The sequence below is a fragment of the Nocardioides oleivorans genome, from assembly GCF_004137255.1.
GTDB classification, from domain to species: domain Bacteria; phylum Actinomycetota; class Actinomycetes; order Propionibacteriales; family Nocardioidaceae; genus Nocardioides; species Nocardioides oleivorans.
This window is the reverse complement of sequence record NZ_SDWT01000001.1, coordinates 2,588,346-3,037,159: the sequence shown is the minus strand read 5'-3', so window position 1 is coordinate 3,037,159 and position 448,814 is coordinate 2,588,346. Positions and strand designations below refer to the sequence as shown.

The 448,814-nt window shown below is 72.0% G+C and carries 433 protein-coding genes, 8 tRNA genes, 1 other RNA gene, 1 pseudogene and 1 riboswitch (2 of these 444 cut by a window edge); of the genes and pseudogenes, 136 read left to right on the top strand and 307 right to left on the bottom strand.

The window, feature by feature from the left end:
• Nucleotides 1–775, top strand: partial view of a PTS fructose transporter subunit IIABC gene (locus EUA93_RS14545; RefSeq protein ID WP_129400786.1) — the 3' portion only. The gene continues 1,322 nt to the left of window position 1, outside the view; only the last 775 of its 2,097 coding nucleotides appear in the window; the start codon falls outside the window, past its left edge; it ends in the stop codon at nt 773–775.
• A gap of 42 nt (nt 776–817) precedes the next feature.
• Nucleotides 818–1,060 (top strand): HPr family phosphocarrier protein, encoded by a 243-nt coding sequence (locus EUA93_RS14540; protein ID WP_090971926.1) that lies wholly within the window; start codon nt 818–820, stop codon nt 1,058–1,060.
• Nucleotides 1,061–1,255: 195 nt separating this feature from the next.
• Here EUA93_RS14540 and EUA93_RS14535 read toward each other — a convergent pair whose 3' ends face one another.
• The 6 genes from EUA93_RS14535 to EUA93_RS14510 all read right to left on the bottom strand — a co-directional run bounded on the left by EUA93_RS14535 (nt 1,256) and on the right by EUA93_RS14510 (nt 7,893).
• Nucleotides 1,256–2,179: a hypothetical protein gene (locus EUA93_RS14535; protein ID WP_129400785.1), complete on the bottom strand. Its 924-nt coding sequence runs from the start codon at nt 2,177–2,179 to the stop codon at nt 1,256–1,258.
• Nucleotides 2,176–3,111 carry a bifunctional riboflavin kinase/FAD synthetase gene (locus EUA93_RS14530; RefSeq protein ID WP_129400784.1) on the bottom strand — a complete coding sequence of 312 codons (936 nt, stop codon included), beginning with the start codon at nt 3,109–3,111 and terminating at the stop codon, nt 2,176–2,178. The genes EUA93_RS14535 and EUA93_RS14530 overlap by 4 nt, the downstream gene beginning before the upstream one ends.
• A gap of 63 nt (nt 3,112–3,174) precedes the next feature.
• Nucleotides 3,175–4,032: a tRNA pseudouridine(55) synthase TruB gene (truB, locus tag EUA93_RS14525; RefSeq protein WP_129400783.1), complete on the bottom strand. Its 858-nt coding sequence runs from the start codon at nt 4,030–4,032 to the stop codon at nt 3,175–3,177.
• Entirely contained in the window at nt 4,032–4,487 is a 456-nt protein-coding gene (gene rbfA, locus EUA93_RS14520) for a 30S ribosome-binding factor RbfA (RefSeq protein ID WP_129400782.1), read from the bottom strand. The genes truB and rbfA overlap by 1 nt, the downstream gene beginning before the upstream one ends.
• A gap of 149 nt (nt 4,488–4,636) precedes the next feature.
• Nucleotides 4,637–7,432 carry a translation initiation factor IF-2 gene (infB, locus tag EUA93_RS14515; protein ID WP_129400781.1) on the bottom strand — a complete coding sequence of 932 codons (2,796 nt, stop codon included), beginning with the start codon at nt 7,430–7,432 and terminating at the stop codon, nt 4,637–4,639.
• Nucleotides 7,433–7,530: 98 nt separating this feature from the next.
• Nucleotides 7,531–7,893, bottom strand: a complete 363-nt coding sequence (locus EUA93_RS14510; protein WP_129400780.1) for a YlxR family protein — start codon at nt 7,891–7,893, stop codon at nt 7,531–7,533.
• Between the two features lie 67 nt (nt 7,894–7,960).
• Between EUA93_RS14510 and EUA93_RS14505 the strand changes: the two genes are divergently transcribed.
• Nucleotides 7,961–8,692, top strand: coding sequence for an alpha/beta hydrolase (locus EUA93_RS14505; protein ID WP_129400779.1), 732 nt, complete (start codon nt 7,961–7,963; stop codon nt 8,690–8,692).
• Here the strand turns inward: EUA93_RS14505 and nusA are convergent, their stop codons facing one another.
• Nucleotides 8,693–9,676: a transcription termination factor NusA gene (nusA, locus tag EUA93_RS14500; protein ID WP_129400778.1), complete on the bottom strand. Its 984-nt coding sequence runs from the start codon at nt 9,674–9,676 to the stop codon at nt 8,693–8,695.
• Entirely contained in the window at nt 9,676–10,161 is a 486-nt protein-coding gene (gene rimP / locus EUA93_RS14495; protein ID WP_129400777.1) for a ribosome maturation factor RimP, read from the bottom strand. The genes nusA and rimP overlap by 1 nt, the downstream gene beginning before the upstream one ends.
• A 115-nt stretch (nt 10,162–10,276) precedes the next feature.
• On the opposite strand from rimP, the gene EUA93_RS14490 reads away from it, so the two are divergent.
• Nucleotides 10,277–10,792: a hypothetical protein gene (locus tag EUA93_RS14490; RefSeq protein WP_129400776.1), complete on the top strand. Its 516-nt coding sequence runs from the start codon at nt 10,277–10,279 to the stop codon at nt 10,790–10,792.
• Nucleotides 10,789–11,217 carry a ferritin-like domain-containing protein gene (locus tag EUA93_RS14485; protein WP_129400775.1) on the top strand — a complete coding sequence of 143 codons (429 nt, stop codon included), beginning with the start codon at nt 10,789–10,791 and terminating at the stop codon, nt 11,215–11,217. The genes EUA93_RS14490 and EUA93_RS14485 overlap by 4 nt, the downstream gene beginning before the upstream one ends.
• A 383-nt stretch (nt 11,218–11,600) precedes the next feature.
• Here EUA93_RS14485 and EUA93_RS14480 read toward each other — a convergent pair whose 3' ends face one another.
• Nucleotides 11,601–13,391, bottom strand: a complete 1,791-nt coding sequence (locus tag EUA93_RS14480) for a proline--tRNA ligase (protein WP_242497383.1) — start codon at nt 13,389–13,391, stop codon at nt 11,601–11,603.
• Nucleotides 13,392–13,438: 47 nt separating this feature from the next.
• A complete protein-coding gene (locus EUA93_RS14475) occupies nt 13,439–16,024 on the bottom strand; it encodes a CHAT domain-containing protein (RefSeq protein ID WP_129400774.1) in 2,586 nt (861 codons plus the stop codon).
• Nucleotides 16,025–16,102: 78 nt separating this feature from the next.
• Here EUA93_RS14475 and EUA93_RS14470 point away from each other — a divergent pair, with 78 nt between their 5' ends.
• Nucleotides 16,103–17,380 (top strand): S8 family peptidase, encoded by a 1,278-nt coding sequence (locus EUA93_RS14470; RefSeq protein WP_129400773.1) that lies wholly within the window; start codon nt 16,103–16,105, stop codon nt 17,378–17,380.
• Between the two features lie 4 nt (nt 17,381–17,384).
• On the opposite strand, the gene EUA93_RS14465 is transcribed toward EUA93_RS14470, so the two are convergent.
• Nucleotides 17,385–17,858 carry a hypothetical protein gene (locus tag EUA93_RS14465; protein ID WP_129400772.1) on the bottom strand — a complete coding sequence of 158 codons (474 nt, stop codon included), beginning with the start codon at nt 17,856–17,858 and terminating at the stop codon, nt 17,385–17,387.
• Nucleotides 17,855–18,448, bottom strand: coding sequence for an RNA polymerase sigma factor (locus tag EUA93_RS14460; RefSeq protein WP_207208689.1), 594 nt, complete (start codon nt 18,446–18,448; stop codon nt 17,855–17,857). The genes EUA93_RS14465 and EUA93_RS14460 overlap by 4 nt, the downstream gene beginning before the upstream one ends.
• Before the next feature lie 142 nt (nt 18,449–18,590).
• Between EUA93_RS14460 and EUA93_RS14455 the strand changes: the two genes are divergently transcribed.
• Entirely contained in the window at nt 18,591–19,574 is a 984-nt protein-coding gene (locus EUA93_RS14455) for a hypothetical protein (RefSeq protein ID WP_129400770.1), read from the top strand.
• Here EUA93_RS14455 and EUA93_RS14450 read toward each other — a convergent pair.
• Nucleotides 19,571–20,422, bottom strand: a complete 852-nt coding sequence (locus tag EUA93_RS14450; protein WP_129400769.1) for a GNAT family N-acetyltransferase — start codon at nt 20,420–20,422, stop codon at nt 19,571–19,573. The two genes, EUA93_RS14455 and EUA93_RS14450, sit on opposite strands and share 4 nt — an antisense overlap.
• A gap of 79 nt (nt 20,423–20,501) precedes the next feature.
• On the opposite strand from EUA93_RS14450, the gene EUA93_RS14445 reads away from it, so the two are divergent.
• The 3 genes from EUA93_RS14445 to EUA93_RS14435 are packed head-to-tail and all read left to right on the top strand — an operon-like array spanning nt 20,502 to nt 27,241.
• Nucleotides 20,502–23,765 carry a transglutaminase family protein gene (locus EUA93_RS14445; RefSeq protein WP_129400768.1) on the top strand — a complete coding sequence of 1,088 codons (3,264 nt, stop codon included), beginning with the start codon at nt 20,502–20,504 and terminating at the stop codon, nt 23,763–23,765.
• A 9-nt stretch (nt 23,766–23,774) separates the two neighbouring features.
• Entirely contained in the window at nt 23,775–26,330 is a 2,556-nt protein-coding gene (locus EUA93_RS14440; RefSeq protein ID WP_129400767.1) for a circularly permuted type 2 ATP-grasp protein, read from the top strand.
• On the top strand, nt 26,327–27,241 hold the full coding sequence (locus EUA93_RS14435; RefSeq protein ID WP_129400766.1) for a transglutaminase family protein: 915 nt from the start codon (nt 26,327–26,329) through the stop codon (nt 27,239–27,241). Before EUA93_RS14440 ends, EUA93_RS14435 begins: the two co-directional genes overlap by 4 nt.
• A 13-nt stretch (nt 27,242–27,254) precedes the next feature.
• On the opposite strand, the gene EUA93_RS14430 is transcribed toward EUA93_RS14435, so the two are convergent.
• Genes EUA93_RS14430 through EUA93_RS14405 form a run of 6 tightly spaced genes read right to left on the bottom strand, consistent with a single transcriptional unit; the run spans nt 27,255 to nt 33,836 of the window.
• Nucleotides 27,255–28,070, bottom strand: coding sequence for a transglutaminase-like domain-containing protein (locus tag EUA93_RS14430; RefSeq protein ID WP_129400765.1), 816 nt, complete (start codon nt 28,068–28,070; stop codon nt 27,255–27,257).
• Nucleotides 28,070–29,221, bottom strand: coding sequence for a flavodoxin-dependent (E)-4-hydroxy-3-methylbut-2-enyl-diphosphate synthase (gene ispG, locus EUA93_RS14425; protein ID WP_129400764.1), 1,152 nt, complete (start codon nt 29,219–29,221; stop codon nt 28,070–28,072). The genes EUA93_RS14430 and ispG overlap by 1 nt, the downstream gene beginning before the upstream one ends.
• A gap of 58 nt (nt 29,222–29,279) precedes the next feature.
• Complete coding sequence (locus EUA93_RS14420; protein WP_129400763.1) at nt 29,280–30,626, bottom strand: M50 family metallopeptidase; 1,347 nt, start codon at nt 30,624–30,626, stop codon at nt 29,280–29,282.
• A 45-nt stretch (nt 30,627–30,671) separates the two neighbouring features.
• Entirely contained in the window at nt 30,672–31,766 is a 1,095-nt protein-coding gene (locus EUA93_RS14415; RefSeq protein WP_129400762.1) for a 1-deoxy-D-xylulose-5-phosphate reductoisomerase, read from the bottom strand.
• A gap of 31 nt (nt 31,767–31,797) precedes the next feature.
• Nucleotides 31,798–32,388, bottom strand: coding sequence for an AMP-binding protein (locus EUA93_RS14410; RefSeq protein WP_129400761.1), 591 nt, complete (start codon nt 32,386–32,388; stop codon nt 31,798–31,800).
• An 8-nt stretch (nt 32,389–32,396) separates the two neighbouring features.
• Nucleotides 32,397–33,836, bottom strand: a complete 1,440-nt coding sequence (locus tag EUA93_RS14405) for a M1 family metallopeptidase (protein WP_129400760.1) — start codon at nt 33,834–33,836, stop codon at nt 32,397–32,399.
• Nucleotides 33,837–34,005: 169 nt separating this feature from the next.
• Here EUA93_RS14405 and EUA93_RS14400 point away from each other — a divergent pair, with 169 nt between their 5' ends.
• Nucleotides 34,006–34,899, top strand: a complete 894-nt coding sequence (locus EUA93_RS14400; RefSeq protein WP_242497382.1) for a serine protein kinase RIO — start codon at nt 34,006–34,008, stop codon at nt 34,897–34,899.
• Nucleotides 34,900–34,947: 48 nt separating this feature from the next.
• On the opposite strand, the gene EUA93_RS14395 is transcribed toward EUA93_RS14400, so the two are convergent.
• Entirely contained in the window at nt 34,948–35,613 is a 666-nt protein-coding gene (locus EUA93_RS14395; protein ID WP_129400758.1) for a maleylpyruvate isomerase family mycothiol-dependent enzyme, read from the bottom strand.
• Nucleotides 35,614–35,645: 32 nt separating this feature from the next.
• Here EUA93_RS14395 and EUA93_RS14390 point away from each other — a divergent pair, with 32 nt between their 5' ends.
• On the top strand, nt 35,646–36,737 hold the full coding sequence (locus EUA93_RS14390; protein ID WP_129400757.1) for an LOG family protein: 1,092 nt from the start codon (nt 35,646–35,648) through the stop codon (nt 36,735–36,737).
• On the opposite strand, the gene EUA93_RS14385 is transcribed toward EUA93_RS14390, so the two are convergent.
• From EUA93_RS14385 to rpsB, 9 genes are all read right to left on the bottom strand, one after another.
• The gene (locus EUA93_RS14385; RefSeq protein ID WP_129400756.1) at nt 36,715–37,929 is read right to left on the bottom strand and encodes a glycosyltransferase family 4 protein; all 1,215 of its coding nucleotides are present in this window, start codon (nt 37,927–37,929) and stop codon (nt 36,715–36,717) included. The two genes, EUA93_RS14390 and EUA93_RS14385, sit on opposite strands and share 23 nt — an antisense overlap.
• Nucleotides 37,930–38,003: 74 nt before the next feature.
• The gene (locus EUA93_RS14380) at nt 38,004–38,498 is read right to left on the bottom strand and encodes a mycothiol transferase (protein ID WP_129400755.1); all 495 of its coding nucleotides are present in this window, start codon (nt 38,496–38,498) and stop codon (nt 38,004–38,006) included.
• 4 nt (nt 38,499–38,502) lie between these two features.
• Nucleotides 38,503–39,636 carry a dual-specificity RNA methyltransferase RlmN gene (gene rlmN / locus EUA93_RS14375; protein WP_129400754.1) on the bottom strand — a complete coding sequence of 378 codons (1,134 nt, stop codon included), beginning with the start codon at nt 39,634–39,636 and terminating at the stop codon, nt 38,503–38,505.
• 72 nt (nt 39,637–39,708) lie between these two features.
• The gene (locus tag EUA93_RS14370) at nt 39,709–40,056 is read right to left on the bottom strand and encodes a hypothetical protein (protein ID WP_242497381.1); all 348 of its coding nucleotides are present in this window, start codon (nt 40,054–40,056) and stop codon (nt 39,709–39,711) included.
• Nucleotides 40,057–40,177: 121 nt separating this feature from the next.
• The gene (locus EUA93_RS14365; RefSeq protein WP_129400753.1) at nt 40,178–41,071 is read right to left on the bottom strand and encodes a phosphatidate cytidylyltransferase; all 894 of its coding nucleotides are present in this window, start codon (nt 41,069–41,071) and stop codon (nt 40,178–40,180) included.
• A gap of 9 nt (nt 41,072–41,080) precedes the next feature.
• Nucleotides 41,081–41,635, bottom strand: coding sequence for a ribosome recycling factor (gene frr, locus EUA93_RS14360; protein WP_207208786.1), 555 nt, complete (start codon nt 41,633–41,635; stop codon nt 41,081–41,083).
• Between the two features lie 57 nt (nt 41,636–41,692).
• Nucleotides 41,693–42,409, bottom strand: coding sequence for a UMP kinase (pyrH, locus tag EUA93_RS14355; RefSeq protein ID WP_129400751.1), 717 nt, complete (start codon nt 42,407–42,409; stop codon nt 41,693–41,695).
• Nucleotides 42,410–42,571: 162 nt separating this feature from the next.
• The gene (tsf, locus tag EUA93_RS14350) at nt 42,572–43,384 is read right to left on the bottom strand and encodes a translation elongation factor Ts (RefSeq protein WP_129400750.1); all 813 of its coding nucleotides are present in this window, start codon (nt 43,382–43,384) and stop codon (nt 42,572–42,574) included.
• Between the two features lie 122 nt (nt 43,385–43,506).
• Nucleotides 43,507–44,658 (bottom strand): 30S ribosomal protein S2, sunset domain variant, encoded by a 1,152-nt coding sequence (rpsB, locus tag EUA93_RS14345; RefSeq protein WP_242497380.1) that lies wholly within the window; start codon nt 44,656–44,658, stop codon nt 43,507–43,509.
• A 457-nt stretch (nt 44,659–45,115) separates the two neighbouring features.
• On the opposite strand from rpsB, the gene EUA93_RS14340 reads away from it, so the two are divergent.
• Nucleotides 45,116–45,730: a M23 family metallopeptidase gene (locus EUA93_RS14340; RefSeq protein ID WP_242497379.1), complete on the top strand. Its 615-nt coding sequence runs from the start codon at nt 45,116–45,118 to the stop codon at nt 45,728–45,730.
• A gap of 38 nt (nt 45,731–45,768) precedes the next feature.
• On the opposite strand, the gene EUA93_RS14335 is transcribed toward EUA93_RS14340, so the two are convergent.
• The 14 genes and pseudogenes from EUA93_RS14335 to EUA93_RS14275 form a co-directional block, all read right to left on the bottom strand.
• Nucleotides 45,769–46,668 carry a tyrosine recombinase XerC gene (locus EUA93_RS14335; protein WP_129401259.1) on the bottom strand — a complete coding sequence of 300 codons (900 nt, stop codon included), beginning with the start codon at nt 46,666–46,668 and terminating at the stop codon, nt 45,769–45,771.
• A gap of 143 nt (nt 46,669–46,811) precedes the next feature.
• Nucleotides 46,812–47,984, bottom strand: coding sequence for a DNA-processing protein DprA (gene dprA, locus EUA93_RS14330; protein ID WP_129400748.1), 1,173 nt, complete (start codon nt 47,982–47,984; stop codon nt 46,812–46,814).
• The gene (locus EUA93_RS14325) at nt 47,981–49,579 is read right to left on the bottom strand and encodes a YifB family Mg chelatase-like AAA ATPase (protein WP_129400747.1); all 1,599 of its coding nucleotides are present in this window, start codon (nt 49,577–49,579) and stop codon (nt 47,981–47,983) included. Before EUA93_RS14325 ends, dprA begins: the two co-directional genes overlap by 4 nt.
• Complete coding sequence (locus tag EUA93_RS14320; RefSeq protein WP_129400746.1) at nt 49,579–49,977, bottom strand: YraN family protein; 399 nt, start codon at nt 49,975–49,977, stop codon at nt 49,579–49,581. The genes EUA93_RS14325 and EUA93_RS14320 overlap by 1 nt, the downstream gene beginning before the upstream one ends.
• A gap of 143 nt (nt 49,978–50,120) precedes the next feature.
• A complete protein-coding gene (locus EUA93_RS14315) occupies nt 50,121–50,429 on the bottom strand; it encodes a DUF2469 domain-containing protein (RefSeq protein WP_090972010.1) in 309 nt (102 codons plus the stop codon).
• Nucleotides 50,426–51,142 carry a ribonuclease HII gene (locus EUA93_RS14310; protein ID WP_207208784.1) on the bottom strand — a complete coding sequence of 239 codons (717 nt, stop codon included), beginning with the start codon at nt 51,140–51,142 and terminating at the stop codon, nt 50,426–50,428. The genes EUA93_RS14315 and EUA93_RS14310 overlap by 4 nt, the downstream gene beginning before the upstream one ends.
• 29 nt (nt 51,143–51,171) lie before the next feature.
• On the bottom strand, nt 51,172–51,990 hold the full coding sequence (gene lepB, locus EUA93_RS14305; protein ID WP_129400744.1) for a signal peptidase I: 819 nt from the start codon (nt 51,988–51,990) through the stop codon (nt 51,172–51,174).
• 48 nt (nt 51,991–52,038) lie between these two features.
• Entirely contained in the window at nt 52,039–52,389 is a 351-nt protein-coding gene (rplS, locus tag EUA93_RS14300; protein ID WP_129400743.1) for a 50S ribosomal protein L19, read from the bottom strand.
• Between the two features lie 197 nt (nt 52,390–52,586).
• Entirely contained in the window at nt 52,587–52,892 is a 306-nt protein-coding gene (locus EUA93_RS22060) for a GNAT family N-acetyltransferase (protein ID WP_338036352.1), read from the bottom strand.
• Between the two features lie 195 nt (nt 52,893–53,087).
• A pseudogene (gene trmD / locus EUA93_RS22055) lies at nt 53,088–53,756 on the bottom strand (tRNA (guanosine(37)-N1)-methyltransferase TrmD); the annotation flags it as partial.
• Complete coding sequence (gene rimM / locus EUA93_RS14290; protein ID WP_242497378.1) at nt 53,753–54,319, bottom strand: ribosome maturation factor RimM; 567 nt, start codon at nt 54,317–54,319, stop codon at nt 53,753–53,755. The pseudogene trmD and the gene rimM, both read right to left, overlap by 4 nt.
• 83 nt (nt 54,320–54,402) lie before the next feature.
• Nucleotides 54,403–54,645, bottom strand: a complete 243-nt coding sequence (locus EUA93_RS14285; RefSeq protein WP_129401257.1) for an RNA-binding protein — start codon at nt 54,643–54,645, stop codon at nt 54,403–54,405.
• Between the two features lie 5 nt (nt 54,646–54,650).
• Nucleotides 54,651–55,169: a 30S ribosomal protein S16 gene (gene rpsP / locus EUA93_RS14280; RefSeq protein WP_129400741.1), complete on the bottom strand. Its 519-nt coding sequence runs from the start codon at nt 55,167–55,169 to the stop codon at nt 54,651–54,653.
• Nucleotides 55,170–55,337: 168 nt separating this feature from the next.
• On the bottom strand, nt 55,338–56,054 hold the full coding sequence (locus EUA93_RS14275; protein ID WP_129400740.1) for a GNAT family N-acetyltransferase: 717 nt from the start codon (nt 56,052–56,054) through the stop codon (nt 55,338–55,340).
• Nucleotides 56,055–56,135: 81 nt separating this feature from the next.
• Here EUA93_RS14275 and EUA93_RS14270 point away from each other — a divergent pair, with 81 nt between their 5' ends.
• On the top strand, nt 56,136–57,017 hold the full coding sequence (locus tag EUA93_RS14270) for a VanW family protein (RefSeq protein ID WP_129400739.1): 882 nt from the start codon (nt 56,136–56,138) through the stop codon (nt 57,015–57,017).
• On the opposite strand, the gene EUA93_RS14265 is transcribed toward EUA93_RS14270, so the two are convergent.
• Nucleotides 57,001–58,080 (bottom strand): amidohydrolase family protein, encoded by a 1,080-nt coding sequence (locus EUA93_RS14265; protein ID WP_129400738.1) that lies wholly within the window; start codon nt 58,078–58,080, stop codon nt 57,001–57,003. The genes EUA93_RS14270 and EUA93_RS14265 overlap by 17 nt on opposite strands.
• Before the next feature lie 34 nt (nt 58,081–58,114).
• Nucleotides 58,115–60,154, bottom strand: a complete 2,040-nt coding sequence (locus EUA93_RS14260) for a glycoside hydrolase family 3 protein (protein ID WP_129400737.1) — start codon at nt 60,152–60,154, stop codon at nt 58,115–58,117.
• Between the two features lie 142 nt (nt 60,155–60,296).
• Between EUA93_RS14260 and EUA93_RS14255 the strand changes: the two genes are divergently transcribed.
• A complete protein-coding gene (locus EUA93_RS14255) occupies nt 60,297–61,484 on the top strand; it encodes an ROK family transcriptional regulator (RefSeq protein ID WP_129400736.1) in 1,188 nt (395 codons plus the stop codon).
• A gap of 28 nt (nt 61,485–61,512) precedes the next feature.
• On the opposite strand, the gene EUA93_RS14250 is transcribed toward EUA93_RS14255, so the two are convergent.
• The 6 genes from EUA93_RS14250 to EUA93_RS14225 form a co-directional block, all read right to left on the bottom strand.
• Nucleotides 61,513–61,872, bottom strand: coding sequence for a hypothetical protein (locus tag EUA93_RS14250; RefSeq protein ID WP_242497377.1), 360 nt, complete (start codon nt 61,870–61,872; stop codon nt 61,513–61,515).
• Nucleotides 61,872–63,101, bottom strand: a complete 1,230-nt coding sequence (locus EUA93_RS14245) for an aminopeptidase (RefSeq protein ID WP_129400735.1) — start codon at nt 63,099–63,101, stop codon at nt 61,872–61,874. The genes EUA93_RS14250 and EUA93_RS14245 overlap by 1 nt, the downstream gene beginning before the upstream one ends.
• A gap of 18 nt (nt 63,102–63,119) precedes the next feature.
• A complete protein-coding gene (gene ffh, locus EUA93_RS14240) occupies nt 63,120–64,697 on the bottom strand; it encodes a signal recognition particle protein (protein WP_129400734.1) in 1,578 nt (525 codons plus the stop codon).
• Between the two features lie 134 nt (nt 64,698–64,831).
• Nucleotides 64,832–67,057, bottom strand: a complete 2,226-nt coding sequence (locus EUA93_RS14235; protein WP_165355166.1) for a [protein-PII] uridylyltransferase — start codon at nt 67,055–67,057, stop codon at nt 64,832–64,834.
• A gap of 46 nt (nt 67,058–67,103) precedes the next feature.
• Nucleotides 67,104–67,442 carry a P-II family nitrogen regulator gene (locus EUA93_RS14230; RefSeq protein ID WP_090972037.1) on the bottom strand — a complete coding sequence of 113 codons (339 nt, stop codon included), beginning with the start codon at nt 67,440–67,442 and terminating at the stop codon, nt 67,104–67,106.
• On the bottom strand, nt 67,439–68,770 hold the full coding sequence (locus EUA93_RS14225) for an ammonium transporter (RefSeq protein WP_242497376.1): 1,332 nt from the start codon (nt 68,768–68,770) through the stop codon (nt 67,439–67,441). The genes EUA93_RS14230 and EUA93_RS14225 overlap by 4 nt, the downstream gene beginning before the upstream one ends.
• Before the next feature lie 201 nt (nt 68,771–68,971).
• Between EUA93_RS14225 and EUA93_RS14220 the strand changes: the two genes are divergently transcribed.
• Nucleotides 68,972–69,916, top strand: a complete 945-nt coding sequence (locus EUA93_RS14220; protein ID WP_129400731.1) for a rhamnan synthesis F family protein — start codon at nt 68,972–68,974, stop codon at nt 69,914–69,916.
• Nucleotides 69,906–72,884 (top strand): glycosyltransferase family protein, encoded by a 2,979-nt coding sequence (locus tag EUA93_RS14215; RefSeq protein WP_129400730.1) that lies wholly within the window; start codon nt 69,906–69,908, stop codon nt 72,882–72,884. The genes EUA93_RS14220 and EUA93_RS14215 overlap by 11 nt, the downstream gene beginning before the upstream one ends.
• A 9-nt stretch (nt 72,885–72,893) precedes the next feature.
• Here the strand turns inward: EUA93_RS14215 and ftsY are convergent, their stop codons facing one another.
• From ftsY to EUA93_RS14130, 18 genes are all read right to left on the bottom strand, one after another.
• On the bottom strand, nt 72,894–74,048 hold the full coding sequence (gene ftsY / locus EUA93_RS14210) for a signal recognition particle-docking protein FtsY (RefSeq protein ID WP_129400729.1): 1,155 nt from the start codon (nt 74,046–74,048) through the stop codon (nt 72,894–72,896).
• 45 nt (nt 74,049–74,093) lie between these two features.
• Nucleotides 74,094–74,270, bottom strand: a complete 177-nt coding sequence (locus EUA93_RS21630; protein ID WP_165355165.1) for a hypothetical protein — start codon at nt 74,268–74,270, stop codon at nt 74,094–74,096.
• Between the two features lie 93 nt (nt 74,271–74,363).
• Nucleotides 74,364–74,819, bottom strand: coding sequence for an acyl-CoA thioesterase (locus EUA93_RS14205; RefSeq protein ID WP_129400728.1), 456 nt, complete (start codon nt 74,817–74,819; stop codon nt 74,364–74,366).
• Nucleotides 74,816–75,832, bottom strand: a complete 1,017-nt coding sequence (locus EUA93_RS14200; RefSeq protein WP_129400727.1) for a hypothetical protein — start codon at nt 75,830–75,832, stop codon at nt 74,816–74,818. Before EUA93_RS14200 ends, EUA93_RS14205 begins: the two co-directional genes overlap by 4 nt.
• 52 nt (nt 75,833–75,884) lie before the next feature.
• A complete protein-coding gene (gene smc / locus EUA93_RS14195) occupies nt 75,885–79,439 on the bottom strand; it encodes a chromosome segregation protein SMC (protein WP_129400726.1) in 3,555 nt (1,184 codons plus the stop codon).
• 117 nt (nt 79,440–79,556) lie between these two features.
• Nucleotides 79,557–80,036, bottom strand: a complete 480-nt coding sequence (locus tag EUA93_RS14190; RefSeq protein ID WP_129400725.1) for a GNAT family N-acetyltransferase — start codon at nt 80,034–80,036, stop codon at nt 79,557–79,559.
• Nucleotides 80,029–81,132 (bottom strand): pyridoxal-phosphate-dependent aminotransferase family protein, encoded by a 1,104-nt coding sequence (locus EUA93_RS14185; protein WP_129400724.1) that lies wholly within the window; start codon nt 81,130–81,132, stop codon nt 80,029–80,031. Before EUA93_RS14185 ends, EUA93_RS14190 begins: the two co-directional genes overlap by 8 nt.
• A gap of 37 nt (nt 81,133–81,169) precedes the next feature.
• On the bottom strand, nt 81,170–82,531 hold the full coding sequence (locus tag EUA93_RS14180) for an FAD-binding oxidoreductase (protein WP_129400723.1): 1,362 nt from the start codon (nt 82,529–82,531) through the stop codon (nt 81,170–81,172).
• Nucleotides 82,532–82,551: 20 nt separating this feature from the next.
• Complete coding sequence (locus tag EUA93_RS14175; RefSeq protein ID WP_129400722.1) at nt 82,552–83,796, bottom strand: MFS transporter; 1,245 nt, start codon at nt 83,794–83,796, stop codon at nt 82,552–82,554.
• 75 nt (nt 83,797–83,871) lie between these two features.
• Entirely contained in the window at nt 83,872–84,078 is a 207-nt protein-coding gene (locus EUA93_RS14170) for a hypothetical protein (protein WP_129400721.1), read from the bottom strand.
• A gap of 101 nt (nt 84,079–84,179) precedes the next feature.
• Nucleotides 84,180–85,046 (bottom strand): bifunctional DNA-formamidopyrimidine glycosylase/DNA-(apurinic or apyrimidinic site) lyase, encoded by an 867-nt coding sequence (gene mutM / locus EUA93_RS14165; protein ID WP_129400720.1) that lies wholly within the window; start codon nt 85,044–85,046, stop codon nt 84,180–84,182.
• A 13-nt stretch (nt 85,047–85,059) separates the two neighbouring features.
• Nucleotides 85,060–85,812, bottom strand: coding sequence for a ribonuclease III (gene rnc / locus EUA93_RS14160; RefSeq protein ID WP_129400719.1), 753 nt, complete (start codon nt 85,810–85,812; stop codon nt 85,060–85,062).
• Nucleotides 85,767–85,952 carry a 50S ribosomal protein L32 gene (gene rpmF, locus EUA93_RS14155; protein ID WP_090972061.1) on the bottom strand — a complete coding sequence of 62 codons (186 nt, stop codon included), beginning with the start codon at nt 85,950–85,952 and terminating at the stop codon, nt 85,767–85,769. Before rpmF ends, rnc begins: the two co-directional genes overlap by 46 nt.
• 49 nt (nt 85,953–86,001) lie before the next feature.
• Nucleotides 86,002–86,565 carry a YceD family protein gene (locus tag EUA93_RS14150; RefSeq protein WP_129400718.1) on the bottom strand — a complete coding sequence of 188 codons (564 nt, stop codon included), beginning with the start codon at nt 86,563–86,565 and terminating at the stop codon, nt 86,002–86,004.
• An 88-nt stretch (nt 86,566–86,653) separates the two neighbouring features.
• The gene (coaD, locus tag EUA93_RS14145; protein WP_129400717.1) at nt 86,654–87,139 is read right to left on the bottom strand and encodes a pantetheine-phosphate adenylyltransferase; all 486 of its coding nucleotides are present in this window, start codon (nt 87,137–87,139) and stop codon (nt 86,654–86,656) included.
• A gap of 41 nt (nt 87,140–87,180) precedes the next feature.
• Nucleotides 87,181–87,750 (bottom strand): 16S rRNA (guanine(966)-N(2))-methyltransferase RsmD, encoded by a 570-nt coding sequence (gene rsmD, locus EUA93_RS14140; protein WP_129400716.1) that lies wholly within the window; start codon nt 87,748–87,750, stop codon nt 87,181–87,183.
• 10 nt (nt 87,751–87,760) lie between these two features.
• The gene (locus EUA93_RS14135; protein ID WP_129400715.1) at nt 87,761–89,968 is read right to left on the bottom strand and encodes an ATP-dependent DNA helicase RecG; all 2,208 of its coding nucleotides are present in this window, start codon (nt 89,966–89,968) and stop codon (nt 87,761–87,763) included.
• 16 nt (nt 89,969–89,984) lie between these two features.
• Entirely contained in the window at nt 89,985–91,673 is a 1,689-nt protein-coding gene (locus EUA93_RS14130; RefSeq protein ID WP_129400714.1) for a DAK2 domain-containing protein, read from the bottom strand.
• A gap of 186 nt (nt 91,674–91,859) precedes the next feature.
• Between EUA93_RS14130 and rpmB the strand changes: the two genes are divergently transcribed.
• Nucleotides 91,860–92,045: a 50S ribosomal protein L28 gene (gene rpmB, locus EUA93_RS14125; protein ID WP_056602600.1), complete on the top strand. Its 186-nt coding sequence runs from the start codon at nt 91,860–91,862 to the stop codon at nt 92,043–92,045.
• Between the two features lie 70 nt (nt 92,046–92,115).
• Here rpmB and EUA93_RS14120 read toward each other — a convergent pair whose 3' ends face one another.
• On the bottom strand, nt 92,116–93,078 hold the full coding sequence (locus EUA93_RS14120) for a thiamine-phosphate kinase (protein ID WP_129400713.1): 963 nt from the start codon (nt 93,076–93,078) through the stop codon (nt 92,116–92,118).
• Between the two features lie 117 nt (nt 93,079–93,195).
• Between EUA93_RS14120 and EUA93_RS14115 the strand changes: the two genes are divergently transcribed.
• Nucleotides 93,196–93,432, top strand: a complete 237-nt coding sequence (locus EUA93_RS14115) for an Lrp/AsnC family transcriptional regulator (RefSeq protein WP_090972075.1) — start codon at nt 93,196–93,198, stop codon at nt 93,430–93,432.
• A 5-nt stretch (nt 93,433–93,437) separates the two neighbouring features.
• Nucleotides 93,438–93,968 carry a DUF3515 domain-containing protein gene (locus EUA93_RS14110; protein WP_207208688.1) on the top strand — a complete coding sequence of 177 codons (531 nt, stop codon included), beginning with the start codon at nt 93,438–93,440 and terminating at the stop codon, nt 93,966–93,968.
• Between the two features lie 63 nt (nt 93,969–94,031).
• On the opposite strand, the gene EUA93_RS14105 is transcribed toward EUA93_RS14110, so the two are convergent.
• Nucleotides 94,032–95,177, bottom strand: coding sequence for a D-alanine--D-alanine ligase family protein (locus EUA93_RS14105; RefSeq protein WP_129400711.1), 1,146 nt, complete (start codon nt 95,175–95,177; stop codon nt 94,032–94,034).
• Between the two features lie 32 nt (nt 95,178–95,209).
• Between EUA93_RS14105 and EUA93_RS14100 the strand changes: the two genes are divergently transcribed.
• Complete coding sequence (locus EUA93_RS14100) at nt 95,210–96,298, top strand: trans-sulfuration enzyme family protein (protein WP_129400710.1); 1,089 nt, start codon at nt 95,210–95,212, stop codon at nt 96,296–96,298.
• A 39-nt stretch (nt 96,299–96,337) separates the two neighbouring features.
• On the opposite strand, the gene EUA93_RS14095 is transcribed toward EUA93_RS14100, so the two are convergent.
• Both EUA93_RS14095 and EUA93_RS14090 read right to left on the bottom strand, forming a co-directional pair.
• A complete protein-coding gene (locus tag EUA93_RS14095; protein WP_129400709.1) occupies nt 96,338–97,339 on the bottom strand; it encodes an NAD(P)H-dependent glycerol-3-phosphate dehydrogenase in 1,002 nt (333 codons plus the stop codon).
• Nucleotides 97,336–98,109 carry a lysophospholipid acyltransferase family protein gene (locus tag EUA93_RS14090; protein ID WP_129400708.1) on the bottom strand — a complete coding sequence of 258 codons (774 nt, stop codon included), beginning with the start codon at nt 98,107–98,109 and terminating at the stop codon, nt 97,336–97,338. The genes EUA93_RS14095 and EUA93_RS14090 overlap by 4 nt, the downstream gene beginning before the upstream one ends.
• 119 nt (nt 98,110–98,228) lie before the next feature.
• On the opposite strand from EUA93_RS14090, the gene cofC reads away from it, so the two are divergent.
• Entirely contained in the window at nt 98,229–98,894 is a 666-nt protein-coding gene (gene cofC, locus EUA93_RS14085) for a 2-phospho-L-lactate guanylyltransferase (RefSeq protein WP_129400707.1), read from the top strand.
• 60 nt (nt 98,895–98,954) lie between these two features.
• Here the strand turns inward: cofC and EUA93_RS14080 are convergent, their stop codons facing one another.
• The 3 genes from EUA93_RS14080 to leuC all read right to left on the bottom strand — a co-directional run bounded on the left by EUA93_RS14080 (nt 98,955) and on the right by leuC (nt 101,773).
• Nucleotides 98,955–99,629 (bottom strand): HU family DNA-binding protein, encoded by a 675-nt coding sequence (locus EUA93_RS14080; RefSeq protein WP_129400706.1) that lies wholly within the window; start codon nt 99,627–99,629, stop codon nt 98,955–98,957.
• A gap of 116 nt (nt 99,630–99,745) precedes the next feature.
• Nucleotides 99,746–100,345, bottom strand: coding sequence for a 3-isopropylmalate dehydratase small subunit (gene leuD, locus EUA93_RS14075; protein ID WP_129400705.1), 600 nt, complete (start codon nt 100,343–100,345; stop codon nt 99,746–99,748).
• A 3-nt stretch (nt 100,346–100,348) separates the two neighbouring features.
• Complete coding sequence (gene leuC, locus EUA93_RS14070; RefSeq protein WP_129400704.1) at nt 100,349–101,773, bottom strand: 3-isopropylmalate dehydratase large subunit; 1,425 nt, start codon at nt 101,771–101,773, stop codon at nt 100,349–100,351.
• Nucleotides 101,774–101,857: 84 nt separating this feature from the next.
• On the opposite strand from leuC, the gene EUA93_RS14065 reads away from it, so the two are divergent.
• A complete protein-coding gene (locus EUA93_RS14065) occupies nt 101,858–102,580 on the top strand; it encodes an IclR family transcriptional regulator (RefSeq protein ID WP_090972091.1) in 723 nt (240 codons plus the stop codon).
• Nucleotides 102,581–102,586: 6 nt separating this feature from the next.
• Here EUA93_RS14065 and EUA93_RS14060 read toward each other — a convergent pair whose 3' ends face one another.
• Nucleotides 102,587–102,985, bottom strand: coding sequence for a hypothetical protein (locus EUA93_RS14060; protein ID WP_129400703.1), 399 nt, complete (start codon nt 102,983–102,985; stop codon nt 102,587–102,589).
• A gap of 76 nt (nt 102,986–103,061) precedes the next feature.
• Between EUA93_RS14060 and EUA93_RS14055 the strand changes: the two genes are divergently transcribed.
• Genes EUA93_RS14055 through EUA93_RS14045 form a run of 3 tightly spaced genes read left to right on the top strand, consistent with a single transcriptional unit; the run spans nt 103,062 to nt 104,705 of the window.
• Entirely contained in the window at nt 103,062–103,676 is a 615-nt protein-coding gene (locus tag EUA93_RS14055; protein ID WP_165355164.1) for a MerR family transcriptional regulator, read from the top strand.
• Between the two features lie 40 nt (nt 103,677–103,716).
• Nucleotides 103,717–104,307 (top strand): TIGR03086 family metal-binding protein, encoded by a 591-nt coding sequence (locus EUA93_RS14050; protein WP_129400701.1) that lies wholly within the window; start codon nt 103,717–103,719, stop codon nt 104,305–104,307.
• On the top strand, nt 104,304–104,705 hold the full coding sequence (locus EUA93_RS14045; protein WP_129400700.1) for a hypothetical protein: 402 nt from the start codon (nt 104,304–104,306) through the stop codon (nt 104,703–104,705). Before EUA93_RS14050 ends, EUA93_RS14045 begins: the two co-directional genes overlap by 4 nt.
• A 9-nt stretch (nt 104,706–104,714) precedes the next feature.
• On the opposite strand, the gene EUA93_RS14040 is transcribed toward EUA93_RS14045, so the two are convergent.
• Nucleotides 104,715–105,560, bottom strand: a complete 846-nt coding sequence (locus EUA93_RS14040) for an SDR family NAD(P)-dependent oxidoreductase (protein WP_129400699.1) — start codon at nt 105,558–105,560, stop codon at nt 104,715–104,717.
• Between the two features lie 53 nt (nt 105,561–105,613).
• Between EUA93_RS14040 and EUA93_RS14035 the strand changes: the two genes are divergently transcribed.
• Nucleotides 105,614–106,159 (top strand): TetR/AcrR family transcriptional regulator, encoded by a 546-nt coding sequence (locus EUA93_RS14035; protein WP_129400698.1) that lies wholly within the window; start codon nt 105,614–105,616, stop codon nt 106,157–106,159.
• A gap of 30 nt (nt 106,160–106,189) precedes the next feature.
• Here the strand turns inward: EUA93_RS14035 and EUA93_RS14030 are convergent, their stop codons facing one another.
• The 4 genes from EUA93_RS14030 to EUA93_RS14015 all read right to left on the bottom strand — a co-directional run bounded on the left by EUA93_RS14030 (nt 106,190) and on the right by EUA93_RS14015 (nt 110,525).
• Nucleotides 106,190–106,672 carry a methylated-DNA--[protein]-cysteine S-methyltransferase gene (locus EUA93_RS14030; protein WP_129400697.1) on the bottom strand — a complete coding sequence of 161 codons (483 nt, stop codon included), beginning with the start codon at nt 106,670–106,672 and terminating at the stop codon, nt 106,190–106,192.
• Nucleotide 106,673: 1 nt separating this feature from the next.
• Nucleotides 106,674–108,149 carry an AlkA N-terminal domain-containing protein gene (locus EUA93_RS14025; protein WP_129400696.1) on the bottom strand — a complete coding sequence of 492 codons (1,476 nt, stop codon included), beginning with the start codon at nt 108,147–108,149 and terminating at the stop codon, nt 106,674–106,676.
• A 76-nt stretch (nt 108,150–108,225) separates the two neighbouring features.
• Nucleotides 108,226–108,903, bottom strand: coding sequence for a response regulator (locus EUA93_RS14020; RefSeq protein WP_129400695.1), 678 nt, complete (start codon nt 108,901–108,903; stop codon nt 108,226–108,228).
• Entirely contained in the window at nt 108,900–110,525 is a 1,626-nt protein-coding gene (locus EUA93_RS14015) for a sensor histidine kinase (RefSeq protein ID WP_207208687.1), read from the bottom strand. Before EUA93_RS14015 ends, EUA93_RS14020 begins: the two co-directional genes overlap by 4 nt.
• A 138-nt stretch (nt 110,526–110,663) precedes the next feature.
• On the opposite strand from EUA93_RS14015, the gene EUA93_RS14010 reads away from it, so the two are divergent.
• Genes EUA93_RS14010 through EUA93_RS13995 form a run of 4 tightly spaced genes read left to right on the top strand, consistent with a single transcriptional unit; the run spans nt 110,664 to nt 114,101 of the window.
• On the top strand, nt 110,664–111,635 hold the full coding sequence (locus EUA93_RS14010; protein WP_242497375.1) for a Bug family tripartite tricarboxylate transporter substrate binding protein: 972 nt from the start codon (nt 110,664–110,666) through the stop codon (nt 111,633–111,635).
• On the top strand, nt 111,632–112,168 hold the full coding sequence (locus EUA93_RS14005) for a tripartite tricarboxylate transporter TctB family protein (protein WP_242497374.1): 537 nt from the start codon (nt 111,632–111,634) through the stop codon (nt 112,166–112,168). The genes EUA93_RS14010 and EUA93_RS14005 overlap by 4 nt, the downstream gene beginning before the upstream one ends.
• Complete coding sequence (locus EUA93_RS14000; RefSeq protein ID WP_129400693.1) at nt 112,168–113,709, top strand: tripartite tricarboxylate transporter permease; 1,542 nt, start codon at nt 112,168–112,170, stop codon at nt 113,707–113,709. Before EUA93_RS14005 ends, EUA93_RS14000 begins: the two co-directional genes overlap by 1 nt.
• Complete coding sequence (locus EUA93_RS13995) at nt 113,706–114,101, top strand: universal stress protein (protein WP_129400692.1); 396 nt, start codon at nt 113,706–113,708, stop codon at nt 114,099–114,101. The genes EUA93_RS14000 and EUA93_RS13995 overlap by 4 nt, the downstream gene beginning before the upstream one ends.
• A gap of 95 nt (nt 114,102–114,196) precedes the next feature.
• Here the strand turns inward: EUA93_RS13995 and EUA93_RS13990 are convergent, their stop codons facing one another.
• The 8 genes from EUA93_RS13990 to EUA93_RS13955 form a co-directional block, all read right to left on the bottom strand.
• Complete coding sequence (locus tag EUA93_RS13990; RefSeq protein ID WP_165355163.1) at nt 114,197–115,798, bottom strand: calcium-binding protein; 1,602 nt, start codon at nt 115,796–115,798, stop codon at nt 114,197–114,199.
• A gap of 189 nt (nt 115,799–115,987) precedes the next feature.
• Nucleotides 115,988–116,063, bottom strand: a tRNA-Glu gene (locus tag EUA93_RS13985).
• A gap of 87 nt (nt 116,064–116,150) precedes the next feature.
• Nucleotides 116,151–116,222 (bottom strand) — tRNA-Gln (locus EUA93_RS13980).
• A gap of 96 nt (nt 116,223–116,318) precedes the next feature.
• Nucleotides 116,319–117,329, bottom strand: coding sequence for a CPBP family intramembrane glutamic endopeptidase (locus EUA93_RS13975; RefSeq protein WP_129400690.1), 1,011 nt, complete (start codon nt 117,327–117,329; stop codon nt 116,319–116,321).
• A 12-nt stretch (nt 117,330–117,341) separates the two neighbouring features.
• The gene (gltX, locus tag EUA93_RS13970) at nt 117,342–118,796 is read right to left on the bottom strand and encodes a glutamate--tRNA ligase (protein ID WP_129400689.1); all 1,455 of its coding nucleotides are present in this window, start codon (nt 118,794–118,796) and stop codon (nt 117,342–117,344) included.
• A 12-nt stretch (nt 118,797–118,808) separates the two neighbouring features.
• On the bottom strand, nt 118,809–119,621 hold the full coding sequence (locus tag EUA93_RS13965) for a fumarylacetoacetate hydrolase family protein (RefSeq protein WP_129400688.1): 813 nt from the start codon (nt 119,619–119,621) through the stop codon (nt 118,809–118,811).
• 248 nt (nt 119,622–119,869) lie between these two features.
• The gene (locus tag EUA93_RS13960; protein ID WP_129400687.1) at nt 119,870–120,793 is read right to left on the bottom strand and encodes an ECF transporter S component; all 924 of its coding nucleotides are present in this window, start codon (nt 120,791–120,793) and stop codon (nt 119,870–119,872) included.
• Nucleotides 120,794–120,884: 91 nt separating this feature from the next.
• Complete coding sequence (locus EUA93_RS13955; protein ID WP_129400686.1) at nt 120,885–122,261, bottom strand: pyridoxal phosphate-dependent decarboxylase family protein; 1,377 nt, start codon at nt 122,259–122,261, stop codon at nt 120,885–120,887.
• Nucleotides 122,262–122,322: 61 nt separating this feature from the next.
• On the opposite strand from EUA93_RS13955, the gene EUA93_RS13950 reads away from it, so the two are divergent.
• The gene (locus EUA93_RS13950; RefSeq protein WP_129400685.1) at nt 122,323–123,192 is read left to right on the top strand and encodes a 3-methyladenine DNA glycosylase; all 870 of its coding nucleotides are present in this window, start codon (nt 122,323–122,325) and stop codon (nt 123,190–123,192) included.
• On the opposite strand, the gene EUA93_RS13945 is transcribed toward EUA93_RS13950, so the two are convergent.
• The gene (locus EUA93_RS13945) at nt 123,180–123,821 is read right to left on the bottom strand and encodes a sulfotransferase family protein (RefSeq protein ID WP_129400684.1); all 642 of its coding nucleotides are present in this window, start codon (nt 123,819–123,821) and stop codon (nt 123,180–123,182) included. The two genes, EUA93_RS13950 and EUA93_RS13945, sit on opposite strands and share 13 nt — an antisense overlap.
• 42 nt (nt 123,822–123,863) lie before the next feature.
• On the opposite strand from EUA93_RS13945, the gene EUA93_RS13940 reads away from it, so the two are divergent.
• Nucleotides 123,864–124,472, top strand: a complete 609-nt coding sequence (locus EUA93_RS13940) for a pentapeptide repeat-containing protein (protein WP_129400683.1) — start codon at nt 123,864–123,866, stop codon at nt 124,470–124,472.
• Between the two features lie 158 nt (nt 124,473–124,630).
• Here the strand turns inward: EUA93_RS13940 and EUA93_RS13935 are convergent, their stop codons facing one another.
• Complete coding sequence (locus tag EUA93_RS13935) at nt 124,631–125,182, bottom strand: TetR/AcrR family transcriptional regulator C-terminal domain-containing protein (protein WP_129400682.1); 552 nt, start codon at nt 125,180–125,182, stop codon at nt 124,631–124,633.
• 116 nt (nt 125,183–125,298) lie between these two features.
• Between EUA93_RS13935 and EUA93_RS13930 the strand changes: the two genes are divergently transcribed.
• The 3 genes from EUA93_RS13930 to EUA93_RS13920 are packed head-to-tail and all read left to right on the top strand — an operon-like array spanning nt 125,299 to nt 127,201.
• Complete coding sequence (locus EUA93_RS13930) at nt 125,299–125,910, top strand: biotin transporter BioY (protein WP_129400681.1); 612 nt, start codon at nt 125,299–125,301, stop codon at nt 125,908–125,910.
• Nucleotides 125,907–126,596 carry an energy-coupling factor ABC transporter ATP-binding protein gene (locus EUA93_RS13925; RefSeq protein ID WP_129400680.1) on the top strand — a complete coding sequence of 230 codons (690 nt, stop codon included), beginning with the start codon at nt 125,907–125,909 and terminating at the stop codon, nt 126,594–126,596. The genes EUA93_RS13930 and EUA93_RS13925 overlap by 4 nt, the downstream gene beginning before the upstream one ends.
• Complete coding sequence (locus EUA93_RS13920) at nt 126,593–127,201, top strand: CbiQ family ECF transporter T component (protein WP_129400679.1); 609 nt, start codon at nt 126,593–126,595, stop codon at nt 127,199–127,201. The genes EUA93_RS13925 and EUA93_RS13920 overlap by 4 nt, the downstream gene beginning before the upstream one ends.
• 104 nt (nt 127,202–127,305) lie before the next feature.
• Here EUA93_RS13920 and EUA93_RS13915 read toward each other — a convergent pair whose 3' ends face one another.
• Genes EUA93_RS13915 through EUA93_RS13905 form a run of 3 tightly spaced genes read right to left on the bottom strand, consistent with a single transcriptional unit; the run spans nt 127,306 to nt 129,684 of the window.
• Nucleotides 127,306–127,692 (bottom strand): VOC family protein, encoded by a 387-nt coding sequence (locus EUA93_RS13915; RefSeq protein WP_129400678.1) that lies wholly within the window; start codon nt 127,690–127,692, stop codon nt 127,306–127,308.
• 20 nt (nt 127,693–127,712) lie between these two features.
• The gene (locus EUA93_RS13910; protein ID WP_129400677.1) at nt 127,713–129,107 is read right to left on the bottom strand and encodes an amidase; all 1,395 of its coding nucleotides are present in this window, start codon (nt 129,105–129,107) and stop codon (nt 127,713–127,715) included.
• Between the two features lie 22 nt (nt 129,108–129,129).
• Nucleotides 129,130–129,684 carry an NAD(P)H-dependent oxidoreductase gene (locus tag EUA93_RS13905; protein ID WP_129400676.1) on the bottom strand — a complete coding sequence of 185 codons (555 nt, stop codon included), beginning with the start codon at nt 129,682–129,684 and terminating at the stop codon, nt 129,130–129,132.
• 73 nt (nt 129,685–129,757) lie between these two features.
• Between EUA93_RS13905 and EUA93_RS13900 the strand changes: the two genes are divergently transcribed.
• Entirely contained in the window at nt 129,758–130,348 is a 591-nt protein-coding gene (locus tag EUA93_RS13900; protein ID WP_242497373.1) for a TetR/AcrR family transcriptional regulator, read from the top strand.
• 3 nt (nt 130,349–130,351) lie between these two features.
• Here the strand turns inward: EUA93_RS13900 and EUA93_RS13895 are convergent, their stop codons facing one another.
• On the bottom strand, nt 130,352–130,717 hold the full coding sequence (locus tag EUA93_RS13895) for a DUF6264 family protein (protein WP_129400675.1): 366 nt from the start codon (nt 130,715–130,717) through the stop codon (nt 130,352–130,354).
• 22 nt (nt 130,718–130,739) lie between these two features.
• Nucleotides 130,740–131,459 (bottom strand): DUF305 domain-containing protein, encoded by a 720-nt coding sequence (locus EUA93_RS13890; protein ID WP_129400674.1) that lies wholly within the window; start codon nt 131,457–131,459, stop codon nt 130,740–130,742.
• A gap of 167 nt (nt 131,460–131,626) precedes the next feature.
• Between EUA93_RS13890 and EUA93_RS13885 the strand changes: the two genes are divergently transcribed.
• Nucleotides 131,627–134,038, top strand: a complete 2,412-nt coding sequence (locus EUA93_RS13885) for an Ig-like domain repeat protein (RefSeq protein WP_207208686.1) — start codon at nt 131,627–131,629, stop codon at nt 134,036–134,038.
• 64 nt (nt 134,039–134,102) lie between these two features.
• On the opposite strand, the gene cimA is transcribed toward EUA93_RS13885, so the two are convergent.
• Entirely contained in the window at nt 134,103–135,683 is a 1,581-nt protein-coding gene (gene cimA / locus EUA93_RS13880; protein ID WP_129400672.1) for a citramalate synthase, read from the bottom strand.
• Nucleotides 135,684–135,912: 229 nt separating this feature from the next.
• Between cimA and EUA93_RS13875 the strand changes: the two genes are divergently transcribed.
• Both EUA93_RS13875 and EUA93_RS13870 read left to right on the top strand, forming a co-directional pair.
• Entirely contained in the window at nt 135,913–136,839 is a 927-nt protein-coding gene (locus EUA93_RS13875) for an ABC transporter ATP-binding protein (RefSeq protein WP_129400671.1), read from the top strand.
• Nucleotides 136,836–137,621, top strand: a complete 786-nt coding sequence (locus EUA93_RS13870) for an ABC-2 transporter permease (protein ID WP_129400670.1) — start codon at nt 136,836–136,838, stop codon at nt 137,619–137,621. Before EUA93_RS13875 ends, EUA93_RS13870 begins: the two co-directional genes overlap by 4 nt.
• A 36-nt stretch (nt 137,622–137,657) precedes the next feature.
• Here EUA93_RS13870 and EUA93_RS13865 read toward each other — a convergent pair whose 3' ends face one another.
• The gene (locus EUA93_RS13865) at nt 137,658–138,797 is read right to left on the bottom strand and encodes an MFS transporter (RefSeq protein ID WP_129400669.1); all 1,140 of its coding nucleotides are present in this window, start codon (nt 138,795–138,797) and stop codon (nt 137,658–137,660) included.
• Between the two features lie 22 nt (nt 138,798–138,819).
• Here EUA93_RS13865 and EUA93_RS13860 point away from each other — a divergent pair, with 22 nt between their 5' ends.
• Nucleotides 138,820–139,401: a TetR/AcrR family transcriptional regulator gene (locus EUA93_RS13860; RefSeq protein ID WP_129400668.1), complete on the top strand. Its 582-nt coding sequence runs from the start codon at nt 138,820–138,822 to the stop codon at nt 139,399–139,401.
• Between the two features lie 11 nt (nt 139,402–139,412).
• Here EUA93_RS13860 and EUA93_RS13855 read toward each other — a convergent pair whose 3' ends face one another.
• The 5 genes from EUA93_RS13855 to EUA93_RS13835 form a co-directional block, all read right to left on the bottom strand.
• The gene (locus EUA93_RS13855) at nt 139,413–139,688 is read right to left on the bottom strand and encodes a DUF3349 domain-containing protein (protein ID WP_129400667.1); all 276 of its coding nucleotides are present in this window, start codon (nt 139,686–139,688) and stop codon (nt 139,413–139,415) included.
• Nucleotides 139,689–139,698: 10 nt separating this feature from the next.
• Complete coding sequence (locus tag EUA93_RS13850; protein WP_129400666.1) at nt 139,699–139,998, bottom strand: hypothetical protein; 300 nt, start codon at nt 139,996–139,998, stop codon at nt 139,699–139,701.
• Nucleotides 139,995–141,227: an inorganic phosphate transporter gene (locus tag EUA93_RS13845; RefSeq protein ID WP_129400665.1), complete on the bottom strand. Its 1,233-nt coding sequence runs from the start codon at nt 141,225–141,227 to the stop codon at nt 139,995–139,997. The genes EUA93_RS13850 and EUA93_RS13845 overlap by 4 nt, the downstream gene beginning before the upstream one ends.
• A gap of 153 nt (nt 141,228–141,380) precedes the next feature.
• Nucleotides 141,381–141,584: a cold-shock protein gene (locus tag EUA93_RS13840; RefSeq protein WP_129400664.1), complete on the bottom strand. Its 204-nt coding sequence runs from the start codon at nt 141,582–141,584 to the stop codon at nt 141,381–141,383.
• Nucleotides 141,585–141,817: 233 nt separating this feature from the next.
• Entirely contained in the window at nt 141,818–143,515 is a 1,698-nt protein-coding gene (locus tag EUA93_RS13835) for a serine/threonine protein kinase (protein WP_165355162.1), read from the bottom strand.
• 66 nt (nt 143,516–143,581) lie between these two features.
• Between EUA93_RS13835 and EUA93_RS13830 the strand changes: the two genes are divergently transcribed.
• The 3 genes from EUA93_RS13830 to EUA93_RS13820 all read left to right on the top strand — a co-directional run bounded on the left by EUA93_RS13830 (nt 143,582) and on the right by EUA93_RS13820 (nt 146,007).
• Complete coding sequence (locus tag EUA93_RS13830) at nt 143,582–143,926, top strand: TraR/DksA family transcriptional regulator (protein ID WP_129400662.1); 345 nt, start codon at nt 143,582–143,584, stop codon at nt 143,924–143,926.
• Nucleotides 143,927–144,235: 309 nt separating this feature from the next.
• Nucleotides 144,236–145,363 carry a sensor histidine kinase gene (locus EUA93_RS13825; protein ID WP_129400661.1) on the top strand — a complete coding sequence of 376 codons (1,128 nt, stop codon included), beginning with the start codon at nt 144,236–144,238 and terminating at the stop codon, nt 145,361–145,363.
• Nucleotides 145,360–146,007, top strand: coding sequence for a response regulator transcription factor (locus EUA93_RS13820; RefSeq protein WP_129400660.1), 648 nt, complete (start codon nt 145,360–145,362; stop codon nt 146,005–146,007). Before EUA93_RS13825 ends, EUA93_RS13820 begins: the two co-directional genes overlap by 4 nt.
• Here EUA93_RS13820 and EUA93_RS13815 read toward each other — a convergent pair.
• The 5 genes from EUA93_RS13815 to EUA93_RS21625 all read right to left on the bottom strand — a co-directional run bounded on the left by EUA93_RS13815 (nt 145,986) and on the right by EUA93_RS21625 (nt 151,007).
• Nucleotides 145,986–146,654 carry a DUF2306 domain-containing protein gene (locus EUA93_RS13815; RefSeq protein WP_129400659.1) on the bottom strand — a complete coding sequence of 223 codons (669 nt, stop codon included), beginning with the start codon at nt 146,652–146,654 and terminating at the stop codon, nt 145,986–145,988. The two genes, EUA93_RS13820 and EUA93_RS13815, sit on opposite strands and share 22 nt — an antisense overlap.
• Before the next feature lie 56 nt (nt 146,655–146,710).
• Entirely contained in the window at nt 146,711–148,594 is a 1,884-nt protein-coding gene (nhaA, locus tag EUA93_RS13810; RefSeq protein WP_242497372.1) for a Na+/H+ antiporter NhaA, read from the bottom strand.
• Between the two features lie 70 nt (nt 148,595–148,664).
• Nucleotides 148,665–149,747: a branched-chain amino acid aminotransferase gene (locus tag EUA93_RS13805; RefSeq protein WP_129400658.1), complete on the bottom strand. Its 1,083-nt coding sequence runs from the start codon at nt 149,745–149,747 to the stop codon at nt 148,665–148,667.
• 35 nt (nt 149,748–149,782) lie between these two features.
• Nucleotides 149,783–150,856: a 3-isopropylmalate dehydrogenase gene (locus EUA93_RS13800; protein WP_129400657.1), complete on the bottom strand. Its 1,074-nt coding sequence runs from the start codon at nt 150,854–150,856 to the stop codon at nt 149,783–149,785.
• Nucleotides 150,857–150,866: 10 nt separating this feature from the next.
• Nucleotides 150,867–151,007 (bottom strand): hypothetical protein, encoded by a 141-nt coding sequence (locus EUA93_RS21625; RefSeq protein ID WP_165355161.1) that lies wholly within the window; start codon nt 151,005–151,007, stop codon nt 150,867–150,869.
• A gap of 410 nt (nt 151,008–151,417) precedes the next feature.
• Here EUA93_RS21625 and EUA93_RS13795 point away from each other — a divergent pair, with 410 nt between their 5' ends.
• Nucleotides 151,418–151,984, top strand: coding sequence for an O-methyltransferase (locus EUA93_RS13795; RefSeq protein WP_129400656.1), 567 nt, complete (start codon nt 151,418–151,420; stop codon nt 151,982–151,984).
• Nucleotides 151,985–151,988: 4 nt separating this feature from the next.
• Here EUA93_RS13795 and EUA93_RS13790 read toward each other — a convergent pair whose 3' ends face one another.
• Nucleotides 151,989–153,599 (bottom strand): hypothetical protein, encoded by a 1,611-nt coding sequence (locus EUA93_RS13790; RefSeq protein WP_129400655.1) that lies wholly within the window; start codon nt 153,597–153,599, stop codon nt 151,989–151,991.
• Nucleotides 153,600–153,701: 102 nt separating this feature from the next.
• On the opposite strand from EUA93_RS13790, the gene EUA93_RS13785 reads away from it, so the two are divergent.
• Together EUA93_RS13785 and EUA93_RS13780 are read left to right on the top strand one after the other, a co-directional pair.
• Nucleotides 153,702–154,379, top strand: coding sequence for an ABC transporter ATP-binding protein (locus EUA93_RS13785; protein ID WP_129400654.1), 678 nt, complete (start codon nt 153,702–153,704; stop codon nt 154,377–154,379).
• Nucleotides 154,369–155,934 (top strand): DUF6297 family protein, encoded by a 1,566-nt coding sequence (locus EUA93_RS13780; protein ID WP_129400653.1) that lies wholly within the window; start codon nt 154,369–154,371, stop codon nt 155,932–155,934. The genes EUA93_RS13785 and EUA93_RS13780 overlap by 11 nt, the downstream gene beginning before the upstream one ends.
• Before the next feature lie 4 nt (nt 155,935–155,938).
• Here the strand turns inward: EUA93_RS13780 and yczE are convergent, their stop codons facing one another.
• The gene (gene yczE / locus EUA93_RS13775; protein ID WP_129400652.1) at nt 155,939–156,622 is read right to left on the bottom strand and encodes a membrane protein YczE; all 684 of its coding nucleotides are present in this window, start codon (nt 156,620–156,622) and stop codon (nt 155,939–155,941) included.
• Between the two features lie 61 nt (nt 156,623–156,683).
• Here yczE and yczR point away from each other — a divergent pair, with 61 nt between their 5' ends.
• The gene (gene yczR / locus EUA93_RS13770) at nt 156,684–158,147 is read left to right on the top strand and encodes a MocR-like transcription factor YczR (RefSeq protein WP_129400651.1); all 1,464 of its coding nucleotides are present in this window, start codon (nt 156,684–156,686) and stop codon (nt 158,145–158,147) included.
• Nucleotides 158,148–158,184: 37 nt separating this feature from the next.
• On the opposite strand, the gene serA is transcribed toward yczR, so the two are convergent.
• Nucleotides 158,185–159,780, bottom strand: coding sequence for a phosphoglycerate dehydrogenase (gene serA, locus EUA93_RS13765; RefSeq protein WP_242497371.1), 1,596 nt, complete (start codon nt 159,778–159,780; stop codon nt 158,185–158,187).
• 130 nt (nt 159,781–159,910) lie between these two features.
• On the opposite strand from serA, the gene EUA93_RS13760 reads away from it, so the two are divergent.
• On the top strand, nt 159,911–160,486 hold the full coding sequence (locus EUA93_RS13760; protein ID WP_129400649.1) for a YdeI/OmpD-associated family protein: 576 nt from the start codon (nt 159,911–159,913) through the stop codon (nt 160,484–160,486).
• A gap of 12 nt (nt 160,487–160,498) precedes the next feature.
• Here EUA93_RS13760 and EUA93_RS13755 read toward each other — a convergent pair whose 3' ends face one another.
• Complete coding sequence (locus tag EUA93_RS13755; protein WP_129400648.1) at nt 160,499–161,212, bottom strand: DsbA family oxidoreductase; 714 nt, start codon at nt 161,210–161,212, stop codon at nt 160,499–160,501.
• A gap of 41 nt (nt 161,213–161,253) precedes the next feature.
• Nucleotides 161,254–162,726, bottom strand: coding sequence for a purine-cytosine permease family protein (locus EUA93_RS13750; protein WP_129400647.1), 1,473 nt, complete (start codon nt 162,724–162,726; stop codon nt 161,254–161,256).
• Between the two features lie 74 nt (nt 162,727–162,800).
• On the opposite strand from EUA93_RS13750, the gene EUA93_RS13745 reads away from it, so the two are divergent.
• Nucleotides 162,801–163,718 carry a TIGR01777 family oxidoreductase gene (locus tag EUA93_RS13745; protein WP_129400646.1) on the top strand — a complete coding sequence of 306 codons (918 nt, stop codon included), beginning with the start codon at nt 162,801–162,803 and terminating at the stop codon, nt 163,716–163,718.
• Here EUA93_RS13745 and efeB read toward each other — a convergent pair.
• The 10 genes from efeB to EUA93_RS13695 form a co-directional block, all read right to left on the bottom strand.
• Complete coding sequence (efeB, locus tag EUA93_RS13740; protein ID WP_242497370.1) at nt 163,700–164,911, bottom strand: iron uptake transporter deferrochelatase/peroxidase subunit; 1,212 nt, start codon at nt 164,909–164,911, stop codon at nt 163,700–163,702. The genes EUA93_RS13745 and efeB overlap by 19 nt on opposite strands.
• An 86-nt stretch (nt 164,912–164,997) precedes the next feature.
• A complete protein-coding gene (gene efeO, locus EUA93_RS13735) occupies nt 164,998–166,182 on the bottom strand; it encodes an iron uptake system protein EfeO (RefSeq protein ID WP_129400645.1) in 1,185 nt (394 codons plus the stop codon).
• Nucleotides 166,183–166,270: 88 nt separating this feature from the next.
• A complete protein-coding gene (efeU, locus tag EUA93_RS13730) occupies nt 166,271–167,152 on the bottom strand; it encodes an iron uptake transporter permease EfeU (protein ID WP_129400644.1) in 882 nt (293 codons plus the stop codon).
• Between the two features lie 70 nt (nt 167,153–167,222).
• Nucleotides 167,223–168,131 carry a siderophore-interacting protein gene (locus EUA93_RS13725; protein WP_207208685.1) on the bottom strand — a complete coding sequence of 303 codons (909 nt, stop codon included), beginning with the start codon at nt 168,129–168,131 and terminating at the stop codon, nt 167,223–167,225.
• 119 nt (nt 168,132–168,250) lie between these two features.
• A complete protein-coding gene (gene ilvC, locus EUA93_RS13720; RefSeq protein ID WP_275937878.1) occupies nt 168,251–169,279 on the bottom strand; it encodes a ketol-acid reductoisomerase in 1,029 nt (342 codons plus the stop codon).
• Nucleotides 169,280–169,362: 83 nt separating this feature from the next.
• Complete coding sequence (gene ilvN / locus EUA93_RS13715; RefSeq protein ID WP_129400643.1) at nt 169,363–169,908, bottom strand: acetolactate synthase small subunit; 546 nt, start codon at nt 169,906–169,908, stop codon at nt 169,363–169,365.
• Nucleotides 169,908–171,653 (bottom strand): acetolactate synthase large subunit, encoded by a 1,746-nt coding sequence (locus EUA93_RS13710; RefSeq protein ID WP_129400642.1) that lies wholly within the window; start codon nt 171,651–171,653, stop codon nt 169,908–169,910. The genes ilvN and EUA93_RS13710 overlap by 1 nt, the downstream gene beginning before the upstream one ends.
• A 250-nt stretch (nt 171,654–171,903) precedes the next feature.
• Nucleotides 171,904–172,566 (bottom strand): VOC family protein, encoded by a 663-nt coding sequence (locus tag EUA93_RS13705; protein ID WP_242497369.1) that lies wholly within the window; start codon nt 172,564–172,566, stop codon nt 171,904–171,906.
• A 5-nt stretch (nt 172,567–172,571) separates the two neighbouring features.
• On the bottom strand, nt 172,572–173,249 hold the full coding sequence (locus EUA93_RS13700; RefSeq protein WP_129400640.1) for a 4a-hydroxytetrahydrobiopterin dehydratase: 678 nt from the start codon (nt 173,247–173,249) through the stop codon (nt 172,572–172,574).
• 68 nt (nt 173,250–173,317) lie between these two features.
• Entirely contained in the window at nt 173,318–174,334 is a 1,017-nt protein-coding gene (locus EUA93_RS13695) for a S66 family peptidase (protein WP_129400639.1), read from the bottom strand.
• A 25-nt stretch (nt 174,335–174,359) separates the two neighbouring features.
• Between EUA93_RS13695 and EUA93_RS13690 the strand changes: the two genes are divergently transcribed.
• On the top strand, nt 174,360–174,809 hold the full coding sequence (locus EUA93_RS13690) for a DUF6973 domain-containing protein (protein WP_129400638.1): 450 nt from the start codon (nt 174,360–174,362) through the stop codon (nt 174,807–174,809).
• On the opposite strand, the gene EUA93_RS13685 is transcribed toward EUA93_RS13690, so the two are convergent.
• A complete protein-coding gene (locus EUA93_RS13685) occupies nt 174,806–175,399 on the bottom strand; it encodes a TetR/AcrR family transcriptional regulator (RefSeq protein WP_129400637.1) in 594 nt (197 codons plus the stop codon). The two genes, EUA93_RS13690 and EUA93_RS13685, sit on opposite strands and share 4 nt — an antisense overlap.
• A 47-nt stretch (nt 175,400–175,446) precedes the next feature.
• On the opposite strand from EUA93_RS13685, the gene EUA93_RS13680 reads away from it, so the two are divergent.
• Nucleotides 175,447–176,205 carry a hypothetical protein gene (locus EUA93_RS13680; protein WP_129400636.1) on the top strand — a complete coding sequence of 253 codons (759 nt, stop codon included), beginning with the start codon at nt 175,447–175,449 and terminating at the stop codon, nt 176,203–176,205.
• On the opposite strand, the gene EUA93_RS13675 is transcribed toward EUA93_RS13680, so the two are convergent.
• From EUA93_RS13675 to EUA93_RS13640, 8 genes are all read right to left on the bottom strand, one after another.
• The gene (locus EUA93_RS13675) at nt 176,186–176,635 is read right to left on the bottom strand and encodes a deoxycytidylate deaminase (protein ID WP_129400635.1); all 450 of its coding nucleotides are present in this window, start codon (nt 176,633–176,635) and stop codon (nt 176,186–176,188) included. The two genes, EUA93_RS13680 and EUA93_RS13675, sit on opposite strands and share 20 nt — an antisense overlap.
• Nucleotides 176,632–177,048 carry a VOC family protein gene (locus EUA93_RS13670; protein ID WP_129400634.1) on the bottom strand — a complete coding sequence of 139 codons (417 nt, stop codon included), beginning with the start codon at nt 177,046–177,048 and terminating at the stop codon, nt 176,632–176,634. Before EUA93_RS13670 ends, EUA93_RS13675 begins: the two co-directional genes overlap by 4 nt.
• 1 nt (nt 177,049) lies before the next feature.
• On the bottom strand, nt 177,050–177,769 hold the full coding sequence (locus EUA93_RS13665; RefSeq protein ID WP_129400633.1) for a GNAT family N-acetyltransferase: 720 nt from the start codon (nt 177,767–177,769) through the stop codon (nt 177,050–177,052).
• Complete coding sequence (locus tag EUA93_RS13660; RefSeq protein WP_242497368.1) at nt 177,766–179,001, bottom strand: kynureninase; 1,236 nt, start codon at nt 178,999–179,001, stop codon at nt 177,766–177,768. The genes EUA93_RS13665 and EUA93_RS13660 overlap by 4 nt, the downstream gene beginning before the upstream one ends.
• A gap of 47 nt (nt 179,002–179,048) precedes the next feature.
• Entirely contained in the window at nt 179,049–180,740 is a 1,692-nt protein-coding gene (gene ilvD / locus EUA93_RS13655; protein ID WP_129400631.1) for a dihydroxy-acid dehydratase, read from the bottom strand.
• Nucleotides 180,741–180,783: 43 nt separating this feature from the next.
• Nucleotides 180,784–181,410, bottom strand: a complete 627-nt coding sequence (locus EUA93_RS13650) for a helix-turn-helix domain-containing protein (protein WP_129400630.1) — start codon at nt 181,408–181,410, stop codon at nt 180,784–180,786.
• Nucleotides 181,411–181,628: 218 nt separating this feature from the next.
• Nucleotides 181,629–182,084 (bottom strand): SRPBCC family protein, encoded by a 456-nt coding sequence (locus EUA93_RS13645; RefSeq protein WP_129400629.1) that lies wholly within the window; start codon nt 182,082–182,084, stop codon nt 181,629–181,631.
• A gap of 16 nt (nt 182,085–182,100) precedes the next feature.
• Complete coding sequence (locus EUA93_RS13640; RefSeq protein WP_129400628.1) at nt 182,101–183,192, bottom strand: WD40/YVTN/BNR-like repeat-containing protein; 1,092 nt, start codon at nt 183,190–183,192, stop codon at nt 182,101–182,103.
• 93 nt (nt 183,193–183,285) lie between these two features.
• Here EUA93_RS13640 and EUA93_RS13635 point away from each other — a divergent pair, with 93 nt between their 5' ends.
• Both EUA93_RS13635 and EUA93_RS13630 read left to right on the top strand, forming a co-directional pair.
• On the top strand, nt 183,286–184,197 hold the full coding sequence (locus EUA93_RS13635; RefSeq protein ID WP_129400627.1) for an EamA family transporter: 912 nt from the start codon (nt 183,286–183,288) through the stop codon (nt 184,195–184,197).
• A complete protein-coding gene (locus EUA93_RS13630) occupies nt 184,194–185,369 on the top strand; it encodes a PQQ-dependent sugar dehydrogenase (protein ID WP_129400626.1) in 1,176 nt (391 codons plus the stop codon). The genes EUA93_RS13635 and EUA93_RS13630 overlap by 4 nt, the downstream gene beginning before the upstream one ends.
• A gap of 26 nt (nt 185,370–185,395) precedes the next feature.
• Here the strand turns inward: EUA93_RS13630 and EUA93_RS13625 are convergent, their stop codons facing one another.
• The 12 genes from EUA93_RS13625 to ligA form a co-directional block, all read right to left on the bottom strand.
• Nucleotides 185,396–186,988: an alkaline phosphatase D family protein gene (locus EUA93_RS13625; RefSeq protein ID WP_129400625.1), complete on the bottom strand. Its 1,593-nt coding sequence runs from the start codon at nt 186,986–186,988 to the stop codon at nt 185,396–185,398.
• A gap of 99 nt (nt 186,989–187,087) precedes the next feature.
• Complete coding sequence (locus EUA93_RS13620; RefSeq protein WP_129400624.1) at nt 187,088–187,912, bottom strand: ECF transporter S component; 825 nt, start codon at nt 187,910–187,912, stop codon at nt 187,088–187,090.
• Nucleotides 187,909–189,525, bottom strand: coding sequence for an ABC transporter ATP-binding protein (locus EUA93_RS13615; RefSeq protein ID WP_129400623.1), 1,617 nt, complete (start codon nt 189,523–189,525; stop codon nt 187,909–187,911). The genes EUA93_RS13620 and EUA93_RS13615 overlap by 4 nt, the downstream gene beginning before the upstream one ends.
• Nucleotides 189,522–190,649, bottom strand: a complete 1,128-nt coding sequence (locus tag EUA93_RS13610; protein ID WP_129400622.1) for an energy-coupling factor transporter transmembrane component T — start codon at nt 190,647–190,649, stop codon at nt 189,522–189,524. Before EUA93_RS13610 ends, EUA93_RS13615 begins: the two co-directional genes overlap by 4 nt.
• 5 nt (nt 190,650–190,654) lie before the next feature.
• Entirely contained in the window at nt 190,655–191,722 is a 1,068-nt protein-coding gene (locus EUA93_RS13605; protein ID WP_129400621.1) for a hypothetical protein, read from the bottom strand.
• Nucleotides 191,719–193,608: a prenyltransferase/squalene oxidase repeat-containing protein gene (locus EUA93_RS13600; RefSeq protein WP_129400620.1), complete on the bottom strand. Its 1,890-nt coding sequence runs from the start codon at nt 193,606–193,608 to the stop codon at nt 191,719–191,721. The genes EUA93_RS13605 and EUA93_RS13600 overlap by 4 nt, the downstream gene beginning before the upstream one ends.
• 317 nt (nt 193,609–193,925) lie before the next feature.
• Nucleotides 193,926–195,338 (bottom strand): prenyltransferase/squalene oxidase repeat-containing protein, encoded by a 1,413-nt coding sequence (locus EUA93_RS13595; protein ID WP_129400619.1) that lies wholly within the window; start codon nt 195,336–195,338, stop codon nt 193,926–193,928.
• Nucleotides 195,339–195,545: 207 nt separating this feature from the next.
• Complete coding sequence (gene gatB, locus EUA93_RS13590) at nt 195,546–197,063, bottom strand: Asp-tRNA(Asn)/Glu-tRNA(Gln) amidotransferase subunit GatB (RefSeq protein ID WP_129400618.1); 1,518 nt, start codon at nt 197,061–197,063, stop codon at nt 195,546–195,548.
• Complete coding sequence (gatA, locus tag EUA93_RS13585) at nt 197,060–198,577, bottom strand: Asp-tRNA(Asn)/Glu-tRNA(Gln) amidotransferase subunit GatA (RefSeq protein ID WP_129400617.1); 1,518 nt, start codon at nt 198,575–198,577, stop codon at nt 197,060–197,062. The genes gatB and gatA overlap by 4 nt, the downstream gene beginning before the upstream one ends.
• Nucleotides 198,577–198,876 carry an Asp-tRNA(Asn)/Glu-tRNA(Gln) amidotransferase subunit GatC gene (gene gatC / locus EUA93_RS13580; RefSeq protein ID WP_129400616.1) on the bottom strand — a complete coding sequence of 100 codons (300 nt, stop codon included), beginning with the start codon at nt 198,874–198,876 and terminating at the stop codon, nt 198,577–198,579. Before gatC ends, gatA begins: the two co-directional genes overlap by 1 nt.
• Before the next feature lie 46 nt (nt 198,877–198,922).
• A complete protein-coding gene (locus EUA93_RS13575) occupies nt 198,923–200,191 on the bottom strand; it encodes a calcium-binding protein (protein WP_129400615.1) in 1,269 nt (422 codons plus the stop codon).
• A gap of 143 nt (nt 200,192–200,334) precedes the next feature.
• Complete coding sequence (ligA, locus tag EUA93_RS13570) at nt 200,335–202,473, bottom strand: NAD-dependent DNA ligase LigA (protein ID WP_129400614.1); 2,139 nt, start codon at nt 202,471–202,473, stop codon at nt 200,335–200,337.
• A 205-nt stretch (nt 202,474–202,678) separates the two neighbouring features.
• On the opposite strand from ligA, the gene EUA93_RS13565 reads away from it, so the two are divergent.
• From EUA93_RS13565 to EUA93_RS13555, 3 genes are all read left to right on the top strand, one after another.
• On the top strand, nt 202,679–203,290 hold the full coding sequence (locus tag EUA93_RS13565; protein WP_129400613.1) for a TetR/AcrR family transcriptional regulator: 612 nt from the start codon (nt 202,679–202,681) through the stop codon (nt 203,288–203,290).
• A 42-nt stretch (nt 203,291–203,332) separates the two neighbouring features.
• A complete protein-coding gene (locus tag EUA93_RS13560) occupies nt 203,333–204,937 on the top strand; it encodes an MFS transporter (RefSeq protein WP_129400612.1) in 1,605 nt (534 codons plus the stop codon).
• 99 nt (nt 204,938–205,036) lie between these two features.
• Nucleotides 205,037–205,672, top strand: coding sequence for an alpha/beta hydrolase (locus EUA93_RS13555; RefSeq protein WP_129400611.1), 636 nt, complete (start codon nt 205,037–205,039; stop codon nt 205,670–205,672).
• 22 nt (nt 205,673–205,694) lie between these two features.
• On the opposite strand, the gene EUA93_RS13550 is transcribed toward EUA93_RS13555, so the two are convergent.
• The 6 genes from EUA93_RS13550 to EUA93_RS13530 are packed head-to-tail and all read right to left on the bottom strand — an operon-like array spanning nt 205,695 to nt 212,705.
• The gene (locus tag EUA93_RS13550) at nt 205,695–207,197 is read right to left on the bottom strand and encodes a DUF2142 domain-containing protein (protein ID WP_129400610.1); all 1,503 of its coding nucleotides are present in this window, start codon (nt 207,195–207,197) and stop codon (nt 205,695–205,697) included.
• Nucleotides 207,194–208,867: an ArnT family glycosyltransferase gene (locus EUA93_RS13545; RefSeq protein ID WP_165355160.1), complete on the bottom strand. Its 1,674-nt coding sequence runs from the start codon at nt 208,865–208,867 to the stop codon at nt 207,194–207,196. The genes EUA93_RS13550 and EUA93_RS13545 overlap by 4 nt, the downstream gene beginning before the upstream one ends.
• The gene (locus tag EUA93_RS21620) at nt 208,858–210,021 is read right to left on the bottom strand and encodes a hypothetical protein (protein ID WP_165355159.1); all 1,164 of its coding nucleotides are present in this window, start codon (nt 210,019–210,021) and stop codon (nt 208,858–208,860) included. The genes EUA93_RS13545 and EUA93_RS21620 overlap by 10 nt, the downstream gene beginning before the upstream one ends.
• A 4-nt stretch (nt 210,022–210,025) precedes the next feature.
• The gene (locus tag EUA93_RS13540; protein WP_129400608.1) at nt 210,026–210,973 is read right to left on the bottom strand and encodes a lysylphosphatidylglycerol synthase domain-containing protein; all 948 of its coding nucleotides are present in this window, start codon (nt 210,971–210,973) and stop codon (nt 210,026–210,028) included.
• On the bottom strand, nt 210,970–211,707 hold the full coding sequence (locus EUA93_RS13535; protein WP_129400607.1) for a class I SAM-dependent methyltransferase: 738 nt from the start codon (nt 211,705–211,707) through the stop codon (nt 210,970–210,972). Before EUA93_RS13535 ends, EUA93_RS13540 begins: the two co-directional genes overlap by 4 nt.
• A complete protein-coding gene (locus EUA93_RS13530) occupies nt 211,704–212,705 on the bottom strand; it encodes a glycosyltransferase family 2 protein (protein WP_129400606.1) in 1,002 nt (333 codons plus the stop codon). Before EUA93_RS13530 ends, EUA93_RS13535 begins: the two co-directional genes overlap by 4 nt.
• 124 nt (nt 212,706–212,829) lie before the next feature.
• Here EUA93_RS13530 and EUA93_RS13525 point away from each other — a divergent pair, with 124 nt between their 5' ends.
• Complete coding sequence (locus EUA93_RS13525) at nt 212,830–214,221, top strand: hypothetical protein (RefSeq protein ID WP_129400605.1); 1,392 nt, start codon at nt 212,830–212,832, stop codon at nt 214,219–214,221.
• On the opposite strand, the gene EUA93_RS13520 is transcribed toward EUA93_RS13525, so the two are convergent.
• From EUA93_RS13520 to EUA93_RS13505, 4 genes are all read right to left on the bottom strand, one after another.
• A complete protein-coding gene (locus EUA93_RS13520) occupies nt 214,139–215,128 on the bottom strand; it encodes a uroporphyrinogen decarboxylase/cobalamine-independent methonine synthase family protein (RefSeq protein ID WP_242497367.1) in 990 nt (329 codons plus the stop codon). The genes EUA93_RS13525 and EUA93_RS13520 overlap by 83 nt on opposite strands.
• Nucleotides 215,125–216,228: a tRNA 2-thiouridine(34) synthase MnmA gene (mnmA, locus tag EUA93_RS13515; protein ID WP_129400604.1), complete on the bottom strand. Its 1,104-nt coding sequence runs from the start codon at nt 216,226–216,228 to the stop codon at nt 215,125–215,127. The genes EUA93_RS13520 and mnmA overlap by 4 nt, the downstream gene beginning before the upstream one ends.
• Nucleotides 216,228–217,409 (bottom strand): cysteine desulfurase family protein, encoded by a 1,182-nt coding sequence (locus EUA93_RS13510; RefSeq protein WP_129400603.1) that lies wholly within the window; start codon nt 217,407–217,409, stop codon nt 216,228–216,230. The genes mnmA and EUA93_RS13510 overlap by 1 nt, the downstream gene beginning before the upstream one ends.
• 85 nt (nt 217,410–217,494) lie before the next feature.
• A complete protein-coding gene (locus EUA93_RS13505) occupies nt 217,495–218,139 on the bottom strand; it encodes a nucleotidyltransferase domain-containing protein (protein ID WP_129400602.1) in 645 nt (214 codons plus the stop codon).
• Between the two features lie 48 nt (nt 218,140–218,187).
• On the opposite strand from EUA93_RS13505, the gene EUA93_RS13500 reads away from it, so the two are divergent.
• Nucleotides 218,188–218,505: a nucleoside triphosphate pyrophosphohydrolase family protein gene (locus EUA93_RS13500; protein ID WP_207208684.1), complete on the top strand. Its 318-nt coding sequence runs from the start codon at nt 218,188–218,190 to the stop codon at nt 218,503–218,505.
• A 40-nt stretch (nt 218,506–218,545) separates the two neighbouring features.
• On the opposite strand, the gene proB is transcribed toward EUA93_RS13500, so the two are convergent.
• From proB to EUA93_RS13470, 6 genes are all read right to left on the bottom strand, one after another.
• On the bottom strand, nt 218,546–219,679 hold the full coding sequence (gene proB / locus EUA93_RS13495; RefSeq protein ID WP_129400601.1) for a glutamate 5-kinase: 1,134 nt from the start codon (nt 219,677–219,679) through the stop codon (nt 218,546–218,548).
• Nucleotides 219,676–221,247: a GTPase ObgE gene (gene obgE, locus EUA93_RS13490; RefSeq protein WP_129400600.1), complete on the bottom strand. Its 1,572-nt coding sequence runs from the start codon at nt 221,245–221,247 to the stop codon at nt 219,676–219,678. Before obgE ends, proB begins: the two co-directional genes overlap by 4 nt.
• A 100-nt stretch (nt 221,248–221,347) precedes the next feature.
• Nucleotides 221,348–221,602 (bottom strand): 50S ribosomal protein L27, encoded by a 255-nt coding sequence (gene rpmA, locus EUA93_RS13485; protein WP_090967377.1) that lies wholly within the window; start codon nt 221,600–221,602, stop codon nt 221,348–221,350.
• 49 nt (nt 221,603–221,651) lie between these two features.
• On the bottom strand, nt 221,652–221,951 hold the full coding sequence (rplU, locus tag EUA93_RS13480; protein ID WP_090967378.1) for a 50S ribosomal protein L21: 300 nt from the start codon (nt 221,949–221,951) through the stop codon (nt 221,652–221,654).
• Between the two features lie 220 nt (nt 221,952–222,171).
• The gene (locus tag EUA93_RS13475; protein ID WP_129400599.1) at nt 222,172–225,675 is read right to left on the bottom strand and encodes an Rne/Rng family ribonuclease; all 3,504 of its coding nucleotides are present in this window, start codon (nt 225,673–225,675) and stop codon (nt 222,172–222,174) included.
• Between the two features lie 325 nt (nt 225,676–226,000).
• Nucleotides 226,001–226,726 (bottom strand): TIGR03936 family radical SAM-associated protein, encoded by a 726-nt coding sequence (locus EUA93_RS13470; protein ID WP_129400598.1) that lies wholly within the window; start codon nt 226,724–226,726, stop codon nt 226,001–226,003.
• 73 nt (nt 226,727–226,799) lie between these two features.
• Here EUA93_RS13470 and EUA93_RS13465 point away from each other — a divergent pair, with 73 nt between their 5' ends.
• Genes EUA93_RS13465 through EUA93_RS13450 form a run of 4 tightly spaced genes read left to right on the top strand, consistent with a single transcriptional unit; the run spans nt 226,800 to nt 230,812 of the window.
• A complete protein-coding gene (locus EUA93_RS13465) occupies nt 226,800–228,713 on the top strand; it encodes a DUF7657 domain-containing protein (protein ID WP_129400597.1) in 1,914 nt (637 codons plus the stop codon).
• Nucleotides 228,714–228,723: 10 nt separating this feature from the next.
• The gene (locus EUA93_RS13460) at nt 228,724–229,554 is read left to right on the top strand and encodes a glycosyltransferase family 2 protein (RefSeq protein ID WP_129400596.1); all 831 of its coding nucleotides are present in this window, start codon (nt 228,724–228,726) and stop codon (nt 229,552–229,554) included.
• Complete coding sequence (locus tag EUA93_RS13455) at nt 229,551–229,925, top strand: DUF2304 domain-containing protein (protein WP_129400595.1); 375 nt, start codon at nt 229,551–229,553, stop codon at nt 229,923–229,925. The genes EUA93_RS13460 and EUA93_RS13455 overlap by 4 nt, the downstream gene beginning before the upstream one ends.
• A complete protein-coding gene (locus tag EUA93_RS13450; RefSeq protein WP_129400594.1) occupies nt 229,922–230,812 on the top strand; it encodes a glycosyltransferase in 891 nt (296 codons plus the stop codon). The genes EUA93_RS13455 and EUA93_RS13450 overlap by 4 nt, the downstream gene beginning before the upstream one ends.
• Here EUA93_RS13450 and EUA93_RS13445 read toward each other — a convergent pair.
• Nucleotides 230,797–231,576 (bottom strand): glycosyltransferase, encoded by a 780-nt coding sequence (locus tag EUA93_RS13445; RefSeq protein WP_129400593.1) that lies wholly within the window; start codon nt 231,574–231,576, stop codon nt 230,797–230,799. The two genes, EUA93_RS13450 and EUA93_RS13445, sit on opposite strands and share 16 nt — an antisense overlap.
• Nucleotides 231,563–232,864, bottom strand: a complete 1,302-nt coding sequence (locus EUA93_RS13440; protein ID WP_129400592.1) for a polysaccharide biosynthesis protein — start codon at nt 232,862–232,864, stop codon at nt 231,563–231,565. Before EUA93_RS13440 ends, EUA93_RS13445 begins: the two co-directional genes overlap by 14 nt.
• A gap of 22 nt (nt 232,865–232,886) precedes the next feature.
• Between EUA93_RS13440 and EUA93_RS13435 the strand changes: the two genes are divergently transcribed.
• Together EUA93_RS13435 and EUA93_RS13430 are read left to right on the top strand one after the other, a co-directional pair.
• A complete protein-coding gene (locus EUA93_RS13435) occupies nt 232,887–233,774 on the top strand; it encodes a glycosyltransferase (protein WP_129400591.1) in 888 nt (295 codons plus the stop codon).
• A 28-nt stretch (nt 233,775–233,802) separates the two neighbouring features.
• A complete protein-coding gene (locus EUA93_RS13430; RefSeq protein ID WP_129400590.1) occupies nt 233,803–234,870 on the top strand; it encodes an acyltransferase family protein in 1,068 nt (355 codons plus the stop codon).
• Between the two features lie 20 nt (nt 234,871–234,890).
• Here EUA93_RS13430 and EUA93_RS13425 read toward each other — a convergent pair whose 3' ends face one another.
• From EUA93_RS13425 to EUA93_RS13410, 4 genes are all read right to left on the bottom strand, one after another.
• Entirely contained in the window at nt 234,891–235,583 is a 693-nt protein-coding gene (locus tag EUA93_RS13425) for a class I SAM-dependent methyltransferase (protein ID WP_129400589.1), read from the bottom strand.
• Nucleotides 235,584–235,638: 55 nt separating this feature from the next.
• Nucleotides 235,639–237,291, bottom strand: coding sequence for a glycosyltransferase family 2 protein (locus EUA93_RS13420; protein ID WP_129400588.1), 1,653 nt, complete (start codon nt 237,289–237,291; stop codon nt 235,639–235,641).
• The gene (locus tag EUA93_RS13415) at nt 237,288–237,710 is read right to left on the bottom strand and encodes a hypothetical protein (protein WP_129400587.1); all 423 of its coding nucleotides are present in this window, start codon (nt 237,708–237,710) and stop codon (nt 237,288–237,290) included. The genes EUA93_RS13420 and EUA93_RS13415 overlap by 4 nt, the downstream gene beginning before the upstream one ends.
• Nucleotides 237,711–237,857: 147 nt before the next feature.
• Complete coding sequence (locus EUA93_RS13410; RefSeq protein WP_129400586.1) at nt 237,858–239,831, bottom strand: TIGR03960 family B12-binding radical SAM protein; 1,974 nt, start codon at nt 239,829–239,831, stop codon at nt 237,858–237,860.
• Between the two features lie 135 nt (nt 239,832–239,966).
• Between EUA93_RS13410 and EUA93_RS13405 the strand changes: the two genes are divergently transcribed.
• A complete protein-coding gene (locus EUA93_RS13405; protein ID WP_165355158.1) occupies nt 239,967–240,953 on the top strand; it encodes an endonuclease/exonuclease/phosphatase family protein in 987 nt (328 codons plus the stop codon).
• On the opposite strand, the gene rodA is transcribed toward EUA93_RS13405, so the two are convergent.
• From rodA to EUA93_RS13355, 10 genes are all read right to left on the bottom strand, one after another.
• Nucleotides 240,950–242,128: a rod shape-determining protein RodA gene (rodA, locus tag EUA93_RS13400; RefSeq protein WP_129400584.1), complete on the bottom strand. Its 1,179-nt coding sequence runs from the start codon at nt 242,126–242,128 to the stop codon at nt 240,950–240,952. The two genes, EUA93_RS13405 and rodA, sit on opposite strands and share 4 nt — an antisense overlap.
• Nucleotides 242,129–242,132: 4 nt before the next feature.
• A complete protein-coding gene (gene mrdA / locus EUA93_RS13395) occupies nt 242,133–244,259 on the bottom strand; it encodes a penicillin-binding protein 2 (protein WP_129400583.1) in 2,127 nt (708 codons plus the stop codon).
• Nucleotides 244,256–244,768 (bottom strand): rod shape-determining protein MreD, encoded by a 513-nt coding sequence (mreD, locus tag EUA93_RS13390; RefSeq protein ID WP_129400582.1) that lies wholly within the window; start codon nt 244,766–244,768, stop codon nt 244,256–244,258. The genes mrdA and mreD overlap by 4 nt, the downstream gene beginning before the upstream one ends.
• Nucleotides 244,765–245,718: a rod shape-determining protein MreC gene (mreC, locus tag EUA93_RS13385; protein WP_242497366.1), complete on the bottom strand. Its 954-nt coding sequence runs from the start codon at nt 245,716–245,718 to the stop codon at nt 244,765–244,767. The genes mreD and mreC overlap by 4 nt, the downstream gene beginning before the upstream one ends.
• The gene (locus tag EUA93_RS13380) at nt 245,718–246,746 is read right to left on the bottom strand and encodes a rod shape-determining protein (protein ID WP_207208683.1); all 1,029 of its coding nucleotides are present in this window, start codon (nt 246,744–246,746) and stop codon (nt 245,718–245,720) included. The genes mreC and EUA93_RS13380 overlap by 1 nt, the downstream gene beginning before the upstream one ends.
• A gap of 212 nt (nt 246,747–246,958) precedes the next feature.
• On the bottom strand, nt 246,959–247,390 hold the full coding sequence (gene ndk, locus EUA93_RS13375; RefSeq protein ID WP_129400581.1) for a nucleoside-diphosphate kinase: 432 nt from the start codon (nt 247,388–247,390) through the stop codon (nt 246,959–246,961).
• Nucleotides 247,391–247,419: 29 nt separating this feature from the next.
• Complete coding sequence (locus EUA93_RS13370; protein WP_242497365.1) at nt 247,420–247,869, bottom strand: DUF4233 domain-containing protein; 450 nt, start codon at nt 247,867–247,869, stop codon at nt 247,420–247,422.
• Entirely contained in the window at nt 247,866–249,224 is a 1,359-nt protein-coding gene (locus tag EUA93_RS13365) for a bifunctional folylpolyglutamate synthase/dihydrofolate synthase (RefSeq protein ID WP_129400580.1), read from the bottom strand. Before EUA93_RS13365 ends, EUA93_RS13370 begins: the two co-directional genes overlap by 4 nt.
• Nucleotides 249,221–250,249, bottom strand: coding sequence for a hypothetical protein (locus EUA93_RS13360; RefSeq protein ID WP_129400579.1), 1,029 nt, complete (start codon nt 250,247–250,249; stop codon nt 249,221–249,223). Before EUA93_RS13360 ends, EUA93_RS13365 begins: the two co-directional genes overlap by 4 nt.
• A gap of 9 nt (nt 250,250–250,258) precedes the next feature.
• Nucleotides 250,259–251,188 carry a GNAT family N-acetyltransferase gene (locus tag EUA93_RS13355; protein ID WP_129400578.1) on the bottom strand — a complete coding sequence of 310 codons (930 nt, stop codon included), beginning with the start codon at nt 251,186–251,188 and terminating at the stop codon, nt 250,259–250,261.
• 77 nt (nt 251,189–251,265) lie between these two features.
• Between EUA93_RS13355 and valS the strand changes: the two genes are divergently transcribed.
• Nucleotides 251,266–253,884, top strand: coding sequence for a valine--tRNA ligase (gene valS, locus EUA93_RS13350; RefSeq protein WP_129400577.1), 2,619 nt, complete (start codon nt 251,266–251,268; stop codon nt 253,882–253,884).
• 504 nt (nt 253,885–254,388) lie between these two features.
• On the opposite strand, the gene clpX is transcribed toward valS, so the two are convergent.
• From clpX to EUA93_RS13330, 4 genes are all read right to left on the bottom strand, one after another.
• The gene (gene clpX, locus EUA93_RS13345) at nt 254,389–255,669 is read right to left on the bottom strand and encodes an ATP-dependent Clp protease ATP-binding subunit ClpX (RefSeq protein ID WP_129400576.1); all 1,281 of its coding nucleotides are present in this window, start codon (nt 255,667–255,669) and stop codon (nt 254,389–254,391) included.
• Nucleotides 255,670–255,809: 140 nt separating this feature from the next.
• Nucleotides 255,810–256,418, bottom strand: coding sequence for an ATP-dependent Clp protease proteolytic subunit (locus tag EUA93_RS13340; RefSeq protein WP_129400575.1), 609 nt, complete (start codon nt 256,416–256,418; stop codon nt 255,810–255,812).
• Nucleotides 256,419–256,424: 6 nt separating this feature from the next.
• Complete coding sequence (locus tag EUA93_RS13335) at nt 256,425–257,012, bottom strand: ATP-dependent Clp protease proteolytic subunit (protein WP_275937889.1); 588 nt, start codon at nt 257,010–257,012, stop codon at nt 256,425–256,427.
• 199 nt (nt 257,013–257,211) lie between these two features.
• The gene (locus tag EUA93_RS13330; protein ID WP_129400574.1) at nt 257,212–257,637 is read right to left on the bottom strand and encodes a MarR family winged helix-turn-helix transcriptional regulator; all 426 of its coding nucleotides are present in this window, start codon (nt 257,635–257,637) and stop codon (nt 257,212–257,214) included.
• A 24-nt stretch (nt 257,638–257,661) separates the two neighbouring features.
• Between EUA93_RS13330 and EUA93_RS13325 the strand changes: the two genes are divergently transcribed.
• Entirely contained in the window at nt 257,662–258,864 is a 1,203-nt protein-coding gene (locus EUA93_RS13325; RefSeq protein ID WP_129400573.1) for a phosphotransferase, read from the top strand.
• An 18-nt stretch (nt 258,865–258,882) separates the two neighbouring features.
• On the opposite strand, the gene EUA93_RS13320 is transcribed toward EUA93_RS13325, so the two are convergent.
• The 13 genes from EUA93_RS13320 to EUA93_RS13260 all read right to left on the bottom strand — a co-directional run bounded on the left by EUA93_RS13320 (nt 258,883) and on the right by EUA93_RS13260 (nt 271,073).
• The gene (locus EUA93_RS13320; protein ID WP_129400572.1) at nt 258,883–260,379 is read right to left on the bottom strand and encodes a hypothetical protein; all 1,497 of its coding nucleotides are present in this window, start codon (nt 260,377–260,379) and stop codon (nt 258,883–258,885) included.
• Nucleotides 260,380–260,601: 222 nt separating this feature from the next.
• Nucleotides 260,602–262,011: a trigger factor gene (gene tig, locus EUA93_RS13315; RefSeq protein ID WP_129400571.1), complete on the bottom strand. Its 1,410-nt coding sequence runs from the start codon at nt 262,009–262,011 to the stop codon at nt 260,602–260,604.
• A 138-nt stretch (nt 262,012–262,149) separates the two neighbouring features.
• A complete protein-coding gene (locus EUA93_RS13310; RefSeq protein WP_129400570.1) occupies nt 262,150–263,568 on the bottom strand; it encodes a PepSY-associated TM helix domain-containing protein in 1,419 nt (472 codons plus the stop codon).
• Nucleotides 263,569–263,685: 117 nt separating this feature from the next.
• Nucleotides 263,686–264,348, bottom strand: a complete 663-nt coding sequence (locus EUA93_RS13305) for a hypothetical protein (protein ID WP_129400569.1) — start codon at nt 264,346–264,348, stop codon at nt 263,686–263,688.
• 1 nt (nt 264,349) lies between these two features.
• Nucleotides 264,350–264,422 (bottom strand) — tRNA-Pro (locus tag EUA93_RS13300).
• Nucleotides 264,423–264,468: 46 nt separating this feature from the next.
• A tRNA-Gly gene (locus tag EUA93_RS13295) sits at nt 264,469–264,542 on the bottom strand.
• A gap of 53 nt (nt 264,543–264,595) precedes the next feature.
• Nucleotides 264,596–265,678 carry a PP2C family protein-serine/threonine phosphatase gene (locus EUA93_RS13290; protein ID WP_129400568.1) on the bottom strand — a complete coding sequence of 361 codons (1,083 nt, stop codon included), beginning with the start codon at nt 265,676–265,678 and terminating at the stop codon, nt 264,596–264,598.
• A 15-nt stretch (nt 265,679–265,693) separates the two neighbouring features.
• The gene (locus tag EUA93_RS13285) at nt 265,694–266,569 is read right to left on the bottom strand and encodes an Fpg/Nei family DNA glycosylase (RefSeq protein ID WP_129400567.1); all 876 of its coding nucleotides are present in this window, start codon (nt 266,567–266,569) and stop codon (nt 265,694–265,696) included.
• Nucleotides 266,562–267,095, bottom strand: coding sequence for a ribose-5-phosphate isomerase (locus EUA93_RS13280; RefSeq protein ID WP_129400566.1), 534 nt, complete (start codon nt 267,093–267,095; stop codon nt 266,562–266,564). The genes EUA93_RS13285 and EUA93_RS13280 overlap by 8 nt, the downstream gene beginning before the upstream one ends.
• A gap of 58 nt (nt 267,096–267,153) precedes the next feature.
• Nucleotides 267,154–268,023 (bottom strand): alpha/beta hydrolase, encoded by an 870-nt coding sequence (locus EUA93_RS13275; protein WP_129401242.1) that lies wholly within the window; start codon nt 268,021–268,023, stop codon nt 267,154–267,156.
• Nucleotides 268,023–268,592: an LURP-one-related family protein gene (locus EUA93_RS13270; RefSeq protein WP_129400565.1), complete on the bottom strand. Its 570-nt coding sequence runs from the start codon at nt 268,590–268,592 to the stop codon at nt 268,023–268,025. Before EUA93_RS13270 ends, EUA93_RS13275 begins: the two co-directional genes overlap by 1 nt.
• The gene (metG, locus tag EUA93_RS13265) at nt 268,589–270,397 is read right to left on the bottom strand and encodes a methionine--tRNA ligase (protein WP_129400564.1); all 1,809 of its coding nucleotides are present in this window, start codon (nt 270,395–270,397) and stop codon (nt 268,589–268,591) included. Before metG ends, EUA93_RS13270 begins: the two co-directional genes overlap by 4 nt.
• Nucleotides 270,398–270,473: 76 nt before the next feature.
• The gene (locus tag EUA93_RS13260; RefSeq protein WP_129400563.1) at nt 270,474–271,073 is read right to left on the bottom strand and encodes a mycothiol-dependent nitroreductase Rv2466c family protein; all 600 of its coding nucleotides are present in this window, start codon (nt 271,071–271,073) and stop codon (nt 270,474–270,476) included.
• A gap of 61 nt (nt 271,074–271,134) precedes the next feature.
• Between EUA93_RS13260 and pepN the strand changes: the two genes are divergently transcribed.
• Nucleotides 271,135–273,687, top strand: coding sequence for an aminopeptidase N (gene pepN / locus EUA93_RS13255; protein ID WP_129400562.1), 2,553 nt, complete (start codon nt 271,135–271,137; stop codon nt 273,685–273,687).
• A gap of 112 nt (nt 273,688–273,799) precedes the next feature.
• On the opposite strand, the gene EUA93_RS13250 is transcribed toward pepN, so the two are convergent.
• Nucleotides 273,800–274,183: a DUF5130 family protein gene (locus EUA93_RS13250; protein WP_165355157.1), complete on the bottom strand. Its 384-nt coding sequence runs from the start codon at nt 274,181–274,183 to the stop codon at nt 273,800–273,802.
• A complete protein-coding gene (locus EUA93_RS13245; RefSeq protein ID WP_129400560.1) occupies nt 274,170–274,562 on the bottom strand; it encodes a hypothetical protein in 393 nt (130 codons plus the stop codon). Before EUA93_RS13245 ends, EUA93_RS13250 begins: the two co-directional genes overlap by 14 nt.
• A gap of 30 nt (nt 274,563–274,592) precedes the next feature.
• On the opposite strand from EUA93_RS13245, the gene EUA93_RS13240 reads away from it, so the two are divergent.
• Nucleotides 274,593–275,678, top strand: a complete 1,086-nt coding sequence (locus EUA93_RS13240; protein WP_242497364.1) for a mechanosensitive ion channel family protein — start codon at nt 274,593–274,595, stop codon at nt 275,676–275,678.
• Between the two features lie 25 nt (nt 275,679–275,703).
• Nucleotides 275,704–276,087, top strand: a complete 384-nt coding sequence (locus tag EUA93_RS13235) for a globin (protein ID WP_207208682.1) — start codon at nt 275,704–275,706, stop codon at nt 276,085–276,087.
• On the opposite strand, the gene EUA93_RS13230 is transcribed toward EUA93_RS13235, so the two are convergent.
• Nucleotides 276,084–276,929 (bottom strand): acyl-CoA thioesterase, encoded by an 846-nt coding sequence (locus EUA93_RS13230; protein ID WP_129400559.1) that lies wholly within the window; start codon nt 276,927–276,929, stop codon nt 276,084–276,086. The genes EUA93_RS13235 and EUA93_RS13230 overlap by 4 nt on opposite strands.
• Nucleotides 276,930–277,065: 136 nt before the next feature.
• A complete protein-coding gene (locus tag EUA93_RS13225; RefSeq protein ID WP_129400558.1) occupies nt 277,066–277,248 on the bottom strand; it encodes a hypothetical protein in 183 nt (60 codons plus the stop codon).
• A 151-nt stretch (nt 277,249–277,399) separates the two neighbouring features.
• Between EUA93_RS13225 and EUA93_RS13220 the strand changes: the two genes are divergently transcribed.
• The 3 genes from EUA93_RS13220 (at nt 277,400) to EUA93_RS13210 (ending at nt 279,803) form a co-directional block, all read left to right on the top strand.
• Complete coding sequence (locus EUA93_RS13220; RefSeq protein WP_165355156.1) at nt 277,400–277,996, top strand: TetR/AcrR family transcriptional regulator; 597 nt, start codon at nt 277,400–277,402, stop codon at nt 277,994–277,996.
• Between the two features lie 62 nt (nt 277,997–278,058).
• Complete coding sequence (locus EUA93_RS13215; RefSeq protein ID WP_129400556.1) at nt 278,059–279,273, top strand: acetyl-CoA C-acetyltransferase; 1,215 nt, start codon at nt 278,059–278,061, stop codon at nt 279,271–279,273.
• Between the two features lie 35 nt (nt 279,274–279,308).
• On the top strand, nt 279,309–279,803 hold the full coding sequence (locus EUA93_RS13210) for a MarR family winged helix-turn-helix transcriptional regulator (protein ID WP_090967423.1): 495 nt from the start codon (nt 279,309–279,311) through the stop codon (nt 279,801–279,803).
• 88 nt (nt 279,804–279,891) lie between these two features.
• Here the strand turns inward: EUA93_RS13210 and ettA are convergent, their stop codons facing one another.
• On the bottom strand, nt 279,892–281,574 hold the full coding sequence (gene ettA, locus EUA93_RS13205; RefSeq protein WP_129400555.1) for an energy-dependent translational throttle protein EttA: 1,683 nt from the start codon (nt 281,572–281,574) through the stop codon (nt 279,892–279,894).
• A gap of 136 nt (nt 281,575–281,710) precedes the next feature.
• Between ettA and EUA93_RS13200 the strand changes: the two genes are divergently transcribed.
• Together EUA93_RS13200 and EUA93_RS13195 are read left to right on the top strand one after the other, a co-directional pair.
• A complete protein-coding gene (locus tag EUA93_RS13200; protein ID WP_129400554.1) occupies nt 281,711–282,232 on the top strand; it encodes a SigE family RNA polymerase sigma factor in 522 nt (173 codons plus the stop codon).
• Nucleotides 282,229–283,116 (top strand): hypothetical protein, encoded by an 888-nt coding sequence (locus EUA93_RS13195; RefSeq protein ID WP_129400553.1) that lies wholly within the window; start codon nt 282,229–282,231, stop codon nt 283,114–283,116. The genes EUA93_RS13200 and EUA93_RS13195 overlap by 4 nt, the downstream gene beginning before the upstream one ends.
• A gap of 15 nt (nt 283,117–283,131) precedes the next feature.
• On the opposite strand, the gene EUA93_RS13190 is transcribed toward EUA93_RS13195, so the two are convergent.
• The 4 genes from EUA93_RS13190 to EUA93_RS13175 form a co-directional block, all read right to left on the bottom strand.
• Nucleotides 283,132–283,560: a single-stranded DNA-binding protein gene (locus EUA93_RS13190; RefSeq protein WP_129400552.1), complete on the bottom strand. Its 429-nt coding sequence runs from the start codon at nt 283,558–283,560 to the stop codon at nt 283,132–283,134.
• 159 nt (nt 283,561–283,719) lie between these two features.
• Entirely contained in the window at nt 283,720–285,375 is a 1,656-nt protein-coding gene (locus EUA93_RS13185; protein ID WP_129400551.1) for a YfjP family GTPase, read from the bottom strand.
• A gap of 42 nt (nt 285,376–285,417) precedes the next feature.
• Nucleotides 285,418–287,172, bottom strand: a complete 1,755-nt coding sequence (locus tag EUA93_RS13180) for a GTPase domain-containing protein (protein ID WP_242497363.1) — start codon at nt 287,170–287,172, stop codon at nt 285,418–285,420.
• Nucleotides 287,169–288,287, bottom strand: coding sequence for a PrsW family intramembrane metalloprotease (locus tag EUA93_RS13175; protein ID WP_129400550.1), 1,119 nt, complete (start codon nt 288,285–288,287; stop codon nt 287,169–287,171). The genes EUA93_RS13180 and EUA93_RS13175 overlap by 4 nt, the downstream gene beginning before the upstream one ends.
• 106 nt (nt 288,288–288,393) lie before the next feature.
• Between EUA93_RS13175 and EUA93_RS13170 the strand changes: the two genes are divergently transcribed.
• Genes EUA93_RS13170 through EUA93_RS13160 form a run of 3 tightly spaced genes read left to right on the top strand, consistent with a single transcriptional unit; the run spans nt 288,394 to nt 292,055 of the window.
• Nucleotides 288,394–289,797 (top strand): aminopeptidase P family protein, encoded by a 1,404-nt coding sequence (locus EUA93_RS13170; protein ID WP_242497362.1) that lies wholly within the window; start codon nt 288,394–288,396, stop codon nt 289,795–289,797.
• Nucleotides 289,798–289,808: 11 nt separating this feature from the next.
• The gene (locus EUA93_RS13165) at nt 289,809–290,915 is read left to right on the top strand and encodes a methyltransferase domain-containing protein (protein WP_242497361.1); all 1,107 of its coding nucleotides are present in this window, start codon (nt 289,809–289,811) and stop codon (nt 290,913–290,915) included.
• A gap of 54 nt (nt 290,916–290,969) precedes the next feature.
• A complete protein-coding gene (locus EUA93_RS13160) occupies nt 290,970–292,055 on the top strand; it encodes a PASTA domain-containing protein (RefSeq protein ID WP_129400549.1) in 1,086 nt (361 codons plus the stop codon).
• Between the two features lie 66 nt (nt 292,056–292,121).
• Here the strand turns inward: EUA93_RS13160 and EUA93_RS13155 are convergent, their stop codons facing one another.
• On the bottom strand, nt 292,122–292,670 hold the full coding sequence (locus EUA93_RS13155; RefSeq protein ID WP_129400548.1) for a hypothetical protein: 549 nt from the start codon (nt 292,668–292,670) through the stop codon (nt 292,122–292,124).
• Nucleotides 292,671–292,877: 207 nt separating this feature from the next.
• On the opposite strand from EUA93_RS13155, the gene EUA93_RS22275 reads away from it, so the two are divergent.
• The 3 genes from EUA93_RS22275 (at nt 292,878) to EUA93_RS13145 (ending at nt 294,612) form a co-directional block, all read left to right on the top strand.
• Nucleotides 292,878–292,994 (top strand): putative leader peptide, encoded by a 117-nt coding sequence (locus tag EUA93_RS22275; RefSeq protein WP_338036347.1) that lies wholly within the window; start codon nt 292,878–292,880, stop codon nt 292,992–292,994.
• A 71-nt stretch (nt 292,995–293,065) separates the two neighbouring features.
• Nucleotides 293,066–294,457 carry a dicarboxylate/amino acid:cation symporter gene (locus EUA93_RS13150; RefSeq protein ID WP_129400547.1) on the top strand — a complete coding sequence of 464 codons (1,392 nt, stop codon included), beginning with the start codon at nt 293,066–293,068 and terminating at the stop codon, nt 294,455–294,457.
• Nucleotides 294,458–294,538: 81 nt separating this feature from the next.
• Nucleotides 294,539–294,612, top strand: a tRNA-Arg gene (locus EUA93_RS13145).
• A 107-nt stretch (nt 294,613–294,719) separates the two neighbouring features.
• Here the strand turns inward: EUA93_RS13145 and EUA93_RS13140 are convergent.
• Both EUA93_RS13140 and EUA93_RS13135 read right to left on the bottom strand, forming a co-directional pair.
• Nucleotides 294,720–295,736, bottom strand: coding sequence for an adenosine deaminase (locus tag EUA93_RS13140; RefSeq protein WP_207208681.1), 1,017 nt, complete (start codon nt 295,734–295,736; stop codon nt 294,720–294,722).
• 24 nt (nt 295,737–295,760) lie between these two features.
• A complete protein-coding gene (locus EUA93_RS13135; protein WP_129400545.1) occupies nt 295,761–296,543 on the bottom strand; it encodes a DsbA family protein in 783 nt (260 codons plus the stop codon).
• A 104-nt stretch (nt 296,544–296,647) separates the two neighbouring features.
• On the opposite strand from EUA93_RS13135, the gene orn reads away from it, so the two are divergent.
• The 4 genes from orn (at nt 296,648) to EUA93_RS13115 (ending at nt 299,223) form a co-directional block, all read left to right on the top strand.
• Nucleotides 296,648–297,292, top strand: coding sequence for an oligoribonuclease (orn, locus tag EUA93_RS13130; protein ID WP_129400544.1), 645 nt, complete (start codon nt 296,648–296,650; stop codon nt 297,290–297,292).
• A 47-nt stretch (nt 297,293–297,339) separates the two neighbouring features.
• Nucleotides 297,340–297,415, top strand: a tRNA-His gene (locus tag EUA93_RS13125).
• A 92-nt stretch (nt 297,416–297,507) separates the two neighbouring features.
• Entirely contained in the window at nt 297,508–299,076 is a 1,569-nt protein-coding gene (locus EUA93_RS13120; protein WP_129400543.1) for a phytoene desaturase family protein, read from the top strand.
• 74 nt (nt 299,077–299,150) lie between these two features.
• Nucleotides 299,151–299,223: transfer RNA gene (locus EUA93_RS13115), tRNA-Lys, on the top strand.
• Between the two features lie 118 nt (nt 299,224–299,341).
• On the opposite strand, the gene EUA93_RS21615 is transcribed toward EUA93_RS13115, so the two are convergent.
• The 5 genes from EUA93_RS21615 to EUA93_RS13095 form a co-directional block, all read right to left on the bottom strand.
• Entirely contained in the window at nt 299,342–299,485 is a 144-nt protein-coding gene (locus EUA93_RS21615; protein ID WP_165355155.1) for a GPGG-motif small membrane protein, read from the bottom strand.
• A gap of 88 nt (nt 299,486–299,573) precedes the next feature.
• Entirely contained in the window at nt 299,574–300,134 is a 561-nt protein-coding gene (locus EUA93_RS13110) for a 1-acyl-sn-glycerol-3-phosphate acyltransferase (protein WP_242497360.1), read from the bottom strand.
• A complete protein-coding gene (locus EUA93_RS13105) occupies nt 300,121–301,494 on the bottom strand; it encodes a flavin-containing monooxygenase (RefSeq protein ID WP_129400542.1) in 1,374 nt (457 codons plus the stop codon). The genes EUA93_RS13110 and EUA93_RS13105 overlap by 14 nt, the downstream gene beginning before the upstream one ends.
• Nucleotides 301,495–301,526: 32 nt before the next feature.
• On the bottom strand, nt 301,527–301,868 hold the full coding sequence (locus tag EUA93_RS13100) for a GroES family chaperonin (protein ID WP_129400541.1): 342 nt from the start codon (nt 301,866–301,868) through the stop codon (nt 301,527–301,529).
• 5 nt (nt 301,869–301,873) lie between these two features.
• Nucleotides 301,874–302,122, bottom strand: coding sequence for a DUF3618 domain-containing protein (locus tag EUA93_RS13095; protein ID WP_129400540.1), 249 nt, complete (start codon nt 302,120–302,122; stop codon nt 301,874–301,876).
• A 76-nt stretch (nt 302,123–302,198) separates the two neighbouring features.
• On the opposite strand from EUA93_RS13095, the gene EUA93_RS13090 reads away from it, so the two are divergent.
• The 4 genes from EUA93_RS13090 to EUA93_RS13075 all read left to right on the top strand — a co-directional run bounded on the left by EUA93_RS13090 (nt 302,199) and on the right by EUA93_RS13075 (nt 304,814).
• Nucleotides 302,199–303,263, top strand: coding sequence for a HoxN/HupN/NixA family nickel/cobalt transporter (locus EUA93_RS13090; RefSeq protein WP_242497359.1), 1,065 nt, complete (start codon nt 302,199–302,201; stop codon nt 303,261–303,263).
• Entirely contained in the window at nt 303,260–303,730 is a 471-nt protein-coding gene (gene bcp, locus EUA93_RS13085; RefSeq protein ID WP_129400539.1) for a thioredoxin-dependent thiol peroxidase, read from the top strand. Before EUA93_RS13090 ends, bcp begins: the two co-directional genes overlap by 4 nt.
• A gap of 62 nt (nt 303,731–303,792) precedes the next feature.
• Nucleotides 303,793–303,866: transfer RNA gene (locus EUA93_RS13080), tRNA-Leu, on the top strand.
• A 69-nt stretch (nt 303,867–303,935) separates the two neighbouring features.
• Nucleotides 303,936–304,814 carry a bile acid:sodium symporter family protein gene (locus EUA93_RS13075; protein WP_129400538.1) on the top strand — a complete coding sequence of 293 codons (879 nt, stop codon included), beginning with the start codon at nt 303,936–303,938 and terminating at the stop codon, nt 304,812–304,814.
• On the opposite strand, the gene rdgB is transcribed toward EUA93_RS13075, so the two are convergent.
• Both rdgB and rph read right to left on the bottom strand, forming a co-directional pair.
• Nucleotides 304,803–305,432 (bottom strand): RdgB/HAM1 family non-canonical purine NTP pyrophosphatase, encoded by a 630-nt coding sequence (rdgB, locus tag EUA93_RS13070; protein WP_129400537.1) that lies wholly within the window; start codon nt 305,430–305,432, stop codon nt 304,803–304,805. The two genes, EUA93_RS13075 and rdgB, sit on opposite strands and share 12 nt — an antisense overlap.
• Nucleotides 305,429–306,178 (bottom strand): ribonuclease PH, encoded by a 750-nt coding sequence (rph, locus tag EUA93_RS13065; protein ID WP_129400536.1) that lies wholly within the window; start codon nt 306,176–306,178, stop codon nt 305,429–305,431. Before rph ends, rdgB begins: the two co-directional genes overlap by 4 nt.
• Before the next feature lie 31 nt (nt 306,179–306,209).
• Between rph and EUA93_RS13060 the strand changes: the two genes are divergently transcribed.
• Together EUA93_RS13060 and EUA93_RS13055 are read left to right on the top strand one after the other, a co-directional pair.
• Nucleotides 306,210–307,373 (top strand): sensor histidine kinase, encoded by a 1,164-nt coding sequence (locus EUA93_RS13060; RefSeq protein WP_129400535.1) that lies wholly within the window; start codon nt 306,210–306,212, stop codon nt 307,371–307,373.
• Complete coding sequence (locus EUA93_RS13055) at nt 307,370–308,020, top strand: response regulator (protein WP_129400534.1); 651 nt, start codon at nt 307,370–307,372, stop codon at nt 308,018–308,020. Before EUA93_RS13060 ends, EUA93_RS13055 begins: the two co-directional genes overlap by 4 nt.
• A gap of 12 nt (nt 308,021–308,032) precedes the next feature.
• On the opposite strand, the gene EUA93_RS13050 is transcribed toward EUA93_RS13055, so the two are convergent.
• The 3 genes from EUA93_RS13050 to EUA93_RS13040 are packed head-to-tail and all read right to left on the bottom strand — an operon-like array spanning nt 308,033 to nt 310,046.
• Nucleotides 308,033–308,803 carry an MBL fold metallo-hydrolase gene (locus EUA93_RS13050; RefSeq protein ID WP_129400533.1) on the bottom strand — a complete coding sequence of 257 codons (771 nt, stop codon included), beginning with the start codon at nt 308,801–308,803 and terminating at the stop codon, nt 308,033–308,035.
• The gene (gene murI, locus EUA93_RS13045) at nt 308,800–309,624 is read right to left on the bottom strand and encodes a glutamate racemase (protein ID WP_129400532.1); all 825 of its coding nucleotides are present in this window, start codon (nt 309,622–309,624) and stop codon (nt 308,800–308,802) included. Before murI ends, EUA93_RS13050 begins: the two co-directional genes overlap by 4 nt.
• Nucleotides 309,625–309,683: 59 nt before the next feature.
• Nucleotides 309,684–310,046: a winged helix-turn-helix transcriptional regulator gene (locus tag EUA93_RS13040; RefSeq protein ID WP_129400531.1), complete on the bottom strand. Its 363-nt coding sequence runs from the start codon at nt 310,044–310,046 to the stop codon at nt 309,684–309,686.
• 107 nt (nt 310,047–310,153) lie between these two features.
• Here EUA93_RS13040 and EUA93_RS13035 point away from each other — a divergent pair, with 107 nt between their 5' ends.
• Genes EUA93_RS13035 through EUA93_RS13025 form a run of 3 tightly spaced genes read left to right on the top strand, consistent with a single transcriptional unit; the run spans nt 310,154 to nt 313,744 of the window.
• Entirely contained in the window at nt 310,154–311,014 is an 861-nt protein-coding gene (locus EUA93_RS13035) for an NAD(P)H-binding protein (protein WP_129400530.1), read from the top strand.
• Between the two features lie 54 nt (nt 311,015–311,068).
• Complete coding sequence (locus EUA93_RS13030) at nt 311,069–312,118, top strand: alkaline phosphatase family protein (protein WP_129400529.1); 1,050 nt, start codon at nt 311,069–311,071, stop codon at nt 312,116–312,118.
• A 57-nt stretch (nt 312,119–312,175) separates the two neighbouring features.
• Complete coding sequence (locus tag EUA93_RS13025) at nt 312,176–313,744, top strand: CotH kinase family protein (protein WP_129400528.1); 1,569 nt, start codon at nt 312,176–312,178, stop codon at nt 313,742–313,744.
• A 9-nt stretch (nt 313,745–313,753) separates the two neighbouring features.
• On the opposite strand, the gene EUA93_RS13020 is transcribed toward EUA93_RS13025, so the two are convergent.
• A complete protein-coding gene (locus tag EUA93_RS13020) occupies nt 313,754–314,383 on the bottom strand; it encodes a DUF3152 domain-containing protein (protein ID WP_129400527.1) in 630 nt (209 codons plus the stop codon).
• A 35-nt stretch (nt 314,384–314,418) separates the two neighbouring features.
• On the opposite strand from EUA93_RS13020, the gene EUA93_RS13015 reads away from it, so the two are divergent.
• Complete coding sequence (locus tag EUA93_RS13015; protein WP_129400526.1) at nt 314,419–317,718, top strand: hypothetical protein; 3,300 nt, start codon at nt 314,419–314,421, stop codon at nt 317,716–317,718.
• Nucleotides 317,719–317,951: 233 nt separating this feature from the next.
• Here the strand turns inward: EUA93_RS13015 and EUA93_RS13010 are convergent, their stop codons facing one another.
• The 4 genes from EUA93_RS13010 to EUA93_RS12995 all read right to left on the bottom strand — a co-directional run bounded on the left by EUA93_RS13010 (nt 317,952) and on the right by EUA93_RS12995 (nt 321,357).
• The gene (locus tag EUA93_RS13010) at nt 317,952–319,430 is read right to left on the bottom strand and encodes an HNH endonuclease signature motif containing protein (RefSeq protein WP_129400525.1); all 1,479 of its coding nucleotides are present in this window, start codon (nt 319,428–319,430) and stop codon (nt 317,952–317,954) included.
• Nucleotides 319,431–319,675: 245 nt separating this feature from the next.
• Nucleotides 319,676–320,623 (bottom strand): PLP-dependent cysteine synthase family protein, encoded by a 948-nt coding sequence (locus EUA93_RS13005; RefSeq protein WP_129400524.1) that lies wholly within the window; start codon nt 320,621–320,623, stop codon nt 319,676–319,678.
• Nucleotides 320,624–320,632: 9 nt separating this feature from the next.
• Complete coding sequence (locus tag EUA93_RS13000) at nt 320,633–320,905, bottom strand: MoaD/ThiS family protein (RefSeq protein WP_129400523.1); 273 nt, start codon at nt 320,903–320,905, stop codon at nt 320,633–320,635.
• Nucleotides 320,905–321,357 carry a M67 family metallopeptidase gene (locus EUA93_RS12995; protein WP_129400522.1) on the bottom strand — a complete coding sequence of 151 codons (453 nt, stop codon included), beginning with the start codon at nt 321,355–321,357 and terminating at the stop codon, nt 320,905–320,907. Before EUA93_RS12995 ends, EUA93_RS13000 begins: the two co-directional genes overlap by 1 nt.
• Nucleotides 321,358–321,454: 97 nt before the next feature.
• Here EUA93_RS12995 and EUA93_RS12990 point away from each other — a divergent pair, with 97 nt between their 5' ends.
• Complete coding sequence (locus tag EUA93_RS12990; protein ID WP_129400521.1) at nt 321,455–322,708, top strand: MFS transporter; 1,254 nt, start codon at nt 321,455–321,457, stop codon at nt 322,706–322,708.
• Here EUA93_RS12990 and EUA93_RS21610 read toward each other — a convergent pair.
• From EUA93_RS21610 to clpS, 4 genes are read right to left on the bottom strand one after another with little or no spacing between them, the layout of a single operon-like run.
• Nucleotides 322,705–323,910, bottom strand: coding sequence for a DUF429 domain-containing protein (locus EUA93_RS21610; protein ID WP_165355154.1), 1,206 nt, complete (start codon nt 323,908–323,910; stop codon nt 322,705–322,707). The two genes, EUA93_RS12990 and EUA93_RS21610, sit on opposite strands and share 4 nt — an antisense overlap.
• A 10-nt stretch (nt 323,911–323,920) precedes the next feature.
• Complete coding sequence (locus EUA93_RS12980; RefSeq protein WP_129400520.1) at nt 323,921–324,511, bottom strand: DUF2017 domain-containing protein; 591 nt, start codon at nt 324,509–324,511, stop codon at nt 323,921–323,923.
• Complete coding sequence (locus tag EUA93_RS12975) at nt 324,508–324,897, bottom strand: VOC family protein (RefSeq protein ID WP_242497358.1); 390 nt, start codon at nt 324,895–324,897, stop codon at nt 324,508–324,510. Before EUA93_RS12975 ends, EUA93_RS12980 begins: the two co-directional genes overlap by 4 nt.
• Nucleotides 324,897–325,202 (bottom strand): ATP-dependent Clp protease adapter ClpS, encoded by a 306-nt coding sequence (gene clpS, locus EUA93_RS12970; protein WP_129400519.1) that lies wholly within the window; start codon nt 325,200–325,202, stop codon nt 324,897–324,899. The genes EUA93_RS12975 and clpS overlap by 1 nt, the downstream gene beginning before the upstream one ends.
• 18 nt (nt 325,203–325,220) lie before the next feature.
• Between clpS and EUA93_RS12965 the strand changes: the two genes are divergently transcribed.
• The gene (locus tag EUA93_RS12965) at nt 325,221–326,525 is read left to right on the top strand and encodes a nicotinate phosphoribosyltransferase (RefSeq protein ID WP_275937877.1); all 1,305 of its coding nucleotides are present in this window, start codon (nt 325,221–325,223) and stop codon (nt 326,523–326,525) included.
• 9 nt (nt 326,526–326,534) lie between these two features.
• Nucleotides 326,535–327,110, top strand: a complete 576-nt coding sequence (locus EUA93_RS12960) for an isochorismatase family protein (protein ID WP_129400518.1) — start codon at nt 326,535–326,537, stop codon at nt 327,108–327,110.
• Here the strand turns inward: EUA93_RS12960 and EUA93_RS12955 are convergent.
• Nucleotides 327,107–327,652, bottom strand: coding sequence for a DUF1697 domain-containing protein (locus EUA93_RS12955; protein WP_129400517.1), 546 nt, complete (start codon nt 327,650–327,652; stop codon nt 327,107–327,109). The two genes, EUA93_RS12960 and EUA93_RS12955, sit on opposite strands and share 4 nt — an antisense overlap.
• Nucleotides 327,653–327,704: 52 nt before the next feature.
• Between EUA93_RS12955 and EUA93_RS12950 the strand changes: the two genes are divergently transcribed.
• The 3 genes from EUA93_RS12950 to EUA93_RS12940 are packed head-to-tail and all read left to right on the top strand — an operon-like array spanning nt 327,705 to nt 330,082.
• Complete coding sequence (locus tag EUA93_RS12950) at nt 327,705–328,493, top strand: transporter substrate-binding domain-containing protein (protein WP_129400516.1); 789 nt, start codon at nt 327,705–327,707, stop codon at nt 328,491–328,493.
• 36 nt (nt 328,494–328,529) lie between these two features.
• Nucleotides 328,530–329,321: an amino acid ABC transporter permease gene (locus EUA93_RS12945; RefSeq protein WP_129400515.1), complete on the top strand. Its 792-nt coding sequence runs from the start codon at nt 328,530–328,532 to the stop codon at nt 329,319–329,321.
• On the top strand, nt 329,321–330,082 hold the full coding sequence (locus EUA93_RS12940; RefSeq protein WP_129400514.1) for an amino acid ABC transporter ATP-binding protein: 762 nt from the start codon (nt 329,321–329,323) through the stop codon (nt 330,080–330,082). Before EUA93_RS12945 ends, EUA93_RS12940 begins: the two co-directional genes overlap by 1 nt.
• 16 nt (nt 330,083–330,098) lie before the next feature.
• Here the strand turns inward: EUA93_RS12940 and EUA93_RS12935 are convergent, their stop codons facing one another.
• Nucleotides 330,099–330,905 carry a hypothetical protein gene (locus tag EUA93_RS12935; protein WP_129400513.1) on the bottom strand — a complete coding sequence of 269 codons (807 nt, stop codon included), beginning with the start codon at nt 330,903–330,905 and terminating at the stop codon, nt 330,099–330,101.
• A 108-nt stretch (nt 330,906–331,013) separates the two neighbouring features.
• Nucleotides 331,014–331,925, bottom strand: a complete 912-nt coding sequence (locus EUA93_RS12930) for a LysR family transcriptional regulator ArgP (RefSeq protein WP_129400512.1) — start codon at nt 331,923–331,925, stop codon at nt 331,014–331,016.
• Between the two features lie 72 nt (nt 331,926–331,997).
• On the opposite strand from EUA93_RS12930, the gene EUA93_RS12925 reads away from it, so the two are divergent.
• The 3 genes from EUA93_RS12925 to EUA93_RS12915 all read left to right on the top strand — a co-directional run bounded on the left by EUA93_RS12925 (nt 331,998) and on the right by EUA93_RS12915 (nt 334,477).
• Entirely contained in the window at nt 331,998–332,597 is a 600-nt protein-coding gene (locus EUA93_RS12925; RefSeq protein WP_129400511.1) for a LysE/ArgO family amino acid transporter, read from the top strand.
• Nucleotides 332,598–332,762: 165 nt separating this feature from the next.
• On the top strand, nt 332,763–333,209 hold the full coding sequence (locus EUA93_RS12920) for a MarR family winged helix-turn-helix transcriptional regulator (RefSeq protein ID WP_242497357.1): 447 nt from the start codon (nt 332,763–332,765) through the stop codon (nt 333,207–333,209).
• Complete coding sequence (locus EUA93_RS12915; RefSeq protein ID WP_242497356.1) at nt 333,206–334,477, top strand: MFS transporter; 1,272 nt, start codon at nt 333,206–333,208, stop codon at nt 334,475–334,477. The genes EUA93_RS12920 and EUA93_RS12915 overlap by 4 nt, the downstream gene beginning before the upstream one ends.
• A gap of 15 nt (nt 334,478–334,492) precedes the next feature.
• On the opposite strand, the gene EUA93_RS12910 is transcribed toward EUA93_RS12915, so the two are convergent.
• A complete protein-coding gene (locus EUA93_RS12910; RefSeq protein WP_129400509.1) occupies nt 334,493–335,269 on the bottom strand; it encodes a helix-hairpin-helix domain-containing protein in 777 nt (258 codons plus the stop codon).
• Between the two features lie 170 nt (nt 335,270–335,439).
• Entirely contained in the window at nt 335,440–336,675 is a 1,236-nt protein-coding gene (gene hppD / locus EUA93_RS12905; protein WP_129400508.1) for a 4-hydroxyphenylpyruvate dioxygenase, read from the bottom strand.
• A 64-nt stretch (nt 336,676–336,739) separates the two neighbouring features.
• Between hppD and EUA93_RS12900 the strand changes: the two genes are divergently transcribed.
• The gene (locus EUA93_RS12900; protein ID WP_129400507.1) at nt 336,740–337,228 is read left to right on the top strand and encodes an Lrp/AsnC family transcriptional regulator; all 489 of its coding nucleotides are present in this window, start codon (nt 336,740–336,742) and stop codon (nt 337,226–337,228) included.
• Here EUA93_RS12900 and EUA93_RS12895 read toward each other — a convergent pair.
• On the bottom strand, nt 337,209–337,736 hold the full coding sequence (locus EUA93_RS12895) for a PaaI family thioesterase (RefSeq protein ID WP_129400506.1): 528 nt from the start codon (nt 337,734–337,736) through the stop codon (nt 337,209–337,211). The two genes, EUA93_RS12900 and EUA93_RS12895, sit on opposite strands and share 20 nt — an antisense overlap.
• 56 nt (nt 337,737–337,792) lie before the next feature.
• Here EUA93_RS12895 and EUA93_RS12890 point away from each other — a divergent pair, with 56 nt between their 5' ends.
• Nucleotides 337,793–338,284, top strand: a complete 492-nt coding sequence (locus tag EUA93_RS12890) for a winged helix-turn-helix transcriptional regulator (RefSeq protein WP_129400505.1) — start codon at nt 337,793–337,795, stop codon at nt 338,282–338,284.
• Here the strand turns inward: EUA93_RS12890 and EUA93_RS12885 are convergent.
• Genes EUA93_RS12885 through EUA93_RS12870 form a run of 4 tightly spaced genes read right to left on the bottom strand, consistent with a single transcriptional unit; the run spans nt 338,277 to nt 341,579 of the window.
• On the bottom strand, nt 338,277–338,912 hold the full coding sequence (locus EUA93_RS12885; protein ID WP_129400504.1) for an IclR family transcriptional regulator: 636 nt from the start codon (nt 338,910–338,912) through the stop codon (nt 338,277–338,279). The two genes, EUA93_RS12890 and EUA93_RS12885, sit on opposite strands and share 8 nt — an antisense overlap.
• 38 nt (nt 338,913–338,950) lie before the next feature.
• Complete coding sequence (locus EUA93_RS12880; protein WP_129400503.1) at nt 338,951–340,729, bottom strand: DEAD/DEAH box helicase; 1,779 nt, start codon at nt 340,727–340,729, stop codon at nt 338,951–338,953.
• The gene (locus EUA93_RS12875; protein WP_129400502.1) at nt 340,726–341,001 is read right to left on the bottom strand and encodes a DUF3039 domain-containing protein; all 276 of its coding nucleotides are present in this window, start codon (nt 340,999–341,001) and stop codon (nt 340,726–340,728) included. The genes EUA93_RS12880 and EUA93_RS12875 overlap by 4 nt, the downstream gene beginning before the upstream one ends.
• Nucleotides 341,002–341,024: 23 nt before the next feature.
• Entirely contained in the window at nt 341,025–341,579 is a 555-nt protein-coding gene (locus tag EUA93_RS12870) for a YqgE/AlgH family protein (protein WP_129400501.1), read from the bottom strand.
• Nucleotides 341,580–341,650: 71 nt separating this feature from the next.
• On the opposite strand from EUA93_RS12870, the gene EUA93_RS12865 reads away from it, so the two are divergent.
• Nucleotides 341,651–342,283 (top strand): TetR/AcrR family transcriptional regulator, encoded by a 633-nt coding sequence (locus EUA93_RS12865; RefSeq protein ID WP_129400500.1) that lies wholly within the window; start codon nt 341,651–341,653, stop codon nt 342,281–342,283.
• A gap of 9 nt (nt 342,284–342,292) precedes the next feature.
• Here EUA93_RS12865 and EUA93_RS12860 read toward each other — a convergent pair whose 3' ends face one another.
• From EUA93_RS12860 to EUA93_RS12850, 3 genes are all read right to left on the bottom strand, one after another.
• Nucleotides 342,293–343,312 carry a DUF3048 domain-containing protein gene (locus tag EUA93_RS12860; protein ID WP_165355153.1) on the bottom strand — a complete coding sequence of 340 codons (1,020 nt, stop codon included), beginning with the start codon at nt 343,310–343,312 and terminating at the stop codon, nt 342,293–342,295.
• A gap of 94 nt (nt 343,313–343,406) precedes the next feature.
• A complete protein-coding gene (locus tag EUA93_RS12855; protein WP_129400498.1) occupies nt 343,407–343,991 on the bottom strand; it encodes a C40 family peptidase in 585 nt (194 codons plus the stop codon).
• Nucleotides 343,992–343,997: 6 nt separating this feature from the next.
• Nucleotides 343,998–344,153: riboswitch (cyclic di-AMP (ydaO/yuaA leader) on the bottom strand.
• A gap of 177 nt (nt 344,154–344,330) precedes the next feature.
• On the bottom strand, nt 344,331–345,098 hold the full coding sequence (locus EUA93_RS12850; RefSeq protein WP_129400497.1) for an SDR family NAD(P)-dependent oxidoreductase: 768 nt from the start codon (nt 345,096–345,098) through the stop codon (nt 344,331–344,333).
• 118 nt (nt 345,099–345,216) lie between these two features.
• Between EUA93_RS12850 and EUA93_RS12845 the strand changes: the two genes are divergently transcribed.
• Nucleotides 345,217–346,287, top strand: a complete 1,071-nt coding sequence (locus tag EUA93_RS12845; protein WP_129400496.1) for a phosphatase PAP2 family protein — start codon at nt 345,217–345,219, stop codon at nt 346,285–346,287.
• Nucleotides 346,288–346,297: 10 nt separating this feature from the next.
• Here the strand turns inward: EUA93_RS12845 and EUA93_RS12840 are convergent, their stop codons facing one another.
• Complete coding sequence (locus EUA93_RS12840; RefSeq protein WP_242497355.1) at nt 346,298–346,711, bottom strand: HIT family protein; 414 nt, start codon at nt 346,709–346,711, stop codon at nt 346,298–346,300.
• Between the two features lie 26 nt (nt 346,712–346,737).
• The gene (gene uvrA, locus EUA93_RS12835; RefSeq protein ID WP_129400494.1) at nt 346,738–349,224 is read right to left on the bottom strand and encodes an excinuclease ABC subunit UvrA; all 2,487 of its coding nucleotides are present in this window, start codon (nt 349,222–349,224) and stop codon (nt 346,738–346,740) included.
• Between the two features lie 68 nt (nt 349,225–349,292).
• Here uvrA and EUA93_RS12830 point away from each other — a divergent pair, with 68 nt between their 5' ends.
• Both EUA93_RS12830 and EUA93_RS12825 read left to right on the top strand, forming a co-directional pair.
• A complete protein-coding gene (locus EUA93_RS12830; protein WP_129400493.1) occupies nt 349,293–349,808 on the top strand; it encodes a putative immunity protein in 516 nt (171 codons plus the stop codon).
• A 14-nt stretch (nt 349,809–349,822) separates the two neighbouring features.
• On the top strand, nt 349,823–350,734 hold the full coding sequence (locus EUA93_RS12825) for an ABC transporter substrate-binding protein (RefSeq protein WP_129400492.1): 912 nt from the start codon (nt 349,823–349,825) through the stop codon (nt 350,732–350,734).
• On the opposite strand, the gene EUA93_RS12820 is transcribed toward EUA93_RS12825, so the two are convergent.
• From EUA93_RS12820 to ftsE, 16 genes are all read right to left on the bottom strand, one after another.
• Complete coding sequence (locus EUA93_RS12820) at nt 350,687–351,730, bottom strand: zinc-dependent alcohol dehydrogenase (protein WP_129400491.1); 1,044 nt, start codon at nt 351,728–351,730, stop codon at nt 350,687–350,689. The genes EUA93_RS12825 and EUA93_RS12820 overlap by 48 nt on opposite strands.
• Before the next feature lie 142 nt (nt 351,731–351,872).
• Nucleotides 351,873–352,243: a transfer-messenger RNA gene (gene ssrA / locus EUA93_RS12815) on the bottom strand.
• 58 nt (nt 352,244–352,301) lie between these two features.
• Complete coding sequence (locus EUA93_RS12810; protein WP_129400490.1) at nt 352,302–353,633, bottom strand: hemolysin family protein; 1,332 nt, start codon at nt 353,631–353,633, stop codon at nt 352,302–352,304.
• Nucleotides 353,634–353,665: 32 nt separating this feature from the next.
• Nucleotides 353,666–354,451 (bottom strand): glucosamine-6-phosphate deaminase, encoded by a 786-nt coding sequence (locus EUA93_RS12805; RefSeq protein ID WP_129400489.1) that lies wholly within the window; start codon nt 354,449–354,451, stop codon nt 353,666–353,668.
• On the bottom strand, nt 354,451–355,368 hold the full coding sequence (locus EUA93_RS12800; protein WP_207208679.1) for an ROK family protein: 918 nt from the start codon (nt 355,366–355,368) through the stop codon (nt 354,451–354,453). The genes EUA93_RS12805 and EUA93_RS12800 overlap by 1 nt, the downstream gene beginning before the upstream one ends.
• On the bottom strand, nt 355,365–356,786 hold the full coding sequence (locus EUA93_RS12795) for a glycoside hydrolase family 3 protein (protein WP_129400488.1): 1,422 nt from the start codon (nt 356,784–356,786) through the stop codon (nt 355,365–355,367). The genes EUA93_RS12800 and EUA93_RS12795 overlap by 4 nt, the downstream gene beginning before the upstream one ends.
• Nucleotides 356,786–357,625 (bottom strand): carbohydrate ABC transporter permease, encoded by an 840-nt coding sequence (locus EUA93_RS12790; RefSeq protein WP_129400487.1) that lies wholly within the window; start codon nt 357,623–357,625, stop codon nt 356,786–356,788. The genes EUA93_RS12795 and EUA93_RS12790 overlap by 1 nt, the downstream gene beginning before the upstream one ends.
• Nucleotides 357,625–358,536: a carbohydrate ABC transporter permease gene (locus tag EUA93_RS12785; RefSeq protein WP_129400486.1), complete on the bottom strand. Its 912-nt coding sequence runs from the start codon at nt 358,534–358,536 to the stop codon at nt 357,625–357,627. The genes EUA93_RS12790 and EUA93_RS12785 overlap by 1 nt, the downstream gene beginning before the upstream one ends.
• Before the next feature lie 99 nt (nt 358,537–358,635).
• Entirely contained in the window at nt 358,636–359,943 is a 1,308-nt protein-coding gene (locus tag EUA93_RS12780) for an extracellular solute-binding protein (RefSeq protein WP_129400485.1), read from the bottom strand.
• A 29-nt stretch (nt 359,944–359,972) separates the two neighbouring features.
• Entirely contained in the window at nt 359,973–361,106 is a 1,134-nt protein-coding gene (locus tag EUA93_RS12775) for an ROK family transcriptional regulator (protein ID WP_129400484.1), read from the bottom strand.
• 135 nt (nt 361,107–361,241) lie between these two features.
• Complete coding sequence (locus tag EUA93_RS12770) at nt 361,242–361,778, bottom strand: VanZ family protein (RefSeq protein ID WP_129400483.1); 537 nt, start codon at nt 361,776–361,778, stop codon at nt 361,242–361,244.
• Between the two features lie 5 nt (nt 361,779–361,783).
• On the bottom strand, nt 361,784–362,662 hold the full coding sequence (locus tag EUA93_RS12765) for an amidohydrolase family protein (protein WP_129400482.1): 879 nt from the start codon (nt 362,660–362,662) through the stop codon (nt 361,784–361,786).
• 6 nt (nt 362,663–362,668) lie between these two features.
• Nucleotides 362,669–363,148: an SsrA-binding protein SmpB gene (smpB, locus tag EUA93_RS12760; protein ID WP_129400481.1), complete on the bottom strand. Its 480-nt coding sequence runs from the start codon at nt 363,146–363,148 to the stop codon at nt 362,669–362,671.
• Nucleotides 363,149–363,181: 33 nt separating this feature from the next.
• Nucleotides 363,182–364,411 carry a peptidoglycan DD-metalloendopeptidase family protein gene (locus tag EUA93_RS12755; protein WP_129400480.1) on the bottom strand — a complete coding sequence of 410 codons (1,230 nt, stop codon included), beginning with the start codon at nt 364,409–364,411 and terminating at the stop codon, nt 363,182–363,184.
• Nucleotides 364,412–364,548: 137 nt separating this feature from the next.
• Nucleotides 364,549–365,460 carry a permease-like cell division protein FtsX gene (gene ftsX / locus EUA93_RS12750; protein WP_129400479.1) on the bottom strand — a complete coding sequence of 304 codons (912 nt, stop codon included), beginning with the start codon at nt 365,458–365,460 and terminating at the stop codon, nt 364,549–364,551.
• A 38-nt stretch (nt 365,461–365,498) separates the two neighbouring features.
• Nucleotides 365,499–366,188: a cell division ATP-binding protein FtsE gene (ftsE, locus tag EUA93_RS12745; RefSeq protein WP_129400478.1), complete on the bottom strand. Its 690-nt coding sequence runs from the start codon at nt 366,186–366,188 to the stop codon at nt 365,499–365,501.
• 137 nt (nt 366,189–366,325) lie between these two features.
• Here ftsE and EUA93_RS12740 point away from each other — a divergent pair, with 137 nt between their 5' ends.
• Together EUA93_RS12740 and EUA93_RS12735 are read left to right on the top strand one after the other, a co-directional pair.
• Complete coding sequence (locus EUA93_RS12740; RefSeq protein ID WP_129400477.1) at nt 366,326–366,844, top strand: SigE family RNA polymerase sigma factor; 519 nt, start codon at nt 366,326–366,328, stop codon at nt 366,842–366,844.
• Complete coding sequence (locus tag EUA93_RS12735; RefSeq protein ID WP_129400476.1) at nt 366,837–368,063, top strand: hypothetical protein; 1,227 nt, start codon at nt 366,837–366,839, stop codon at nt 368,061–368,063. The genes EUA93_RS12740 and EUA93_RS12735 overlap by 8 nt, the downstream gene beginning before the upstream one ends.
• A gap of 13 nt (nt 368,064–368,076) precedes the next feature.
• On the opposite strand, the gene EUA93_RS12730 is transcribed toward EUA93_RS12735, so the two are convergent.
• The 7 genes from EUA93_RS12730 to glgX form a co-directional block, all read right to left on the bottom strand.
• On the bottom strand, nt 368,077–368,379 hold the full coding sequence (locus tag EUA93_RS12730; protein ID WP_129400475.1) for a hypothetical protein: 303 nt from the start codon (nt 368,377–368,379) through the stop codon (nt 368,077–368,079).
• Between the two features lie 17 nt (nt 368,380–368,396).
• A complete protein-coding gene (gene prfB, locus EUA93_RS12725) occupies nt 368,397–369,512 on the bottom strand; it encodes a peptide chain release factor 2 (RefSeq protein WP_129400474.1) in 1,116 nt (371 codons plus the stop codon).
• A 32-nt stretch (nt 369,513–369,544) separates the two neighbouring features.
• Complete coding sequence (locus EUA93_RS12720) at nt 369,545–370,603, bottom strand: glycine-rich domain-containing protein (protein ID WP_129400473.1); 1,059 nt, start codon at nt 370,601–370,603, stop codon at nt 369,545–369,547.
• Between the two features lie 126 nt (nt 370,604–370,729).
• Entirely contained in the window at nt 370,730–371,521 is a 792-nt protein-coding gene (locus EUA93_RS12715; RefSeq protein WP_129400472.1) for a hypothetical protein, read from the bottom strand.
• A gap of 76 nt (nt 371,522–371,597) precedes the next feature.
• Nucleotides 371,598–373,358: a malto-oligosyltrehalose trehalohydrolase gene (gene treZ / locus EUA93_RS12710; protein ID WP_129400471.1), complete on the bottom strand. Its 1,761-nt coding sequence runs from the start codon at nt 373,356–373,358 to the stop codon at nt 371,598–371,600.
• Nucleotide 373,359: 1 nt separating this feature from the next.
• Nucleotides 373,360–375,675 (bottom strand): malto-oligosyltrehalose synthase, encoded by a 2,316-nt coding sequence (gene treY, locus EUA93_RS12705; RefSeq protein WP_129400470.1) that lies wholly within the window; start codon nt 375,673–375,675, stop codon nt 373,360–373,362.
• The gene (gene glgX / locus EUA93_RS12700) at nt 375,675–377,855 is read right to left on the bottom strand and encodes a glycogen debranching protein GlgX (RefSeq protein ID WP_129400469.1); all 2,181 of its coding nucleotides are present in this window, start codon (nt 377,853–377,855) and stop codon (nt 375,675–375,677) included. The genes treY and glgX overlap by 1 nt, the downstream gene beginning before the upstream one ends.
• 112 nt (nt 377,856–377,967) lie before the next feature.
• Here glgX and EUA93_RS12695 point away from each other — a divergent pair, with 112 nt between their 5' ends.
• Nucleotides 377,968–378,786 (top strand): lipase family alpha/beta hydrolase, encoded by an 819-nt coding sequence (locus EUA93_RS12695; RefSeq protein WP_207208678.1) that lies wholly within the window; start codon nt 377,968–377,970, stop codon nt 378,784–378,786.
• Here the strand turns inward: EUA93_RS12695 and EUA93_RS12690 are convergent.
• From EUA93_RS12690 to EUA93_RS12670, 5 genes are read right to left on the bottom strand one after another with little or no spacing between them, the layout of a single operon-like run.
• Nucleotides 378,776–379,597, bottom strand: a complete 822-nt coding sequence (locus EUA93_RS12690; RefSeq protein ID WP_129400468.1) for an ABC transporter permease — start codon at nt 379,595–379,597, stop codon at nt 378,776–378,778. The two genes, EUA93_RS12695 and EUA93_RS12690, sit on opposite strands and share 11 nt — an antisense overlap.
• Nucleotides 379,594–380,532, bottom strand: a complete 939-nt coding sequence (locus EUA93_RS12685) for an ABC transporter ATP-binding protein (protein WP_129400467.1) — start codon at nt 380,530–380,532, stop codon at nt 379,594–379,596. Before EUA93_RS12685 ends, EUA93_RS12690 begins: the two co-directional genes overlap by 4 nt.
• Before the next feature lie 26 nt (nt 380,533–380,558).
• A complete protein-coding gene (locus EUA93_RS12680) occupies nt 380,559–381,656 on the bottom strand; it encodes a hypothetical protein (protein WP_129400466.1) in 1,098 nt (365 codons plus the stop codon).
• Nucleotides 381,657–381,704: 48 nt separating this feature from the next.
• The gene (locus EUA93_RS12675; protein WP_242497354.1) at nt 381,705–382,118 is read right to left on the bottom strand and encodes a pilus assembly protein TadG-related protein; all 414 of its coding nucleotides are present in this window, start codon (nt 382,116–382,118) and stop codon (nt 381,705–381,707) included.
• Between the two features lie 32 nt (nt 382,119–382,150).
• Nucleotides 382,151–382,504: a hypothetical protein gene (locus EUA93_RS12670; RefSeq protein WP_129400465.1), complete on the bottom strand. Its 354-nt coding sequence runs from the start codon at nt 382,502–382,504 to the stop codon at nt 382,151–382,153.
• Between the two features lie 80 nt (nt 382,505–382,584).
• Between EUA93_RS12670 and EUA93_RS12665 the strand changes: the two genes are divergently transcribed.
• Both EUA93_RS12665 and EUA93_RS12660 read left to right on the top strand, forming a co-directional pair.
• Complete coding sequence (locus tag EUA93_RS12665; RefSeq protein WP_129400464.1) at nt 382,585–382,929, top strand: recombinase family protein; 345 nt, start codon at nt 382,585–382,587, stop codon at nt 382,927–382,929.
• Between the two features lie 531 nt (nt 382,930–383,460).
• The gene (locus tag EUA93_RS12660; RefSeq protein ID WP_129400463.1) at nt 383,461–383,907 is read left to right on the top strand and encodes a hypothetical protein; all 447 of its coding nucleotides are present in this window, start codon (nt 383,461–383,463) and stop codon (nt 383,905–383,907) included.
• A 313-nt stretch (nt 383,908–384,220) separates the two neighbouring features.
• Here EUA93_RS12660 and EUA93_RS12655 read toward each other — a convergent pair whose 3' ends face one another.
• Both EUA93_RS12655 and EUA93_RS12650 read right to left on the bottom strand, forming a co-directional pair.
• Nucleotides 384,221–385,117 carry a hypothetical protein gene (locus EUA93_RS12655; protein ID WP_129400462.1) on the bottom strand — a complete coding sequence of 299 codons (897 nt, stop codon included), beginning with the start codon at nt 385,115–385,117 and terminating at the stop codon, nt 384,221–384,223.
• A gap of 64 nt (nt 385,118–385,181) precedes the next feature.
• Nucleotides 385,182–385,832, bottom strand: a complete 651-nt coding sequence (locus EUA93_RS12650) for a hypothetical protein (RefSeq protein ID WP_129400461.1) — start codon at nt 385,830–385,832, stop codon at nt 385,182–385,184.
• A gap of 175 nt (nt 385,833–386,007) precedes the next feature.
• On the opposite strand from EUA93_RS12650, the gene EUA93_RS22320 reads away from it, so the two are divergent.
• The 3 genes from EUA93_RS22320 (at nt 386,008) to EUA93_RS12635 (ending at nt 388,207) form a co-directional block, all read left to right on the top strand.
• Nucleotides 386,008–386,202, top strand: coding sequence for a helix-turn-helix domain-containing protein (locus EUA93_RS22320; RefSeq protein ID WP_129400460.1), 195 nt, complete (start codon nt 386,008–386,010; stop codon nt 386,200–386,202).
• A gap of 585 nt (nt 386,203–386,787) precedes the next feature.
• Nucleotides 386,788–387,444, top strand: a complete 657-nt coding sequence (locus tag EUA93_RS12640) for a hypothetical protein (protein WP_129400459.1) — start codon at nt 386,788–386,790, stop codon at nt 387,442–387,444.
• Nucleotide 387,445: 1 nt separating this feature from the next.
• Nucleotides 387,446–388,207, top strand: a complete 762-nt coding sequence (locus EUA93_RS12635) for a hypothetical protein (RefSeq protein WP_129400458.1) — start codon at nt 387,446–387,448, stop codon at nt 388,205–388,207.
• 12 nt (nt 388,208–388,219) lie between these two features.
• Here the strand turns inward: EUA93_RS12635 and EUA93_RS12630 are convergent, their stop codons facing one another.
• The 6 genes from EUA93_RS12630 to ligD (EUA93_RS12610) all read right to left on the bottom strand — a co-directional run bounded on the left by EUA93_RS12630 (nt 388,220) and on the right by ligD (EUA93_RS12610) (nt 395,133).
• Complete coding sequence (locus EUA93_RS12630) at nt 388,220–388,507, bottom strand: hypothetical protein (protein WP_207208676.1); 288 nt, start codon at nt 388,505–388,507, stop codon at nt 388,220–388,222.
• Nucleotides 388,508–389,243: 736 nt separating this feature from the next.
• On the bottom strand, nt 389,244–392,189 hold the full coding sequence (locus EUA93_RS12625; RefSeq protein WP_129400457.1) for a hypothetical protein: 2,946 nt from the start codon (nt 392,187–392,189) through the stop codon (nt 389,244–389,246).
• Between the two features lie 57 nt (nt 392,190–392,246).
• On the bottom strand, nt 392,247–392,936 hold the full coding sequence (locus tag EUA93_RS12620) for a response regulator transcription factor (RefSeq protein ID WP_165355151.1): 690 nt from the start codon (nt 392,934–392,936) through the stop codon (nt 392,247–392,249).
• Nucleotides 392,937–392,958: 22 nt separating this feature from the next.
• Nucleotides 392,959–393,105 carry a hypothetical protein gene (locus EUA93_RS21605; protein WP_165355150.1) on the bottom strand — a complete coding sequence of 49 codons (147 nt, stop codon included), beginning with the start codon at nt 393,103–393,105 and terminating at the stop codon, nt 392,959–392,961.
• A gap of 202 nt (nt 393,106–393,307) precedes the next feature.
• Entirely contained in the window at nt 393,308–394,222 is a 915-nt protein-coding gene (ligD, locus tag EUA93_RS12615; protein ID WP_129400455.1) for a non-homologous end-joining DNA ligase, read from the bottom strand.
• Nucleotides 394,219–395,133 (bottom strand): non-homologous end-joining DNA ligase, encoded by a 915-nt coding sequence (ligD, locus tag EUA93_RS12610; RefSeq protein ID WP_129401228.1) that lies wholly within the window; start codon nt 395,131–395,133, stop codon nt 394,219–394,221. The genes ligD (EUA93_RS12615) and ligD (EUA93_RS12610) overlap by 4 nt, the downstream gene beginning before the upstream one ends.
• 73 nt (nt 395,134–395,206) lie before the next feature.
• Here ligD (EUA93_RS12610) and ku point away from each other — a divergent pair, with 73 nt between their 5' ends.
• Complete coding sequence (gene ku, locus EUA93_RS12605) at nt 395,207–396,142, top strand: non-homologous end joining protein Ku (protein ID WP_129400454.1); 936 nt, start codon at nt 395,207–395,209, stop codon at nt 396,140–396,142.
• Nucleotides 396,143–396,406: 264 nt separating this feature from the next.
• On the opposite strand, the gene EUA93_RS12600 is transcribed toward ku, so the two are convergent.
• From EUA93_RS12600 to EUA93_RS12590, 3 genes are read right to left on the bottom strand one after another with little or no spacing between them, the layout of a single operon-like run.
• Nucleotides 396,407–397,843, bottom strand: coding sequence for a carboxyl transferase domain-containing protein (locus tag EUA93_RS12600; RefSeq protein ID WP_129400453.1), 1,437 nt, complete (start codon nt 397,841–397,843; stop codon nt 396,407–396,409).
• Complete coding sequence (locus tag EUA93_RS12595) at nt 397,840–399,018, bottom strand: CaiB/BaiF CoA transferase family protein (protein WP_129400452.1); 1,179 nt, start codon at nt 399,016–399,018, stop codon at nt 397,840–397,842. The genes EUA93_RS12600 and EUA93_RS12595 overlap by 4 nt, the downstream gene beginning before the upstream one ends.
• 8 nt (nt 399,019–399,026) lie before the next feature.
• The gene (locus EUA93_RS12590; RefSeq protein WP_129400451.1) at nt 399,027–400,391 is read right to left on the bottom strand and encodes an SLC13 family permease; all 1,365 of its coding nucleotides are present in this window, start codon (nt 400,389–400,391) and stop codon (nt 399,027–399,029) included.
• 123 nt (nt 400,392–400,514) lie between these two features.
• Here EUA93_RS12590 and EUA93_RS12585 point away from each other — a divergent pair, with 123 nt between their 5' ends.
• Nucleotides 400,515–401,216, top strand: a complete 702-nt coding sequence (locus EUA93_RS12585) for a FadR/GntR family transcriptional regulator (protein WP_129400450.1) — start codon at nt 400,515–400,517, stop codon at nt 401,214–401,216.
• On the top strand, nt 401,213–401,983 hold the full coding sequence (locus EUA93_RS12580) for a sulfite exporter TauE/SafE family protein (protein WP_129400449.1): 771 nt from the start codon (nt 401,213–401,215) through the stop codon (nt 401,981–401,983). Before EUA93_RS12585 ends, EUA93_RS12580 begins: the two co-directional genes overlap by 4 nt.
• A 13-nt stretch (nt 401,984–401,996) precedes the next feature.
• Here the strand turns inward: EUA93_RS12580 and EUA93_RS12575 are convergent, their stop codons facing one another.
• Nucleotides 401,997–406,847 carry an NAD-glutamate dehydrogenase gene (locus EUA93_RS12575; protein ID WP_129400448.1) on the bottom strand — a complete coding sequence of 1,617 codons (4,851 nt, stop codon included), beginning with the start codon at nt 406,845–406,847 and terminating at the stop codon, nt 401,997–401,999.
• 151 nt (nt 406,848–406,998) lie between these two features.
• Between EUA93_RS12575 and EUA93_RS12570 the strand changes: the two genes are divergently transcribed.
• The gene (locus tag EUA93_RS12570) at nt 406,999–407,469 is read left to right on the top strand and encodes a DUF2505 domain-containing protein (protein ID WP_165355149.1); all 471 of its coding nucleotides are present in this window, start codon (nt 406,999–407,001) and stop codon (nt 407,467–407,469) included.
• On the opposite strand, the gene EUA93_RS12565 is transcribed toward EUA93_RS12570, so the two are convergent.
• The 4 genes from EUA93_RS12565 to EUA93_RS12550 are packed head-to-tail and all read right to left on the bottom strand — an operon-like array spanning nt 407,466 to nt 411,150.
• Nucleotides 407,466–407,654: a hypothetical protein gene (locus tag EUA93_RS12565; protein ID WP_129400446.1), complete on the bottom strand. Its 189-nt coding sequence runs from the start codon at nt 407,652–407,654 to the stop codon at nt 407,466–407,468. The two genes, EUA93_RS12570 and EUA93_RS12565, sit on opposite strands and share 4 nt — an antisense overlap.
• A 26-nt stretch (nt 407,655–407,680) precedes the next feature.
• Nucleotides 407,681–409,309, bottom strand: coding sequence for an L-glutamate gamma-semialdehyde dehydrogenase (pruA, locus tag EUA93_RS12560; protein ID WP_129400445.1), 1,629 nt, complete (start codon nt 409,307–409,309; stop codon nt 407,681–407,683).
• A gap of 45 nt (nt 409,310–409,354) precedes the next feature.
• A complete protein-coding gene (locus tag EUA93_RS12555; RefSeq protein ID WP_129400444.1) occupies nt 409,355–409,699 on the bottom strand; it encodes a DUF6912 family protein in 345 nt (114 codons plus the stop codon).
• The gene (locus EUA93_RS12550) at nt 409,696–411,150 is read right to left on the bottom strand and encodes a wax ester/triacylglycerol synthase family O-acyltransferase (protein WP_129400443.1); all 1,455 of its coding nucleotides are present in this window, start codon (nt 411,148–411,150) and stop codon (nt 409,696–409,698) included. The genes EUA93_RS12555 and EUA93_RS12550 overlap by 4 nt, the downstream gene beginning before the upstream one ends.
• Nucleotides 411,151–411,222: 72 nt before the next feature.
• Between EUA93_RS12550 and EUA93_RS12545 the strand changes: the two genes are divergently transcribed.
• Nucleotides 411,223–411,603 (top strand): DcrB/PsbP domain-containing protein, encoded by a 381-nt coding sequence (locus EUA93_RS12545; RefSeq protein ID WP_129400442.1) that lies wholly within the window; start codon nt 411,223–411,225, stop codon nt 411,601–411,603.
• Entirely contained in the window at nt 411,600–412,943 is a 1,344-nt protein-coding gene (locus EUA93_RS12540; protein ID WP_242497353.1) for a hypothetical protein, read from the top strand. The genes EUA93_RS12545 and EUA93_RS12540 overlap by 4 nt, the downstream gene beginning before the upstream one ends.
• On the opposite strand, the gene EUA93_RS12535 is transcribed toward EUA93_RS12540, so the two are convergent.
• The 3 genes from EUA93_RS12535 to EUA93_RS12525 form a co-directional block, all read right to left on the bottom strand.
• Nucleotides 412,906–413,835, bottom strand: coding sequence for a calcium-binding protein (locus EUA93_RS12535; RefSeq protein WP_242497442.1), 930 nt, complete (start codon nt 413,833–413,835; stop codon nt 412,906–412,908). The genes EUA93_RS12540 and EUA93_RS12535 overlap by 38 nt on opposite strands.
• A 122-nt stretch (nt 413,836–413,957) precedes the next feature.
• Entirely contained in the window at nt 413,958–415,313 is a 1,356-nt protein-coding gene (locus EUA93_RS12530) for a CpaE/TadZ family protein (RefSeq protein ID WP_129400440.1), read from the bottom strand.
• Nucleotides 415,294–415,983 (bottom strand): CpaB family protein, encoded by a 690-nt coding sequence (locus tag EUA93_RS12525; RefSeq protein WP_129400439.1) that lies wholly within the window; start codon nt 415,981–415,983, stop codon nt 415,294–415,296. The genes EUA93_RS12530 and EUA93_RS12525 overlap by 20 nt, the downstream gene beginning before the upstream one ends.
• A gap of 117 nt (nt 415,984–416,100) precedes the next feature.
• Here EUA93_RS12525 and EUA93_RS12520 point away from each other — a divergent pair, with 117 nt between their 5' ends.
• Nucleotides 416,101–416,346: a helix-turn-helix domain-containing protein gene (locus EUA93_RS12520; RefSeq protein ID WP_129400438.1), complete on the top strand. Its 246-nt coding sequence runs from the start codon at nt 416,101–416,103 to the stop codon at nt 416,344–416,346.
• A 16-nt stretch (nt 416,347–416,362) separates the two neighbouring features.
• On the opposite strand, the gene EUA93_RS12515 is transcribed toward EUA93_RS12520, so the two are convergent.
• The 3 genes from EUA93_RS12515 to sigE are packed head-to-tail and all read right to left on the bottom strand — an operon-like array spanning nt 416,363 to nt 419,036.
• Nucleotides 416,363–417,919, bottom strand: a complete 1,557-nt coding sequence (locus tag EUA93_RS12515; RefSeq protein WP_129400437.1) for a S1C family serine protease — start codon at nt 417,917–417,919, stop codon at nt 416,363–416,365.
• Complete coding sequence (locus EUA93_RS12510; protein ID WP_129400436.1) at nt 417,916–418,446, bottom strand: anti-sigma factor family protein; 531 nt, start codon at nt 418,444–418,446, stop codon at nt 417,916–417,918. The genes EUA93_RS12515 and EUA93_RS12510 overlap by 4 nt, the downstream gene beginning before the upstream one ends.
• The gene (sigE, locus tag EUA93_RS12505) at nt 418,443–419,036 is read right to left on the bottom strand and encodes an RNA polymerase sigma factor SigE (protein WP_242497352.1); all 594 of its coding nucleotides are present in this window, start codon (nt 419,034–419,036) and stop codon (nt 418,443–418,445) included. The genes EUA93_RS12510 and sigE overlap by 4 nt, the downstream gene beginning before the upstream one ends.
• 192 nt (nt 419,037–419,228) lie before the next feature.
• Here sigE and EUA93_RS12500 point away from each other — a divergent pair, with 192 nt between their 5' ends.
• Nucleotides 419,229–419,888: an O-methyltransferase gene (locus EUA93_RS12500; protein WP_242497351.1), complete on the top strand. Its 660-nt coding sequence runs from the start codon at nt 419,229–419,231 to the stop codon at nt 419,886–419,888.
• A 31-nt stretch (nt 419,889–419,919) separates the two neighbouring features.
• Here the strand turns inward: EUA93_RS12500 and EUA93_RS12495 are convergent, their stop codons facing one another.
• Both EUA93_RS12495 and EUA93_RS12490 read right to left on the bottom strand, forming a co-directional pair.
• On the bottom strand, nt 419,920–421,446 hold the full coding sequence (locus EUA93_RS12495) for a leucyl aminopeptidase family protein (protein WP_129400435.1): 1,527 nt from the start codon (nt 421,444–421,446) through the stop codon (nt 419,920–419,922).
• A 2-nt stretch (nt 421,447–421,448) separates the two neighbouring features.
• Complete coding sequence (locus EUA93_RS12490) at nt 421,449–421,616, bottom strand: DUF3117 domain-containing protein (RefSeq protein WP_090967556.1); 168 nt, start codon at nt 421,614–421,616, stop codon at nt 421,449–421,451.
• 185 nt (nt 421,617–421,801) lie between these two features.
• Here EUA93_RS12490 and EUA93_RS12485 point away from each other — a divergent pair, with 185 nt between their 5' ends.
• A complete protein-coding gene (locus EUA93_RS12485; RefSeq protein ID WP_129400434.1) occupies nt 421,802–422,593 on the top strand; it encodes an enoyl-CoA hydratase/isomerase family protein in 792 nt (263 codons plus the stop codon).
• 24 nt (nt 422,594–422,617) lie between these two features.
• Here EUA93_RS12485 and EUA93_RS12480 read toward each other — a convergent pair whose 3' ends face one another.
• The 5 genes from EUA93_RS12480 to dapE are packed head-to-tail and all read right to left on the bottom strand — an operon-like array spanning nt 422,618 to nt 425,921.
• Nucleotides 422,618–423,379: a M14 family zinc carboxypeptidase gene (locus tag EUA93_RS12480; RefSeq protein ID WP_129400433.1), complete on the bottom strand. Its 762-nt coding sequence runs from the start codon at nt 423,377–423,379 to the stop codon at nt 422,618–422,620.
• A complete protein-coding gene (locus EUA93_RS12475; protein ID WP_129400432.1) occupies nt 423,379–423,801 on the bottom strand; it encodes a hypothetical protein in 423 nt (140 codons plus the stop codon). The genes EUA93_RS12480 and EUA93_RS12475 overlap by 1 nt, the downstream gene beginning before the upstream one ends.
• 16 nt (nt 423,802–423,817) lie before the next feature.
• Nucleotides 423,818–424,120 (bottom strand): DivIVA domain-containing protein, encoded by a 303-nt coding sequence (locus EUA93_RS12470; protein ID WP_129400431.1) that lies wholly within the window; start codon nt 424,118–424,120, stop codon nt 423,818–423,820.
• Nucleotides 424,117–424,866 (bottom strand): LOG family protein, encoded by a 750-nt coding sequence (locus EUA93_RS12465; protein ID WP_129400430.1) that lies wholly within the window; start codon nt 424,864–424,866, stop codon nt 424,117–424,119. The genes EUA93_RS12470 and EUA93_RS12465 overlap by 4 nt, the downstream gene beginning before the upstream one ends.
• The gene (gene dapE / locus EUA93_RS12460; RefSeq protein WP_129400429.1) at nt 424,863–425,921 is read right to left on the bottom strand and encodes a succinyl-diaminopimelate desuccinylase; all 1,059 of its coding nucleotides are present in this window, start codon (nt 425,919–425,921) and stop codon (nt 424,863–424,865) included. The genes EUA93_RS12465 and dapE overlap by 4 nt, the downstream gene beginning before the upstream one ends.
• 117 nt (nt 425,922–426,038) lie before the next feature.
• Here dapE and EUA93_RS22050 point away from each other — a divergent pair, with 117 nt between their 5' ends.
• The 3 genes from EUA93_RS22050 to EUA93_RS12445 are packed head-to-tail and all read left to right on the top strand — an operon-like array spanning nt 426,039 to nt 430,536.
• On the top strand, nt 426,039–427,937 hold the full coding sequence (locus tag EUA93_RS22050; protein WP_129400428.1) for a PKD domain-containing protein: 1,899 nt from the start codon (nt 426,039–426,041) through the stop codon (nt 427,935–427,937).
• On the top strand, nt 427,934–429,835 hold the full coding sequence (locus EUA93_RS12450) for a PKD domain-containing protein (RefSeq protein WP_129400427.1): 1,902 nt from the start codon (nt 427,934–427,936) through the stop codon (nt 429,833–429,835). Before EUA93_RS22050 ends, EUA93_RS12450 begins: the two co-directional genes overlap by 4 nt.
• Complete coding sequence (locus tag EUA93_RS12445) at nt 429,832–430,536, top strand: PKD domain-containing protein (RefSeq protein WP_129400426.1); 705 nt, start codon at nt 429,832–429,834, stop codon at nt 430,534–430,536. Before EUA93_RS12450 ends, EUA93_RS12445 begins: the two co-directional genes overlap by 4 nt.
• Here the strand turns inward: EUA93_RS12445 and EUA93_RS12440 are convergent.
• Genes EUA93_RS12440 through EUA93_RS12420 form a run of 5 tightly spaced genes read right to left on the bottom strand, consistent with a single transcriptional unit; the run spans nt 430,514 to nt 436,453 of the window.
• Entirely contained in the window at nt 430,514–432,310 is a 1,797-nt protein-coding gene (locus tag EUA93_RS12440) for an efflux RND transporter periplasmic adaptor subunit (RefSeq protein WP_129400425.1), read from the bottom strand. The two genes, EUA93_RS12445 and EUA93_RS12440, sit on opposite strands and share 23 nt — an antisense overlap.
• Nucleotides 432,307–433,233: a hypothetical protein gene (locus tag EUA93_RS12435; protein ID WP_129400424.1), complete on the bottom strand. Its 927-nt coding sequence runs from the start codon at nt 433,231–433,233 to the stop codon at nt 432,307–432,309. The genes EUA93_RS12440 and EUA93_RS12435 overlap by 4 nt, the downstream gene beginning before the upstream one ends.
• Before the next feature lie 42 nt (nt 433,234–433,275).
• Complete coding sequence (locus tag EUA93_RS12430) at nt 433,276–434,508, bottom strand: ABC transporter permease (RefSeq protein WP_129400423.1); 1,233 nt, start codon at nt 434,506–434,508, stop codon at nt 433,276–433,278.
• Entirely contained in the window at nt 434,505–435,206 is a 702-nt protein-coding gene (locus EUA93_RS12425) for an ABC transporter ATP-binding protein (protein ID WP_165355189.1), read from the bottom strand. Before EUA93_RS12425 ends, EUA93_RS12430 begins: the two co-directional genes overlap by 4 nt.
• A 5-nt stretch (nt 435,207–435,211) precedes the next feature.
• The gene (locus tag EUA93_RS12420) at nt 435,212–436,453 is read right to left on the bottom strand and encodes an efflux RND transporter periplasmic adaptor subunit (protein WP_129400421.1); all 1,242 of its coding nucleotides are present in this window, start codon (nt 436,451–436,453) and stop codon (nt 435,212–435,214) included.
• Between the two features lie 223 nt (nt 436,454–436,676).
• On the opposite strand from EUA93_RS12420, the gene EUA93_RS12415 reads away from it, so the two are divergent.
• On the top strand, nt 436,677–438,575 hold the full coding sequence (locus EUA93_RS12415; protein ID WP_129400420.1) for a PKD domain-containing protein: 1,899 nt from the start codon (nt 436,677–436,679) through the stop codon (nt 438,573–438,575).
• A gap of 3 nt (nt 438,576–438,578) precedes the next feature.
• Here EUA93_RS12415 and EUA93_RS12410 read toward each other — a convergent pair whose 3' ends face one another.
• The 4 genes from EUA93_RS12410 to ileS are packed head-to-tail and all read right to left on the bottom strand — an operon-like array spanning nt 438,579 to nt 444,940.
• Nucleotides 438,579–439,745 carry a hypothetical protein gene (locus EUA93_RS12410; protein WP_129400419.1) on the bottom strand — a complete coding sequence of 389 codons (1,167 nt, stop codon included), beginning with the start codon at nt 439,743–439,745 and terminating at the stop codon, nt 438,579–438,581.
• A complete protein-coding gene (locus EUA93_RS12405; RefSeq protein ID WP_129400418.1) occupies nt 439,745–440,431 on the bottom strand; it encodes a hypothetical protein in 687 nt (228 codons plus the stop codon). The genes EUA93_RS12410 and EUA93_RS12405 overlap by 1 nt, the downstream gene beginning before the upstream one ends.
• A complete protein-coding gene (locus tag EUA93_RS12400; protein WP_129400417.1) occupies nt 440,428–441,705 on the bottom strand; it encodes a hypothetical protein in 1,278 nt (425 codons plus the stop codon). Before EUA93_RS12400 ends, EUA93_RS12405 begins: the two co-directional genes overlap by 4 nt.
• 19 nt (nt 441,706–441,724) lie before the next feature.
• Nucleotides 441,725–444,940: an isoleucine--tRNA ligase gene (ileS, locus tag EUA93_RS12395; protein WP_129400416.1), complete on the bottom strand. Its 3,216-nt coding sequence runs from the start codon at nt 444,938–444,940 to the stop codon at nt 441,725–441,727.
• A gap of 335 nt (nt 444,941–445,275) precedes the next feature.
• On the opposite strand from ileS, the gene EUA93_RS12390 reads away from it, so the two are divergent.
• From EUA93_RS12390 to EUA93_RS12380, 3 genes are all read left to right on the top strand, one after another.
• The gene (locus EUA93_RS12390) at nt 445,276–445,683 is read left to right on the top strand and encodes a hypothetical protein (RefSeq protein WP_129400415.1); all 408 of its coding nucleotides are present in this window, start codon (nt 445,276–445,278) and stop codon (nt 445,681–445,683) included.
• The gene (locus EUA93_RS12385) at nt 445,683–445,880 is read left to right on the top strand and encodes a helix-turn-helix transcriptional regulator (protein WP_129400414.1); all 198 of its coding nucleotides are present in this window, start codon (nt 445,683–445,685) and stop codon (nt 445,878–445,880) included. Before EUA93_RS12390 ends, EUA93_RS12385 begins: the two co-directional genes overlap by 1 nt.
• 118 nt (nt 445,881–445,998) lie before the next feature.
• Complete coding sequence (locus EUA93_RS12380) at nt 445,999–446,535, top strand: DinB family protein (protein ID WP_129400413.1); 537 nt, start codon at nt 445,999–446,001, stop codon at nt 446,533–446,535.
• Nucleotides 446,536–446,542: 7 nt separating this feature from the next.
• On the opposite strand, the gene EUA93_RS12375 is transcribed toward EUA93_RS12380, so the two are convergent.
• On the bottom strand, nt 446,543–447,790 hold the full coding sequence (locus EUA93_RS12375; protein ID WP_129400412.1) for a hypothetical protein: 1,248 nt from the start codon (nt 447,788–447,790) through the stop codon (nt 446,543–446,545).
• 119 nt (nt 447,791–447,909) lie between these two features.
• Here EUA93_RS12375 and dapD point away from each other — a divergent pair, with 119 nt between their 5' ends.
• A protein-coding gene (gene dapD / locus EUA93_RS12370) for a 2,3,4,5-tetrahydropyridine-2,6-dicarboxylate N-succinyltransferase (protein ID WP_129400411.1) crosses the window boundary here: on the top strand, nt 447,910–448,814 show its 5' portion. 34 nt of this gene lie beyond the right edge of the window; only the first 905 of its 939 coding nucleotides appear in the window; its start codon is at nt 447,910–447,912; its stop codon lies beyond the right edge, outside the window.

Here is a 448,814-nt window from a genome sequence, read left to right as displayed (position 1 = left end):
TGCCATCAACTCGGGCTTCCTCGGCGGCATCGTCGGTGGTGCGCTCGCCGGCACCGTGGCGCTGTGGATCACCCGGTGGAAGGTGCCGACGTGGATGCGGGGGCTCATGCCGGTCCTCGTCATCCCGCTGCTCGCGACCCTCATCTCCGGCTTCATCATGGTGGTCGTCCTCGGCAAGCCGCTCGCCGGTCTCATGACGGCGCTCGCCGACGGGCTCAACAGCCTCCAGGGCGGCTCGGCGATCATCCTGGGCATCATCCTGGGCCTGATGATGGCCTTCGACATGGGCGGCCCGCTCAACAAGACCGCCTACGCCTTCGCGACGGCCGGCCTCGGCGCCGCCGCGACCGCGACCGACGCCCCCGAGCTGAAGGTCATGGCCGCGGTCATGCTGTCCGGCATGGTGCCGCCGCTGGCCCTGGCGCTCGCGACGGTCGTACGCCCGGGGCTCTTCACCGTCCCCGAGCGCGAGAACGGCAAGGCGGCCTGGGCCATGGGGGCCTCCTTCATCACCGAGGGCGCCATCCCGTTCGCCGCTGCCGACCCGCTGCGCGTGATCCCTTCGATCATGGCGGGCAGCGCGGTCACCGGCGCCCTCTCGATGGGTCTGGACGTCGGCCTGCGTGCCCCGCACGGTGGAGTGTTCGTCCTCTTCGCGGTCGACAACAAGCTCGGCTTCCTGATCGCTCTCGTCGCGGGCACGCTGGTGGCCGCCGCGCTGGTGATCGTGCTCAAGTCGATGGGCCGCACCTCCAACGACGTCGCTACTGTCTGACCCACAAACCCCTCAGCAACCCGCAGCACACCTAGGAGAACCATGCCCAGCAAGTCCGTCGTCGTCGGCTCCTCCGTCGGCCTGCACGCCCGCCCCGCCGCGATCATCGCCGAGAAGGCCGGCGAGCTCGGCTCCGACGTCACGATCAACGGTGTCGACGCCAGCTCCTCGCTGATGATCATGACCCTCGGCGCCGGTGCCGGCGACACGGTCGAGGTGGCCGGTGACGACCAGGCCGCCGTCGACGCGATCGCCGCACTGGTCGAGCAGGACCTCGACGCCTGACCTGACCTTCGTCAGGACGCCGCCGTGGGCGGTGCGTGAGCCACATTCCGTATGCCGGGGAAGTGGCTCACCCACCGCCCACGCGCGCGTCCGGGGTCGCCTCGCCGATGGGCGGTGCGTGAGCCACATTCTGTTCGCCGCGGAGGTGGCTCACTCACCGCCCACGAGCATGTCCGGCGGGCGAGCGTGCCCACGTCAGCCGCGGAGGTAGCGCACCCGCACCCGGAGGGCCTGCTCGAGCTCCCCCAGCACCTCGGAGAAGAACTCCCGGCGGTAGGTCTCGTCGGTGACGGCGTAGACCGCGAAGTAGAGGCCGCTGAAGGCCGCCAGGAACGTCGAGACCTGGACGAGCTCGAGACTGATCGGGCGGATCCCCCACAGGTAGGTCAGGTCGCCGCCGATCCAGGCCACCAGGACCTCCTCCTTCATCGCGACCGCGCCGAAGACGATGAAGAAGGCGAAGACCGCCAGCGCCAGCAGCAGCACCTGGAAGGCTTGGGTGATGAGCAGGACGAGGACCAGGTTCGTGCGCTGGAGGCCGACCACGTCGGCGTCGTCACCGAGCTCCTCGCGACCGATCTCGTCGTCGAGCCGGTCGACCTCCTCGACCAGGCGCACGACCAGGAAGCCGGCGGCCATGGCGGCGAACAGCATCACCGCACCCCAGAGGATCCCGCCGTCCAGCGCCGAGGCGACCATCCAGACCTCGGTGTTGATGAACAGGAACGTCACGAACAGCAGCAGCATCGGCAGGGCGCGCGTGGCGAGCGGGAACAGCAGCCCGAGGCTCGCCAGGGTCTGGCGCACCGCCCACGCGCCGATCAGGCGCACCCGCAGGGCACGGACGGCGTACGTCGCCGCCACCGCGACGAGCACCGTCGCGCCGACGGAGATCCCCGTGGACACGGCGCCCTCGACGTCGGCCCGGTGCACGAGCCAGCCGGCCGCGACGGCGACGGGGACCGCCAGCAGCAGGCCGACGGCGACCACGACCGCGAGCCGCCCGCGCGCGAGGCGACGGCGTACCTGCTCGCGGATCGGGTCGACGAAGTAGGGCAGCCCGTGGGCCAGGAACCAGGCCTCCGCCTCGGGGCGGGTGCTCGGCTCATCGTGGGTCACGCCAGGACCTGGCGCGCCCGGCGTACGTCGTCGTGCATGGTCTCGATCAGCGCCTCGATGCCCTCGAACTTCACCATCCCGCGCAGGCGGTCGACGAACGCGACCTCGACCTCGACGCCGTAGAGCTCGAGGTCGTCGCGGTCGAGGACGTACGACTCCACGCGACGGTCGCGCTCGCCGTCGAAGGTCGGGTTGGTGCCGACCGAGATGGCCGCGGGGAGGCGCTCCCCCGTGTCGAGGCGGGTCAGCCACCCGGCGTAGACGCCGTCGGCCGGCGCCGCGTCGACCGGCGGGATGGGGACGTTCGCCGTCGGGTAGCCCATCTCCCGGCCACGCTTGTCGCCCTCGACGACCGTGCCCCGGACGGTGAACGCCCGCCCGAGCGCCTCGGCCGCCCCGGCGACGTCGCCGGTGGCCAGGCACTGGCGGACGTAGGTGGAGCTCCAGACCTGGGGCCCGCCGTCGAGCGGCACGCCGACGGTCTCGAAGTCACGGGTCGCGCCGGCCTCGACGAGCGTCGCGACCTCGCCGGCGGCCTTGGCGCCGAAGCGGAAGTTGGCGCCCACCACGACCGCACCGGCGTGCAGCGTGTCGACGAGGATCCGGTCGATGAACTCCTCCGGCGACCAGCTCGCGATCTCGCGGTCGAAGCCGACGACGAGGATCGCGTCGACGCCAGCGGCCTCGAGCAGCCGCGCGCGGGTGTGGATCGAGGTCAGCGTCGGCGGTGCGTGGTCGGGCCGCAGCACCGCCATCGGGTGCGGGTCGAAGGTCACCGCGACCACCGTGTCGATGCCGAGCCGGCTCGCGGTCGCCCGCGCCTCACGCAGCACGTGGGCATGGCCGAGGTGTACGCCGTCGAAGTTGCCGATGCTGACGACCGTGCGGCCGAGGTCGGCCGGCACGTCGTCGACGTCTTGCCAGATCTGCACGGCCAGAGCCTACTGGCGGCGCGAGGCGGAACGGCCGCTCCCCCTGCCGTGGAGGGTGTCGCCTCAGACGAACACCGCGACCGGCTTCGCCTTCACCCCGTGCTGCTCGTAGAGGGCGAGGAACTCCCCGTCCGGGGCGAAGACGGCGTGGGCGCCGTCGCCGGGCAGCGTCAGGTCGAGCGGACGCCCGAAGCGGACGTGGCCGGCCTGCTCCTCGTCGAGGTCGACCGCGGCGAAGGTGCCGCGGGCGGCGTCGGCGATCGGCACGACCGCGAAGTCGTCGGCGAGCTGCTCCAGGGTGCGTGCGACGGCGAGGTCGAAGCTTCCGACAGCAGTACGACGCAGCGCCGTCAGGTGGCCGCCGACGCCGAGCGCGGCGCCGACGTCACGCGCGATGGCGCGGATGTAGGTACCGCTCGAGCACCGCACCGAGATCCGCACCTCGGGCAGCGCCACCTCGTGCACCACGATCTCGTGGATGGTCACCGGCCGGGCCTTGAGCTCGACCTGCTCGCCGTCGCGCACCCGGGCATAGGCACGCTTGCCGTCGACCTTGATCGCCGAGACAGCGGTCGGCACCTGCTCGATGTCACCGACCAGCCTCGCCAGCTCCGCGCGGACGTCGTCCTCGCGGACGCCGTCGGTCGGGGCGGACGAGACGGCCTCGCCCTCGGCGTCGTCGGTCGTCGTGGCGACCCCGAGCAGGAGGGTGGCGTCGTAGGCCTTCTCGGTGAGCATCAGGTGCCCGAGCAGCCGGGTCGCCCGGTCGACCCCGAGCACCAGCACGCCGGTGGCCATCGGGTCGAGGGTGCCGGCGTGCCCGACCTTACGGGTGCCGGCGAGACGGCGGACCCGGGCCACGACGTCGTGCGAGGTCATGCCCGGGGCCTTGTCGACGACGACGAGACCGGGGTCGACCATCAGTCGTCGAGGTCCTCGTCGAGGTCGTCCTCGTCCTCGATCACGCGCGGCTTCTTGTAGGGATCTGCCTCGCCGGCGTACGCCGACCCCCGCCGGGCGGCGACCTCGTCGTCCTGCTGCTTGGCCCGGGCCAGCACCTCGTCGAGCGCGCGGGCCGTCTCGGGCAGCGCGTCGGGGATGAAGGTCAGGGTCGGCACGATCCGCATGCCGAGCTGCTTGGCGACCTCGGAGCGGATGACGCCCTTGGCCGACTCGAGCGCGGCGGCGGTGCTGGCGAGCTCCTCGTCGGCGCCGAGCACGGTGTAGAAGATCGACGCCTGCTGGGAGTCGCCGGTGACGCGGACGTCGGTGATGGTGACGAAGCCGAGCCGCGGGTCCTTGATCCGGCGCTCGAGCATCTCGGCGACGATCACCTGGATCCGGTCGGCGATCTTGCGGACGCGGGGGTTGCTCATGGATCTCACTCTCTCAGAACCGACTGCAGTGATCCCCGGCTGACCGGGGATCACTGAAGTTGTCAGGCTTTGCACGGGCCGACATGTCCAGCGATCCCCGGCTGACCGCGGATCGCTGGACGGAGCCGGTGCCCGTGTCGGGCGGCGGATCAGCCGCGCGGGATCTCGCGCATCTCGAAGGCCTCCACGACATCGCCGATCTTGATGTCCTGGAAGTTCCTCAGCACCAGACCACACTCGAAGCCCTCGCGGACCTCGGCGGCGTCGTCCTTCTCGCGGCGCAGCGAGGACAGGTCGAGGTTGTCGGCCACCACCGCTCCGTCGCGCAGGATCCGGACCTTCGCGTTGCGGCGCAGGACACCGGAGGTGACCATGCAGCCCGCGATGTTGCCGGCCTTGGACGAGCGGAAGATCTCGCGGATCTCCGCCTGCCCGAGGGTCGACTCCTCGTAGATCGGCTTGAGCATGCCCTTGAGCGCTGCCTCGATCTCCTCGATCGCCTGGTAGATGACCGAGTAGTAGCGGATCTCGACACCTTCCTTGTCGGCCATCTGGCTCGCCTTGCCCTGCGGGCGGACGTTGAAGCCGATGATGATCGCGTCGGAGGCGGCCGCGAGGTCGACGTTGGTCTCGGTGATCGCACCGACACCGCGGTCGATGACGCGCAGCGAGACCTCCTCGCCGACGTCGATCTGCGACAGGGCGTCCTCGAGGGCCTCGACCGAGCCGGACACGTCGCCCTTGAGGATGAGGTTGAGCTCCTGGCTCTCGCCCTTCTCCATGGAGGCCATGAAGTCCTCGAGGCTGCGACGCACGCGACGCTTGGCCTGCATGGCCGCACGCTCGCGCGCCTCACGCTTCTCGGCGATCTGGCGGGCCATGCGGTCGTCCTCGACCACGATGAAGTTCTGGCCCGCACCCGGGACCGCCGAGAGGCCGAGCACCATCGCGGGACGCGACGGGTCTGCCTCGGTGATCTCGTTGCCGTGCTCGTCGAGCATGGCCCGGACGCGACCGTGGGCCGGACCGGCCACGATCGAGTCGCCCACGCGCAGCGTGCCGCGCTGGACCAGGACGGTCGCCACCGGACCGCGACCGCGGTCGAGGTGTGCCTCGACCACGAGGCCCTGGGCGTCCTGCGTGGGGTTGGCCCGCAGGTCGAGCGACGCGTCGGCGGTGAGGACGACGGCCTCGAGCAGCTTGTCGAGGTTGAGCCCGGCCTTGGCCGAGACGTCGACGAACATCGCGTCGCCGCCGTACTCCTCGGGGATCAGGCCGTACTCGGTCAGCTGGCCGCGCACCTTGGTGGAGTCGGCCTCCGGCTTGTCGATCTTGTTGACCGCGACCACGATCGGCACGTTGGCCGCCTTGGCGTGGTTGAGCGCCTCGACCGTCTGCGGCATGACGCCGTCGTCGGCCGCGACGACCAGGATCGCGATGTCGGTGGCCTGGGCACCACGGGCACGCATGGCGGTGAACGCCTCGTGACCCGGGGTGTCGATGAGGGTGATGCGACGGTCGTCGCCGTCGACCTCGGTGTGGACCTGGTAGGCACCGATGTGCTGGGTGATGCCACCGGCCTCCTTGTCGACCACGTTGGCGTCACGCAGCGCGTCGAGGAGCTTGGTCTTTCCGTGGTCGACGTGACCCATGACGGTGACGACGGGCGGACGGATGACGAGGTCGTCCTCGTCGCCCTCGTCGGCGCCGAACTCGAGGTCGAACGTCTCGAGCAGCTCGCGGTCCTCGTCCTCCGGGGACACGATCTGGACGACGTAGTTGAGCTCCTCGGCGAGGAGCTCGAACGTCTCGTCACCCACCGACTGGGTCGAGGTGACCATCTCGCCGAGCGAGAACAGCATCTGCACCAGCGCTGCGGCGTCGACGTTGATGCGCTCGGCGAAGTCGGTCAGCGACGCACCGCGCGGCAGCCGGACGGTCTCGCCGTTGCCCTTGCGGACACGCACGCCACCGATCGTCGGGGCCTCCATGGCCTCGAACTCCATGCGACGCGCACGCTTCGACTTCCGTCCACGACGCGAGGGACCACCGGCGCGCCCGAAGGCACCCTGGGTCTGGCCGCGCTGGCCGGGACGACCGCCACCGGGACGACCGCCACCGGACGGGCCGAAGCCGCCGGGACGACCCGGAGCCCCACCGGGGGCACCGCCGGGAGCGCCGCCGGGACGACCCGGGGCGCCGCCGCGGCCGGGAGCACCCGGACGACCGGGAGCGCCGCCGGGGCCACCACGGGCCGGGCGGGCGCCCGGACCGTTGCCGAAGGCGGCCGGGGACTTGGGCATCATCGCCGGGTTGGGGCGCGGCATGCCGGGACGGGCGTCGCCGCCGCCGGCCGGCGGGCGCGGCGGGCGGGTGTCGTCGCCTGCGGCCGGACGGGGCGCCGGCGGACGCGAGCCCATGCCCTGGCTGGGGGCGAACGGGTTGTTGCCCGGGCGCGGCGCGCCGGGGCGGCCGACGGGGCGCGGGGCCGGCGACGGTGCCTTGGCTGCGGGAGCGGCCGGGGTGGCCGGCGGCTCGGGCTCGGCGGCCGGGGCCTCGGGCTCGGCGACGGGCGCCTTCGGGCCCGGCTTCGGACCGGGCTTGGCGGCCGGGGCGGGCTCCTCGACCGGGGCTGCCTGGGCAGGCACCTCGACGGGGGCCTCGGTCGCGGCAGGGGCGGGCGCCGGCTTCGGGCCGGGCTTGGGGGCGGCCTTCGCAGCCGGCTTGTCAGCCGGGGCGTCGGTCGCGCTGTCGGCGGCGGGGGCTGTGGCCGCAACGGCCTTCAGCTCGTCGCCGTACTGCTTCTTGAAGCGCATCTCGACGGGCGGCTCGACAGTCGACGATGCCGACTTGACGAACTCCCCCATCTCCTTGAGCTTCTCGAGAACGAACTTGCTCTCGACTCCGAACTCCTTGGCGAGTTCGTGGACTCGGGTCTTTGCCACGGTTGCTTCTGCTCCTTCTGGTCCGTGACCCCAGAAGGACAGGGGAAACGGAACAGCTAGTGGGTGTGCACACTCATTACGAGTTACTCATCGAGTGCTCATGAGCTGTGTGCTCCAGTTTCTGTTCGGTGCTGCGGTGATCCGGACGGTGGTGCGTGCGCGGTGAGCAGGTCCCTGAGGTGGGCCTCCACCTGCGCGCCGCTGACATTGTCCCCCGAGCGCAGTGCACGGGGAAATGCTCGGCGACGCACGGCGAGCTGCCAACACTCCTGCGTGGGGTGGACGTGCGCCCCACGGCCGGGTGCCCGGCGGTGCGGATCGGGCACCAGGACCGCTCGGTCCTCGGCATCCGTCCCCGCGACCACGCGGAGCAGCTCGCTCGCAGCGGCCCTGGCCCGGCAACCCACACAGGTCCGGACGGGTCCGGGCGCAGGGGTGTCAGACGTGGTGGCCACTGCCATCAACAATAGCCCGTGCCGCCAGCAGCTGACGAACCGGGCGTTCGTGCGCCTGGGTCATGCTGGCTCGATGAACCCGATCGGTGACCTGACCCGGCGCCTGGTCTACCAGGCGGGCCGGACGCGCGGGGACCTCCCGCCCACCACCTACGAGCTGGACCGCGACGGCACGGTGGTCCGCGGCTGGGTCACCCGACCCGGGTCGGCCCGCGCGGTGGTCTACTTCGGCGGCAACATCGAGGACGTGAGCGGCTGGCGCCCGCGCTTCGGTACGTCGCTGGGCGGGCGCACGTCGTACCTCGTCGCCTACCGCGGCCACGGCGCCTCCGACGGCATCCCGACCGAGCGCGACCTCGTCGAGGACGGGATCGCGGTGCTGCTCGACGTCGCGGGGCGGCACGAGTCGGTCGCCGTGATCGGGCGCAGCCTCGGCAGCGGCGTGGCCGCGCAGGTCTGCTCCGACGCGCGGGTGCGCGACGTGGTGGAGTCGGTGGTGCTGGTGACGCCGTTCGACAGCCTGTCCGGGGTCATGCGCACCCTCTTCGGCGGCCTGCCCGTCGACCTCCTGGTGCCCGACCGCTTCTCGTCCGTGGACCACGTCGGCGACATCACGGCACCGATCCTCGTGCTCCGCGCCGGGCGCGACACGATCGTGCGCCCCGAGGCCACCGACCGGCTCGTGGCCGCGCTGCCACCCGGCGCCCGGGTCGTCGACCTCCCCGAGGAGGACCACGTCTCGGTCGCGCAGCCGGACGCCTACTGGAACGAGATCCAGCGGTTCCTCGGGGAGCCCGTCACCTGATCAGTCGTCGGACGGGTCGGGCGCCTCGTCGGAGCGGATGTCGATCCGCCAGCCGGTCAGGCGGGCGGCGAGCCGGGCGTTCTGGCCCTCCTTGCCGATCGCGAGGGAGAGCTGGAAGTCGGGCACCACGACGCGGCACGAGCGGGCGGCGAGGTCGACGATCTCGACGGAGTTGACCCGCGCCGGCGACAGCGCGTGGGCGACGAGCGCGGCGGGGTCCTCGGCCCAGTCGACGATGTCGATCTTCTCGCCGTGGAGCTCGCTCATCACGTTGCGCACGCGCTGGCCCATCGGGCCGATGCAGGCGCCCTTGGCGTTGACGCCCGGGATCGTGGAGTGGACGGCGATCTTGGTGCGGTGACCGGCCTCGCGAGCGATCGCGGCGACCTCGACCGTGCCGTCGGCGATCTCGGGCACCTCGAGGGCGAAGAGCTTCTTGACCAGCGTCGGGTGCGAGCGCGAGAGCGTGATCTGGGGCCCGCGCATGCCCTTGCGGACCGAGGTGACCAGGCACTTGATGCGCTCGCCGTGGACGTACTTCTCCCCCGGCACCCGCTCGCTGACGGGCAGGATCGCCTCGAGCTTGCCGAGGTCGACCATCACGTCGTCGGGGTTGCGACCCTGCTGGATGATCCCCGAGATGATGTCGCCCTCCTTGCCGGAGAACTCGCCGAACTTGATCTCGTCCTCGGCGTCGCGCAGCCGCTGGAGCATGACCTGCTTGGCGGTGGTCGCGGCGATGCGGCCGAAGCCGTCGGGGGTGTCGTCGTACTCCGGTCCGGCGTTGCCCTCGTCGTCGACCTCGCGGGCCCACACCGTGACGTGGCCGCTCTTGCGGTCGAGCTCGACCCGCGCCGGGTGGGACGACTCGGTGGCACGCTGGTAGGCGGTGAGCAGGGCCTGCTCGATGGCCTCGGCCAGCACCTCGAAGGAGATCTCCTTCTCGCGCTCCAGCATCCTCAGGATGCTCAGATCGATGTCCATCAGTCGTCCTTCTTGTCGCTCTTGCGGTTGAACTCGATCTGCACGAGCGCCTTCGTCACATCGGCGTAGGCGATCTCGTGCTCCGTGCCGGAGACGTCGAGGGTGGCCGACTCCTCCGACGAGGCGAGGATGCGGCCGGTCAGGGTCGAGCCGTCGGCCAGCGTGGCCTTGACCAGGCGGTCCTCGTTGCGGCGCCAGTGGCGCGGCAGGGTCAGGGGGCGGTCGACGCCCCGGCTGGTGACCTCGAGCGTGTAGGGCATCTCGCCCATCACGTCGGAGTCGTCGAGCACCCGGGAGATCTCGCGCGTCGCGTCGGCGACGTCGTCGAGCGTGACGCCGCCGTCCTTGTCGACCGCGACGCGCAGCACGCGGCGCTTGCCGGCCGGTGTGACTTCGACGGCCTCGACGTCGAGGGCCATCTGGCCCAAGGGGTCGACCAGCTCCGCTTCGATGCGGTCCCGGGTGGCGTCCTGGCGAGAACTCATGAGGATGCACGACCTCCTTGTGCTGTTGTCGAAGGATCACCCTAGCGGCCACCGCCACAGCCCCGACATCCCCGGCGCGCAGGTCCGGACCGGGCCGTCGGGCTAGGGTTCGGGGGTGCCAGGACGCCCGCTCTCACGTCGTACCACAGTGGGCGCAGCACTCGCGGCGCCCCTGGCCGTGCCGGTCCTGGCGGGCTGCGACGTGGACCCGCCGGCGGCCTCGTCGACGGGCGGCCCGGCACCCGTGCAGGACCCACCGGAGGACGCCGAGCTCGTCGCCACCGTCGTGGCGGCGCTGGTGCGGGCCCAGTCGGTGCTCGAGGCCGCGACGCTCTCCGTGCCCAGCCTGGGCCGACGGCTCGAGCCCCTCGGCGCGGCCCACGCGGCGCACCTCGACGTGCTCGTCGGCGCCGTGCCGGACGCCGATCGACCGACTGCTCCCCCACCGACCGTCGCACCCCAGATCGTCGGGGCGCTCCGGGCCGTGCGCCGCTCGGAGCAGCGGCTGCTGCGCGAGGTGCGCAGCGGCTGCCTCGCAGCGGCGAGCGGCGACCTCGCCCGGGTGCTGGCCAGCGTCGCGGCCTCGACCGCCCAGCACACGGCTGCGCTCGCGACCGAGGTGACGTCATGACGGTCCTCGACGCCCTCCAGACCACGCTCGCCGACGAGCACGCCGCGCTCTACGCCTACGGGGTCCTCGGCGCCCGCACGTCGCAGTCCGCGACACCGGCGCTGTACGACGCCGTCACCGCCGGCTACCGGCGCCACCGCGCGCGGCGCGACCAGCTGCGCGCGATGGTCGAGGACGCGGGCGGCGAGCCGGTCGCGGCAGCAGCGGCGTACGACGTCGAGGGCCGGCTGCTGACCGGTCGACAGGTCCAGGCAGTCGCACTCGTGATCGAGGAGGGCGCCGTGGAGGTGCTGCTCGCCCTGGTCGCGCAGTCGACGACAGACGTCCGCGAGTGGGCGCTCACCGAGGCCACCTGGTCGGCGGCGTGGCAGCTCGAGCTGGGTGGGACCGCCGGGACCTGGCCGGGAGCTCCCGAGCTGGGCTGAGGCGCGCCCCCGAGGTGCGGAAAATGAAGAACGGCCCGCGGCCTCAACCCTTGGGAAAGTCCCGAGATCCTTCCCAAGGGCCGAGGACGCGGACCGCCTTCGTGGGGTTGGTCAGCATCACCCTGTGTGACCCCTCCTGTGGGGGTGGAGCGGCCACATGCACAATCATGCATTCGTTCTGACCAGAACAGAAGCACAACTCGGCTGCATGTTCGTGCAACGCACAAACATGCAGGGCGTGCGCCCGGCCACCCGGGCAGGGCAGTCCTTGTCCAACGTCGCGACGACGGCCGGCCGGGCCGGCGCTACCGGACAGTCAGGTCGCGATCAGTCAGATAGACGACCGGACTGATCGGTAGGGACCGCCACTGGCTCGCCCGGGCTCAGGTCCGGACGATGCCCACGATGCGCGCGGCGGCGTCGCCGACCGCGACGTCCTCGCGCTCACCGGTCTTGCGGTCGCGGACCTCGACGTTGCCGTCGGCCAGGCCGCGGCCGACGGTGACGATGGTGGGCACGCCGATGAGCTCGGCGTCCTTGAACTTCACCCCGGGGCTGACCTTGCCGGCGCGGTCGTCGAGCAGCACCTCGAGCCCGGCGTCCTTGAGGTCGCGGGCCAGCTGCTCGGCGGCGGCGTGGACCGCCTCCTCCTTGCCCGCCGCGACGATGTGCACGTCGGCCGGCGCGACGTCGCGGGGCCAGCACAGGCCGATGTCGTCGAGGGTGCCCTCGGCGATCGCGGCCACCGCGCGCGACGGACCGATGCCGTAGGAGCCCATCGTGACGGTCACGAGCTTGCCGTTCTCGTCGAGGACCTTCAGGCCGAGGGCCTCGGCATAGCTGCGGCCGAGCTGGAAGATGTGACCCATCTCGATCCCACGCGCGGACGCGAGGACGCCGTCGTCGCCCCGGGTGGCGCACTGCGGGCAGGCGTCGCCGTCACGGACCTCCGCGGCCTCGATCGTGCCGTCGGGGGTGAAGTCACGACCGACGACCATGTCGATGACGTGCGAGCCGTGCACGTCGGCACCGGTGACCCAGCGGGTGCCCTCGGAGATGCGGGGGTCGACGACGAAGCGGATGCCGGACGTCGACTCCTCGCCGAGGGAGCCGGGGCCGATGTAGCCCTTGACCAGGGCGGGGTGCTTCGCGAGCTCGGCCTCGTCCATGGGCTCGACCTCGATGGGCTCGAGCTGGCCCTCGAGCCGCTTCTGGTCGACCTCGCGGTCGCCGGGGACACCGATCGCGAGGGGCTCGCGGGTGCCGTCGGGGTGCTTGAGCACCACGAGCACGTTCTTGAGCGTGTCACCGGCGGCCCAGGGCCGGTCGTCGCGGGGGAACGCGTCGTTGAGGTGGTCGACCAGCGAGTCGATGGTCGGCGTGCCGGGGGTGTCCTCGGCGTGCGCGGCAGGTGCGTCGTCGTACGACACGGGGACGGGCGCGGGCACCGTGACGGCCTCGACGTTGGCGGCGTAGTCGCAGCGGGTGCAGCGGACGTAGGTGTCCTCGCCGACCTCGGCCTTGGCGAGGAACTCCTCGCTGGCCGAGCCGCCCATCGCGCCCGAGGTCGCCTTGACGATGACGTAGTCGAAGCCGAGGCGGTCGAAGATCCGGATGTAGGCGTCGCGGTGCTTCTGGTAGGACTCCGCGAGCCCGGCGTCGGAGACGTCGAACGAGTAGGAGTCCTTCATCACGAACTCGCGCCCGCGCAGCAGGCCCGCGCGGGGACGCGCCTCGTCGCGGTACTTGGTCTGGATCTGGTAGATCGAGAGGGGCAGGTCCTTGTAGGACGAGTAGAGGTCCTTGACGACGAGGGTGAACATCTCCTCGTGCGTGGGGCCGAGGAGGTAGTCGCCACCCTTGCGGTCCTTCAGCCGGAAGATGTTGTCGCCGTAGTCGGTCCACCGGTGGGTGGCCTCGTAGGGCTCCTTGGGCAGCAGGGCGGGGAACGACAGCTCCTGCGCGCCCATGCCGTCCATCTCCTCGCGGATGATGTCCTCGATGCGGCGCAGCACGCGCAGGCCCAGGGGCAGCCAGGTGTAGATGCCCGGGGCGGCGCGACGGATGTAGCCCGCGCGGACCAGCAGCTTGTGGCTCGGCACCTCGGCGTCGTTGGGGTCGTCGCGCAGGGTGCGCACGAACAGGGTCGACATGCGGAGGAGGCGGCCAGTCATGGGCGCAAGGATAGGTGTGGGCCTCCCGCCGCCGCGAACCAGTTCCGTCAGGTGCCGAGCACGGTGAACGACGCGGCGGTCGCGGCCATGACCGGATCGTCCACCGCGGCCTGCCGGGCGGCGAGCAGCGCGTCACCGAGCCCACCTCCCGCGCGGAGGCTGGCGTGCAGCGCGACCATCACCTCGACGGTCGCGGCGTCGTCGACCTCGGCGAGGCTCGAGACCACGCCCGCGGTGCCCATCGAGAGCAGCGCGGCGGCGAGGCCGAGGAGCTCCTGGTCGCCGACGGGTGCCATCACGCCGGACTCGCAGGCCGACAGCACGACGCGGTGCGGCGGGCGCTCGAGCCGCTGGAGGTCGTGCACGAGCAGCGGCCCGTCGGCCATCACGAGCGAGGAGAAGAGCGGGCTGTCCTCGCGGAAGTGACCGTGGGCGGCGACGTGCGCGAGGGCCGCCCCGTCGAGTGCCGCGAGGGACGCCGCCACCGTCGCGTCCGCTCCGTCGAGGACCTCGGCCGCCCGGTCCTGCGCGGCGATCGCCGGCACCTCGGCACCGCCGCTGCCCAGCCCCGGGCCGACGAGCATCACCCGGCGGTCGCCCTCCGTGGTGGCGCTCCGGGCGCGCAGCCACAGGCGCGCGGACGGCGTGCTGCTGAAGGGGCGGTCGGCCAGGGCCGGCAGCAGCCCCCACGGCACGCCCTGCAGGGTCGACGTGCCGGACACGACGACGCGCGACTCCCCCACCCGGTCGAGCGCCCGGCCGAGCACGGCCTGCTGCAGGCGCGCACCCGCCGCCTCGAGCTGCGTACGACGACCGCGTGACGCCTGGCGCAGCGTGAAGAGCGAGAAGTCGACGGCCTTCGACGCCGCGGCGGCGGGGCCGACGTGGAGGTGGCGGACCCGACCGCGGCCGGCGACGAGGGCGTGCAGCTCGCCGTCGACCTCGGTCAGCTCGACAAGGGTCGTGTCGTCCTCCCGCAGGGCGGCGAGGAGCTCGGGGACGTCGAGCGCCGAGGCGGTCTCGCCGGTCCCCCGAGCGTGGAACATGCGCTGGCGCACCGCTTGCTCGAGCTTCGCGGCACGGGCCTCGAGATGCTCGGTCGCGGCCCCGTCGGCACGCGCCTCGGCCAGTCGACGGTGCTGCGCCCGCAGTGCGGCAAGGTCGGCCGTCGTGGCCGGGTCGTGCTGACCGTAGGCCGGCGGCACGGTCAAGGAGCTCGCGCGCCAGCGCTCCGACCAGGTGAGCAGCTGCCGGGGATCGCCCCCGGCGAGGGCGGTGCGGACCGCCAGCTCCGCCAACCGCGCGCCGTGGCCGGACGAGACGGCTCGCAGCTCCTGACTGCCCAGCGTCGCACGGTGCTCGTCGAGCGTCCTCAGACCCATGTCACAGGCCCGGAGCACCCCGGGCCGGTCATGGCGGAGCGCGCGCCGCTGAGCGTCTGCGTGCCACCCCAGCACCCGGACCCTCGCCGACCGGTCCCGGCGCGACTGCGATGCCTCCTCGAGCCAGGCCAGACGTAGCGTCGCCGCTCGGGCCGAACGCACCTGCCCGGCGAGCCGGGCACCGAGCAGGAGAGCCTGGGGGAGCTCGGCCACCTGCGCCGCGCGGCAGCGTTCGACCAGTCGCTCCGTCCTGCGCAGCAGAACCGGGGCCGGCTCCCCTGCTTCTGCGCGTGCACTCAGTGAGAGCAGGTCAGCCTGGAGCTGGTGGACGTGCCGCAGCTGTCGCCCGAGGATGACGCTCGCACGGTCGGCGGCCGTGGTCGCACGGTGCCAGTCCCCGGCCGCGAGGGCGGCCTCGGCAACGGCCACCAGGAGGTCCGCCTCCTCCCGCGGCAGCAGCGGCCTGACGACGAGAGCCCGCTCGACCACCTCGAGCGCATCTGTCGCCAGACCAGCGGCCAGGTACGCCAGGCACCGGTCGTAGACGAGGTCCGTGCTCGTCATCCCGATGGAGTCGTAGCGCTCGTTGGCCGCGGCAAGCCGCTCGAGCGCGCTCGGCAGGTCGCCCCGGACGTAGGCCAGCCAGCCCTTGTTGTGCTGGGCGAGCCCGGCATCGAACTCGTCACCGAGCTGCTCGGCGATGTCGCCGTAGGCGACGAAGGCTCGTTCGGCGGCCTCGAGCTCGCCGAGGCCCACGTCGACCAGACCCTCGAGGTTGAGCGCCCGCTTCTCCCACACCTGGTCGCCGCCGCCTGCGAAGAGGCGTCGGGCCTCACGCAGGTCAGCGGCACTCTCCTCGAAGCGTGCCAGCAGGTGGCCGGTCAGGTACGCACGTCGTACGAGCGCGCGGCCGCGAGGCACTCCGTCGAGCACCTCCACCGCCTGGTCCAGCTTTCGCATGCCGTCACGCACCCAGCCCGCGGTGCACAGCGAGGTCCCGAGCGTCGCCAGGGCGTCACCCCATCGCTCCTGCTCACCCGAGCGACGTGCCAGGCGCAGAGCGGTGCGCAGGTGGGGCAGGGCCTCGTCCATCTGGCCCAGGTCGCGAAGCACGATTCCGACGATCTGGTGCCCGATCGAGCTGATCGCCGGGTCAGGGTCGGGGACCAGCTCCTCCTCCGCGCGCCTGCGAGAGAGCTCGGGGTCGGAGAACAGGACGCGCAGCAGCTCCTCCGCGTCGTCCCGATCCACCGGACCATCCTTGCCGATCCGTCGCGAAGTTGCGGACATTCTTCCCGGACGCGGCGCAGCGCGACTAGCGTTCCGGTCATGGCCAGCGACTGGAAGATCGGCAGTGACAAGAGGCGACGCACCACCGACCAGCTCCGCGCCTTCCGCGCGGCGAACGAAGGCACGGTGGCGTGGGACACCGAGGCTCCGGCGGACTTCACCTATCTCTTCCACCCCGACCGGGTGCTGGTCCGTGCCGAGGACTCCGAGGCGTTCGAACGAGCGGTGGATGCGCTCGACAAGGACGTGCTCACCGAGCCGCCGCGTCGCGACGACGTGCGCCTGCTCGACGGCGACCTCGTGCGCTACGTGCTGCCACCTCGCCGCGACGCGCGGTCGGTCCCGGACGTCCTGGACCTCCTGGAGCAGAGCGGCCTGCGCCGCGGCGCCGCGTCACCCGACCACTGGGTCCACGTGTCCCCCGGAGGGCCCGGCGGCAACCTGTGCCCGGCTATCGAGCCCGAGGAGACCGGCCTGAAGGATCCGTGGCCCCCGGAGGCACCCCAGGGCGAGGGGTGCGAGGTCAGTGTCGTGGTCGTCGACACGGGGTGGCACCCGCCCGCGGCGACGGATCCCCGCACGCCGTGGATGCACGACATCGAGGGCGACGACGAGCTGAACGGTCCCGACCTGCGCCCCTACGCCGGACACGGCACCTTCATCGCCGGTGTCGTCCGGGTCGTGGCACCGCAGACGAAGATCTTCGTCGAGGGCTTCGCGATCGGCGGCGTCGGCGGTGGCGGCATCCTGGAGTCCGATCTCGTCGTGCAGCTCGAGGAGGCGCTGACCCACGATCCGAAGGTCATCAACCTGTCGGCCGGGTGCCGCACCCGTGACGACCTGCCGTCGATCCCCCTGGAGCTCTTCCACAAGAAGCGGCTGCGCAAGCGCGACTGCGTGTTGGTCGCAGCGGCCGGCAACGACTCGTGGGCGGCGCCCTTCTGGCCGGCCGCGTTCGACTGGTGCGTCGGTGTCGGGTCGCTCGACCGCGACGGCCGCGTCTCCGACTTCTCCAACTTCGGCGTCTCGGCCGACGTCTACGCGCTCGGCCGCAACGTCGTCAACGCGTTCCCGGACGGGACCTTCGAGTGCATCGAGACGCCCGCCGTGGGAGACATCCGGGTCTTCGGCACCGGCATGGCCCGCTGGAGCGGTACGTCGTTCGCCGCGCCCGTCGTGGCGGGCCTCATCGCCCGCGAGATCAGTGTGAGCGGCTCGTCGGCCAAGGAGGCCAGGGACGCCGTGCTCGCTCGCGCGGTCTACGACTCCGACCCGACGATCGGACCCCACATGGAGCTGCGCCAGCCCTACGCCTGACGGCTCAGAGCTCGACCCAGCGGCTGCTGACCGCATGGCCGCGGTGGTGGACGGTGAAGCGCACCTCGCCGGTGGGCTCGGCCTCGATCGAGAAGAAGCCGAACTCGTCGAGGCCGGCCCGCCAGAGCTCGGCGGCGGCGCCGCGCGTCTCCACGACGACCTCGACGGACCCCATGTCACCGTCGAAGTCGAGGAGCTGGCCGCGCACCTGGTCGCCGTCGATCTCGGCGTCGAGGGACCAGCCCTCGGCGACCGTGAAGTAGAGCATCCGGGCGGTGGCGAGACCGCGCACCTGGGCGGCGGACTCCTCGGCGGAGTCGCGGACCAGGACGAGCAGCTCCCACTCCTGGTCGAGGTCGGCTGCCGCGACGGCAGCGATCATGTTCGCCACGAGGTCACTCGGCGGCGGGTCGTAGGTCAGCCACATGTCACGCAGTTCCTCGAGGAGGGCGTCGTCCCCCGTGCTGTGCACGTTCATCGCCCGCCTCCTTTCGCTAGAGCGGTTCGGACCTTGGCCAGGCACCGGGCCCGCGTGGGGCCGATGCTCCCGACAGGCATGTCGAGGTCGTGGCTCAAGGACTGGTAGTCGGGCCGGTCCATGAAGGCGACGACCCGGAGGAGCTTCTGGCACCGCTCGTCGAGCGACGCCACCGCGTTCCAGAGCCCGGCCGCCTCGTCGTCGAGCATCGCGAGGGCCTCCGCCGACTCCACGTCCGGTAGCGCGGCATGCAGCTTCTCGTCCTCCACCGGGTCGGCACGGCGTGCCGACCTGGCTTGTGCGGCTGCGCCGCGCCTGGCTGAAGTGATCAGCCAGGACGCGACCGCCTTGGGGTCGGCAATGGTCTGGTGGTGGCGCACGAGTCCCAGCCAGGTCGCCTGAATCACGTCCTCAGCCGCCTGCCGGTCCAACCCGTAGGCCCTCACCACGTGCCACAGCACAGGAGTCATCGTCGAGACCAGCTCGTCCACGGCCCTGGCGTCCCCCGAACGCCAGGCGATGAACGCCCCACTGGCCTTGCTCCACGGTGACTCGTCGGACTGCCCCTCAGTCCTGCTGTCCTCTGACATGGTGACCATTGTCCCCATGTCAGTACAGGAGCGGGCACGCGCCGTGCTGATACATACCAGTCGAAGTTTTTCTCGCCACCCGCGTCCGGCTGCGCCATGGTGGTCCGAGGCACTCACCTCGGGTACCCGTTCGGGAGGGACCATGCTCCACCAGCACCGACGGATCGCCTCAGCCGCGACCGCCCTGCTCGCCTCGCTCGCCGTGCTCGCCGCTCCGGCCCTCGCGGCGGACCTCCGGCCGGGGTCCCTGCCGCGCGGCGCCGACCTCGCCCTGCCCTACGTCGAGGGCACGACCATCGTCGACGGCGACCGCGTGGTCGTCGTACCCCTGAAGAGGCCGGTGCTGGTCGCGAAGGTGCGTGGCGGGTACGTCGTGCGCGACCAACGCTTCGCCGACACCGACTTCTACGACCACGACGGTGTGAAGCGCCGTCTGCCTGGCGCGTTCGAGGACGTCGTGGTCAGTCCGGACGGCCGTCTCTACACCGAGGCGGGCCTGGCCTCGGACGGCGAGACCGTCGTCGGCGTGCGACGCATCAGTGACGGCAAGCGGCTGGCCGGGCACACCTTCCGGAGCTGGGTGGACAAGAACATCGGCCGCTTCGCCCAGCCGATCGACGTCGACGGCGACCGCATGCTGATCGGTGGTCGCGGCGGCCGGGTGATCGTGTGGAACTGGCGCCGCGACACCTTCCGCGACGTGATCCGGGACAAGTGGCACCTCCAGGTCGGCAGCCTCCGCAACGACATCGCGGCCGGCTGGACCGCACCCGGCGAGCGCTGCACGTTCGTCGCGCACCTGTCGACACCTCGGCAACGGATGTGGAAGTCGTGCGAGGAGCAGGTCGTCGCCCTCTCCCCCGACGGCCGGCGGATGGTCACGACCGACCGGCGGGTCTTCCTCGGCTTCGGTCGCGTGCGCTTCCTCGTCATGCGCACGGTGACCGGTCGCGAGCTCGGTCGCTGGACGGCGGAGCGGTTCACCGACGTCAGGTGGGAGACCGACTCCGCGATCAGCTTCCGCGTCGACGGGCGGACGACGACGGCGATGGTGCGGTGCACCCCGAAGCGCTGCCGGGCCGCCTCCGACCCGACCCCGCTGCCGGAGCAGCCGGACCGGGACTAGAACATCAGGGTCGCGAAGGTCGCCGTCTGCTCGAAGCCGACCCGGGCGTAGGCCGCGCGGGCCGCGGTGTTCCACTCGTTGACGTAGAGCGACACGACCGGCGCCATGCCGGTCCCGAGGACGTGCCGCACGACGGCGGACATCCCGCTCGTCGCGAGGCCCTCGCCTCGACGGTCGGGCCGGACCCACACTCCCTGCACCTGGGCGGCGTACGGCGTGACGCAGGCGATCTCGGCCTTGAAGACCACCCCCTGCTCGTCGAAGCTCGCCATCGACCAGCCGCGGGCGATGAGCTGCTGGATTCGCGCGCGGTAGAGGTCGCCGCCGCCGGCGTCGTTCTCCGGCGAGACCCCGACCTCCTCGGTGTACATCGCCACGCACGCGGGATAGAGCTGCTGGAGGTCGTCCGGGGTCGTGGGGCGTACGTCGCTCGCCACCGCCTCGGCGGACGGCCGGGAGATCTCCAGGTGGGGCTGGAGCGGGCGGTGCTCGCGGGGTCGTGCCCAGCGCGGCTCGAGGATCCCCCACAGCGAGCCGACCACGTCGCTGGGACCGACGATCGTGCCGACGCTGGAGCGTCGGCGCAGGGCGACCTCCGCGAACGCCCCGACGTCGTCGGGGGTGCACTGGACCGGGACCAGGTTGGCGCCGAGGTGGCAGCCGGCGACCAGCTCGTCCCCCTCGAACCGGCCCCACACCTGGCCGCCGAGCCAGCGCTCGTCGAGGTTGGTCAGCCTGGCCCGGTAGTCGGCGAAGACGTTGACCACGGGGTCCTGCTCCGCGAGCGCGATGAACCGGTCCCGGTCACCCGGGCCCAGCACGCGCACCTGCTCGCGGGTCCTCAGCATGCGGGGAGCCTAGCGTCATGGCGCGGCCGCACCACGGCGCGAAACATGACGGCCACACGAGCCCGTTACGGTGGCGCGCGTGACGATCCGCGTAGCCCTCGAGCACCGCACCACCTACACCTTCGCGGAGCCGGTGACGGTCCACCCGCACACCGTCCGGCTCCGCCCCGCGCCACACTCCCGCACCCCGATCGAGGCGTACTCCCTCACCGTCGAGCCGCGCGGACACTTCCTCAACTGGCAGCAGGACCCGTTCGGCAACTACCTGGCCCGCCTGGTCTTCCCCGAGCCGGTGAAGGAGCTCGACATCACCGTCGACCTCGTCGCGGACATGACGGTCGTCAACCCGTTCGACTTCTTCGTGGAGGAGCACGCCGAGCGCTTCCCGTTCGCCTACCAGCCCGGCCTCGCGGCCGAGCTGGCGCCGTACCTCCAACCGGTCGACGAGGACGGCGCGACCGGCCCCGGACCGGTCGTGCAGAGGTGGCTGGCGGACAGCGGACTGGCCGCGAGGACCGACGGGATCGTCGACTTCCTCGTCGCGGTCAACCAGGCCGTGCAGCGCGACGTGAGCTACACCGTGCGGATGGAGCACGGCGTGCAGACGCCCGACCACACGCTGATCAGCCAGTGGGGCTCGTGCCGCGACAGCGCCTGGCTGCTGGTGTCGGTGCTGCGCCAGCTCGGCCTGGCGGCGCGCTTCGTGTCGGGCTACCTCGTCCAGCTGACCTCCGACGTCGCGGCGATCGACGGGCCGTCCGGGCCGACAGAAGACTTCACCGACCTGCACGCCTGGGCCGAGGTGTTCGTGCCGGGCGCCGGGTGGATCGGGCTCGACCCGACCAGCGGGCTCTTCGCCGGCGAGGGGCACATCCCGCTCTGCGCGACCCCGGCGCCCGCGTCGGCGGCCCCGATCAGCGGGGCGACCGCGCCGGTCGGGGTCAGCTTCGCCTTCCACAACTCGGTCAGCCGAATCCACGAGGACGCCCGCGTCACGCTCCCCTACTCGGAGTCCCAGTGGGCCGAGGTGGACCGGCTCGGCGAGCACGTCGACGGCCTGCTGCACGACGGCGACGTACGCCTCACGATGGGCGGCGAGCCGACCTTCGTCTCCGCGACCGACCAGGCGAGCGAGCAGTGGTCGGTCGCTGCGGACGGCCCCGACAAGCGGGTGCTGGCCAAGCGGCTCACCGAGCGGCTCGTCGAACGCTGGGCGCCGGGCGGGCTGGTGCACCACGGGCAGGGCAAGTGGTACCCCGGCGAGCCGTTGCCGCGCTGGCAGGCGCAGCTCTGGTGGCGTGCGGACGGCGAGCCCCTGTGGCAGGACCCGGCGCTCCTCGACCACCCGTGGGGCGATGCCGTCGTCCGTGCCGGGGAGGCGCCCACCGAGGCCGTCGCGCGGTCGCTGGCGGCCGGGCTCGGCGTGCCCGACGCGCACGTGCTGGCGGCGTACGACGACCCCTTCGCGCGTGCGTGGGACGAGGCCCGGCGCCCGGTCGGCGACCCGGTCGACCCCGAGGTCCCGGAGGTGGCCTCGGTCGACGTCACGGCCGGCAGCCCGCGTGCGTGGGTGGTCCCGGTCTTCCAGGACCCGTCCGGTGACGGCTGGGGCACCGCGCGCTGGCGGCTGCGCCGCGACCGGCTCTTCCTGACCACCGGCGACTCCCCGGCGGGCTACCGGCTGCCGCTCGACTCGCTGGCGTGGGACCCGCCGCCGGACCTGCCCGACCGCTCCCCCTTCGCTCCTTCCCCGGCGGGGGGCGTCGTCGAGGCGAGGGCCGCCACCGTGCACGACGTCGAGGAGTCACCGCGGCACGCAGTGGTCGTGGAGGAGCGCGACGGCCACCTGTTCGTCTTCCTGCCGCCGCTCACCGACGTCGACCTCGCGCTGGCGCTCGTGCGGACCATCGAGGCCTCGGCCGCTGCAGCGGGGGTCCCGGTGGTGCTGGAGGGCTACGCGCTGCCCGGCGACGCCTCGCTGACCAGCCTGTCGGTGACGCCCGACCCCGGTGTCATCGAGGTCAACATCCAGCCCACCCGCACCTGGGGCGAGCTGCGCGACCTCACCGAGAGCCTCTACGAGGACGCACGCCAGGTCGGCCTCGCGACCGAGAAGTTCGACGCGGACGGCACCCACACCGGCACGGGCGGCGGCAACCACTTCACCCTCGGCGGACCGACGTCCGCCGACTCCCCGCTGCTGCGGCGGCCCGACCTGCTCCGCAGCCTGATCACCTACTGGCAGCACCACCCGTCGCTGTCGTACGTCTTCAGCGGACGCTTCATCGGTCCCACCAGCCAGGCCCCGCGGGTCGACGAGGGCCGCCACGAGACCCTCTACGAGCTCGAGATCGCCTTCGCCGAGCTCGAGCGGACCACCCGCGAGGGCGAGGAGGCGGCGCCGTGGCTGGTCGACCGGCTCTTCCGGCACCTGCTCACCGACGTCACCGGCAACACCCACCGCTCCGAGTTCTGCATCGACAAGCTCTACAGCCCCGACAGCGACCGCGGCCGCCTCGGGCTGCTGGAGCTGCGCGGCTTCGAGATGCCGCCGCACCCGCGGATGGCGCTGGTCCAGGCGGCCCTGGTCCGCGCCCTGGTGGCGCGGTTCTGGGCCGAGCCCTACACCGGGCCGCTGGTGCGGTGGGGCACGCGGCTCCACGACACCTTCCTCCTGCCGGCCTTCGCGATGGCCGACCTCGAGGACGTCGTGCGCGAGACCAACGACCACCTCGGCGAGGGTGCGCCCCACTTCGACCCGGCGTGGCTGGAGCCGTTCTGGGAGTTCCGCTTCCCGCGGCTCGGCGAGACCACCGTCGCCGGCGTCGGCCTCGAGCTGCGCGGTGCCGTCGAGCCCTGGCACGTGCTCGGCGAGGAGGTGTCGCTGGGCGGCACGTCGCGCTACGTCGACTCCTCGGTCGAGCGGGTGCAGGTGGCCGCGACCGGGCTGAACGAGGGTCGCCACGTCCTGACCTGCAACGGCGTGCCCGTCCCGATGCGCAGCCTCGACGGGCGCACGGTCGGCGGCGTGCGCTACCGCGCGTGGGCGCCGTACTCCTCGCTCCACCCCACCATCGGCATCCACTCACCGCTCACCTTCGACCTGGTCGACACCTGGAACAGCCGCTCGCTCGGCGGCTTCACCTACCACGTGGTTCACCCGGGCGGCCGCAGCTACGAGGACCACCCCGTCAACGCGATGGCCGCCGAGGCGCGCCGGGCCTCGCGGTTCGAGGCGCTGGGCCACACGAGCGGGCGGATGGAGGTCGGGCCGCTCCCCGAGCAGGGCGTGGAGTATCCAGCGACGCTGGACCTGCGTCGCCACCTGCCCGGGGATCGTTAGGGTTCGCGGGTGAGCGTCCCGGTCAGCGTCCCCGTGAGCGAGCCCGGCACGGGTGCGCTCGCGGACTACCGCGACCTGGTCGGCACCGCGGGCGGCCCGGACGAGTGGTACGACGACGCCGGCCGGCTGCGGCCCGACCAGGAGCCGATCACCTCGGCGGTCGACGGGCTGGGGCTCACCGGTCTGCTCGCCGCGAGGGCCGAGGCGCGACGCCTCGTCGACGACGACGGCATCCGCTACGGCGCCGCCGGTGCCGACGAGTCCACCGACGACGGCTCCCAGCGCAGTCGCAGCTGGGTGATCGACCCGCTGCCGGTGGTGATCGGGAGCGGCGAGTGGGCCGGGCTCGAGGCCGCGGTGCGACAGCGCGCCCGCCTGATGCAGCTCCTGCACGACGACCTCTACGGCCGGCGCCGGCTGCTCACCGACCGGGTCGTCCCGGCCGACGTCGTGCTGGGGCACCCGGGCTTCGTCCGGGCCGCCGACGGCATCGAGCACCAGCGGCTGGTCCTGACCGCGACCGACCTCGCCCGCGACACGGCCGGCGGATGGACCGTGATCGCCGACAAGACCGCTGCGCCCGCGGGAGCCGGCTACGCGATGGCCAACCGCAGGGTCACCAGCCGGGTCCTCGGCCCGGTGCACCGGCGCGCCTCGCTGGCCCGGTTGCGCGGCTTCTTCGACACCATGGCCCAGGCCCTCGGCGCGGCAGCTCCCGGCGACGTCGACGTGCCGCGCGTCGCGATGCTGACCCCCGGCACGGGCTCCGAGACGTCCTACGACCAGGCCTTCCTGGCCACGCTGCTCGGCTTCCCGCTGGTCGAGGGCGACGACCTCAACGTGCGCGACGGGCGGGTCTGGATCCGCAGCACCGGTCGCCGCGAGCCCGTCGACGTCGTCGTACGACGGGTCGACGCCGAGTTCTGCGACCCCCTGGAGCTGCGCGGCGACTCCCAGCTCGGCCTCCCCGGGCTCGTCGAGGCAGCCCGTCGTGGCGCGGTCCGGCTGGCCAACCCGCTCGGCTCGGGGGTGCTCGAGAACGCCGGCCTGGCGCCGTACCTGCCTGCCGTCGCGCGCCTGCTGCTCGACGAGGACCTCGCGCTGCCGTCCGCACCGACCTGGTGGTGCGGCGACCCGGCCGGCCTCTCGCACGTCCTCACCCACCTCGACCGGCTCGTGGTCAAGCCGCTGGCGCGCGGCGCGGTCGTGGCCGCCCGGTTCGGCTGGGAGCTGACGGCCGCCGAGCGCGACGACCTGCGCCGCGAGGTGCGCGCCCGGCCGTGGGCGTGGGTCGGCCAGGAGCCGGTCGCGATGTCGACCGCCCCGGTCGTCACACCTGCCGGGCTGGCCCCGGGTCGCTTCGTGCTGCGCACGTTCGGCGTCGCCCACGGCGACGAGCACCACGTCATGCCCGGCGGCCTCGGTCGGGTGAACACCTCCGCGGAGTCGAGCCTGGTGTCCAACGCCAGCGGGGCCCTGGCCAAGGACGTGTGGGTGCTGACCGACGAGCCGTCCGGCGTGCGGGGGTGGACGACCCCCGACCCGGCGACGCAGCCCGCGCTCGTGCGCCTCCAGAGGCGTACGGCGGTGGCGCCGCGCGTCGCCGACAACCTCTACTGGGTCGGCCGCTACGCCGAGCGCGCCGAGGGCGTCGCGCGCCTGCTGCGGGTGGCCGACGACCTCGCCGAGGACCACGCGGCACGACCCGGCACGCCGGGGGCCGACACCACCGAGGTCATGGTGCAGGCCGCCGTGGCCCTCACCGGGATCCAGGCGCAGCCGGGACAGGGGGCGGTCGACCACCTGCGCGCGATGGTCGGGCGCCCGCACCGGGTCGGCACCGTCGCCCACGCCACCCAGCGCCTCGTGGCCGCGGCCGACAACGTCCGCGACCAGCTCTCGCAGGACATCTGGCACGTGCTGTCGCGCCTGAGCCGCACGCTCGTCGCGCCGACGGCCGGTGAGGCGCCCCTGCGCGCGCAGCTCGACACGGTGCTGGAGTCGCTGCTGGCCGTCGCCGGGGTGGTGCACGAGAGCATGGTGCGCGACCAGACCTGGGGCTTCCTCGACGGCGGCATCCGCGTCGAGCGCGCCCAGCACACCGTCGCGCTGCTGCGGGCGACGCTCGCGGTCGAGCGTCCCCCGATCATCGACGGCCAGGTCACCGAGTCGGTCCTCGAGGCGTGCGAGAGCATCCTGACCCACCGACGGCGCACGGCGTCGGGCGAGGGCCCGGCGTGGCCGATCCACTCCGCCATCTCGCTGCTGCTGGTCGACGTCGGCAACCCGCGGTCGGTCGCGTTCCAGGTGGCGCGGCTCGCCGAGGCCCTGCGCCTGGCCGACGACGACCTGCTGGTCCACCGGGCCGACGAGCTCGGCGAGCACCTCGCCGGGCTCGACCTCGTCGAGGTCTGCGCCGGCGACCGTGCGGGCCTCTGGACCGTGCTCGGCACCGTCGAGGAGACGCTGCGCTCGATCTCCACCGACCTCAGCGCGCGGCACTTCCGCCGCAAGCCCACGCAGCGGGTGCTGATGGGCGACTGGGCGCGGGCGGCACGCGGATGAGCCGCCAGGGGCCCGACGACTTCGTGCCGCGCAGCTACGAGGTGCGCCACCGCACGACGTACACCTACACCGGCGACGTCACGACCTGCTACGAACGCGGGTTCCTCCGGCCGCGGGAGACGCCGTCGCAGCGGGTCGTCAGCAACGTCGTACGGATCTCACCGGAGCCCCACCTGGTCAGCGAGCACGTCGACCACTTCGGCAACAGCAGCTTCTACGTCGAGGTCCGCTCGCCCCACGAGGTGCTCGAGGTGACCAAGACGAGCGTCGTGCACGTCGCGTGGCCCGAGGTCGACGTCGCTGCGCTCGACCGCTGGACCGTCGCGTCGGCCGCCGAGGAGGTCGCCCGCACCGCCGACCCGGTCGAGGTGTCCGACCACCTCCTGCCCTCGCCGCTCGTGGAGGTCGACGACGCCGTGCGCGCCTACGCCGCGCTGCACCTCGCGCCCGAGCGGCCCCTCGGCGAGGCGCTCGTCGGGCTCACGCACGCGATCTTCACCGACTTCGACTACCGCCCCGGCACCACCAACGTCCGCACGACCCTGCAGGAGCTCCTGGAGGGGCGCCGCGGCGTGTGCCAGGACTTCACCCACCTCGCGCTCGGGTGCCTGCGCGCCGCCGGGCTCCCGAGCCGCTACGTCAGCGGCTACCTGGAGACCGCTCCCCCACCGGGCAAGGAGAAGCTCGAGGGCGCGGACGCCTCGCACGCGTGGGCGTCGGTGCTGGTGCCCGGCGGGTCGTGGGTGGACCTCGACCCCACGAACGACCACCTCGCCGACAGCCGCTACGTCGTCACGGCGTGGGGCCGAGACTTCCGCGACGTGTCACCGCTCAAGGGCGTGATCTACACCGAGTCGACGACGTCGACGCTCGACGTCGGGGTCGACGTCACCCGGCTGCCCGAGCTCTGAGCCCCGATGGGCTTCAGCGGATCCGGGTGAGCGCCAGGCCGTCGTCGGCGGGGAGGCCGGGGTCGACGACGGCGTTGACCTGGACGGACAGCAGGTCGGCGCGGCCACCGAGGACCGAGAGGAACGCGGTGTCGGCGGCGTCACGGCCGGTGGCGATGCGCACGAGCGAGCTGCGCGGGGCCAGCCCGGTGCCGTCGACGACGTACCACTGCCCGTCGACCGCCACCTCGGCCACCGCGTGGAAGTCCATCGGGACCAGACCGGGGGCGTAGACGCTCACGAGCCGGGCGGGTACGTCGAGCGCGCGCAGCATCGCCACCACGACGTGCGCGGTGTCGCGGCACACGCCGCGGCGGCTGAGGTAGGTGTCGAGGGCGCCGTCGAGCGGGCCGCTGCTCCCGGGCGCGTAGGTGATGTGGGTCAACGCCCACAGCACGACACCCTGCACGAGCGCCTCGCCCGACAGCTCGCCGAAGAGGTCGTGCGCGATGGGGGCGAGGCGGTCGGAGTCGCAGTAGCGGCTCGGCCGGGTCAGCTCGATCGCCTCGACCTCGGTGACCGGGGCGGGTGGGGAGCCGAGCGGGACGACGGCGTCGTACTGCACGACGAGGGTTCCGACCGGGGCCGCGGGGATGCGGTGCAGACGGGTGCCGCCGCCGGCCAGCAGCTCGGTCGGCTCGACGGGTCCGGCGTCACCCGTCACCGCGAGCGACTCCGACGTCGGTGACTGGTCGGCCGAGACGGCGATCGAGAGGACGAGGTCGGCGGGCTCTCCGACGCGGAGCCTGACGGTGCTGCTGACGGTGCGGGTGAGCCCAGCGTCGGTCATCAGCTGACGCTGACCGAGGCCCCGGCGCCCTCGACGGGCTCCATGCCCTCTGCGATGCGCATGGCCTCCTCGATGAGGGTCTCCACGATCTGCGACTCGGGGACGGTCTTGATCACCTCGCCCTTGACGAAGATCTGGCCCTTGCCGTTGCCGGACGCGACACCGAGGTCAGCCTCGCGGGCCTCGCCGGGACCGTTGACGACGCAGCCCATGACCGCGACGCGGAGCGGGACCTCCATGCCCTCGAGCCCGGCGGTGACCTGCTCGGCGAGGGTGTAGACGTCGACCTGCGCGCGGCCGCAGGAGGGGCAGGAGACGATCTCGAGCCGGCGCGGCTTGAGGTTGAGCGACTCCAGGATCTGGATGCCGACCTTGACCTCCTCGACGGGCGGGGCCGAGAGCGAGACGCGGATGGTGTCGCCGATGCCCTGGCTCAGCAGGTGGCCGAAGGCGACCGACGACTTGATCGTGCCCTGGAACGCCGGGCCCGCCTCGGTCACGCCGAGGTGGAGCGGCCAGTCGCCGGCCTCGGCGAGCAGCTCGTAGGCGCGCACCATGACGACCGGGTCGTTGTGCTTGACCGAGATCTTGAAGTCGTGGAAGTCGTGCTCCTCGAAGAGGCTGGCCTCCCAGACCGCGGACTCGACGAGCGCCTCGGGTGTGGCCTTGCCGTACTTGTCGAGGATCCGCTTGTCGAGCGAGCCGGCGTTGACGCCGATGCGGATCGAGGTCCCGCGGTCCTTGGCGGCCTTCGCGATCTCCTTGACCTGGTCGTCGAACTTGCGGATGTTGCCGGGGTTGACCCGGACCGCCGCGCAGCCGGCGTCGATCGCCGCGAAGACGTACTTCGGCTGGAAGTGAATGTCGGCGATCACCGGGATCTGCGACTTGGTCGCGATCGCCGGGAGCGCGTCGGCGTCGTCCTGGCTGGGGCACGCGACGCGCACGATGTCGCAGCCCGACGCGGTCAGCTCGGCGATCTGCTGGAGCGTGGAGTTGATGTCGGAGGTCAGCGTGGTGGTCATCGACTGGACCGAGATCGGCGACTCGCTGCCGACCCCGACGGAGCCCACCTTGATCTGACGGGTCTTGCGGCGCGGGGCCAGGACGGGGGGCGGGAGTGCGGGCATGCCCAGACCGACGGAAGTCATGCCGCCAGTCTAGGAGGACGGTCCCCGCAGACCCGAGTCGCCGTGGCCGGCCGCCGCCTCAGCTGATGCGCAGGGGTACGACGATGTCGGCCACGATCAGGACCACGCCCATCACCAGCATCGCGAGCCCCACGACGTAGGCGATCGGCAACAGCTTCGCGACGTCGACGTGGCCGGGGTCCGGACGGCCGCGCAGGCGGGCGACGCCGCGCTTGAGGCCCTCGTAGAGCGCACCGGCGATGTGGCCGCCGTCGAGCGGCAGGAGCGGCACGAAGTTGAACATGCCGATGAAGAAGTTGAAGCTCGCGATGAGGAACAGCAGCGTGACGAGCTTCTCGGTGAGCGGGAAGGCGTCGCTGGCCGCGGCCTCGCCGGCGAAGCGGCCGCCGCCGACGATCGAGACGGGGCTCTCGGGGTCGCGCTCCTGGAGCCCGACGATCGCGCGGCCGACCTCGTAGACCTTGACCGGCAGCTGTGCGAGGGCCTGGACCGTCTCGACGGTCATCGTGCCCATCTGGTCGATGGTGTAGATCGGGCCGCCGGTCTCGAACCGGGTCTCGGGCTGCACGCCGAGGAAGCCGACCTCGGTGAGGGTCTGGTCCTCCACCGACGTCTGGCGGAGCGTGACCGTGGTGTTGGTCTCGAGCGTCAGCGTCTGGTCGCCGCGCCGGACCTCGATCAAGGCGTCGCCGTCGGCGTTGTCGCGGATCAGGTCCTGGAAGCTGTCCCAGTCGCGGAAGGGGGTCCCGTTGAAGCTCAGGATCTCGTCGCCGGGCTCGATCCCGGCCTCCTTCGCCGGCGTCACCGGGTCGTCGGCGGTGCAGGCGCGACCGGTCTCCTCGGCCGGGATGACGCACGACGGGACGGCGGCGACGGTCGGCTCGACGACCTCGTCGCGCGGGTTGCCGTAGGTCGCGAAGAGCAGCACGAACAGCGCGAAGGCGATGGCGAGGTTGACCGTCGGGCCGCCCGCCATCACGATCACCTTCTTCCACCAGGTCAGGCGGTAGAAGAGCCGGTCGGTGTCGTGCTGCTTGACGTACTCCCACTCGGCGGCGCGCGCGTCGGAGATCAGCTGGGTGAACATCCCGGTGTTGGAGCGGCGGATCCTGTGGACCGGCTCGCCGTCCTCGTCGTAGGTCGTCTCCTCGACGAGGTCCTCCGCGCCCGGGGGCAGCATCCCGACGATCTTGACGTAGCCGCCGAGCGGGATCGCCTTGACGCCGTACTCGGTCTCGCCGATCTGCTTGCTCCAGACCGTCGGCCCGAAGCCGATGAACCACTGCGGCACCTTGCACCCGAACTTCTTGGCCGGGACGAGGTGTCCGAACTCGTGCAGCCCGATGGACACGAGGATCGCCACCACGAAGGTGACGACACCCAGGGTGTAGAGGATCGGGGTCACGGGGGTTCCTTGCTGGGTGAAGGTCAGGCGGGGCTCAGGCGGGGCTCAGGCGGGTCGGATGCGCGCGGATGTCTCCTCGCGGGCCCACGCGTCGGCCGCGAGGACGTCGTCCACGGTCAGGTGCTCCGACGAGCGTACGTCGTGGGCGGCAAGGACGGCGGCAACCGTGGGGATGATGTCGACGAACCGGAGGCGTCCGGTCCGGAACGCCTCGACGCACTCCTCGTTGGCGGCGTTGTAGACGGCAGGCGCGGTGCCGCCCTGCTCCCCCGCCGTGCGGGCCAGCGAGACGGCCGGGAACGCCTCGTCGTCGAGCGGGAAGAAGTCCCACGAGCGGGCCTTCGACCAGTCGTAGGCCGGCGCCGAGTCGGGCACGCGGTCGGGCCACGACAGGCCGAGCGCGATCGGGATCATCATCGTCGGAGGGCTCGCCTGGAGGACCGTCGAGCCGTCGGTGAACTCCACCATCGAGTGCACGTCGCTGGTCGGGTGGACCACGACCTCGATCCGGTCGAAGGGGATGTCGAAGAGCAGGTGCGCCTCGATCACCTCGAGGCCCTTGTTGACCAGGGTCGCGGAGTTGATGGTGATCACCGGCCCCATCGACCACGTCGGGTGCCGGAGCGCCTCCTCGACGGTGACGTCGGCGAGGTCGTCGCGGGTGCGCCCCCGGAACGGTCCGCCGGACGCGGTCAGCACGAGGCGGCGTACCTCTGCATGCGTCCCGGCGCGCAGGCACTGCGCCAGCGCGGAGTGCTCGGAGTCCACGGGCACGACCTGGCCCGGCTTGGCCCGTCCGGTGACCAGCGAGCCGCCCATGATCAGCGACTCCTTGTTGGCCAGGGCCAGCGTGTTGCCGGCGTCGAGCGCGGCCAGCGTCGGGCGCAGGCCGACGGCTCCGGTGATGCCGTTGAGCACGACGTCGCACTCGCGGCCGGCGGCCTCGGTGGAGGCCTCCTCGCCCAGTCCGGAGAAGGCCGGCGCGAACTCGGCGACCTGCGCCTCGAACAGCTCGGGGCTGGACCCGCCGGCGGTCAACCCCACGACCCGGAACCGGTCGGGGTTGGCTCGCACCAGGTCGAGGGCCTGGGTGCCGATCGACCCGGTCGAGCCGAGGATGACGATGTCGCGGACGCTCACCCGAGCAGTCTCTCAGGTGCCCCCGCCACGGCTATGGCGCGTCGAACGACCAGAAGGTCAGGCCGCCGACCTCGACGAGCGTGGCTCCCTGCGGTGGCGTCGGCCTGTGGTCGTCCGACGCGCCGAGGGCGGCCAGCACCGTCAGCTCGTCACCGGCGTGCCGCGCCAGGACCGTGTCGCCGGGTACGTCGACGGTGCCGGCCGGGTCGGTGCGGCCGGCCCGCATCGCGACGTCCCACGGGATGTCCTCGCCGTCCGCGCTGAACACGACGCCGTCCGCGCCGGTGCGGACGACGACCTTGCCCTCGGCGCCCGCCGAGTCGTCGTGCTGCACCACGGCGCCGACGCGGGCGGCGGCGAGCACCACGACGGCACCCTCCTGTCGCGGGACCATCCCGAGGGCGACCTGGTCGCCGAGCCCGACGCCGAAGGCCCGCAGCACCCCGGCGCACGCGGCGACCTCGGTGAGCAGCCAGGCGAAGGTGTGGTCGACGCCGTCGAGCGACAGCGCGACCTCGTCGGCGCGCCCGCGGACGACGTGGATGTCGAGCGCGTCGTAGCAGGCGTTGAGGGTGCCCGGGTCGTCGTCCGCGGGCGCCCTGAACCAGGTGGGCGCAGCCATCGCCGCGATCAGCCGAGCCCGTTCTCGACCGTGTTCGCCGGCTTCGACGGCGTGCGCAGCCAGACCTCGAAGAAGCCGGACAGGTCCTGGCCGCTCACCCGCGAGGCCATCGACTCGAACTGGTCGGTCGAGCCGTTGCCGCCCTTCTGCTCGGCGATCCAGGTGCGCAGGATCTTCCAGAAGACGTCGTCACCCACGCGGTTGCGCAGCGCCTGCAGTGCCATCGAGCCACGGCCGTAGACCGCAGAGTCGAAGACCTTCTCGGCGCCCGGGTCGCTGACGACGACCTTCCAGAGGTCGTTCGAGGCGGCGACGTTGCCGTAGTAGCTGCGCAGCGTCGCGTCGGCCGAGCGACCGCCGTGGGTCTCCGCCCAGCGCCACTCCATGAAGCTCGCGAAGCCCTCGTTGAGCCAGATGTCGCTCCAGTGGTGGACCGCGATGTCGTCGCCGAACCACTGGTGCGCGAGCTCGTGGACGACGAGGCTGGTGTAGCTGCCGCCCACGGCCGGGTAGGTGGGGCGCGTCTGGTTCTCGAGCGCGAAGCCGGGGTTGAGCCCGGTGGTGAGGCCGCCGACGACGGAGAACGGGTAGTCGCCGAGGTCCTTCTCGAGGGCGCTGATCACGGTCGGGGTCTTCTTCATGAGCCGCATGCTGGAGGCCTGGTCGGCGTCGCTGAGCTGCTGGGAGACCGCGACCAGCCACGGGAGCCCGCGGTGCGTGCCCTTGGCGATGGTGAAGTCGCCGGCGGCGAAGAACGCGAGGTAGGGCACCATCGGCTCGTCGGCCTTCCAGTGCCACGTGGTCCCCTGCTTGCCCGTCGTACGGCCCTTGAGCTTGCCGTTGGAGATCACCTCACGGCCCTTCGGCACGGTGACCCTCACGTCGACGATCGCCTTGTCGAGGGGGTGGTCGTTGGACGGGAACCACCACGGCGCCATGTGCGGCTCGTTCATCGCGACGACCTCGGACGAGCTCGCCAGCCAGTTCTTCTCGCCGGCGTAGGAGTACTTCGCCGGGTGGTCGTCGTAGGTCACCACGACGGCGTGCTTCGTGCCCGCCGCGAGCGGTTCCCGCGGCGTGATCCGCAGCTCGTGGCCGCCGTCGCTCTTGTCGAACTTCGCCTTCTCGCCGTCGACGGTCACCTTCGAGACCTTCAGGAGGAAGTCGAGCGAGAAGCTCGAGAGGTCCTGCGTCGCGGTCAGCCGCACCTTGGTGCTCCCGCTGAGCCGCTTGGACGCCAGCGCGTAGTGGTTGTCGATGCGGTACGACGACACGTCGATGCCGCCGTTGCCGTCGAGCGGCCAGTAGGGATCCCCGATCCCCGAGGCTCCGTCGACCGGGGCAGAGGCGGGGACCTCCGCGGTGGCGCTCGCGCCGGCGAGGCCGACGGCGAGGGTGGCGCTCAGGGCGCCGGCGAGCAGGGTCCGAGAGATGGCAGGTGTGGTCACGTCCCCGAACCTAGCCGTTATTCGCGTGCGACAGCCCGCGGGGTGCGCCAGACTGGGCGCCGTACTCCCGGGCCGCGATCCGCGCCGCCCGCCCGTGAAAGGAGCCGTGACATGTCCATCACTGTCCTCGGCCTGCCCGCCGACCACCTTTCACACCACCGGAGTCACCGTGTCCCACAACTTTCCGGAGGACTTCCTCCGTCCTGACGACCGTTCGCCCGTCGAGGGCATCGACGAGTCGTTCGTCTTCACCTACGACACCTACGCCGACGAGCTCGGCGAGGATCAGCGCTGGTCCCGCTGGGAGGACCTCGAGGCCCTGATGAGGGGCCCCGAGCCGCGCCCCGACTGGGTCGTGACCTCCAGCGGCGCCGTCGACACCGAGCTCGGCGTCCTCAAGACCGGCAAGGAGGCCGACGTCTTCCTCCTCGAGCGCGCCGATCCGCACCGGCCCGACTCGGCCGTCGTGATGGCGGCCAAGCGCTACCGCGACACCGACCACCGCACCTTCCACCGGGCCGCCGCCTACACCGAGGGCCGCTCGATGAAGCGCTCGCGCGACGAGCGCGCCCTCAAGCGGAAGTCGACCTGGGGCCGCCAGGTCGCCGCCGGCGAGTGGGCGATCTCGGAGTGGAACGCGCTGCGTCGCTGCTGGGAGCTCGGGCTCCCGGTGCCCTACCCGGTCCAGATCGACGAGACCGAGATCCTCATGGAGTGGATCACCGTCACGGTCGACGGCGAGCTCGAGACGGCACCGCGCGTGGCGCAGGTCCGGCCCGAGCGATCCGTGGTCGAGGGCTACTACGACCAGCTCCGCGAAGCGCTCGCCACGCTCGTCCAGGCCGGGATCGTGCACGGGGACCTGTCGCCCTACAACACCCTGGCGGCCGGCGACCGGCTGGTCATCATCGACCTGCCGCAGGTGGTCGACCTCGTCGGCAACCCGCGCGGCATGGACTTCCTGCTGCGCGACTGCGCCAACATGTGCGCGTGGTTCCGCTCGCGGGGGCTCGAGACCGACGAGCAGGAGCTCTTCGGGGACCTGATGGCCCACGCGTTCTGAAGCCCCGCTCGGCCGTGAGTCTCCTGGAGACTCACGGCCCAGCGGCGCTCACCGGTCGCGCGAGCGCAGCACCGCGACGCCGGCGCCCTCGAGGTCGTCGTAGGCCACCGGGCGGCCGGCGATCGCGAGCGCCAAGGCCTCGGCCGCGCCGCGGACCGGCTCGCCGTGGCCGTGCGACCAGCCGGAGTCGGTCGCCTCGAGCCTGAGTCCTGCCGTGCGCCCAGTGCCGACGAACCCGCGCTCGGCCGGCCGGGTGAGGAGGAAGTCGAGCACCGGGTCCCAGTCCTCCGGTGGCGGGCCGACCTCGAGGCCCAGCGGCCGGGCCGCGTCGCGCAGGTGGATCGCCGTGTCGACCATCGGTCCGTAGGGCCCGACGACGGGTGCCTTCAACCGCTCCCCGGCCCGGTCGCGCAGTGCCGTCACGAGCTCGCCCGTGGGCCGCTGTGCGTCCTCGCGTGCGGTGGCGTCGACCATCCGGGCCAGGTTGCCGCGGTGCTTGACGACCATGCGCAGCAGGGGCACCACCTTGAACCCGCCGTCGGGCGGGACCATGTGGGCGCAGACCTCGCGCACCGTCCAGCCCTCGCACAGGCTCGGCGTGGCCCACTGCTCGGTGGTGAGGCCGGCGAACATCCCGGCCGCCAGCAGCCTGTTGCGCGTGGCCAGTGCATAGACGTGCTCATGGTCCGTCCCGTGGTGGTCCGTCGGCGCCATGGATCCCACTCTCGCAGCCTAGGTTGGGCGGCGTGAAGCACACCCGCGGACGCGTCCTCGACGTCACCTCGCTCGCCGACCTCGACCGACGCCTCGCGGCGGGAGTGCGCTCGCTCGCGGGCTGGCGGGTCGTCGGGCTCGACCTCACCGAGCGCGGCGAGGTGCTGCTGCGGTGCGCGCTGACGCAGTCGCTCTTCCTCGGGTGCTCGTTCGCGGACGGCGAGGACGAGGCGGTACGCCGCGCCGGCGGGCTGGTCCTGCACGAGATCCCCGGGATCCCCGTCGACCCCTACCGCTCGCGGCTCTACTCCCCCACCGACCTCTACGACACCGACCACTACGCCGACAGCCTCGACGCCCGCGCCTACGCCTGGTCGCGCCTGCCCGCCACCGCGGACGCGTCGCTGGCGAAGGCGCTGCACGACCACCACGTCGACACCGCCCTCGCCGACTGGGTCGCCGGCAGGTCGGTCGTCGGCGTGATGGGCGGGCACGCGGTCGAGCGCGGCAGCGAGTCGTACGCCGACGCCGCCCGGCTCGGGCACGCGCTGGGGGCGCGGCTGACGGTCGCCACCGGTGGCGGGCCGGGCGCGATGGAGGCCGCGAACCTCGGTGCGTTCGTCCCGGGTGGCCTCGACACCGTGCTGGCCGGCGTGGCGCGGGTGCCGTCGTTCCGTCCCGACGTCGGGGCGTGGGCACGTGTGGCGCTCGACGAGGTCGCTGCCACGTCGGGCGGTCGTGAGTCGCTCGGCGTCCCGACCTGGCACTACGGCCACGAGCCGCCGAACCCGTTCGCCACGGCGATCGCGAAGTTCTTCCACAACGCCCCACGCGAGGCCGTGCTGCTGGAGCTGTGCGACGCCGGCATCGTGTTCCTGCCCGGCGCCGGCGGGACGGTGCAGGAAGTCTTCCAGGAGGCGTGCGAGAACTACTACGCCGATCCGTCGTCCGTCGCCCCGATGGTGCTCGTCGGACGCCGCCACTGGACCGAGGAGCTGCCGGTCTGGCCCCTCCTGCAGGCCCTCGCCCGCGGTCGGGCGATGGAGGGCCAGGTGCACCTCGTCGACACCGTCGACGAGGCAGTGGCCCTGGTCGGGACGCTCAGCCCGCCTGCCGCCGGCTGACCGTCGCGGGCGCGCTGACGTCGCGGTAGTGCCAGACCAGCAGCTCGTTGACCGCCTGCCAGGTCCGGTCCCGGACGCTCGCGCGAGCAGCCTGCGCCATCCGCCGGCGCAGCACCGGCCGGGTGACGAGCCGTTCGACGTGGGCGACCAGCTCGTCGGCGTCACCGGGCTCGTAGAGGTAGCCCGCGACCGTGTCGTCGACGACGTCGATCGGGCCACCCGCGCGCGGCGCGACCACCGGCACCCCGCTGGCCAGCGCCTCCTGCGCGGACTGGCAGTACGTCTCATGGCGGCCGGTGTGCACGAAGACGTCGAGCGTGGCGTAGGCACGGGCGAGCTCGTCACCGTGGAGCACCCCGAGGAAGGCTGCGTCGGGCAGGAGCGTCCTGAGCCGCTCCTCCTCCGGTCCGCCCCCGACGAGCACCAGGCGCACGCCCGGGAGCCGGTCGACGTGGGCCAGGAGCTCGAGCTCCTTCTCGGGCGCGAGCCTGCCGACGTACCCCACGAGCAGCTCGCCGTTCGGCGCGAGCCGTGCATGGAGGGCCTCGTCGCGCTTGGCCGGCTCGAAGAGCACCTGGTCGACACCGCGCGGCCAGCGGCCAACGGCCGCGACGCCGAGGCGGTCGAGCTGCGCCATGCTGGCGCTCGACGGAGCGAGCGTGCGGTCGACGCCGAGGTGGATCCGGCGGGTGAGCGACTCCATCGCGCGAGCGCCGCCGGGGATGGCGTAGCGGTCGGCGAAGCCGACGAGGTCGGTCTGGTAGATCGCGACGGTCGGGATGCCCAGGGACCGGGCGGCCTTCGCGGCCTGGTAGCCCAGCGTGGCGGGCGAGGCGATGTGGACGACGTCGGGCCGGAACCGCTCCATCGCGGCGCGGAGGCGGCGACGGGTCTCCAGGCCGATGCGGAAGTCGGCGTAGAACGGCAGGTTCGCCCCGCGGGCGTGGGTGACCGGGAAGCCGGCGTACGTCGCGGGGCCGGTCGGGGCGATCAGCTCGGCCTCGTGCCCCTCGGCCGCGAGGTGCTCGAGGACCCGGCGCACCGAGTTGGTGACACCGTTGACCTGGGGAAGGAACGACTCGGTGACGACCAGCACGCGCAGCCGGGGCGCACTGGCGACGCGGGTCTGCGGGAGGGTGACGAGGTGTGCCGGAACGGTGCGGCTGCGACGCCGCCTCTCGAGCAGGTCCATGGCACGGACGCTAGGAATCGCGCCGCAACGGACGCACAGGTCCACGCGAAGGACACGTGAACGGTCCCCGACGCTCAGGGAGCGGTGTCGGCACCCGCCAGCAGCTGCTCGCGCAGGATGTCGGCGTGCCCGGCGTGGTGCGCGAGCTCGCGCAGCACCTGCAGCTTGAGCGCCCAGACGGACCGCTCGCCCCGTCCCGTGACCGTCTGCCCGGGGTCGAGGTCGGCCATCGCCCGGCGCGACTCCTCGCACCTCTCGGCGTGCGCAGCGAGCACCGACTCGATCGTGTCGGCCTTCCGGAGCGTGAAGGAGCGGTCCGGGCTGCTCGCGATCCCGGCCTCCTTGGCCGTGCGGCCGCTGACCGCCTGGTCGAACCAGACGCCCTCGACGTAGGTCACGTGCTTGAGCAGGCCGAGCAGGGTGGTCCTCGACGGCACGAGTCGCGCGCGGGCCTGGTCCTCGGTGAGCCCGTCGAGGCTGGCGCGGAGGGCGCTGCGGTACTCCTCGACGAGCTCGTCGACGCGACCGACGAGGTCGTCGGCCCACGCTTCGCGGACCGGCGCAGCCACGCGACTACTCCTTGGCGGCGAGCTGGCCGCAGGCACCGTCGATCTCGCGGCCCCGGGTGTCGCGGACCGTCGTCGGGATGCCCTTGGCCTCCAGCCGGCGGACGAACTCACGCTCGTCGGCCGGGTCGGAGGCCGTCCACTTCGAGCCCTCGATCGGGTTGAGCGGGATGAGGTTCACGTGCACCCAGCCCCAGTCGCCGTACGAGTTGAGCACGTCGGCCAGCAGGTCGGCGCGGTGCGCCTGGTCGTTGATGCCGCGCATCATGGCGTACTCGATCGATACCCGGCGCTTGGTCTTCGAGGCGTAGTTCCACGCCGCCTCGACGGTCTCGGCGACCGAGAAGCGGGTGTTGATCGGGACCAGCTCGTTGCGCAGCTCGTCGTCCGGCGCGTGCAGGCTCAGCGCCAGCGTGACCGGGATGCCCTCGTCGGCGAGCTGGTTGATCCGCGGCACGAGGCCGACGGTCGAGACGGTGATGCCGCGGGCGCTCATGCCGAGGCCGGCGGGCGCGGGGTCGGTCAAGCGGCGTACGGCGCCGATGACGGCCTTGTAGTTGGCGAGGGGCTCGCCCATGCCCATGAACACGACGTTGGACACGCGACCCGGGCCGCCGGGGACATCGCCGCGCGCCATCGACCGGGCGCCGGCGACGACCTGCTCGACGATCTCGGCGGTCGACATGTTGCGCTCGAGACCGCCCATCCCGGTGGCGCAGAAGGGGCAGGCCATGCCGCAGCCGGCCTGGCTCGACACGCAGACCGTGGCCCGGTCGGGGTAGCGCATCAGCACCGACTCCACGAGGGCGCCGTCGAAGAGCTTCCACAGCGTCTTGCGGGTGGTGCCCTTGTCGGCCTCCATCGTGCGCAGCGGCGTCATCAGGTCGGGCAGCAGCGCCTTCACCAGCTCGTCGCGCTGTCCGGCAGGCAGGTCGGTCATCTCGGCCGGGTCGTCGACGAGGCGGCCGAAGTAGTGCGTCGAGAGCTGCTTGGCGCGGAAGCCCGGCAGGCCCATCTCCTCGAGCAGCGCCTTGCGGCCCGCCTCGTCGAGGTCGGCGAGGTGCGCGGGCGGCTTCTTGCGCCCGCGCGGCTCCTTCATGACGAGGGGCAGGGTCTTGATCGGCTCAACGGTCTCGGACATCGTGGAGCGATTCTCCCATCCCGGCGGGTGCCGGGGCGATTCAACGACCGGACCGGCGGGCGGGGCGCACGCTCAGGCGTCGACCATGAAGTAGAGGATCAGCGATGCGACGCCCAGCGTGGCGAGCGCGGTGACGGCCATGCCGACGAACATGAACTGCGCGAAACGGCGCGTCTTGCGCTTCACCAGCATCGTGATCGGCAGCGCCAGCGCGATCAGGACGAGCGGGAACAGGTTGCTCGCCGTCTCGTAGCTGAACAGCAGCCGCAGCACGCCGATGAAGAACCCCGGGACCGCGGTGACGAAGAGCATCCCGGCGAAGAAGCCGGTGATCCCGGCGAACGTGGGGTGGCTGTGGTGCCACCACCCGAGCGGGGAGACCTGCTCCACCTCGTCCTGGCGCATCTCGTCGGTCTCCACGCGACCAGAGTAGGCGCTCGACCGCCCTCCACGAGGTCGGCACGCCCGGCACGGCATTTCCGCGCGCACGGGTGGAAGTGCATGCTCGGCTCAGGTGTCGTGGCGGTGACCAGCAGGCGCATCAGAAGACGAGGTAGTAGAGCACCAGCCAGATCGGGGCGACCGTGGCCAGGAGCGAGTCGAGCCGGTCCATCAGGCCGCCGTGGCCGGGGATGACCTGGCTCATGTCCTTGATGCCGAGGTCGCGCTTCATGACCGACTCGCAGAGGTCGCCGAGGGTGGCCATGGCAGCCGCGATGAGGCCGAGGATCACGCCGACCCACCAGTCGCCGTCGAGGAACGAGGTCACCAGGACGACACCGACCGCGACCGTGGCCACGACGGACCCGGCGAATCCCTCCCACGACTTCTTGGGCGAGATGACCGGCGCCATCGGGTGCTTGCCGAAGAGCACGCCCGCGATGTAGCCACCGGTGTCGGAGGCGACGGTGATGGCGATGAAGGTGATCACGCCGCGCACGCCCGCGTCGTCGGTGCTGAAGCCCAGCGCCGGGGTCGTGCCGCCCTCGCCGAGCAGCAGCGCGACGAAGGAGGCGAGGAACGGGACGTAGACCAGGGTGAAGACGGAGGCGGTGGCGTTCTTGACGTAGCCGTCGACCCCGCGGCGCAGGAGCCACAGCATCACCACCAGGGCCGTGACCGCGGTGGCGGTGACGAGGGCCGGGGCGCCCCAGAAGTAGGCGACGACCACCATCACGACGCCGCCGAGCATCAGCGGCTGCTCGGGGATGTCGACGTCCTTGGCCGACAGGCCGCGGTGCAGCTCCCACACCGCCACGACGACGGCGAGCGCGACGATGCCCATGAAGGCGGTCTTCCAGAAGAAGAGCGACAGCAGGATGGCGCCGATGAGCGCGACGGCCGAGCCGATGGCGGCAGGCAGGTCTCGGCCCGCACGGCCGTGGTCCTTATGCTGGGGGGCCTCGGGCGCCGGCGGGCTGTCAGGGGTCGTCATGGAGAGGGCTCAGACCTCGAGCAGCTCGGCTTCCTTGTGCTTGACCAGCTCGTCGATCTTGTCGGTGTGGGTCTTGGTCATGGCGTCGAGACGCTTCTCCGCGCCGGTGACGTCGTCCTTGCCGACCTCGCCGTCCTTCTCGAGCTTCTCCAGCGCCTGCTTGGCCGTACGGCGCACGTTGCGCACCGAGACGCGGCCGTCCTCGGCCTTGCCCTTGGCGAGCTTGATGTACTCCTTGCGGCGCTCCTCGGTCAGCTCGGGGAAGACGCAGCGCAGCACCTTGCCGTCGTTGGCCGGGTTGACGCCCAGGTCGGAGTCGCGGATCGCGCGCTCGATCGAGCCCATCGCGCCGACGTCGAACGGCGCGATCAGGATCGTGCGCGCGTCCTGCGAGGTGAAGCTCGCCAGCTGCTGGAGCGGGGTCTGGGTACCGTAGTACTCGGCCGTGATCTTGGAGAACATGGCCGGGTTGGCCCGGCCCGCGCGGATCGCGGCGAACTCCTCACGGGTCGCCTCGACCGACTTGTTCATCTTCGAGTCGGCATCGTTCAGGACGTCGTTGATCACGGGTCTGCTCTCTTTCGTGGAGCTCGATGAGCTGGTCGTGCAGGTGTGGGGAGGTCAGCCGTCGCGGCTGACCAGCGTGCCGATCCTCTCACCTCGGACGATGCGCAGGATCGCGCCCTCGTCCTCGGCGCCGAAGACGATCAGCGGCATGTTGTTCTCCATGCAGAGGGCGAACGCCGTGGCGTCGGCGATCTTGAGCCCCTGCTGGAGCGCGTCGGAGAAGCTCAGGGTGTCGTACTTCGTCGCCGTGGGGTCCTTCTTCGGGTCGGCGCTGTAGACGCCGTCGACTCCCTGCTTGGCCATGAGCACGACCTCGCAGTGGGTCTCCAGCGCGCGCTGCGCGGCGACCGTGTCGGTCGAGAAGAACGGCATTCCGGCGCCCGCACCGAAGATCACCACGCGGCCCTTCTCGAGGTGGCGCATCGCCCGGCGCGGGATGTAGGGCTCGGCGACCTGGCCCATCGCGATGGCCGTCTGCACCCGGGTCTCGATGCCCTCCTTCTCCAGGAAGTCCTGGAGCGCGAGGCAGTTCATGACCGTGCCGAGCATCCCCATGTAGTCGGCGCGGCTGCGGTCCATGCCGCGCTGCTGCATCTCGGCGCCGCGGAAGAAGTTGCCTCCGCCGACGACGATGCTGACGCCGACGCCCTCCCTGACGACCGCGGCGATCTCGCCCGCGACCTTCGACACGACGTCGGGGTCGACGCCGACCTTGCCACCGCCGAACACTTCGCCCGAGAGCTTGATCAGGACACGGTTGTAGGCCGTCACTTGGATCCCTTCACACGGCTGGGTGGGTCATCCGAAACCTACCGGCCGGAGGGGCGTCGGTCGAACCCGGACCACTCCGCCCCGGGTGCTCGGAGCGAAATGCGGCCGGGGCCCGTACGACGATGCGTACGGGCCCCGGTCTGCGTGCGGGTGAGCGGTCGCTCAGGCGCCGACCTCGAAGCGGGCGAAGCGGGTCACGGTGGTGCCGGCGGCGTCCAGGACGGCCTTGACCGACTTCTTGGACTCGGTGACCGACTCCTGCTCGAGCAGGACGATCTCCTTGTAGAAGCCGCCGAGGCGACCCTCGACGATCTTCGCGATGGCCTGCTCGGGCTTGCCCTCCTCGCGGGTCTTCTGCTCGGCGATCGAGCGCTCGGACTCGACGACCTCGGCGGGGACCTCGTCGCGGGTGAGGTACTGGGCCTTCATCGCGGCGATCTGCATCGCGGCGGCGCGGGCGGCGGCCTCGTCACCCTCGAACTCGACGAGCACGCCGACGGCGGGCGGCAGGTCGGCGGCACGCTTGTGCATGTAGGTGACGGTGGTGCCCTCGAAGTAGGCGACCTCGCCCAGCTCGATCTTCTCGCCGATGGTGATGGCGAGGTCCTCGACGACCGCGCCGACGGTCTTGCCGTCGAGCTCGGCGGCCTTGAGGGCCTCGGTGTCGGTGGCCTTCACGGCGTTGGCGACGTCAGCGATCTGCTGCGCCTTCGCGATGAAGTCCTCGTTCTTGGCGACGAAGTCGGTCTCGCTCTTGAGCTCGACCAGTGCGTTGCCCGAGGTGGCGACGAGACCGGCGGCGGTCTCACGCTCGGCGCCGCGCGCGGCGGCCTTGGCGGCACCCTTGACGCGGAGCAGCTCGACAGCCTTGTCGAAGTCGCCCTCGGACTCGGTGAGCGCCTTCTTGCAGTCCATCATCCCGGCCTGGGTCAGGTCGCGGAGCTTCTTGACGTCGGCGGCGGTGAAGTCGGCCATGTCCTTCTTCCTTCGGTTCAGGTGGCCTGGCCGTCCCGTGGGGGCCAGGCGGGCGGTTGTGCAGGGGTGGGACAGCACGGAGCGCCGGCCGCGGGCAGGTGCCCGCGACCGGCGTCACGCGATCAGTCCTTCTTGGTCTCCGCGTTGACGAAGCCGGCGGCCTCGGCGGCCTCCGCGGTGCGGAACCAGACCTCGGCCTTGGTGCGGTCGTACCAGGGGCTGCTCGGGGCGTGGAACTTCATCGAGTCCTTGTTGCCCTTGATCTCGAAGCCCTCGGGAGCCGAGCCGTCCTCGTTGGCGGGAGCGGAGTCCTCGCCGAGCTCGGCGTCGGGCTTCTCCTCGGTCGCGACAGCGGCGAGCGGCTTGATCTCGGCGGGCGCCTCGGTCGCAGCCTCGGCAGCGGCCTCGGCCTGGGGGGCCTCGGACGCAGCACCGGTGGCCTCGGAGGCCGGGGTCTCGGCGGCCGCGTCGCCGGTGGCGGCAGCAGCGGTCTTCTCGGCGTCACCACCGAGGAGCTCGCGCTCCCACTCGGCGAGGGGCTCCTCGGCGCCGACGGCCTCGTCGGTCTCGCCGGCCTTGACACCGGAGCGGGCGATGAGGCCCTCGGCGACGGCGTCGGCGACGACGCGGGTCAGCAGGCCGACCGCGCGGATGGCGTCGTCGTTGCCCGGGATCGGGAAGTCGACGAGGTCGGGGTCGCAGTTGGAGTCCAGGATGCCGATGATCGGGATCCGCAGCTTGCGGGCCTCCTCGACGGCGAGGTGCTCCTTGTTGGTGTCGACGATCCACACGGCCGAAGGAACCTTCGTCATGTCGCGGATGCCGCCGAGGGTCTTGTCGAGCTTGGTGCGCTCCCGCTTCATCTGCAGGAGCTCCTTCTTCGTGCGGTTGGAGCCGGCGACGTCGTCGAAGTCGATCTCGTCGAGCTCCTTGAGGCGGTTGATCCGCTGGTGCACGGTCTGGAAGTTGGTGAGCATGCCGCCGAGCCAGCGCTGGTTGACGTAGGGCATGCCGACGCGGGTCGCCTGCTCGGCGATGGCCTCCTGGGCCTGCTTCTTGGTGCCGACGAACATCACGACACCGCCCTTGGCGACGGTCTCCTTGACGAAGGCGTAGGACCGGTCGATGTAGGCGAGCGACTGCTGCAGGTCGATGATGTAGATGCCGTTGCGCTCGGTCATGATGAAGCGCTTCATCTTCGGGTTCCAGCGACGGGTCTGGTGACCGAAGTGGACGCCGCTCTCGAGCAGCTGGCGCATGGTGACGACTGCCATGGTTTCTCCTGTTGTGGCGGAGCCCCACCCCTCGACGGCACGTGGCCGATGCGCCCGACCTTGCGACAGGTCGGACCGGGAGCGTGACTCCTGTTGTCTTCAGTTGCTGCGCCCGACGGGTGCCGGGCGCCCTGACGCTCGCACGCCGGTCCGATCCGCACCCGCCCCGATGGACCTGGAGCTGGAGGGAACTGAGGACCGACGCCCACGGACGACCGGAACCAGGGATGCATTCCGACGTGGTCTTCGAGCGTGCGAAGTCAGCCCATGAGGGCTGCTCCGCACATCGTAGGCCAGAGACGACCCGCGGGCGAATCGCTGCGAGCGTGGGCTGAGCGTGGGCGACCCGCTCCCGGGCTGCGCCACGAACCGTCCACAGCCGGCCTCCCGCAGCCGTCGTCCACAACCGTGGCCCACGCCGGTCGCGACGGGAGCCCCGGCCCGGCATCCTCGCGTGGTGCGAGCACTCGTCGGAGCCGTCCTGTCCTGCCTCGTCCTGTCCTGCGCGGTCCTGGGCCCGTCCCCCGTCCCTGCAGTTCCCGCCGCGGCCGCGGTCGAGGAGCCGACGGGCGTGTGGCCGCTCGTCCCGGAGCCCGACGTCGTCCGGGGGTTCGAGCCCCCGCCGAGCCCGTACGCGTCCGGCCACCGGGGCGTGGACCTCGCGGGGGTGCCCGGGCAGGCGGTCCGCTCCGCCCTCCCGGGGACGGTCGCCTTCGCCGGGTCGATCGGCGGCAAGCCCGTGGTCACCGTCGCCCACGACGGCCGGCGGACGACCTACGAGCCCGTCGTGGCGTCCGTTGAGGTGGGCCAGGAGGTGGGCGCGGGGACAGTGGTCGGGCGGCTGGTCGTCGCCGACAGCCACTGCTTCCCCGCGGCCTGCCTGCACTGGGGCCTGATCGTGGGGAGCGGCGCCGAGGACGAGTACGCCGACCCGCTCGCGCTGGTCGGCGGTGGCCCGGTCCGGCTGCTGCCACTGTGGCGCGACGACCCGGTGGGCGTCCGGCTGCCGTTGCTCGAGGACTGGACTCCCCCGCTCTCGCGCTGGTCCCGGCAGCTGGACTTCCTCGCCTGACCGCCTCGCCCGACCACCTCGCCCGACCACCGTGCTGGTCAGGCGCGCGGGTGCGCCTGCTGGTAGGCCTTGCGCAGCCGGTCGGTGGTCACGTGGGTGTAGAGCTGGGTCGTCGCGAGCGAGGCGTGCCCCAGGAGCTCCTGCACCGAGCGCAGGTCGGCGCCGCCCTCGAGCAGGTGCGTCGCGGCGGTGTGGCGCAGTCCGTGCGGGCCGATGTCGGGTGCGCCGGGCACGTCGGCGATGCGGCGGTGCACCAGGTCGCGCACCGCACGCTGGTCGATGCGTCGCCCCCGGACGCCGAGGAAGATCGCCGGGCCCGAGCCCTCGACCCGAAGCGCCGGGCGACCGGAGTCGAGCCAGCGGTCGAGCGCGCGTCCGGCCGGGGTGCCGTAGGGCACGGAGCGTTCCTTGCGACCCTTGCCGAGGACCCGGACCACGCGACGCCCGTCGTCGATGTCGTCGATGTCGAGCCCGACGAGCTCGCCGACCCGGATCCCGGTGGCGTAGAGCAGCTCGAGCATCGCGACGTCGCGCAGGCCGACGGGCGTGCCGTCGTCGGCCAGGTCGGCCGCCGAACGGATCAGCGCCTCGGCCTCGTCGGCCCGCAGCACGGGCGGGAGCGTCTTGTGCTTCTTCGGCGACCCCAGGGCGGCACCCGGGTCGGTGGGGATGCGTCCGGTGCGGTGCAGCCAGGCGGTGAAGACCCGGGCGGCCGTCGCGCGGCGCGCGATCGTCGTACGACTGCGGCCGGTCGTCTGCATCTTGGCCAGCCAGCTGCGCAGCGCGCGCAGGTCGAGGTCGGCGACCTCGTCGACGCCGAGCCGTCCGCAGTGGTCGAGGAGGCTCGAGACGTCGCCGAGGTAGGCGCGCACCGTGTGGGGCGCGAGGTCGCGCTCGGAGACCAGGTGCCGCTCGTAGTCGCCCAGCAGCCGGACCATCGGCTCGGGCAGCCCGTCCTCGGGCTCCGTGGACCCCGCACCGCCGGCTGCCTCGCTCACCCGACCGAGCCTAGATGAGCGACTGCCGCCGATCGCGGATGCGAGCGGGGCCCGGGAGTCGGGCCGTCCGGACGGGAAGGCCGTCACGCGTCGGGCAGGAGCCGCCACCCCTCGTCGGTCAGCTGGACGAGCTGCTTCGACCTCAGCCGGCGCAGCGCGCCCTGGGTGGTGCGCAGCGGGAGCCCGCACAACCGCGAGATCGAGTCGACCGGTGCCGGCTCGCTCACCGGCACCCACTCGACGACCTGCCGCTCGGTCGGGGTGAGCTCGTCGCGCGGGCGCACCTCTCCCCGCGGCGGGTCGAGGAGGTGCTCCCCCGCTGCCCCGACCAGCTCGAGGACCTCGGCGCCGTGGGTGACCACGGTGCCGCGACCCTCCCGGAGGAAGTTGTTGACGCCCTTCGAGGTGTAGCTCGTGACCGGGCCGGGCACGCACATCACGCGGCGGTTGAGCCGCTCGGCCCAGCCGGCCGTGTTGAGGGCCCCGCTGCGCAGGGCGGCCTCGACCACCACCGTTCCGGCAGTCATCGCTGCGATCAGCCGGTTGCGGGCGAGGAAGCGTGGCCGCGTCGGTGCGGATCCGGGCGGCTGCTCGGAGATGACGGCGAACTCGGCGGCGAGGTGCTGGAGGAGGAGCCGGTTCTGCGCTGGGTAGACCCTGTCGACGCCGCAGGCCAGCACGGCCGCCGTGACGCCGTCGGCCGACAGCGTCGCGTCGTGCGCCTCGAAGTCGATCCCGAGCGCACCGCCGGACACCACCGGCACACCGGCGAGCGCGAGGTGCTCGCAGACCGCACGCGTCATCTCGACTCCGTAGACCGACGCTGCGCGTGACCCGACCACCGCGACCGACGTGGCGAGCTCGCTGAGCGGCATCGGTCCCCTCACCCACAGGCCGGGAGGCGTGCCACCGAACCCGTCGTCGGTGACGGCGTCGTCGAGCTGGTCGAGCGAGCTCGGCCACTCGGGGTCGCCCGGGACGAGGAAGCGGATGCCGCACCGGGCGGCCTGGTCGAGCTGGCGGACGGGGTCGACCTCGGCCAGCCGCTGCGCCAGCATCTCCCCCGCCTCTCCCGGGGCTGCGGCCAGCGACCTCTCCAGGGCGCGCTCGGCACCCAGCTCGAGGACGAGCGCCGACGTCGTGCCGTCGCCGGGCTCCACGGCGCAGCTCAGGGCGACCCGGGCCAGGCGGGCGGCGTCCGGCACCGGGCTCGCCGTCTCGAGCGGAGGCACCGACCGCAGGTGGGCGGCGCTCATGACGCCACCCGGACGATGCTCGCGGGGAGCGAGCGGGCGGAGTCGTCGGAGCGCAGGGTCAGCGCGATGTCGGCCTCGCGCTGCCCCGGGCGGTCGACGCCTGAGCAGTCGGCCACCGTCCACGCGAGGCGCTGGACGCGAGTCAGTCCACGCCGGGTGAGCCTGCCGGCCGACAGCTCATCGTCGATCAGGTGCTGGCCCTCGGGCTCCAGCGGCCAGTGCTCGGCCAGCACCTGACCGGGGCACGAGGCGTTGAGCAGCCAGGTGCAGTGGCGGTAGCGGCGGGCCTGGCGTTGGCGGGCATCGGCCACGCGCGCCCGCACGTCGGCGGAGGTCTCCGGCCCGGGCCGGAACGACGAGCGACGGGCACCCTGCGGACGCACCTCCATCCAGATGTCGACGCGGTCGAGGATCGGTCCGGTGAGCTTGCGCCGGTAGTGGGCACGCTGGGTCTCGGTGCACTCGCAGCCGCTCCCGGACCGCCCGTGGAAGTTGCCGCACGGGCACGGGTTGGCGGCCAGCACCACGAGCGAGCGCGCCGGGTAGGTCGCGGACTCCTCGCCGCGGGCGATGGTCACCTCTCCCGACTCGAGCGGCTGCCGCATCGCCTCGATCACGTCGGCCCGGAAGTGCGGGAACTCGTCGAGGAACAGCACGCCGTGGTGCGCCAGGCTCACCTGTCCCGGTCGCACCCGCCCGGTGCCCCCGCCGAGCACGCTCGCAGCACTCGCCGAGTGGTGCGGCGCGAACCACGGGGGACGGTGCAGGAGCCCGCTGCCCTCGGGCAGGGTGCCGGCCACGGAGTGGAGCGCGGTCACCTCGAGGGCCTGCTCGGTGGTCAGGTCGGGCAGGATCGACGGGATCCGCTCGGCGAGGGAGGTCTTGCCCGTCCCTCGCGGTCCGATGAGCATCGTCGGATGCCCTCCCGCCGCGGCGACCTCGACGGCGTAGCGGACGTCGTCCAGCCCGTCGAGGTCGGCCAGGTCGAGGTCGGCGAGCCGGTCCTCCCCGCGCCAGGTGGCGAGCGGGCTGGCCGACGGCGCGACCACCGGGTCGGCCTCCGGGACCTCGACGTCGCGGAGCACGGCCGAGACCTGCGCCAGCGAACGGACGCCGAAGACGGTCATGCCCGGCACCAGCGCCGCCTCCGCCGCCTGGGGCTCGGGGACGAAGACCCGGTCGATGCCGTGTGCTGCCGCGGCGATGACCATCGGCAGGACGCCGGGCACCGGGCGGAGCCCACCGGAGACCGACAGCTCGCCGATGAACGCCCACCCGGCCAGGTGGCCGGGCTCGAGGTCGGCCTGCTGCTTGTCGGCCGCCAGCACGGCGACGGCGATCGCCAGGTCGTAGTGGGTGCCTGTCTTGGGGAGGTCGGCCGGCGCGAGGAGGACGGTGACGCGCTTGGTCGCCGGCCAGTGCCCGCAGTCGTTGTTGATCGCCATCCGCACCCGCTCACGCGCCTCGGACAGGCTCTTGTCGACACGCCCGATGATCGTGGTGCCGGGCAGCCCGGGAGACACGTCGACCTGCACGTCGATGACGTGGCCGTCGGCACCCTTGAGCGCCAGGGAGCGTGCCGTCGCGAAGGCCATCAGGAGATCCCCGACGCGTGCTCGATCTCGACCGGTCCGCCGCGTGGGGCGAGCACGCCCACGAGGTCGACCCGGATGTCCTCGGGATGGCAGTCGTGGGCTCGCAGCCACCGCGCTCCGAGCCGTCGGAGCCGGTCGGCCTTGCGCCGGTCGACGCCCTCGAGGGGTGCGCCGTAGGTGGTCGAAGACCGGGTCTTGACCTCGCAGATCACCAGCACCGGGCCGTCGCGGAGCACCAGGTCGATCTCGCCGACGTCGCAGCGCCAGTTGCGGTCGAGCACCACCATGCCGAGGGCGGTCAGGTGGCGGGCGGCGAGCACCTCGCCCCGGCGCCCGAGCCGGCGCTTGTGCTCCGCGGTGGGATCGGGTGGGGAGGATGGTGCGAGGGGTCGGGCCATCGTCGGGTGCCTTCCGGTCGTGCTGTCGGGAGGCACCAGCACACCGCGGCGCACCGACGGCGCCGACCGCACCGACGTACGACCTGTGGAGAACGCCCGGAACGGGTCGCCTGTGGACGACTACTGGCCCGGAAACCCGGCGCTCAGTCCTTGAGCGGGTCGATCTCCTGCGGAGCGAGCTCCTCGACGTTGACGTCCTTGAACGTCAGCACCTTCACGTTCTTCGCGAACCGGGCGGGCCGGTACATGTCCCAGACCCAGGCATCGGTCATCGACACCTCGAAGAACACGTCACCGCTCTCGGAGCGGGCCTTCACGTCGACCTGGTTGCAGAGGTAGAAGCGACGGTCGGTCTCGACGACGTACTTGAAGATGCCGACGACGTCGCGGTACTCGCGATAGAGGGTGAGCTCCATCTCGGTCTCGTACTTCTCGAGATCCTCCGCGCTCATGCGTCCTCCTGCGTGCCGTCGAGCCCAGTGCCGGCTGCGTCTGCGCCGACACTAGTGGCCGGGTCCACCTCGGGCACGGGCTCGAGGCCCGCGGCGCGCCGGACGTTGACGAACCTCATCCGGTGCACCGGCGAGGGACCGTGCTCGGCCAGCGCCGACTCGTGCACGTCGGTGATGTAGCCCTTGTGGGTCCTGAAGTCGTAGGCCGGCCAGTCGTCGTGCATCGCGACCATCAGCCGGTCGCGGGTCACCTTGGCGATCACCGACGCTGCCGCGATGCACGCCGCGACCCGGTCGCCCTTCCACACCGCCAGCCCCGGCACGCCCAGGCCGTCGACGGGGAACCCGTCGGTGAGGACGTACGACGGTCGCGTCCCGAGCCGGGCCACGGCACGCCGCAGCGCCTCGAGGTTGGCGACGTGCATCCCGAGCCGGTCGCACTCCTCGTTGTCGATGACGACGACCGACCACGCCAGCGCGCGGCGCACGACCTGGGCGTAGACGCGCTCGCGCGCCGCCTCGGTGAGGAGCTTGCTGTCGGCGAGGCCCGGCACGATGCCGGCCCTGCCCGGCGGCAGGACGACCGCGCCCGCCACGAGCGGACCTGCGCACGCGCCACGGCCCGCCTCGTCCACACCGGCGATCGGCTCGAGGCCGGCCCGGCGCAGGGCGCGCTCGTAGCCGTAGATCCCGGCGTCGCGGCGCACGGTCACGCCGCCCGGGACGGGGTGGGGCGGGAGGGTCACGACGGGTCCGGGACGTCCTCGAACACGTCCGGGCGGGTGTTCCAGCGGAACCGGTCGGCGGGCCACAGCAGCACGAAGACCTTGCCGACGACCAGGTCGACGGGCACGAACTCGTCGCCCGGCACGCACTCGGTCTCGTCGGGGCGGCACATCTTCTGCGAGGAGTCGGCCGAGCGGGAGCGGTTGTCGCCCATGACGAAGATGTGGCCCTCGGGGATGGGACCGGTCTCCCAGTCCTCGTCGCACCGGCCGTCGGTGGGCATCGGCCCGTCGCACTTGCCGGTGCCGCGGCGCACGAAGGCGGTCTCGTCGATCGCCTTGCCGTTGACCATCAGCCGACCCTGGTCGTCGCAGCACTCGATGGTGTCGCCGGCGACGCCGATGACGCGCTTCACGAGGTGGCCGCCGGTCGGGTACAGCCCGATCTTGGCCATCACCTGCGCGACGGGGTTGGTCGGACCGGCGGAGTCCTCCGGCGGCAGCCAGCCGCCCGGGTCCTTGAACACCACGACGTCGCCGCGCTCGGGCTCGCCGCCGCCCCAGTAGGAGACCTTCTGGATCAGGATGCGGTCGTTGAGGATCAGGCCCGGCTCCATCGACTCCGACGGGATGTAGAAGGCCTGGACGAAGAACGTCTTGATCACGATCGCCAGCACCAGCGCCACGCCGAGCAGCAGGATCGTCTCCTGCCACAGGGGGAGCTGCTTGCGCTTCGGCTTGCCCGCCTTGCGGCCCTTCACGTCGTCGCCGACATGCGAAGACCGCGGTTCCTCGTCCATCGAGAGGGACGAGGAACCGCGGTCATCGGAAGTCACCCGCAGAGACTAACCAGTCTCTGGTCGCTGCACTGCGAAGGGCAGGGATCAGGACTCGCGGCGCTCCTTGATCTTGGCGGCCTTGCCGCGGAGGTTGCGCAGGTAGTAGAGCTTGGCGCGGCGGACGTCACCACGGGTGACGACCTCGATCTGCTCGAAGATCGGGGAGTTCACCGGGAAGGTGCGCTCGACGCCGACGCCGAAGGAGACCTTGCGGACGGTGAAGGTGCGGCCGATGCCCGAGCCGTGGACGCGGATCACGACGCCCTGGAAGACCTGGACACGCGAGCGGCTGCCCTCGATGACCTTCACGTGGACCTTGACGGTGTCGCCGGCGCGGAAGGCCGGGACGTCGTCGCGCTTGAGGGAGTTGCCGAGGTCGGCGATGACGTTGCTCATGATGCTCCTCGCGAGTGCCACAGGTCAGCCGCGGACATAGTGGGTGGTGATCGTGCCTGTCGGTGCTCGAGGCGACCGGCCGGCGCGCCCCCTGTGGCAGGTGCGGTTCGGCGGGACCCCGGGGCGGTGCACCTGTGGTGCGTCCGGGCGACCCTGGTCACGAGCAGACCAAGGGTGAAGTCTGCCAGAGCGTGCCGTCAGCGGGAAATCCGCTTCTTGGTGAGCACGACCGCGCCCGGCGGCGACGTCCGGTCGGGCCGCATCCGGAAGCCGGCCTTCTTGTACATCCGCTGGTTGTCCAGCGACCTGGCACCCGTGAAGAGGACGTAGGTCTCCACGTCGTCGGGCGCGAGGTCCTGGACGAGCTCGAGGAGCGCGCGCCCCAGGCCGCGTCCCTGCAGGTCGGGCGCGACCATGATCCGGCCGATGTCCCACTCCCCGTGGTCCACGCGGCCGCGCACCGCCCCCACGAGGCGCCCCGTCGACGGCTCGCGGGCGACCATCACCGTCCACTCCCCCAGCCCGCGGCGCACGTCGTCGAGCGACTCGCGCAGCGCCGGGATCTCCACCCCCGGGTTGGCCTCCATCTCCTGGAACCAGCAGGCGCGCTGGAGGGTGAGGACCTCGCCCGCGTCGGCGGGCACGGCAGGGCGTACGTCGAGGTCGCCGAGGCCGGACACCACACCGGTGCGCGCCAAGAGGTCGGGCCGGCGCTCGGCGGTGCGGGCCTCGGCCTGCGCGCGGCGCCAGGCGGCGATCCGGCCGTGGTCGCCCGAGAGCAGCACCTCGGGGACCTCGTGACCGCGCCACGAGGCCGGCTTGGTGTAGACGGGGTACTCGAGCAGGCCGTCGGCGTGCGACTCCTCGACCAGCGACTCGGCGTTGCCCATGAAGCCGGGCAGCAGCCGGACGACCGCCTCGGTGATCGCCAACGCCGCGACCTCGCCGCCGTTGAGGACGTAGTCGCCGAGGCTGATCTCGCGGACCACGGCCCGCTCGCGCGCGTGGTCGAGGACGCGCTGGTCGATGCCCTCGTAGCGGCCGCACGCGAAGAGCAGGTGCTCGGCCCCGGCCAGCTCCTCGGCCATCCTCTGGTCGAAGGGTTCGCCCGACGGGGTCGTGAAGACGATGGTGGTGCCGGGACCCGTGAGGTCGTCGAAGGCCTCGCCCCACGGCCCGGGCTTCATCACCATGCCCGCTCCGCCGCCGTAGGGCGAGTCGTCGACCGTCCGGTGCCGGTCGGTCGTGTAGCCGCGCAGGTCGTGCACCCCGAAGGTGACCAGCCCCTTGGCCACCGCCTTGCCGGGCAGGGACAGCTGGAGGGGGGCGAAGAACTCCGGGAAGATGGAGACGTAGTCGAGGATCACGACTCGCCCTCGGCGACGTCCTCCGGGAAGGGCTGGACGAGTCCGGGCCGGTCGGCGACGACGACCCGACCTGCCTCGAGGTCGACCTCCGGCACGAGCGCGCTCACGAACGGCACGAGGGCGTCACGGCCGTCGGTCGTGCGGACGGTCAGCAGGTCCTGGGCGAACCCGTGCACGAGCGCCTTGACCGTGCCGAGCGGGGCGCCGTCGAGGTCGACGACGGCCAGGCCGACGAGCTGGTGGTCGTAGTACTCGTCCGGGTCGTCGGGCACCTCGTCGTGGCCGAGGGTGGCGTGGAGGACGGTGCCGCGCGCGGCCTCGGCCGTGGTGCGGTCGGTCAGCTCCTCGAAGGTGACCAGGAGCGTGCTCTGGTGCCAGCGGGCGCGGGCGACGGTGAGCGACGCCGGCCGACGGTCCGCGCCGGCCGGGGCCTGCGCGCGCAGCGTCGTACCGGGTGCGAAGCGCCGCTCGGGCTCGTCGGTGCGTACGTCGAGCGTGACCTCGCCGCGGATGCCGTGGGGCTTGCCGATGCGGCCGACCACGACCTCGATGTCCTCGCTCACCGGGCAAGAGTAGAGGGGCCGGACGGGTGGGACGCACGACGGGCGCCACCCCGGTGGGGTGACGCCCGTCGATGGAGCTGTGACTACCGCCTGCGGTCGGTGTCGACGAAGTCGACCCGTGCACCGCCACGGCCGGCGAGGGCCGAGACGACGGTGCGGAAGGCGGTCGCGGTGCGGCCGTTGCGGCCGATCACCTTGCCGAGGTCGTCGGGGTGGACCCGGACCTCGAGGATCGAGCCACGACGCATCTGCTTGTCGCGGACCGTGACGTCGTCGGGGTGGTCGACGATTCCGCGCACCAGGTGCTCGAGAGCCTCGGCCAGCACGTCGGTCACGCCTCGCTCTTGCCGGCGTCCTCGGCGGTGACCGTCTCGGCAGCCTCAGCGGCCTCGGCAGCACCCTCGGGGGTCTCGTCGGCGGGGACCTCGGCAGGGGCCTCGGCGGCGGGCTCCTCGGTCTTCTTCTCGGCCTTCTTCTTGGCGGTCGTCGCGGCGCCCTTGGGCTCCGAGGCGGCCTCCTTGAGGGCCTCGTTGAAGATGTCGAGCTTGGAGCGCTTGGGCTCCTTCACCTTGAGGGTGCCCTCGGTGCCCGGCAGGCCCTTGAACGTCTGCCAGTCACCGGTGACCTTGAGGATCGCCTCGACGGCCTCGGAGGGCTGTGCGCCCACGCCGAGCCAGTACTGGGCCCGGTCGGAGGTCACCTCGATGAACGAGGGCTCCTCCTTGGGGTGGTACTTGCCGATCTCCTCGAGGACCTTGCCGTCGCGCTTCTTGCGCGAGTCGACGACGACGATGCGGTACTGCGGCACCCGGATCTTGCCCAGGCGCTTCAAGCGAATCTTGACGGCCACGTTTGTGGTGTCTCCTCAGAAATTGTCGTGGGTGAGGGACCGTTGCCAGGTGGGGTCACCGGGTCCGGCCACTCGATGGGTGCTGTGCGTTCGGGTGAGAGGGCCCGGACGCGCAGGACACGAGGAAAGATTCTGCCAGACAGGTCGCCCGTGCGACCAATTGGGCGCTCAGGCGTCGCCGCGCGCGGTGTCAGTCGCGTGGTCGGGGGCGTAATCAGGGGCGTCGTCAGGCGCGTCGTCGAGGCCGATGAAGGCGCGTACGGCCGCTGCGCCGCTCACCTCGATCGGGACGTCCCCGCGCACGAGCGCCTGGGGCGTGAGGACCAGCTCCTGGTTGAGGGCCAGCTCCCCCTCCCGGCGCTTGAGGCGCCGCACCGCGGTGGGCCGGTAGCCGACCTTGCGGGAGACGCCGAGCGAGGCGGGGTTGTCCACGAAGGCCGCCGAGGTGATCTCCTCGAACCCGAGGTGGTCGAACAGCAGCTCGCAGAAGGCGCGACGCATCGCCGTGCCGAGCCCGCGGCCCTGGAGCTCCCGCCCGAGCCACGAGCCGGTCTCACCGGTGCGCGTCACCGGGAAGTGGCGGGCGGCGACTCCCTGGGCGCCGATGACGCGGCCGTCGAGCAGCACCGCGAGGTCGAGGCAGAAGTCGTCCGGGGTGAACGTCGAGCGCTTGCCCCAGTGGTACGCCGCCGTGTTGCGGGCGAGCTGCCCGGCGGGCGCGTCGGTCCAGGGGAAGAAGAACGGCATCGCTTCGGGGTCGTGGATGCCGCGCTCGGCGAGCTCGCACAGCTCGAGGAGCAGGTCGTCGGTGAGCCCGCGCAGCTCCAGCGGACCGGCGACGACGCGCAGGCCGAACGGCGGGTAGAGGTCGACGAGGGTGCTCATGGCGACATCCCATCGTGGCGACCGCGCCGACCACAAACCGGTTTCGCGCAACCAACCCCGGGCCTGCGGCGTCCAACGGGCATGACGACCGTCGACGTCGAGCCGCTGGAGCTCCCGGCCCGACTCACCTCTCCCCCGCGCCTGACCCAGCGCCACCCGTGGCTGCTCCCCGCGGCGATGGCCGCGCACCGGGCGAGACGACGTACGCAGTGGGTGCGCGATGCCTGGTCAGGACGCGTCGTCTGGGCCTCGCACCGCGCCTCCGCGGACCTGCCGGTCCGGCTCAAGCAGCACGGGTCGCTGCTGCTGCGCGAGCTCGCCGCCGACCAGATGCACCTCCAGCGCAACAAGGTGACCAACCTGCGCCTGGCAGCACAGCGCATCGACGGCATCGTCATCGCGCCGGGCGAGACCTTCTCCTTCAACCGGGTCGTGGGCAACTGCACGAGGCGCAAGGGCTACGTCGACGGGATGAAGCTCTCCAACGGCGAGGCCGAGGCGGGCGTCGGCGGCGGCATCTGCCAGATCGCCAACCTCGTGCACTGGATGGTGCTGCACTCCCCCATGACCGTCGTCGAGCGCTCGGAGCACTCCTTCGACCCGTTCCCCGACAAGGGCCGCGTGCTGCCGTGGGGAGTGGGCTGCTCGATCGTCTACAACTACGTCGACCTCGTGGTGCGCAACGACACCGACCGTCCCTTCCAGCTCCGGACCTGGGTGGGTGAGCGCTACCTCCACGGACAGCTGCGCACCGACGAGCGCCCGACCCGCTCCTACAAGGTCGAGGCGCGCGGCGAGCAGTTCCTGCGCCGCGACGGGCAGGTCTACCGCCGCAACCAGATCTGGCGGCGGGTCATCGACCGCCGCACCGGCGTCCAGGTGGGCGAGGAGCTGATGAAGAGCAACTGCGCGCTCGTGGTCTACGAGCCCGGCCCGGGGGTCGAGGTCATCGACGTGGACTGACCTGCTGCCCGCGGAGCACGATCGCGGTCGGCGTACGCAGCACGGACAGGTCGTCGACCGGGTTGCGGTCGTAGACGACGAAGTCCGCCGACGCGCCCTCCTCGAGGCCGTCGGCACCGAGCCACTCGCGGGCCCGCCAGCTCGCGGCGCCCAGAGCGTCGTGGGCCGGCATCCCGATGCGGACGAGGGCCTCGACCTCGCCGGCGATGTTGCCGTGCCGGCTGATGCCGCCGCCGTCCGAGCCGGCGTAGATCGGCACGCCGGCCTCGTGGGCGGCCATGATCGTGGCCGGCATCCGGGAGTAGAGGTCGGTCATCGTGGCGGCGTAGGCCGGGAAGCGCTCCTGGCCGGCAGCGGCGTGCTCGGGGAACTTGTCGAGCTGCATCACGGTCGGCACCAGGCGGGTGCCGTGCGCGACCATCGCGTCGATGAGGTCCTCGGTGAGGCCGGTGCCGTGCTCGATGCAGTCGATGCCGGCCGCGATGAGGCCGGGGAGCACACCGTGGCCGAAGCAGTGCGCGGTGACCTTCGCACCCTCGGCGTGGGCCGCGTCGATGGCGTCCTTGAAGGCGTCGGCGGGGAACGACGGGGCGAGGTCGCCCTCGTCGCGGGAGATCCAGTCACCGACGAGCTTGATCCAGCCGTCTCCGTTGCGCGCCTCCTGGGCGGCGTACGTCGCCAGGTCGGCGGGCTCGACCTCGTGGGCGTAGCCGCGGATGTAGCGCCTGGTGGCTGCGATGTGGCGCCCGCACCGGATCAGCCGCGGCAGGTCGTCGCGGTCGTGGATCCAGCGGGTGTCGGCCGCGGACCCGGCGTCACGGACGAGCAGCGCTCCCCCGTCACGGTCGTCGATCGCCTGCTGCTCGGTGGCGGCGTCGTCGGTGGCGCCGAAGTCGTCGAGCCCGAGGTGGCAGTGGGCGTCGACGAGCCCGGGGACGATCCACCCACCGGCGACCGTGTCGGCACCGGGCTGTGGCTCGTAGGTGATCCGCCCGTCGACGACGTAGAGGTCGACGACCTCGCCGTCGGGCAGGGCCGGGCCATGGAAGCGCTGGGCTCGCATGGCCCGACCCTAGGGGACGACGGGCTGGCAGGGGTCAGCGCTTGGCGCGGAGGCCCCAGCCGTAGCGGAACAGCGGGTCGTAGTCGGCGTCACCGACGTTGATCGGCTCCTGGGCGACGCTGCGCGGCCAGCTCACCGGCAGCTTGCCGGTGTAGGGCGTGCGGCCGAACAGCACGTCGGTCACGCCCTCGCCCTGGCTGCCGGGCAGCCACGCGGCCTGCAGCGCGTCGACCTCGGCGAGTAGCGACGGCTCGATCACCAGCGGGCGCCCGGACAGCAGGACGACGACACAGGTCTCGACCTTCGAGCAGACGGTGCGGACGAGGTCCTGGTCGGCCTGCGAGAGCTGCATCGTCTGCGCCGGCCGCGGCACGCCGTTGTCACCCGGGTCGTAGCCCCACTGCGGGCCGCCGATGTCGCCGAAGCCCTCGGCGTAGGGCGTCTCGCCGACGACGACCACGGCGGACGCGTTCTTCGGCACGGGCCTCGAGCCGTCGGCGCTCCACGTCACGCGCGTGGCCTCGCCGCGGACGCCGTCGAGGATCGTGTTGCCGGGGATCTCGTTGGTCGAGCCGCCCTGCCACGTCACCGTCCAGCCACCGGCCTGGTCGCCGATGCTGTCGGCCTTCGCGCCGGCGACGTACACCGGCTTCTTGCGGGCCAGCGGGACGGCGCGACGCTCGTTCTTGAGCAGCACCTGCGACTTCGCGACGGCCTCGCGGGCGACCTTGCGGTGCTGGGCGCTGCCGATGTCGTCGATGTACGTGCGGTCGGTGAAGGGGTGCTCGAAGAGGCCGAGCTCGAACTTCTTGGTCAGGATCCGCGTGACCGCGTCGTCGATCCGGGAGACCGGCACCTCGCCGCTGTCGACGAGCTCGGTCAGCGTCGGGATGAACTCGTCCCAGCCGGAGGGGTTGTTGGGCGCCTGGATCGGCTCCATGAACATGTCGACGCCGGCGAGCACGGATGCCTTCACCTGCGCGCGGTAGTCACCGGGCAGCTGCCGGATGGCCCGCCAGTCGGAGATGACGATGCCGTCGAAGCGCATGTCGCCTTTGAGCACGCCGGTGAGGAGCTCCTCGCTGGCGTGCATCTTGGTCGGGTTGCCGAGGCCGTCCTCGGTCCAGTCGACGCTGGAGTACGACGGCATGACCGACCCGACGTCGTACTTGCGGATCGCCGGCCAGTAGGGCGCGAGCGCCAGGTCGTCGAACGTCGCGTGGTCGACCTCGGTGATGCCCTGGTCGATGGGGTAGGCGCCGGTGCCGACGGCCTCCTCGTCGTAGGACGTGAGGCCGTCGCCGGCGAAGTGCTTGGCCGAGGCCAGGACGTGGGTCGGGTCGTCGAGCTGGCCGGGCCGGCCCTGCAGGCCGCGGACGGCGACGGTCATGCGGGTGACGAGGTCGGGGTCCTCACCGAACGACTCGTAGGTGCGCCCCCAGCGGTCGTCGCGGGCGACGCACAGGCAGGGCGCGAAGGCCCACTGGGGTCCGGAGGCACGGGTCTCCTCGGCGGTGATCTCGGCGGCCCGCTCGACGAGCCCCGGGTCGCGCGTCGCGCCGAGCCCGATGTTGTGCGGGAAGATGGTCGCGCCCACCAGGTTGCCGTGGCCGTGGACGGAGTCCACGCCGTAGATCAACGGGATGCCGAGCCGGCTGTCGAGCGCCGCCTGCTGGTAGCGGTCGACCATGTCGGCCCACGCCGAGGCCGTGTTGGGGGTGGGCGTGGAGCCGCCGCCGGACAGGATGCTGCCGAGGCCGTTGGTGGTGATCAGGGACGTGTCGGCGTCGACGTCGATCCGCTCGGCCTGCGTCATCTGGCCGATCTTCTCGGCGAGGGTCATCCGGCCGAGCAGGTCGCGGACCCGCTTCTCGACCGGGAGCCGCGCGTTGCGGTACGCCGCATCGGCGGGGGCCGCGGACGCGTCCTGCACGTCGGCGCCGGACGGGGCGGTCACCGCGGCCAGCAGGCCGGCGGAGAGGGCCGCGGCTGCGAGGACGCCGACGGCGGTCCGGCCGGACCTGCGGACCGGTCTGCGACTGCTGGGGTGCTGCGTGAGGGGTGGACGTGACATGGAGGTGCTCCCTTGACCCGAGTTCGAGAGCGTCGAGTGACGCCCGTCACATCGAACGTAGGAACCCGCTATCGTGCGCGTCAATGTCGAAAGCGGGCCCTCGAGCCGGTCTTTCGTCCGCTTCCCGCAGAAAAGAGTGCGAGTGCCGACTCCCCCGCCCGCCCGGGCCCGTGGTGGTTCGCTGGAGGACCTGAGGCGCGCCAACCGGCGCCTGATCCTCGGGCACCTCGTCACCGACGGTCCGCAGAGCCGGGCCGAGCTCGCCCGCGCGAGCGGGCTGTCGGCGACCACCGTGTCGAGCCTGGTCAACGAGATGCTCGGCGGCGGCCAGGTGCGCGAGACGACCACCGGTCGCCCGCACAAGGGCGGGTCGGGACGGCCGCCGGTGCTGGTCGAGCTCGCGACGCCGCCCGGCGGGGTGGTGGGGGTCGACATCGGCCACGGCCACGTGCGGGTGGCCGCGGCCGGGCCGACGGGCGGCGTGCTCGCCGAGGACGTGCGCCGCTTCGACGTGGACACCGCGGGGCCGTCGACGCTCGACGTCGCGGCCACGATGATCCGCGAGACCCTGGCGGCCGCCGGTCTCGACCCGGACGACGTGCACGCTGCGGGGATGTGCGTGCCGGCGCCGATCGACCGCGAGACGAGCATGGTGAGCACGGGCATCCTGCCGGGCTGGCGCGGCGTGAACCCGGCCCACGAGCTCGAGCAGCGCATCCAGGCGCCGGTGATCGTCGACAACGACGCCAACCTCGGGGCGCTCGCCGAGGTCCGCCACGGTGCGGCCCGCGGCCACCACGACGTGGTCTACGTCAAGCTCGCCAGCGGCGTCGGGTCCGGCCTGGTCCTCGGCGGGCGCGTGCACCGCGGCGCGACCGGGATGGCCGGCGAGCTCGGGCACGTCCAGATCGGCGAGGAGGGCGACGTGTGCCGCTGCGGCAATCGCGGCTGCCTCGAGACGCGGGTCTCGGCGCGCCAGCTGCTCGCCGCGCTCCAGCCGGCGCACGACGAGGAGCTGACGATCGAGCGGGTCGTGGCGCTCGACGAGGCCCGCGACGCCGGCGTACGGCGGGTGCTCTCCGACGCCGGCACCACCATCGGCCGCGCACTGGCCGACCTCTGCAACCACCTCAACCCCTCGATGATCGTCATCGGCGGGCCGCTCGGCGGCGTCGGCTCGGTGCTCAACGGCGTCCGCCACGCGGTGGACCGCTACGCCCAGCCCGCCACCGCCGAGGCCGTCGAGGTCACCTCGGGCCAGCTGAGGGAGCGGGCGGAGATCATGGGCGCGGTGACGATGGCCGTGGCGATGGTGACCGCGGGCGACTGACTCCGGAGCACTCCCGGGGCCGGGCCGCTCAGAGCTGGTCGAGCAGCCAGGACGGGCTGAGCACCTGGGCCGGCGACACGTTGGCCGCGAGCATGCGGTCGGCCGTCACGACGACGACCCGGCCACCGGAGGCGAGCGCCTGCCGGGCCTGCTCGCGGATCTCGCTGTCGCCGTCGCGCGCGGCGTGGACGGTGCGCACGTGCACGTCCCACCCCGCCTTCACGCCGCCCTTCGCCTGCCCCTCCAGCACCAGCACGATCTCGTCGAACGGCGTGTCGGCCACGAGCAGCCGCTCGTGCAGGCGCCGTGCGGCGCCGGCGCGGTCCTTCCACCAGCCGTCGGGGACGGAGCCGACGACGTTGGCGCCGTCGACGACCAGGACGCTCATCAGTCCTTCAGCACGAACTCGTCGCCCCGCGTGACGGGTACGACGCTGCCGTCGGCGTGGATGCCGTCGATCTGCACCTCGGGGCTGCCGATCACGATGTCGACGTGGGTGTCGGACTGGTTGAGCCCCTCCGCCACGCGCTGGTCCTGCGAGAGCCCGACGGTCCCGGCCATGGCCTCGGTGTAGCCCATGCCCCACGCGACGTGCGAGCCGACGTTCTCGTCGAACAGCATGTCCTTGTAGACCAGCCCGGTCTGCGCGACGGCCGAGTCGGAGTCGACGATCGCGACCTCGCCGAAGTGGCGCGAGCGCGGGATCAGGTCGAACTGGGCCCGGACGGCGTCCTCGCCGCGTGACGCGGTCGCGCCCGTGATCGTGCCGTCGGTGATCTCGAGCGACAGGTCCTCGACGAGCGCCCCCATCGATGCCAGGAAGAAGGGTGCCGAGGTGCGCACGAAGCCCTCCGAGCGGCGCCAGTCGGGCGAGACGAAGACCTCCTCGGTCGGCATGTTCGGCACGAACTCGACGCCGTCCTCGTTGACGACCGAACCGCCGACCCACCGCGAGCTCGCGGCCAGCCCGAGCGTCAGGTCGGTGCCGGGGCCGCGGTAGCGGATCTTGTCGAAGCGGTGGCCGTTGAGGATCGTGGCGCGCGCGCGGAGCTTGGCCACGTGCGCCTGCCACGCCGCCACGGGATCGGCCTGGTCCAGGCGCATGGAGACGGCCACCGCGTCCCAGAGCCGGGCCACGTCGGCCACGCCGACACTGTCGGCCCAGCCCTGGGTCGGCGCCCCGACGACGGTCCAGGCGACCTTGTTGGTGGAGAAGAGGGGCATGACCTCCTGGATGAGGTCGATGGGCATCGACCTGGCCAGCCGCGCAGGGTCGAGGCCCTCCATGAGGGTCGGGTGCGGGTTGCCGGTCAGGCTGATCAGGGCCGGCTTGCTCGTCTGCCACGCCCGCACCTGCGCCAGCGTGTGGTCCTGGGAGACGCCGAGCAGGTCCTCGGGTGCGTGCTCGACGGCGGCACGCTGCAGGTAGGGGTCGTCGTACTGGATGTTCACCCGTGACGCGCCGGCGCGGTAGGCCTCGTCGGCGATCGCGCGCGCCGCGTCGGCCTGCTCGGGCAGCGCGTTGATCACCACCTCCTGCCCGGGCTGGAGGTTGACCCCCACCCGGACGACGAGGCGGGCGTAGGAGTCGAGGAGGCGGTCGAACGGCTCGGTCATGGGTTCAGCAAACCACCGTCACTTCAGGAACTGCGAGAAGTCCTTCGGGAGGTTGAGCTGCTCGGCGGCCTTCTCGTAGTCGACGTCGGCGCCGTCGGGGTTGCCGAACGGGTTGCCGGCCTTCTCCTTCGACGCTGCGTCGTTGGCCGCCTTCTGCTGGGCGGCCTTCGCCGGGTTGCCGGAGACGCGCTTGCCCTTCTTGCCCTTGGCCTGGGCCTGCTGGCGCGCGCCGGACCGCTTGCCGCCACCGAGTCCGGGCATCCCCGGCATCCCGGGCATGCCCGGCACCCCGCCGCCGCGGGCCATCGACTCCATCATCTTGCGCGCCTCGAAGAAGCGGTCGACGAGCTGGTTGACGTCGGAGACCTGGCGGCCCGAGCCCTTCGCGATCCGGGCGCGACGCGAGCCGTCGATGATCTTGGGGTTGTCGCGCTCGGCCGGCGTCATCGACTGGATGATCGCCTGGAGCCGGTCGATCTCCTTCTCGTCGAAGTTCTCGAGCTGGTCACGGAACTGCCCCATGCCGGGCAGCATCCCCATGATCTTGGTCATCGAGCCGAGCTTGCGGATCTGCTGCATCTGCTGGAGGAAGTCCTCCAGCGTGAAGCCGCCCTTGGTGCCGAGCTTCTCCGCGGCCTTCATCGCCTGGTCGGAGTCGAACGCCTTCTCGGCCTGCTCGATCAGGGTGAGCATGTCGCCCATGTCGAGGATGCGCGAGGCCATCCGGTCGGGGTGGAAGAGGTCGAAGTCGGTCATCTTCTCGCCGCTGGAGGCGAACATGACCGGCTTGCCGGTGATCGAGCGGATCGACAGTGCGGCACCACCGCGGGCGTCACCGTCGAGCTTGGTGAGCACCACGCCGTCGTACCCGACACCGTCGAGGAACGCCTGCGCCGTCGTGACGGCGTCCTGGCCGATCATCGCGTCCACGACGAACAGCACCTCATCGGGCCGCACGGCGTCGCGGATGTCCTTGGCCTGCTGCATGAGCGTCTCGTCGACGCCGAGGCGGCCCGCGGTGTCGATGATGACGACGTCGTGGAGCCTGCGCTTCGCCTCCTCGATCGAGGCACGCGCGACGTCGACCGGGTTCCCCGTGCCGTTGCCCGGCTCGGGGGCGAAGACGGGTACGCCGACGCGCTCGCCGTTGACCTGGAGCTGCTGCACCGCGTTGGGTCGCTGCAGGTCTGCCGCGACGAGCATCGGCGTCTTGTCCTGGTCCTTCAACCAGAGGGCGAGCTTGGCGGCGAGGGTCGTCTTGCCGGCACCCTGGAGGCCGGCGAGCATGATGACCGTCGGGCCGGACTTGGCGTAGCGCAGCCGGCGGGTCTCGCCGCCGAGGATCGTGACGAGCTCCTCGTGGACGATCTTGATGATCTGCTGCGCCGGGTTGAGCGCGCCGCTGACCTCGTCGGTGCGTGCCCGGTCCTTGACTGCCGCGACGAACTCCTTGACGACCGGCAGCGCGACGTCGGCCTCGAGGAGCGCGATGCGGATCTCGCGCGCGGTGGCGTCGATGTCGGCCTCGGAGAGCCGACCCTTGCCCCGGAGGTTCTTGAAGGTGTCGGCAAGGCGGTCGGAGAGTGTGGCGAACACGGTGTGGGCTGTCCCTCGCATCGAAGAGTGTGACGACTGCCCAGCCTAACGGCCGGGTCCCATCCAGCCAGCCTCGACGGCCGAGCCCGGTGTCGGTCGGTCCCGGTCGGTCCCGGTCGGTCCCGGGTGCGGGCTCAGCCGCCGAGGGCGGTGCGCACGGCGTGTGCGGCCGCCGCGGCACGTTCCTCGGTGGGGCGCACCCCGCCGACCTCCTGCACGTAGAACACGTCCACGGCCTGGGGGCCGAGCGTGGAGACGTGCGCGGAGGCGACGGTCAGCCCCAGCCCGGCGAGCGTGGTGAGCACCCGGTGCACGACCCCCGGACGGTCGGAGGTGCGGATCTCGAGCACGAGGGAGGCCCGGGAGGCGTCGGGGCGGACCTCGACGATCGGAGGCAGCTCGTCGTCGCGGCGCGCAGGGAGGTCGGGCATCCGCTGGGTGCCCTCGACGACCCGCCGGATCCGCTCGCGGACCACCGCCGGGTCCAGGTAGGCGTCGGACACCTCCCACGCGCTGACGCCCCACTCCCCCTCGGTGTCGACCTGCGCCCAGGCCCGGGCGGCGTGGACGGGCACCCGCATCGCCGCGAGCCCGCCGGCGACGTCGGCGAGCAGGCCGACCCGGTCCGCGGCGATCACGGTGACGGTCGCCCCGACCTCGTGCGGCGAGATCTCCACCGACACCGCCCCCGTGTCGCGTCGTACGACGTCGGGCACCGGCAGCGACGTGGGCGGGAGGTCGTGGGTGAGCTCGGCGCCGAGGGCGTGGCCCGCGTTCGACACGAGCCGGTCGATGAGCGAGGCGCGCCAGGTCGTCCAGGCGGCCGGGGAGGCGGCCTTGGAGTCGGCCTCGGTCAGCGCGCGCAGCAGCTCGAGGCTGGCGGCGTCGGGCACGTGGGTGAGCAGCTCGGCCGTGGTGGCGGGGTCGTCGGGGTCGCGCGTGGTGGCGAGGTTGGCGAGCAGGAGGTGCCAGCGCACCAGCGACGCGACCACCTCGGCGTCGAGGTCGGTGAAGCCCATCCGGGCCACGATCTTGCGGGCCATCGGCTCGCCGGCCACGGAGTGGTCCTGGAGCGAGCCCTTGCCGATGTCGTGCAGCAGCGCGGCGACCAGCAGCAGGTCGGGCCGGCGCACGCCTCGGATCAGCGACCCCGCGGCGGCGCACGTCTCGACGACGTGCCGGTCGACGGTGAAGCGGTGGATCGCCGACGCGTGCGGCAGCAGCCGGATCTGCTCCCACTCGGGCAGGAAGGTCTCGATGCCGTCGATCTCGTCGAGGGTCTCCCACACGGGGAGCAGGCCGGGACCGCTGGCGAGCAGCCGGACCAGGGCGTCCCGCGCGCTGGCCGGCCACGGGACGGGCAGCTCGACGCCCTCGCGCACCAGGCGCGCAGCGGTCGTCGGGGCCAGGACCGCGTCGCGGCTCGCGGCCTCGGCCGCGGCGCGCAGGAGCAGGGTGGGGTCGTCGCCGGGCGACGTCCCCTTGTCGAGCACGACCTCGCCGCGGGAGATCGCGATGCCGGGGGCGACGCGCGCGAGCGCCGGCGTACGACGCCCCTTGGTGCCCGCGCTGCTGCGTCCCGTCACGGCGTCGGTACGCCGCCACGCGAGGCGGGACAGGTGCGCGATCCGGCGCCCGAGCGACCGCACGTGCCGCTGGGCGGCCTCCGCGTCGCGCAGGTCGAGCCGGTCGGCGAGCGGCGCCCACATCTCGGGAGCGATCCGGTCGCTGGGGCGTCCGGCGAGCTCCTGGACCTCGTCACGGACGTCGAGGAGCATCATCCGGGCCGCCTCGAGCGCGGGCGTGGAGGCGTCGACCAGCCAGCTGGCCTCGATCGCCTTGAGCACGCCGGCGTCGCGCAGGCCGCCCTCGGACTCCTTCACGTCCGGCACGGAGGCGTGGGCGAGCTCCCCGGTGACCTCGTGCCGCTTGCGCGTCATCGCCTTGAGGTCGGGAAGTCGGGTGCGTGCCTGGCGGCGCCAGTCGGCGAGCATCGTGGCGCGCAGGCGGAGGCTGAGGCCGGGGTCACCGGCCAGGTGGCGGGCGTCGAGCAGGCCGAGCGCGACCCGCAGGTCGGCGGCGGCGTCGAGCATCTCGCCCATCGACCTCACGGAGTGGTCGAGCCGGCGCCCGGAGTCCCAGAGCGGGTACCACAGGGTGCTGCCGAGGTCGCCCAGCTCGACACCGTCCTCGTGCACCAGCACGACGTCGAGGTCGGAGTGCGGGGCCAGCTCGCTGCGCCCGTAGCCACCGACGGCGACGAGGGCCACCCCGGCGACGGGCCCTGCGGAGGCAGCGTATGCCTCCCTGCAGAGCTCGTCGGCCGAGGTGGCCCTGGCCTGTCGCTGTGCTGCGGTCACCGAGTCACGCCCCCGTGACCGGTGGGGTTCCCGAGAGGGAGTGCCATCAGAGAGCCGACGCGTCCTGCTCACCGGTGCGGACACGGACGACGGTCTCGACCGGGCTGACCCAGACCTTGCCGTCGCCGATGCGACCGGTCTGCGCGGTCTTCACGATGATGCCGACCACGTCCTCGGCGTCGGCGTCGTCGATGACGATCTCGATCCGGATCTTGGGGACCAGCGCGATGTCGTACTCGGCACCGCGGTAGACCTCGGTGTGGCCCTTCTGCCGGCCGTAGCCGCTGACCTCGGAGACCGTCATGCCGGCGACACCGAAGGTCTCCAGCGCCTCGCGGACGTCCTCCCACTTGTGCGGCTTGATGACCGCGGTCACGAGCTTCATGCGTGCGCTCCTTCGGAGGTGGCAGTGGTGGCGGGCTTGGCGGTCGACGCGGCCAGGACGCTGGACGAGCCGCCGCTGGAACCGGTGTGCAGGTCGTACGCCGACTCGCCGTGCGCGGCGAGGTCGATGCCGTTGACCTCGTCCTCCTCGTCGAGGCGCAGGCCGATCGTGTACTTGATCGCCAGCGCGATGATCGTGGTGAGGATGCCCGAGTAGAGCACGGCCACGACCACACCGAGGGACTGGTCGGCCAGCGAGCCGAAGCCGCCGCCGTAGAGGAGACCGTCGACGCCACCGGCGCCGTCGGAGGTGGAGAAGACACCGATCAGCACGGTGCCCACGATGCCACCGACCAGGTGGACGCCGACCACGTCGAGCGAGTCGTCGTAGCCGAACTTGTACTTCAGGCTGACGGCCCAGGCGCAGATCGCGCCGGCGATGGCGCCGACGGCGACCGCACCGCTGACGTTGAGGGCACCGGCGGCCGGCGTGATCGCGACGAGGCCGGCCACGATGCCGGACGCGGCACCGAGGGAGGTGGCCTTGCCGTGCAGCAGGCGCTCGATGACCAGCCAGCCGAGGATCGCGGCGAACGTCGCGAGGGTGGTGTTGGCGAAGGTGCGGCCGGTCTCGGAGTAGAACTGCGAGAGGAAGGCGTCGGGGTCCTCGTCGAAGGTGGTGCCGAAGACGATCGAGCCGACGTTGAAGCCGTACCAGCCGAGCCACAGCATGCCCGCGCCGAGCATGGTCAGCGTCAGGTTGTGCGGGCGCATCTGCTCCTTGGGCCAGCCGATGCGCTTGCCGAGCAGCACGACCAGGACGAGGGCCGCCACACCGGCGTTGATGTGGACGGCCGTGCCGCCGGCGTAGTCCTGCGCGCCGATGCGGCCGCAGATGAGCGAGTCGTCGGTGCAGCTGAACACCATGTGGGCCATCGGGAAGTAGACGATGAGCGCCCACAGCGGGAGGAAGACCACCCAGGCGGAGAACTTCAGGCGGTCGGCGACCGCGCCGCTGATCAGCGCGGCGGTGATGATCGCGAACGTCATCTGGAACATGACGTAGATGTAGTTGTCGGTGGTGACGCCGTCGAGCCAGAGGAGCTCGAACGGGTTGGCGAAGAACGTGCCCTCGCCCCCGAAGCCCATCGACCAGCCGACCGCGACGTAGAGAATGCCGACGATGGCAGCCGCGATGAACGACATCATCATCATGTTGAGAACTGACTTCGACCGAGACATGCCGCCGTAGAACAGGGCCAGCGCGGGCACCGTCATCATCAGGACGAAGGCAGTCGCCACCAGCATGAAGGCGTAATAGCCGTCCACAGGACCTCCAGGAAACGTGCGTGGGTGTGGGCACCGTCCGTGACGGCGTTGTCACGACGGTGCTCACGCGTTGCCCGAAGCCTGTGGGGGCGAGGTTTCACGAGGTCACGGCACATGTTGCAGGCAGGCAACGGAATGGCACCTCGTGTTACAGGTGTGTGAACGGGCCGTCGCCCGAGTGCCCCTTGTTAGTGTTCGGCCGTGTCCAGACTTGCCGTGATGGCGCACTACGACGTCGCCGGGGAGCTCAGGCCCCACGTGCGGGGTCAGGTGGAGGCGCTGGCCGCCTCGGTCGACACGCTGCTGGTCTGCACGACCGCCCACCTGCAGGACTCGGCCCGGGCCTGGCTCTCCGAGCGCGCCGTGGTCGTCGAGCGTGCCAACTACGGCTACGACTTCTTCAGCTACAAGGTCGGGCTCGACGCCGCCGGTGACCTGACGCGCTACGACGAGGTCGTGGTCTGCAACGACACCTACGTCTTCGCGATGGACTCCTACGGCCCGGTCTTCGACGAGATGGCGACCCGGCCGTGCGACTTCTGGGGGCTCACCGCCGCCGAGCGGCTCGCGCCGCACATCCAGTCGTTCTTCGTCGCGTTCCGGCCGTGGGTGGTCTCCTCGCGTGCGTTCACCCAGTTCTGGGAGGAGATGGAGCCGATCTCCAAGCGGCGCCAGGTCATCCGTCGCTACGAGATCGGCATGTCCCGTCGGCTGTACGACGCCGGCTTCAGCTCCGACACCTACTTCGTCGAGACGGCCGAGGACCGGCGCATCGCGCGCGAGCGGATGCGCTGGTGGGCCGCGCACCGCTCCACCTTCCCCCGCAACCGCGCCGAGGTGCGCGAGTGGCGCGAGCGGGCCAGCGAGCCGTGGAACCCGGCCAGGAGCCTGGCCGACCGTGTGCTCGACGACGCGCGCCTGCCCTACGTCAAGATCGACACCCTGCGCTACGACCCCTACAACCTCGACGCCAAGCGGTTGCTCGAGCTGTGCGAGCGTCGCTTCCCGCAGCGCTTCGCCGGGGTGCGGGAGTTCCTCGACGAGACCGCCCAGTACTACCCCCTGCGCGACACCGAGCGGCTGCTGCCGACGCCGCTCGCCCTGGAGCCCCTGTTCCCGCTCGTGAGGTACTCCGATGCGCGGTGAGCGCCGACGCGTCGGGCAGGTGAAGTACGACGACGCGGCCGAGGTGCTGGTCGAGGCCGGCCTGGTCGACGTCGACTACGTCGGGGCACAGCTCGGCACGACCTTCGAGTCCGTCCACGACGCCGCGCGCGCGGCCGTCGAGGCGGGCGACGTCTCGCCGCACCCCCTCTTCGAGGCCCAGTGGATCGGGCGTCGGCGCTCGTGGCAGCGCCTGGGCCAGCACCCGGCCCTCTGGTACCTCTCCGAGCGCCGTCGCCGCAACCGGATCGCCCCGCACCCGCTGGTCGACCCGCGGATCATCTTCGCCGCCCACCCGGAGGCGCGGCTCCACCCCTACGGCGCGCTCTCCTACTGGCTCTCGGTCACCGGCCCGGGCACCGCGCTCCCGACGCGGATCCTGCCCAGGAAGGTCTCGTGGAGCACCTACCGTGCCGCGGCCGTCGAGGCGGCCGCCGCCTGGCGCCGCGAGGTCGTGCTGGAGCGCCCCGAGCTCGTCGGGCCGACGCCCCCGCTCCCGGCGCTCGGCACCTCCCCGGCCGTCACCGTCGTCATGGCCACCCAGGACGGCGGGCCGCTCGTCCACGAGACCGTCGCGTCGCTGCAGGCCCAGGACTTCTCCGACTGGCACCTCGTCGCGGTCGACCGGGGCTCGCTCGACGACACCGCCGCCGTCCTCCAGGGCATGGCGGCGTTCGACGACCGGATCACGCTCGTGCGCGAGTCGCGCTGCGGGCACGCCCACGCGCTCAACGTCGCGCTCGAGCACGGCACGGCCGAGCACGTCGCGTTCCTCCCCCTGGGCCGCGAGTGGCTGCCGGAGATGCTGTCCAGCCTGCTCGGCCACGCGCACGCGTCCGGCGCTGCCGCGGTCCTCGCCGGCGCGGGATCCGTGGGGCGGTCGCGGGCCGAGCTCCTCGGCGGACGGCCCGCCGACCTCACCACGGCACTGCTGCGGCGCGACGCGATCAAGGACGTCGGCGGCTTCGACGAGGACCTCGACGGGGCCGTCGAGCACGACCTGCTGCTCCGGCTCGCTCGTGAGCAGGAGCCCGTCGCCATCGACGTGCCCGTGCTCAAGCGGCCCGACCAGGCGCCGGCCGGCTTCGCCGACGACTGGGACTCGGTGGCGCTCGAGCGCCAGCTCGTCGACTGGGACGCCGCGGCCGCACGCGACCTGTCGGAGGACCTGGTCAGCCACGTGATGCCGCTGGGCGTCGAGCCCCGCCGGACGGTCGAGTGGCTCAGCTCGGTGCCCCGCGAGGGCTCGGAGCTGATCCTGGTCGGCGTACGGCTCCGGCGGGCGCACCACGTGCTCGCCGCCTCCATCGCCGCCATCATCTCCGGCGCGCGCTTCGTCTCGGTGCCGGCCGCCGTGTCGACCTCGGCGGCGACCAACGCGGGCATCGCGGTGGCCTCGGGCGCGACGGTGCTCCTCGTGCGCCCGGAGGCGATGCCGCCCCGCCAGCCGATCGCCGAGCGCCTGGCGGACGTCGTGCGCGAGGAGGGCGTCGCGGTCGCCCAGCCGCTGGTCGTCGACCTCGACGGCGTGATCCTGAGCGCGGGTGCCCGCTTCGCGCCGGACAACCCGCACCCCGAGCTGTTCCTCGCCGGGCTCCCGACCAGCGACGCCGTCCGCATCGGTGCCTGCGAGGTCGCCGCTCCCGCCGCCCCGCTGGTGGCGCTCCGGACCTCGACGGCGATCACCCTGCGCGGGCTCGCCCCGCGCTTCCACTCCGTGCTCGCCGAGACCGACCTGGGCCTCCGCGCGGCGCAGGCCGGGCTGGGTCGGTCCGTGGTCGTCCCCGACACGGTGATCACCTCCCGCACCCCCTACGCCACCTCCGACGAGCTCATCGGTGCGATGTCCTCGCTGCGCAGCACCAGCGCACGACCGGGTCCCGACCGGTCCACCGAGCTGCTGCTCGCCGCCGGGCTCGAGGTCACCGACCAGCGCAACCGGCGCGTCTCCGCCGACCCGGACGACCGCGCGGCGCCGTCGGTGCTCGTGCCCGAGCTCGTGGTGCGCGCCATCGAGGGCATCCACGAGTCACCGCCCCGGCTGCGGTGGGCCGTCGACATCGCGGCCCCGGCCGCCCAGCGCGGTGACCGGTGGGGCGACACCTACTTCGCGCGCTCGCTGGCCGAGGCGCTCGAGCGACGCGGGCAGCACGTCGCCATCGACCGGCGCGACGCCCGCGAGCGCGACTCCCGCGACCAGGACGACGTCCTCCTCGTGCTGCGCGGTCTCGACCGCGTGGCACCGCGCCCGGGGCTGCTCAACGTGGAGTGGATCATCAGCCACCCCGACATGATCACGCCCGAGGAGGTCGCCGCCTTCGACCTGGTCTACGCCGCCAGCACCAGCTGGTCCGAGAAGGTCAGCCGCGAGTGGGGCACCCCCGTCGAGACCCTGCTCCAGTGCACCGACACCCGGTGGTTCCATCCCGACCGGGCCGAGCCCGACACGGGCCCGGCGCTGCTGTTCGTCGGCAACTCACGCGGGGTCTACCGCTACGCCGTGCGCAGCGCGCTCGCGATCGGTGCCGACCTCACGCTGCACGGGAACGACTGGACCGAGTTCGTCGAGCGTGACCAGATCGCCTCCGTCGGCGTGGCCAACCAGGAGGTGGGCGTCCTCTACGCCTCCGCCGGGATCGTGCTCAACGACCACCACCTCGACATGCGCCGCGACAGCTTCGCCTCCAACCGGCTCTTCGACGCCGCCGCCTGCGGGGCCCGGATCCTCAGCGACCGCATCGACGGCCTCGAGGAGATCTTCTCCGGCCTCGCCGTGCCGTTCGACGACGAGCACGAGCTCGCCCGCCTGGTGCAGCCGCCCTACGACGCCTTCCCCGACAACGACGCCCGCCGGCGGATCGCGACGCGGATCATCGCCGAGCACAGCTTCGACAAGCGCGCCGAGACGCTGATCGACGACGCGGTGCGCCGCCTCCTGGCCCGCCGCTGACCGGTCGGCTCAGCCGAGGAGCGCGTCGACGAACGCCGTCGCGTCGAAGGGCGCCATGTCGTCGGCGCCCTCGCCGAGACCGACGAGCTTGACCGGCACGCCGAGCTCGCGCTGGACCTGGACCACGATGCCGCCCTTCGCCGAGCCGTCGAGCTTGGTGAGGACGATGCCGGTGACGTCGACGATCTCGCTGAAGACGCGGGCCTGGATGAGGCCGTTCTGGCCCGTGGTGGCGTCGAGCACCAGCAGCACCTCCGTGACCGGGGCCTGCTTCTCCACGACGCGCTTGATCTTGCCCAGCTCGTCCATCAGGCCGGCCTTGTTCTGCAGGCGTCCCGCGGTGTCGACCAGGACGGTGTCGACCCCGTCGTCGATGCCGTTCTTGACCGCCTCGAAGGCGACGCTCGCCGGGTCACCGCCCTCGGGGCCGCGGACGACCTCGACGCCGACGCGCTCGCCCCAGGTGGCCAGCTGGTCGACGGCGGCCGCACGGAAGGTGTCGGCCGCGCCGAGCGTGACCGTGAGGTCCTCGGCGACCAGGATGCGCGCGATCTTGCCGACGGTCGTGGTCTTGCCGGCGCCGTTCACGCCGACCACGAGCACCACGCCGGGCTTGCCGTCCGCACCGGTGACCTGGATCCGGCGGTCCATGTCGGGGCCGACGAGCTCGACGAGCTCCTCGCGCAGCACGGCGCGGGGGTCGGCGACCTGGCCGCCCTCGACGCGCAGGCGCGTGCGCAGCCTCTCCACGAGGGCCTGCGTCGGCGCGACACCGATGTCGGCGGTCAGGAGGGTGTCCTCGATGGCCTCCCACGTGTCCTCGTCGAGCCGGTCGCGGCTCAGGAGGGCGAGCAGGCCCTTGCCGAGGCCGCCCTGCGAGCGGGAGAGCCGCTGGCGCAGCCGCACCAGCCGCGACGCCGTGCCTTCCGGCTTGTCGAGGGCCGGGGGCTCCTCGACGACCGGGGCATCGACCGCGCTGTCGACTGCCGGCTCGGGCGGCGCCTCCGTGGCGGTGTCGGCCTCGCTCGGAGGCGGCGCGATGACGTCGGTGCCGCCTCCCGGCGGGAGGTCGCCGCGCCGACGACGCCCCGAGGTCAGCAGCCCGGCGAGCGTGAGCACGCCGACGACCGCGATCGCGACGATCAGGTAGATCCAGTCACCCATGGCGCCATCCAACCATCACCGGTGGGGCGCTCCGACCGGAGGGGATCAGGCACGCGACTCCGCGTCCTCCAGCACCGGGAGGGCGTCGACGCCCTTGCGCATGGCGTCGCCGACCTGCGGCACGACGGGGACCTGCTCGCCGCGGTGCGGATAGGCGACGTAGACGGCGACGCCGGCGGCGACGAGCACGCCCAGCGTCATCATGAGCACGATCACGAGCACGGTGTCCTCCGAGGTGGTTCCGGTGCAGGGTCTCCCACCATGGCACGGACGTGGTGGCTGGCCGGCAGTCCCGGCGATCCCGGGCGCGCCTGCTCAGGCCGGACGCAGGAGGGGTACGACGGCCGCGCGGACGACGTCGGGCATGGGAGTGACCGGCCGGTCGCCGGCGCCGCGGGAGTTGTCGACGTACACGTGCACGAAGCGCCCCTCGGCAGCGGCCAGCTCGGAGGAGCCCTGGAACAGCCCGATCCGGTAGACGATCGAGCTGGTGCCGACCTTGTCCACGACCAGGCCCATCTCGATCGGCTCGGGGAAGCCGATCTCGCGGAAGTAGCGGCAGCCGGTCTCGGCGACGACCCCGATCTGCGGGAGCGCCCGGACGTCGACCCCGGTGGCCTCGTAGAGGTAGGCGTTGACGGCCGTGTCGAAGAGCTCGTAGTAGGTCGCGTTGTTGAGGTGGCCGTAGGCGTCGTCGTCGCGCCAGCGGGTCGTGGCGGTGCGCCAGGTGACGTAGTCGGACCGGGTGGGAGGGGTGGGCGAGGTGCTCATCGTCGAACACCCTCCACCAGGCCGGGATCCGACCCGGCACCGGGTCGGCCGTCCCCGGCGGGTGCCGGGCGCCCGGCGCCGCGCCAGGCCCAGCCGCCGACCACCAGCAGGATCAGCGCCAGCACCGCGGCCTGGGCGACCACTGCTGCGGCCGGCACGCCCGGTGGCGGCGGCGCGAGCGCACCGATCGCGGTGCGCTCCAGGACGACGCCCAGGGCCAGTGCCACCGCGTGCCTCCGGGTCCACCTCGGCGAGCGCACCAGCCTCCCGACGAGTGCGACGGCGAGCACCGCGGCGGCGGCGATGCACGTGACCCCGACCCAGCCCGGCGGGGCGAGGTCGAGCAGGGCGGTCAGCACGACCCCGATCAGGAACACCCGCCAGGGCGGTCCCGCCCGCCGCCCGTCGACCGGCGGTCGCGGACGGCCCAGCGGGGAGAGCGCTGCCGCGACCAGGGCCAGCACGACCGCCGACGCGAGGGCGTAGCGCGGGAGGGAGGTGTGCAGCACCCCGCTGCGCTCGGGATCGTGGTGCACGGCGGTCGCGACGGCGAGGGCGGCGAGCAGGGTGATCCCGGTCCCGAGGCGCCCCAGCAGCGGGCGGCCGCGCACGGCGGGCACACCGGCCTCCACCAGGAGGAGCGGGGCGCCGATGCTCAGGGCCACGTGCCCGCCGACCCACGACGCCAGGGCGAAGGCACTGATCCCCGACACCCGGGCGGCTCCGACGATCGCGGTCCAGCCCGCGACATCGGTGCGGTCGGTCGTCCACAGGCTCAGGTCGATCAGGGCGGTCATGGCCACCCCGAAGGCGGTCGCCAGGAGGACCACGCCGATCCAGCCGCGTCCGGTGCGCACCGCCACGTCCCTGATGAGCAGCGCCGCGCCGCCGTAGAGCGGCCCGAGGAACAGCACCAGGAACGCCGAGGTGGCCACGTCTCCGGCGACCGCGAGGTAGGCGGAGAGCAGCTCGGCGCAGAGCGGAGCGAGCAGCAGCAGCCCGATGACCGCCACGGCCCGGCTCGTCGCGGGGGGCCGTCGTGCGTCGGTCACGGTCAGCCCGACGTCACGCCGACTCGGCGTCGCGCAGGCGCTGGCTGATCACGGCGGACACTCCGTCGCCGCGCATGGTGACGCCGTAGAGCGCGTCGCCGACCTCCATCGTGCGCTTCTGGTGGGTGATCACCAGGAGCTGGGAGTTCTCGCGGAGCTCCTCGTAGATCTCGAGCAGGCGTCCGAGGTTGGTGTCGTCGAGCGCCGCCTCGACCTCGTCGAGGATGTAGAACGGCGAGGGCCGGGCCTTGAAGAGCGCGACGAGGAACGCCACCGCGACGAGCGAGCGCTCACCGCCGGAGAGCAGCGAGAGCCGCTTGACCTTCTTGCCGGCTGGCCGCGCCTCGACCTCGATGCCGGTGTTGAGCATGTCGTCGGGGGCCGTCAGCACCAGTCGGCCCTCGCCGCCCGGGAAGAGCCGGGCGAAGGTCGAGTCGAAGGCCTTCTCGACGTCGGCGTAGGCCTCGGTGAAGACCTGCTCGACGCGGGAGTCGACCTCGCGGACGATGTCGAGGAGGTCCTTGCGGGTGCGCTTGAGGTCCTCGAGCTGCTCGGTGAGGAACTTGTGCCGCTCCTCCATGGCCGAGAACTCCTCGAGCGCGAGCGGGTTGACCCGTCCGAGCATCGACAGGGCGCGCTCGGCGGTGCGCAGCCGCTTCACCTGCTCCTCGCGGACGTAGGCCGTCGGCTCGGGAGCCTCCTCGCCCTCGGGCACCTCGCCGGTGAACGGGACGAGCGTCTCGGGGCCGTAGTCGCCGACCAGCCCGTCGGGGTCCATGCCCAGCTCCTCGAGCGCGCGCTCCTCGAGCTGCTCGATGCGCATCTTCTGCTGGGTGCGCGCCATCTCGTCGCGGTGGACCGAGCTGACGAGCTCGTCGTGCTCACGCCCGAGGTCGCGCAGCGTCGTCCGTACGGTCATCAGCTGCTCCTCGCTCCCCCGGCGCGACTCCTCGACGGCGGCGCGCTCGTCGGCGGCCTGCATCACGGAGCGCTCGAGCTCGTGCAGCACGACGCGTACGGCGGCGGCGACGGCCTGCGCGGCGCGTCCCTCGCGGATCAGCCGCTCGCGACGCTCGGCGGCGCGGGCACGGGAGTCGCGCTCGGCCTGGGCGGCGCGCAGCAGCGAGTCGGCGCGACCGTTGAGCGCGCGGGCACGTTCCTCGGCGGTGCGCAGGCCGAGCCGGGCGTCCATCTCTCCCTGGCGGGCCTCCCGCGCCGACTCGGCGAGCCGCTCGCGCTCGGAGGTGTCGGGCTCCTCGTCGGTGACGTCCTCGGCGGCGGCGAGGCGGGCCTCGAGCTCGACCAGACCGGCGAGGTCGGCCTCGCGGGCCTCGCGCGCGGTGACGATGGAGCGCTCGAGGCGCTCGGCCTCGCCCTTGGCGGCCCGCGCCTGCGAGCCGTGCTGGCCGAGCTCCTCGGCCACCGCGGCGAGCGTGGCGTCGGACTCGTGCAGCTTGGCGAGGGCGACGTCGACCCGCTTGAGGGTGTCGTGGCGGGAGGCCTCGAGCCGGGAGATCTCGAAGCCGAGGCGCTCGGTCGTGGCGGTCGCCTCGGCGAGCCTGGCACTGGCCTCGTCGACCGCGGCCTGCACCTCGATCAGGCTCGGCTGCCTGGTGGAGCCGCCGGCGGCGAAGTGCGACCCGAGGAGGTCGCCCTCGCGGGTGACGGCGACGACGCCGGGCAGGTCGGCGACCAGGCGCCGGGCGGCCGGGAGGTCGTCGACCACAGCGACCTGGTGGAGCAGGCGCAGCAGCGCCGGGCGTACGTCGTCGGGTGCCGTCACCGCGTCGACGGCCCAGCGCACGCCGTCGGGCAGCGCGGGCCAGTCGCGGTCGACCGCGGGCGCGCCGCCGAGCAGCAGCCCGGCGCGACCGAGGTCGTCGGCCTTGAGGTGGCCGATCGCCTCGACCGCGGCGTCGGAGTCGGCGACGACCACGGCGTCGGCGGCGGTGCCGAGGGCGGCAGCGACGGCGGTCTCGAAGCCGTGCTCGACGTCGAGCAGCGCGGCGACGGATCCGAGCAGCCCGCCGACCTCCCCCGTCGCGGCGAGCAGCGCACCGGCGCCGTCCTTGCGGTTGAGCCCGATCTCGAGGGCGTCGCGGCGGGCGACGAGCCCGGCGCGGTCGCGGTCGGCCTGCTGGGCGTCCTCGCGGGCCTTCGCCAGCTGCTCCTCGACCTCGTCGAGGGCGGTGACGGCCTCCTCGTGCTCGGAGTCGAGGCCCTCCTCGCCCGCGTCGAGGCCGGCGACCTTCGTCTCGAGCGCGGTGAAGTCGCGCTGCGCGCGCTCGGCCCGGGTGGCGGCGTCCTCGCGGGCGTCGGTGAGTCGCCGGATCTCGGCGTCGGCGGCCTCGGAGCGCGACTTCAGCGCGTTGACCTGGCCGGTGAGGCGGGCCAGTCCCTCGCGTCGGTCGGCGGCGGCGCGCTGGAGCCCGACGATCCGCTTCTCCTCGGCAGCTGCCGCCTCCTCGGCCTCGCGCCTGGCCACGACGGCCGCGTCGAGCGCCGTGCGGTGCTGCTCGACCTGCTCGGCGATCTCGGCCTCCTGCGCGCGCACGCGCTCGGCCTGCGCCTCGAGGTCGTCGGGGTCGCGGCCGGAGTCGACCGTGTCGGCGTCGGAGGCGCCGGCCGCGTTGCGGATCCGCTCGTCGGCGAGCGAGCCGGTCCCACGCAGCCGCTCCTTGAGCCCGGACAGGGCGAACCACGTCTCCTGGGCCGCCGCGAGCCGCGGGAGGTCGTCGCGCAGGGCGGCCTCGAGGCGTGCCTCCTGCTCGCGCCCGGCCGCGACCTGGGCCTCGACCTGCTCGCGGCGCTCCTTGAGCAGCGTCTCGTCGGCCATCTCCGACTCGAGCGAGGTGCGCGCCGTGACGAGGTCGTCGGCGAGCAGGCGGGCGCGGGCGTCGCGGACGTCCATCTGCACCGTCTGCGCCTGGCGGGCGACCTCGGCCTGCCGGCCGAGCGGCTTGAGCTGGCGGCGGATCTCGGAGAGCAGGTCGGCGAGCCGCGTCAGGTTCCCGTCGGTGGCGTCGAGCTTGCGGAGCGCCTTCTCCTTGCGCTTGCGGTGCTTGAGGACGCCGGCAGCCTCCTCGATGAAGCCGCGTCGGTCCTCGGGCGTGGCGTGCAGGATCGTGTCGAGCTGGCCCTGCCCGACGATCACGTGCATCTCGCGGCCGATGCCGGAGTCGCTGAGCAGCTCCTGCACGTCGAGCAGCCGGCACGACTGCCCGTTGATGGCGTACTCCGAGCCGCCGTTGCGGAACATCGTGCGGCTGATGGTGACCTCGGCGTAGTCGATCGGCAGCGCACCGTCGGTGTTGTCGATGGTCAGCTGCACCTCGGCGCGACCGAGCGGCGGACGACCGGACGTGCCGGCGAAGATGACGTCCTCCATCTTGCCGCCGCGCAGGCTCTTGGCACCCTGCTCGCCCATCACCCAGGCGAGGGCGTCGACGACGTTGGACTTGCCCGAGCCGTTGGGCCCGACGATGCACGTGATGCCCGGCTCGAGCTGCATCGTCGTCGAGGACGCGAAGGACTTGAACCCCTTGAGGGTCAGGCTCTTCAGGTACAACGCGGGCTCCTCACCGGATCAGGCATGGGTCAGGCAGGGTCAGGCACGGCTCACTGACAACTGGGGAAGCTCAGCGCGGCTCACCCTACCCGTGGGCGCGCCCGCCGCACGGGAGGCTCAGAGCTCCCGCTTCATCTGCTGCGCGGTGACCGAGTAGCCCAGCGTCTCGTAGAGCCGGATCGCGGCGGTGTTGTGGCCGAAGACGTTGAGCGAGACGGTGGTCGCACCGAGCTCGCGGGACGCGTCCTGCAGCGCCTCCATCAGCCCGCGCCCCAGACCCTGGCCGCGCCGGCCCGCGTCGACGCGGATGTCGTAGACCCATGCGGACGTCCCGGCAGCGCGTTCGCGCAGCTCGACCCAGCCGAGGCCGACCGCATCGCCCGGCTCACCCGCGAGCGCCGTCCAGAGGTGCATGCCCGGGCTCGCCAGGCCGTCGGGAAGGAGCTGGGCGAACTCCAACGCAAAGCGCCTCGTGGCGGCATCGAGGTCGAGCTGGCCGGAGTCGGCGATCTGCTGCGCGTAGTCCCGCTCGGCGTCGGCGCGGTAGGCGTCGTACTCGTCCTCCGTCATCGACCTCAGCCGGACGGCCTCAGCCACGGCCGAGGACGTCCTTCAGCGCGGCCAGCACAAGGAGCACGGCGTCGGGACGGGCGTTGCGGCCCATCAGGCCGATGCGCCACACGCTGGCGGCGTACGGCCCGGCTCCGGCGCCGATCTCGAGGTCGAAGCGCTCGAGGAGCTCGCGGCGCACAGCGGCGGAGTCGACGCCCTCGGGCACCTTGACGGTGGTGAGCTCCGGCAGCCGGCTGCCTTCCGCGGCGAACAGCTCGAGGCCCAGGTCCTGCAGGCCGGACTGCAGCGCGTCACCGGCTGCCCGGTGCCGTGCGTGCACCGCGTCGAGGCCCTCCTCGAGGATCCGGGTGAGGCCCGCGTGCAGGCTGGCGACCATCGCGGTCGGCGCGGTGTGGTGGTAGGTCCGCTGGCCCTTGCCGCCGTCCTTCACCCCGGCCTCCCCGACGTAGCCGCCGAGCATCCCGAGGTCGAGGTACCACGAGCGCGGCTTCTCGACGCGTCGCTCGAACGCGCGGTCGCCGATGGTGAACGGCGCGAGGCCGGGGGCGACGCCGAGGCACTTCTGAGTGCCGGCGTAGCCGATGTCGATGCCCCAGTCGTCGGCGCGCAGCTCGATGCCGGCGATCGAGGTGACCGCGTCGACGAGCAGGAGGGCGTCGCCCTTGCCGGCGCCCAGCGCCTCGACGTCCGATCGGACGCCGGTGGAGGTCTCGGCGTGGACCGCGGCGATGATCGCCGGCGACGGGTGCGCGGACAGGACGCGGTCGACGTCGACCGGCTGGCCCCACTCGTGCTCCACCGCGACGACCTCGGCCCCGCACCGCGCGGCCACGTCGGTCATCCGCTGCCCGAACAGCCCGTTGACCGCTACCACGACGACGTCGCCCGGGTGGACGGTGTTGACGAAGGCCGCCTCCATGCCGGCCGAGCCGGTCGCGCTGAGCGGGAGGGTGCGGGCGTTGGACGTGCCCCAGACCGTGCGGAGCATCTCGCACGTCTCGTCCATGATCCGGAGGAACTCCGGGTCGAGGTGCCCCAGCAGGGGCGAGGCCAGCGCGCGGGTGGCCTCCGGGTAGGGGTTCGAGGGACCGGGACCGAAGAGGTGGCGCTCGCGGATCATGGCACCGACCGTAGACCCCACCCGGAAGGTCGGCGCGTCACAGCACGGCACCCGGGTTGAGGATCCCGGCCGGGTCGAGCGCGTCCTTGACCCGTCGGCTCAGCGCCATCACGTCCTCGCCGAGCTGCTCGGGCAGCGCGCCCTTCTTGGTGCGTCCCACGCCGTGCTCGCCGGTGATCGTGCCGCCGAGCCGGATGGCCGCGCGCAGGATGTCGTCGAAGGCGAGGCGCGCACGGCGCTCGGAGTCGGGGTCGGCGGCGTCGTAGACGATGATCGGGTGGGTGTTGCCGTCGCCCGCGTGCGCGACGGTCGGGATCTCCACGGCGTGCTCGACGGCGATCGCGGCGACCGCGGCCAGCAGGTCGGGCAGCAGCGGCACCGGTGCGCCGACGTCCTCCAGGAGCAGCGCCCCGCGCGCCTCGACGGCGGGGAACGCCATCCGCCGGGCCTCGACGAACATCTCGCCCTCCGCCGGGTCGTCGGTGACCACGACCTCGGAGGCGCCGGCCGCCACGCAGGCCGCCTCCACCACCGCGATCTCGGCGACCCGCGCGTCACCCGGGGCGTCGGACTGCACCACCAGCAGCGCGCCCGCCGTCCGGTCGAGCCCGCGCGGCGAGAAGTCCTCGACGGCGTTGATCGACGCCTGGTCCATCAGCTCCATCATCGACGGCCGCAGCGTGCGTCGTACGTCGACCACGGCCCGCGCCGCGTCGACCACCGAGCCGAACGAGGCCACCAGCGTCGCGGGCGGGAGCGGCACCGGGACCAGCCGGAGGATCGCCCGCGTGACGATGCCGAGCGTGCCCTCGGAGCCGACGAAGAGCTTGAGCAGCGACAGGCCGGCCACGTCCTTGATGCGCTTGCCGCCGAGGGTGACGAGGGTCCCGTCGGCCAGCACGACGTCGAGGCCGAGGACGTAGTCGGTGGTCACGCCGTACTTCACGCAGCACAGCCCGCCGGCGTTGGTGGCGACGTTGCCGCCGATCGAGCAGATCTCGTAGGACGAGGGGTCGGGCGGGTACCAGAGGCCGTGCTCCCTCGACGCCGCCTTCACCTCGGCGTTGAAGGCGCCCGGCTCGACGACCGCCACCTGGCAGTCGGCGTCGATCTCGATGGCCCGCATCCGCTCGAGGCTGAGCACGATGCCCCCGTCGACCGCGCTGGCCCCGCCGGAGAGTCCCGACCCGGCCCCGCGTGGGACGACCGGCACCCCGTGCCGCGCCGCCCACCTGACCGCGGCCTGCACCTGAGCGGCGTCCTCGGCGCGGACGACCGCGACGGGCGTGCCGGCACCGGTGTCCTTCGACCAGTCGAAGCGGTAGCCGTCCATCGTGGCCGGATCGGTGGCGACCACCCCGGCGGGCAGGGACTCGACGAGCTCGGCGACGGCATCCATCCACCCATCGAACCATCCCGCTACGCGACAGGCACCGCGTCCGCGTCCGCGTGCGCGATGTGGCCGAGCGAGCGCCACACCAGCGCGAGCGTCACTCCCGCACCCACGAAGGCGAACCACCACGGCGCGGTGAGGCCCCAGTAGTGCGCGATCACGCCGCCGAGGAAGGAACCGACGAGCATGCCCGCCATCACGCAGATCATGTAGACCGACCCGACGCGCCCCTGCAGCTCCTTGGGCACCGCCCGCTGGCGCACGGCCATCGACAGCGTGCCCCACACGAAGGCGTAGGCGCCGAAGAAGAACATGAGCGGGTACGCCGCCCACGGGGAGGTGGTGAGCGCCATCGCCAGGTGGAAGAGCACCTCGGCGAGCAGGACCGTGCGCATCAGCGTCGCGAGCGGGACCTTCCTCTCCAGCCAGCCGTAGGCGAACGTCGCGAGCAGGCCGCCGAGCGCGGACGCGGTGGTGAGCAGGCCGAAGCCGGCCTCGTCGATGCCGACCCGCTCGAGCGCCCAGAGCACCAGCACGGCCCACGGAGCGGCCCAGGTGACGTTGAAGACGACGATGATGAACGCCAGCGTGCGCACGGGCGGGCTGCCCATCAGCCAGCGCACGCCCTCGGCGATGTCCTTGCGGATGTGGGTGTCGACCTCACCGCGGACCGCACCCGGCGCCGTACCGATCCGGGACACGAGGGTGATGCCGACGACGATGCACGCGACGGTGACCGCGAACGGCCACACCATCCCGACCGAGAAGAGCAGTGCTCCGACGGCCGGCCCGATGAGCTGGTTGCCGGTGATCATCCCGAACATCAGCCGGGAGTTGGCGATGCCGAGGTCGGCCTTGTCGACCAGCATCGGCGTCAGGGTGCCCGAGGTCGCGTCGACGAACGTCTCGGCGGTCGCGAGCGCCACCATGGCGGCCAGCACGAGCCCGATGTTGACGTGCCCGGTCATGATCACGACCACGAGCCCGGCGAGCACGGTGCCCCGCACCGCGTTGGCCGCCATGATCACCAGCCGCCGGTCGAGCCGGTCGGCCAGGGCACCGGCCAGCAGCCCGAAGACCAGCCAGGGCGCGGTGAGCGCGAGCATCGCCGACGACACGAGCACCGGGTTGCGGGTCTGGGAGGCGACCAGCAGCGGGCCGGCCGCGATCATCATCCCGTCGCCGAGGTTGGTCACCCACGACGAGCCGACGAGCCATCGGAAGCCGTGGCCGAGACGGGCCGGGAAGACGGTCTCGACGAGGGTGCTCACAAGGTCGTGAGCCTACGTGCGCGGCCGCCGTGGCCGCACATCGTTTTCACCAGTGGTGACCGGTTGGTGACCGGGTCAGGCAGGCTGCAGGTCCTCGGCGGCGCGGGCGCCGTCGCGGGCCATCTCCCGGGCGGCCGCCTGGAGGCGGTCGTTGTCGGCCTGGAGGCGGAGGACCATCGACTCGAGGTCCTCGACGCGGCGACGGAGTCGCCGGTTCTCCACCGACACTGCCGGGGTCGTACGCAGCTCGTTGGTCACATGACCCATCAGAGCCTTCGCCATGGGGCGCCTTTCAGATGTCCATCAGCAATCGGGGCGGTGGCCGCGAGGCGGCCGTCTACAAGAGTCCCACCGTGGTCGCGGCGGGTCAATTCATGCGTGGGTCAAGCGTGCGGGACCGTGCGCGGCCGGCGCTGGCACCGCGGGCAGAAGTAGGACGAACGGTTCATGAACGCCACCCGCCGGATGGGCGTGCCGCAGCGCCGACAGGGCTTGCCCTCCTGGCCGTAGGCGTCGAGCGAGCGGTCGAAGTAGCCGGACTCGCCGTTGACGTTGACGTAGAGCGCGTCGAACGACGTGCCGCCCTGCGCGAGTGCCTCGCCCATCACGGCTCGGACGTGGCCGAGGAGCTCGCGGAGCACCGGCCGGGTGAGCCGGTCCCCCGGCCGCTCGCCGTGCAGCCTCGCGCGCCACAGCGCCTCGTCGGCATAGATGTTGCCGACGCCGGAGACGAGGCCCTGGTCGAGCAGCAACCGCTTGATGCCGGACGTACGACGCCGGGTGCGGCGCACGAACTCCTCGTCGTCGAACTCGGGGTCGATCGGGTCCCGGGCGATGTGGACGATCTCGGTGGGCAGGTCGGCGCCACCGGCCGAGACGGCGAGGCCACCGAACATCCGCTGGTCGACGAAGCGCATCTCGAGCGGCCGCCCGGCGGGCGTGGCGAGCGTGAAGCGCACGCGCAGGTGGCGCTCGTCGGGGGCGCCGGGCTCGTGGAAGAGCATCTGGCCGCTCATGCCGAGGTGGCCGAGGAGCGCGTCGCCGTTCGCCAGCGCGAGCCAGAAGTACTTGCCGCGACGGCGTACGGCGTCGATGCGCTGGCCGGTCAGTGCGGCGGCGAACCCGGTGGGGCCGCGGTGGTCACGGCGTACGGGACGCGGGTGCAGCACCTCGACGGCGACGATCGTGCTGCCGACGACGTGGCGCTGGAGGCCGGCGCGGACGACCTCGACCTCGGGGAGCTCCGGCACGGGTGCTCGGGGCTCAGGCGTCGGGGCCGGCGGTGGTCGAGGCGTGGGCCGCCTCGATCTCGCGGTAGGCCGTCTCCGCTGCGCCCTGCTCGGCCTCCTTCTTGGAGCGGCCCTTGCCGTTGCCGAGGACCTGCTCGCCGACGCGGACGCGCGCGGCGAAGGTCTTCATGTGGTCGGGGCCGTCGTCCTCGATGAGGTACTCGGGCACGCCGAGACCCAGGTCGGCGGACAGCTCCTGGAGGGACGTCTTCCAGTCGAGGCCGGCGCCCATCGAGGCCGCGGCCTCCATCACCGGGTCGAAGAGCCGGTGGACGACCTTGGCGGCCTCCTCCATGCCCCCGCTGAGGTGGATGGCGCCGATCACGGCCTCGACGGTGTCGGACAGGATCGAGGCCTTCTCCCGACCGCCGGTCGTCTCCTCGCCGCGGCCCAGCATGATGTGCTGGCCGAGCTCGATCTCGCGCGCCACGTCGGCCAGGGCGCGGGCGTTGACCACAGCCGCGCGCAGCTTGGCCAGCCGGCCCTCGGAGAAGTCCGGGTGGGTGCGGTAGAGCGTCTCGGTGACCACGACCCCGAGCACGGAGTCCCCGAGGAACTCCAGGCGCTCGTTGGTCGGGATCTGCCCGTTCTCGTAGGCGAACGAGCGGTGGGTCAGGGCGCGCTCGAGCAGCTCGGGATCCAGGACCGGATCACCGAGCGCCGAGCGGAGCTCGTCGGTGCTCAGAGGACCTGGCGACGGTCGGCGCGCGCGCCGTACTGGCCGCACTGGCCGCACGCGCGGTGCGGGAGGTGCTTGGCGCCGCAGGCGGGGTTGGCGCAGGTCGCGAGGGTCGGCGCGACGGCCTTCCACTGCGAACGACGGTGACGCGTGTTGCTCCGCGACATCTTCCGCTTCGGAACAGCCATGGTTGTCTCCTGTTGCTCGATGCTCCACCGGGGTCTCCCGGCGAGGTGGTCAGTCTGTGGGGTCCTGCAGCTGCTGGAGTCCTGCCCAGCGCGGGTCGATCGGCGCCTCGTGCGAGTGGTCCGGGTCGTCCGCGAGCCGTGCACCACACTCGGTGCACAACCCGGGGCAATCGTCCATGCACAGCGGCTGGAACGGCAGTGCGAGCACCACCGCGTCCCGCAGCAGTGGCTCGAGGTCGATCAGGTCGTCCTCGAGCCGGCTGGTCTCGTCGTCCAGGTCACGGTCGTCGTGCTCCGCGGCCTTGTCGTGCTGATCAGGGTAGACGTAGAGCTCCTGCAGCCGCGCGTGGATCTCGTCCTCGATCGGCTCCAGGCACCGTACGCACTCCCCGGCGAGCGCGGCCGTGGCCGTGCCCGTGAGCAGCACGCCCTCCATGACCGCCTCCAGCCGCAGGTCGAGCTCGACCAGCGATCCTTCGGGGACAGAGAGGACTTCGATACCAAGTTCTGCTGGCGCCGGAACCGAGAGCTCGAGCTCACGCTGGGACCCCGGGCGGCGGCCGAGCTCGCGAGTATCGAGCACGAGCGGCGCCCTCGGGTCCAGGCTGTTCACGACGAACTCCCACTTCTGGACACCAACACAACCTCGGAATCGTATCCGGCGCCCGGCCGACGGGGCAAAACGAGTGGGTGGGTGCGGCTCAGGAGCGGCGCTCGGCCAGGCGGCGCACGAGCTGCTCACGCACCGGCTCGGGCAGCAGCCCGCGCACGTCGCCGCCGAGCGCGGCGACCTCCTTGACCAGGCTGGAGGAGACGAACGCGTTGCCGACGGCACTGGGGAGGAACACGGTCTCGACGTCGGTGAGGTGCGAGTTCATCTGCGCCATCGGCAGCTCGTACTCGTAGTCGCCGGAGCCGCGCAGGCCCTTGACGATCGCCACGGCGTCGACCTCGCGGCAGAAGTCGACGATGAGCCCCTCGAACCCGGCGATGCGGACGTTCGGGATGCCGGCGGTGGCCTCCTCCAGCATCGCGATCCGCTCGTCGGGGGTGAAGAGCCGGCTCTTGGAGGCGTTGACGCCGATGGCGACGACCACCTCGTCGAACAGCCTCGCGGCCCTGCCGACGATGTCGAGGTGGCCGTTGGTCACCGGGTCGAACGACCCGGGGCAGACTGCGCGACGCACGGGCGTGGCCTTTCCCAGGGGGACGCGGACAGGTCCGGCGATCAGGCTGCCGGGGTGGCGTGACCGTACCAAAGCGCGGTCTCGCCGTAGCGCTTCGTGCGCTCCGCCTCGATGCCGTCCGGCCAGGTGACGACCGTGCGCTTGACGGCCCGTTCGACGATGACGATCGCACCCGGGACGAGCCACCCCTGCGACACCAGCGCGGCCAGGTCCGCGTCGACCTCGGCGTCGGTGGTCGGGTAGGGCGGGTCGAGGAAGACCACGTCGTAGGGGGCTGCCGGTTGCGCGGCGAGGAACGTCGAGACGGTGGTGGCGACGACCTTGGCACGGGAGAAGCCGAGCGTGGCGGCGTTGCGTGTGATGAGCGAGGCCGTACGCCGGTCCTGCTCGACCAGCGTGACGACGCCGGCACCGCGCGACCACGCCTCGAGGCCGACCGCGCCCGAGCCGGCGTAGAGGTCCAGGAAGCGCAGCCCGTCGAGCGAGCCGGTGCGCGACTCGATCGCCGAGAAGAGCGCCTCACGGACCCGGTCGCTCGTGGGTCGGGTCGTCTGGCCGCGCGGGGTCTCCAGCCGGCGACCGCCCGCCGTCCCCCCGATGATCCGAGTCATGTGCCCGTGGTCAGCCCTTCTCCATGAATCCCGACGCCGCCGACCGCTCCACCTCGGCCACGGCTGCGGCCAGGGCGGGCGCCTGCTCGAGCGCAGGGTCCTCGGAGAGTAGCGCCTCCGCGGCGTCGCGGGCACGGTCGATGGTCTTCTCGTCGCGGAGCACCCGCAGCGAGACCAGGCTCGAGCGGAACCCGGACTGGTGGGACCCGAGGACGTCGCCCTCGCGCCGCTGCTCGAGGTCGACCCGGCTGAGCTCGAAGCCGTCCGTGGTGGCCGCCACCGCGTCGAGGCGGTCGCGGGCGGGCGAGCCGGCCTCGGCGTGCGAGACCAGCAGGCACAGCCCCGGCAGCCCGCCACGTCCGACGCGGCCGCGCAGCTGGTGGAGCTGCGAGACGCCGAACCGGTCGGCGTCGAGGAGCACCATCACCGTGGCGTTGTGGACGTCGACGCCGACCTCGATGACGGTCGTGGAGACCAGCACGTCGATCTCGCCGGCCGCGAACGCACGCATCGTGCGGTCCTTCTCCTCCGGCGCGAGCCGGCCGTGGAGGATCGCGGTGCGCAGCCCGGCGAGGGGACCGGCCGCCAGCTCGGCGTGGACCTCCTCGACCGCGGCCAGGGAGCGCCTGGGCGCGACCTCCTTGCCGTCCTCGTCGAGGTCGAGCTGGTCGGACTCGCCCTCCTCGCCGTTGTCGCCGGAGATACGTGGGCACACGACGTAGGCCTGGTGTCCCTGCGCGACCTCCTCCCGCACGCGCTGCCACACACGGTCGATCCACGTGGGCTGGTCGGCCAGGGGCACGACGTTGGACTGGATCGGCGCCCGCCCTGCGGGGAGCTCGGCGAGCACGGACGTCTCGAGGTCGCCGAAGACCGTCATCGCGACGGTGCGCGGGATCGGGGTGGCGGTCATGACGAGGACGTGGGGCGGGGAGCCGGCCTTGTCGGTGAGGGCCGCGCGCTGCTCGACGCCAAAGCGGTGCTGCTCGTCGACGACGACGAGCCCGAGGTCGGCGAACTCGACGCGGTCCTCGAGGATCGCGTGGGTGCCGATGACGATGCCGGCCTCGCCGGTGACGATCTTCAGCATCGCCTCCTGCCGCGCCGCCCTGCCCATCGACCCGGTGAGCAGGACCACGGTCGTGGCCTCGGCGGCACCGCCGAGCATCCCGCCCTGGGCGAGGTCGCCGAGCATCGCGGAGATCGAGCGGAGGTGCTGCTGGGCCAGCACCTCGGTCGGGGCGAGGAGCGCCGCCTGGCCGCCGGCGTCGACGACCTGGAGCATCGCGCGCAGCGCGACGAGGGTCTTGCCCGAGCCGACCTCGCCCTGGAGCAGGCGGTTCATCGGGTGGTCGCGCGCGAGCTCGTCGGCGACGAGGTCCCCGATCTCGCGCTGGCCGTTGGTGAGCTCGAACGGCAGCCGCTCGTCGAACGCCGCCAGCACCCCGTCGCGGCGACCGACCCGCGACTGCGCGCCCTGCGCCCGCAGGACCGCGCGGCGCCGGGCCAGCACGAGCTGGAGCACGAGCGCCTCCTCGAAGCGGAAGCGCTTCTGCGCGGCTCCGAGCTGGCCCCAGTCGTCGGGCGCGTGGATCCAGCGGAGCGCCTGCATGACCGTGAGCAGCTCGAAGCGCTCACGCAGCTCCGGCGTGAAGACGTCCGGCACGTCGGTCACCAGGTCGAGCGCGGCCGAGACGACCTTCTGCAGGTCCCACGTGTAGAGCTTGGCCGTCAGCGGGTAGACCGGCATCAGGTTGCTGAGGGTGGCCGCCTCCGGCCCGTCGAGGGCGAAGCCGTGCGGCTGCTCGAGCTGCCAGCTCTGCCGGAACAGCTTGGCCTTGCCGGTGAAGACCGCCCGGCTGCCCGGACGGAACTCCGCCTCGTAGCGGTCGGCCTGGCCCTGGTAGGGGCTGAACATGGTGATGGAGAAGTCGGGTCCGTCGGTGCGCAACCTCACCGTTGTACGGAACTGGCGGCGGTTGCCGGAGAAGAAGGACGCGCTCTCGCACGAGCGGACCTCGCCGACGATCGTCAGCTGCTCGCCGACGACCGGCGTCGCGACCTCGGAGAGCTCGGTGGCCGCGACGTAGCGGCGCGGGAAGTGGCGGAGCAGGTCGCCGACGGTGGCCAGGCCCAGGCCCTCCTCGGCGAGCTTGCGCTTCTTGTGGTGGGTGCCGAAGACCGCTCCGATCGGGCTCTCCGGGGTGATCGCGACCATGGTCCAATCCTGCCGCTCACTCGACGCTGACGAGCAGCGGGTAGCGCGGTTGCCCCCCGTCGTGGACGGCGACGTCGACGGTGGGGTGCCGGTCCTCGACGTGGGCGGCGACGGCCTCGGCGAGCTCGACCCCGTCCTCGCCGGACACGATCGTGACCAGCTCACCGCCTCCTGCGAGCAGGCGCTCGAGGACCTCGGTGGCCACCGCCTCGAGGTCGGAGCCCACCACCGCGAAGTCGCCCGCGATGACGCCGAGCGCGTCGCCCGGCTCGCAGGGACCTGCCATCGTGATCGCCCGGCGCGCGGCGATCGTGACCGCACCGTGGCGGGCGTGGCGCGCCGTCGCGGTCATCTCACGCACGTCGGCGTCGAAGGCCCGCCCCGGCTCGTGGACCGAGATGGCGGCGAGCCCGAGCACCTGCGCCGAGGTCGGGATGACCTCGACCTTGACGTCGAGCTCGGCCTCGGCGGTGCGGGCGGCGATCTCCGCCGCGCGGACCGAGTCGCCGTCGTTGGGGAGCACGACGACCTCCGCCGCACCGCAGGCCGTGATGGCCTCGAGCAGCTGGCCGGTCGAGGGACGCTGGCCCGGGCCGCCGAGCACGACCACCGCGCCCACCGACTCGAAGAGCTCAGCGAGGCCCGGACCTGCGGCGACGGCCACGACCTTGCGACCGGTGCGCGTGGAGGGCCGCTGCCGCGAGCCGGCGACCTGGTCGGCGAAGTGCGTGACCCGGATCCGGTGCGGCCGACCGGCGGTGATGCCCGCCTCGATCGCGGCACCGACGTCGTCGACATGGACGTGGACGTTCCAGAGGCCGTCGCCCCCGACCACGACGAGGCTGTCGCCGAGTGCGGCGAGCGTGGCCCGCAGCGGGGCGATCGCGTCGCCCTCCTGCTCGGGGGCGACGTCGAGGAGGTACATCACCTCGTAGCCCGGGCCGTCCTCCGTGAGGTGGTCGCCCTCCCCCGCACCGTCGTGCGCGGGGTCGGACCCGGACACGGGGACGGACACGGGGATGTGGTGGGTGCCGATGGGGGCGCTCCACGGGGACGGTCGGCGACCGGTCGCCGTGGTCTCCACCGCGTCGAGCACGATCGTCAGGCCGCGGCCCCCGGCGTCGACGACCCCCGCCCGGGCCAGCACGGGGAGCTGCTCCGGCGTACGGGCGAGGGCGGCGCGGGCTGCAGCGGCGGCCGCCTTGAAGACGTCGCGGGCGCGGGCCCCCTCCTCCTCCGAGGCGCCGAGCGCGGCGTCCGAGGCGGCACGCGCGACGGTGAGGATGGTCCCCTCCACGGGGGTGCCGACCGCGGCATAGCTGGCGTCGGTGGCCGACGACATCGCCGCGGCGATCGTCCGCGCACGCGGGTCGTGGCCGTCGGCCCCCGCGAGGTGGGTGACGTAGGCCCGCAGCATCTGGCTGAGGATGACGCCGGAGTTGCCCCGGGCCCCCATCAGAGCGGCCCGCGCCAGGAGCGCCATGCCCTCCTCGAGAGTGAGGTCGGGGTCGGCGGCGCGGGCCGCCCGGAGCTCGTCGCGGGCGGCCGAGACGGTGAGGAACATGTTGGTGCCGGTGTCGCCGTCGGGCACGGGATAGACGTTGAGGGCGTCGATCTCCTCGCGCGCCGAGGACAGCGCGTCGGTCGCGATGTCGACGAACCGGGCGACGCCGTCGAGCGTGATGCCGTGGGTGACTGGCTCCATCGAGTCGGTGCTCTCCCGGGTTGATGTACGACGTTGTGGTGCGCGCCACAGGGTAGTGGGAAGGTCCGACCGGGCTGCGATTTCATCCCACCGCCGGTCCTCGGCTACTCTTGCGCGGTTGCCTTCTGCCGCTTCCTGCGGTGAGGGCTCCCTGACACATCAACCTCGAACGGATCGGAGTGCACGGTGGCTGCCGTCTGCGACATCTGCGCCAAGAAGCCGGGCTTCGGAAACAACCGTCCCTGGTCGCGCAAGATCACGAAGCGTCGCTTCAACCCCAACATCCAGCGCGTCCGGGCGACCGTGAACGGCACGCCCAAGCGCCTCAACGTCTGCACCGGCTGCCTCAAGGCCGGCAAGGTCTCCCGCTGACCTGACCAGACACTCGTCGAGAGCCCCCGTCACTGATGTGGCGGGGGCTTCGTCGTCCCCGGACGTCGTGTCAGAAGTGCGTCCAGCCGGTGGGGCCGTCGTACTCGCTCCCGTCGACGGTGACGCCCTCGCCGTCGCGCACCTCGCCGACCACCTGCCACCCCGCGGGCACGGACGCGGTGTCGGGGAAGGTCGCGAGGAGGGCGTGGTCGTCTCCCCCGCCCAGGATGAACTGCATCGGGTCGGCACCGAGCGCAGCACCCACCGCCACGAGCGGCTCGGGGACGTCGAAGGCGTCGCGGCGCACGTCGATCGCGACGCCGCTGGCCTCCGCGAGGTGCGCGGCCTCGGCGAGCAGGCCGTCGGAGACGTCGATGAGGGAGGTCGCCCCGGCCTCGGCGGCCTCCTTGCCCGCGGCGTACGGCGGCTCCGGTCGGCGGTAGGCCTCGACGAGCACCCGCGGGGAGCGGAACCCGCGTCCGAGGACGGCCAGGCCTCCGGCGGCCCAACCCTGGCGCCCCGTGAGGGCGAGCACGTCGCCGGGCCGCGCACCGGAGCGGAGCACCGGTGAGACGGTGCACTCGCCGAGGACGGTCACCGCGATCACGATCTCGTCGGCGCGCGTGGTGTCGCCGCCGACGACCGTCGCGCCGACGCTCGCGCACTCCTGCGCGAAGCCGCGGGCGAAGTCGAGCGCCCACTGCACGGGCAGGTCTGCCGGCGCGGCGAGACCGATGGTCAGGTGACGCGCGGTGCCGCCCATGGCGTTGATGTCGGACAGGTTCTGCGCGGCCGCCCGGTGCCCCACGTCCTCGGCGCTGGCCCAGTCGCGGCGGAAGTGCCGGCCCTCGACCATGAGGTCGGTCGAGACGACCACGTGGCCGTGCTTCACGCGCAGCACCGCGGCGTCGTCGCCGGGCCCGACGAGCACGTGCTCGTCGTCGGTGAGGGCCTCGCCGAGCTGGGCGACGAGCTGCGAGATGAGGCCGAACTCGCCCGCCTCACCGAGGGTTGCGTCCGCGTCGAGAGCCATGTCCCCATCCCACCAGACCGGGCCGGTGACCACTGTCACCCGGCCCCTGTCGGGTCGGACGCGTCGCGCGGTAGGTTGTGCCGGTCACACCCGTTGAACGAGACCGAGGAGTCCACGATGGTCGTCCAGGCCTACATCCTGATCCAGACCGACGTCGGCAAGGCCGCCGAGGTCGCCCGCGAGATCGCCCAGGTCAACGGCGTCACGCTCGCTGAGGACGTGACCGGTCCCTACGACGTGATCGTCCGCGCGGAGGCCAAGAACGTCGACGAGCTCGGCAAGCTCGTCGTGTCGAAGGTCCAGAACCTCGACGGCATCACCCGCACGCTGACCTGCCCGGTCGTCCACATCTGATCCACGTGCACCGACGACGACGCCCCGGCCCCTCCAGGGACCGGGGCGTCGTCGCGTGCCGGGGCAGGCGCCTCGCCGCCGGCGTGCTCCTCGTCCCGGCGCTCGCCGCGTGCAGCAGCGGCCCCGTCGAGATCGACGACCCCGACCTCTCCTCCGCCGACCGCGCGTCGTGCGAGGCGCTCGTCGCCGACCTCCCCGGCACCCTCGCCGGTGAGGACCGGGTCGACGTCGAGCCCGCCGGCGCGCTGGGGGCGGCGTGGGGCGATCCGGCGTACGTCCTCTCCTGCGGCGTGCCGCAGCCGTCCGACTACGAGCCGACGGCCGAGTGCAACATCATCAGGGGCGTCGGGTGGTACGTCCCCAACGACCAGCTCACCCACCAGGGCGAGGACGCGACGCCGATCGCGCTGAGCCTCGCGCCCTACGTCGAGGTCGACGTCCCCTCGGACTACCGCGGCGAGGGCATCGACCGTGCGCTCGCCGAGCTCGCGCCGGTGCTCAAGGAGCACCTCGGCGAGGGCCTCTCCTGCCTCTGAGGCACTCTGAGTCACTCTGAGGCACTCTGAGTCACTCTGAGGCGCGCGGGCCGGTCCGGCGGCTCAGCGCAGGCCGGTGTCGCGACGGAGCGCGAGCTGCAGCAGCCGGTCGACGAGCTGCGGGTACGACATCCCGGTGGCCGCCCACATCTGGGGATACATCGACGTCGGGGTGAAGCCCGGCATCGTGTTGAGCTCGTTGATCACCAGCGCGCCGTCGGGCATCACGAAGAAGTCGACGCGTGCGAGGCCCTCGCACGAGAGCGCCTCGAACGCCCGCACGGCCATCGCGCGGAGCTCCTGCTCGGTCCCGGCCGGCAGGTCGGCGGGGATGTCGATCTCGGTGTGCTGGTCGGCGAGGTACTTCGCCTCGAAGTCGTAGAACTCGTGGTCGCCCCCGGTGCGCACCTCCCCCGGGCGTGACGTCTCGGCCGGGCCCTCGAGGGTGCCGAGCACGCCGCACTCGACCTCGCGCGCGCCCTCCATCGACTGCTCGACGAGCACCTTCGGGTCGTGGCCGAACGCCTCCTCGAGCGCGTCGGTGATCTCGGAGGCGTCGTGGACCTTGCTGATGCCCATGCTCGAGCCGGCGCGGGCGGGCTTCACGAAGGAGGGGAAGCCGAGCTCCTCGACCCGCGACCGTACGCCGACCGGGTCCTGCGCCAGCTCGGTGCGGGTGACGACGATGCCGGGCGTCACCGGGAGGCCGGCCGACTCGAGGACGACCTTCATGAAGGCTTTGTCCATGCCGACGGCCGAGGCGAGGACGCCGGAGCCGACGTAGCGCACGGCCGCCATCTCGAGCATCCCCTGCAGGGTGCCGTCCTCCCCCCACGGGCCGTGGAGGAGCGGGAAGACCACGTCGACCTCGCCGATGACGGAGGGGACGCTGGTCGGCTCGGTGACGACGAGGTCGGTGCCGGTGGTCGCGCCCATCAGCGCGACGGGCGACCGCCCGGCGTCGACCTCCGGGAGCTCGCTGCCACGGATCGCGAGGCGCGACGGCTCGTCGGCCTCGAGGACCCAGCGGCCGTCGGTGGCGATGCCGACCGGGACGACGTCGTACGCCTCGCGGTCGATGGCCGCGAGCACGCTGCCCGCCGTGACGCAGGAGATGCCGTGCTCGGAGGACCGACCGCCGAACACGACGGCGACGCGGGGCTTGCGCCCGGGCTGGTCGGGAGTCTTGTCGGCAGAGGTCTCGTTCATCGGCACGACCCTATCCACCTACGCTGGCGCCCATGGCTGAAGACTCACCCCGCAAGCCCAGCACGCCGGCCCTCTCCACGTTGGCCGTGACGGCCGGACGCCCCGACAAGGTGCCCGACGCACCGCTCAACACGCCGATCACGATGGCCGCGACCTACGTCGCCGGCGGCGAGGTGGAGTACGGCCGCTACGGCAACCCCACCTGGACCGCCCTGGAGGACGCCCTCGGCCAGCTCGAGGGCGGGCGCTGCCTCACCTTCGCCTCCGGCCTCGCCGCCGTCGCGACCGTGCTCGACCTGGTCGGCACGGACGGCACGGTCGTCGCGCCCAAGCACGCCTACACCGGCACCGTCATGCAGCTCGCCGACCTCGAGGCCCGTGGTCGCCTGAAGGCCGTGCTGGTGGACATCACCGACACCGAGGCGGTCGTCGCGGCCTGTGCGGACGCCGCCCTGGTCTGGCTGGAGTCCCCGACCAACCCAGCGCTCGAGGTGGCCGACATCCCCACGATCACCGCGGCCGCCCACGAGGCAGGTGCCTACGTCGTCGTCGACAACACGTTCGCCACTCCCCTGCTCCAGCGCCCGCTCGAGGACGACGTCGACATCGTGGTGCACTCCGCGACGAAGTACCTCGCCGGCCACTCCGACGTGCAGATGGGCGCGATCGTCACCCGCGACGACGACCTCTACGGCGTGCTCAAGGGGCGCCGCGACCTGCTCGGCGCCATCCCCGGGCCGTTCGAGGCCTGGCTGACGCTGCGCGGGCTGCGCACGCTCCACCTGCGCGTCGAGCGCTCGCAGGCCAACGCTCAGGAGCTCGTACGCCGCCTCGCCGAGCACCCCGCGCTGTCGGAGGTCCGCTACCCGGGGTTCGGCGGCATCGTCAGCATCGTGCTCGCCCAGGGCGAGATGGCGGCCGACCTGCTCAGCCGCAAGACCCGGCTCTGGATCCACGCGACCTCGCTCGGCGGCGTCGAGTCGAGCCTCGAGCGCCGGCGGCGTTGGAAGGCCGAGGCGGCCACGATCCCGGACGGCCTCGTGCGCCTCTCGGTCGGCATCGAGGACGTCGACGACCTCTGGGAGGACCTCCGCGCCGCCCTGGACGGGTGCGTGGGCTGACTCCTCCCGGCTGACTCCTCCCGGTAGTCCGAGGTGGGATCAGTCCGTCTCGGCCTTCGTGTCGCGGGCGATGAAGGAGTTCACCATGTCGAGGGCGGTCATCTTGCCGTCGACGACGGCGTCGACCGCCTGCGCGATTGGGGCGTCGACGCCCTCGCGCTCGGCGAGGGCGAGGAGGGACTTGCAGGACTTGGCGCCCTCGGCGACCTGACTGGTGGAGGCGTAGATCTCCTCGGTGGTCATGCCCTGGCCCAGGCGCTCGCCGAAGGTGCGGTTGCGCGAGAGCGGCGAGGAGCAGGTGGCGACCAGGTCGCCCAGCCCGGCCAGGCCCATGAGGGTGAGCGGGTTCGCGCCCTGCGCCATCGCGAGCCGGGCGGTCTCGGCGAGGCCGCGGGTGATCACGGACGCCGTGGTGTTGTCGCCGAAGCCGAGGCCGACCGCCATGCCGACCGCGAGGCCGACGACGTTCTTGTAGGCACCACCGATCTCGCAGCCGAGCACGTCGACTGAGGTGTACGGCCGGAACGACGGACCGTGGGTGATGGCCTGGAGCTGCTTGGCCCGGTCCTCGTCGACGCACGCGACGACGGACGCGGCAGGCTCGCGACGGGCGATCTCGCGCGCCAGGTTGGGTCCGCTGACGACGGCGATGCGGTCGGCGGATGCGTCGGTGACCTCCTGGATCACCTCGCTCATCCGCATGAGGGAGCCGAGCTCGACGCCCTTCATCAGCGAGACCATCGTGGCCTTCTCCGGGATGATCGGCGCCCAGGCGGTGAGGTTCTCCCGCAGGCTCTGCGACGGCACGGTGAGGACGACGACGTCCGCGTCGGCCGCGACCTGCTCGGGGTCGGTCGACGCGCTGATCGAGGGCGGCAGCTCGATGCCGGGCAGGTAGTCGGTGTTCTCACGGCGGTCGTTGACCGCCTCGACGACGTCGTCGCGGCGCGCCCAGAGGGCCACGTCGTTGCCGGCGTCGGCGAGCACCAACGAGAAGGCGGTGCCCCACGATCCGGCACTGAACACAGCGACCTTGGTCATCGACTGCCCTTCCTCTTCCTGGTCTGGTCGTGGGGGTTGCCCGTCTCGCGCTGGCCACTCGCCCGGGTGTCGAACCGCTCGGCCGGTGCCGTACCGCCGCGCACGTCCTCGACGAGCGTGGTGATGGCGGCCATGATCCGGTCGGTCGCCTCGGCCGTGACCTCCGCGGACTGCTCCGCGGCCACCAGGTCGGCCAGGTCGACCGGGTCACCGGCCTTCATCACGATGTTCTTGCGCGGCACCAGGTGCGGCGTCTTCGTGTAGGGCGGCAGCACCTCCTGCGCACCCCACTGTCCGACGGGGATCACCGGGCAGCCGGTGGCGAGGGCGATCCGGGCGGCGCCGGTCTTGCCCCTCATCGGCCAGAGGTCGGGGTCGCGGGTCAGCGTGCCCTCGGGATAGATCACGATGCACTCGCCCTCGCCGATCGCGCGCACCGCGGCGTCGTACGCACCGACCGCGTTGCGGCTCAGCCGCTCGACCGGGATCTGGCCGGCCGACGTGAGGAACCCGCCGAGGTACTTGTTGGAGAACAGGCCCGACTTCGCGAGGTAGCGCGGCAGCCGGCCGTGGTCGTAGACGAAGTGCGCCGACAGCAGCGGGTCGACGTGGGAGATGTGGTTGATGGCGACGATGCAGCCGCCGCTGGCCGGGATCTTCTCGCCGTCGATCCAGGTGCGCGAGGTGGCGGACAGCAGCGTCGGCTTGAGGATGCTCGCGGCGACGGTGAAGGCCCACCCGCGCTTCCGCTCCAGCTTCCTGACGCGCACCCAGCGTCCTCCCTCTCCTGCGATCGTGTGTGACGCTCGTTGCGTCGCGAGCAGGCTACTCGGTCACCTGCGGGCCACGGCCGCACCGCCGCGCTGGTCCGGGGTGGCAGGATTCTGCAGTGACGTCCCCGACCCTCGACCCGCTCCGCTGCGTGGTCGTCGTACCCGTCAAGCCGCCGGCGTTCGGCAAGTCCCGCCTCGCCGCAGACCGACACCTCGACGACGGGGCTCGGCGCGAGCTCGCCGAGGCCTTCGCGCTCGACACGGTGCAGGCAGCGACCTCGACCCCCGGCGTCGAGGCCGTGCTGGTGGTGACCGACGACTTCCGCCTGGCCGCCACGATGCGCACGTTCGGCGCCGAGGTGATGCCCGACGGGGCCACCGAGGACCTCAACGCGACCCTGGTGCAGGGAGCAGCCGAGGTCGTACGACGCTGGCCCGGCGCCGTGCCCGTCGCCCTGTGCGCCGACCTGCCGGGGCTGCGTCCCGTCGAGCTCGCCATGGTGCTGCGCGAGGTGGTCGACGGGCTGGGGACCGCGGACGCGGTCTTCGTGCGCGACCACGACGGCAGCGGCACGACGTTGTACGCCGCTCCTGCCGACCGGTTCGCCCCCGCCTTCGGCACCGGCTCCGCCGCCCGGCACGCGGGCGCGGGCGCGGTCGAGGTCGGCGCGGGTGCGGCCAGCGTGCGCCACGATGTCGACGACCTCGACGACCTCGACGCCGCCCTCGTCGCCGGCGTCGGACCACACACGACACGGGCGAGCGCGGCCCTGGCGCGCTGAAGGCGGGCCACCCCGCGAGGGTGACCCGCCTTCAGCGTGATCGATCGTGCTGGTGCTGCGTCAGGACTTCTTCGCGGTCTTCTTGGCCGGAGCCTTCTTGGCGGGAGTCTTCTTGGCGGCGGTCTTGGCCGGCGCCTTCTTGGCCGCGGTGGTCTTCGCCGCGCTCTTCTTGGCCGGCGTCGCCTTCTTGGCTGCGGCGGTCTTGGCGGGCGCCTTCTTGGCCGGAGCCTTCTTGGCAGCAGCGGTCTTGGCCGGAGCGGCCTTCTTGGCAGCAGTCTTGGCCGGAGCCTTCTTGGCAGCAGCGGTCTTGGCGAGAGCAGCCTTCTTCGCCGGCGTGGCCGACCTGGCCGGAGCCTTCTTGGCGGTCGACGTGGCGGCGCCGGTCACCGCAGCGGCCGCGGCACGCACGCCGGCGGGCGGCCTCGGCATGTTGGCGGCCGTCAGCTTCGGCAGCTTCTTCGCACCCGAGATGACGTCCTTGAGCTCCTTGCCGGCGGAGAACTTCGGCACGGACTTCTTCTTCGACTTGATCCGCTCACCGGTCTGCGGGTTGCGGACCCAGCGCGCGTTGCGCACGGCCTTCTCGAACGAGCCGAAGCCGGTGATCGCGACCTTCTCGCCCTTCGCGACCTCGCGCGTGATCGTGTCGAGCACCGACTCGAGTGCGTGCGCCGCCTGCTTGCGGTTCCCCTCGTAACGCGCGGCGAGCGCGTCGATGAGCTCTGTCTTGTTCACTAGCTTCCCTTCCAATGAACCATGGAAGCCGAGCTCGTGCTCGACCCTTTCCGTCGCACGCTAGGCACAAGGAAGGGTGAGGACAATCACCAAAGCCCTTATTTGCAGGGGTTTTTTCAAGCCGTGACGGGCTTCCAGCTCGGGCGCGCGGCCTCGAAGGCAGTGATGTCTGCATCGTGGCCGAGGGTGATCCCGATGTCGTCGAGGCCCTCGAGCAGCCGCCAGCGGGTGTAGTCGTCGATGTCGAAGGAGTCCTCGACGGCGTCCTCGCCGACGCCCGCGCGGACGGTGCGGCTCTCCAGGTCGACGGTGATCTCGCCACCGGGGTTGTCCTCCATCCAGTCCCACAGGCGCTGGACGACCTTCTCGTCGACCTGCGCGGCGACCAGACCGGCCTTGCCGGAGTTGCCCCGGAAGATGTCGGCGAAGCGCGAGGAGATGACGGCCCTGAAGCCGTAGTTCTGCAGGGCCCACACGGCGTGCTCGCGCGAGCTGCCGGTCCCGAAGTCGGGTCCGGCGACGAGCACCGAGCCCGCGGCGTACGTCGGGTCGTTGAGCACGAAGTCGGGGTCGTTGCGCCACGCGGCGAACAGGCCGTCCTCGAAGCCGGTGCGGGTCACCCGCTTGAGGTAGACCGCCGGGATGATCTGGTCGGTGTCGACGTTGCTGCGCTTGAGCGGGACGCCGAGGCCGGTGTGGGTGGTGAACTTGTCCATGGGTCAGACCTCCTGGAGGGTCGCGGCGGGCTCGAGGTCGGCCGGCGAGGAGAGGGTGCCGCGGATCGCCGTCGCCGCGGCGACCGGCACGGAGACCAGGTGCGTCCGTCCGCCCTTGCCCTGGCGGCCCTCGAAGTTGCGGTTGGACGTCGACGCACTGCGCTCGCCCGGTGCGAGCTGGTCGGGGTTCATGCCCAGGCACATCGAGCAGCCGGCGCCGCGCCACTCGGCGCCCGAGGCGAGGAACACCTTGTCCAGCCCCTCGGCCTCGGCCTGGAGGCGTACGCGCACCGACCCGGGCACCACCAGCAGGCGGGTGTCGTCGGCGACGGTGCGGCCCTCGAGGATCGACGCGGCGAGGCGGAGGTCCTCGATGCGGCCGTTGGTGCACGAGCCGACGAACACGGTGTCGACCTTCACCTCGCGCAGCGGGGTGCCGGCCTCGAGACCCATGTACTGCAGGGCCTTCTCGGTCGCGATCTTGTCGTTGGGCTCGTCGAAGTCGTCGGGGCTCGGCACGGAGGCGCCGAGCGGCGCACCCTGGCCGGGGTTGGTGCCCCAGGTGACGAACGGCGTCATCGTGGTGGCATCGAGCTCGATCTCCTGGTCGAAGACCGCGTCGTCGTCGGTGCGCAGCGTCTTCCAGTGCGCGACGGCGGCGTCCCAGTCGGCGCCCTTCGGCGCCTCGGGCTTGCCCTCGATGTAGTCGAAGGTCGTCTGGTCGGGGGCGATCAGGCCGGCCTTGGCGCCCCACTCGATCGACATGTTGCACACGGTCATCCGGCCCTCCATCGAGAGCTCCTCGATGGCCTGGCCGCGGTACTCCACGATGTAGCCCTGGCCGCCACCGGTGCCGGTGTGCGTGATCAGGGTGAGCACCATGTCCTTGGCGGTGACGCCCTCGGGCAGGCTGCCGTTGATCGTGACGGCCATCGTCCTGGGCTTCGCCTGCGTCAGCGTCTGGGTGGCGAGCACGTGCTCGACCTCGGAGGTGCCGATGCCGAAGGCGATCGCGCCGAAGGCGCCGTGCGTCGAGGTGTGCGAGTCACCGCACACGATCGTCATGCCGGGCTGGGTCAGGCCGAGCTGCGGGCCGACGACGTGCACGATGCCCTGCTCGATGTCGCCGAGCGGGTGCAGGCGCACGCCGAAGTCGGCGGCGTTCTTGCGCAGCGTCTCGACCTGGGTGCGGCTCACGGGGTCGGCGATCGGCTTGTCCCAGTCGATGGTCGGGACGTTGTGGTCCTCGGTCGCCAGGGTCAGGTCGGGACGGCGCACCGAGCGGTCGGCCAGCCGCAGGCCGTCGAAGGCCTGGGGCGAGGTCACCTCGTGGAGGAGGTGGAGGTCGATGAAGAGGAGGTCGGGCTCTCCGGCGGCACTGCGGACGACGTGCTCGTCCCAGACTTTCTCGGACAGGGTCTTGCCCATGGTGCGAACTCCTTCGACTTCAGCTCGTGCGGTGGGGCGACGCTACATCTTGCATCCCACTCTCTGAGATGACAATATCGGCATATGGACAACGGATCTGGTGTCGGCGTGCTCGACAAGGCCGCGCTCGTGCTCGCAGCACTCGAGGCCGGACCGGCCACCCTCGCCGGCCTCGTGGCCGGCACCGGGCTGGCCCGCCCCACCGCGCACCGCCTCGCCGTCGCCCTCGAGCACCACCGCCTCGTCGCCCGTGACATGCAGGGCCGCTTCGTCCTCGGCCCGCGCCTGGCCGAGCTGTCCGCCGCCGCCGGCGAGGACCGCCTCCTCGCCGCCGCCGGTCCCGTCCTGGCGCGTCTGCGCGACATCACCGGCGAGTCCGCCCAGCTCTGGCGCCGCCAGGGCGAGCACCGCGTGTGCGTCGCCGCCGCCGAGCGTCCCTCCGGCCTGCGCGACACGATCCCCGTGGGCTCGCAGCTCACCATGAACGCCGGCTCCGCCGCGCAGATCCTGCTCGCGTGGGAGGACCCGGAGCGGATGCACCGCGGCCTGCAGAACGCCGCCTTCTCGGCCACGGCCCTGTCCGGCATCCGCCGCCGCGGATGGTCGCAGTCGGTGGGCGAGCGCGAGCAGGGCGTCGCGTCGGTCTCGGCCCCGGTCCGCTCCCCCGGCGGCAAGGTCATCGCCGCCGTGTCGGTCTCCGGCCCGCTCGAGCGCCTCTCCCGCCAGCCCGGCCGGATGCACGCACCCGCCGTCCTCGCCGCTGCCGACCGTCTCTCCGAGTCGCTCCGCCGCGCCGCGTCGGAGTAGTCGGCCTCAGAGGAGCAGGCCGAGCCCGAGGCAGGTCAGGCCGAGGGCGAGCACCACCGCGCCGGCGAAGACCAGCGCGACCAGGCCGTTGGGCTTGTCGCGCCCCTCTCCCGTCGAGGAGAGGAAGAAGCCCGCCGGCATCAGGATCGCGGCGGCCGGAGCTCCGGTGCGGGCCAGCCAGCCGATGGCGCCGTCGAGGTCGGCGGCATCCGCGTAGGGCTGGATGGCGAGCCCGAGCAGCAGCAGGACGGCCGCGTGCGCGTGGCCGGCGCGGGCGAACCCGATCTGGAAGGCCGTCGACGTGCCCGGCCTGCGCCAGAGCTTCATCAGGTAGAGACCACCGGTCTCGACCGTGACGAGCGAGAGCAGCAGGATCCCGGCGAGGGCCTGGGACTCAGCAGACATCGTGCTCCCCGATTCGTGGATAGTGGGACTATCCAACATGGGACACCTGAACTATCCAATGTGTCAAGATGTCGGCATGCGCCTCGCCGAGCTGTCCCGCACGAGTGGCTTCCCCTCCGCGACGATCAAGTACTACCTGCGCCTGGGCCTGCTGGCCCCCGGCACGACCGAGAGCAGCACCTGGGCGTCGTACGACGACACGCACGTGCGCCGGCTCGCCCTGGTCCGCGCGCTGACCGAGGTGGCGAGCCTGTCGCTCGACGACGTACGCCGCGTGCTGGACGCGGTCGACGACAGCTCCGTCGCCCTGCACGAGAGCCTCGGCACGGCCCAGTGGCTGCTCTCGCCCGAGCCGGACACCGCTCCGTCCGCGGAGTCGCTCGCGACCGTCGACGCCCTCGTCGACCGCCAGGGGTGGCACCTGGCCGAGGGCGGCCCTCTGCGCGCCCGCCTCGCCGGTCAGCTCGACACCCTCGCGCGCCTGGACTTCCCCGTGACCGACGATCTGCTCGACACCTACGCCGCATCGCTTCGCCCACTCGTCGAGCTCGACGTCTCGCGGATCCCCACCGAGGACCGCGGCCGGGCCGTCGAGCGAGTGGTGGTCGGCACGCTGCTCTACGAGCCGGTGATCGCCAGCATCCGCCGGATGCTGGCCGAAGTCGTGTCCAGCGAGACCCTAGACGGCTGATTCCTTCTCACGGTCGGCGTTTGTCGGGCAAGGTTGGCGCATGAGCGATCTCGTGGACCTCGGACCGGCAGGCGAACGCCTGGTCGCGGTCGCCTCCGACGTGGCCGACGACCAGCTGGGCGCACCCACGCCCTGCGAGGGCCGCACGGTCGGCCAGCTCGTCCGGCACCTCGTGGGGTTGACCCTCGCCTTCCGCGCAGCGGCGGACAAGGACTTCGGACCGCTCACCGACACCAGCCCCGACGACGGCAGCTGGCCCGACGCCGAGCCCGGGTGGCGCGAGGCCCTGGCCGCGCAGGTGCCCGAGATGACCGCCGCCTGGCGCGACCCCGACGCGTGGGACGGCATGACCCGCGCCGGTGGTGTCGACCTGCCGGGTCAGGTCGCCGGGCTCGTCGCCCTCGACGAGATCGTCCTCCACGGCTGGGACCTCGCACGCGCGACCGGCCAGCCCTACGACTGCGACGGAGCCACGGCCGACGCCTGCATGGCCTTCGTCGGCGGGTTCGAGGAGTCCGGCACCCCCGGGCTGTTCGGCCCCTCCGTCAGCGTCACCGACGACGCCACCCCCTTCGAGCGGGTGCTCGCGCGCTCGGGTCGCGACCCGCAGTGGTCCGGGGAGGCCCGATGAAGGGCGTGTTCTCGATCCTGCTGCGCCTGGCCATCATCGGCTTCGGCCTGATCCTCTACACCGAGGTGGCGGTCCCGCAGATGAACAAGACGGGGGACGTCGCCATCGGCGCCGGCCTGATCGCCTTCGGGGCGCTCGCCCTGGTTGGCTTCGCCGGCGGGCTGCTCGACGGCATGGGGCAGGGCGCGCTGACGTCCGCGCTGTGGTGGCTGGCGATCGCCGCCGGCGTCGCCCTCGGCTGGTGGATGATCCCGCCGTGGCTGCGCAACACCACCGACTACGACTACGCCACGCTGCTCGAGCAGAGCCGTGACGTCGTGCCGTTCATCTTCGGCCTGGTCGCCGGGCCTGCCGTGCTGGCGTCGTGCATCGGCGGCGTGATGCGTCGCGGCGTCTGAGCCCCGGTCTCACGAGGTGCCCGTCGCGACCGCGGCGACGTAGCGCGGGTCCCGCGCGTAGTCCTCGTGCCGGGCGCGCAGGACGGTCGCGACCTGGCCGGGCGCGTCGTCGCCGAGCAGCACGCGCAACCGGTCGTCGGAGTGGTCGGCGACGTGGGCGAGCAGGGCATCGGCGACGACAGCGGGGTCACAGCCGCCGCCCGTCGCGCCCGGCTCGCTCTCCCACGGCACGTCCGCCGATCCGAGCACCTGCTCGCGGAGGGTGTCGTACGGCCGCAGTGGAGCGGCGAAGCGCATGCTGCCCGTCCCCCACTCGGTGTCCATCTCACCCACCTCGGCGAGCGTGACCCGGATGCCGAAGGGCCGCACCTCTGCGGCCAGCGCCTCGGAGAACCCCTCGAGGCCCCACTTCGCGGCGTTGTAGAGACCGAGGAACGGCATGGCGCCCACGCCGCCGACCGACGAGACCTGGACGACGTGACCGTGGCCCTGGGACCGCATCACCGGCAGGACGGCCTGGGTGAGCCAGAGCGGACCGAGCAGGTCGACGTCGACGATGGACCGGGCCTCGTCCTCGTCGACCTCCTCGGCAGCGCCGACCAGTCCGTGGCCCGCGTTGTTGACCAGGACGTCGAGGCGACCGTGGTCGCGTACGGCCCGCGCGACGACCTCGTGGCACGCGCTGCGGTCCCGCACGTCGAGGACGGGCGTCGACAGGTGCTCGTGCTGCAGTGGCACCGCGCCGCTGCGCGACGTCGCCACGACGCGATGGCCGGCGTCCAGCGCTGCTCGCGTGAGGGCGAGGCCGAGGCCGCGACCGGCTCCGGTGATGAACCATGTGCGGAGATCGTCCATGCCCCGATGATGACACAAACGAGACGGTCCGTCTCATTTGATACCGTTCGGGCATGGCCCGCTCCAGCACGATCGCCCGGGTCCACGCGGCGGTCCTCGAGCTGGCGGCCGAGCACGGTCCGACCTCCCTCACGATGGAGGGGATCGCCTCGCGGGCGGGCATCGGCAAGCAGACGCTCTACCGCTCGTGGCCCGGCGTCCCGGCGGTGCTGTTCGACGCGCTGCTGGCCCACGGCGATGCTCCGGGATCGGACGGGGCGCGGGCCGACGGCGACCTCGCCCACCAGCTGGAGGACCTGCTCGTCGCCGCGACCGAGGAGATCAGCACCGAGCCGCACGCATCTCTCCTGCGGGCCCTCGCCGCGGTGATCCAGACCGACGAGTCGGTCGCCCGGGAGTACCGCACGCGGCTCCTCGAGCCGCAGCTCGCGCAGGTGCACGACGTGCTTCGCGCCGCCGGATCGTCCGAGCCCGAGCGGGCTGCCGAGCTCCTGATGGCCCCTGTCGTCTACCGCTGGTTCCTCCGGCTGCCGCCGATGACGACCGAGCAGCTCGTCCGCCACGTGGAGGACGTGCTCGCCCTCACGGACCGGGACTGACCCCGGCGTGCCCGTCGCGCCTGAAGGCCCTCAGAAGAGGGCGTCCTGCTCCAGCTCGAGCAGCAGCTGCTTGCGCTCCAGGCCGCCGGCGTAGCCGGTGAGCGTGCCGTTGGCACCGATGACGCGGTGGCACGGCACCACGATCGGGATCGGGTTGCGGCCGTTGGCCAGGCCGACCGCGCGCGAGGCGGCGTTGGTCATCCCGAGCCGCCCGGCGACCTCGCCGTAGGACGCGGTCTCGCCGTAGGCGATCCTCTCCAGCTGGGTCCACACGCGACGCTGGAAGTCGGTGCCGACGGGTGCGAGGGGGAGGTCGAAGTCGGTGAGCTCACGGCCGAAGTACGCCGTCAGCTGGCGCACGGCCTCGACCAGCACGGGCTCCTCGTCGGAACGCGGCCCGAGGGGGCGCCCGTCCGCCGGCGGGACGAACGGCGAGAACTCGATCGCCACGATCGAGCCGTCGCGCTCGACGATGCGCAGGTCGCCGATGGGCGAGGGCATCACGGTCCACATGTCAGTTCTCCTCGGGAGCGGGGGTGTCGGGCATCAGGGGGTTCCACAGGTGCATCAGGGCGTAGGACCGCCAGGGCCGCCACCGCTCGGTGTCCACGGAGCCTCCCAGACCCGCGAGCACCTTGCGGACGGCCAGGTCCGTGGGCAGGAAGACGTCGGGGTGCCCGAGTGCGCGCATGGCGACGTAGTCGGCCGTCCAGGCGCCGATGCCGGGCAGGTCCATCAGGGAGCGGCGTACGTCGTCGCGGTCGGGGCCGCGGTCGAGCACGACGCGACCGTCGGCGAGCGCGGACGCCAGCCCCACCAGCGCCCGCCCCCTCGCCCGCGGCATCGGCAGGGTCTCGGGGTCGACGCCGGCCAGGGTCCGGGCGTCGGGGAACAGGTGGGTGAGCCCGGCCACCGGGGAGTCGACGGGCCGGCCGTGTGCCGCGACGATGCGACCGGCGACGGTGCGCGCGCCGGTCACGCTGACCTGCTGGCCGATGACCGTCCGCACGGCCGTCTCGTCGCCGTCCACCTGGCCCGGCACCCGCAGGCCGGGCGTGGCCCGCACGAGCTCGCCGAGGACGGGGTCGGCGCCGAGGTGCTCGTCCACCGCCAGCGGGTCGCAGTCGGCGTCCAGGAGACGGCGTACGCGCTCGCCCGCGGCGGCCGTGTCGCGCAGGTCGTCGAGCCAGAACTCCGCCCGCACCGACGAGGTGCCGGGACCGGCCGGGATGTCGGTCAGCTCGAGCTGGACGGTGCCGGGCCCGTGCGGGAGGTCGAGCGTGCGGGCGTACCAACCGGGTGCTGCGACCTCCACACCGGGCACCAGGTGGTAGGCGAGGAAGTCGAGCAGTCGGCGTCCTGCGAACGGCGTGCGCACTGGCAGCCGCATCGCCATCGCACCCCCGGACGGGACGCCCGCCCTCCTCCCGCGGAGGTCGCTGGGCGAGGCGGCGTAGACCTCGCGCAGCGTCTCGTTGAACTGACGGACGCTGGCGAAGCCGGCGGCGAAGGCCACGTCGGTGAGGGGCAGGTCGGTCGTCTCGATCAGGACGCGCGCGCTCTGGGCACGACGGGCACGCGCCAGGGACAGCGGCGTGGCGCCGAGCTCCTGGGTGAGCAGCCGCCCGAGGTGGCGCGAGGTGTAGCCCACCCGGCGCGCCAGTCCCTCGACCCCCTCGCGGTCGACCAGCCCGTCGGCGATCAGCCGCATCGCGCGTCCCGCGACATCGGCCGCGACGTCCCACTCGGGGCTGCCCGGGGTGGCGTCGGGCAGGCAGCGCTTGCAGGCGCGGTAGCCCGCAGCGTGCGCACTCGCGGCAGTGGCGTGGAAGCTCACGTTCTGCTCGGCCGGCGTGCGCGCCGGGCACGACGGCCGGCAGTAGATGCCGGTCGTGCGGACGGCGGTGTAGAAGACGCCGTCGAAACGGCGGTCCCGGCTCTGCACCGCGCGGTAGCAGGCCCCGGTGTCGAGGTGTCCGGTCGGCGTCATGTGTCCAGTGTGGCCCTGGCCCGACGGCGGCACCAGCGGAAAACGGACACGGGTGCGAGTGGCCCTCGCACGTGCGTCAGGCACCCGCCCGGTAGCGACGCTCGGGCCGGCCGGCACCGCCGTACTGCAGCCGCACGGTGACCGACCCGCGGGCGACGAAGTGCTCGAGGTAGCGCCGGGCGGAGACCCGCGAGATGCCCACCACGTCGGCGCACTCCGCCGCGGAGAGCTCGCCCGCGTCGCGCAGCGCGGCCTCGACGGCGTCGGCGGTCTCCGGGCTCAGCCCCTTGGGCAGCTGGACGGCCGCGGCCGGCACCGACGCCGCACCGAACACGGCGTCGATGTCGTGCTGCGCGGGCGCCCCCGTGCCCGACAGGGCCAGGTGGGCCGCGCGGAAGGACTCCAGGCGGACCCGGAGGTCGTCGTAGTCGAACGGCTTCACCAGGTAGTGCACCGCTCCCCCGGACGCCGCGGCGCGCACCGTGTCCGCCTCGCGCGCGGCGGTCACGATCAGGACGCCGACGTCGTCTCCCCCGGCCCGCAGCCGGCGCAGCACGTCGATGCCCGTCATGTCGGGCAGGTGCACGTCGAGCAGCACCAGGTCCGGACGCAGCCGGGCGACGTCGTCGAGGGCGGCCTGGCCGGTGCTCGCGACGCCCACGACGGCGAAGCCCGGCGTGCGCTCGACGAACTGCGTGTGGATCCGCGCGACCATGAAGTCGTCGTCGACGACGAGCACGTCGACATCGCTCATCGTGCGTCCACCTCCACGTCCTCCCACGCCCCCTGGAGCCGTACGTCGAACACGGCACCGCCGTCGGCGCCCGACCGCACCTCCACGTTGCCGCCACGACGCTCGCAGACCACCTGCACGATCGCCAGCCCGACACCCCTTCCGCCCACCGTCGACGCCTTGGAGCTCCAGCCCCGGCGGAAGATCTCACCGACCATCTCGGCCGGGACGCCCGGACCGGTGTCGCTGACGGAGAGCTGCACGGTGCCGTCGGCGAGCCGCAGGTCGACCTCGACGACGGTGCCGCCCACCGACACCGATGCGTCGACGGCGTTGTCGACGAGGTTGCCGAGCACCGTGCCGAGGTCGGTGGACGACTCGTGGTCGAGTCGCGGCAGGTCGCTGGACGCGCTCACCCGGAGGTCGACACCGCGCTCGGCGGCGAGACTGGTCTTCGCGATCAGGAGCGCGGCGACGGCCGGGTCCTCGACGTGCTCGAGGACGGCGTCGGTGATCTCCTCGCGGCGACGGCGGATGGTGCCCACCAGCCGCGCCACCTCGTCGTACTCCCCGAGCTGGACGAGCCCGGAGATCGTGTGGAGCTGGTTGTGGAACTCGTGGGTCTGGGCACGCAGCGTGTTGGTGATCGACTCGCGCGCGTCGAGCTCGCTCTGCAGCGCCAGCAGCTCGGTGCGGTCGCGCAGCGTGGTGACCGACGCGACGCGCCGGCCACCCTGGACGACCGGCGTGCGGTTGACGACGAGGAGACGCTCGCCGACCACCACGACGTGGTCGCGGATCTCGGCCTCGTCGGCCAGCAGGCCGTGGACGGCCGGGTCGAGCTCGAGGTCGTCGACCCGCCGCCCCTCGACGTCGCCCTCGATGCCGATGAGCTCGCGCGCGCTGTCGCTGAGCATGGTCACGGTGCCGTCGACCGAGACCGAGAGGACGCCCTCGCGCAGCGAGTGCAGCAGTGCCTCGCGCTGGTCGGCGAGCGCCGCGATGGCCGCGGGCTCGAGGCCGCGCGTGCGGCGTCGGATCAGGCGTGAGAGCAGGAGCGACCCGGCGACACCGAGGCCGAGACCGAGGCCGGCGACCGGCACCAGGTCCGGCAGCACGCTGCGCCCACGCTCGCCCCACGAAGGGTAGGCCTCCGCCACCATCACGATGCCCATGAGGGTGCGTTGCTCGGAGATGACCGGCACCTGCGCGGCGATCGAGCGCGATCCGAAGTCGTCGACGTCTCCCGTCCACGTGCGCAGGTCCTGGACGTCGCTCCCGGAGAGGTCGATCCGCTGCTCGCGGCCCGCGAAGTCGCTGCTGACCAGCACCACCCCGTCGGGATCGGCGAGGTAGACCCCGCCGGCCTGGACGTTGTTGCGGGCCTGCTGGGTGATCGGGGTCAGCGACGTGCGGCTGCGCACGACGCTGCCCTCGGTGTAGGCGAAGCGGATCGAGGCCGTGTTGGCGAGGTTCTCCGCGGCAGCACGCAGCCGGGCGCCGCGGGTCTCACGGAAGTCCGCGTCGCTCTGCTGCACGGACACGACGCTTGCCACCGCCACCACGAGCAGCAGCACCGTCACCTGGAGCACGAGGAACTGGCCGGCGAGGGTCGCCGGACGCCATCGTGAGCGTGACCACAAGTTCCACAACCTCCATTGCTTTCCCAAGCGTGACGAGCACCACACGCAGTCTCCACCATCGTCGGGTCGGGCCCTGTCGGACCCGACGCCACACATCGAGAGATCGGAGTGCACATGGTGCGCCATAGGACGAGGCGAGTGCTCGCCACCGTCGTGGCCCTCAGCAGCGCGCTGCTCCTCGCCACCGGGTGCGGAGTCACCCGTGGTGCGGCGAGCAGCGACATGACGATGCTGATCCCCAACAGCCCCGGCGGCGGTTACGACCAGACCGGCCGCGCGGCCGTGGCGATCATGGAGCACGGCGACATCACCGGTGGCTCGTTCGAGGTCACCAACGTGATCGGTGCGGGCGGCTCGGTCGCGATGACGCGCCTGATGAACGCCGAGGGCGACGAGCGCACGATGATGACCGCCGGCCTCGGCGTCGTCGGCTCGCTCTACTCCTTCGGTGCCCCCTACAAGCTCGACGACGCGACGCCGCTCGCCCAGCTCATCGAGGACCAGGAGGGCGTGCTGGTCCCGGCCGACTCGCCCTACCAGACCATCGACGACCTCGTGAAGGCCTGGCAGGACGACCCCGACTCGATCGTGGTCGGCGGCGGATCCTCCCCGGGCGGGCCCGACCACCTCTTCCCGATGCAGCTGGCCGGCACCGTCGGCATCGACCCGCGCGACGTGCGCTACGTCGTGTACGACGGCGGCGGGCCCCTGACCAGCGCCCTGCTCGGCAACAAGATCGACGTCGGCTTCTCCGGCGTCGGCGAGTTCACGGGCCAGCTGGCCTCGGGCGAGCTCCGGCTGCTGGCCGTCTCCGGCCAGGAGCGGCTCGAGGGCGAGGGCATCAGTGACTCGCCCACCCTGACCGAGTCGGGCATCGACCTGGTCTTCACCAACTGGCGCGGCGTCTTCGCGCCTCCCGGCATCAGCGAGGAGCGTCGTGACGAGCTCATCGGGATGCTCGAGGAGATGCACGACACGGACGAGTGGCAGCAGGCCCTCGACGACAACGGCTGGATCGACGAGTTCAAGACCGGCGACGACTTCACGACGTTCCTGCAGGAGCAGGACCAGCGCGTCGCCACCACCCTCGAGGAGCTGGACCTGCTGTGAGCACACCACTCGACACCTCGCGTCGGACACCTGACGCGCCCCCGCCCGCCGCCCCCGACCGGGACATGGCACAGCTCGGCCTCGCCGCGCTGCTCGTCGTGGTCGGCGCCTACACCTTCTACGACGCGACGACCCTGCGGATCGGGTTCGGCGACCCGGTCGGGCCGCGCGTGTTCCCCTACGTCATCGGCGCGGTGACGGTCGCGCTCGGCCTGCTCCTCGTGCTGGCCACCCTGCGTGGCAGCGTGCCCGAGGCGGAGGGCGGCGAGGACGTCGACCTCCGGCAGCCGGCCGACTGGGTCACCGTGGCCAAGCTGGTCGGCGTGCTCCTCTTCACCGTGCTGACGATCTCGTTCGTCGGCTGGGCGCTGAGCGGCGCGATCCTCTTCGTCGGCTCGGCCTGGGCGCTGGGCAGTCGGACGCTCGTGCGCGACGTCATCGTCGGCCTCGTGCTGTCGGTGGCCAGCTGGTACTTCTTCCACGAGGGACTGGGCGTCATCCTCCCGGCCGGGATCCTGGACGGGGTGCTCTGATGGACAGCCTCAACCTCTTGATGGACGGCTTCGGCGCCATCCTGACTCCGCAGAACCTGCTCTTCGCCGCCATCGGCGTGCTGCTCGGCACGTTCGTCGGCGTGCTGCCCGGCATCGGACCGGCGATGGCGATCGCGCTGCTGCTCCCGGTGACCTACGGCCTGGAGCCGATCCCGGCCTTCATCATGTTCGCCGGCATCTACTACGGCGGCATGTACGGCGGCTCGACGACAGCGATCCTGCTCAACACCCCCGGCGAGTCGGCATCGGTGATGACCGCCCTCGAGGGCAACCTGATGGCCAAGGCGGGCCGGGCCTCGCAGGCCCTGGCCACCGCCGCCATCGGGTCCTTCATCGCCGGCACCATCGGCACGATGCTCGTCGTCTTCTTCGCCCCGGCACTCGCCTCGGTGGCGGTCGAGATCGGCGCACCGTCCTACTTCGCGCTGATGGTGCTCGCCATGGTCAGCGTCACCAGTGTGCTGGGCGGGTCGCCGCTGCGCGGTTTCATCGCCCTGTTCCTCGGCCTCACCATCGGCCTGGTCGGCCTCGACCTCAACACCGGCCAGACGCGGTTGAGCTTCGACCAGCCGCTCCTGGCGGGCCGCATCGACGTGGTCGTGGTGGCGGTCGCCATCTTCGCCCTCGGCGAGGCGTTCTGGGTCGCCGCGCACCTGCGCCGCAGCCCCGTGCGGATCATCCCGGTGGGCCAGCCGTGGCTGAGCGGCAAGGACCTGAAGCGCTCCTGGGGTCCGTGGCTGCGCGGCACTGCCTTCGGCTTCCCGTTCGGCGCGGTGCCGGCCGGTGGGGCCGAGATCCCGACGTTCCTCTCCTTCGTCACCGAGAAGAAGCTCGCCGTCCGGCGCGGCCAGGACGAGTTCGGCAAGGGCGCCATCGAGGGCGTCGCGGGGCCGGAGGCCGCCAACAACGCCTCCGCGGCCGGCACCTTCGTGCCCCTGCTGGCGCTCGGCCTGCCGGTCACCGCGACCTCGGCCGTCATGCTCTCGGCCTTCCAGGGCTACGGCATCGAGCCCGGCCCCAGCCTGATGACCGACCAGCCCGAGCTGGTCTGGGCGCTGCTAGCCAGCCTGCTGGTCGGCAACGCACTCCTGCTGGTGCTCAACCTCCCGCTCGCGCCGCTGTGGGCCAAGCTGCTCCGGATCCCCCGTCCGCAGCTCTACGCCGGCATCCTGTTCTTCGCCACGCTGGGCGCCTACGCCAGCAACCTCGAGGCCTTCGACCTCTTCCTGCTGCTCGTGCTCGGGCTGCTCGGGCTGATGATGCGACGCTTCGCGCTGCCGGTGCTGCCGCTGATCCTCGGCGTCATCCTGGGCCCGCTGATGGAGTTCCGGCTCCGCGAGGCGATGGCTATCTCGGGCGGTGAGGTGTCGGCGCTCTGGAGCGAGCCCCTCGCCGTGGTCATCTATGTCATCGTGGCGGTTGCCGTGATCGCGCCGCTCGTGCTCCGCCGGGTGCGTCCCGCGCCCGCCGCGGTGGCGGTCGACATCGAGGAATCGACTGAAGAGGAGAAGGTGCGATGACGACCATCGTGGTGGGCTGGACGCCCGACCAGTACGGCGAGGCCGCGCTGGCGCGCGGCATCGAGGAGGCGAAGCTCCGCAACGGCAGCGTCGTGGTGGTCAACGCCACCCGCGGCGACGCCCTCGTGGACGAGAGGTACGCCGACGAGCAGCAGCTCGCCGCGCTGGCGACCGAGCTCGGCGGTGCCGGCATCGAGGTCGACGTACGACGCTCGATGGGCGCCGACGTGGGCGACCAGGTGCTGTCGGTCGCCGGTGACGTGACCGCCGACCTGATCGTCATCGGCCTGCGCCGGCGCTCGCCGGTCGGCAAGCTGCTGATGGGCAGCGTCGCGCAGCGCATCCTGCTCGGCGCCGACTGCGCGGTGCTGGCGGTGAAGCCGCCGGAGTGACGTACGACCGACCGCGGGGCGGTGCGTGAGGAGGATTCCCGAGCCTGGAGATCCTCCTCGCGCACCGCCCTTCGCAGTGTCTGGGGCTGAGCTCTCTAGGGCTTGAGCCTGATGTTCTGGGTGAGGGTCGCCGTGGTGCCGGACGTCACCTTCACCGCGAGCGTCGCCTTCACGGTGCCCTTGCCCGCGAGCTTCTGCCGGGCCCACTTCGCGATGCTGACCTTGACGTTGACCTTGCCAGCGGACTTCAGCGACTTCTTGGCCGTGCCGAGCACCCGGCTCTTGAGCTTGAGGGCCTTCTGCACCTTCTTGCTCACCACGACCTGGGCGGTCGCCTTGCAGGCGGCGGCGCACGTGAGCGTGGCCTTCACGCCCTTCGAGCGACTGGCCGTCCCGGCCTTCACCGAGGACCCGTTGCCCCCGTCCTCCGGGTCGGGGACGGGCTCGGTCCGGGTGACGGCCTCGCAGACCTGGAAGCCGTCGGTCCCGAGGACGTCCTTGCCGTCGACGAAGGCCTGGTCGGCACCGGAGCCGCAGTTGACGGTGTCGACCTCGCCGTCGACGGCGCGCAGGATGTCGGCGCCGGCCGGGCAGCCGTAGGCCGAGCACGCGGTGTAGTCGCCGTAGAGCGAGTCGATGCCCGGCCCACCGGTGACGTCGTCGTTGCCGTAGCCGCCGTAGAGGATGTCGTTGCCGGCGCCGCCGTCGATGACGTCGTTGTCGCTGTCACCGTCGATCTCGTCGTTGCCGCCGAGGCCCTGGATGGTGTCGTTGCCGGTGCCGGCCTTGATGTAGTCGGCGTTGGTGGTGCCGATGACGGTGTCGGCACCCGACGAGCCCAGGACCCGCTCGAAGTCGGAGTGGTAGTTGTCGCCCTCGCCCGAGTTGCCGTCGTTGGCGATGTCGTCGAGCGCGATGGTCGCACCGGGCGTGTGGTTGCCGAGGTCGATCGTGTCGGTGCCCGTGCCGCCCCGCAGGTCGTCTGCTCCGGTGTCCGGGTCGCCCTGGTAGCTGGCGAGCAGGTCGTCACCGTCATCGCCGTTGGCCACGTCGTTGCCGGCACTCGGATAGATCGCGTCGTTGCCCGTGCCGCCGGAGACGGTGTCGTTGCCTGCTCCGGACTCGAGCTTGTCGTTTCCGTCGCCACCGCTCACCTTGTCGTCTCCGCCGTTGGTGCGGATGAAGTCGTTGCCCGGTCCGCCGTCGATCTCGTCGGGGCCGTCGCCCGTGACGATCGAGTCGTCACCGCCCTCACCGAGCACCTCGCTCGAGGCCGTCGGGCAGTCGGTGTGCTCGAACGTGTCGGACCCGTCGCCGAGGGCCGCACCGACGTACTCCATGCAGACGCCCTGCACCCGCATGGTGTCCGAGCCCGCGCCGAAGACGCCGATGACGCCCGCCACGGAGGCGCCGGGACAGTAGACGTACTGCCCGAGAGCGGGTTCGTCGACCGACTGGCAGTTCGCAGGCCACGACGCGATGCCTGCTGACGAACGGAACCACACCCTGCTGGACGAGACCTGGAAGCCGATGTTCACCACCGTCGACTGGGCACGAGAGTCGACGACGTGCAGGCCGCTGGCCGTGTCGAAGCTGACTGTGGTCCCGCCCGCCGCGTGCGCAGGAGCGACAGCGACGACGGTCAGGCCGAGAGCAAGGAGTACCGAGGACACGAGCGCCCCCACGCGAGATGTCATGCGCGGCAGCATGGCGAGCAGAGGAGGCCGCGTGGAAGGCACCGGCCGGCAAAACCTCGCCCGGAGGGGTGAAGAGTGGTGCAGGCACCACCGGAATCTGCCCCACGCGCCCCAGGTGTCTGGACCAGTCCGCTCGCGTGGGCCGGAAATGGCTCGAGGCCCGGTCCGAAGACCGGGCCTCGCATGCGTTGGTACCCCCGACCGGATTTGAACCGGCGTTACCGCCGTGAGAGGGCGACGTCCTAGGCCGCTAGACGACGGGGGCTTGCATGTGCTGCTCAGGAGCAGCGGGATGAAACTTTAGCGACACCGGGGCGTCGCCGCAAAATCCCGACCCGGGGGTCAGGATCCGCTGGGGTACTAGGACTCGAACCTAGAACAACTGGACCAGAACCAGCCGTGTTGCCAATTACACCATACCCCATGGGGGTATCAGTTCAGTCGACCCTGCGAACAGGGCGGCCTCTCTGATTCCCACGTGGTCCCGGGCGGCGAAACCTCCCCGAACCGATCCCGAACGTTACACGCGAGGTGGCTGGCCGACCAATTCGGGGTGCCCCGGCGGCGGCGGCAGCACTCCCCCGACCGGCGGGCCCGAGTCGACGAGGTGCATCGCCTTCGCGAGCCAGCTGGCCAGGCCCAGGTAGACCAGCGACTGCGCCAGCGTGGAGGCGATCATCCACCAGCTCGACGGTCCGCTCGCGTTGAGCGCCTCCGTCATGTCCCCGAACGACAGCGCGAGGCCGTAGGCCACGAAGTTGTTCAGCACGTGCATCGCGATCGCAGCCTCCAGCCCTCCCGTGCGGATCACGAGGATGCCGGCGACCACGCCGAACGCGAACCGGTCGAAGAAGACCGGGACGCTCTGGCCGAGGCCGTGGGCGAGCGCGAAGAGCAGGGACGGCACGAGCACCGCGAGCACGAGCGAGACCCGCCGGTTGGCGAACATCGAGCCGAAGGCCTGGGTGAGGTAGCCGCGGAAGAGGTACTCCTCGCCCGCGGCCTGGAACGGCGTCAGCAGCGCGATCACGAGCAGGAAGTCGCGCGTGGTGGTGGTGAAGTCGTTGAGCGAGCCGGCGGTGCTGGTGCCGGCGACGTCGGCGCTCGGGACCACCATCGCCACGAGCAGGCTCGCGAGGAGCGCGACCACCGAGATCGGCAGGCAGGCGAGCAGGAAGCGCCAACGGATCCGGGGCCTGACCGACGACAGCCAGCGCGGCTTGAGGCGGTGCATGAGCCAGATGACCAGCCAGCTCGTCGGGATGGCCAGGCCCAGGATGATGTTGAGCGAGGCGAGCCCGGCGGGCGTCACCCCGCTCGTGACGTCGAGGATCCTCGTCGCCTCGTCGACCGTGCTGCCGGTGGCCGTCAGCACGGCGAAGGCGACGAGGCCGGCGACGGCCGGGACCACGACGAAGACCAGCAGGAGCAGGGTCACCGCGCCGATGAGCGAGCGCCACCAGCCGGGACGCCCCACGCGGTGCAGCTCGTGGTAGCGGGGCCGGAAGTCGGGCGCGAGCGGGCTGGACACGACGGCGTCCGCTCAGTCGAACATCGCGTCGTGGAGTCGCGCGAGCGACCGGTCGCGACCGAGCAGCTCCATCGACTCGAAGAGGGGCGGGCTCACCTTGCGACCGGAGACGGCGATGCGCACCGGCCCGAAGGCCAGACGGGGCTTGAGCCCGAGGCCCTCGACCAGCGCCACGCGGAGTGCGTCCTCGATGGCGGCGGTGCTCCACGTCGTGAGGCCGGTGAGGGCGTCGTACGCCGCCTTGACGACGTCCCTGGCGGTCCCGTCGAGCTCGTCGGTGCGGACGAAGTCGGCCTCGTCGACGAAGAGGAAGCCGAGCATCGGCGCGGCCTCGGTGAGCTTGTTGATGCGCTCGGCGACGAGCGGCATCGCGAGCTCGAGCAGCTGCGCGTCGGCGTCGCCGACCGGGTCACCGACGACGCCGGCCTCCTTGAGGAACGGCAGCACCCGGTGGGTGATCTCGTCGAGTCCGAGCAGCCGCATCTGCGAGGTGTTGATCGCCTCGGCCTTCTTGAGGTCGAAGCGCGCCGGGTTGGGGTTCACGTCGGAGATCTCGAACTTCTCGACCATCTCCTCGAGCGAGAAGACGTCGCGGTCGCCGGAGATCGCCCAGCCGAGCAGCGCGAGGTAGTTGAGCAGGCCCTCGGGCAGGAAGCCCTGCTCGCGGTAGAGCGCCATGTGGGCCTGCGGGTCGCGCTTGGAGAGCTTCTTGTTGCCCTCGCCCATGACGTAGGGCAGGTGACCGAAGGCGGGGGTGGCCTTGGCGACGCCGAGCTCCTTGAGCGCGTCGAAGAGCGCGAGCTGGCGCGGCGTGCTGGACAGGAGGTCCTCGCCACGCAGCACGTGGGTGATCTCCATCGTGGCGTCGTCGACGGGCGCGGTCAGCGTGTAGAGCGGGTCGCCGTTGGCGCGGCAGAGCGCGAAGTCGGGGACGTGCTCGGTCTCGAACGTGATGTCGCCGCGGACCAGGTCGTCCCACGTGATCGAGCCGTCGGGCATCCGGAACCGCACGACCGGGGCGCGACCCTCGGCCTCGAACGCCGCGCGCTGGTCGGCGGAGAGCTCGCGGCAGAAGCCGTCGTACCCCATCACCTTCGAGCCGCTCGCCTTGCGCCGCGCCTCGACCTCGTCGTTGGTGCAGAAGCAGTCATAGGTGTACGACGACTCCCGCAGGCGCGCCAGCACGTCGGCGTAGATGTCGGTGCGCTCGGACTGCCGGTAGGGGCCGAACGGACCGCCGACGACGACGCCCTCGTCCCAGGTGAGGCCGAGCCACGTCATCAGGTCGATGAGCGAGTCGTAGGACTCCTGGGTGTTGCGCGCCTTGTCGGTGTCCTCGATCCGGAACACGAAGGTGCCGCCGTGGTGGCGGGCGAACGCCCAGTTGTAGAGGGCGGTGCGGGCCAGGCCGACGTGCGGCGACCCCGTCGGGGACGGGGCCATCCGGACGCGTACGGGGGTGCTCATGTGTGGCTCTTCTCAGCTGCGGGTCGCGACGGGGTTGGTCAGGGCGCCGATGCCGGCGATGGAGATCTCGACCTCGTCGCCGACCTCCATCGGCCCGACGCCCTCGGGGGTGCCGGTGAGGATCACGTCGCCGGGCAGCAGCGTCATCACCGAGGAGACGTGGGCGACCAGGGTCGGCACGTCGAAGATCATGTCGGCGGTGGTGCCGTCCTGGACGACGTCGCCGTTGAGGTGGGTCTGCACCGCGACGCCGTCGGCGAAGGCCTGCGGGTCGAGGTCGGTCTCGATCCACGGGCCCAGCGGGCAGAAGGAGTCGAAGCCCTTGGCGCGGGTGAACTGCACGTCGGACCGCTGCAGGTCGCGGGCGGTCACGTCGTTGGCGATCGTGTAGCCGAAGATCACGTCGGTGGCCTGCTCGGCCGGGACGTCGCGGCAGATCCGGCCGATGACGACGGCGAGCTCACCCTCGTAGTGGAGGTCGCTCGTCTGCGGCGGGTAGAAGATCGGGTCGCCCGGCCCGACCACCGTGGTGTTGGGCTTGAGGAACATCAGCGGCTCGGTCGGCAGGTCGTTGCCGAGCTCGGCGGCGTGGGCGGCGTAGTTGCGGCCGATGCCGACGACCTTGCTGCGCGGGATGATCGGCGCGAGGAGGCGTACGTCGCTGAGCCTGTGCTCCTCCTCCATCAGCTTGATGCCGACGTAGAGCGGGTCGCCGACGAGCGCCACGACCACCGAGTCCTCGGCCGGCTGCCCGAACTCGTCGACCTCGCCGGTGACGACGCCGAATCGCGGCTCCTCGCCCGTGCTGAACCTGCAGATGCGCATGGCCCGAACCTATCCAACGGACCGGCACGACGGCGCATCCGGGGAAGTCGGGAGGTCCCTCCCCATGCGAGACCTCCCGTGCTTCCTCCCTGACGCGCCGGGCGTGCTCCGCGCGCTGCGGACCAGGCACCCCCGTGACCCGGCCCGCAGCAGCGCGCGCGTCGACGCGCGCCGCCATCCTGCCCAACCTGCCGGACCGCACCAACGCCCCGGACGCGAACCCGAACAAGCCCGAACATGCCGCACGCTCACTGCTCGCCGACCGCCCAGCCGGCCGGTCTCAGCCGGACGGGGAGGGACTCCAGGACGGCGAGGGAGACGAAGCCGCAGATGAGCTTGTCGACCACCTCCGTGAGCAGGCTGGACACCGTCACCGACGCCCAGACCGACGCCACCAGCTCCATCGCGCTGGCGGTGATGCGGTCGGCTGCGTGGCCGCCGAGGCCGTCGCCCACCAGGACGACCACCGGGATGACGAGGCAGGCGCTGGCGACCGCGACCGCGAGGTTGAGGACGAAGAACCGCGGGGCGCTCCTCCCCCAGCCGTGTCGCACGCCGTAGCCCCACAGCAGGGCACCGCCCACGTTGACCGGTGCGAAGAGCAGCGAGTCCGTGCCCTCGGTGCCCGTGCCGGCGACGTTGGTCGTCACGCCGACGAGCGCTCCCCACCACGGGCCGAGGACGATCGCGGAGAAGGCGGTGCCGATCATGTCGAGGTAGACCGGCAGGTCGAGCACGGCCACGAGGCCGCGGCCGACCAGGTTGACCGCCAGGCCGGCGAGCAGGACCCCGACCACGAGGCGGGGCGCGAGGCGGGGCGGCTCCCCGACCTCGGTGCCCGACTCCTCGGCTCCCGGGTCCGCGATGTCGGTGTCGGGGACAGACTGCCGGGCGTTCCGGGCGTCGGCCGCCCACACCTCGGCGGTCGCGTCGTCGGCGCCGAGCGCGCGGGCGATGTCACCGACGAGGTCGGCGTCGATGCGCTGGCGTCCCATCCGGAACGCGTCGTAGACCGTCGTACGGCCCACGCGGGCCTGCTCGGGCGTCAGGCCGCGCTCGACCCGCACCCGGCTGACGTTGCTGGCGATGTCGCCGTACGACGGCACCCCGGCGTCGGCGCGCAGCTGCTGCAGGCGCCCCACCAGGTCGTCGTACGGACCCTGCTCCGGCACGGCGTCCCTCCCCCAAGGTCGCTGGTAGCGGCGTCACCATAACCGCGTGACGACGTCAGGGAGGCATTGACTCGCGGTCTCGCGCGTCGAGTCACCGGCCAGCGGCGCGGTGCAGCGCGGCGAGGCTGGTGGCGACGTCGTCGAGGGTGGTCGACCAGTTGCTCACGCTGACCCGCAGGACCGCTCGGCCGCGCCACCGGGAGCCGCTCGTCCAGGCCGTGCCGTCGGCGAGCATCGCCTCGACGACGCCCCGGGTCCGGTCGTCGTCGCCGAACGCCGCGCAGACCTGGGTGAAGACCACGTCGTTGAGGACCTCCGCGCCCTCGATCGCCGCCATCCCCTCGGCGAACGCGGCCGCGTGGTCGCAGAAGCCATCGACGAGGTCGGCGACGCCGTCGCGGCCGAGGGCGCGCAGGACGGCCCAGACCGGGACCGAGCGTCCGCGGCGGCTGAGCTCGGGGACCTTCTCGAACGGCTCCCCCACCGCGTCGTAGATGAGGTAGTCGCCGTGCATCCCCATCGCGGCACGCAGCGCGGCCCGGTCGCGGACGATGGCCAGCCCGCAGTCGTAGGGCACGTTGAGGGTCTTGTGGGCGTCGGTCGACCACGAGTCCGCCCGGTCGGCACCCGCGACGAGGTGGCGGTACTGCGGCGACGCGCCCGCGAACAGGCCGAACGCCCCGTCGACGTGCACCCACGCGCCGGCGTCGTGCGCGGCCGTGACGGCGGCGTCGAAGTCGTCGAAGGCCCCCGAGTGCACGTTGCCTGCCTGGAGGCACACGACGGTCGGACGGCCGTCGCCGGCCTCGAGGGCGGACACGAGGGCGGCCGGTTCGATCCGTCCCTGCTCGTCGGCGGCGACCGGCTCGGGTGCGCCGAGCCCCAGGTAGCGCAGGCTGAGGTCGATGGTGTCGTGCCGCTCGTTACCCACCAGCACGCGTACGCCGGGCGAGCCGACGAGGCCGCGCTCGGCGACGTCCCAGCCGGCGCGGCGCAGCACCTCGTCGCGGGCCGCGGCGAGGCAGGTGAAGTTGGCCATCGTGCCGCCGGTGACGAACCCGACGGCGCTCCCACCGGGGAGCCCGAGGAGGTCGACGAGCCACCGCTCCGTCGTCTCCTCGATCGCGGAGTGCGCGGGCGTCAGCATCCGCAGCCCGGTGTTCTGGTCCCACGCGCTGACCAGCCAGTCGGCGGCCAGGGCTGCCGGGTGCGCCCCTCCGATGACGAACCCGAAGAACCGCCCGCCCGGCATCGCGGTCAGGCCCGGCTCGCAGGTCGCGGCGAGCTCGTCGACCACGACGGCCGGATCGAGCGGGCCGTCCTGCAGCACCGGGTCGAGGCGCGCGAGCACCTCGTCGGTCGTCAGGCGCGGCGGGACCGGCCGGTCGGCGAGCGAGTCGAGCCACGCGACAGCGTGCTCGTGGGCACGGTCGAGTCCCGCGGTGCGGTCGACGCCGATCGGTTGCATGGCGGTCAGTGTGCTCCCGCCGAGTCGGCCGCGACCAGGCCCTCGCCGTACCGTCTCCCACGTGCAGGTGCTGACCGGACCCGAGTGGCGCGCGCGGGCCGAGGCCCACGCCGCCCGCGTCGACGACCTCGTCGCGCCGCACCTCGCCCGCCGGGCGGAGCAGGTGAAGCACCCGGTCCACGACTTCCTCTTCACCTACTACTCCCAGCGCCCGGCGCAGCTGCGGCGCTGGCACCCGGGCTTCGGCGTCGCGCTGGAGGACGCCGACGACCACGTCGGGCTCAAGGGCTACGCGGGCGACCCGGTCACGGTGTCGCCCGGCTACGTGGAGTCCCGGCTCCCGCTCCTGCGCCAGCTGCACATCCTGCTGTCGGCGACGGCCGGGCGAGCGCCCCAGCTCGGCTGCTTCGGCCTGCACGAGTGGGCGATGGTGCACCGTTCCGCCGAGCACGGGAAGCGGCACGACTGGCCGCTGCGGCTCGGCCAGGACGGCACCGACGCGGTCGTCGAGTCGCACCGGATCGGCTGCTCCCACTTCGACGCCTTCCGCTTCTTCACCCCCTCCGCCCGCCCGCTCAACACGTTGCAGCCCGGCAGCGACGACCGGCCCGACTTCGAGCAGCCGGGCTGCCTCCACGCCGGCATGGACCTCTACAAGCACGCCTTCCGGCTCACGCCGATGATCGCGAGCGAGCTGGTCGCCGACTGCTTCGAGCTCGCCCGCGACATCCGGGTGCTCGACATGCGGGCCGCTCCCTACGACCTGGCCGACCTGGGCTTCGAGCCCGTCCGGATCGAGACGACGGAGGGCAAGGCGGCCTACGTCGCGGCGCAGCGCGGGTTCGCCGAGCGCGGCGCCCCGCTGCGTGCGCGCCTGGTCGCCGAGTGTGAGCGGCTGTTGGGCGTCGTCCGAGCGGGTCAGAACTCGTAGCCGAAGGCCTCGATCGTGTCGGCGAAGACCGTCGCGACCCGCTCGCGCGACGCCTCGGTGTAGAGCTCCCGGTAGTGCCCCGCCGGCCTCGCGTTGCCCTTGGCGCGCGGGAGGTCCGGCGTACCGGGGAGCGACAGCTGGTCCCAGACCTCCTGCAGCTCGGCGGCGAGGTTCTCGTAGCGCAGGACCCGGTCGAGCGCCATCTTGCCGCGGATGCGGTAGAGCCGGCGGTTGTTGGCGAGCTGCTCGATCCAGATCTCCTGGACGTAGGTCTCGAAGTCGGGGAGCTCGGGACGGTCCTTGTACTTCCAGAAGTAGAGCGAGACGACCGCGTCCCACGGGTTCCGCTCGATGGCGAAGGTGAAGTAGTCGCGGAAGGCGTCCTCGCCGACGAGGTCGCGCGTCGCCTTGGCGCCCATGTGGTTGTACGCCTTGCGCGGGAGCGGCGGCGACTCGAAGTTCTGCGGCGCGCGGCCGCCGGCGGCCTGGCGCAGCGCCTCGTCCTCGGGACTGATCTCGGTGATGACGTCGTCCGGGCCGCACACCTTCGACAGCGCGATCTCCACGCTCGTGCCCGCGGTCTTGCGGGTCTTGAGGAAGATGAAGCGGTGCTGGTGGGACGCGATCACGGGCATGACCCTATCCGTCCGCCCAGCGCTACGGTGGGCGGCGTGACCGTCCCTCAGGAAGCCCGCGGCGAACACTTCAGGGGCGAGGACTGGTACGGCGACGACCTCGGCGCCGCGCGCTTCGTCGAGTGCACCTTCACCGACGTCGACCTCTCCGAGGCCTCGACCGCAGGCGCCGTCTTCGAGGGATGCACCTTCCACGGCGGGCGCTTCAACGCCTCGACACACACCGCGACGGCTTTCGTCGGGTGCGACTTCCGGCGCACGTCGTTCTTCGACGCGACGCTCGACGGGTGCAAGCTGGTCGGCTCGACGTTCGCCGAGTGCGTGCTGCGACCGGTCACCGTGACCGGCGGGTCGTGGCTCGGCGTGACCATCCGCGGCGGCAACCTCTCGCGCGTCGACCTCAGCGGGGTCGACCTGCGCGAGGCCGACCTGTCGCTGTCGGACCTCACCCTCGCCGTGCTCCGGGGCGCGCGGCTGGACCGGGCCCTGCTCCGCGAGACCACCCTCGACCGCACCGACCTCCGTGGCGCGAGCCTCGACGGCGTCGACCTGTCGTCGGCCTCGCTGAAGCAGACCAGGCTGGACCTCGCCGGCGCCGTGCTGCTCGCCGAGCTCCACGGGGCCGACGTCGACACGAGCGCCTGACCCCAGCGTCCCGACCCCAGCGCCCCGATACCTGAGGACGTGGCGTACGGGATCCGGCGCCGACGACGTACGCCCGGTCCTCAGGTATCCGGGGACGATCTGGTGGGTCGGGCCCCGGTCCCACCTACGAGGACGTCCCCGGGTAACCCCGGCGAGGGTCAGGCCAGGCGGGCGCGGAGGCCGTCGATGACCAGGTCGAGGCCGAGGTCGAAGTCGGGGAGGGACTCCAGCGAGCGCTCGACGGCGCCGAGGCGGACGGCCTGGCGCGCGGTCTGCTCCTCGAAGGCGTGGCCGAAGACGTAGTGCACGAGCGTGCGTGAGGCGACGGCCACCAGCTCGTCCGGCGCACCGGCGTCGGTCAGCACCTTCTCGAGGTCGGCGACCGGTGCCGAGGCGCCGAGCCCGAAGGCCCACACGGTCGCGACCACGTCGGCCCCGTCGGTGCAGGCGAGCATCGCCTGCCGCAGCTCGACGCAGATCTCGCGGAGCCGGTCGGGCCACTCGACGGCGGTGCGCGGGCGCGCGCCGCGCGCGAGGATCTCGTCGGCGACGGCCGCGAGCAGCACCTGCTTGCTCTCGAAGTGGTGGTAGATCGCGCTCGGCTGGACCTCGAGCTCGGTTCCGAGCCGCCGCATCGTCAGCGAGGCCAGGCCGCCCCGGTCGAGCAGGGAGATCGCGCGGTCGAGCACGTCGGAGCGGTGGTGCGGCACGGTCTGCCCCCTCTCGTCGGATGTCTCGCCGAACGTCTCGTCGTTGACGTGCGGACCCGGCGACCCTAACCTGAACACCGTTCAACTGATCACCGTTCAGGTAGAGGATCCCGCGCATGAGCACTCGTCGCAACCCCGGCACCGACATCGCCCTGATCGCCGCGTTCGCCGCGCTCATCGCGGCCTGTGCGCTGCTCCCCGCGATCAAGGTCGCGGGCCCGGTCCCGATCACGCTGCAGACCTTCGCGGTGCTGCTCTCGGGCGCGGTGCTCGGCAGCCGTCGCGGCTTCCTCGCCGTGCTGCTGTACGTCGCCGGCGGCGCCGCCGGACTGCCGATCTTCTCCGGCGGGGCGGCCGGCCTCGCGGTGCTGACCGGCCCGACCGCGGGCTACCTCGTCGGGTTCGTCTTCGCCGCCGCCCTCTGCGGTGCGATCGTCGAGCGGCTCCCCCGCCGCTCCCTCGTCAGCCCGATCGCGATCTTCGTCGCCGGCCTGGTCAGCTCGGGGCTGTTCATCCACACGCTCGGCATGGCGGGCCTCGTGCTGCGCGCCGACGTCACCTGGGCCCAGGCGTGGGACATCGACAAGATCTTCTGGATCGGCGACGCGCTGAAGAACGTCGCGATGGCGCTCGTCGCCACCGCCGTGCACCGCGCCTTCCCCGACCTGCTCGCCCGGCCGGCCACCGTCCCCGCCGAGGCGCAGCCCCAGGGCACGCCCGCCGCGTGAGCGAGATCCGCCTCGAGCAGGTCACCGTCACGGTCCCGACCCACGACGGCGACCGCGAGATCCTGCACGAGACGACGCTCCGGCTCACCGAGCGACGGGTAGCCCTGATCGGCCCCAACGGCTCGGGCAAGTCCACCCTCGCCCGGCTCGTGAACGGCCTCGTCCCCGCGACCACCGGCCGAGTCGTCGTCGACGGCCTCGACGTGGCGCGGGAGGGACGCGACGTACGGCGCCGGGTGGGCTTCATGTTCACCGACCCAGCCGCGCAGCTGGTGATGCCGACGGCGCGCGAGGACGTCGCCCTCTCGCTGCGCCGCGTCGTCAAGGACAAGGCCGACCGGCTCGCCAGGGCCGATCAGGTGCTCGCGGACCACGGGCTCGAGGGCTTCGGTGACCGCAGCGTGCACGCGCTGTCCGGCGGCGAGGGCCAGCTGCTCGCTCTCGCCGGCGTGCTCGCGACCGAGCCGTCGATCCTCGTGGCCGACGAGCCGACCACGCTGCTCGACCTCGGCAACAGCCGGCGGATCGGCGAGCTGCTGCTCGGCCTCCCCCAGCAGGTCGTCATCGTCACCCACGACCTCGAGCTCGCCGCTCGCTGCGACCGGGCGCTGCTGGTGCGCCACGGCCGGGTGGAGCTCGACGGAGACCCGGCCGACGTGGTCGAGCACTACCGGCGGTCGGCGTGAGCGCCCAGCTGCTCGGACTGCACCAGCCCGGTACGACGCTCCTGCACCGGCTGCCGGCCGGCGCGAAGCTGCTCGGCCTGATGGTCACCAGCCTCGTCGTGGTCGTCGTACGCGGGCCGGGGTCGGCGCTCGCCTTCCTCGCGGTCGCCGCCGTGCTGCTCGTGTGGTCCGGCGCCCGGCTGGGGCTGACCCTCCGGGCGATGCGGTGGCTGCTCGTGACCGCCGCCATCCTCGGCGCGTGGACGGTCTGGCAGAACGGCTGGCCGCGCGCGGTCGAGGTCGTCGGCGACCTGGTCGCGCTGATCCTGCTCGCGACCACGCTGACCGTGACGACCCCGGTCGACGAGGTGCTCGACGCGGTGGCGCGCGGGCTCCAGCCGTTCCGGCGGGTCGGGGTCGATCCCGAGGCCGTGGCCCTCGCCTTCTCGTTGATGCTCCGGGCGATCCCGACCACGATCATGCTGGCCGAGGAGTCGCGCGACGCCGCCCTCGCACGCGGTCTCGAGCGCTCGCCCCGAGCCCGGTTGATCCCCTTCGTGATCCGCGTCGTCGCCCGCGCCCGCGACACCGGCGACGCGCTCCACGCGCGCGGGATCGGCGACTGATCGCGGGCCCGCGACTCACCGGATATCCGGTGACCACCCCGGTTGTCGGCCAAGATCTCGGCCGACAACCGGGAGACTCGGGTGCACAGCCCTCCCGAAGGCCCTCAGCCGAGCGGCTGGTTGAGGAACCAGCGGTGCCCGAAGGGGTCCCGGAAGACCGCGACCCGGCCGGCGGGCGGGCTGTCCTCGGGGCCGCGGTCGAGGACCACCCCCGAAGCGACGACGCGGGCACAAGTGGCGTCGACGTCGTCGACCTTGAGGTGGAGCGAGACGCACGCACCGCGGGAGGTGTCGGGCGCCGCCACCCCGGCCGAGTCGAACTCGTCCGACATCATCCAGCGACCCGGGCCGACGGCGAGCTCGACGTGGCCGACCCGGCCGTCGTCCATGACGATCGGGTCGAGGACGACCTCGGCGCCCAGCACGTCGACGTACCACTCGATCGCGGCACGCGCGTCGGCGACGCAGAGGTACGGCGTCAGCTCACCCATGACTCGTCCATCCGGCCACCTCACCAGCCGGGCGGCCGCCTGTCCACCCACGGGGCCGCCTCCTCGACCTGGGCCGACAGCGCGAGCAGCAGCTCCTCCTCGGCCGGCCGGGCGGCGAGCATCACGCCGACGGGGAGGTCGTCGTCGGTCCGGTGGAGCGGGAGCGACACCGCCGGCATCCCGGTGACGTTCCACGCGCTCGTCCACGGCGTGAACTCCTTCTGCCGGGCGAAGTCGCGGGCCGGGTCGGCGTCGTCGCGCAGCTCGCCGACCAGGGCGGGCGGGCGCGCGAGGGTGGGGGTGAGGACGACGTCGTACGGCGCCAGTGCGGCGAGGGCTGCGGCCGCGTGGCGGCGCAGGCTGCCGATGGCGAGGCCGAGCTCCGGCCCGCTGACGGCACGACCGCGCTCGCCGAGCCAGCGAGTGAGCGGGCGCAGCCGGTCCTCGCGCCCGGGCGGCGCCGGGGACAGGGCGGTCAGCACGGCCCAGCAGGTCTCGAAGTCGGCCACCGCCGCGGGCGGGATCGGGACCGGCACGTCCTCGACGTCGTGCCCGAGCTCCTCGAGCAGCGTGGAGGCGGCCTCCCACGCCGTGACGCTGGAAGGATCGACGGAGACGTCGGCGATCACGGGCGCGATGAAGCGGGCGACTCGGAGCCGGCCGGGCTCGCGGTCGCACGCGTCGAGGAACGAGGTGGTCGGCTCCGGCGCCCAGAAGGGATCCCCGACGCGGCGGCCCTCCAGGACGTCGAGGAGGGCGGCGGCGTCGCGGACCGTGCGGGCGAGGGTGCCGGGCGTGGCGAGCCCGATCGGGTCGCCGTACATCGGCGCGCCGCTGACCCTGCCACGGCTCGGCTTCAGGCCGACGATGCCGCAGCAGGACGCCGGGATCCGGATCGAGCCCCCGCCGTCGGAGCCGGGGGCGACGGGCAGCAGGCCCGCGGCGACCGCAGCGCCGGCGCCGCCCGACGAGCCGCCGGCGGTGCGGGTGGTGTCCCACGGCGTGACGGCGGCCGGGGCCACGTCGGGCTCGGTGTAGCAGGGCGACCCGAACTCCGGCGTGTTCGTCTTGCCCAGGCTCGGCATCCCGGCGGCCTCGACGGAGAGGACGACGTTGTCGGAGGCGTCGGGGACGAAGTCGTCGTACGCCGCCGAGCCGAAGGTGGTGCGGACGCCCGCCGTCGGGTGGAGGTCCTTGATGCCGGTCGGGACGCCCCACAGCGGACCTGCGTCCGTGGGGCGTCCCGTGTCGGCGAGCCGGCGGGCGTGGTCGCGCGCCTGGTCGGAGGTGGTGGTGATGAAGGCGCCGACGTGGTCGGCGCGAGCGACGTAGTGCTCGACGAGCTCGAGCGGCGACACCTCGCCGCGGCTCACGGCGTCGCCCTGCTCGAGCGCGGTCAGGTCGTGGAGGCTCACTCCACGAACCTAGCCGTCACCGTCAGGCAGCGGCCTCGACCTCGTGCGCGACGAGGGCGTCGAGCGCGCCGAGGAAGCGCTGCACGGCGGCCTCGTTCTCCAGCGGGTCACCCTCGACGGCGGACTCGTCGACGACGATGCCCTCGACGACGACCGCACCGGCGATGGTGGCGGAGTGGCGGGCGTGCTCGTGCGACCACTTGCCGCCGTACGGCGTCGGGGTGGCGCCGATGGCCGCGAAGGGCTTGCCGACGATGGCGCCCTGGCCGTAGGGGCGCGAGAGCCAGTCGATGGCGTTGTTGAGCACGGCCGGCATGGTGCCGTTGTACTCGGGGGTCACGGCGAGGACGCTGTCGGCGGCGGCGACGGACTCACGGAGCGCGGTGGCGCTGGCCGGAGCGGTCTCGCCGTCGATCTCCTCGTTGTAGAACGGGATGGTGTCGATGCCCTCGACGACGTCGACGGTCACACCCGCGGGGGCGTTGTCGCGGAGGTGCTCGGCGATGCGGCGGTTGAGCGAACCGGCGCGGTAGGAACCGAGGAGGACGGCGACACGGGTCTGCTTGTCAGTGGTCATGACGGTTGAAACGGACCGCGGTCCGTTTCCATTCCCGATGTCCTGATCTTTTTCCTGACCCTAGGGTGGCGGCGTGACCAACCTGCTCCCGATGGCGGACGGCCCCGCCCCGGAACGGGCCGACGCTGCGCGCAACCGGGAGGCGATCCTCGCCGCGGCGCTGCACCTCGTGGAGACGCGAGGGGTCGACTGCGTGACCATGGAGACCGTCGCCGCCGAGGCCGGCGTCGGCAAGGGCACGCTCTTCCGGCGCTTCGAGAGCCGCGAGGGGTTGATGGCCGCGGTGCTCAACGAGTCGGAGACCGCGTGGCAGGCGCGCGTCCTGTCCGGTCCCCCTCCGCTCGGGCCGGGGGCGCCGGCCTACGACCGGCTGCTGGCCTTCGGGCACTCGCGCCTGGCGACGAACCTCACCCACGCCAGGCTCATCGCCGCCGCCGGACGACCGGGCGCGAGGTCGGCGGCCGCGGTGTCGTTCGCCAACATGCACGTGCGCTACCTGCTCAGCGAGCTCGGCGTCTCCGGCGACCTCCTGATGCTCGCCACGGCCGTCCTCGCGCCGCTCGAGCTCGTCGTGCTGGAGCAGCAGGTCACCCGCGAGCACCTGCCCATCGAGCGGATCGAGGCGGGCTGGGACGACCTCGTGAGACGGATCGTCGGCGCCTGAGCGCTACCAGCCGACGGCGGCGAAGGTGATCAGCGCGCCGATCCACCACGTGCCCGCGGCCACGACGGCGGCGACCAGCGGCACCCACCACGTCGTACGACCACGCCGCCAGCGCACCACGACCCACACCAGCGCGACGAGCGCCACCACGATCGGCGACGCGGCCGAGGTGATCACCCCGACCCCGATGAGCCCCTCGTTGCACTCGTTGCCGGAGCCGCACGAGTCGGAGGCCATCGCGGTGAGCAGTCCCATGAATCCGGCGGCCGGCGCGAGCACCACGAGGGCGATCAGGAGCAGGACGGTCACGACACGGTCGGTGGGGCGCGCGTCGCGCTGCTGGTCGACGTACGACGCGGGCTGGGTCACGCCGCCAACCTAGGACATTCCATCAGCCGCCGAGGGCTTTCAGCCTGCGCTTCATCGCGGCGATCTCGACGGCCTGGTCCGAGCCGATGTGGTTGGCGAGCTGGAAGATCGTGGTCTCCTGGCCGCCCTCCCCACCCTCCATGAGGTCCTGCACCATCATGATCGCCCCGTCGTGGTGGTTGATCATGGCCTGCAGGAAGTAGCGGTCGAACGCGCGCCCGTCGAGGTCGCGCATCTGGTCGAGCTGCTCGGGCGTGAGCATGCCGGGCATGTCGGCGTGGTCCTCACCGTGGCCGCCGTCGTGGCCGCCGTCGTGGTCGCCGTCGTGGTCGTCGTGCTCTCCCTGCGCGCTGCCGGTCGCGACGTTGGTCGTGAGCCAGTCCTCGAGCTGCTGGATCTCGTCGGCCTGGGAGACCTCCATCCGCTCGACCATCGCGAGCAGGCCGGGATCCTGGGCGCGGTCCGGCACCAGGGCGGCCATCTCGAGCGCCTGCTCGTGGTGGGGGATCATCATCTCGACGAACGCCACGTCCGCCTCGGTGTGCATCGGCGTCGAGAGCTCCTCGACCTCCTCGGGCGAGAGCGTCCTGTTGTCCTCCCCCGGTGCGCCGAGCTGCACGACCGGCGCACCCTCCTCGGCCTTCCCTGCCCCGGAGGGCTTGCCGTCGGGCTCGCCGCCGGTGCACGACGCGGTGCCGAGGACGACGACGAGCACGACGCCGAGCCGGGCCAGGAGGGTCATGGGGCTCTCTTCCGCTGGTGATCCGGTGTTCGCAATCAGTCTTTGGTTCGTGGTGCGCGACACATCCGCGTCGCTACGTTGCTCGGCATCATAGGTCGCGCCGGGGCGCGGATCACCGTCCGAAAGTCCCTGCGTGCGGCCACGATTGAAAGGTCGTCACCCCCTCCATGTCAGACCTCCGTCGTAGTAGAAGCCCGCACCGGGTCATGGGACTGGTCGCAGGAGCGCTGGTCGCAGCGATGCTCCCGGCCGCCGCCGCGCAGGCCTCCGCCGAGGAGCCCGACCCGCGGATCGGGCTCGCCCCGGGATACCTCCCGTGGTCCGAGGCCGCCAGCAACATCGAGCTGCTCGACAACGATCCCCGCACCGGGGCCTTCGACGGCAACCCGGGTGCGTCGAGCATCAATTCCGACCTCGCCTTCAGCGGCGACAACGCGATCGTCGGCAACTACCTCGGGTTCCAGGTCTACGACATCTCCGACCCGGCCGAGCCCAGCCTGCGCGGGTCGTTCCTGTGCCCCGGTGGCCAGGGTGACGTCTCGGTCCACGGAGACCTGCTCTTCATGTCGGTCGAGCAGACCTCGGGGCGCATCGACTGCGGCACCCAGGGCGCGCCCGGCGCCGTGAATCCCGAGCGGTTCCGCGGGGTCCGGATCTTCGACATCTCCGACATCTCCAGCCCCGAGCAGGTCGGCTACGTGCAGACCTGCCGCGGCTCGCACACGCACACGCTCGTGGACTCGCCGAGCGACCCCGACAACCTCTACATCTACAACTCCGGCACCTCGAGCGTGCGCTCCGCCGACGAGCTCGCCGGGTGCGAGAACGCCCCCACCAACAGCAACACCCCGGTGACGACGGGCAACCCGACGCAGTGGCGCATCGACGTCATCAAGGTGCCGCTCGACGCGCCTGAGGACGCGGCGATCGTCAGCCAGCCCCGCATCTTCACCGACCCGGTCACCGGCGCCTACAACGGCCTGCAGAACCTGCCGCCCAACGGCACCCACCCGTCGGGCACCAGCTACTCGCCGTCCCCCAACACCAACACCTGCCACGACATCACCGCCTACCCCGAGATCGGGATCGCGGCCGGTGCCTGCCAGGGCAACGGCATCCTGCTCGACATCACCGACCCGGCCAACCCGGTTCGCACGGACGCGGTCGCCGACGTGAACTTCTCCTACTGGCACTCGGCCACCATCAACAACGACGGCACCAAGGTGATCTTCACCGACGAGTGGGGCGGCGGCTCGAGCCCGCGCTGCCGCACGACCGACAAGCCCGAGTGGGGCGCGAACGCGATCTTCGACATCGTCGACGGCAAGATGCAGTTCCGCAGCTACTACAAGCTGCCGGTGCCGCAGACCGCGCAGGAGAACTGCGTGGCCCACAACGGGTCGCTCGTCCCGGTCCCCGGGCGCGACATCATGGTCCAGGCCTGGTACCAGGGCGGCATGTCGATCTTCGACTTCACCGACTCGCGGAACCCGGTCGAGCTCGCCTACTACGACCGCGGCCCGATCAACGTCCCCAACCCGACCGGCCTCAACCTGGGCGGCTTCTGGTCGACGTACTGGTACAACGGCAACGTCTTCGGCAGCGAGATCGCCCGCGGCTTCGACGCCTTCGGCCTGCTCCCGAGCGACCTGCTCTCCGCCGACGAGATCACGGCGGCCGGCGAGGTCACCGCCGACGAGCTCAACGCCCAGCACCAGACCACGACCACGTGGGCGCCGAGCTTCGCCGTGGCCGGCTCGTACGTCGACCAGGCCGCGCGCTCCGGCGCCCTGACCTCCGAGCCGCTCCAGGGCGTCAGGGACAACCTCGCCCGGGCGCGGGCCAACACCGCGTCGGCGCCCCTGGTGAGGCACTACCTCGACGCCGCGCTGAAGTTCCTCGGCAGCAACGGCGACCAGGGCACGGCGCGTCAGGCGATCATCGAGCTGCGCGACAGCACGGCGTGCGAGGCCGGCTGCAAGCTGCCGACCAAGGTCACCGGGTCGCACTCCCCCGAGCCGTCCACGTTCGGCGAGGCCTCGGCGGCCAGGGTGACTGTCGCGCGCGTCGGGACCGAGGGCGCGGACCCGGCCGGCACCGTGACGGTGACCGACGCGTCCGGCAAGCAGCTCGGCAGGGCAGCGCTCACCCGGGGCTCCGCCACGGTCGACCTGCCCGCCGGCCTCCCGGTCGGCACGCACACGCTGACCGCGACCTACGGCGGTGACGAGACGAACGCCGTCTCGTCGGCGACCTTCACCGCCACGGTCAAGGCCGCACCGGTGCCCACCAAGGCGGCGTCGCGGACGACGGTCAAGGTCAACCCGGCCAAGCCGCGCTTCAAGAAGGCCTTCCGGGTCGTCGTCGGCGTGAGGGCCACGGGCGCGGACGCGACCGGCAAGGTCGTCGTCAAGGTCGACGGCAACAAGGTCGCGACGAAGAAGCTCGCCGACGGCCGTGTGGTGTTCGAGATCAAGCGGACGATCAAGGTCGGCAAGCACCAGCTGCTGGTCTCCTACGACGGCAGCAAGGACGTGGCGCCGAGCAAGGTCCGGACCTCGTTCCGGGTCGTGCGCTGACCCAGTCCGCACGACGAGAGGCCCCGGCGGTCAACCGCCGGGGCCTCTTGTCGTGTGGTGGCTGCTAGCCGTGCTGGCGGCGCAGGCCGAAGGTGAGGCCGTCGACCAGCGCTCCCCACGACGCCTCGATCACGTTGGCTCCGACGCCGACGGTGACCCACGACGACTGGCCGTCGCTGGTCTCGATCAGCACGCGGGTGATCGCGTCGGTGCCGTGCCCCTGGTCGAGGATGCGGACCTTGTAGTCGATCAGCTCGAACTTCGCGACCTCGGGGAACGCCTGGCCGATCGCCTCGCGCAGGGCCGCGTCCAGGGCGTTCACCGGACCGTTGCCCTCGCCCGTGACGACGTACCGCACGCCCTCCGCACGTAGCTTCACCGTGGCCTCGGAGATCGCCTCGCCACCGGTGCGGGTCTCGGTGATCACGCGCCACGACTCGACGTCGAAGTACGACGGCCGCGCGCCCTCGACCTCCTCGGCGAGCAGCAGCTCGAAGGACGCGTCGGCGGCCTCGAAGGTGTAGCCGCGCTGCTCGAGCTCCTTGACCCGGTCGGTGACGCGGGTGACCAGCTCGCGGTCGTGCGAGAGGTCGTAGCCGAGCTCCTTGCCCTTCAGCTCGATCGACGCGCGGCCGGCCATGTCGGAGACGAGGAGCCTCATGTCGTTGCCGATGTCGAGCGGGTCCATGTGCTGGTAGAGGTTCGGGTCGACCTTGATCGCGCTGGCGTGCAGCCCGGCCTTGTGCGCGAACGCCGACGTGCCGACGTAGGGCTGGCGCGAGGCCGGCGGGAAGTTGGTGACCTCGGCGACCGCGTGGGCGATGCGGGTCGCCTCGCGCAGCAGGCCCTGCGGGAGGACCGACCTGTCCAGCTTGAGCTCGAGGTTCGCGACCACCGTGACGAGGTCGGCGTTACCGGTGCGCTCGCCGTAGCCGTTGATGCAGCCCTGCACGTGCGTCGCGCCGGCGTTGACCGCGGCCAGCGAGTTGGCGACGGCGCAGCCGCTGTCGTTGTGGGCGTGGATGCCGACGCGCGCGCCGGTCGTGTCGATCACGTCGCGCACGACGTCGGAGACCCAGTCCGGCAGCATCCCGCCGTTGGTGTCGCAGAGCGCGACGACCTCGGCGCCGGCCTCGGCCGCGGTGCGCAGGACCTCGAGGGCGTACGACCGGTTCGCGCGGTAGCCGTCGAAGAAGTGCTCCGCGTCGAGGAACACCGTCTGCCCCTCCTCGCGCAAGTGGGCCACGGTGTCGCGCACCATCGCGAGGTTCTCCTCGAGCGTGGTGCGCAGCGCGAGCTCGACGTGCCGGTCGTGCGACTTCGCGACGAGCGTGACCACGCCCGCGCCCGAGTCGCGGAGGGCGGCGACGAGCGGGTCGTCAGCAGCTCGTACGCCGGCCCGGCGGGTGGCGCCGAACGCCGCGAGCCTCGCGTGCCTGAGGTCCAGCTCGTCCTGCGCCCGACGGAAGAACTCGGTGTCCTTCGGGTTCGAGCCCGGCCAGCCTCCCTCGATGTAGCCGACGCCCAGGCCGTCGAGCTGCCGGGCGATCGTCAGCTTGTCGGCGACCGAGAGGTTGAGCCCCTCCTGCTGCGCGCCGTCGCGCAGGGTGGTGTCGTAGACATGGAAGGCGCCGTGCAGGTCCATCGGAGCATCTCTCTGGCTGGTGACATGAAAAAACCTCCTGGGGTGCAGGAGGTGGGCGCGACGAGTGGCTCGTCGCGCTAGGGAATGATGATCGTGCTGCTGGTCACGGGCTCATGGTGCCACCGATGCGGCTGGCGTGAGACGTGAGTCTCGGGATCCGGTCCCCGGGCTGCGAGGCACGCCGTGCCGGTCGCCCTGCACCGGGCGTCGTACATGCCAGAGTGGACCCATGATCACGGTCGAACGCCTCACCAAGACCTATGGCGGGTTCACCGCCGTGGACGACGTCAGCTTCACCGCCCAGCACGGCAGGGTCACCGGGTTCCTCGGCCCCAACGGAGCCGGCAAGACGACGACCATGCGCATCATGGTCGGCCTCACGCCCGCGACGTCGGGCAGCGTGCTCATCGGCGGCCGGAGCTATCGCGACATCCCCAACCCCGGCCGGCACGTCGGCGTCCTGCTGGACGCCTCCGCCCAGCACGCCGGTCGCACAGGACGCGAGGTGCTGATGATCGGCGCCAAGACGATGGGCCTGCCCGACTCGCGCGTCGACGAGATGCTCGAGCTCGTGTCGCTGACCGCGGACGAGTCGAAGCGCCGCGTGCGCAACTACTCGCTCGGCATGCGGCAGCGGCTCGGCATCGCCCACGCGCTGCTCGGCGACCCGTCGGTGCTGATCCTCGACGAGCCCGCCAACGGGCTCGACCCGGCCGGCATCCGGTGGATGCGGCGCCTGCTCAAGTCGTACGCCGACCAGGGCGGGACCGTGCTGCTCTCGAGCCACCTGCTCAACGAGGTCGAGCTGATCGCCGACGAGATGATCCTCATCGGCCGGGGCACGATCGTCGCCTCGGGCACCAAGGAGTCCCTGCTGTCCGGCCAGGCGAGCAGCACGCTGGTGCACTCGGAGGACGACGACGCGCTCGGTCGCCACCTCACGGCTGCCGGGCACAAGGTCACCGTCGAGGCCGGTGGGCTGCGGGTCGACTCCGACTCCCCCACCGTCGGACGCGCCGCGCTCGAGGCCCGGGTCGTGCTCACCGAGCTCCGGTCCGGGGCCGCCGGCCTCGAGGACCTCTTCCTCTCCCTCACCGAGGACACCCAGCGCGAGGGACATCCCGCCGCCGCGACCGCCCAGGGAGGCACCGCATGAGCACCACCACCTCGTCCGAGATCCTCGACGTCTCCGGCACCCCGGCCGTCCCGTTCACCCGGCTCGTCAGCGTCGAGGTCCGCAAGGCCCTCGACACCCGCGCCGGCCGCTGGTTCTCCGGCTCGATCGTGCTCCTCAGCCTCGCCGTCGTCGTCATCTACGCCTTCGCCGCTCCGGAGAACGCCCGTGACTTCAGCGACGTCATCGCCGTGTCGGGCGCCGTGCTGGGCTACTTCCTGCCCATCCTGCTGATCCTGATGGTGACCAGCGAGTGGAGCCAGCGCACCGGCCTGACCACCTTCACCCTCGAGCCGCACCGCGGTCGCGTGGTGGCGGCGAAGCTCTGCGGCGGCCTGATCCTCGGGGCCGTGCTGATCGTCATCGCCATGCTGGTGGCCGCGGTCGGCACCCTCATCGGCGGCGGAGACTGGTCGATCACCGCCGACGTGCTCGTCAAGGGCTTCCTGGTGGCCAACCTCATCGGGATCCTGACCGGCTTCGCCATCGGCATGCTGCTGATGAACAGCCCGGCGGCGATCGTCACCTACTTCATCTACTCCCTGGTGCTGCCGATCGCGGTCGGCATCCTGAGCTCCTTCCAGCAGTGGTTCGCCGACCTCGCCCCGTGGATCGAGTTCAACACCGCCCAGGGACTGATGTTCCAGGCCGACGGCGCCCCCAGCGGCGAGGTCTTCGCCCAGCTGCTCGTCTCCGGCACGATCTGGCTGGTGGTCCCCTTCGTCCTCGGCCTGCTGCGACTCCTGCGCGCCGAGCCCAAGTAGCGCGAGCGGGTCGACGTACGCCCGGCGTGCGGCTGGTCAGTCCCGGCCGCACGCCGCCGCGGCCAGCGCGACGAGCGCAGAGAGCAGGAAGGCCGTCGACATCCCGGCCCCATCTGCGACCACGCCGGCGAGGGCGGCGCCGAGGGCCTGGCCCAGCACCAGCGCGACGAAGAGCACCGAGGTGCCGGCCGCTCCGCGTGTGGGCAGCACGCGGCTCGCCCACGCGATGAGTGCGGAGCTGGCGGCCACGAAGCCCCAGCCGAACCCCACACATGCTGCGACGTGCACGAGGCGGGGGGCGTCCGTCAGGCCGAGGCCGGCGGTCGATGCGGCGACCACCGCGGACGTGAGCAGCCAGGCCCGCTGCGGCGACAGCGACGCGAGCCGGCTCGCGGTGAGCACCGTGGCCGTACCTCCGACGCCCAGGGCGATCCAGGCCAGCACGGTCGTCGTGTCGCCGGCCCCGGTGGCGGCGAGCTGCGTGCGGCCGTAGGTCCACGTGACCGCCGAGGCGACGCCCAGCAGGATCGCCGCGACCGCCGGGACCCGGAGCCTCACGAGCGAGGCACTCCCACGGTCCGACATCGCTCGGGAGCCGGCCGCAGGGCGGACCCTCCCGCGGTCGAGCAGCAGCACGCCGCCCCCGGCGAGCGCGGTCACGACCGCGCTCAGGACGAAGGCAGCGCGCCAGTCCGGCATGACCAGCGCGAGCACGCCTGCCGCCACCAGGCCGGGCCCGGTCCCGGCGTTGACCGTTGCCTGGGCCGCATCGGCGCGCTGCGGCGAGACCGTACGGGCGACGACCGCCACGAGTCCCGGTGACGCCAGGCCCGCACCGGCCGAGGCGACGACGACCGCCGGGGCCAGGAGGGCGAGGCCCGGGGCGAGCGCCATCGCGACCGCACCACCCGAGGCCGTCGCGACCGAGGCCACGAGCAACGCCCGCGGGCGGTGGTCGAGCACCACCGCCGCGAGCGCGCCCACGCAGTAGGCCACGGACGAGCCCGACGCGATGAAGCCGGCAGTGGCGGTGCCCAGCGGCACCGACCGGTCGATGTCGGGCAGGAAGAGTCCATAGGCAAGGCGGACCAGGCCGTAGGTCCCGGCGATGAGTGAGCAGCCGGCCATCACGAGCCACCCGTCGCGCGACCCGAAGAACGATAACGTTCGTTTCACTTCTTGAGCCTACACTTCAGGAGTGGCCACCCGTGACTCCACCCGCACCCGGCTCCTCGACGCCGTCGACGAGGTCGTGTTCGCCGGGGGCGACACCCACGCGCCGGTCGACGTCATCCTCGACCGGGCCGGCGTCTCCCCGGCCACGCTCTACCGGGCCTACGGCAGCAAGGACGACCTCGTGGCGGCCGCGCTCGACCGACGTCACGCGGAGTGGCTCGAGGTGTGGGAGGCAGCGGTGGCGCAGGCGCGCACGGACCGCGACCGGCTCCTGGCGGTCTTCGACGCGATCGACACCTTCCGGACCAGGAGCACCGGCGCCCGGTGGTGCGCGTTCCTCGGCACGGCGGCCGGACACGCCGAGCCCGCACCCGTGCTCGCGGCTGCGGTCCGACACGAGACCGAGACCCTCCGCGCACGCCTCCTCGACCTGGCGGAGCCTGTCGTCGGCCCGGCCGCTCCTGCCGTCGTCGAGGCGCTCGTGCTCCTCTACTCCGGTGAGCTGGCGATGCGCCTGCGTCCCGTCGTCCGGGGCATCGACCGCCCGCGCACGCGCGACCTGGCGGGCGTGATCCTCGACCGCGCGGACCTGCTCGGCGCCTGAACGCCGGCCCGCTACGTCGGGAAGCCCCGGAACGCCAGGTGGTCCTTCACCCGCTCGACGTCGGCCTCCGACGGCACCGCGTCGGTCACCTTGGAGATCGAGACGGCGATGTCCGTGGTGTCGACGAGCATGCCCTCGTCGGCGAGCTCGGCGGCGATGGCCGCCACCTCGTCGTCGGTCATCCGGCGACGGAGGAGGGCGAGGAGGGGGATGTAGTCCTGGGCGGGCACGCCGGTGGGGTAGCCCTCGCGGAGCCAGGCGACCACACGGTTCAGCAGCACGGGCACGGCGTACTCCTCACTTCTCGACCAGCGTCGGGTAGATGTGCTCGAAGCTCAAGGCGTAGCCGAAGCCGGAGGCCACGATGAAGGTGATCCCGAGCGCGACGCCGGCGAGCACGACGGCGAAGCACAGGGCGGCCAGCACGCGACCGAGCGGATGGGGCGAGCCGCCGTCGACCTCGGCGGCGGTGCCGCCGGTCCCCCACGTGGCCGAGCGGATGCCGAGTGCGAAGACGGCCGGCAGGCCCGCGCCGAGGATCAGCCCCGCGAGCAGGACCTGCCAGGCGCCGTCGAGGGCGTAGCCGAGGTTGTTCATCGAGCACCTCCGGAGGCAGCGGCGGTCGCCGGGACCGAGGCGGAGGGAGCGCCGTCCCAGGCGTCGTTAACGTTGGTGTGGTCGACCGGGGCGCGGCGGGAGCGGACGTACATGTAGCCGGCCAGCACCACGAGGATCGCGAACACGACGAGCGCACCGCCCAGGCCGCCGACCAGGTTGCCGACCCACCAGGTGAGCGCGCCCACCACCGCGGCCATCGGGAAGGTGATCATCCAGGCCAGGACCATCCGGCCGGCGACGCCCCAGCGGACCTCGGCGCCCTTCTTGCCGACGCCGGTGCCGAGGATCGAGCCGGTCGCCACGTGGGTGGTCGAGAGCGCGAAGCCGAGGTGGCTCGAGGCGAGGATCACCGCCGCCGAGGACGACTCGGCGGCCATGCCCTGCGGGGAGGAGATCTCGACGAGGCCCTTGCCGAGCGTGCGGATGATCCGCCAGCCGCCGAGGTAGGTGCCGAGCGCGATCGCCAGCGCACAGGTGAGCTTGACCCAGAACGGGATGGAGCCGGTGTCGGTCCACTCCCCCGACGCGATCAGCGCGAGGGTGATCACGCCCATCGTCTTCTGCGCGTCGTTGGTGCCGTGCGCCAGCGAGACGAGCGAGGCCGAGCCGATCTGACCCCAGCGGAAGCCGGTCTCGCGGTAGCGCTCGGTCACTCCCTCGGTGATCCGGTGGATCAGCCAGGTGCCGACCGCGGCGACGACGAGCGCGATGACCGGCGACAGGAGCGCCGGCAGCAGCACCTTGCCGACCACGCCGTCCAGCTTCGTGCCGTCGCCGGCCCAGTTGACGCCGGAGAAGCCGAGGCCCGCGATCGTCGCGCCGACCAGCCCGCCGAAGAGGGCGTGCGACGAGCTCGACGGCAGGCCCAGGAGCCAGGTCAGCAGGTTCCACAGGATGCCGCCGACGAGACCCGCGAGGATGATCATCAGCAGCGCCTGGCCGCCGTTCTCGAGGAACTGCGGCTGCGGGGCGCCGTCGGAGTCCTGCACCTTGATGACGGCGTTGGTCACGGTGAGGGCCACCTCGACCGACAGGAACGCCCCGATCAGGTTGAGGGTCCCGGAGAGGGCGACGGCGACCTTGGGCCGCAGGGCACCGGTGGCGATGGAGGTGGCCATCGCGTTGCCGGTGTCGTGGAATCCGTTGGTGAAGTCGAACGCGAGGGCGGTCACCACCACCAGCCCCAGGATGACGAGCTCAGGAGTCACCTGTCGGACTGTTCTCCTCCCGCACGCGCTTGGCGATACCCGGGCGGCGGTGTTCAGGCACTGTTCACCCGGCGCCGCGCGGCCGCACTCGAGGTCGGACAGGCAGAAGGGCCCCGACCGCATCAGCGATCGGGGCCCTTCGGTGCAGCTACGTCAGACGGCGCGGACGTTCTCGGCCTGCGGGCCCTTGGGGCCGGCGGTGACGTCGAACTCGACCTTCTGGTTCTCGTCGAGGGACTTGTAGCCGTTGGTCTGGATCGCGGAGTAGTGGACGAACACGTCCTCGCCGCCGCCATCCTGAGCGATGAAGCCGAAGCCCTTCTCAGCGTTGAACCACTTCACGGTGCCCTGAGCCATTGTCATTTCCTTTGTTCGGTGCCGGGGACGACGTGCCCACCGGCCGCTGAAGCCATCCACCTGTGCTGATGTCCAGCGAACCGAAAACCAGGAAGAAAAAGATACGAGTCGCGACTAGGTGCGCGACCAGAGCGGACGAGTCCACCCCTTCAACACGACAAGCCTAGTGCACGATGGGCTGGGCGTCGGATTCGCGGTCCTCGTCGGCCCCGTCAGGTCGGGTCGGAGACCGCCTAGAGCCACCCGGGCAGCCGCACGTCGGAGAACGGCGCGGAGTCGTACGGCGTCCAGCTGGTGCCCTGGGCCGAGACGGCGGCGCCGAGCCCCGAGCCCAGGGCTGCGACGAGCAGCGTGACGAGGAACCACGGCACGCCTCGGCGCGCGAGCGGGTCCACCACACGGTGCACGGGCGCGCGGACCCGCTCGGCGCCGGGGCCGAGCCAGGTCGCGAAGGCGAAGGTGGCCCCGATGACGGCCAGCGAGGTCGTCATCGAGATCGAGGCCGCGAAGCAGAGCAGCGCGATCGCGCACGCGATGCCGATGCTCCAGAGGAAGAGCACCAGCGCTCCACCGAGGGCGGCGACCACGTGCCACGGAGCGGCCAGCAGCACCTGCACGCCGTCGTACCACCTGGCGCCGCGACGGTCACGGCGGTTGCCGGCCGACGAGGCGGCCAGCGAGCCGCTGCGGAGCAGCCAGACGGCGACGAAGAGGACGGCGGTCGTGACGTAGGGCGCGAAGGCGATGCCGCCGGCGACCACCCCAGCCCCGGCCAGGAGGGTGAGCGAGCGGCGCAGGCGCTGGCCGGCGGGGACCCGCTCGCGGGCAGGCGGTCCGTAGGCGGTGACGTACTCGGTCGAGCCGTCCGGCAGCACACGGGTCTGGCGGTGCGGGACCGTTCCCGTGTCGCCCCAGCGATCCGCACGGTCGTCCTCCGCCGTCCAGTCCTGCGACCAGTGGAACGGCTCGACGGGTGCGGGCACCGGGCCGGGTGCGACGTGCCCGATCGGAGGAGCGGCGGCGGTCCCGAGGCGGGTCGGGGCGTCGTGCTCCTCCTGCATCGCGGCGACGTAGGGCAGCGTCACGCTGCTGCCACCGGCGTGCGGCGCGCGCGGGGCGCCGCCGGAGAGGTCCTCGATCCAGTCGCGCACCTCCTCGAGGGAGGGGCGGTCCTCGGGTCGCGGGGCGAGCGCGTCCTCGACGAGGTCGAGCACGTCGGGGTCGAGGCCGGTCAGGTCGTGCTCGCCGCGCCGGACGCGGTCCATGATCGCCACCGACGGACCGCGGCCGTAGGGCGCGCGGCCGGTGCCGGCGTAGGCCACGGTCGCGGCCCAGGCGTGCACGTCGGAGGCCGCGCTGGCGTCGTCGCCGTAGAGGATCTCGGGAGCGAGGTAGCCCGGCGTGCCCAGCAGCCAGCCGTTCATCGTGATGCGCGAGTCGTCGGCGACCCGGGCCAGGCCGAAGTCGATCAGGATCGGCGTACGCCCCTCCATGATCACGTTGGACGGCTTGATGTCGCGGTGGAGGACCCCGACCGAGTGGACCGCCTCGAGGGCCTCGGCCAGGCAGTCGGCGAACCACAGCAGGTCGTCGCCGTCGAGCGCCCCCTCCTCCTGCACGTGGTCGTGGAGCGACAGGCCGGGGACGTAGCGGGTCGCGACGAACGGGATGTCGCCGTAGGGGTCGGCGTCGACGATCTCCGCGATCCGGCGGCTGCGCACCCGGCTCAGCGAGCTGACCTCGCGCGCGAGGCGGCGGCGCGCCTCGTCGTCGCCGACGATGTGCGGACGGAGCACCTTGATCGCGACCGGCCGCTCCCCCGGCTTCTGGCCGAGGTGGACCACGCCCATGCCGCCCTCGCCGAGGCGGGCGCGCAGCGCGTAGCCGCCGACGGTGAGGCCGGGCGGCGGCGCCTTCGGGGTCGTCGTCACGCCACGAGGATACGGGCGGGACGCGCCCGTTCCGGCGATGTCGTACGTCTGCTCCATCATGTCGTGATGGACGAGATCCGCCGTCGGTTGGTTGCCGAGCGCTCGGCCGCGCTCGAGCGGCTGGAGTCGCTGTCCGGCGACCACGACGCGATCGTCGCCGCGTCCCTCGACACCAACGCCGACGACGAGCACGACCCGGAGGGCGCCACGATCGCCTTCGAGCGGTCGCAGATCGGGGCGCTCGTGCGCCAGGTGAGGGGCCACCTGGCGGAGCTCGACGCCGCTGCTGCGCGTGTCGAGGAGGGGGCGTACGGCGTGTGCGAGCGCTGCGGGTCAGCGATCGGGGAGGCCCGGCTCGACGCGCTGCCGGCGGCCCGGCTGTGCATCGCCTGCGCGTCCTCCTCACCCTGAGCACGCTCGGTCGACGACCGGCCTCGCTCCGGTTCATCCGTGCGAGCGGTGAGTGAGCCACGTTCGAGGGCCGGCGAACGTCGGTCACGCACCGCTGCCCCGGCGCGCCGCTCGCGACACGCCGGCCGGGCGGTGAGTGAGCCACGATCCAGAGCCTCGGAATGTGGCTCACGCACCGCTCGGCACTCGGTCATCCGGCCGGCGGTGAGTGAGCCACAATCCAGGGCGTCGGAATGTGGCTCACGCACCGCTCGGCACTCGGTCATCCGGCCGATCCGGCGAGGTAGCCGTGAGCACTACCGTGCACGCATGCTCACGTTCGTCCGGTCGCTGTGGCGCCTGCCTGCGCCGGCCGACGCCGCGCCGCCGGGCGTGCTCGACCGTGCCTTCGTGGTGGCGGTGGCCGTGGCTGCGGTGGTCGAGACGCTGCTGCGCGACGACCTCGAGTGGCGCTGGGCCACGCTCGTCGGCTTCCTCGTGTGGCTGCCGACGCTGGTGGTGCGGCGTACCTCTCCGAGCCTGCCGGTCACCGTCTTCGGCGCGGTCAACCTCGTGACGTGGATCGCCGCCAGCAACCTCGGCGGTGCGCCCGGTGACCTCAGCACCGGCCTCGTCGCCCTGCTGATCCCCTACTCCCTCGCCCGGTGGGCCTCCGGGAGGGACGCGGTGGTGGGGCTCTGGCTGTTCGCCCTCGTCGTCGCCTACGCGATCTTCCACGAGGGGATGCCGGCCGGCGACCGGATCGGGGCGACGGCCGTCTGCGTCGCGGCGGCGTCGGTCGGCGTGGCCGTCCGGACCCGCTCGCTGCTGCGATCGCGCCAGCTGGACGACGTACGCCAGCAGGAGCGGGAGCGACTCGCGCGCGACCTGCACGACACGGTCGCCCACCACCTGACGGCCATCGCGATCAGCGCCCAGGCGGGCCTCGCGGTCGCCGACGACCGTCCCGAGGCAGCCAAGGACGCGCTGCGCCGGATCGACGAGGAGGCCTCCCGCACGCTGACCGAGACCCGCGAGGTCGTGCGGATGCTGCGCACCGAGGAGGACGCGCCCGACCGGCCGATCGACGACCTCACCGGGCTGGCGACCGCGACGGGTCCGGGGCCCGCCGTCGAGGTCACCGTCGGCGACGGGGTCGACGCGCTCTCCCCCACCGTCGCTGCCGCCGTGCACCGGATCGCCCAGGAGGCGGTCGCCAACGCCCGTCGCCACGCGGTCGGCGCCACCTCCGTGCAGGTGTCGGTCGACATCCAGGGTGACGACCTCGCCCTCACGGTCGTCGACGACGGCACCGCCAGCACGAGGAACGGCGCCGGCTTCGGGATCGTCGGGATGACCGAGCGGGCTGACCTGCTCGGTGGCCGTCTCGACGCCGGACCGCGGCCCGCGGGCGGGTGGCAGGTCGTCGCGACGCTCCCCGTGGACGGACGCCGATGACGACGCTGCGCGTGCTCGTCGCCGACGACCAGGAGATCGTCCGCACCGGCCTGGAGATGATCCTGGACGCCCAGGAAGGCATCGAGGTCGTCGCGACCGCCGTCGACGGGCAGGACGCGGTCGAGCAGGCGCGGGCGCTGCGCCCCGACGTGTGCCTGCTCGACATCCGGATGCCGCGGCTCAACGGCATCGAGGCGACCCGGGCGCTGGCGGGCCCGGACGTGGCCGACCCGATGGCGGTCGTCGTGGTGACGACGTTCGACCTCGACGAGTACGTCTACGGTGCGCTGCTCGCGGGCGCCAAGGGCTTCCTGCTCAAGGACTGCGGCCCGCAGGTCCTCACCCACGCCGTGCGCGCGGCTGCCGACGGTGGTTCGTTGATCGCACCGAGCGTCACGACCCGGATGCTGCAGTCGTTCGCAGGCCGGGACGTGCCGCCCCAGCCGACGTCAGCGCTGACCGAGCGGGAGGAGCAGGTGTTGGTCGCCGTCGCCCGCGGGCTCACGAACCACGAGGTCGCGGCCGAGCTCTACATCTCGCTGAGCACCGTGAAGACCCACCTCGGCGCCCTGATGGCCAAGCTCGGGGTGCGCAACCGCGTCGAGCTCGCGCTCTGGGCCTATCAGACCCGACGGCTCGACTGAGCCGCCTGGGAGCGCCGCACCAGCCACTCGGCGACGAGCAGGTTGAGCACCCACGCGAACCCCATCCCGCCGGCCTTCACGCCACCGCCCGGCTGGCCGACGAGCAGCGCGATCGGCCCGAGCACGAGCGCCTGCGTGCCGGCGCCCTGCGCGACGGCGTACGACCTCGCCATCCAGCGCTGGTGCGTGCGGACGTCGCGACGCCGGATCGCGAGGACGCCGAGCACGAGCCCGGCGACCATCAGCGAGCCGAAGGCCACGCGCAGCCACATCAGGGCGGTGTCGTCCTGGGCCGGGAGGTCGTGGAGCGTGGCCATCCACATTCCGCTGAGCGCTGCGGCGAGGCCCGCCGGGACCAGGATCCGACCGCTGGTCCGGTGCCATCCGGGCCTCTTCGTGCGGAACGACGGCATGAGCTGGAAGGCGCCCAGGAGGCAGTAGGTCGTCGCGCCGACGACGTGCACGATGATCGGGACCGGGAGGTCGAAGAAGCGGGCGTTCTCCTCGGTCCGCCCCGACGACAGGTCGACCAGTCGCGCGGCGCCGGCGGCGGCCGGCACGAGGGTCAGCGCGACCAGGCCGGCGGGGATCCACCAGTCATGGTGGCGCCTCGTCGGCGGAGCGGACCGGAGCGTGGTCGTCGTCATGGGACGAGCCTGATCCGCGACGGCGTACGCCGGATCGGCCCCGGGGCCCGAGCGGGTCAGCCGATCGGCCGACCCACACCCTGCTGCTCCAGGGCCACGATCAGGCTCCGGGCGTCGTGCGGACCGATGTGGCGGGTGTCGCCGATGAAGAACGTCGGCGTCCCGCGCACGCCGCTCTCCTCGGCGGAGGCGACGTCGTGCGCGACGTGCCGGTGCACGTCGTCGTCGTCGAGGTCGCGCATGAACCGCTCGACGTCGAGCCCGATCTCGGCGGCGTACCCCACGAGGTCCTCGAGCTCGAGCTCGTCCTGGTGGGCGAAGAGGACCGCGTGCATCTCCCAGAACCTGCCCTGCAGCGAGGCGGCCTCGGAGGCGAGCGCGGCGAGCTCGGAGTGGGGGTGAACCGGGAGCGGCAGGTGCCGGGTGACGTAGCGGAGCCGGTCGCCGAAGTGGGCACGCAGCTCGTCGCCGACCCCGCTGACCCGGGCGCAGAACGGGCACTCGTAGTCGAGGTACTCGACCAGCGTCAGCTCGGCGTCGACCGGGCCGACGACGTGGTCGCGTGCGGGATCGACCGGCTGGCTGAGGGTGCGGGGAAGCGCTGCGTCGGTCTGGCCGAGGAAGCGCGCAGAGAACCGGAAGGCAGCCCATCCCGCAAGGCTGGCGAGCACCGCCGCGAGGAGCACGCCGACCCGCGCCTGGTCCTGCAGGCGGGTGGACTCGAAGGCCAGGCTGATGATCAGCAGCGACACCGTGAACCCGATGCCCGACAGCGCGCCACCGGCCAGCGTGTGGCCGAGCCCGACGCCCTGCGGCAGCCGGCCCCAGCCGAGCCGCACGCTGGCGAAGGCGCCGACGAAGATGCCGAGCGCCTTGCCGACGACCAGGCCGAGCACGATGCCCCACATCAGCCGCGACGCGAGGGCGTCGCCGAGCACGCCGTCGCGGAGGTCGACGCCGGCGTTGGCCAGGGCGAAGAGGGGTACGACGACGTGGCTGGTCGGGGTGTGCAGCGCCTCCTGGAGCCGCTCGTTGACCGAGATGGCACGGGTGAGGGAACGCCGCGCGGTGCGCTGGACGCCGGGCATCGGCGACTGCCGGAACGCGCGGAACGTCCGCGCGGCCTCCTCGACGTCGACGCGTCGCGGGTCGAGCGCGGGCACCAGCAGGCCGCTGACCATGCCGGCGATGGAGGCGTGCACGCCGGACTCGAGCGTCGCGACCCACAGCACCAGCACGACCAGGACGTAGGGAGCGGCCTGCCAGACGGCGAAGCGGTCGAGGACGACGAGCACGACCAGGCACAGCGCGGCGACGCCCAGCGCACCGAGGGAGAGGCCGTCGGAGTAGACGATGCCGATCACGCTGACCGCGACGATGTCGTCGATCACGGTGAGCGTGAGCAGGAAGATCCGCAGCTGCGTGGAGACGGCCGGCCCGACGAGCGCCATCACCCCCAGCAGGAAGGCGGTGTCGGTCCCGATCACCGCGCCCCACCCGGCGGCCTGCTCGCCCGAGGGGTTGAGGGCGAGGAAGATCGCGGCCGGCACGAGCATGCCGGTGATGCCCGCGACGAGGGGCACGACGACCCGGCTGCGGTCGGTGAGCTCGCCGATCGCGAACTCCTTGCGCACCTCGAGGCCGATCACGAAGAAGAACACGACCATCAGGCCGTCGTTGATCCAGTGGTGCAGGTCCATCGTGAGGCCGCCGTCGCCGAAGCGGATCGCCAGCTCAGTGTGCCAGAGGTCGACGTAGGACTCCGACCACGGGGAGTTCGCCCAGACCAGGGCGATGAGGGCGGCCACGACGAGCATGCCGGCGGAGCCCGACTCGGTGCGCATGAAGTCGCGCAGGGAGCGTGAGCTCTGGGCTTCGAAGGCCTGGGATCCCTTGCAGGAGGACTGGTCGGGATCGATCTCCACCTCGGCCGCACTCACACCGAGAGCCTATCGGCGCGCGGAGGCCCGTCCGACCGATCCGCGTCAGCCGAGCGCGAACAGGCGGACCTCAGACCACGCGGTGCATCCAGCCGAAGGTGTCATCGGCGCGGCCGAGCTGCATGCCGACGAGGGACTCGCGGAGCCGCATGGTGAGGTCGGTGCTCGTCGGAGCCGGGGTCACGCCGCTGGGCGAGCGGAGCTCACCGACCGGGGTGACGACGGCGGCGGTGCCGCAGGCGAAGACCTCGGTGATGTCGCCCGACGCGACGCCGTCGCGCCACTCGTCGATGGAGACCTTGCGCTCCTCGACCGCGTGGCCGAGCTTGCCGGCCAGCTCGAGGATCGACGCGCGAGTGATGCCCTCGAGGATGGTGCCGGTCTCGGGCGTGACGACGCGGCCGTCGCGGTGCACGAAGAAGAGGTTCATCCCGCCGAGCTCCTCGATGTAGCGGAACTCCTGGTCGTCGAGGAAGACGACCTGGTCGCAACCCATCTCGATGGCTTCGCGCTGTGCGGCCAGCGACGACGCGTAGTTGCCGCCGGTCTTCGCCGCGCCCATGCCGCCGCGACCGGCGCGGGTGAAGCTCTCGGACAGCCAGAGGTTGACCGGCTTGATGCCGCCCTTGAAGTACGCCCCCGCCGGGGACGCGATGACCATGAAGGTCACGTGCTGGGCCGGCCGCACACCGAGGAAGGTCTCCGAGGCGAACATGAACGGGCGCAGGTAGAGCGACTTCTCGCCACCGTCGCCCTCGTTGGCCGGCACCCAGCGCTGGTCGGCCTCGACGAGTGCGTCGACGCACGCCACGAAGTCGTCGATCGGCAGCTCGGGGAAGGCCAGCCGCTGCGACGAGCGCACCATGCGCGCGGCGTTCTGGTCGGGACGGAACGTCCAGACCGAGCCGTCCGCGTGGCGGTAGGCCTTCATGCCCTCGAAGGTCTCCTGCGCGTAGTGCAGCACGGCCGTCGCCGGGTCGAGCGTCAGCGGGCCGTAGGGCGTGATCCGCGCGTCGTACCACCCCTTCTCCGGCGTCCACTCCACCGTGAGCATGTGGTCGGTGAAGTGCGTGCCGAAGCCGGGGTTCGCCAGGATCTCGGCGAGCCGGGCGTCGTCGACGGGCGTGGGGTTGGCGGTGGTGCTGATCTGCATGGGGTCAACCTATTCCAGAGGCCCGGGACGGGCACTCAGAGGCGGGCGGCGATGGCGTCCCCGACCTCGCTCGTACGACGACCCGCACCCGGCGCGCGCTCGGTGAGGTCGGCCAGGACGGCGGCCTCGATGCGAGCGGCGGCCTCGGGGTGGCCGAGGTGGTCGAGCAGCAGCGCTCCGGAGAGGATCGCGGCGGTCGGGTCGGCCTTCTGCTGGCCGGCGATGTCGGGAGCCGAGCCGTGGACGGGCTCGAACATGGAGGGGGCGGTGCGGTCCGGGTTCACGTTGCCGGAGGCGGCCAGCCCGATGCCGCCGGTGATGGCAGCGGCCAGGTCGGTGATGATGTCGCCGAAGAGGTTGTCGGTGACGATGACGTCGAAGCGGGCCGGGTCGGTCGCCATGAAGATCATGGCCGCGTCGATGTGCATGTAGTCGGTCGTGACGTCGGGGAACTCCGCGGCGACCGTCTCGAACAGGCGCCACCAGAGCGAGCCGGCGTTGACCAGGACGTTGGTCTTGTGGACCAGCGTCAGCTTCTTGCGCGGGCGCTTCTGGGCCCGCGCGAAGGCGTCACGGACGACGCGCTCGATGCCGTAGGCGGTGTTGACCGACACCTCGGTCGCGACCTCGGCCGGCGTGCCGACGCGCAGCGCGCCGCCGTTGCCGGTGTAGGGGCCCTCGGTGCCCTCGCGGACCACCACGAAGTCGATGTCCCCCTTCTCCAGCACGTGCTCGGCCAGGGGTGAGGTCGAGCCGGGGAGCAGGCGGGAGGGTCGCAGGTTGACGTAGTGGTCGAGCTCGAAGCGCAGGCGCAGGAGCAGGCCGCGCTCGAGGATGCCGGGCGGCAGGTTCGGGTCGTTGGGCTTGCCGCCCACCGCGCCCAGCAGGATCGCGTCGTGCCCGCGGATCTCCGCGAGCACCGAGTCGGGCAGCACCTCGCCGGTCGCGAGGTAGCGCTCGGCGCCCAGGTCGTAGCGCGTCGACTCGAACTTCACCGGTGAGGCGACCTCGAGGACCTTGAGGGCCTCCGCGGTGACCTCGGGACCGATCCCGTCGCCGGGGATGACGGCGAGGGTCGAGCTGGCGGTGGGCTGCTGGGTGTCGGACATGCGGCAGAGGCTAGTTGTCGTCCGGCCACTGGCCGCCGTTGTCTCGCAGGTCAAGCGCGGTCTGCACCGCGCTGGCGGTGTTCTCGGCGCTGTGCGGGTTCTCGGGGTCGTGGGCCGACGGGCCCCAGCTGTCCGGGTACAGGTCGTACATGGGTCTCACTCCTGGAGAGGTGGTGTGAGTCCGAAGCCACCGACACCGCGGCGGGTGGGGAAGCGAGGGGTTGCGGGGATCGCCCGGCCCGGCTGCCGGCCAACGAGCGTGCGGATCGCGCAGGGACTGCGTGGACCCGCCACGGAGGCGACGGCTTCGAACCCAGAGGGAAAGCTCTGGAACGAAAGGCCAGGGGGCGGAACCTCGTCAACGCCGAACACCGCGACGAGGTGGCCTCTCTGTCAGGCCTCGCCGCGGCGATCGATAAGTACGAGGAACGTCCGCATGGTGCGTCGACTGTACGACCGCGCTCCGGCTGCCCGCACCCGGATTCGCGAAACGTGTCAGATCGTGAGATGTCAGATCGGTCCGTGGGATCGGCCCCGCGGGATGACAGACTCGGCGACCTCATGTCTGCTCCCCCGGATCTCCCCGACATCGTGCAGCGCGCGTTCGACGTGTGCCGCCAGGCCGGCTACGTCGCGTTCTGCCGCAACGAGACCGGCCGCCTGCTCGCGACCCTCGCCGCGACGCGCGGCGGGACGATGGCGGAGTTCGGCACCGGCTGCGGCGTCGGCACCGCGTGGCTGCGCAGCGGCGTACGCAACGGGGCGCGGATCCTGACCGCCGAGCTCGACGAGTCGCTCGCCGGCGCAGCGGCGAAGATCTTCACCGACGACGACAAGGTCGAGGTGCTCGCCGCCGACTGGAGCGTGCTGCGCGAGCACGGCCCCTTCTCGCTGCTCTTCCTCGACTCCGGCAGTCCGTCGGAGGTCGGGGTCGACTCGATCATCGACCTCGTCGAGCCGGGCGGGATCGTCGTGCTCGACGACTTCGCGCCGTGCGAGTCGTGGCCGCCGATCGCCCACGGCCGGGTCGACACCCTGCGTGAGCAGTGGCTCACCGACGAGCGGTTCACCGCCGTCGAGGTGATGGTGGCCGCCGACGCCTCGACGGTCATCGCCACCCGCCGCTGAGCCCCTAGTCGTAGAAGTTCACGTCGCCCAGCACGACGCCGGCCGCTGCGGGGTTGGGCTTGCCGCGCGGGTCGTGCTGGATCCCGATGACCTGGCGCTTGCGGGTGCCGTCGGCGTACGACATCTCGATGACGCCGGTGCTGACGACCTTGTAGGTCCCGCGCTGGTCGGCCGGCGCGCTGCTCCAGCTCTGGCCGAGGCCGGGCCAGCTGCCGACGGAGAAGCCGCCCTCGACGAAGCGCTGCTGCGTGTCCATCGTCAGGTAGTCGGTGTAGGAGGTGCAGGTGATCGCGCAGTAGCCCGACCAGTTCTGGTGGTAGAGGTCGAGCGCCAGCTTCGTGCCCTTCTTCGGCAGGGTCAGCGGCTCGAGGCGGAGCTTGTCGGCGTAGGCCGGGTGCTTGACGGTGAAGCCCTCCGAGGTGACCTTCGCCTTCTGCTTGCCGAGCTTCAGCATGCCGGTGCGCGGGTTGTAGGAGTAGCGCTGGCACTCCTTCACCGACGCCGAGCACCGGGGCTTGCGCCCCTCGGCCCAGCCGGTGTAGGCCCACTTCGCGTCGACGAACCAGATCGCGTGGTTGATCCAGCCGGCGTTGGACTGGAGGTTGGTGTCCTCCCAGCCCCACCAGTAGGTGCCAGTGAGCTTCTTCGGCGTGGTCGGCTTCGGGGTGAGCACCACGACCGTGGTCGCGGTCGCGGTGGCCGCCGCCGGGTCGGTGACGGTCAGCGTGAGGGTCCGCGGCTTCGGTGCGTTCGGCTTCTTGCCATTCTTGCCCTTCGGCTGCTGGAGCCGCACGTCGAGGTCGAGGTATTCCGTCGAGCGGTCGTCCATCGCGCCGACGACGACCGTCTTCGTCCGGATCTCGATGCCGGCACCGCTGGCGGTGAGGCGCACGGCCGTCGCCGGGCCGCGTGAGGTGTTGCGGACCTCGAGGCGGACGGTGGCCCACCTGCCCTTCTTCGCGCCGACCATCGCGTCGTCGGGCTCGACCTCGAGGACCGGCTTGTAGGTGTCGGTGAGGTCGCCGGCGAACGCCGTGCTCAGGACCGCGCCACCCGGGGCGTTGACCGTGACCCGCGCGAAGGCGCACTCCAGCAGCGTGTTGCGGAGCCGCGGGTGCGCGGCGGTGGCGATGGAGAGCTGGTTGCCCGACACGGAGACGGCCGCGGCGACCGGTTCGCCGTCGACGAACTGGGCCTGCGCCTGGCCGGGGACCGCCGCGGCGACGAACTGGGTCTGGCAGGCGCCTCCGGACCACGTCCCGACGTACACCGCGACCACGCTGCCGGGGTCGGGCGCGCCGTTGAGGGTGGCCGTGCCGGTCATCGTCTGCGCCTCGACGTCGACGAGCACGTCGACCACGGCGAGCTGCTGCGCGGGGGTCGACCCGGCCGCGTGCTGCACGTCGGTGAGCTGCGCGGTGCGGCGTACGACGCCGTCCTCCGCCGAGTCCGCACGCAGGTGGGCGGCGCCGGGCACGGCCCCCTCACCCCTCTTCTGGAGGGGCGTCTCGAAGGAGCCGTCGCGGGTCGCGCCGTCGACCGCGACCGCTGGCGCACCACCCCACGCCAGGGCGAGCAGCAACGGCACGGACACGAGCATGCGACTGACGCGCACGATTCCCCCCACGGGTAGCGACCAAGGCTCCCCTTCCTATCCCGGACGTCTCACCGAGGGCATCCGTCGAAAGGTTGAGGGTCGGCTGGTTGGATGAACGGCATGGCCAAGAAGAAGGCAGCCCCCCGGAAGCCGGCGCTGCTCACGGTCCGCGGGATCACCCGGAAGTTCGCCGAGCGGACGATCCTCGACGGGGTCGACCTCGACGTCCGCGCCGGTGAGGCGGTCGGCGTGGTCGGGCCGAACGGCAGCGGCAAGTCGACGCTCCTGCGCTGCATCGTGGGAGCCGACGAGGCCGACGCGGGCGAGTCGACCCTGGCCGGCACCGTGCTGGACGAGCGGCTGCCCGAGATCCGCGCGGACCTGGCGATCGTGATGGACGACATCGACTTCTTCCCGGACCTCTCCGTCGTCGAGCACCTCGACCTCGTCGCCCGCGCGCACTCCCAGGCCGATGCGGAGGAGGTGGTCAACGTCGTGCTCGCCGAGGTCGGGCTGATGGAGGTCTCCGGACAGCTGCCCTCCACGCTGTCGTCGGGCCAGCGACGACGGCTCGCGCTGGCGAGCGCGTTCGTCCGCCCCCGCAAGCTGCTCGTGCTCGACGAGCCGGAGGCCCGCCTCGACGTGGAGGGCGTGACGTGGCTCGGCGACAAGCTGGTCGCGGAGAAGAAGGCCGGGCGCGCGGTGCTGCTGGTCAGCCACGACCCCGGCCTGGTCGAGCGCGTGTGCGACCGCGTCGTGCGCCTGGGCCCGGCGCCGGAGCCTGCCGATGTCGACTGAGGTCGTCCCCGATCCCACCGAGCCCATCGAGCCCACCGAGCCCACCGAGGTCCCGTCCGCACGGGAGATCCGGCAGGAGATCCGCGACTGGCGCCGTGGTCGCGCCGAGCTGAAGTGGGGCGAGGCGCTCTCGGACGCCTACGTCGGGCTCTTCTGCGTCGTGATGATCGGGGCGATGGCCGGCAACGTCGTGCTCAACCTCCGCCAGCTGGCCGACGAGACGTGCACCGGCAGCTGTGGGGAGGTCCGCTCGGCCGCCCCCTGGCTCGTCGCGCTGGCCGTCGCGCTCCTCGCGCTCGGCATGTCCCGGCTCCTCGGGCCCGTGTTCAGCCCGCCCGCGTCGAACAGCTGGGTGCTGAGCTCGCCCGTCGACCGTGGCGGGCTGCTGCGTCCGGGCTGGCTCCGGACCACCGCGCTGACCGCGGTCGGCGCCGCGCTCCTGCTCGTCGCCCCGGCCGTCCTCAGCGGCTTCGCGTGGCACGAGGCGGTCGTCTACCTCGTCGCCGGCAGCGCGACGGCGCTGGCCTGCGTCGGGGTCGCGGCGCTGTCGCAGGTGCACGAGGACCCGATCTCGCGCTGGCTCACCTGGCTGGTCACCGTGGTGCTCTGGGTGGTGCTGGGCCTGTCGGCGACCCACGAGCTCGAACGGCTGCCGGCGGTGTCGCCGAGCCTCGTGCTGGCGGTCGCAGTCGCCATGGCGGTCGTCGCCGTCCTCCTCGCGTGGCGCTCGGCCACCGCGGTCGGCAAGGTCTCGCGTCGGGTCCTCGGCCAGACCGAGCACCTCTCCCCCAGCCTCTCGGGCGCCCTGTCGTCGGTCGACCTCGGACTGATGTACGACGTGCTGCTGGCGCGCCGCTGGGGGCGGGGCGCGCACGTGCGGAGCCACACCGGAGGCCCGCTCGGCTGGGGAGCCCTGGTGCACCGCGACTTCCGCCGGGCGCTGCGCACGCCGCAGCCCTACGTGCTGCTGGCCGGGCTCGTGCTCGTGCCGTACGCCGCCGCCGAGGCCGACGCGGGAAGGGCGGTCGTGCTGGCGACGACGTTCGCCGGGGTGCTCGGTGGTCCTGCGCTCTGCGTCGGGCTGCGGGTCGTCGTACGGACCCAGGGGTTGGCGCGGATGATGCCGTTCCGGCGGCAGCGGCTACTGCTCGCCCACCTCGTGGTGCCGGGTGCGGCGCTCATGCTCTTCGCGCTGGCGACCACCCCCACGCTGGTCGACGAGGTCTCCGGCGGCGGCGCGGTCAACCTCGCCATCGCGTGCGGCCTGTCGTCGATCGCGGCCACGGTGCGCTGGATCACCGGCAAGCCGCCGAACTACGCGGCCCCGATGGTGAGCACCCCGGCAGGTGGGGCTCCGACCGGCATCATCTTCAGCGTGCTGCGCGGCTTCGACGTGTGGGCGATCACCGCCCTGCCGCTGATGTTCGGGCAGGGCGGGATGCTCTTCTCGACGATCATCAGCATCGGCGTGATCGCCTTCCTGACCTCCGACGGGATCCAGCAGCCGCCGCAGCAGCCGGCCCGCCAGCCGTCGGGGAAGCCGACCATTCGGTAGGCGCTCAGCCCTCGTCGGGCCGCATCACGTCGACGGTGAGCCAGGGCAGCATCAGCTGGGTGAGCGGCCCGATCGCGAGCGCGTAGACCACGGTGCCGATGCCGAGTGTGCCGCCGAGCAGCAGGCCGATCACGACGACGGCGACCTCGAGGCCGGTGCGGACCAGCCGCAGCGAGAGGCCGGTCCGGCGGTGCAGGCCGGTCATCAGGCCGTCGCGCGGGCCACGGCCGAGCTGGGCGCCGATGTAGAGCGCGCTCGCGAACCCGCAGAGCGCGACGCCGCCGATCATCAGCGCCACCCGGGCGACGATGCTGTCGGGGCGGTCGAGCACGCCGAGGGTGGCGTCGGCGGAGAGGCCGACCACGAGGGCGTTGCTGATGGTGCCGAGGCCCGGCATCTCCTTGAGCGGGATCCACAGCACGAGGACCACGAAGCTGAACAGCACGACCGCCTGCCCCAGCGTCATCGGCACGTGCTGGATGAAGCCGGAGTGCAGCACGTCCCAGGGCGCCAGGCCGAGCGCGCCGCGGACCATCATCGCGAGCGAGACGCCGTAGAGGACCAGGCCGACGTAGAGCTGCGGCAGGCGGCGCGCGAGCCGCCCGGCCCTCAGCTGGGCGATCGGGCCGAGGTCGACGAGGACGCTGCGCGGTGCGTGGGTGGTGCCGGTGGGAGAGGTCGTGCTCATGCCACCAGTCTGACGCCGATTGGCCTTGTTCGACATAGCCAATCGTGGAACAGTGGCCTGCATGAGCCGCGTCATCAGTGCCCAGCGCGTAGCCACTCTGACGGGCGACTTCCCCCGCTCCCCCGCCTACCTCGGCCTCGCGGAGAGCCTGCGGGTCCTCATCGGCGACGGCCGGATCGGGGCCGGCGTACGGCTGCCGAGCGAGCGTGACCTCACCGGCGCGCTCGACGTCTCCCGCACCACCGTGACCCGGGCCTACGAGGTGCTGCGCGAGTCGGGGTACGCCGAGGCGCGGCGTGGGTCGGGCACGTTCACCACCGTGCCGGGCGGGCAGCGCCGCTCCCACGACCGGGCCCTGATGCCGGGCACCGGCGGCGACGACGTCATCGACCTGAACTGCGCGGCGCACTCGGCGCCGCCCGGGCTCGTCGAGTCCTACCAGCGCGCGACCGAGCAGCTCCCGGCCTACCTGGGCGGGCCCGGCTACTTCCCCCTGGGCGTCCCGGCGCTGCAGGCGCGGATCGCGGCGGCGTACGACGCCCGCGGGCTGCCGACGGTCCCGGAGCAGGTCATGGTCACCGCCGGGGCGCTGGCGGCGGCGTCGATCGTGGCGCAGGCGTTCACAGCGCCGGGCGAGCGCGTCGTGGTGGAGTCGCCGACCTACCCCAACGTGACGCAGGCCATCCGCCACGCCGGCGCACGCTTGGTGCCGGCCGCGGTCGACCCGGACGGGTGGGACCTCGACGCGCTGGCGGCGACCATGCGCCAGACCTCACCGCGGCTCGCCTACCTGATCCCCGACTTCCAGAACCCGACCGGTCACCTGATGTCCGACGCGCAGCGCGAGGAGCTCGGTGCGGCGCTGGCCCGCTCGCGCACGACCGTCGTCGCCGACGAGGCGCACCAGGCGCTCGCCCTGGCGCCGGGCCTCGCCGCCGCGATGCCGCGGCCGATGGCCGCGTACGCCGACGGGGCGATCACGATCGGCAGCGCGAGCAAGTCCTACTGGGGCGGGCTGCGCCTGGGCTGGGTGCGCGCCGACCTGGCCGACATGGACCGGCTCATCCAGGCGCGGATCGGGCTCGACCTCGGCGCACCGGTCTTCGAGCAGCTGGTGCTGGCCGACCTGATGGACCGCGCCGACGAGGTGCTGCCGGTGCACCGCGAGCGCCTGGTCGTCGGTCGCGACACGCTCGTGGCCGCCCTGGGCGAGCACCTGCCCGCGTGGCGCTTCCGGGTCCCCGACGGCGGCCTCGCGCTCTGGTGCGAGCTGCCCGAGCCGCTCGGCACGGCGACGACGGCCGAGGCCGAGCGCCGCGGCGTCGTGGTCGCTCCCGGGCCGGTCTTCGCGGTCGAGGGTGGGCTCGACCGCTACGTCCGGATCCCGTGGACCGCTTCGCCCGACGACCTCGTGGAGGCCGTACGACGACTCGCGGCCGCGTGGGAGCACGTCAGCGCGGACGCACACCGGCCGGCGAGCCCGCGCTCGGGACGCGGGTCCACCGGCCGGGTGATGGTGGCCTAGGACCGACCGGTCAGGCGGGCGTGTCCGGCAGGAGAGGTCAGGACAGGTTGACCGCACGCACCGAGGCGGCCCGCATGGCCGACTCGATCTCGGCGAGCGTGTCGGCCGGGATGGCCGAGTCGACGCTCAGCGCGACGAGCGCCGCACCGCCCTGCTCCTGGCGCGAGACCTGCATCCCGGCGATGTTGACCGACGCCTCGCCGAGGATGCCGCCGATCACGCCGACCATGCCGGGGCGGTCCTCGTAGGTGAGGAACGCCAGGTGGGTCGCGGGCTCGAGGTCGACGTCGAAGCCGTTGACCTCGACCAGCCGCTCCTTCTGCGCGAGGCCGACCAGCGTGCCGCTGACCGAGACCTGCGTGCCGTCGGCGAGGGTGCCGCGCAGCGTGATCAGGTTGCGGTGGTCGGGGCTCTCGGCCTCGGTGAGGAGGCGGACCTCGGTGCCGCGCTCGGCCGCGAGGAGCGGTGCGTTCACGTAGGAGACCTGCTCCTCCACGATGTCGGCGAAGACGCCCTTCAGCGCGGCCAGCTCGAGCACCTTGACGTCGTACTCCGTGATCTCGCCGCGCACCTCGACGTCGAGCTGCTGGGCGGTCTCGCCGGCGAGGGCGGTGAAGACGCGACCGAGCTTCTCCGTCAGCGGGATGCCGGGGCGCACGTCCTCGGCGATGACGCCGCCCTGGACGTTGACCGCGTCGGGGACGAGCTCGCCGCTGAGCGCGAGCCGGACCGACTTCGCGACGGCGATGCCGGCCTTCTCCTGGGCCTCGTCGGTGGAGGCACCGAGGTGCGGGGTGGCGACGACGTTCTCGAGCTCGAAGAGCGGGCTGTCGGTGCACGGCTCGGACGCGAAGACGTCGAGGCCGGCGGCGGCGATCTGGCCGGTCTTGAGCGCGTCGTAGAGCGCGGCCTCGTCGACGATGCCGCCACGCGCGGCGTTGACGAGGACCAGGCTCTGCTTGGCGCGGGCGAGCTGGTCGGCGCCGATGAGGCCGACCGTCTCCGGGGTCTTGGGCAGGTGGACGCTCATGAAGTCCGACTCCGCCAGGAGGGTGTCGAGGTCCACGAGGCGCACGCCCATCTGCGCGGCGCGACCGGCCTGGACGTAGGGGTCGTAGGCGATGACCTTCATCCCGAAGGCGCTCAGCCGCTGCGCGACCAGCACGCCGATGCGACCGAGGCCGACGATGCCTACGGTCTTCTCGTAGAGCTCGATGCCGGTGTACTTCGAGCGCTTCCACTCCCCGCCGCGCAGCGCGGCGTGGGCCGGGCTGATGTGGCGGGCGGCGGCCAGCATCAGCGCGACGGCGAGCTCGGCGGCGCTGACGATGTTGGAGGTCGGCGCGTTGACGACCATGACGCCGGCCTGGGTCGACGCCTTGACGTCGACGTTGTCGAGGCCGACGCCGGCGCGGGCGACGACCTTGAGGCGGGACGCGGCGGCGAGCGCCTCGGCGTCGACCTTGGTCGCGGAGCGGACCAGGATCGCGTCGACGTCGGCGATCGCCGGGATCAGCTCGGCGCGGTCGGCTCCGTTGCAGTGGCGGATCTCGAAGTCCGGGCCCAGCGCCTCGATCGTGGCGGGGCTCAGCTCCTCGGCGATGAGCACGACGGGCTTGACGGGTGCGTTCACAGCGGGGTCCTCGAAGAGTTCAAAGGTTTGTGCGTGGACTGCACGACGCTGTGCGGATCCCACAGTACCCGCGCCCTCCTGCCCGGTCACAGGCTCCCCACATGTCGGACCCTGCCGCCATAGTGGGCACATGGGAGCGATGGACGACGCGGAGCGTCTGGAGGCGAGCACCGCCGCCGAGTGGAGCGACTGGCTGCGCGAGCACCACGCGCAGCCCACGGGGGTGTTCCTGGTGAGCCCGCGCAGGGCGGCCGAGCGCCCGTTCTCCTACGAGGAGGCCGTGCTCGAGGCGCTGCGCTACGGCTGGGTCGACTCGACGGTGAAGCCCGTCGACGAGGCGCGCACGATGATGTGGTTCGCCCCGCGCCGCCCGGGCAGCATGTGGACCCGCATCAACAAGGGCCGGATCGCCCGGCTGGAGGAGGCCGGCCTGATGGAGCCGGCCGGCGAGGCCGCGGTCGCGGTCGCGAAGGAGACGGGCATGTGGACCCTGATGGACGAGGTCGAGGACCTCGTCGTGCCCGACGACCTGGCCGAGGCCTTCGACGCCCGTCCCGGCGGCCGCGAGCACTGGGACTCGTGGTCACCCTCGGCACGCAAGATGATCCTGACCTGGATCGTGCTCGCCAAGCGGCCCGAGACCCGCGCCACGCGGATCGCCACCACCGCCGAGAAGGCGGCTCAGGGGGTCAAGTCGCAGCCCTGACGCGGGCACGCGTCAGATGGCGCAGCCGTCGGGCCCGCAGGCCTCGCCGGCGTCCCCGGTCGCGAGCACCTCGATCTTCGGGTGCGACTCCGACCAGGCCCTGTCCAGCACCTGGCTGAACACCTCGGTCGGCTGGGCGCCCGAGACGCCGTACTTCTCGTCGATCACGAAGAACGGGACGCCGGTCGCGCCGTAGGCCTGCGCCTGCTCCACGTCGGCGTGCACGTCCTGGGTGAACTCCGTGCCGGCGAGCACCTCGTCCACCCGGTCGGCCTCGAGCCCGGCGGCGACGGCGACCTCGCGCAGCACGGCGTGGTCGGCGACGTTGCGCGCCTCGGTGAAGTAGGCCTTCAGCAGCGCCTCCTTCACCTCGCCCTGCAGCTCGTTGCCACCCTGCTCGTGGGCGAGGTGGATGACGCGGTGGGCGTCGACGGTGTTGAGGTGCAGCGTCTCGGAGAGCCGGTAGACCAGGCCCTCCTCGGCGGCGACCGCCTCGACGCGGTCCTGCATCTGCTTCGCGCCGTCGGGCGACTGGCCGTACTTGCGCGACAGCATCGCCGCGGTGCTCTCCGTCGGCACGGCCGGGGCGCCGGGGTCGAGCTCGTAGGAGCGCCAGTGCACCTCCACCTCGTCGGCGTGCGCGAACCCGGCCAGGGCATTCTCGATCCGGCGCTTGCCGATGTAGCACCACGGGCAGACGACGTCGGACCAGATCTCGATCTTCACGTCCGCCCCAACGCCGCGCGCGGGCCGCGTGTTCCCGCCGCTCAGGCCTCCTGGCGCGCGACCGTCGTACGCCGGAGCAGGTAGCCGCCGGCCAGGCCGATCAGCAGGGCGAACAGGACGCCGAGGTTGGCGAACGCCCACGCCCCGTCGCGCCCGCCGAGGCCGAGCGGGCCGAGGAGGTAGCCCTGCCAGTTGTTCCACGAGGCGTCGTCGGAGAACGAGTTGATGACCAGGCCCCAGCCGACGACCGAGCCGACGACCATCGTGCCGATCGCGGCCCAGTCGACGTCCCCGTAGCGGCCGCGGGCGTCGAAGAGCGCCTCGTCGTCGTAGTCGCGCCTGCGCAGCGCGATGTCGGAGATCATCACGCCGGCCCAGGCTGCGAGGGGCACACCGAGGGTGATGAGGAAGCTCTGGAACGGGCCGGCGAAGTCCTCGGCCACGAACACGACGTAGAACGTGCCGAGCGTCAGCAGCACGCCGTCGACGGCGGCGGCCTGGGGACGCTTGAGCTTCACACCGAGGGAGAGCAGCGTCAGCCCCGACGAGTAGATGCCGAGCACCGCGCCGCTGACCAGCGAGAGGATCGCCGCGAGCAGGAACGGGACGAGGAACCACGTCGGCAGCAGGGTGGCGAGCGTGCCGATCGGGTCTCCGGCGACTCCGTCCAGGATGTCGGTGGACGATCCCGCGAGCGCGAGGCCGAACAGCACCAGCACCACCGGCGCGAGCGCCCCGCCGGCGGTGTTCCAGGCGACGATCGAGGGACCGGACGCCGTCCGCTTCTGGTAGCGCGACCAGTCCGCGGCGATGTTGATCCAGCCGAGCCCGAAGCCGGTCATCACCATCACCAGCGCACCGATCACGGACTGCATCGAGCCGGACGGGATGTCCTGCACCGCGCTCCAGTCGATGTCGTCGAGGGTGAGCACCATGTAGAGCACCGTGACGATGCCGGTGATCCAGGTCAGGACCGACTGCATCCGCATGATGATGTGGTAGCCGGCGACGCTGGCCGACACGATCAGCGCGGCCACCACGACCGCTGCGACGACCTTGGTGCCGGTGCCGCCGCCCCAGCCGAGACGGGTGAAGATCGTCGAGGTGGCCAGCACCGCGAGGATCGCGAGGAAGGTCTCCCAGCCGATGGAGACCAGCCACGAGATCACCCCCGGCACCTTCTGGCCCTTCACCCCGAACGCGGCACGGCTGAGGATCATCGTCGGCGCGGAGCCGCGCTTGCCGGCGATCGCGATGATCCCGCACAGCAGGAACGACACCACGATGCCGATGACCGACACCACGACGCCCTGCCAGAACGAGATGCCGAAGTAGAGGACGAAGGAGGCGTAGCTCAGGCCGAAGACGGACACGTTGGCCGCGAACCACGGCCAGAACAGGTCCTTGGGCTGTGCGGTCCGCTCGGACTCCTCGATGATCTCGATGCCCGTGGTCTCGACGCCGAGCCGGCGGGTCTGCTCGAGGCCGGACGTCTTCGACGCTGTATCGCTCATACCCGAATCGTCGCGCACGCGGGCCCGTGGCGGAAGCACCGTGCGTGTGGTGGACGTCGCGTAGGTTGCGGCGCATGAAGGTCGTGGTCGCCGGAGGATCGGGAGCGCTGGGTCGTCGGCTGTGCGCCGACCTGGCCACGGCGGGCCACGAGGTGGTGGTCCTGACCCGTCGGAGCCGGCCGGGGCCGCACCGCCAGGTCGTGTGTGACGGCCGCACCGTCGGGGCGTGGCGCGAGGAGCTCGACGGCAGCGCGGTCGTCAACCTCGCGGGCGAGCTGGTGGACCGCCGGCCCACCCCGGCCAACGTCGCGCTGCTCACGTCGTCGCGCGTCGACCCGACCCGGGCCTTGGTCGAGGCGAGCGCCACCCTCGACTCTCCCGTGCCGGTGTGGGTCCAGGCCAGCACCCTCGCGATCTACGGCGACGCCGGCGACGCGGTGCTGGACGAGTCGGCGCCGCCCGCGGACGGTCCGCCCCAGATGGCCGGCGTCGCCCGCGCGTGGGAGGAGGCCGTCGTCGGCGCGCACGCCGACCGGGTCGTCGTGCTGCGGACGGGGATCGTGCTCGACAACGACACCCCGGCGCTCGACCGCCTCTGGGGACTGGCTCGGTGGGGCCTCGGCGGGCGCGTCGGGCCGGGCACCCAGTGGATCAGCTGGACGCACGTCGACGACTGGCTCGCCATCGTCCGGGCCGCGCTCGAACCCGGCTCCGCCCTGTCGGGAGTCGTGCACGCGACGGGACCGGAGCCGGCGCGCAACACCGACCTGATGGCCGCGCTGCGCCGCAGCCTCGGCCGGCCGGCCGCCCCGCCGACCCCCGCGTTCCTCGTCCGCGTGGGCGCGGTGCTCCTGCGCACCGACCCCGCCCTGGCCCTCACCGGCCGGCGCGCGATCCCGGCGCGGCTGCTTGAGAGCGGCTTCGAGTTCTCCCACCCCGACCTGGACGGGGCGCTCGCCGACCTCCGTCGGCGTCAGGCGAACAGGGCCTGACCGACGTGCTCGCCGGGGCCGATGCCCGGCGGCACGGCGAAGAGCGCGGACCCGGTGAACTTGAGGTACTCGGCGAGGGCGTCGGTCTTCGACATCATCAGCTGCACCGGGATGAAGTGCGTGTCGGGGTCGCGGACGTAGGCGATGAAGAACAGACCGGCGTCGAGCCCCCCGAGCGCGTTGGAGCCGTCGACGAAGTTGTAGCCGCGACGCAGCATCCGGACGCCGCCGTTCATGTCGGGGTGCACGACCCGGACGTGGGAGTCGACCGGGATGACCGGCTGGTCGTTGCTGCCGGGCATCGAGAAGTCGGGCTCGGTCATCTCCTCACCGCCGGAGAGGGGGGCACCGGTGCCCTTGGTGCGGCCGATGAAGGACTCCTGGTCGCCCAGCGGCTGACGGTCCCAGATCTCGATGTTCATGTTGATCCGGCGGGCGACGAGGTAGGACCCACCGGCCAGCCACTCGGCTGCGTCGTCGTCGCCGGAGCCGACCCACACGTGCTCGTCGAGCGCGGCGGTCTCCTCTGCCTTGACGTTGGCGGTGCCGTCCTTGAAGCCGAAGAGGTTCCGGGGCGTCGACTGGCTGGTCGAGGTCGTCGAGGTCCGGCCGAAGCCGAGCTGCGACCAGCGCACGGACACCGTGCCGAAGCCGATCCGGGCGAGGTTGCGCACCGCGTGCACCGCGACCTGCGGGTCGTCGGCGCAGGCCTGGATGCACAGGTCGCCGCCCGAGCGCTCCGGGTCGAGGACGTCGCCCGGGAAGTGCGGGAGCTCGCGCAGCACCTCCGGCTGCCGGTCGGCGAGGCCGAACCGGTCCTTGCCGTCGGCGTCGCGGAAGAGCGAGGGTCCGAAGCCGAAGGTGATCGTCAGGCCACTGGCCGGCAGGTCGAGCGCCTCGCCGGTGTCGTCGGGAGGCAGGTTCACGTCGCCGTCGACCGCGCCGCTGCCGGCGGGCTCGCCCCTGGTCATCTGCTCCGCGGCCGTGGTCCAGGCCTGTAGCAGCGCGACGAGGTCGTCACGCGAGTCGGTCACGACGTCGAAGGCCGCGAAGTGCAGGCGGTCCTGGGCCGGGGTGACGATGCCGGCCTGCCGCCGGCCGCGGAAGGGGTACGTCGACCGACGGGGGTCGCCGCCAGCGTCGGGCGCTGCGGCCTCGGCGGTGGCCCGCCCGGCGACGTACGCACCCGCCACGCCCGCAGCGGCAACCCCGCCGCCCAGCAGGCCGCGTCGGCTGACGCGGCTGCTGGGCTGCGGGGTCGTGGTGCCGGGTGGCTCGGTCAGGACAGCACCGCCGCGGTGAGCTTCGACAGCGGCTCGGAGAGCGCGTTGACGGCGTCGGAGAGGCCCTTGACCTGCTCGGGGGTCAGGTCGTCGTAGGACACGAACCCGTCGCCCTGCTTCTGCTCGTCGAGCAGCGCCTGGAGGTCGGCGAAGCGGGTGGTGAGCTGCTCGGCGAGGGCGGCGTCCTTGGCCTCGACGATCGGCTTGACACCCTCGAAGCCGACGCGGGCACCGTCGACGTTGGCCTGGAAGTCGTAGAGGTCGGTCCGCGACCAGTACTCCTCCTCGCCGGTGACCTTGCCCGTGGCGACCTCCTCGAGGAGGCCGCGCGAGCCGTTGGCGATGCCGTCGACGGTGTAGGTCAGGTCCTGAACGCGGGAGTCGAGCTCCTCGGTGTTGGCGAGCAGGTCGTCGCCGTAGGTCACCCGCTCCTTGTCGGTGAGGGGTGTGTAGTCCTCGGCGCGCTGGGGCCAGAGGTCTTTCTCGATGAGGTGCCAGCCGGTCCACTTCTGGCCGGGCTCGAGGTCGGCCTCGCGGGCGTCCATCATCGGGTCGAGGTCGCCGAACGACTCCGCCACGGTCTCGATGCGCTCCCAGTGGGTGCGGGCGACCGGGTAGAGCGCACGGGCGGCCTCGTCGTCGCCGGACTCGTAGAGCTCGACGAACTGCCTGGTCTTCTCCAGCAGCTGGGCCGACTGGTCCTGGACGTAGGCGGCGTAGTTGGTCTGCGCGTCCTCGACGAGCTGGGCCTCGTCCTCGCTCACGGCGACGTCCTGGTCGGACTCGGTCACGGTGAAGTCGGCGCGGATGCCCTCGCCGGTCATGCCTGGCTTGCAGGCGGTGAAGTAGGTGCCGGCGGGGGCGTTGACGGTGAGCGCGCGGGAGATGCTCGGGCCGACGTTCTCCACCTCGGCGACGATGCGCAGGCCGTCCTCACCGAGGAGGTAGAACTCGGTGACCTGGTCGCCGGAGTTCGTCACGTCGAAGGTCAGGGTGCCGGCCGGGGCCTCGGTGGCGGACAGCGTGCAGGCGTCGGCCGAGGAGTCGACGCTCAGCGCACGCGGGTCGGCCTCGTCGCCGCTGCCGCCGGTGGCGGGGTCGGCGTTCTCGGTGCACGCGGCCAGGAACGGCGACGCGAGCAGCAACGCGGTCACCGGGGCGACCAGGGTCGTCTTGCGCATGTGGGGCTCGTTTTCGGGTGTGGGGTGGACGAGTGGGCAGTGGGGGGCAGGTGGGGTCCGGTGGGATCCGGCGGTGTCCGGCGAGGCGTCAGGCCGCGGGCGCGGACGTCGACGCGGGTGCCGGGGCCTGGGCGGGAGCCTTCGGGCGCCGACGGATGGTGAGGAGGAAGAAGGTCATCGCCGGGACGGCGTAGAGCAGCCAGGCAGCGGCCTCGAGCCTGGTCGTGGCCGGCGAGAAGTTGAAGACGCCCTTGAGGAGCGTGCCGTACCAGCTGTTCGCGTCGATGGTGTCGGAGACGTCGAAGGCGAGGTCGCCCAGGCCGGGCAGGAACCGCGCCTCCTGCAGGTCGTGCACGCCGTAGGCCAGCACGCCTGCGGCGACGAGGATCAGGAAGGCGCCGGTCCAGGTGAAGAACCTGGTGAGGTTGATGCTGATCGCGCCGCGGTAGATCAGGTAGCCGAGCAGCACCGCGGTGGCGATGCCCAGCGCAGCGCCGGCCAGCGGCTCCCACGTCGGCGTGGAGATGCCGGTCGCGTCGCGCGTGCCGGCCTGGGTGGCGGCCCACAGGAAGAGCGCGGTCTCGAGCCCCTCGCGACCGACGGCCAGCACGGCGACGAGGACGAGCGACCAGCGGCCGCCGTCGGCGGCGTCGTCGATCCTGCCGCGGAGCTCACCGCTGAGCCCGCGTGCGGCGCGGGCCATCCAGAAGATCATCCAGGTGACGAAGCCGACCGCGACGATCGACAGGCTGCCGCCGATGAGCTCCTGCGCCTCGAAGGTCAGGCCGCGGGGGCCGTAGGTCAGCGTGGCCCCGAAGGCCAGGCTCACGCCGACGGCCAGCGCGACCCCGGCCCAGATCCGCGGGAGCAGGTGGCGTCGATCGGTCTTGACCAGGTAGGCCACGAGGATGCTCACGACCAGGGCTGCCTCCAGCCCCTCGCGCAACCCGATCAGGTAGTTCGCCAACACAGGTCGGGAGACTACACCTAAGGTTAGGCACCCCTAATACCTCAGGCTGAGTCCCGGGTCACAGGCACCCTCACAGGCCGAGCGCCGTCAGCCTCGCGTCGTACTCGTCCTCGATGTCCTCCTCGTCGCGGTCGGACTCCCAGAGCGCGTCGAGGGCGGCCTTCGTGTCGGCGTCGAGCGCGTCGTAGTCCTCGCGCCACTTCTCGGCGTCCTCGATCCAGTAGCCGACGGACTTGTAGGCCGATGCCGGCAGGCCGAGCGCGTGGCGCAGGTGCTTGCGCACGCCCCTCAGCGCCTTGCTCTCCCCCGCGACCCACACGTAGCCGACGCCGTCGGGCCGGGTCAGCGACTCGACCACCTCGGGCAGCCGGCTCGGGCCGTGGCCGTTGCCGGACACGATGCGTACGACGTCGGAGTCGGGGTCGAGGCCGGGGTGGGACGGCAGCGGGACCTCGGTGTCGGCGTCGGGCAGCTCGAGCACGACCCGGGTGCGGACCCCGACCGGGGTGTTCTCGATGATGCGCGAGAGCGCGGGCAGGGCGGCGGCGTCGGCGGCCAGCACCTGCCAGACGAGGTCGGCGGGGGCGTCGTACATCGCGGTGGGGCTGTTGAGGCCGACCACGTCGCCGGGCTCCGCGCCACGCGCCCACGTCGAGGCGACCCCGCCGTCGTGGACGACGAAGTCGATGGTGACCTCGCCGGCGACCGGGTCGTGGTCGCGGACGGTGTAGGTGCGCAGGAGCGCGAGGTCGACCTGGGCGAAGTCGAAGACGCCGTCCTCGACGACGGGCAGCCGCGGCTCGGTCTCGCCCTCGGGCGGGAACATCACGCGGAGGTACTCGTCACCGACCCCGGTGCTCTCGAAGTCGGCGAGCCCGGCGCCACCGAGCACCACCCGGCGCAGCCAGGGTGCGAGCTCCTCGACGCGGACGACCTCGGCGCGGTGGACGCGCATCGGGACCTGGGGCAGGGCGGGCATCGGCACCTCTTCGATCGGACGGCTTATTAGGTCACCCTAACTTGCCGCCGTACGACGACGCGGCCCTCCCCTGCGTTCGGGGAGGGCCGCGGTCGGTCGAGCTGGGTGGCGGGTGCCGGTCAGCGGGCGGCGGTGCCCTCGACGTAGTCGGTGTCGTGCGACTTCACCCACGCCATGAGCTTGCGCAGCTCCCGGCCGGTCTGCTCGATCGGGTGCGACTCACCCACCTTGCGGAACTCGGTGAACTCCGGCGAGCCGTTGTCCATGTCGGTGATGAAGCGCTCGGCGAACGCGCCGGAGGTGATGTCGGCGAGCACGTCCTGCATGTTCTTCTTCACGTCGGGCGTGATCACGCGGGGCCCGGAGACGTAGTCACCGAACTCGGCGGTGTCGGAGACCGACCAGCGCTGCTTGGCGATGCCGCCCTCGTACATGAGGTCGACGATCAGCTTGAGCTCGTGGAGGCACTCGAAGTAGGCGACCTCGGGCTGGTAGCCGGCCTCGATGAGGGTCTCGAAGCCGTACATGACGAGCTGCGAGGCGCCACCGCACAGGACGGCCTGCTCGCCGAAGAGGTCGGTCTCGGTCTCCTCGGTGAAGGTGGTCTTGATGCCGCCGGCGCGGAGGCCACCGATCGCCTTGGCGTAGGAGAGGGCGAGCGGCCAGGCGTTGCCGGACGCGTCCTCCTCGACCGCCACGAGGACCGGGACGCCGCGGCCGTCGACGTACTCACGACGCACGAGGTGGCCCGGGCCCTTGGGGGCGACCATGAAGACGTCGACGCCCTCGGGCGGGGTGATGTAGCCGAAGCGGATGTTGAAGCCGTGGCCGAAGACCAGGGTGTCGCCGGGCGTGAGCGCGGGCTCGATCTCCTCGGCGTAGAGCTTGCGCTGGTGCTGGTCGGGGGCGAGGATCACGATCAGGTCGGACTCCTCCGCCGCCTCGCGGGGGGTGAGGACGCGCAGGCCCTCGGCCTCGGCCTTCTCGCGGCTCTTCGAGCCGGGCTGCAGGCCGATGCGGACGTCGACACCCGAGTCGCGCAGGGACAGCGCGTGGGCGTGGCCCTGGCTGCCGTAGCCGATCACGGCGACGTTCTTGCCCTGGATCAGGCTCAGGTCGGCGTCGTCGTCGTAGAACATCTCAGCCACTGGGGGCTCTCCTTCAATCGGGTTGGGGTGGAACTCTTCGGTGATCGAGCAGCCGCGAGGAACGGCGTGCCGAGGTGGGTGGTTCAGATCGCCGACGCGGGGGCCGGGACGGCGGTGGGGCGCTGGGACCGCTCGCTGATGGAGCGGGTGCCGCGGCCGATGGCGACCATGCCGGACTGCACGAGCTCGCGGATGCCGAAGGGCTCGAGCACCCGCAGCAGGTCGGCGAGCTTGTCGGCGTTGCCGACAGCCTGGATGGTGACGGCGTCGGGCGCGACGTCGACGACCTTGGCCCGGAAGAGCTGTACGGCGTCGAGCACCGCGCCGCGGCTGGCGGCGTCGGCCCGGACCTTGACCAGCATCAGCTCGCGCTTGACCGAGGCGGGGCCGTCGAGCTCGACGATCTTGATGACCTCGACCAGCTTGTTGAGCTGCTTGGTGACCTGCTCGAGCGGGGACTCGTCGACGTTGACCACGATCGTCATCCGGGAGATCTCGGGGTGCTCGGTCGGCCCCACGGCGAGGCTGTCGATGTTGTAGCCGCGCCGCGAGAACAGGCTCGCGATGCGGGCCAGCACGCCGGGCTTGTTCTCGACCAGCACGGACAAGGTGTGCTTGTTGGCGCTCATCAGATGTCGTCCTCGTCGAACTGGGGCGCCAGGTCGCGCGCGTACCGGATCTCGTCGTTGCTGGCGCCGGCGGCCACCATCGGCCACACCATCGCGTCGCGGTGCACACGGAAGTCGACCACGACGGGCTGGTCGTTGATCGACATGGCCTTCTCGATCGTCGCGTCGACCTCCTCCGGCGTCTCGCACGCCAGGCCCACGCAGCCGTAGGCGTCGGCGAGCTTGACGAAGTCGGGGATCCGCTTGGAGTGCAGGTCGGTGTTGGAGTAGCGCTCGTTGTAGAAGAGCGTCTGCCACTGGCGGACCATGCCGAGCGACTCGTTGTTGATGATCGCGACCTTGATCGGGATGTCGTTGATGGCGCAGGTGGCGAGCTCCTGGTTGGTCATCTGGAAGCAGCCGTCGCCGTCGATCGCCCAGACGGTGGTGTCGGGCATGCCGACCTTGGCGCCCATCGCGGCGGGCACCGCGTAGCCCATGGTGCCGAGGCCGCCGGAGTTGATCCACGTGCGCGGGTTCTCGTAGCCGATGAACTGCGAGGCCCACATCTGGTGCTGGCCGACGCCTGCGGCGTAGATCGAGTCGGGCCCGGCGATCGCGCTGAGCCGCTCGAGGACGTACTGCGGGGCGAGCGAGCCGTCGTCCGGGGCGTCGTAGCCCAGGGCGTAGGTCTTCTTCACGCCGGACAGGAACGCCACCCACCCCTCGTAGTCGCCGTCCGCGCCCTCGGCCTGCAGGAGCGCCACCAGCTGGGCGATGACCTCCTTGCAGTCGCCGACGATCGGCACGTCCACGTGCCGGTTCTTGCCGATCTCGGCCGGGTCGATGTCGGCGTGGATGACGAGCGCGTTGGGCGCGAACGAGTCGAGGTTGCCGGTGACGCGGTCGTCGAAGCGGGCGCCGAGGCTGATGATCAGGTCGCTCTTCTGCAGGCCCGCCACGGCGGCGACGGTGCCGTGCATCCCGGGCATGCCGAGGTGCTGCGGGTGGCTGTCGGGGAAGGCGCCGCGGGCCATCAGGGTGGTGACCACGGGGATGCCGGTCAGCGTGGCGAGCTGGGCGAGCTCGCGCGAGGCGTTGGCACGGATGACGCCGCCGCCGACGTAGAGGACCGGTCGCTTCGCCTCGCGGATGAGGCGCACGGCCTCCTTGATCTGCTTGGCGTGCGGCGTGGTCACCGGGCGGTAGCCGGGCAGGTTGAGCTCGGTGGGCCAGGCGTAGGTCGTCATCTGCTGCTGCGCCGACTTAGCGATGTCGACCAGGACCGGACCGGGGCGACCGGTCGAGGCGATGTGGAACGCCTCGGCGATCGTGCGCGGGATCTGGGCCGGGTCGGTGACCAGGAAGTTGTGCTTGGTCACCGGCATCGTGATGCCGCGGATGTCCGCCTCCTGGAAGGCGTCGGTGCCGATCATCGACGCCGCGACCTGGCCGGTCACCGCCACCAGCGGCACCGAGTCCATCATCGCGTCCGCGAGCGGCGTCACGAGGTTGGTCGCGCCCGGGCCCGAGGTGGCCATGCACACGCCGACCCGGCCGGTCGCCGCGGCGTACCCCTGGGCGGCGTGGCCGGCGCCCTGCTCGTGGCGGACCAGGATGTGCCGGATCCGCGTCGAGTCCATCAAGGGGTCGTAGGCCGGGAGGATGGTGCCGCCCGGGATGCCGAAGATCTCGGTGACCCCGGCCGCTTCGAGAGACGTCACCAGGCTCTGCGCGCCGGTGACCTGTCCGCCCTGCTCCGTCATGGTTCTTCTTCCGTATCTGGATCTCGTCGTGCCCTGCCCAACAAAAAACCCCTCGGCCCGGTGGGCGACGAGGGGTGACGCGCGTGCGTTCGGCCGGAGGGCCTCAGCTCACGCGTCGCGTGCGTACAAGAAGGATCTCGGTGCGCATGTGACAACCGTCGCCGCCGGGGTGGTCCGACGTCAAGCAAGTGTGACAGGCGTCCCAACATCTGAAACAGCAGTCTCGGATGGTGGCATTGCGGGACCGGCCTCAGTCGCGCCCGAGACCCGTGGTGAGGCAGGCCTGGTTGCCCTGCGGGTCGGCGAGGACGATGAACGCCGGGGCGCGATCGTCGCTCACCAGCGTCCCGCCGGCGGCGAGCGCCGCCTCGGTGCGCGGCGCAACCAGCTCCGGGGCGACCCGGATGTCGAGGTGGAAGCGCTGCCGGGGCGTCTCGTGCGGGTCGGTGCGCTGGAACCACAGCGCCGGGCCGGTGCCCGCCAGGTCGCGCACCTCGGCGTCGTGGAGCGGGTGGTCGTCGTAGCCCAGGACGGCCCGCCAGAACGGCTTGACCTCGGCGTGGTCGGGGGTGTCGAGCGCCAGCTCGACGATCTCCACGGCCGCCGGGTCGGCCGGCACCCCGAGCTCGGCGGCGACGCCGCTGATCCCGCGGGCCAGCGCGAGGTCGCGCTGGGTCACGCCGAAGACGTCGCGGCTGATCAGTCGCACGTGGAGCGTGGTCGCCCGGAGGTCGAGCTCCGGCGTGTGGCCGAGCTCCTCGGCCACCCCACCGATGTACGCCACCAGCTCGAGCCCGCGCGTGAAGCCACCCGTGGCGAACCTCGTCTCGAGGGTCTGGAACATCATCCGCCAGTCGGCGAGGCCGTCCTCGGCCTGGACCTCGCTGAAGCGCAGCGCCCTGCTCTCCCCCACGCGCATCAGCCCCGGTCGAGCGGGGTGCAGATGCACGACCGGTTGCCGTCGGCGTCCTCCACGACCCAGAAGGCCGGAGCCTCGGCGTCGCTGACGAGGGTGCCGCCGGCAGCGAGGACGGCGGCGAGACGCCGCTCCCCCTCGTCGTGGGGCACCCACACGTCGAAGTGCCAGCGCTGCTCGTGGTCCTGGGCGGGGAGGTCGGACGCTCCGCGCTCGCCCTTCTGGAACCACAGGCCGGGCACCTGCCCGCTCGGGTCGACGGGCTCCCCGTTGCTCACGTCGCCGCCGAGGAGGGCGGCGTAGAACGCTCCGAGCCGCTCGGGAGCGGCCGTGTCGAGGCCGGGCTCGAGCATCGTGAGCCCGGACGTGTCGGCCTCGGCGCCGAGCTCGGCCGCGAAGCTGCTGATCCGGCGGGCGAGGTCGATGTCACGGCTGGTGATGCCGCCGACGTCGTGGCTGCTCAGCGTCACGATCACCTCGGGATAGGTGAGCGAGACGTCGGGGTGGTGGTCGGCCTCGTCGGCCGCAGCGCCGATCCTGTCGACCAACGCCACACCCGTGGCGAAGTCACCGGTGCGGAAGCGCGCCCGGATCCGGTTGAGCACCTTGCGCCAGTCGTCGAGGCCGGCGTCGAGGATCTGGTCGTGGGTGAGTCGTGCCTTCGGGTCCACTTCGCTCATGGCACCGACCCTGCCACTCGCCACCGACAGCGGCCACCCCCTTCTGCAGGGCTGCGGCCGGGCGCGGTTCAGGAGAGCGTCTGGGTGATCTGCCGGGTCTCGCCGTCGACCACCACGCGCGCGAGCGCACCGTTGACCAGCGGCAGGTGGGGCGGCACGTGCCCGATCTCGAGGTCCCAGACGATCGGCAGGTCGAGCCGCCCGAGCGCGTCGAGGACCGCCCCTCGCTGGGTCAGGTCCGGGTGGTCCGGGGCGTTCGTGCTTCCGACCAGCGCAGCGACCGCGCGGTCGAACCAGCCCGCCAGCCGCAGGGAGTGGAGGTAGCGGCAGATGTTCACCGCGTCCTCCTCGCAGGCCTCGACGTACACGATCGTGGGCTCGTCGAGCCCGTCCGCCCACGTGCGGACGTCGCCGTAGGCGGTGCCGGCGACGTTCGCGGTGGTCTCCACGCAGCCGCCGATGAGACGGCCGGTCACATCCAGGCTGCCGCCGCCCTCGAGCTCCCAGCGACTCGTCCCGACGTGCTTCCAGGTGGTGGCGCGGGGGTCCTCCTCGAACCGCCACCAGTCGGTGACCACGCCGGAGTCCCGCTGGACGAACGGCCCCTCACCGCTCGCGAGGTCGAGCCAGTGGAGCAGCCCGTCGGGGACGTCGTACGGCGTGTCGGCGAGGTTGTCGCCGTGGAGGGTCGCCCAGCCGAGGCGGGTGGCGAGCGGGACGAGGACCGTCGAGAGGTCTGAGAAGCCGACCAGCCACGTCGGCTCCGCGTCGGCGAGCAGGTCGTAGTCGATCAGGTCGACGAGGTCGATCGCGGTCTCGCCGCCCCACGGCGGAAGGACGCAGCGGATGTCGGGGTCGGCGAGCATCCGCGTCAGCTCGGCGGCGCGCTGCTCGGCGGGCGCGGACGTCAGGCCGGTGCCGTCCATGCACTCCCCGACCACCACGTCGTACCCGCGCTCGCGCAACCACTCGATGCAGAACCCGATCCGGGTCGCAGCAGCCCCGGCGACACCGGCGGACGGCGAGGTGACACCGATCCGGTCACCGGGGCGGAGGGGGCGCGGGAAGCGGACCGACTGGGTCATGCGTCGAGTCTGTCACCCTGTGTCCATGGGATTCGGCGACCTCGTCCAGCAGGCCATCCACGCCGGTACGGGCGTCCCGCGCCTCTGGACGGCCGCGACCCGCGCCGGCCTCAGCGCGTCGCAGGCCGGCGAGGTGCTGCTGATCTCGCAGGCCGCGTTGAAGTCGGCCGCGACGCACGGCAGGGGTGTGCCCGGCCGGACCAACGCCCTGCGGCACTTCATGTGGCAGGCCGTGCTGACTGCGCGGTTCGGCCGCGAGGCCGCGACCTCGATCGCCGCGGCGCAGGAGGTCTCCTCACCGAACCTGAAGGACTCCCGGGTCGACGCGCACAACAACGCCGTCGGCCAGGACTACGGCGAGGCGCACGCCTCGGCGCTGGCCTCGGGCTCGGCCTCCGACGCGGTGGCGAGCCTGGCGCCGGTGGCCCTGGAGAAGTGGGAGTCCGACGAGCTCATCTGGGTGAAGCCGCACTAGCGGGAGAGCACGCGGCGCACGACGTCTCGGAGGGTGTCGCGCTGGCCCTCGGCCGTGAAGTCGGTGTCGACCGCCACCCGCCCGAGGAACCCGTCGAGCACGACCAGCATCCATGCCGTGAGGTCACGGGCGGAGAGGTCCGTACGGACCTGCCCGGCGGCCTGGGCACGCGCGATCCACGGCTCGAGGCCGTCCTCGAGCACGCGGGTGTCGAGCGCGAGCGCGGCCTCGACGTCGGGCTCCCCCATCACCGCGCTGACAGCGCGCACGAACCCCGCCATCCGGGGGTCCGACATCTCCTCGGCGGTGTGGTCGAGGTAGGCCACGACGACCGCCAGCGGGTCCTCGTCGTCGGCGCGCGCGGCGAACCAGTCGCGGGTCTCCTCGGTGCCGTAGGCCAGGATCGCGAGGAGCAGCGACTGCTTGGTCGGGAAGTAGTGGAAGAAGGTGCCCGACCCGATGCCCGCCTGCCGGCAGATCGCAGCCGTCGACGTCCCGGCGTAGCCGGTGGCCGCGAAGCAGGTGAGTGCGGCGTCGATGATGACCAGGCGCCGGGCCTCGTGCTTCGCGGGGTCGATCGTGCGTGCCACCGGGTCACCCCTCCCTTTCGTGGAGTACGTGCTCTAGTATTGCAGTCATGGGGGAAGAACGCTGGGACGTTGCGCACGACGGGCACCACCACGTCGTGACGATCGAGCAGGGTGCGCTGGTGCGCCACGTCACGTGGACGCGTGACGACGCGCAGGTGGCGACGAAGAAGACGTCCGACGAGACGATCGTGGTCACCTCGCCGGAGGGCGGGGCCGTGCGGCTCAAGTTCCCGTTGGTCGGGCCCGCCCGGCGGGTGACGCTCCACGAGTCGGAGGCGGCCGCGCACACGGGCCTCGGCGGCACCGACCTCGAGCCCGAGGCCGGGTCGAAGGCAGCGGCGCGCGCCGACTGGATCGGGCGCCACCCGCACCTGCACACCGTGCGGCAGACGGTGGTCGCCGCGGCCGGGGTCGGGGTGCCGATCCTGCTGGTCTGGCTGCTCACGCTCGTCCCCTGGCCGAGCCTCGACATCCCGTGGCCGGACATCGACCTGCCGTCGATCCCGTGGCCGTCGATCCCGTGGCCCTCCATCCCCCTCCCGTCGATCAGCTGGCCGTCGATCCCCTGGCCGTCGATCCCGTGGCCGGACCTCCCCGACCTGCCCCCGTGGGTCGACACGGTGCGGAAGTTCGCCATCCCGATCCTGATCGCGTTCTTCATCGCCCGTGGCGAGGTCAAGCGGCGCAAGAAGGCCGAGGAGAAGGCGGCCGAGGAAGCTGCCGACAAGGCCCGGGAGGAGGCCGCGCTCGACCGTGAGTCTCCAGGAGACTCACGAACCAGCGCGGCTACCGACTCCACGTCGTGAGGCCCTCGCGATCGTGCTCGCCCTCGGGCCAGACGGCGCGGACCACGCCCGCGGCGGCGAGCGCCTTGCGGCAGCCCGGGCAGGGCGGGTCGGTGATGTAGGCCGTGGCGCCCTTGGTGTCGCGTGTCGCGAACAGCAGCGCGTTCACCTCGGCGTGGATCGCGATGCAGAACCCCGGCGTGCCGGGCCGGTCGTAGTCGCCGAGCCCGGGCACGTCGTCGTACCCGAGCCGGCCGCGCGGGCACGCACCCATCAGGCAGTCGTCCTCACCGGGCGCGGCGCCGTTGTAGCCCGTCGCGATGATGCGGTGGTCGATGGTGAGCACGGCTCCCACGCGACGGCGGGTGCACTTCGCGCGGGCGGACACGGCGCCGGCGATGCCGAGGAAGTAGTCGTCCCAGCCGGGGACGGCCTGCAGGTCGGTGCTCACGGGAGCACAGACTGCCCGATCTCCTGCGGGTTGTAGGCCACTTCCCACCGGAATCCGTCCGGGTCGGAGAAGTAGCCGGTGTAGCCGCCCCACTCCCGCTGGCTCGCCTCGCCGATGTGCGGGGCGCCGGCGGCGCGCGCCTGCTCCAGGACGGTGTCCACGCCCTGCGTGGTGGCGAGGTTGTGGGACAGCGTGATCGGAGGTACGCCGCCGCGCGCAGGCGCCTCCCCGACCTCGGCGACGAAGCCGCCCTCGACCCACAGGCTCAGCACGACTTTCTCGGCCACACGAAACATCAGCACCTCGCCGACCACGTCCACCTCGGGCTCCCAGCCGAGTCCTTCGACGTAGAACTTCCGGGTGGCCTCGAGGTCGGTCACGACGAGGGTGATGAAGCTGACGCGCTGGTCCATCTCACTGCTCCTTCTTCGGGTCCTTCTTCGGGTCCGTCTCGGGCGGGCGGGCTGCCAGACGGACCCGCTGGCGCCCCATCGAGTCGAAGTTGCGGTCGTCGAGCCACTCGTCGAGGGCCCTGCTGACGCGCGGCCACTCGAGGTCGATGATCGAGAACCAGTCGGTGTCGCGGTTGCGGCCCTTGTAGACGACGGCGTTGCGGAAGCGGCCCTCCCAGATGAAGCCGAGCCGGATCGCGGCTCGGCGCGACGGGGCGTTGAGGCTGTCGCACTTCCACTCGTAGCGCCGGTAGCCGAGGTCGTCGAAGACGTGGCGCATCAGCAGCGCCTGGACCTCCGTCGCGGCCCGACTGCGCTGGAGCCGGCGGCCGTAGGCGATGCCGCCGACCTCGATCGACCCCATCTCCGGGTCGATCCGCATCAGCGAGCAGAAGCCGATTGCGCGGCCGGTCTCGGTCGGCACGATCGCGAACATGACCCGGTCGTCGTCGGCTGCTCCGCGCTCGACGATCGCCGCCATCTCGTCACGGTCGCGCGGGCGCTCCCAGAAGAGGTACATCCACAGGGCGTCGTCGTCGGGACCGCAGACCGCCTCGACCAGGTCGTCGACGTGCTGCGGGCCGATCGGCTCGAGGCGCACGCCGGCCCCGTCGAGGGTGACCTTCTCCGGCCGTCGCGCGGGCGTCCAGTCGACGGGACGTCCGATCCGCTGCTGGCTCATCGACCGGACCCGCTCACGGGGTGGGCGAGTGCCTCGGCCACGGCGGCCATCCCGCGCTCGACCTCGTCGAACGACGTGGACAGCGGCGAGAGCCCGATCCGCAGGCCGCCCGGGTCGCGGTAGTCCGGGATCACGTCGCGCTCCCAGAGCCTGGCGGTGACCTCGCGCATCCTGTCGTGGTGGAGGGTCACGTGGCCGCCGCGCTGCGCGGGATCGCGCGGCGAGGCGAGGGTGACCTCGGGCAGCGTCGCGTCGGCGACCTCGACGGCGTACGACGTCAGCGCGACGGACTTGGCGCGGATCGCCCCGATGCCGGCCTCCTCGACCAGCTCGAGCATCGTCTGCATGGCGACCATCCCGAGGATCGGCGGGGTGCCCGAGATGAAGCGGCGGATGCCGCGCGCGGGGGTGTAGCCGGGGCCCATCAGGAACGGGTCGGCGTGGCCCATCCAGCCCTGGATCGGCTGGGTGAGCTCTTCCTGGAGCCGGGCGTTGACGTAGCCGAAGGCGGGCGACCCGGGGCCGCCGTTGAGGTACTTGTAGGAGCACCCGACGGCCAGGTCGGCGTCCCACCCGTCCAGGTCCACCTCGACCGACCCGGCCGAGTGGCAGAGGTCCCAGAGCACGAGCGCGCCGGCCTCGTGGGCGATGCGGGTGAGCTCGGGGCCGTCCGCGAGCCAGGCCGACCGGTAGGCGACGTGGGTGAGGACGACGAGTGCGGTCTGCTCGCCGACGGCCTCGCGGAGCTGGTCGGCGGTGACGCCGGCCGAGGTGTCGACCTCGATCCAGCGCAGCGTCAGGCCACGCTCGGCGGCGATGCCCTCGGCGACGTAGCGGTCCGTGGGGAAGTTGTCGGTGTCGATGACGATCTCGGTGCGCGCGGGATCGGTGCGCAGGGCGTGGTCGACGGCGGCGCGCATCAGCTTGTAGAGCCAGACGGTCGTGGAGTCGCCGATGGCGGTCTGACCGGGCGCCGCGCCGAGCACGACCCGGCCGAGGTCGTCGCCGAGGGTCGTCGGGAGGTCCATCCAGCGCTCGTCCCAGCCGCGGATGAGGCGACCGCCCCACTCCTGCTCGACGAACTCGGTGAGCCGTCCGGCCGCGGCCGCGACCGGGCGGCCGAGGGAGTTGCCGTCGAAGTAGACGAGGTCGGACGTCGCTCCGACGAACCGGTCGCGGAAGTGCGCGAGCGGGTCGGCGGCGTCGAGCTGCGCAGCGGTGTCGTGGTTCACCACGGCAACCTATCCGCCGACCCGTTCCGCGCCGAGCAGGGCATCGGTCAGTAGCAGACCGCTCCGTGCGCGGCGGACTGGACGACCTTGCGGTACTTGCCGAGGACACCGCGCGTGTACTTCGGCGGGAGCGGCTCCCAGCCCACGGCGCGCTCGGCCAGCTCGGCCTCGTCGACGTGGACGTCGATCGTCATGTTGGCGACATCGAGGGTGATCTGGTCGCCGTCCTGGAGGAAGGCGATCGGGCCGCCGTCGCTCGCCTCCGGGGCGATGTGGCCGACGCAGAGTCCCGTCGTGCCGCCGGAGAAGCGTCCGTCGGTGATCAGCAGGACGTCCTTGCCCAGGCCGGCGCCCTTGATCGCACCGGTGATGGCGAGCATCTCGCGCATGCCCGGTCCGCCCTTGGGACCCTCGTAGCGGATGACGACGACGTCGCCGGCCTTGATCGCACCCTCGCCCAGGGCGTCGAGCGCCTTGCGCTCGCCGTCGAAGACGCGGGCGGTGCCGGTGAAGGTCGAGTCGTCGAAGCCGGCACTCTTGACCACGGCGCCGTCGGGGGCGAGCGAGCCCTTGAGGATCGTCAGCCCGCCGGTGGCGTGGATCGGCTTGTCGATCTGGCGCAGGATGTCGCCGTCGAGGGGCCTGGGGTCGAGGTCGGCGAGGTTCTCCGCCATGGTCTTGCCGGTGCAGGTGAGGACGTCGCCGTGCAGGTGGCCGGCGTCGAGCAGCGCCTTCAGGAGCACGGGGATGCCGCCGACGCGGTCGAAGTCGGTCCACACGAAGCGACCGAACGGCTTCATGTCGGCCAGGTGCGGGACCTTCTTGCCGATCCGCGTGAAGTCGTCGAGCGTCAGGTCGACCTCGGCCTCGCGCGCGATGGCGAGCAGGTGGAGGACGGCGTTCGTCGAGCCGCCGAGGGCCATCGCCATCGCGATCGCGTTCTCGAAGGCGGGACGGGTCATGATCTGCCGGGCGGTGATGCCCTGGCGCAGCATCTCCACCACGGCCTCGCCCGACTTGTGGGCGAACCCGTCGCGACGGCGGTCCACGGCCGGCGGGGACGAGCTGCCGGGCAGGGACATGCCGATCGCCTCGGCGACGCTCGCCATCGTGTTGGCGGTGTACGCCCCACCGCAGGCACCCTCGCCGGGACAGATCGCGCGCTCGACCTTGTCGACCTCTTCGCGGGTGATCTTGCCGGCGAGGCAGGCGCCGACGGCCTCGAAGGCGTCGATGATCGTGACGTCGCGACCGTCGACCTGGCCGGGCATGATCGTGCCGGCGTAGAGGAAGACGCTCGCCAGGTCCAGGCGGGCGGCTGCCATCAGCATGCCGGGCAGCGACTTGTCGCAGCCGGCGAGCAGGACGGAGCCGTCGAGGCGCTCGGCCATCATCACCGTCTCGACGGAGTCGGCGATGACCTCGCGACTGACGAGGGAGAAGTGCATGCCCTCGTGACCCATCGAGATGCCGTCCGACACGGAGATGGTGCCGAACTCGAGCGGGTACCCACCGGCCGCGTGCACGCCGTTCTTCACGGCCTTGGCGAGCCGGTCGAGGGAGAGGTTGCAGGGAGTGATCTCGTTCCAGCTCGACGCGACGCCGATCTGCGGCTTGACCCAGTCGTCGTCACCCATGCCCACCGCGCGGAGCATGCCTCGCGCAGCAGTTGCCTGGAGGCCGTCGGTGACGTCGCGGCTCCGGGGCTTGATGTCGGGTGCGTCGGGGGTCTGCGTCATGCCGTCAGGCTAGTCCGCCGCTCCCCCGCGCCTGCGTCGTGTCTCATGCCGCCGCCCGGGGCAGCCGGCGCTGCTCCCTGACCTCGTCGAGGTGCTCGGCCTCGGCGGCGCACTGCTCGACCGAGGGGTGGTCGTCGGGCGTGCCCCGCAGCTCACGCTCGAGCCGGCGCCTCCAACGGGCGCGCTGGTAGCGCACGGACGGGTCGCGGGCCTCCTTGGACCGACGCTTCCACTGGTAGTACTCGACCATCGTCGACTCCACGTTCGCCGGCACCCACCAGCCGGTGACGCGCAGGTCGACGTGCGCCGGGAAACGGCTGCCGTGCACCTGGCGCACACCGTCGTCCCTCATCGGCTGCACCTCCTGGTCGTCGTCGTCCGTGACCGTGACAGTCAGCCGGGCGCGGCGCAGCAGGTCCGCCATCACGCTGGACCGCGGACTGGTCCGGCCGGTCTCCCACCGCGCGACCACCGACTGCGAGACGCCGATCAGCTCGGCGAGCCCTCGCTGGGACACGTCCAGGATGCGCCGGACGCGTCGCACCATGCCCGGGATCCCGCCGTCGAACGGTCCCATCCAGAACCACTCCCACTCGTCCAGCGACCAGTCATCGACGTCCTTGGTCCATTCCTGCTTGCTCGTGAACCACGCCAGCCGTGCATGCCCCATCAGCTCTCTCCTGTCTCCTGGGATGTCGTGCTCCCATCCCAGGGACCGCCGCCGACACCCGGCGCGGGTTCTCCACAGAGGCGCCAGAAGGGGCCGCTGGCCGCGGCCTGTGGACAGTTGCCGGCCCACGATCCGCGATCCCGACCCTGCCGCTCGAGCCACTTGCTGCGCGCTGGTTCGTGAGTCGCTCAGAGACTCACGAACCAGTGCGGCCGAGGTCAGGCCCGCTCGGCCTCCTGCTTGAGGGAGGCCAGGCCCTTCTCGAAGTCGCCGCCGATCGCCTTGTCGAAGAACAGCGTGCCGAGGATGCCCATGACCGCACTGCGCTGGCCGGTCATCGTCCAGGTCACCTCGGTCGCCTGGCCGTCGGGCACGAGCGAGAAGGTGGTGACGTTGGTGGCCTTGAACGGCTTGACGAACACCAGGTCGACGACGACCGCGGTCGGGGTCGAGTCGGTGATCCGCATCTCGCCCTCGCCCACCTTCTTGTTGCCGGACCAGTGGTACGTCGCCCCGACGCCGTGGTCGGGACCGGTGTACTCGCGGTGCAGGGCCGGGTCGGCGCCCTCCCACGGTGACCACTTCTGCCACTCGCGGAAGTCGTCGAGGAAGGCGTGCACACGGGTGGCGTCCGCCGCGATCCGGGTGCTGCGCGAGAGCGAGAAGGCGGCCATGCGCTGACAGTAGACCTCAGTCGAGCCGGGCGGCACGGACGACGAGGACGTCCGGGAGGTTGCGGGTGATCTCCTGCCACGAGCCGCCCTCGTCGGGCGAGGCCCACACTGCGCCGTTCCTGCCACCGAAGTAGAGGCCGACCTCCTCGTGGTCGTCGACGCACATCGCATCCCGCATCACCGCGGTGAAGTAGGTGTCGGGCAGCACGCCCGCGCCCAGCGGCTCCCACGACCCACCGGCGTCCGTGGTCCGGTAGACGCGCGCCTTGCCGTCGACGGGCCAGCGCGCCTCCGCGCCGGTGATCGGGAAGTTGTACGCCGTGTCGGCCCGGTGCGGGTGCGCCACCATCGCGAAGCCGAACTCGGTCGGCAGCCCGGGTGCGATGTCCTGCCAGGACGCGCCGCAGTCGTCGGACCGGTAGACGCCGCCGTGGTTCTGCAGGTAGAGCCGGTCGGGGTCCGAGCAGTCGCGCGCGACCTTGTGGACGCACTGCCCGAACTCCGGGTAGTTCCGCTCACCGGGGAAGAACTCGGCCTTGACCCCGGTGTTGGAGGGCGACCAGGACTCCCCACCGTCCGCCGTGGCGTAGACCCCGCCCGTCGACAGCGCCGCAAGCACGTGCCGGCCGTCGCGGGGGTCGGGCAGGATCGTGTGGAAGGCCTGACCGCCGAAGCCCTCGTTCCACTCCTCGCGGTGCGGGTGGTCCCACAGGCCGCGCACCAGTGCGAAGGTCTCCCCACCGTCGGTCGAGCGGAAGACGGCGCCCGGCTCGGTGCCCGCCCACACGACGTCGTCCTCGAATCCGGGCTGCAGCTGCCAGACGCGAGCCAGGGACGCGCCGGTGTCCTCGGGGAAGCGGGCCGCGCCGTCGGGCGTCCCCTCCCACGTCGTGCCGAGGTCGTCCGAGCGCCAGACCTGCGGGCCCAACCAGCTCGACGACGCTCCCGCGAGCAGGCGCGGGACCGCGCGCCTGGTGTCGAGCATGACGGAGTAGACCTCCTCCATCGGGAAGTGCGGTCCCGTCCAGTCCCACGACCGGCGGGCCTCGTCGGACGTGCCCAGCCACATGCCCTTCTTGGTGCCCACCATCAGCAGGGTTCGCGTCATCGGAAGCCTCCTGGTCTCGCTGCGGTGGACGTCGACGCTACTCCTCGCACCCGACGGTGCGACAGGTCCCGGAGCCCTGACTAGTCTTCGGCGGTGACCCGAAGCCCCAGCCGTGCCCTGCTCGGCCCCGTCGGGCTGGTCCTGGTCGGGATCCTGTCCGTGCAGCTCGGCGCAGCCATCGCCAAGGGCCTCTTCGGCGAGATCTCGCCGACGGCGATGGTGTGGCTCCGGCTGGTCACCAGCTCGCTCGTGCTCGCCGCTTTCGTACGACCCAGGCTCACCGGCCGGACCGGGCGGGACTGGCTCGTCGTCATCGGCTTCGGCGTGAGCCTGGCGACTATGAACTGGGGCATCTACCAGTCGTTCTCCCGCATACCCCTCGGCATCGCGGTGACCATCGAGTTCATCGGCCCGCTGACGCTCGCGCTCGTCGGGTCCCGCCGCGCCCGCGACCTCGTCTGGGTGCTCCTCGCCGGCCTCGGCGTCGTCCTGCTCGGCTTCCAGAGGAGCGTCCTCGACCCGCTCGGTGTCGCGTACGCCCTGCTCGCCGGCGTCGCGTGGGCGGCGTACATCCTGCTCAGCGCGAGCACGGGCCGCCGCTGGGCCGGGTTCGACGGCCTCGCGGTCGCGAGCACCGTGGCAGCGCTCGGCATGACGCTCCCGGCACTGCTCACCGCCGGCAGCGGCCTCTGGGACGGCCGGATCCTGCTGCTCGGCGCGCTCGTCGGGGTGTTGAGCTCGGTGATCCCCTACAGCTGCGAGCTCGTCGCGCTGCGCAGCCTGCGGCCCGCGGTGTTCGGGATCCTGATGAGCCTCGAGCCGGCGGCCGCGGCGCTGGCCGCCATCGTCGTGCTCCACGAGCACCTCGCGCCGGTCCAATGGCTGGCCATCGCCTGCGTGGTCGCGGCGAGCATCGGCGCGACCCGTTCCGGGTCGGCGCTCGGCGAGCCGCCCGGCCACGACGCCGAGGAACATGCGGCCGGACCCGGCACACTGGCGACATGAGCACGCGACCCGGTTCGGCACGACTGGCCCTCACCGCACTGGCCCTCACCCTGGCCGCGACCGGCTGCTCCGAGGACGCCACCCCCGAGTCGATCCCGCGGATCACCCAGCCCACCGACGTACCGTCGCAACCGACGCCGACCGACGAGCCCAGCTCCGACGGTGGCGGCGACAGCGGCGGCGGCAACAGCGGCGGACAAGACGGGGCTCCGGAGGCGCTCGGCACCCTGGTGGACCAGATGGAGGTCCCGTGGGGCGTGGACTTCCTGCCCGACGGCAACGCGGTCGTGACCGAGCGGATGACCGGCCTGGTCCTCGAGATCACCCCGGACGGTGCCCGGAGCCGCCTCGGCGCGATCGGCGGCGCAGTCCCCCAGGGTGAGGCAGGGCTGCTCGGAGTCGCGGTCTCGCCCGACTACGACAGCGACCAGACCCTGTTCCTCTACCTCACCACCGGCTCGGACAACCGCGTCGTCAAGGCGGTCGTCGCCGACGGGGAGATCGGTGAGCCCACCGTCGTCCTCGACGGCATCCCCGCGGGCTTCATCCACGACGGCGGCCGGATCGCCTTCGGTCCCGACGGCTACCTGTACGTCACCACGGGCGAGACCGGTGACCCCGGGCTCGCCCAGGACCCGGGCAGCCTCGCCGGCAAGATCCTCCGCATCACCGCCGACGGCGAACCCGCACCCGGCAACCCCGACCCGGGCTCGCCCGTGTGGTCGCTCGGGCACCGCAACGTGCAGGGACTGGCCTGGGACGACGAGGGCCGGCTGTGGGCATCCGAGTTCGGCGACTCGGAGTACGACGAGCTCAACCTGGTCGAGAAGGGCGGCAACTACGGCTGGCCCGAGGTCGAGGGCAGCGGCGGTGCGCCCGAGTTCATCGACCCGCAGCTCGTCTGGCCGGTCGACCAGGCCTCGCCGAGCGGACTGGCGTACGCCGACGGGCACCTCTGGATGGCCGGGCTGCGTGGCGAGCGGCTCTGGCGCATCACCGTGACCCCTGCCGGCAGGGCCACGAAGCCGAAGGCCTTCTTCGCCGAGGACTACGGGCGACTGCGCACGGTCGTCACGGCTCCCGACGACACGCTCTGGGTGACCACGTCCAACCAGGACGGGCGCGGCAACCCGACGCCGGCCGATGACCGGATCATCCGCATCCAGCCCTGACACTGGGCAGTGAGTCTCCTGGAGACTCACGACCCAGCGAGCGGGTGCGCACCCGTCTCGTGGAGCAGCGGCGACCCTGCCTCGACCGCGAACGACGCCCGCGTGAAGACCGGTGCGCCGGGCTCGTGGACGTAGGGCAGGTTCCGGTAGTCGACGCCGAGCCGGTCGGGGGTGAACGTGAGGTTCACGTAGCCGCGCAGCTCGTTCCAGAACTTCACCTGCGGGTTGGTCCGCGCGTAGCGGAAGCTGCCGTCCGGGGTGTCCTCGCCGTCGCCGTTGCTCGAGACCGAGGTGCAGATGATCTCGGGCACGGCCACCGACGCGGGGTCCTCGTGGTCGCGCCACACCTCGGTCGCGAACGAGTCGTGCACGTCGCCGGTCAGCACGACCGGGTTGGCCGCCTGCGCCATCGAGTCGAGCACCCGGTCGCGGCACGACGGGTAGCCGTCCCAGGTGTCCATCGACAGCCGCCCGATCTCGACCGGGCTCAGCTCGAGGCGACCGAACGGCACCTGCTGGCCGAGCACGTCCCACGTCGCGGTGGACGTACGCAGCCCCTCGTCGACCCACGCCTCCTGCGACGTGCCGAGGATCGAGCGGTCCGGCTCCCACGTCTCGTCGCACGTGCCCATGCCGTCGCCGCAGGCCTGCCGGTCGCGGTACTGCCGGGTGTCGAGCATGTGGAACGTCGCGAGCCCGCCCCACTGGAAGCGCCGGTTCGCCCGCATGTCCGGGCCCTGCGGGAAGGCCGAGCGGCGCAGCGGCATGTTCTCCCAGTAGGCCCGCAGCGCGGCGGCGCGGCGCTCGCCGAACCCGTCGCGGCGGGTCGTCGTACCGGGGCTCTCGTCCGCCCAGTTGTCGCTGACCTCGTGGTCGTCGAAGACGGCGACCCACGGTGCGGTCGCGTGCAGCAGCTGGAGGTCCTCGTCGGTCTTGTACTGCGCGTGCCGGCGCCGGTAGTCCGCCAGCGTCACCGTCTCGGGACCCTGGTGGTGGCGGACGGTGCCGCTCGCGGGCGGCTCGAAGCCGGGGTCGTACTCGTACAGGTAGTCGCCGAGGTGCAGCACGAGGTCGGGCTCGTCCTCGGCCATCCGGCGGTAGGCGGTGAACCACCCGTGCTCCCACTGGGCGCACGAGGCGTACGCCACCGCGAGCGCGGCGGGTGCCGAGTCCGGACGCGGGGCGGTCCGGGTGTGGCCGACGGGTGAGAGGTGGCGGCCGAGCCGGAACCGGTACCAGTGGTCGCGGTCGGGTTGGAGACCTGACGGCTCGAGGTGGATCGCGTGGCCCTGCGCCGGCCCGGTGCGCGTCCTGCCGCGGCGGACGACGCGCCGGAAGACCGGGTCCGTGGCGACCTGCCACTCGACCTCTCGGACCGTCTGGCCCATCCCGCCGAGGCCGTCGTCGTCGAGGGGGAGCTGCGCGAGCCGCGTCCAGAGCACGAACCCGTCGGGTGACGGGTCGCCGCTGGCGACGCCGAGGCTGAACGGGTTGTCGAATGGCGTGACCGCCGCAGCAGTGGGCCGCAGGTCGAGCGGCGGCCCGGTCATGCCGGGGAGGAAGGTGACGCCGGCGGCCACGAGGCCACCCTTGAGCAGTACCCGCCGAGAGGTCTCCACGTCCTGGGAGGCTGTCGGCCGGGCTTGGCCGACGGGCGACCCTCCGGTGACGTGTCGTGGTCGGTTCGGTGGCGGCTTCGGGTGCCGGAGCCGGTCGCGTCAGCCGGGGCGGACTACGGCGCGCCGTGCCGCGCGGCGCAGCGTGGTGAGGATCGCGGGGCCGAGGACGACGATGGCGATTCCCGTCGTGATCGCGCGCCCGGTGTCCCAGCCGCCGGTCGAGGTGAGCAGCGTGTAGACGGCGAACCGGTGGGCGTTCTCCAGCACGGGCGCGCCGGCGACGTAGGCCAGCGAGCCCTCGTGGCCGGGGACGGCGATGCCGAGCGTGAAGGGCCAGGAGCTGAGGTTCATCAGGAGCCCGTAGGCGTACGACGCCACGACGGCGTACGCGACGAGCATGGCGATCTCGCCCCGACCGCTCACCCGCCGCGGCAGGAAGCCGGCGAACATGCCGACCCACGCGGCGCAGATCATCTGGAAGGGCAGCCACGGGCCGACCCCTGCCGTGAGCAGGGCGGAGGCGAAGAGCGACGTGCAACCCAGGACGAAGCCGAAGCCCGCGCCGAAGACGCGGCCGCCGAGCACGAGCAGGAAGAAGACCAGCTCGATGCCGGCCGTGCCCGCGCCGAGGCCACGCAGCACGGCGTTGATCGCCGACAGGACGCCCAGCACGGCGAGGACGCGTGAGTCCATGCCGCCCTCCCCCATCTCGGCGAGGACGACCACCATCACCACCGGCAGCAGGGCGAGGAAGATGAACGGCGGCTCCACCCGGTCGCCCGGCTGGGCGTCGAGCAGCAGCGGCCAGCACAGCATCATCAGCCCGGCCAGCGAAGCCAGCACGAGCACCGCTGCCGTACGCGGTCCGATCGGGAGCGCGACCCCGAGGACGGGGTGCGACCGGGTGGGCTCGACGGTGCTCATCGTGCGTCCTCGTCGCGGGTGTCGGCGAGTGCGGTGGCGACTTCCTCGACGACGAGCCAGGGCGCGCCGAGCACCTTGGTGACCTGGGGCGCGAACGACGGCGACTCGGCGAGCACCCGCTGCGGCGCTCCGGCGGAGACGATCTCTCCCTCGGCCATCACGACGACCTCGTCGGCGACGTGCGCGGCGAACTCGACGTCGTGGGTGGCGAGCAGCACGGCGCGCCCGTCGGCCGCGAGATCGGCGACGATCCGCGCGAGCTCGGCCTTGCCGGCGTAGTCGAGCCCTCGGGTGGGCTCGTCGAGGAGCACGACCGGCGGCCGGGCGGTGAGGACGATCGACAGCGCCAGGGCGAGTCGCTGTCCCTCGGACAGGTCGCGCGGGTGGATGGTCCCGTCGATGCCCGGGGCCAGCCGGTCGAGCAGCCCTCGGCAGGTGCCGGCCGGTGCCTCGGCGCCCGCGTCGGCGGCGGCGCACTCCTGGGCGACGGACTCGAGGTAGAGCAGGTCGGCGGCGTTCTGCGGCACCAGCCCGACGTGCGTACGCCGTTGGGCGGGCGCCAGGTCGGCCGGGTCGTCGCCGGCCACGTGGACCGAGCCCGAGCGTCGCTTGCCGGTGCCCTGGAGCGCCCAGATGAGGCTCGACTTGCCCGAGCCGTTGCGCCCCATCAGGACCGTCACCCGGCCGGCACCCAGCGTCAGGTCGAGGTCGCGCACGGCGACGTGGGCGCCGTGGACGACGGTCACCCCGCGGGCGGTGAGCACCGGGTCCACCTCGACCGGTGCCGGCGGCACCGGCGGGGCGAGGGCGGGCAGCGACCGGGCCTGTCGCCGCGCGTCGCGCACCGTCAGCGGGAGCGGGCTCCATCCGGCGAGACGGCCGAGCTCGACGAGCGGCGGCGCCACGGGCGAGTCGGCCAGCACCGCCTGCGGGGTGTCGACCCGGATGCCGTCGGCGGTGACCAGGCAGACCCGGTCCGCGAACGGCACGACGCGTTCGAGGCGGTGCTCGGCGAGGAGGACCGTGAGCCCGAGGTCGTGCACGAGCCGGGTGATGGTCGCCAGGACGTCCTCCGCAGCGGTGGGGTCGAGCGCCGAGGTCGGCTCGTCGAGGACGAGGACCCGCGGGTGCATCGTCAGGACCGAGCCGATCGCCACGCGCTGCTGCTGGCCCCCGGAGAGGGTGCGCAGGTCGCGCGCGCGGAGGTCGGCGATGCCCAGCAGGTCGAGGGTCTCCTCGACCCGCCGGCGCATCGTCTCCGGCGCCGTCCCGACCTGCTCCATGCCGTAGGCGAGCTCCTCCTCGACCGTGTCGGTGACGAAGCCGGCGAGCGGGTCCTGGCTGACGTAACCGACCACGTGCGCGCGCTCCCGCGGCGGCTGGTCGACGATGCTGGCGCCGTCGAGCAGGACGTCACCGGTGAGCACGCCGCCGGTGAACCGGGGCACGAGACCGGTGACGACGCCGAGCAGGGTGGACTTGCCGACCCCGGTGCGACCGGACACGAGGACCAGCTCGCCCTCCTCGAGGGTGAGGTCGACGTGACGGAGGACCTCGTGCTCGTCGTACCGGAAGCCGATGTCCCGGAGCTCGACGACACCACGCTCGATCATGCGACCACCTCGCGCGGGCTGCTGTCGCGCTGCGGGAGGGCGCTCGCGGGGACCGGTGTGGCCACGGCCGGGACCGTGCCGAGCACGCCGACCAGGAGCGCGAGGGGCGAGAGGTACGGCGCGACGTCGACGCCGGGGTAGGCCACGACCACCTGCGTGTGGCCGACGTACCACCCGAGGACGGCGACCACGAGCCCCGTGCCGACCGCGACCGCCTCCCCCGCGCGCCACAGATCAGGCCGGTAGCGGGTGCGCTGCACGCGTCGGCCTGCGCTGACGAGCCCGACCACGGCGACGACGACGCCCGTGCCGAGCACGGGCAGTGCGAGCACCTGTGGCGCGGTGGGGTCGAGCCAGGCGTACGTCCCCACGCAGATGCCGGTGAGGGCGAGGAGGAGCAGCCCGCCGGTCACCCAGCGCTCGCGCACCGTCGCGCCACCGGAGCGGCCGTAGCCGCGGGTGTCCATGCCGGCAGCCAGCGCGAGCGAGCGCTCGAGCGCGTCCTCGAGTACCGGGACGAGGAACCGTCGCAGCCGCCCCACACCCTTCGTCGTGCCTCCGCGGAGCGCCTGCGCGGCACGGACGCGACGGGCGCTGTCAGCGAGCTGCGGGAAGATCGTGACCGCGACGACGAGGGCGGTGCCGACCTCGTAGAGCGCGGGCGGCAGCGAGGCGAGGAGCCGCTTGGGGTTCGCGAGCGAGTTGGCCGCGCCGACGCAGAGGATGACCGCGGCGAGCCGGAGGCCGTCGTACAACCCGGCGAGGAGCGCCTCGCTGGTGATCGGACCGAGGAGGCGGACGCCCGCGGCCCAGTCGGGCAGCGGGACCTCGGGCAGTTCGAGCAGGACATGCCCGACCTCCTGGCCGCCGAAGAGGATCCGGAAGACGACCCGTAGGACGACCGTGACGGCGGCGAGGGCGGCGTACAGCCGGAACGAGCGGCCGAACGGGTGCCCGGAGCGGCGCGCCATCACCACGACCGTCGCCGAGCCCATCACCAGGAGCAGCAGGAGCGGGTTGGTGGTGAGTGACGCCGCGGTGGCCAGGCCGATCGCCCACACCCACCACGCGACCGGGTGGAGGTCACGTGGCAGCTGCCGGGCGAGCGGGGCTGTTCCGGGCACGCGGGTCAGGCTCCGCGTCGTCGTCGTGCGACCAGCGCGCTGGCCACGATCGCGAGCGCGAGCAGGGCGACGACTCCCCAGGTGACGGCTGCCGGGACCCGTCCGGGCTCGTCGGTCGAGGCGCCGCTCGCCGTTGAGTCTCCAGGAGACTCAGGGGCGAGGTCGGACGGCGCGGAGCCCGCGCTGGTCCGTGAGTCTCCAGGAGACTCACTGCCCAGGGACGGGTCATCGGAGGGATCGTCGGCACCCGCGCTGGTCCGTGAGTCTCCTGGAGACTCACTGGCAAGCGGCGACTCCGAGGGGCTCCCGGACGGGCTCTCGGACGGCGACCCCGAGGCCGAGGGCGTTCCCGACGGGGACCCGGAGGGCGATCCCGTGGGCGAGGCGGACGGCGTCGCCGACGGCGACGGCGTCGACCCGGATCCGCCCTTGCCGCCCTTGCCGCCCGAGCCGCCGTTCCCGCCACCCGGGGAGGTCGGGCTGGCGGTCGGCGACCCCGAACCACCCGAGCCACCCGAGGCACCCGAGCCGCCGGTCGGGGTCGCGGTCGGCGACGCGCTCGGCGAGGCCGTGGGGCTGGCCGGGTTGACGGGAGGGGCCGCGCCGGGGGGTACGGCGCCACCCGACGGGCGGTCCTGCTGCCAGGACCAGCCGACCGACCCGCCGTCGGGCACGGTCAGGGCGCCGACGCCGTACGGCGAGTACGTCCAGGCGGCCTTCGTGCCGTCGGACCACCAGAGCCCCCAGGTGGCGTTGGCGGGCGAGGTGTTCCGGCACGGGTCCGCAGCCGGAGCGCCGTTGACCCGGCACACGAAGCCGGGCGACTGCTGGGCGTAGGTGAGGGTGATGCCCACGGACTGGAAGATCGCTGCGGCGCTCTTCCCTCCCCCGTCGGCGGCGCACCCGGTGATCACGCCCCCGCCGAGCTCGCGGAAGTCGACGACGACGCTGACCCCACCCGAGGACGTGCAGGTGGCCGCGCTCGCCGACGGGGCCGGGCCGAGGGCGAACCCCGGACCGGCCACCAGGAGGGCGAGCGCGCCGAGCACCCGGCGCAGGGCGACGGTGGTCATCGCGTGACGGTCGTGCTTCCCGAGCGCAGGGCCGGGAACTGGCCGACGGCTCGCAGACGGACCTTCGCCTTGTCGGTGGGCAGCGCGACGCGGGCGACGAAGCGGCCCTTGTCGTTGGCGCGGCCCTTGGCGAGGGTGTCGCCCGCGACCACGATCTTCACCTTCTCGCCCGGCTCCATGCCGCGCACCAGCACACGCGTGCGCGGCCCGTCGGCCTTGAGCACGGCGACCTTGAAGGTCTTCTCGCCGAGCACCCGGGTGTCGTCGGCGATCTGGCCGTCGACGCCGAAGAGGACGTACTGCGCGGTCGCGGTCTGGTTCGGCAGGGCCACCAGTCGCGTCAGCACCCCGTCGGAGCCGGTGACGACGGTGGCGTCGATGCCCGGGCCGCGGAGGACGTACTGCGCGCCCGGGGCGGCGCCGACGACCGTGAGGGCGGCGGTGCTGCCCGCCTCGCGGAAGCCCGACGGGCCCTCGAGGCGGACGCCCCTGACCGAGCCGCGCGCGGCGGAGGGCGGGCCCTGCACCGACAGGGTGCGGGTGGTGGGCGCGGCACCGAGCGTGGTGACGCTGATGGTGCGGTCACCCGGTGTCGCGGGGAGCGTGAAGGAGGCGTCGACGCCGGCGCCCGTGCCGGTGACCGCCCTGGACTCCGACCCCAGGGTCACGCACGCCGGCTCGCCTGCGCCGAGGCCGTTCACCGTGACGGTGACCGACGTGCCCTGCACGGCCGATGCCGGTGCCGTGACCCCGAGTGCGCCGGCGCCCGCGGGGACGTGGGCCAGGACCGGGAGGGCCTGGGCGCTCGCGCGGCGCGTGACCTCGCGCGCGGGGATCGAGAAGGAGCCCGCCGCGCGCGCGGCGGTGAGGTCCGCCGGGGTGTAGGTGACGGCGCCGTTGTCGGCCGACAGGGTCGAGGTGCAGGGCGCCAGCGCGGCGACCTGGGAACCACGCAGCCAGGCGGCGGCCTTCGACGCGGCACCGTCCTGCCCGGCCTCGGCGAGCGCCCAGCCGGCCAGGCCGGTCGTGTTGGCGTTGGTGCCGAGCGAACCGGCGCTGAACGAGCCGTCGGCCGCCTGCTGCGACGTCAGCCAGCTCGCGGCGACGTAGGCCGCACCCCTTGCCGCTGCAGGCGCATCGGGCGTCTCGAGGATGTTGATCACGGCGAAGGCGGTCGCGTCGACGTTGCCGACGTCGGTGCCGGACACGCAGCCCTGCTCGGCGGCGGTCTTGTCGGCCGTCAGCTTCTCCCGGAAGAAGCCGGCGTCGCACTGCTGGTCGAGGAGGAACGACGTGGCCGCCGCGGCGCGGGCGGATCCGGCGTCGGTGAGGGCGCGCGCGGCGAACGACTGCCCGACGACCGCGACGTAGTCGGCGTCGAAGGGGTCGCCGGCCACCACGCCGGCGTCCTGGAGGCGACCGGTCAGCGGTGCCGCCGAGGCGACGAGGCCCTCGAGACGGGCGACCTGGTCGGTGCCGTTGTACGACCTCGGGTCCTGGTCGGCGACCTGGACGACGCTGACGAGCTTGGCCAGGCTGCCGGCATACACCCGGCCGGGCGTGAAGCCGCCCACCCAGGCCTCTGCCTTCGGCTCGATCGCGTCGACGACCTGCGTCACGGCGGCGGCCTGCCCGCCGACGGCGTCGAGGGCGAAGGCGATGTCGGCCGTGAGGCCGAGGTCGTCGTAGTCGTACTCGGCGTTGTGGAGGATGCCGTTGGTGAGCTGGGACTTCAGCCACGCGGCACCGGCCGTGGTGGCGCGGTCACCGGCGGACGGCACCTGGGCGGCGCCGGCCGGAGCCGAGAGGAGGGGCTGGACGAGCACCGTGGCGGTGACGGCCAGCGCGAGACCCGAGAATGACCTGCTGGAGGGGGTGAGCTTCATGGTGCCTTCCCTCGCTGGGGCAGCAAGGAAGCCGGCAAGCCGTCCGCCTCGCTGCGATCCTCGACAGCGATGGTGTTCAGTACGCGTCGAGTCGGGTGTTCCGGCTTGCACGGGATCCCTCCCGTGCCCACGGTTGCGGGTCAGCGCCGGAGTCGGACCGGCTTTCCCCTGCTCGGGCGTGTGTGCGGTGCCGGCCCGGGTGGGCGCGACCGGCGAAGCGTAACGCCGAGGATCGCCCGGACGCACTTCGGCCCGACGCCACGAGGACGCCGGGCCGAAGGTCGTTCGGTGGAGCTGTTGCGGGTGTGACCCGTGGGTCAGTTGCGCACGCGCAGCGACGTACGTGCCTCGTCGTCCGAGGTCTTGATGAGGCCCACGCGACGCTGGTTCCCGGTCGGCAGCTGCAGCTTGCGCACGATCTTGTCGCCGGTCTTCTTGCCCTTGACGCGCAGGAAGTCGCCCTTGACCTGCATGCACGCGCTCTCGCTCGGGGCGAGGCCGTACACCTGGAACTGGACGCGCTCACCGGCGCGGGCCTGCTTGCGCACCGAGACGATGCGCAGCTTGTCCTTGCTCGCCGGGGCGAACTGGAGACCGAGGATGGCCTGCGAGGTGGCACGGCGCCACTCGTCGCGCGCGGCGGCGGGGATGCCGGTGGTGGTGGCCCCCGTCACGCGGTCCCTGCGGAAGGCGACGGCGCCGGTGTCCTTGGTCAGCGCCGTACGGCACTTGTACTTGTCGACGGGCTGGTTCTTGCGCACCCACAGCGCGGCCTTGAGGGCCGCGTCGCGGTTCTTCAGCAGGCCCAGGGCGTAGCCACCGATGGCCGTCGAGTTGGTGTTGATCTGGGCGCCGTCTCCGGCGCTGCGGATGGCACCGCTGTTGCGCTGGCGCGCCGCGAGCCAGGTGCCGGCCTTGGCCAGCGCACCCACGACGGCCGCGGACTTGTCGCCCGACTCGACGAGGTTGATCACGGCCAGCGCCGTGGCGTCGGGGTCGGCGGTGCTGCCCGCCACGCCCTCGGTGCACGACTGGCTGGGCACGTCCGCCTTGTCGAAGTTGAGGCGGAAGGCGCCCGAGGCGCACTGCTGCTTGAGCAGGAAGTCGCGGGCGGCGCCGGCCTCGGCGGAGCCGGCCAGCGTCAGCGCGCGCACGGCGTAGGACTGGCCCACGACGTTGGCGTAGTTGCCGAACTCCGACTTGTCGAAGATCCGGCCGGCGATGGCAGCGGCCTGCGGCTCGGCGGCGGGGTCGGCCGGGACGTTGGCGGTGCGCTCCTCGAGCCGGGTGATCAGGTTGATCCCGCCGTAGCTGGTCGGGTTCTTCTTGGCGGTCCGGGCGAACGTGGCCGACTTGGCCAGCGCACCGGCGTAGGACTCCTTGGTCCCGTCACCGACGTACTCGGCGATCCGCGGCTCGAGGGAGTTGTTGATGGCGGTGACGGTGCCGCCCTGGCTGGCGACCGTCGACAGCGCCATCCCGGTGTCGATCGTGAGGCCGAAGTCCGGACCGGACGAGGAGACCATCAGGCCGTTGCTGAGCTCTCCGGCGATCCACTCGGCGGCGATCGTGGACGGCGTGCTGTCGGTGCCGGCCACGGCGGCCTTGGCGGACGTGAGCGCCGGCGACGGGTCGGCGGAGGCCGACGGGGCGACCAGCAGCCCGGCAGACAGCGCTCCTGCGGTCAGGGTGACCGCGGTGAGGCGGAGTGGGCGAATGCGATGGTGCATGACTTCCTTTCGGCCCGCAGGGCACGCGACCACGAGGGTCGCGCCCTCCCCATGAGGTGCGGACTTTGAGTGGGTGATGTGACCAGTGGGACTCGCCACGACACTAACAAGTTGTCTGGACCACCAAAGTCGCCCCCGCATCAGCCCAAAGTCATGCCTGGGATCAGGCCGGGATCGGGCCGGTATCAGGCCGGGATCGGGCCGGGATCAGGCCAGCTTCTCGAGGATCAGCTCCCGCACCCGACCGGCGTCGGCCTGTCCGCGCATCTCCTTCATCACCGCACCGATGAGCGCACCGGCGGCCGCGACCTTGCCCTCGCGGATCTTGTCGGCGACGTCGGGGTTGGCCGCGATGGCGTTGTCGACGGCGGCACCGAGGGCGCCGTCGTCGGAGACGACGGCGAGGCCGCGGCTCGCGACGACCTCGTCCGGGGTGCCCTCGCCGGCGAGGACGCCCTCGAAGACCTGGCGGGCGAGCTTGTCGTTGACCGTCTTGTCGTCGACGAGCGCCTGGATCCGCGCCACGTCGGCGGGGGTGATCGGCAGGTCGACGAGGTCGACGCCGTCCTCGTTGCTGCGCCGGGCGAGCTCGCCGAGCCACCACTTGCGGGCGGCCTGCGGGGCGGCGCCCTCGGCGATGGTCTCGATGACCAGGCCGAGTGCGCCGGCGCCGATGGTGTCGCGCATCTCCATGTCGCTGAAGCCCCACTCGGCCTGGAGCCGCGCACGGCGCACGGTCGGGTTCTCCGGCAGCGTGCCGCGCAGCTCCTCGACCCACTCGCGGCTCGGCGCGACGGGCACCAGGTCGGGCTCGGGGAAGTAACGGTAGTCCTCGGCGTCGGACTTCTCACGACCGCTCGTGGTGATCCCGGTGTCCTCGTGCCAGTGGCGGGTCTCCTGGAGGATCGAGCCGCCGTCGCTCAGGATCACCGCGTGCCGCTGCATCTCGTAGCGCACGGCCCGCTCGACCGAGCGGAACGAGTTGACGTTCTTGGTCTCGGTGCGGGTGCCGAGCACGCCGCTGCCCTTCGGCGCGAGCGAGAGGTTCACGTCGGCGCGCAGGTTGCCCTGGTCCATCCGCGCCTCGGAGACGCCCAGCGCGACGATCAGCTCGCGCAGCTGGGAGACGTACGCCTTGGCGACCTCGGGTGCCCGCTCCCCCGCGCCGAGGATCGGGCGGGTGACGATCTCGATGAGCGGGATGCCGGCACGGTTGTAGTCGACCAGCGAGTAGTCGGCTCCGTGGATGCGCCCGGTGGCACCGCCGACGTGCAGCGACTTGCCGGTGTCCTCCTCCATGTGCGCGCGCTCGATCTCGACGCGGAAGACCTCGTCGCCGCCACCCTCGACCGGCACGGTGACGTCCATGTAGCCGTCGAAGGCGATCGGCTCGTCGTACTGCGACGTCTGGAAGTTCTTCGGCATGTCCGGGTAGAAGTAGTTCTTCCGGGCGAAGCGGCACCACTCGGCGATGTCGCAGTTGAGCGCGAGGCCGATGCGGATGGCCGACTCGACCGCCTTGCCGTTGACGACCGGCATCGCGCCGGGCAGGCCGAGGCAGGTGGGGCAGGTGCCGGCGTTGGGCTCGCCGCCGAAGGTCGCGGGACAGCCGCAGAACATCTTCGAGGCGGTGTTCAGCTCGACGTGGACCTCGAGGCCGAGGGCGGGGTCGAAGGCCGCCAGCACGTCGTCGTACGCCATCAGCGCGTCGGTGGTGGTGCTCATCGGGTCGCTCCTTCCAGGGCAGGTGCCTTCTGGAGCAGCGGGCCGCCCCACTCCTTCTCGTGCAGCGCCTCGAGCGCGGCACCGACGCGGTAGACGCGGTCGTCGGCGAGCGCCGGCGCGAGCACCTGCAGGCCACTGGGCAGCCCGTCCTCGTCGGCGAGCCCGTTGGGCACCGAGATGCCCGGGACGCCCGCGAGGTTGGCGGGGATGGTGGCGAGGTCGTTGAGGTACATCGCGATCGGGTCGTCGAGCTTCTCCCCCAGCTTGAACGCCGTCGTCGGCGCCGTGGGCGAGACGAGCACGTCGACCCGGCCGAAGGCGGCGTCGAAGTCGCGGCTGATCAGCGTGCGGATCTTCTGCGCCTGGCCGTAGTAGGCCTCGTAGTAGCCGCTGGAGAGGGCGTAGGTGCCGAGGATGATGCGGCGCTTGACCTCGTCACCGAAGCCGGCGTCGCGGGTGGCGCGCATGACGTCCTCGGCGCTCGGGCTGCCCTCGGGCGTGACCCGCAGGCCGTAGCGCATGGCGTCGAACTTCGCGAGGTTGCTGGAGGCCTCGGCCGGGAGGATCAGGTAGTAGGCGGCGAGCGCGTGCACGAAGGACGGGCACGAGACCTCGACGACCTCGGCACCGGCCTGCACGAGCAGGTCGATCGAGTCCTGGAAGCGTGCCATCACACCGGGCTGCCAGCCGTCGCCGGCCAGCTCGGTGATCACGCCGACCTTCACGCCGGTCATGTCCCCGGTGGCGCCGACGGTCGCGGCCTCGGTGAACGAGGGCCACTCCTGCTGGATCGACGTCGAGTCGCGCGGGTCGTGCCCGCCGATGACGTCGTGGAGCATCGCGGCGTCGAGGACGGTGCGGGTGACCGGGCCGGCCTGGTCGAGGCTGTTGGCCAGGGCGACGAGGCCGTAGCGCGACACGCCGCCGTAGGTCGGCTTCACGCCGACCGTGCCGGTGACGGCGCCGGGCTGGCGGATCGAGCCGCCGGTGTCGGTGCCGATGGCGAGCGGGGCCTCGAAGGCCGCGACCGCCGCGGCCGAGCCGCCGCCGGAGCCGCCGGGGATCCGGTCGAGGTCCCACGGGTTGTGGGTCGGGCCGTAGGCGGAGTGCTCGGTGGAGGAGCCCATCGCGAACTCGTCCATGTTGGTCTTGCCGAGGATCGGCAGGCCGGCCTCGCGCAGCCGCGTCACGACGGTGGCGTCGTAGGGCGGGACCCAGCCCTCGAGGATCTTCGAGCCGCAGGTGGTCGGCAGGCCGCGGGTGGCGAGCACGTCCTTCACCGCGATCGGTACGCCGTCGAGGACGCCGCGTGCCTCGCCGCGGGCACGCCGGGCGTCCGACTCGGCGGCGTCCGCGAGGGCGCCCTCGCGGTCGACGTGGAGGAACGCGTGGACATCGGTGTCGACCGCAGCGATGCGGTCGAGGTGGGCCTCGGTCAGCTCGACCGAGGTGACGGTGCCGGCGGCGAGGTCGGCGGCCAGCGCGGCAGCGGTTCTGCGGGTGACGTCGCTCATCAGGCTTCCTCACCCAGGATGCGCGGGACGGAGAAGCGCTGCTCCTCCACGGCGGGGGCGCCCGAGAGCGCCTCCTCGGCGGTCAGGCCGGGCACCACGACGTCCTCGCGGAACACGTTGGTCAGCGGGATCGCGTGCGACGTGGGAGGCACGTCGTCCCCCGCGACGCCGTTGATGGAGGCGACGGACTCGAGGATGACGCTCAGCTGCGGCGCCAGGTGGTCGAGCTCGGCGTCGGAGAGGTCGATGCGGGCCAGGGTGGCGAGGTGGGCCACTTCCTCCCGGGAGATCTCAGGCATGCGGGCAATCCTAGTGTCGGCCCGCATGCCCCACCGACCGGGTGCGTCAGCAGCTGGACCGCTTCTCGGCGCTCTTGCACGTGTCGTTGCCGCCACGGCCCCGCGCGATGTCGAAGCCCTTGCCGCCGTCGAGGCGGTCGGGCTCGTCGGACCCGGTCATCACGTCGGCGCCGCCGCGTCCGTAGATCATCACGCGGTAGTCGGGACTGGCGGTGATGATCTCGGACTCGTTGCTGCCCTTGAAGATCGACAGGGCCCGGGCCGGGAGCTGGACGTCGCTGAAGCCGGTGACCTTCCCCTCGAGCGTGAAGGGCTGCAGGTCGCGGATGGTGCTCTTGCCGAGCTGGTCGATGCGGAGCGTGGGCTTGAACGCCGGGTTGGAGTTCGGCAGCAGCCGCAGCCGGTCCTGGCCACCGTGTCCCTTGACCGAGAAGCCCGACTCGACCGGGATCGGGAAGGACACCGTGTCGATGCCGCTGCCGCCGCGGATCACCTGGTGCAGCTCCGACGACGTGGCGACGACGTCGCCGCCGCTGCCACCGACGAAGAGGTCGGCACCGACGGCGCCGCTGAGGGTGTCGTCGCCCGCCTCGCCGTAGAGCCGGTCGTTGCCGACCGTGCCCGCGGTGTCGGCCACGACCACGTCGTCGCCACCCCGGCCGAAGATCGTGTCGTCACCGCCGCGGGCGTAGATCGCGTCGGCCTTGTTGGTGCCCTTGATCGTGTCGCCGAGCGCGGAGCCGTAGATCCGGATGCCGCCGCCGAGACCCGTGAGGGTGTCGTTGCCGTCAGCGGCGATCGGCACCGTCGCGGCAGCGCGGAGGTCGACGACCACCGGGGCGGGGGCGTCGGCGTAGGAGACGCCGTCGAGGAGCACCTGGGTGCCCTCGGTCGCGGCCCGCGGGTCGTAGCCGAGGTCGATGCTGTCGTCCCCGGCGCCACCGACGATCGTGTCGCCCTTCTTGACGACCCGGCCGAACTGGTCGATCCGCAGGAGGTCGGTCTCGCCGGAGAGGCGGTCGTTTCCGTCGCCGCCGTAGATCGCGTCGGCCCCGTCGCCACCGCAGATCACGTCGTTGCCGCCGAGGCCGCGGATGACGTCGTTGCCTCCCTTCGCGACGACCACGTCGCGCTTGGGGGTGCCGGTGATCTTGTTGGCCTTGTCGTTGCCGACGATGGTCGCCTTCAGCCCACCGCAGCTCGCCCGGGCGGCCTGCGCGGGGGCGCCGATGACGACGACCGGGGTGAGCGCGGCGACGAGCACCGCGGCCGTGCTGAGCAGGTGGCGAGCTGCGCCCGTCGTCGTACGAGTCATGGGGAGACCTTTCGCTGCGTGAGTGCCCGAGACGGCACCCCTCGGTGGTGGGACCACCCGGCGCCGCGAGAAGTTGTCGGTCGCGCCCGACTCTCTCCCTGCCCGGTCCCGGCGTCAACCGCCCCGCACGTCGCGCCGGGTGCTCAACCGAGCGCGTCCGGGCCCTGCTCCAGCAGCAGCGTGAACCGGTCCTCGTCGAGCACGGGCACGCCGAGCTGCTCGGCCTTGTCGGCCTTCGTGCCGGCGTTCTCGCCCACGACGACGTAGTCGGTCTTCTTCGACACCGATCCGGCGGCCTTGCCGCCGCGGCTGATGATCGCCTCCTTCACGGAGTCGCGCGTGTAGTGCTGGAGCGACCCCGTCGCGACGATCGTCAGTCCCTCGAGCGTGCGGGCGATCGACTCGTCGCGCTCGTCGGCCATCGAGACCCCGGCCGCCTCCCAGGCGTCCACGATCGCGACGTGCCAGGCGGACCCGTCGCCGTCGAGCCACTCGCGCACCGAGGCGGCGATCGTCGGCCCGACCCCGTCGGTGGCGGCCAGCGTCTCCTCGGAGGCCTCCCGGATCGCGGCCATCGAGCCGAGCTCGGTCGCCAGCGCGCGGGCTGCGGTCGGGCCGACGTGGCGGATCGACAGGGCGACCAGCACCCGCCACAGCGGCACCGTGGCCTTGCGCTCGTGCAGGTGGGCCAGCAGGCGTACGCCGTTGGCGGAGAGCTGCTGCCCCTCTTCGCCCTTCTTGGGGGCGCGGGTGAACAGCGGTGCCGTCAGCAGCGCCGCCTCGTCGAGGTCGAACAGGTCTCCCTCGTTGGTGATCGCCCCCGCATCGAGCAGCGCGACGGCTGCCTCGTAACCCAGGCCCTCGATGTCGAAGGCGCCGCGACCGGCGACGTGGAAGACGCGCTCGCGGACCTGCGCCGGGCACTTCTCGTGGTTGGGGCAGCGGAGGTCCTTGTCGCCCTCCTTCTGCTGGGCCAGCGGCGTCCTGCAGGCCGGGCACCTCGTCGGCATCCTCCACGGCCGGAGCCCCTTCGGCCGGAGGTCGAGCACCGGGCCGAGGATCTCGGGGATCACGTCACCGGCCTTGCGCAGGATGACGGTGTCCCCGGGCCGGACGTCCTTGCGCTTGACCTCGTGGGCGTTGTGGAGCGTGGCGTTCTCCACCGTGGACCCCGCGACCTTGGTCGGCTCCATCACGCCGTAGGGCGTCACGCGTCCGGTGCGGCCGACGTTGACCTCGATCGACTTCAGGAGGGTGTTGACCTCCTCGGGCGGGTACTTCCAGGCGATCGCCCACCGCGGCGCGCGGCTCGTCGAGCCCAGGCGGCGCTGCAGCGAGACGTCGTCGACCTTGACCACGACGCCGTCGATCTCGTAGCCCACGATGGTGTGGCGGTGCTCCCCCACCTCGGCGATCCGGGCCTCGACGTCGGCGAGCGCCGGCACGACCCGCACCTCCTCCGAGGTCGGGAGGCCCCACGCGCGCAGCGTGTCGTAGGCGCCGCTCTGGGTCGTCGGCTCGAAGCCCTCCCGGGCACCGATGCCGTGGCAGACCATCCCGAGGTCACGGGTCGCGGTGACCCGCGGATCCTTCTGCCGCAGCGACCCGGCGGCGGCGTTGCGGGGGTTGGCGAACATCGGCCGGCCCGCCTCGGTCATCGAGGCGTTGAGCCGCTCGAAGGCCTCGCTCGGGAGGAACACCTCGCCGCGCACCTCGACCAGCGCGGGCACCGGGACGTCGTCGGTGCCGGTCAAGCGGTGCGGCACGGAGGCGATGGTCTTGACGTTGGGCGTGACGTCCTCGCCGGTGCGCCCGTCGCCCCGGGTCAGCGCCCGCACGAGGCGGCCGTCCTCGTAGAGCAGGTTGATCGCCAGGCCGTCGACCTTGAGCTCGCACAGCAGGGCCGGCGCCTCGATGCCCTCGCGCAGGATCCGGGAGTACCACCCGGCGAGCTCGTCGGCGTCGAACGCGTTGTCGAGGCTCTCCATCCGCTGCAGGTGGTCGACCGCGGTGAAGTCGGTCGACACCGCGCCCCCGACGCGCTGGGTGGGCGAGTCCGGCGTGCGGAGCTCGGGGAACTCCTCTTCGAGGGCCTCGAGCTCGCGCAGCCGGACGTCGAAGTCGGCATCGGAGAGTGTCGGGGTGTCGAGGACGTAGTAGCGCCAGCGGGCGTCCTCGACCTGCTCGCTCAGCTCGCGGTGCCGCTCGCGCGCCTCCGCGGTGGCGGTGGCGACGGCGGGCTGCGTCCCCGACTCCGGACCGGGGTCCTCAGGCGTGCTCATGGGCACATTCTGCCGGTCGGCACCGACACCCGCGTGCACGCCCGGAGCTGCGTCGCGGGGGTCGTCGTACGCGCTCCGGTCTGGACCTGATGAAACGCATTTGTTCCATCGGAATAGATCGGCGTACGCTCCGGTTGTTCGAAACGAAACCGTACCGTTTCATCGTGACCGTCGTCACACTCCCCCGACACCCGTGAGAGAAGGAATGACCCCGACCGAGACCGGCACCCGCCCCCGCGTGGAGGGCGAGCGCGAGATGGAGATCCTCGAGGCGACCCTGCAGGTCCTCGACGAGGTGGGCTACGACCTGCTCACCATGGACGCCGTGGCGGCGCGCGCCAAGGCCTCCAAGGCGACCCTCTACCGTCGCTGGAAGGGCAAGCCCGAGCTCGTGGTGGCGGCGATCATGTCGCACAAGGGAGAGGCCGTCACGCCCGACACCGGCACCCTGCGCGGCGACCTGCTCGAGGCCTACTGCGGCGGCAGCGGAGGTCTCAACGACCCGCTCGCGCGCTCGGTGCTGTCCGCCGTGGTCACCGCGATGAGCCGGGACCCCGAGTTCGCCGAGGTCTACCGACGCGACTTCATCGCCCCCAAGATCCAGGCCTCCCAGGCGATCTACGACCGTGCCCGCGAGCGCGGCGAGATCCACCCCGACACCGACCTGTCGATCCTCGCGCCGTCGCTGACCGCGATCGTCATGCACCGCAGCTTCCTGCTCGGCGACGCCATCACCCCCGAGCTGATCGGACGCATCCTCGACGAGGTCGTCCTGCCTGCCGCCCTCCACGGGCCGTCCCACCCGACCACTGTCTGACCCTCCTGCTCCACTGGACCCGAACCCTCCCGAAGGAATCCCATGACCGACCTCGCCCCGGCCGTCGAAGAGGTGACCCCCGAGCAGCACAAGCGCCTGCGCTGGGCTCTCGTGCTCATCTCGCTCGCCCAGCTGATGGTGGTGCTCGACAGCACCATCGCCAACATCGCCCTGCCCTTCATCGGCGCGGACCTCGACATCAACCAGGCCAACCTGCAGTGGATCGTCACCGGCTACGCCCTGACCTTCGGCGGCTTCCTGCTGCTCGGCGGCCGGCTGGCCGACCTCTACGGCCGCAGGCGGATCTTCATCGCCGGCGTCCTGCTCTTCGCGGTGGCCTCCCTCATCGGTGGCGCCGCGCAAAACGAGGCGATGCTGCTCGGCGCCCGGGCCTTCCAGGGCCTCGGTGCCGCGATGGCCTCCCCGGCCGCGCTCGCGCTGATCGCGACGACGTTCCCCGCGGGCAAGGAGCGCAACCGCGCCTTCGCCGTGTACGCCGCCATGGCGGGCGTGGGTGCCGCCGTCGGCCTGGTCCTGGGTGGCTGGCTCACCGGCCTCGACTCGCCCCTGGGCATCGAGGGCTGGCGCTACACCTTCCTGATCGTGGTGCCGATCGGCCTGGTCGCGGCCTTCTTCGCCCCGCGCTTCTTCGACGAGTCCGAGCGCCACACCGGCTGGCTCGACGTCCCCGGCGCCATCACCGGCACCTTCGGCCTGCTGGCCATCGTGTTCGGCCTGAGCCGCGCCGGTGAGGAGGCCTACGGGTGGGACGCCCCCAGCACGATCACCAGCCTGGTGCTCGGTGTCGTCCTGCTCGCCGTCTTCGCCGTCATCGAGACCCGCGTCCAGCACCCGCTGCTGCCGTTCCGCATCTTCGCCAGCCGCAACCGCGCTGCCGCGTTCGCGGTGATGATGATCGTCCCGGCCGCGATGTTCGCGATGTTCTTCTTCCTCTCGCTCTTCATCCAGCTCGTCGTCGGCTACTCCCCGCTCCACACCGGCTTCGCGTTCCTGCCGTTCTCCATCGCGATGATCATCTCCGCCACCACGGCGTCCAAGCTGATCAGCACCGTGGACCCGCGCTGGCTCTCCGGCATCGGCACGATCCTGTCCGCCATCGCGCTGTTCGGCTTCAGCCGGCTCAGCGTGCCCGACAGCGCCGCGGACATCATCAGCGCGACGTCCAACGGCTACCTCGGCGCCGACGTGAACTACTGGACCCACGTCCTGCCGTTCATCGTGCTGATGGCCTTCGGCATGGGCCTGAACTTCGTGCCGCTCACCCTGGTCGCCGTCCACCGCCTCCGCTCGGAGGACTCGGGCATCGGCTCGGGCGTGCTCAACACCATGCAGCAGGTCGGTGGCGCGCTCGGCCTGGCGACCCTCAGCACGGTGGCGCTGCACTACACCACCAACCGCACCGAGGAGATCGCTCCCCAGATCGGCGCAGCGGCGCAGGGCCAGCTCACGCCCGAGCAGGTCGGCCAGCTGTCCTACCTGTCGGGCTTCGCCGAGGGCGCCACGCACGCCTTCCTGGTCGGCTCGATCATGATGCTGGCCGCGTCGGCCGTCGTGTGGATCTTCCTCAACGTCAAGCACGACGAGCTCGCCTCGGACGACGCCCCCGAGGGCGTCGGCGTGCACTGATCCACCTGCTCCACCACCGCAGAGGGAGGATCTCCGAGGGAGGTCCTCCCTCCCGCACGTCCGCCCCATCCGAGCGGCTCCCGGCTCCGAAGGAGACACGTGACCGACCCGCACCTCACGACGTACGACGTCTCCGACCCGCGCGCGCTCGTCCTCGTGCTGCACGGCGGGAAGCCCCGCTCCCGCCAGGGCGTCGACGGCCGCAGCGCCTCGTGGCGCCGGGCGCACTGGCTCCAGCGCACGATCGCCCCGCAGGCCGACGACGCCGGGGTCGGGGTCTGGATGCTGCGCTACCGCGAGCGCGGCTGGAACGGCGGCACCGACCGCCCCGACGACGCCCGCTGGGCGCTCGACCAGGTGCGCGCCACGCACGGCGACGTCCCGGTCGTGCTGCTCGGCCACTCGATGGGGGCCCGGGTCGCCGTGCACGTCGCCGACGACCCGTCGGTGGTCGGCGTCGTCGGCCTGGCGCCGTGGTGGTCGGCCGAGGACCCGGTCGACACCCTGGCCGGACGCACCCTGCGGGCGTCCCACGGCCGACGCGACCGGATCACGTCCTTCAAGGAGACGACGCGGTACGTCGAGCGCGCGAAGGCCGTCGCCGACAGCGCCGAGCTGCGCGACATGGGCGCGCTCGGCCACTACATGCTGAGCGGCTCCGCGCGGTGGCACGACGTCGCGATCGCCGACGTCCTCTCGGTCCTCGACGCCGAGACCGCCTCCCCCGAGCGCTGAGGCACGACGCCGGCCGCGTCGCTCAGGCGGCGGCGTACTCCTCCACGGGCTCGAGCACCTCGCGTCCGGGGTCGCCGTCGTCGCGCCGGACCAGCGCGCGCGCCCGCCGCACCATGACCGCGACGATCGCCACGCCGAGCCCCACCGCGACCACGACCATGGCGTCCGGCACGGGGCCGTCGACGGGCGAGGTCTCCTGCCGGCTGAACACGTAGTAGTCCTCCAGCCAGGCGACCGCACCGGCGAGCCACACCAGCAGCACCGCCGACCACGCGACGGCCGTCCACCAGTCGCGCCGCTCGGCAGCGACCGTGCCGGGCGTGCGGGCGCGGACCCAGCGGCCGACCTCGAGCATGCCGACCGCGACGGCCGTCGCCAGCAGCGGCATGACCTGCATCAGGTAACGGTCGTGGAAGCCCCCGCCGGCCTGCATGAAGCCGACCAGGCTCTGCAGGGTGATCGCCGCGTGGATCGCGAGCAGGATCCACACCGCGTCGGGGCGGACGCCGTGCCGGCGCACGGACCGGACGAGCGCGATCGGGACGAGCACGAGGAAGACCGCGATGAGGATCGGGGTGGCCAGGGTCGGTTCGGTGAGGCCCGGGATGTTGTCGATCCGGTGCCACTCGGTCACGGGCACCCGGTCGAACTTCCGCAGCAGCGCGTCCTGGCCGGTGAAGTCGCCGTAGAGCCCGTAGTTGCGGACGTAGAACCAGCCCCAGGCGGCTGCCGGGACCGCCCCGACGACCCCGGCGACGAGCACCGCCCGTCGCCACCCGCCGGGTCGGCTGCCCGGGCGGCGGGCGAGTGCCACGACCAGGACGACCGAGCACAGCGCCACGAGCAGGACGCCCTGCGCGCGGGTCCCGGCCGCCACCGTTCCGGCGGCGGCCGCCAGCGCCACCCGTTGAGGGGTCACTCCCTGCCGGAGCAGCCGGACGGTCATCAGCAGCAGGAGCACCGCCGAGGCCGAGGCCCACCCGTCGTTCTGGAAGAACGCCGAGCGGAGCACCAGCGTGGGAGCCGCGGCCACCACGACGGCGAGCGCCGCGACCGCAGGACGGCGCGGCACCAGCTCGCGCGCGAGCGCGCCGACGAGGTAGAGCCACACGGCGAACCCGAGCGTGTTGGCCAGCCGCATCGTGATGATCATCCCGCTCTGGTCGACGTCGTGGAGCGCCCACCAGACCGGCACCATCGCGAGGTGGAACAGCGGCGGGTGGTTGGCGGTCCAGATGTCGCCGTGGGCGGCGTCCCAGCCGCGGAGCTCCTCGGCGGTGCCGGGGAAGCGTGCGGGGTCGTCGACGATGTCGGTGTCGATCGTCGGCAGGTGGCCGGCCGCCAGCGAGGCGACGTACCCGGTGTGCGCCGGCTCGTCGTTGCCCCAGCTCGGCACCTTGAAGACCAGGGCGATCTGCGCGCCGACGAGGAACAGCAGCACCGCGGCGAGCAGCGCCACCGCGTCGGGGCGCTCGGCGAAGCGGCGTACGGCGGGTCGGATCCTGCCGGTGGGCGGGCGGGTCATGGGGTCCCCTCTGTGCAGTCGTCGAGGCGTCGGACCTCGACGACCGGTCCGGGTCGGTGGTGTGCGGGTGGGTAGTAGTTGAAGCTGAAGTCGTAGGAGAAGGCCGTGGGCTCGGTGCCGGCGGCGAACGGCGAGGCCGACATCGCCACCTCGCTCTCCTCGGCGAGCCGGCGGTAGTAGGAGATGGCGCCGGGCAGCCCGGCCGCCAGCCCGCGGTCGCGCTGGTGGGCGTTGACCATCAGCCAGCACCAGCCCTCGGCGCGGTAGTCGTCGAGCAACGGCGCCGACAGGCCGAGCTCGTAGGACTGGAACGGCCGGCTGACCGGACGCAGCTCGAGGCCCGCGTCGCGCAGCTCGCGGCGATAGCTGCCCGGCACGGCCGGCTCGACCACGACCCTGCCCACCTCGGGGTGCGACACCAGCCACGCCAGCGCCTCGGTGCGGGTGTCGGTGCGGGTGAGCAGGAGGTCGCTGCGGAGCACGTCGACGACGGGTTGGCCGAGCGCGACGACCGCGACGAGTGCAGCGGCGAGGGGTCGTACGACGCCGGGCAGGGCGCCGCGGAGGACCCGGGTCAGGCGCGTCGCCCCGAGGCCGGCCAGGACCGCGAGCGCCGGGTAGGCCGGGAGCAGCCAGCGGGCGAACCACCGGTCCTGCGACGACATCAGCACGTAGAGCAGGACGGGGAAGGTGACGAGCAGCAGCGCCCGTCCCCTGTCGGGGCCCCTGTCGCCGCGCAGCGCGACCACGAGTCCCGCAGCGGCCAGCACGACGGGCACGACCCCGAAGCCCCAGAGGAGCGTGACCGGGTAGCCCGCCCAGGCCGCGCCCGCCTGCCCGAGCTTGACCGTCGCGGCCTGCGCCGACTGTCCGCTGAAGTCGCCCCAGAACTTGCCGACCTCGACCAGCATGAAGGGGTTGAGCGCCACCAGGCCGGCGAGGCACGCCACCGCGGCGGCAGCGAGGTCGCGCAGGGCGGGGGCGAGGCGCTGCCGCCCACCGACCACGCGGAGCAGGAGTGCGAGCCCGACCACGACCGCCATCGGCGCCGCGAGGTACTTCACGCCGGCTGCCACACCGACCGCCAGCCCGGCGAGCGCCGCGAGCCGCGTGCCGCCACGATCGTGCAGGCGCAGGCAGGCCGCCAGCGCGAGCGCCGTCGGCAGCAGGGTCGGGGCGTCGTTGAGGGCGTGGTGGGAGTAGAAGACGGGAAGGTACGACAGCCCGACGAAGGCAGCCGCCCACACGCCGGCCGTGCGGCCGAAGGCGACCCGGCCGGCGAGCGCGACGGCGAGGACGGTCGCGGTGCCGAGCAGGACGACCGTGAGCCGGGCCACCGTGTAGACGACGGCCGGGTCCTCGACGAGCAGCATCGACGCGTCGGTGCCGGGCAGCGCGACGCGGAACACCAGGGCGAGGAGGTACGTCAGCCCGCTGGGGTTCTCGAAGTATCCGGAGTACCAGTCGCCGTCGGCCGCGCGGGTCGCCTGCGGGACGAAGTGCAGCTCCTCGTCGGCGTTGTAGGCGTGCGGCAGCCCGTGGCGCACGGCGACCAGGCGCACCGCGAGCGCCAGCACGACCACGACGACCAGCCACGTCGTCGTACGGTCGCGGACGGGCGTGCCGTCGTCGGCGCGGTCCTGCTGCGGGGTGGGTGTCGTCAGGACCACGTCCACCACGCCCCGGGCAGCGGGTAGGCCACGCTCTGCGTCGCGGCGACCACCCAGACCACCGCCACCGCGGCGCCGAGCCGGCGCAGCGTCGTGGTCCGGGCCTGTCCCACGAGCAGCAGCCAGCCGATCACCAGCGGCTCGCATCCCCAGCGCAGGTAGGCCTGGCCGCGGTCCCACACGGGCAGGCTGACGAGGACGAGGAGGTAGCCGGCGAGGGCGAGGCGTTCGTGGGCGGGGCCTCCACCGCGGAGCGCCGTGGCGGCCAGGGCGAGCGCGAGCAGCGTCGGCACCAGCAGCACGACGTTGGGCGCCTCCCGCAGCGGGTGGAGGGCCGCGGTGCCGACGTAGTGCACGAGCTCGACGACGGGCACCCCGACCGGGTTGCCGGAGGTCGGGTCGGGCACCACGTCCGACCAGCGCGCGTGCACCCACGTGCGCCACGCGGCGTACGTCACCAGCGGCAGCGCGCCCACCCACCACCCGGGTGCCGTACGACGACCGCGCGCCGGCAGCACGGAAGCAAGGACCGGGGCCAGGACCGAGCAGCCGAGCACCGTCGCGGCGACGAGGAGCGTCGTCTCCCGGGTGATCCCGGCGGCGGTGAGGGCGAGAGAGGCGAGCAGGTGCCGGTGGGTGCGCAGCAGCACGAGCGCGCCGAGGAGCAGGACGCCGGCGAGCGGCTCGGTGAGGTCCTGCCCGAGGCCGACGAGGAAGCCGGCCCACAGTGCCGGCACGCCTCCCCACCAGGCGCTGTGGCCGAGCCGCCGTGCCGTGCAGGCGCCGGCGAGCGCGATGCCGGCGATCGCGAGGAGGTTCACCAGGACGAGGGCGCCGGCGACCAGCCCGATCCGGCCGCCGAGGGAGCCGAGCCAGGCGGTGAGCGGGTAGCCGATGCGGGTCTGCCAGTAGGCCGGCCGGGTGAAGGTGATGCCGTGGTCGGTGACGGCCAGCGTCAACGGGTCGAGCGCGATCCGGAAGTAGGCGCGGCCGTCGTAGACGACGAAGCCGTCGAGCCCGCCGACGGCGACCGCACGCACCAGGACGAACCCGACGTGCAGGGCGACGACGGTCGCGACCACCGGGACGGCTGCGCGCAGGGCCGCGCGGCCGGACGGGAGGGACGGCTGGCCGGACGCGAGCGTCGTGGCCACCGCCTCACCGTCCGCGGACACCTGCCGGCTCCCCTGCCTGCCGGGAGTGCTGCCGGGGCGGCGCGGCCAGGCTCGCCACCACGGACGCGAGGAGGGCCGTGAGGAAGTCGGCCACCGCGTGCGCGAGGCGCGAGAGCAGGGCGACGGCGACGGCACCGGGCACACCGAGGAACGGCGCGAGGAGCGCGACGAGCACGGCCTCGCGGGCACCGACGCCGGCGGGGGCGAAGACGACCAGCACGCCCACCGCGTGCGCGAGCGCGAAGGCGGCGGCCGCGGCGAACAGGCTCGGCGCAGCCCTGTCGCCGGGCACGAGCAGGAGCAGCGAGCCGCCGTAGGCGAGCCACACCAGCGCCATCACCGCGACCGACCCGGCGACCTCGGCGGGACCGAGCGAGGCGTGGACGCCGGGACCGGCGAGGCGGGCGGCGATCCGTCGCAGCAGCGGCGGCGCGAGCGACCCGGCACCGACGGCCACCGCGACCCAGGGCCCGAGGGCGGCGAGGCCGGAGGGGAGGTCGACCGCGCCGAGCGCGGCCAGGAGCCCACCGACCACGAGACCGGTCGCGGTGTGCACGAGGAGGAAGAGCGACGAGGCCGCGACGCTCGAGCGGGCCGGCACGCCGTGGCGCCGACCGAGCTGCGCCTGGACGGCGATGCTCCACACGGATCCCGGGACGTACTTCCCGAGCTGGCCGACGAAGAAGACCGCGGCCGCGTCGCGCGCGCCGACCTGCGAGCCGACCCATCGCAGCAGCGACCGCCAGAGCACCCCGGTCAGCCCGAGCCCGACCGTCGCGCAGAGCACCGCACCGCCGACGCGGAGCGGGCCGGTGGCGCTCGCGGCGTCACCGACCTCGGCCCACCGGCCCCGGAACCCCCACCAGGCGAGGGCGAGGGTGAGGAGGACGAAGAGCACGCGGGCGGCGTGGAGCGCCCGTCGGCGGGTCACGTCACCCCGGCGTCTGGGGTGGGCACCGGCGACGAGTGGAGCAGGGCGGTGCGCGTCGGATAGGGCAACGCGGGGGTGAGGCCGCGGGTCATGGTGACCGACAGCCGGTCACCGACCGCCGCGACCGTGCTGTCGATGGCGTCGACGTAGCGCTGCCGGTCGACGTTGTCGAAGACGATGACGCCGCCGGGCGCGAGCCGCTCGACCGCCCTGGCCAGGCACGCCTCGCGGGCGCGGCCGTCGATGACGACGAGGTCGAAGTCGCCCGGCACGTCGTCGATGGCGGCGACGTAGTCGGCGAAGTCCAGTCCCCCGTGGCCGGGCTTGGCCGAGCCCACGACGGGCGTCGCTGTGGCGATCGGCTCGACGACGCGGAGCTCGACGTTGGCCGGCAGGCGGGGTGCGATCATCGCCGCCCAGCCGGCGTGGTGCTCGACCGAGTGCACCGATCCGGCGCGGGAGGCGAGCCACATCGTCGAGGCGCCCGATCCCCACTCGAACACGCGGGCGCCCGGGTGCTCGCGCAGCCAGCCGGCAGCTTGGTCGGCGGAGTCGAACGTCCACCACGGCACGTCGAGGTCCTGGAGCCCGTCGACGTCGTGGATCGCGAAGAGGGAGAGCACCCAGGTGGCCGCCCGCGAGCGCGGGGCGCGCCGGCGCAGCCAGGCGAGGGCGCCCAGCGCGCGCAGGGGCGCGGCGAGGAGGCGGACGAGACGGACGTAGAGCGACTTCATCGGATGCCGACCTTCCGGGCAGTGGGAGCCTCGATGACCGGGGTGGTGGGCACCCGGAGGATGTCGTAGCGGGCGCGCTTGGTGTGCTCCAGGTTGGCCTCGATGAGCGCGCGGTTGGTCCGGATCAGGTCCGAGACGATCCCGAGCATCACGCACAGCGACGAGACCACGACCAGCGCGGCGCCCACGAGGAGGGACTGCACGTGCCCGCCGCCCTGCCCGGCCGCGGCGAGGACGGCGTACCGGAGGTAGGGCAGCAGCCCGAGCACCCCGAACAGCATCGCCATCACGCCGAAGATCACGTAGGGGCGGTACATCACGTAGGCCCGCACGATCGCGGCGCCGGAGCGGAACACGTGCTGCCGGGTCGAGGAGAACAGCCGCGACTCGCGGGTCTTGGCGTTGGTGACGACCGGCAGGCTCGCGATCGCGAGGTTCTTGTTGCCGGCCTGGATGATCGTCTCCATGCAGTAGCTGAACCGGGTGACCGTGTTGAGCCGCATCAGCGACTCACGCGAGTAGGCCCGGAAGCCGCTGGCCGCGTCGGGCAGCTCGGTGCGGGCGGCGACGTTGACCACCCGCGAGCCGAGGCGCTGGAGCGCCTTCTTGGCGGGCGAGAAGTGGTCGATCAGGCCGACCTGGCGGTCCGCGATGACGATGTCGGCCTCGCCGCGCAGGATCGGCTGGACCAGGTCGGCGATGCGCTCCTGGGGGTACTGGTTGTCGCCGTCGGTGTTGACCACGATGTCGGCGCCCAGCGCGAGCGCGTGGTTGACGCCGTCGGTGAACGACCGGGCCAGGCCCTGGTTGCGAGGGTGGCGCACGACCTCGGTGACGCCGAAGGACCGGGCGACCTCGACGGTCCGGTCGGTGCTCCCGTCGTCGACGACCAGCACCACGATCTCGTCGATGCCCGGGATCGACCGGGGGATCGAGGACAGGACGAGGGGAAGGGTCTCCTCCTCGTTCAGGCACGGGACCTGCACCACGAGCAACATGCCGGCGACGCTAGGCAGCACCCGGGACCCGCGGACCTCGGTCAGGTGACGGGTCGGCGAACGATGGGCGAGCGCTCGGCCACAGCCCTCGCCCGCCGCACGCCCGGCACGGACAATGGCGCGCATGCCCCGGCGGCTGGTCCCTCTCCTCCTGTTCGTGCTCCTCGCGGGTGTCTACGCGCTCACCACGAACCCCGACCCGAGCCCCGACGCCTTCACCGCCGACTTCGCCGCACGCCACATCGCCCTGACCGGCGACCCCGTCCCGGACATCGCCGGCTTCCCCTACCTCGACGACAACATCATCCGCGAGACGTGGATCGTCGAGACCGCCGACGGGCGCGAGGCGGTGGGTCGCGCGCCCGGCGTGATCGCGGCCGTCGTGCCGGCGTACGCCGTCGCGCGCCCCGCCACTGTCGACCCGCTGCCCGGTGGACTGACCGCCGCCCTCCTGAGCGCGCTGGCCGTGGTGCTGTTCTTCCTCGTGCTGCGCGACCGGATCGGCACCCGAGCCGGCCTGGTGGCGGCGGGCCTCCTCGGGTTCGCCACCCCGGTCTGGTCGGTCTCGGCCGACGCCATCTGGCCCCACACGCTCACCACGCTCGGCATCCTCGGCACCGCGTGGGCCGCCGACCGGGGCCGCTGGTGGCTCGTCGGCGTGTTCGGCGGCGTCCTGCTGTGGGGCCGGCTGCACGCCGCCCTGGTGTGCGCCGTGGTCGGCCTCGGCCTCGCGTGGTCGCGCCGTCGGCCCGCGATCGCGCTGCGGGTCGGCGCGGTCGCGCTCGCCGCGCTGGGGATGGTCTCGGTGTGGACCCGCTGGATGTACGGCTCGTGGGACCCGACGTCGGGCTACCGCGCAGGCGACTTCGCCGGCAACGCGGCCGGGTACGTCCTCGACCCGGTCAACTGGCTCGGCTTCGTCGTCTCCGCCGACCGCGGGCTGCTGTGGTGGGCGCCGCTGCTCGTCGTGCTGGGCCCGACCGCGTGGCGGCACCGGTCCGCGCTGCCGGACTGGAGCCGGTGGCTGGCCGCGGGCGGGGCGGCGTACACCCTGAGCCAGGCGGTGCTCAACCGGTTCAGCGGCGGCGACCACTTCTACGGCTACCGCACCAGCCTCGAGCTCGTCGTCAGCCTGGCCCCGGCGCTGGCGCTGGCGACCCCGTGGCTGTCCGAGCGCGCGCGGCGCTGGTTCGTCCCGGTCGCGGTGCTCCAGGTCGTCCTGATCGCGCCGGGTGCGATCTCGGACGACATGTACACGCCGGTGCGCGACGTGTGGTGGCGCAACGCCTTCGTCGACGCGCTCCTCACCCGCCCGACCGAGCTGCTGCCGCTCGTCGCCGTGACGATGGCCGTCGCGCTCGCGGTCGTCAGGCTGCTTCACACCGCGCCGGCGACCGCCCGGCTCGACCGGGCCGACCTGCCGGGGGTGCGGCTCAGAGGTTGCGCGCCACCGTCGCCGACAGACGGACCGCTCGTGCCGCCCATCCCGGAGTGGCACCCGCCAGGCCGCACGTAGGCGTCACCACCAGGCGGTCCCCCACCGCCTCCGGGTCGAGTCCGAGCATGTCGAGCCAGCGCTGCACCCGCTCGGTCAGGCGCGCGTCCGACGGGTCGGGGTCCGGGTCCGTGGACGGTACGACGCCCAGCGCGGCGCTGCGGCCGGACTCGAGGACCTCGGCGAAGGCGTCGAGGTCGGCGGGGCCGAGGACGTCGAGGTCGGCCGACAGGCCGGCGACGCCCGCGCCCGCGACGAGCGACCACGGCGTCTGCGGCGCGCACGAGTGGACCCAGGCCTCTCCCCCGGCCTCGGTGACCGCGGCCACGACCCACTCGAGGTGCGCGGAGAGCTCCGGCGCGTCGACGCGGCGGTGGCGGCCGAACCCGCTGGCGGTCGGCACCTGCGCCAGCGAGACCGCGGCGAGGGCGGGCTCGTCGACCTGGACGATCCACCGGTCGACGCCCGTGATCCGGCGGCGGAGGTCGGCGAGGTGGACCCGGACCCCCTCGGCCAGTGCCTGGGCGAGCTCGCGCCGGGCACCGTGGTCGCTGAGCACCTTGTCGCCGCGCGGCTTCTCGACCGTGGCAGCCAGGGTCCACGGGCCGGCGACCTGGGTCTTGAAGGTGCCGACGTAGCCCTGGGCCAGCTCCTCGACGGCGTCGAGGTCCTGCGCGAGCAGCGAGCGTGCGCGACGCTGGTCGACGCCGCTGGTGTCCGTCAGCCGCCAGCCGGCGGGCTGCAGGTCGGCGGCCAGGCCGTCGACCACGGCGAGCGCGCGCCCGGTCATCGCGGCCGTGACACCTCGTCCGGGGAGCTCGGGGACGTGCGGGAGGTCGGGCAGCTCGCCGAGCACGGTGCGGACGGCTTCGGCGTACCCCTCGTCGGTGGTGCCGGGCATCGACCCGATCCCGGTCGCCCGCGTCACGCGCCGGCTCCGACGGGACGCGTGGCGGCGATGGTGGCCGAGCCGACGACGCGGGTGCCGTCGTAGATCACGGCCGCCTGGCCGGGGGCGATGCCCTCGGCGGGGTCCAGCAGGTCGATCGCGACCCGGTCGCCGTCGACGACGACGACCGCGCGGTGCTCGGCGCCGTGGGCGCGCAGCTGGACGGTCCCGTCGACCCGCTGGGGCACGCTCCCGCACCAGCGCGGCCGGATCCCGGCGACGTGGTCGACCGCCAGGCGCTCGCGCGGGCCGACGGTCACCGTGCCGCTGACCGGCTCGATGTCGAGCACGAAGCGCGGCTTGCCGTCGGCCGCCGGCACGCCGAGCCGCAGCCCCCGACGCTGGCCGATCGTGAAGCCGTAGGTGCCCGTGTGGCTGCCGACGGTCCGCCCGGTGGTCGCGTCGACGATGTCGCCGCCGTGGTTGGGCGCGCGGTCGCCGAGCTTCTCGCGCAGCCAGCCCGCGTTGTCACCGTCGGCGACGAAGCAGATGTCGTGGGAGTCGGGCTTGTCGGCCACCAGCAGGCCACGGGCCTCCGCCTCGCGGCGGACGGCCGGCTTGTCGGTGTCGCCGAGGGGGAACATCGAGTGCCGCAGCTGGTCCTGGTCGAGGACACCAAGGACGTAGGACTGGTCCTTGCCGTGGTCGGCCGCCCGGTGCATCTCGATCAGCCCGTCGTCGCCGGTGCGCAGCTGGGCGTAGTGGCCGGTCGCGACCGCGTCGAAGCCCAGCGCGAGCGCGCGGTCGAGCACCGCGGCGAACTTGATCTTCTCGTTGCACCGCAGGCACGGGTTGGGCGTGCGGCCGGCGGCGTACTCGTCCATGAAGTCCTCGACCACGTCCTCGTGGAAGCGGTCGGAGAGGTCCCAGACGTAGAACGGGATGCCGATCACGTCGGCGGCGCGCCGGGCGTCGTTGCTGTCCTCGATGGTGCAGCACCCCCGCGCCCCGGAGCGGTACGACGCCGGGTTGCGGCTCAGCGCCAGGTGCACGCCGGTCACGTCGTGGCCGGCCTCCTTCGCGCGGGCAGCGGCGACCGCGGAGTCCACCCCGCCGGACATCGCCGCGACGACCCTCATCAGCGGGCCCGGGCGGCCCGGGCGCGCTCGACGACCGGTCCGATCGCCTCGACCAGACGGTCGATGTCGCCCGGGGTCGTGGTGTGGCCGAGGGAGAACCGCAGCGAGTGGCGGGCCTGGTCGTCGTCGCAGCCCATCGCCAGCAGGACGTGGGAGGGCTGGGGCACGCCGGCCGAGCAGGCGGACCCCGTGGAGCACTCGATGCCGCGCGCGTCGAGCAGCATCAGCAGCGAGTCGCCCTCGCAGCCCGGGAAGCCGATGTGGGCGTTGCCGGGCAGCCGCGTCGGACCCGTCGGGGTGCCGTGGAGGTGGGCGTCGGGGACGACCTCGCAGACCCGGCGCACCAGGTCGTCGCGCAGCTCGGCCACCCGGATGGCGTGGTCGTGCTGGGCCTTCACCGAGGCCTCGACCGCTGCCGCCAGCCCGGCGATCGCCGGCACGTCGAGGGTGCCGCTGCGGATGTCGCGCTCCTGGCCGCCACCGTGCACAAGCGCGCTCACGGCCAGGTCACGACGCACGACGAGAGCGCCGACGCCGTAGGGCCCACCGACCTTGTGGCCGGTGAAGGTCAGCGCGTCGACACCGCAGGCGGCGAAGTCCACCGGCACCTGCCCGAGCGCCTGCACGGCATCGGTGTGCACGGGGATCCGGTGCTCGGTGGCGAGCGCGACCACCTCGTCGATCGGCTGGATCGAGCCGACCTCGTTGTTGGCCCACATCACCGAGATGAGCGCCACCGAGCCGGGGTCACGCGCCACCGCGTCCCTGAGGGCCTCGAGGTCGAGCACGCCCTCGGCCGACACGGGCAGCAGCTCGACCTCGGCGCCGTCGGACTCGGCAAGCCAGTGCAGCGGGTCGAGGACGGCGTGGTGCTCGATCGCGGTGGAGAGGATGCGCGTACGACGCGGGTCCTCCGCTCGCCGGGCCCAGAAGATCCCCTTGAGGGCGAGGTTGTCGGACTCGGTGCCGCCGGAGGTGAACACCACGTCCCCGGGGCGGGCGCCGACCATGCCGGCGATGCTCTCGCGCGACTCCTCGACGATCCGGCGCGCGCCGCGTCCGGAGGCGTGCAGGGAGCTCGCGTTGCCGACGCCGCTGAGCTGGCGGGTCATCGCCTCGACGGCCACGGTGAGCATCGGCGTGGTCGCGGCGTGGTCGAGGTAGACGAGCGGCGTGGTCATGACCTGCCAAGCCTACGCGGCCCCTCCTGCGATCCGGCCGCGCGTGGCCACCTTCACACCGCCGGCCGTCCGCGCCACCGGCAGCTCAGGTCATCAGGGCCAGCCAGCGGTGGTCCGGGTACAGGCGTCGTACGGCGTCGCGCAGCCAGTCCTGCTCGGCCGCGCCGAGCAGCGGCCAGGCCACCGTGAGGTCGGCGAGGTCCTTGGACCGGTCGAGGCGGGCCTTGTGGTGCAGCACGACCTCCGGACGCATGTAGCGGATCCCGTCGTCGGCCACCCACGTCACGTCGGCCAGCGGCACGACGTGGTCGTCGTCGCGCCGCGAGACCCAGAGCCCGTCGCGGTCCTCGGCGAGGATGCAGTCGAGGAACCACGGCGCCAGGGCGTGGTCGCGCAGCCAGACCTGACCGGCCTCCGGGTGCAGCTCGGGCCAGTCGGCGTCGAGCGGGCGCAGCATCCCGGAGCCGACGCTCCACACGTGGTGCCGGTCCCCCACCATCTCCTGGAACGCCGCCAGGTCGCGGCGCCAGATCACCAGGTCGATGTCGTCGTGCCCGCGCTGAAGCCCCGTGAAGGCGTCGATCGCCCACCCGCCGACGACCCACCACTCGCGCTCGTACGCCGCCATGAACGCCGCGAGACCGGCCGGGTCCAGCGCCCGCCACTCGCCGTACAGCCGTCGGAAGGCGACCTCCTCGGCCACGTCCGCCTCCGAGGGCTCCCAGTGCATCCCCGCAGGCTAGCCCCGGTCGGGACGGCGGGCGGGCAGGATGACGCCATGGACTTCCAGCAGATGCAGGAGCGGGCCCGGTCGGTGCGGGAGAGGTACGCCGAGGTCGAGGCGGCCTCCTACGGGCGGTCGTGGACGTCCGAGGAGATCATGCTCGGCTTCCTCGGCGACGTCGGCGACCTGGCCAAGCTGGTCCAGGGCAAGGCAGGCGTGCGGCCCCGCGAGGACCTCGACGAGGCACTCGCGCACGAGCTCGCCGACTGCCTCTGGAGCGTGATGACCCTCGCCGACGCGTACGACGTCGACCTGGCGGGCGCCTTCACCGGCACGATGGACGAGCTCGACCGGGTGCTCTCCGGCGACTGAGCTTCCACGCGCTCGGGTGGAAGTCCATCGAGCGGCGGGCCTAGAGCAGCGTCATGGCGTCGCGGTGGATGACCTCGCGCTCGTAGGCCGCGCCGAGGGACTCCTTGAGCTCACCGGTCGAGCGACCCAGGAGGGCGGGGAGCTCGTCGGCGTCGAAGTTCACCAGCCCGCGCGCGACGAGCGCACCGTCGGGGTCGAGGACGTCGACCGCGTCGCCGGCGACGAAGGTCCCGCCCACGGCCGTGATGCCGGCAGCCAGCAGCGAGGCACCCCGCTCGACGACGGCACGGACGGCGCCCGCGTCGAGGGTGAGCGTGCCCTGCCCCGAGGTGGCGTGCGCGAGCCAGAGCAGGCGGGTCGGGCGACGCTTGCCGGTGGCCTCGAAGTGGGTGCCGACCTCGGCGCCCGCGAGGACGGCCGCGGCCTGGTCGGCCGAGGTGAGGAGCACGTCGATCCCTGCGCCGGTGGCGATCCGAGCGGCGTCGACCTTGGTCGTCATCCCGCCGGTGCCGACACCCGAGGCGCCGGTCGAGCCGATCGTGACCGCAGCGAGGTCGGCCTCGGAGTGCACCACCGGGATCAGCCGGGAGCCCTCCCGGCTCGGCGGGCCGTCGTACAGGCCGTCCACGTCGGACAGCAGCACGAGCAGGTCGGCGTGGACGAGGTGCGCGACCAGCGCGGCGAGCCGGTCGTTGTCGCCGAAGCGGATCTCGGAGGTGGCGACGGTGTCGTTCTCGTTGACGATGGGTACGACGCCGAGCTCGAGCAGCCTGGCGAAGGTCTGGTGGGCGTTGCGGTAGTGCGCACGACGGGTGACGTCGTCGACGGTGAGGAGCACCTGGCCGGTGACGATCCCGTGCCGGGCGAACTCCTCCTGGTAGCGGTGCGCCAGGAGGCCTTGGCCGACCGACGCGGCGGCCTGCTGCGAGGCGAGCGCGCGCGGGCGCTTCTTCATCCCGAGCGGGGCGAGACCCGCGGCGATCGCACCCGACGACACCAGCACGACCTCGGCGCCGGCGTCACGGGAGGCGGCCAGCACCTCCACCAGCCGGCGGACGCGCGCGGGGTCGATACCACCTGCGGCGGTGGTCAGCGACGACGAGCCGACCTTGACGACGACGCGCCGGGCGGCACGCACCAGCCCAGCACGGTCCGACCCGACGCCGTCGCTCACTCGTCGTCCTGCTCGCCACCCCAGTCGGGGTCGTCCTTGCCGCCGATCTCGTAGGACATCGGGCCGACACCGGAGCTGCCGGTGCTGCGGTTGGGGCCCTTGGCCCTGCGCTCCGCGTCGAGGCGGCGGGCCACGTCGGCGCGGGCCTCCTCCTCGCCCTTGGTCTCCATCGCGTCGGCGATGTCGCGGCGGCGGTCGCGGGCCGGTCGGTCCTCGCGGAACCGCTCGTCCTCGCCCCGGCGCCCGAGCATCTCGGCGCCCGCCTCGATGCTGGGCTTGAAGTCGAAGACGACCGAGTTGTCCTCTGCTCCGATGAGGACGGTGTCGCCCTCCTGCGCGCCCATCTTCGCGAGCTTGAGCTCGACACCGAGGCGGTTGAGGCGGTCGGCGAGGAACCCGACGGCCTCCTCGTTGCTGAAGTCGGTCTGGCGCACCCAGCGCTCGGGCTTGGTGCCGCGCACCCGCCACCCGTCGTCGGTGGCCACGACCTCGAAGTCGTCGCCGCTGTCCACGGCCCTCGGTCGCAGCACGATCCGCTCGGGCTCGACCTGGGGCGCGACCGCACGGGCGGCCACGACGATCTCGGCCATCGCGAAGGTCAGCTCGCGCAACCCGGCGCCCGACGCGGCACTGACCTCGAAGACCCGCAGGCCGCGGCCCCGCAGCTCCTCGACCACCATGTCGGCGATGTCCTGGCCGTCCGGCACGTCGACCTTGTTGAGGGCCACCAGGCGGGGCCGGTCCTCCAGCCCGCCGTAGCGCGCGAGCTCGCCCTCGATGACGTCGAGGTCGTCGAGCGGGTTGCGCCCGGGCTCGATCGAGGCGGTGTCGACGACGTGGACCAGGGCCGCGCAGCGCTCGATGTGGCGCAGGAAGTCGTGGCCCAGGCCGCGGCCCTCCGCCGCACCCTCGATCAGGCCGGGGACGTCGGCGACCACGAAGGTGGTCTCGCCGGCCGTGACGACGCCCAGGTTGGGGATCAGGGTGGTGAAGGGGTAGTCGGCGATCTTGGGGCGCGCGCGCGAGATGGCGGCGATCACCGAGGACTTGCCGGCGCTCGGGAAGCCGACCAGGCCGATGTCGGCGACGACCTTCAGCTCGAGGCGTACGACGAGCTCGTCGCCGGGCTCGCCCAGCAGGGCGAACCCGGGGGCCTTGCGCTTGGAGGAGGCGAGCGCGGCGTTGCCGAGGCCGCCGCGGCCGCCCGCGGCGACGACGAGGGTCGTGCCGTGACCCACGAGGTCGGCCAGCACGGTGCCGTCCGCGTCCTTGACCATCGTGCCGTCGGGCACCGGCAGCGTCAGGTCCTTGCCGTTGCCGCCGTTCTTGTGGTCACCGGCGCCCTGGCCGCCGTTGTCGGCCTTGCGCTTCGGGCTGTGGTGGTAGTCCACGAGCGTCGTGACGCTGGTGTCGACCTGCAGGATGATCGAACCACCCTGGCCACCGTTGCCACCGTCGGGGCCGCCGAGGGGCTTGAACTTCTCGCGCTTGACCGAGGCCACGCCGTTGCCACCCCGTCCTGCTGCGAGGTGCAGCGTGACCTGGTCGACGAAGGTGGGGATGGCCATGGGATTCCTGTCAGTGGTGGTGGAACGACGAAAGGGCGTCCCCGATCAGGGACGCCCTTTCGCAGTCTGCGGAGTGCAGAGGTGGATCAGTGTCGCGTCGTCACTCGCCCGGGACGATGTTGATCACGCGGCGACCGCGGCGGGTGCCGAACTCGACGGCGCCGGCCTGCAGGGCGAAGAGGGTGTCGTCGCCACCGCGGCCCACGCCGGTGCCCGGGTGGAAGTGGGTGCCACGCTGGCGCACGATGATCTCGCCCGCGCCGACGACCTGGCCGCCGAAGCGCTTCACGCCGAGGCGCTGGGAGTTGGAGTCACGGCCGTTCTTGGTGCTCGCAGCACCCTTCTTGTGAGCCATTGTTCATTCCTTTGCGAACGAAGAGTTGGTGGTCGACCTCGAGCGGGGCTCAGAGGGAGATGTCGGTGACCTTGACCTGGGTGTACTTCTGGCGGTGACCCTGGCGCTTCTTGTAGCCGGTCTTGTTCTTGTACTTCTGGATGATGATCTTCGGACCCTTGGTGCGACCGGTGACCTCGACGGTCACGCTGGCCTTGTCGAGGCCGGTCGCGGTGACCTTGTCACCGTCGACGACCATCACCACGGGAAGGGTGAGGGTGTCACCGGCTGCGCCGAGCGCGTCGATCTCGATGACGTCGCCCACGGCAACCTTCTGCTGCTTGCTGCCACTGCGCACGACTGCGTACACGGCGAGTCACTCTCCTCGATACGAACTACGGGTTGGAACACGGCTGGAAGAACGGGGTTCCTGCGCACGACACCGCCTGGACTTCTGGCGAGGTGCGGCCGCCGGGCGGGCGCGCAGGGTGGTGCTACGAACACCGACGGTCAAGAGTACGGGATCGGGTGCCGACCGGGCAAAACGAGGTCCGGTCGCCCTCCCCCGCACCCTCGACGGTGCGGACGGCTCAGCGCTTGCGTGAGCCCTTCTTCTTGATCGGGACGTGCTCGATGGCGGGAGCGTCGTCGGCGGGACCGTCGGCCAGGTCGCCGGACTCCGTGGCGAGCGAGGCGTCGACGCCCGGGTCGACCCCGACGTCCACCGGCTCCACCACGCCCGACTCGGGGGGCGTGCCGGCGTCGCCGATCGGCGCGGCTGCGGGCAGCGTCGCCGGCGGACCGGCGGGCCTGCTGGCGGAGCGGCGGCGCGTACGCGTGACGACCCGCGGCTTCTCGGGCTCGGCGGGTGCCTCCGCAGGAGCTGCCTCGGCAGCCTCCTCGACAGCCCCGGCCGGGGACTCCTCGGCTGCGGACGCCTCGTCGGCGACCGCCGCCTGAGGTGCCTCGGGTGCCTCGGGTGCCTCGGGTGCCTGGACGGGAGCCGCGGTGGGCTCGTCGGCAGGCTCGTCGGTGGGCGCCTCGAGCACGGCTTCGTCCGGCTCGGAGGCCGTCTCGGAGGCCGTCTCGGAGGTGGTCTCGGAGATCGTCTCCTGGGCCTCGTCGGCGGACTTGTCGTGGCGCGCCATCGCGGCGACGTCCTTCGGCGACGGAGCGTGGTGCTCGGCCGACTTGTCGCTCCCGGCGGAGCCGCTGCCCGACTCGCCGTTGGAGTCGTTGCCCTCGCCGGAGGCGCCCCGACGGCCACGACGGCGGCCGCTGCGGCGGCCCTCACCGGGCTCCTCCGAGGAGGCGCCCCGGCCGTTCGGGTCGACGGGCTGGTCCTTGATCACGACCCCGCGACCGTGGCAGTGCTCGCAGTTCTCGCTGAACGCCTCGAGCAGGCCGGTGCCGATCCGCTTGCGGGTCATCTGGACCAGGCCGAGCGAGGTGACCTCGGCGACCTGGTGGCGGGTGCGGTCGCGGCCGAGGCACTCGACGAGGCGACGTACGACGAGGTCGCGGTTGGACTCCAGCACCATGTCGATGAAGTCGACGACGATGATGCCGCCGATGTCGCGCAGCCGGAGCTGGCGCACGATCTCCTCGGCCGCCTCGAGGTTGTTCTTGGTCACCGTCTCCTCGAGGTTGCCCCCGGACCCGGTGAACTTGCCGGTGTTGACGTCGACGACCGTCATCGCCTCGGTGCGGTCGATGATCAGGGAGCCACCCGACGGGAGCCAGACCTTGCGGTCGAGACCCTTGTGGATCTGCTCGTCGATCCGGTAGGTGGAGAACACGTCGCCCGCGCCGTTGCGCTCGTACTTCTCGACGCGCTCGACGAGGTCGGGCGCCACGGACTCGACGTAGCCGCGGACGGTCTCCCAGGCGTCGTCACCCTCGATGACGAGCTTGGAGAAGTCCTCGGTGAAGAGGTCGCGCACCACCTTGAGCGTGAGGTCGGGCTCCCCGTAGAGCAGCTGCGGGCCGGAGCCCTTGTTGGCGGACTTCTTCTCGATGTCCTCCCAGCGCGACTTGAGGCGCTCGACGTCGTGGGTGAGCTCCTCCTCGCTGGCGCCCTCCGCCGCCGTGCGCACGATGACGCCGGCGGTGTCGGGGACGATCTCCTTCAGGAGGGTCTTGAGGCGGTTGCGCTCGGTGTCGGGCAGCTTGCGCGAGATCCCCGACGTGGTGCCGTCCGGGACGTAGACGAGGAAGCGGCCGGCGAGGCTCACCTGGCTGGTCAGGCGGGCGCCCTTGTGGCCGATGGGGTCCTTGGTGACCTGGACCAGGATCATCTGGCCGCTGGTGAGCACCGACTCGATCTTGCGGGGCTGGCCGTCCTTGTGGCCCAGGGCGGACCAGTTGACCTCACCGGCGTAGAGGACCGCGTTGCGACCCTTGCCGATGTCGATGAACGCCGCCTCCATCGACGGCAGGACGTTCTGCACGCGACCGAGGTAGACGTTGCCGATGAGCGAGGTCTGGGACTCGCGGGCGACGTAGTGCTCGACGAGGACCCGGTCCTCCAGCACCCCGATCTGGGTGAGGTCCTGGCGCTGGCGGATCACCATCACGCGGTCCACGGACTCGCGGCGGGCGAGGAACTCGGCCTCGCTGACGATCGGCGCACGGCGGCGACCGGCCTCGCGGCCCTCGCGGCGGCGCTGCTTCTTGGCCTCGAGGCGGGTGGAGCCGGCCACGGCGGTGATCTGGTCCTCGGCGGAGCGGCGGCTGCGGACTCGGGTGACGGTGTTGGGCTCGTCGTCCTCCGAGGCCGGGTCGTCCCCGGCGCGGCGGCGACGGCGACGGCGGCGCGAGGTGCCCTCGCCGTTCCCGTCACCGTTGGCGTCGCCGTTGTCGGCCGGGCCGGAGTCGCCGTTCGCCTCGGAGGCGTCGTCGGCCGCGGTCTCCGCGGAGTCGGTGCCGGAGGCGGCCTCGCCGTCCTGCGCACCGTCCTGGCCGTCCTGCCCGTCCTGGGAGGAGTCGGAGGACTTGCGGCGGCGACGGCCGCCGCGGCGGCGACGGCGTCGGGCCGGGCCGTCCCCGTCGGCGGAGTCGTCGTCGGAGTCGCTGGAGTCGTCGCTGGAGTCGTCGCTGGACCCCTCGCTGGAGTCGTCGGCCTGCTCGGTGTCGGAGGTCTCGACGCCCTCGGCCTCGACGTCCGCGGACGCGGCGGCCTCCTCGTCGGTGACCTCCTCCTCGTCCTCCGGAGCCACCTCGACGACCGGGTCGTCGGCCTTCGCTCCCGAGCGTCGCCCGGACTTCTTCGCGGCGGCCTTCTTGCCGGCGGTCTTCTTGCTCTCGGCCTTCTTGCTCGCAGCCTTCTTCGCCGGTGCGCTCACCGCGGCCTCGTCGCCGGTCGGCTCGGCGGCGGCGTCGGTCTCGGTGGCAGCCTCGGGAGCAGCCTCGGGAGCCGTCTCGGCAGCGGTCTCGGCAGCGGTCTCGGCAGCGGTCTCGACGGGCGTGGGCCGCTTGCGGGTGCGGCGCGTGGTCGTGGTGACGACCGGCGCCTGGAACAGCACGGCGTGCCCGGTGGCGTCGTCGGCGGGGTCCTCCGCGGCAGCGTCGGCGTCGGCGACCTCGGCGACGACCGGCTCGGTGGCAGCGGTCTTCCTGCCGGCCGTCTTCTTCGCGGCCGTCTTCCTCGCCGGTGCCTTGGCGGTCTTCCGGGCCGCAGCCTTCCTGGCCGGAGCCGCGACCTCGGTGCCGTCGCCGGCGGTCTCGACGCCGGTGTCGACGGAGGTGTCGGTGGAGGTGTCGGCGGTGGTCTCGTCCGCGGCCTGGGGCGGGGTCGCCTCGGCGTCGGCGGCCGAGGCGGCCTTCTTGGCGGCCGACCTGCGCGGGGCGGCCTTGCGGGCCGGCGCCTTCTTCGCGGCGGCCTTCTTCGCGGGCGCCGCGACCTGCTCGGCGGCGGCGCCTGCGTCAGAGGGCGCCTCGGCGGGTGCCTCGGTGGATGCCTCGGTGGGCGCCACGGCGGACTTGCGGGCCGGGGCCCTGCGGGTCCGGCGCGTCACCACGGGAGCGGACGGCTCCGTGGCGGCGGGAGCCTCGGTCCCGGCTTCGGTGCGGTCGGGCTGGTCGTCATCGAGCATGTGGTGCTCCTCGGGCGCCGATCACGGCGCCGGTACGGCGTCCACCGCTCTCGCGGAACGATCCCGGGGACGCAAAGCTTCAGTGGCGGCGACTCCCTCCGCAGGAGCGTCTCCGGGAAGCCGATCCGTCACCTGCCGCGGTCGCCGGGCCGTGAGGAGCCCCTGTCACAGGTTCCTGTGGCCGCGTCGCGGTCCGGTGACGTCCACCCTCCCGGGGTGCCGACCACACGTGGTGGACGGCGAGAACGTCGTCGGCTCGACAGATCCCGACTCTCACCACGGGCGTCGAACGTGGCGAGTATCGCACACGCCACGTCAACCTTCCCTATGTGCGCGCGCCCAGCGGGTCGCCGGGCTCGCCCGAGTCGAGCAGCGGGCCCTGGGCCAGGCGGGTCATCAGCGGGGCCTCGCCGGCCGTCAGTCCGGCCACCGCCTCCAGGCCGCGCAGCACGTCGTCGGGTCGTACGGCCGGGGTGCCGTGCCGCAGCACGACGTCGATCGACGTACGCCCCGGAGCCGGTGCGGCGGGCAGCACCTCGAGGGCGATGACCGCACCCCGGGCATCGAACTCGCGCATCCCCTTCTTGGTCATCCGCTCCACGAGGGCCTCGTCTGCGGCCAGGAACGACGCGACGGCGGACGTGGTGGCCTCGTGGTCGGCCGCCAGGTCGATCTGCCAGCGGCTGACCTCGAGCAGGTCGGCGAGCGATCCGCCGGGCGACTCGACGACCTCGAGGACGTCCAGCCCGGGCGGGAGCGCCTCGTCGAGCATCGCGTGCACGTCGGCCGGCACCACGACCTCGGCCAGCGCGAGCTCGAGGTACTCCGCCTCGCTCGCGGCACCGGTCGGCGCAGCCCCGGCGTAGGAGATGCGGGGGTGCGGGTTGAAGCCCGAGGAGTACGCCATCGGCACCCGCGCGCGGAAGACGGCACGCTCGAAGGCCCGGCTGAAGTCGCGGTGGCTGGTGAAGCGGAGCCGTCCGCGCTTGGCGTAGCGGATGCGGAGGCGCTGGACCGGAGGGGCTTGCTGCTCGGGCTGTTCGCGGGGCACGGCGCAACGGTAGATGACCCGTATAGTGCGGTCGGTCCCACCGCTGGAGCTGGAAGGTTTCGACTTGCGTGCTGTGCGCGAGAGACTGCGCGACGCGCGCTGGCCCGTCCTCGTCCCCGTCCTGGTCTACCTCGCACTGGCCCTGTCCGGTGCGAGCTACTCCAGCATCGGGATCGACCAGCTGAGGGAGACCCCGGGCGAGCACTCCGGGCTGATGCTCGGCACGCCCCTCAGCGAGCGGTCGGACGAGTGGGCGACCTCGACGCCCGGCCTGCTGCGGGTGATGACGACGGGATCGACCGACGACCTCAACCCGCTCACGGCCGACGAGCAGTTCCTCAACCAGCTCCCCGGCGGCCCGGTGAGCACCGTCGTCCTCTTCGACCGCTGGGCCCTGCAGCTCGGGCCGTGGCTGCCCGACCAGGTGCTCTACTCGGCCACCCTCTGGCTGCCGATGCTCCTGCTCGCGCTGGGGGTGCCCGCATGGTTCCGGCGCATCACCGGGAGCTCGCGCGTCGGCTGGCTGGCGGTGGCCCTGCTGGTGCTCTCCCCGCTGGCGGTGTGGTGGTCGTTCGGACCGATCGCGTCGCTCGGCCCGCTCTTCGTCGGCTGCACCGCACTGATGAAGGCCCAGGAGGCCTCCCTGGCGCGGCGCACGGTCCCGGCGGTCGCCTGGGGTGCCGTCTCGGCCCTCTTCCTGGCCCGCACCCTCTACGCCTACCCGCCCTGGAGCGTGGTCTTCGACGTCTCGGTGCTGGCCACGACGGTCGCCTTCCTCCTCGTCCCGCGCGTCGGGCGCGGGCGGACCGCCGCAGTCGTCGCGGCGACCGGTGCGGCCACGCTGGCGGCGATCATCGCCGTCGTGCTGGAGAACCGCGCCACGCTGACGGTCCTGGCCGACACCGTCTACCCCGGCCTGCGCCGCTCCGACGGCAACCCGAGCGCCCTACCGGACATCTTCGCCGCGCCCGTCCTGGGGGTGCTGCACGACCACCCGGTCATCGCGGCATCCAACGCCAGCGAGGTCTCCTCGTCCTTCGGCCTCACGCTCGTGTGGGTGGCCGTCCTCGCGGCCGCCGCCTGGCGCCCGGCGCCACGACGTCACCGGGTGGCGATCCTCGTGCTCGGCGCGACGACCGCGCTCTGGTTCGCCTGGTCGACCCTGGCCCTCGGGACGCTCGCCTCCTCGATCCCGCTCCTCAACCAGGTCCCGCAGGCCCGCGCGGCGGACGTGGTGGGCATGCTCGGCGTGCTGCTGCTCTGCCTGGTGCTGCCCCTGCTGCCCGACCTCGGCGCGCGCCGCGTCGCCGTCGCCTCGGCGCTGGCCACCGGCGCGACGACGGCGTACGCCGGCTCCCTCCTGCGCCTGACGAGCATCCCGACGATCTCCCTCATGAGCATCTACGTCGCCTCGCTGGTGGTGGCGGTCGCGGTCTTCCTCATCACCTTCCGCCCGCGCCGGCCCTACGGCTACGTCGTGGCCGTGGCCGGGGCGGCCCTCCTGGTGTGGAACGTGAACCCGCTCCTGTTCGGCCTGGCCGACCTGCGCGGCAGCACCGCGGCCGACGAGCTCCTCGACGAGGCGCCGGAGGTCCGCGAGGACGGTGGCCTGTGGGCCAGCGACGCCTTCGCGGTGGACAGCCTGCTCGCCTCGTCGGGCATCCCCAGCCTCTCCGGCCGCCAGCTGGCAGGCCCGGAGCGCGACGCCTGGACCGCGCTGGACCCGGACGTCGACGAGTCCGTCTGGAACCGGGGCGGCGCCTTCGTCTGGTTCCAGTGGCAGGACAAGCCCGGGATCGCGATGGAGAACCCCAGCCCCGACGTCATCCTGGTGCGGGCGTCGCCGTGCACGCTGGCCGAGCGGATGCCCGCGCTCGAGACCATCGTGGCCACGCGCGACCTGGACATGAAGTGCCTCCAGGAGGTCCGCCGCTTCGACTGGGGCGGCGCCCCGCGCATCGTCTACGACGTCACGGACGGGAGCTAGCATGCCTGCCATGCCCGCAGCCCCGCGCTCAGGACTCCGGGTCCTGGTCATCGTTCCCGCGTGGAACGAGGAGGCATCGGTGGGGGCCACGGTCCGCGAGATCGCGGAGACGAACCCCGACGCCGACATCCTCGTGATCGACGACGGCTCCGGCGACCGGACCGCAGCAGTCGCCGAGGAGGCCGGAGCGCTCGTCGCCCGGCTCCCCTTCAACCTGGGCGTCGGCGGTGCGATGCGCGCGGGCTACCGGTTCGCGCTCCGGCGCGGCTACGACGTGGCGGTGCAGATCGATGCCGACGGCCAGCACGACCCCCGCTACCTGGGTCGCCTCATCGAGCGGCTCGACGACGCCGACGTCGTCATCGGCGCCCGGTTCGCCACCGAGGACGACCCCTACAAGGTGCGCGGGCCGCGACGCTGGGCGATGGTCCTGCTCGCCCGGGTGCTGTCCCGCCTCGCCCACACCCGGCTCACCGACGTGACCTCCGGGTTCCGGGTCAGCAACCGCCGCGCGATCTCCCTCTTCGCCCGGCACTACCCGGCCGAGTACCTCGGCGACACCGTCGAGTCGCTGGTCATCGGCGCGCGGGCGGGTTGCGTGATCACCCAGGAGGCCGTGGTGATGCGTCCGCGCATGGCCGGTCGGGCCTCGCACTCCCCCGTCAAGGCCGCCATCTACCTCCTGCGTGCCGTCTTCGCCCTGGGCCTCGCACTCGTCCGCGACTGGCCCGCGCAGCTCGACGAGGCGGGTGCCGCACCCTCGCCGGCGTTCCCCGACCCCCACCCCAGCCCCACCCCCAGTCCCGCCCCGGAGTCCCACACCAAGGAGGTGGAGCGATGAGCGGCGTGAGCATCCTCGGTGTCGTCGGGTCGCTGGTCATCCTGCTCTCCCTCTTCGAGATGCTGCGGCGCCACCGGCTCCGGGAGAAGTACGCCCTGATCTGGGGGCTCGTCGCCCTCGGCGCGCTCACCGTCGCGGCCTTCCCCGGGCTGCTCGCCTGGGCCACCACGGCGATCGGGCTCCAGGTGCCGGCCAACCTGCTGTTCTTCGTGGCATCGCTCGTGATCATGGTCCTGACGCTCCAGCACAGCTCCGAGCTGGGCCGCCTCGAGGAGCGCACCCGCACCCTGGCCGAGGACGTCGCCCTGCTCCAGGTGGAGCTCGAGCGGCTGAGCGCCCTCGACGCCGAGTCGGGCCGGGACGACGCGTGAGCGGAACCCTCCAGGTGTTCGTCCCGTTCTGGGGCGACCCCGGGCTCCTCTACGCCACCGTCGACAGCGTGCGGGCCCAGACCGACGGCGCGTGGACGTTGACGGTCGTCGACGACTGCTACCCCGACCCGTCGGTCGCGCTCCACTTCGCCGAGGAGGCCGACGAGCGCATCACCTACGTCCGCAACGAGACCAACCTCGGGATCACCGGCAACTTCGAGCGCTGCCGGCGCCTGGCCTCGGAGGACCTGGTGATGTTCCTCGGGTGCGACGACCTCCTGCATCCGTCGTTCGTGGAGCGTGCGCGCACCGTGATGGCGGCGCACCCGGACGCCGCCTTCCTCCAGATGGGGGTCCGGGTCATCGACGAGTCCGGTGCGGAGTCGATGCCGGTGGGCGACCGGATCAAGGCCCTCCTGCGACCGCGCTCCGGCTCGACGGTCGAGATCTCGGGCGAGGACCTTGCCGTGAGCCTGCTGCGCGGCAACTGGCTCTACTGGCCCTCACTCGTCTTCCGTCGCACCTGGTTGCCGCAGCGACCCTTCCGCGAGGACCTGCCGATCATCCTCGACCTGGCGTTCATCATGGACGTCGTACGCGCGGGCGGAGCGCTGGTGCTCGACTCGCACGTGGCCTTCTCCTACCGGCGGCACTCCGAGAGCCTCTCCTCGGCGGCCGCCCTCGACGGCACGCGCTTCGCCGACGACCGCCGCTACTTCCGCGAGATCGGGCAGGAGCTCACGGCGGACGGCTGGCCCCGCGCGGCGCGCGCGGCCCGTCACCGCTGGATCTCGCGGCTCCACGGGCTCACCCTGGTGCCCGACGCGATGCGCAGCCCGGACCGGTCGACGGCGATGCGGCACATCTGGACTCACCTCACGCGCTGACGACCCCGCCGGGCGACGATCACCAGGATGCTGCGCACCAGCATCAGCCTCGAGCGCAGCGCGGGTACGACGCCGCGCGGACGGTTGGGGGTCTCGTTGGAGTCGTGCTCGCGGCGGAGGACGACGACGTCCTCGAGGTGCGTCATGCTGCCGCGCAGGTTGCCCACGAGCGCCAGCCACAGGTCGTGGGACTCGACCAGGAACGGCGGGAAGGGCAGGGCGGTGTCCAGGCTGCTGCGACGCAGGCCCATGGCACAGCCGTAGTAGGGACGCATCCCGGCCAGCACTCCCCCGACGTTGCGCGCGTGGTGGGTGGAGTCCTCGGCCCGCAGCGCCCAGCCCTCGGCGCCGAAGGGCGAGCTGAGCGGTCGCCCCGAGTCGAGCAGCAGCAGGTTGCCCGCCACCACCTCGGTCCGCGCCAGGGCCGCGGTCATGGCGTCCACCCGACCCTCGGGCCACACGTCGTCCTGGTCGGCCAGCAGCAGCAGGTCGTGGCGGCAGGCGCGCAGCGCGGCCTCGAACGTGGCGACGTAGCCACGGTTGACGGGCGACTCGACGAGCCGGAGGCGGTCGTCGGCGATGGACCGGAGCACGGACACGGTGTCGTCGCGCGACGCGTCGTCGACCACGACGAGCTCGTCGTCGACGTCGAGCTGGGCGAGGACGCTGCCCACCTGCTCGGCGACGTAGGCGGATCCGTTGTAGGTGGCCATCGCGACCGAGACGGGCGGACGCGCCGGGGTGTCGCGCTCACGCGGGGACATGGGCGTCTCCGTCCTGGCGCTCGCGGGTGTCCGCGCGGTCGCGCACCAGTGAGGCGACGTGCAGCAGCAGGCCCACGGCGGGGCCGCCCAGCAGGGCGGTGACGCTGCGCTGCTCGAGCGTGCCGGGCAGCAGGAGCAGCACGAGCGTGGAGGCGGTGGCGACCAGCCAGCCGCCGAGGAAGACCGCGTGCCGGTTGGTGGCCTGGCACGTGGCGCCGGTGACCGTGAGCACGGCCAGCAGTGTCGCGGAGAAGGTCAGCAGGCCGAGGACCCAGCCGTCGACGCGGTAGTCGGCGCCGAAGATCGTCGACATCAGCCACGGCCCGATCGCCCAGGCGAGGAGACTTCCGACGGTCCCCACGGCGGTGATCAGGCCGAGCACCAGGACGAGCGCCCGGCCGAAGCGGCGGCCCGCGTGGACGAGGTAGGACACCGTGATGCCCTGCACGGCGTTGAGGGGGATCAGCAGGGGCGCGCGGGTCAGGGAGATCGCCAGGATCAACGGCGCCGCGTCGCGGTAGCCCGCGGGCGAGGTCGTCGAGGCCAGCATCACGGGGAAGCCCACCACCACCGCTGCCGCCGAGGCCTGGGCGAGCATGGACTGCGAGATGCGCCAGGCGAGCACGCGGCCCGGGCAGTCGGTGGCCGTGCCCATGGCGCGTCGCACCGACGGCGCGAGGGTGAGCACGAGGACCACCGCGAGGGCCGATGCCGTCGAGCCGGCGACCATGCCGAGCATCCCGGCGCCGACGAGTGCGGCGATCGCGGTCAGCCCGAGGCGCAGGGACGCCTCAGCCCCGATCACGGTGGCGGTGCCCGACCACTGGCGTCGACCGGTGAGGGCGCCGACGGCGGTGGAGTGGAAGGTGTAGCCGAGCACGCCGAGGCCCAGCAGCAGCGCCACCGGCCAGGCGTCGGCCACGGTGGCGTCGGGGCCGAGGAGGCGCCCGTGCCAGACGAGCACGAAGAGCACCAGCGCCGCCGAGCAGGCGACCGCGCTGACGGCCCCGACCCGCCACAGGCTGGGTCCGACGGCACTGGCGTCGCGCTGGGCGGCAGCCGCGGAGCGAGTGACCTCGGTGGCCAGGCCGGAGAGCAGCCCGTAGGCGAAGAAGAGCACGGAGAGGACCGTCAGGAAGACGGTCGCGTCGGCCTTCGTGAGGGTGTGGGTGGCCAGCCACATGACGACGTAGCTGGTGCCGGCCGAGGCACCCGCAGCGGCGGCCACCAGCAGTGCGGCCCGTCCTCGCTCGCGAGGAGCAGCGGTCACCACGTCCTCTCGTTCCATCGGCGCCTACTCTAGTCAGGACATGACCACGACTCCTCGTCCGGCCGCGGTGATCACGGCCTTCCGCCCCGGACCCTCGTTGGTCGCCGCCGTACGCTCCGTCCTCGGCCAGCTCGACCGGGTGGTGGTGGTCGACGACGGATCCCCCGACGCCGGGACGGCCGCCCACGACGACCTCCTGCTCGAGTGCTCCTCCCTCGGCGCCACAGTGGTCCACCACGGCACCAACAGGGGGATCGGGGCCGCCCTCAACACCGGGATCCGCGAGGTGCGTGGCGCCGACGTCGACCTGACCCACGTGCTCACGATGGACCAGGACTCCGAGCTGCCCCCGGACTTCGTGACGGGCCTGCTCGCGGCCGAGCGGGACGCGATGGCGTCGGGAGTGATGGTCGGCATGACCTCGCCGGGCGCCGTCGACACCGTCCGGCGCCAGGGCACGGACCGTGGCCGTGCCTTCGAGCCGGGCGGGGAGCCGATCCAGTCCGGCCTGCTGCTGCCCGTGGCGACCCTGGAGGCGGTCGGCGAGTTCGACGAGTCCCTCGTCATCGACGGCGTCGACACCGACTACTGGCTGCGCGCCCTCGACCTCGGGCTCGCCGCGGTCGTGGCTCCGGGCGTCTCGCTCTCACACCGCCTCGGCAACCCGGTCGTCCTGCCCGGCGGACGGCAGCTTCCCTTCGTCGTGGCCAGCGAGTTCCGCTACCACTACCAGTGGCGCAACCTGCTCCGGCTCGTCCGGCGGCACGGCCGGCGTCACCCCGGCTGGGCAGCCGGGGCCGTCGTGCGTGCGACGCGCCACCTCGCGATCGTGACGGTCCTGGCCCCGGGCCGCCGCGGGCGCCTCCGCGAGGCGGCGAGCGGGGTGCGGGCGGGCCTGCGCGGCGAGACCGGTAGCCGACGCGGCTGAGCCGGGCACGGTTGATAGCCTCCTGCGCATGCCAGGGGTCTCCGACAGGTTCCGCTCGTCGGGGGTGATCCTCGGCGACCGGCTCGGGGACCGGGACAACAACTTCGACGTGCTCCGGCTCCTCGCGGCATGGGCGGTGCTGGTCTCGCACTCCTACGCCCTGGTCGGCCTGCGCGAGCCGCTCCACCAGCTCGACACGAGCCTGGGCCACGTCGGCGTCCTGATCTTCTTCGCGGTGAGCGGGCTCCTGATCCGGCGCAGCTGGGAGCTCGACCCCTCCCCCCGGGACTTCTGGATCAAGCGCGCGCTGCGCCTGCTCCCCGGCCTGGCGGTGGTGGCCCTCGCGACGGCCTTCGTGCTCGGCCCCCTCGTGACCCGCGTGTCACTGGGCACCTACTTCACCTCGCCCGAGACCTGGATCTACCCCTTCCGCCTGGTCCTCCTGGTCCCCTTCGGCGCCGACCTCCCGGGTGTGTTCAGCGACTCCATCTACGGCGCCTCGGTCAACGGCCCGCTGTGGAGCCTGCCGGTCGAGGTGTTCGCCTACCTGCTGCTGTTCCTGATGGGCGTGACCGGCGTGCTGCGGAGCCGTGCGGCGGTCACCGCGCTCGCCGTCGCCGGCCTCGCCTGGGCCGCCTGGTGGGTCACGGTCACCTCGCCCAGCCTGGGGGCGGTGTCCGTGCTGGCCGCCTTCGCCCTCGCTGCCGCGACCTACGGCTGGCGCGACCGGGTCGTGCTGTCGCACCCGGTCGCGGTCGCAGCCCTCGTCGTGTGCGCGCTGGCCGGCCTCGGACCGGAGTCGCTGTCGGTCGTCGTCTGGACCGTGGGCGCGGTCTACCTGTCGTTCTGGTTCGCCTACGCCCTTCCCCCGGTGGGCCGGGTGCTCACCCGCTTCGGCGACGCGTCCTACGGGCTCTACATCTGGGCGTTCCCGGTGCAGCAGACGATCGTGCAGGTCCTGGGCGACGACATCCACCCGTGGCTGCTCGTCGCGGTGGCGACGCCGATCGTCTGGGTGCTCGCCATCGCGTCGTGGCGCCTGGTGGAGCGTCCGGCGCTGGCGAGGAAGCCGCGCCCCACCCGCGTGGCGGCCTGACCGACCGCCGCGTCCCGCGACTACTCGACGGCGCGGGCCCGGAAGGCGAACGCCATGTAGGACAGGTCGCCGATCACCGACGCGACCACCTTCGACGTGCGCGGGAACCGGGCGTTGCCCATGGCGACGACGGGGAAGAAGGTGTCGACCTCGAACCCGGTCGACGTGAAGAGGTCCTGGGCGCTCGACCGCGTGAAGAAGCGCAGGTGGGTGCGGTCGAGGAGACCGGAGTCGACGTAGTCGAAGCGACCGCGCGCGGCCAGGTTGAACAGGAACGGCAGGTGGCGGATGTTGGGCAGCTCGCCGACCACGACGCCGCCGGGGGTGAGTCGCTCGCGCGTGACGCGGAGCGCGGCCCAGGGGTCGGCCATGTGCTCGAGGACGTGGTTGAAGCTGATGCAGTCGAAGGTGCCGGGCACCTGGTCGAGCGCCTCGGGGTAGAAGCCCGTGGCGACCCCCGTCAGCCGCGTGGCGGCCGCCTCCGCGTCGAGGTCGTGCGGCTCGACCCCCCAGACCTCGCGGCCGTGCTTGCGCGCCAGGACCCCGGCACCGAACGTCCCGTCGTTGCAGCCGACGTCGAGGACGCGCTGCGCCGAGTCGGGAACCAGGTCGGCGACGTGGCTCCTCGTCTCCGACCAGTACGGCGACTCCGTGCCGGCGAAGGCCTCGCTCACGCCCTTGCCGTGGTCAGGTCCACCCGTTCGATCCGACATGACCCGAAGACTAGTGCGTGGCACGCGCGGCGCTGACCCGCCCCGCGCCCCGGACCTACTTCCGCGCGCGGGCGCCCTTGCGGGCGACCGGCTTGCGCGTCTCGACCAGCTGCATGTCGAGCAGCCGGTGCGGGTCCATCATCGGCGCGGCGATCGAGGCGGGCGTGTAGAGGTCCTCGTCCGGGACGCCCCAGCGGCGTACGACGAAGTGGCGCTCCCACGGCTGCACGCTGCCGTCGCGCGTCTGCGACTCGAAGTGGAACATCTCGCAGTTGGCGACCCAGACCGTGCGGAACCCGTGGTGGGCGACCTTGTAGCAGAAGTCCACGTCGTTGAAGTTGGACGGCAGCGCCTCGGTGAAGCCGCCGACGGCGAGGAACACCTCGCGCCGGACCGCTGCGCAGGCGGCGGTGACGCCGGTGACCTCGCGGTTGACCGCCAGCTCGCCGAAGGGGCCGGGGTCCTCGCGGGTGCGGAATCGGAAGGGGTGGTGGTAGTGCTTGCCCCAGTAGCCGTGGCAGGCGTGCTGGATGGAGCCGTCGCTGAAGTAGAGCTTGGCCCCTGTCAGGCCGACGTCGGGCTCGTCGAGCGGGCCGACCAGGTTCTCCAGCCAGCGCTCGCTGATCACCTCGACGTCGTCGTTGAGGAAGACCAGGCGCTCCCCCGTCGCGACCAGCGCGCCGACGTTGCACTTCGCGGAGAAGTTGAAGGGCTGGGTGAACTCCTCCAGGACGAGCTTGTCGCCGGCGATCTCGCGCAGGCGCTCGAGCACCGCCTCGGGGGTGGGCGTGTCGTGGACGACGACGATCTCGACGTTGTCGTGGTCGGTCTTCGCCAGCGCGGACCGCACCGTCTCCTCGACCAGGACGCGGTGCTCGCCGAAGACGAGGGCCGAGCTGCCGAGCGTCGGGATGATGACCGAGACCTTCACGGACGGGTCCAGGTCGCGCTGGATGACGTAGCGGCCGGCCTCGCGGCCCTGCTCGACCCGTCCGGCGATCCCGAGCCGGTCGAGCTGGTCCTGGACGGCACGCTGCCCGGCGATGGTGGCGTAGGGCTTGGCGTCGATGTCGGCCGCTGCCGAGCCCGCGATGGCGCGCCAGTGGTAGAGCACCTGCGCGACGTGCACGACGCGCCGGGCCCGCTCGCTCACCCGGAGCGCGAGGTCGTGGTCCTGGGACCCGTCGTAGCCCTCGCGCAGGGCGCCGACCTCCCGCACGAGCGAGGTGCGCATCACCGACAGGTGCGAGGTGTACATCTGGCCGCGCAACCGCTCGGGCGACCACGTCGGCTTGCGGAACGGCGAGTGGAGCGTGCCGTCGGCGTCGGCCTTGTCCTCGTCGGAGTAGAGGTAGTCGACGTCGTCGTGCTCGGCGATGTGGCGGGCCATCGCCTCGAGGGCGTCGGGGGTCAGCAGGTCGTCGTGGTCGACGAACGCCAGGAACTCGCCGGTCGCTGCCGCCACGCCGTCGTTGGTGGCCTGGACGATGTGCCCGTTGTGGGCTCGCTCGACGAGCCGGATGCGTGGATCGGTGGCCGCCTGCTCGCGGATCCACTCGCGCACCTGCGGCGACGGCGACGCGTCGTCGACGAGGATCCACTCCCAGTCGTCGAGGTCCTGGGCGAGGACCGAGGCGAAGGTCTCCTGGAAGACCTCCAGCGGCGGCTCGTAGACAGGGGTGACGATCGAGAAGAGCGGTGCGCTCATCGGCCCGATCCCCGCAGCCGGCGGGCGACCCGGCGCGCGAACGACGGACGCGCGGCGACGGCCTCGAGCTCGCCGACGCGTCGGGTGAGGGTGGCACTGCTCTTGCGGGCGGCCCCGAGCTTGTCCTGCAGCTCGGTGATGCGCTTGGCCTGGGCGTCCTTGCGCTCGCCCAGCCGCTTCGCCCGGGCGCTCAGCCGGCGCACCTCGACGTGGAGGCGCACGATGTCGGCGTTCTGGCGGCCGATCTCGGCCTCGATGCCGACGACGTGGTCACGGCTGACCAGCGCGGCCTGGCGCGCCTCGAGCAGCTGCCGCTCGAGCAGGCGCACCTGCTCGCGCAACCCGGCTGCCACGTCGTCGTCGCCCGCGACAGCACCGGAGCCTGTCGCCGAGGCGCGGACCTGCTGATCGTCACCCATCGTGTTCCTGTCCCGTCACTGCTGCACCCACTACGTCGGCGGTCGAGGCTACCTCAGCGCGCGCCCGTCCCCGGTCGCCGCGACGCGCCCGGAGTCGTCGTACGCGTCGGGGCAGGTGGGCGAGCGCCGCAGCCCGTCACTCGAGGGCTACACCACGCTGAGCGGCAGCAGCTTCTGGCCCGTCGGCCCGACCTGGATCTCGGTGCCCATCTCCGGGCACACGCCGCAGTCGTAGCACGGCGTCCAGCGGCAGTCCTCGATCTCGACGTCGGCGCCCTCGGCGGCCGCGAGGGCGTCCTCCCAGTCACCCCACAGCCAGTCCTTGTCGAGTCCGGAGTCGAGGTGCTCCCAGGGCAGCACCTCGTCGTAGCCGCGCTCGCGGGTGGTGTACCAGTCGACGTCGACGCCGGTGCCGGCCAGCGCCCTGTCGGCCGAGGCCATCCAGCGGTCGTAGGAGAAGTGCTCGCTCCAGCCGTCGAACCGGCCGCCGTCGCGCCACACCTCCTCGATGACCCGGCCCACCCGGCGGTCGCCGCGCGAGAGCAGGCCCTCGACGATGCCGGGCTTGCCGTCGTGGTAGCGGAAGCCGATCGCGCGGGCGTACTTCTTGTCCTGGCGGACGACCTCGCGCAGGAGGCGGAGCCGCTCGTCGGTCGCCTCGTGGTCGAGCTGCGCGGCCCACTGGAAGGGGGTGTGCGGCTTGGGCACGAAGCCGCCGATGGAGACGGTGCAGCGGATGTCGTTGCGGCCGGTGACCTCGCGGCCCTTGGCGATGACCCGCTTGGCGAGGTCGGCGACCTGGAGCACGTCCTCGTCGGTCTCGGTCGGCAGGCCGACCATGAAGTAGAGCTTCACCTGGCGCCAGCCGTGGGAGTACGCCGTCGCGACGGTGCGGATCAGGTCGTCCTCGCTGACCATCTTGTTGATCACCTTGCGCATCCGCTCCGAGCCGCCCTCGGGGGCGAAGGTCAGGCCCGAGCGGCGACCGTTGCGGGAGAACTCGTTGGCGAGGGTGATGTTGAAGGCGTCGACGCGGGTGCTGGGCAGCGAGAGCGAGACGTTGGAGCCCTCGTAGCGGTCGGCGAGGCCCTTGGCGACGTCACCGATCTCGGTGTGGTCGGCGCTCGACAGCGAGAGCAGGCCGACCTCCTCGAAGCCGGTCTTGCGGATGCCGTTCTCGACCATGTCGCCGATGGTCTTGATGGAGCGCTCGCGCACGGGGCGGGTGATCATGCCGGCCTGGCAGAAGCGGCAGCCGCGGGTGCAGCCGCGGAAGATCTCGACGGAGAACCGCTCGTGGACGGTCTCGGCCAGCGGCACGAGCGGGTTGGCCGGGTAGGGCCACTGGTCGAGGTCCATCAGCGTGTGCTTGCGGACCCGGAACGGGATGCCGGGGCGGTTGGGCACGACGGCCTCGATCACGCCGTCGGGGGCGTAGGAGACGTCGTAGAACCGCGGGACGTAGATGTTGCCGGTGACCGCGAGCCGGCGCAGCAGCTCGTCGCGCCCGCCCGGGCGGTCCTCGGCCTTCCACTCGCGCACGACCTCGGAGATCGCGAGCACGACCTCCTCGCCGTCGCCGAGGACGGCCGCGTCGACGAAGTCGGCGATGGGCTCGGGGTTGAAGGCCGCGTGGCCGCCGGCGATCACGACCGGGTCGTCCTCGCCGCGGTCGACCGCGTGCAGCGGGATCCCGGCGAGGTCGAGGGCGTTGAGCATGTTGGTGTAGCCGAGCTCGGTGGAGAAGCTCAGGCCGAAGAGGTCGAAGGCGCCGACCGGCCGGTGGCTGTCGACGGTGAACTGCGGGATCGGGCCCTGCTCGTCACCGGTCCGCATCACCTGCTCCATGTCGGGCCACACCGAGTAGGTGCGCTCGGCGAGGATCCAGTCGCGCTCGTTGAGCACCTCGTAGAGGATCTGCACACCCTGGTTGGGCAGGCCGACCTCGTAGGCGTCGGGGTACATCAGCGCCCACCGCACCGTCGGGCCGCCGGTCTCCGAGGACGCGGCGCAGTCCCAGTCCTTCACGACCGAGTTCAGCTCGCCGCCGACGTACTGGATGGGCTTCTGCACCGACGGGAGCTTGGACTCCAGGCGCGAGAACACCGACGCGACGGACATGGCTGCGAACACCTCGATCTGTGGTGGCGGGCAATGCGGGGAAGGTTGGCCCGATGGGCGATCATCAAGGTTACGTCGCCGCGCCCGGAGGGGCCTAACCACGGACCAGCGGCGGACCGGGACCGAGGGGGGACGATGGGTCGGCGCGAGGAGTGGCTGCGCATCGGGGCAGTCGTGGTGATCGTGGCGGCGCTGGCGTTGCTGTTCCTCCGCGACAACAGTCCCGAGGAGCCCTCCGACGCCCCCGGGCAGGCCGAGGTCACCCCGAGCGACTCGGTGGTGGTGGAGCCCAGCGAGGGGCCCACCGACGCCGAGACCGTCCCGTCCCCGCCTGCCGGACTGGAGGAGCTGGTCTGCCAGCAGTTCCGCCAGCCCCTGGAGCTGCGGCTGCTGTCGTTCAACACGCACCGCTCCACCGGGACCCTCAACGCGATCGCCGAGGAGATCCTCGAGCTCGACCCCGACATCGTGCTGCTGCAGGAGGTCGACCGGAAGATGCTGCGGACGGGGTCGGTCGACCAGGCCGAGGTGCTCGCCGACGCGGTCGGGATGGACGGGTCCTTCAGCTCCAACCTCGTGCGTGGCTCGGGCCAGTACGGCACGCTCATCCTCAGCAAGTACGACGTCGTGCAGCAGGGGCGCATCCCGCTCGTGCGCAACCCGCGCTCCGAGGCCCGCGGCCTCCAGTGGGTGACCATCGACGTCGACGGCCGTCCGGTGCGGGTCTACAACACGCACCTCGACGCCACCCGCCCCGCCGTACGCCTCGCACAGGCGCAGCAGGTCGCCGGCGTCCTCGCCGACGACGACCTCCCGATCGTGCTCGGCGGCGACCTCAACGCCTGGCCCGCCTCCGCCGCGGTCGCCACGATCGGGCGCGAGCTCACCGACACCTGGACGACCTCCGGCGTCGGTCGCGAGGAGACCAGCCGTGGCGGCAGGAAGATCGACTACCTCTTCGTGCGCGGCCTCAAGCCGCTCCTCAGCCAGGTCGCGCCCTCGGGTGCCTCCGACCACAACCGGCTCTGGGCCGACGTACGCCTCCGGGCCCCGGACACGTGCACGAAGACCTCAGGCGAGGACTCGGGTGAGGACTCCGGCGAGGACTCGGGGAAGGGCTAGCGGCCCTGGTGCCGTGGCGTCGTCGAGCGCAGGTGGATGTTCTGCAGCAGCCCGAGGGCGAGCATGCCGGCGAAGAGCGAGCTGCCGCCGTAGGACACGAACGGCAGCGGGACGCCGGTGACGGGCATGATGCCCAGGCACATGCCGATGTTCTGGAAGGCCTGGAAGCCGAACCAGCACGCGATGCCTGCCGCAGCCACCCGGCCGAAGAGGTCGCCCGCCTGGGCGGAGATCGCCAGCGCGCGCCAGATCACCACGGCCAGCAGCAGGATCAGCACGCCTGCGCCGACGAGGCCGAGCTCCTCACCGGCGACGGTGAAGATGAAGTCGGTGTGCTGCTCGGGGACGAACCCGGAGCGGGTCTGCGAGCCCTCGAAGAGGCCCTGGCCGAAGAGGCCGCCGTTGCCGACGGCGATGCGCGCCTGCTCGACGTTGTAGCCCGCCCCGCGCGGGTCGAGGTCGGGGTTGGTGAAGGCGAGGAACCGGTCGACCTGGTAGGGCTTGAGCACGCCTCCGGCCACCGCGACGGCAGCACCGGCGACGGCTCCGAGGGTGAGCCCGCCGAGCCACAGCCGGCCCGCCCCGGCGATCGCGAGGACGCCGAAGACGGTGGCCGAGAGCACCAGCATCGTGCCGAGGTCGGGCTGGAGCAGGATCAGCGCCGCCGGCACCCCGGCGATCGCCAGCATGGCGACGACCTCGAGGCTGCCGACGGTGCGGCCCCACCGCCGTTCGGTGCGTTCGGCGACGACGAGGGCCATGCCGATCACGACGGCGAGCTTGGCGAACTCCGACGGCTGGATCGACATCCCACCGACCTGGAGCCACGAGCGCGAGCCGTTGATCGTGCTGCCCGCCACGAGCACCATCACGAGGCCGCCGACGCTGGCGACGTAGGCCAGTGGGGCCAGGATGCGCACCCACCGGTGGTCGGTGGCCATGACCGCGACCATCAGCACCAGGCCGATCGCGACGTTGACGAGCTGCTTGCGGAGGTAGGCGTCGGCGTCCCCGCCGGTGAGGTCGGCGCGGGTCGAGGTCGCCGACCAGACGAGCAGCGTGCCCAGCGCGACGAGCGCCAGGGACGCCGCCATCAGCAGCCAGTCGAGACCGGGGGCGCGGAGGCTGCTGGTGGTCTGGCCCGTGCGGGTCGGGCGGGTCTGCAGGATCGTCATGGCGTCACTCCCCCACGGCCGGCGGCATGATCGAGCCGTCCTTCAGGAACTGGGGCAGCTTCGTGGGCGGCAGCGTGCCGGGCGTCGCGGCGCGTGCCGGACGCACGGCCTCGCCCTCGACGCCGTACAACGCCTCCCAGATCGCCCGGATGCCGTCACCCGTGGAGCCCGAGCCGGTGCCGGCCTGGCTGATCATCATCACCACGACGTAGTCCTTGGTGTAGGAGGCGACCCAGCCGGTCGACTGCTTGCCGTAGACCTCGGCCGAGCCGGTCTTGGAGCGGACGGTGACCTGGTCGAGCGGGAAGCCGCCCATCTTCCACGCCATCGTGCCGACACTGGTGACGCCCTGGAGGGCGGAGTCGATGAAGTCGATGTACTTCTGCGGGACGTCCACCTTCGCGACCTTGCGCGGCGCGATCCGACGCAGCACCTTGCCCTCGGGGCTGACGATCGCCTTGGCGACGGTCGGCGCGTAGAGGGTGCCGCCGTTGCTGAGGGCGGCGTAGGCGCGGGCGAGCTGGAGCGGCGTGACGATGGTGTCGCCCTGGCCGATCGAGAAGTTCACCGCGTCGCCGGCGCGGTAGAGGTTGCCCTCGAGGCAGAACTCGCGGGCGAACGTGTAGACGAAGTCGCTGGTGCGGTCGTCCTGCGGCAAGCTGGCGAGGTCGCAGTAGTAGCCCTTCTGCGACTCGTAGTAGGCCTGCTTCCACCTGCGGTCGGCGATGCGGCCGGGCGCCTCGCCGGGCAGGTCGATGCCGGTGCGCGAGCCGAAGCCGAACTCCTTGGCGATCGCGACGAGCGGGTCCTTGGCGTTGATGTCGGCCGGGTCGCTCCCGAACCTCTGCCAGAAGTCGTAGCCGATCCGGTAGAAGAACGTGTTGCAGGAGACCTCGAGCGCACGGGCGAAGCCGATGTTGCCCTCGGCCGCCGACTCGTGGTTCTTGAAGACGCGGTTGCCGACCTGGAAGCCCGACGAGCACGGCAGCACCGTGTCCATGGAGTAGCCGTTCGTCAGCGCGCCCGCGGTCATGAACGGCTTCCACGTCGAGCCGGGGGCGAACTGGCCCTGCGTCGCGCGCGAGAGCAGCGGGGTGCCGGCCTCCTCGGAGTAGAGGCGCTGGAGCTCCTTCTCGCTGATGCCGCCGGTCCAGACGTCGGGGTCGTACGTCGGCTGGCTGGCCATCGCGACGACCCGGCCGGTCTTCGCGTCGAGGACCACCGCGGCGCCCGAGTCGGCCTCGAACTTCCGGCCGGTCACCGGGTCGACGGTCGCCCGCTGCGTCGCGATGCGCTCGGCGAGCTGCTTCTCGACCACCGCCTGGACCTTCGCGTCGATCGAGGTGACCAGCGTGTCGCCGGGGGTGCTCTCGACCGTGGAGTCGTCGCCGAGCACGCGGCCCATCGAGTCGACGGCCACGCGGCGGTAGCCGGGCAGCCCGCGCAACCACTCGTCGTACTGCTTCTCGACACCGGCGCGACCGACGACCGAGGCGCCGTTGAGCGACTCGTCGTCCTTGTCGACGGCGAGGTCGTACTCGTCCTCGGTGACCGGGCTGAGGTAGCCGAGGACGTGGGCGAGGTTGATCCCGAACGGGCGCGGGTAGGACCGCACGCTCTGCTGCGCGGCCACGACGCCGGGGTAGTCCTCGGGCTGCTCGAGCACACGGAGCGCGACGTCCTTGGAGACGTCGGAGGCGACCGGGACGGGCTGGTAGGGCGAGCCGTTCCAGCAGACGTCCTTCACGCTGCCGGGGTCGCCGCAGGTGACGAGGCTGGCCTCGACGTCGGCGGGCTTCTCGCCGACGACGACCGCGACCCGGCGGACCAGCTCGGTGCGGGAGCCCTCGTCGAGCTTGCCGAGGAGCGTCCGGTCGACCGAGATGACCCACGAGGTGCGGTTGGCGACGAGCGGGCGGCCCTGGCTGTCGAGGATCAGGCCTCGCTGCGGCTGCACGACGATGTCGCGGACGGACTGGTTCGCCGCCTGCGCCTGGTAGGCGTCGCCGCCGATGACCTGCAGGTAGTAGAGCCGGACGAAGAGGGTCGCGAACAACGAGAACGCGAGCACCTGGACGACGACGAGGCGCAGCCGGCTCCTCGTGCTCCGGGCCGTCGTGGGTGCGCTCACGGGGTCGCCCACTGGGGGCTCAGACGGGCGAAGAGCCTCATGAGCGGCGGCAGCACGAAGGGCGTCAGCAGGACGTCCCACACGACGGCGACCAGGACGACCTCCAGGAGACCCGAGATCGACATCGTCGGGTCCTTGAGGAGCACCCCGCTCAGCGCGAAGAGCGAGGTCGCGACGAACGACGACGCGGCGACCGTGCCGACGACGGCGACGGCCGTCGGCTTCTGGTCCTGCCGCACGCGGGCTGCCACGAAGGCGGCGATCGTGAGCGCGAGGGCCCAGCGGCCGGCGAGGTGGTCGGCGGGCGGTGCGAGGTCGAGCGTCAGGCCGGCGACGAACCCGAGGACGAGCGCGAAGGGCGCCTCCACGGTGAGCGCGGCCGCGACCACCACGAGCAGCGCGAGGTTGGGCACGATGCCGTGCCAGGCGACGTGCGGGAAGAGCGTGACCTGGAGGACCGTCGCGACGACGACCGCGGCGAGAGCGGCGGCCCAGCGGAGGTACGTCATCGCAGGCTCCCGTCCGCCTCGACGATCGCCCGGTCGCTGGTCGAGCCGCTGGGCACCATCACGCCGACGACGTCGAGCGCGGAGAAGTCGACGAACGGCTTCACGACCGCGCGCTGGGAGGCCTCGCGCACCGAGCTGTAGACCTCGGTGATCGTGCCGATCGGCACGCCGGGCGCGTAGGGACCGGTGGTGCTCCCCCACGTGACGACCGTGTCGTCGCGCGCGGGGACCGACGCGTCGTCGACGAGGCGGAGGTCGAGGGCGGCGTCGGAGGTGAGCGACCCGCTGCCGGTGACGAAGCCGATCTCCATGCTCGAGCCGACCCGGCCGCCGACGGTCGAGTCGGGGTCGATGATGAGCAGCACGGTGGCCGTGCTGCGGGTGACCCGCAGGACCCGGCCGACCAGCCCGTCGTTGTTGACGACCGTCATGTCGGGACCGACCCCGGACTCGGAGCCGGCGTCGATGGTCACGGTGAAGCTCTGCGACTGGCGCGAGCCGACCGCGACCACGCGGGCCGGGACGAGGGCGGACCCGAGGTCCTCGGCCGCGCTCGTGAGTCCGTCGTACTGCTCCAGGCGGTTGCGGTCGAAGCCGGCGAGCTCGACCTGGCTCTTCAGCTCGGCGTTGCTGGCCTCGAGGTCGCGGACCTGGTCGCGGAGGTCGCCCTTGCTGCGGAACCAGGCCGGCACGGCGGTGAAGGGGCGCACGGCGGCGTCGGCGGCCGCCTCGGCCGGTCCGAACGCCTCGCCGACGGCGCGCCGGACGGGCTCGAGCGGCGAGCTGCCGCCGCCGGAGACGTCGAGGGTGATGAACGTGATGCTGGCCAGGACCAGCGCCACGAGCAGCGAGCGCGGGGGGCGGTTGCGCTGCTCCAGCCGGTCGAGGCCGGTCCAGCGACGCTCGCGCCCGGCCTGCGAGGAGAGGCCGCGCATCAGGCTGGGCGCCATCAGAAGCGCCGCACGTCGGAGACCAGGACCTGCTGGAGCGCCTCGAACTCCTCCACGCACTTGCCCGCGCCGTAGGCGACCGACGACAGCGGGTCGTCGGCGACGTGGACCGGCATCCCGGTCTCGTGGCGCAGCCGCTCGTCGAGGCCGCGCAGCATCGCGCCGCCCCCGGTGAGGACGATGCCGCGGTCCATGATGTCGCCGGCGAGCTCGGGCGGGGTCTGGTCGAGGGTGGTGCGGACGGCGTCGATGATGTTGTGGATCGGCTCCTCGATCGCCTGGCGGAGCTCGGCGCTCGAGACGACGACGGTGCGCGGCAGGCCCGAGACCATGTCGCGGCCGCGGATCTCGGCGTCCGGCTCGCTCGGCAGCGGGAAGGCCGAGCCGAGGGACATCTTCATCTCCTCGGCGGTGCGCTCCCCCAGCATGAGGGAGTACTCCTTCTTCATCCACGCGATGATCGTCTGGTCGATCCGGTCGCCCGCGGTGCGCACCGACAGGCTGGTGACGATGCCGCCGAGGCTGATCACGGCGACCTCGGTCGTGCCGCCGCCGACGTCGACCACCATGTTGCCGGTGGCCTCGTGGACGGGGAGCCCGGCGCCGATCGCGGCGGCCATCGGCTCCTCGACGATGTAGACCCGGCGGGCACCGGCCTGGTAGCCGGCCTCCTTCACCGCACGCTGCTCGACCGCGGTGATCCCGCTCGGCACGCAGATCACCATGCGCGGCTTGGCGAAGTAGCGGCGGCGGTGCACCTGGTGGATGAAGTAGCGCAGCATCTGCTCGGTCGCCTCGAAGTCGGCGATGACGCCGTCCTTGAGCGGCCGGATGGCGGCGATGTTGTCGGGCGTGCGCCCGATCATCCGCTTCGCCTCGTGTCCCACGGCGAGCACCTCGCCGTTGGTGGTGTTCATCGCGACGACCGACGGCTCGTCGAGCACCACGCCCTTGCCGCGGACATAGACCAGCGTGTTGGCGGTGCCGAGGTCGACGGCCATGTCTCGGCCGATGATGCTGTGTGCCATTTCCGCTGCTGCCCTTGCAGGTCGGGACGTACCGGGGAAGGTGGGTCAGCGGTGCTGCCGACCCACGCTCAGGTTAGGTACGTCCCCGCCCGGTTCGCGGTAGGACACGCGCGAGGCGGATGTGGCTGATGTGACGAGGGCGGCCCCCAAGCGGTGCACCTGGGGTGACCGCTGCCCCGATCGACCCCGCTCGAGCGCGAGCGGGCTCGCGCTCAGCGCGTCAGCTCGGGGAACCAAATCCCGATCTCGCGCGCGGCGGACTCCTCGGAGTCGGAGCCGTGGACGAGGTTCTGCTGGACGGCGAGGCCCCAGTCGCGGCCGAGGTCGCCGCGGACGGTGCCGGGAGCGGCGGTGGTGGGGTCGGTGGCGCCGGCCAGGGAGCGGAAGCCCTCGATGCAGCGCTGGCCCTCGATCACCACGGCGAGCACCGGGCCGGAGAGCATGAACTCGACGAGCGGGGCGTAGAACGGCTTGCCCTCGTGCTCGGCGTAGTGGGCGGCGAGGATCTCCTGGGTCGCCTCGCGCAGCTCGACGGCCACGAGCGTGTAGCCCTTGGCCTCGATCCGGCGGAGGATCTCGCCCGAGAGGCCGCGGCGGACGCCGTCGGGCTTGACGAGGACGAGGGAGCGCTGGACGTCGGTCATGCCGCCAGCCTAGCCAGCGGTGACCGGGCTCACTCCGACCGGTCCGCCTGCCCGTCCTCGTGCTGGTCCGGGTGCGCGGCCTGCTCGGCGCGGTACGCCGCCCACGCGGCGGCCTTCTCGCGCTCGATCTTGCGACCGAGGAGGTCCGCCCCCGCCCAGAGCGCGGCGAAGACGGCGCCGAGGCCGAACATGACCGGGATGACGAAGCCGAGCGCGACCGCGGCGACCTGGACGGCGTACCCAGCGAGGTAGGCCCACTCGGCGCGGAGCGCTCCGGCCAGGACGATGCAGACCAGGGCCAGCCCGAGGCCGACGGCCAGGGCGGTGCCGGTGTCGACGTCGGCGATGGTGATCATCACCGGCGTGGTGAGGCCGAGGGTGATCGCCTCGAGGGTCAGGACGGCGGCCGCCATGCCCCGGCGCGGCGAGCGCTCGGGGGTGGCGACGGCAGTGGCCGGGCCGACGGCTCCGTCGCTCATCGGCGCCCCTTCAGGAGCGCGCGGGCCTCGCCGACGGTGACCACCGAGCCGGTGACCAGCACGGCGCCGGAGCCGATGGAGACGTCGATGGCCTCGCCGGCCTCGGCGAGCGTGGCACCGCGCTCGATGGCCTCGCCCAGGTCGGGGACGACACTGACCCGGTCCTCGCCGAAGATCTCGACGGCAGCGCGCGCGAGCGCTGCAGCGGACATCGAGCGCGACGTGGAGTTCTGGGTGCAGACGAGGTAGGCCAGGTGCGGCTCGAGGGCGGACAGCACGCCCTCGTAGTCCTTGTCCTCCATCACGCCCATCACGCCGACGAGCGGGCTGAACGAGAAGGAGTCCTCGAGCGCCTCGCCGAGCGCCTCGGCACCGTGCGGGTTGTGGGCGGCGTCGAGCAGGATCGTGGGGCTGCGCCGGATGATCTCGAGACGGCCGGGCGAGGTGACCTCGGCGAAGGCGGCGCGGACGAGGTCGGCGTCGAGCTCGCCGGTGCCGAAGGCCTCGACGGCGGCCAGCGCGAGCGAGGCGTTCTGCGCCTGGTGGGCGCCGTAGAGCGGCAGGAAGATGTCGTCGTAGTGACCGCGCAGCCCCTGGAGCGAGATGACCTGCCCACCCACGGCGGGCGTGCGGTGCACCACGCCGAACTCCACTCCCTCGCGGGCGATCGTCGCGCCGACCTCGGTGGCCCGCTCGAGGAGCACGGCGGCGACCTCGGGCGTCTGCTCGGCCAGGATCGCGACCGAGCCGGGCTTGATGATCCCGGACTTCTCGACTGCGATGGTGGCCGGATCGGCCCCGAGGTACTTCTCGTGGTCGACGGCGATCGGGAGCACGACGGCGACGTCGGCGTCGATCACGTTGGTCGCGTCCCACGCGCCGCCCATCCCCACCTCGACGACCGCGACGTCGACGGGGGCGTCGGCGAAGGCGGCGTACGCCATCCCGACGATCGTCTCGAAGAAGCTCAGCGGGTGGTCCTGCTCGGCGTCCACGAGGTGGGTGTAGGGCGCGACGTCGTTGAAGGCGCGGACGAACGCCTCGTCGTCGAGCGGCTCTCCGTCGACGCTGATCCGCTCGCTCATCTTCTCCAGGTGGGGAGAGGTGAAGCGCCCGGTGCGCAGGTCGAGCGCGCGCAGCAGCGTCTCGATCATCCGGCTCGTGCTGGTCTTGCCGTTGGTGCCGGTCAGGTGGATCGAGCGGAACGAGCGCTGGGGCTCGCCGAGCAGCTCGGTGAAGGCCTCGATGCGGTCGAGGCTCGGCTCGAGCTTGGTCTCGGGCCAGCGGGACAGCAGGGCGTCCTCGACCTCGGCGAAGGTCTGGGCGAGGCGGGGTGCGTCGGGGGTGTCAGTCATCTTGTCTGGAGTCTATTGGCCCGCGGTCGGCACGAGACGATCCGCCGCCACGGCTTCACCACCTCCAGCGCCCTGCCGTCGAGCGGGCGCGCGCGGAACTGGTCGAGCGCGTCCTCCCAGCGCGGGTCGGCGGTGCCGGTGACGTACATCGACGAGCCCTGGTCGGCGTGGACCAGGCCGTACTTCTTCATCGCCACCACGATCGCCCTCGCTGCCCCGGTGTAGCCCGTGGTCGGGAACGACTTCCTGAGCCGGAACCGCATGCCGTACGCCGGCAGGTCCCGTGAGGTGTTGCCGCTCGGGCCGCAGTGGCGGGCCGGCCAGGTGTAGGCGTTGCGGGCGCTCGGCAGCGTGAACCGGAGCGCGTGGGTGATCCGGCCGGACGCGGCCTCGTCGTAGGAGAGCAGCCCCGGGAGGATCGGCAGCCCGGCGGCGTCGGCCGAGGTCCACCCCGCGGGGCGCAGTCGGCTGGAGGACAGGTCCCAGCGCGCGGCGGACGCGGCCCGCCAGGCGACGACGGCGCCGGAGGCGTCGCGCACCCGCTCGGCGGCGTACAGCTCGACGAGGTCGCAGGTGCCGCGCCGCACGGTCAGCACGTGGCGGTCGCCCTCGGTGGGGTCGGGGTCGCGCGTGCTGCCGCCCTCGATCAGCGCGTCGGCCGGCACGAAGACCGGTCCGCGGTCACTCTCGTCGCGGTAGTCCTCACCGCCGACGCCGAACTGCAGCGGCAGCAGTGGCTGGTCCTCGTCGACGACGTTGACCGGGATGCCGTAGTACTCCTCCGTCGTGCCGAGGTCGAGGTGCAGGTCGTGCCCGGCCGCCTGCGACCCGACGATCGCCCGGGAGTGCCTCCAGACCGGCCGCTGGTCGATCCGTCGGTTCCACGGGCTGCTCGCCGGGAAGAGCTCGCACCCGCCGACCGAGTGGACCGGCGCCCGCCGCTCCGTCGCCTCGCGGGCCAGCACCGGCGACGACGCGGTGGCCGCCACCACCAGGGACAGGCTGAGCGCGATCAGGGGCCGCATCCGCCGAGACTAGGACGTGGCGGGGTCGCTGACGAGGTGCTCGGCCATGTCGACGACCGGCTCGTAGCCGAGCCCGGCGTAGATCTTGTTCGACGTCGGGTTGGCCTGGTCGGTGAACAGGCACATCCGGTGCCCGGCCTCGAGGCCGCGCCGGGTGAGCTCGCCGACGACGTACGACGCGATGCCGCGGCCGCGGTGCTCCCGGGGCGTGAACACCGGACCGATCCGCCCCACGCCGTACGACGGCAGCCCGGAGCCGGTGAGGTGCGCGACCGTGCCGTCGGGGAGCTCCCACAGCCACTCGACGCCCTCGCGGATCCGGACCAGGACGCCGTCGAGGGTGTTGTGCTCGCCCGAGCCGGGGTCGGGCTCACGTCCGGCCTGCTCGTCGGCCTCCGCGTGGAAGGCCGTGAACCAGGCGAGCACCAGCTCGGCGTCGTCCTCGGTGGCGCGCCGCAGGCGCCCCTCGGGTGCCGGCGGGACCACCGCGCTCGTGCACTCCCACAGCCGCGTGGCCTTGTCGACGACCAGCGTGCCGCCACCCAGCTCGGCGGTCGCCCTGGCCAGCACCTCGGCACCGGGAAGGGCGCCGTTCGCACCGCCGAGGTGCTCGCCCCGCTCGTGCAACGCTGCGGCGAGCAGCCGGGCGGCCGACTCGGGCATCGGCATCGAGAACGACGGGTACGGCCGGAAGCTCGCCGTCCGCATCACGGCGCTGACCGGAGTGCCCGACGCGTCGCGGACCACGACCCACCAGCGCTCGAACGGGGCGTCGACGTCGGCCCACGAGTCCATCCCGTCGGCGACCTCGCGGGCGATGCGCTGGCTGACGGTGGCGATCACGCTGCCCAGGACCGGCTCGGCCGCGAGCACCTCGCCGGCCTCGTCGAGGAAGGGCTGCGGGGCGTCGAACAACTCCAGCGTGAAGGTGCCGTCCATGGATCCACGCTAGGACCGGCGGCCACGCGGTCGATACTCGTTTTCGCAGGCAGGAAGCCCGTCAATAGACTCGGAGCATGACTGAGAACCCCAGCACCCAGACCACGGATACGACGAGCACCGAGCCGCGTGCCGTCGTCGTACCCGAGCGTCCGGCGCTGGAGGGCCTCGAGGACAAGTGGTCGCAGGCCTGGGCCGCCGACGACACCTACGCCTTCGACCGCACCCAGCCGCGGGAGAACGTCTACTCGATCGACACTCCCCCGCCGACCGTCAGCGGCTCGCTGCACGTCGGCCACGTCTACTCCTACAGCCACACCGACCTGATCGCGCGCTACCAGCGCATGCAGGGCAAGGCCGTCTTCTACCCGATCGGCTGGGACGACAACGGCCTGCCCACCGAGCGCCGCGTCCAGAACTACTTCGGCGTCCGCTGCGACCCCGCCCTGCCCTACGAGGCCGACTTCACCCCGCCAGAGAAGCCGGACCCGAAGAAGCAGGTCCCGATCAGCCGGCCGAACTTCATCGAGCTGTGCGAGCAGCTGGTGGTCGAGGACGAGAAGGCCTTCGAGGCGCTGTGGCGCCAGCTCGGCCTCTCGGTCCAGTGGAACCCGACCTACACGACCATCGGCGACCACTCGCGGACCGTCAGCCAGCGCGCCTTCCTGCGCAACTTCGCCCGCGGCGAGGCGTACCTCTCCGAGGCGCCGACGCTGTGGGACGTCACCTTCCAGACCGCGGTCGCGCAGGCCGAGCTCGAGGCACGCGACTACCCGGGCGCCTACCACCGCGTCGCGTTCCACAAGGCCGACGGCTCCCCGATCCACATCGAGACCACGCGCCCCGAGCTGATCCCGAGCGTCGTCGCGCTGATCGCGCACCCCGACGACGAGCGCTACCAGGACGTCTTCGGCACCACCGTCACCTCGCCCGTCTTCGGCGTCGAGATCCCCGTGCTCGCCCACCCCGCCGCCGAGCCCGACAAGGGCGCCGGCATCGCGATGTGCTGCACGTTCGGTGACCTCACCGACGTCATGTGGTGGCGCGAGCTCGACCTCCCGGTCCGCACGGTCGTCGGCCGCGACGGGCGGCTCACCCGCGAGACGCCCGAGTGGCTCGGCGCCGAGGCGGCCGCGACGGCGTACGCCGACCTCGCCGGCAAGACGACCTTCTCCGCCCGCGAGGCGATGGTCGCCCTGCTCCGCACGTCGGGCGACCTCGACGGCGAGCCCCAGGCGACCCAGCGGATGGCGAACTTCTACGAGAAGGGCGACAAGCCGCTCGAGATCATCGCCACCCGCCAGTGGTACATCAAGAACGGCGGCCGCGACGCTGCGCTGCGCAAGGAGATGCTCGTCCGCGGCGAGGAGATCACCTGGATCCCCGCCCACATGAAGCACCGCTACGACAACTGGGTCGGCGGCCTCAACGGTGACTGGCTGATCTCGCGCCAGCGGTTCTTCGGCATCCCGTTCCCGGTCTGGTACCCGCTCGACGCCGACGGCGAGCCGGACCACGCCCACCCGCTGATGCCCTCCGAGGACCAGCTCCCGATCGACCCGTCCACGCAGGCGCCGCACGGCTACACCGAGGACCAGCGGGGCAGGCCCGGCGGGTTCATCGGCGACCCCGACGTGATGGACACCTGGGCGACGTCGTCGCTCACCCCGCAGATCGCGGGCCAGTGGGGCGTCGACGACGACCTGTTCTCGCGGGTCTTCCCGTTCGACCTCGCCACCCAGGCGCACGACATCATCCGCACCTGGCTGTTCTCCCGCGTCGTCCGCGCGGAGTTCGAGAACGGCGTCGTGCCGTGGTCGCACGCGATGATCTCCGGCTTCATCGTCGACCCCGACCGCAAGAAGATGTCGAAGTCGAAGGGCAACGTCGTCGTCCCGACCGACATCCTCGACAAGTACGGCGCCGATGCCGTCCGCTGGCGCGCCGCGATCGGTCGCCCGGGCATGGACTCGCCGTTCGACGAGTCGCAGATGAAGGTCGGCCGCCGCTTGGCGATGAAGGTCCTCAACGCCTCCAAGTTCGTCCTCGGCAACGTCGGCGCCACCGAGCTCAGCCCGGCCGCGGTCAGCGCCCCGGTCGACTGCGCGCTGCTCGGCAGCCTCGAGATCGTGGTCCGCAGGGCCACCGAGGCGTTCGACGCCTACGACTACACCACGGCGCTCGAGGTCACCGAGAAGTTCTTCTGGGAGTTCTGCGACGACTACCTCGAGCTGGTCAAGGAGCGTGCGTACGACGCCGACGGCGGCGCCGCGACCGACTCCGCGCGCGCCACGCTCGCGATCGCGCTCCACGTCCAGCTCCGGCTGCTCGCGCCGTTCCTGCCGTACGCGACCGAGGAGGTCTGGTCGTGGTGGCAGGACGGCTCGATCCACCACGCCGCGTGGCCGACCGCCGCCGACCTCGGCTCCGCGGCCGCCTCGCAGCCGCTGGTCCTCGACGCCGTCGCCGCCGCCCTCACCGGCATCCGCGGCGCGAAGTCGCAGGCCAAGGCGAAGATGCGCGCCCCGCTCTCGCGCGTGGTGATCACCGGCCCGACCGCGTTGGTCGAGGGTGCCCGGCAGGCCGCCGACGACCTCCGTGCCGTCGGCACCATCGTCGGCGACCTCGAGTTCGTGGCCGACGACCAGGCCCGGGAGCTCTCGGTCACCGCCGAGCTCGCCCCCACCGAGGACTGACGCTCACCGGAACCCCCCTCGCGCCCGGACCGGTGCGCGAGGGGGGTTCTCGCGTGCCGGCCCGTCGGCCACCGCTCGACCCCGCCGCGTGCGCTCGGGCGGTGAGTGAGCCACCTCCGGCCGCCTCGGAATGTGGTTCACGCACCGCCCCCGCGGCGAGTCGGGTACGACGCGCGGGCGGGCGGTGTCGTACCCACATCGGAGCGGCCACGAATGTGGCTCACTCACCGCTCGAGCAGCGGGGGTACGACGTCGGGGCGCGCCACTGACCGCCGTCGACACTGGCCCCCACGCCCGGGTCGACGACGGTCTGCGGTCGCGCTCAGCCTGCGCCGAGGGCGAAGAACATCAGCACGACGCAGAGGAGCGCCACGAGCGCGAATCCGACGAAAGGTCGCTTCGAGCCGCTGCCCATTGGTTCCGCCCACATGCCAACAAGACGGCCCGATCACCCGGGCATGACGCGGGTTCGCCGAATTGGTCCAGAACCGGTCTGGACCAGGGTCAGGCGGACTTCTTCTTGCGGCCCTCGGCCTCGCGCAGCACGAAGGTCGGGGCGACGTCGTCCTCGACGACCTCGCGCGTCACGATCACCTTGGCGACGTCGCCGCGCGAGGGCACGTCGTACATCACGTAGAGGAGGACCTCCTCGATGATCGCGCGCAGGCCGCGGGCGCCGGTGCCGCGCTCGAGCGCGGCGTCGGCGATCGAGTCGATGGCGTCGGGGGTGAACTCGAGCTCGACGCCGTCGAGGTCGAAGAGCTTCTGGTACTGCTTGACGAGCGCGTTGCGCGGCTCGGTGAGGATCTGGACGAGCGCCTCGCGGTCGAGCTTGCTCACGCTCGCGATGAGCGGCAGGCGACCGATGAACTCGGGGATCAGGCCGAACTTGGTGAGGTCCTCGGGACGGACCTGGGCGAGCAGGTCGTCGGACTCGCGCTCGGCTGCGCCGCGGACCTCGGCGGTGAAGCCGAGGGACTTCTTGCCGACGCGCTGCTCGATGATCTGCTCGAGCCCGGCGAAGGCACCACCCACGATGAAGAGGATGTTGGTGGTGTCGATCTGGATGAACTCCTGGTGGGGGTGCTTGCGACCGCCCTGCGGGGGCACCGACGCGGTCGTGCCCTCCAGCATCTTCAGCAGCGCCTGCTGCACGCCCTCGCCGGAGACATCGCGCGTGATCGAAGGGTTCTCCGCCTTGCGGGCCACCTTGTCGATCTCGTCGATGTAGATGATCCCGGTCTCGGCCTTCTTGACGTCGTAGTCGGCGGACTGGATGAGCTTGAGGAGGATGTTCTCCACGTCCTCACCGACGTAGCCGGCCTCGGTCAGCGCAGTGGCGTCGGCGATCGCGAACGGGACGTTGAGCATCCGCGCCAGGGTCTGGGCGAGGTAGGTCTTGCCGCAGCCGGTCGGGCCGATCACCAAGATGTTGGACTTGGCGACCTCGACCACGTCGTCCTTGGCCTTGCCGGAGACCGGCTGGAGGCCGGACTGGACGCGCTTGTAGTGGTTGTAGACCGCGACGGCCAGCGACTTCTTCGCGTGCTCCTGGCCGATGACGTAGGAGTTGAGGAACTCGAAGATCTCGCGGGGCTTGGGCAGCTCCTCGAGGCTGACCTCGGAGCCCTCGGCGAGCTCCTCCTCGATGATCTCGTTGCACAGCTCGATGCACTCATCGCAGATGTAGACGTTGGGTCCAGCAATGAGCTTCTTGACCTGCTTCTGGCTCTTTCCGCAGAAGTTGCACTTGAGCAGGTCGCCGCCGTCACCGATTCGTGCCACGGGTCGTGTCCTCCAGTCTCGCCGGGTGGGGGTCCCGGTATCTCACCACGGGCCTCACGACGGTACCCCGTGCCGGCCCCGGGTGGGGGCCGGACACGGGATGTCGCGAGGCAACAAATTCATGCGGAGCGAGCCAGGCCTCAGGCGAGGACGGGCGTGCCCTTGCGGGACTCGATCACGGCGTCGATCAGGCCGTAGTCGACGGCCTGCTGCGCGGTGAGGATCTTGTCGCGCTCGATGTCGGCGCTGACCTCCTCGACGGACTTGCCGCTCGAGTCGGCGATCATCTGCTCGAGGAGCTCACGCATGCGCAGGATCTCGTTGGCCTGGATCTCGATGTCGGAGGTCTGGCCGAACGTGCCCTCGGTGTAGGGCTGGTGGATCAGGATCCGACTGTTGGGCAGCGCCATGCGCTTGCCCTTGGCGCCGGCACCCAGCAGGATCGCGGCCGCGGAGGCGGCCTGGCCCAGGCACACGGTCTGCACGTCGGGTTTGATGAACCGCATCGTGTCGTAGATCGCGGTCAGCGCCGTGAACGAGCCGCCGGGGCTGTTGATGTAGATGCTGATGTCGGTGTCGGGGTTCATCGTCTCCAGGCACATCAGCTGCGCGATGACCGCGTTGGCCACGTCGTCGCTGATCGGCGTGCCGAGGTAGATGATGCGCTCCTCGAAGAGCTTCGCGTAGGGGTCGATCCGACGGAAGCCGTAGGAGGTGCGCTCTTCCCACTGCGGGATGTAGTAGTTCATGGCAAGTCAGTCCTTCGTCCGGGCCGGGCGGCCCTCGTCAGCGGCCTCGCGGGCGCTCGTGATGACCTTGTCGACCAGGCCGTACTCCAGGGCCTGGTCGGCGGTGAACCAGCGGTCACGGTCGGCGTCGGTCACGACCTGCTCGACCGTCTGGCCGGTGTGCTCGGCGATGAGGTCGAGCAGCACCTTCTTGATGTGCAGCGACTGCTGCGCCTGGATCTTGATGTCGGAGGCGGAGCCACCCATGCCCGAGGAGGGCTGGTGCATCATGATCCGCGCGTGGGGCAGGGCGTAGCGCTTGCCCTTGGTGCCCGCGCAGAGCAGGAACTGGCCCATCGAGGCGGCCAGGCCCATGCCGACGGTCGCCACGTCGTTGGGGATGTAGTTCATCGTGTCGTAGATCGCCATGCCGGCGTCCACGGAGCCGCCGGGGCTGTTGATGTGGAGGAAGATGTCGGCCTCCGGGTCCTCGGCGGAGAGCAGCAGGAGCTGGGCGCAGATCGCGTTGGCGTTCTGGTCGCGCACCTCCGAGCCGAGGAAGACGATGCGCTCACGGAGGAGGCGCTGGTAGATGTGGTCATCGAGGCCATTCATCCCACCGGCGCCGTTCATCTCGGGCGAGAGGGCTGGGCTGGAGTTCTGGTTCACGCTGGCGACACTAGCCGGAAGGTCGGACACAACCACGCGTAAACCCACCCTGTTCGCCCACAGCGGATTCGCGGGCACGGACGGGACGCGTCCGCCGCGAGGAGCCGTCCGACCACGGCCGGCCACGCCGGGGTCGGTCCGCGACTCACCCGAGGGCGACCTCCTCGAGGACCTCGCGGAACACCCGGTAGCGCTCGGCCCCGACCCGCGCCACCCACTCCTCGTCGCAGGCCGCCAGCACGGCGGTCGAGCGGTCGAGCGCCTGCTGCCCGGACGGCGTGAGGCGTACGACCTTGGCGCGGGCATCGTGCTCGGCGACCGCCACCTCGGCCATCCCGAGCGCGGCGAGCTGCCGCACGAACTGACCGCAGCCCTGGGTCGTCATGTCGACGCACTCGGCGAGCTCGCTGATGGTGATGCCCTCCGGCGGGAGCCACTCCAGCACCCGCAGCTGCGACGGGCGCAGCTCCGGGGCGTCCTCGGCGAGGCGCTCACGGAGCTGCTCGAACACCAGGCCCATCAGCATCGGCAGGTGCGGCTCGGCGGCCGGGAGCCTCTTGACACCAGTCATGAAAGCAACTTACCTTTTCAGACCATGAAAGCAACTTTCGCAACCGCGTCGGGCCCCGCGCGGCGCGAGCTGCTCGGGGACGACGACGTCCCGGACGGCGAGCTCGAGGCGATGGTCGCCGACCTGTGGGGCGTCGCCTCGGTGACTCTGCTCGACTCCGAAGCGGAGCGCGTCGACTACGACGTCCCCTCCATCCTCACCGGCGCACGCACCTGGGTGCGTGGCCACGCCGACGCGGGCGACGGTCCCCGGCCGTTCACGGTCTTCGTCAAGCGCGTGCACAGCTGGCGCCACTCCCCCGCGTTCGCCCACGTCCCGGTCGAGATCGGCGAGTGGGCGGCCGCTGCCGTGCCGTGGCGTGCCGAACCCCTCCTCTACGCCTCCGACCTGGCCGACCGGCTCCCCGACGGCCTCGACATGCCGCGCGGGCTCCGGGTCGTCGAGCATCCCGACGAGACGGCCGTCGTGTGGATCGAGGCGGTCGCGGCCGACCCGGTCCCGTGGACGTACGACGACAGCGTGCGCGCCGCGCGCCTGCTCGGCCGGCTGTCGGCGAGCGCCGCGGTCGAGCCGCTGGGTCGGATCGACCCGCAGCCGTGGCACATCGAGTCGTTCGTCGCCGGCCGGCTCGCCTTCACCGTCCTGCCCGGGCTCCACGACGACACCACCTGGCAGCACCCCGCGATCGCCGCGCACTTCGGCGACCTGCGCGACGGACTCACCGCGACGGCGCGGCGCCTCGACGCGCTGGCCCGGGAGTTCGACGCAGCGCGCCACCTCACCGCGCACGGCGACGCCTGCCCCAACAACCTCCTGCGCCGCGAGGGTGACCCCGGGTTCACGCTGATCGACTTCGGCTTCTGGCGTCCGCAGCCGGTCGGCTTCGACCTCTCCCAGCTGCTCGTGGGCGACGTCCAGCTCGGACGGCAGGACGTCGCCGACCTGCCCGAGCGCGCCACGGCGTGCGTGGAGTCGTACGCCGCCGGACTGGCCGACGAGGGCCTGGACGTCCCCCTGGCCGAGGTCCGGCGCGGCCACGCGGTCAGCCTGATGCTGTTCAACGGCCTGCCGAGCCTGCCCACCGAGATGCTCCAGGAGGAAGCGGCACTGACTGCGGCGGGCGGTGTCACGGACGACTTCCGCGACGCCTTCGACCGCTGGGCCCACCAGCGCGCCGGCATCGCCCGCTACGCGCTCGACGTGCTCGCGGACACCGAGCCCGCCTGAACCCGCCCGGGCCCGGGCTCAGCCCTTCACCGTGACCTTCGCCGTCGTCGTGGAGGACGTCCCGCCCACGGTCGTGGTGATCTTCACCGTCGCCCTGACCGAGCCGACCCGCTCCAGCTTCGCGCGCAGCTTCTTCGACAGCCTGATCGTGAGCTTCGTGCTCCCGGCCGCCCCGAGCGAGCCCCTGGCCGAGCCGAGCGTGGTCGTCCCGAGCCTCTTGCCGAGCTTCTTCGACACCGTGGCCGACGCCTTCGCCGAGCACGCGGCCGTGCAGGTCAGCGAGACGACGACGCCCTTCCTGGCCTGCGCGGACTTCGGGACCGTCGAGGTGGCGGTCGGGGCAGCCGGCGGGTTCGGGACGGGTGGGGTCGGCGGGGTGGGCTGCGGGATCGGCGTGATCACGCCCCCGCCCACTCCACCGGAGCCTGTGCCCACGCCGCCGCCGGAGGTCGTCGCGCCGAGGGACGTGGCGTCGACGCCGCCGCCCGACTTGAGCCTGAACGACTGGACCTCGCCGACCGCGGGCGCGCCGCTGGTCGGGAGGATGCTGCCGCGCCAGTAGTACGTCACGCCCGGCTGCAGCGTGACGCCGGCGTCCGCCCAGTCGGTCATGGCCTTCACCGAGCCGGGGAACTGGCTGGCCGCGAAGCTGAACGACTCCGACCCCAGGACGGGCGTCATGTTCGGGTTGGTGCTGATCTCGAACCTCGCCGATCCCGCTCGACCCGCGATGACTGCCTGGAAGGCGGAGAGCATCCCGTACCTCGTCGGGCCACCCGGGGAGAAGGGCAGTGTCGCCTGGTCGTACGACGACGGCTGGTCGTACATCACGCCGACGTTGTTGGCGCCCGGCGTGCCGTTGAAGACGTAGACGTTGTTGGTCCGCAGCAGCATCTGCGGGTTGGAGTTGCCGTCGGCGACGTCGAGGTGGGCGTCGAGGACGACACCCGACTGGGCGTTGGGGCCGACCCTCACCGGGAGCTGGAACTCCCAGTAGTGGCCCTGGGCGACTCCCCAGAGGCCTCCGCCCTGGCCGGAGCCGTTGTTCCAGTAGGGATCCCCGACGGTGTGGTCGGCGTTCTCCTGCAGGTGGTCCCACCCGGGGCAGTTCGCCTGGGGTGCGGAGCCACCGGAGCCGTCGTAGGCACACGCGATCTGACGGGTCCGGTCCCACGACCAGCCCTGCGGCAGGTAGAACTTCGGCCGGAAGTAGCTGCCGCCGGTGCACGGGTTGCCCATGCCGTAGACCCGGTAGCGGATCCAGGTCTTGTCGTTGACGACGGGCTTCGGGCCTCCTGCGTTGTCGGGGTCGGCCAGGTAGCCGATGTAGGCGCCGACGCCGTTCTCGTAGAGCGGGCTGCCCTGGATCACCGAGAAGCAGTTCAGCACCGAGCTGTAGCTGACCTGGCCGTCGTACCAGGTCGCCGTCGGGGAGCTCTCCCACCACTCCACCGCACCAGCCGGACCGGTGGGCACGACGGCCACCAGGCCGGTGGCGACCATGACGGCGCCCACCGCACGAACGACCAACCGGCGCGCACGCGCGCGCACTCCCCCGACAGATCCCACGACGACCCCCACGACAGTCCGCTCCGAGTAGTTCTCGGGAGACTCCCAGCGTGGACCGGGTGTTGTCAGTGGTGCTCGCACGTGGTCTGGACCTGCGTCCACATCCGTGAAACGACGAACGGCGTCCACCCCGCGGGGTGGACGCCGTCCATGACGCTTCGGAGCAGGTCAGGCGTCGGCCTTCTCCTCGTCGACAGCCTCGTCGACAGCCTCGTCGGCAGCTTCGTCGGCAGCCTCGGCCTCGGGCTCACCGATGGTGCCGTCGGGGCGGAGGTTCTTCAGCTCGACCACGTTGCCCGAGGCGTCCTTGACGGTCGCCGCCTCGACGATCGTCGCGAGCGCCTTGCCGCGCATGATCTCCTGCACGAGCTCGGGGATGTGGTTGTGCTCGAACATGTGGTTCGCGAACTCCTGCGGGTCCTGGCCGGACTGCTGGGCGCGCCGCACGAGGTGCTCGGAGAGCTCGGCCTGGTCGAGGGCGAACTCCTCCTTCTTCGCGATCTTGTCGAGGATGAACTGCGCAGCGACGGCGTCGCGGACCCGGCGCTCGAGGTCGGCCTCGAACTCCTCCTGGGTCTGGCCCTCGTCCTCGAGGTACTTCTCCATGGTGATGCCGGCCATCATGAGCTGCTGCTCGACGTTCTGGCGGCGGGCGTTGAGCTCGTCGGTGACCATCACCTCGGGGAGCGGGATGGTGACCTTCTCGAGGAGGGCCTCGAGCACGGCGTCGCGCGCGGCGGCGGCCTGCTCGAGGCGCTTGCCACGACCGAGGCGCTCGCGCACGTCGGCGGTGAGCTCCTCGGCGGTGTCGAACTCGGAGGCGAGCTGGGCGAACTCGTCGTCGTACTCGGGGAGCTGCTGCTCCTGCACGGCGGTCACCGTGACGGTCACCTGGACCGGCTCGCCGACCAGGTCGCCACCGACGAGCTCGGAGTCGAAGGTCTTGTCCTCGCCAGCGGACAGGCCGACCAGGGCCTCGTCGAGGCCGTCGATCATGCCGCCGCGGCCGACCTTGTAGGACATGCCGGTGACCTCGCCGCCCTCGACGGTCTCGCCGTCCTTGGCGGCCACGAGGTCGATGGTCACGAAGTCGTCCTCGGCGGCGGCGCGCTCGACCGGGGCGAGGGTGCCGAAGCGCTCGCGGAGGGCCTCGACCTGCTCGTCGACGTCGCCGTCGGAGATCTCGATGTCCTCGACGCTGGCCTCGATGCCGTCGTAGGAGGGCAGCTCGAAGTCAGGCTTGACGTCGACCTCGGCGGTGAACTCGAGCACGTCGTTGTCCTCGAGGCGGGTCACCTCGATGTCGGGCTGCGCCAGCGGCTCGAGGTCGTGCTCCTGGAGCGCGGCCATGTACTGCTGGGGGACGACGGCGTTGATCGCCTCGTCCAGGACCGGACCGCGGCCGACCTGGCGGTCGATGACCGCCGGCGGGACCTTGCCGCGGCGGAAGCCGGGAACGTTGATCTGCTTCGCGATCTTCTGGTACGCCGCGTCGAGGCTCGGCTTGAGCTCCTCGAAGGGCACCTCGACGGTCAGCTTGGCCCGGGTCGGGCTCAAGGTCTCGACGGCGCTCTTCACAAATGTCTCCTGGTGCAAGTGGGCATGGGGGCTGCTCCGGGCAGCCGCAAACCTCGTCAGTCTATCGACGGTGTGGGCGCTGACCGAATCACGCCCACACCGTCGAACGCACCGTCGGGACGCGTGTGGCTGACGGGTTCAGTCGACCGTGTCGAACGCCGTCCGCAGGCGCGGCACCCGGCGCAGCACGAGCTGGTCGAGCAGCAGCACCGCGAGCAGGGTCACGCCGAACATCGGCAGCACGATCCCGAGCACCACGAGCGCTCCCGCGAGCCACCAGGTGGCCCGGATCGGCATCTTCCCGCGGGGCGCCCCGACCGAGCCGCTGCGCGCGGGACGACGGCGCCACCACATGAGCGGGCCCGTCACGCACATGACCAGCACGGCGACGCAGAAGAGGAAGGCGAACCAGAAGGTGACCAGGCCGAGACTGCGGCCCTCGTGGAAGCCGATCCCTTGGGCGACGGCCTTCGCCGCCAGCGGGTAGTCGTCGAAGCCGTACTGCGAGCGCACCTCGCCGGAGAAGCGGTCGACGTGCACGGTCCGCTCGCGGCTGGGGTCGTGGAAGGCGTCGCCGATGACGGAGAACACGCCGTCCTCGCCGCTCGGCAGCACGACCGTCATCGGGTGGGTCAGGCCCTCCCGCTCGGCCACGACCACCGCGGTGTCGACGTTGGCCACCGACCCCAGCGCACCGTCGGGGTCGGACGAGGGCACCTCGGTCGCGCCCTGCGCCCACGGCACGTCCTGCACCGCATGGCTGTGCGGGAGCGACTCGTCGAGCCGGGAGCCCGGCTTCGACTGCGCTCCGTGGTCGAGGCTCCACAGCGACGAGCCCTGCGAGGTGGCCAGCTCCTGCACCTTGGCGCCCCAGAAGCCGGTCCACGGCAGGCCTGTGACGACCATCGCGAGCAGGCCCACCCCGGCAAAAGAGCCGATCAGGGCGTGCCGGCTGCGCAGCTTCGCGCCGGGTGCCTTCTTGGTACGCCGTCGCAGCCGCGCCTTGCGGCCGGCGAAGAACAGGTAGTAGCCGGTCAGCGACATGACGATCGCCCAGCAGACGGCGACCTCGATGAGCCGGTCGCCGAGCACGCCGCCCATGAGGTCCGCGTGCAGCCGGATCGCGTAGCCCGACAGCGTCGTGTCGGGGTCGAGCTCGCCGAGCACCTCGCCGCGCCACGGGTCGACGAAGACGTCGACCGTCGTGCCGTCGTCCTTCGTGACGGCGAAGGCGGTCGTGTCGTCGGCGTCACGACCCTCGCGGACCAGGCCGATCTCGTCGTCGGGGTAGGCCGCCTGGACGAGGTCGAGCTGGTCGGACAGCACGTAGGGCAGCTGCTGACCGGCGGGTGCCTCGGCCCGCATCAGGTCGGGGTGCATCAGCGGCTCGAGCTGGAACCGCAGCAGGTAGATCAACCCCGTCACCGCCAGGACCGCGAAGACCGGGACGACGACGAAGGACGCGTAGAAGTGCCAGCGCCAGAAGGCGCGGAAGAGGCCGGACGGGGTCGTCCGGGGTCGCGCGGCGGCAGTCCGCACACGCTGGAGGGTGGTCATGGGTGCTCCTCGCACAGAGACGTGTCACCGCACCGGCGCGACGTTCGCGTCGCCCGAGCGGTGGGTGGCAGCGCTCACCCGAGGGGTCCGGGGCCGTGTGCGGGCGGGCGGACGGGCTCAGTGAGGCAGGAGCAGCAGCGGTGGTCCGCGGCGCGCGGGACCGCGCGACCAGACCGGGAGGAGCGGGAGCGCACCCTCCTCGTGGCGACGTACGCCGACCACGCGGGGGACGCCGCGCAGCACGACGGGGTGCAGGCCGAGCGCCAGCGCGGCCCGCGCGAGGGCCCCGCGCGCCCCGCACCGGGCCAGCCGGACGAGCGAGAAGAGGGCGCGCTCCCCCACGGCGAGCCAGAGCGCGACCGCGGTCGCGGCGAGCACGTGCAGGACCGCCATGAACGGGTGGGCGAGCATGTCCTCGACGCCGTGCCCGAGCCACGCGGGCACGACGGTCCCGGTGCCGGCACCGGGATGGGTCATCCCGCCGTGCGGGCCGTGCGCCATCGCCATGCCGGTCGCGTGGTGGCCGGCCATCGCGGACAGCGCACTGTGGACGACGAGCTGGCCGCCGACGGTCAGGGCGACGAGCCGGCGTGCGGACGCCTCGCGGCCCAGGACGAGCGCGCCGGCGGCGGCCACGGCGGCGTACAGCGCCGCGAGGCCGGGCCAGCCCGGCATCAGACCACCGGCGGTGACGTGCGCGACGGACCCGGCGGCGACCACGACCGCGGCCAGCAGCAGCGCGCGCAGGCAGCGCACGAGCGGGGTGGCACGGACGTCCATGTCGGGGCGACAGGACTCGAACCTGCGGTCTCCTGCTCCCAAAGCAGGCGCGCTAGCCACTACGCTACGCCCCGCCAGGCCGGCCCCGGACGGCCTCGGGATCGGGGCCAGGAGCCTGCCTGGAGCGGATGACGGGAATCGAACCCGCGTAGCCAGTTTGGAAGACTGGGGCTCTACCATTGAGCTACATCCGCGCGCCCCGGTCGGCGTTGACCGCCGGTGCGGGAGTCATGGTGCCACACGCTCGTCAGCGCCTGTGAACCAGCAGCAGGGCCCGGTCGTCGTTGCGCGACCCGAGCGACTCGATGAGCCTGGTGGCACCGCCCTCGAACTCGCCGCGCAGCAGCCGCTCGGCCTGCCCGAGCATCCGGTCGATCCCGAGGCCGATGTCACGGGTGCGGGTCTCGACCATGCCGTCGGTGTAGAGCAGCAACGCATCGCCCGGGAGCATCCGACCCGAGACGCCGTCGTAGACGACGTCGTCGATCAGGCCCAGGATCGGTCCCTCGGTCTCGACGACCTCCCAGCGCCCCGACCCCGCGTGCAGCGCGGCCGCCGGCGGGTGACCGGCCGTCCGCAGGACGTAGCGACCGGTCGCGAGGTCGAGCGAGAGGTGGACCGCGGTGGCGAAGCCCTCGTCCCAGTCCTGCCGGATCAGGAAGGTGTTGGCGGCGGAGAGGAAGTCCGACGGCGGCAGTGCGCTGAGCAGGCCGCCGATCGCGCCGGACAGCAGCAGCGCCCGCGTGCCGGCGGCCTGTCCCTTGCCCGAGACGTCGACCACGACGACCTCGAGACGCCCGTCGACCTCCGTCGCCACGACGAAGTCGCCCGCGAACGGCGTACCTCCGGCGGAGCGGAGCTCGGCGGCGGCGTACCACTGGTCCGGCAGCTCGGGGATGCCGCCCTGGCGAAGGATCCGGTCGCGCAGGTCGACGAACATCATCTCGCCCTGCATGCCGGCCACCCCGAGCCGCGCGCGACGGAACGACGACACGAGCAGGATGAACCCGATCGCGAACATGATGACGACGGCGCTGATGATCCGCGGGCCGACGACCTGCGTCGGCACGACCACCGCGAGCACCAGCAGCACGAACACGACGAACCACTGGAGCTGGCGCGGACCGAGCACCAGGCTGGAGACGACGAGCGGCACGAGCAGGCTGACGAGCGGGACGAAGTCGGGCGCCTGCCAGATCGCGACGCCGACGAGCACCGTGACCAGGGTGAGGCCCGTGACGATGCGCGACCCACGCGGGACCAGGCGCGACGAGGCGCGGTCGAAGGCCCGTGCCAGCCGGCTCGGGTGACGTTCCAGGGAAGAACTCATCGCCGAGCTCCCTCCCTAGGTCCCGGTCGTTGTGCCAGATCGTACGGCCCGGGAGCGGAATTTCGGCTGACACCGGGGGCACCAGAAGATGTTGCGCCCCACCAGTTCCCCAGTCTTGATGACGGAGCCGCACACCAGGCAGGGCATCGAGGTGCGGCGGTAGACGTAGACCTCTCCGCCGTGGTCGTCCTTGCGGGGGTCGCGACCCATCGCCTCGGGGGTGTGCTCGGGCCGGACGGTGTCGATGCGCCCGGTGCGCACACCCTCGGCCATCAGCTCGACCAGGTCGTCCCACATCGCACGCCACTGGCCCACGCGCAGCGTGCTGCCGGGGCGCAGCGGGTGGATGCGGTGCCGGAAGAGCACCTCGGCGCGGTAGACGTTGCCGACGCCGGCGAGGACGGCCTGGTCCATCAGGAGGTCGCCGATCGGCCTGTGGCTGCGCGAGATGCGCCGCCACGCCAGGTCGGGGTCGGCGTCGTGGCGCAGCGGGTCGGGGCCGAGCTTGCCCAGCACCTGGGCGCGCCTGGTCGGACCGATGAGGTCGCACACGATGGCGCCGCGGAGGTCGGCGTACGACGTCCCGCGCGGGTCGCCGTCGACGCTGACCAGCCGCAGCCTGACGGCGCCGACCGGCTCCGGCACCTCGGTCACGTGCTCGTGCACGTCGAACTGGCCGATCAGGCCGAGGTGGACGTGGATCCACCGCTCGCCGTCGAGCTCGACGAAGAGGTGCTTGCCCGCCGAGTCGGCCGCGAGGAGGCGCGATCCGTCGACCTGCTCCGCGTCGGCGGCGAAGCGACCCTGCGGCGAGGTCACCCGGACCGTGCGGCCCGCGAACGCCGCCGTGAGGTCGTCGGCCAGCTTGCGGAGGGTGTGGCCCTCAGGCATTCCCGTCCTGCTCGGGTCGGCCCTCGACCGTGCCCCGGAGCGCCGACTCCGGCAGCGGCGGCAGCTCGCGGGTCTCGTCGTAGGTCGTGAGCTGGCCGATGCGGCGCACGTGGCGCTCGTCCTGGGAGAACGGCGTGGCGAGGAAGACCTCCACGAAGCGGGTCATCTCCTCGACCGAGTGCATCCGGCCGCCGACCGAGACGACGTTGGCGTCGTTGTGCTCGCGGGCCAGGACGGCCGTCTCCTCGGACCAGACCAGCGCGCACCGGACGCCGGTGACCTTGTTGGCGGCCATCTGCTCGCCGTTGCCCGAGCCGCCGATGACGACGCCGAGGCTGTCGAGTCCCTCGGCCCGGTCGGCGGCCACGCCCTCGCCCGCGCGGAGGCAGAAGACGGGGTAGTCGTCCACGGCGTCGTAGACGAACGGACCGTGGTCGACGACCTCGTGGTCGTGGTCGACCAGCCAGGTCGTGAGGTGGTCCTTGAGCTCGAGGCCGGCGTGGTCGGATCCCAGGTGAACGCGCATGGCGACATCTTCTCAAAGGCCCCGTTGCCGGACGCGGCTGCGGGGCTCGCGTGTCAGCTCACGACAGGTGCTGGTCGATCCACCCGGACACGGAGCGCACGAGCGGCTCGGAGGCGGTGAAGGCAGCGTGCCGCCAGAACCCGTGGGTCTGGCCCAGGCAACGGATGCCGACGGTCTCGACGCCGGTCTCGGCGACGAGGCGGGCCAGCTCCTCCCCCTCGTCGCGCAGCGGGTCGGCCTCGGCGGTCGCGACGAAGGTCGGCGGCAGGGTGCCGAGCCGGTCGGAGAGCAGCGGCGCGAGGTCGGGGTCGTCGTAGTCGGCCTCGGTGCGGGCGTACTGCTCCCAGTACCAGGTGGCCTCGGACGGGTCGAAGCCGTTGGCGGCGCCGAGCTCCCACGAGGGGAAGCTGTTGCGCGGGTCGAGGAACGGGTAGACGAGTGCGACCACGTCGAAGAAGCCGGGGTTGCGCAGCGCGGCCACGAGGGCGAGGTTGGCGCCGGCCGAGTCGCCGTGGGCGGCGTAGGGGCCGGCAGGTCCCTCGCGGCGCAGCCAGGCGACGACGGTGTCCAGGTCGTCGGGGGCCGCGGGGAACCTGGCCTCGGGCGGGCGGCGGTAGTCCACGCTCAGCACGGGACGGCGTACGCGGTTCGCGAAGCGCCGGGAGATCGCGTCGTGCACGTCGACGTCGTTGAGCACGAAGCCGCCGCCGTGGGCGTGCACGACCAGTCCGGGCAGCGCGTCGGCAGGCGTGTAGAGCCGGCACGGCACACCGTCCGCGTCGACGTCCTCGACCGTCGCGACGTCCTCCCGCGGCTGGGCGAGGTTGGCCAGGCGCACCTCCTCGCGGTGCGCGGCGAGGTCGAAGCCCGGCGCCCGGAGGTCGGGGCTGGCGTCGGCCTCGACGGCGCGGCGCACCTCGGGGTACATCACCGCGACATGAGGGCGTCGAGCCCGACCGCGATCGCCGCGGCGACGCGGAAGTCGACCCGCTGGTCGGGCACCGTCACGCGGTAGCGGTCGCCGATCGACATCTTGCGCTCGACGGAGAAGAGCGGCTTGCCCTCGGTGTCGAGGAAGTCGAAGTGGACCGGGAGGAACGGCAGGTCGGTGAACCGGCGCAGGATCGCCACGACCTGGTTGCGCTCCTGGCCGGAGCCGGCGAACCCGGGGCCCTCGACGTGGAAGGTCGAGCGGAGCAGCGAGGCGCCGAAGTCCTTCTTGAAGTAGCCGATCTGCGCGCCCTGCTCGTCGGTGATGTCGTAGCCGGCATTGAGGTCGAGCTTGCGGCGCGCCTTGAAGCCGAAGACCGGGCGCGACTTGCCCGCGTCGGAGAAGAAGGTCACCTGCTCCTTGAACGCCATCCGCTTCTGCTCGGCCAGCGCCATCAGGCGGGTCGGGTTGCCGGCCTCGTCGGACTCGGAGATCTCGTAGCGGTTGATCATCATCGTGAGCTTCTGCTTCACGACGAAGTGGGGCAGGTACATGTCGGCAGTCATCGCGACAGCTCCTCCTCGATGATGGACGGGTCCAGCTTGGTGAAGACGGGCGTCGGCTTGCCGACCTTCGCGCCGACCAGGATCGGGCGTGACTCCCACGCCGGCGTGGTCGCGTACTCGCCCGTGATGATCGAGTACGACGTGTGCCCGGCGCCGTTGTCCGGCTCGAGCTCCTGGACCTGCTCGATGCGCGGCATCGGCATGAAGACACCCTCCCCGCCGAGGGTCGCGTGCACCTGGTTGGCGGCGTGCGGCAGGAACGGCGACAGCAGCGTGTTGCAGTCGCTCACGCACTGGGCGGCGACGTGCAGGACGGTGCCGAGGCGCTCGCGCTGCGACTCGTCCTTCATCTTGTAGGGCTCGGTGACGGTGAGGTACTTGTTCACCTCGCCCACCACGCGCATCGCCTCCGCGATCGCGGCGCGCAGCCGGTGCTTCTCGATGAGGTCGCCGACGGTGGCGAAGCCCTCCCGCACGGCGGTGAGGACCTTCTCGTCGACCTCCTCGAGCGGTCCGGCCGTGGGGATCTCGCCGAAGCTCTTGGCGATCATCGTGGCGGTGCGGTTGACGAGGTTGCCCCAGCCGGCCACGAGCTCGGAGTTGTTGCGGGTGACGAAGTCGGCCCAGGTGAAGGCGGCGTCGGACGTCTCCGGGCCGGCGGCGCAGATGTAGTAGCGCAGCGCGTCGGCGCCGTAGCGCGCGAGGAAGTCCCCGACGTAGATGACGTTGCCGCGGCTGGTGGAGAACTGCGAGTCACCGAAGGTGAGGAACTCGCTGGAGACCACCTCGGTGGGCAGGTTGAGCACGCCGAAGGTGCCGGGCTCGCCACCCTTGTCACCCGCGCCGTTGTAGGCCAGCAGCTCGGCCGGCCAGATCTGGGAGTGGAAGACGATGTTGTCCTTGCCCATGAAGTAGTAGGACTCCGCGTCGGCGTCGTTCCACCACTCGCGCCACTTGTCCGGGCTCGTCCCCTCCGTCTCGGCGAGGCGGCGCGCCCACTCGATGGACGCCGAGAGGTAGCCGATGACGGCGTCGAACCAGACGTAGAGCCGCTTGGTCGGCTGGTCCTCCCAGCCGGGCACCGGGATGCCCCAGTCGATGTCGCGCGTCATCGCGCGCGGCCGGATCTCCTTGAGGATGTTCTGGCTGAACCGGATCACGTTGGGACGCCACAGGCCGGTGGCCTCGCGCTGGTCGAGCCACTCCCCCAGCGCGTCGGCGAGTGCCGGGAGGTCGAGGAACCAGTGCTGGGTGTCGCGGAACTCCGGGGTCTCGCCGTTGATCTTCGACCGCGGGTCGATCAGGTCGGTCGCGTCGAGCTGGTTGCCGCAGTTGTCGCACTGGTCGCCGCGCGCCTCGGCGTACCCGCAGATGGGGCACTTGCCCTCGATGTAGCGGTCGGGCAGCGTGCGGCCGGTCGACGGGCTGATCGCCGTCTTCGTGGTCTCCTCGACCATGTAGCCGTTGCGGCGGCAGGTCTCGAACATCTCCTGCACCACCGAGTAGTGGTTGCCGGTGGTGGTGCGGGTGAAGAGGTCGTAGGACAGGCCGAGGCCGCAGAGGTCGTCGACGATGACCTGGTTGTACTTGTCGACGAGCTCCCGCGCCGGGACGCCCTCGTTGTCGGCCAGGACCAGGATCGGGGTGCCGTGCTCGTCGGTGCCGCTGACCATCAGCACGTCGTGGCCCGCCATCCGCATGTACCGGCTGAAGACGTCAGAGGGCACGCCGAAACCGGCGACGTGGCCGATGTGGCGCGGGCCGTTGGTGTACGGCCAGGCGACGGCGGACAGGACACGTGTCATGGGGCAAGCCTAGTGATCGGGCGCCACCCGGTTTCCCCGGGTGGCGCCCGTGATCACCTGAGGTCGACGCGGACGGTCAGGAGAAGTCCAGGTCGCCGGTGCGGGTGCGCTTGAGCTCGTAGAAGTACGGGAACTTCGCGACGGCGACGCAGCCGTCCCACAGCTCGCCGGCCTCCTCGCCCCGCGGGATCTTCGAGAGCACGGGGCCGAAGAACGCGGAGCCGTCGATGTGGATCGTCGGCGTGCCGACGTCGTCGCCGACCGCGTCCATGCCCTCGTGGTGGCTCTTCGCGACCGCCTCGTCGAGCGACTCGTCGTCCCATGCCTCGATCAGCTCGGCGGGCAGGCCGACGTCGGCGAGCGACGCGGCGACGGTCTCCTTCGACAGCTCCTCGCCGTTGTTGTGGCGGCGGGTGCCGATCGCGGTGTACCAGTCGCCGAGGGTCGCGTTGTCGTGCTCCTGGGCGATCTTGATCGCGACGCGCACGGGTCGCTCGGTGCCCTGGAGCATCTCGCGGTAGCCCTCGGGGATGTCCTTGTCCTTGTTGAGGTACGCCAGCGACATCACGTGCCACTGCACATCGATGTCGCGGACCTGCTCGACCTCGCGGATCCAGCGCGAGGTGATCCAGGCGAACGGGCAGAGCGGGTCGAACCAGAGGTCAGCGGTAGCCATGACCACCACAATCGCGCACCGGCCGGGTCTATTCCAGCGGCCCGGTGGCAGGATGCCCCTCATGCCTGGAACCAACCTCACCCGCGACGAGGCCGCCGCCCGCGCCACCCTGCTGGACGTGACCTCGTACGTCGTCGACCTGGACCTGACGGGCGCCACGAGCGCCGACCAGTCGACCTTCGCCTCCGTCACCACGCTCGAGTTCACCTGTCGCCAGCCGGGGTCGAGCACCTTCGCCGACCTGGTCGCGCCGAGCGTCCGCGAGATCACCCTCAACGGGCGCTCCCTCGACCCCGCGACGGCGTACGCCGACAGCCGCATCGCGCTCGACGACCTCGAGGCGACCAACACGCTCGTCGTGACCGCCGACTGCGCCTACTCCAACACCGGCGAGGGCCTGCACCGCTTCGTCGACCCCGCCGACGACCGCGTCTACCTCTACAGCCAGTTCGAGGTGCCCGACGCCCGCCGCGTCTTCACCACCTTCGAGCAGCCCGACCTCAAGTCGGTCTTCACCTTCAACGTCACCGCCCCCGCCGAGTGGGTCGTCGTCTCCAACGCCGCGACCCCCGAGCCCACGCCGGTGAGCGACGGCGTCGCGGTGTGGAGCTTCCCGACCACCAAGAAGATGTCGACCTACATCACCGCGATCGTCGCGGGTGAGTACCACGGCGAGTTCGACACCTACGAGGGCAAGTTCGGCTCCATCCCGCTCGGCCACTACTGCCGCCAGTCGCTCAAGGAGCACATGGACACGGCCGAGCTGGTCAAGCTCACCAAGCAGAGCTTCGCGTTCTTCGAGGAGCAGTTCGACTACCCCTACCCCTTCGGCAAGTACGACCAGCTCTACGTCCCCGAGTACAACGCCGGCGCGATGGAGAACGCCGGCTGCGTGACGCTGCGCGACGAGTACCTCCCTCGCAGCCGCCAGGCACGCTCGTTCTTCGAGTTCCGTGCCTCGGTCATCACCCACGAGATGGCCCACATGTGGTTCGGCGACCTGGTCACCATGAAGTGGTGGGACGACCTCTGGCTCAACGAGTCGTTCGCCGAGTGGGCCTGCTACTGGTGCGAGGCCAACGCCACCGAGTTCGACGACGCGTGGACCGGGTTCGCCAACGCCCGAAAGCAGACCGGCTACCGCGCCGACCAGCTGCCCTCGACGCACCCGATCGCGGCCGACAACGTCGACCTCCACGCCGTCGAGGTCAACTTCGACATGATCACCTACGCCAAGGGCGCCTCGGTGCTCAAGCAGCTCGTCGCGTGGGTCGGCATCGACCCGTTCCTCGAGGGGCTGCGCGCCTACTTCCGTGAGTGGGAGTACGGCAACCCCGAGTTCAAGGACCTCCTCGCCACCCTCGAGAAGTCGTCCGGCCGCGAGCTCCAGGGCTGGGCCCAGGAGTGGCTGCAGACCGCCGGGGTCAACACGCTGACGCCGCGCTTCGAGCTCGACGCCGACGGCGCCTACTCCTCGTTCTCCGTCGAGCAGTCCGCGCACCCCGACTGGCCGACGCTGCGCCGGCACCGCCTCGGCATCGGCCTCTACGACGAGGTGGGCGGCCGCCTCGTGCGCCGCGACTACGTGGAGATCGACGTCGAGGGCGCCAGCACCGACGTCGCCGAGCTGGTCGGCGTCACGCAGCCCGCCCTGCTGCTGCTCAACGACGAGGACCACGCCTACGCCAAGATCCGACTCGACGAGCGCTCGATGGCGACCGCCATCTCGGCCCTCTCGACGTTCGACGACTCCCTCCCCCGCGCACTCATCTGGGGTGCCGCGTGGGACATGACGCGCGACGGCGAGATGCGCACCCGCGACTGGGTCGACCTCGTGCTCGCCAACATCGGCGCCGAGACCGACGCCTGGGCCGTCACCCGGATCCCCGCCTCGACGGCCCTGTCCGTCGCGTTCTACTCCGACCCGGCGAACCGTGACGCCCTGTCGGCGCAGTGGGAGTCGGGACTGCGCGAGCTGCTGCTCGCCGCCGAGCCGGGCAGCGACCACCAGCTGACCTTCGCCAGGTCGTACGCCGGTGCCGCCCGCAGCGACGCGGCGCTCGACGAGCTGATTGGCCTGCTCGACGGCTCGTTCGTGGTCGAGGGCCTCGAGATCGACCAGGACATGCGCTGGGGCCTGATCACCGCGCTGGCCAGGTCGGGTCGCTTCGGCGACGCCGAGATCGACGCCGAGCTCGAGGTCGACAAGACCATCTCGGGCATGGAGCAGGCGGCCGCCGCCCGCGCCTCGCAGCCGACGCCGGAGGCCAAGGAGGCCGCCTGGAACGCGATCCTCGACCCGACGACGCCCAACGAGACCGCGCGCGAGATCTCCTTCTCGATCTTCCGCTTCGGCCAGGAGGACGTCCTCGAGCCCTACCTCGAGAAGTTCCTCACCGCCTCGGAGACGCTCGTCGACGTGCTCGGTTTCCACAAGGCCTCGACGGTCCTCGAGTACGGCTTCCCGAAGGCCCTGGGCTCCGCCGCCACCCTGGCCCGCCTCGACGAGTGGCTCGCCGACAACAACGCGCCCAAGCAGGCGCAGCGCTACATCGGCGAGGCCCGCGCCGACATCGCCCGGGCGCTCGCCGCCCAGGCGCACGACAGGAGCTGATCGACGTACACCTACGAGCCCCTCCCCGCGAGTGATCGCGGGGAGGGGCTCGTGCGTTGACGGGGAGCTACCTCGGCCACCGCGCGAGCGCGCGCGAGCGGAGCGGGCGTACCTACGCGTGGAGGGTGTTCTGCGGGCGGGCGTGCTCGGCGAGCATCGTGATGCCGCGCTGGAGGCCGGCGAGCAGGCTGCCCGAGGCGAACTCCGACGACATGGCCAGCACGGCCAGCTCGACCTCGCCGTCGCTGAGGTGACGGCGTACGTCGCCACCGGTGACGACCTCGATCACCCGGCGGCGCGGGTCCACGAGGACCATGACGCTGCGCGAGGGCGCGACGAGGCGGTTGTGCAGGCGGGTGGCCCAGGCGCGGGTGTCGTCGCCCTGCGCGGGACCGACGTAGACGGAGAACTCGAAGCGGCTGGACTGCTCGGCGATCCGGATGGTCCGGTCGAGCGCCAGCCGGTCGGCCTCGGTCAGCGGCTCACCAGCGGCCACTTGCGCCGCCTGCCCGCGAGTCCTCACCGTCGGCCGCGGGCAGCTCGGCGATGCCCTGGCGCGGGCCGCCGATCCACTGACCGGTGCCGTCGACGGCGTCGTGCTGGGGCAGGAGCTTCTCGCCGCGCACCATGGCCGGGAGGTAGATCAGCACCCCGATGACGATGAACAGCGCGAGCGGCGCACCGAGGTAGAGGCCGAGCGCGTGCAGCGCGTCGGGTGCGTAGTGGACCTCCTCGCCACCCCAGCCCTTCGGCACGTCGGCGCGGGCCGGCGCGGCCACCAGGGCCAGCACGGGAGCGGAGGCCAGGACGGAGGCCAGCGACAGGCGTCGGAGACCTCTGCGGGACGAGCGGGGACGGCTGACGTGCGTGCTCACGAGGACAAGGCTATCTGCATACTGGCGGGCATGCCTCACCCCCTCATCACCCCGATCATCACTGTGACCGAGGTCTCCGGGAGCGGGACCACCCACATCAACCCCATGGCCACCTGCGCGAGCGACGAGTGGCTGTGCAACTGGGTCCTCGACAGGACCGGCAACCAGCCGCTGGCCAACGTCGCTGACTGGGTCGTCGGCAAGCCGAGCGCCCTGGTCGGACTGGTCGTCATCGGGCTCCTCGTCCGGTGGCTGCTCCACCGGGTCATCGACCGCGTGGTCCGGCAGGCCGAGGTCGGCATGCTGCCCGACCGGCTCAGCCGCGCCGTCACCGGTGGCAAGGTCGCCGGCCGGGTCGGTGCCGCCCTGAACCTCGGCGAGGACGCCGGCTACACCCGACGCGTGCAACGCGCGGCGACCATGGGGTCGCTGCTCAAGAGCATCGTCACCGGCGTCGTGTTCGCCGTGATCGCCCTGATGTTCATCTCCGAGCTCGGCTACGACATCGCACCGCTCATCGCCAGCGCGGGCATCCTCGGCGTGGCCCTCGGCTTCGGCGCCCAGACGCTGGTGAAGGACTTCCTGTCCGGCATCTTCATGATCTTCGAGGACCAGTACGGCGTGGGCGACGTCGTCGACCTCGGCGAGGCCTCCGGCACCATCGAGGCCGTCAGCCTGCGGGTGACCCGCCTGCGCGACGTGAACGGCACGGTCTGGTACGTCCGCAACGGCGAGGTGCTGCGCGTCGGCAACATGAGCCAGAACTGGGCCCGCACCGTGCTCGACGTGACCGTCGGCTACACCGAGGACCTGGTCAAGGTGCGCCAGGTGCTCGAGGAGGTCGCGCACTCCCTGTGGGACGACGAGGACTTCACTGGCCAGATCATCGAGGAGCCCGAGGTCTGGGGCGTGGAGTCGCTCGGCGTCGAGGGCATCGTCATGCGGGTGACCCTCAAGACCGCCCCGCTCCAGCAGTGGGCCATCGCCCGGACCATGCGCGAGCGGGTCAAGGCACGCTTCGAGGCGGAGGGCATCAACCTCGCGGTCGCCCAGCGCGTCACGTGGCAGCAGAGCGCCCCGTCGGCGGCCTCCGGGGAGCCCACCGAGAAGTCCTAGGACCCCAGCCGTGACAATGGGTCACGTGACCGACACGTTCTACGACGAGATCGGCGGCGAAGTGACGATCCGCACGATCGTGCACCGCTTCTACGAGGGCGTCGCCGGTGACGAGCTGCTGCGCCCGATGTACCCCGAGGAGGACCTCGGGCCGGCCGAGGAGCGCTTCACGCTGTTCCTCATGCAGTACTGGGGCGGCCCGACGACGTACTCCGACAACCGCGGTCACCCGCGCCTGCGGATGCGGCACGCGCCCTTCCGGGTCACCCCGGCCGCCGCCGACCGGTGGCTGGTGCACTTCCGGGCGGGCCTCGACGCGGCAGCGCTGCCGGCCGAGCAGGACGAGCGCTTCTGGGACTACGTGACGCACGCGGCCCAGTTCATGGTCAACACCCTCGACGAGGTCTAGCCCGTCGCCGCTGCCCGGAAGGTGTCCGGCACCGGCGTCGGCCGGCCGGTCTCGTTGTCCATGCAGACCCCGACCACCCGCGCGCGGGCGAGCACCTGGTCGCCGTCGCGCACGACCGACTCGAACACGACCGACGTGCTGCCGATCCGGGAGACCCACGTGCGGCAGTCGTAGGGCTCCGGCCGGAACAGGATCGGGCGCTTGTAGTCGACGTCGGTCTGGGCGACCACGAGGTGGAAGCCCTCGCCCAGCTCTCGCCCCTGGGCGACCATCAGCTGGATCCGCGCCTCCTGGAAGTACTCGAAGTACTTCACGTTGTTGACGTGCCCGTAGACGTCGACGTCGCTGAAGCGGACGTGGACGTCGTACGCGCCTCCCGGCACGTCGACCGGCTCGGGGGCCGCGGGCGGGCGGACCGGCTCATCGGGCTCGAGCAGGCGGCCGAGCGACTCCTTCTCCTCCGGGTGGAGGCGGCGCGGGCGCTCGGTGGCGAAGACGTAGGGCGTCAGGACGGTGCGGGCGCGCAGGTAGACCGTGCGCTCCCCCACCTCGTCCTCGGAGAACACCTCGTAGGCCATCGTGAAGCTCGCCGCGCGGATCTCGGTGACCCAGCACTCGATCGAGACCGGCTCGAAGCTGAAGGTGAGCGAGGAGACGTAGCTGACCTCGTGGCGCACGACGACCACGCCCTCGGCGAGGTCCTCGCTGCGGCTGTCGGGGGCGTGGGTGCGGAACATGTCCACCCGCGCCTCCTGGAGGTAGTCGACGTAGGTGACGTTGTTGACGTGGCCGAGCAGGTCGAGGTCGGCCCACCGGAGCGGGCAGCGGTAGAGATGGCGCACGCCCCGATCGTCGCAGAGTCGGACGATCGGGGCGCGGCGTGATCCCCGGTCAGCCGGGGATCCATCAACAGGTCGGCCGTTGCAGTGCCTGACATGTTCAGTGATCCCCGGTCAGCCGGGGATCACTGGGAGGTGGTCAGTGGGCGAAGTGGAGACGGCCGTAGTAGGTGGGGATGGACTCGCGGCGGCTGACGCGGTCACGGCGGGTCTCTCGGAGCGTGGCGGGGACCGCGACCGCGGCCAGCGAGATGGCGGCCAGGGCGGCGATGCCGACGACGACCAGGAGGGTGATGACGGCGGAGGTGTCGATGAGCTGCATGATCGGGTTCCTTTCTACAGGTGAAGAACTTCTACGTATGTAGAAAGCATACGCTTCTACGGCTGTAGTACAACCCGGATCGGTAGTGTCCTGCGTCACGAGGCGCCGAACGCCTCCCCCCCTTGCCCACGCCGACCCCCGGAGGAGAGCCGTGAGTCCTGCGACGGAGGAGCTGTCGCCGCGTCGTCGCGAGATCCTGGCCGCCGCGACCACCGTGCTCGCCCAGCAGGGCAACCGCGGCCTGACTCACCGGGCGGTCGACCGCGAGGCCGGCCTCGCCGAGGGCAGCTCGTCGGCGTACTTCCGCACGCGCGAGGCGCTCATCGGCGCCCTCGGGGACTTCGTCGCCGACCGGCTGGCCGGCGACGTGCAGGCACTCGGCGTACGGCTCGCGTCCTGTCCCGGCGACCACGAGCGAGCGGTCGCGGAGGTGTCGCGGCTGTTCTCGCGCTGGCTCGAGCAGCCCGACCTGCTGGCCGCACGCCTCGAGCTCACCGTCGCCGCGACGCGCGACCCCCGGCTCGCCGAGCGGTTCACCCAGTGGCGCGACGACCTGGTCGCGATGGTGCGCGAGGTGCTGAGCGGGGCCGGCACGAACGACGGCACCACGGCCGAGACCCTCGTCGCGGCGCTCGACGGCGTGCTCCTGGCCTCGCTGCTGCTGCCCGCGAGGCGTCGACGCGGCTTCGTCAGCGACAGCGTCGAGCAGCTCCTCACCGGCCTGGGCGGCGACCCCGACACTCCCTGATCGCGGACGTCCGGACTAGGGTGCAGATGACAGTTGTGACCGACGAGTAACCGGAGTTCTCCATGCCCGAGGCAGTGATCGTTTCCGCAGCGCGCACCCCCATCGGCCGGGCCAACAAGGGCTCGCTGAAGGACTTCCGACCCGACGACCTCACCGTGCTCGCGGTGCAGGCCGCGCTCGACAAGGTCCCCGACCTCGACCCCGCCACCATCGAGGACCTGCTGCTCGGCTGCGGCCTCCCCGGCGGCGAGTCCGGCAACAACATGGCCCGCGTCGTCACCACCCTCCTCGGCCTCGAGGTCCCCGGCGCCACCGTCACCCGCTACTGCTCCTCCTCGGTGCAGACCACCCGGATGGCCTTCCACGCGATCAAGGCGGGCGAGGGCGACATCTTCGTCTCCGCCGGCGTCGAGACCGTGTCCCGCTTCGCGAAGGGCACCTCCGACCACATCCCGGGCACCCGCAACCCGCTCTTCGACGACGCGAATGCCCGCACGGACGAGTACGCCAAGGGCGGGCAGGACTGGCACGACCCGCGCGAGGACGGCCTGCTCCCCGACATCTACATCGCGATGGGCCAGACCGCGGAGAACGTCGCCCGCCTGCGCGGTCTCGACCGCTCGGAGCTCGACGAGTTCGCCGTCCGCTCGCAGAACCTCGCCGAGAAGGCCATCGCCGACGGCTTCTGGGAGCGCGAGATCACCCCCGTCACCACCCCCGACGGCACGGTCGTGACGAAGGACGACGGCCCCCGCGCCGGAGTGACGTACGACGCCATCGCCGGGCTCGACCCGGTGTTCCGCCCCGACGGAGTCGTCACGGCCGGCAACTGCTGCGCCCTCAACGACGGAGCCGCAGCCGTGGTGATCATGTCCGACACCAAGGCAGCCGAGCTCGGCCTCACCCCGCTCGCCCGCATCGTCTCCACCGGCGTCTCGGGCCTCTCCCCGGAGATCATGGGCCTCGGCCCCGTCGAGGCGACGAAGAACGCCCTCAAGTACGCCGGGATGTCGATCGGCGACATCGACCTGGTGGAGATCAACGAGGCCTTCGCCGCCCAGGTCGTGCCGTCCTACCAGGACCTCGGCATCGACCTCGACCGCCTCAACGTCAACGGCGGGGCCATCGCCGTCGGCCACCCCTTCGGCATGACCGGCGCCCGCCTGCAGAACACGATGCTCAACAGCCTCGACTGGCACGACAAGTCGACCGGCCTGATCACCATGTGCGTCGGCGGCGGCCAGGGAATGGCGATGATCCTGGAGCGCACGGCCTGAGCCGTTCGACGGCCCGGCAGCACTAGGGTGCATCCATGACCTCCGAGGGGGAGCCGCGCTGGCTCGACGACGGCCAGCAGCACGCGTGGCGTGCCCTGATGATGGGCATGACCCTGCTCGAGGAGCGGCTCGACGACGACCTGCGCCGTGAGTTCGGCATGTCTCTGACCGAGTACGAGGTGCTCGTGCGCCTCTCCGAGCGGACCGGGCGCGCCATGCGGATGGCCCAGCTCGCCGACGCGATGGCCCACTCACGCAGCCGCGTGACGCACACCGTCGCGCGCATGGAGCAGGCCGGGTACGTCACCCGCGGGACGACTCCCGAGGACGGCCGGGGGGTCGTGGCGACCATGACCGAGTCCGGCTACGACCTGCTCGTGCGTGCCGCTCCCTGCCACGTGGAGAGCGTGCGGCGCAACATCCTCGACCTCGTCCCCGAGGCCGACTTCGCCGCCGTCGGTCGGGTCTTCGACGCCGTCGCCGACCACCTGGTCAACCGCCACCCGGAGTCGGAGATCCGGCAGTCCTGAACAGGGCGGTCACCGGATATCCGGTGACTCCCCCGCTTGTCGGCCTGGATCCGGGCCGACAAGCGGGAGACTCGGGTGCACAGCTCGATCAGTCGCGCGTCAGGCGGCGGTGCGTGACCCGGTGGGGGCGTGCCGCGTCGATGCCGAGGCGCTCGATCTTGTTCTCCTCGTAGGACGCGAAGTTGCCCTCGAACCAGAACCACTTGGCCGGGTCCTGGTCGTCGCCCTCCCACGCGAGGATGTGGGTGGCCACGCGGTCGAGGAACCACCGGTCGTGCGAGGTGACGACGGCACAGCCCGGGAAGTCGAGCAGCGCGTCCTCGAGCGAGGACAGGGTCTCGACGTCGAGGTCGTTGGTGGGCTCGTCGAGGAGCAGCATGTTGCCGCCCATCTTCAGCGTCAGCGCGAGGTTGAGGCGGTTGCGCTCACCACCGGACAGCACGCCGGCCTTCTTCTGCTGGTCGGGCCCCTTGAAGCCGAACGACGCGACGTACGCGCGGCTGTTCATCTCGAAGTTGGCGACCTTGATGAAGTCCAGGCCGTCGGAGACGACCTCCCAGACGTTCTTGGTGGGGTCGATGCCGCCGCGGCTCTGGTCGACGTAGGAGATCTTCACGGTCTGGCCGACCTTGAGGTCGCCCTCGTCGGGCTCCTCCTGGCCGGTGATCATCCGGAAGAGGGTGGTCTTGCCGACGCCGTTGGGGCCGATCACGCCGACGATGCCGGCGCGGGGCAGCTTGAAGGAGAGGTCGTGCATGAGCGTGCGGCCCTCGAAGCCCTTCGCGAGCTTGTCGGCCTCGAGCACGATGTCACCGAGCCGCGGACCGGCCGGGATGTTGATCTCGGAGGTGTCGATCTTGCGCATCCGGTCGGCCTCGGCCGCCATCTCCTCGTAGCGCGCGAGGCGCGAACGGCTCTTGGTCTGGCGGGCCTTGGCGTTGGAGCGGACCCACTCCAGCTCCTTCTCGAGCATCTTGGCGCGCTTGGCGTCCTTCTGGCCCTCGACCTTGAGGCGGTCGCGCTTGGTCTCGAGGTAGGTCGAGTAGTTGCCCTCGTAGCCGTGGATCTGGCCGCGGTCGACCTCGGCGATCCACTCGGCGACGTTGTCGAGGAAGTAGCGGTCGTGGGTGATCGCCATGACGGCGCCGGGGTAGGTCTTGAGGTGGCCCTCGAGCCACTGGACGGACTCGGCGTCGAGGTGGTTGGTCGGCTCGTCGAGGAGCAGCAGGTCGGGCTGCTCGAGGAGCAGCTTGCACAGCGCGACGCGGCGGCGCTCACCACCGGAGAGGTTGTCGACCAGCACGTCCGGCGGCGGGCAGCGCAGCGCGTCCATGGCCTGGTCGAGGCGGCTGTCGAGGTCCCACGCGTTGGCGTTGTCGAGCTCGGTCTGCAGGTCGCCGGTCTCCCGCATGAGGGCGTCCTGGTCAGCGTCGGGCTCGCCCATCTCCATGTAGGCGTCCTCGAGGCGCTTCATCTTGCCCTTGAGCTCGGCGACGGCCTCCTCGACGTTCTCCAGGACGGTCTTGCCCTCGGTCAGGGGCGGCTCCTGCTGGAGCATCCCGACCGTGGCCTCGGGGTCCTTGATCGCGTCGCCGTTGTTGGCGTGCTCGAGCCCGGCCATGATCTTGAAGAGCGTGGACTTGCCAGCGCCGTTGGGTCCGACGACGCCGATCTTGGCACCGTGGAGGAACGAGAGGGTGACGTTGTCGAGGACGACCTTGTCACCATGGGCCTTGCGCACGTTGCGCAGTGTGAAGACGTACTCAGCCATGCCCGCGAGCCTACGGGGAACGGCCGTCGCGCGGACAATCGCGCCTACGCTCACCGCAGCGTGAGACCGATCGTCGTGCCACCGCGTCGAGCAGGGTGATGGCCTCCAGTCGGGGGGCCTGCCGAGAGGGGGATCGATGCGAGGAAGCGCCAGCGTCGACGAGGAGTTCACCTCGTTCGTCGCCTCGGCCTCACCGCAGCTCCACCGCAAGGCGTGGCTGCTGACGACGTCGTCGGCCGCCGCGGAGGACCTGCTGCAGTCCGCGCTCGCCAAGGCGTACGTCAACTGGCGCAGGGTCAGCGCGGCCGACGACCCGACGGCCTACGTCAGCGGCATCGTCCTCAAGACCTTCCTGAGCGACCGGCGGCGCCGCAGCAGCACCGAGGTCGCGGTGGCAGAGGTGGACGACTGCCAGGCGGTGCCCGACGACGCCGCCCTGCGCCTGACCCTGCTGGCCGCGCTTCGCACGCTCGCACCGCTGGACCGCGCCGTCGTGGTCCTGCGCTACTGGGAGGACCTCTCCGTCGAGGAGACCGCCCAGACGCTCCACCTGAGCAGCGCAGCGGTCAAGAACCGCGCGCTGCGATCACTCGCCGCGCTGCGCACCCAGCTGGGAGACGCACGCGAACCGATCCTGTCCCCGGAGGCCCACCGATGACCGTCCACCGCCCCGACCACCTCCCCGTGCCCGAGACCGACGAGGCCTTCGTCCGCGAGGTCCTCGACTCCGCGATGGCGCGCACCCGTCCGCCGTACGACCTGTCCACCGCGGCCCTGGTCCGCGGCCGCCGGCTGCGCATCCGCCGCCGGATCGGCATCACCGGCGCGATCGTCGCTGCGAGCGCGGTCGCGGCGGTCGCGGTGCCGTGGGCGTGGGGCGCCGACGACAGCCGGACGACCGACGCGAGCCGGATCGTCGCGACCGATCCCCCGGCCCCCCGGCCGCAGGACCTGCCCGGCTGGTGGGACATGCCCGCGACCGAGATGGTCAGCACCGTGGAGGCGATCCTCCCGGACGAGGTGACCGTGACCGCCCCCGGGCCGCTGGAGGCGGACACCCCCGAAGGAGGACCCGCCGCAGGGTGGATCAACGCCCACCTGGCCGCGCCGGCCGGGCCCGGCCGGCTCAACGTGATGCTCTACCGCGATCCCTACTCCTTCGTGGTCGCGACCGACCCGACGATGCCCCTGGGCGACGGCAGCAACCCGAGCAGCAGCCAGGGTCCGGTGGAGATCACGCCGGACAGCGAGCCCGACCGCACCAGCTGCGACGAGGCGTTCTCGGGGCGCACCGAGTGCGTGCAGATCCGCGACGAGTCGGGCACGGTCGTCGGGCGCCGACTCACCAACCGGTGGGGCGGCACCGTCGTCAACGAGGTCGTGCTCGCCCGTGACGGCGGCATCGTCTACGCCGCCAGCGCGAACACGATCGAGGAGAAGTGGGATGCCGGCTCACCGACCACCGCGCCCCGGCCGCCGATGACGCTCGACGAGCTGGAGGCGCTCGTCCGCAACGACGCGTGGGTGTCGTACCGCCCCTGAGCACCCGCGCCGGCCTCAGGCAGCCACCTGGTCGGCGGCCTGGGCCGCGGGCTCGGCCGCGACCGGCTGCTCCTCGATCCGCACCTCCGGCGACACCGGCTTCGTGAAGCGCGAGGTGCCGTGGGACAGGTCGTGCCCGACGCTGCTGGCCACGACCTCGTAGGAGGTCTGCTGCTTGCCGTCGCGCTCCCACACGTCGGCGACCAGCCGGCCGTGGACCACGACCGGGTCGCCGCTGCTCAGCGAGTCGGCGACGTGGCGGGCCAGCCGGTTCCACGCCTTGACGGTGTGCCACGAGGTGGTGCCCTTGACCCACTCTCCGTCGCGGTAGTGGGTGGGCGTGCACGCGACGCGGAAGGACGCGACCGAGCGGCCCTCGGCGAGCTCGCGGTGGGTGACCTCGCCGCCGATCCAGCCGGTCAGGGTGATCTGGGTGTCGTACATCGCTGCGCTCCTGGGATGGGCGGCGGTGGATCCGCCGCGGTGACCCAAGGCTCCACAGCGCGACCGACAGTTCCCAGCCCCGCGACCGCGAGGCTGTGGACAACGGTGGAGGGGAGCCGCCTGTGGACGGTTCGCGGCCCACGATCGGGCCGGGAGGGCTCAGCGCAGGGCGACTGCGAGCCCCTCGCGCACCTCGGCGTAGGACGCGAGCTCGGCCTGGATCGGGGCGACGACCAGCTCGGCCGACACCTCCGAGATCGCGTCGCGCAGCCGCTTGTCGGCGGTGCGCGCACGGGTCTTCGCCGTGGCGGCGACCAGCCACCGGCACACGAGGGCGAGGAGGAGCCCGAGCACCACTCCCCCGACCAGGAGCAGCGTCGGCAGGGGGAACGACCCCACCGACGGCGTCGGCGGCTCGGGGACGCGGGCGTAGGTCCCGAGCGCCAGCACGCCCAACCAGACGGCACCGACGATCGCGGAGATGATCAGGACGTACTGCAGGAACCGCACCAGCCCGGCCCAGGCCGGGATCCGGTCGGCGCCGAGGTCGGTCCGGCCCACCGCTTGGTCGAGCCGGTCGCCGAGGTCGGGCAGCCGCGAGATCGATGCGGCGCGGACCGCACCGGCCCAGGCCGGGGCCATGCCCTCGCCGACCTGGTCGGCCAGGGCGCGCACCTCGGTGTCGACGCGGGCGCGCTGCACACCGGTCGCCTGCGGGACGGACGTGCGGGCCGCGCCCGTCAGCTGCTTGCCGGACGCCCCGAGGTCGAGGTGCAGGCGCTTGAGCGGGTCGGGCTTGAGCCGCGAGAACCACGCCGTGACCGGCCAGCCGGTGGCGCGGTTGGCGCGCAGCCGGGTGGAGTCGCCGACCGCCTTGACGACCGTGGGCACCCCGGCGGCCTGGGCGAACGCGTCGTCGAGCGCGGCGACGCGCTCCTTCGACAGGGTCGGCACCTTCCCGGCACCGGCGGCGTCCTGCAGGCGCTGGGCGGCGGACTTCACGTCGGCCTCGAGTCGCGAGCGGGTGACCTTCTTCTCGGCCACGCGCTTGGCGATCATGCCGCGGAGCTCGTCGATGCCTGTGCCCTGGCGGGCGCTGACCGGCAGCACCGGGACCCCGGGCAGGCCGTCGGCCTCGAGGAGACGGCGTACGTCCTCCACCATCGCGTCGCGGCGGTCCTCGGGCACGGTGTCGATGTGGTTGAGCACGACGAGCATCACCTCGGCGTGGCCGGCGAGCGGCTTGAGGAAGCGGTCGTGGATGGCGGCGTCGGCGTACTTCTGCGGGTCGAGGACCCACACCATCATGTCGGCGAGCTCGACGAGCCGCTCGACCTCGAGGTGGTGGGAGACCTCGGTGGAGTCGTGGTCGGGCAGGTCGAGGAGCACGACCCCGCGCATCTCGACGTCCTCGTCGGCCTTCGACAGCATCGAGTCGCGGGTGACCTGGTGGCGCGCGGGGATGCCGAGCCACTCGAGGAGCTCCTCGGCACCCTCCTTGCCCCAGACGACCGCGGTGGCCCACGAGGTGGTGGGGCGACGTACGCCGACCGCGGCGAGCTCGAGCCCGCTCAGCGCGTTGAAGGTCGAGGACTTGCCCGACCCGGTCGCACCGGCGAGGGCGACCACCGTGTGGTCGGCGGACAGCTTGAGCCGGCCGGCGGCTCGGGAGGCGACGGTGGTGACGTCGTCGACCACGGCGTCGTCGACACGACCGCGCGCCGCCGCTGCGGCGCGCTCGAGTCCGTCGACGCGCGCGCCGATGTCAGAGCTCCTGGTGACCAGCTTCTTGGCCCCTTCGAGCAACGACGTCATTTCTCCCTCACGGTCCGGGTGGTGGTGCTTCCACCCTTAACCCTAGGGGGCGGGGTCACCATCGTCCGACACCTGGGGCACCGGCGTACCGGGGTGGGTCGCGGCGTAGCGCAGGTCGTCGACCTTGCGGGCCGCCGACCGCATCCGCTCGGGCGTCTCGGGCGTCACCTGGAGGCTGTCGAGGAGGTCGGTGTAGCGGCGTCGCTCGCCGTCGAGGAGGTCGCCCATCTGCGCCTCGAGGCGCTGGCGGGCGCGTTCGGCGAGGGAACGGACCGCCTGGTCGCCGAAGACCGCCTCGAGGAGCTTCTGGCCGAGAACGGCCGATCCGCCGGCGATGCCGACCTCGGCCCCGCTGACGCCCGCGGTGTGGGCGAAGACGACGACCATGAGGGCGACGGAGAGGCCGTTGACCCCGAAGGCGAGGAAGCGGGCGGTCGAGCGCTTGTCGGCGCCCTCCTGCCGCACCATGTCGAGCACGTCGCCCTGCCAGTCGCGCACCGCGCGCTCGGCCTTGCGGCGGAAGTCGCGCGACGCACGCCCGAGGTCCTCCCCCGCCTCGGCGAGCAGTGCCTGGCCGGCGACCGTCCCGCGCCACGACGCCTCGGCTCGCTCGGCGGCGGCCTCGGCGTGCTCGAGGATCAGGGTCTCCAGGCCGGACTCGACCGCGACGGTGACCCGCTCGGCCTGCTGCGGCTTGCCCTTCACCGCGTTGACCACGCGGTCGCGGATCCAGCCGACCTTCGTCTCGAGGGTGCGGAGCAGCTCGCCGGTGCCGACGAACTCCTGCCAGCGCGCGAGCACCTCCCCGCGCAGCAGGGTGCCGTCGGCGGAGGCCTCGCCGACCGCGGTCACGGCGCGGTCGTAGGCCGCGTTGGCGTCGTCGCGCAGGCGGCGCACGGCCTCGATCTGCTCGGTCTCGGCGTCCGCCACGGTGTGGGTACGACGACCCATGGTGCGGATGGCGCCGTCGAGGGTCTGCTGGACGACGGCCTGGCGCGCCTCCTGGTCCTCGGCGAGGGCCTGGAGCCACGTGCGGATCTCGATCACCGCGCTGGATGGCAGCAGCCCCATGTCGGAGACCTCGCCCTCCACGACGCTGAAGAGCGGGGAGTCCTTGAGGCCGCGGCTGGCGAGCATCCGGGCGAGGTGGGTGGAGATCGTCGCGACGGCGTCGGCGGGCGTGCGGTCGAGCACGATCGCCACCGCGGCCGAGCGCTCGGCCGCCTTGCGGAGGAAGTCCCACGGCACCTGGTCGGCGTACCGGGCGGCCGAGGTGACGAAGAGCCAGAGGTCGGCCGCGGCGAGGAGCTGCGCGGCGAGCAGCCGGTTGCGCTCCTCGACGGAGTCGATGTCGGGGGCGTCGAGGATCGCCAGGCCCGGTGACATCGCGGTGGACGCGACCAGCTGGAGCGCCTCCGGGTCGTTGGTCTGGCGGTCGACGCGCTCGAGCTCGGGCAGCAGCCGGTCCTGGCCGAACCACTTCGCGTCGTCGGGGTGGTGCACCAGGACGGGCGAGCGGGTCGTCGGGCGGAGCACGCCGGGGATGGTGACCCGGGTGCCGATGAGGGAGTTCACGAGCGTCGACTTGCCGGCGCCGGTGGACCCGCCGACGACCGCGAGCAGCGGCGCGTCGAGGGTCATGAGCCGCGGGATGACGTAGTCCTCGAGCTGGTCGACCATCTCGTCGCGGCTGGCGCGCTGCTCGGCCGCACCGGGCAGCTCGAGCGGCAGGCGCGCCTCGTGCAGCACGCCACGCAGCCGGACCAGCGCGGTCACCATTGCCGTGTTCTCGCTCATCGGGTGGGCACCACCTGTCCGGGGAAGGAGATGTAGGGACGGATGCGCCGCAGCTCCTCGACGTGCTCCTGCCCGCGGACGGGGAAGTCGTCCGGAGCGGTGCCGCGGAGGTAGCGGTGGTGGAGGTAGCCGAGCTCGATGGCGGCCGCCTGGTAGCCGCGCATCGCCCGCTCGCCCTGCTGGCCGGCCTGGGACCTGGCCCAGCGACGCGCGTGACGGCGGGCGGAGAGGTCGACGAGCCACGGGATGTCGGTCGCGGGGAGCAGACCGCGGGCGGCGGCGTCCTGGAGCGCCTGGGTGAGCAGCGGTCGCTCGGAGCGGCGGCGGTAGACGGCGAAGGCGACGACGCCCAGGAAGGCGGGGAACATCAGCGTGCCGTAGACCACGAAGAAGTGGCCGGTGCCGGAGAGCGTCGAGGAGTTCCACACACCGTGGAGGAACGCCGCGATCGCGAAGCCGGCGAGCGGCGCGAGGAGGCGCACCCACCACTGGCGGGACGCGATCGCGAGTCCCACGCCGATCCCGATGAAGACGGTGAAGAACGGGTGCGCGAACGGGCTGACCAGGCAGCGGATGATGAAGGTGCCGGTCAGCGCCTCGGTGCCGCCGGGGCCCAGCCCGCTGGTGCCGTCGTAGGCGGCGGCGAGGTAGAGGATGTTCTCGGTGTAGGCGAAGCCGATGCCGACCATGCCGGCGTAGACGATGCCGTCGAGGACCCCGTCGAGCTCGTGGCGCCGCCACCACAGGAGGAGCAGGAGGAAGGCGCCCTTGGTCGCCTCCTCGGTCAGCGGGGCGACCACCGCGAGGCTGTCCCGCTCGCTCGCGCCACCGGCCATGCCGATGCCCTGGAACACCAGGGCGGCCGCAGTGGCCACGAAGGCCCCCCACAGCAGTCCGGCGACGAGCAGGTTGCGCGGCTCGGGCTCGTAGCGGTCGAGCCACATGAAGCAGCCGACCAGCGGCCCGACGGGCACGGCGGCGAGCACCGCGGCGAGCGCCAGGGACCCCGGCGCGCCCGAGAGCGCGATGACCAGCGCCATCGCAAGGGCACCGAGCAGCACCAGGATGCCCACCACGACGGTGAAGGCAACACTGTCGCGACGGCCTCGATGCATGCCCGAACCCTAACGGAGCAGGGACGCTCATCACGTCGCGCGCACCCCTGCGGGGGAGCACCGGCTGCCGTCGTACCCACGCGTCGCAGCGTCGTACAGTGGCCGGGTGAGCGAGCCGACTGCCGAGACCCCCGCCGAGACCGTCGCCGAGACCGCCACCGGCGGCGACCAGCCGAAGACCGAGTCGCACGACCCGGCGGTCCCCGCGGCCTACGCCGCCTTCATGCGCGAGGGCTGGGGCGACCGGCCGCTCGACGTGCCGCGGCACCCCGTCGCGGACCTCGCGGCCGCACGGCGCGCGAAGCTCGCGGAGGCCTTCCCCGACGACCGGCTCGTGCTCCCCGCCGGCACCTACAAGGTGCGCGCGAACGACACCGACTACCGGTTCCGGCCCGACACCGCGCACACCTACTTCACCGGCAACCAGACCTCCGACGCCGTGCTGGTCGTCGAGGACGGTGAGTCGGTGCTCTACGCCCGCCCGCGCTCGGAGCGCGACACCGACGAGTTCTTCCGCGACCGGCAGTACGGCGAGCTGTGGGCCGGACGCCGCCCGTCCGCGCAGGAGATCTCCGAGTCCCTCGGCATCGAGGTCCGCCACGTCAAGGACCTCCCCTCCTGGGACGACGACCGCAAGACCCGCGACGTCACGAAGGACGAGGACCTCGCCCGCGTCGCCGACGAGCTCCGCCTGGTCAAGGACGACTGGGAGGTCGGCGAGCTGCAGGAGGCCTGCGACATCACCGCGCTCGGCTTCGAGGACTCGGTCCGCGAGTGGGACCGGGTGCGCGAGTTCGGCGAGCGCTGGATCGAGGGCACCTTCTTCCGTCGCGCCCGCGCGATGGGCAACGACATCGGCTACGACTCCATCTGCGCCGGCGGCTCGCACGCGACGACGCTGCACTGGATCGACAACACCGGCTCGATCGAGCCCGGCAGGCTCGTGCTGCTCGACATGGGCGTCGAGGGCCACAACCTCTACACCGCCGACGTCACGCGGACGCTGCCCGTCGACGGCACCTTCACGCCGTTGCAGCGCGAGCTCTACGACCTGGTCCAGGCCGCGCAGCAGGCCGGCATCGACGCCGTACGCCCGGGGGTGCCGTTCCTGGCCGCGCACAACGCCGCGATGGCGGTGCTCGCCCACGGCCTCGAGGGGATGAAGCTGCTCCCGGTCACCGCCGAGGAGGCGCTCGACCCCGAGTCGAAGGTCTACGCCCGCTGGACGCTCCACGGCACCTCGCACATGCTCGGCATGGACGTGCACGACTGCGGTCGGGCCTCGGCCGACATCTACCCGAAGGGCGAGCTGGCCGAGGGGATGGTGCTCACCGTCGAGCCCGGCCTCTACTTCCAGGAGGACGACCTGCTCGTCCCCGAGGAGCTGCGCGGCATCGGCATCCGCATCGAGGACGACATCCTCGTCACCGCCGACGGCAACCGGAACCTCTCCGCCTCGCTCCCCCGCACGTCGGCCGACGTCGAGGAGTGGATGGGGCGTCTCCGCTGACGCTGTCCACGGTGATCGAGTGTCGCCACTACGACTCCTTCGAGTGCCGGTCGTGCAGCCTGCTCGAGGTGCCGCGAGCCCGCCAGCTCTCCGACAAGGAGGCGCACGCCCGCTCGCTCGTGGACTCGCCCGTGTGGCTGCCGACGGTCGCCGGTGACGACGCGGGCTTCCGCAACAAGGCCAAGATGGTCGTCGGCGGCACAGTCGAGGCGCCGACCCTCGGCATCCTCGACCGGGACCTGACGGGGGTCGACCTGCGTGACTGCGGCCTGCACTCCCCCGGCATGACGGCGGCCCTCGACCGCATCGCCGCGTGGATCCGCACCACGGCCCTGACGCCGTACGACGTCCGCGCGCGGGCCGGCGAGCTCAAGCACGTCCTGCTGACCGAGTCACCAGACTCGGAGCTGATGCTGCGGCTGGTGCTGAGGTCGACCGCGCTCGAGGCGCGGGTCCGCTCCCGGCTGCCGGAGCTGCGGGAGGCGGTGCCGGGGCTGCGGGTGGTCTCCCTCAACATCCAGCCCGAGCACAAGGCGGTCCTCGAGGGCGAGCGCGAGATCGTGCTGACGCCGGAGACGACCATGCCGATGCGGCTGTCGACCGGACGGACGCTGTGGCTGGGTCCGCAGTCGTTCTTCCAGACCAACACCTTCGTCGCGGAGTCGCTCTACGAGCAGGCCCGCGCCTGGGTGGGCGACCTCGACGTCACCCGCATCTGGGACCTCTACTGCGGTGTCGGCGGGTTCGCGCTGCACCTGGCGGGACCGGGTCGCCAGGTGGTCGGCGTCGAGGCCTCCGGCGAGGCGATCCGGTCGGCCCTGGACGCCCAGGTCGCCGGCGCCGCCTTCGTGGCGGCCGACGCCACGGCGTGGGCGCTCGAGCAGGACGACGTCCCCGACCTCGTCGTCGTCAATCCGCCCCGGCGCGGCATCGGCGCCGACCTCGCAGGGTGGCTCGAGCACTCCGGCGTGCCCCACGTCGTCTACTCCTCGTGCAACGCCGTCTCGCTGGCCCGCGACCTGGCGCTGATGCCCTCGCTGCGACCGGTCGAGGCGCGGGTGCTCGACATGTTCCCGCACACCAGCCACTACGAGGTGATCGTGCTGCTGGAGCGCTAGGCCAGTTCCCGCGAAACCGTCACACCGGACCCCCGACGGTGCCATCGTCCGCATGTGCCTACCTCACTCCTCCGCCGCGGCGCCGCCGCCGCCGTGCTGACCGTCGTCTCCACAGGGCTCATCGCCTTCACCGCACCCGCCGCCAACGCTCAGGCGACCCGCACGTGGGTCTCCGGTGTCGGCGACGACGCGAACCCGTGCTCGCGCACGGCGCCGTGCAAGACCTTCGCGGGCGCGATCTCCAAGACCGCGGCCGGCGGCACGATCAGCGTCCTCGACGGCGGTGGCTTCGGCGCCGTGACCATCACGAAGTCGATCACCCTCGACGGCACCGGGACCCAGGCCTCGCTGCTGAGCATCGGCACCAACGCCGTCAACATCAACAACCCCGCGGCCGACGTGGTGCTGCGCAACGTCGACATCACCGGCACCTTCCCGACCGGCTCCTGCGGCGGGACCAACGGGGTCAACGTCCTGGCCGCGAACTCCGTGCGCCTCGACGACGTCGTCATCTCCGGCTTCCAGCGCGGCGTGGCCCTCCCGCTGGGCGGGGCGAGCAGCGACGTCTTCGTCGACGTCACCCTCAACCGCGTCGACGCGTCCAACAACTGTGTCGCGGGAGTCTCGGCCGAGCCCGTCGACGGCAAGCACACCCGCGTCGTGCTCAGCGGGTCGCACATCAGCACCTCCAACCAGGCGCTCGTCGCCGGCCCCGGCTCCGAGGTGTGGGTGTCCGGCTCGAGCCTGAGCCTCAACAACGTCGGCATCGTGAGGACGAGCGCCGCCGTCCACGACATGTGCGGCAACACGATGGTCGGCAACGCCACGGACTCGTCGTTCACCGACGTCGCCGCCGCCTGCGCTCCCGCCCCGACCCCGGTGACACCCGCCCCCGTGCAGGTGCAGGTGCCGGTCTACGTGCCGACCCCGGTCGCGGCGACGTACTGCGTCGTGCCGAAGCTCACCGGCCTGACCGTCGCCAAGGCCACGGCTGCCCTCGACAAGGCCGGCTGCGACCTCGGCAAGGTGTCGAAGGCGAAGGCCGCGAAGTCGAAGAAGGGCACGGTGCTCACCCAGGCGATCCCCGCCAGGGTCGAGACCCGTGAGGGCACGAAGGTCGCCGTCACGATCGGCAGGTAGCCCGGACACGAAGAGGCCCGGCCCCCGACGGGGCCGGGCCTCTCGTCGTACGACGGTGCGGGCCGCTCAGCCGCGGCGGACCTTGGGACTGCGACCCAGGCTCTCGGTGCTCAGGCCGCCGCGGAAGGCGTCGTCGGCGTGGCCGGCGAAGTTGGCCGAGCCGTCCTCCATCGGAGTCACCTTGACGCGGGTCGCCACGGCGGCGACCTGGACCCAGTTCTGCGCGCCGATGCAGGCCGTGGGGACCGAGGCCGTCAGGGTGTCGGCCGCGAGGTCGTAACGCGCGCGGACCGACCGACAGGGCTGCATCGGGTCGCGATTGGCGTGGTAGGTGCCCTTCCCCCGGATGCCCACGAAGACCAGGTTTGCCTCCGTCCGGGCACCGGACATCCTGGCGCTGAGGACGTACCGGACGCGCGGGGTGAAGAGTCGGAACTCGACCGAGTGGTTGTCGACGTCGACCAGGTCGCGAAACTGCACGGTCAGGGTCAGGCGCTTCGTCGCGTGGTCGATCGTGGTGCGGACGATGTCGGTCGAGGTCTCCGCCGGGGCGTCGAGGAAGAACGGCCCCTCGGCGGACGAGGCGCCGAAGAGATCGCTGAGGGCGACCCCCATGTTGAGTGCCTTGGCGTCGCCGGCCCCGTCGTCCTACGACGCCGTCTGGGCGAGCGCGGCGTCGGGGAGCAGCAGGGCTGCAGGGACGAGGAGAGCGGCGAGGCGGGCGCCGACGCGGGTGGTCATGCCGCGCATCGTGGGTATCGCCGCGACCAGGTGTGACCCGACGCACGGAATCGAAAGGATGAACGTCCGGTTGACCCTGACGTGCCCGCCTCCACGATCGTCGCGACCTCGATCGGCGACCTCCTGACGCAGCGCCGGGCCGTCGACCTCGTCCGCACCGGGAGCGCGCTGTGTCGCCGCCCCCGTGCCGCCGCCTGAGCGACCCCGCGTCCCCTCCGTCCCGGCACCCGCGATCGCGGTGTGCCGTTCCGAAAGGTTATCTTTTCAGTATGAATACTTCTGTTACGAAGCCGGAGCAGCACACCCGCCGCTTCGCGCTCCCCTCGTTCGGCATCCAGGTCCTGACCGGACTGGTGCTCGGCGTGGTCCTCGGCCTGGTCGCTCGCAGCATGGGTGCCGACGGCGTCGACGCCACGACCGGCGAGGTCGACCCGAACTGGCTCACCGAGACCCTCAGCACGATCGGCGGCACGTTCGTGACGCTGCTGCGCGCGGTCGTTCCCCCGCTCGTGTTCCTCGCCATCGTGGCCTCCATCGCCAACCTGCGTGACGTCACCGGCGCCGCACGCCTGGCGTGGAAGACGCTCGCCTGGTTCGCCGCCACGGCGCTGATCGCGGTCTCCATCGGGATCGTGCTCGGCCTCGTGCTCCGCCCCGGCGACCACACCAGCGTGGCGGCCGAGTCCGCGACCGCGCCCGGCACCCAGGGCTCGTGGCTCGACTTCCTCACCGGGCTCGTCCCGGCCAACGTGCTCGGCCTCGAGGGCTCGGCCGGCGGCGACGGCAGCGTGAACCTGGGTTTCAACGTGCTGCAGATCCTCGTCGTCGCGATCGCCATCGGCATCGCCACGCTCAAGGTCGGCGAGGCCGCCGACCCGTTCCTCGCCTTCGTCCGCTCGGCGCTCGCCGTCGTGCAGAAGGTGCTGTGGTGGATCATCCTGCTCGCCCCGATCGCGACCGTCGGCCTGCTCGGCAACGCCGTCGCGAGCTACGGCTGGGACGCCCTCGGCTCGCTCGGCACCTTCGCCGTCGCGATCTACGTCGGCCTGGCGCTCGTGCTGCTGGTCGTCTACCCGGTCCTGCTGCGCACCAACGGCCTGTCGGTGAAGCAGTTCTTCTCCGGCGCCTGGCCCGCGATCTCGCTGGCCTTCGTGTCCCGCTCCTCGGTCGGCACCATGCCGCTCACGCAGTCGGTCACCGAGCGCAACCTCGGCGTCCCGCGCGCCTACGCCTCCTTCGCCGTGCCGCTCGGCGCGACCACGAAGATGGACGGCTGCGCCTCGATCTACCCCGCGATCTCGGCGATCTTCGTCGCGCAGTTCTTCGGCCTCGACCTGTCGGTCACCGACTACTTGCTGATCGCCTTCGTCTCGGTCATCGGCTCGGCGGCCACCGCGGGTGTCACCGGCGCGACCGTGATGCTCACCCTGACGCTCTCCACGCTCGGCCTGCCCCTCGAGGGGGTCGGCCTGCTGCTGGCGATCGACCCGATCCTCGACATGGGCCGCACCGCGGTCAACGTCGCCGGCCAGGCGCTCGTCCCGACCATCGTGGCCAAGCGCGAGGGCATCATCGACCAGGAGACGTACGACGCCCCGCGCGGCCGCACCGCCTGGCGCGAGGACGCGCCCGTCCAGGAGCCGGCTCCGGCCGCCGCCTGACCTCTCACGACGTGTGGCGATGCGGCGGTCAGGACCGCCGCATCGCAGCACGTCCCGGGACTGGGATACTGCTCCCGCCCAGCCCCCGTAGCTCAGCTGGATAGAGCAAGAGCCTTCTAATCTCTGGGTCGCAGGTTCGAATCCTGCCGGGGGCGCAGTTCCGCCCCGCGACACGCCCCGCCGCCTCCCCGACGGCGGGGCGTCGTCACGTCAGGATGAGCGCAGGCCCCGCCACGTATGAGGTTGCGGGGCCGAACACATTTCAGGACCCGGCGACGTACGCGTCGATCTCGCCGCGGATCCGCGCCCGGACGTCGTCGGGGGCGAAGGACGCGTCCACGGCCGCACGGGCCAGGTCGGCAACGCCCGCCTCGTCGAGGCCGAGGAGACCGGCGGCCACCTCGTAGTCGTGGTTGAGCGTCGTGGAGAACATCGGCGGGTCGTCGGAGTTGATGGTCACCGTGACCCCGGCGTCGACGAAGGTGCGGAGCGGGTGGTCCTCGATCCGGTCGACCGCGCGCGTGGCGATGTTGGAGGTCGGGCAGACCTCCAGCACGATCCCGTTCTCGGCGAGGTGGGCCAGGAGCTCCGGGTCCTGGGCTGCGGACACGCCGTGGCCGATGCGCTCGGCACCGAGCAGCCGGACCGACTCCCAGATCGTGTCGGGCCCGGTCGTCTCGCCGGCGTGCGGGACGGAGTGCAGCCCGGCCGCACGCGCCTTCGCGAAGTGCTCGGCGAACTGCGCGCGCGGCACACCGATCTCGGGCCCGCCGAGCCCGAAGCCCACGAGGGCGTCGGTCCGGTGCTCGAGGGCGTACTCCAGCGTCGCGTCGGCGGCCGGGATGCCGGACTCGCCGGGGATGTCGTAGATCCAGCGCAGCACGAGGCCGAAGTCGCGCTCGGCGGCGACGCGGGCGTCCTCGATCGCCTCGGTGTAGTCCTGGATGCGCAACCCGCGCAGGACCGAGGTGTACGGCGTGCAGGTGAGCTCGGCGTACCTCAGGTTCTGGCCCTCGGCCATCTCGCGCGCGACCTCGTAGGTCAGCAGCCGGATGTCCTCGGGCGTGCGCACGAGGTCGACCACCGCGAGGTAGACGTCGATGAAGTGGGCGAAGTCGCGGAAGGTGAAGAACTCCCTGAGCCCCTCCAGGTCGGAGGGGACCCCCGCGCCGGGGTGGCGCGCCGCGAGCTCGGAGACGATCCGCGGCGACGCCGACCCGACGTGGTGGACGTGCAGCTCGGCCTTCGGGAGGCCGGCGATGAAGTTCTGGAGGCTCACGCCCCGCAGTGTCTCAGGGGCGGGTCAGCTGCTCGAGCCGAGGATCGCCTGGGCGATGTCGTCCATGGTGAGGTTCGCGCCCTCGACCCGCTGCCCGTCGACGATGACGGTCGGCGTGGAGTTCACGTCGGCGTCGTCCGCCGCGTCGCCGGCGGCGTCCACCCAGCCCGCGAAGGTCTTGTCCTCGATGCCGGGGCGGACGTCGGACTCCGTGGCACCCGCCTCGACCGCGAGGGCGACGATGTCGTCGGTGCTCGGGTAGGGGCCGCTCTCCTCGGGCTGGTTGTCGTAGAGCAGGTCGTGGAACTTCTTGGCGACGTCGGGGCCGGACTTGTCGAGCACGACGGCGAGGGCGTTGGCCGCATCGGGCGAGTAGTCGTCGATCCGGGACAGGAAGGGGATCGGGCGGTACTCGACCTTCACGTCACCGGCCTCGATCTGCTCGTTGAGCTGGTCGCCCACGGTCGCCTCGAGCTGGCCGCAGAACGGGCAGAGGAAGTCCTCGTAGATCACGACCGACTTCGGCGCGTCGGCGTCGCCGACGACCAGGCCGAAGTCGCTGCTCGCACCGGCAGGAGCGGTGTCGTCCGCAGGCTTGTTGAACACCGTGAACAGCAGGACGACCACCACCACGACGGCGAGCACGCCGCCGACGACCCCGAAGCGGGTCAGCGTCTCGCGGCGCTTCGCGGCCTTGCGGCGCTCCTCGGCGAGCGCCTTGGCGCGCTCGTTGCGGGCCTGGCGCTGCTCCCGCTTGGCCGCCGCTGCAGCCTTGTCCTGGGGGTTCCTGGTCTTCTTCTGCGCCATCGAGCTTTCCTTCGTGCGAGCGGTCGTCGGGATCGGTGCAACACCCTGAGGTTATGAGGTGAGCCTGAATCGACCCTGAGAGGCGGTCGGTAGTGTGGTCCGTCGTGAGCGACAGACTGGTGTGGATCGACTGCGAGATGACCGGACTCGACCTCGGCGCGGACGCGCTGATCGAGGTGGCGGCGCTCGTCACCGACTTCGAGCTCAACGTCCTCGGCGAGGGCGTCGACGTCATCATCAAGCCCTCCGACGAGGCACTCGAGCAGATGGTGGAGTTCGTCCACAGCATGCACGAGAAGTCGGGCCTCCTCGACGAGCTCGCCAGCGGTACGACGCTGGCCGACGCCGAGGAGCAGGTGCTGGCCTACATCAAGGAGCACTGCGCCGACGGCAGCCGCCCGCCGCTGGCCGGCAACACCGTCGCCACCGACCGCTCCTTCCTCGCCCGCGACATGCAGGCGCTGGAGTCGTTCCTGCACTACCGGATCGTCGACGTCTCCTCGATCAAGGAGCTCTCGCGCCGCTGGTACCCCCGGGCCTACTTCTCGGCTCCCACCAAGCGCGGCAACCACCGCGCGCTCGCCGACATCCAGGAGAGCATCGAGGAGCTGCGCTACTACCGCGAGGCCGTCTTCGTCCCGCAGCCCGGCCCCGACAGCGCCCAGGCACGCGAGATCGCGGCCCGCCACGGAGGCCAGCTGACCGGGCTCGGTCCGGACCCGGTGGCCGATTCCAGCTCCACGGACTGAGTGCCCTACACTTCTCGTCGTCCTCGCGTTCTGCGCGAGCAGGCATGGTGGGTATAGCTCAGCTGGTAGAGCGCCGCCTTGTGGTGGCGGATGTCGCGGGTTCAAGTCCCGTTACTCACCCCAATCAGATCGAGGCCCTGACCGATGGTCAGGGCCTCGACGCATTTCGGGCGTCGGTCGCGGCGACGCACGACACGCGGGTCTACGTTGGATCGATGCACCCCGCGAAGAGCAGCTATGACGTCGTCGTGGTCGGGGGCGGGCACAACGCCCTGGTCGCGGCCGCCTACCTCGCGCGCGCCGACCTGTCCGTCCTCGTCCTCGAGCGACTCGGCCACACGGGAGGCGCGGCCGTCTCCGTCGAGCCGTTCCCCGGCCACCCGGCCCGGCTCTCGCGCTACTCCTACCTGGTCAGCCTGATGCCGGAGCAGCTGATGGCCGACCTGGGCCTCGACGTCCGGCTCGCCTCGCGCACCGCGGCGTCGTACACCCCCTGGACGCGCGGCGGGCGCAGCGGCGGCCTGCTCGTCGAGCGGCCCGAGGGCGAGGCGACGCGGGAGTCGTTCCGCGAGCTGACCGGAGGGGACGAGGAGTACGCCGCGTGGCAGGCGTTCTACGGCGAGGTCGGCCGGCTCGCCGAGGCCGTGGCGCCCACCCTCCTGGAACCCCTCCCCCTCGAGCGCGACCTGCGCGGGCTGGTCGAGGAGCGGACGTGGGCCGACGTCGTCGAGCACCCGCTCGGCCGCGCCGTGACCGCGCGCTTCTCCGACGACACCGTCCGCGGGGTCGTCGCGACCGATGCCCTCATCGGCACCTTCGCCTCGCTGGACGACCCCTCCCTGGTCCAGAACCGCTGCTTCCTCTACCACCTGATCGGCAACGGCACCGGCGAGTGGCGGGTGCCCGTCGGGGGCATGGGCGCGGTCACCGATGCGCTCGCGCGGGCGGCGGTCGAGGCGGGCGCCGAGATCCTGACGGGTGCCGGCGTCAGCCGCATCGACCCCGGACCCGACGGTGCCGAGGTGACCTGGCACGACGGCGAGCGCGAGCGGTCGGTCACCGGTCGGCGCGTGCTCTCCGGCGTGGCCCCGTGGGTGCTGCGGATCCTGCTGGGCGAGGGCGAGGACCCGGGCTCCAAGCCGGCCGGCTCCCAGCTCAAGATCAACTTCCTGCTCGACCGGCTGCCCGCCCTGAAGTCCGGCGCCGACCCGGCCGTCGCCTTCGCCGGCACGCTCCACCTGGCCGAGGACTACAGCCAGCTCGAGAGCGCGTACGCCGCCGCTGCCGCCGGCTCGGTGCCCGACCCGATGCCGGGCGAGGTCTACTGCCACAGCCTCACCGACCCCTCGATCCTCGGCGACCGGGCGGGCTCGGCCCACACGCTGACCTACTTCGGGCTCCACACGCCCGCCGGGATCTTCGACGCCGACCCGTCGGCCCGGGAGGTCGCGACCCGGCGGGCCATCGCGTCGCTGGACGCCGTCCTCGCCGAGCCCCTGGCGGGGTGCCTGGCGCGCGACGCCGACGGCAACCCGTGCCTCGAGGCGAAGATCCCGCAGGACATCGAGAAGGACCTCGCGATGCCCGGCGGGCACATCTTCCACGGCGACCTCGAGTGGCCGTGGGCACCGAACCGGTCGCGCCTCGACACCGCCGCGCAGCAGTGGGGCGTGCAGACCGCGCACGACGCCGTGCTGCTCTGCGGCTCCGGCGCGCGACGCGGCGGAGCGGTCTCCGGCCTCGGCGGCCACAACGCCGCGCAGGCCGTGCTCGCCGACCTCTGAGCGTCCCGTCCGCCCGGGTGCCCTCGATTTCGTCTGCCGGACACCACGGGGTAGTGTTCCTCTCGCTTCACCGCGCGCCATTAGCTCAATTGGCAGAGCAGCTGACTCTTAATCAGCGGGTTCGGGGTTCGAGTCCCTGATGGCGTACAGAAAGCCGAGAGCCGGTCCTCACGGGCCGGCTCTTCGCATGTCCCAGCCGACATGACACGACGCAGGGCCGGTCCTCACGGACCGGCCCTGCGTCGTTCACGTCCTGGTGGCGCAGCTACTTGAAGATGCTGTACCCGCCCGGGCCGACCGCGAGGCCGACGATGATGAGGACGATTCCCCAGAGCATCTGGCCCCTGACCAGCGAGACGATGCCCGACACCACGAGGATGACGGCAAGGATCCACAGCAGAAACAACATGTTCGTGCTCCCTTCAGTTGTGGGCCCAACGTAGCCCTCCCCTCACTGTGTCCGAAAGTCGCGCACACCCCTAGGGCGGGGTTCGCATTCAGCCCTCTTCACGCAACCGGGGAGGCGTGAACCCCTCGGGGTTGAAGCCGGTCTTGTCGGCGTAGAACAGCCGCAGCACGTCCATGTCGGCGGACACGTCGCCGGTGACGTGGAAGGTCGGTCCCCACCCGACCGTGCGCGAGGGCACGTCGAGGTAGGCCAACGTGATCGGCAACCCGGTCTGGCGGGCGATCCGGTAGAACCCGGACTTCCAGTAGTCCGTGCGCGAGCGCGTGCCCTCGGCCGCGATCCCGATCAGCCAGGGGTCGTCGCCCTCGGACTCGGCGAGCAGCTGCTTGATGGTGGCGGCCGGGTTCTTGCGGTCGAGCTCGACAGCACCCGTGCGCCGCAGGAACCAGCCCAGCGGACCCACGAACAGCTCCTGCTTGACCAGCAGCCGGATCGTGATGCCGTACTGCCAGGCGAGCAGCATGGTCAGGACCCAGTCCCAGTTGGAGGTGTGGGGCGCGCCGACGAGGACGCTCCGCTCGGGCACGTCACCGACGGCCTTCCACCGGGCGGCTCCGAGGAGCAGGCGGGCGAGCTTACGACGCAGCACGGGCACGACCTTCCTTGAGCTCGCGCTCGAGGTCCCACAGGTAGTGGTCGAAGTCGACCTCCATCGTGTGTCGAGGCGAGGCGTAGAACTGCTGGGTGTCACGCGCGTGGTCGGCGGCCATCTGCCGGCGGACCACCGCGTCGGACGGCCGCACGTAGCGACCGGACAGGGTCTCGGCGATCCACCGGGACTGCGCCTCCGCGAGCGGCATCACCGCACCGATCGGCTGGAGCAGGCCGAGGAAGTAGAGGCCGGGCAGGTCGGGGTGGACCGCCCGCTTCCACAGCGGGAGGTCGTTGTCCCGCGCGGACACCAGGTCCTCGGAGAGGAACGGGAAGGTGACGCGGTAGCCGGTGGCCCAGACGACGAGGTCGGCCGGCGCACGTGTGCCGTCGACGAAGACGACCTCGTGGTCCTCGAGCCGCTCGATCGCGGGTCGTGCCGTCACCGCACCGGCCCCGAGGCGCTCGCGGATCCGCTCGGACTGCACGGGGTGCGACTGCCCGGGCTTGTGGCTCGGTGCGGGCAGGCCGTACTTCGTCATGCTGCCGGCGGTCAGCGCCCCGATGCGCAGGCGCAGGGCGGTCACCCACCACGGCACCCAGCCGGGGGGCAGCAGGCCCTGGTCGCTCGGCCTGCCGAGGAAGAACTTGCGGAGCACCCACTCGGTCCGCCGCACCGACCACGTCGTCGTACGCGCCACGAGGGAGGCCTCGACGGCGATGTCCATCGCGGAGTTGCCGGCTCCGACGACGACCACGTCGCGACCGGCGAGCTGGTCGGCCGAGCGGTAGTCGTGGGCGTGGATCTGCTCGCCGGCGAAGTTCCCCGGGTACGCCGGCTCCGGCCAGCGGGGGTCCCAGTGGTGACCGTTGGCGACGAGCACGGCGTCGTAGGTCCGGGTCTCGGTGCCGCCGGGCCCGGTCACCCGGACGTCCCAGCGACCGTCCGCGGTGGGCGAGACGTCCTCGACGGTCGTGTCGAAGGTGATCGCGTCGCGGAACCCGAAGTGGTCGACGTACTGCTCGAAGTAGGCGTGCACCTGCTCGTGGCTCGCGTAGTCGGGGTAGTCGTCGGGCATCGGGAAGTCGGAGTACGCCATCCGCGGGCAGGAGGTGTTGATCTCGAGGGTGTCGTAGCAGGCCGACTGGCCGTTGGAGTTGTCGAACACCCACGTGCCGCCGATGTCGTGCCCCTTCTCGAAGCAGTCGAAGGGGATCCCGGCGAGGTGGAGGTGCTTGGCGGCGGTGATCCCGGACGAGCCGGCGCCGATGACGCACGCGCGCGGCAGGGACTCGTCGACCGGCACCGGCGCCGTGACCGCGGGCGCGCGGTGGGACTGCTTGACGAGGTAGGCCATCGCGCCCTCCTGGCTGAGCGGATCGGGGGTGGCTAGAGGTAGAGCCCGGTCGAGCCGCCCTCGAGGCGCTCGGCGGCGACCGCGTGGACGTCGCGCTCACGCATGACGACGTAGACCTCGCCCTGCACCTCGACCTCGGCCTTGTCCTCGGGGTCGAACAGCACCCGGTCACCGACCTCGACGGCGCGGGCGTGCGGACCGACGGCGATCACGCGCGACCAGGCCAGGCGACGGGCACCCATGGCCGCGGTGGCGGGGATGACGATGCCTCCGGTCGAGCGGCGCTCGCCGGCCTCCTTGTCGACCTCGACCAGGAGCCGGTCGTGCAGCATCTTGATGGGTGCGCTTCCGCCCGTGGCGATGCTGCTGGACATGGCGCTCAGCTGGCGACCTTGCGGACGATCGCGAACAGGACGATGGTGCCGACCACGGCGCCGGCGACCTTGAGGATGTTGTCGGTGCGGGGGGCGCCCGACTCGAGGTCGACGAAGTGCGACTTCACCGTCGTCACCTGGCGGCCGACGATGGTCTTGGGGTGGGCGCGGTGGGCGAGCTGGTCGATCGTCGAGGCCAGGCGCTCGCGCGTCTCCTCGATCTCGCGCTCGAGCGCGCTCATGTCCTGGGTCACCCGGGAAGGCTACCAACGAGTCCGCGCCCGGCCGGGGCGGGCACTTGTTGCAACTGAGATGCAATAGCCTTGGCAGGTGAGCAACGCCCGACGTCCCTGGTCCCCCACCGACCTGAAGCACATGGCCTCCATGGCCGCGGCCGTGGTGGCCCTCAACGTCGTCGGTTGGGGCGTGCTGCTCGCCGTGGTCGCCCCCCAGCGCTTCGAGGTCGGCAGTGCCGGGGTCTTCGGCGTCGGGCTCGGCGTGACCGCGTTCCTCCTCGGTGCGCGGCACGCCTTCGACGCCGACCACATCGCCGTCATCGACAACACCACCCGCAAGCTCATCGGCGAGGGCAGGCCTGCCACCGCGACCGGCTTCTGGTTCGGGATGGGCCACTCCAGCGTGGTCTTCGGGCTCAGCCTCCTGCTGGCGATCGGCGTGCGCGCCCTGGCCGATCCCGTCCAGGACGACAGCTCGGCCCTCCAGAGCGGCCTCGGCACGATCGGCACGCTCGCGGCGGGGTCGTTCCTGATCGTCATCGGCCTGATGAACCTGAGCGCGCTGCTCGGCATCGTGCACGCCTACCGCCACCTCAAGGCCGGCACGTTCGACGAGGAGCACCTCGAGCACCACCTCCACAACCGCGGGTTCCTGGCGCGGATCTTCAGGCGCACGACGCAGCGCGTGTCGAAGGCACGGCACCTCTACCCGGTCGGCCTGCTCATGGGGCTCGGCTTCGACACCGCCACACAGATCGCCCTGCTGGTGCTCGCCGGCGGCACCGCGGCCTTCGCGCTCCCCTGGTACGCCATCCTCACCCTGCCCGTGCTCTTCGCCGCCGGGATGGTGCTGTTCGACGCGCTCGACGGGGTGCTGATGAGCCGGGCCTACTCGTGGGCCTTCCTCAAGCCCATCCGCAAGATCTACTACAACTTCACCGTCACCGTCCTCTCGGTGACCGTCGCCCTCTCGATCGGTGCGCTGCTGCTCGTGCAGCTCGCGTCCGACGCGGTGCCGGGGCTGTCGTGGGCCGGGCGCCTGGACCTGGAGTACGTCGGGTTCGGCCTCGTGGCATTGTTCGTCGTCGTCTGGGGCGCCAGCGTGGCGTGGTACCACCTCGCCCACGTCGAGGAGAAGTTCGAGAAGGGACTCGCATGACGCAACGACTCACGGCCGGGGACGCCGCCCCCGACTTCACCCTCACCAGCGACGCCGGGGACCAGGTCTCGCTCGCCGACCTGCGCGGCAAGAAGGTGATCGTCTACTTCTACCCGGCGGCGATGACCCCCGGTTGCACCAAGCAGGCCTGTGACTTCTCGGAGTCGCTCGACTCGCTCCGGGGCGCCGGCTACGAGGTGCTCGGCGTCTCGAAGGACAAGCCGGCCAAGCTGGCGAAGTTCCGCGAGCGCGACGCCCTGACCCTGACGCTGCTCTCCGACGAGGACCTCGCGGTGCACCGGGCCTACGGCGCCTTCGGCACCAAGAAGCTCTACGGCAAGGAGGTCGAGGGCGTGATCCGCTCGACCTTCGTGATCGACGAGTCCGGCACGGTCGAGCTCGCCCAGTACAACGTCAAGGCCACCGGCCACGTCGCCAAGCTCCGCCGCGACCTGGGCCTCGACTGACCGTCGTACGCCGTCCGCGGTCCGTCGCACGTGCGGCGGACACGTGTGAGGATTGGTCCCGCGCGCTCGTAGCCCAATTGGCAGAGGCACCAGGTTTAGGTCCTGGCCAGTGAGAGTTCGAGTCTCTCCGAGCGCACCCGCGACCTAAGTCGCTACTTGGCGTCGAGCACTCCCGTGTGACCCACGTCACCACTAGTGTCCGCGCATGGATTCCGCGCTGACGACCGTCGGACTGCCCCTCGCGCTCGCGATCATCATGTTCGGCCTGGGCCTGGACCTGACGGTCGCGGACTTCCGGCGCGTGGGGCGGGCGCCGAAGGCCGTGGCGGTCGCGCTGGCGTGCCAGGTCGTGCTGCTGCCGGCGATCTGCTTCGGCCTGGTCGTGCTGTTCGACCTGCCACCCCTGCTGGGGATCGGGATGCTGCTGTTGGCCGCGTCGCCCGGCGGCACTACCGCCAACCTGTTCAGCCACCTCTTCAAGGGCGACGTCGCGCTCAACATCACCCTCACCGCGATCAACACGGTGATCGCGGTCGTCACGCTCCCGCTGATCACCGGCTTCGCGATCGCCTGGTTCGACCGGCAGGACGACGTCTCGATGCCGCTGGTCGAGGTCGTGAAGGTGTTCGCGCTGATCCTCCTGCCCGTCGGCATCGGCATGCTGGTCAACGCCCGGGCGCCCGGCTTCGCCCGCCGGATGGACCGGCCCGTGCGGATCGGGTCGGCGGTGATCCTCGCGATCCTGGTGCTCGGCATCCTGCTCGACCAGCTCGAGGACGTCGGCGACTACCTCGCCGACGTCGGCCTCATCGCCGCGCTCTTCTGCGCGATCAGTCTGGTCGTCGGATACGTCGTGCCGAAGGCGTTCGGGGTGACCGGGCCGCAGGCGATCGCCTCCTCGATGGAGGTCGGGGTGCACAACGCGACGCTTGCGATCTTCGTCGCCGTCGAGGTGCTCGACACGGTGGAGGCCTCGGTGCCGGCGGCGGTCTACTCGCTCGTCATGTTCCTCTTCGCGACCCTGTGGGGCACGTGGGTCAGCAAGCAGGTCGGTGCCCGCGAGGAGCAGGCCTCAGCCGTCTGAGAGGTCGCCGGCCACCAGCGGCGCGAGCTCGCGGAGCGCGCGACCGCGGTGGGAGATCCGGTCCTTCTCGGCCGGGTCGAGCTCGGCGGAGGTGAGGCCCTCCTCGGCGTGCTCGTCGGCGACGAAGAGCACGTCGTAGCCGAACCCGCCGCTCCCCCGCACCTCCCGCAGGACCCGCCCGTCCATCCGACCCTCGACGACGCGCTCGCGCCCGTCGGGCATCACCCACGCGATGGCGCAGGTGAAGTAGGCGTCACGCCGCTCGTCGGGTACGTCGCTGAGCTGGGCCAGCAGCAGATCGTTGTTGCGTGCGTCCGCCCCCCTCTTGTCACCCAGCGGGGGCCCCGACCACCGCGCCGACAGCACGCCGGGCATGCCGTTGAGCGCGGCCACGCAGAGCCCGCTGTCGTCGGCGACGGTCGGCAGCCCCGTCGCGGCCACGCCGGCGCGTGCCTTGAGCAGCGCGTTGCCCTCGAAGGTCGGCTGGTCCTCGACGGGCTCGACGTAGCCGTCGACGTCGTCGATGCCGAGCACCTCGAGGTCGGGCACCTGCTCGCCGAGGATGCGCTGCATCTCGAGGATCTTCTTCTGGTTGCCCGACGCGAGGAAGATCCTCATGCGCGCAGCGCCTCGTGCTGCATGCGGGTCAGGTCGGCGCAGCCCTTCTCGGCGAGCGCGAGGAGCGCGTCGAGCTCGGCGCGGTCGAAGGCCGCGCCCTCGGCGGTGCCCTGGACCTCCACGAACGTGCCCTCGCCGGTCATCACGACGTTCATGTCGGTCTCGGCGCGGACGTCCTCCACGTAGGGCAGGTCGAGCCGCGGCGTGCCGTCGATGATGCCGACGGACACCGCGGCGACCGACCCGGTCAGCGGCTCGCCGGTCAGCGCGCCGCTGGACCGGAGGTGCGCGACCGCGTCCGCGAGGGCGACGTAGGCCCCCGTGATCGCGGCGGTGCGGGTGCCGCCGTCGGCCTGGAGCACGTCGCAGTCGAGGACGATCGTGTTCTCGCCGAGCGCCTGGTAGTCGATGACCGCGCGCAGGGAGCGGCCGATGAGCCGCGAGATCTCGTGGGTGCGACCGCCGATGCGGCCCTTGACCGACTCACGGTCGGAGCGGGTGTTGGTGGCGGCGGGGAGCATGGCGTACTCGGCCGTCACCCAGCCCAGGCCCGAGCCCTTGCGCCAGCGCGGCACGCCCTCGGACGCCGACGCGGCGCACAGCACCTTGGTGCCGCCGAACTCGACCAGCACCGAGCCCGCCGCGTGGTCGAGCCAGTTCCGGGTGATGGTGATCGGGCGGAGCTCGTCGTCGGCACGGCCGTCGGCGCGCGGGGTGGAGCTCGAGCTGGGGGTGGCGTCAGTCATGGCTCGACCCTAGATCGTTACCCTGACGCCCGTGGACAGCCGCCCCACGCACGTCGAGACCCAGCCCGAGCTGACCTGGGTCTCCCACGCGTGGCGCTACGCGGCCTGTGCGACGTACTCCGCCGTCGTCTGGTCGGCGGTCGCCGAGACGGAGTGGCAGGACTACCGGCACTTCTTCTTCATCGAGCTCGTCCTCGGCGCCCTGGCGTTCGTCATCGTCGGGTTCCGACGGCGCGCACCGGTGCCGATCGCGATCGCGATCGCCGGGTTCAGCGCGTTCTCCGGGATCGCCTCCGGGCCCGGGACGCTCGCCGCGGTCTCGGTGGCGACGCGCCGCGACTACCGCGAGGTGCTGCTGGTCGGCAGCGTCAACGTCGTCGCGACCCAGGTCTGGCTGACCATCGCGCCGATCAAGGACCAGGAGTACCTCGTCACGACCCTGGTGAACCTCGCCGTCAACGTCGGCGTCATGGGCTGGGGCCTCTACATCGGCTCACGTCGCGAGATCATCTGGACCCTTCGCTCGCGCGCCGAGCGGGCCGAGCTCGAGCAGGAGCTGCGCGTCGGCCAGGCCCGCTCCAACGAGCGGGCGCGGATCGCGCGCGAGATGCACGACGTGCTCGCCCACCGGATCACCCAGGTCTCGATGCAGGCCGGGGCACTCGCCTTCCGCGACGACCTCGACCGCGAGCGCCTCCGCGAGGGTCTCGGCCAGATCCAGGCGCAGGCCAACAACGCCCTCCACGAGCTGCGCGACGTCCTCGGCGTGCTGCGCGAGGACGACCCGGGGCCGGCGACGGCGCGCCCCCAGCCGACGTACGCCGACATCGCCGGGCTGGTCGCCGAGGCACGGTCGCTCGGCCTCGGGATCGACTACGCCGACCACGTCGACCCCACCTACCCGGTTCCGGCCGCGACCGGCCGTACCGTCTACCGCATCGTCCAGGAAGGGATCACCAACGTGCGCAAGCACGCTCCGGGGTCGCGACTCGCGATCACCAGCAGCGGAGACCAGCGAGCCGGCATCACCGTCCGGCTCTCCAACCCCCTCACCGCGCGCGGCACCGCCGCCGTCGGCGCCGGACTCGGGCTGATCGGGCTGCGCGAGCGGACCGGTCTGCGCGGCGGCCGGCTCGACCAGCGCACCGAGGACGACTCCTTCGTGCTGGAGGCGTGGCTACCGTGGTCGGCGTGATCCGCGTCCTGCTCGTCGACGACGACCCGCTGGTCCGGTCGGCGCTGTCCCTCATGCTCGGCGGCCAGCGCGACATCGAGGTGGTCGGTGAGGCCGCCAACGGCGAGGAGGGCCTCGCCCTCGTCGCCGAGCTCACGCCCGACGTCGTCCTGATGGACATCCGGATGCCGGTGATGGACGGCCTCGAGGCCACGCAGGTCCTCCACCAGCGCCCCGAGCCGCCGCACGTCGTCGTGCTGACCACCTTCGACGCCGACGACCACGTTCTCCGGGCGATCGCCTCCGGCGCCGACGGGTTCCTGCTCAAGGACACCCCGCCCGGCGACATCGTCAGCGCGATCCGCACGGTCGCCGCGGGTGACGCGATGCTGTCGCCGTCGGCCACCCGCAGCCTGGTGTCGCGACTGCGCAGCACCACCTCGACCGACCGGGTCTCCACGGCTGCCGACCGGCTGACCGTGCTCACCGAGCGCGAGCTCGAGGTGGCGGTGTGCGTGGGGCGTGGTCTCAGCAATTCCGAGATCGCGAGCGAGCTCTACCTGTCGGTGCCCACCGTCAAGTCGCACGTGTCGCGCCTGCTGACCAAGCTCGACAGCACCAACCGGGTGCAGGTGGCGATGGTCGTGCACGACGCCGGGCTCGTCTAGGACCCGACGGGGTCAGAGCTCGTACGTCGCCCCGGCGCGCGCGAGGTCCAGGGGTCCGTCCCACTCGGTGCGGGCCTCGGTCTCGGCGTCGGTCCCGTCGTGCCACGGCGGGACGTGGGTGAGCACCAGCCGGCCCACGCCGGCCCGCGACGCCGTACGTCCGCAGTCGGAGCCGGTCATGTGCAGCTCCGGCGGGTTGTCGTCGGCGTCGCGGAAGGATGCCTCGGCCAGCAGCAGGTCGGCATCGACCGCGTGCTCGTCGAGGGCCTGGCAGGGCCCGGTGTCGCCCGAGTAGACGAGCGTGCGACCGCCCGCGGTGACCCTCAGCGAGAAGGCGGCGACGGGGTGCACCACCTCGCGCGGCTCGATGCGGAAGGGGCCGACCTCCACCACGCCGTCGTACTCCCGGAAGGCGAACTCCTCGGTCATGCCGGGGTCGAGCGGCAGGTCGTAGGCGTGCGCCATCCGCTCGGCGGTGCCGGCCGGACCCCAGACCGGGATCTGCGGCTGCGGGCCGGTGGGGTGGTACTTGCGCATCACGTAGTAGCCGCAGAGGTCGAGGCAGTGGTCGGCGTGCAGGTGGCTCAGGAGGACCGCGTCGATCGTGAGCGGGTCGACGTAGCGGTGGAGCTGGCCGAGCGCACCGTTGCCGAGGTCGAGCAGGACCCGCCACGTGCGGGTCTCGCCCGTCTCCGAGGTGTGCTCCTGCTCGAGGAGGTAGCAGCTCGCGGCCGAGTCCGGGCCGGGGTAGGAGCCCGAGCAGCCGACGATCGTGAGCTTCACGCGAGACCTCCTGCGAACTGGGACGCACCGAGCAGCTCCGAGCCGAGGAAGCGGCGCCCGATGGTCGCGAAGTCCTCGGGGCTGCCGGTGGTGGAGAACGTGTAGTCGGGCTCGCCGTCGGCGCGCATCAGCCCGGTGCTCGCCAGCATCTTGTAGACGTCCTTGGCGCACTCCTCGGCCGAGCTGACCAGGGTCACCTGCTCGCCCATCACGTAGGAGATGACGCCCGTGAGGAGCGGGTAGTGGGTGCAGCCGAGGATGAGGGTGTCGACGCCGGCCTCGACCAGCGGGTCGAGGTAGTCGTGGGCGGCGGCCATCAGCTCGTCGCCCCCCGTGACGCCCTGCTCGACGAAGTCGACGAAGCCGGGGCACGCCCGGATGTGCAGGTCGAGGTGCGGCGCGGCGGCGAAGGCGTCGTCGTACGCCATCGAGCTCGCGGTCGCGCGCGTGCAGATCACGCCCACCCTGCTGTTGCGCGTGGCGGCCGCGGCGCGACGGGCGGCCGGGAGGATCACCTCGACGACGGGCACGTCGTAGCGCTCGCGTGCGTCGCGGAGCATCGCCGCGCTGGCGGAGTTGCAGGCGATGACGAGTGCCTTGACCCCCTGGTCGTAGAGGTGGTCGAGGCACTCCAGGGCGTACTCGCGCACCTCGCCGATCGCCTTCTGGCCGTAGGGCTGGCGGGCGGTGTCGCCGAGGTAGAGCACCGACTCGTGCGGCAGCTGGTCGATCACCGAGCGGGCGACCGTGAGCCCGCCGAACCCGGAGTCGAAGATGCCGATGGGTGCGTCGGCGGTCTGCGCGGGCGAGGGGGTCGGCACAGGCAGCAGGCTAGGCGGTCGGGCAGCCAGCGGTCACCCCGACAGCAGCGTCGGTCCGGTCACACTCGCTGCTCGCCCGCGTGGCCCGCGACCCAGCGCATCAGCGGCACGAGGTGGGCGGCGAGCTCCTGGCCGGCCGGGGTCAGGGAGTACTCCACGTGGGGCGGGACCACCGGCTTGGCGTGGCGCTCGACGAGGTCGTCGGAGGCGAGGGTGCGCAGCGTCTGGGCGAGCATCTTCTCGCTCACGCCCTCGGCCCGGCGCCGCAGCTCGCTCCACCGCAGCGGCTCTCCCTCGGACAGCGCGAGGAGCACGAGCACGCCCCACTTGCTCATCACGTGGTCGAGCAGCACCCGGCTCGGGCAGTGCTGGGAGAAGACGCCGTCGGGGAAGTAGTCGCGGAGCTCGTTGCTTACCTGCATGCCAGTACCTTACTTGAAAGTGGGTACTAACTCGTGGGAAGTATCGGGCAGGACCGTTCGTTGGCCCGGTCGACAGGCACGACCACCACTCACGAACGGGATCCACCATGACCACCTACCTCGTCACCGGCGCCAGCGGACACCTCGGCCGGCTGGCCGTCCACGCCCTCCTCGAGCGAGGCGTCGCCGCCTCGGACGTCGTCGCCACGGCCCGCGACACCGACGCGATCTCCGACCTGGCCGCCCTCGGTGTGGAGACGCGCACGGCCGACTACACCGACCCCGCCTCGCTGGAGCAGGCGCTGAAGGGCGTCGACCGCGTCCTGCTCGTCTCCTCCAGTGCCGTCGGCGAGCGGGTCGCGCAGCACACCCACGTCATCGAGGCGGCCGCGAAGGCGGGCGTCGAGCTGCTCGCCTACACGAGCATCACCCGCGCCGACACCTCCACGCTCGCCCTCGCCGACGAGCACCGGGCGACCGAGGAGGTGCTGGCCGCGTCCGGCCTGCCCGTCGTGCTGCTGCGCAACTCGTGGTACCTCGAGAACTACACCGGCCAGGTCGCGACCGCCCTCGAGCACGGTGCCGTCCTGGGCGCAGCCGGCGAGGGCCGCGTCAGCGCCGCGTCGCGCGCCGACTACGCCGCGGCGGCCGCCGCGGCGCTGGTGGCCGACGACCAGGCGGGCCGCGTCCACGAGCTCGGCGGCGACGTCGCCTTCACCCTCGAGGAGTACGCCGCCGCGCTGGCCGCCGAGTCCGGCACCGAGGTCGTCTACCGCGACCTGCCCGCCGCGGACTACACGGCCGTCCTCGTCGGCGCCGGCCTTCCGGAGCCGTACGCCGCCATCCTGGCCGACTCCGACCTGGGCCTGGCCCGCGGCGAGCTGCACACCGACTCCGGCGACCTGTCGCGCCTGACCGGACGCCCGACGACCTCGCTCACCGACGCCGTGCGCGCCGCGCTCGCCTGAGGCAGCGCCGCTCCCCTCCGCGGCTGGGGGACGGAGGCGGGTTATCGTCGCGCGGTGCAGAAACGAAGCCCGCTCGCCGCCCTGCTCGCCTCCGTCCTCGTGACCCTCACCGGCGCCCAGGCCTGCGCGGTCGCGCCGGCGGAGCACGATCGGCGCGCCGCGCCGGCAGCGCCGCGCGCGGCGGAGTCCGGGATCACCTCCGTGGTCGCGATCTCGCTCGACGGCCTCAACCCGACGGCGTTGACGCGGCTCGGGCGCGGGCGCACGCCGTACCTCCACGACCTGATGGACGCGGGCGCCTCCACGCTCAACGCCCGCACCGAGCACGAGCTCACCATCACCCTCCCCAACCACACGGGCATGGTCACCGGACGTCGGATCCAGGCGTCGACGGGCGGCCACGGCGTGACCTGGAACGACGACCGCCGCCGCCCGGCCACCGTCCAGGCCGCCGCGGGAGGCCCTGTGGAGTCGGTGTTCACGTCCGTCCACGAGTCGGGCGGATCCACGGCCCTGTTCGCGAGCAAGACGAAGTTCAGCCTCTGGAAGCGCAGCTGGCCGGCGAGCCTCGACCTGACGCGCATCCGCCTCGACAACACCGTGCTCACCCGGTCAGTCGTCCGGGACGTCCGGCGCGAGGACCGGGCGCTGCGGTTCGTCCACCTGTCCCTGCCCGACAACGTCGGCCACGAGCGAGGCTTCATGTCGCGGGCCTACCTCGAGGCGGTCGAGGAGGTCGACGGCCTCGTCGGCGAGATCGTGGACTCGGTCGAGTCCGACCCCACGCGCGCGGGGAGCACCGCGATCATCGTGACGTCCGACCACGGCGGCCGCGGCGCGTCCCACTCCGACGCCCGCAGCATCGAGAACTACCGGATCGCCTTCGTCGTGGCCGGTCCCGGCGTCGACGCCGGCGCGGACCTCTACGACCTCAACGACGACTACAAGAACCCCGGCAACCGTCGTACGACCTACGACCAGCGCCGCCAGCCGGTGCGCAACGGTGACGTGGCCAACCTGGCGCTGGACCTGCTCGGACTGCCCGCCGTCCCCGGGAGCGAGCACAACTTCCTCCAGGACCTCGACGTCTCAGCCACCGAGTGATCCACTGGCCCGACGTGTGACCACCGGCACACGGGGGCCTGGACGAGGGAGAGCACCATGACGAAGCCGAGGCTGCTGCTCGTGGCGCTCGTGGTCGGATCGCTGCTGGCGGGGCTGCCCGCAGCAGCGCCGGCCTCGACCGGGAGGGCCCCGGCGCCGGACGTGCTGCCGGACCCCGCGGCGGCAGCAGCCGTGGGATGGCCCCCGGCCCCTCCGACGCAGCTGGTCATCGACACCGCGGGCGCACCGATCTCGCGTGAGGACTACGTGGCCGGGTCGGTCACCCTCGACGGCGTCGCCCACGTCACGGAGGTCCGCGGGCGCGGCAACTCGACGTGGGGCTGGGCCAAGAAGCCCTACAAGCTCAAGCTCGAGGACGACGCCGCACTGGTCGGCGACGTGCCGCACGACGAGTGGGTCCTGCTCGCCGGCTACGGCGACCGCAGCGCCCTGCGGACGGCGGCGGCGTTCGCGATCGCGGCCCAGACCCGGCTGGCGTGGACGCCGAAGTTCCGGTTCGTCGACGTCGTGCTCAACGGCCAGCCACAGGGGCTCTACCTGCTCACCGAGCAGGTGGAGGAGGGCAAGGGCCGCGTCGACCTGCCGAAGGACGGCTTCCTGCTCGAGGTCAACCGTCGCTACCTGCGCGACGACGAGCCGGGCTTCCGCACCCGGCGCGGCACGCCGGTCGCGTTCAAGGATCCCGACGAGGTCACCAAGCGCCAGCGCCGGTCGGTCCGACGTGCGGTGTCGCGCTTCGAGAACGTCCTGTGGGGCCGGTCGTTCGCCGACCGCAGGCGCGGCTACGCCCGCCACATCAACGTGTCCCGGCTCATCGACTGGTACCTCGTCGAGGAGCTCTTCTCCAACCAGGACTCCAACTTCCAGTCCAGCGTGAACTTCAGCTGGGCGCCCGGGCAGCGGATCGTCCTCGGTCCGGTGTGGGACTTCGACCTCAGCGCCGGCACGAAGTGGAAGACCACCAGCTCACCGACCAGCTGGTACACCCGCACCGGCGGGCACTGGGTGTCGCGGATGCTCCAGGACCCGGCCTTCGCGCGCCGGGTCAAGAACCGGTGGTACGAGCTGCGCCCGGCCGTCGACCTGGTGCTGTCACAGCTCCAGGCGGCCTCCGCGACCCTCGGTGCGAGCGCCGACGCCGACTGGCGGCAGTGGCACGCGGACGGCAGCGACCTCGAGTGGACCCGCCGCGCGCAGTCGCGGTCCGGCGAGGTCGACTTCCTCGCGGACTGGCTCGGCACCCGAGTCCAGTGGCTCAGCCAGAACGAGGTGCGGGTCGCCGACGTGCGGATCCCGACCACCGAGCGTGCACGGACGGTGTGGGTGCCGGTCGTGCTCCACTCCCCTGCGACCGCGGCGGTCGACGTGTCGTGGACCGTCCTCTCGCTCAAGAAGGCGGAGCCCGGGGTGGACTTCGTGGCAGCGCAGGGGACGATGACGTTCCAGCCGGGCGAGCGTCGCCACTACGTGCCCGTCCAGGTCCTCGACGACAAGCGCACCGAGCGCCGGGAGCTGATCCAGGTCGCGGTCACCGGCGCCAGCGGCGACGTCCTCCTGGGCTCACCGTCGACGGCGGTCGTCGCGATCGCCCCGCACCGCAGGTAGCCGCCGTGGTCAGCGGCGCACGGCCCGCGCCTCCCACTCCAGCGGCCACGGGTTGAACGAGCACCCGCCGGTGCCCTTCGACTGCTGCATCATCACCGGGGCCTTCCCACCCCCGCTGCACGACGCGTGACCGCGACCGAGCCAGTGCCCGGTCTCGTGGTTGACGACCATGTGCCGGTAGTCGCGCAGCGACCTCCCGGCGCGGTTCCAGGCCGGTGACGCGTGCTGCCACCGCGTCTGGTTGATGATCACGAAGCGGCCGACCCGGCACGACCACTGGGACGAGCACTGCGACGAGAACGACGGCACCGCGCCCGCCGTCGACAGCACCAGCGTGAAGTCGCCGCCCCGCCGGACCCTCCGGAGCTCGACTCCTCCGGCCCGCCACCCGCGCGGGTCGTCGTACGTCTGCTGCGCCTGCCGCCTGAAGACCGCCAGCGACGCGGTGGTGCGGCCGCGGGTGACGACGGAGTACGTCACCCGGCGGGTGACCGGGATCGCGTAGCCCTCCGCCGTCTGCTGCGGGGGCGTGGGTGTCGTACGACGGGGGCTCGGGTCGTCGGTGGTGGCGCGGGCCGGCGGTGCGAGCAGCACGGCGAGCAGGGGCACCAGCAGGAGGACCCGGGCGGCTCTCGTCATCTGCCGAGCCTAGGGCTCGCGGCAGAATGCGTCTCGTGACCACCGCCGCGAGACTCCTCCAGCAGATCGATCGGCTCTCCTACCCCGAGCGCCAGCGCGTGCTCGCCGGAACGGCCCGGCGGCTCGCCGGCACCGCGGAGCTGCCGGTCCTCCTCGACGAGCTGATGACGCAGGACGCCTTCGGGAGACGCCTGGCCCTCCAGATCGCGGTGGTGGCAGGTGACGCGGCCTGCGTCGCGCGATGCCTCGACGCCCCCGAACCGTCCGTCCGGGCCCGGGCGATCGCAGCCTTCGTGGCGCTGGACCTCGCCCCGGACGCGTTGCTCGCGCGTGTCCCGGACCTGCCTGCGGCGCACCGCACGGTCCTCTACCGGGCGCTGCGCAGGCGCCCGCCGGCGGAGCTGGGCGAGCGGGTCCTCGCGCTCGTCCTCGAGCGCTTCGGCGACCGCGAGGCCGCTGCCCTCCTCCCGGCGCTGGACCACGATCGCGTGGCCGCGCTGCTGCCGGGCCTGGACCACGCGGTCGCCAGCTGGGCCGCCCTGGGCCGGCGGCACCCGGACGTGGTGCTGGCCTACGTCGAGGAGCGCCTGGACGCGGAGCCCGTGGCCCTCTGGGCGCGGACCTGGGCACAGGTCGGGCCGGCCGTCGCGGCTGCGGTGCCGGCCGACCCCGGGCGGGTCCTCGGACTGCTCGAGCGGTCGCTGCCGCACACCGGTCTCCCCCACGCCCTCCTCGGCAGGACCGGAGCCCTCGCCCGCTCCGACGCCGCCAGGTTCGTCAGGCTGGTCGCCGATCCCCGCCACCGGGGACGCCCGCCACTGCGACGCAGGACGCTCCGGGCCCTGGCTGGTGTGGGCACCGACGACCTGGTCGTCCTCGGCCGGACGCTGGAACCCGACGGCCGGCTCCCCGACCTGCTCCGTGCGCTGCCGCCCTCCGAGCGCGTCGCGGTCCACCGCGGCGTGGTGGGCGAGCGCGGGCCGGAGCCGTCCCGTCTCTGGCAGGCGCTCGCTGCGATCGACCTGCTCCCCGTCCGGGCGCGCCACGAGGAGGCGAGTCGGCTGCTGGCGTTCCCCAGCGTCGCCGACGACCCCGACCAGCGTCTCGAGGTCACCGCTCGTCTCGCCTGGTCAGAGGCACGGGACACCCTCCTCGAGGCGACCCGGAGGCCCGACGCCGACGCCCGAGCCATGGCGTGGACCGCAGCCACGCGCGCTGCGGCGGGCAGCCGGGACGCCGCGACCTGGAGCGACTTCATCGGTGGCCTCGACCGGTTCCGCAACGACCAGGACCCCGTGCGGTACGCCGTCCTCGCTGGGCTCGCGTCCGCTCCCCCGTGGCTGTTCACTGACCGGGACGCGCCCGTCGTCACCCGGCTGGTGCGCGACGCGGCCGAGGCACGCGACTGCTCCTGGGGGACCCGCTCGGCGATCCGGGCGCTGTGCGACCGACTGCTGCGTGAGGGCGCGGTGGCGGGGAAGCGCGACCTCCTGCAGGCCGCGCTGGACGGACTCCGGCTCCTCGCGGCGCACGGTGCCGCGGTCGACCTCCACGGCATCGGTCGCGACCTGCCGCGCGGGGCGGAGCGCGCCGTGCTGGCGAGCCTGGCACCCCGCATCGAGGCGGACGCCGCGCGGGGCGACTTCGGCGTCGCACTGGCGCTCGCGCAGGGGCTGGGCCGCCGGGCGTGGGACCTGCCCCAGCTCCAGGCGTACGTCGATCGCGCGCGTGGCGCGAAGGACGACGCGATCGTCCGGCGTGCGGTCTCGCTGTGGCTGGACCCGCCCCCGACCCGCGACGAGCGGGTGGCTGCGGTGCTGCGCGGGGACCGCTCCACCATCACCTTCCACGAGGTCGCCCGCGTCGTGGGGTGGCGCCGGACCGACCTGCTCGACGACGTGCTGCGCCGCTCGATGCACGGTCGGTTCCTCGAGCGCGGGGTGCGGTTCGTGCCGGCCTTCGACGGCTGCTCGGACCGCTGGCTGCCGCGTCAGGTCGCGGCGCAAACGAAGCTGCTCACGTCGATCGCGACGTCGGGACGGCTCCCGGCGTGGGAGCGGGCCTCGGCGGTCCGGTCCCTCGCCGGGTCGGGCGCCGACGCGACGGTCCTGCTGTCCCTGGCGGACGACGCCGAGGTGGCGGTCGCCGAGGCTGCCGTCGCGGGCCTGTCCCGCAGCGACGATCCCGCCGCCGTCCTCCCCCACCTGCTCGCACTGGCGGCGACCGACCGCGCCCGCGTCGCCGTGCCCGCGATCACGCGGGCGATCCGCCTCGTCGCGCCCGACGCGGCGCTCGCGGCCGCACGGTCGCTGCTGGAGGGCTCGAAGGTGACCTCGCGCAAGGAGGCCGTGCGCCTGCTGGCCGAGCACCGGGTCCCCGGCGCGGCCCCGTTGCTGCTCGAGGTGTGGTCCGCACCGGACCAGCACCGCGACGTACGACGCGCGGTCGCCGCAGCGGCGCGCCTGCACCTCGACGACCCGGCCGCCTGGGAGGTCCTCGAGCGTGCAGCCGTCACGCCCGAGGTCGCCACGGCCCTGCTGCACCTGCCGGTCGGCACCGTGGCCGGGCGACACCGGGAGCCGTACGCCGCGCTCGTCCACCTCGTCGCCGGTGCGGACGACCCCGACACGGCGCGGCTCGGGCTCAGGGCGCTGGCCGCCTGGCTCCCCTGGCGTCCGGACGCCGTCAACGACCTGGTCGCGACGGTCGCCGACCTGACCCGCACGGCGCTGTGGCGGGCGGCGTCGACCGCACTCGTGGAGGGGTCCGCGCTGATCGGCTCCGCCGACCCCCTGGTCAGGACGGCGCGATCCCTCGTCACCGTCGACGACGGCTCCCTCGACGGTCCCTCACGCGACCGTCCGGCACGCCAGCGGCTCTCCGAGCTCGTCGGCGCGACCTGCGCCGCCGCGGCACGTCACCCCGACCGGCGCAGGCGTGCGGGCGCGCTCGGCCAGGCCCTCGAGCAGGCCCGTCCTGACGCGGCCCTGGTGCTGCACGCCGCCGCGCTCGACCAGCCCGGCGTGGCCGACCTGGAGCGCATCTGCGTGCTCGCGGACCGGCCGTTGCTGGCCCATGCCGCCCAGCGCGCCGTGGCCGACTCGCTGGCCGGAGCACCGGATCGCCTGCCCCCCGGAACCGCCGCGCCGCTGCTCGACGACCTCCGTCCCCACGACGGTCTCGCCCGCGGGCTCGTCGCCGTCGCGATCGCCGCCGCGGCGGGCGCGACCGAGGGCTGGTCGGAAGCCGTGCGCGCGCACGTGCAGGCGCTGCGGGCGCACCCCGACCCGGACGTCCGCCTCGCGGCGCTCGACGTGGCGATGGCGCCGGAGTAGGCCTCGGAGACTTCGGGCATGGACACTGCCCTGGCCCTGCGCGAGATTCGCAATGTCCGGCGGCGACGCAACTGCTCCCCGTCCTGACCCGGCTCGAGCACCCACGCCCGCACGCCGTCCGTGGCGGAAGCGTCCGGTGCTCGGCTGCCAGGAGACTTCCCGCAGGCATCGACGAGATGACGGACGCACTTGCGTCCCCGCCTACCTGTGGTCAGGCGGGGTGTGGGGCGGGGTCATGGTCGTGCGGGTGGCTCGTGCTCGACCGGGTTGACCGGGTTGACCGGGTTGACCGGGTTGACCGGGTTGACCGGGTTGACCGGGTTGACCGGGTTGACCGGGTGGATCGGGGTGGTGCCTGACCTGTCGCGCCTGAATCGGTGGCCGTGTGGGCTGGTCCATTCGACGATCCCTGGCTGGGGCATGTCGTAGTGCCAGGTGGTGAAGGTCTTGAGGCGGTGGTGGGAGCGGCAGAGGCAGGCGAGGTTGTCGGACTGCGTCGGTCCTGGTTGTAGCCGGCCGTCTGCGTGGGCGTGGTGGTCGTACTCGATGACGTGGTCGATGTCGCAACGTCGGGCTGGCCTGGTGCAGTGCGGGAAGACGCAGGTCTTGTCGCGGAGGATGACGTGTTCGCGGATCCTGGCGGGGATCTCGTAGCCGGGCGCGCTCAGGTTCTGGTTGAGGTCGATGACCGGCTTGATCGTCACCTTCGTCTGGCTGTCGCCGCACCAGGCCTGGAGCTGCTCGAGGAGGAGGAGCTTCTGCCGGTTCTCCAACCGTCCGGTCGGACCGAAGACCGTGCCATCGCCGGTGAGCGTGGCGTCGAAGTGGGCATGGAGCACGACCTCCCGCGCGGCGGGGAGGTCGTCACCGGAGGTGGCGGTCGTCGCGCCGCCGCGCGCCTGGAACAGGTCGAGGGCGGTCTGCGTCCTCGCGAGGTTGCCGAGAGCCCTGGCCCGCCGGACGTTCAACGACTCGGTGGAGCCGAGGGCTTTCTGCGTGGCTGCGTCACGGCTGAGGGCGTGGTCGAGGTCGATGCCGTCGGCGAGGTCGAGGTCGGCCTCGACGTGGACGGTGCCGGCGAAGTGGACGTCTTGGTCGTGGACGGTGACGTGGCGGGGGTCGACGTGGAGGTAGCCGTCTTCTGGATCAGCCGCGGGATCAGGGGTGGCGAGGTCGTACTTCTTGATGGCTTCGGCGACGAGGCGGTCGAGCTGCGCGACACCGACTCGTCCGGCGACGGCAGCGACCTGGTCGTCGACCCAGCTCGCGGCCTCACGAGTCAGCGAAGGCACCGAGTGGATGGTCGCTTCCGCGACCGACCGAGCCCGCCACGCCGGCACCGCACCACCCTGGACCTGGCGCCACAGTCGGGGAAGGCGGTGGCGGAGCTCGAGGGCGTGCCCGAGGAGCTTCTTCGCAGAGGTGGTGGAGATGCCGAGGACGGCGCCGAGCTCGGCCACACAGAACTCCGCCACGGGCGGGCAGCCGTCGCCCGCAATGGGTTCTTCGTGCTCGGACCCGGCTGTGGTGAACGCGGCGGCGAGGTGGATCGACTCCGGTGGGTGGAGATCGGCCCACCGGGCGGCGAGATCGAGCTGGCGTGCAGCTTCAGCGTTCTCGGTGTCGCGGGAAGCCTTGATCGAGGCGAGCAGGGCCGAGGCGGTGAGGTCGTCGACCTCCACCTCCGAGACCACTGCCAGCGCTTCGCTCATGTGTTCGATTGTAGGTGTGAGGTCCGACAGTGATCAGGGCCGGAGGTGCGAGGTTCGGTCAAGAACGGGCTGGTCTCGTGACGGGCGCCGGGGCGCCTCCCTCGACCAACGAAGACGGCGGGTGTGGCCTTGGTTTCGACACGCTCGCTGGCGCTCGCTGCTCAACCAGCGGCCGGCGCTGGGCGCCCTGCTCAACCAGCGGCCGGCGCGGGCGACTCGCTGCCCGACCAGCGGCGAGGTGGGGGTCAGGCCCAGAGCTGGCCGTCGAGGCGGTCTTCTGCCTCGTCGACGGTGCCTTCGTAAGCGCCGGTGGAGAGGTACTTCCAGCCGCCGTCGCACACCACGAACGCGATGTCGGCGCGCTCGCCGGCCTTGACCGCCTTGGCTGCCTGGCCGAGGGCGGCGTGCAGGATCGCGCCGGTCGAGATGCCGGCGAAGATGCCCTCCATCTCGAGCAGCTCACGCACACGGCGCACGGCGTCGCGCGGGCCGACGCTGAAGCGGGAGTCGATCAGCGAGGCGTCGTAGAGCTCCGGCACGAAGCCCTCGTCGAGGTTGCGCAGGCCGTAGACGAGCTCGCCGTAGCGCGGCTCGGCGGCCACGATCCGCACGTCGGGCTTGGTCTTGCGGAAGAAGCGGGAGACGCCCATCAGCGTGCCGGTGGTGCCGAGGCCCGCGACGAAGTGGGTGATCCCGGGGAGGTCGGCGAGGAGCTCGGGGCCGGTGCCCTCCTCGTGCGCGAGGGCGTTGGCGTCGTTGCCGTACTGGTAGAGCATCACCCAGTCGGGGTGCTCCCCGGCGATCTTCTTGGCGACGCGCACCGCCTCGTTGGAGCCGCCGGCGGCCGGCGAGGAGACGATCTCGGCGCCCCACATCCGCAGCAGCTGGCGCCGCTCCTCCGAGGTGTTCTCGGGCATCACGCAGACGATCCGGTAGCCCTTGAGCTTGGCGGCCATCGCCAGCGAGATGCCGGTGTTGCCGCTCGTCGGCTCGAGGATCGTGCAGCCGGGGCGGAGCGTGCGGTCCTTCTCCGCCTGCTCGATCATCTTCAGCGCGGGCCGGTCCTTGATGGACCCGGTCGGGTTGCGGTCCTCCAGCTTGGCCCAGATCCGGACGTCAGGGCTCGGGGAGAGCCGCGGCAGCCCGACGAGGGGCGTGCCGCCGACCGAGTCCAGCAGGCTGTCGAAGCGCATGCGCCCGGCTCAGCCGCCGGCGACGGCGGGGAGCACGACGACCTGGTCGCCGTCGGAGAGCTCGGCCTCGAGGCTGCCGATGAAGCGGACGTCCTCGTCGTTGATGTAGACGTTGACGAAGCGGCGCAGGTCGCCGTTGTCGATCAGGCGGTCCTTGATGCCGGGGTGGTTGGCCTCGAGGTCGTCGATGAGCGCGGACAGGGTGCCGCCGGCGCCCTCGACGGACTTGGCGCCGTCGGTGTAGGTGCGCAGGATGGTCGGGATCCGGACCTCGATGGCCATCAGGGGGTGCTCTTCTCTGTAGGCGTGATCGTGACCTCTTCCTCGGTCACGACTCCGTCGATGATTCTGTAGGACCTGAACTCCACAGGACCCCCAGTATTCCCCCCGCGCTCGTCGAAGCAGTCGCGTGTGCTGACCAGCACGTAGTGCGCGTGCGGCTCGCTGGCCAGGCCGATGTCGGTGCGGCTGGGGTAGGCCTCGGTGGCGGTGTGGGAGTGGTAGACGACCACCGGCTCCTCGTCGCGGGCGTCCATGTCCCGGTAGAGCCGGAGGAGCTCGGTCGAGTCGAACTCGTAGAAGGTCGGGCTGCTGGCGGCGTTGACCATCGGCACGAAGCGCTCCGGACGATCGCTGCCCTCCGGCCCCGCCACGACGCCGCACGCCTCGTCGGGGTGGTCGCGCTTGGCGTGCGCCACGATGGCGTCGTACGTCTCCTGGGTGATGCTCAGCACGTGGCAAGGGTAGGTCGGAAAACGAGGTGACCCGTCCACGTCTCAGGACATAGTCTCGACGTCGAGAGACTTTGTGCAGGTTGTGCGGAAGGACCCCATGTCGCTGAGCGAGACGACGGCACCACTGACCCGGCGGGGCATCCCCGTCGAGCGCGACCTGCGGGTGCTGGCCCTCGGCTCCTTCGCCAACCGGTTCGGCGCCGGTGCGGTGATGACCACCAGCGCCCTCTACTTCACGCGACAGGTCGGCTTCTCCCCCGCCGAGGTCGCCTTCGCGATGGCCACGTCGGCGATCGTCGGGATCCTCGTCCAGGTGCCGGCCGGCCACCTCGGCGACAGCCGGGGCCCGCGCAAGGCGCTCACCGTCTTCATGGTCGGCGCGGCGCTCACCAGCGCCCTGCCCGTCCTCGCCCGTACGCCGTGGCAGCTGGCGCTGCTGCTCGGCCTGCTCGCCCTCTTCGAGCGGTCGGCGGGCTCGGTCCAGCAGGGCGTCATCGCGCAGCTCGCCACCGGCGGGCGCGGCGTGCTCTTCAAGGCCTACCTGCGGGCGGTCACCAACACCGCGATCGGCCTCGGCTCGGTCTTCGGCGGCGCCGCGCTGGTGATCGACCAGTCGTGGGCCTACGTCTCGGTCTTCGTGATCAACGCGGTCTTCACGGGCTTCGCGGCCTGGAACACGACCCGCCTGCCCGACCTGCCGGCGTACGTCCGGGGCGAGGGCGAGCCGCGCCTGGCGGTCCTGCGCGACTGGCCCTACGTCGTGGTCGTCGCGCTGACCGGCCTGTTCTCGCTGCACTTCTTCGTGATGGAGCTGGGTCTCGCGCTCTACATCTCCGAGCGGACGTCGGCGCCGCCGGTGATGGTCGCGATCCTGCTCATCCTCAACACGGCCTGCGTCGCGATCTTCCAGGTCCGGCTCTCCCGCCGCGCGGACTCGGTCGAGGCGGGAGCCAGGGCCTTGGTGCGGGGTGCGGTCTGGATGGCCGTGGGCTTCGCGATCATCTCGCTCGCCGACCGCGGCGACGCCTCGTTCGCCATCACCGTGCTCGTCCTCGGCTCGCTCGCCCACGTCGTCGGCGAGATGATCGGCTCCGGGGGCCAGTGGGGCCTGCAGATGGGCCTCGCCCCGCACGAGCGCCAGGGCCAGTACCAGGGTTTCGCCGGCCTCGGCTTCAGCGTGGTGGCCGTCGTCGCGCCGCCCGTCGTGACGCTGCTCTGCGTCCAGATGGGCGAGACCGGGTGGCTCGTCCTCGGCGCGCTGATGCTCGCCGTCGCGCTGGTGTCGGTGCCCGTCTCGCGCTGGGCGCTCGCCTCGCGCGAGCGCTACGGGGTGCTGACGCACTCGGGCTAGGCCCAGATCGCCGCGGGGATCCCGTCGGAGAAGACCTCGGGCGTCGACGGGAACGACTCGGAGACCCCGAGCGCGTGGCGCACGGCCGTCCAGGCGGTCGCGCACGCGTCCAGCAGGTCGTCCTCGCCGAACCCGGCGCCGCGGAACCACGGCGGCGCGACGATCCCGTGCGCGGCGAGCACCTCGCGTCGTACGCGCACCCCGTCGGCGTCCTTCTTCCTCTCGAGCAGCGGCCGACCGGCCATCCGCGTGAAGCTGACCTCGGGGTGGACCTCGATCACGGGCGCGCCGGGACGCCCGCGGACCCAGGCGTCGACCTGGAGGACCTTCTCGCGCAGGGCGTACGCCTGGGCGCTGACGCTCGTGCGACCGTCGGTCGCGGCGAGGTTGGCCGCGCGGCCGGCCTCGTAGGTCCCGGCCTCCAGCGCGGCGCGCACGGGCGTGGAGAAGATCGACGACGCCTTGCCGACGAGCACCTTCCGCGCCTCGGCGTCCGCGAGCCGGCCGCCCGTGTCCGGCAGGCCGATCGGGATGTCGATCGCCACCACCCGGACGTCGTGGGTCTCGCGCACGAGCGCGAGCAGGTCGGTGATCGTGGCGGCCGTGCGGACCCACGGGCGGAGGTCGGTGTCGAGGACGACGCCCACCCAGCCTCCCGGGCAGGCGTCCACGCCGAGCACCGGCGCGGGAGGTGCGAGCACCGGGGGCGGCTCCACGTCGTCCTGGCCCGGAGGGACGGCGAAGCGTGCCTCGCGCTCGCTGCTGAGCGCGGCCTCGATGCGGGCGAGCATCTCCTCGCTCATCGGAGGCAGGCCGGAGAGCGGCCACCACCGCACGTCGCTGGACTCGTCGTCGGCGACGTGCGCCTCCCCCTCGAGCCAGGTGCAGGCGAAGGTGAGGTCGAGGTAGTTCGCCCGGTCACCGTTGACGTGCAGGATCTCGCCGTGGACCGCCGTCGAGGCCAGGCGGTCGACCCGGATCCGGACGCCGGTCTCCTCCAGGGCCTCGCGGACCGCGCACGTCGCGGGCTCCTCGCCGGGCTCGGGGATGCCGGTCACCGGCGTCCAGCGCCCGTTGTCGGAGCGCCGGACGAGCAGCACCTGGTCGGCGCGGCGCACGACCGCCGTGACACCGGGCAGCCACAGCGGGTCGTGCCCGATCTTCTTGCGGATCTCGACGACGAAGTCGGGGATCGGGCTCACGGGGACGCGCTCACGAGGTCAGTGCCCCGACCACGGTCTCCTGGAGGTAGCCCACCCACTCGTAGATGTCGTGGGCCTGGGCCCGCGGGTCGTCGTCGGGCAGCGAGTGCCAGTAGTCCTCGTCGTCGGCCTCGATGCCGAGCCGCGAGGCGAGCGCGAGCCGGATGTCGGTGAAGGCACGCATCCACGTCTCGGCCTCGCCGACGGTGAGCTCGACGTCGATGACGAGCCCGTCCTCGTCGAGCTCGGGCGGCAGCCCGGCGTCCTCGAGGGTGTCGATGATCAGCCCGGACGCGGCAGCCTTGCCGTCGCGGAGCCCGCTCTCGGTGAAGCGGCGGAAGTCGGAGGCCGCCTCCTCGTCGTCGGGGTACGCCGTCGGGAACAGGCGCGCGAGCACCGGGTCGTCGGGGATCGTGGTCGCGCCGGAGAACTCGGCCATCAGCGCCTCGAACGGGTCGTCCGCGGGTGCGGCCGGCTCGGCGCGCTCGTTGCGCAGCAGCTCGACCATCTGCGAGGCCAGCGAGCGCAGGAGGTCGGCCTCGAAGCCGGTGAAGGTCGCGATGACCTGGCCGGACTTCCGGTGCCGCTCGAAGCCGCTCACGGCGCACCCCACGTCACCGCGTGGCGGTCGAAGTCGTCCTGGTCGGTGAAGACGGGCACGACGCAGAAGACCAGGCCACCGGGGTCGTCCATGACGGCCCAGGTGTCGTGCCGGCTCGCGACCGTGGCACCGAGCGACTCCAGGCGCGCCACCTCCGCGTCCACGTCATCGGTCTCGAGGTCGAGGTGCACGCGCGGCGCCGTCGCGCTGCCGGTGCGCTGCAGCTCGAGCGCGACGTTGCCCGGCAGGCGGTCGAGCGACTCGTACTCGGGCTCGTCGTTGGGCGTGCGGCGGGACCCCCGGGCGGCGGCCCAGAAGGCGGCGGCCGAGTCGTAGGACTCGTCGGGGTGGTCGATCATGACGACGGCGATGCGGGACCGGTGCACTACGAGGCCTTCTCCATCGTGGCCCACAGGCCGTACTCGTGCATGGCCTGCACGTCGCGCTCCATCTCCTCGCGAGTGCCGGTCGAGACGACCGTCCTGCCCTCGGTGTGCACCTCGAGCATCAGCTTCTCGGCCTTCGCCTTGTCGTACTTGAAGTACTTCTGGAAGACGTAGGAGACATAGGACATGAGGTTCACCGGGTCGTCCCACACGAGGGTCACCCACGGCTTGGCCAGGAAGGTGATCTCGTCGGGAACCTGGGTCGGCTCGACCTCTACGGGACTGGCGGCTGACACGAGCACCATCGTGGCACAGTACGGGTCGTGACCGGCCCATCCCGCACGTCTGCGGCACTCCTGACCGACCACTACGAGCTCACCATGGTCCAGGCCGCGCGGCAGGCCGGCACCGCGGGCAGGAGGGCGGTATTCGAGCTCTTCCCGCGCCGGCTGCCGCAGGGTCGGAGGTACGGCGTGGTGGCGGGCGTGGGCCGTGCGCTGGACGCGATCGAGGACTTCCGGTTCGACCCGGCGACGATCTTGGCGCTCGAGGGGGTCGTCGACGCCGACATGCTCGACTGGCTCGCGTCCTACCGCTTCTCCGGGGACGTCTGGGGCTACGCCGAGGGCGAGGCCTACTTCCCCTACTCCCCCTTGATGGTGGTCGAGGGCACGTTCGCCGAGGCGGTCCTGCTCGAGACCGTGCTCCTGTCGATCTACAACCACGACTCGGCGATCGCCTCCGCCGCCTCGCGGATGACCCTCGCCGCGGCCGGGCGCCCGTGCATCGAGATGGGCTCGCGCCGCACGCACGAGGAGGCGGCCGTGGCCGCCGCGCGGGCGGCGTACGTCGCCGGGTTCGACGCGAGCAGCAACCTGGCCGCCCGTGCCCGCTACGGCGTGCCCTCGACGGGCACCGCGGCCCACTCGTTCACGCTGCTGCACGACGCCGAGGCCGACGCGTTCCGTGCGCAGGTGCAGACGCTCGGCGTCGGCACCACGCTGCTGGTCGACACCTACGACGTGGCCGAGGCCGTGCGCCTCGCCGTCGAGGTCGCCGGCACGGGGCTCGGCGCCGTCCGGCTCGACTCCGGCGACCTGGGCGAGGTCGCCCGCGAGGTGCGTGCGCAGCTCGACGACCTCGGTGCCACCTCGACGCGGATCGTCGTCACGAGCGACCTCGACGAGCACGCGATCGCCGCCCTGGCGGCGGCTCCCGTCGACGCCTACGGGGTCGGCACCCAGCTCGTCACCGGATCGGGCCACCCGACCTGCGGCTTCGTCTACAAGCTGGTCGCGCGCGAGGGCGACGACGGCGAGATGGTGTCGGTGGCGAAGCGGTCGACGGACAAGGCCTCCATCGGCGGGCGGAAGTACGCCCTGCGCCGCCGCTCGTCGTCGGGGGTCGCCGAGGCCGAGGTGATCGGCATCGGCGCGGCACCCCAGGACGACGGCGACGACCGCGCACTGCTCGTCCCGCTGGTCGAGGGCGGTGAGGTCATCGGCCGCGCGACCCTCGACGAGGCACGCGCCCGGCACCGCAGCTCGCTCGCCGAGCTCCCGCGCGCGGTCACCCAGATGTCCGCCGGCGAGGCAGCGATCCCGACGCTCCACCTCGAACCTCGCTAGCCTGAACGAATGTCACGCGCGCTGATCGTGGTCGACGTCCAGAACGACTTCTGCGAGGGCGGGTCCCTCGCGGTGGCCGGTGGTGCCCGCGTGGCCTCCGACATCGGCGACCTGCTGCGCAGGTGGTCGACCAGGGCCGACGTCGGACCGGCGTACGACGTCGTGGTCGCCACCAAGGACCACCACGTGGACCCGGGCGACCACTGGTCGCTGAAGCCCGACTTCGTCGACTCGTGGCCCGTGCACTGCAAGGTCGGCACCGAGGGCGCCGGCTTCCACCCCAACCTCGACCCGCAGCCGTTCGACGAGGTGTTCTTCAAGGGCGAGCACGAGGCCGCCTACTCCGGCTTCGAGGGTCGTACGACGTCGGGCGACGACCTGGCCGGCTGGTTGAGGGCGCGCGGGGTCGGCGAGGTCGACGTGTGCGGCATCGCCACCGACCACTGCGTGCGCGCTACGGCGCTGGACAGCGCGCGCGAGGGCTTCGACACCCGCGTGCTGACGGCGCTGTGCGCCGGCGTCGCGGAGGCGACCACCGCAGCCGCCCTCGCGGAGATGACGGCCGCCGGCATCGAGATCGCCTAGTCCCGGCACCACTTCTCGGTGACGGTCCGCAGCACCTTGATCGTGCGGGCGGTGCCCTGGCCCAGCGCCTTGAACTCCTTGCTCGCCAGCAGCCTCGAGGTGTGGATGTCGCCGTCGAGCAGGACGTAGGCGGCTCGGCCGTCCACGACGACGGCCTCGCCGTCGTGCTCGAGGGCGTGCGCGGCCTCGATCGCGGCCGCGGGCGGTGCCGTCGCGTAGAGGGTCACGTAGTGGTTGCCGACCTCGCCCTCGTGGGAGTCGTGCAGGTCGTCACCGCGCGCGGTGAGCGTCGCCAGGTCCCGGGTGGTGAAGACGATCGTGGGGACCTCGAAGCCGGCTTCGGCGGCGTACGCCCTCTCGAGCGCGGCCTGCACCTTGGCGACCGACCGGGCGGAGTGAGTCAGCCGGACGTTGCCGGTGTTGATGTAGGTCTCGACGTCTGACCCGCCGGCCGCCTCGGTCGCGGACCTGATCGCGTCCTTGGGGAACTTGCGCGTCGCGCCGAGGTTGATCGCGCGCAGGAAGGCGACGTAGGTGGGCATGCCCCGATCATGCCGCCCGGGCCGGAGGTCGAGGCGGTCTAGGGTGGTGCACATGTTCACCCGAAGCCTGGCCACTGGAATCAGCGTCGCTGCCCTTGCCCTCGTCGCGGCGGGGTGTGCGAAGGACGACACCACCACGACCACCGAGTCGGGCATCTCGCTCGTGAAGGACGGCACGCTGACCATCTGCACGCACCTGCCCTACGAGCCCTTCGAGTTCACCGAGGGAGGCGAGGTCGTGGGCTTCGACCCCGGCGTCCTCGAGATCGCCGCCGAGGCGGAGGGTCTCGACACCGAGGTCGTCGACGTGGCGTGGGAGACCATCACCACCGGTGAGGCCCTCAACACCGGGCAGTGCGACGTCGCGGCGGGAGCCATGACGATCAACGACGAGCGGGCTGCCGTCATGGACTTCACCGACCCCTACTTCACGGCCACGCAGGCCCTCATGACCAAGACCGGGTCGGGCATCACGTCCCTGGAGGACCTGGCCGGCAAGAAGGTCGCGGTGCAGGACGGCACCACCGGCGCCGACTACGTCCGGGAGAACGCACCGGCGGACACCGAGGTGATCTCCTTCGAGGACTCCTCCCTCATGCAGCAGGCGGTCCTGACCGGCAAGACCGACGCGGGCGTGAACGACAACGGCCTGCTCAACTACTTCGTCAGCGAGAACCCCGACGTCGAGGTGGTCACCGAGTTCGAGACCGGCGAGGAGTACGGCTTCTCGGTGAAGATGGACGGCAACGACGACCTGCTCACCGCGATCAACGACGCCATCGCCAGCGACGACTACGACACGGTCTACGAGAAGTGGTTCGGCACCGCGCCCACGCAGTGACGATCCCCCTCCACCCGACGAAGGTGACGTGAGTCCATGGCCAGTCCCCGTCAGCGCGCTGCCCGGTGGCGCTACGTGCAGTACGCCGTCCTCGTGGTCGTGCTGCTCGCCATCTTGTTCGTCGCCGACTGGGGGCAGATCCAGCGGGCGTTCTGGAACTGGGAGCTCGTCAAGGAGCAGTTCCCCCGCGTCCTGACGGTCGCGCTGAAGAACACGCTGATCTACACCGCGTGCGGGTTCGCCTTCGGCCTGCTGCTCGGCCTGGTCCTGGCGTTGATGCGGCTCTCCAGCGTCGGTCCCTACCGGTGGCTCGCGACCGGCATCATCGAGCTGTTCCGCGGCCTGCCCGCACTGGTGGTCTTCATCGCGCTCAGCGTGGGCTTCAACCTCGCCTTCCCGGCCTACGAGATCCCCTTCGGCAACCTGGGCGTCGTGACCCTGGCCCTCGGCCTCGTCGGCGGCGCCTACATGGCCGAGACGATCCGCGCCGGCATCCAGGCCGTCCCGAAGGGCCAGCTGGAGGCCGCCCGTTCGCTCGGGATGTCGCACGGTCGCGCCATGGTCAGCGTGGTGATCCCGCAGGCGTTCCGCATCATCCTCCCGCCGCTGACCAACGAGCTGATCCTGCTGACCAAGGACTCCTCGCTGGTCTACATCCTCGGGCTCTCGCTGTCGGGCTACGAGCTGACCAAGTTCGGCCGCGAGGGCATGAACTCCGCCTCCAACCTGACCCCGATCATCGTGATCGGGCTGTGCTACCTGCTGATCACGGTGCCGTTGTCGATCGTCGTGCGCCGCATGGAAGCCCGCGCCGAGAGGGCCCGCTGATGACCAGTCCCACCACCCCGACCGACCGTTCCACGGCGGCGATCGACGTCCAGGACCTCCACAAGTACTTCGGCGCCAACGAGGTGCTCAAGGGCATCGACTTCCACGTCAGCTCCGGACAGGTCGTGTGCGTGATCGGCCCCTCCGGCTCCGGCAAGTCGACCCTGCTGCGGTGCGTCAACATGCTCGAGACGCCGACCAGCGGCAAGATCTTCGTCGCGGGCGAGGAGATCACCGACCGGGACGCCGACGTCGACAGGCTCCGCGCGAGCATCGGGATGGTCTTCCAGCAGTTCAACCTCTTCCCGCACATGACGGTCCTGCGCAACCTCACCATCGCGCAGGAGAAGGTGAAGGCCCGCAAGAAGGAGGAGGCCGTCGAGGTCGCCCGCGCCACGCTCGCCAAGGTGGGACTGTCCGAGAAGGAGTCGGCCTACCCCGCGCACCTCTCCGGTGGCCAGTCGCAACGCGTCGCGATCGCCCGGGCCCTGTCGATGAGCCCTGACATGATGCTCTTCGACGAGCCCACGTCGGCCCTCGACCCCGAGCTGGTCGGTGACGTGCTGGCCGTGATGAAGGACCTGGCCTCGGAGGGCATGACCATGATGGTCGTGACCCACGAGATGGGCTTCGCGCGCGAGGTCGGCGACAACCTGGTCTTCATGGACGGCGGCGTCATCGTCGAGGAGGGCGACCCGCGCGAGGTGCTCGCCGACCCCCAGCACGAGCGGACGCAGTCGTTCCTCTCGAAGGTGCTCTAGCCGGCCCGGACCGCGCTCAGCCCCGCTTGCACTGGCTCGGCGCGGTGACCTTGTTGTCGAAGATGTACTTGGGCGCGTTGATGCCGCTGTCGTCCTGCGAGGCCTGAAGCGTCATCGCCCACCAGCCCGCGTTGCGGGTGTCGATGTTGGCGCGCTGGGCCTTCGGCAGCTTCTGCCACATGCTGTTGACGTCGATGCCGACCTCGATGAGCGGACCGTGGGGCGCGAAGAAGGCGCTTGCCTCGGTGTCGTAGGGGACGTTGGCGAGCGCGGGGACGAGGCCGCGCGGCAGGCCCGGCGACACGGACTTGAACCCGATCGCGACGGAGACGTCGTCACCGTCGGCGGAGATCGCGCGCGCGGTGGCGAACGGCCACGTCGGGTCGAGGTCGGTCGGCAGCGCCCAGGTGCGCTCGGCGTCGCCCGTGACCTCGGCCCAGCAGTCCGCGGCGTTCGGGCCCCAGAGGTCGCTGTTGAAGTAGGCGCGGTCGTTGACCACGAGGTAGTCGATCTGCTGGGAGACGCCGTCGACCACCGAGTCGACGGACAGCTGGCTGTAGCCGGTCGAGGGGCTGTAGCGGCCCTCGAGGTCGACGAGCCGCTTGCCGCCCTTGTCCGGGTTCTTGGTGAGCAGCTGGCCGTGCCACTCGATGATGCCCATCTTGTCGACCTGGCCCACCATGGCCTCGAGCTTCTGCCCCAGGAGCTGGGAGTCCTCGGTCTTGGTGGCCGCGGCGGTGCCGGAGCCGCCGCACCCGGTCACGGTGACGAGCAGGGCGGCGCCGAGAGCGACGGCCCAGGTCGCGTTGCGGGTGCGTGCCACGGGGTTCCTCGATCAGGTCAGTGTGACGAGCGCGGTGCCCGCACAGCGCGAGCGTAGGGACGGCCCCGACGCCGTGTCAGAGGAATCGACATTCTGCTTCGTCAATGTTCATGCAACCATCCAGTCGCGGGCAGCGCTGACCACGGCCTCGGTCAGGTCGGCCACGAGGGACGAGCCGAGCCGCCAGTGCTGCCAGTAGAGCGGAACCTCGGGCCGCCGACCGGGCACGAGCTCGACGAGGTCGCCGCGCGCGAGCTCGTCGGTCACGTCCGACTCCGGCAGCAGGCCCCAGCCCATCCCCACCCGCACGGCGCGGTCGAACTCCCGCACCGAGGGGAGGTACGTCACCGGCGGCGCGAGGTGGCGGCGGGTGACGCGGCGGATGAAGTCGTGCTGCAGGGAGTCGCTGCGGTCGAAGGCGACGATCGGTGCCTCGGCGAGGCTCGCCGCGCCGACGCCCTCGGCGAACTGGCGCGCGTGGAACTCGCGCGTGGCCACCGCGGCGTACTTGAGCCGACCCAGCCGCACCACCCGGCAGCCGGGCACCGGCTTCGGCTCCCCCGTGATCGCCGCCATCACCTCCCCGCGCCGCAGCCGCTCGGCCGTGCGGGTGTGGTCCTCGCGCACGACCTCGAACACGACCCGGTGCCGGGTCTGCACCTCGGCCAGCGCGTCGACGAACCAGCCGTAGAGGGCGTCGGCGTTCACGGCGATCGGCAGGGAGGTGTACGACGTCGAGTCGTCGTCGACCTCCTCCACGAGCTCCGAGACGGCCTCACGCTCCAGCAGCTCGGTCTGGGTCGCGAGCCGGACGAGCACCAGGCCGGCCTCCGTCGGCTCCAGGGGCTTCACCCGGTGGAGCAGCACGCGGCCGATCCGGGTCTCCAGCGCCTTGATCCGCTGGCTCACCGCGGACGGCGTGACGTGGAGCTCGCGCGCCGCCGACTCGAAGGTGCCGAGACGCACGGCGACCGCCAGTGTGCGCAGGGCCACAGGGTCCAGCTGAGTGAGGTCTTTCATACTAAGAGATCCTAATGATTCCTCAGAATAGTTCGCTGGATTGACGGCCCGATTGTTTCTACAGTTGTGGACATGTTCCAGGTCGCACTCACCGGTCTCCTCACCGGACTCGCTCTCATCGTCGCCGTCGGCGCCCAGAACGCCTTCCTCCTGCGTCAGGGCATCCGTGGCGAACAGGTCCTGCCGATCGTGCTGACCTGCCTGATCTCCGACGTCGTCGCGATCAGCCTCGGCGTCGCCGGCCTCGGCGTGGTCCTCGAACGCTGGCCCGGCGTCCTCCCGATCGCCCAGGTGCTCGGCGGCCTCTACCTGATCGCGTTCGGCGTGCACGCCGCGATGCGCGCGTGGAAGCCCGGCAAGCTCGACGCCGGCGAGGGCTCTGCCCTGACCCCGGGGCGCGCCGTCCTGCTGACCCTCGCCCTGACCTGGCTCAACCCGCACTTCTACCTCGACGCGGTCCTGATGCTCGGCACCGTCGCGAACAGCTTCGGCGAGGACCGCTGGTGGTTCCTGGCCGGCACCCTGACGGCGAGCGTGCTCTGGTTCTTCGGCCTCGGCTTCGGCGCCCGGCTCCTCCGGGGCCTGTTCGCCCGCCCCGCCGCCTGGCGCGTGCTGGACTCCGCGATCGCCGTGATCATGGGCGCGCTCGGGATCGGCCTGCTCGCCCACTGAGCTCCACGCCTCACCCCCCTCCTCGCGTGATCCCTCAGTGATCCCCGGTCAGCCGGGGATCACTGAAGTTGTCAGGCGGTGCACAGGCCGACAAGTTCAGTGATTGACAGTGGAATGAGTCACCAACGGTAGATCTACATAGGTTTTCTATGTATCTTGGAGGTCGTGACCGACTCCCTGCCCGCGCTCGCCAGTGACCTCGTCGTGCTGGCCGCCCGGTTGACCCGCGCCGTGCGGCGCGAGCTCGAGCACCCTGCGGGGACGCGTGCCCTCTCGCTGCTCGACGAGCTCGGTCCGGTCGGCGTGACCGCCCTCGCGGCGGCCGACCGGTGCAGCCAGCCGACGATGACCGGCACCGTCAAGACGCTGCTCGAGCAGGGTCTCGTCGACCGCGAGCCGCACCCGACCGACGGTCGAGCGCACGTCGTCGTGCTCACCGGCTCCGGCCGGGCCGAGCTCGCGCGCATCCGCCGGGCCAACGCCGAGCTCGTCATGGCCCGGCTGGCCGAGACCCACCACACCGCCGAGGAGGTCGCGACCACCGTCGCGGTGCTCCGGGACGTCCTCGACCTGACCAGCAGCCCAGAGCTGCAGGAGGACACCACCCCGTGAGCAGCCCATCCACCAGCACCACCACTCCGGACACCCCGGCCACCGGGACCGGCTCGATCCTCCAGCAGCCTCGCGCCGTCTGGGCCGTCGCCTTCGCCTGCGTCATCGCCTTCATGGGCATCGGCCTGGTCGACCCGATCCTCAAGGAGATCGCGGCCAAGCTCGACGCCACCCCGAGCCAGGTCTCGCTGCTCTTCACCAGCTACATGGCCGTCATGGGCGTCTCGATGCTCGTCACCGGCGTCGTCTCCAGCCGGATCGGCCCGAAGCGCACGCTGCTGGCCGGCCTCGCGCTCATCATCGTCTCCGCCGGCCTGGCCGGGATGTCCGGCAGCGTCGGCGCGGTCATCGGCTTCCGCGCCGGGTGGGGCCTCGGCAACGCACTCTTCGTCGCCACCGCGCTGGCGACCATCGTCAGCGCCTCCGCCGGCCCCGTCGGCCAGGCGATCATCCTGTTCGAGGCCGCGCTCGGTCTCGGCATCGCCTCCGGACCGCTCATCGGCGGCCTGCTCGGCGGGATCTCGTGGCGCGGTCCGTTCTTCGGTGTCTCCGTGCTGATGGCCGTCGCGCTCGTGGCGACCGCGATCTTCCTGCCGTCGACTCCCCCGACCGGACGTCCGACCTCGCTGCTCGACCCGTTCCGCGCCCTGCGCCACCGCGCCCTGCTCCTGCTCGCCCTGGTCGCGATCTTCTACAACCTCGGCTTCTTCACCCTCATGGCGGCCGGCCCGTTCGCGCTGCCGTCGTACTCGATCATGGGCATCGGCTGGACGTTCTTCGGCTGGGGCCTGCTGCTGGCCTTCACCTCGGTGTGGCTCGCGCCCCGCCTGCAGCGCAGGTTCGGCACGCTCCCGACGCTGACCGCGGTGCTCGCCCTCTTCGCGCTCGACCTCGCGGTGATGGCGCTCGGCGCGGACCACGAGCCCGTCGTGACCGCCGGGATCATCGCCGCGGGCGCCTTCCTCGGCGTCACGAACACCCTCGTCACCGAGGCCGTCATGGGCGCTGCTCCCGTCGAGCGGCCGATCGCGTCGGCGGCGTACTCCTTCGTCCGCTTCACCGGCGGCGCCGTGGGTCCGTTCGTCGCCCTCAAGCTGGCGGAGAAGATCGACCTCCACGCCCCGTTCTGGTTCGGTGCGGCGGCCGTCGCCGTCGGTGTCGTGATCGTGGCGGCCGGCTCGCGCACGATCAGCGACGCCCTCGGCGCGAGCCCGGCCGAGCACGGCGTGACCGAGGCCGAGAGCGAGCTCGTCGGCGACCTCGCCTGACCCCGCTGCGCCGACCTACAGCTCGGCCAGCGCCTCACGGAGTCGGGCGATCGCGATCGGCCCGACTCCGTGCATGGCGGCGAGCTCCTCGGTGGAGTACGCCGCCACCTGCTCGAGCGTGGTCACGCCGGCCTCGCGGAGGGCTCGGGTCGCAGGCGCTCCGATCGAGCGGGGCAGCTGGGTGCCCTGCTCACGCGGTGTGCGGAGCCGCGGCTCGGGAAGGCCCGCGTCGACGACGGCCTCACCCCGCGGCGACAGCAGGTAGCCGATCGCCAGCGACTCGGTGAGCCCCAGCTCCTTGAGCTTGCGCACGTCCTTCTTGAAGTCCGGGGTCTCCCGGCCCACCTGAGCCGCCAGGTCGGGAGCGCGGACCGTGGGGTTGAGGTCGATCAGGTCGAGGGTCTCGCGCGTCCAGGCACCGGAGGCCGACGACGCGTCGAGACGGTCCAGCCGGGCGAGGATGGTGGCGAGCTCGTCGGCCGTCGGCACGGCGGACCGCAGGGCCTCGCGCGGGTCGGGTCCGGCGTACGCCACTCCGATGCGCCACGCCGGGTCCTCCGGCCGCGCCGCGAGACCCTGCTTCAACGCCGCCAGCGAGGCGGCGCCCGCGCGGCGCGCGTCGTCGGCCCTGAGGCTGCTGACGCTCACCTGCTCGACGCTCGTGACCTCGATGACGCCGACGGACGTCCGCATCCGGGTCCCGACGACCACCCGCGGCCTGGCCCACCGGCGGAACGCCAGGTCGATGGTGCCCGCCTTGATCGAGGCCAGCTCGGCCGGTCGGATCATCATGGGTGTCAGCCTAGGGGCCTCGAGGGGCGGTGAGTGGCCCACGTTCTCGGCCCCCGAATCGTGGCTGACGCACCGCCCGCCTGCGTGTCGTACGTCGACATGCGCAGCGGCGGTGAGTGAGCCACGCTCGGAGGCTCAGGAACGTGGCTCACTCACCGCCCCGAGACACCTCAGAGGTTGCCGCGGGCGTCCTGCTCGCGCTCGATGGCCTCGAAGAGCGCCTTGAAGTTGCCCTTGCCGAAGCCGAGGGAGCCGTGGCGCTCGATGAGCTCGAAGAAGACCGTGGGCCGGTCGCCCAGCGGCTTGGTGAAGATCTGCAGGAGGTAGCCGTCCTCGTCGCGGTCGACCAGGATGCCGCGCTTCTGCAGCTCCTCGATCGGCACCCGGACCTGGCCGATGCGCGCGCGCAGCTCGTCGTCCTCGTAGTAGGAGTCGGGGGTGTTGAGGAACTCCACGCCGTTGGCGCGCAGGGCGTCGACGCTGGCGAGGATGTCGCCGGTCGCGACCGCGAGGTGCTGGGCACCGGGGCCGTTGTAGAACTCGAGGTACTCGTCGATCTGCGACTTCTTCTTCGCGATCGCCGGCTCGTTGAGCGGGAACTTCACGCGGTGGTTGCCGTTGGCGACGACCTTCGACATGAGCGCGGAGTAGTCGGTGGCGATGTCGTCGCCGATGAACTCGGCCATGTTCACGAAGCCCATGACGCGGTTGTAGAACTGCACCCACTCGTCCATCCGGCCGAGCTCGACGTTGCCGACGATGTGGTCGAGCGCCTGGAAGATCCGCTTCGGCTGGCCGTCCTTCTTCGCCCACGAGGGGGACGCCGCGACGTAGCCGGGGAGGTAGGGCCCGGCGTAGGCCACCCCGTCGACGGTGCGCTGCACGAGGGTGTGGCGGGTCTCGCCGTAGGTCGCGATCGCGGCGATGCGGACGGTGCCGTGCTCGTCGGTCACGTCCTCCGGCTCGCGCACGACGGTCGCGCCGGCCTGGCGCGCCTGGGCGATGCACTGGTCGACGTCGGGCACCTCGAGCGCGATGTCGACGACGCCGTCGCCGTGCTTGGCGTGGTGCGCGATCAGGTCGCTGTCGGGCGAGACGGCGCCGCTGAGGACGAACTTGATCGAGCCGGACTTGAGGACGAACGACTTGTGGTCGCGGTTGCCGTTCTCCGGGCCCGAGTAGGCGATGAGCTCCATGCCCCACGCCGAGGCGTAGTAGTGGGCGGCCTGCGTGGCGTTGCCGACCACGAAGCAGATCGCGTCCCAGCCGGTGACCGGGAACGGGTCGGACTCGGCGTCGTACTCGACGAGCCCGACGAGCTGCTGCAGCTGCTCGAGGGAGAGGTCGGCCTTCATCTCGTCCACGGTCAGGGCGCCACCGGTCGAGGCGATGTCAGTCGTCGTCATGGGTCGAACTCTGCCCAGTCACGGCAAGGTGTGCAACAGTACGTCGAAATGCTGAGCATGTTGTATGACGGAGGGCGACCAGGTGGACGAGATCGACGGCAAGGTGATCGAGCTCTTCGCCAACGAGCCCAGGCTCGGCGTGCTGGAGGCCAGCCGCCGGCTCGGCATCGCCCGCGGCACGGTGCAGGCGCGCCTGGACAAGCTCACCGCCGCTGGCGTGATCACCGGCTGGGGGCCCGACCTCTCCCCCGAGGCGATCGGCTACCCCGTGACGGCGTTCCTGACGCTGGAGATCCGGCAGGGCGCGGGCCACGACGCGGTCGCGCACCACCTCGCGGACATCCCCGAGGTGCTCGAGGCCTTCACGATCACCGGTGCCGGTGACATGTGGGCGCGCGTCGTCGCCCGGTCCAACGCCGACCTCCAGCGGGTGATCGACCTGGTCCTCACCGAGCCCGGCATCGATCGCTCGACCACGGTGATCGCGCTCGCGACGCAGATCCCCTACCGCGTCGTGCCGCTGGCGGCAGCGGCTACTCGCCCGGACGCATGATCAGGCAGGTCGACGTGGCGTGGGCGACCAGCCTGCCCGCGCCGTCGGTGAGCTGCGCCTGGGCGAGCGCCGTACGACGACCGCGCTGGATGACCGTGCCCTCGCACGTGAGCAGGCCGGAGTCCACCGTCACCGGGCGCAGGAACTTCACCGTCAGGTCGACCGAGGTGTAGAGCTCACCGACGGCCAGGGTCGAGTGCACGGCGCAGCCCGTCCCGGTGTCGAGGAGCGTCGCGATCACGCCACCGTGGACGCCGCCGAGCGGGTTGTAGTGGAACTCGGCGGCCGGCATCTCCGCGACGACGCGCCCGCGCTCGGCCCGCAGGTCGGTGAAGCCGAGGGTCGCCATGATCGGCGGCGGCGGCATCAGCCCGTCGCGCATGGCGTGCAGCTGGCCGAGCCCGTCGAGCTCGAGCAGTGCCGCGAGGTCGCCCTGGCCCGGCGTGGCCCACGTGAAGGTGCGGCTCTCGGTCTCGAACCCGGGCGCCGGCTGCTGGGTCTGCGTCATGGATCCAGCGAAGCACTCCCTTGCTGAGTCTGTCAACAAGACCTAGGGTGACGGCCATGACGGCGACGACCCCCGGCGCTCCCGCGGCCCTCCAGTGGTCCACCGACAACTGCACGGTCGGACGGACGATGGAGGTCCTCGGCGAGCGCTCGACCATGGTCGTGCTGCGCGAGGTCTTCAACGGCGTGCGCCGCTTCGACGACATGCGCCGCCACTCCGGCATCCCGCGCCAGGTGCTGACGAACCGGCTCGCGCTCCTCGTCGACGCCGGCATCCTGCGTCGCGTGCCCTACCGCGAGCCGGGCCAGCGCGAGCGCCACGAGTACCGCCCGACGGAGAAGGGCTTCGACCTCTACCCCGTCCTGGTGGCCGTGCGCGCCTGGGGCGACCGCTACCTCGCCGACCCGGAGGGCTCGCCGGTGGAGTTCGAGCACGTCGGCTGCGGCGCCGAGGTCGAGGTGGTCCTGCGCTGCCGCGACGGGCACGAGGTCACCGGTCGGCGCGACGTCGCCGCCCGACCCGGGCCGGGGGTCAGGCCCTTCAGCTGAGCCGCTCGGCCACCTCGCGCGCGGCCGCGATCACCTGCGGCGCCACGACGTCCTCGTCGATCGACTCGTCGAGCGTCACGATGCCCACGCTCGCGCGCAGCCCGTCGACGCCGCGCACGGGTGAGGCCAGCCCCCGGGCGCCCGACTGGAGCTCGCCGATCGTGACGGCGTACGCCGCCCCCTCGCCGTCGAGCAGCCCGATGGCCTTGCCGGCCGCGCCCTGCGTGACGGGGTGCCGGGCGCCGACCCGGTAGGACACGTGGAAGTCGGTCCACGTCGGCTCCACGACGGCCAGCGCCAGGGCCTCGTCGCCGTCGGCGACGGTCAGGTGCGCCGTCGAGCCGATCGACTCCGCGAGCCGTCGCAGCACCGGCATCGCCAGGTCGCGCAGGAGCGGCTGCACGCCGCTCGCCAGGTGCAGCACCCCGAGGCCCACGAACAGGCGCGAGCGCGCGTCGCGGCGCACCAGCCCGTGCTGCTCGAGGGTGCTGATCAGCCGGTAGACGACGGTGCGGTTGACCTCGAGGCGGGCCGACAGCTCGGTGATCGTCAGGCCCTCGGGACTCCCGGCCAGCACCTGCAGGACCCGGAGCCCACGGTCGAGCGTCTGCGAGGTCTCCGAGGCCATCCGACCAATCTAGGCCACCTCGAGCAGATCTGACCCGATCAGCTCGACTGGCGCATCGCCCACTCGCGGATCCGGTTGATCCGCTCGCTGAGCTGCTCGGCGTTGGCCACCGCCGCGGGCGGTCCACCGCACTCCTTGCGGAGCGCCGCGTGGGTGATGCCGTGGGCCTGGCCGGTCCGGTGGTGCCACGCGGCGACGAGCCCGTTGAGCTCGCGACGCAGCACCCCGAGCTGCTGGTGGGTGCTGAGCTGCTCGACGGACTCGACGACCCGGTCGACCTTGCCCTCGGTCCGCTGCTTGCGGGCCCGCTCGCTCTGCCGCGAGTGCAGCAGCTCGCGCACCTGGTCGGCCTCGAGCAGGCCGGGGATGCCGAGGAAGTCCATCTCCTCCTCCGACCCGACGTGCACCTCGCCCGAGTGGCCGAACTGGGCTCCCTCGTAGAGCACGTGGTCGAAGGACGCGGTCGAGCCGAGCGCCTCCCACGACATCTCGAGCTCGTCGGACGCGCCCTCGCCCTGCTGCGACTCCGCGAGCAGGCCCTCCTCGGCGGCGAAGATGTCGTCCTCGTCGTTGACCCGGCGCCCGAGCACGTGGTCGCGCTGGGCCTCCATGTCGGAGGCGAACTCGAGCAGGTGCGGGACCGACGGCAAGAACACCGACGCGGTCTCGCCGCGCGACCGGGCACGCACGAATCGGCCGACGGCCTGGGCGAAGAAGAGCGGCGTGGAGACCGTCGTGGCCCACACCCCGACGGCGAGCCGCGGCACGTCGACGCCCTCGGAGACCATCCGCACCGCGACCATCCAGCGGTCCTCGGAGTGGGTGAACTTCTCGATCTTCCTCGACGAGCCCTTCTCGTCCGAGAGCACGACGGTGGGCGCCTCCCCGGAGACCTTCTTCAGGATCGCCGCGTAGGCACGCGCGCTCTCCTGGTCTCCGGCGATGACCAGCCCGCCGGCGTCGGGCACGTGGCGTCGTACCTCCGAGAGCCGCTTGTCGGCAGCCTCGAGCACCGCCGGGATCCAGGACCCCTTCGGGTCGAGCGCGGTGCGCAGCGCCTGGGCGTGCATGTCCTTGGTGAGCGGCTCGCCGAGCCGGGCGACCACCTCGTCGCCGGCGCGGGTGCGCCACTGCATCTCGCCGGAGTAGGCCATGAAGAGCACGGGGCGCACGACGTGGTCGGCGAGCGCGTGCGCGTAGCCGTAGGTGAAGTCGGCCGCCGACGTCGGGATGCCCTCGTCGCCGGGGGTGTAGCTGACGAACGGGATCGGGTTGATGTCGGAGCGGAACGGCGTCCCGGTCAGCGCGAGCCGGCGGGTGGCCGGGTCGAACGACTCGCGGACGCCCTCGCCCCACGACAGGGCGTCGCCTGCGTGGTGGATCTCGTCGAGGATGACGAGCGTCTTGAAGCGCTCGGTGCGGATGCGCATCGCGAGCGGGTTGACCGCGACCCCGGCGTAGGTCACCGCGATCCCGACGTAGTCGTCGGACGTCTTGCCCTTCCCGGCGGAGTACGTCGGGTCGATCGGGATGCCGGCCCGCGCCGCGGCCTCGGCCCACTGGGTCTTGAGGTGCTCGGTCGGCGCGACGACGGTGATCCGGTCGACGACGCGCCGGCTCAGCAGGTCGGCGGCGACCGTCAGCGCGAAGGTGGTCTTGCCGGCGCCGGGGGTCGCGACGGCGAGGAAGTCGCGCGGCTGCCGCGACTGGTAGGTGTCCATCGCCGCCTGCTGCCAGGCACGGAGGGAGGGCGCGGTGCCCCAGGCGGCCCGGTCGGGCCACGCGGGGGGCAGCGGCAGCTCAGGCCGCCCGGTCACGCCTCGGGACCCGAACCGGAGTCGTCGCCACCAGGCTTCATCGACTCCCAGATCTCCTTGCAGTCCGGGCAGACAGGGAACTTCTCGGGAGCGCGCGAGGGCACCCAGACCTTGCCGCACAGGGCGATCACGGGGGTGCCCAGGACCATCGCCTCGGTGAGCTTGTCCTTGGGGACGTAGTGCGAGAACCGCTCGTGGTCGCCCTCGTCGGTGGGCACCGTCTGTCGCTCTTCGACCGTCTGGCTGCCAGGCGAGAATCCGATGGTGCTCATGATGGGCAAGCCTAACCGGGACATCAGTTCATGTCCGGATCGACGGGCCGGTTCACGTGCCAGGCGAGCATGCCCGGCTGGCGTCGCATCACGTCGCGCCACAGCCCGGTCGTGTCGACGCGGAACGCGTCCCAGGACTCCGCGTGGACGACGTACCAGTCCCCGCGCTCCACCTCACCGTCGAGCTGCCCGGCACCCCACCCGGCGTAGCCGGCGAAGACCCGCATCGCGGACACGGATCCGTCGACCAGCTCGGTCGGGGTGTCCAGGTCGACCATGCCGACGGGGCCGTCGACCGGACGCCAGCCGACCGGGGCGTCCTCCGGGTCGCGCAGGCGCGCCACCGCCAGTGCGCCGTCCGTGCCGACCGGGCCGCCGCGGAAGAGCACCTCCGGCTCGGCCACCACGTCGTGCCAGGGCTCGAGGACGTCTGCCACCAGCACCTGCGAGGGGCGGTTGAGCACGACGCCCAACGCACCGTCCTCGTTGACGTCGAGCAGCAGCACGACCGTCTCGGCGAAGTTCGGGTCCTGGAGCGCAGGCGACGCCACCAGCAGCATTCCCGAGGACAACACCATGTCGTCCACTATGTCAGGCGACCGATGGTGGGACGGCCCCACCTGTGAGCGGGGTCACCTAGGCTGCACCGATGACGAACCGGCGCGAGCGCCACTCGGCCTCGACCAGGAGCGCGCTGGTCGACGTCGCCGAGCAGCTGTTCACCCGGCACGGGTACGCCGCCACGTCCCTCGACGCGATCGCCGCCGCCGCCGACGTCACCAAGGGCGCGCTCTACCACCACTTCAGCGGCAAGCAGGCGGTCTTCGAGGCCGCCTTCGAGCGCGTGGAGCAGCGCGCGACCACCGGCATCACGGCGGCGACCGACGGTGGCGACGACGCGTGGGCCAGCGCGCAGGCCGGGCTGCGCGCGTTCCTGACCGCGGTGCAGGAGCCGGGCTACCGCCAGATCGTCGTCGCCGACGGACCCTCGGTGCTGGGCCACGAGCGCTACCGCGAGCAGGAGGAGCGGTCGACGTACGCCCTCGTGGACGAGATCGTGCGGTCGGTGCTGGGCCGCGAGGCCTGGGCGCTCGACGACGCCATGCTCGGCACCTTCGCGCGGATCTTCTTCGGCGCGGTGTCGGCCGCCGGCACCGCGGTGGCGGCGAGTGACGACCCCGCCGCCGCGGCGGTGCGCGTCGAGAGGGCGATCGGCCTCGTCATGGCCGGCCTCCAGCAGCTGCTGGAGGCCGGTGTCGACGGGCCCTCGACCGGGGCCTGACGCGAACTGCTACTTGGTGAAGGTGATGTTGCCGTCGACGGCCGGCACCAGCTCGACCCACACGTGGCCGGCGGGGACGGTGAGCTCGCCGTCCTTGGTGGAGAGCTGGATCGCCCCGGTCAGGCCGTCCTTCTCCCAGGTGCCGCGCACGACCCGCCCGCCGTGGAAGAGCAGTGCAGCGCCCGTGCCCTCGAACTTGGTCTCCGGCACCGGGTAGCCGGCGGGGTCGCGGTAGCCCGCGTCACCGACCTTCACGCGCATCACGAGCACGGAGTCGGCCGGGAACTGGTCGCCCTGCGCGGCGTAGGAGTTGGTGTTGACGTAGGTGCCGCCCTGGTACTGCCAGGAGGTGGAGTGGTTGCCGAAGTCGGCGGTCAGGCTCGTCGCCTTGCCGCCCTTCGGGAGGTCCGCCTCGGTGCCCCACGGCAGGTAGGCCGGCGGCTCCTCCTTCGCGTTGAGACGCTTGGAGATCTCCGCGAGGTGGGCGAACAGGTTGTAGGGCGCCGAGCGCGAGTTGTCGCGGTAGACGCCGGCGGCGCCCTCGGTGATCCACGGGATCCCGGCGGCGTTGATCCGGTTGATGGTGATCTGCGCGGCGCCGCTGGTCACCACGGTCGCTCCCTCGGGCACGATGCTGATGTCGCTTGCGCGCATCGAACGCACCGGCCCGATGTCGGCCGGGACCTGGGAGTAGTAGAACGCGGCCAGGCGGGTGTAGCCGCCCTCGACGAGCTCCTCGACGACGAGGTCCGCCGAGCCCAGGCCGACCTGCGGCGCGCTCGAGGAGGTGTTGTCGACCTTCGTCACGATCACCGGGTGCTTGGGCGCCTTGCCGGTGCGCTCGAGGCCGGTCAGGGGCCAGTACGTCGGCTCCGGCGGCGCGCTCGTCTCGGCGGTCGGCTCGGACGACGAGGCGTCACTCGGCTCCTCCTCGTCCGTGCCGCCGGCGCAGCCGGCGAGCAGGAGCGAGGCCGCGACGAGCGTGGCGACCACGGCTCGGGACGAGGAGAGGTGGGGACGGTGACGCACGGGTGGCTCCGTTCGAGCGGGGGAAACGGGGGTGTTGTCGTAAAAGTGTGGTGGCGCGCCCACCCCGATCGGGGTAGGCGCGCCACAGGCTAGGTCAGCGACGCAAGGTCCCACCGAACCACGACGACGTCCACGGCACGGCCACCTGGACCCGCTGGCCGGAGCCCGGCGAGTGGACCATGAGGGCGTGCCCGCGGACCCAGCGCAGGAACACCGCAGCGTGGTAGACGCCGCCGGAGCCGTAGAAGAACATCAGGTCGCCCGGGCGCATCGCCTCCTTCGCGATGCGCGTGGTGTAGCCGGCCTGGGCACCCGACGTGCGCGGCACGGGGAAGCCGGCGCGGCGGTAGCTGTAGTAGACGAGACCGGAGCAGTCGAAGGCGCTCGGTCCGGCGGCGCCGTAGGCGTAGGCGTCGCCGCGCTGGCGCATGGCGGTGCCGAGGGCGCCGAGGACGCGGGTGTCGAGGCGCCTGGCGGCCCGGCGCTCGCGCCTCTCTCGCTTCTTCTTGCGGTCCTTGGCCGACTGGTGGTGCTTGTCCCTGGTGGCGACCGTGGTCGAGGTCGCGTCGGCGCCGGTCGGGGCGGCAGTCGCCGGGAGGGCGGTCATCGTCGATGCGGTGAGGCCGAGTCCGGCGAGCGCGAGCGCGCCGGCTCGCGCCGTACGAGTGATCGCAGGCATGCGTGTGGTTCCTTTCCCACGCCTGTGAGGTGAGCTGTCGGGCTGGGGCTGGAAAGTGCCCCGCCACCGGTGGTGGCTTCGCCCCGAGCCGACCTGCGGCGTGCGCGGATCGGCAGTGGAACCTGTGGGTCCCCCACTCCTGCCCTCGAGCTGTCTCGGGGGACGCCCCGGCCGGGCAGGACTCGGCGTTGCCGGGGCGGTTGGGCCTCGAAGGCCGCCCAACAACGTGACAGACGGCCTCCGGGGGCGCAAACGCACCACGGCCCGGCCTCGCCGGAGGGGCGGAGCGGAGCCGTGACCTGGGTCACTCAAAGTCGAGCGATCTACTCGACTTCACGCTCAGCCGAGCTTGCGGCCCCCGTCGACGTAGAGCGTCTGGCCTGTGATGAAGGACGCATCGTCGCTGCAGAGGAACGCAGCGGCGGCGGCGATGTCCTCGGGCTGGCCGACCCGGCGGACGGGCGTGGCCTCGGCGTTGAGCCGCTGCAGCTCCTCGGGCTCCATCTTCAGCCGTCGCGCGGTCGCGTCGGTCATCTCGGTGACGATGAAGCCGGGGGCGATCGCGTTGGCGGTGATGCCGTAGGGACCGAGCTCGATGCCGAGCGTGCGGGTCAGGCCCTGGATCCCCATCTTGGCGGCGGAGTAGTTGGCCTGGCCCCGGTTGCCGAGCGCGGAGACGCTCGAGAGGTTGAGGATCTTGCCGTACTTCTGCTCCACGAACCGCGACTGCGCCGCCTTGGTCATGTTGAAGACGCCCTTGAGGTGCACCCCCATGACGAGGTCCCAGTCGTCCTCGGTCATCTTGAAGAGCAGGTTGTCGCGGGTGATCCCGGCGTTGTTGACCAGGACGTGGATGCCACCGAGCTCGTCGACCACGCGCTGCACGGCGGCCTCCGACGCCGCGGAGTCGACCACGTCGCAGCCGATGCCGACCGCCGAGGCGCCATCGGTCAGGTCGAGCCGGCCGGCGGCCTCCTGGGCGGCGGCCTCGTCGAGGTCGAGGATCGCGATCGAGGCTCCCTCGCTCGCGAAGCGCTGGGCGATGCCGAAGCCGATGCCCCGGGCGGCTCCGGTGATGACGGCGACGCGGTGGTCGAAACGACCCATCTCGATGACTCCTGACGCGTGGATGACAGTGCGACTGTCACCCTAGACCGACCGTTCCACCAGGCCCCCGCGGACGTCCCCGTGCCCGGGCGCGCGCGGACATGGCTACGGTGTGCAGGTGCGACGAGGGGAATTCAGGGCGGCCGCCGTGGTGGCCGCAGCGATGGCCCTGGCCGCAGTGCTGGTGGCGTGGGAGCACCACCTGCCCATCCGCGACCCCGACGGGGCCAACCTGCCGACGTGGTTCCGGCTCCCGGTGATCGTCGGCTCAGCCGTCGTCCTGGACATCCTCGCCCGCTGGGCGCTGCTCGCCTGGCGCTCGGGATCGCCGGGGTCGACGACCCTGCGCGTGGTGGCCGTCGAGCGGTGGACCCGCGACCAGATCCGCTTCACCCTGAGCGGGCTGGTGACCTGGTACGTCGCCTACGTGGCGTTCCGGAACCTCAAGAGCTACGTCCCCTTCGTCACCGACCGCCTCGCCGACCCCGAGCTCGCCAGGCTAGACCGGCTGCTGTGGCTCGGCCACGACCCCGCCGTCGTGCTCCACGACGTGCTCGGCACGACGTGGGCCAACTGGGTCGTGGCTGCGGTCTACCTGATCTGGATCGGGCTCGTGCCCGCCAGCCTGGCCGTGGCGCTGGTCTGGACGCGCCGGTCCGTCTACGGCGCCTGGTACGTCACCGCAATCTCGGTGGACTGGTGCCTGGGCGCGATCCTCTACTACGCGGTCCCCTCGCTCGGGCCGACGTACTCCTCCCCCGAGTGGTTCGCCTCGCTGGCGCGGACGCCCAACACCGCCGTGCGCGACACGCTCCTCTCCGACCGGATCGAGGTGCTCGCCGGGCCGTGGGACACCCACACGGTCCAGACGATCGCGGCCTTCGCCTCGCTCCACGTCGCGGTGATGGTCACCCTCTGCCTCGTGGTGGAGGCGATGCGTCTCCCGGCGATCCTGCGCGTCGTGGCCTGGGGCTTCCTCGGGCTGACGATGGTGGCCACGGTCTACCTCGGCTGGCACTTCTTCGTCGACGTCCTGGCCGGGGTCGTCGTCGGCGCGGCGGCCTTCGTGATCGCCGCGGTGGCGACCGGCAACCCGCTCCGACGCCGGGCCGAGCCCTGGACGTTCCGCGCGGCACTCGACGAGTCGACCCGCGTCGAGGTCCGTCCGCTCGACACCCAGCTCGACTGAGCCCCACCCACTAGCCGGCGAGCGCCGACCGCAGCCGTCCGGCGTGGTCCTCCGCCTCGCCGTCGGCGTACTTCGTGCGCGGCCAGAAGAAGCCCCGCAGCCCGTCGCCCTTGGTGCGCGGCACGACGTGGAGGTGGAGATGCGGCACCGACTGGCTCACGGTGTTGTTGATCGCCACGAACGAGCCCTGCGCGCCCAGCCCCTCCTTGACGGCGGTGGCCAGCCGCTGGGAGGCCCTGATGAACCCGGCTCCCAGCTCGTCGGGCAGCTCGGGCAGGGTCTCGACGTGCTCGCGCGGCACCAGCAGGACGTGCCCCTTGAACACCGGTCGGGTGTCGAGGAACGCCATGAAGTCGTCGGTCTCGAGCACGACGTGACCGGGCAGCTCGCCCGAGACGATCCGGCAGAACACGCAGTCGGCCACCGCACCAGTGTGCCCGCCGCGGACGGTCATGACTCCCCCCGGTCCGGGTGACGGCCTCGGTGACGGTCCAGGTGGCGGGCCAGGTAGGGCGCGGTCGCGCTGCCCGGCGTCCCCGCGACGGCGGCGGGTGTCCCTGTGGCCACCACCCGACCGCCCTGGTCGCCACCGCCGGGGCCGAGGTCGATGACCCAGTCAGCCGTGGCGACGGTGTCCAGGTCGTGCTCCACGAGCACCACGGTGTTGCCGGCGTCGACGAGTCGGTGCAGCTGGCGCAGCAGCAGCGCGATGTCGGCGGGGTGCAGGCCGGCGGTGGGCTCGTCGAGCAGGTAGAGGGCGTGACCGCGACGGGCGCGTTGCAGCTCGGTCGCGAGCTTGATGCGCTGCGCCTCGCCGCCGCTGAGCTCGGTGGCCGGCTGCCCCAGGCGCAGGTAGCCGAGCCCCACCTCGCGCAGGGTCTGGAGGCTGCGGGCGGCCGCCGGCGTCCCGGCCAGGACCTCGGCCGCCTGCTCCACGGTCAGACCGAGGACGTCGGCGATGGTCAGGCCGTGCCAGGTGATCTCGAGGGTCTCGGCGTTGTAGCGCGCGCCGCGGCACGTCGGGCACGGCGCGTAGGTGCCGGGCAGGAAGAGCAGCTCGACCGAGACGAAGCCCTCGCCCTGACAGGTCTCGCACCGACCCTCGGCGACGTTGAAGGAGAACCGGCCGACGCCGTAGCCGCGCGCCGTCGCCTCGGGCGTCGCGGCGAAGACCTTGCGGACCGCGTCGAACAGGCCCGTGTAGGTCGCGAGGTTGGACCGGGGGGTCCGGCCGATGGGGCGCTGGTCGACGCGCACCAGGCGGTCGAACGACTCCAGGCCGGTCACGTCGTGGACGTCGATCTCGAGCTCGCTGTCCTCGGCGTCGTCCGGCGCCTGCCCGAGGTGGCGCCGCACGAGCTCGGCGAGCACCTGCGTGACGAGGGTGGACTTGCCCGAGCCCGAGACCCCGGTGACCGCGGTCAGCACGCAGAGCGGGAGGTCGACGGACAGGTCGGTCAGGTTGTGGCGGCTGACGCCGCGCAGGTGGAGCCAGCCGTGCGGGGTGCGACCGTGGCGCTCGAGGGGTGCGACGCGACCGAAGAGGTGCGCCCCGGTCACCGAGTCCTCGACCTCCTCGAGGCCTGCGACCGGGCCGGAGTAGAGGACCTGTCCCCCTGCCTCGCCGGCCCCCGGGCCGATGTCGACGATCCAGTCGGCACGGCGTACGACGTCGAGGTCGTGCTCCACGACGAACAGCGAGTTGCCCGAGCCCTTCAGCCGGTCGAGCACGTCGAGCAGGGGCTCGGCGTCGGCAGGGTGCAGACCGGCTGACGGCTCGTCGAGGACGTAGACGACGCCGAAGAGCCCCGAGCGCAGCTGGGTGGCGATCCGGAGGCGCTGGGCCTCGCCCGGCGAGAGCGTCGTCGAGCCCCGACCGAGCGCCAGGTAGCCCAGGCCCAGGTCGAGGAGGACCTCGACGCGCTCCACGATGTCCTGGGTCAGGCGCCTCGCCACCTCTCCCTCACCGCCCTCATCGCCCTCGCTGCCCTCGCCCTCGGGGCCGAGCAGCGTCACCAGGTCGACGAACGTGAGCGCACTGGTCTCGGCGATGCTCCGCCCGCGGAAGGTGACCGCCAGCGACTCCGGTTGCAGGCCGGTGCCGTGGCAGGCCGGGCAGACGGTGCTGCGGACGAAGCGCATCGCCTTGTCCCGCATCATCTGGCTCTTGGTGTCGGCCAGTGTGTGGCGCACGTGCTTGCGGGCGCTCCAGAAGGTGCCGTGGTAGTCGCGACCGGTGGTGTCGTCGGCCTCGCCGCGCCGGTCGATGAGCACGCGTGGCTGCTCGTCGGTGTAGAGCAACCAGTCCCGGTCCTTCCGGTCGAGCTCGCGCCACGGCACGTCGACGTCGATGCCGACCGCCTTCGTCACCCGCAGCAGGTTCTTGCCCTGCCAGGCGCCGGGCCACGCGGCGATCGCCCCGTCGCGGATGCTCAGCGACTCGTCGGGCACGAGGAGGTCCTCGGCGACGTCGTGGGCCTCCCCCAGCCCGTGGCAGGTGGGGCAGGCCCCGGCCGCCGTGTTCGGCGAGAAGGCCTCTGCGGCCAGCCTCGGAGCCCCCTCGGGATACGTGCCGGCCCGCGAGTAGAGGATGCGGAGGAGGTTGGACAGCGTCGTCAGCGTCCCGACCGTCGAGCGCGAGCTCGGCGCGCCGCGACGCTGCTGGAGGGCCACCGCCGGCGGCAGCCCGGTGATCTCCCGCACGTGCGGTGCCCCGACCTGCTGCAGCAGCCGGCGGGCGTAGGGGGCGACGGACTCGAAGTAGCGCCGCTGGGCCTCGGCGTAGAGGGTCCCGAAGGCGAGGGACGACTTGCCGGACCCCGAGACGCCGGTGAAGGCCACCATCGCGTCGCGGGGGAGGTCGAGGTCGACGTCGCGGAGGTTGTTCTCACTGGCCCCCCGCACGTGGACGAAGTGGTCCGTCGGGTCGTGGGTCACCTGTCATTCCTACTCGCCCGGGGTGTGCACGGCGACACCCGGTGCCGCTCCGGCACTACCGTCGCCCCATGATCCTGCCCGAGGTCCGCGATCCGAGGCTGGTCACGGTCCGACGCGGAGGGAGCCTGGGCGACGACCACCACCGGCTCCTCGCCCTGTGGGCCGCGGAGTGCGCCGAGCACGTCCTCGCCCTCTTCGAGACGGAGCGTCCGGACGACCCGCGTCCCCGCGAGGCCATCGAAGCAGCCCGCGCCTGGGCGCGCGGCGAGGCCGCGATGATGACGACCCGCGCCGTGGGCGGGCACGCGATGGGCGCCGCCCGCGAGCTGTCGGGCGCCCCACGCTTCGCGGCGTACGCCGCCGGGCAGGCCGCCGTGGTCGCGCACGTGGCCGAGCACGACCTGGGGGCGGCGGCGTACGCCATCAAGGCCGCTGTGGCGGCCGCTCCGCCGACGGAGTCGGACGCGACGCGACTCGCCGAGCGCGCCTGGCAGCGCGCCCGCCTGCCCGACGCGGCGCGCAGCCTCGTGCTGGAGGACCAGGCGCGCCGCAGCAGCATCTGCTGGAACGTCTTCGACGACTGACCTACGGTCGACGGATGCGCATCGTCTCGCTCATCCCGTCAGCCACGGAGATCCTGTTCGCCGTCGGGGCCGGCGACGACGTGGTCGGGGTGACCTTCGAGTGCGACCACCCACCCGCGGCGCGCGAGCGGCGCATCGTGTCGACCTCCGCCATGCCGGAGGGCCTGGCGCCCAGGGAGATCGACGACTTCGTCGCCGCAGCGACTCGGGCGGGCGACGACCTCTACCGGCTCGACGCCGGGGCGCTCGCCGAGATCGACGCCGACCTGGTCGTCACCCAGGACCTGTGCGCCGTCTGCGCCATCGACGTGGGGACGGTCGACGAGGCGCTGTCGTACCTCGGCTGCCGGGCCGAGGTCGCCACGCTCGACCCCCACACCCTCGACGACGTGCTGGACACGATCACCGAGGTGGGCCGCCTCACGGGCTACGCCACGGAGGCGGAGGAGGTCGTCGCCTCGTTCCGCGCCCGGCTGGCCGCCGTCGCCGCGCGGGTCGAGGGCCGCGACCGGCCACGTGTGCTGGTGCTCGAGTGGACCGACCCGCCGTACTCCCCCGGGCACTGGATCCCCGAGATGGTCGACCTCGCCGGAGGGATCCCGTCGCTGGGCGTCGCCGGCACCCGCTCGAGCCGGATCACGTGGGACGACGCCACGGCCTCACGACCCGACGTCGTCGTGTGCGCTCCGTGCGGCTACGACGTCGAGGGCAGCGCGGCGCTCGCCGAGGACGTGCGCGAGCACTTCCCCGGCACGCCGGTGTGGGCCGTGGACGCCGACGGCCTCTTCGCCCGGCCGGGTCCGCGACTCGTCGAGGGCATCGAGGTGCTGGCCGGGATCCTGCACCCCGACCCGGATCCCGACCCGGACCCCGAGGTGTCAGCGGCGGGGGTCGACGAGCACCTTCGCCTGCGTCGTCTTCCCTGAGTCGAGCTCGTCCATCGTCGCGGCGAGCTCCCCGAGACCGATGGTGCCGGTGTGCAGGGAGTCGACGACGACCGAGCCGTCGGCGATCGCGCGCATCGCGCCGAGGAAGTCCGCGTGGTTGTAGGCCAGCGAGCCGACGATCGTCAGCTCACGGACCTGCCAGTCGCCGTAGCTCACCGTGGAGTCGGTCATCGGGAAGCCGAGCAGCGCGAGCGTGCCGCCACGGCGGACCAGCTCGGCCGACGGCTGGAGGAGCGCGGCCGCACCGGTGCACTCGTAGAGCACGTCGGCGCCCAGACCGCTCGTCGCCTCGAGCAGCTGCGCGCGGAACCCCTCGCCCGGCTCGACGACGTCGGTGAACCCGAGCTCCTCGGCCGCGCGGCGGCGCTCGGGGTTCGGCTCGACGACGAACAGCCGGCCGGCGCCCGCGTGCCGCGCGTGCTGGGCGGCCAGCAGCCCGATCGGCCCGGCGCCCTGGACGACGACGACCGCGCCGAGCTGCTGGCGCACGCGCTTGACGGCGTGGAAGGTGACCGCGGTCGGCTCGACGAGCGCGGCCTGGACGTCCGACAGTCCGTCGACCACGGGCATCACCCGGCGGGCGGACACGACGATCGACTCGGCGAAGCCGCCGTGCACCGGCGAGTCCGGGGTGACGCCGTTGGCCTCGGCGAAGGCGGTGTCGCAGTGCTCGGCGTGGCCGGCGACGCACATCGCGCAGGTGCCGCAGGCCGGCCCGACGCAGGCGATGACGCGCTGCCCGGCCGACACGGTGCGTACGTCGTCGGCGACCCGTCGCACGGTACCGGTCCACTCGTGGCCGAAGACCGCCGGCGGCACCTTCCCGCCGGACGTGTAGTTGTGCGTGTCCGTCGCGCAGACGCCGCAGTAGGTGATGTCGACCTCCACCGCACCCGCGGGCAGCGACGGCGGCGACTCCTCCTCGACCAGCTCGACCTGGGAGACACCGGACACGCGTGCGTAGGAAGTAGTCACATCTTCAACTTACTCCGGTGGATCCAGCGGCCCCGGGAGCAGGGGTGCGGGTGGCGCAGCCCCGCCCCGCATGGCGTGGCCGCGCGGAAAATGAGCAACCGACGTGGCCCGCGCATCAGCGCGGGCCACGTCGGCCAGAGGTGGGTGGAGCTGCGGGGAATCGAACCCCGGTCCTCGAGCGTCGAACCAGGTCTTCTCCGGGTGCAGTCAGTGCTGTCGCTTTTCTCGGCCCCGGCGCTCGCACAGACACGTCGCCGACAGGCTCAGTCAGGATTGAGTCCCGATCACCCCTCCTGACAGAGAGTGACCAGCAAGTCTCCTAGATGAGGCCTGGGTCCGGGACGGAGACGGATGCCCGGTCAGACCCTTCGATCACTGCTCAGGCAGCGAGAGCGAAGTCGTTGCGCTTGGAGTTGGCAACTATAGGTTTCCAGCGATCGTTAACGAGATGACGCTGGCTTCTCGACCCGCTTCCCCTGGAACTAACGTCCCAAGTCGAAACCGATCAGCCCCTCTTGAGTTGTGAGTCGATCATACGTGCCAACGCCCACCGGCGTCGCGCGCATTCCCCTCAGTCCCCGGGCGTGCCCGTACCCGTACCCGGGGCGACGTCCGGCTCGGCGTGCGGCTCGCCGTCCGCCACCGGTGCGTGGAGTCGTACGCGGGTGATGCGGTGGCCGTCGAGCTCGGCGACCTCCAGCACCCGGTCGCCGACCGCCACCCGGTCGCCGCTGTCGGCCATCCGGGCGAGGCGGTGGAGCACGAAGCCCGCGACCGTCTCGTAGGGGCCGTCCTCGAGCTCGACGCCGGTGCGGTCGGCGAAGTCCTCGATCGTGAGCCCGGCGTCGATCGTCTCGGGGTCTGCCGCCGCAGCCGTCTCGGCGTCGCGGTCGTACTCGTCCTGGATCTCCCCGACGAGCTCCTCCATCAGGTCCTCGAGGGTGACGATGCCGTCGGTGCCGCCGTACTCGTCGACGACGAGCGCGATGTGCGCACCGAGGTTGCGCAGCTGGTCGATCGAGGGCAGCACCCGGTTGGTGCGCGGCAGCACCGGGAGGTCGCGGACGATGGCCGAGACCGGCGTCGCGCCGTCGTCGCTGCGGCCCAGCACGTCGCGGAGGTGGAGGTAGCCGAGGATCTCGTCGAAGGACTGCCCGGTCACCGGGTAGCGCGTGTAGGGCTCGCCCACGATGACCGAGACGGCGTCGGCGAGCGACATGTCGCCGCGCAGGAACACCACGTCGCCACGCGGCTTCATCACCTCGCTGATCGAGCGGTCACCCGCGTCGAAGACGTCGTCGACGATCTTGCGCTCGCCCTCGGGGATGTCCTCGTGCCCCGAGATCATGATCCGGAGCTCCTCCTCGTCGACCTCGTCGCCGGCGGCGTCGGGGTTGCCGCCGAGCAGGCGGAGCAACACGTTCGTCGACAGCGACAGCAGCCAGATGACGGGTCGCATCACCACGGCGAACTTGCCGAGCGGCGGTGCGAAGAGCTTGGCGACACCCTCGGAGCGCTGCAGCGCCAGGCGCTTCGGGACGAGCTCGCCGAGGACGAGCGAGAGGTAGGACACGACCAGGGTCGTCACCACCAGCGAGACGGTGTCGGGCCCCGGCAGGCCCAGTCCGTCGAAGACGGGGGCGAACGACGGGGCGAGCGTGGACGCGCCGAACGACGCCGAGAAGAACCCCGCGACGGTGACGCCGATCTGGACCGCTGACAGGAACCGTCCCGGGTCGCGCGCGAGGGCCGCGACCGCGTGCCCGCGCCCACCCTCTCGCTCGAGGCGGTCGACCTGGGCGGTGCGCAGCGACACCAGCGCCATCTCGGTCGCGGCGAAGACACCGCCGACCAGCACGAAGGCAAGCACCAGCAGGACGTCGACCCACAGTCCGGATTCCACGCGCAGACCCTAGTCGGCCCGGTCGAACCGGGTCAGAGCCCCTGCCAGTCCGGCTTGCCGGCGTAGACCTCGCGGTAGTAGTCGCCCCGCGACAGCCTCGACGCCGCAGCCGGGTCGAGCAGGACGGTGACGTGCGGGTGCAGCTGGAGCACCGACGCCGGGCACGAGGCCGACACCGGTCCCTCGACGGCGTCGGCCACGGCCTGCGCCTTGCCCTCGCCCGACACGACGAGCAGGAGGTGGCGCGCCCGGCCGATGGTGCCGAGTCCCTGCGTCAGCACGTGCCGCGGAACCTCGTCGATCGAGTCGAAGAAGCGCGCGTTGTCCTGCCGCGTGCGGTCGGTCAGCGTCTTGAGCCGGGTCAGCGAGACGAGCGACGAGCCCGGCTCGTTGAAGGCCAGGTGGCCATCGCTGCCGATGCCGAGCACCTGCACGTCGACTCCCCCGGCGTCGACGAGGGCGGCCTCGTAGCGCGCTCCCGCACCGGGGAGACCGGCCGGGTCGACGTCGGGGCTGGCCACGCGCCCGCGGTCGATGCCGAGGCCGTCGGTCACCTCGGCGAAGATCGTCTCGCGGTAGGTCTGCGGGTGGCCGAGGGGCAGCCCGACGTACTCGTCGAGGGTGAAGCAGCGCACCCGGTCGTACGACGGACCGGTGCCGGCCGCGTGCCGCCGGACCAGCTCCTCGTAGGTCGGCAGCGGGCTCGAACCGGTCGCCAGTCCGAGGACGGCGTCGGGCTTGCTGCGCACCAGCGCCTCGAAGGTGTCGGCGGCGAGCGCACCCACGGCCTCGGCGCTGTCGAGTGGTACGACCTCCATCAGTCCCTCCCCAGGATCGCGGCGCCGACGGTCGCCAGCGGGTAGTGCTGCGGCACCATGCTGAGCCGGTCGGCCAGGCCGAGCGAGGCGAGGAAGGGCGACCCCTCCCCCAGCGACCGTAGCTGGCGGACCACCTCCACCCTCAGGGGCTCGCCGACCTCGCTGACCCCACCGCCGAGCACGATGCGCTCGGGATCGATGGTGAGGCCGAGGGCACGGATCGCGCACGCGACGCCCCAGCAGAACCGGTCGCGCACGGCGATCGCCTTCACGTCGCCGTCGGCGGCGGCAGCGAAGAGGTCGGCCGCCGGTGGGCCGTCCGGGGTGGGCCAGGCGCGCGCGAGCGCACGGCCCGACGCGATCGTCTCCAGGCAGCCGACCTGGCCGCAGCCGCACTCGGTGCCGGTGGGGTCGATGGGCAGGTGGCCGATCTCGCCGGCCGCGCCGTGCTCGCCTCGTCGGAGCCGTCCGTCGATCACCAGTCCGGCGGCCAGTCCGGTGCCGACGCTGAGGTAGACGACGTCGTCGGCCTCGACCAGGGCGCGGGCGGCGAGCGCGGCCACGTTGACGTCGTTCTCCACCGCCACCGGCACCCCGAGCCGCGTGGCGAGCAGGTCGCGCAGCGGCAGGTCGTCGCCATTGACGCCGAGGTTCACCGCGTGGCGCAGGGTCCCGCGCTCGGTGTCGACCAGCCCGGGCACCCCGACGCCGACGCGGCAGATCAGTGGCTCGCCGATCTCCTTGGTCAGGGCCTCGAACACGCGCGCCGCACTCTCGACGACGCCCTCGGCGCCGGACCGCGTGGACTTGCGGGCCTGGGCGACGATCTCGCCGTCCTCGCCGAGCACCACGCCGTGGGTCTTGGTCCCGCCGATGTCGAGACCGACCGATCGCGTCCCTGCCAGTGCGGGCCTCACCGCGTCCACCCTGCCTCTCGCAACAGCTCGGTCACCGCGGCGACGCCGGGTGCCGACGAGCCGCGCGTGCTGATTCTCGCAAGCCCGACGTCGTACGCCGCCGGCCAGCCCCACTCCACGACCACGGCGGTGCGTCCCGCCTCGGCCAGCGAGCGCAGGAAGGCCAGCAGCTCGGGGCGACGCCCGGCGTCGCGCACCTGCACGACGAGGGGCACGCCGTCGGGCACGGCCGGCGCCTCCGGGTCGACCCGGTGGTCCGGTGTGATGCCCCAGGCGACCTCGCCCACGGCGATGTTGGCGACCGTGTCGACGCTGACCACCTCGGCGCCGGTGAGGTCGGGCAGCTCGCCGTCGACGGTCATGGCGAAGGCGGCGGCCTCGGCCTGCCAGCGCTCGTCCGGCACGGCGAGGTCGACCTCGGAGGCGAGGACGCTGAGCACCCGCACGCGGGCCGCAGCCTCGGCCAGGCGCTCGAGCGGCAGCCGGCCGTCGTCGACCGCCCGGACCACGGCTTCGCGGATCTCCTCGACGAGCGGGGCCGGCTTGTCGGGACCGATGCAGAGCAGGTCGCAGCCCGCGGCGAGCGCGAGCACGGCGGCCTCCGGGATGCCGGTCTCGGCGGAGGCGCCGGCCATGTCGAGGGCGTCGCTGACGATCACCCCGTCGAAGCCGAGGTCCTCGCGCAGCAGACGCAGCACGGCCGGGCTCAGGGTCGCCGGCCGGTCGGGGTCGATGGCGGGCACGACGATGTGCGAGGTCATGACCGAGGCGATGCCGGCCTGCACGACGCCGGCGAAGGGCACGAGCTCACGGGCGGCGAGCGTCGCGGCGTCGACGTCGATCCGCGGCAGCGCGAGGTGGCTGTCGGTGGCGGTGTCGCCGTGGCCGGGGAAGTGCTTCGCGCAGGCGCAGACCCCCGTGGCCTGGAGCCCGCGGGTCCAGGCCGACACGTGGGCGGCCACGTCGTCGGCCCGGGTGCCGAAGCTCCGGGTGCCGATGACCGGGTTGGCGGGGTTGCAGTTGACGTCCGCGACGGGCGCGAGGTCGAGGGTGATCCCGACGTCCGCGAGCTCGTGGCCGATCCAGCGACCGACGGCCTCGGTCAGCCGGAGGTCGCTCGCGCCCCCGAGGGCCGCCGCGCCGAGCACCGGGCTCGGCTCGAGCGTGTGGAGGCGGCTGACGTCGCCACCCTCCTCGTCGACGGCGATGACGGCGAGGGGGTTGGCCGCGGCGATCGCGGCGCTCAGGGCCCTGGTGCTGTCCGGACCGCCGGCGGTGTTGCTGCCGAAGTAGCAGATCCCGCCGAGCCCCTCGGCCAGCAGCGCGCGGTAGTCGTCGGGCAGCGCCGTCCCGTGGAAGCCGGGCAGCTGCACCTGCAGGGCGAGGGTGCGGACGTCGTACGTCGTCGTCTCGGTCATCACCCCTTCACCGCCCCGGCGGTGAGGCCGCTGACCATCCGGCCCTGGACGATGAGGAAGAAGATGATGACCGGGACCGCGATGAGCGTCGAGCCCGCCATGATGCCGCCCCAGTCGGTGCCGCTGTTGACGTCGGTGAAGGTCGACAGCCACAGCGGGAGCGTGCGCTTCTCCTCGCGCGTCATCACGACCAGCGCGAGGGTGAACTCGTTCCACGCCTGGATGAAGCCGAACACCCCGGTCGCGACGAGCCCCGGCGCGAGCAGGGGGAAGGTGACCCGGAAGAAGGCCTGGATGCGGGTGCAGCCGTCCATCATGGCCGCCTCCTCGAGCTCGTAGGGCACACCGGCGACGAAGCCACGCAGGGTCCAGATCGTGAAGGGCAGCACGCCGGCGACGTACACGATCGTCAGGCCGACCACGGTGTTGAGCAGCTCCATCGTCTCCAGCATCTTGTACTGGGAGATGAAGAGTCCCTCGACCGGGATCATCTGGATCACGAGCAACGTGACGATGAACGACATCCTGCCCTTGAACCGGAAGCGCGAGACCGCGACCGCGGCGACGAACGCGAAGGCGAGCGAGACGACGATCGTGAGGCCGGTGACCATCAGGCTCATCTTCAGCGCGTTGACGAACTGGTCGGTCTCGAAGACGGTGCGGAAGTTGTCGAGGTCGCCGCCGAAGGGCACCCAGGTCGGCACCGGGTTGCGGATCTCGTTGCGGTCGAGGAAGGAGCTGTTGACCATCCAGTAGACCGGGAAGGCGGCGACCACGAAGGTGATCAGGCCGACGGCGTTGGCCAGCCACCGGGTGGGGCGGGTCGTGGTGCGGGACATCAGGCCTGGGTCCTCTCCTGCCGGATCATCGACCGGACGTAGGGGGCGGTCAGGACGACGGTCAGCGCGAGCATGAAGATCGCGACCGCTGCGGACGTGCCGAAGTCACCGCCGCCGATGCCGAGGCGGTAGATGTAGGTGCCGAGGAGGTTGGTCTCGCTGGCGCTGCCGCCGGCCTTCTGGAGGATGTAGATCTGGGCGAAGACCCTCAGGTCCCAGATGACCTGGAGCAGGCCGACCACCATCAGCACCGGTCGGATGCTCGGGATGATGACGTAGCGCAGTCGCTCGCCCATCCCGGCGCCGTCGATCTCGGCGGCCTCCATCAGCTCCTCGGGCACCTGGGTCAGGGCGGCGTACACCGTGAAGGCGACGAAAGGCACGCTCATCCAGACGATGATCACGGTCGCGACGAAGTAGAAGGAGAGCGGCCGCAGCAGCCAGCCGTGCCCCTCGAAGTCGCCGCCGAGCGCGGTGAGCAGGTAGTTGACGACGCCGTACTGGGTGTCGAAGAGCCACTGCCACACGGTGAGCGAGGCGACCACGGGCATCGCCCAGGCGAGCAGCAGCCCGGTCTGGGCCAGCAGGCGTACGCCCTTCGACATCGCGCGCATGACCAGCGCGAGACCGACGCCGATGAGCATCGTGACGGCCGCGTTGACCAGGCAGAAGACGATGGTGCGGAGGGTGACCTTCCACAGGTAGGCGTCGGTCACCAGGTCGCGGTAGTTCTGGAGCCCGACCCACTCCGGTGGGGTGCCGAACTGCTGGGCGAGGCCGAACTCCTGGAAGGACAGCATCACCTGGCGGACCAGCGGGTAGCCGAGCGCGAGGCACAGGGCGAGCACCGCCGGGGTGATGAGGAGGTACGGCAGGGACGCGGCGCGGGTGCGGTCGGTGCGCTCACTCATGACTCTGCTCCTCTCGTGGCATGCGGACGTGGTGTGGGCGCGCAGCGGCGGGGGCGGCGATCGTGCCGCCCCCGCCGGTGCCGGTTCGGGTGGACCGGGTCAGCCGTTCAGCTGGCCGTCCATCTGCTCGTCGGCCTTGCCGGCCAGCTCCTCGACGTCGCCGCCCTGGGCGATGGCGCTGAAGAGGTCCTCGAGGACCCGGGAGCCCTCGACGGTGGCCCAGCCCGGCGCGGCCGGGGTGAGCTTGGCGTTGGACGCGGCCTCGATGGTGGCGGCGGCGTACTCGTCGTCACCGAGCTCGGAGGCGAGCGAGACCTTGGCAGGCGTGAGGCCGGCCTTGGCCATGATCGTCTGGTAGTCGTCGCTCAGCATGAGGGCGATCGCCTTCTGGGCGAGGTCCTGGTTGGCCGACTTCGCGGCGATCGCGAGGTCGGAGCCGCCGAGCAGCACCGGGGCGGGCGAGCCGTCGTTGCCGGGGAGCGCGAAGACGCCCATGTCCTTGGCGAAGGTGTCGGGGCAGCCCGTGTCCTCGGCCTCGATCAGGCCCTTGACCCAGCCCGGCGTCGACATCATGCCGACCTCGCCGGCGCAGAACGGGGTCCACGGGTCGGCCTCGTTGCCGTCCTTGGGGGCGCCCGAGGCGTCGGTGAACAGCTTCTGGGCCATCTCGAGGCCGGCGATCGAGCCGTCCGCGGTCAGATCGCCGGACCAGGTGCCGCCGTCGTCGACCGCGAGATCACCGCCCGCTGCCCAGATGAAAGCGGCACCGTTGCGCCAGTCCTGGCCGGGGAACCAGAAGCCGGAGAAGTTGGCCGGCTTGGGGTTGGCCTCCTTGAGCTTGACGGCCGTGTCGACGAACTCGTCGAGCGTGGTGGGCACCTCGAGACCGGCGTCCTTGAGGAGGTCCTTGCGGTAGAAGATGTACTTCGACCCGGCGTAGTAGGGAACGGCGTAGGTCTTGCCGTCCACCGTCGCGCCCTCGACGAAGCCGGGCAGCAGGTCGTCGCCGCCGAAGTCGGCGAGGTCACCGGTCAGGTCCGCGAAGGCGCCGGCCGAGGTGAAGGTCGGGGCCTGGGTGTTGCCGATCTCGACCACGTCGGGCGTCTCGGACTCGCTGGACAGCGAGGTGGTCAGCTTCTCGACCAGGCCGTCCCACTCCTGCTGCTCGATGGTGAGCGTGGAGCCGGGGTTCTCGTCCTCGAACGTCTTCTTCAGCCAGTCGCGGGCCTCCTGCGGAGTGTCCGTGCCGTTGAGCCAGACCCGGATGTCCGCGCTCTCGGGACCGCCGTCCTCGCTCGACGAGCTGCTGTCGTCGCTGCCGCACGCGGCCAGCGTGGTCAGCGCGAGTGCGGCGACTGCCACTCCGGTCAATGACTTCTTGATGCGCACCACAGTGTTCCCTCTCATCGATGTGTTCTCTCTGGGCATCCGGGACGTCACGAGACGCCCAGCTCTGCGGAGAGGACGAGCACGGCCGCTCCCACGACCACCACGTCCTCCCCGAGCTTGGAGGTGCGGACGGCCAGCCCCGTGGAGCTGATCGGCATCGTCCGCTCGCGGATGGCCCGGTCGGCTGCGTCGAGCAGCGGACCGTCGAGCAGCTCCGCGGGGCCGCTCAGCACGATCTCGTGCAGGTTGAGGGCGGCGACGATCGGCGCCAGCACCTCTCCCAGCCTCGTCCCGACGTCGGAGAGCACGGCGGGGGCGTCCACGCCGGGCTCTCCGACGCGGCGCCGGAGGCGCGGCGCCGACAGGAGGGTCTCCAGGCAGCCGGTGCGCCCGCAGGCGCACAGCTCGCCGGCGACGTCGACCACGACGTGCCCGATCTCGCCGGCGGCACCGAGGTGACCGTGCAGGAGGGAGCCGCCGAGCACGAAGCCGGCACCCACACCGGTGCCGACGCGCAGCACCATGAGGCCGCCGTCGCCGGACTCGCCGAAGGTGTGCTCGCCCAGGACCGCGGTGTTGGCGTCGTTGGCGACGTAGACCGGGACGTCGAAGGCCTCGGCCAGGCGGGCGGACAGCGGGGTGTCCTGCCAGGCAAGGTTGGGCGCGTCGATCACGGTCCCCGCGGTGTCGACGATGCCGGGGCTGCCGACGCCGATGCCCAGGACCGGGCGCTCGGTCATCGCCACCAGCTCGGAGGTGAGCCGCTGAACGAGCTCGACCGCCTGCTCCCCCTCCGCCCCGTCGACGTGCACCTCGTGGCGGGCCAGGACGGTGCCGGCGAGGTTGACCACGGCACCCGACATCCGGTCGGTCTCGGACAGGTCGAGGCCGATGATGTGGTGCGAGTCCGCCGCCAGGCCGACCAGCGTGGGCGGCTTGCCCACCCGGCTGCCCGCTGGGGCGCCGAGCTCGGTCACGAACCCGTCGGCGAGCATCTCGCCGACCAGGTCGGACACGGTCACCCGGGTCAGTCCGCTGGCCCGGGCGAGGTCCGCCCGGCTCGCGGGGCCCTCGCGGAAGAGCTGCTGCAGGAGCAGCGAGCGGTGGTGCCGCCGGGCGTCCTCCTGGAGGAGCTTGCCCTGCGGTCGCAGCTGGCGTCCGACTGGGGTGTGCGAGGTCACATTAGTTAGTTCATCGCACTTACTTATCGTCGTCAAGGGGTCGGCGACGTCGAACTTTCCTTTTACCTTCCCCGTCCGCCGCCGCGAAGTAAAGACCCGCGCGGGGTGGCACGGGGGTCGGCATGGGGGTCGGCGTCAGCGCCAGCGGAACAGGTCGACGAGTCGGGCGACCGCGGGTACCCGGGTCACGGCGGCGAGCAGGCCGTGGCCCAGCGCTCCCCCGACGACGTTGAAGAGCAGGTCGTTGAGGTCGGCGACGTGACCGCCGCCGAGGGTGAGCGCGGTGACGTACTGGGTGACCTCGATGCCCAGGCTCACCGCGGCCGCGACGGCGACCACCCGCCACCAGCTCGGCCGCGCGAGGACCAGCGCCACCAGCATCCCCAGCGGCGTGAAGACGACGACGTTCGTGACGGCGTCGGCGACGCCGTAGCCGGCGACGGGCGTCAGCGCGAGGTAGGTGTCCCACTCGGCGGTCCGGGCCGGCTTGTCGCGGAAGATCGGGAAGACGGTGTTCGCGACGATGCCCGCGGCGTAGACCCCGAGGGCGAGCGCAACGGTGGCGCGCGGCCAGGAGAACGATCCCCGCGAGCGCAGCCGCCACACCAGCAGCAGGCAGACGGCTGCGCCGAGTGGCACGACGACCGGGAGCACCGGGACTTCTCCGAACACCGGCGTCAGTCCAGGAGTGCTGCGGTGTTGTGCCAGCAGACGGCGCGCAGCCAGTCGTCGCCGAGGTCGAGCGCGGCGAGGCCCGCGAGCTGCTCGCCGTAGGCGTAGGGGATGTTCGGGAAGTCGCTGCCCAGGTGGACCCGGCCCGCCAGCCCGAGGTCGCGCAGCCGCGGCAGCAGCTCCGGCGGATAGGCACCGCCCATCTCCTCGAAGAACGGCGTGAACGCCATCGTCGTGTCGAGCGCGACCCGCTCGTGGTCCTCGGCGAGCCGGAGGAAGTCGGCGTACTCCGGGGCGCCGGCGTGCGCGACCACCAGCCGCAGCCGCGGGTGCCGGGCCAGCAGGGCGGCGACCGGATCGGGGCCGGTGTGCTCGGTGGCGACCGGTCCGCTGCCCGCGTGCAGCACGACCGGGGTGCCGGCCTCCGCGATCACGCCCCAGGCGTCGTCGAGCGCGGGGTCGGTGACCGTGAAGGCCCCGACCTGCACGTGCACCTTCCAGACCTCCACGGTCTCGGTGCGGGAGGTGACGTACGCCGTCACGCCGGGCTCGGGGAAGAAGGTGCCGCAGACCGCCGCCTCGGGCACCCGCTCCGCGAAGTCGGCGGCCCAGCCGTTGAGGAACTCGGCCATGTCGGGCTTGTGGGCGTAGGGCAGGGCGGTGAAGCGGCGGACGCCGAAGGAGCGGAGGGTCTCGACCAGCACGTCGTCCTCGTCGCGGTAGCGCAACGGCCACGGGCGGCCGATCAGCGGGCCGGCCGAGTCGAACTGGGCGCGCACCTTCGCCATCACCCGTGGCGGCAGGAAGTGGGTGTGCAGGTCCTGCAGGCCGGGCAGCCCCAGCTGCGCGGCGAAGGGAACGGGGTCGGTCGCCGCCTCGGTCACCGAGCCTCAGTCCCGGTGGCCCTTGAGCCTGCGCTGCACGGCCTCGACCTTCTCGCGGTTGGCCGTGCGCTCGGCCAGGGTGTGTCGCTTGTCGTAGGACTTCTTGCCCTTCGCGAGCGCGATCTCGACCTTGGCGCGGCCGTCCTTGAAGTAGAGCGACAGCGGCACGATCGTGTAGCCCTTGTCGGTGATCTTGCGCTCGATCTTGTCGATCTCGGACCGGTTGAGCAGCAGCTTGCGGCGCCGGCGGGCGGCGTGGTTGGTCCACGTGCCCTGGCTGTACTCGGGGATGTGGACGCCGAGCAGGTAGGCCTCGCCGTTCTCGATCTCGGCGAAGCCGTCGACGAGCGATGCGCGGCCCTGGCGCAGGGACTTCACCTCGGTCCCCATCAGGACGAGGCCGGCCTCCCACGTGTCCTCGATGTGGTAGTCGTGTCGCGCCTTCTTGTTCTGCGCGACCATCTTCTGGCCCTGCTCCTTCGGCATCCCACTATTCTCTCAGGCGGTGTCCAATCGGAATCAGAAGTACTTCATCGGGTCGACGGCGGTGCCGTTCTCCATCACGGTGAAGTGGAGGTGGCAGCCGGTGGACCAACCGGTCGAGCCCTCGTAGCCGACGACCTGGCCCGCCTGGACCACGTCGCCGACGCCGACGAGGTAGCGCTCGGCGTGGTTGTAGATGATCGAGACGCCACGGCCCGCGATCACGCCGAGGTCGATGACCAGGCGGTTGCCGTAGACGTCGCTCCAGTAGGACGCCACGACCTTGCCCGGCGCCGCGGCGCGCTCCGGGGTGCCGCAGCCGCCGCCGAAGTCCACGCCGTCGTGCAGGCCCCAGTAGTGGTAGATCGGGTGCTCGCGGTAGCCGAAGGGCGAGGTGACGTAGCCGTCGACCGGGTGCAGGAGGGCGCCGGCGGTCGGGCCGGTCGCCGTCGAGCGGCCGGCGGCGCGCTCGCGCCGCAGCGCGGCCAGCGCCCGCTGGCGCAGCTTCTCCTCGAGGGCCTTCTGCTCCTTCTCGAGCTTCTTGATCTTGGCGACGTCCTCGGCCCGGGCCGCGCGCGCCTCGACGCGCGCGTCGCGACGCTCGACGACGAGGGAGACCACCGCGTCCTTCGCCTGCTGCTGCTCGGCCTCGAGCTGCTGCATCAGGGTGAGGTGCTCGGCGGCGGCCTCGCGCTGGGCCGCGACGTCGTCACGGGCGTCGGAGACCTGCTGCTCGGTGACCTCGAGGAGCACCTCGGCGGCCTTCAGCTCGTCGTACGCCCGTGCCTCCTGGCCGACGATCACGTCCCGTACGCCGTTGCGTCGGGTCAGCTCCTCGGTCGACTCCGCGTCGAGGAGCGAGGAGAAGGCGATCAGCTCGGGGTCGCCCTCCGAGTACATGTCGGCGACCGTGCTGGCCACCTTCTCGCGCTGTGTCTCGCGGTCGGCCGTTCCCTGGACCAGCGCCGCCTCGGCGTCGGCCAGCTCCTGCTCGGCGGTGGCGAGCTCGACCTGCATCGCGGCGTCACGTTCCTGCGCCACCTCGACCTTGCCGCGCGCGGTGGCGAGCTCGGCCTTGGCGGTGGTGAGCTGCGACTTGGCGGCGTCGAGGCGGGCGGTGGCCTTGCTCAGCTGCGAGCTGGACTCGTCGAGGTCCTCGTGGGCGCCGTCGAGCTGCTGCTCGACCTTGTCCTTCTTGTCCTTGAGGTCGTCGGCGTGGGCTGCGGTGACGCTCAGGGCCAGGACCGCGACGAGTGCCGCGGCCACGCGGCGTTGGGCGGCACGGGGCAGAGTGGTACGGGGAAGAGGACGCACCGGGGGAAGCCTTTGCGTTGGGGAAGCGGGGAAGGGTGCCTTCCCAGAGCCGAGTCGCGGGCAGGCGAGACGACGCTAACCCGCGGCGATCAGACTTTGAGGTATTTGCGCGTCAACACGAGTGTCGGGAGCAACGTCAGCAGCGGTCCGAGGATCGCGATCGCACCCAGGGCCAGCCGGAACTCCGCCCACCCGATCCACGGGATGAACTTCAACGTGTCGTCCCCCCGGCCCTCGATGCCGAACTGCTGGACGGCTGCGAGCGCGCCGCCGGCCAGCGTGACGCCCAGCACCGCCGTGACGAGGGCCTCCAGCAGGAAGGGCAGGGCGATGTAGAGCGTCGAGGCGCCGACCAGCCGCATGATCCCGATCTCGCGACGACGGGCGAAGGCGGCGAGCCGGATCGTGTTGGCGACGAGGAGCAGTGCGGCGAGGACCAGCACGCCGGCCGTCACCAGCGCGACCAGCTTCAGCAGGTTCAGGGCGCCGAGGATCGGGGAGATGATCTGGCGCAGGTCCTGCACGCGTGAGACCCCGTCGAGGCCCTGGACGGCACTCGTGATGCCCTCGTACTGCTCGGGGTCGTTGAGGGTGATCCACACCGTCTGCGGCATGTCGTCGGCGGTCAGCACCGGGTTGTCGCCCGAGAAGATGCTCTCGTCGTAGAGCTCCTTGGCCTTCTCCAGGGCGGTCTCGCTGGACTCGAAGTGGAAGTCCTTCACCTCGGGGTTGTCCTGCACGACCTGCTCGATCGCGGTCTTCTGCGCGTCGGTGACCGCGTTGGGGCACGTCGGGTTGCTGTCGCCGTTGCGGCACAGGAACACGGTGATCTGGAGCTGGTTGCCCCACTGCTCGGCCGCCCTGGTCGCCTGCTGCTGGAACATCAGGCCGAGCCCGACGAGCGTGAGGGAGACGAAGAGGGTGAGCACGACGGCGAGGTGCATGGACAGGTTGCGCCGCAGGCCCTGGCCGAGCTCGGAGAAGACGTAACGAAGCTGCATGGAGTGGGGGCTCTCGATCTGGGGAAGTCGGTGGTGCGTCAGTTCTGGTGGCCGTAGACGCCCTGCGCCTGGTCGCGCACGACGTGGCCGTTCTCGAGCTCGATGACGCGCTTGCGCATCTGGTCGACGATGCCGGAGTCGTGCGTGGCCATCACCACGGTCGTACCGGTGCGGTTGATCCGGTCGAGGAGCTTCATGATGCCGACCGACGTGGTCGGGTCGAGGTTTCCGGTCGGCTCGTCGGCGATCAGGATCATCGGCCGGTTGACGAAGGCGCGCGCCACGGCGACGCGCTGCTGCTCACCACCGGAGAGCTCGTCGGGCATCCGGTCCCCCTTGCCGCCGAGGCCGACCAGCTCGAGGGTCTCCGGGACGACGTCCTTGATCTCCTTGCGCGACTTGCCGATGACCTGGAGCGCGAAGGCGACGTTCTCCGTGACCGTCTTGTTGGGCAGCAGCCGGAAGTCCTGGAAGACGGTGCCGATGTCGCGCCGCAGCCGCGGCACCTTCCAGCCGGCCAGCCGGTTGATCTCCTTGCCGGCGACGTAGACCTTCCCGGTCGTGGGCCGGTACTCACGCAGCACGAGGCGCAGGAAGGTCGACTTGCCGGAACCCGAGGAGCCCACGAGGAAGACGAACTCCCCCTTCTCGACGTCGACGGAGATGTTGTCGAGGGCTGCGTGGGGGTGGCCGGGATAGGTCTTGGTGACCTTCTCGAAGCGAATCACGCATCGAGGCTACGTGAGGGGTGCACGGGAATCGGAAACCCGCGCCGCGGTGCAACCCGGCGGCCGCGACGAGCGTGTTGGGTGGGTGACGGCGCCTGACAGGGGTGCCCTGACGAGCAGCTCGACGGGGGAAGCAGATGCGGGACGGGCCCGAGGGCGACTTCGCGGACTTCTACGAGGCCACGTGGTCGCGCACGCTCGCGGTGACGTACGCCCTCACCGGCGACCGCGGCGTGGCCGAGGAGCTCGCGCAGGAGGCCTACGTCAAGGCGTGGCAGCACTGGGGCAAGGTCGCGCGCTACGACCAGCCCGCCGCGTGGGTGCGCCAGGTCGCGACCCGGCTCTCCGTCAGCCGCTGGCGTCGTACGAAGGTCGCCGCGGCCTGGCTCTCGCGCAACCGCACCGAGGCGCACGCACCCCCTCCCGACGAGACGTCGACGGCGCTGGTGCAGGCGCTGCTCCGGATCCCCGAGGCGCAACGACGTGCGGTCGTGCTGCACCACCTGGCCGACCTCCCCGTCGACGAGGTCGCCCGGATCGAGCACTGCCCGGTCGGGACCGTCAAGGCCCGGCTGTCCCGCGGTCGCGCCGCGCTCGCCCTCCTCCTCACCGACCATCCGGCCGACGAGCCGAACGGAGCCCACACCCATGCCTGACCTCGACCAGATCGACCCGGCCCTCGACCGCGCCTTCGACGCGCTCGCCCGCGACCTGGCCCACTCCCCCTCCCCCGGCGCCTCCGCCGCGATGGCGACCGTGCGGAAGCGACGTCGTGCGCGCGTCGGTGTCGTCGCGCTCGCCGCGCTCGTCGTGGTGGGCGGCGGGCTGACCCTCCCCCGGGTCCTGTCCCCGGAGGACGGGGTCGCCGCGAACGGCGGCTCGGCTCGTCTCGACGCGGCCGCGATGGACGAGGCCACCGACGGATGGATCCACGGGTGGACGTCGGAGCCCAGGATGAACGGCAGCTTCAGCATGCCGGAGTGCCACCCCCTCGACGCGATGGCCGGCGCGACCACGGAGGGCTACACGGTCGCCTTCACCCAGCAGTCGAGCGCCGACGTGAAGATCATCGACTTCGAGTCCGCAGCCGCGCTCGATGCGTCGTGGCAGCCGCAGGTCGACGCGATCTCGGCGTGCGACGACCTCGGCGCCCCCCGGACCGTGGTGGTCGACGGGACGAGCGTGCTGCACTGGCGCCTCGCCCTGCCCGACGACGGCAACGCACGCATGACGGACCTCTGGTACGCACGGTTGGGCACGCGGGTCGGGCAGCTCGAGCTGGCGACCACTGAGGGCGCCGCCCCGGAGAGCGCCGTGCGCGGCGTGGCCGAGGCGCTCGTCGCCGGTGTCCGGGACGGCTGGACCGAGACCGAGCCGCGCGCCGTGTCACCGGCGGCGGCCAAGGGCCCGCTCCCTGAGTGGACCGGCATCGACCTGGAGGGGGCCCTGGCCGGTTGGCGCTCGCCGACGAAGCGCGCACCGACCACCTCCCCGAACCTGACCTGCCTGCACGACAAGCTCGACGGCGTGACCACCGCCAGCAGCGGTGGGGGCGGATCGCCGTGGGGGTTGTCCTACCGGGTCGCGACGTACGACGACCCCGACGGCGGCCCTGCCGACGTCGACCTGGTCCTGGACATGCTCCGCGCCTGCACGACCGCGGAGGTCCGGCTCGAGACGCTGCCCAACGGCGTCCACCTGGCGACGTACGACACCGGCGGGCCCGAGCCGTTCAACGCCATCTGGCTCGCCGCGAACGGCGACCGGGCCGGCATGGTCGCCGTCGAGAGGGCCGACCGCCCGATGCCGCAGAGCGCGCGGCAGGACGTGGCCGACGCCCTCCACGAGATCCTGCACCTGCCCTGGGGGCCGTGACGCCGGAGCTGGTTCAGCGCTGCATCGCCTCGACGGCGTCCTTGGCCTCCCGGAGGCCACAGCCGGTCTTCTCGCGGTAGAGCTTGATCGCGTGGATCAGCTTGTCGTCCGCGACGAGCCGCCGGACCTCGGCCGTCCAGTCGTCGGTGGTGGCGGTGACCGCCGCCGCGGCCACGGCTCCCGTGGGCGCGGCCGTCAGCTGCGCGAGCTGCGCCTCGAGCCGGGCGACGCGCTGCTCGAGCCCGGCGATGCGGGAGCGGTCGGCGTCGTTCGTGCCTCCGGGGCCGATGACCTCGGGCTTGCTGAAGAGTCCCATGACCCGAACCCTAGGGGTCAGGCGTCGACCTTCTCCGCACCCCGGCGCCAGCGGATGCCGGCCTCCATGAAGTCGTCGAGGTCTCCGTCGAAGACCGAGCTTGGGTTGCCCGACTCGTGGCCGGTCCGCAGGTCCTTGACGATCTGGTAGGGGTTCAGCACGTAGTTGCGCATCTGGTCGCCCCAGCTGGCCTGGACGTCGCCCTTGAGGTCCTTCTTGAGCGCGGCCTCCTCGGCCTTGGCCTTGGCGAGCAGCTTGGCCTTGAGCACGACCATCGCGGACGCCTTGTTCTGCAGCTGCGACTTCTCGTTCTGGCAGGACACGACGATGCCGGTCGGCAGGTGCGTGAGGCGGACCGCGGAGTCGGTCGTGTTGACCGACTGGCCGCCGGGACCGCCGGAGCGGAAGACGTCGACGCGGAGGTCGTTCTCGTCGACCTCGATCTCGTCGGTCTGCTCGAGGACCGGCACCACCTCGACGGCGGCGAACGACGTCTGGCGGCGGCCCTGGTTGTCGAACGGGCTGATCCGCACCAGGCGGTGGGTGCCGGCCTCGACGGAGAGCGTGCCGTAGGCGTAGGGCGCGTGGATCGCGAACTCGGCGGACTTGATGCCCGCCTCCTCGGCGTAGGAGACGTCGTAGACCTCGACGCCGTACTTGTGCTGCTCGGCCCAGCGCGTGTACATCCGCATCAGCATCTCGGCGAAGTCGGCGGCGTCGACGCCGCCGGCGCCCGAACGGATCGTCACGATCGCCTCGCGCTCGTCGTACTCACCGGAGAGCAGCGTGCGGATCTCGAGGGACTCGACCGACTTCTTGATTCGGTTGAGCTCGGCCTCGGAGTCGGCGAGCGTGTCGGCGTCGCCCTCCTCCTGCGCCATCTCGACCATCAGGCCGAGGTCCTCGATGCGGGACTCGAGTCCGGTGTAGCGGTCCATCTCGCCCTGCAGCGCCGAGAGGCGCCCGGTGACGCGCGTGGCGCTCTCGACGTCGTCCCAGAGGTCGGGTGCGGCGACCTGCTCGCTGAGGTCGGCGATCTCACCGCGCATGCGGTCGAGGTTGAGCACCTGGCCGACCGTCTTCATGGTCGCCTGGAGCTGCTTGATCTCTGCGTCGTAGTCGATGCCTGCCACAAGAGCCAACAGTACGGCGTCGGCGGGCGGGGTCAGAACTGGAGGACGACGGAGCCGTTGCCGCCACGGCCCGCGGCGCCCGCGCCGGCGCCGCCGTTGCTCGCAGCGACCGGTCCGGTGACCGCGGACACGCTGGCGCCTGTCGTGCCGGCGGTGAAGCTGGAGCCGGCGCCGCCGGCACCCCCGAGGTCGAACGCGGTCGTGACTCCACCGCTGAGGAGGTAGCTGCCGCTGCGGGTGCCTCCGGAGCCACCCCCTGCGTAGCCGCCACCGCCACCGCCCGAGCCCGCGCGTGCCCTCGCGGCCCCCGCCGCGCCGTTGCCGCCGCGGTTCTGGCCCGTGGTGTTGGCGCCACCGGCTGCCCCGGGCCCGCCGGGGACGAGGATGCCGGGGCCGGCACCGGCGGCTCCGGGAGTCGTGGGGCCGGTCGGCGAGCCTGCCGAGCCGCCTCCACCCCCGACCGACGTCGTGCCGCCGAGGAGGGTGGGGTACGTGACGACGGCGTCGCCTCCTGCGCCGGCCGGGTTGGCGGACGTGCCGCCGAGGCCGGGGACGTTGACCGACGGCGAGCCGTCGGCGGCGTTCGCGCCCTTCCCGCCGCCGCCGCCCGCGGCCACGACCGGAGCTGTTCCGAGCAGGACCGCGCTGCCCCCGCCGCCTCCGCCGGCGATGATCGAGGTGCCTCGACCCCCGTCACCGCCGGCCCCGTAGCCGGCGCCGCCGAGCCCGGCGGACGCGAGGAGTCCGTTGCCCTCGCCGCCACCAGCCCCGACCACGACGGTGAGCGTCGTCCCGGCCGGGTTGCTGGGCAGCGTGATCGTCCCGGAGACCCTCGCTCCTGCCCCGCCGGCGAACGACGCGCTGCCCCCTCCGCCGCCGCCCTCCACGGTGAAGAAGACGGTGCGGTAGCCCGCGGGGATCGTCACGGCAAAGGTGCCGGGCGTGGCGTAGGTCTGGGTGAAGCTCGCGGCGAAGGCCGGCGCCGCCGTGGCGACGGTGATGACGGGCACGCTCCAGGCCATCCCCCGGGTGACGCTGCGCCGGGTGAGGTCGCGTTTAGGAGCAGGGTCCGGCCCCCGCTGGTCCTGCATGCCGTGCTCCCGTTCCGCAGAAATTGTTGACAAGACGTCAATATGTCTACGAAATAGTAACAACGTGGGCGCGATCCGGGGCCTGTACCCGGATCACGCCCACGTCGGCTGGTGGGGCTCAGAGGCTCAGCGCGTGCAGAGCACCTCGGGCTTGGCGACGGCCGCGATCGCGGCCGGGCTGGCGCTCGTGGTGAGGTCGAGCTTGAGCCGGAAGACGTCGGAGATGTCGAGCGTGCCGTCGATGATCGTGCCGACCGCGAGGGCGTGGCTCGCCTTGACGGCGCCGTCGGCCGTCACCACGACCTGGCCGCTCGAGCCGGTCGGCGAGGCGTCCGTGAGGGCGTACGTCGTGCGCAGGTCGGTGCACTTGCGGCCCAGCGTGTACTCGACCGAGGACGGCGTGCCGGCCGTGACGGTCGCCAGGCTGTAGGCGTAGTAGTCGGCGCCGATCGTCACGCCGGTCGGGTCGAGGTTCACCCGCGGGCCGGACTGACGGGAGAGCAGCTTCTGCCACGCGTAGACCTCGACCTCGAGGGTCTTGCTCACGCCCTGGCCGAACCCGTTCGAGGCCGGCTTGACGACGCGGTACTCGCGGGTGCCGGGCGTCGACGGGTCGTCGGTCACCTTGTAGGTGCCGTTGGCCTTGACCTTCGTCGTGCCGGTCGCCTTCCACTTCTTCTTGCCGTCGACGCGCTGCTGGAGGATGACCTTCTCCCCGGCGGCCTTCGGGCTGACCCGGCCGCGGATCTTGAGGACGGTCTCCTTGCCGATCGCGGTGGTCTTGTTGACCGAGGCGGAGACGGAGTAGGTCCCGGCCTTCCTCGACGGCTGGTCGGGCGCTGCCTGTGCCGGCGCGGTGAGGGCGAGCGAGCTCGCGGCGAGGCCGGCGAGTGCTGCCCAGGCGGTGGTGCGGTTCATCGGGGTTCCCCCTCGTACTGGGGCCCTGTGGGCCCGTTCGCGAAGGAGACTCGCGCGGTCGGCAGAAAGTTGTCGGCTATCCCAGCAGGGCGCCCGCGTGCGGCGGGATCGTCAGGAGCCCGTCGTCGAGCTCGACACCGGACGGCGTCTCGAAGAGGACCTCGTGGGCGTCGACGTCGACGCTCACCTCGGTCTCGCCCGCGTTGACCAGGACCACCAGGTCGCCGCGTCGCATCGTGAACAGTCGCCCGTCGACCGAGCACGAGACGGTCGCGAAGTCGGGGTCGGTCAGCTGCTCGAGGTCGCGGCGCAACCGGGCGAGGCGGCGGTAGCAGTCGAGGACGACGGCGTGCCGGCCCTCGGTGAGCTCGCTCCAGTCGAGCTTGGACCGCAGGAAGGTCTCCGGGTCCTGCGGGTCGGGCACCTCGGCCGGGTCCCAGCCCATCTTCTCGAACTCCGCGATCCGGCCCTCGGCCGTCGCGCGGCCGAGCTCGGGCTCGGGGTGGGAGGTGAAGAACTGGAAGGGCGAGGAGGCCGCCCACTCCTCCCCCATGAAGAGCATCGGGGTGAAGGGCGCGGTGAGCGTCAGCAGCGCCGCACAGGCGAGCTGGTCGTCGTCGAGGTGCTCGGCCAGCCGGTCGCCGCGCGCGCGGTTGCCGATCTGGTCGTGGTTCTGGTTCGTCACGACCAGGCGCCATGCGGGCATCCGCGCGGTGTCGACGGGCTGGCCGTGGTCGCGCTCGCGGAACGACGACCACGTCCCGTCGTGGAAGAAGCCTCGCTCGCACACCTTCGCCAGCGCCTCGAGCGGCTCGAAGTCGGCGTAGTAGCCGGCCGTCTCCCCGCTCAGCGCGACGTGGACCGCGTGGTGGAAGTCGTCGCTCCACTGGGCGTCGAGCCCGTAGCCACCCGCCTCGCGCGGCTTCACCAGGAGCGTGTCGTTGAGGTCGGACTCGGCGATCAGGGTGAGCGGCCGACGGACCTGGGCCGACAGGGTCGCCGTCTCGACGGCCATCTGCTCGAGCAGGTGCACCTCGGAGGTGTCGCTGAGGGCGTGCACCGCGTCGAGCCGCAGCGCGTCGACGTGGAGCTCCTCGAACCACATGCGCGCGTTGTCGAGCAGGTAGCGGCGCACCTCCGCCGAGCCCTCGCCGTCGAGGTTGACCAGGTCGCCCCACGTGTTGCGGCCGTCCTTGAGGTAGGGCCCGAACAGCGGCAGGTAGTTGCCCGAGGGACCGAGGTGGTTGTGCACCACGTCCTGCACGACACCGAGCCCCTTGGCGTGGCAGGCGTCGACGAAGCGCCGGTAGGCGTCCGGGCCGCCGTACTCCTCGTGGACGGCGTACCAGCCGACGCCGTCGTAGCCCCAGTTGTGCGTGCCGTTGAAGGCGTTGACCGGCATCAGCTCGACGAGGTCGACGCCGATGTCGAGGAGGTGGTCGAGCCTGCCGATCGCCGCGTCGAGGGTGCCCTCCGGGGTGAACGTGCCGAGGTGCAGCTCGTAGATCACCGACCCGGCGAGCTGGCGCCCGGTCCAGGCGGCGTCCTGCCACTCGTACGTCGCCCGCTCCCGCCGGGAGAGCCCGTGCACGCCGTCGGGCTGCCGCCGCGACCGCGGGTCGGGTCGGGGCTCCGGGTCGTCGTCGAGGAGGTAGCCGTAGTCGACGTGGCCGTGCTCGGCCGCCGGGGGCAGCGGCTCGGCAGGGGTCCACCAGCCGTCGTCGCCGCGCTGCATCTCGATGACCGACCCGCCCGCCTCGTCGTCGCAGAACAGCCGCACCCGCTGCGGACGGGGTGCCCAGACGTCGAAGGGTCCCCGCGGTGCCCGGACGGCCATGTCAGTCCTTCCTCACCAGGAGCGCGACGGGATGGGCGGCGAGCAGGTCGGCGAGCCGACCGTCGGTGTCGAGCCCGGTGAGCACGTCGTGCCAGGTGCCGTCGGGAAGGTCGAGGACCGTCTCTCCCCAGCCGCCGTCCGTGGCGAGCCCGACCGGGAGCCGGGTGACGACCGTGATCGCACCGCCGCGGTCGTAGGCGACGGCGTGGTCGGCGGTGGTGCCGGTCGCACCGACGGGCGTGTAGCCGGTGAAGAGCTCGGGCCGGTCCCGGCGCAGGGTGAGCGCGGTGCAGGTGACGTGCAGCTTGGCGGCCGCGTCGTCCTCGGCGGTGCCGGCCAGCACGGCCGTACGGTGCGCGAAGTCGACCGGTCGGCGGTTGTCGGGGTCGACGAGCGAGGTCTCCCACAGCTCGCTGCCCTGGTAGACGTCGGGCACGCCCGGGATCGTGATGGCGAGCAGCTTGGCTGCGAGCGAGTTCGCCTGCGCGGCCGCGTCGATCCGCGCGCCCAGTCCGACCAGCACCCCGCGCACGTCCTCGGAGTCGAAGACCGCGTCGACGGCAGCGTGCACCGCAGCCTCGTACGCCTCGTCGGGCTCGGTCCACGTCGTCCGGTCGCCGGCCTCGCGCATCGCCTTCTCGGCGTATCCGTGGAGACGCTCGCGGAGGTCGGGCTCGTGGTCGGGCCTCCACGCCCCGAGGACGGCCTGCCACAGCAGCGACCCGAAGCCCGGGTCGGGCACGGGCGCGAGCCGCAGCAGCTCGTCGAGCGCCGCCTCCCACTCGCGCGGCTCCTCGGCCAGCACGGTGATCCGGGCGCGAACGTCCTCGCCGCGCTTGGTGTCGTGGGTCGAGAGGGTGACCATCGCGTCCGGCCAGTCGCGCTGCCGCGCGGCCATCGCGTCGTGGAAGGCGTCGACGCCGATCGCGAAGATCGACGGGTCCGCGCCGACCTCGTTGAGCGAGGTGAGCCGCGACCAGCGGTAGAAGGAGCAGTCCTCGACACCCTTGGCCATCACCATGCCGGAGGTCTGCTGGAAGCGCCGTGCCGGCTGGCTCCACTCGTCGTTGAGCACGGGCTCGAGGACGTCGTAGGTCGCCCCGAGGTCGGGGCGTGCGGTGCGGGCGGCGAAGAACGCCTGGTCGAGGTGCTCACGACCCTCGGGGAGGTAGGAGCGGTAGACCGGGAAGCAGGCGAGGAGCTCGGCGATCGCGTCGGCGACGGCGTCCTCGTCGACACCCTCGTGCTCGGTGTCCTGCTTGGTCTCCTGCACCTTCGCGACCTCACGGGTGATCCGCAGGACCTCGGAGTGGAGGATCCCGTCGGCGACGGCGCGCTTGTTGTCGTGGACCACTCGCGGCCAGTCGACGGGCTCGGGGCGCAGGCGGTTCTCGAGCGCGGTCAGCGGCGCCTCGCCGGCGGGGTCGGTCAGGAGCCGGTCGATCAGCGCGAGGGCGTCGTACCCGGTCGTGCCGGCGGTCGCCCACTCGGCAGGCAGCTCCTCGCCGGGCTCGAGGATCTTCTCGACGAGCACGTAGGCACCACCGGTCAGGGCGGCGAGGTCGTCGAGGTAGCGCTTCGGGTCGCGCAGGCCGTCGGGGTGGTCGACCCGCAGGCCGTCGACCAGCCCCTCGTCGAACCACCGCTTGATCTCGACGTGCGTCTCGGCGAAGACCTCGGGGTCCTCGACGCGCACGGCGGCGAGCGTGTTGACCGCGAAGAACCGGCGGTAGTTGAGGTCCTCGTCGGCCGCCTTCCAGTGCACGAGCTCGTAGTGCTGCTCCTCGAGCGTCGTGGTGCCGGGCGCGAGCGGGAAGCGCTGGTCGTGGTAGCGGACCTCGCCCTTCTCGATGCGGATCGAGCCCTCGTCGTCGTCCCCGATGACGGGGATGACGATGCGGCCGTCGCCGGCGGCCCAGTCGACGTCGAAGGCCGAGGCGTGCTCGGACGCGCGGCCGAGGCGCAGCACGTCCCACCACCACGGGTCCTCGGACGGGGTCGCGACACCGACGTGGTTGGGCACGATGTCGACGAGCACGCCCATGCCGAGGCGGCGGGCCTCGGCCGACAGGGCGGCCAGGCCCTCCTCTCCCCCGCGCTCGGGGTCGACGTGGTCGAAGGCGACGACGTCGTAGCCGTGGGTGCTCCCCGGCTCGGAGGCCAGGAGCGGCGAGAGGTAGACCCAGTCGACGCCGAGGTCGTGGAGGTACGGCAGCACGCCCACGGCCTCGTGGAGGGTGAAGTCCTGGCTGACCTGCAGCCGGTACGTGCTGTGCGGCCTCCGCTGGTCGGGACTCCGCTGGTCCGAGGATGCCATCAGGCGTCCGTCCCGGTCCTGGCCGCGAGCGACGCCGCGACCGAGTGGTCCGGGCTCTCGACGGGAGCGGTGTGCTCGCGCAGGACGACGAGGGTGTGGGTGGTGAGCTCGAAGGTCTCACCGGCAGCCAGCGTGGCCTCCGCGTCGGCGTTGCCGCCCGTGTCGATCACGACGTCCCACGCGGCGGCGTACTCCTCCGGGGGGAGCGTCACCTGGGCCGGTCCGTCCGCGTTGAAGTAGAGGAGGAAGTGGGCGTCGGTGATGGTGCCGCCCCGGGCGTCCTTGCCGGCGATGCCGTTGCCGTTGAGGTACATCCCGATGGCCTTCGCCCCGTCGTCCCACGCGTCGTCCGCCATCGGCTCGCCGTCGAGCGCGAGCCAGACGATGTCGTTGAGGCGCTCTCCGTCGCCGGTGCGCACGGTCGAGCCGGTGAAGAAGCGCTTGCGGTGGAAGGTCGGGTGGTCGGCGCGCAGCTTGGCGACGGCCGCGGTGAACTCGATGAGCGGCTTGTCGGCGTCGTCCCAGTGGACCCAGCTGATCTCGCTGTCCTGGGCGTAGGTGTTGTTGTTGCCGTCCTGGGTGCGGCTGAGCTCGTCGCCGTGCAGCAGCATCGGCACGCCCTGGCTGAGCAGCAGGGTCGCGATGAAGTTGCGCTGCTCGCGGGCCCGCGCGCCCAGGATCTCCGGGTCCTCGCTCGGGCCCTCGACGCCGTGGTTCCACGACCGGTTGTGGCTCTCGCCGTCGTTGTTGTCCTCGCCGTTGGCCTCGTTGTGCTTCTCGTTGTAGGACACGAGGTCGCGCAGGGTGAAGCCGTCGTGGGCGGTGACGAAGTTGATGCTGGCGAAGGGCCGGCGCCCGGAGTGCTCGTAGAGGTCGGAGGATCCCGAGAGGCGCGAGGCGAAGTCGCCCAGCGAGGGCTCGCCGCGCCAGAAGTCGCGCACGGTGTCGCGGTAGTCGCCGTTCCACTCGGTCCACTGGGGCGGGAAGCCGCCGACCTGGTAGCCGCCGGGGCCGATGTCCCAGGGCTCGGCGATCAGCTTCACCTGGCTGACGACCGGGTCCTGCTGCACCATCTCGAAGAAGGTGGAGAGCTTGTCGACGTCGTAGAACTCGCGGGCCAGGGTCGCGGCGAGGTCGAAGCGGAAGCCGTCGACGTGCATCTCGGTCACCCAGTAGCGCAGCGAGTCCATGATCAGCTGCACCGAGTGCGGGTGGCGGACGTTGAGGCTGTTGCCGGTGCCGGTGTAGTCCATGTAGTAGCGCTGGTCGTCCTCGACGAGCCGGTAGTAGGCCGGGTTGTCGATGCCCTTGAAGCTCAGCGTCGGGCCGAGGTGGTTGCCCTCCGCGGTGTGGTTGTAGACCACGTCGAGGATGACCTCGATGCCGGCGGCGTGCATCGCCTTCACCATCGCCTTGAACTCCTGGACCTGCTGGCCCTGCTGGCTCGAGGCGTAGTCGGCGTGCGGGGCGAAGAAGCCGAGGGTGTTGTAGCCCCAGTAGTTGCGCAGCCCCTGGTCGAGGAGCGTGGAGTCCTGGACGAACTGGTGCACCGGCATCAGCTCGATCGCGGTCACGCCGAGCTTGGTGAGGTGGGCGGTGATCGAGGGGTGTGCGAGCCCGGCGTAGGTGCCGCGCTGCTCCTCGGGCACGTCGGGGTGCAGCTGCGTGAGGCCCTTGACGTGCGCCTCGTAGATGAAGGACTCGTTGTAGGGGATGGCGAGGCGGCGGTCGCCCTCCCAGTCGAAGAACGGGTTGATCACGACGCCGTGCGTCATGTGCGAGGCCGAGTCGTCGTCGTTCCTGCTGTCCTCGTCGCCGAAGTCGTAGCCGAACAGCGACTGGTCCCAGTCGATCTCGCCGGCGGTCGCCTTGGCGTAGGGGTCGAGCAGGAGCTTGTTGGGGTTGCAGCGCAGCCCCTTCGTCGGGTCCCAGGGGCCGTGCACGCGGTAGCCGTAGCGCTGGCCGGGCTGGACGGTGGGGATGTAGCAGTGCCACACGTAGGCGTCGACCTCGGTGACCTCGAGCTTCGTCTCGACGAAGGTTCCGGGCTGGTCGGGGTCGGGGTCGAACAGGCACAGCTCGACGCGCTCGGCGACCTCGCTGAACAGCGCGAAGTTGGTGCCGCTGCCGTCGAAGGTCGCGCCGAGTGGGTAGGCCGTTCCGGGCCAGGTCTCCGTCATGACGACGACGCTACCGGCGACCGGCCGGTAGGCCTTCCTCGCTCATCCAGCGGGGTGGGACCGAGCGACGATCGTCACCCGGCCGGACGGCCCGACGGGCACACTGGCTGGCGTGGCTGCCCGCGTGCTCCCCTCCCTGTCCCCGCAGCGTCGGCGACTGGTGATCGGGACCGTCGTGCTCGCGCTCGTCGTCGTGGTGGTCATCGTGGTCACCGTCGTCGTACGCCGTGGCCCGCCGGTCGAGCCCGTCGCGCAGGACGAGCCCGGGCCGGTGCTGCTGGTGCCGGGGTTCGGCGGCTCGACCGCGGCGCTGGAGGTGCTCGCCGCCGACCTCGAGTCGGCCGGGCGCGACGTCACGATCGTGCCGGCTCGTGGGGCCGGGACCGGCGACCTGGAGGTCCGGGCCGCGGACCTGGGGCGGGCCGTCGACGCGGTGCTGGACGAGACCGGGGAGCCGTCGGTCGACATCGTCGGCTACTCCGCCGGAGGCGTCGTGCTGCGGTTGTACGTCGCCGACCTCGGTGGCGGCTCGACCGTCCGGCGCGCGGTGACCCTCTCCTCACCGCACCACGGCACCGACCTCGCGGCCCTGGCCGTGTCGTTCGGCTCGGAGACCTGCCCGGAGGCCTGTCAGCAGCTGGCCCCGGACTCCGACCTGCTCCGTGAGCTCAACGCCGGCGACGAGACCCCGGAGGGCCCGGGCTGGGTGGCGCTGTGGACCGAGGACGACAAGACGGTCGTGCCGCCGACCTCGGGAGAGCTCGAGGGTGCGCTCGACTACGCCGTGCAGAGCGTGTGCCCCGACCTGGTGGTGGGCCATCCCGACGTGCCTCGCACGCCGGCCGTGGTCGCGATGGTCGAGTCGGCCCTCGGCGCCGGCGATCCGGTCGAGCCCGGCCCCGAGGTCTGTGCCGCCGACCTCAGTCGGTGATGTCCTTCGTCGTGAAGCTCGCCCACGCGGCGCCGAGGAAGACGACGACGTACGCGCCCTGCACCAGCACCCCGCGCACCACGTCGTCCCACCGGATCGGGTCGCGGAAGAGGTCCACGAAGGCCAGCCAGTGCCGGGTCAGGAGGTAGGGGTGCAACGCCTGGGCGGCGTCGAGCGTGAGCAGCAGCGTCGAGGCGACCAGGAGGGTCATCGCGCCCATCGCCGCACCCAGCGGCGACCGGGCCACGGTCGAGAGGAAGAGCGCGACGGCGGCCACGCCGAGCATGCACAGCATGGCGTAGCCGAACGCCAGAGCGGTGCGCCCGACCAGCTCCGGGGTCGACATGGGGCTCCCCGAGATGCTCGTCGTGGGGCCGGTGACCGTGACGGTCTGGTCGCCCAGCAGGAGCACCCCGGCGACGTACGACGTCACGGCGACGACGAGCACCGTGACCACCACGAACGCCATGACGGCCACCAGCTTCGCCACCAGCAGGCGCGTCCGGCCGACCGGGCGAATCAGCAGGTAGCGGAGCGTGCCCTGCTGGGCCTCGCCGGCGATGGCCTCCCCCGCCGTGAGGGCCACGGCGATCGGCAGGAAGAGCGGCAGCACCATCGCGAGCGCGGCGAGCGGGAAGAGCGTCCCGTCGGTGAGCACCGCGGACAGGAACGCCGGCCCGGTGCCGGGTCGCGGGCCGAGGTCGGTGATGGCGAGCAGCACGGCCACCAGGGTGGGCAACGCATCGATGATCGCGATGGTGCCCCAGGTGCGCCGGTTGCGCAGCAGCTTGGCGAGCTCGGCCCGGATCATGCGTCCACCCCGTCGCGACCGAAGCGGTCGGTCCCCGACGTCGTGGCGGCGAGCACCACGTCCTCGAGGCGTCGTCGCTCGGGGCTCAGCTGCGTGACGCGGACGCCGCCCTCGACCAGGCGCGCGTTGAGGTCGGCGGGTTCGAGGCCGCGGACCAGCAGCCGCGCCCCGCTCGCGTCGTCCGTCGACTCGATCTCGACGGCCGTCGTCGTGAGCAGCCTCCGGGCCTGTTCCGGGTCCGGTGTGTGCACCTCGGTCCGGCCGGTGGGCCCACGCAGGGCGTCCATCTGGTCCTGGAGCACCAGTCGGCCACCGTCCAGCACGCCGACCCGCGTACACATCTGCTCGATCTCGCCGAGCAGGTGGCTGGAGAGGAAGACCGTCGTGCCCTCGCGGTTGAGCTCGAGCAACAGGGTCCGGATCTCGTTGATGCCCTGCGGATCGAGGCCGTTGGTCGGCTCGTCCAGCACCAGCAGGCTGGGCCGTCGCAGGATCGCGGCAGCCAGGCCGAGGCGCTGGCGCATGCCGAGGGAGTACGCCCGCACCGGGCGCTTGTCGACGCTGGCCAGGCCGACCCGCTCGAGGGCCTCCTCGATCCGCCGGCCGCGGGTCCGCCGCTGGCCGTCGGCACCGGTCGCGTCGAACGACGCGAGGTTGGCGCGCCCGGACAGGTGGGGGTAGGACCCCGGCCCCTCGACCATCGCGCCGACCCGCGGCAGCACGGACCTCGCGGAGCCGGGCATCGACTCGTCGAGCACGTCGATGCTGCCGGAGGTGGCCAGCACCAGCCCGAGCAGCATCCGCACGGTCGTCGTCTTGCCCGACCCGTTGGCGCCGAGGAAGCCATAGACGTCGCCCTCGCGCACCTCGAGGTCGACGGCGTCGACGGCGGTGACCCGACCGAAGCGCTTGGTGAGGGCCTCGGTGCGGATCACGCTGGGGGCACCTTCCCGGCCGGCGCTCATCCGGCCTCGTCCACGAAGACGAAGCCGGCCAGCACGTCCCGCCCGGCACGTTCGAGGGCGTCGCGCGTGAGGGTGCCGGCGAGCAGCCAGCCGCCGTCACCGTCGCGTCCGGTCAGCAGCACTCCGAGCGGTCCGACCGAGGCGACGGTCCGCTCCCCGTCCTGCTCGACGCCGGGGGTCAGCGCCAGCTGGTCACGCAGGGCTCCCGCCTCGCGGTCGCGCAGCGGGATGGCGATCAGCTGGGCCATGCCTTCGCCGTAGACCCCCACCGCGCCGTCGGACGCCGGGCCCAGCGCGAGGCCGGCGGCGGTGGCGGGCGGTCGCACGGGTGCGTACTGGTTGGCCGCGTCGGCGATGTCGAGGACGTCCTCGACGCTGACGTCGGTGCTGGCGGTGGGCTCGAAGGCGAGCGTGTCGTCTGCTGGCGGCTCGGTCGACACCGCGGTGAAGGCGCTGGTGAAGGACGGCGCGGTCTCGCCCGTGGCGTAGACCTCGACGAGGAGGGGCAGGTCGGAGTCCTGCCCGGTCCAGAGGTCGACGTGGTCGATGCTCGACAGGTCCGACGGTGGCGTGACGCGCAGCCCAGCTGCGGTCTCGCCGGCGAGTCGCCGGGTGGGCAGCGGCGACACGTCCTTCTCGCCCACGCCGCGGAGCAGCCGGTCGGCCAGCACCGGCGGGACCAGGTCGCCCGGGCGAGGCAGCCGGATCGCGGGGTCGCGGCTGTAGGTCGCCTCGGCCCGCTCGAAGCTCCACTCCAGCGTCGTGTCGCCGTCTCGACGGATGTCGGTCTCGCCGGTGGTCAGCAGCCGGTCGACGCGCCAGTGCTCGGTGTCGCGCCACCACACCCGCATCGTGGTGCGCTCGCCGAAGAGGGCGGACACGCCACCGAACCGGTCGGCGTCGGGGAGCTGCAGCGCACCATCGGTCTCGACCGTGCCCGACCACTGCTGGTCGACGCCCGCACGCGCGTGCTCGAGCAGCTCGGTCGGGCCGGCGTCGGCCTCGCCGGCGGGCAGCCAGCGCCCGGCCAGGGGCACGACGACGAGCAGGCCGGCGGCCAGTGCCACCACGCACCAGCGCCCCAGCCGTGTCATGCCTTCGGACAGTACGCCGACGTCCCCCAACTGCTCGGGGGTCGACCCTCACCCGGGCTGGATCGTCACCGCGGCCGTGCTGCTGGCGCCGACCACGGTGGAGTCGGGCGCGCCGGGGATGCTCAGCGGCAGCTCGAGCGGAGCGCGCAGCCGGACGGTGACCGACCTCCCCACCGGGTCGACGTCGACCGCGACCTCGATGCCGGGGAACGTCGACCCGGCGGCTGCACGGCCGAGGTACTCCCGCACCGCAGCCTCCACCGCCGCCTCCTGCTGGAGCAGCCGGTCGGCGTCGAGGCCCTGCTCGTAGATCCCCGACGAGCCGAGGTCGGCGCCGTAGAGCGCGGCCCCGTCGGCGAGGTTGTCGAGCCCCTGCCGTCGGAGGTACGCCGCGGACGCGTCGATGACGACCACGACGGCCATCAGCAGGATGACGGCGAAGCCGATGATCAGCAGGGTCACCTGGCCGCGCTCGTCGCGAGCCGCTCGCCGGCTCACTCGGGTGCGCTCTCGACGTACTGCCCGATGGGCACCGTGTGCGTGGCGTCGAGGGCGAACGTCGCGGCGCCCCGGCCGAGGATCGTCGGCGCGAACGGCAGGGTCACCCGCGACGTGACCTCGACGGTGATGACCGCGGTGCCGACGTGGCAGCCGCCGACGGGCGACTCGCAGGTGACCCGGACCCGTGCCTGCTGTCCCGGCGAGCCCTGGTCGGCGAGCACCTGCTGCGCCGCGGCGCTGGCGCGGCGCTCACCGGTGGCGTCGTCGGGCGCGAGGGCGTACGCCCGTCCGACTGCACGGGCGGCGGCGCTTGGAAGGCCGAGCGCACCCAGGCCCGCCGCGAGCAACGCCAGACCGCTGACGGCCGGCGCCAGATGCTCACCGACAAGCGCACGTTCCTGGCCGAGACCTGCGCCAAGGTGGCGTGATGCTGGTCCGGGGCTGTGGGCTACGTGCGGGTCTCCAAGGCCGACCGCAACCGCCCGAAGTCGAGCAGCGCCTGTCCATGCGCCAGCAGGCCGACAGCATCCGTGCGACATGCAAGGCGAAGGACTGGGAGCTCCTGACGCTCCATGAGGACTTTGCCCTCTCCGGCACAGGGGATGTCGACCTGCGGCCCGGCTTTGCCAACGTTGCCGACCTGATGGACAGCCGGAGTGCAGATGTCGGGGTGGTGCGCCACGTGGACCGTCTCTTCCGCAAGGCGTGGCGACTGCTCCAGTTGGTGGACGACCCGATCATGGTGGGGACGGCTGGAACATCTACTTGGTAGGAGCAGGTATTCGACACCCGCGAGCCCGAGGGCTGGTTTGCGTTTGCGCAGTTCGCCCTGTTCGGTGACTTCGAGTGCCGCACAGTCGGCAAGCGCACCCGGCTGCGCAGTTGCGCCGCGAGGGCAAGCACACCGGGCGTAGGAGCCTGATCCCGACCGAGGTAGAAGATCGCATCTACGTCCTCGCCGCAGAGCAAGGCATGTCGGCTCGTCCAGTGGCCGCGCTGCTGGAATCCGAAGGCGTGAGCGCCCGACCAAGACCTCCAAGGGCTGGCACCACAGCCACATCACCGCTGCCGTTGAGCGCGTAAGGGTTCGACGCGATGGCGCAGCCCCGACGCCACTGCTCTGGCCCACGCCAAGCGACCTGCCGCAGACCAACGTGGCAGGCCGCTTTCATGTACTCGGAATAACCTTAGTGAGTACTAGTAGTTATTAATGACTCACTGTTGCCACTGTGACTCACTTCGACTAGTCTCTCTAACATGCACACTCCAAGAGGTGGAGGTGATTCATAGAGAGGAATAACGAATGAGGCAAAGCATTGAATTCGATACAGCAGAAGACGAGGCAGGCGACGTCGCGCTGGCCCTGGCATACGCCTACGGGTACTCATCCATCGAGGAACTGGTGGACGCCGAGGTCGCGGCGCTGGACGAGGACGGACCAGCCGTAACGACGGCCTACCCGGGCGGCTGGACCAAGCCGAAGATGAAGCGCTACATCGCGGCGCTGAAGCCCAACGCGAAGGTCGTGCTGAGTGTCATGGCCCAGCACGCTCCGAAGGTGGAGGTCGAGACGGTCCAGAACGGCTCGGGCCTCGACGGCTACATCTACGCGGGGTCGATGTCGTCGTTCGGCTTCGCGGCGAAGAACACGCACGGGGTCAAAGACAAGCCCTTCACCAAGGTCAACAAGCACTACGAGATTGACGAGTCGCTGGCGCAACTGGTCCTGCAGGTACTGGACGAGGAGTAGGGACACCTGCGCAACCAACAAGCGTCCCGCCCCATCACAGGGGGGCGGGCCGCTGTGCGTCGATCAGGTCTCCGCTGCCGACCTGGTAGCGGACCGGCCATAGGCTGGCGCCCACCAACGATCGAGGGGGCATCATGACGGGGTCCACATTCCCGGGGCACGAGCCTGGTTCGGCAACTTGCACCACCGCTGGCTGCGGTGCGCAGGTCGATGTGGCACCAACAGAAGAGGGCGGCGACTACCTGTTCGGGGTGTGCAGTGCCTGCGGCAACGACACCGAGGGCTACCGCGAGGACCTAGAGACCTGGTGACCTCATGTGGTGCTGCGGCTCACCAGTCCGGCGCTGAACCAGTCCACGAGCGCCACGGCCAGCGAGACCGCGACGCGCGCCTCGGCCTCTGACACGTTGCCGGGTGCGCTGGGTTGCCCTCCGTGACGGTCGTGCTGTCCGTGCCACAGCATCCGCGCCATGGCCACCACAACATCCCTGGACGGCGCGTTGTCGTGCTCGCGGTCCATGGGCAGCGACCAGTCGCCCTGTGACTCCATCTGCGCCAGCACCGTGCCTAGTGTGGCGCGGGCGTTCGCCGGAGACACCTCCGGGACGGCGGCGTCCTCAACGGCCAGGATCGCGAGGCGATAGGCCTCACTGGGGTTGGGGTCCAAGCCGTACAGCTCTTCCCACGCTCGGGCCAGCCGGACACCGGCCTGCCCCGGGCGCTGCATGACGGCGTCGGCGGCGGTCTGCACTCCTTCGGGCACCCGGCGAACCAGTCCGGGGCGTCCCGATCGGGTGCCAACCGTCCACGCGGACTTCGACCGGTCCAGCAGTCCTTCCAGTGCCTCCGGTTCTGTTGCCTCGCCGTGCGCCAGCAAGTAGTCGGCGATCTGCAGTGGGGCTGCGTGCTGCTGAAGCACCGACATGGCGGTGGAAAGTTGCTTCTTACCGGTCGATAGATCCACGCTGGGGGTGCGCAAGTTGGGCAGCGGGATGCGAAGTCGCTGACACATCCTCTCGGCGGGCAGCACGCGCAGCATCGGAACCCGCCCGCTCCCGTCACGGTAGGTCTCGAAAACCGTCAACGACACGCGCACCCACGCCCAGTACGCCGACTCCATCCAGGCCGGTACGCCATCGTGCAGCGCGTCGTACTCAGCTACCCGCTCGTCGGTGTCCACGCCAAGCGGGCGCCAGGTCTCGTCGGTCACTCCACGATCCTGTCAGGCGGCGCGGACAATCGCCGGAACTCGCGCCAGCGCCGACGAGGCCCAGTCAGCGAAGAAGCCACGTGAGCAGCAACGCGGCTGCGCTGACTACAACGCCCAGTTCGGGCGCCCGCCGCCGCAGAAAGTTCTCGTCCGGCTGCATGAGAACGACTCTCCTGTTGCTGGTCACCGTAGTGAACGCAACTACGGCTGCCGTCAAACACGCGACCTCCAGCAGCACTAGGGCCGCAATCACGTTGCTCGAGGACGGCCTCGAGTTGATCACGGCAGACAAGAGCAGGGAGTTGAGCATCATCATCGCCAGGAAACCGAGCCAGTCGCGCGCAGGAGCACTCCAGAAGCTTCGTTCCTGGCTCGGTGAGACCACGGAGTCGATCCGGTTGAAGGTCACGTGCGACTGCTCGTCATCCGTGGTAACCATCTGCAGCCGAGATGCGCGTGGCCCGAGAATCAGCACCCCAGCGCGGCACGAGATCGTTACTCGCTTGACGCGCCCACCCGAAATTGCACGCAGATCAGTCACCTCGTCAACGACGTACCTGTCCTCGACCTTGATCGTGACACCGCCGCTGCCCTCAGGTCCGCGGGCTTCGCAGTCCTTCCGCAGCGTGTCGACGATGTGCTCAAGGTCAGGAGCATGAAGGCGGACGAACATGTAGTCACGCGTGAGAGTCGGCTCGATGCCCCTGACAGCCATGGCGTGAAGGTTATCGACAGGCAGGCACACGACTGGTCCGATCGCACTACTGCGTGTCTCGCTAGCAGCACGCGAACACTGGCGGATCGGACGTAGCGTTGGCATGACCAAGCACAACAAGACACACCGCCGCTGACTAGTTGGGCCGGGCACCCGATTGAGGGGGCCCCATGCCATGCCAGATGCCGATACCAAACTGGCCCGCGCCGAGGTCGCCGCGCTGCTTCGCTGCTCTGTGAGCACCGTCGACAGCCGAATCGCAGATGGCACGCTGCCTGCCAGTAAGCTCGGGCGCCGGGTGCTCATCCGGCGCGACGACGTGGCCAGCATGCTGGCGGCCCGCGTCAAAAGGTCCGCGAGTCGGCCATGACCAGCGTCGTGGCCCCGCTGGAGGTGCTGCGCTGGCCGGACGGCGACCGGCACAACACCCCGTTCCTTGCCAGGTGCTGTGCCCGGTGTGCCACGAGATGCACTCAGGTAGCCGCCCGATCGAGTGGTCGGCGGCGAGCAGCCGGGTACCGGTTCGGGTGTCACCTGAATGTCCGTCCCGGTGGCCCCTGCGGTCGCCGGGGCGGTCGTCCGTAGCGCGCCGACATGGGTGTCAAGGAAATTTGTGCGGCGTGTCGTCCACAGATTCATCGTGGCACTATGGGACCACTGGGACGTGGGTCATCTGGTGGGACGCATGATGCGCAGGTAGCCCGAACGGGCTACCCCGGCCTGTGGATAGAACTACACGGCTGTGGTTACCAGCCGATATCATGGCCTAGAAGCCGCAAAGACCTCGGTCCAAGCAGAAGGCTTCGGGCCGAGGTCTCGCGTGGTCATGTGGAAGTGACACGTTGAACACTACTCAGCGAGCAGTCGGGCGCAAGAACCGACGGCGCTGATGGTCCGAGTGTCTTCTGCTACAACCGGGATTGAAGCGGAAACTACTACTCCACCAGGAGTGCACGTGACCGATCACGACCCGAACAACCTCGAGAACAGTGACAACTTCGACCGCCTGCTGGCTAACCGCCAGCAGATCGCCGAGTTCGTCAACTCCTTCACGTCCGAGCGCGTGCAGCGCAAGGCCTTCGAGGCCGTCGTCTGCTCCCTTGGTCTGGTCAACGACGACAGCGCCTCCTCCGCGCCGGTAGAGCGGCTGCACGTGGTGCCGCCCGCGACGCCCGAGGCCGAGGACGCCGTAGGCGATGAGACCGGAGAGCCGGACGCGGCTTCGCCGACCCGTCGGCGCAAGTCCAAGAGCAGCGGCAAGAAGAACTTCACCGTGCCGCGGGGTCTCAACTTTGCTCCGGAGGGGCACCCCACATTCGAGGCCTTCATCGCAGAGAAGGCGCCGAAGAACAACGACGAGCGCAGCCTCATCGCGTGCCACTACCTGGGCGAGATGATGGGCATCGTCGAGGTTGGCATCGGCCACATCCTGGCTGCCTACCAGGCTGCCGAGTGGAGTGCACCTGCTCACCCCGACACCGCGCTGCGCGCCGCCGCCAGCCGCACCGGCTGGCTCGACACGGCTGACACCAAGGCGATCAAGGTCGTCTGGAAGGGCGAGAACTACATCGCCACGAAGATGCCCGCCGAGCAGAAGAAGAAGTCGTCCTGACGTGACGCTCGACGCACAGCAGGCCCTGGGGCACCTGCCCCAGGGCCTGCGCGACGAACTGATGAAGGCTTACAGCGAGATCGTGCGCAACTACCGCGAAGGGCGCTGGAAGGCGTCAGAGCTCGATGCCGGGTGGTTCTGCGAGATCGTTTTCACGATCCTCGAGGGTCACCTCGCCGGTGACGACTACCGGGACAAGGCCTACAAGCCCAGCCGCTTCAACGACGCGTGCAAGAAATTTGAGAACGCGCCGACCACCTACTCTGACTCCGCGCGCATGACCATCCCTCGCGTGCTGGTGGGGCTGTACGACGTCCGCAACCGGCGCGGGGTCGGCCACGTCGGTGGTGACGTCGACGCCAACCACATGGACGCCGGATTCCTGCTGCACTCGTGCCAGTGGGTCATGGCCGAGCTGGTGCGGCTCTTCCACGACACTGACGTGGATTCGGCGACGGCGATCGTGGATGCGCTGGTGGACCGCACCCTGCCCGTGGTGTGGCAGGTAGGAGACGTCCGTCGCCTGCTCGACACGAGCCTGTCCATCAGGGACTCCGTGCTCCTGCTGCTGTACGGCTCAGCGGACGGCGCGACCGACTACCGCCTGGCAGACGACTTGGAGAAGCGGCCGGACAACCTGCGTGCGGTCATGAAGAAGATGCACGCAGAGCGCCTGATCGAGTTCAAGAACGCCGGAGACATTGCCGTGATCTCGCCGCGTGGCATCACGCACGTTGAGGAAGTACTTCTCGCCCGACCGTAGGTTGCGGTGCCTCTACGCAACCAACCACGGTGAGTTGATCCACACCTCCTTGACCTCGGGGTCGTCGAGGAACGGCTGGAGGGGCCCTAGGCCGGCGATCCGCGCAACCAGGTCACCGACCATCGCGTCGTCGTCGGCGACCGGAGCGCCGGCGCCGGTGAGGCTCAGCTCGTCGTGCGCGCGCACGACCTCCTCGGCGATGCGGCGTACGACGACCACCTCACGCTGCGGGTCGACGCCTTCGCGGCGGACCCGCTCGCGCACCTGCGCGTCGAGCCGCTGCACGAGATCAACCCCCATGCCGTGCCTCCCCGAGATCGCGCTGGCGTCAAGTTGCCCATGACGTGACGCTCGAAAGACAGGGCCTCGGTAAAGGTTGTGGACAGCAGCAACTGCCGTGCACGGGTCAGTGAAGACGTGCGCACGAATTTCGCTCGATCTCGACGCCTCGAGTGCTCGGCCGAGTTGACACGAGTTATGAAGAGTTAGCAAAAGATAGAAAAGGACTGAGAACCAACCCCACAAGCTGGCAGCACTAATGTCGAACAATCCCTGGAAGCCATCGATCGGCGCCACGCCTCCTGTGCTCGTCGGCCGTCACCCGATCATCGACGAGTTCCGCGACTCCTTGGGCCAAGGTCCGGGCGCCCCGGGCCGCACCTCGACTTCACCGGGCGCGAGGCGTCGGCAAGACGGTGATGCTCCACGTGGTCGAACGGGTGGCCCTCGAAAACGACTGGCCCTACATCAGCGAGACCGCGACCCCTGGCTTGTTGAACCGCATGGACGAGCACCTCGACGACCTGCTACGTCAGCTCAGTGGCGCCAACCGAAGGCGCATCACCGGGGTGGCTCTGCCGCGTGGACTGGGCGGCGTGACCACCCAGCTGCCTCACGACGACCTCCCCGCGACCACTCGTTGGCGCCTCACCTTGCTGGGAGCACGCTGCTGCGCTCGGCCTCGGTGAGAGCCAGCAACAGCAGGCTCCCCCTGCAGAACGGGCGGGTTGGGAGCGACTGTTCCGTCCTATCCCTCTCAGGGCTTCGGCAGGGGCTGCACCTCCGCGATGGTCCAGAAGGCGTCGTGGACGAGCGGCTCCACGAGCCAGCCGGAGACGACCTCGCGGTACTCGAAGGTGTGCTGGTAGCCCGAGTGCGTGGCCACCGGCGGCCCGGGGTCCCCGGCCACGCGCAGCGGCACCTCGGCGGCGCGCACGTCGAAGGGTGACTTCCCGTCGGAGAAGACCCGCCAGCCGAGCGGGTCGGAGCGGCGGTATATGTTGCGCCAGCCGTCCACCCCGAGCAGGTCCCACAGCGTGCCGGTGCCCGGTGGCCCGACGGGTGCGTTGCCGCAGTCGGTGGGCACGTCGGGCTGCGCGTCGGAGAAGGTCGGCGTGCCGTGCGTCGGGGTGCCGCCCAGCACCGCGGGGCCGAGCACCCGCGGGAAGACCCGGCTGTAGAGGGCGCGCAGCTGGCTGCCGTACGTCACCAGCCGGACGTGGTCGAGCTCGCGGCGGTCGAGCCGGATGAGCGTCGCCGCCGCGATCAGCGATCCCTGGCTGTGCCCCGACAGGATGACGATCCCGCCGCGCTCGAGGCCCCATCGCACGCGCGTGGTCAGCTCGGGTACCACCCGCTCCGCATAACAGGGAGGGCTCAGCGGGTGCGCCGCCCGCGGCCAGAAGGTCGTGAGGTCCCACAGGATCCCGACCGCCTTGCGGGTCGCCTCCGAGCGCCGGACGTAGCTGCTCAGCAGCACCAGGCTCGCGCTCAGCCCGAGAACGACGTAGAGCGACAGGCTCTGCACCAGGTGCGGCAGGTCGCTGCGCCAGTCCGGGAAGAGCGTCGCGACGAGCGTGTTCGGGGGCAGCCCGGTCGCCGACAGGCACAGCAGCGCCAGCACCGACACGACGGTCATCGCGCCGAGCAGCTCGATCAGCCGCTCGGAGCGGTGGGCGTACGCCGCCCGCAGCCGCTTGCGCCGCACGTCCAGCCGCGACTCCGTCGGCACCCGGTCCTGGACGACGTACGCCTTGATGTCGGCGCCGATCCGGTGCTTGAGCCGGGCCGCGCAGGCGAGGGCGATGAGGGCGGCGAGCAGCGCCCAGAGCACCTGCACGACGGGCGCCCAGACCAGCACCTGCGGGACGACGAGCGGGGTGTTGGGCGGCCGCGCGACCTCCAACCGCACCCGGCCGTCAGGGGCGATGGCGACGGCCTGTCCCGTGACGGTCACCTCCGCACCGGAGATGAAGCCGGGCGTCTCCGGGTGGCAGGTGGACGGCACATGGTCCCCGGCGTCGATCCAGCAGGTGTCGACGAGCCGCATCGTGTCGCCCTCGAGCTCGAGCGTCCCGCGGCGTACGACGGTGTCCGGCAGCACCCGGCGCAGGGCACCGTCGGCGACCTCGGCGGTGCCCACCTCGACGACGCCGCTGACGACCTGGGGGCCGTCGGCGGCCATCACCACGACGCCGTCGCGGAGCACGGCCTCCTCGGACAGCACGACGACGAGGTCGGGGTCGGCGTTGGCCACCTCGTCGGGCGCGGCGGTGTCACCGACCGCCCGCTGCGCCGAGGTCAGGTCGGACACCGACTGGTCGGAGCCGTTGAGGTAGTCGGCGGTCGCGGTGACCGCCGCGGTGGTGAAGAGCAGGGCGATCCAGCCGGCGGCCCCGATCAGGACGGCCGCGGCGCCGCCGTTCCACGCCTCCTGCGGGTGGTGGCGACGCTGGCCGAGCTGCCAGACGAGCATGAGCAGGAAGAAGACGAGGGCGAAGGACCCGGTCACCGCGAGGATCGGCCGCACCTGCGCACCGGTCCGCTCCCCCTCGACACCGAGGCTGAGCCAGGTCGCGAAGACCGCCGCGGCGACGAAGAGGCCGATCACCAGCCACGACCCGGCCCGGTTCAGCCGGCCGGCCGCGAAGACGGCGATGTTGACCACCGAGATCGCCACGAACACGCCGATGAACCAGAGGTTGTGGCCGTACCAGCCGGCCGAGGAGTCCCACCCCAGCGACCGCTCCCCCGCCCACGGCGAGACGAGCCAGCCGAGCTGCGCGACGACGGCGAGGATCGACAGCCGCAGGAAGTGCTCGGCCCAGTGGTCCGGCGAGCGCTCGTCCTCCTCGACCCCGCGGTGCTCGAGGTCCTGCGGGTGGGCCCGCGCCAGCGCCCCGAAGGCCACCGCCAGGATCACGACCGCCGCCGGCGTCCACCACCCGGGGCGGCCGGCGAGGCGGTCGACCTGCGCGCCGACGTACGCCATCACGGTCGCGATCGCACCGGCGAGGTGGATGCGCTGCAGCCGCAGCGTGCGCCGCGTCGACGACCAGAACCTGGGGTCCTGGAGGAGGTGGGTCCCGCCGCCGACCATCTCGCGGCTGTCGGAGCAGGCCTCGTAGCGCGCCAGCGACTGGCGGGAGAGGAACCACATCACGCCGATCCCCGCCAGCGGCACCAGCGCCGCCACCGCGAGCCGCTGGCTGGGCGCGAGGAACATCATGAAGTCGAGGAAGCCGGGCAGGACGTCGCAGCTCTTCGTGCCACCCCGGTAGCACTGCCACGCGACGAGGTCGACGGCGATGAAGCAGCCGGTCAGGACGATCATCATCGTGAGCAGCAGCGCCGCCCAGCGCACCATCGTGGCGCCCCAGCGGCCGCGGCCGTCGGCGTCGCTGACGTGCAGCCGCGCCCAGTAGGCGAGGTTGACGAGCGCGAAGGGCAGCAGGCCGAGCCAGAGCACGCGCTGCACCCAGCCGAGCGCCCCCTTGACCGCCGAGGTCAGCGCACCCCAGGAGTACGCCTCGACCGCGTGTCCCGGCAGCAGCTCACGTCGCGGGAGCGGCCCGTCGGCGCGGAAGACGCCGGTGATGGCGTCGCCCGCGACCTGCTCGGGGTCCGGGACGCCGAGCATGGACGAGGGGGACGTGCCGTGCACGCCGTGCACGCGCAGCTCGAGGGCCGCCCGGATGGCCATCCGAGCATCGTGGCCCCGTCCACGCGGACGGTAAAGAAACCGGTATGGACCGGAGCGTCAGGAGCCGGTCTCGAGCCGGAAGCCGACGCCGCGGATGGCGACCACGCGCTCGCCGGCCTCGGCGGCCTCGAGCTTGCTGCGCAGGCGACCGATGGTCACGTCGAGGGTCTTGGTCGAGCCGTACCAGTTCTGGTCCCAGACCTGGTTCATCAACGTCTCGCGCGGCACGACCTTGTCGTGGTTGGACGCCAGCACGGCCAGGACGTCGAACTCCTTGGCGGTCAGCGCGATCTCCTTCTCACCCAGGTGGACGCGGCGCGAGGCGGCGTCGATCTTGAGGCCCGAGGAGGTCGTCACGGTCGTGTCGTCGGCCGGGACGAGGGCGCTGCGGCGCAGGAGCGCGCGCACACGCGCGAGGAGCTCGGCGAGGCCGAAGGGCTTGGCAAGGTAGTCGTCGGCGCCGACGTCGAGCCCGACGACGCGGTCGAGCTCACCGGCCCGGGCGGTGACCATGATGATTCCGCCCAGATATCCATCAGATCTCATCTGGCGACAGACGTCGATGCCGTCCATGTCGGGGAGGCCCAGGTCGAGGATGACGACCGCCGGACCTTCGTCGATCACGAAGCTCACCGCTTCTGCTCCACCCGAGACCCGACTGACTTCGTAGCCCTCACGTTCCAGGGTGCGCATCAGCGGGAGGGCGATGTCTTCCTCGTCCTCAACCACCAGTACGTCGTGCGCCATGCCGTTGAGCATAGAGGGCGGTTCAGCGGAAGGTGGCGTGAATGCCCATGTCGCGCGTGGGGGTGAGGCTCGTCTGGGCCGGCGAGGCGGGGGTGTCCTCGCCGGGCCCGAGAACGACGCCACCAGCAGCAAGGATCACCGCGAGGGGGATCAGCAGGATGCGGGACATGGGTAAAGAGTGCGTTTTCGAGATCCACGGGAGATCCTCAAGGCGGTCACGGCGGGCAAAAGAATCGACGCATCCGGGCCGTTTCGGACACGTCCGGGCACCCGTCGGCGGGTTCGAAATCCCTTGACAATCGCTGTCCAGCATTCGGGCGTGTCCGGGCACGACCGGGCATCCGGGCCACATCGGGCAGATCCGGAGGGGTTCAGGCCTCGAACACGTCACCCATCGCGGCCACCCGCTCGAGGACCTGGTCGAAGGTGAGCTGGTCGAGCGCGAGGTCGTCCTCGGCACCCTCCTCGACCTCGTCCCACGTCAGCGGAGCGGCGACGGTCGGCCGGTCGCGCCCGCGCAGGGAGTACGGCGAGACGGTGGTCTTGGACCCGGAGTTCTGCGACCAGTCGAGGAAGACCTTGCCCGGGCGCTTGGCCTTGGTCATGGTCGCGGTGACGAGGTCGGGGTGCTCCTTCTGCAGCGCCTCGGCGACCTCCCTGGCCACCGTGGTCGTGCCGTCGCTGTCGAGCGACCCGCGGCCGGTGTCGGGCAGCGGCGCGTAGAGGTGGAGGCCCTTGCTGCCGCTCGTGACCGGCGTACACCCCAGGTCGCGCTCGGCGAGGGCGGCGCGCACGAGCAGCGCGACCTGCGCGCACTCGTGCAGCCCGGCCGGCTCGCCCGGGTCGAGGTCGATGACGAGGCGGTTGGGCTTGCGCGGGCGCCCCTTCGCGTCGACCGTCCACTGGTGGACGTGCAGCTCGAGCGCGGCGAGGTTGGCCAGCCAGGTGAGCGTGGCGAGGTCGTCGCAGATCGGGAAGCGCAGGGTGCCGTCGCCCTTGCCGGTGCGCGAGCCGGTGGTGGAGACGGTGGCCGTACGCACCCACGACGGCGTGCCGGCCGGCGCGTTCTTCTCGAAGAAGCTCGACCCCTCCACGCCGTGTGGCCAGCGGATCCGGGTGACGGCGCGGTCCTTCAGGTGCGGCAGCAGCACCGGCGAGACCTGGGCGTAGTAGTTGAGCACCTCGCCCTTGGTGGTGCCGGTGCGCGGGTAGAGGACCTTGTCGAGGTTGCTGATGGTGAGGGTGCGGCCCTCGACGTCGACGTGGACCTCGTTGGTGGGGCTCATCCCAGGTCCTCAGGGGAGAGGTCGTCGCGCACGCCCTGGAACGACGGCTGGCGCAACCGCTCGTAGCCCAGGCCGTGGGTGTCGATGTCGACGACGACACGCGGCTCGACCCAGAAGGTGCCCTCGGCGTCGACGCGCGGGACCTCGTCGGCGAAGGGGCTGGCGTCGCTGGTCAACGGTGCGAGCAGGTCGGCGAGGCGCTTGCTGGTGGCGCCGGCGATGCCGCTGCCGACCCGGCCGCGGTAGAGCAGGCCGTCGGCGGTCTGCTCGCCGACGAGCAGCGCGGCCAGCCGGTTCGTCGTACCGACCTGGGGGCGCCAGCCACCGACGACGAACGAGCCGCGGTAGCGGTGGGCGAGCTTGCGCCAGTCCTCGCTGCGCTGGTCGAAGCGGTAGCGCGAGGTGCGGCGCTTGCTGACCACGCCCTCGAGCCCCTGCTGGAGGGTGGCGGCGAACAGCATGTCGCCGTCGTCGTAGGCCGGTGGCACCTGCCACGTCGACTCGGCGAGCGGGAGCTCCTCGAGGAGGGCGCGGCGCTCCTCGAGGGGGCGGGCGGTGAGGTCATCGCCGTCAAGGCGCAGCAGGTCGAAGACCATCAGCGTGGCCGGGACCGTCCTCACCAGCCGCGCGACCTCCGTGGCGTTGCGCAGGTGCATGCGGTGCTGGAGCACGCGGAAGTCGGGGACGCCGCGCTCGTTGAGGGCGATCACCTCGCCGTCGACCATCAGGTCGCGGTCCCCCAGCGGCGCGGCGCTCAGCTCGGGCCATGCGGCGGTGACGTTGTTGTCGTTGCGGCTGGTCATCCGGGCCACGCCGTCGCGCACGTCGACCAGCACCCGCACACCGTCCCACTTGACCTCGTGCAGCCACTGCGCGCCCGTGGGCACGCGGTCGGTCTTGCTGGCGAGCATCGGACGCACGACTGCAGTCAATCAGGTCCGATCGTCGCTCCCCTCTGTCCGTGGTGCGGGATATCGTCGTCGCATGCGAGCGATCTGGAAGGGCGCGGTCTCCTTCGGCCTGGTGAGCGTGCCGGTGAAGCTGTATGCCGCCACCGAGAGCCACGACGTGTCCTTCCGGCAGGTCCACGCCAAGGACGGCGGCCGGATCAAGTACCAGCGCGTCTGCTCCCTCGACGGGGAGGAGGTGGCCTACGCCGACATCGCGAAGGGCTACGAGACCGAGGACGGCGAGATGGTCATCCTCACCGACGACGACATGGCCGAGCTGCCGTCGACGTCGTCGCGCGAGATCGCGGTCGAGAAGTTCGTGCCTCGCGAGCAGATCGACCCGCTGCTCTTCGAGAAGTCCTACTACCTCGAGCCCGAGGGCCAGGGCGCCAAGCCTTACGCCCTGCTCCGCCAGGCGCTCAAGGACGCCGACCGGATGGCGGTCGTGACGGTCGCGCTGCGCCAACGTACGACGATCGCGGTGCTGCGCGTGCGCGAGACCGAGGCCGGCGAGGTCATCGTGCTGCAGACGATGATGTGGCCCGACGAGGTGCGCGTGCCCGACTTCAAGGTCGAGGTCGACGACGCCAAGCCGCAGGAGGTCAAGATGGCCCACATGCTCGTCGAGACCCTGGCCGGCGACTTCGACGCGAGCGAGTTCGAGGACGACTACGCCGGTGCCGTCGAGGCGCTGGTGAAGTCGAAGATCGACGGCGGCGAGATCAAGCGCACCGAGACCTCGACCAAGACCTCCGGCGAGGTCGTCGACCTGCTGGCCGCGCTCCAGAAGTCGGTCGCCGCCGCCAAGACCGCCCGTGGCGAGGAGTCGGACGAGGCCCCGGCCGAGAAGAAGACCGCCGCGAAGAAGAAGGCACCGGCCAAGAAGACCGCTGCGAAGAAGACCGCCGCCAAGAAGTCGGCCGCGAAGAAGACGACCACCAAGAAGGCTGCGGCGAAGAAGGCCAGCTGAGCCTGCCGCCGGCGCGTCGTCGTCGTACTCCTGCCGCGGGCGGTGCGTGAGCCACATTCCGTGCGCGCCGGATGTGGCTGTGACACCGCTTCATCCGGGCCGCGCGACGACACGCCGCCCAGCGGTGAGTGAGCCACATTCCGTGCGCGCCACCTGTGGCTGTGGCACCGCTTCATCCGGGCCGCCCAACGACACGCCGCCCAGCGGTGAGTGACCCACATTCCCGACTCGTGGAATGTGGCTCACTCACCGCCCCGCACCGGATCAGGCACGGAGCGAGCGCAGGCGGGCCCCGATCTCGGCGGCGACCGCGACGGCGAGGTCGGCGGACGACTCGCCCTCGACCTCGGGCACGACGTGCTGGACCACGCCGTCGGCGAGGAGGTCGGTGGCCCGGATGTGCTGGCGCGAGGCCATCTCCGCGGCGTGGGCGGTGTCGCCGTGCACGATCAGGCTCGCCCCCTCGGGCGGGAGCGGTGAGAGCCAGGCGTGCTCGGTCGCCACGACCGTGCGCGCGGGGAGGAAGGCGAGCGCCCCTCCCCCGCAGCCCTGGCCGAGGATCACCGACACGGTGGGCACGCTCATCGTGGTGAGGGTCGCGATGCAGCGGGCGATCTCGCCGGCGATGGCGCGCTCCTCGGCCTCGGGCGAGAGCTCGGCGCCGGGGGTGTCGATGATGCTGACGAGCGGCAGGCCGAGCTCCTGGGCCAGGCGCATGCCGCGGCGGGCCTCGCGCAGCGCGCCGGGACCCATCGCGTGACCGGGCGTCTGGCGCGAGCGGTCCTGCCCGATGACGACGCACGGCTGGTCGTCGAGGCGGGTGAGGGCCACCAGCACGGTCGAGTCGCGCTCACCCTCGTCGGTGCCGCGGAGCTGCAGGGTCCCGGTGGCACCGTGGGCGAGGAGGTCGCGCACGCCCACCCGGTCCGTACGCCGGGTGCGCTCGACGCTGTCCCAGGCGGCGTGGTCGCCGATCGGGCGCGGCTCCCGCGCGGGCAGTCGGCCGGGGCCGGGGCCGTCGACGAGCACGGCGAGCGCCTGGTCGAGCATCTCGGGGAGGTGCTCGGCAGGGACGACGCCGTCGATGACGCCGGTGGCGGCGAGGTTCTCCGCGACCTGCACCCCCGGGCGGAACGGGCGACCGTGCAGGCCCTCGTAGACCTTGGGCCCGAGGAAGCCGACCAGGGCGCCGGGCTCGGCGACGGTGACGTGGCCGAGCGAGCCCCACGAGGCGTAGACGCCGCCGGTCGTGGGGTGGCGCAGGTGCACCAGGTAGGGCAGCCCGGCCGCCCGGTGGTCCATCAGCGCGCGGGAGATCTCGACCATCCGCACGAAGGCGGGCGTGCCCTCCTGCATCCGGGTGCCGCCCGACGCGGTGCTCGCCATCAGGGGCAGGCCCTCGGCGGTGGCCCGGCGCACGGCGGCGGTGATCCGGTCGGCGGCGGCCCGACCGATCGAGCCGGCGAGGAAACGGAACTCGTTGACCACGACCGCCACCGGACGCCCGCGCACCTCGCCCCGGCCGGTCAGCACGGACTCGTCGGTGCCGGCCTTCTCGGCGGCGGCCTCGAGCGCGGCGCGGTAGCCGGAGTCCGGGGACGCGTCGGCGTAGGACAGGTCGATCGGCTCGTCCCACGACACGAAGGAGCCCTCGTCGAAGACGAGGTCGAGGAGCTCCGCGGCGGTCCAGCGCCTGGTCACTGACCGCCCCCGGAGGACACCCACGAGCGGATCTCGTCGGAGTGCTGGTCGAGCAGCGGCGGCGCGGTGTGGTCCGTGCGCGTCACCTCGTCGCCGGTCGCGTCGAAGAAGCGCAGCGGCGGGCCGGGCAGCGTGAGCCCGCCCAGCGTCGGGTGCTCGACGTCGACCAGCAGGCCCTGGCTGGCGACCTGGTCCCACTCGTAGACCTCGTCGAGGGTGCGGACCTTGCCGGCCGGCACGCCGACCTCGGCGAGCCGCGCGAGCAGGGGCTCGGAGTCCCAGTCGGCGAAGACCCCTTCGACCACCTCGATCACGCGCTCGCGGACGGCCACCCGCTCGCTGTTGGTGGCCAGCCCCTCGGCGTCGGGGTCGAGCCCGAAGCCGGCACAGAACTTCTTCCACAGCCCCTCGCTGCCCAGCGCGATCTGCACCGCGCCGTCGCGGCAGCGGAAGAGCCCGTAAGGCGCGATCGAGGGGTGGTGGTTGCCCTGCGCGCGGCCGACCTCGCCGGCCACGGTCCACCGGGTGCCCTGGAAGGCGTGCACGCCGACGACGGACGCGAGCAGCGACGTACGCACGACCTGGCCCTTGCCCGTGGCCGCGCGCTCGTGGAGCGCGGCGAGGATGCCGTAGGCGCCGTACATCCCCGAGAGCAGGTCGGCGATGGGCACGCCGACGCGCTGCGGGTCGTCGGGTCCCGATCCCGTCAGTGACATCAGGCCCGCCTCGCCCTGCGCGATCTGGTCGTAGCCGGCGCGGCCGCCCTCGGGGCCGTCGTGCCCGAAGCCGGTGATCGAGAGGACGACCAGGCGCGGGTTGCGGCGCATCAGCTCCTCGATGCCGAGGCCGAGGCGCTCGAGGACGCCCGTGCGGAAGTTCTCCACCAGCACGTCGGCGCGGTCGACGAGGCCGAGCAGCACCGCCTTGTCGCCCTCGTCCTTCAGGTCGAGCGCGATGGACTCCTTGTTGCGGTTGGTGCAGAGGAAGTACGTCGACTGGCGGGCGTCGGGATCGCCGACGAACGGCGGCCCCCACCCGCGGGTGTCGTCGCCGGAGCCCGGCGCCTCCACCTTGACGACGCGGGCGCCGAGGTCGCCCAACATCTGGGTGGCGTGCGGGCCCGCGAGCGCGCGGGTGAGGTCGACGACCAGGAGGTCGGAGAGAGGACCGGTCATGTTGTTGTTCACCATCCGGGGAGCACGAGGGCGGCCCACACGAGGAGCGGGCCGACGAGGGTGACGATCGCGGCGTAGCCGAGGATCTGCTTGTAGTAGGTGGTCTCGCCGATGCTGTCGGGCCGGTTGGCCAGCATCAGCGCACCGTTGGTGCTGAACGGGCTCACGTCGACGATCGTCGAGCTCACGGCGAGCGCGGCGACGAAGAGCCCGGCGGACAGGCCACCCTCAGCGACCAGCGGGATGGCGATCGGGATGATCACCGGCAGCAGGGCGGTCGAGGAGGCGAACGCCGACACGATGCCGCCGACGTAGCAGAGGATGAGCGCGCCGATGGCCGCTGCGCCGAGCCCGGCGGCCCACTTGCCGACGAACTCCGGGGAGCCGGCCGTGGTGAGGATCGTGGCGTAGGTGCTGACGCCGGCCACGAGGAGCACGGTGGGCCAGGCGATCTGCTTGACGGTGTCCTTGTAGGCCTTCGGCGTGAGGATCGAGAGCACCACCGCTGCGGTGATCGCGGCGAAGCCGATGTTCTTGTCGAAGACCAGCGCGACGACGGCCACGGCGAGGAAGGCCAGCAGCGTCAGGGTGTGCTCGAGCGTGGTGCCCGCGTCACCCGGGTTGGGGGTGCCGGTGCTCGGGCTCGCACCGGTGGCCGACTGCGCGTCGGTGCGGTCGCGACGCGTCGTACCGCCTCCGGACCCGGACCCGGCGGCGACGGTGCCACCGCCCGCCGCGACGAGCTCGCCCTCGCCGTCCATCCGCAGCTTCATCAGCTTCCGGCCGCCCAGCACGATGAAGAGGATCGCGGCCATCACGAGGTTCACCAGCAGGCTGGAGAGGAAGATCGTCATGTGCGAGGCGCCCATGCCGGCGTCCTCCATCACCGAGTTGGTGATCGTGCCGTAGATCGAGATCGGCGAGAAGCCGCCCGCCTGCGCGCCGTGCACCACGAACATGCCCATCATCAGCGGGCTGATGCCGTAGCGGCCGGCGAAGCCGAGGGCGATCGGGCCGATGATCGCGCACGCCGCGGGGCTCGCGGCCCCGATGGCGGTGATCACGGCGGTGACCGCGAACATCACCCACGGGATCAGGGCCACGCGACCACCGACCGACGCCACGGCTGTTCGCACGATCAGGTCCACCGTGCCGTTCTGCCGCGCGATCGCGAAGAGGTACGTCACTCCGATCAGGGTCAGGACGAGGTCGGCACTGATGCCGGCGAGGATCTCCTTCTCGTCGAGGTTGAGGGAGTACATCCCGACGAGCCACGCGGCCACGTAGGCCAGCGCTCCCATGTTGATCGGCAACAGCGTGCCGACCACGAACAAGGCGACCAGGGCGATGATCGCGATCCATTCCGGACCCATGGCGAAACCTCCGAGCTTCCAGAGTCGAGAGCCGGGCGCGGGGATCGGGGGGTGGTCCTCGTCACAGTTGGCTCAGTGGCCTAGCCAATAGGACAATGAGCCGGTAGTCAATAGTCTGTGGCCATGTCCGACTCGTTCCCCCCGCGGTTGCTGCGCACCCGCCTCTACGAGCAGGTGGCCGGCCAGATCTCCGCGTGGATCGACGACAACGGGCTGAAGGCCGGCGACAAGCTGCCGCCCGAGCGCGAGCTGGCCCAGCGGCTCGGCGTCAGCCGCGCCACGCTGAGCCAGGCGCTCGTCGCGCTGGAGGTCGTCGGGGTCGTGGAGGTACGCCACGGCGACGGGACCGTCGTGACCGAGCGTCAGCAGCAGTCGACCCGCATCGTCGAGGCGATCCGCAGCCACGCGGACCGCCTCCCCGAGGTCATCGAGACCCGCGACGCGCTGGAGACCAAGATCGCCGCGCTCGCCGCCGCCCGTCGCACCGACGACGACCTCGTCCGCATCGACGACGCGCTCGCCTCCATGGCGGCCGACATCGAGGCCGGCGGCCGGGGCGTCGAGGGCGACGAGCGCTTCCACGGCGCCGTCACCGCGGCGTCGCACTCGCTCCTGCTCGCCCGGCTGATGGACGAGATCGGCGACCTCATCAAGGAGACCCGCATCGAGTCGCTCGGCCAGCCCGGCCGCCCGCAGGACTCGCTCGCCGGGCACCGGGCGATCGCCGAGGCGATCCGCGCCGGCGACCCGGAGGCCGCGTCCGAGGCCATGCACGCCCATGTCGCGATGGTGAGCGACGTGGCTCTCCTCCGCGAGATGCCGTGACGGCACTCGAGGCGCTCCTGGTGCTCGTCACCGGGTTCGGCGCAGGCGTGCTCTCCTCCACGGTCGGCGTCGCCTCGCTCCTCAGCTTCCCGATCCTGGTGGGTCTGGGCCTGCCGCCCGTCGTGGCCAACGTGTCCAACACGCTCGGCCTCATCCCGGGCGGCATCGGCGGGGTCGTCGGCTACCGCGAGGAGGTCAAGGCGGCGGGTCGGATCGCCTGGATCATCATGCTGGTCTGCGCCGTCGGCGCGGTGCTCGGCGCCGCCCTGCTCCTCGGGCTGCCGCCGGGCGTCTTCGAGGCGGTCGTGCCCTTCCTGATCATCTTCACCTGCCTGCTGGTCGGCATCCAGCCGCGCGTCGCGGCCTGGCTGCGGGCCCGACACGAGCGCCAGCACGGCGAGCAGCTCGCCGAGCGGCGCCACATGTCACCGCTGACGACGCTCTTCGCCACCGTCACCGGCGTCTACGGCGGCTACTTCGGTGCCGGCGCGGGCGTGATGATGGTGGCCGTCCTCGGACTCGGCACCGACCTCGAGCTGCGCATCGTCAACGGCCTCAAGACGCTGTCGCTCATGGTCGGCAACATCGTCGCCGGGCTGATCTTCGTCTTCGTCGCCGACCCGCGCTGGGACGTCGCCGGACTCCTCGCCGTCGGCTCGCTCGTGGGCGGCTACATCGGTGCGCGCATCGGCCGCAAGCTCCCGGACTCGGTCTTCCGCTGGGCCGTCGTGGCGGCCGGCATCGTGGCCGCGATCCTGCTGTTCTGACGGCCCAGGCCGGTCAGGACAGCAGCCCGCGCACCACCCGCAGCCCGACCGACAGGCGGGCCAGCTCGGCGGTCTCCTCGCGGCAGATCTCCTCGAGCGTCGCGGCCGAGCGACCGATCAGCTCCTCGTCGGCGTCCTCCCACGCGGCCACCCGGGCGGGCGCAGCGTCGTCGGCACTGGTCGACTCGAGGACCTGCGCGGTGAGCTGCTGGTGCACGCCGTAGAGGTCGTCGCGCACCGCGGCGCGCGCCATCGTCTGCCAGCGGTCATCGCGCGGCAGCGCGAAGATCCGCTCGACGAGGGCGGGCAGCCCGAGCCGCTCCCCCAGCGCGAAGTGGACGCGCGCCACCTCGACCGGGTCGAGGCCGAGGCGGTCGGCCGTCTCCACGATGCCGAGCAGGGCGTACGCCGGCGACAGCACCGCGACGCGCGAGGCGAGGTCGTCGCCGATGCCAGCGTCGGTGAGCCGCTTCTGGCGGCCGAGGTAGTCGTCGAGCTCGCGTCCGCTCATGATGCCGGGCAGCTCGGCCATCACGGCCTGCACCCGCGACTGGAAGAACTCCACCGTCGCGATCGAGTCGAGCGGCGGGCGCCGGTTCGACACCAGCCAGCGCGAGGCGCGCTCCACCAGAGTGCGCATCTCGATCCGCATCCGGGTCTGGCGCTCGGCGGGGACCTGGTTGTCGAGCGCTGCGACCTCCTGGCGCAACGCCAGCGAGCCGAAGATCTCGCGGGCCACGAAGTTCGCGCGGGTGAGGTCGGCCGGGCTCGCGCCGGTCTCCCCCGCCAGCCGGGGCCAGAAGGTCATCCCGGCGCCGTTGACGAGGTCGTTGACGACCTGGGTCACGATGATCTCCCGGCGCAGCGGGTGGTCCTCCATCGCACCGATCAGGTCGGGCCGCATCCGGCTCGGGAAGTAGCCCAGCAGGTCCTCGCGCAGGTAGGGGTCGTCGGGCAGGTCGGACCCGATGAGCTCGTCGGCGAGCACGATCTTGGTCCACGCCATCAGCACCGAGAGCTCGGGTCCGGACAGTGCCTGCCTGCGGTCGAGGCGGCGCTTGACCTGGCGGGTCGTCGGCAGCCCCTCGAGGTCGCGGTTGAGGACGCCGCGCCGCTCCAGCGCGCGCATCCAGTCCTCGTGCACGTGGAGCAGCGACGGAGCGTGGGCCTCGGCGTTGGCGAGCGCGAGGTTCTGCTCGTAGTTGTCCTTCAGCACGAGGACGCCGACCTCGTCGGTCATCTCGGCCAGGAGCGCGTTGCGGGCGGGCTCGTCCATGTCGCCCGCACGCACCACGCGGTCGAGCAGGATCTTGATGTTGACCTCGTGGTCGGAGGTGTCGACGCCGGCGGAGTTGTCGATGAAGTCGGTGTTCATCCGCCCGCCGCTGCCGCCCGCGCCGTAGCGGGCGTACTCGACGCGGCCGAGCTGGGTGAAGCCGAGGTTGCCGCCCTCACCGATGCAGCGGGCGCGCAGGTCCTCGCCGTTGACACGGATGGCGTCGTTGGCCTTGTCGCCGGCGTGGGCGTCGGTCTCCTCCGACGACTTCACGTAGGTGCCGATGCCGCCGTTCCAGAGCAGGTCGACCGGCGCCAGCAGGATCGCCTTCATCAGCTCGGCGGGCGTCAGCGCCGTCGTCGACGACGGCAGTCCGAGCACGTCCCGCACCTGCGGGGAGACCGGGATGGACTTCGCCGTGCGTGGCCACACCCCACCTCCCTCGGAGATCAGCGAGGTGTCGTAGTCCTTCCAGCTCGACCTCGGCAGGTCGAACAGGCGGCGGCGCTCGGCGTACGACGACGAGGCGTCGGGCGCGGGGTCGATGAAGATGTCGCGGTGGTCGAACGCGGCGACCAGCCGGGTGTGCTCGGAGCAGAGCATCCCGTTGCCGAAGACGTCGCCTGACATGTCGCCGATGCCGACGGCCGTGAAGTCCTCGGTCTGGCAGTCGACGCCCATCTCGCGGAAGTGGCGCTGCACCGAGACCCACGCGCCCTTGGCGGTGATGCCCATCGCCTTGTGGTCGTAGCCGACCGAGCCGCCGGAGGCGAAGGCGTCGCCGAGCCAGAAGCCGTAGTCCTGGGCGACGCCGTTGGCGATGTCGGAGAAGGTCGCGGTGCCCTTGTCGGCCGCGACGACGAGGTAGGAGTCGTCACCGTCGTGGCGCACGACGTCGGCCGGGGGCACGGTCTCGCCACCGACGAGGTTGTCGGTGATGTCGAGCAGGCCGGAGATGAAGGTCTTGTAGCAGGCCACGCCCTCGGCGAGCCACGAGTCGCGGTCGGACGGGTCGGGCAGCTGCTTGCAGAAGAACGCGCCCTTCGCGCCTACGGGCACGATCACGGTGTTCTTGACCATCTGCGCCTTCACCAGGCCGAGCACCTCGGTGCGGAAGTCGTCGCGCCGGTCGGACCAGCGCAGGCCGCCGCGGGCGACCGCGCCGAAGCGCAGGTGCGAGCCCTCGACGCGCGGGCTGTAGACGAAGATCTCGTAGCGCGGACGCGGCTCGGGCAGGTCGGGGATGGCCGACGGCTCGAGCTTGAACGAGATGTACGGGTGGAGCTCGCCGTCGGCGGTGCGCTGGAAGAAGTTGGTGCGCAGGGTGGCGCGGACGAGGGTGAGGTAGGACCGCAGGATGCGGTCGTGGTCGAGGCTGACGACCTCGTCGAGCGCCCTCGCGAGCTTCTCCTCGATCGCCTCGACCTTCGCGACCCGGGTCTCGGCGTCGGCCTCGAGGACCCGGTCGCGACCGGGGTCGAAGCGCGACTCGAAGAGGTCGACGAGCAGCCGGGTGATGTCGACGTTGCTGCGCAGCGCCTCCTCGATGTAGTCGAGGGCGAAGGGCGAGTTGCCCTGCTTGAGGTACTTCGCGTATGCCCGCAGCACCGTCGCCTGCCGCCAGGTGAGCCCGGCGGCCAGGACGAGCTGGTTGAAGCCGTCGATCTCGTTGAAGCCGCTCCACACCGCGGCGAGCGCGTCGGAGAACTTCGTCCGCTCGTGGGGCGGCAGCGAGCGCCCGTGGCGGAGCCCGAACTCGTAGATGTACGACGGTCGCGACAGCCCGCTCAGGACGTACGGCCGCTCGTCGACGACCTCCACGCCCATCGAGGTCAGCATCGGCAGCATCGTGGAGAGCGACAACGGCTCGCCGACGCGGAAGACCTTCAGCCGCGACTCGCCGCGACGGTAGGCGCCACCCTGCGCGTCCTGGTCGAAGAGCGCGAGGTCGATGCCCTGCTCGCCCTCGATCGCCTCGATCCGACCGAGGTCCGCGGAGGCCCGCTGGGGGTTGTAGTCCTCCTTGTAGGCCTCCGGGAACGCGTCGGCCCAGCTCCGCGCGAGCTGCGCGCCGTGGTCCTCGCCGTGCTCGCTGACGACCGCGGCCATGAAGTCGTCGCGCCACGAGCGCGAGGCCTCGATGAGGCGGTGCTCGAGCTCGGGGACGTCGATCTCGGGGATGTGCCCGCCCTTGGGCGGGTGCACCACGAAGTGCACGCGTGCACTCGACGACTCGTTGAGCCGCACGGTGAACTCGACGTGCTCGCCGCCGAGGTCCTCGCGCAGGATGGCGGAGAACCGCTCGCGCACCGACGTGCTGTAGCGGTCGCGCGGCAGGTAGACGAGCACCGAGACGTAGCGGCCGTAGGTGTCGCGGCGCACGAAGGCGCGCAGCTGGCGGCGCTCGCGCGCGAACATCACGTCCTGCACGATCGGGGCCAGGTCGGCCGGAGAGGTGTGGAAGAGCTCGTCGCGCGGGTAGTTCTCGAGGGTGTCCATCAGCGCCTTGCCGGCGTGGCTGCGCGGGTCGGACCCGGCGCGGCGGAGCACCTCCTTGACCTTCTCGCGCAGCACGGGGATCCGGGTGACCGACTCGGTGTAGGCGGCGCTGGAGAACAGCCCGAGGAAACGGCGCTCGCCGACGACCTCGCCGTCGGGGCCGAACGTCTTGACGCCGACGTAGTCGAGGTACGCCGGACGGTGGACGGTCGCCTGCGAGTTCGCCTTGGCGAGGACGAGCAGCGTCTTCTCGCGGGCCTTGGCCTTCACCATCGGGGGCAGCTTGGCGAAGGCGCTCGAGAGGTCCTGGTCGTGGCGCAGGATGCCGAGGCCGGTGCCGGGGACGGCGCGCAGGCCGCACTCGTCGGGGTCGGCGTCGTCGGCCTCGAGGACGTACTCGCGGTAGCCGAGGAAGGTGTAGTGGTCGTCGGCGAGCCAGGTGAGGAAGTCGCGGCCCTGGCGCAGCTCGTCGGCCGGCAGCGGCGGTGGGGTCGCGTCGAGGTCGGCGACCACCGAGAGGGCCTGGGCGTGCATCTTGTCCCAGTCCTCGACGGACTCGCGGACGTCGCGCAGCACCCGCTGGACGCCGTCGGTGACCTCGGCCGCCTCCTCGTCGTCGAGCCGGTCGATCTCGACGTGCATCCACGACTCGGCGCCCTCGCGGGAGTCGGCGTCGGGCTCCTGGGCGTGCACGTGCTGGAGCTCGCCGGTGATGTCGCGCTCGACGTTGAACTGGGGGTGGATGACGGCGTGGACGTTGTGGCCGAGCCGGCTCAGCTCCATCGTCACCGAGTCGACGAGGAACGGCATGTCGTCGGTGACGACCTCGACCACCGAGCGGCCGGCCGCCGACCAGGCCGACTCGGCGGTGGTCGGGGTCACGACGCGGACCGTGGCCGTGCCCTGGGGGCGCGAGACGGCGACCTCGTAGTGCGAGGCCAGTGCCCCGAAGAGGTCCTCCGGCGAGCGCTCGTCGACCTCCTCCGGTGCCACGTGTCGGTAGTAGCTGCGGAGCAGGTCACCCCATTCGGGACGGGCCTGCGCCGCCGCGTCGAGCTGCTGGTCCTTGGTCTCCTCCGGCGTCGCCACGCTCCGACACTAGAACCCGGTGAGTGACGCTCACAACACAGGGTCGTACCCGCGCGTCGCCATCGTCGTTGGGCCATGATGGACGCCGGATCCGGGTCCGTTCCCGCTCCCCGGATCTTCCTCCCGACGACACGGAATGCAGGTGGTCACCATGGGCACGAAGCTCACGAAGAAGCTGACGTACGACGCCACGGCGGAGCAGGTCGCGGCCATGCTCGACGACGTCGCGTTCCGCGAGGAGGTGCTGGCCAGGCAGAAGGTGGCCCGCGGCTCGGCGAGCATCGACGGCGACCACGTGACCATCGAGCAGGTGCGCTCCAGCGACGGCCTGCCGTCGTTCGCCCAGAAGTTCGTCGGCGACGAGATCGTGATCGTGCAGAAGGAGACCTGGACCTCCCCCACGTCGGCCGACGTGCACCTCGCCATCCCGGGCAAGCCCGGCGAGGCGGCTGGGACGCTCACGCTGACGGAGGCCGGCGGCACCACGACCGAGGTCGTCCAGCTCGACGTCTCGGTCCGGATCCCGCTGGTCGGCGGCAAGGTCGAGGGCCTCATCAAGGACATGGTCGGCACCGCGCTCGACATCGAGCACCGGGTCGGCCAGGAGTGGCTCGCGCGCTAGCCGCGCTCGTCGTCGTCCGGAGCGGTCCGAGCGTCCTCGGCGGCGTACGACCGCTGGCGGCGCCAGACCACGATCCCGAGCACGACGAACGGCCCGAACGCCAGCACGATGGTGAGGAGCTGCTCCACGGGGTGCAGCGGACCCAGGTGCCAGAGCGGCCGGAGCGGGAGGACGAGGTGCTGCACGACCCCATCCTCCCGCATCCGCGCGCTCAGCCCTGGTGCGGGTAGTGGTGGTCCTTCGGAGGAACGAAGGTCTCCTTGATGGAGCGCGGCGAGGTCCAGCGCAGCAGGTTGACCGCGGCGCCGGCCTTGTCGTTGGTGCCGGACGCGCGTCCGCCGCCGAAGGGCTGCTGGCCGACCACGGCGCCGGTGGGCTTGTCGTTGATGTAGAAGTTGCCGGCCGCGAAGCGCAGCGCCTTGCGGGCCCACGCGATCGCCGCGCGGTCCTGGGAGATGATCGCGCCGGTCAGGGCGTAGGGGGCGAACGACTCCATCTGCTCCACGACCTGCTCGAACCGGTCGTCGTCGTAGACGTGGACGGCCAGGATCGGGCCGAAGTACTCGTCGGAGAACATCTGGTCAGTCGGGTCGGTCGACTCGACGATGGTCGGACGGACGAAGTAGCCCACCGAGTCGTCGACCTGGCCGCCGGCGAGCACGGTGAGGTGCTTCTGGCGCTTGGCGCGCGCGATGGCGGCCTTGTGCTTGGCGAAGGCCCGGTCGTCGATGACGGCACCCATGAAGTTGGTGAAGTCGGTGACGTCGCCCATCGCCAGCGCCTCGGTGTCGGCGATCAGCTGGTCCTTGATCTTGACCCAGACCGACCGGGGGACGTAGGCCCGCGAGGCGGCGGAGCACTTCTGGCCCTGGAACTCGAAGGCGCCGCGGATCATCGCGACCCGCAGCACGTCGGGGTCGGCCGAGGGGTGGGCGACGATGAAGTCCTTGCCGCCGGTCTCGCCGACGATGCGCGGGTAGGAGCGGTAGCCGGTGATGTTCTCACCGACCGTGCGCCACAGGTGCTGGAACGTCGGGGTGGAGCCGGTGAAGTGGATGCCGGCGAGGTCGCGATGGGCCAGCGCCACCTTCGACACCTCGAGGCCGTCACCGGGGAGCATGTTGATGACGCCGGGCGGCATGCCGGCCTCCTCCAGCAGCTCCATCGTCAACGACGCAGCGAGCTGCTGGGTCGGCGACGGCTTCCAGACCACCGTGTTGCCCATGAGCGCGGGGGCGGTCGGCAGGTTGCCGGCGATCGCAGTGAAGTTGAACGGCGTGATCGCGTAGACGAAGCCCTCGAGCGGGCGGTGGTCCGTGCGGTTCCAGATGCCGGGGCTGTTCGCGATCGGCTGGTCGGTGAGGATCTGCTTGGCGTAGTGGACGTTGAAGCGCCAGAAGTCGATCAGCTCGCACGCCGCGTCGATCTCGGCCTGGAACGCCGTCTTCGACTGGCCCAGCATGGTGGCCGCATTGAGGGTCTGGCGCCACGGGCCGGCGAGCAGGTCGGCGGCCTTGAGGATGATCGCGCACCTCTCGTCGAACGGCATCGCGCGCCAGTCCGGCGCCGCGTCGTACGCGGCCTTGATCGCGGCCTCGGCGTCCTTGGTCGTGGAGTTCTTCAGCGTGCCCAGCACGTGGGCGTGGTCGTGCGGCTGGACGACCTTCATCTCCGCGCCGCCACCGTTGCGCCGCTTCCCGCCGACCACGGCGCGGAACGTCTGCTGCTTCTTCTCGAGCCTGGCCAGCTCGGTCACGAGGGTCTCCCGCTCCGCGCTGCCAGGTGCGTACGTCAGGTTCGGCTCGTTGGTGGGAGCCGGAGGAAAGGTGATCGCGTCCATGTCGCTGATCGTGTCAGAGACCGGCGTGCGCCTCCAAGGCGCCGATCAGAGGGAGGCGAGCAGGTCGCCGACCTCCTGGGTCGCCCACCATGCGAGGTCGTCGTCGGGGTCCGCGTCGTCGTCGGTGTCCACGTGCACCGCGACGACGTCGCGCCACGCCACCCGGGCGTCGGGGGCGCTGCCTTCCGCCACGACCACCACCCGGCGTCGACGGCCGTCGGGCAGGCCCGCCACCATCTCGGCGGAGGCGTCCGCGGCGGTCATCAGGGCGGCGTACTCCGTCTCCTCTCCGTCGTCGGCAGCCAGGACCGGCTCGACGACGCGCGGACCTTCGCCCGCCCAGTCCTCGGCGAGCGACGCCAGGGTCGTCGGGAGGTAGCGACGGGTCATGTGCGGGCTCCCTTCGGGGCGGCGCCGGTCTTCTTGCGCCCTCGCGGCGCTCGCGGACGGGTGTCGGTGTCGCGCAGCTCGTCGAGCGCCTCGAGCACGCACTGGCCCAGGACGTCGGCGTCGGCGACCGCGTCACGGTCGGCGGTGATGCCGTAGAAGACACCGCCGTCGTAGGACGTCACGCCGATCGCGACCGGGTGGTCGGGCAGGAGCGGGTGGAGGGGGTACGACTCCAGCATCCGCGCGCCGTCGGCGTAGAGCGGGAACTGGGGCCCGGGCACGTTGGTGATCGAGATGTGGAAGCCGTGGCGCAGCTCGGCGGCCGCGAGGCGCGAGCCGAGGGCGTGGAACGTCGTCGGCGCGAAGCCCGAGATGCCCGAGAGCCGGCGGGCCGAGACCGCGCGGCCGTTGTCGCCGTGGGCCTTCAGGTCGTAGCTGACCTGGTGTAGCCGCAGCACCGGGTTGGCCTCCCCGATCGGGAGCCGCAGCAGGTGACCGGTGATCTGGCTGCCCAGCGAGGTGGGCTCGAGCTCGTCGTCGATGACCGACATCGGCACGATCGCCTTGAGCGACTTCAGCCCGCCCATCGACTCCGCGCGGGTCATCAGCCAGCCGCGGAGGCCGCCGGTGATCGTGGCGAGGATGGCGTCGTTGACGGTGCCACCGTGGACCTCCCGGATCCGGCGGTAGTCGGCGAGCTCGGTGCGCACGGTGACGAAGCGGCGCTGCTGCGAGAGCTTGCGGTTCACCGGACCGGTGTGGACCGCGCGCCGACCGGCGAGCGCACCGGCGATCTCGGTGACCCGGGCGCCCGACGCAGAGGCCTGCCTGCCCAGCGACTCGGCGTTGGCGACCGCGGTCCGCCACAGGATGCTCGGGCGCTCGAAGGTGTCGGTGACCGCGTTGACGGCGGCGCCCACCGGACCCGACGTACGACGGGGGTGCCAGTCGTCGTCGTGGCCGAGCGGCGACCGGTCGGCCGAGGTGTCGAGCAGCACCTGTCCGATGTCGACGGTCTCCCGGCCGTCGACGAGGATCTGGTGGCTCTTGGTGAGCAGCGCGACGTGACCGTGCTCGAGACCCTCGACGAAGTAGCACTCCCACAGCGGTCGGCTGCGGTCGAGCGGTCGCGAGGCGATCCGCGCGACGAGCTCGCGCAGCTGGTCCATCGTGCCCGGCCTCGGGAGGGCGGAGCGGCGCACGTGGTAGCCGAGGTCGAAGTTCTCGTCGTCGATCCACGCCGGGTTGGCCAGCCGGCCCGGCACCTGCTGGAGGCGCTGGCGGTAGCGCGGCACGAACGCGATCCGGTCGGCGATCAGCTCGACGAGCCGGTCGTGGTCGAAGCCGGACGTCCCCGGGTCGAAGATCTCGACCGTCGCGTTGTGCATCGGCGTCGTCGCGGACTCCGCGGCCAGGATCGCCAGGTCCCGCGGGCCCAACCGCTCGCTCATGCAGGTCCCTCTCGTCGACGTCCTTGGCTCTCGTGGGATTCTGGCAGAGCCCCATAGCTGAAGGAGAAGCCTGTGTCCGGTCGCGGTCTCGCGCGCCTCGTCCCCGTCGTCATCATCCTCGCTGCCGGCCTCACGGCCTGCGGCGGCAACGACGCCGATCCGCCGGCCGCCAGCCCCAGTGCCGACGGCGATGCCGTCGCGGTCACCGTGACGCGCGACAAGGACACCTTCACGCCCAACGGCGAGCGCGTCGAGCTCGGCATCGGCCAGACCCTCGAGCTGACGATCACCGCCGACGAGGCCGGGGAGTTCCACGTGCACAGCACGCCTGAGCAGGAGATCGCCTACGACGAGGGCACCTCCGAGCACGAGATCACGATCGACCGTCCGGGCGTCGTCGAGGTCGAGAGCCACGAGCCGGCCTCGGTCGTGCTGCAGCTCGAAGTGCGTTGAGCGCCGGTCAGTCGAGCCCGCTGGGCTCGATCTCGGCCCACGGGCTGGGTGGGGCCAAGGACCTCCCGATCCCGTCCGAGCTGGCGATCGCCGGCGCGGTCGCCGCGCTGGTCATCTCCTTCACGGTCCTCGCCGTCGCGTGGCGCGAGCCGCGCTACGACGCGGCGACGAGCGGCCGTGAGGCACCCGAGTGGCTCGACCGCCTGGTGTCGTCGCGCGCGCTGGCGATCGCGCTGCGCGTGCTCGGCATGGCCTTCTTCCTCTACGTCGCCGCGGCCGCGGTCCTCGGCAAGGATTCGCTCACCAACCCGTTCTTCGGCACCTTCTACGTCCTGCTCTGGGTCGGGATCGTGCCCGCGTCGCTGCTGTTCGGCGAGTTCTTCAAGGCGATCAGCCCGGCGCGCACGATCAGCATGCTCTTCGCCAAGATCTCGGGGGTGCCCGAGGGCGAGGGGATGTACGCCTATCCCGCGCGGCTCGGCTACTGGCCCGCGGCCCTCGGGCTGTTCGCCTTCGTGTGGCTCGAGCTGGTCTACCCCTACTCGACCGACTTGGGTCCGGTCCGCCTGTGGGCTGCTGCGTACCTCGGCATCATGCTCATCGGCTCCGCGATCTGGGGCACCGCGTTCCTCGAGCGCGCCGACCCGTTCGAGGTCTACTCCTCGCTCGTCGCGAAGCTCTCGGTCTGGAGCCGGCGCGACGGCGTCCTCGTCCTGCGCAGCCCGCTGGCCAACCTCGACACTCTCGTCGCCCGGCCCGGCCTGGTCGGCGTCGTCGGCGTGCTGTTTGGCAGCACCGCGTTCGACTCCTTCCGCGAGTCCACCGTCTGGCTCAAGCTCGTCCAGTCGCTCTCGACCACGCGCCTCCTGCCCGACACCGCCGCGCTGATCGTGTTCTGCGGAGGGGTGATGCTGATCCTGACCGTGGCGACGATGGCGACCGGTGTCACCAGCGAGACCCCGCGGCGCGCCCTGCCCGACCTGTTCGCGCACTCGGTCGTGCCGATCATCGTCGGCTACATCGTGGCGCACTACCTGTCGTACTTCGTCGAGTACGGCCAGCAGGTCGTGATCCAGCTCAGCGACCCGTTCAGTCGCGGCGACAACTACCTCGGGACCGCCGACCTCGGCGTGAGCTACTGGATCTCCTCGCACCCCACGCTCCTGGCGGTGACCAAGGTGCTGGCGGTGGCCCTGGGCCACGTGGTCGGCGTGGTGGCGGCGCACGACCGCGCGATCAAGCTCCTGCCCCAGCGGCACCAGCTGACGGGTCAGCTGCCCCTGCTGGTGGCCATGGTGGGCTTCACCGTGGGAGGTCTCTACCTGCTGTTCGCTGCGTGACGTAGCCGAACCAGCGGGGCGTGACCTTGCCGACCGGGCGCTGGGTCACGGGACCGTAGGGCCAACCGGCGGGCAGGTCCTGGGTGACCGAGACCGACTCGCAGCTGCCGAACGGGTCGACCACGTCGCTGGGGTCGCGCCACCCGACGAAGACCACCTGGTCGTTGGCGCCCTGCTCCTGGCCGCCGTCGTCGCAGCGGATCTTGTCCACGAAGCCGTCGGGGAGCACGTAGATGATGTCGCTGCCCTGCTCGGCGAAGACCTTGTCGGCGCCCGCGCCGAGGAAGATCGTGTCGTCGCCCTCGTCGCCCTTGACCAGCCAGTCGTGGCCGGTGCCGTCGATGAGCACGTCGTTGCCGGGGCCACCCTGGACGGCGCCGTCGTCACCGGGACCGCCGTCGATGTAGTCGTCGCCCGGGCCGCCGATGTGCTTGTCTGAGCCGTCGCCGCCGAAGAGGCGGTCGTTGCCCTGGCCGCCGAAGACCATGTCGTTGCCGAGCTCGCCGTAGGCGATGTCGTTGCCGTCGTTGGTGGTGACGATGTCGTCACCCTCACCGCCGTAGAGGGTGTCCTCGCCCTGCCCGCCGTCGATCTTGTCGTTGCCGAGGCCGCCGGCGACCCAGTCGTTGCCGGGCTGCGCGGTGATCCAGTCGTTGCCGTCGTCGCCGTAGACGACGTCGTTGCCGTTGCCCGCCAGCACGGTGTCGTCGCTGCCGTAGCCCCGGACCTGGTCGTCACCGCCCAGGCTCATGATCCGGTTCGGCTTGTTGCTGCCGTTGATCACGTCGTTCTTGGTCGTGCCACGCATCTCTCTGGCCGCCGCGGCGTGGGCCGGGGTCGAGCCGATCAGCAGCACAGCGAGCACGAAGGCACAGGCGCGAGCGGGGGACATCACCGAGTTCTCCTCATCGTGGGGCGTGGTCAGGCTACGTGGATCCGTACCCACTGGCAGCCGAATGCATGAACCGCGAGGTGTCCCACCAGGCCCATGCGTCCCTCACGGCACAGGCGTGCTCACATGCGGGCGGATCCCGCGCCTCGGCGCCCCCACCGTGCGGCTCCGAGTCCGACCCGACGCCCCACGCGGCGGTGCCCGGCTCCGGCCGCGACGCTGGCCGGGAACACGGCGTCGGCGAGGGCGGCCAGCCCCCGGACGAGGGAGGAGTCGCCGACCTCGGCCAGCGGGAGCCCTGCCACCACGGCCCGGTCGACGCCGGAGCGGTCCTCAGGGAGGAAGTGGAGCCCGGAGACCCGGCTGAAGCCCTCGACCATCCCGGCGATCTCCTTCTCCGACCACCCGATCGAGGAGCGCATCCGGTTCACCACGACCCGCACCGGCGCGGCCGTGCCGCGCTCGCGGAGCTCGACCAGGCCGCGGGCCAGCCGGGCCAGGCCGACCGGGTCGGCGGATCCCACGACGACCAGCTCGTCGGCCCGGTCGAGCGCGGTCAGGGTGAGGGAGTTGCGCCCGGGGCGCCCGCCGAAGTCGGAGGCAGCGTCGTCCTCCAGCGAGAAGCCGGTGTCGACGACCACGTCGCCCCAGCCCCGGGCGCCGTCGAGCAGCTGGTCGACCTGCGCGGCACGGACCTCACGCCAGCGGTCGGCGCGCGGGAGCCCGGTGACCACGGCCAGGTGGTCCCCGACTCCGCGGCACACCGAGGCGAAGCGAGCGTCGAGCTGGCCGGAGGCGGCCAGCCGTGAGGCCGACAGCAGGCCGGACACCTCGTCGAGGATGCCGAGCTGCTGGGCCACGGCACCGCCGTAGGGGTCGAGGTCGGCCAGGACGACGTCGGTCCCCCGGCGGGCGACCTCGGCGGCCAGGTTGGTCGCCACCGTCGTACGCCCCGGGGCACCGGCCGGCCCCCAGACCACCACGAGCCGACCCCCGGTGGCCCCCTCATCGGATTCGTCATCGGCGTCGTGACCGGTCCCGCGGTCGGCCCCGGGAAGCGCCGGCACGGGCGAGGCGGCGCGCGCCCGGGTGTCGGCGACGTCCTTCACGGTCGTGACGACCTCGGGCAGCGACGCGAGCTCGCCCGCCCCGACGAGCGCGGTGATGCCGAGGCGCTGGGCGTGCTCATCGACGTCGAGGTCGCTCGAGCGCGCCGACGTCACCGCGACGGGGCGCACGGCGTGGCGGCGCAGGTGGGCGATGCTGGCGGGGTCGAGCCCGGGGGCGTCGAGGGAGACGACGGCGACGTCGGCCTGACCGCTGGTGACCGAGGCGAGGAGGTCGTCGACGTCGACGCACCGCTTGAGTACCACCACGCCCGGGTGTGCCTCCAGGTCGGCCAGGGCCGGCGACTCCCAGGCCTCGCCCGCTGCGAGGACCAGCACGCAGATCACCGCGTCAGCCCCGACCGACGACACGGACGCGGTTGTCGCCGCTGGCCGCGAGGACCAGGCCGAGCTGCTCCTCGTCGGACTGCGGCACCGCCAGGACCAGCTGACGCGTGGTCGCCGAGGCGAACGTGTCGGAGACCAGAGGAGCGTCGAGGACCGCGATGTCGTCGAGGACCAGCTCGGCGGCGGGCCGCGACCCCCGACTGCCGGTGATCCGGTCGTCGATCACCCAGACGTCGACGCGCGAGCCGCGGGCGAGGTCGGTCGGCACGTGCTCGGTGGCCACCGCGATGGAGAGCGACACGGTGTCGTCGTCGCTCGCCTCCCCGAGCGCGCCCGCCGGGACCAGCTCGCCCGCGGCGAGCGGTCGGGTCAGCGTCAGCGCGGCCGGCAGGTCGTCACCCACCGCGAGGTAGCGGTCGTGGTCGGCGCTGTCACCGAACCGGACGTGGGTGGCGCGCAGGTCGTCGGCGGTGAGGGTCTGCCCGGTGACCAGGTCCGACGACGCCGCCCAGACCGGGGTCATGTCGTCGGCGGACGACAGGATGCGGGCACCGGCGACCACCGACGCGGTGACCAGCACGACGCCGATCCACAGCCGCGGGTCGCGCCACCCCGGCGAGCGCGTGCGGGTGGCGGCGGGGACGTCGAGGTCGCGCGTCGTGCGCGCGGCGGGGCGAGGTGCGATCCGAGACACGCGGGACATCATTGCCCGTCAGGGACGAGTTGACACCTGTCTCTCCACAGCCGGTCCCCTCCACAGGACGGGGCCCGGGTGGGGGCGCGGCACCGGCGTCGGTGGCACGATTGCTCCATGGCCGACGACACGCGCTTCCTGACGCTCACCGACGTCGCCGAGGTGCTCAACACGTCGAGCGCGCAGGTCTACGCGCTCGTCCGTCGCGGCGACCTGCCCGCGATCAAGATCGGCGGACGGGGCCAGTGGCGGGTGGAGCGGGTGCAGCTCGAGGAGTTCATCCAGCGGATGTACGTCGACACCAGGGCCTTCGTGGACCAGCACCCCTTCGTCGAGGCCGACGCCGACGCCGAGGCCGACTGACGCGGAGCTCGCGCGGTCAGCCGACCTTGCCGTCGAGCTCGACCTCGACGACCCGCTGCTCGCCGCCGCGGACCACCGACATCTCCACGACCTCTCCGGGCAGGTGGGTCCGGATCGCGACGATGAGCGCGATCCCGTCCTGGACCGGCTGGTCGTCGACCGCGACGATCACGTCGTCGGCCTCGAGCCCCGCCCGGGCCGCCGGGGTGTCGGCCTGGACCTCGGTGATGGTCGCGCCCTGCGAGTCCGCCTGGGTGCCGGTCTGCACTTGGGCGCCGATCACGGGGTAGCGCGCCTCGCCGGTCTTGAGGATCTGGTCGACGGTCGTGCGGACCTGCTCGATCGGGATCGCGAAGCCGACACCGATGTTGCCCGACTCGGTCGTCGCACCGCCCGTGGTGGCGATCGCGGAGTTCACCCCGACCACCTCGCCGGCGAGGTTGACCAGCGGGCCACCGGAGTTGCCCGGGTTGATCGCCGCGTCGGTCTGGACCGCGTTGATGTAGGAGGAGTCGTCGTCGGACTCCCCCGACGTCGTGACCGGCCGGTTGAGGGCGCTCACGATGCCCGAGGTCACCGTCTGGCTGAGACCGAGCGGGGCGCCGAAGGCGACGACGGGGTCGCCGACGTGCAGCACCTGCGAGGCGCCGAGGGCGGCAGGCTCGAGGTCGCCCGCGTCGGTGACCGCGAGGACGGCGAGGTCGTAGACCGAGCTCCGCCCGACGATCGACGCCTCGTGGCGCATGCCGGACTGGTCGATGACGACGATCGGGCCGTCGTCGGCGGCGGCGGAGGCGACCACGTGGTTGTTGGTGACGACGTGCCCGTCCCGGTCGAGGACGAACCCGGACCCAGTGGCGCCGGCAGCCTGGCCGTCGAACTCGGCCACGATCTGCACGGTGCTCGGCAGGAGCGCCTGCGCGACCGCCGCCACCGACCCGTTGTCGGCGTCGAGCGGTGCCGCGGTCTGGGTGCGTACGCCGCCGAGGCCGCCGCTGTTCGTGCCGCGCTGGGAGGCGAGCTCGTCCTGGAGGGCTCCCCCGGCCAGGCCGCCGAGGACGCCCACGACGAGCGCCACCGACGCCACGGCCGGCCACAGCCACAGCGGTGTCTTGCGGGCCACGGGCTGGGCGTGGAGAGGGCGCGGCGGGTAGGGCCCGGGGCCGAACCAGCCGGGACCACCGGCACCCTGCGGCGGCACCGGTCCGTACGGTCCCTGCTCCTGCCGGCCCTGGAGGGGCAGGGGCATCGTGGGCTGCGGCTGCACCTGCTGCGGCTGCGGCTGCGTGGGCTCCTCGCCGAAGCGGGCGGCGTACGGCGGTGGGCCGGCGAGCATCCCATCGTCGGCGGGTGCGTCGACAGGCGCGTCGGTAGGTCCCTCGACAGGTCCCTCGGCAGGCTCGGGGTCGGACCCGTAGGCCTGGCCCTGCGGCTGGGCGGCGGGCTCGGCGGACGCCGCGGGATCGGCGGGCGGCTGCGGCTCGGGCTCGGCAGCCCGCCAGCCGGCGAGCGGCTGGGTGGGCTCGTCCGTCAGCGGGTCGGGCTGTTCCTCGGGCCTGTGCTCGTCGCTCACGGAGCAATCTTCTCCCGGAACGCCACCAGCTGCTCAGCCAGGGGCGTCCGGGAGGGTGAGGCCGGACGGCGCACGGACCGGTCCTCGACGTTGATCGCCGGCGCGACCGGGCCGACGGGGCGGCTCAGGTCGGTGGCCGGGGGGCGCGGCTCGACGCGCGGGGAGCCGGCGACACCGAGCGCCAGCACGCCGACGACGCAGGCGCTCGCAGCGCCACCGCCAATGGCGACCAGCCCGCGGCGCGAGCGGTGCTGGCTGGTCGGGAACCGGGGTGCTGCCAGCGCCGGGCCGTGCGCCGGCTGCAGCGAGGAGCACTGGCCGAGCAGCGCGGACTTGAGGTCGTGAGACGGCTGCGACTCGCAGGGTCCGAAGGACAGCTGGGCGAGCTGCGTCTTGACCCAGCCCTCCTCCTCGACGAGGTCACGGCAGGCGTGGCACGCGTGCACGTGGTTCCAGCAGCGCTCCTCCTCCTCCGGGGCGAGCCGGCCGTCGAGGAGCGCGCTGACGCGGGATCCGAGGTGGCTCATCGCGACACCACGCCCCGGTAGCGCTCGTTGCCGGCCACCGGCTCGCGGTGGGCCAGCGCCTTGCGCAGCATGGTGCGGCCGCGGTGGATGCGCGAGCGCACGGTGCCGAGCTTGGCACCCATGATCTCGGCGATCTCCTCGTAGCTGAGGCCCTCGACGTCGCACAGCACCACGGCCGCGCGGAAGTCGGGCGGCAGCGTGGCGAGGGCGGTCTCGATGTCGTCGTCGAACGTCTGGTCGGCCACCGCGAGCTCGGGCGCGGGCGCCGCGCTCGTCAGCCGGGCGGCGCGCTCGTCGGAGAGCGGGTCGAAGCGGATGCGCTGCTTGCGGCGGGCACCGTCGAGGAACAGGTTCGTCGTGATGCGGTGCAGCCAGCCCTCGAAGGTGCCGGGGGTGTAGGTGTCCAGCGAACGGAAGACCCGGACGAAGACCTCCTGGGTGAGGTCTTCAGCGTCGGGCCGGTTGCCGGTGAGGCGGTAGGCCAGGCGAAAGACGCGGTCGGAGTGCTGCTCGACGACCTCGTCCCACGTCGGTACGACGGCGGCGTCCGCCGGTGCATCGACCTGGGTGCTGTCGGCCTGATCGCCCACGGCGTCTCCCTGACTCGTCTTCCTCGACCGCAGCTGCAACGGTTCGCTGTCCTTCCTGACGCTAGGTAGCGCGCCTGAGAGTTCCCTGTGAACCCCATGCGCTCCGCCCAAGAAACCGGCGGCGAGATGGTGCCCGATGAGCAGTCCAACGAGCGAGGTGGCCCGAGTGTTCCCCGCGATAGAGTCGCGCTCGTGCCCACCACCACCCCGATCAAGCCCGCGAGCTGGTCCTACGCCGAGTCGTTCGTGGCCGAGGACGAGATCCTCGCCGCAGCCCGCAGCCGTGCCGAGGAGGTCGGCGTCACGCCGATCGGATCAGGCGGAGGTGCCGCGCTCCGCTTCCTGGCGTCCGTGCTCGATGCGCGCGCCGTCGTCGAGATCGGCACCGGCACCGGCGTCTCCGGCCTGTGGCTGCTGCGCGGGATGCGCTCCGACGGCGTGCTGACGACCGTGGACATCGAGGCCGAGCACCAGCGCCTCGCCAAGGAGACGTTCGCCGAGGCCGGCATCCCCGGCAACCGCGCGCGCACGATCGCCGGCACCGGGCTCGACGTGCTGCCCCGCCTGACCGACGGTCACTACGACCTCGTGTTCTGCGACGGTGACAAGCGGGAGTACGGCGCCTACCTCAAGGAGGCGCTGCGACTCCTGCGCCCCGGTGGCGTCGTGGTGTTCGACAACGCGCTCTGGCACGACCGGGTCGCCGACCCGGCCCAGCGCGACGAGGAGACCGTGGCCGTCCGCGAGCTCGGCCGCGCGGTCCTCGAGCACGAGTCGCTCGTGCCGGTGCTGCTCCCCGTCGGGGACGGCCTGCTCGCCGCCAAGAAGGAGTGGGCGCCCGAGGAGGCGTGACCCGCTCGGACCGCTCGGACCTCGACAGTCCTCAGGCGATCCCGGCCAGCGGGTCGTCGGAGCCGAGCCAGGCCAGCAGCAGGCGCGGTCCCCAGCCGCTGGGGCCGGCGGTCCACTCGTGGCGGTCGGTGGGCGACTCGGCCGCGGAGGCGAAGTCGATGTGGGCCCACGGGACGTCGGCGGCGAAGTGCTGGAGGAACAGCGCCGCGGTGATCGCGCCGGCGCCGCCGGCGGCGTTGTCGCCGTCGGCGATCCGGGAGGACACCTTCTCCTCGTAGTCGGCGACCAGCGGCATCCGCCAGACGGTCTCGCCGGAGGAGGAGGCGGCCGCCTCGACCTTCTCGGCGAGGGCCTCGTGGTTGGCGAAGTAGCCGCCGGTCCACTGGCCGAGCGCGACCTTCATCGCGCCGGTCAGGGTGGCGATATCGAGGATGGCGGCGGGCTCGATCTCCGAGACGGCGTACGCCATCGCGTCGGCCAGCACGAGCCTGCCCTCGGCGTCGGTGTTGTTGACCTCGGAGGTGCGGCCCCCGAAGTGCGTGATCACGTCGCCGGGGCGCATCGCCGACCCGCTGACGGAGTTCTCCGCAGCGGGGACGAGGCCCACCACGCGCACCGGGCAGTCGACGTCGCGCAGCGCGGCCATCGCCGCGATCACGGCGCCGCCGCCGCTCATGTCGCGCTTCATCGTCAGCATGCCCTCGCTGGGCTTGATGTCGAGACCGCCGCTGTCGAAGGTGATGCCCTTGCCGACGATCACGACGGTCGGCACCTTCTTGGACGCGCCCCTGGGCGTGTAGTCCATGCGGATCAGTCGCGGCTCGTTGACCGAGCCGGAGCCGACGGCGAGGATGCCGCCGAAGCCCTCAGCGGCGAGTCGCTCCGCGTCCCAGACCGTGACCTCGAGGCCCGCGGCCCCGCCGACCTCGACCGCCTGGTCGGCCAGCCAGGCCGGTGTCTTGAGGTTGGCCGGGACGGTGGCGAGCGCGCGCGAGCGCCAGCCGGCGCCGCCGAGCGCGAGCGCCTGGCCGAGCTCATCGTCGGCGCCCTCGTCACTGACGTCGGCCAGCACGATGCGTGCGACCGGGCGCTCCTTCGGGCCGGTGGAGCGCCAGTGGAAGGAGAAGGAACCGAGCATCGCGCCGACGACGAAGGCGCCGAGGCCGCCGTCGGGGGCGATCGCGGCGATCGAGGTGACGACGCTGACGCGGTCCTTGGCGGCCCTCGCCACCGCGGCGCCGGCACGACGGAAGTCGGTGACCGTGGCCTCGCCCACGCCGACGAGGAGCACGAGGCTCACGTCGTCGTCGGCCGCGGACACCGGGACCGCGGTGACCTCACCGGTGCGTCCGGTGGCCCGAGCCGCCTCGGCCGCGGCCAGCAGGTCGGTGCCGAGCGCCTCGGACGCCTCGTCGGCGCCGGGGCCGAGGATCGGGCCGTCGTCACCCGGGAGGACCGGGAACGCCCAGACCTCGGCGCCCCCGACCTGGTGGGGCAGCGCCGGGCTGAGCGCGAACTCGGGCGGTGAGACCTGGGGCGGCAGCTGTGCGATGGCCACGATCAGCCGACGACGTCCTTGAGGGCGTCTCCGAGAGCCGTCGCCTCATCGGCGTTCAGCTCGACCACAAGACGCCCACCACCCTCGAGCGGGACGCGCATCACGATGCCGCGGCCTTCCTTGGTGACCTCGAGCGGTCCGTCGCCCGTGCGGGGCTTCATGGCGGCCATCGGCGCACCTCTTCCTGTTCAGCCATCGGTTCGAGATGGAGGCTCTTCACATGCGAATCGAGGCGGCAGGATGTCGCTGGCCGCCCCGATCGGCGTCGTACGGCGTCCAGTATCCCTCATGAGCCGCGTGATCGGCACCACAGGGGCGCACCGGTGTGCGTCAAGGTTCCGGCAGACTGCCCCACATGACTGCACCAGTTCTCCTCGACGTCGCCGACTCGGTCGCCACCATCACCCTCAACCGGCCCGAGGCGATGAACGGCCTCGATGTGGCGACCAAGGACCTCCTGCGCGACACCGTGCACCAGGTCGCCGACGACCCCGAGGTGCGCTGCGTCGTGCTCACCGGCAGCGGCAAGGCGTTCTGCGTCGGGCAGGACCTCAAGGAGCACCTCGCCGGCCTCAAGGGCGAGGCCGACATCCCGCTGTCCGACACCGTCACCCAGCACTACAACCCGATCGTGCAGGCGCTCGCCACCATGCCGAAGCCGGTCGTCGCCGCGGTCAACGGCGTCGCGGCCGGAGCGGGCGCGAGCCTGGCGTTCGCCGCCGACTTCCGGATCCTGGTCGACTCGGCGGGCTACAACACCTCCTTCGCCGGCGTCGCCCTGTCCTGCGACACCGGGTCGAGCTGGACCCTGCCCCGCCTGGTCGGCACGGCGAAGGCGATGGAGCTGCTCTACTTCCCCCGCACCGTCTCCGCACAGGAGGCGCTCGAGCTCGGGCTCGCCACGCAGGTCGTGACCGCCGAGGAGTTCCCGTCCGCGGTCGGCGAGCTCGCGGCGCGGCTCGCGGCCGGCCCGACGGTGTCGTACGGCAGCATCCGGCAGGCAGTGGCGTACTCCGCCGGGCAGCCGCTCGACGCCTCCCTCGCCTTCGAGGCGCAGAAGATGGCGCTCACGGGAGGTACGGCCGACCACCTCGCCGCCGTCGACGCGTTCGTCGCGAAGGAGAAGCCGGTCTTCCGGGGTCGCTGACCTCCCCACCACTCGGGATGCGGACTACCGCTTCCGGCCGCGGTGGGCGTGGAGCACGCCGAGCAGCTGGCGGGGCGCCTCGACGACCATGCGGTGGCGGGAGGGGTGGCCGGGGTACTCGACGGTGAGCGCGGCGCCGCGGAACTCGTGGTTGAACCACATCGTCATCGTGCCGTGGCACAGGCTGCCGCAGTCGAGTCGCGTGCGCGGGAGCCGCAGCGCGCGGGCCAGCCGGCGGGCAAAGCGCGGGTCCTTGGTGTCGGTGTCCACGCCGTTGAGCGGTTGGTGGAAGCTGATCACGCGCATCGGGTCGATCTCGGTGAGGAAGTCCATGACGGCGCGGGTCTCGGGTTCGCTGCCCGGGCGGCGACCCGACTCGTAGCTGCCGTCGAGGTCGGCCCAGCGGTAGGGGAAGTTGCGGTTCAGGTCGACGCCGCGGGCGTTGCGCCGGGTGCCGCGCGCGAGCCCGTCGGGGTTGTACGTCGGGATCACCCAGAGGTCGACGCCCCTGATCCGCCGTCCGTCGCGCAGCGTCTCCAGGATCCTGCGGGTGTGCGGCTCGTTGCCGTGCATCGTGGAGATCAGCACGATCCGCCGCTTGCCGGGCTCGCCCAGCCGCCACGCCCGGATCGCGCGGTCCTGCACGGATCGACCGATCGTGCGGACCTCGACGACGGCAGGGCGCCCACCCGGGTCGGCCTCCACGGCGCCGGCCGGGCCGGGCGCCACCAGGCCGCCGACGAGCAGGCCTGCGGTCGCGATCAGGCCGACCAGCAGGCGGTGCATCAGACCGCGGCCGTGAGGTAGGCGTAGGTGAAGACCAGCACCCCGACGACCATGCCGAGGTGCGCCAGCAGGGAGAGTCCGGGGCCGTCGCTCCAGCTGTCGCCCTCGGCGTCGGGGACGTGCCGGCCGCGCGACGGCAGCCAGCGGGCCAGGACCAGGATCCCGCACACGGCGGTGACCCACCAGCACGCGATGGCGAGGATGCCGAACAACGGTCCGCCGGTGAAGCTGTCCTCCGGCGAGACCAGGACGCCGAGCCAGAGCACGAGCGCCACCGTGCCGAACACGAAGTGCGCGACCGGCAGGCGTCGGCTGATGGAGAACTGGCCCGCCGAGCCGTCGCCGCGGAGGCGGAGCCGGGTCAGCACGATCGCCACGGCCGCGAGGGCCGTGAGGATCCACACGACGATCTGGAACGACATGACGGGGCAGTCTGCCCTAGACGCTCGGCGCGTCGCCAGACGCGTCGTCGCCGGCGTCCGGGCGACCCTCGGCCCGCGCGTCCTCGAGCTCGGTCGCCAGCCGGGCGAGCAGGGCGTCGACCTCGGACATCCGGTAGCCGCGGACCGCGAGGGAGAACCGCACCCTGCGCAGGTCCTCGGCCCCGACCGGGCGATCGGTGGGCAGCACCACGTCGGGCCGGTCGTCGTACGCCGGCGCCATCGACCCGCCGCGGCCGGAGGCCACGAGGGCGACCCCGCCCATCGCGAGCACGATCAGGATCGCGAAGAGCCAGGTCATCGCCCGTCCTCCCGGGCCGCGACCATGATCGCGACGGCCTCGTCGACGTCGTCGGTGAGCACCATCATGTCGAGGTCGGAGACGTTGATCTTGCCGTCGGCCAGCGCGGTCCCGCGCAGCCAGTCGAGCAGGCCCGTCCAGTAGTCGGTGCCGATCAGCACGATGGGGAACGACGTGACCTTCTGCGTCTGCACGAGGGTCAGCGCCTCGAAGAGCTCGTCGAGGGTGCCGAGGCCGCCCGGCAGGACCACGAAGCCCTGGGAGTACTTCACAAACATCGTCTTGCGGGCGAAGAAGTAGCGGAAGTTGATGCCCTTGTCGACCCACTGGTTGAGGCCGGACTCGAAGGGCAGCTCGATGCCGAGCCCGACGCTCACGCCGCCGGCCTCGCAGGCCCCCTTGTTGGCGGCCTCCATCGCGCCCGGGCCGCCGCCGGTGATCACCGCGAAGCCGGCCTCGGTCAGCTTGCGCCCGGCCTCCTCCGCGACGGCGTAGTGCGGGTGGTCGGGCCGGGTGCGCGCCGAGCCGAAGACGCCGATCGCCGGACCGAGCTCGGCCAGCGCGCCGAAGCCCTCGACGAACTCGGCCTGGATGCGCAGCACGCGCCACGGGTCGGTGTGGACCCAGTCGGTCGGGCCGCGCGAGTCGAGCAGGTGCTGGTCGGTGGTGGAGCCCTCGGTGACCTGGCCGCGGCGCTCGATCACCGGGCCCGTCATCCGGTCGGCCGGCTCCGGGGACGTGCTCATGACAGCCACTCCTTGAGGATGCGCTCGCAGCGCTCGACGTGCTCGACGGGGACGTGCTCGTCCTGCTTGTGGGCGAACATCGGGTCACCGGGGCCGAAGTTGACGGCCGGCACGCCGAGCTTCGTGAACTGGGCGACGTCGGTCCAGCCGAACTTGGGCGCCACGCCTCCCCCGACCGCCTCGACGAACGCCTGCGCGGCCGGACGGTCGAGACCCGGGAGCGCGCCGGCGGCCAGGTCGGTCACCGTGACGTCGTACCCCTGGAAGAAGTCGCGGACGAACGCCTCGGCGTCGGCCTCGCTGCGGTCGGGGGCGAAGCGGAAGTTGACCTCGACGACGCACTCGTCGGGTACGACGTTGCCGGCGACGCCACCGCGGATCCCGGTCGCGTTGAGGCCCTCGTGGTAGGTGAGGCCGTCGATCTCGGGCTGGCGCGCGACGTAGTCGTTGAGGCGGGCCAGGACCGGAGCGGCGAGGTGGATGGCGTTGACGCCCTTCCAGCTGCGGGCGCTGTGCGCGCGCTCGCCGGTGGTCCGGACGTCGACGCGCATCGTTCCCTGGCACCCGGCCTCGACCGCGGCGTTGCTGGGCTCCATGAGGATGGCGAAGTCGGCCTCGAGCAGGTCGGGGTCGGACTCGGTGAGCTTGCGCAGGCCGTTGTGGACCGAGTCGACCTCCTCCGCCTCGTAGAAGATGAAGGTGAGGTCGCGGTTGGGCTCGGTGACGTCGGCGGCGAGCTTGAGCATCACCGCGTCGCCGCCCTTCATGTCGCAGGTGCCGAGGCCGTGCAGGATGCCGTCCTCGAGCCGGGCCGGGAGGTTGTCGTTGAGCGGCACGGTGTCGAGGTGCCCGGCGATCACGACGCGCCCGCCGAGGCCGAGGTCGGTGCGGGCCACGATCGTGTGCCCGCGACGCGTCACCGTGAGGTGCGGCAGCGTCCGCAGCGCGGCCTCGACCGCGTCTGCGATCTCCTGCTCGTGGTGGCTCACCGACTCGATGTCGACCAGCTGGCGGGTGAGCGCGACGACGTCGGCGGAGAGATCGAGGCGTGGCATGGCCCCGATTCAACCAGCCGATCCGGTCTAGACCTCCCTTGCCACCTCTGGGTCGCTGTCGGAATCTCAGGCGAGCGGTGGCACGGTGCGGCCGCGACGACCCGGGGGAACTTCATCGTGCGTACACGTCTGTGCTCGGCCGTGCTGGCCTGCTCGATCGCCCTGGCCGCCGCAGCCGCCGTCGTGCCGGTCGCCGGTGCGGCCGAGACATGGCTTCCGGCCGTCGACCTGTCCCGCCTCGACGTGACCGGCAGCGGTGCGGACGTGGCGGTCGACCAGGCCGGCAACACGACAGTGAGCTGGCTGCAGCAGGACAACGGCTCCTACCGGGTGCAGGTGGCCACGCGACCGGCAGGCCAGGCCTGGACGGACCCGGTGACCCTCTCCCCGCCCGGGCAGAGCGCCACCTCTCCTCAGGTGGTCGCCGGCGGCGACCGGGTGACCGTCGTCTGGACCTGGCCCGACGCGGGCTACTACCGGACGCAGTCCAGCACGCGGACGTCCGGCGGGGGTTGGTCGCCGGCAGAGTCGATCTCGCTGCCGGGCGGCAGCGCGATCGACGCGAGGGTGGCCGTCGACGCATCCGGTCAGGTGACCGCGACCTGGTTGCGTTACGACGGCTCCAACTTTCGGGCCCAGGCCTCCACGCGAGCCCTGACGGGGACATGGTCGGCGCCGACCACCCTGAGCGATCCGGGTCAGGACGCCAGCACACCGGACGTCGCGGTGAACGCCGCTGGGACTGCCGTCGCCGTGTGGGGCCGGTTCGACGGCACCCACAGCCGGATCCAGCAGAGCACCCGGTCGACCTCCGGCGACTGGTCCATCCCCACCGCCATCTCCGACCCGGGACTGTCTGCCTCGAGCCCGCAGGTGGTCGGCTCCGACGCCGGCGAGTTCACCGTGACGTGGAGGATGCAGGTCGCCGGTGTCTACCGCGCGCAGAGCAGCAGTCGACCCGCCGGTGGATCGTGGTCGGTCCCCGCGACACTGTCGGCCGCCGATGCCGGTCTGAACACCGCACCGGAGCTGGCGGTGGACGACACAGGCACGCTCACCGCGGTCTGGGTGGCCCGCGTCGCCAACGACTTCCGGGTGCAGTCCAGCCGCCGACAGCCCCAGGGTGCGTGGAGCAGCCCGGAGAACCTGTCGCCGCCTGCGGTGACCCCCGAGACACCGTCGGTCACAGCAGGGCCTCAGGGGATCACGACCGTGGTCTGGGCGCAGGGCACGGCCCAGAACAGGACGATCCAGGCGGTCGGCCGCCGGGTCGCCGAGCCCTGGGGCTCACCGGTCACGCTCTCCGCCGCCACTGCCAGCTTTCCGGCCATCGCCCTCGACTCGTCGGGCAACGCCTTCAGCGTCTGGACGCTGGCACCCGCGGGCGGCGGGACCACCCGCGTCCAGGGCGCCGCTCTGGACACGGCGGGACCGGTCGTCACCGGGTTCGTCGCTCCGTCCTCCGCGACGGCCGGCCAGCCGGCCGCACTGTCGCTGGCGGCGTACGACGTGTGGTCAGCCGTGGCCGGCACCACCTGGTCGTTCGGCGACGGGTCCACCGCCTCCGGGGCGGCGGTGTCGCACACCTGGTCCGCACCCGGCACCTACACCGTCACGGCCACCGTCGCCGACGCCGTCGGCAACACCACCACCCGGTCGAGCACGATCACCGTCGGAGCAGCACCCGGCGCCACGCCGGCGCGGCCGGCGGTGTCGAAGCTGAAGCTCAAGCCCGGCACCATCCACCTCACCGGACCGAAGAAGGACCGGAGGGCGAAGGTCACCGTCACCGTCACGACCGCGTCGAGGCTCACCCTGACGTTCAGGAAGTTGGGAGTGAAGAAGCCGCTACGGCTCGCCAAGAACCTCACCGCTGGGAAGAACGCCTTCACCCTCACCGCGAAGCTCGGGAAGAAGAAGCGCCTCACCATCGGGACGTGGAAGGTCACCGCCGTCGCCAAGAACGCCGCCGGATCCAGCACCGCGAAGAAGCTCACCCTGAAGGTGGTCCGATGAAGCGGGCGCGCTTCGCATCGATCTCGATCGCCACGGCGCTGGCGCTCGCCTGCGCGCCGCTCGTCACCCCGGCAGCCGTGGCGGTGGAGACCTGGCTCCCGGCGACCTACCTGTCGGAAGCCGACGCGGACGCCTACAACCCGGTCGTGGAGATCGACGCAGCCGGCAACGCCACCGCGGTCTGGGTCAACAAGTCCGGCACCGCCTTCGTGGTCCGGACGAGCTCACGTCCGGCAGCGGGCACGTGGTCCGCTGCGCTCACGCTGTCCGGCGACGTCGGCGCCGCGGTCGCACCGCAGCTGGCCGCCAACGGCCGGGGCGACCTCGTGGCCGCCTGGGAGTCCGGGCCCAGCACGACGTCGCGGGTCCAGGCCAGCGTGCGCGGCGATTCCGGTGGGTGGTCGGCGGCCGAGACCTTGTCCGAGGCGGGGCAGGGCGCGTCGTCCCCCTCCGTGGCGATCGACCGGACCGGACGCGCCACCGTCCTGTGGGTCAGGAGTGACGGGACCAACCGGCGCGTGCAGGCGAGCTCGCGCGGCACGAACGGCGCCTGGAGCACCCCGACCACCCTCAGCGAGGCGGGCAACGCGGCCCGCCAGCCGAGCGTAGGTGTCGACGGCACCGGGCGGCTGACCGCCGTCTGGGGCCGTTCGGACGGCACGAACTACCGGGTGCAGAGCAGCACACGTGCCCCGGATGGCGACTGGACGGTGGCGTCCACCGTCTCCGATGCGGGCCAGAGCGCGTCCGCGCCGACTGTCGCCGTCGACGAGGACGGAACCGCCACGGCACTCTGGATCCGCTCGGACGGTGCCAATGCGCGCATCCAGGCAAGCAGCCGACCGCCTGGCTCGGGCTGGTCCATCCCGGTCAACATCTCCGACCCGAACCAGGGCGTCTTCGGTGATCCCGCGGCGGCCGTGGACGCGGCCGGCGTCGTCACGGTGGCGTGGTCGCAGCTCGTCAACACCAACTACCGGACCCAGGTCAGCACCCGCCGTCCGGGCGGCGTGTGGACCCCCGGCACGACCATCTCCGTGGCAGGCCAGAACGGGCTGTATCCCTCCGTTGCCAGCCGCGGAGCACACACGGTGGTGACCTGGCTGCTCGCCGGAGTCGATCAGTCGCAGGCACAGGCGTCGACGCGCGCGGGCGACGGCTCCTGGCGGACCCCAGTCCGTCTTTCGAGCGGCACCCCCACGATCCCGGCCGTGGGCGTGGATCCCTCCGGCAATGCCGTCGTGACGTGGGGAGACAAGGGCGAGGGGACGACCGTCTACCGCATTCGCGCGTCCGCCCTGGACGGGGCAGGCCCCGTCGTGACCGCATTCAGCGCGCCTGCCACCGCGACAGCCGGCCAGCCCACCAACCTGTCGCTGGCGGCGTACGACGTGTGGTCAGCCGTGGCCGGCACCACCTGGTCGTTCGGCGACGGGTCCACCGCCTCCGGGGCGGCGGTGTCGCACACCTGGTCCGCACCCGGCACCTACACCGTCACGGCCACCGTCGCCGACGCCGTCGGCAACACCACCACCCGGTCGAGCACGATCACCGTCGGAGCAGCACCCGGCGCCACGCCGGCGCGGCCGGCGGTGTCGAAGCTGAAGCTCAAGCCCGGCACCATCCACCTCACCGGACCGAAGAAGGACCGGAGGGCGAAGGTCACCGTCACCGTCACGACCGCGTCGAGGCTCACCCTGACGTTCAGGAAGTTGGGAGTGAAGAAGCCGCTACGGCTCGCCAAGAACCTCACCGCTGGGAAGAACGCCTTCACCCTCACCGCGAAGCTCGGGAAGAAGAAGCGCCTCACCATCGGGACGTGGAAGGTCACCGCCGTCGCCAAGAACGCCGCCGGATCCAGCACCGCGAAGAAGCTCACCCTGAAGGTGGTCCGATGAGGGCGGCCGCGCTGGTCGCGTCCGCCGTCCTGGCCGTGGCAGTCCTGCCGATGACAGGTGTCGAGGCGCGGATCGCCGACACCACACCGCCGGTGATCGACTCGGTGAGGTGCGAGTGCCTGCGCCCCTACGCGTACTCCACCATCGCCCTCACGGCGACGGCGCACGACGACGAGTCGGGCATCGCGTCCGTGGCGTGGGTCTTCAGCGACGGCCTCACGGCCTCTGGGACGACCGTGCAGCGGCGCGTCGTCGAGGCCGGCACGCTGACGGCCACCGTCACCGTCACCGACGGGTCCGGCAACGTGAGCACGGGCGGCACCGAGGTGGAGGTCCTCGCCAACCCCTACCCGCCGGAGCCGTCCTACTCGGAACCGACGCTCGACCGCGTGCGGCTGAGCCCCGGCACGGTGTCCGCGAGTGGGCTCACGCCCGGCGTGCCCCGGAGAACGCGCCTGGACTTCCGCGTGCGTGACGACTTTGGCACGACGGCCATCCGGGTGCTGGTGAGGAACGCGCGGGGCGACAGGGTCGCACGCCGCGACCTGCACGGCTTGCGGGAGGGAGAGCGCAGTGTGCGGCTCCGGGCGCGCATCGGCGGGGTCCGGTTGCCTCCCGGCCACTACCGCGTGAGCGTCCGTGCCACCAACGACTACGGGTCGGCCGAGTCGCGGGGGCTCACCCTCCGGGTGGTCCGCTGAACCCTCCCCCGCCGAAGCCGCCCGTGCCACCGCTGAACCCGCTGCCACCGGGACCGCTGGTGGTGGTCGTGGTGTCACCAGTGGGCACGTCGGCGTCGACCTGGGCGAGGACCACGACGTCGCCTGCCTCGAGCCCGTCGGTGACCTCGGTCCGGGTCGACCCGCGGGCGCCGAGGGTCACCTGACGACGGCTCGTCGCGCCGTCCGCGAGCACGGTCACGCTGCTCATCGGCGACGTGCTCACCGCCGAGGTGGGCACGGTGACGACGTCGTCGACCGACGCGGTGACGACCTCCAGGGAGGCCGGCGTGCCGAGCGGGACGGTCTGGTCGGTGGCGTCGAGCACGGCCTCGACGGCGTACGTCGTGGTGCCGCTGGTCGGCTCGGCCGCGACCGAGGTGACCTCGCCGGCCACCGTGTCGTCGGCGCCGAGGACCGTGACGTCCACGTCCTGACCGACCTGCACCGCCGAGACGTCGGCGACGTCGACCTCGGCCGACACCGTGGTCGCTCCTGCGGCCACGACGACGGCGACGGTCGTGTCGGCGGTGACGTCGTCCCCGACGGCGAGGTCGAGGGAGCGCAGGGTGCCGGCCGTCGGGGCGGTGAGCTCGGTCGCCGCGAGGGCCTGCCTCGCGTCGACGAGGTCGGCCCTCGCCTGGTCGATCGCGGCCTGGTCCTGCGCGAGAGTGGCGGCGGTGACGGACTGCCCGACGCTGCCGCCGGACGTGCCGCCGCTCGACCCGTCGCTCGACCCTCCGCTCGGCATCGACTGGTCGGCGCCCCCGCCCGGCACCTGCTCCTGGCCGCCGGTGGGCGCCTGCTGGCCCTGCTGACCCTGCTGGCCCTCTCCGGACGGCTGGTCACCCGGCTGGTCCGTCGAGGACTCGCCGGGCTCGTCGGTCGGCGCCTGGCTCGGCGTCTGCGTCGGCGTCTGCGCGGGCGTCCCGGTCTCGGCATCTGCAGCAGCGTCGACGGCGGCGATCGCGGTCGTGAGGGTGCTGCCGAGGGCGTCGAGCGCGGTCTGGAGGTCCTGCTGCGCGGTGGCCGCCGCCTGCTGTGCGGCCTGGACGGCGACGAGGGCGTCGGCGCAGGCCTGGGCTGCGGGGTCGGCCGCGCACGTCGTCGTCTGCGCCTCGAGGGCGGTGCTCGCCGTGGCGAGTGCGGTCGTCGCGGCCGACTGCGCCGTGAGGACGGCCTGCTGCTGGGCCGCGAGCTGGGCCAGCGCGGCCTGCACCGCCGGGTCGTCGCTCGCGGCGACGGTCCGCGCGGCCGCCGTCCGCACGGCGACCGTGGTGATCGTCGGCGACGACGTGGTCCCGACGGCCGCGGTGGTCGCGGTCGTCGTACGCGATCCGCTGGTGCTCGCCACCGTCGTGGCCGTGGTGACGGCGTCTGCCTGAGCGTCGAGGTCGGCCTCGAGCTGTGCTCGGGCAGCGTCGAGGGTGGCCCGGGCGCGGTCCAGGCTGCGTTGCAGCTCGGTGCGCGAGGTCCGGGCGATGACCTGGCCGGCCTTCACCTCGTCCCCCTGCTCCACGAGGACCTGCGCGACGGTGCCGGACCCGGAGAACGCGAGGTCGGTGCGACCACTCTCGCTGACCGTGCCGGACAGCGCGAGGTGCTCCTCGACCGATCCGGTCGCCGCCGTCGCCGTGCGGAAGTCACCGGTCGTGGTGGCCCCGAAGCTGTTCGCGGCCGTCGCGCCGCCCGCCACCAGGACGCACGAGGCACCGACGACGGCGAGCCAGCCTGCCCGCCCCCGGGGGCGCCTCACGAGGCGTCCTGGCCCGAGTCGCTCGAGTCGCCCGAGCCACCCGGGCCGCCGGGCATGCCGCCGCCCATGGCCCCACTGAAGCCACCGACGGTGCACGCACCGTCGACCTTGTCGCTCACCGAGACGGTGTCGGCCGTGACGGCACCGGTGTCGTCGGACTCGCCCCGCGCCGAGACGCAGGCGCCGACCTCGATGTCGTCAGCCGTGCCGTCCTGCGTGGTGGTGAGGGTGGTGTCGTCGTCGACGGTGACGGTCACGTCCGACGTCGTGGCGTCGGTGCTGTCCTCGCCCGGCGCGACCATCGCGACCGCCGCGACGGTGAAGCCGCCGTCGTCGAGCGCGGTGACCTCACCGGAGACGATCCCACCCGGGCCGCCAGCGCCGCCGGGCGCTCCCGACGGCATGTCGCTGGGCATGTCGCTGGGCATGTCGGAGGGCATGTCGCTGGGCATGTCGGAGGGCATGTCGCTCGGCGCCCCGGACGGCCGGTCGCCTCCCCCTGCGCCGAACCCACCGGTGCACTCGCCGTCGACCGGGTCGGTGACCCGGACCGTCGTCGCGGCGGTCGAGGAGTCGTCGTCGGCGGTCGTGCTCATGACGACCACGCAGCTGCCGACGGTGAGCTCGTCGAGGCTGGTCGGGACCTGGGTGGTGATCGCGGTCGCACCGGTCAGCGTCACCGCGACCTGGCCCGACACCTGGCTCTGCACCTGCAGGACGTCGCCCTGGACGGCTGCGACCTCGCCGCTGGCGCCGGGGAAGCCGCCGCCGGGTCCGCCGGGCGCGGCGCCGGCGGACGGCGTACTGCTGCCACCCCCCGTCGACGAGGCATCGGAGGCGTCGGCACTGCTGCTCGAGCACGCCGACAGCGACAGGGCCAGGACGGCGAGGGCCGCCGGGGCGAGGGTGAGGTGCTTGTTCACGAGGTTTCTCCAGGGGTTCGGGGGTACGACGGACGGGCGCGTTCAGCTGCTGCGGAGCGCATCGATGGGGGTGAGGCGGGCGGCACGGCCCGCGGGGTAGACGCCGAAGCCGATGCCGAGCGCGAGGGCGGTGCCGACCGCCCCCACCGCGGCGAGCGCCGAGACGGTGACGGTCTGGTCGATCAGCGAGGGCAGGACCAGCGCTCCGACGATGCCGACGCCGAGCCCGAGCAGCCCGCCGACCAGGCCCAGCACGGACGCCTCGAGCAGGAACTGCCGTCGGATCGAGGACGGGGTCGCGCCGAGCGCCTTGCGCAGGCCGATCTCCTGCACGCGCTCGCTGACCGAGACGAGCATGATGTTCATGACGCCGATACCGCCGACGAGCAACGAGATCGCCGCGACACCGGTGAGCAGGACGGTCATCGTCTCGTTGGTGGAGTTCGCGGTCTCGACGAGCGAGTCCTGCGTGGCGACGGTGAAGTCGGCCTCGTCCGAGCCGCCGACGTCGTGGAGGTTGAGCAGGAGCGCCTGCACCTCCTGGTAGGCCGCGCTGAGCGACTCCGCGTCGTTCGCCTCGACGTAGATCGTCGAGAGCGAGGTCGACGACGACCCGGTCAGCCGGGCGGCGGTGGCGAGCGGCACGACCGCCTGGTCGTCCTCGCTCGAGGTCCCGCTCGACGACGCGCCGGACTCCTCCAGCACGCCGATCACGGTCAGCGCGGTGCCGCCGACGCGGACCGTCTGGCCGACCGGGTTGGCGCGGTCGAAGAGCTCGCCGGCGGTGTCGGAGGCGAGCACGACCACGGCGGCTCCCGACTCGGCCTCGGACTGCGTGAAGAACCTCCCCGACGCGACGGTGCGGGCCCGGACGTCGAGCCAGGCGGTGGTCGTCCCGGAGACCTGGGTGGTCCAGTTCGTGTCGCCGGCGGTGACCGAGGAGCTGCTGGTCGTGACGGGGGCGACGGCGGCGACGTCGGGCGCCACCGTGTCGTCGGCGATGGCGGTGGCGTCGTCCAGGTCGAGCGTGGACGCCGAGCCGAAGCCGCCGCGCATGCCCGAGCTGTCTGTGCTGCTGCCCGGCGAGACGATCAGCAGGTTGCGGCCCAGCGCGTCGATCTGGTCGCGGACCTCCTTCTGCGCGCCCTGGCCCAGGCCGACGGTGAGGATGACCGACGCGATGCCGATGACGATGCCGAGCATCGTGAGCAGCGAGCGCATCCGGTGGGCGCGGACGGCCTCGAGGCTGGTCCGCAGGGTCTCCGCCCAGCTCATGAGCCCACCCCCGCGGCCGTGCGGGTGGTAGGTACGTCGCTGGTGATCGCGCCGTCGTCGATGACGAGGTTGCGGCCGGCTCGGGCGGCGACCTCGTGCTCGTGGGTGATGAGCACGATCGTGCGGCCGGCCTCGTGGAGGTCGTCGAGCAGGCCGAGGACGTCGCGCGTCGAGGTCGAGTCGAGGTTGCCCGTCGGCTCGTCGGCGAGCACCAGCGCGGGCTCGGTGACCAGGGCGCGCGCCACGGCGACGCGCTGCTGCTGCCCGCCCGATAGCTCGCCCGGCCGGTGACCGGTGCGGTGGCCGAGGCCGACCCGCTCAAGCGCCGCGCCGGCGCGCTGTCGTCGTACGTCGGCCGGGACGCCGGCGTAGACGAGCGGCAGCTCGACGTTGCGGATCGCCGACAGCGTCGGCAGCAGGTGGAACTGCTGGAACACGAAGCCGATGCGGCGGTTGCGGACGTCGGCCAGCTGCTCCTCGGTCATGCCGGAGACGTCCTCGCCGGCCAGGTGGTACGACCCCCCGCTGGGCAGGTCGAGGCAGCCGAGGATGTGCATGAGGGTGGACTTGCCGGAGCCGGACGGGCCGATCACGGCGACGTACTCCCCCTCGTCGACCCGGGCGTCCACGCCGCGCAGGGCGTGGACCTCCGCGTCCCCTGCGCCGTAGGACTTGCGGACGCCGGCGAGCTCGATGATGGCGCTCACTGGGGAGCTCCTGGCATCTGGCCGCCGCCGGGGAAGCCCGGCATCCCGCTCGGCGGGGTGCCGCCCGGGAAGCCCTGCTGGCCGCCGTCGTCCGTGCCGCTGCCAGCGCCCCGCCCGGTGAAGCCGGGCACGACGACGGTGTCGCCCTCCTCGAGTCCGGAGGTGACCTCGGTGGACGCACCCGAGGCCTCGCCGATCTCGATGTCGCGCCGCTCCTGCCGGCCGTCGACCTCGACCGTGACGTAGGCCTGGCCGTCCTCGGACCGGACGGCCTGCGTCGGCACGGACAGCACGTCGGTGCGCTGGCTGACCACGATCGAGAGGTCGGCGGACGTGCCCGAGTAGAGGTCCTTGCGGGCGCCCGTCACCTCGACCTCGACCGGGAAGACCGCCGCACCGCTGCTGTTGGTGGAGGCGACGGCACCGACCGAGGTCACCGTGCCGTAGACGGTCTCGTCGACGCCGGTCACGGTGAGCTCGACCTGCAGGCCTTCAGCCACACCCTCGATGTCAGCCGCCGCGACCTCGGCGTCGACCGCGAAGCGACGCGTGGTCGCGATGGTCACCTGGGTCGAGGAGCTGGTGCCGGTGCCGGTGCCGGTGCCGGTGGTGGTCGAGCCGGTGGCGCCGGCCGTCGAGCTCCCGGTCGAGCTGCCGGTCGAGCTGCTGGAGCCGGTGCTCGAGCCGACGGTGTCGCCGACGGCGAGGTCGAGCGCGACGACCGTCCCGGCGATCGGCGCACGCAGGACGGCGTCGTCGACGGCCTCGCGGGCCTCGACCCACGAGGCCTTTGCAGCGACAACCGAGGAGCGGTCCGCCGCCACCTGCACGTCGGACGCGTCGGCGTCGAGGTCCTCGTCGAGCTGCGCCAACGCGGCGTCGTACGACGACCGCGCGGCGGTGCGCGCAGCGACGAGCGAGGTGGCGTCGACCCGGGACAGCGCCGCACCCTTCGTGACCTGGTCGCCCTCGCTGACCAGCACGGCACGCACCGTGCCGCCGACGGCGAAGGAGAGGTCCTCGCTCCTCGCAGCGCGCAGCGTGCCGCTCGCGGTGACGGTCTGCTCGAAGGTCGAGGTGGAGACGGTCTGCGTCGTCGACGTGGCCACCGCCTCGGCCTCGGGACGCAGCCAGAGCCATCCTCCGGTGCTCGCGGCCACGGCGAGCACGAGTGCCGCGGCCGCCACCACCTTGCTCCGCCTGGTCCTCCACCACTTGCCGGGCCAACCCACGCGCACGGACGTCTCCTTGTCTGCCTTCGTCTGGTGGGCCGCCCCACGGGGGGAGGGGCGGCCACGGAGGAGACACTGGCGGCGCGCTCTGTGCCGGACGTGGCGCGCGCCTGTGACGAACCTGTGGGCCTCCGCAACTTTTCGGGAGAAGGGCTCGTCGTATGCGCGAGCCGGACGCGCGTGGCACGATCCGGCGACGTCGAGCGCGAGGACAACAAGGGGGAAACAGGTGGAACGACGCACGCAGCTGCTGGTCGTGGCGGTCGCCGCAGGCGTGGTGGGAGCGACATCGGTCGCCGCACCCACGGCGGCAGCCCCGACGTGGCAACCGGTCACGAACGTCTTCGTCGACCTGTCGGCCGGGGGGCAGAACGCCCACACCCCGGACGTCGGGGTCGACGCGGCCGGGAACGCGACCGCCGTGTGGTCGCGCTACGACGGCACGCAGCTCGTCGTCCAGGCGTCGTCGCGCCCGGCAGGTGGGGCGTGGTCGGCCCCGGTCGACATCGCCGGGGGCCAGAGCATCTTCGAGCCGCAGGTCGCCGTCGAACCGGGCGGCGCGGCCACCGTCGTGTGGCGCCGCAACGAGCTCGGCTCGAGCGTCGTCCTCGCCTCGACCCGGCCGACCGGCGGCTCGTGGAGCCCGCCGGTCGAGGTCGCGTCCGACGCGTCGAGGGACCTGAGCCAGAGGCCGGACTTCCCCCAGGTCGCCGCCGGTGCGGACGGGGCCGTGACCGCCACGTGGTCGCACTTCGACGGGCGTGCGTTCATCGTGCAGGCAGCCTCCCGGCAGCCCGACGGGACGTGGTCCGCTCCGCAGGACCTCTCCGAGGCAGGTGCCCGCAATCCCGACGTCGCGGTCTCCGCCTCGGGGGTCTCCACCGTGCTCTGGACCGCCGGCAGCCGCGTGCAGGCCATCACCCGGACCGCCGGGACCTGGTCGGCACCGGTCGACCTGTCCACCAGGGCCGCGCCGACCACGACCCCCGACGTCGCACTCGACCCGGCGGGCAACGCCACGGCCGTCTGGGGCGGCTTCACCGGCGCGAGCTACGTCGTCGAGACCGCGGCGCGACCGGCAGCAGGAGAGTGGATCAACGTCACGAGCCTGTCCTCCCCCGGGGTCGACGCCTCCGACACGCCGCAGGTCGTCGTCGACCCGCAGGGGCGCGCGACCGCGGTCTGGCAGGAGAACGACGGGTCGGGGTGGATCGTCACCGCAGCCACCGGCCGCATCGGTCGCGACTGGTCCACCCGCACCGCACTCTCGGCCGCCGGGCAGGACGCGTGGACCCCGCAGGTCGACGTCGACGCCGACGGCAATGCCACCGCCGTGTGGTCGCTCGCCGGGAAGAAGGACGACACCGCCCGCACGGTCCAGGCGGCCAGGCTTCCGGCGCGTGGCGAGTGGACCTCCCCCGTCGACCTCTCCGAGCCGGGCGGCAACGCCTGGAACCCCGCGCTCGTCGTCGACGCCGACGGCAACGCCACCACTGCGTGGTCGCGCCACGACGGCGCCCACTGGGTCGTCCAGGCCCGCGGCCTCGACGCCGCCGGCCCCGTCGTCACGGGCATCACGTCGCGCCGCTCCGGTGCGCGGACGTCGTACTCCGTCACGGCGCACGACGTGTGGTCGAAGGTCCGGACCGCCAGGTGGACCTTCGCCGACGGCACCACCGCCACCGGCACCTCGGTCAAGCACAGGGGCACGAGCACGCAGCCGGTCCGGGTGACCCTCACGGACGCCGTCGGCAACGCGACCCGGTGCACGTACGCCGGCACCGTTCGCTGCCGGGAGGCGCTGTCCGCTCCCGCGATCAGCAGCGCCCACCTGGAGCACCGCACCATCCGCGCGTCGGGTGGGCGCGGGACGGTGCCGACCGAGTCCGAGCTGACGCTCGAGCTCTCGACCGCGGCGCGGGTGCGGGTCGTCGTTCGACCCCTGGCCGGGGGCACCCCCTATCGACTCAGCGGCAGGGTGAAGGCGGGCGAGCGCAGCTTCCTCGTCCCCGCGCGAGTGGGGCGGATCCAGATCCTGCGGCCCGGTCGCTACGCGATCGTGGTCACCGCCACCAACAAGGCCGGCACCAGCCCGAAGCAACGCCTGCGGCTGCGGGTCGTCCGCTGACGGTCAAGGACGGACGATGCCGCGCCGCGACCTGCTCGTCCGCAGCGCGCCCAACAGGTCGCGGTCGAGCGTGCCGTAGCCGGTCGTGCTCCATGCGCCGAGGTCGAGGCGGTAGTAGTGGACGGTCGAGTCGCCCTCGATGAAGTCGAGGACGTCGTCAGGCTCCCTGCCGGCGCGGACGTCCTCCGCACACTCCGCGCAGGCCGGCACGTCCACCTCCCGGCCGCCGTCCTTCCATGTGACCTCCGTGGTGCGCCCGTCGTGCAGCGGGTTGAACCAGCAGCGCACCGGAGGCGCCCACGCCGAGGGCTTCCTCTCCTGCGCGGCCGAGCGGGCGTCCTCGCCGCGACGGGCCAGGACCAGCGCACCGACCACGTCCGCCGGAGCGGCGTCCTGCGACAGGATCGAGCGGGCCGCGGCGTAGTGGTCGAGCGCCTGCTGCCAGGCCGCGAGCCCGTTGGCGGTGCCGGTGGCCTCGCCGCTGCCGATCGCCTCGCCCAGGGCGAGCACCTCGGTCTCGGCCTGCTCACGCAGGCGCCGGTCCTCGGCCGCCCGGATGGTGTGGAGGACGGTGCTGGGCAGGGTGAAGCCGGCCGGGCGCCTTCGCCTCCTGCGGACCAGGACGACGAGACCGGTCACCACTGCACCGATCGCGACGACGATGCCGATCCCGCCGAACACCTCGGACGCCTGGATGCCCTCGTCGGCGGTCCAGGAGTAGCGCTCGTCGCGTGGGATGTCGTTCCACAGCGCCTCAGCGGTGCCGTCCTCGATCAGCTCCTGCGCCATCAGGACCTGCGCGGCGACGTCACCCGGGTGCTCGTGCTCGGCCACGTTGTCGACGTAGAGCGTGTCCGGCTGGTCGCCGAAGGCCTGCACGCTGAGGTCGGGATCGTCCCAGCCGATGTAGGTCGCGTCGCCGCCGGTGTCGTCCTGCAGCCAGGCGGTGAGGCTGGCGAAGCTCCCCTGGAAGCGCGGGTCTCCGTAGTCGATGTCGACCAGGACGACCTTGAGGTCGGCCTCCTGCGTGCCGGCGACGGCCTGCTCGATCGCGGTCTCGTCGGCCGCCGAGATGCCGTGGCCCTTGGCGAACGCGGGATCGATCCAGACTCCGTCCCCGGCCAGCTGCTGCTCGATCTCGGCGATCGTGGCATCGGTGATCTCGGCCATCAGCCAACCTCTCGACGTCGCGTGCCGACGTACCAGCGCAGGAGCAGGAAGCCCGGCACGACGCCGAGCCCACCGAAGAGGAGGGCCGCGGCGAGCCCGCCGCCGACGCCCTCCCAGTAGTCGAAGTCCCCGGGCTCGTAGGGAGCGTCGTCGAGCGGCACGGCCTCCCAGGTCGCCATCTCCGCGGCGATGCGCTCCAGCGCCGGGCCGGGCTGGCCCTCCGTGCGATCGGCGAGGTAGTCGGGCTCGAGCCCGACGGACCCCACCTCGGCGGAGCCGTTGTCCCAGAGGATCGCGTAGTGACCCACCTCGCCCACGTTCGTCCACCACTGCGGGCCGGCGCCGGAGGCGGTGTAGCCGACGTCGAGGCCGTCCGGGTAGGACAGGTAGGCGATCCGCGCCGGCACGGGCGAGCTCGCGAGGACCTCCTCGGCGCGCTGCAGGTCCTCGGCGGACACCCGGTCGGCCAGCAGGGGATCCACCACCACCAGGCTGTCCTGGGCGAGCAGCTCTCGGATCGCGTCGACAGGGGCGGGTACGACGTCCTCGTGCTGGTCGCTGGCGATGCGGCGGTCCAGGTCGGAGGCCTCGCGCGACTCCTGCCAGCCCTGCACACCGAAGGCGGTCGCAGTGCCGACGACGATGCCGACGACGGCACCGACCACCCAGGCGAGCTGACGCTTCATCGCCGGCCCGCCCGATCGGCCAGGACGTCGCGCGCCAGGTCGTCCGAGACGGCGCCGAAGCCGGTCCGCGCCCACACGTCGTCGCGCTCCCAGTAGGGCTCGGTGCCGCGGCGAGCGGCCAGGCGCAGGTGCTGAGGCGTCTCGCCCCGGGCGACCGCCCTGGCACAGGTGGCGCAGCAGGGCACCTCGACCTGCCCGTCGCCGAGGCGCCAGGACGCGGTGGACGTCCCCGGCTTGTGTCGCGGGTCGAAGAAGCACGGCACGAAGGGCGGTCCGCCCCCGCGTCGGCCACGGCCGAGGTCCGCGGCGCCGATCTGCGCGAGCAACCGGGCGCCGACGAGGTCGGCGACGTCGTCGGAGGTGAGCAGGGGCTCGGCGGCGTCGCGGGCGCTGAGTGCCCGGCCCGCCACCTCACGGTCCCGGACGGTGTCCCAGTCGGTCCGCTCGAGGTTCTTCGCCAGCACGTCGGCGAGCCGCGACGCACGCGCCCGCTCGACCTCGAGGTCGGGCGGCGGCGCGGCCGCCGCCGTCATCGCAGATCGCTTCACCGCCGCCTCGCCGGGGCGTGGTCTGCCGGTGCGGGGCCACCCGCGCAGCGTCTGGCCGACCATGAGCGCGACGACGAGCGCGACCAGCCCGCCGACGAGCGCGGACAACCCGCTCGACGCGGTCCGGACCTCGACGTAGTCGCCCACGGAGGGGCGCCACTGCGCCGCAGCCTGGACCTCCAGCGCGTGCTCGGCGAGGTCGTCGGCGTCGGCCTGCGTCAGGGTGGCGGGGTAGTCGCCGCTGGTGCCGTCGCTGCCCATCTCGACGAGCTCCTCGGCGGCGCGCGCCTGCGCCTCCGCCTTGGCGACCGCCGGGACCGTGACGTAGCCGTCCGTCCCGGACGGGTGCCCGCCCACGTCCTGCATGGCCTCGTCGAGCCGGTCGTTGTTGCTGTGCGCGCCCAGGCTCAGGCGCGCCGGCTCCGCGCCCAGCCCGAAGGCGTACACCTGCTGGATGCTCTCGCTCGTCTGCAGGACGTAGAGCCCGTCGCCGAGCCGGCGGTTGAGCAGGCCGGCCAGGACCTCGGTCGACTCGATCGCGTCGTCGGGCAGCCCGTCCGGCTGCTGGACGAGCGCGACGTAGACCGGGAACGGCGTCTCGCGCACCAGCTGCGCGATCCGGTCGTGGGCCTCCTGCGCCTCGCCCGATCCCATGACCCGGTCGACGACGACGCCGTCGACCCGCAGGGCCTCGGCGAGCGCGTCGAGGTCGGTCGGTCCGTCCATGCGTCGGCGTCTACCCGGATCAGGCGCGCGTCACACGTACGTCGACCTCGGCCGCGTCGTCGTACGACACCGAGGTGGCCAGGGTCTCGTCGGCGATCAGCGCCTCGTGGGTGCGGGCGGCGGCGAGGGTCGCCTCCGGCCCGGCCACGGTGAGCGAGATCCGGTCGCTGACCTGCAGACCCGCGTCCTTGCGGGCCTGCTGGACCGCGCGGACCAGGTCGCGGGCGGTGCCCTCGGCCTCGAGCTCGGGCGTCACGGCGGTGTCGAGGACGACGAAGCCACCTCGCGGCAGCATGCCGATCGCGGTGTCGTCGTCCTCGCTGCCGGCCACCGTCTCGAGGGCGTACTCCCCCTCGACCAGGGCGAGGCCGCCCGCGGTGACCGTGCCGTCCTCGGCGACCGACCAGTCGCCGGACTTCGAGCCCTTGATGGCGACCTGGACGTCCTTGCCCAGGCGCGGCCCGGCGGCGCGGGCGTTGACGCTGAGCCGCTGCGAGACGCCGTACGCCGCCGCCTCGGGAGCGTCGGCGGCGAGCAAGTCGACGGCCTTGAGGTTGAGCTCGTCGGCGACCAGCGACTCGAAGCCGGTGAGGTCGGCCTCGGAGACCACCGTGAGCCGCGACAGGGGCAGGCGGTTGCGGAGGTTGGCGGCCTTGCGCAGCGCGGAGCCGGCCGAGCAGACGTCGCGGACGGTGTCCATCGACGCGACCAGCGCGTCGTCGGCGGGCAGGTCGTCGACCGACGGCCAGTCGGTGAGGTGGACCGAGCGCTCGCCGGTGAGACCGCGCCAGACCTCCTCCGTGGTCAGCGGCATCAGCGGAGCGGTGACCCGGCAGACGACCTCGAGCACCGTGTAGAGGGTGTCGAACGCGTCGGCGTCCTCGTCCCAGAAGCGGTCACGCGAGCGGCGGATGTACCAGTTGGTGAGCACGTCGAGGAAGCTGCGGGTCGAGTCGCACGCCGCGGCCACCTCGTAGTTGTCGAGCTGGTCGGTCATCGCGGCGACGTAGTCGCGCAGCTTGGCCAGGATGTAGCGGTCCATCGGGTGCGCGCTGTCCGTGCGCCACGTCGCGTCGTGGCCGGAGCCCTCGCCCGCCGCGTTGGCGTAGAGGCTGAAGAAGGACCAGCTGTTCCACAGCGGGATCAGCACCTGGCGCACCGAGTCGCGGATGCCCTGCTCGGTGACGACGAGGTTGCCGCCGCGCAGGATCGGGCTGGACATGAGGAACCAGCGCATCGCGTCGGCGCCGTCGCGGTCGAAGACCTCGCGGACGTCGGGGTAGTTGCGCAGCGACTTCGACATCTTCTGGCCGTCGTTGCCCAGCACGATGCCGTGGCTCAGGCACGTCGAGAACGCCGGACGGTCGAAGATCGCGCCCGCCAGGACGTGCATCGTGTAGAACCAGCCGCGCGTCTGGCCGATGTACTCGACGATGAAGTCGCCCGGGAAGTGGTTGTCGAACCAGTCCTTGTTCTCGAACGGGTAGTGCACCTGGGCGAAGCTCATCGAGCCCGAGTCGAACCAGACGTCGAGGACGTCGGTGACGCGGCGCATCGTGCTCGTGCCGGTCGGGTCGTCGGGGTTCGGGCGCGTCAGGTCGTCGACGTACGGCCGGTGCAGGTCGGGGTTGCCGTCCTTGTCACGCGGCAGCGTGCCGAAGTCGCGCTCGATCTCCTCGAAGGAGCCGTAGACGTCGATGCGGGGGTACTGCTCGTCGTCGGACTTCCACACCGGCACCGGGCTGCCCCAGAAGCGGTTGCGGGTGATCGACCAGTCACGGGCGTTCTCCAGCCACTTGCCGAACTGGCCGTCCTTGATGTGGTCGGGCACCCAGCGGATGTCCTGGTTGAGCGCGATCAGGCGCTCCTTGACCTTGGTCACCTCGACGAACCACGACGAGACGCCCTTGTAGATCAGCGGCTGCCGGCAGCGCCAGCAGTGAGGGTAGGAGTGGTCGTAGGTCTCGCGGCGGACGAGGACGGTGCCGGGCGTGACGCTCCCGGTCTCCCCCTCGCCCCGGGTCGCGGCCTTGAGGTGGTCGATCACGTGGAGGTTGGCGTCGAAGACCTGCATGCCCTCGTAGTCGGTGACCGGGAAGGTGAAGCGCCCGTCCTTGCCGACCGGCATGACGGCCTCGATGCCCTCGCGGTCGGTGACGACCTTGTCGTCCTCACCGAAGGCGCCGGCGGTGTGCACGAGCCCGGTGCCGTCCGTGGTCGTGACGAACTCGGCAGGCACCAGCCGGAAGGCCCTGTCGTGGCCGGCGTAGTAGCCGAACGGCGGGGCGTACTCCAGGCCGAGCAGGTCGGCGCCCGTGCCGCGCCAGGTGACCGTGGGTGCCTCGCCCAGCTCCCGGGCGTACGACGCCACGCGGGCCTCGGCGAGCAGGTAGCGCTCGGTGCTGCCGGTGGGGCCGTCGGACTCGACCACCACGTAGTCGATGTCCTCCCCGACCATGACGGCGAGGTTGGACGGCAGGGTCCACGGGGTCGTCGTCCAGATCATCACCTTGACTCCCCGGAACGGACCCTCGGTCGTGATGTCGTAGCCGACGGTGACGGCCGGGTCCTGGCGCATCTGGTAGACGTCGTCGTCCATCCGCAGCTCGTGGTTCGACAGCGGCGTCTCGTCCTGCCAGCAGTAGGGCAGCACGCGGAAGCCCTCGTAGACCAGGCCCTTCTCGTGCAGCTGCTTGAAGGCCCAGATGACCGACTCCATGAACTCCGGGTTCATGGTGCGGTAGTCGTGGTCGAAGTCGACCCAGCGCGCCTGGCGGGTGACGTAGTCGCGCCACTCGCCGGTGTACTTGAGCACGCTCTGGCGGCAGGCCTCGTTGAACTTCTCGATGCCCAGCTCGACGATCTCGTCGGTGGTCTTGATGCCGTTGAGCCGCATCGCCTCGAGCTCGGCCGGCAGGCCGTGGGTGTCCCAGCCGAAGCGGCGCTCGACCTTGTGCCCGCGCATCGTCTGGTAGCGCGGGATCAGGTCCTTGACGTAGCCGGTGAGCAGGTGGCCGTAGTGCGGCAGGCCGTTGGCGAAGGGCGGGCCGTCGTAGAAGACGAACTCGTTGCTGCCGTCGGCGCCGGCGTCGCGCTGCTCGACGCTCGCGCGGAAGGTGTCGTCCTCGTCCCAGTACGCCAGGACCGCCTCCTCGATCGCCGGGAAGCGCGGGCTGCTGGCGACCGTGGTGGCGCCTTCGTCCGGGGCGGTGTGGCTGACCTTGGGGTACGTCATGGGGTGTGGCTCGACTCTCGACTCGTGGGTGTCATCCACGAGGACGATCGAGTGACCGCGGTACCACCTCGCTTGGGATCCGGGGATCCCCGCTTCGTTGCGGCTGTGTCGGGCCGTACCCGTCGGGTTCTACCGGGGCCGCGGCCGGATCGCCGTACCCGTTCTTCCCGAGGCTCGCCGCTGATGACGGCTCAAGCGCCTGCGGCGATCGTACGGCGCTGGCGTGAGCCGGGACCAATCGGTTTCACAATGTCAAAGAAACTTGACATGCACCGGCCGGTCGGGCACCGTTCTCGATGTCAAAGAAGTTTTACACAGATCGAGGGAGCACGCCCATGACCACCGCCACGCAGTCATCGTCGATCCCCTGGCTGAAGGCGTCGGTGCCCGCGTTCGTCGTCGCACTCGCCGTCGGCGCCGGGGCCGCCGCCGTACGCACCGATGCTCCCGCCGCTGTCGTCTTCGCGGTGTTCGCCTCCCTCACGTTCCCGTTCGCCCTCGCGCTCGGTGCGGTGCTGCTCGACCGCACCGAGCATCCCGAGGAGCACGAGGACTCGATCGAGAAGCAGTGGACCACCCGCGCCAGCAGCGGCGCGTTCTTCGACACCGTGGTGGCCATGGGCCTGACCGTGTTCGCCACCTCGGTGCTCGACACCCGCGGCGCACCGCTGTGGCTCTTCGTCCTCCTCGCCCTCGGCGACTTCGCGGTCCGGCTGGCCGTGATCCGCCGCCGGGAGGCCTGATGCACAACACCCTCAAGCTCCTGCGGGAAGAGGCAGGCATGTCCCAAGGCGAGTGCGCCACCGCCCTCGGTGTCTCGCGACAGACGGTCATCTCGATCGAGAAGGGCCACTTCGACCCCCGCCTGTCCCTCGCCTTCCGGATCAGCCGGCTCTTCGAGGTCCGGGTCGACGAGGTCTTCGTCCCCGACCGTGACTGAGCCCCGTCCGGGGTCGGTAGTCCAGTGGCAGATGGACCACCGCAGGTGAGGGAGACGCCGGACGACGGACCGAACAAGTCGTTTGGTCCGCTGGTCGGCGTGCGGAAGGCTGCGGCCCATGAACTTCAACGGCATGTGGCTGCCCGAGGACGAGGACCCCCGGATGCAGGCAGGGCCCACCACGGGCGAGAAGGCCTGCCTGGTGGGCTACCTCGAGCACTACCGCGGGACCCTGGCGCTCAAGTGCGACGGGCTCACGGCCGAGCAGCTGGCGACGAAGGCGGTCCCGCCGTCGAACATCTCGCTGCTCGGGCTGGTACGCCACATGGCGCGGGTCGAGCAGAGCTGGTTCCGCCGGGTGATCGAGGAGCGGATGGACATCCCGCGGCTCTTCCAGGAGGAGGGCGGCGACACCGGGTTTACCTTCCCCGAGGTCGACGACGAGCTGGTCCGGGCGTCCCACGCGCTGTGGCAGGACGAGATCGCCTACGCCCGCGAGGTGCTCGACCGCACCGACCTCGACACGGTCGTCGACGTCCACGGCGACCCCACGGAGGTGCGCGACATCATCGTCCACATGATCGAGGAGTACGCCCGCCACTGCGGCCACGCCGACCTCGTCCGGGAGTGCGTCGACGGCCGCACGGGTCAGTGACGGCGTACTAGCGCTTCCGCTTCGCGGAGAACCCGTCGACCGCGACGCACCGGGCGGGGCCGTAGTAGGAGAACTTCCCGACCGCCTTGGTGGGGCTGACGAACTCGATCTCGAGGTAGGCCGAGTAGGCCGCGTCGCCTCCCTCCTTGCGCTCGGTGCCGACGAGCTCGTTGTTGCGCGGGATCGCGGTCGTCACGAAGGAGTAGGTGTTGGTGGTGGTGGTCGGGAGGTCGGGGTAGCCGCCGCAGCGCGTCTGCGTCTGGATGGAGAAGCCGCGGACCTTGCCGCCGCGCACGGTGAAGTCGACGCCCGAGGCCGACCACGACCCGGCGCGCGGAGGCGCCGGAGCCGGTCGCGTCCGCAGCTTCACCGACGAGCGGCCGAGCGCCTCGCCCTTCTCGCTCACGACGAGGCTGAGCGTCGCCTTCGGCCTGGTCAGCCTGGCCCAGACGTAGCCCTCGGTGTCGTCCAAGCCCTCGAGCGTGCCCACCTCGAACGGGCGCACCTTCACGCCCTTGCCGGTCCCGGTGACCACGACGTCACGCGCGTCGACACCCTCGGGTGCGGCGTTCGCCACCTTCACCGGGATGCGGGTCCACACCTTCTTCACCAGCCGGTCGCGCTTCGGCGCCTGCACGCTGAGCTGCGGGACCGCGACCTCCTTGTCGAAGGGCGCGATGAAGACGTCGTACGGCGTCGTCCCCGGCCCGGCGTCGACGAGGAGCACCGCGCAGTCCCATCCGGCGGCGCTCGCGAGGTCGGGGGTGTCCTTGTTGTCGTAGAGGAGGACGTCGGGGATGGTGCTGTAGACCCAGGCGTAGGTCTCCTCCTCGAGCTGGCAGGTGCCGTTGCGGGCGGCTCCGAACCCGAGCATGGTGCGCGTGGTGCCGGACGGGTCGGGCCCGAGCATCTCGGTGTCGAGGCTGTAGTTGTAGGTCAGCGCGTCGGTCTGCCAGTGGTAGCCGTAGCTCACGTTCACCGTGAGGCTGCCCGCGGGCATCGAGAACTGGTGCTGCGGCTGGGTGCTCGTCGGCATGCCGGGCATGCGGTTGGCCGGACTGAAGGTGGCGGAGCCGCTGAGCAGCTGCGACGCCTCCCCGGTGCGGTACGACGACGAGGCGGGCGCGCGCATCTCGAACGAGCGGGGCGCGACCCGGGGCTCCTCGTCCGCCGCGGTGGCCGGGGCGGCGGTCACGGCCGCGACCAGCGCGGCGACCAGTCCGATGGTGCTCGTGATCGAGACGTGCCTGCGCATGTGCGGTCCTCCCCGTACGACGCCGGACCCCCTCCGGTCCGGTCAGTGTGCCCCGGCGCACACCGACCCGGAAACCCTACTTTCGTTCCTCGTGGGACCCGATCCGTAGGCTTGGCCGGGTGACTGCTGCTTCCGGCTACGGCCTGCTGACCCTCCACGGCGACACCGTCCTCGACGCGTGGTTCCCCTCCCCCGTGCTCGGCGCGACCGGGGCCGGACCCTCGGCGGAGCTCGCCCACCTCGACGGCGGCGAGGACGACCTGCGCGGGACGACGCGCGTCGTACGCCTCGTCGAGATCGCCGACCTGGACGACGCCCCGGCCAGCACCGAGGACGTCTGGCTGCGGCTGCACCTGCTCTCCCACCGGCTCGTGAAGCCGCACGGCCTCAACCTCGACGGCATCTTCGGCCTCCTCACCAACGTCGTGTGGACCTCTGCCGGCCCGTGCGCGGTCGAGGGCTTCGAGGAGGTCCGCGCCAAGCTGCGGATGGTCGTGCCCGGCCACGTCGTCCAGGTATTCGGCGTCGACAAGTTCCCGCGGATGACCGACTACGTCGTGCCGACCGGTGTCCGCATCGGCGACGCCGACCGGGTCCGCCTCGGCGCCCACCTCGCCGAGGGCACGACCGTCATGCACGAGGGCTTCGTGAACTTCAACGCCGGCACGCTCGGCGCCTCGATGGTCGAGGGCCGGATCTCCGGCGGCGTCGTGGTCGGCGACGGCTCCGACATCGGCGGCGGCTCCTCGATCATGGGCACCCTGTCCGGTGGCGGCAAGGAGGTCATCTCCATCGGCGAGCGCTGCCTGCTCGGCGCCAACGCCGGCATCGGCATCTCGCTCGGCAACGACTGCGTGGTCGAGGCCGGCTGCTACGTCACCGCCGGCACCAAGGTCACCGTCTCCGACATCGACGGCAAGCCGCAGGTCGTGAAGGCCGCCACCCTGTCGGGCGTCGACAACGTCCTCTTCCGCCGCAACTCGGTCAGCGGCGCCATCGAGGCAGTGCCGTGGAAGGGCGACGG

Excerpts from the sequence above, each read along its gene's own strand:
- EUA93_RS14540 (WP_090971926.1), top strand. The coding sequence starts at position 818 with ATGCCCAGCAAGTCCGTCGTCGTCGGCTCCTCCGTCGGCCTGCACGCC.
- truB (WP_129400783.1), bottom strand. The coding sequence starts at position 4,032 with ATGGTCGACCCCGGTCTCGTCGTCGTCGACAAGGCCCCGGGCATGACC.
- rbfA (WP_129400782.1), bottom strand. The coding sequence starts at position 4,487 with ATGAGCAACCCCCGCGTCCGCAAGATCGCCGACCGGATCCAGGTGATC.
- EUA93_RS14510 (WP_129400780.1), bottom strand. The coding sequence starts at position 7,893 with ATGGCAGTGGCCACCACGTCTGACACCCCTGCGCCCGGACCCGTCCGG.
- EUA93_RS14505 (WP_129400779.1), top strand. The coding sequence starts at position 7,961 with ATGAACCCGATCGGTGACCTGACCCGGCGCCTGGTCTACCAGGCGGGC.
- nusA (WP_129400778.1), bottom strand. The coding sequence starts at position 9,676 with ATGGACATCGATCTGAGCATCCTGAGGATGCTGGAGCGCGAGAAGGAG.
- rimP (WP_129400777.1), bottom strand. The coding sequence starts at position 10,161 with ATGAGTTCTCGCCAGGACGCCACCCGGGACCGCATCGAAGCGGAGCTG.
- EUA93_RS14485 (WP_129400775.1), top strand. The coding sequence starts at position 10,789 with ATGACGGTCCTCGACGCCCTCCAGACCACGCTCGCCGACGAGCACGCC.
- EUA93_RS14480 (WP_242497383.1), bottom strand. The coding sequence starts at position 13,391 with ATGACTGGCCGCCTCCTCCGCATGTCGACCCTGTTCGTGCGCACCCTG.
- EUA93_RS14470 (WP_129400773.1), top strand. The coding sequence starts at position 16,103 with ATGGCCAGCGACTGGAAGATCGGCAGTGACAAGAGGCGACGCACCACC.
- EUA93_RS14465 (WP_129400772.1), bottom strand. The coding sequence starts at position 17,858 with ATGAACGTGCACAGCACGGGGGACGACGCCCTCCTCGAGGAACTGCGT.
- EUA93_RS14460 (WP_207208689.1), bottom strand. The coding sequence starts at position 18,448 with ATGTCAGAGGACAGCAGGACTGAGGGGCAGTCCGACGAGTCACCGTGG.
- EUA93_RS14455 (WP_129400770.1), top strand. The coding sequence starts at position 18,591 with ATGCTCCACCAGCACCGACGGATCGCCTCAGCCGCGACCGCCCTGCTC.
- EUA93_RS14450 (WP_129400769.1), bottom strand. The coding sequence starts at position 20,422 with ATGCTGAGGACCCGCGAGCAGGTGCGCGTGCTGGGCCCGGGTGACCGG.
- EUA93_RS14435 (WP_129400766.1), top strand. The coding sequence starts at position 26,327 with ATGAGCCGCCAGGGGCCCGACGACTTCGTGCCGCGCAGCTACGAGGTG.
- EUA93_RS14430 (WP_129400765.1), bottom strand. The coding sequence starts at position 28,070 with ATGACCGACGCTGGGCTCACCCGCACCGTCAGCAGCACCGTCAGGCTC.
- ispG (WP_129400764.1), bottom strand. The coding sequence starts at position 29,221 with ATGACTTCCGTCGGTCTGGGCATGCCCGCACTCCCGCCCCCCGTCCTG.
- EUA93_RS14410 (WP_129400761.1), bottom strand. The coding sequence starts at position 32,388 with ATGGCTGCGCCCACCTGGTTCAGGGCGCCCGCGGACGACGACCCGGGC.
- EUA93_RS14395 (WP_129400758.1), bottom strand. The coding sequence starts at position 35,613 with ATGGCGCCGACGGACCACCACGGGACGGACCATGAGCACGTCTATGCA.
- EUA93_RS14385 (WP_129400756.1), bottom strand. The coding sequence starts at position 37,929 with ATGGACCTGCTCGAGAGGCGGCGTCGCAGCCGCACCGTTCCGGCACAC.
- rlmN (WP_129400754.1), bottom strand. The coding sequence starts at position 39,636 with ATGTCCGAGACCGTTGAGCCGATCAAGACCCTGCCCCTCGTCATGAAG.
- EUA93_RS14365 (WP_129400753.1), bottom strand. The coding sequence starts at position 41,071 with ATGACGACCCCTGACAGCCCGCCGGCGCCCGAGGCCCCCCAGCATAAG.
- tsf (WP_129400750.1), bottom strand. The coding sequence starts at position 43,384 with ATGGCCGACTTCACCGCCGCCGACGTCAAGAAGCTCCGCGACCTGACC.
- rpsB (WP_242497380.1), bottom strand. The coding sequence starts at position 44,658 with ATGGCAGTCGTCACCATGCGCCAGCTGCTCGAGAGCGGCGTCCACTTC.
- EUA93_RS14335 (WP_129401259.1), bottom strand. The coding sequence starts at position 46,668 with ATGGTCCGGCTGCTGGGCGACTACGAGCGGCACCTGGTCTCCGAGCGC.
- dprA (WP_129400748.1), bottom strand. The coding sequence starts at position 47,984 with ATGAGCGCCGCCCACCTGCGGTCGGTGCCTCCGCTCGAGACGGCGAGC.
- EUA93_RS14325 (WP_129400747.1), bottom strand. The coding sequence starts at position 49,579 with ATGGCCTTCGCGACGGCACGCTCCCTGGCGCTCAAGGGTGCCGACGGC.
- EUA93_RS14320 (WP_129400746.1), bottom strand. The coding sequence starts at position 49,977 with ATGGCCCGACCCCTCGCACCATCCTCCCCACCCGATCCCACCGCGGAG.
- EUA93_RS14315 (WP_090972010.1), bottom strand. The coding sequence starts at position 50,429 with ATGAGCGCGGAGGATCTCGAGAAGTACGAGACCGAGATGGAGCTCACC.
- rplS (WP_129400743.1), bottom strand. The coding sequence starts at position 52,389 with ATGAGCAACGTCATCGCCGACCTCGGCAACTCCCTCAAGCGCGACGAC.
- EUA93_RS22060 (WP_338036352.1), bottom strand. The coding sequence starts at position 52,892 with ATGGTCGCCCGCGAGCCGTCGACGGGGCGCCTCGTGGGGGCGGTGCGC.
- EUA93_RS14275 (WP_129400740.1), bottom strand. The coding sequence starts at position 56,054 with ATGAGCACCCTCGTCGACCTCTACCCGCCGTTCGGCCTGCGCGTCGTC.
- EUA93_RS14270 (WP_129400739.1), top strand. The coding sequence starts at position 56,136 with ATGACGACCGTCGACGTCGAGCCGCTGGAGCTCCCGGCCCGACTCACC.
- EUA93_RS14265 (WP_129400738.1), bottom strand. The coding sequence starts at position 58,080 with ATGCGAGCCCAGCGCTTCCATGGCCCGGCCCTGCCCGACGGCGAGGTC.
- EUA93_RS14260 (WP_129400737.1), bottom strand. The coding sequence starts at position 60,154 with ATGTCACGTCCACCCCTCACGCAGCACCCCAGCAGTCGCAGACCGGTC.
- EUA93_RS14250 (WP_242497377.1), bottom strand. The coding sequence starts at position 61,872 with ATGAGCGTCCTGGTCGTCGACGGCGCCAACGTCGTCGGCTCCGTCCCC.
- EUA93_RS14245 (WP_129400735.1), bottom strand. The coding sequence starts at position 63,101 with ATGACCGAGCCGTTCGACCGCCTCCTCGACTCCTACGCCCGCCTCGTC.
- EUA93_RS14230 (WP_090972037.1), bottom strand. The coding sequence starts at position 67,442 with ATGAAGCTCGTGACCGCGGTCATCAAGCCGCACAAGTGGGAGGACGTC.
- EUA93_RS14215 (WP_129400730.1), top strand. The coding sequence starts at position 69,906 with ATGCGCGGTGAGCGCCGACGCGTCGGGCAGGTGAAGTACGACGACGCG.
- ftsY (WP_129400729.1), bottom strand. The coding sequence starts at position 74,048 with ATGGGTGACTGGATCTACCTGATCGTCGCGATCGCGGTCGTCGGCGTG.
- EUA93_RS14205 (WP_129400728.1), bottom strand. The coding sequence starts at position 74,819 with ATGAGCACCTCGCCCACCCCTCCCACCCGGTCCGACTACGTCACCTGG.
- EUA93_RS14185 (WP_129400724.1), bottom strand. The coding sequence starts at position 81,132 with ATGATCCGCGAGCGCCACCTCTTCGGTCCCGGTCCCTCGAACCCCTAC.
- EUA93_RS14180 (WP_129400723.1), bottom strand. The coding sequence starts at position 82,531 with ATGGATGCCGTCGCCGAGCTCGTCGAGTCCCTGCCCGCCGGGGTGGTC.
- EUA93_RS14170 (WP_129400721.1), bottom strand. The coding sequence starts at position 84,078 with ATGGCGAAGGCTCTGATGGGTCATGTGACCAACGAGCTGCGTACGACC.
- rpmF (WP_090972061.1), bottom strand. The coding sequence starts at position 85,952 with ATGGCTGTTCCGAAGCGGAAGATGTCGCGGAGCAACACGCGTCACCGT.
- rsmD (WP_129400716.1), bottom strand. The coding sequence starts at position 87,750 with ATGACTCGGATCATCGGGGGGACGGCGGGCGGTCGCCGGCTGGAGACC.
- EUA93_RS14135 (WP_129400715.1), bottom strand. The coding sequence starts at position 89,968 with ATGGTCGCGATCACCCCGGAGAGCCCGATCGGAGCGGTCTTCGGCACC.
- EUA93_RS14130 (WP_129400714.1), bottom strand. The coding sequence starts at position 91,673 with ATGGAGCCAGTCACCCACGGCATCACGCTCGACGGCGTCGCCCGGTTC.
- EUA93_RS14120 (WP_129400713.1), bottom strand. The coding sequence starts at position 93,078 with ATGGCTCTCGACGCGGACGCAACCCTCGGTGAGGCGGGCGAGTTCGGC.
- EUA93_RS14115 (WP_090972075.1), top strand. The coding sequence starts at position 93,196 with ATGGTCGTCCAGGCCTACATCCTGATCCAGACCGACGTCGGCAAGGCC.
- EUA93_RS14105 (WP_129400711.1), bottom strand. The coding sequence starts at position 95,177 with ATGAACGAGACCTCTGCCGACAAGACTCCCGACCAGCCCGGGCGCAAG.
- EUA93_RS14100 (WP_129400710.1), top strand. The coding sequence starts at position 95,210 with ATGGCTGAAGACTCACCCCGCAAGCCCAGCACGCCGGCCCTCTCCACG.
- EUA93_RS14095 (WP_129400709.1), bottom strand. The coding sequence starts at position 97,339 with ATGACCAAGGTCGCTGTGTTCAGTGCCGGATCGTGGGGCACCGCCTTC.
- leuD (WP_129400705.1), bottom strand. The coding sequence starts at position 100,345 with ATGGACAAGTTCACCACCCACACCGGCCTCGGCGTCCCGCTCAAGCGC.
- leuC (WP_129400704.1), bottom strand. The coding sequence starts at position 101,773 with ATGGGCAAGACCCTGTCCGAGAAAGTCTGGGACGAGCACGTCGTCCGC.
- EUA93_RS14065 (WP_090972091.1), top strand. The coding sequence starts at position 101,858 with ATGGACAACGGATCTGGTGTCGGCGTGCTCGACAAGGCCGCGCTCGTG.
- EUA93_RS14060 (WP_129400703.1), bottom strand. The coding sequence starts at position 102,985 with ATGTCTGCTGAGTCCCAGGCCCTCGCCGGGATCCTGCTGCTCTCGCTC.
- EUA93_RS14055 (WP_165355164.1), top strand. The coding sequence starts at position 103,062 with ATGCGCCTCGCCGAGCTGTCCCGCACGAGTGGCTTCCCCTCCGCGACG.
- EUA93_RS14050 (WP_129400701.1), top strand. The coding sequence starts at position 103,717 with ATGAGCGATCTCGTGGACCTCGGACCGGCAGGCGAACGCCTGGTCGCG.
- EUA93_RS14045 (WP_129400700.1), top strand. The coding sequence starts at position 104,304 with ATGAAGGGCGTGTTCTCGATCCTGCTGCGCCTGGCCATCATCGGCTTC.
- EUA93_RS14040 (WP_129400699.1), bottom strand. The coding sequence starts at position 105,560 with ATGGACGATCTCCGCACATGGTTCATCACCGGAGCCGGTCGCGGCCTC.
- EUA93_RS14035 (WP_129400698.1), top strand. The coding sequence starts at position 105,614 with ATGGCCCGCTCCAGCACGATCGCCCGGGTCCACGCGGCGGTCCTCGAG.
- EUA93_RS14030 (WP_129400697.1), bottom strand. The coding sequence starts at position 106,672 with ATGTGGACCGTGATGCCCTCGCCCATCGGCGACCTGCGCATCGTCGAG.
- EUA93_RS14025 (WP_129400696.1), bottom strand. The coding sequence starts at position 108,149 with ATGACGCCGACCGGACACCTCGACACCGGGGCCTGCTACCGCGCGGTG.
- EUA93_RS14020 (WP_129400695.1), bottom strand. The coding sequence starts at position 108,903 with ATGAGCGATGTCGACGTGCTCGTCGTCGACGACGACTTCATGGTCGCG.
- EUA93_RS14000 (WP_129400693.1), top strand. The coding sequence starts at position 112,168 with ATGGACAGCCTCAACCTCTTGATGGACGGCTTCGGCGCCATCCTGACT.
- EUA93_RS13995 (WP_129400692.1), top strand. The coding sequence starts at position 113,706 with ATGACGACCATCGTGGTGGGCTGGACGCCCGACCAGTACGGCGAGGCC.
- EUA93_RS13990 (WP_165355163.1), bottom strand. The coding sequence starts at position 115,798 with ATGACATCTCGCGTGGGGGCGCTCGTGTCCTCGGTACTCCTTGCTCTC.
- gltX (WP_129400689.1), bottom strand. The coding sequence starts at position 118,796 with ATGAGCACCCCCGTACGCGTCCGGATGGCCCCGTCCCCGACGGGGTCG.
- EUA93_RS13965 (WP_129400688.1), bottom strand. The coding sequence starts at position 119,621 with ATGCGCATCTGCAGGTTCAGCACGGGCGAGGAGCCGCGATTCGGCGTC.
- EUA93_RS13955 (WP_129400686.1), bottom strand. The coding sequence starts at position 122,261 with ATGCAACCGATCGGCGTCGACCGCACCGCGGGACTCGACCGTGCCCAC.
- EUA93_RS13930 (WP_129400681.1), top strand. The coding sequence starts at position 125,299 with ATGAGCACTCGTCGCAACCCCGGCACCGACATCGCCCTGATCGCCGCG.
- EUA93_RS13915 (WP_129400678.1), bottom strand. The coding sequence starts at position 127,692 with ATGGGTGAGCTGACGCCGTACCTCTGCGTCGCCGACGCGCGTGCCGCG.
- EUA93_RS13905 (WP_129400676.1), bottom strand. The coding sequence starts at position 129,684 with ATGACCACTGACAAGCAGACCCGTGTCGCCGTCCTCCTCGGTTCCTAC.
- EUA93_RS13890 (WP_129400674.1), bottom strand. The coding sequence starts at position 131,459 with ATGACCCTCCTGGCCCGGCTCGGCGTCGTGCTCGTCGTCGTCCTCGGC.
- EUA93_RS13885 (WP_207208686.1), top strand. The coding sequence starts at position 131,627 with ATGTCAGACCTCCGTCGTAGTAGAAGCCCGCACCGGGTCATGGGACTG.
- cimA (WP_129400672.1), bottom strand. The coding sequence starts at position 135,683 with ATGGACCTGCACGGCGCCTTCCATGTCTACGACACCACCCTGCGCGAC.
- EUA93_RS13875 (WP_129400671.1), top strand. The coding sequence starts at position 135,913 with ATGATCACGGTCGAACGCCTCACCAAGACCTATGGCGGGTTCACCGCC.
- EUA93_RS13870 (WP_129400670.1), top strand. The coding sequence starts at position 136,836 with ATGAGCACCACCACCTCGTCCGAGATCCTCGACGTCTCCGGCACCCCG.
- EUA93_RS13850 (WP_129400666.1), bottom strand. The coding sequence starts at position 139,998 with ATGAACAACCTCGGCTACGCCCTCGACGGCGCCTGGCAGGTCCTGCTC.
- EUA93_RS13840 (WP_129400664.1), bottom strand. The coding sequence starts at position 141,584 with ATGGCTCAGGGCACCGTGAAGTGGTTCAACGCTGAGAAGGGCTTCGGC.
- EUA93_RS13830 (WP_129400662.1), top strand. The coding sequence starts at position 143,582 with ATGGACGAGATCCGCCGTCGGTTGGTTGCCGAGCGCTCGGCCGCGCTC.
- EUA93_RS13825 (WP_129400661.1), top strand. The coding sequence starts at position 144,236 with ATGCTCACGTTCGTCCGGTCGCTGTGGCGCCTGCCTGCGCCGGCCGAC.
- EUA93_RS13820 (WP_129400660.1), top strand. The coding sequence starts at position 145,360 with ATGACGACGCTGCGCGTGCTCGTCGCCGACGACCAGGAGATCGTCCGC.
- EUA93_RS13815 (WP_129400659.1), bottom strand. The coding sequence starts at position 146,654 with ATGACGACGACCACGCTCCGGTCCGCTCCGCCGACGAGGCGCCACCAT.
- EUA93_RS13805 (WP_129400658.1), bottom strand. The coding sequence starts at position 149,747 with ATGCAGATCAGCACCACCGCCAACCCCACGCCCGTCGACGACGCCCGG.
- EUA93_RS13800 (WP_129400657.1), bottom strand. The coding sequence starts at position 150,856 with ATGTCCGACACCCAGCAGCCCACCGCCAGCTCGACCCTCGCCGTCATC.
- EUA93_RS21625 (WP_165355161.1), bottom strand. The coding sequence starts at position 151,007 with ATGTACGACCTGTACCCGGACAGCTGGGGCCCGTCGGCCCACGACCCC.
- EUA93_RS13795 (WP_129400656.1), top strand. The coding sequence starts at position 151,418 with ATGTCTGCTCCCCCGGATCTCCCCGACATCGTGCAGCGCGCGTTCGAC.
- EUA93_RS13785 (WP_129400654.1), top strand. The coding sequence starts at position 153,702 with ATGGCCAAGAAGAAGGCAGCCCCCCGGAAGCCGGCGCTGCTCACGGTC.
- EUA93_RS13780 (WP_129400653.1), top strand. The coding sequence starts at position 154,369 with ATGTCGACTGAGGTCGTCCCCGATCCCACCGAGCCCATCGAGCCCACC.
- yczE (WP_129400652.1), bottom strand. The coding sequence starts at position 156,622 with ATGAGCACGACCTCTCCCACCGGCACCACCCACGCACCGCGCAGCGTC.
- yczR (WP_129400651.1), top strand. The coding sequence starts at position 156,684 with ATGAGCCGCGTCATCAGTGCCCAGCGCGTAGCCACTCTGACGGGCGAC.
- EUA93_RS13760 (WP_129400649.1), top strand. The coding sequence starts at position 159,911 with ATGGGAGCGATGGACGACGCGGAGCGTCTGGAGGCGAGCACCGCCGCC.
- EUA93_RS13750 (WP_129400647.1), bottom strand. The coding sequence starts at position 162,726 with ATGAGCGATACAGCGTCGAAGACGTCCGGCCTCGAGCAGACCCGCCGG.
- EUA93_RS13745 (WP_129400646.1), top strand. The coding sequence starts at position 162,801 with ATGAAGGTCGTGGTCGCCGGAGGATCGGGAGCGCTGGGTCGTCGGCTG.
- efeO (WP_129400645.1), bottom strand. The coding sequence starts at position 166,182 with ATGCGCAAGACGACCCTGGTCGCCCCGGTGACCGCGTTGCTGCTCGCG.
- EUA93_RS13725 (WP_207208685.1), bottom strand. The coding sequence starts at position 168,131 with ATGCCCGCCCTGCCCCAGGTCCCGATGCGCGTCCACCGCGCCGAGGTC.
- ilvN (WP_129400643.1), bottom strand. The coding sequence starts at position 169,908 with ATGAGCGCCAACAAGCACACCTTGTCCGTGCTGGTCGAGAACAAGCCC.
- EUA93_RS13710 (WP_129400642.1), bottom strand. The coding sequence starts at position 171,653 with ATGACGGAGCAGGGCGGACAGGTCACCGGCGCGCAGAGCCTGGTGACG.
- EUA93_RS13700 (WP_129400640.1), bottom strand. The coding sequence starts at position 173,249 with ATGAGCGAAGTGGACCCGAAGGCACGACTCACCCACGACCAGATCCTC.
- EUA93_RS13695 (WP_129400639.1), bottom strand. The coding sequence starts at position 174,334 with ATGACCCAGTCGGTCCGCTTCCCGCGCCCCCTCCGCCCCGGTGACCGG.
- EUA93_RS13690 (WP_129400638.1), top strand. The coding sequence starts at position 174,360 with ATGGGATTCGGCGACCTCGTCCAGCAGGCCATCCACGCCGGTACGGGC.
- EUA93_RS13680 (WP_129400636.1), top strand. The coding sequence starts at position 175,447 with ATGGGGGAAGAACGCTGGGACGTTGCGCACGACGGGCACCACCACGTC.
- EUA93_RS13670 (WP_129400634.1), bottom strand. The coding sequence starts at position 177,048 with ATGGACCAGCGCGTCAGCTTCATCACCCTCGTCGTGACCGACCTCGAG.
- EUA93_RS13665 (WP_129400633.1), bottom strand. The coding sequence starts at position 177,769 with ATGAGCCAGCAGCGGATCGGACGTCCCGTCGACTGGACGCCCGCGCGA.
- ilvD (WP_129400631.1), bottom strand. The coding sequence starts at position 180,740 with ATGACGCAGACCCCCGACGCACCCGACATCAAGCCCCGGAGCCGCGAC.
- EUA93_RS13650 (WP_129400630.1), bottom strand. The coding sequence starts at position 181,410 with ATGGGGCATGCACGGCTGGCGTGGTTCACGAGCAAGCAGGAATGGACC.
- EUA93_RS13645 (WP_129400629.1), bottom strand. The coding sequence starts at position 182,084 with ATGGCCGCCTTCTCGCTCTCGCGCAGCACCCGGATCGCGGCGGACGCC.
- EUA93_RS13640 (WP_129400628.1), bottom strand. The coding sequence starts at position 183,192 with ATGACGCGAACCCTGCTGATGGTGGGCACCAAGAAGGGCATGTGGCTG.
- EUA93_RS13630 (WP_129400626.1), top strand. The coding sequence starts at position 184,194 with ATGAGCACGCGACCCGGTTCGGCACGACTGGCCCTCACCGCACTGGCC.
- EUA93_RS13620 (WP_129400624.1), bottom strand. The coding sequence starts at position 187,912 with ATGAGCACCGTCGAGCCCACCCGGTCGCACCCCGTCCTCGGGGTCGCG.
- EUA93_RS13615 (WP_129400623.1), bottom strand. The coding sequence starts at position 189,525 with ATGATCGAGCGTGGTGTCGTCGAGCTCCGGGACATCGGCTTCCGGTAC.
- EUA93_RS13605 (WP_129400621.1), bottom strand. The coding sequence starts at position 191,722 with ATGACCACCGTCGCCCTGCGCCGGGTGCTCGGCGCGCTCGCCCTCCTG.
- EUA93_RS13600 (WP_129400620.1), bottom strand. The coding sequence starts at position 193,608 with ATGAAGCTCACCCCCTCCAGCAGGTCATTCTCGGGTCTCGCGCTGGCC.
- EUA93_RS13595 (WP_129400619.1), bottom strand. The coding sequence starts at position 195,338 with ATGCACCATCGCATTCGCCCACTCCGCCTCACCGCGGTCACCCTGACC.
- gatB (WP_129400618.1), bottom strand. The coding sequence starts at position 197,063 with ATGAGCACCACCACCGACGCGCTGATGGCGTACGACGACGTGCTGGCG.
- gatA (WP_129400617.1), bottom strand. The coding sequence starts at position 198,577 with ATGAGCGACGTCACCCGCAGAACCGCTGCCGCGCTGGCCGCCGACCTC.
- gatC (WP_129400616.1), bottom strand. The coding sequence starts at position 198,876 with ATGCCTGAGATCTCCCGGGAGGAAGTGGCCCACCTCGCCACCCTGGCC.
- EUA93_RS13575 (WP_129400615.1), bottom strand. The coding sequence starts at position 200,191 with ATGACTCGTACGACGACGGGCGCAGCTCGCCACCTGCTCAGCACGGCC.
- ligA (WP_129400614.1), bottom strand. The coding sequence starts at position 202,473 with ATGAGCACGCCTGAGGACCCCGGTCCGGAGTCGGGGACGCAGCCCGCC.
- EUA93_RS13565 (WP_129400613.1), top strand. The coding sequence starts at position 202,679 with ATGACCCCGACCGAGACCGGCACCCGCCCCCGCGTGGAGGGCGAGCGC.
- EUA93_RS13560 (WP_129400612.1), top strand. The coding sequence starts at position 203,333 with ATGACCGACCTCGCCCCGGCCGTCGAAGAGGTGACCCCCGAGCAGCAC.
- EUA93_RS13550 (WP_129400610.1), bottom strand. The coding sequence starts at position 207,197 with ATGACCCGCCCGCCCACCGGCAGGATCCGACCCGCCGTACGCCGCTTC.
- EUA93_RS13535 (WP_129400607.1), bottom strand. The coding sequence starts at position 211,707 with ATGAAGTCGCTCTACGTCCGTCTCGTCCGCCTCCTCGCCGCGCCCCTG.
- EUA93_RS13530 (WP_129400606.1), bottom strand. The coding sequence starts at position 212,705 with ATGTTGCTCGTGGTGCAGGTCCCGTGCCTGAACGAGGAGGAGACCCTT.
- EUA93_RS13525 (WP_129400605.1), top strand. The coding sequence starts at position 212,830 with ATGCCCCGGCGGCTGGTCCCTCTCCTCCTGTTCGTGCTCCTCGCGGGT.
- mnmA (WP_129400604.1), bottom strand. The coding sequence starts at position 216,228 with ATGAGGGTCGTCGCGGCGATGTCCGGCGGGGTGGACTCCGCGGTCGCC.
- EUA93_RS13510 (WP_129400603.1), bottom strand. The coding sequence starts at position 217,409 with ATGACCACGCCGCTCGTCTACCTCGACCACGCCGCGACCACGCCGATG.
- EUA93_RS13505 (WP_129400602.1), bottom strand. The coding sequence starts at position 218,139 with ATGCACTGGGAGCCCTCGGAGGCGGACGTGGCCGAGGAGGTCGCCTTC.
- EUA93_RS13500 (WP_207208684.1), top strand. The coding sequence starts at position 218,188 with ATGGACTTCCAGCAGATGCAGGAGCGGGCCCGGTCGGTGCGGGAGAGG.
- obgE (WP_129400600.1), bottom strand. The coding sequence starts at position 221,247 with ATGGCCATCCCCACCTTCGTCGACCAGGTCACGCTGCACCTCGCAGCA.
- rpmA (WP_090967377.1), bottom strand. The coding sequence starts at position 221,602 with ATGGCTCACAAGAAGGGTGCTGCGAGCACCAAGAACGGCCGTGACTCC.
- EUA93_RS13475 (WP_129400599.1), bottom strand. The coding sequence starts at position 225,675 with ATGCTCGATGACGACCAGCCCGACCGCACCGAAGCCGGGACCGAGGCT.
- EUA93_RS13460 (WP_129400596.1), top strand. The coding sequence starts at position 228,724 with ATGCCCGCAGCCCCGCGCTCAGGACTCCGGGTCCTGGTCATCGTTCCC.
- EUA93_RS13455 (WP_129400595.1), top strand. The coding sequence starts at position 229,551 with ATGAGCGGCGTGAGCATCCTCGGTGTCGTCGGGTCGCTGGTCATCCTG.
- EUA93_RS13445 (WP_129400593.1), bottom strand. The coding sequence starts at position 231,576 with ATGTCCCCGCGTGAGCGCGACACCCCGGCGCGTCCGCCCGTCTCGGTC.
- EUA93_RS13440 (WP_129400592.1), bottom strand. The coding sequence starts at position 232,864 with ATGGAACGAGAGGACGTGGTGACCGCTGCTCCTCGCGAGCGAGGACGG.
- EUA93_RS13435 (WP_129400591.1), top strand. The coding sequence starts at position 232,887 with ATGACCACGACTCCTCGTCCGGCCGCGGTGATCACGGCCTTCCGCCCC.
- EUA93_RS13430 (WP_129400590.1), top strand. The coding sequence starts at position 233,803 with ATGCCAGGGGTCTCCGACAGGTTCCGCTCGTCGGGGGTGATCCTCGGC.
- EUA93_RS13425 (WP_129400589.1), bottom strand. The coding sequence starts at position 235,583 with ATGTCGGATCGAACGGGTGGACCTGACCACGGCAAGGGCGTGAGCGAG.
- EUA93_RS13420 (WP_129400588.1), bottom strand. The coding sequence starts at position 237,291 with ATGAGCGCACCGCTCTTCTCGATCGTCACCCCTGTCTACGAGCCGCCG.
- EUA93_RS13415 (WP_129400587.1), bottom strand. The coding sequence starts at position 237,710 with ATGGGTGACGATCAGCAGGTCCGCGCCTCGGCGACAGGCTCCGGTGCT.
- EUA93_RS13410 (WP_129400586.1), bottom strand. The coding sequence starts at position 239,831 with ATGTCCGTCGCGTCGGTGTTCTCGCGCCTGGAGTCCAAGCTCCCGTCG.
- EUA93_RS13405 (WP_165355158.1), top strand. The coding sequence starts at position 239,967 with ATGGGTCGGCGCGAGGAGTGGCTGCGCATCGGGGCAGTCGTGGTGATC.
- rodA (WP_129400584.1), bottom strand. The coding sequence starts at position 242,128 with ATGACGATCCTGCAGACCCGCCCGACCCGCACGGGCCAGACCACCAGC.
- mreD (WP_129400582.1), bottom strand. The coding sequence starts at position 244,768 with ATGACGTACCTCCGCTGGGCCGCCGCTCTCGCCGCGGTCGTCGTCGCG.
- mreC (WP_242497366.1), bottom strand. The coding sequence starts at position 245,718 with ATGGCGCCCAGCCTGATGCGCGGCCTCTCCTCGCAGGCCGGGCGCGAG.
- EUA93_RS13380 (WP_207208683.1), bottom strand. The coding sequence starts at position 246,746 with ATGGCACACAGCATCATCGGCCGAGACATGGCCGTCGACCTCGGCACC.
- ndk (WP_129400581.1), bottom strand. The coding sequence starts at position 247,390 with ATGACCGACGTCCAGCGCTCCCTCGTCCTCGTCAAGCCCGACGGCGTC.
- EUA93_RS13370 (WP_242497365.1), bottom strand. The coding sequence starts at position 247,869 with ATGAGCGACGGAGCCGTCGGCCCGGCCACTGCCGTCGCCACCCCCGAG.
- EUA93_RS13365 (WP_129400580.1), bottom strand. The coding sequence starts at position 249,224 with ATGACTGACACCCCCGACGCACCCCGCCTCGCCCAGACCTTCGCCGAG.
- EUA93_RS13360 (WP_129400579.1), bottom strand. The coding sequence starts at position 250,249 with ATGCGGCCCCTGATCGCGCTCAGCCTGTCCCTGGTGGTGGCGGCCACC.
- EUA93_RS13355 (WP_129400578.1), bottom strand. The coding sequence starts at position 251,188 with ATGGACGGCACCTTCACGCTGGAGTTGTTCGACGCCCCGCAGCCCTTC.
- valS (WP_129400577.1), top strand. The coding sequence starts at position 251,266 with ATGACTGAGAACCCCAGCACCCAGACCACGGATACGACGAGCACCGAG.
- EUA93_RS13340 (WP_129400575.1), bottom strand. The coding sequence starts at position 256,418 with ATGAACTACTACATCCCGCAGTGGGAAGAGCGCACCTCCTACGGCTTC.
- EUA93_RS13335 (WP_275937889.1), bottom strand. The coding sequence starts at position 257,012 with ATGAATGGCCTCGATGACCACATCTACCAGCGCCTCCTCCGTGAGCGC.
- EUA93_RS13330 (WP_129400574.1), bottom strand. The coding sequence starts at position 257,637 with ATGACTGGTGTCAAGAGGCTCCCGGCCGCCGAGCCGCACCTGCCGATG.
- EUA93_RS13325 (WP_129400573.1), top strand. The coding sequence starts at position 257,662 with ATGAAAGCAACTTTCGCAACCGCGTCGGGCCCCGCGCGGCGCGAGCTG.
- EUA93_RS13310 (WP_129400570.1), bottom strand. The coding sequence starts at position 263,568 with ATGACCACCCTCCAGCGTGTGCGGACTGCCGCCGCGCGACCCCGGACG.
- EUA93_RS13305 (WP_129400569.1), bottom strand. The coding sequence starts at position 264,348 with ATGGACGTCCGTGCCACCCCGCTCGTGCGCTGCCTGCGCGCGCTGCTG.
- EUA93_RS13290 (WP_129400568.1), bottom strand. The coding sequence starts at position 265,678 with ATGAGTTCTTCCCTGGAACGTCACCCGAGCCGGCTGGCACGGGCCTTC.
- EUA93_RS13285 (WP_129400567.1), bottom strand. The coding sequence starts at position 266,569 with ATGCCTGAGGGCCACACCCTCCGCAAGCTGGCCGACGACCTCACGGCG.
- EUA93_RS13280 (WP_129400566.1), bottom strand. The coding sequence starts at position 267,095 with ATGCGCGTTCACCTGGGATCCGACCACGCCGGCCTCGAGCTCAAGGAC.
- EUA93_RS13275 (WP_129401242.1), bottom strand. The coding sequence starts at position 268,023 with ATGTACCCCGAGGTGCGCCGCGCCGTCGAGGCCGACGCCAGCCCCGAC.
- EUA93_RS13270 (WP_129400565.1), bottom strand. The coding sequence starts at position 268,592 with ATGACTGCCGACATGTACCTGCCCCACTTCGTCGTGAAGCAGAAGCTC.
- metG (WP_129400564.1), bottom strand. The coding sequence starts at position 270,397 with ATGACACGTGTCCTGTCCGCCGTCGCCTGGCCGTACACCAACGGCCCG.
- EUA93_RS13260 (WP_129400563.1), bottom strand. The coding sequence starts at position 271,073 with ATGGCTACCGCTGACCTCTGGTTCGACCCGCTCTGCCCGTTCGCCTGG.
- pepN (WP_129400562.1), top strand. The coding sequence starts at position 271,135 with ATGCCTGGAACCAACCTCACCCGCGACGAGGCCGCCGCCCGCGCCACC.
- EUA93_RS13240 (WP_242497364.1), top strand. The coding sequence starts at position 274,593 with ATGCCTCACCCCCTCATCACCCCGATCATCACTGTGACCGAGGTCTCC.
- EUA93_RS13225 (WP_129400558.1), bottom strand. The coding sequence starts at position 277,248 with ATGCAGCTCATCGACACCTCCGCCGTCATCACCCTCCTGGTCGTCGTC.
- EUA93_RS13215 (WP_129400556.1), top strand. The coding sequence starts at position 278,059 with ATGCCCGAGGCAGTGATCGTTTCCGCAGCGCGCACCCCCATCGGCCGG.
- EUA93_RS13210 (WP_090967423.1), top strand. The coding sequence starts at position 279,309 with ATGACCTCCGAGGGGGAGCCGCGCTGGCTCGACGACGGCCAGCAGCAC.
- ettA (WP_129400555.1), bottom strand. The coding sequence starts at position 281,574 with ATGGCTGAGTACGTCTTCACACTGCGCAACGTGCGCAAGGCCCATGGT.
- EUA93_RS13200 (WP_129400554.1), top strand. The coding sequence starts at position 281,711 with ATGCGAGGAAGCGCCAGCGTCGACGAGGAGTTCACCTCGTTCGTCGCC.
- EUA93_RS13195 (WP_129400553.1), top strand. The coding sequence starts at position 282,229 with ATGACCGTCCACCGCCCCGACCACCTCCCCGTGCCCGAGACCGACGAG.
- EUA93_RS13190 (WP_129400552.1), bottom strand. The coding sequence starts at position 283,560 with ATGTACGACACCCAGATCACCCTGACCGGCTGGATCGGCGGCGAGGTC.
- EUA93_RS13185 (WP_129400551.1), bottom strand. The coding sequence starts at position 285,375 with ATGACGTCGTTGCTCGAAGGGGCCAAGAAGCTGGTCACCAGGAGCTCT.
- EUA93_RS13180 (WP_242497363.1), bottom strand. The coding sequence starts at position 287,172 with ATGAGCGAGAACACGGCAATGGTGACCGCGCTGGTCCGGCTGCGTGGC.
- EUA93_RS13175 (WP_129400550.1), bottom strand. The coding sequence starts at position 288,287 with ATGCATCGAGGCCGTCGCGACAGTGTTGCCTTCACCGTCGTGGTGGGC.
- EUA93_RS13155 (WP_129400548.1), bottom strand. The coding sequence starts at position 292,670 with ATGGGGGTCGCCCTCAGCGATCTCTTCGGCGCCTCGTCCGCCGAGGGG.
- EUA93_RS13150 (WP_129400547.1), top strand. The coding sequence starts at position 293,066 with ATGAATACTTCTGTTACGAAGCCGGAGCAGCACACCCGCCGCTTCGCG.
- EUA93_RS13135 (WP_129400545.1), bottom strand. The coding sequence starts at position 296,543 with ATGGCGCAGAAGAAGACCAGGAACCCCCAGGACAAGGCTGCAGCGGCG.
- EUA93_RS13120 (WP_129400543.1), top strand. The coding sequence starts at position 297,508 with ATGCACCCCGCGAAGAGCAGCTATGACGTCGTCGTGGTCGGGGGCGGG.
- EUA93_RS21615 (WP_165355155.1), bottom strand. The coding sequence starts at position 299,485 with ATGTTGTTTCTGCTGTGGATCCTTGCCGTCATCCTCGTGGTGTCGGGC.
- EUA93_RS13105 (WP_129400542.1), bottom strand. The coding sequence starts at position 301,494 with ATGGCCTACCTCGTCAAGCAGTCCCACCGCGCGCCCGCGGTCACGGCG.
- EUA93_RS13100 (WP_129400541.1), bottom strand. The coding sequence starts at position 301,868 with ATGTCCAGCAGCATCGCCACGGGCGGAAGCGCACCCATCAAGATGCTG.
- bcp (WP_129400539.1), top strand. The coding sequence starts at position 303,260 with ATGACGCAACGACTCACGGCCGGGGACGCCGCCCCCGACTTCACCCTC.
- EUA93_RS13075 (WP_129400538.1), top strand. The coding sequence starts at position 303,936 with ATGGATTCCGCGCTGACGACCGTCGGACTGCCCCTCGCGCTCGCGATC.
- rdgB (WP_129400537.1), bottom strand. The coding sequence starts at position 305,432 with ATGAGGATCTTCCTCGCGTCGGGCAACCAGAAGAAGATCCTCGAGATG.
- rph (WP_129400536.1), bottom strand. The coding sequence starts at position 306,178 with ATGACTGACGCCACCCCCAGCTCGAGCTCCACCCCGCGCGCCGACGGC.
- EUA93_RS13040 (WP_129400531.1), bottom strand. The coding sequence starts at position 310,046 with ATGCAGGTAAGCAACGAGCTCCGCGACTACTTCCCCGACGGCGTCTTC.
- EUA93_RS13035 (WP_129400530.1), top strand. The coding sequence starts at position 310,154 with ATGACCACCTACCTCGTCACCGGCGCCAGCGGACACCTCGGCCGGCTG.
- EUA93_RS13025 (WP_129400528.1), top strand. The coding sequence starts at position 312,176 with ATGACGAAGCCGAGGCTGCTGCTCGTGGCGCTCGTGGTCGGATCGCTG.
- EUA93_RS13020 (WP_129400527.1), bottom strand. The coding sequence starts at position 314,383 with ATGACGAGAGCCGCCCGGGTCCTCCTGCTGGTGCCCCTGCTCGCCGTG.
- EUA93_RS13010 (WP_129400525.1), bottom strand. The coding sequence starts at position 319,430 with ATGAGCGAAGCGCTGGCAGTGGTCTCGGAGGTGGAGGTCGACGACCTC.
- EUA93_RS13005 (WP_129400524.1), bottom strand. The coding sequence starts at position 320,623 with ATGCGCTTCGACAGCCTGCTGGACTCGGTCGGCGGCACGCCCCTCGTC.
- EUA93_RS13000 (WP_129400523.1), bottom strand. The coding sequence starts at position 320,905 with ATGGCCATCGAGGTCCGGATCCCGACCATCCTGCGCACCTACACCGAC.
- EUA93_RS12990 (WP_129400521.1), top strand. The coding sequence starts at position 321,455 with ATGTCGCTGAGCGAGACGACGGCACCACTGACCCGGCGGGGCATCCCC.
- clpS (WP_129400519.1), bottom strand. The coding sequence starts at position 325,202 with ATGGTGCTCGTGTCAGCCGCCAGTCCCGTAGAGGTCGAGCCGACCCAG.
- EUA93_RS12960 (WP_129400518.1), top strand. The coding sequence starts at position 326,535 with ATGTCACGCGCGCTGATCGTGGTCGACGTCCAGAACGACTTCTGCGAG.
- EUA93_RS12955 (WP_129400517.1), bottom strand. The coding sequence starts at position 327,652 with ATGCCCACCTACGTCGCCTTCCTGCGCGCGATCAACCTCGGCGCGACG.
- EUA93_RS12950 (WP_129400516.1), top strand. The coding sequence starts at position 327,705 with ATGTTCACCCGAAGCCTGGCCACTGGAATCAGCGTCGCTGCCCTTGCC.
- EUA93_RS12945 (WP_129400515.1), top strand. The coding sequence starts at position 328,530 with ATGGCCAGTCCCCGTCAGCGCGCTGCCCGGTGGCGCTACGTGCAGTAC.
- EUA93_RS12940 (WP_129400514.1), top strand. The coding sequence starts at position 329,321 with ATGACCAGTCCCACCACCCCGACCGACCGTTCCACGGCGGCGATCGAC.
- EUA93_RS12930 (WP_129400512.1), bottom strand. The coding sequence starts at position 331,925 with ATGAAAGACCTCACTCAGCTGGACCCTGTGGCCCTGCGCACACTGGCG.
- EUA93_RS12925 (WP_129400511.1), top strand. The coding sequence starts at position 331,998 with ATGTTCCAGGTCGCACTCACCGGTCTCCTCACCGGACTCGCTCTCATC.
- EUA93_RS12910 (WP_129400509.1), bottom strand. The coding sequence starts at position 335,269 with ATGATGATCCGACCGGCCGAGCTGGCCTCGATCAAGGCGGGCACCATC.
- hppD (WP_129400508.1), bottom strand. The coding sequence starts at position 336,675 with ATGACGACGACTGACATCGCCTCGACCGGTGGCGCCCTGACCGTGGAC.
- EUA93_RS12900 (WP_129400507.1), top strand. The coding sequence starts at position 336,740 with ATGACGGAGGGCGACCAGGTGGACGAGATCGACGGCAAGGTGATCGAG.
- EUA93_RS12895 (WP_129400506.1), bottom strand. The coding sequence starts at position 337,736 with ATGACGCAGACCCAGCAGCCGGCGCCCGGGTTCGAGACCGAGAGCCGC.
- EUA93_RS12890 (WP_129400505.1), top strand. The coding sequence starts at position 337,793 with ATGACGGCGACGACCCCCGGCGCTCCCGCGGCCCTCCAGTGGTCCACC.
- EUA93_RS12885 (WP_129400504.1), bottom strand. The coding sequence starts at position 338,912 with ATGGCCTCGGAGACCTCGCAGACGCTCGACCGTGGGCTCCGGGTCCTG.
- EUA93_RS12875 (WP_129400502.1), bottom strand. The coding sequence starts at position 341,001 with ATGAGCACCATCGGATTCTCGCCTGGCAGCCAGACGGTCGAAGAGCGA.
- EUA93_RS12870 (WP_129400501.1), bottom strand. The coding sequence starts at position 341,579 with ATGGTGTTGTCCTCGGGAATGCTGCTGGTGGCGTCGCCTGCGCTCCAG.
- EUA93_RS12865 (WP_129400500.1), top strand. The coding sequence starts at position 341,651 with ATGACGAACCGGCGCGAGCGCCACTCGGCCTCGACCAGGAGCGCGCTG.
- EUA93_RS12855 (WP_129400498.1), bottom strand. The coding sequence starts at position 343,991 with ATGCCTGCGATCACTCGTACGGCGCGAGCCGGCGCGCTCGCGCTCGCC.
- EUA93_RS12850 (WP_129400497.1), bottom strand. The coding sequence starts at position 345,098 with ATGGGTCGTTTCGACCACCGCGTCGCCGTCATCACCGGAGCCGCCCGG.
- EUA93_RS12830 (WP_129400493.1), top strand. The coding sequence starts at position 349,293 with ATGATCCTGCCCGAGGTCCGCGATCCGAGGCTGGTCACGGTCCGACGC.
- EUA93_RS12825 (WP_129400492.1), top strand. The coding sequence starts at position 349,823 with ATGCGCATCGTCTCGCTCATCCCGTCAGCCACGGAGATCCTGTTCGCC.
- EUA93_RS12805 (WP_129400489.1), bottom strand. The coding sequence starts at position 354,451 with ATGGAGGTCGTACCACTCGACAGCGCCGAGGCCGTGGGTGCGCTCGCC.
- EUA93_RS12795 (WP_129400488.1), bottom strand. The coding sequence starts at position 356,786 with ATGACCGAGACGACGACGTACGACGTCCGCACCCTCGCCCTGCAGGTG.
- EUA93_RS12790 (WP_129400487.1), bottom strand. The coding sequence starts at position 357,625 with ATGTCCCGCACCACGACCCGCCCCACCCGGTGGCTGGCCAACGCCGTC.
- EUA93_RS12785 (WP_129400486.1), bottom strand. The coding sequence starts at position 358,536 with ATGAGTGAGCGCACCGACCGCACCCGCGCCGCGTCCCTGCCGTACCTC.
- EUA93_RS12780 (WP_129400485.1), bottom strand. The coding sequence starts at position 359,943 with ATGAGAGGGAACACTGTGGTGCGCATCAAGAAGTCATTGACCGGAGTG.
- smpB (WP_129400481.1), bottom strand. The coding sequence starts at position 363,148 with ATGCCGAAGGAGCAGGGCCAGAAGATGGTCGCGCAGAACAAGAAGGCG.
- ftsX (WP_129400479.1), bottom strand. The coding sequence starts at position 365,460 with ATGCAGCTTCGTTACGTCTTCTCCGAGCTCGGCCAGGGCCTGCGGCGC.
- EUA93_RS12740 (WP_129400477.1), top strand. The coding sequence starts at position 366,326 with ATGCGGGACGGGCCCGAGGGCGACTTCGCGGACTTCTACGAGGCCACG.
- EUA93_RS12735 (WP_129400476.1), top strand. The coding sequence starts at position 366,837 with ATGCCTGACCTCGACCAGATCGACCCGGCCCTCGACCGCGCCTTCGAC.
- EUA93_RS12730 (WP_129400475.1), bottom strand. The coding sequence starts at position 368,379 with ATGGGACTCTTCAGCAAGCCCGAGGTCATCGGCCCCGGAGGCACGAAC.
- EUA93_RS12720 (WP_129400473.1), bottom strand. The coding sequence starts at position 370,603 with ATGCAGGACCAGCGGGGGCCGGACCCTGCTCCTAAACGCGACCTCACC.
- EUA93_RS12715 (WP_129400472.1), bottom strand. The coding sequence starts at position 371,521 with ATGAACCGCACCACCGCCTGGGCAGCACTCGCCGGCCTCGCCGCGAGC.
- treZ (WP_129400471.1), bottom strand. The coding sequence starts at position 373,358 with ATGGCCGTCCGGGCACCGCGGGGACCCTTCGACGTCTGGGCACCCCGT.
- treY (WP_129400470.1), bottom strand. The coding sequence starts at position 375,675 with ATGGCATCCTCGGACCAGCGGAGTCCCGACCAGCGGAGGCCGCACAGC.
- glgX (WP_129400469.1), bottom strand. The coding sequence starts at position 377,855 with ATGACGGAGACCTGGCCCGGAACGGCCTACCCACTCGGCGCGACCTTC.
- EUA93_RS12690 (WP_129400468.1), bottom strand. The coding sequence starts at position 379,597 with ATGATCCGGGCCGAGCTCGCCAAGCTGCTGCGCAACCGGCGCACCTGG.
- EUA93_RS12680 (WP_129400466.1), bottom strand. The coding sequence starts at position 381,656 with ATGACACGGCTGGGGCGCTGGTGCGTGGTGGCACTGGCCGCCGGCCTG.
- EUA93_RS12665 (WP_129400464.1), top strand. The coding sequence starts at position 382,585 with ATGCTGGTCCGGGGCTGTGGGCTACGTGCGGGTCTCCAAGGCCGACCG.
- EUA93_RS12660 (WP_129400463.1), top strand. The coding sequence starts at position 383,461 with ATGAGGCAAAGCATTGAATTCGATACAGCAGAAGACGAGGCAGGCGAC.
- EUA93_RS12650 (WP_129400461.1), bottom strand. The coding sequence starts at position 385,832 with ATGGCTGTCAGGGGCATCGAGCCGACTCTCACGCGTGACTACATGTTC.
- EUA93_RS22320 (WP_129400460.1), top strand. The coding sequence starts at position 386,008 with ATGCCAGATGCCGATACCAAACTGGCCCGCGCCGAGGTCGCCGCGCTG.
- EUA93_RS12630 (WP_207208676.1), bottom strand. The coding sequence starts at position 388,507 with ATGGGGGTTGATCTCGTGCAGCGGCTCGACGCGCAGGTGCGCGAGCGG.
- EUA93_RS12625 (WP_129400457.1), bottom strand. The coding sequence starts at position 392,189 with ATGGCCATCCGGGCGGCCCTCGAGCTGCGCGTGCACGGCGTGCACGGC.
- EUA93_RS12620 (WP_165355151.1), bottom strand. The coding sequence starts at position 392,936 with ATGGCGCACGACGTACTGGTGGTTGAGGACGAGGAAGACATCGCCCTC.
- EUA93_RS21605 (WP_165355150.1), bottom strand. The coding sequence starts at position 393,105 with ATGTCCCGCATCCTGCTGATCCCCCTCGCGGTGATCCTTGCTGCTGGT.
- ligD (WP_129400455.1), bottom strand. The coding sequence starts at position 394,222 with ATGAGCCCCACCAACGAGGTCCACGTCGACGTCGAGGGCCGCACCCTC.
- ligD (WP_129401228.1), bottom strand. The coding sequence starts at position 395,133 with ATGCTCGCCAGCAAGACCGACCGCGTGCCCACGGGCGCGCAGTGGCTG.
- ku (WP_129400454.1), top strand. The coding sequence starts at position 395,207 with ATGCGAGCGATCTGGAAGGGCGCGGTCTCCTTCGGCCTGGTGAGCGTG.
- EUA93_RS12595 (WP_129400452.1), bottom strand. The coding sequence starts at position 399,018 with ATGACCGGTCCTCTCTCCGACCTCCTGGTCGTCGACCTCACCCGCGCG.
- EUA93_RS12590 (WP_129400451.1), bottom strand. The coding sequence starts at position 400,391 with ATGGGTCCGGAATGGATCGCGATCATCGCCCTGGTCGCCTTGTTCGTG.
- EUA93_RS12585 (WP_129400450.1), top strand. The coding sequence starts at position 400,515 with ATGTCCGACTCGTTCCCCCCGCGGTTGCTGCGCACCCGCCTCTACGAG.
- EUA93_RS12570 (WP_165355149.1), top strand. The coding sequence starts at position 406,999 with ATGGGCACGAAGCTCACGAAGAAGCTGACGTACGACGCCACGGCGGAG.
- pruA (WP_129400445.1), bottom strand. The coding sequence starts at position 409,309 with ATGGACGCGATCACCTTTCCTCCGGCTCCCACCAACGAGCCGAACCTG.
- EUA93_RS12555 (WP_129400444.1), bottom strand. The coding sequence starts at position 409,699 with ATGACCCGTCGCTACCTCCCGACGACCCTGGCGTCGCTCGCCGAGGAC.
- EUA93_RS12550 (WP_129400443.1), bottom strand. The coding sequence starts at position 411,150 with ATGAGCGAGCGGTTGGGCCCGCGGGACCTGGCGATCCTGGCCGCGGAG.
- EUA93_RS12535 (WP_242497442.1), bottom strand. The coding sequence starts at position 413,835 with ATGTCCCCCGCTCGCGCCTGTGCCTTCGTGCTCGCTGTGCTGCTGATC.
- EUA93_RS12520 (WP_129400438.1), top strand. The coding sequence starts at position 416,101 with ATGGCCGACGACACGCGCTTCCTGACGCTCACCGACGTCGCCGAGGTG.
- EUA93_RS12510 (WP_129400436.1), bottom strand. The coding sequence starts at position 418,446 with ATGAGCCACCTCGGATCCCGCGTCAGCGCGCTCCTCGACGGCCGGCTC.
- EUA93_RS12490 (WP_090967556.1), bottom strand. The coding sequence starts at position 421,616 with ATGGCCGCCATGAAGCCCCGCACGGGCGACGGACCGCTCGAGGTCACC.
- EUA93_RS12485 (WP_129400434.1), top strand. The coding sequence starts at position 421,802 with ATGACTGCACCAGTTCTCCTCGACGTCGCCGACTCGGTCGCCACCATC.
- EUA93_RS12480 (WP_129400433.1), bottom strand. The coding sequence starts at position 423,379 with ATGCACCGCCTGCTGGTCGGCCTGATCGCGACCGCAGGCCTGCTCGTC.
- EUA93_RS12475 (WP_129400432.1), bottom strand. The coding sequence starts at position 423,801 with ATGTCGTTCCAGATCGTCGTGTGGATCCTCACGGCCCTCGCGGCCGTG.
- EUA93_RS12470 (WP_129400431.1), bottom strand. The coding sequence starts at position 424,120 with ATGACCTGGCTCTTCGCGATCCTGATCGTGCTCGCGATGGGCGGGGTC.
- EUA93_RS12465 (WP_129400430.1), bottom strand. The coding sequence starts at position 424,866 with ATGAGCACGTCCCCGGAGCCGGCCGACCGGATGACGGGCCCGGTGATC.
- dapE (WP_129400429.1), bottom strand. The coding sequence starts at position 425,921 with ATGCCACGCCTCGATCTCTCCGCCGACGTCGTCGCGCTCACCCGCCAG.
- EUA93_RS12450 (WP_129400427.1), top strand. The coding sequence starts at position 427,934 with ATGAAGCGGGCGCGCTTCGCATCGATCTCGATCGCCACGGCGCTGGCG.
- EUA93_RS12445 (WP_129400426.1), top strand. The coding sequence starts at position 429,832 with ATGAGGGCGGCCGCGCTGGTCGCGTCCGCCGTCCTGGCCGTGGCAGTC.
- EUA93_RS12430 (WP_129400423.1), bottom strand. The coding sequence starts at position 434,508 with ATGAGCTGGGCGGAGACCCTGCGGACCAGCCTCGAGGCCGTCCGCGCC.
- EUA93_RS12410 (WP_129400419.1), bottom strand. The coding sequence starts at position 439,745 with ATGGCCGAGATCACCGATGCCACGATCGCCGAGATCGAGCAGCAGCTG.
- EUA93_RS12405 (WP_129400418.1), bottom strand. The coding sequence starts at position 440,431 with ATGAAGCGTCAGCTCGCCTGGGTGGTCGGTGCCGTCGTCGGCATCGTC.
- EUA93_RS12400 (WP_129400417.1), bottom strand. The coding sequence starts at position 441,705 with ATGGACGGACCGACCGACCTCGACGCGCTCGCCGAGGCCCTGCGGGTC.
- ileS (WP_129400416.1), bottom strand. The coding sequence starts at position 444,940 with ATGACGTACCCCAAGGTCAGCCACACCGCCCCGGACGAAGGCGCCACC.
- EUA93_RS12390 (WP_129400415.1), top strand. The coding sequence starts at position 445,276 with ATGACCACCGCCACGCAGTCATCGTCGATCCCCTGGCTGAAGGCGTCG.
- EUA93_RS12385 (WP_129400414.1), top strand. The coding sequence starts at position 445,683 with ATGCACAACACCCTCAAGCTCCTGCGGGAAGAGGCAGGCATGTCCCAA.
- EUA93_RS12380 (WP_129400413.1), top strand. The coding sequence starts at position 445,999 with ATGAACTTCAACGGCATGTGGCTGCCCGAGGACGAGGACCCCCGGATG.
- EUA93_RS12375 (WP_129400412.1), bottom strand. The coding sequence starts at position 447,790 with ATGCGCAGGCACGTCTCGATCACGAGCACCATCGGACTGGTCGCCGCG.